This is a genomic window from Rhizobacter sp. LjRoot28 (assembly GCF_964253025.1).
Classification (GTDB): domain Bacteria; phylum Pseudomonadota; class Gammaproteobacteria; order Burkholderiales; family Burkholderiaceae_C; genus Rhizobacter.
The window spans coordinates 1,785,367-2,238,357 of sequence record NZ_CAXUQC020000001.1 but is presented as its reverse complement, the minus strand read 5'-3'; the positions used below and the strand labels follow the sequence as shown (position 1 = coordinate 2,238,357).

The 452,991-nt window shown below is 67.5% G+C and carries 397 protein-coding genes, 2 tRNA genes and 3 pseudogenes (2 of these 402 cut by a window edge); 194 read left to right on the top strand and 208 right to left on the bottom strand.

Annotation, left to right across the window (positions count from 1 at the left end):
* Positions 1 to 129, top strand: partial view of an SIMPL domain-containing protein gene (locus ACSQ2F_RS10350; protein WP_436022414.1) — the final stretch only. Its footprint begins 594 nt before the window's first position; the window shows 129 of its 723 coding nt (coding positions 595–723); its start codon lies beyond the left edge, outside the window; its stop codon occupies positions 127 to 129.
* 39 nt (positions 130 to 168) lie between these two features.
* Here the strand turns inward: ACSQ2F_RS10350 and ACSQ2F_RS10345 are convergent, their stop codons facing one another.
* Positions 169 to 939 (bottom strand): 3-hydroxybutyrate dehydrogenase, encoded by a 771-nt coding sequence (locus ACSQ2F_RS10345; RefSeq protein ID WP_436022412.1) that lies wholly within the window; start codon positions 937 to 939, stop codon positions 169 to 171.
* 95 nt (positions 940 to 1,034) lie between these two features.
* Between ACSQ2F_RS10345 and ACSQ2F_RS10340 the strand changes: the two genes are divergently transcribed.
* The 3 genes from ACSQ2F_RS10340 (at position 1,035) to ACSQ2F_RS10330 (ending at position 4,262) form a co-directional block, all read left to right on the top strand.
* The gene (locus tag ACSQ2F_RS10340; RefSeq protein WP_436022410.1) at positions 1,035 to 1,901 is read left to right on the top strand and encodes an alpha/beta fold hydrolase; all 867 of its coding nucleotides are present in this window, start codon (positions 1,035 to 1,037) and stop codon (positions 1,899 to 1,901) included.
* The gene (locus ACSQ2F_RS10335; RefSeq protein WP_436022408.1) at positions 1,898 to 4,153 is read left to right on the top strand and encodes a RelA/SpoT family protein; all 2,256 of its coding nucleotides are present in this window, start codon (positions 1,898 to 1,900) and stop codon (positions 4,151 to 4,153) included. The genes ACSQ2F_RS10340 and ACSQ2F_RS10335 overlap by 4 nt, the downstream gene beginning before the upstream one ends.
* 32 nt (positions 4,154 to 4,185) lie before the next feature.
* Positions 4,186 to 4,262 (top strand) — tRNA-Val (locus tag ACSQ2F_RS10330).
* A gap of 114 nt (positions 4,263 to 4,376) precedes the next feature.
* Here ACSQ2F_RS10330 and ACSQ2F_RS10325 read toward each other — a convergent pair.
* The 4 genes from ACSQ2F_RS10325 to ACSQ2F_RS10310 form a co-directional block, all read right to left on the bottom strand.
* The gene (locus ACSQ2F_RS10325) at positions 4,377 to 4,655 is read right to left on the bottom strand and encodes a hypothetical protein (protein WP_436022406.1); all 279 of its coding nucleotides are present in this window, start codon (positions 4,653 to 4,655) and stop codon (positions 4,377 to 4,379) included.
* Between the two features lie 30 nt (positions 4,656 to 4,685).
* Complete coding sequence (locus ACSQ2F_RS10320) at positions 4,686 to 6,581, bottom strand: ATP-binding protein (RefSeq protein ID WP_436022404.1); 1,896 nt, start codon at positions 6,579 to 6,581, stop codon at positions 4,686 to 4,688.
* A gap of 24 nt (positions 6,582 to 6,605) precedes the next feature.
* A complete protein-coding gene (locus ACSQ2F_RS10315) occupies positions 6,606 to 7,064 on the bottom strand; it encodes a hypothetical protein (RefSeq protein WP_436022402.1) in 459 nt (152 codons plus the stop codon).
* A gap of 94 nt (positions 7,065 to 7,158) precedes the next feature.
* Positions 7,159 to 7,560, bottom strand: a complete 402-nt coding sequence (locus ACSQ2F_RS10310) for a response regulator (RefSeq protein ID WP_436022400.1) — start codon at positions 7,558 to 7,560, stop codon at positions 7,159 to 7,161.
* A 214-nt stretch (positions 7,561 to 7,774) separates the two neighbouring features.
* Between ACSQ2F_RS10310 and ACSQ2F_RS10305 the strand changes: the two genes are divergently transcribed.
* Positions 7,775 to 8,233, top strand: coding sequence for a universal stress protein (locus ACSQ2F_RS10305; RefSeq protein WP_436022398.1), 459 nt, complete (start codon positions 7,775 to 7,777; stop codon positions 8,231 to 8,233).
* A 4-nt stretch (positions 8,234 to 8,237) separates the two neighbouring features.
* Here the strand turns inward: ACSQ2F_RS10305 and ACSQ2F_RS10300 are convergent, their stop codons facing one another.
* Positions 8,238 to 8,828: a hemerythrin domain-containing protein gene (locus ACSQ2F_RS10300; RefSeq protein ID WP_436022396.1), complete on the bottom strand. Its 591-nt coding sequence runs from the start codon at positions 8,826 to 8,828 to the stop codon at positions 8,238 to 8,240.
* Positions 8,829 to 8,978: 150 nt separating this feature from the next.
* Here ACSQ2F_RS10300 and ACSQ2F_RS10295 point away from each other — a divergent pair, with 150 nt between their 5' ends.
* Together ACSQ2F_RS10295 and ACSQ2F_RS10290 are read left to right on the top strand one after the other, a co-directional pair.
* Positions 8,979 to 9,191, top strand: coding sequence for a DUF3563 family protein (locus ACSQ2F_RS10295; RefSeq protein ID WP_436022394.1), 213 nt, complete (start codon positions 8,979 to 8,981; stop codon positions 9,189 to 9,191).
* A gap of 17 nt (positions 9,192 to 9,208) precedes the next feature.
* Positions 9,209 to 10,639, top strand: coding sequence for a PLP-dependent aminotransferase family protein (locus tag ACSQ2F_RS10290; protein ID WP_436022392.1), 1,431 nt, complete (start codon positions 9,209 to 9,211; stop codon positions 10,637 to 10,639).
* 43 nt (positions 10,640 to 10,682) lie between these two features.
* On the opposite strand, the gene ACSQ2F_RS10285 is transcribed toward ACSQ2F_RS10290, so the two are convergent.
* The gene (locus tag ACSQ2F_RS10285; protein ID WP_436022390.1) at positions 10,683 to 11,279 is read right to left on the bottom strand and encodes a DUF4142 domain-containing protein; all 597 of its coding nucleotides are present in this window, start codon (positions 11,277 to 11,279) and stop codon (positions 10,683 to 10,685) included.
* A 187-nt stretch (positions 11,280 to 11,466) separates the two neighbouring features.
* Here ACSQ2F_RS10285 and ACSQ2F_RS10280 point away from each other — a divergent pair, with 187 nt between their 5' ends.
* Positions 11,467 to 11,673, top strand: a complete 207-nt coding sequence (locus ACSQ2F_RS10280) for a hypothetical protein (RefSeq protein ID WP_436022388.1) — start codon at positions 11,467 to 11,469, stop codon at positions 11,671 to 11,673.
* A gap of 98 nt (positions 11,674 to 11,771) precedes the next feature.
* Here ACSQ2F_RS10280 and ACSQ2F_RS10275 read toward each other — a convergent pair whose 3' ends face one another.
* The 4 genes from ACSQ2F_RS10275 to ACSQ2F_RS10260 are packed head-to-tail and all read right to left on the bottom strand — an operon-like array spanning position 11,772 to position 15,143.
* Positions 11,772 to 12,797, bottom strand: coding sequence for a TRAP transporter substrate-binding protein (locus ACSQ2F_RS10275; RefSeq protein WP_436022386.1), 1,026 nt, complete (start codon positions 12,795 to 12,797; stop codon positions 11,772 to 11,774).
* 28 nt (positions 12,798 to 12,825) lie between these two features.
* Positions 12,826 to 14,115, bottom strand: coding sequence for a TRAP transporter large permease (locus ACSQ2F_RS10270; protein ID WP_436022384.1), 1,290 nt, complete (start codon positions 14,113 to 14,115; stop codon positions 12,826 to 12,828).
* 24 nt (positions 14,116 to 14,139) lie between these two features.
* Positions 14,140 to 14,646 (bottom strand): TRAP transporter small permease subunit, encoded by a 507-nt coding sequence (locus ACSQ2F_RS10265; protein WP_436022382.1) that lies wholly within the window; start codon positions 14,644 to 14,646, stop codon positions 14,140 to 14,142.
* A complete protein-coding gene (locus ACSQ2F_RS10260) occupies positions 14,643 to 15,143 on the bottom strand; it encodes a gluconokinase (RefSeq protein WP_436022380.1) in 501 nt (166 codons plus the stop codon). Before ACSQ2F_RS10260 ends, ACSQ2F_RS10265 begins: the two co-directional genes overlap by 4 nt.
* A gap of 178 nt (positions 15,144 to 15,321) precedes the next feature.
* Here ACSQ2F_RS10260 and ACSQ2F_RS10255 point away from each other — a divergent pair, with 178 nt between their 5' ends.
* The 11 genes from ACSQ2F_RS10255 to ACSQ2F_RS10205 all read left to right on the top strand — a co-directional run bounded on the left by ACSQ2F_RS10255 (position 15,322) and on the right by ACSQ2F_RS10205 (position 27,229).
* Positions 15,322 to 16,368, top strand: a complete 1,047-nt coding sequence (locus ACSQ2F_RS10255; RefSeq protein ID WP_436022378.1) for a LacI family DNA-binding transcriptional regulator — start codon at positions 15,322 to 15,324, stop codon at positions 16,366 to 16,368.
* 94 nt (positions 16,369 to 16,462) lie between these two features.
* Positions 16,463 to 17,395 carry a DMT family transporter gene (locus tag ACSQ2F_RS10250; protein ID WP_436022376.1) on the top strand — a complete coding sequence of 311 codons (933 nt, stop codon included), beginning with the start codon at positions 16,463 to 16,465 and terminating at the stop codon, positions 17,393 to 17,395.
* A gap of 172 nt (positions 17,396 to 17,567) precedes the next feature.
* Positions 17,568 to 17,912: a hypothetical protein gene (locus ACSQ2F_RS10245; protein WP_436022374.1), complete on the top strand. Its 345-nt coding sequence runs from the start codon at positions 17,568 to 17,570 to the stop codon at positions 17,910 to 17,912.
* 43 nt (positions 17,913 to 17,955) lie between these two features.
* Positions 17,956 to 18,948, top strand: coding sequence for an SDR family oxidoreductase (locus ACSQ2F_RS10240; protein WP_436022372.1), 993 nt, complete (start codon positions 17,956 to 17,958; stop codon positions 18,946 to 18,948).
* A gap of 36 nt (positions 18,949 to 18,984) precedes the next feature.
* The gene (locus ACSQ2F_RS10235; RefSeq protein ID WP_436022370.1) at positions 18,985 to 21,777 is read left to right on the top strand and encodes an ATP-binding cassette domain-containing protein; all 2,793 of its coding nucleotides are present in this window, start codon (positions 18,985 to 18,987) and stop codon (positions 21,775 to 21,777) included.
* A complete protein-coding gene (locus ACSQ2F_RS10230) occupies positions 21,774 to 22,295 on the top strand; it encodes a hypothetical protein (RefSeq protein WP_436022368.1) in 522 nt (173 codons plus the stop codon). Before ACSQ2F_RS10235 ends, ACSQ2F_RS10230 begins: the two co-directional genes overlap by 4 nt.
* 73 nt (positions 22,296 to 22,368) lie before the next feature.
* Positions 22,369 to 23,136, top strand: a complete 768-nt coding sequence (locus ACSQ2F_RS10225; RefSeq protein WP_436022366.1) for an SDR family oxidoreductase — start codon at positions 22,369 to 22,371, stop codon at positions 23,134 to 23,136.
* A gap of 47 nt (positions 23,137 to 23,183) precedes the next feature.
* The gene (locus ACSQ2F_RS10220) at positions 23,184 to 23,423 is read left to right on the top strand and encodes a GlsB/YeaQ/YmgE family stress response membrane protein (protein WP_436022364.1); all 240 of its coding nucleotides are present in this window, start codon (positions 23,184 to 23,186) and stop codon (positions 23,421 to 23,423) included.
* A 22-nt stretch (positions 23,424 to 23,445) separates the two neighbouring features.
* The gene (locus ACSQ2F_RS10215) at positions 23,446 to 25,275 is read left to right on the top strand and encodes a carbamoyltransferase family protein (RefSeq protein ID WP_436022362.1); all 1,830 of its coding nucleotides are present in this window, start codon (positions 23,446 to 23,448) and stop codon (positions 25,273 to 25,275) included.
* On the top strand, positions 25,272 to 26,270 hold the full coding sequence (locus ACSQ2F_RS10210; protein WP_436022360.1) for a glycosyltransferase family 2 protein: 999 nt from the start codon (positions 25,272 to 25,274) through the stop codon (positions 26,268 to 26,270). The genes ACSQ2F_RS10215 and ACSQ2F_RS10210 overlap by 4 nt, the downstream gene beginning before the upstream one ends.
* An 8-nt stretch (positions 26,271 to 26,278) precedes the next feature.
* Positions 26,279 to 27,229, top strand: coding sequence for a glycosyltransferase family 4 protein (locus ACSQ2F_RS10205; RefSeq protein WP_436026790.1), 951 nt, complete (start codon positions 26,279 to 26,281; stop codon positions 27,227 to 27,229).
* Between the two features lie 102 nt (positions 27,230 to 27,331).
* Here ACSQ2F_RS10205 and ACSQ2F_RS10200 read toward each other — a convergent pair whose 3' ends face one another.
* The gene (locus tag ACSQ2F_RS10200; RefSeq protein WP_436022358.1) at positions 27,332 to 28,297 is read right to left on the bottom strand and encodes a UDP-glucuronic acid decarboxylase family protein; all 966 of its coding nucleotides are present in this window, start codon (positions 28,295 to 28,297) and stop codon (positions 27,332 to 27,334) included.
* A gap of 145 nt (positions 28,298 to 28,442) precedes the next feature.
* Between ACSQ2F_RS10200 and ACSQ2F_RS10195 the strand changes: the two genes are divergently transcribed.
* Positions 28,443 to 30,950: a catalase gene (locus ACSQ2F_RS10195; protein WP_436022356.1), complete on the top strand. Its 2,508-nt coding sequence runs from the start codon at positions 28,443 to 28,445 to the stop codon at positions 30,948 to 30,950.
* A gap of 45 nt (positions 30,951 to 30,995) precedes the next feature.
* Here the strand turns inward: ACSQ2F_RS10195 and ACSQ2F_RS10190 are convergent, their stop codons facing one another.
* Positions 30,996 to 31,490 (bottom strand): hypothetical protein, encoded by a 495-nt coding sequence (locus ACSQ2F_RS10190; protein WP_436022354.1) that lies wholly within the window; start codon positions 31,488 to 31,490, stop codon positions 30,996 to 30,998.
* Between the two features lie 306 nt (positions 31,491 to 31,796).
* Here ACSQ2F_RS10190 and ACSQ2F_RS10185 point away from each other — a divergent pair, with 306 nt between their 5' ends.
* From ACSQ2F_RS10185 to ACSQ2F_RS10165, 5 genes are read left to right on the top strand one after another with little or no spacing between them, the layout of a single operon-like run.
* On the top strand, positions 31,797 to 33,107 hold the full coding sequence (locus ACSQ2F_RS10185) for a glycosyltransferase family 4 protein (RefSeq protein WP_436022352.1): 1,311 nt from the start codon (positions 31,797 to 31,799) through the stop codon (positions 33,105 to 33,107).
* Entirely contained in the window at positions 33,104 to 33,724 is a 621-nt protein-coding gene (locus ACSQ2F_RS10180; protein WP_436022350.1) for a D-glycero-alpha-D-manno-heptose-1,7-bisphosphate 7-phosphatase, read from the top strand. The genes ACSQ2F_RS10185 and ACSQ2F_RS10180 overlap by 4 nt, the downstream gene beginning before the upstream one ends.
* Positions 33,721 to 34,812, top strand: a complete 1,092-nt coding sequence (locus ACSQ2F_RS10175) for a glycosyltransferase family 9 protein (RefSeq protein WP_436022348.1) — start codon at positions 33,721 to 33,723, stop codon at positions 34,810 to 34,812. Before ACSQ2F_RS10180 ends, ACSQ2F_RS10175 begins: the two co-directional genes overlap by 4 nt.
* A complete protein-coding gene (locus ACSQ2F_RS10170) occupies positions 34,809 to 35,867 on the top strand; it encodes a glycosyltransferase family 9 protein (protein WP_436022346.1) in 1,059 nt (352 codons plus the stop codon). The genes ACSQ2F_RS10175 and ACSQ2F_RS10170 overlap by 4 nt, the downstream gene beginning before the upstream one ends.
* 45 nt (positions 35,868 to 35,912) lie before the next feature.
* Positions 35,913 to 37,361 carry a UDP-glucose dehydrogenase family protein gene (locus ACSQ2F_RS10165; protein WP_436022344.1) on the top strand — a complete coding sequence of 483 codons (1,449 nt, stop codon included), beginning with the start codon at positions 35,913 to 35,915 and terminating at the stop codon, positions 37,359 to 37,361.
* Here the strand turns inward: ACSQ2F_RS10165 and rpoN (ACSQ2F_RS10160) are convergent.
* Positions 37,297 to 38,709, bottom strand: a complete 1,413-nt coding sequence (rpoN, locus tag ACSQ2F_RS10160; RefSeq protein ID WP_436022342.1) for an RNA polymerase factor sigma-54 — start codon at positions 38,707 to 38,709, stop codon at positions 37,297 to 37,299. The genes ACSQ2F_RS10165 and rpoN (ACSQ2F_RS10160) overlap by 65 nt on opposite strands.
* Positions 38,710 to 38,905: 196 nt before the next feature.
* Here rpoN (ACSQ2F_RS10160) and ACSQ2F_RS10155 point away from each other — a divergent pair, with 196 nt between their 5' ends.
* Together ACSQ2F_RS10155 and ACSQ2F_RS10150 are read left to right on the top strand one after the other, a co-directional pair.
* Positions 38,906 to 41,488: an ATP-binding protein gene (locus ACSQ2F_RS10155; RefSeq protein ID WP_436022340.1), complete on the top strand. Its 2,583-nt coding sequence runs from the start codon at positions 38,906 to 38,908 to the stop codon at positions 41,486 to 41,488.
* A 114-nt stretch (positions 41,489 to 41,602) separates the two neighbouring features.
* Positions 41,603 to 43,003, top strand: a complete 1,401-nt coding sequence (locus ACSQ2F_RS10150) for a sigma-54-dependent transcriptional regulator (RefSeq protein ID WP_436022338.1) — start codon at positions 41,603 to 41,605, stop codon at positions 43,001 to 43,003.
* 91 nt (positions 43,004 to 43,094) lie between these two features.
* Here the strand turns inward: ACSQ2F_RS10150 and ACSQ2F_RS10145 are convergent, their stop codons facing one another.
* From ACSQ2F_RS10145 to ACSQ2F_RS10080, 14 genes are all read right to left on the bottom strand, one after another.
* Positions 43,095 to 43,994, bottom strand: coding sequence for an NAD(P)H-hydrate dehydratase (locus ACSQ2F_RS10145; protein ID WP_436022336.1), 900 nt, complete (start codon positions 43,992 to 43,994; stop codon positions 43,095 to 43,097).
* Complete coding sequence (locus tag ACSQ2F_RS10140) at positions 43,991 to 44,761, bottom strand: histidine phosphatase family protein (protein WP_436022334.1); 771 nt, start codon at positions 44,759 to 44,761, stop codon at positions 43,991 to 43,993. Before ACSQ2F_RS10140 ends, ACSQ2F_RS10145 begins: the two co-directional genes overlap by 4 nt.
* Positions 44,762 to 44,948: 187 nt before the next feature.
* Complete coding sequence (locus tag ACSQ2F_RS10135) at positions 44,949 to 46,250, bottom strand: sigma-54 interaction domain-containing protein (protein WP_436022332.1); 1,302 nt, start codon at positions 46,248 to 46,250, stop codon at positions 44,949 to 44,951.
* Positions 46,251 to 46,262: 12 nt separating this feature from the next.
* Positions 46,263 to 46,481 carry a TOBE domain-containing protein gene (locus ACSQ2F_RS10130; RefSeq protein ID WP_436022330.1) on the bottom strand — a complete coding sequence of 73 codons (219 nt, stop codon included), beginning with the start codon at positions 46,479 to 46,481 and terminating at the stop codon, positions 46,263 to 46,265.
* Positions 46,482 to 46,821: 340 nt separating this feature from the next.
* On the bottom strand, positions 46,822 to 47,568 hold the full coding sequence (locus tag ACSQ2F_RS10125) for an NADPH-dependent oxidoreductase (protein ID WP_436022328.1): 747 nt from the start codon (positions 47,566 to 47,568) through the stop codon (positions 46,822 to 46,824).
* A gap of 104 nt (positions 47,569 to 47,672) precedes the next feature.
* On the bottom strand, positions 47,673 to 48,494 hold the full coding sequence (locus tag ACSQ2F_RS10120) for an ABC transporter ATP-binding protein (protein WP_436022326.1): 822 nt from the start codon (positions 48,492 to 48,494) through the stop codon (positions 47,673 to 47,675).
* A gap of 63 nt (positions 48,495 to 48,557) precedes the next feature.
* Positions 48,558 to 49,334, bottom strand: a complete 777-nt coding sequence (locus ACSQ2F_RS10115) for an ABC transporter permease (protein ID WP_436022324.1) — start codon at positions 49,332 to 49,334, stop codon at positions 48,558 to 48,560.
* Between the two features lie 9 nt (positions 49,335 to 49,343).
* Positions 49,344 to 50,189: an ABC transporter permease gene (locus ACSQ2F_RS10110; protein ID WP_436026788.1), complete on the bottom strand. Its 846-nt coding sequence runs from the start codon at positions 50,187 to 50,189 to the stop codon at positions 49,344 to 49,346.
* 98 nt (positions 50,190 to 50,287) lie between these two features.
* Positions 50,288 to 51,058, bottom strand: a complete 771-nt coding sequence (locus ACSQ2F_RS10105) for an ABC transporter permease (protein WP_436022322.1) — start codon at positions 51,056 to 51,058, stop codon at positions 50,288 to 50,290.
* A gap of 10 nt (positions 51,059 to 51,068) precedes the next feature.
* Positions 51,069 to 51,905, bottom strand: coding sequence for an ABC transporter permease (locus ACSQ2F_RS10100; RefSeq protein WP_436022320.1), 837 nt, complete (start codon positions 51,903 to 51,905; stop codon positions 51,069 to 51,071).
* Between the two features lie 4 nt (positions 51,906 to 51,909).
* On the bottom strand, positions 51,910 to 52,998 hold the full coding sequence (locus ACSQ2F_RS10095) for an ABC transporter substrate-binding protein (protein ID WP_436022318.1): 1,089 nt from the start codon (positions 52,996 to 52,998) through the stop codon (positions 51,910 to 51,912).
* 8 nt (positions 52,999 to 53,006) lie between these two features.
* The gene (locus tag ACSQ2F_RS10090; protein WP_436022316.1) at positions 53,007 to 54,641 is read right to left on the bottom strand and encodes a porin; all 1,635 of its coding nucleotides are present in this window, start codon (positions 54,639 to 54,641) and stop codon (positions 53,007 to 53,009) included.
* Positions 54,642 to 54,852: 211 nt separating this feature from the next.
* Positions 54,853 to 56,220 (bottom strand): LLM class flavin-dependent oxidoreductase, encoded by a 1,368-nt coding sequence (locus ACSQ2F_RS10085; protein WP_436022314.1) that lies wholly within the window; start codon positions 56,218 to 56,220, stop codon positions 54,853 to 54,855.
* Position 56,221: 1 nt separating this feature from the next.
* A complete protein-coding gene (locus ACSQ2F_RS10080; RefSeq protein ID WP_436022312.1) occupies positions 56,222 to 57,577 on the bottom strand; it encodes an LLM class flavin-dependent oxidoreductase in 1,356 nt (451 codons plus the stop codon).
* Between the two features lie 461 nt (positions 57,578 to 58,038).
* Here ACSQ2F_RS10080 and ACSQ2F_RS10075 point away from each other — a divergent pair, with 461 nt between their 5' ends.
* Complete coding sequence (locus ACSQ2F_RS10075) at positions 58,039 to 58,653, top strand: nitroreductase family protein (protein ID WP_436022310.1); 615 nt, start codon at positions 58,039 to 58,041, stop codon at positions 58,651 to 58,653.
* On the opposite strand, the gene ACSQ2F_RS10070 is transcribed toward ACSQ2F_RS10075, so the two are convergent.
* Both ACSQ2F_RS10070 and ACSQ2F_RS10065 read right to left on the bottom strand, forming a co-directional pair.
* Positions 58,610 to 59,773 (bottom strand): ABC transporter substrate-binding protein, encoded by a 1,164-nt coding sequence (locus ACSQ2F_RS10070; RefSeq protein WP_436022308.1) that lies wholly within the window; start codon positions 59,771 to 59,773, stop codon positions 58,610 to 58,612. The two genes, ACSQ2F_RS10075 and ACSQ2F_RS10070, sit on opposite strands and share 44 nt — an antisense overlap.
* Positions 59,770 to 60,996 carry an MFS transporter gene (locus ACSQ2F_RS10065; protein WP_436022306.1) on the bottom strand — a complete coding sequence of 409 codons (1,227 nt, stop codon included), beginning with the start codon at positions 60,994 to 60,996 and terminating at the stop codon, positions 59,770 to 59,772. The genes ACSQ2F_RS10070 and ACSQ2F_RS10065 overlap by 4 nt, the downstream gene beginning before the upstream one ends.
* Before the next feature lie 228 nt (positions 60,997 to 61,224).
* Between ACSQ2F_RS10065 and ACSQ2F_RS10060 the strand changes: the two genes are divergently transcribed.
* The 3 genes from ACSQ2F_RS10060 (at position 61,225) to ACSQ2F_RS10050 (ending at position 65,229) form a co-directional block, all read left to right on the top strand.
* A complete protein-coding gene (locus ACSQ2F_RS10060) occupies positions 61,225 to 61,593 on the top strand; it encodes a hypothetical protein (protein WP_436022304.1) in 369 nt (122 codons plus the stop codon).
* Between the two features lie 137 nt (positions 61,594 to 61,730).
* Positions 61,731 to 63,254 carry an amidohydrolase family protein gene (locus tag ACSQ2F_RS10055; protein ID WP_436022302.1) on the top strand — a complete coding sequence of 508 codons (1,524 nt, stop codon included), beginning with the start codon at positions 61,731 to 61,733 and terminating at the stop codon, positions 63,252 to 63,254.
* A 223-nt stretch (positions 63,255 to 63,477) separates the two neighbouring features.
* Positions 63,478 to 65,229, top strand: coding sequence for a twin-arginine translocation pathway signal protein (locus tag ACSQ2F_RS10050; RefSeq protein ID WP_436022300.1), 1,752 nt, complete (start codon positions 63,478 to 63,480; stop codon positions 65,227 to 65,229).
* Between the two features lie 79 nt (positions 65,230 to 65,308).
* On the opposite strand, the gene ACSQ2F_RS10045 is transcribed toward ACSQ2F_RS10050, so the two are convergent.
* Positions 65,309 to 65,968, bottom strand: a complete 660-nt coding sequence (locus ACSQ2F_RS10045) for an alpha/beta fold hydrolase (protein WP_436022298.1) — start codon at positions 65,966 to 65,968, stop codon at positions 65,309 to 65,311.
* 344 nt (positions 65,969 to 66,312) lie between these two features.
* Here ACSQ2F_RS10045 and ACSQ2F_RS10040 point away from each other — a divergent pair, with 344 nt between their 5' ends.
* Positions 66,313 to 67,377 (top strand): ABC transporter substrate-binding protein, encoded by a 1,065-nt coding sequence (locus ACSQ2F_RS10040; RefSeq protein ID WP_436022296.1) that lies wholly within the window; start codon positions 66,313 to 66,315, stop codon positions 67,375 to 67,377.
* A 19-nt stretch (positions 67,378 to 67,396) separates the two neighbouring features.
* On the opposite strand, the gene ACSQ2F_RS10035 is transcribed toward ACSQ2F_RS10040, so the two are convergent.
* The 4 genes from ACSQ2F_RS10035 to ACSQ2F_RS10020 all read right to left on the bottom strand — a co-directional run bounded on the left by ACSQ2F_RS10035 (position 67,397) and on the right by ACSQ2F_RS10020 (position 72,389).
* The gene (locus ACSQ2F_RS10035) at positions 67,397 to 69,187 is read right to left on the bottom strand and encodes an ABC transporter ATP-binding protein (RefSeq protein WP_436022294.1); all 1,791 of its coding nucleotides are present in this window, start codon (positions 69,185 to 69,187) and stop codon (positions 67,397 to 67,399) included.
* Positions 69,184 to 71,070 carry an ABC transporter ATP-binding protein gene (locus tag ACSQ2F_RS10030; RefSeq protein ID WP_436022292.1) on the bottom strand — a complete coding sequence of 629 codons (1,887 nt, stop codon included), beginning with the start codon at positions 71,068 to 71,070 and terminating at the stop codon, positions 69,184 to 69,186. The genes ACSQ2F_RS10035 and ACSQ2F_RS10030 overlap by 4 nt, the downstream gene beginning before the upstream one ends.
* A 10-nt stretch (positions 71,071 to 71,080) precedes the next feature.
* Positions 71,081 to 72,130 (bottom strand): NADP(H)-dependent aldo-keto reductase, encoded by a 1,050-nt coding sequence (locus tag ACSQ2F_RS10025; RefSeq protein ID WP_436022290.1) that lies wholly within the window; start codon positions 72,128 to 72,130, stop codon positions 71,081 to 71,083.
* Positions 72,131 to 72,233: 103 nt separating this feature from the next.
* Positions 72,234 to 72,389, bottom strand: a complete 156-nt coding sequence (locus ACSQ2F_RS10020) for a hypothetical protein (protein ID WP_436022288.1) — start codon at positions 72,387 to 72,389, stop codon at positions 72,234 to 72,236.
* A gap of 22 nt (positions 72,390 to 72,411) precedes the next feature.
* On the opposite strand from ACSQ2F_RS10020, the gene ACSQ2F_RS10015 reads away from it, so the two are divergent.
* The 5 genes from ACSQ2F_RS10015 (at position 72,412) to ACSQ2F_RS09995 (ending at position 77,029) form a co-directional block, all read left to right on the top strand.
* The gene (locus ACSQ2F_RS10015; protein ID WP_436022286.1) at positions 72,412 to 72,600 is read left to right on the top strand and encodes a hypothetical protein; all 189 of its coding nucleotides are present in this window, start codon (positions 72,412 to 72,414) and stop codon (positions 72,598 to 72,600) included.
* 11 nt (positions 72,601 to 72,611) lie between these two features.
* On the top strand, positions 72,612 to 73,691 hold the full coding sequence (locus tag ACSQ2F_RS10010; RefSeq protein WP_436022284.1) for an ABC transporter substrate-binding protein: 1,080 nt from the start codon (positions 72,612 to 72,614) through the stop codon (positions 73,689 to 73,691).
* Positions 73,692 to 73,812: 121 nt separating this feature from the next.
* The gene (gene phaR, locus ACSQ2F_RS10005; RefSeq protein ID WP_436022282.1) at positions 73,813 to 74,400 is read left to right on the top strand and encodes a polyhydroxyalkanoate synthesis repressor PhaR; all 588 of its coding nucleotides are present in this window, start codon (positions 73,813 to 73,815) and stop codon (positions 74,398 to 74,400) included.
* A gap of 51 nt (positions 74,401 to 74,451) precedes the next feature.
* Entirely contained in the window at positions 74,452 to 75,834 is a 1,383-nt protein-coding gene (gene rimO / locus ACSQ2F_RS10000; protein ID WP_436022280.1) for a 30S ribosomal protein S12 methylthiotransferase RimO, read from the top strand.
* A gap of 4 nt (positions 75,835 to 75,838) precedes the next feature.
* Positions 75,839 to 77,029 carry a PLP-dependent transferase gene (locus ACSQ2F_RS09995; protein ID WP_436022278.1) on the top strand — a complete coding sequence of 397 codons (1,191 nt, stop codon included), beginning with the start codon at positions 75,839 to 75,841 and terminating at the stop codon, positions 77,027 to 77,029.
* An 88-nt stretch (positions 77,030 to 77,117) separates the two neighbouring features.
* Here the strand turns inward: ACSQ2F_RS09995 and smpB are convergent, their stop codons facing one another.
* Positions 77,118 to 77,579 carry an SsrA-binding protein SmpB gene (gene smpB / locus ACSQ2F_RS09990; RefSeq protein ID WP_436022276.1) on the bottom strand — a complete coding sequence of 154 codons (462 nt, stop codon included), beginning with the start codon at positions 77,577 to 77,579 and terminating at the stop codon, positions 77,118 to 77,120.
* 46 nt (positions 77,580 to 77,625) lie between these two features.
* On the opposite strand from smpB, the gene ACSQ2F_RS09985 reads away from it, so the two are divergent.
* Positions 77,626 to 78,081, top strand: a complete 456-nt coding sequence (locus ACSQ2F_RS09985) for a type II toxin-antitoxin system RatA family toxin (RefSeq protein WP_436022274.1) — start codon at positions 77,626 to 77,628, stop codon at positions 78,079 to 78,081.
* A complete protein-coding gene (locus ACSQ2F_RS09980; protein WP_436022272.1) occupies positions 78,068 to 78,400 on the top strand; it encodes an RnfH family protein in 333 nt (110 codons plus the stop codon). Before ACSQ2F_RS09985 ends, ACSQ2F_RS09980 begins: the two co-directional genes overlap by 14 nt.
* Before the next feature lie 57 nt (positions 78,401 to 78,457).
* Here the strand turns inward: ACSQ2F_RS09980 and ACSQ2F_RS09975 are convergent, their stop codons facing one another.
* Complete coding sequence (locus tag ACSQ2F_RS09975; RefSeq protein ID WP_436022270.1) at positions 78,458 to 78,991, bottom strand: DUF4124 domain-containing protein; 534 nt, start codon at positions 78,989 to 78,991, stop codon at positions 78,458 to 78,460.
* A 215-nt stretch (positions 78,992 to 79,206) separates the two neighbouring features.
* Here ACSQ2F_RS09975 and guaB point away from each other — a divergent pair, with 215 nt between their 5' ends.
* The 4 genes from guaB (at position 79,207) to ACSQ2F_RS09955 (ending at position 85,190) form a co-directional block, all read left to right on the top strand.
* Positions 79,207 to 80,676: an IMP dehydrogenase gene (gene guaB, locus ACSQ2F_RS09970; RefSeq protein WP_436022268.1), complete on the top strand. Its 1,470-nt coding sequence runs from the start codon at positions 79,207 to 79,209 to the stop codon at positions 80,674 to 80,676.
* Positions 80,677 to 80,709: 33 nt separating this feature from the next.
* Entirely contained in the window at positions 80,710 to 81,978 is a 1,269-nt protein-coding gene (locus ACSQ2F_RS09965) for an MFS transporter (protein ID WP_436022266.1), read from the top strand.
* Positions 81,979 to 81,996: 18 nt separating this feature from the next.
* Positions 81,997 to 83,577 (top strand): glutamine-hydrolyzing GMP synthase, encoded by a 1,581-nt coding sequence (guaA, locus tag ACSQ2F_RS09960; RefSeq protein ID WP_436022264.1) that lies wholly within the window; start codon positions 81,997 to 81,999, stop codon positions 83,575 to 83,577.
* Between the two features lie 599 nt (positions 83,578 to 84,176).
* Positions 84,177 to 85,190, top strand: coding sequence for an acyltransferase family protein (locus ACSQ2F_RS09955; RefSeq protein ID WP_436022262.1), 1,014 nt, complete (start codon positions 84,177 to 84,179; stop codon positions 85,188 to 85,190).
* Positions 85,191 to 85,234: 44 nt separating this feature from the next.
* On the opposite strand, the gene ACSQ2F_RS09950 is transcribed toward ACSQ2F_RS09955, so the two are convergent.
* A complete protein-coding gene (locus ACSQ2F_RS09950; protein WP_436022260.1) occupies positions 85,235 to 86,023 on the bottom strand; it encodes an NAD(P)H-dependent oxidoreductase in 789 nt (262 codons plus the stop codon).
* 81 nt (positions 86,024 to 86,104) lie between these two features.
* On the opposite strand from ACSQ2F_RS09950, the gene ACSQ2F_RS09945 reads away from it, so the two are divergent.
* From ACSQ2F_RS09945 to ACSQ2F_RS09935, 3 genes are all read left to right on the top strand, one after another.
* Positions 86,105 to 87,001 carry a LysR family transcriptional regulator gene (locus tag ACSQ2F_RS09945; RefSeq protein ID WP_436022258.1) on the top strand — a complete coding sequence of 299 codons (897 nt, stop codon included), beginning with the start codon at positions 86,105 to 86,107 and terminating at the stop codon, positions 86,999 to 87,001.
* A gap of 99 nt (positions 87,002 to 87,100) precedes the next feature.
* Positions 87,101 to 87,718: a class I SAM-dependent methyltransferase gene (locus ACSQ2F_RS09940; RefSeq protein WP_436022256.1), complete on the top strand. Its 618-nt coding sequence runs from the start codon at positions 87,101 to 87,103 to the stop codon at positions 87,716 to 87,718.
* Between the two features lie 176 nt (positions 87,719 to 87,894).
* A complete protein-coding gene (locus ACSQ2F_RS09935; protein WP_436022254.1) occupies positions 87,895 to 88,737 on the top strand; it encodes a phosphatase PAP2 family protein in 843 nt (280 codons plus the stop codon).
* Between the two features lie 36 nt (positions 88,738 to 88,773).
* On the opposite strand, the gene ACSQ2F_RS09930 is transcribed toward ACSQ2F_RS09935, so the two are convergent.
* The 4 genes from ACSQ2F_RS09930 to ACSQ2F_RS09915 form a co-directional block, all read right to left on the bottom strand.
* The gene (locus ACSQ2F_RS09930) at positions 88,774 to 89,268 is read right to left on the bottom strand and encodes a GyrI-like domain-containing protein (RefSeq protein ID WP_436022252.1); all 495 of its coding nucleotides are present in this window, start codon (positions 89,266 to 89,268) and stop codon (positions 88,774 to 88,776) included.
* Between the two features lie 179 nt (positions 89,269 to 89,447).
* A complete protein-coding gene (locus ACSQ2F_RS09925) occupies positions 89,448 to 91,121 on the bottom strand; it encodes a hypothetical protein (RefSeq protein WP_436022250.1) in 1,674 nt (557 codons plus the stop codon).
* A 264-nt stretch (positions 91,122 to 91,385) separates the two neighbouring features.
* Entirely contained in the window at positions 91,386 to 92,102 is a 717-nt protein-coding gene (locus ACSQ2F_RS09920) for a VIT1/CCC1 transporter family protein (protein WP_436022248.1), read from the bottom strand.
* Positions 92,103 to 92,162: 60 nt separating this feature from the next.
* The gene (locus ACSQ2F_RS09915) at positions 92,163 to 94,325 is read right to left on the bottom strand and encodes a TonB-dependent receptor family protein (protein WP_436026786.1); all 2,163 of its coding nucleotides are present in this window, start codon (positions 94,323 to 94,325) and stop codon (positions 92,163 to 92,165) included.
* A 276-nt stretch (positions 94,326 to 94,601) separates the two neighbouring features.
* Here ACSQ2F_RS09915 and ACSQ2F_RS09910 point away from each other — a divergent pair, with 276 nt between their 5' ends.
* The 10 genes from ACSQ2F_RS09910 to ACSQ2F_RS09865 all read left to right on the top strand — a co-directional run bounded on the left by ACSQ2F_RS09910 (position 94,602) and on the right by ACSQ2F_RS09865 (position 108,311).
* Positions 94,602 to 95,222, top strand: coding sequence for a 2'-5' RNA ligase family protein (locus tag ACSQ2F_RS09910; RefSeq protein WP_436022246.1), 621 nt, complete (start codon positions 94,602 to 94,604; stop codon positions 95,220 to 95,222).
* 893 nt (positions 95,223 to 96,115) lie between these two features.
* Positions 96,116 to 96,853: a hypothetical protein gene (locus ACSQ2F_RS09905; RefSeq protein WP_436022244.1), complete on the top strand. Its 738-nt coding sequence runs from the start codon at positions 96,116 to 96,118 to the stop codon at positions 96,851 to 96,853.
* Between the two features lie 11 nt (positions 96,854 to 96,864).
* Positions 96,865 to 97,137 (top strand): hypothetical protein, encoded by a 273-nt coding sequence (locus ACSQ2F_RS09900; RefSeq protein WP_436022242.1) that lies wholly within the window; start codon positions 96,865 to 96,867, stop codon positions 97,135 to 97,137.
* Between the two features lie 149 nt (positions 97,138 to 97,286).
* Positions 97,287 to 97,868 carry a tRNA adenosine(34) deaminase TadA gene (tadA, locus tag ACSQ2F_RS09895; RefSeq protein ID WP_436022240.1) on the top strand — a complete coding sequence of 194 codons (582 nt, stop codon included), beginning with the start codon at positions 97,287 to 97,289 and terminating at the stop codon, positions 97,866 to 97,868.
* Complete coding sequence (locus ACSQ2F_RS09890; RefSeq protein ID WP_436022238.1) at positions 97,865 to 98,884, top strand: LD-carboxypeptidase; 1,020 nt, start codon at positions 97,865 to 97,867, stop codon at positions 98,882 to 98,884. Before tadA ends, ACSQ2F_RS09890 begins: the two co-directional genes overlap by 4 nt.
* 2 nt (positions 98,885 to 98,886) lie before the next feature.
* On the top strand, positions 98,887 to 101,088 hold the full coding sequence (locus ACSQ2F_RS09885) for an ABC transporter substrate-binding protein (protein ID WP_436022236.1): 2,202 nt from the start codon (positions 98,887 to 98,889) through the stop codon (positions 101,086 to 101,088).
* Positions 101,085 to 102,068, top strand: coding sequence for an ABC transporter permease (locus tag ACSQ2F_RS09880; protein WP_436022233.1), 984 nt, complete (start codon positions 101,085 to 101,087; stop codon positions 102,066 to 102,068). Before ACSQ2F_RS09885 ends, ACSQ2F_RS09880 begins: the two co-directional genes overlap by 4 nt.
* Positions 102,065 to 103,495, top strand: coding sequence for an ABC transporter permease (locus ACSQ2F_RS09875; protein WP_436022231.1), 1,431 nt, complete (start codon positions 102,065 to 102,067; stop codon positions 103,493 to 103,495). The genes ACSQ2F_RS09880 and ACSQ2F_RS09875 overlap by 4 nt, the downstream gene beginning before the upstream one ends.
* Positions 103,492 to 105,420, top strand: a complete 1,929-nt coding sequence (locus ACSQ2F_RS09870) for an ABC transporter ATP-binding protein (protein ID WP_436022229.1) — start codon at positions 103,492 to 103,494, stop codon at positions 105,418 to 105,420. Before ACSQ2F_RS09875 ends, ACSQ2F_RS09870 begins: the two co-directional genes overlap by 4 nt.
* A gap of 68 nt (positions 105,421 to 105,488) precedes the next feature.
* Positions 105,489 to 108,311 carry a TonB-dependent receptor plug domain-containing protein gene (locus ACSQ2F_RS09865; protein ID WP_436022227.1) on the top strand — a complete coding sequence of 941 codons (2,823 nt, stop codon included), beginning with the start codon at positions 105,489 to 105,491 and terminating at the stop codon, positions 108,309 to 108,311.
* 33 nt (positions 108,312 to 108,344) lie between these two features.
* Here the strand turns inward: ACSQ2F_RS09865 and ACSQ2F_RS09860 are convergent, their stop codons facing one another.
* From ACSQ2F_RS09860 to ACSQ2F_RS09830, 7 genes are all read right to left on the bottom strand, one after another.
* A complete protein-coding gene (locus ACSQ2F_RS09860; protein WP_436022225.1) occupies positions 108,345 to 109,103 on the bottom strand; it encodes a 3-hydroxyacyl-CoA dehydrogenase in 759 nt (252 codons plus the stop codon).
* A gap of 106 nt (positions 109,104 to 109,209) precedes the next feature.
* Positions 109,210 to 109,863 carry an adenylate kinase gene (gene adk, locus ACSQ2F_RS09855; RefSeq protein WP_436022223.1) on the bottom strand — a complete coding sequence of 218 codons (654 nt, stop codon included), beginning with the start codon at positions 109,861 to 109,863 and terminating at the stop codon, positions 109,210 to 109,212.
* Between the two features lie 155 nt (positions 109,864 to 110,018).
* A complete protein-coding gene (kdsB, locus tag ACSQ2F_RS09850; RefSeq protein WP_436022221.1) occupies positions 110,019 to 110,771 on the bottom strand; it encodes a 3-deoxy-manno-octulosonate cytidylyltransferase in 753 nt (250 codons plus the stop codon).
* Positions 110,768 to 110,968, bottom strand: a complete 201-nt coding sequence (locus ACSQ2F_RS09845) for a Trm112 family protein (protein WP_436022219.1) — start codon at positions 110,966 to 110,968, stop codon at positions 110,768 to 110,770. The genes kdsB and ACSQ2F_RS09845 overlap by 4 nt, the downstream gene beginning before the upstream one ends.
* 22 nt (positions 110,969 to 110,990) lie before the next feature.
* On the bottom strand, positions 110,991 to 112,019 hold the full coding sequence (gene lpxK / locus ACSQ2F_RS09840; RefSeq protein ID WP_436022217.1) for a tetraacyldisaccharide 4'-kinase: 1,029 nt from the start codon (positions 112,017 to 112,019) through the stop codon (positions 110,991 to 110,993).
* Positions 112,020 to 112,025: 6 nt separating this feature from the next.
* Positions 112,026 to 112,445, bottom strand: coding sequence for an ExbD/TolR family protein (locus tag ACSQ2F_RS09835; RefSeq protein ID WP_436026784.1), 420 nt, complete (start codon positions 112,443 to 112,445; stop codon positions 112,026 to 112,028).
* 24 nt (positions 112,446 to 112,469) lie between these two features.
* Complete coding sequence (locus ACSQ2F_RS09830; protein ID WP_436026783.1) at positions 112,470 to 113,114, bottom strand: MotA/TolQ/ExbB proton channel family protein; 645 nt, start codon at positions 113,112 to 113,114, stop codon at positions 112,470 to 112,472.
* Between the two features lie 261 nt (positions 113,115 to 113,375).
* Between ACSQ2F_RS09830 and ACSQ2F_RS09825 the strand changes: the two genes are divergently transcribed.
* The 3 genes from ACSQ2F_RS09825 to ACSQ2F_RS09815 all read left to right on the top strand — a co-directional run bounded on the left by ACSQ2F_RS09825 (position 113,376) and on the right by ACSQ2F_RS09815 (position 115,469).
* On the top strand, positions 113,376 to 113,510 hold the full coding sequence (locus ACSQ2F_RS09825) for a hypothetical protein (RefSeq protein ID WP_436022215.1): 135 nt from the start codon (positions 113,376 to 113,378) through the stop codon (positions 113,508 to 113,510).
* Positions 113,503 to 114,810, top strand: a complete 1,308-nt coding sequence (gene xseA, locus ACSQ2F_RS09820; protein ID WP_436022213.1) for an exodeoxyribonuclease VII large subunit — start codon at positions 113,503 to 113,505, stop codon at positions 114,808 to 114,810. The genes ACSQ2F_RS09825 and xseA overlap by 8 nt, the downstream gene beginning before the upstream one ends.
* Positions 114,811 to 114,887: 77 nt before the next feature.
* Complete coding sequence (locus ACSQ2F_RS09815; RefSeq protein ID WP_436022211.1) at positions 114,888 to 115,469, top strand: superoxide dismutase; 582 nt, start codon at positions 114,888 to 114,890, stop codon at positions 115,467 to 115,469.
* A 70-nt stretch (positions 115,470 to 115,539) separates the two neighbouring features.
* Here ACSQ2F_RS09815 and ACSQ2F_RS09810 read toward each other — a convergent pair whose 3' ends face one another.
* Positions 115,540 to 116,001 carry a DUF192 domain-containing protein gene (locus ACSQ2F_RS09810; RefSeq protein WP_436022209.1) on the bottom strand — a complete coding sequence of 154 codons (462 nt, stop codon included), beginning with the start codon at positions 115,999 to 116,001 and terminating at the stop codon, positions 115,540 to 115,542.
* Between the two features lie 154 nt (positions 116,002 to 116,155).
* Here ACSQ2F_RS09810 and icd point away from each other — a divergent pair, with 154 nt between their 5' ends.
* Positions 116,156 to 117,409, top strand: a complete 1,254-nt coding sequence (icd, locus tag ACSQ2F_RS09805) for an NADP-dependent isocitrate dehydrogenase (RefSeq protein ID WP_436022207.1) — start codon at positions 116,156 to 116,158, stop codon at positions 117,407 to 117,409.
* Positions 117,410 to 117,809: 400 nt separating this feature from the next.
* On the opposite strand, the gene ACSQ2F_RS09800 is transcribed toward icd, so the two are convergent.
* Positions 117,810 to 118,103 (bottom strand): DUF3149 domain-containing protein, encoded by a 294-nt coding sequence (locus tag ACSQ2F_RS09800; protein ID WP_436022205.1) that lies wholly within the window; start codon positions 118,101 to 118,103, stop codon positions 117,810 to 117,812.
* A 186-nt stretch (positions 118,104 to 118,289) separates the two neighbouring features.
* Here ACSQ2F_RS09800 and hemP point away from each other — a divergent pair, with 186 nt between their 5' ends.
* Positions 118,290 to 118,400, top strand: a complete 111-nt coding sequence (gene hemP, locus ACSQ2F_RS09795) for a hemin uptake protein HemP (RefSeq protein WP_436022203.1) — start codon at positions 118,290 to 118,292, stop codon at positions 118,398 to 118,400.
* A gap of 152 nt (positions 118,401 to 118,552) precedes the next feature.
* Here the strand turns inward: hemP and ACSQ2F_RS09790 are convergent, their stop codons facing one another.
* Positions 118,553 to 119,851 (bottom strand): DUF2325 domain-containing protein, encoded by a 1,299-nt coding sequence (locus tag ACSQ2F_RS09790; protein ID WP_436022201.1) that lies wholly within the window; start codon positions 119,849 to 119,851, stop codon positions 118,553 to 118,555.
* A gap of 412 nt (positions 119,852 to 120,263) precedes the next feature.
* Here ACSQ2F_RS09790 and ACSQ2F_RS09785 point away from each other — a divergent pair, with 412 nt between their 5' ends.
* On the top strand, positions 120,264 to 120,839 hold the full coding sequence (locus ACSQ2F_RS09785; RefSeq protein ID WP_436022199.1) for an HPF/RaiA family ribosome-associated protein: 576 nt from the start codon (positions 120,264 to 120,266) through the stop codon (positions 120,837 to 120,839).
* A gap of 309 nt (positions 120,840 to 121,148) precedes the next feature.
* A complete protein-coding gene (locus tag ACSQ2F_RS09780; RefSeq protein ID WP_436022197.1) occupies positions 121,149 to 122,876 on the top strand; it encodes a helix-hairpin-helix domain-containing protein in 1,728 nt (575 codons plus the stop codon).
* A 15-nt stretch (positions 122,877 to 122,891) separates the two neighbouring features.
* Here ACSQ2F_RS09780 and ACSQ2F_RS09775 read toward each other — a convergent pair whose 3' ends face one another.
* The 3 genes from ACSQ2F_RS09775 to ACSQ2F_RS09765 all read right to left on the bottom strand — a co-directional run bounded on the left by ACSQ2F_RS09775 (position 122,892) and on the right by ACSQ2F_RS09765 (position 127,609).
* Complete coding sequence (locus tag ACSQ2F_RS09775) at positions 122,892 to 124,934, bottom strand: amylo-alpha-1,6-glucosidase (RefSeq protein ID WP_436022195.1); 2,043 nt, start codon at positions 124,932 to 124,934, stop codon at positions 122,892 to 122,894.
* Positions 124,924 to 126,843 (bottom strand): malto-oligosyltrehalose trehalohydrolase, encoded by a 1,920-nt coding sequence (gene treZ / locus ACSQ2F_RS09770; protein ID WP_436022193.1) that lies wholly within the window; start codon positions 126,841 to 126,843, stop codon positions 124,924 to 124,926. Before treZ ends, ACSQ2F_RS09775 begins: the two co-directional genes overlap by 11 nt.
* Before the next feature lie 463 nt (positions 126,844 to 127,306).
* Positions 127,307 to 127,609, bottom strand: coding sequence for a cold-shock protein (locus ACSQ2F_RS09765; RefSeq protein WP_436022191.1), 303 nt, complete (start codon positions 127,607 to 127,609; stop codon positions 127,307 to 127,309).
* A gap of 209 nt (positions 127,610 to 127,818) precedes the next feature.
* On the opposite strand from ACSQ2F_RS09765, the gene clpS reads away from it, so the two are divergent.
* Complete coding sequence (gene clpS, locus ACSQ2F_RS09760; RefSeq protein ID WP_436022189.1) at positions 127,819 to 128,172, top strand: ATP-dependent Clp protease adapter ClpS; 354 nt, start codon at positions 127,819 to 127,821, stop codon at positions 128,170 to 128,172.
* Complete coding sequence (gene clpA / locus ACSQ2F_RS09755) at positions 128,169 to 130,472, top strand: ATP-dependent Clp protease ATP-binding subunit ClpA (RefSeq protein ID WP_436022187.1); 2,304 nt, start codon at positions 128,169 to 128,171, stop codon at positions 130,470 to 130,472. Before clpS ends, clpA begins: the two co-directional genes overlap by 4 nt.
* 113 nt (positions 130,473 to 130,585) lie before the next feature.
* Here the strand turns inward: clpA and ACSQ2F_RS09750 are convergent, their stop codons facing one another.
* The 4 genes from ACSQ2F_RS09750 to ACSQ2F_RS09735 are packed head-to-tail and all read right to left on the bottom strand — an operon-like array spanning position 130,586 to position 133,290.
* The gene (locus ACSQ2F_RS09750; RefSeq protein WP_436022185.1) at positions 130,586 to 131,365 is read right to left on the bottom strand and encodes a zinc-dependent peptidase; all 780 of its coding nucleotides are present in this window, start codon (positions 131,363 to 131,365) and stop codon (positions 130,586 to 130,588) included.
* 8 nt (positions 131,366 to 131,373) lie between these two features.
* Positions 131,374 to 132,192: a UDP-2,3-diacylglucosamine diphosphatase gene (locus ACSQ2F_RS09745; protein WP_436022183.1), complete on the bottom strand. Its 819-nt coding sequence runs from the start codon at positions 132,190 to 132,192 to the stop codon at positions 131,374 to 131,376.
* A 19-nt stretch (positions 132,193 to 132,211) separates the two neighbouring features.
* Positions 132,212 to 132,712, bottom strand: a complete 501-nt coding sequence (locus tag ACSQ2F_RS09740) for a peptidylprolyl isomerase (protein ID WP_436022181.1) — start codon at positions 132,710 to 132,712, stop codon at positions 132,212 to 132,214.
* A complete protein-coding gene (locus ACSQ2F_RS09735; protein WP_436022179.1) occupies positions 132,709 to 133,290 on the bottom strand; it encodes a peptidylprolyl isomerase in 582 nt (193 codons plus the stop codon). Before ACSQ2F_RS09735 ends, ACSQ2F_RS09740 begins: the two co-directional genes overlap by 4 nt.
* 327 nt (positions 133,291 to 133,617) lie before the next feature.
* Between ACSQ2F_RS09735 and cysS the strand changes: the two genes are divergently transcribed.
* The 6 genes from cysS to ACSQ2F_RS09705 all read left to right on the top strand — a co-directional run bounded on the left by cysS (position 133,618) and on the right by ACSQ2F_RS09705 (position 139,503).
* The gene (cysS, locus tag ACSQ2F_RS09730) at positions 133,618 to 134,991 is read left to right on the top strand and encodes a cysteine--tRNA ligase (RefSeq protein WP_436022177.1); all 1,374 of its coding nucleotides are present in this window, start codon (positions 133,618 to 133,620) and stop codon (positions 134,989 to 134,991) included.
* 1 nt (position 134,992) lies between these two features.
* Positions 134,993 to 135,634: a DNA-3-methyladenine glycosylase family protein gene (locus ACSQ2F_RS09725; protein WP_436022175.1), complete on the top strand. Its 642-nt coding sequence runs from the start codon at positions 134,993 to 134,995 to the stop codon at positions 135,632 to 135,634.
* Positions 135,635 to 135,728: 94 nt separating this feature from the next.
* Complete coding sequence (locus tag ACSQ2F_RS09720) at positions 135,729 to 136,700, top strand: acetyl-CoA carboxylase carboxyltransferase subunit alpha (protein WP_436022173.1); 972 nt, start codon at positions 135,729 to 135,731, stop codon at positions 136,698 to 136,700.
* Positions 136,701 to 136,708: 8 nt separating this feature from the next.
* Positions 136,709 to 138,019: a tRNA lysidine(34) synthetase TilS gene (gene tilS, locus ACSQ2F_RS09715; protein ID WP_436022171.1), complete on the top strand. Its 1,311-nt coding sequence runs from the start codon at positions 136,709 to 136,711 to the stop codon at positions 138,017 to 138,019.
* Positions 138,020 to 138,107: 88 nt separating this feature from the next.
* The gene (locus tag ACSQ2F_RS09710) at positions 138,108 to 139,376 is read left to right on the top strand and encodes an aspartate kinase (RefSeq protein ID WP_436022169.1); all 1,269 of its coding nucleotides are present in this window, start codon (positions 138,108 to 138,110) and stop codon (positions 139,374 to 139,376) included.
* Between the two features lie 34 nt (positions 139,377 to 139,410).
* Positions 139,411 to 139,503 (top strand) — tRNA-Ser (locus tag ACSQ2F_RS09705).
* A 172-nt stretch (positions 139,504 to 139,675) separates the two neighbouring features.
* Here the strand turns inward: ACSQ2F_RS09705 and ACSQ2F_RS09700 are convergent.
* The gene (locus tag ACSQ2F_RS09700; RefSeq protein ID WP_436022167.1) at positions 139,676 to 139,954 is read right to left on the bottom strand and encodes a hypothetical protein; all 279 of its coding nucleotides are present in this window, start codon (positions 139,952 to 139,954) and stop codon (positions 139,676 to 139,678) included.
* Between the two features lie 861 nt (positions 139,955 to 140,815).
* On the opposite strand from ACSQ2F_RS09700, the gene ACSQ2F_RS09695 reads away from it, so the two are divergent.
* Together ACSQ2F_RS09695 and ACSQ2F_RS09690 are read left to right on the top strand one after the other, a co-directional pair.
* On the top strand, positions 140,816 to 141,136 hold the full coding sequence (locus ACSQ2F_RS09695; protein ID WP_436022165.1) for a hypothetical protein: 321 nt from the start codon (positions 140,816 to 140,818) through the stop codon (positions 141,134 to 141,136).
* 402 nt (positions 141,137 to 141,538) lie between these two features.
* A complete protein-coding gene (locus ACSQ2F_RS09690) occupies positions 141,539 to 142,165 on the top strand; it encodes a DJ-1/PfpI family protein (RefSeq protein ID WP_436022164.1) in 627 nt (208 codons plus the stop codon).
* A 170-nt stretch (positions 142,166 to 142,335) separates the two neighbouring features.
* Here ACSQ2F_RS09690 and ACSQ2F_RS09685 read toward each other — a convergent pair whose 3' ends face one another.
* Positions 142,336 to 143,517, bottom strand: a complete 1,182-nt coding sequence (locus tag ACSQ2F_RS09685) for a type IV pilus twitching motility protein PilT (RefSeq protein ID WP_436022162.1) — start codon at positions 143,515 to 143,517, stop codon at positions 142,336 to 142,338.
* A gap of 168 nt (positions 143,518 to 143,685) precedes the next feature.
* Positions 143,686 to 144,093: pseudogene (locus ACSQ2F_RS09680) on the bottom strand (lytic transglycosylase domain-containing protein); the annotation flags it as partial.
* A gap of 288 nt (positions 144,094 to 144,381) precedes the next feature.
* Between ACSQ2F_RS09680 and ACSQ2F_RS09675 the strand changes: the two are divergent.
* The 11 genes from ACSQ2F_RS09675 (at position 144,382) to ACSQ2F_RS09625 (ending at position 156,170) form a co-directional block, all read left to right on the top strand.
* Positions 144,382 to 145,611 (top strand): flavin-dependent oxidoreductase, encoded by a 1,230-nt coding sequence (locus tag ACSQ2F_RS09675; RefSeq protein ID WP_436022160.1) that lies wholly within the window; start codon positions 144,382 to 144,384, stop codon positions 145,609 to 145,611.
* A 49-nt stretch (positions 145,612 to 145,660) separates the two neighbouring features.
* Positions 145,661 to 146,764 carry a 4-hydroxyphenylpyruvate dioxygenase gene (gene hppD, locus ACSQ2F_RS09670; protein ID WP_436022158.1) on the top strand — a complete coding sequence of 368 codons (1,104 nt, stop codon included), beginning with the start codon at positions 145,661 to 145,663 and terminating at the stop codon, positions 146,762 to 146,764.
* A gap of 89 nt (positions 146,765 to 146,853) precedes the next feature.
* Complete coding sequence (locus tag ACSQ2F_RS09665; protein WP_436022156.1) at positions 146,854 to 148,005, top strand: ABC transporter substrate-binding protein; 1,152 nt, start codon at positions 146,854 to 146,856, stop codon at positions 148,003 to 148,005.
* Entirely contained in the window at positions 147,987 to 148,496 is a 510-nt protein-coding gene (locus ACSQ2F_RS09660) for a DUF3237 domain-containing protein (protein ID WP_436022154.1), read from the top strand. Before ACSQ2F_RS09665 ends, ACSQ2F_RS09660 begins: the two co-directional genes overlap by 19 nt.
* A complete protein-coding gene (locus tag ACSQ2F_RS09655; protein WP_436022152.1) occupies positions 148,496 to 149,530 on the top strand; it encodes a branched-chain amino acid ABC transporter permease in 1,035 nt (344 codons plus the stop codon). Before ACSQ2F_RS09660 ends, ACSQ2F_RS09655 begins: the two co-directional genes overlap by 1 nt.
* On the top strand, positions 149,527 to 151,314 hold the full coding sequence (locus ACSQ2F_RS09650; RefSeq protein ID WP_436022150.1) for a branched-chain amino acid ABC transporter ATP-binding protein/permease: 1,788 nt from the start codon (positions 149,527 to 149,529) through the stop codon (positions 151,312 to 151,314). Before ACSQ2F_RS09655 ends, ACSQ2F_RS09650 begins: the two co-directional genes overlap by 4 nt.
* Complete coding sequence (locus ACSQ2F_RS09645) at positions 151,311 to 152,072, top strand: ABC transporter ATP-binding protein (protein ID WP_436022148.1); 762 nt, start codon at positions 151,311 to 151,313, stop codon at positions 152,070 to 152,072. The genes ACSQ2F_RS09650 and ACSQ2F_RS09645 overlap by 4 nt, the downstream gene beginning before the upstream one ends.
* On the top strand, positions 152,069 to 152,563 hold the full coding sequence (locus ACSQ2F_RS09640) for a MarR family winged helix-turn-helix transcriptional regulator (protein WP_436022146.1): 495 nt from the start codon (positions 152,069 to 152,071) through the stop codon (positions 152,561 to 152,563). Before ACSQ2F_RS09645 ends, ACSQ2F_RS09640 begins: the two co-directional genes overlap by 4 nt.
* Positions 152,564 to 152,593: 30 nt before the next feature.
* Positions 152,594 to 153,892, top strand: a complete 1,299-nt coding sequence (gene hmgA, locus ACSQ2F_RS09635; protein ID WP_436022144.1) for a homogentisate 1,2-dioxygenase — start codon at positions 152,594 to 152,596, stop codon at positions 153,890 to 153,892.
* Positions 153,889 to 155,211, top strand: coding sequence for a fumarylacetoacetase (fahA, locus tag ACSQ2F_RS09630; protein WP_436022142.1), 1,323 nt, complete (start codon positions 153,889 to 153,891; stop codon positions 155,209 to 155,211). The genes hmgA and fahA overlap by 4 nt, the downstream gene beginning before the upstream one ends.
* Complete coding sequence (locus tag ACSQ2F_RS09625) at positions 155,208 to 156,170, top strand: DUF6929 family protein (protein WP_436022140.1); 963 nt, start codon at positions 155,208 to 155,210, stop codon at positions 156,168 to 156,170. The genes fahA and ACSQ2F_RS09625 overlap by 4 nt, the downstream gene beginning before the upstream one ends.
* Here ACSQ2F_RS09625 and ACSQ2F_RS09620 read toward each other — a convergent pair.
* Positions 156,162 to 158,543 carry a penicillin-binding protein 1A gene (locus ACSQ2F_RS09620; protein WP_436022138.1) on the bottom strand — a complete coding sequence of 794 codons (2,382 nt, stop codon included), beginning with the start codon at positions 158,541 to 158,543 and terminating at the stop codon, positions 156,162 to 156,164. The genes ACSQ2F_RS09625 and ACSQ2F_RS09620 overlap by 9 nt on opposite strands.
* 125 nt (positions 158,544 to 158,668) lie before the next feature.
* Between ACSQ2F_RS09620 and cls the strand changes: the two genes are divergently transcribed.
* The 3 genes from cls to ACSQ2F_RS09605 are packed head-to-tail and all read left to right on the top strand — an operon-like array spanning position 158,669 to position 161,142.
* Positions 158,669 to 159,946 carry a cardiolipin synthase gene (cls, locus tag ACSQ2F_RS09615; RefSeq protein ID WP_436022136.1) on the top strand — a complete coding sequence of 426 codons (1,278 nt, stop codon included), beginning with the start codon at positions 158,669 to 158,671 and terminating at the stop codon, positions 159,944 to 159,946.
* Positions 159,947 to 159,967: 21 nt separating this feature from the next.
* Positions 159,968 to 160,762, top strand: coding sequence for a hypothetical protein (locus ACSQ2F_RS09610; protein ID WP_436022134.1), 795 nt, complete (start codon positions 159,968 to 159,970; stop codon positions 160,760 to 160,762).
* Positions 160,763 to 160,815: 53 nt separating this feature from the next.
* Positions 160,816 to 161,142: a plasmid stabilization protein gene (locus ACSQ2F_RS09605; protein WP_436022132.1), complete on the top strand. Its 327-nt coding sequence runs from the start codon at positions 160,816 to 160,818 to the stop codon at positions 161,140 to 161,142.
* 82 nt (positions 161,143 to 161,224) lie between these two features.
* On the opposite strand, the gene ACSQ2F_RS09600 is transcribed toward ACSQ2F_RS09605, so the two are convergent.
* The 3 genes from ACSQ2F_RS09600 to ACSQ2F_RS09590 all read right to left on the bottom strand — a co-directional run bounded on the left by ACSQ2F_RS09600 (position 161,225) and on the right by ACSQ2F_RS09590 (position 164,325).
* Positions 161,225 to 162,217 (bottom strand): SDR family oxidoreductase, encoded by a 993-nt coding sequence (locus tag ACSQ2F_RS09600; protein ID WP_436022130.1) that lies wholly within the window; start codon positions 162,215 to 162,217, stop codon positions 161,225 to 161,227.
* 769 nt (positions 162,218 to 162,986) lie between these two features.
* Positions 162,987 to 163,457, bottom strand: a complete 471-nt coding sequence (locus ACSQ2F_RS09595; protein ID WP_436022128.1) for a response regulator — start codon at positions 163,455 to 163,457, stop codon at positions 162,987 to 162,989.
* Between the two features lie 616 nt (positions 163,458 to 164,073).
* Positions 164,074 to 164,325: a hypothetical protein gene (locus ACSQ2F_RS09590; RefSeq protein ID WP_436022126.1), complete on the bottom strand. Its 252-nt coding sequence runs from the start codon at positions 164,323 to 164,325 to the stop codon at positions 164,074 to 164,076.
* 84 nt (positions 164,326 to 164,409) lie between these two features.
* On the opposite strand from ACSQ2F_RS09590, the gene ACSQ2F_RS09585 reads away from it, so the two are divergent.
* On the top strand, positions 164,410 to 165,816 hold the full coding sequence (locus tag ACSQ2F_RS09585; protein WP_436022124.1) for a sigma-54-dependent transcriptional regulator: 1,407 nt from the start codon (positions 164,410 to 164,412) through the stop codon (positions 165,814 to 165,816).
* A gap of 25 nt (positions 165,817 to 165,841) precedes the next feature.
* On the opposite strand, the gene ACSQ2F_RS09580 is transcribed toward ACSQ2F_RS09585, so the two are convergent.
* Both ACSQ2F_RS09580 and rpoN (ACSQ2F_RS09575) read right to left on the bottom strand, forming a co-directional pair.
* Positions 165,842 to 167,731 carry an ATP-binding protein gene (locus tag ACSQ2F_RS09580; protein WP_436022122.1) on the bottom strand — a complete coding sequence of 630 codons (1,890 nt, stop codon included), beginning with the start codon at positions 167,729 to 167,731 and terminating at the stop codon, positions 165,842 to 165,844.
* Positions 167,732 to 167,825: 94 nt separating this feature from the next.
* A complete protein-coding gene (gene rpoN / locus ACSQ2F_RS09575; protein WP_436022120.1) occupies positions 167,826 to 169,217 on the bottom strand; it encodes an RNA polymerase factor sigma-54 in 1,392 nt (463 codons plus the stop codon).
* Between the two features lie 332 nt (positions 169,218 to 169,549).
* Here rpoN (ACSQ2F_RS09575) and ACSQ2F_RS09570 point away from each other — a divergent pair, with 332 nt between their 5' ends.
* The 5 genes from ACSQ2F_RS09570 (at position 169,550) to ACSQ2F_RS09550 (ending at position 172,223) form a co-directional block, all read left to right on the top strand.
* Complete coding sequence (locus ACSQ2F_RS09570; protein ID WP_436022118.1) at positions 169,550 to 170,011, top strand: ferritin-like domain-containing protein; 462 nt, start codon at positions 169,550 to 169,552, stop codon at positions 170,009 to 170,011.
* Between the two features lie 21 nt (positions 170,012 to 170,032).
* Positions 170,033 to 170,389 (top strand): response regulator, encoded by a 357-nt coding sequence (locus ACSQ2F_RS09565; protein WP_436022116.1) that lies wholly within the window; start codon positions 170,033 to 170,035, stop codon positions 170,387 to 170,389.
* A 72-nt stretch (positions 170,390 to 170,461) separates the two neighbouring features.
* The gene (locus tag ACSQ2F_RS09560; protein ID WP_436022114.1) at positions 170,462 to 170,857 is read left to right on the top strand and encodes a hypothetical protein; all 396 of its coding nucleotides are present in this window, start codon (positions 170,462 to 170,464) and stop codon (positions 170,855 to 170,857) included.
* A 111-nt stretch (positions 170,858 to 170,968) separates the two neighbouring features.
* On the top strand, positions 170,969 to 171,172 hold the full coding sequence (locus ACSQ2F_RS09555; protein WP_436022112.1) for a hypothetical protein: 204 nt from the start codon (positions 170,969 to 170,971) through the stop codon (positions 171,170 to 171,172).
* 55 nt (positions 171,173 to 171,227) lie between these two features.
* Entirely contained in the window at positions 171,228 to 172,223 is a 996-nt protein-coding gene (locus tag ACSQ2F_RS09550) for a DNA topoisomerase IB (protein ID WP_436022110.1), read from the top strand.
* On the opposite strand, the gene ACSQ2F_RS09545 is transcribed toward ACSQ2F_RS09550, so the two are convergent.
* The 6 genes from ACSQ2F_RS09545 to ACSQ2F_RS09520 form a co-directional block, all read right to left on the bottom strand.
* A complete protein-coding gene (locus tag ACSQ2F_RS09545; RefSeq protein ID WP_436022108.1) occupies positions 172,224 to 172,460 on the bottom strand; it encodes a hypothetical protein in 237 nt (78 codons plus the stop codon).
* A 2-nt stretch (positions 172,461 to 172,462) separates the two neighbouring features.
* Positions 172,463 to 173,575 (bottom strand): hybrid sensor histidine kinase/response regulator, encoded by a 1,113-nt coding sequence (locus ACSQ2F_RS09540; protein ID WP_436022106.1) that lies wholly within the window; start codon positions 173,573 to 173,575, stop codon positions 172,463 to 172,465.
* Positions 173,576 to 173,648: 73 nt separating this feature from the next.
* Positions 173,649 to 174,227: a chemotaxis protein CheB gene (locus ACSQ2F_RS09535; RefSeq protein ID WP_436022104.1), complete on the bottom strand. Its 579-nt coding sequence runs from the start codon at positions 174,225 to 174,227 to the stop codon at positions 173,649 to 173,651.
* 11 nt (positions 174,228 to 174,238) lie between these two features.
* On the bottom strand, positions 174,239 to 175,063 hold the full coding sequence (locus ACSQ2F_RS09530; RefSeq protein ID WP_436022102.1) for a CheR family methyltransferase: 825 nt from the start codon (positions 175,061 to 175,063) through the stop codon (positions 174,239 to 174,241).
* Positions 175,064 to 175,080: 17 nt separating this feature from the next.
* Positions 175,081 to 178,209 carry a response regulator gene (locus ACSQ2F_RS09525; protein WP_436022100.1) on the bottom strand — a complete coding sequence of 1,043 codons (3,129 nt, stop codon included), beginning with the start codon at positions 178,207 to 178,209 and terminating at the stop codon, positions 175,081 to 175,083.
* A 126-nt stretch (positions 178,210 to 178,335) separates the two neighbouring features.
* Positions 178,336 to 179,661: a PQQ-dependent sugar dehydrogenase gene (locus tag ACSQ2F_RS09520; RefSeq protein WP_436022098.1), complete on the bottom strand. Its 1,326-nt coding sequence runs from the start codon at positions 179,659 to 179,661 to the stop codon at positions 178,336 to 178,338.
* A gap of 154 nt (positions 179,662 to 179,815) precedes the next feature.
* Between ACSQ2F_RS09520 and ACSQ2F_RS09515 the strand changes: the two genes are divergently transcribed.
* Positions 179,816 to 180,523, top strand: a complete 708-nt coding sequence (locus tag ACSQ2F_RS09515) for a hypothetical protein (RefSeq protein ID WP_436022096.1) — start codon at positions 179,816 to 179,818, stop codon at positions 180,521 to 180,523.
* 21 nt (positions 180,524 to 180,544) lie between these two features.
* Here ACSQ2F_RS09515 and ACSQ2F_RS09510 read toward each other — a convergent pair whose 3' ends face one another.
* Both ACSQ2F_RS09510 and ACSQ2F_RS09505 read right to left on the bottom strand, forming a co-directional pair.
* The gene (locus tag ACSQ2F_RS09510) at positions 180,545 to 180,778 is read right to left on the bottom strand and encodes a hypothetical protein (RefSeq protein WP_436022094.1); all 234 of its coding nucleotides are present in this window, start codon (positions 180,776 to 180,778) and stop codon (positions 180,545 to 180,547) included.
* Positions 180,779 to 180,793: 15 nt separating this feature from the next.
* On the bottom strand, positions 180,794 to 181,126 hold the full coding sequence (locus ACSQ2F_RS09505; RefSeq protein ID WP_436022092.1) for a hypothetical protein: 333 nt from the start codon (positions 181,124 to 181,126) through the stop codon (positions 180,794 to 180,796).
* A gap of 139 nt (positions 181,127 to 181,265) precedes the next feature.
* Here ACSQ2F_RS09505 and ACSQ2F_RS09500 point away from each other — a divergent pair, with 139 nt between their 5' ends.
* The 3 genes from ACSQ2F_RS09500 to ACSQ2F_RS09490 all read left to right on the top strand — a co-directional run bounded on the left by ACSQ2F_RS09500 (position 181,266) and on the right by ACSQ2F_RS09490 (position 185,714).
* Positions 181,266 to 183,917: a bifunctional acetate--CoA ligase family protein/GNAT family N-acetyltransferase gene (locus ACSQ2F_RS09500; RefSeq protein ID WP_436022090.1), complete on the top strand. Its 2,652-nt coding sequence runs from the start codon at positions 181,266 to 181,268 to the stop codon at positions 183,915 to 183,917.
* A gap of 58 nt (positions 183,918 to 183,975) precedes the next feature.
* A complete protein-coding gene (locus ACSQ2F_RS09495; protein ID WP_436022088.1) occupies positions 183,976 to 184,596 on the top strand; it encodes a hypothetical protein in 621 nt (206 codons plus the stop codon).
* Positions 184,597 to 184,700: 104 nt separating this feature from the next.
* A complete protein-coding gene (locus ACSQ2F_RS09490; protein ID WP_436022086.1) occupies positions 184,701 to 185,714 on the top strand; it encodes a substrate-binding domain-containing protein in 1,014 nt (337 codons plus the stop codon).
* On the opposite strand, the gene ACSQ2F_RS09485 is transcribed toward ACSQ2F_RS09490, so the two are convergent.
* From ACSQ2F_RS09485 to ACSQ2F_RS09470, 4 genes are all read right to left on the bottom strand, one after another.
* Positions 185,665 to 187,074: a GH1 family beta-glucosidase gene (locus ACSQ2F_RS09485; RefSeq protein ID WP_436022084.1), complete on the bottom strand. Its 1,410-nt coding sequence runs from the start codon at positions 187,072 to 187,074 to the stop codon at positions 185,665 to 185,667. The genes ACSQ2F_RS09490 and ACSQ2F_RS09485 overlap by 50 nt on opposite strands.
* 78 nt (positions 187,075 to 187,152) lie before the next feature.
* Entirely contained in the window at positions 187,153 to 189,636 is a 2,484-nt protein-coding gene (locus tag ACSQ2F_RS09480) for an ATP-binding protein (protein ID WP_436022082.1), read from the bottom strand.
* Positions 189,637 to 189,659: 23 nt separating this feature from the next.
* Complete coding sequence (locus ACSQ2F_RS09475; protein WP_436022080.1) at positions 189,660 to 190,508, bottom strand: ABC transporter substrate-binding protein; 849 nt, start codon at positions 190,506 to 190,508, stop codon at positions 189,660 to 189,662.
* A gap of 1 nt (position 190,509) precedes the next feature.
* Positions 190,510 to 190,770, bottom strand: coding sequence for an HD domain-containing phosphohydrolase (locus ACSQ2F_RS09470; protein ID WP_436022078.1), 261 nt, complete (start codon positions 190,768 to 190,770; stop codon positions 190,510 to 190,512).
* A 293-nt stretch (positions 190,771 to 191,063) separates the two neighbouring features.
* On the opposite strand from ACSQ2F_RS09470, the gene ACSQ2F_RS09465 reads away from it, so the two are divergent.
* Positions 191,064 to 191,741: a response regulator gene (locus tag ACSQ2F_RS09465; RefSeq protein WP_436022076.1), complete on the top strand. Its 678-nt coding sequence runs from the start codon at positions 191,064 to 191,066 to the stop codon at positions 191,739 to 191,741.
* A gap of 72 nt (positions 191,742 to 191,813) precedes the next feature.
* Positions 191,814 to 192,563, top strand: a complete 750-nt coding sequence (locus tag ACSQ2F_RS09460; protein ID WP_436022074.1) for a response regulator — start codon at positions 191,814 to 191,816, stop codon at positions 192,561 to 192,563.
* Positions 192,564 to 192,810: 247 nt separating this feature from the next.
* On the opposite strand, the gene ACSQ2F_RS09455 is transcribed toward ACSQ2F_RS09460, so the two are convergent.
* Positions 192,811 to 193,653, bottom strand: a complete 843-nt coding sequence (locus tag ACSQ2F_RS09455; protein WP_436022072.1) for a universal stress protein — start codon at positions 193,651 to 193,653, stop codon at positions 192,811 to 192,813.
* Between the two features lie 192 nt (positions 193,654 to 193,845).
* Between ACSQ2F_RS09455 and ACSQ2F_RS09450 the strand changes: the two genes are divergently transcribed.
* From ACSQ2F_RS09450 to ACSQ2F_RS09435, 4 genes are read left to right on the top strand one after another with little or no spacing between them, the layout of a single operon-like run.
* Positions 193,846 to 196,773, top strand: coding sequence for a PAS domain S-box protein (locus tag ACSQ2F_RS09450; protein ID WP_436022070.1), 2,928 nt, complete (start codon positions 193,846 to 193,848; stop codon positions 196,771 to 196,773).
* Positions 196,770 to 197,480 (top strand): ABC transporter ATP-binding protein, encoded by a 711-nt coding sequence (locus tag ACSQ2F_RS09445; protein WP_436022068.1) that lies wholly within the window; start codon positions 196,770 to 196,772, stop codon positions 197,478 to 197,480. The genes ACSQ2F_RS09450 and ACSQ2F_RS09445 overlap by 4 nt, the downstream gene beginning before the upstream one ends.
* A 7-nt stretch (positions 197,481 to 197,487) precedes the next feature.
* Positions 197,488 to 199,857, top strand: a complete 2,370-nt coding sequence (locus tag ACSQ2F_RS09440) for an ABC transporter permease (protein ID WP_436022066.1) — start codon at positions 197,488 to 197,490, stop codon at positions 199,855 to 199,857.
* Between the two features lies 1 nt (position 199,858).
* Positions 199,859 to 201,058 carry an efflux RND transporter periplasmic adaptor subunit gene (locus tag ACSQ2F_RS09435; RefSeq protein WP_436022064.1) on the top strand — a complete coding sequence of 400 codons (1,200 nt, stop codon included), beginning with the start codon at positions 199,859 to 199,861 and terminating at the stop codon, positions 201,056 to 201,058.
* A gap of 6 nt (positions 201,059 to 201,064) precedes the next feature.
* Here ACSQ2F_RS09435 and ACSQ2F_RS09430 read toward each other — a convergent pair whose 3' ends face one another.
* Positions 201,065 to 201,652 carry an NAD(P)H-dependent oxidoreductase gene (locus ACSQ2F_RS09430; RefSeq protein ID WP_436022062.1) on the bottom strand — a complete coding sequence of 196 codons (588 nt, stop codon included), beginning with the start codon at positions 201,650 to 201,652 and terminating at the stop codon, positions 201,065 to 201,067.
* Positions 201,653 to 201,753: 101 nt separating this feature from the next.
* On the opposite strand from ACSQ2F_RS09430, the gene ACSQ2F_RS09425 reads away from it, so the two are divergent.
* Both ACSQ2F_RS09425 and ACSQ2F_RS09420 read left to right on the top strand, forming a co-directional pair.
* Positions 201,754 to 203,583 carry an AMP-dependent synthetase/ligase gene (locus tag ACSQ2F_RS09425; protein WP_436022060.1) on the top strand — a complete coding sequence of 610 codons (1,830 nt, stop codon included), beginning with the start codon at positions 201,754 to 201,756 and terminating at the stop codon, positions 203,581 to 203,583.
* 96 nt (positions 203,584 to 203,679) lie between these two features.
* Entirely contained in the window at positions 203,680 to 204,102 is a 423-nt protein-coding gene (locus ACSQ2F_RS09420) for a universal stress protein (protein ID WP_436022058.1), read from the top strand.
* Between the two features lie 27 nt (positions 204,103 to 204,129).
* Here the strand turns inward: ACSQ2F_RS09420 and ACSQ2F_RS09415 are convergent, their stop codons facing one another.
* The 9 genes from ACSQ2F_RS09415 to ACSQ2F_RS09375 form a co-directional block, all read right to left on the bottom strand.
* On the bottom strand, positions 204,130 to 204,972 hold the full coding sequence (locus ACSQ2F_RS09415) for a universal stress protein (RefSeq protein WP_436022056.1): 843 nt from the start codon (positions 204,970 to 204,972) through the stop codon (positions 204,130 to 204,132).
* A 228-nt stretch (positions 204,973 to 205,200) separates the two neighbouring features.
* Complete coding sequence (locus ACSQ2F_RS09410; protein ID WP_436022054.1) at positions 205,201 to 207,876, bottom strand: bifunctional acetate--CoA ligase family protein/GNAT family N-acetyltransferase; 2,676 nt, start codon at positions 207,874 to 207,876, stop codon at positions 205,201 to 205,203.
* Between the two features lie 105 nt (positions 207,877 to 207,981).
* A complete protein-coding gene (locus tag ACSQ2F_RS09405) occupies positions 207,982 to 208,164 on the bottom strand; it encodes a hypothetical protein (RefSeq protein WP_436022052.1) in 183 nt (60 codons plus the stop codon).
* Between the two features lie 59 nt (positions 208,165 to 208,223).
* Complete coding sequence (locus ACSQ2F_RS09400) at positions 208,224 to 209,489, bottom strand: DUF4010 domain-containing protein (protein ID WP_436022050.1); 1,266 nt, start codon at positions 209,487 to 209,489, stop codon at positions 208,224 to 208,226.
* A gap of 34 nt (positions 209,490 to 209,523) precedes the next feature.
* Positions 209,524 to 209,712 carry a YgaP family membrane protein gene (locus tag ACSQ2F_RS09395; RefSeq protein ID WP_436022048.1) on the bottom strand — a complete coding sequence of 63 codons (189 nt, stop codon included), beginning with the start codon at positions 209,710 to 209,712 and terminating at the stop codon, positions 209,524 to 209,526.
* Positions 209,713 to 209,810: 98 nt separating this feature from the next.
* Positions 209,811 to 210,077 (bottom strand): hypothetical protein, encoded by a 267-nt coding sequence (locus tag ACSQ2F_RS09390; protein ID WP_436022046.1) that lies wholly within the window; start codon positions 210,075 to 210,077, stop codon positions 209,811 to 209,813.
* Positions 210,074 to 210,466, bottom strand: coding sequence for a phage holin family protein (locus ACSQ2F_RS09385; protein WP_436022044.1), 393 nt, complete (start codon positions 210,464 to 210,466; stop codon positions 210,074 to 210,076). The genes ACSQ2F_RS09390 and ACSQ2F_RS09385 overlap by 4 nt, the downstream gene beginning before the upstream one ends.
* Positions 210,466 to 210,777: a DUF883 family protein gene (locus ACSQ2F_RS09380; protein WP_436022042.1), complete on the bottom strand. Its 312-nt coding sequence runs from the start codon at positions 210,775 to 210,777 to the stop codon at positions 210,466 to 210,468. The genes ACSQ2F_RS09385 and ACSQ2F_RS09380 overlap by 1 nt, the downstream gene beginning before the upstream one ends.
* Before the next feature lie 138 nt (positions 210,778 to 210,915).
* Positions 210,916 to 211,758 (bottom strand): universal stress protein, encoded by an 843-nt coding sequence (locus ACSQ2F_RS09375; RefSeq protein ID WP_436022040.1) that lies wholly within the window; start codon positions 211,756 to 211,758, stop codon positions 210,916 to 210,918.
* A 209-nt stretch (positions 211,759 to 211,967) separates the two neighbouring features.
* On the opposite strand from ACSQ2F_RS09375, the gene ACSQ2F_RS09370 reads away from it, so the two are divergent.
* Positions 211,968 to 212,396 carry a universal stress protein gene (locus ACSQ2F_RS09370; RefSeq protein WP_436022038.1) on the top strand — a complete coding sequence of 143 codons (429 nt, stop codon included), beginning with the start codon at positions 211,968 to 211,970 and terminating at the stop codon, positions 212,394 to 212,396.
* A gap of 80 nt (positions 212,397 to 212,476) precedes the next feature.
* Here the strand turns inward: ACSQ2F_RS09370 and ACSQ2F_RS09365 are convergent, their stop codons facing one another.
* A complete protein-coding gene (locus ACSQ2F_RS09365) occupies positions 212,477 to 212,692 on the bottom strand; it encodes a hypothetical protein (RefSeq protein WP_436022036.1) in 216 nt (71 codons plus the stop codon).
* Between the two features lie 54 nt (positions 212,693 to 212,746).
* Positions 212,747 to 213,820 (bottom strand): NAD(P)-dependent alcohol dehydrogenase, encoded by a 1,074-nt coding sequence (locus ACSQ2F_RS09360; protein WP_436022034.1) that lies wholly within the window; start codon positions 213,818 to 213,820, stop codon positions 212,747 to 212,749.
* A 165-nt stretch (positions 213,821 to 213,985) separates the two neighbouring features.
* On the opposite strand from ACSQ2F_RS09360, the gene ACSQ2F_RS09355 reads away from it, so the two are divergent.
* The gene (locus tag ACSQ2F_RS09355; RefSeq protein WP_436022032.1) at positions 213,986 to 215,572 is read left to right on the top strand and encodes a bifunctional aminoglycoside phosphotransferase/ATP-binding protein; all 1,587 of its coding nucleotides are present in this window, start codon (positions 213,986 to 213,988) and stop codon (positions 215,570 to 215,572) included.
* A gap of 190 nt (positions 215,573 to 215,762) precedes the next feature.
* Positions 215,763 to 216,410, top strand: a complete 648-nt coding sequence (locus ACSQ2F_RS09350; protein WP_436022030.1) for a response regulator — start codon at positions 215,763 to 215,765, stop codon at positions 216,408 to 216,410.
* A 22-nt stretch (positions 216,411 to 216,432) separates the two neighbouring features.
* Here the strand turns inward: ACSQ2F_RS09350 and ACSQ2F_RS09345 are convergent, their stop codons facing one another.
* The 3 genes from ACSQ2F_RS09345 to ACSQ2F_RS09335 form a co-directional block, all read right to left on the bottom strand.
* On the bottom strand, positions 216,433 to 216,810 hold the full coding sequence (locus ACSQ2F_RS09345; protein ID WP_436022028.1) for a response regulator: 378 nt from the start codon (positions 216,808 to 216,810) through the stop codon (positions 216,433 to 216,435).
* An 18-nt stretch (positions 216,811 to 216,828) separates the two neighbouring features.
* Complete coding sequence (locus tag ACSQ2F_RS09340; protein ID WP_436022026.1) at positions 216,829 to 219,033, bottom strand: PAS domain S-box protein; 2,205 nt, start codon at positions 219,031 to 219,033, stop codon at positions 216,829 to 216,831.
* A gap of 74 nt (positions 219,034 to 219,107) precedes the next feature.
* Positions 219,108 to 219,575, bottom strand: a complete 468-nt coding sequence (locus ACSQ2F_RS09335; RefSeq protein ID WP_436022024.1) for a universal stress protein — start codon at positions 219,573 to 219,575, stop codon at positions 219,108 to 219,110.
* A 171-nt stretch (positions 219,576 to 219,746) separates the two neighbouring features.
* Here ACSQ2F_RS09335 and ACSQ2F_RS09330 point away from each other — a divergent pair, with 171 nt between their 5' ends.
* The 8 genes from ACSQ2F_RS09330 to ACSQ2F_RS09295 all read left to right on the top strand — a co-directional run bounded on the left by ACSQ2F_RS09330 (position 219,747) and on the right by ACSQ2F_RS09295 (position 228,959).
* Positions 219,747 to 222,656, top strand: a complete 2,910-nt coding sequence (locus ACSQ2F_RS09330; protein WP_436022022.1) for an adenosylcobalamin-dependent ribonucleoside-diphosphate reductase — start codon at positions 219,747 to 219,749, stop codon at positions 222,654 to 222,656.
* 211 nt (positions 222,657 to 222,867) lie between these two features.
* Positions 222,868 to 224,061, top strand: coding sequence for an NAD(P)H-dependent flavin oxidoreductase (locus tag ACSQ2F_RS09325; RefSeq protein ID WP_436022020.1), 1,194 nt, complete (start codon positions 222,868 to 222,870; stop codon positions 224,059 to 224,061).
* A gap of 40 nt (positions 224,062 to 224,101) precedes the next feature.
* The gene (locus tag ACSQ2F_RS09320; protein ID WP_436022018.1) at positions 224,102 to 225,310 is read left to right on the top strand and encodes an NnrS family protein; all 1,209 of its coding nucleotides are present in this window, start codon (positions 224,102 to 224,104) and stop codon (positions 225,308 to 225,310) included.
* A 102-nt stretch (positions 225,311 to 225,412) separates the two neighbouring features.
* Positions 225,413 to 226,426, top strand: a complete 1,014-nt coding sequence (ubiU, locus tag ACSQ2F_RS09315) for a ubiquinone anaerobic biosynthesis protein UbiU (RefSeq protein ID WP_436022016.1) — start codon at positions 225,413 to 225,415, stop codon at positions 226,424 to 226,426.
* Positions 226,417 to 227,334 (top strand): U32 family peptidase, encoded by a 918-nt coding sequence (locus ACSQ2F_RS09310; RefSeq protein WP_436022014.1) that lies wholly within the window; start codon positions 226,417 to 226,419, stop codon positions 227,332 to 227,334. The genes ubiU and ACSQ2F_RS09310 overlap by 10 nt, the downstream gene beginning before the upstream one ends.
* A complete protein-coding gene (gene ubiT, locus ACSQ2F_RS09305; protein WP_436022012.1) occupies positions 227,331 to 227,765 on the top strand; it encodes a ubiquinone anaerobic biosynthesis accessory factor UbiT in 435 nt (144 codons plus the stop codon). Before ACSQ2F_RS09310 ends, ubiT begins: the two co-directional genes overlap by 4 nt.
* A 109-nt stretch (positions 227,766 to 227,874) precedes the next feature.
* A complete protein-coding gene (locus ACSQ2F_RS09300; protein WP_436022010.1) occupies positions 227,875 to 228,549 on the top strand; it encodes a hypothetical protein in 675 nt (224 codons plus the stop codon).
* A 41-nt stretch (positions 228,550 to 228,590) separates the two neighbouring features.
* Entirely contained in the window at positions 228,591 to 228,959 is a 369-nt protein-coding gene (locus ACSQ2F_RS09295; protein WP_436022008.1) for a putative zinc-binding protein, read from the top strand.
* 35 nt (positions 228,960 to 228,994) lie between these two features.
* On the opposite strand, the gene ACSQ2F_RS09290 is transcribed toward ACSQ2F_RS09295, so the two are convergent.
* From ACSQ2F_RS09290 to ACSQ2F_RS09215, 16 genes are all read right to left on the bottom strand, one after another.
* Positions 228,995 to 229,381 (bottom strand): SirB2 family protein, encoded by a 387-nt coding sequence (locus tag ACSQ2F_RS09290; RefSeq protein ID WP_436022006.1) that lies wholly within the window; start codon positions 229,379 to 229,381, stop codon positions 228,995 to 228,997.
* A gap of 3 nt (positions 229,382 to 229,384) precedes the next feature.
* On the bottom strand, positions 229,385 to 230,578 hold the full coding sequence (locus ACSQ2F_RS09285) for an NnrS family protein (protein ID WP_436022004.1): 1,194 nt from the start codon (positions 230,576 to 230,578) through the stop codon (positions 229,385 to 229,387).
* A gap of 2 nt (positions 230,579 to 230,580) precedes the next feature.
* Positions 230,581 to 231,738, bottom strand: coding sequence for a hypothetical protein (locus tag ACSQ2F_RS09280; RefSeq protein WP_436026781.1), 1,158 nt, complete (start codon positions 231,736 to 231,738; stop codon positions 230,581 to 230,583).
* A 2-nt stretch (positions 231,739 to 231,740) separates the two neighbouring features.
* Complete coding sequence (locus ACSQ2F_RS09275; RefSeq protein WP_436022002.1) at positions 231,741 to 232,079, bottom strand: metal-sulfur cluster assembly factor; 339 nt, start codon at positions 232,077 to 232,079, stop codon at positions 231,741 to 231,743.
* Positions 232,076 to 232,546 carry an RrF2 family transcriptional regulator gene (locus tag ACSQ2F_RS09270; protein ID WP_436022000.1) on the bottom strand — a complete coding sequence of 157 codons (471 nt, stop codon included), beginning with the start codon at positions 232,544 to 232,546 and terminating at the stop codon, positions 232,076 to 232,078. Before ACSQ2F_RS09270 ends, ACSQ2F_RS09275 begins: the two co-directional genes overlap by 4 nt.
* A 21-nt stretch (positions 232,547 to 232,567) precedes the next feature.
* On the bottom strand, positions 232,568 to 234,835 hold the full coding sequence (locus tag ACSQ2F_RS09265; protein ID WP_436021998.1) for a nitric-oxide reductase large subunit: 2,268 nt from the start codon (positions 234,833 to 234,835) through the stop codon (positions 232,568 to 232,570).
* Positions 234,836 to 234,863: 28 nt separating this feature from the next.
* Positions 234,864 to 235,166, bottom strand: a complete 303-nt coding sequence (locus tag ACSQ2F_RS09260; protein ID WP_436021996.1) for a DUF2249 domain-containing protein — start codon at positions 235,164 to 235,166, stop codon at positions 234,864 to 234,866.
* Between the two features lie 312 nt (positions 235,167 to 235,478).
* Entirely contained in the window at positions 235,479 to 235,793 is a 315-nt protein-coding gene (locus ACSQ2F_RS09255) for a high-potential iron-sulfur protein (protein ID WP_436021994.1), read from the bottom strand.
* Positions 235,790 to 236,860 carry a S1C family serine protease gene (locus ACSQ2F_RS09250; RefSeq protein ID WP_436021992.1) on the bottom strand — a complete coding sequence of 357 codons (1,071 nt, stop codon included), beginning with the start codon at positions 236,858 to 236,860 and terminating at the stop codon, positions 235,790 to 235,792. Before ACSQ2F_RS09250 ends, ACSQ2F_RS09255 begins: the two co-directional genes overlap by 4 nt.
* 106 nt (positions 236,861 to 236,966) lie before the next feature.
* Complete coding sequence (locus ACSQ2F_RS09245) at positions 236,967 to 237,635, bottom strand: anaerobic ribonucleoside-triphosphate reductase activating protein (RefSeq protein ID WP_436021990.1); 669 nt, start codon at positions 237,633 to 237,635, stop codon at positions 236,967 to 236,969.
* Entirely contained in the window at positions 237,632 to 237,805 is a 174-nt protein-coding gene (gene nrdD, locus ACSQ2F_RS09240; RefSeq protein WP_436021988.1) for an anaerobic ribonucleoside-triphosphate reductase, read from the bottom strand. The genes ACSQ2F_RS09245 and nrdD overlap by 4 nt, the downstream gene beginning before the upstream one ends.
* 5 nt (positions 237,806 to 237,810) lie before the next feature.
* On the bottom strand, positions 237,811 to 239,877 hold the full coding sequence (locus tag ACSQ2F_RS09235) for a ribonucleoside triphosphate reductase (RefSeq protein WP_436021986.1): 2,067 nt from the start codon (positions 239,875 to 239,877) through the stop codon (positions 237,811 to 237,813).
* A gap of 88 nt (positions 239,878 to 239,965) precedes the next feature.
* A complete protein-coding gene (locus ACSQ2F_RS09230) occupies positions 239,966 to 240,865 on the bottom strand; it encodes an acyltransferase (protein ID WP_436021984.1) in 900 nt (299 codons plus the stop codon).
* On the bottom strand, positions 240,862 to 242,439 hold the full coding sequence (locus ACSQ2F_RS09225) for a methyl-accepting chemotaxis protein (protein WP_436021982.1): 1,578 nt from the start codon (positions 242,437 to 242,439) through the stop codon (positions 240,862 to 240,864). The genes ACSQ2F_RS09230 and ACSQ2F_RS09225 overlap by 4 nt, the downstream gene beginning before the upstream one ends.
* A 196-nt stretch (positions 242,440 to 242,635) precedes the next feature.
* Positions 242,636 to 243,658 (bottom strand): FAD:protein FMN transferase, encoded by a 1,023-nt coding sequence (locus ACSQ2F_RS09220; RefSeq protein WP_436021980.1) that lies wholly within the window; start codon positions 243,656 to 243,658, stop codon positions 242,636 to 242,638.
* A 7-nt stretch (positions 243,659 to 243,665) separates the two neighbouring features.
* Positions 243,666 to 244,127: a c-type cytochrome gene (locus ACSQ2F_RS09215; RefSeq protein ID WP_436021978.1), complete on the bottom strand. Its 462-nt coding sequence runs from the start codon at positions 244,125 to 244,127 to the stop codon at positions 243,666 to 243,668.
* A gap of 217 nt (positions 244,128 to 244,344) precedes the next feature.
* Here ACSQ2F_RS09215 and nosZ point away from each other — a divergent pair, with 217 nt between their 5' ends.
* From nosZ to ACSQ2F_RS09185, 6 genes are all read left to right on the top strand, one after another.
* Positions 244,345 to 246,267 carry a TAT-dependent nitrous-oxide reductase gene (nosZ, locus tag ACSQ2F_RS09210; protein ID WP_436021976.1) on the top strand — a complete coding sequence of 641 codons (1,923 nt, stop codon included), beginning with the start codon at positions 244,345 to 244,347 and terminating at the stop codon, positions 246,265 to 246,267.
* 62 nt (positions 246,268 to 246,329) lie between these two features.
* Positions 246,330 to 248,963 (top strand): 4Fe-4S binding protein, encoded by a 2,634-nt coding sequence (locus tag ACSQ2F_RS09205; protein ID WP_436021974.1) that lies wholly within the window; start codon positions 246,330 to 246,332, stop codon positions 248,961 to 248,963.
* Positions 248,960 to 250,243 (top strand): nitrous oxide reductase family maturation protein NosD, encoded by a 1,284-nt coding sequence (locus ACSQ2F_RS09200; protein WP_436021972.1) that lies wholly within the window; start codon positions 248,960 to 248,962, stop codon positions 250,241 to 250,243. Before ACSQ2F_RS09205 ends, ACSQ2F_RS09200 begins: the two co-directional genes overlap by 4 nt.
* A complete protein-coding gene (locus tag ACSQ2F_RS09195) occupies positions 250,233 to 251,150 on the top strand; it encodes an ATP-binding cassette domain-containing protein (protein ID WP_436021970.1) in 918 nt (305 codons plus the stop codon). The genes ACSQ2F_RS09200 and ACSQ2F_RS09195 overlap by 11 nt, the downstream gene beginning before the upstream one ends.
* Positions 251,147 to 251,977 (top strand): ABC transporter permease, encoded by an 831-nt coding sequence (locus tag ACSQ2F_RS09190; RefSeq protein ID WP_436021968.1) that lies wholly within the window; start codon positions 251,147 to 251,149, stop codon positions 251,975 to 251,977. The genes ACSQ2F_RS09195 and ACSQ2F_RS09190 overlap by 4 nt, the downstream gene beginning before the upstream one ends.
* Positions 251,974 to 252,492: a nitrous oxide reductase accessory protein NosL gene (locus ACSQ2F_RS09185; RefSeq protein ID WP_436021966.1), complete on the top strand. Its 519-nt coding sequence runs from the start codon at positions 251,974 to 251,976 to the stop codon at positions 252,490 to 252,492. The genes ACSQ2F_RS09190 and ACSQ2F_RS09185 overlap by 4 nt, the downstream gene beginning before the upstream one ends.
* 145 nt (positions 252,493 to 252,637) lie before the next feature.
* Here ACSQ2F_RS09185 and ACSQ2F_RS09180 read toward each other — a convergent pair whose 3' ends face one another.
* The 7 genes from ACSQ2F_RS09180 to ACSQ2F_RS09150 form a co-directional block, all read right to left on the bottom strand.
* The gene (locus ACSQ2F_RS09180; protein ID WP_436021964.1) at positions 252,638 to 253,549 is read right to left on the bottom strand and encodes an FAD-dependent oxidoreductase; all 912 of its coding nucleotides are present in this window, start codon (positions 253,547 to 253,549) and stop codon (positions 252,638 to 252,640) included.
* A 634-nt stretch (positions 253,550 to 254,183) separates the two neighbouring features.
* The gene (locus ACSQ2F_RS09175) at positions 254,184 to 254,852 is read right to left on the bottom strand and encodes a cytochrome c3 family protein (protein WP_436021962.1); all 669 of its coding nucleotides are present in this window, start codon (positions 254,850 to 254,852) and stop codon (positions 254,184 to 254,186) included.
* A gap of 12 nt (positions 254,853 to 254,864) precedes the next feature.
* Positions 254,865 to 255,350, bottom strand: a complete 486-nt coding sequence (locus ACSQ2F_RS09170) for a nitrate reductase cytochrome c-type subunit (RefSeq protein ID WP_436021960.1) — start codon at positions 255,348 to 255,350, stop codon at positions 254,865 to 254,867.
* Between the two features lie 22 nt (positions 255,351 to 255,372).
* Entirely contained in the window at positions 255,373 to 257,862 is a 2,490-nt protein-coding gene (napA, locus tag ACSQ2F_RS09165; protein WP_436021958.1) for a periplasmic nitrate reductase subunit alpha, read from the bottom strand.
* On the bottom strand, positions 257,849 to 258,190 hold the full coding sequence (locus tag ACSQ2F_RS09160; protein WP_436021956.1) for a chaperone NapD: 342 nt from the start codon (positions 258,188 to 258,190) through the stop codon (positions 257,849 to 257,851). The genes napA and ACSQ2F_RS09160 overlap by 14 nt, the downstream gene beginning before the upstream one ends.
* Before the next feature lies 1 nt (position 258,191).
* Positions 258,192 to 258,350 carry a periplasmic nitrate reductase, NapE protein gene (napE, locus tag ACSQ2F_RS09155; protein WP_436021954.1) on the bottom strand — a complete coding sequence of 53 codons (159 nt, stop codon included), beginning with the start codon at positions 258,348 to 258,350 and terminating at the stop codon, positions 258,192 to 258,194.
* Positions 258,351 to 258,514: 164 nt separating this feature from the next.
* Positions 258,515 to 259,804: an acyl-CoA dehydrogenase family protein gene (locus ACSQ2F_RS09150; RefSeq protein WP_436021952.1), complete on the bottom strand. Its 1,290-nt coding sequence runs from the start codon at positions 259,802 to 259,804 to the stop codon at positions 258,515 to 258,517.
* 146 nt (positions 259,805 to 259,950) lie between these two features.
* Here ACSQ2F_RS09150 and ACSQ2F_RS09145 point away from each other — a divergent pair, with 146 nt between their 5' ends.
* Both ACSQ2F_RS09145 and ACSQ2F_RS09140 read left to right on the top strand, forming a co-directional pair.
* Positions 259,951 to 260,436 (top strand): DUF411 domain-containing protein, encoded by a 486-nt coding sequence (locus tag ACSQ2F_RS09145; protein WP_436021950.1) that lies wholly within the window; start codon positions 259,951 to 259,953, stop codon positions 260,434 to 260,436.
* The gene (locus ACSQ2F_RS09140) at positions 260,433 to 260,786 is read left to right on the top strand and encodes a copper-binding protein (protein ID WP_436021948.1); all 354 of its coding nucleotides are present in this window, start codon (positions 260,433 to 260,435) and stop codon (positions 260,784 to 260,786) included. The genes ACSQ2F_RS09145 and ACSQ2F_RS09140 overlap by 4 nt, the downstream gene beginning before the upstream one ends.
* Positions 260,787 to 261,034: 248 nt before the next feature.
* Here ACSQ2F_RS09140 and ACSQ2F_RS09135 read toward each other — a convergent pair whose 3' ends face one another.
* The 3 genes from ACSQ2F_RS09135 to ACSQ2F_RS09125 are packed head-to-tail and all read right to left on the bottom strand — an operon-like array spanning position 261,035 to position 261,945.
* Entirely contained in the window at positions 261,035 to 261,298 is a 264-nt protein-coding gene (locus ACSQ2F_RS09135) for a DUF5985 family protein (RefSeq protein WP_436021946.1), read from the bottom strand.
* Positions 261,299 to 261,307: 9 nt separating this feature from the next.
* Positions 261,308 to 261,568, bottom strand: a complete 261-nt coding sequence (locus ACSQ2F_RS09130) for a DUF5985 family protein (protein WP_436021944.1) — start codon at positions 261,566 to 261,568, stop codon at positions 261,308 to 261,310.
* A 2-nt stretch (positions 261,569 to 261,570) separates the two neighbouring features.
* Positions 261,571 to 261,945: a hypothetical protein gene (locus tag ACSQ2F_RS09125; RefSeq protein WP_436021942.1), complete on the bottom strand. Its 375-nt coding sequence runs from the start codon at positions 261,943 to 261,945 to the stop codon at positions 261,571 to 261,573.
* Between the two features lie 420 nt (positions 261,946 to 262,365).
* Here ACSQ2F_RS09125 and ACSQ2F_RS09120 point away from each other — a divergent pair, with 420 nt between their 5' ends.
* A complete protein-coding gene (locus tag ACSQ2F_RS09120) occupies positions 262,366 to 263,370 on the top strand; it encodes a 2-hydroxyacid dehydrogenase (RefSeq protein WP_436021940.1) in 1,005 nt (334 codons plus the stop codon).
* An 11-nt stretch (positions 263,371 to 263,381) separates the two neighbouring features.
* On the opposite strand, the gene ACSQ2F_RS09115 is transcribed toward ACSQ2F_RS09120, so the two are convergent.
* Positions 263,382 to 263,816 carry a universal stress protein gene (locus ACSQ2F_RS09115; RefSeq protein WP_436021938.1) on the bottom strand — a complete coding sequence of 145 codons (435 nt, stop codon included), beginning with the start codon at positions 263,814 to 263,816 and terminating at the stop codon, positions 263,382 to 263,384.
* Between the two features lie 197 nt (positions 263,817 to 264,013).
* Between ACSQ2F_RS09115 and ACSQ2F_RS09110 the strand changes: the two genes are divergently transcribed.
* Positions 264,014 to 265,414 carry an MBL fold metallo-hydrolase RNA specificity domain-containing protein gene (locus tag ACSQ2F_RS09110; protein ID WP_436021936.1) on the top strand — a complete coding sequence of 467 codons (1,401 nt, stop codon included), beginning with the start codon at positions 264,014 to 264,016 and terminating at the stop codon, positions 265,412 to 265,414.
* A 284-nt stretch (positions 265,415 to 265,698) separates the two neighbouring features.
* On the opposite strand, the gene ACSQ2F_RS09105 is transcribed toward ACSQ2F_RS09110, so the two are convergent.
* From ACSQ2F_RS09105 to ACSQ2F_RS09080, 6 genes are all read right to left on the bottom strand, one after another.
* Entirely contained in the window at positions 265,699 to 267,693 is a 1,995-nt protein-coding gene (locus tag ACSQ2F_RS09105) for a nitric oxide reductase activation protein NorD (RefSeq protein WP_436021934.1), read from the bottom strand.
* Between the two features lie 12 nt (positions 267,694 to 267,705).
* Positions 267,706 to 268,521 carry a CbbQ/NirQ/NorQ/GpvN family protein gene (locus tag ACSQ2F_RS09100; RefSeq protein WP_436021932.1) on the bottom strand — a complete coding sequence of 272 codons (816 nt, stop codon included), beginning with the start codon at positions 268,519 to 268,521 and terminating at the stop codon, positions 267,706 to 267,708.
* 3 nt (positions 268,522 to 268,524) lie between these two features.
* Positions 268,525 to 269,907 (bottom strand): cbb3-type cytochrome c oxidase subunit I, encoded by a 1,383-nt coding sequence (locus ACSQ2F_RS09095; RefSeq protein ID WP_436021930.1) that lies wholly within the window; start codon positions 269,905 to 269,907, stop codon positions 268,525 to 268,527.
* Positions 269,908 to 269,935: 28 nt separating this feature from the next.
* On the bottom strand, positions 269,936 to 270,799 hold the full coding sequence (locus ACSQ2F_RS09090; protein ID WP_436021928.1) for a c-type cytochrome: 864 nt from the start codon (positions 270,797 to 270,799) through the stop codon (positions 269,936 to 269,938).
* An 11-nt stretch (positions 270,800 to 270,810) separates the two neighbouring features.
* Entirely contained in the window at positions 270,811 to 270,936 is a 126-nt protein-coding gene (locus ACSQ2F_RS09085; RefSeq protein WP_436021926.1) for a hypothetical protein, read from the bottom strand.
* Between the two features lie 204 nt (positions 270,937 to 271,140).
* On the bottom strand, positions 271,141 to 271,425 hold the full coding sequence (locus ACSQ2F_RS09080; protein ID WP_436021924.1) for a hypothetical protein: 285 nt from the start codon (positions 271,423 to 271,425) through the stop codon (positions 271,141 to 271,143).
* Between the two features lie 316 nt (positions 271,426 to 271,741).
* Here ACSQ2F_RS09080 and ACSQ2F_RS09075 point away from each other — a divergent pair, with 316 nt between their 5' ends.
* Positions 271,742 to 272,131, top strand: a complete 390-nt coding sequence (locus ACSQ2F_RS09075; protein WP_436021922.1) for a hypothetical protein — start codon at positions 271,742 to 271,744, stop codon at positions 272,129 to 272,131.
* Between the two features lie 22 nt (positions 272,132 to 272,153).
* Here ACSQ2F_RS09075 and ACSQ2F_RS09070 read toward each other — a convergent pair whose 3' ends face one another.
* The 3 genes from ACSQ2F_RS09070 to ACSQ2F_RS09060 all read right to left on the bottom strand — a co-directional run bounded on the left by ACSQ2F_RS09070 (position 272,154) and on the right by ACSQ2F_RS09060 (position 275,780).
* Positions 272,154 to 272,900 (bottom strand): enoyl-CoA hydratase/isomerase family protein, encoded by a 747-nt coding sequence (locus tag ACSQ2F_RS09070; RefSeq protein ID WP_436021920.1) that lies wholly within the window; start codon positions 272,898 to 272,900, stop codon positions 272,154 to 272,156.
* Positions 272,901 to 273,012: 112 nt separating this feature from the next.
* Positions 273,013 to 274,215, bottom strand: a complete 1,203-nt coding sequence (locus tag ACSQ2F_RS09065) for a CaiB/BaiF CoA transferase family protein (RefSeq protein ID WP_436021918.1) — start codon at positions 274,213 to 274,215, stop codon at positions 273,013 to 273,015.
* A gap of 35 nt (positions 274,216 to 274,250) precedes the next feature.
* Complete coding sequence (locus tag ACSQ2F_RS09060) at positions 274,251 to 275,780, bottom strand: carboxylesterase/lipase family protein (RefSeq protein ID WP_436021916.1); 1,530 nt, start codon at positions 275,778 to 275,780, stop codon at positions 274,251 to 274,253.
* Positions 275,781 to 275,965: 185 nt separating this feature from the next.
* Between ACSQ2F_RS09060 and ACSQ2F_RS09055 the strand changes: the two genes are divergently transcribed.
* Entirely contained in the window at positions 275,966 to 276,718 is a 753-nt protein-coding gene (locus ACSQ2F_RS09055; RefSeq protein ID WP_436021914.1) for a GntR family transcriptional regulator, read from the top strand.
* Positions 276,719 to 276,721: 3 nt separating this feature from the next.
* Entirely contained in the window at positions 276,722 to 277,702 is a 981-nt protein-coding gene (locus ACSQ2F_RS09050; protein ID WP_436021912.1) for a quinone oxidoreductase family protein, read from the top strand.
* 90 nt (positions 277,703 to 277,792) lie between these two features.
* Here the strand turns inward: ACSQ2F_RS09050 and ACSQ2F_RS09045 are convergent, their stop codons facing one another.
* From ACSQ2F_RS09045 to ACSQ2F_RS09015, 7 genes are all read right to left on the bottom strand, one after another.
* Positions 277,793 to 278,674, bottom strand: a complete 882-nt coding sequence (locus ACSQ2F_RS09045) for an alpha/beta hydrolase family protein (RefSeq protein ID WP_436021910.1) — start codon at positions 278,672 to 278,674, stop codon at positions 277,793 to 277,795.
* 264 nt (positions 278,675 to 278,938) lie between these two features.
* Positions 278,939 to 279,748, bottom strand: a complete 810-nt coding sequence (locus tag ACSQ2F_RS09040; protein WP_436021908.1) for a redoxin family protein — start codon at positions 279,746 to 279,748, stop codon at positions 278,939 to 278,941.
* 143 nt (positions 279,749 to 279,891) lie between these two features.
* Positions 279,892 to 280,974 (bottom strand): sodium:calcium antiporter, encoded by a 1,083-nt coding sequence (locus tag ACSQ2F_RS09035; RefSeq protein ID WP_436021906.1) that lies wholly within the window; start codon positions 280,972 to 280,974, stop codon positions 279,892 to 279,894.
* Positions 280,975 to 281,076: 102 nt separating this feature from the next.
* Positions 281,077 to 281,439 (bottom strand): hypothetical protein, encoded by a 363-nt coding sequence (locus tag ACSQ2F_RS09030; protein ID WP_436021904.1) that lies wholly within the window; start codon positions 281,437 to 281,439, stop codon positions 281,077 to 281,079.
* The gene (locus ACSQ2F_RS09025; RefSeq protein WP_436021902.1) at positions 281,436 to 283,973 is read right to left on the bottom strand and encodes a cbb3-type cytochrome c oxidase subunit I; all 2,538 of its coding nucleotides are present in this window, start codon (positions 283,971 to 283,973) and stop codon (positions 281,436 to 281,438) included. The genes ACSQ2F_RS09030 and ACSQ2F_RS09025 overlap by 4 nt, the downstream gene beginning before the upstream one ends.
* Positions 283,970 to 284,926 (bottom strand): cytochrome c oxidase subunit II, encoded by a 957-nt coding sequence (gene coxB, locus ACSQ2F_RS09020; RefSeq protein WP_436021900.1) that lies wholly within the window; start codon positions 284,924 to 284,926, stop codon positions 283,970 to 283,972. The genes ACSQ2F_RS09025 and coxB overlap by 4 nt, the downstream gene beginning before the upstream one ends.
* Positions 284,923 to 285,330 (bottom strand): c-type cytochrome, encoded by a 408-nt coding sequence (locus ACSQ2F_RS09015; protein WP_436021898.1) that lies wholly within the window; start codon positions 285,328 to 285,330, stop codon positions 284,923 to 284,925. Before ACSQ2F_RS09015 ends, coxB begins: the two co-directional genes overlap by 4 nt.
* Before the next feature lie 33 nt (positions 285,331 to 285,363).
* On the opposite strand from ACSQ2F_RS09015, the gene ACSQ2F_RS09010 reads away from it, so the two are divergent.
* Positions 285,364 to 286,236: a c-type cytochrome gene (locus ACSQ2F_RS09010; protein WP_436021896.1), complete on the top strand. Its 873-nt coding sequence runs from the start codon at positions 285,364 to 285,366 to the stop codon at positions 286,234 to 286,236.
* 230 nt (positions 286,237 to 286,466) lie between these two features.
* Here ACSQ2F_RS09010 and ACSQ2F_RS09005 read toward each other — a convergent pair whose 3' ends face one another.
* Together ACSQ2F_RS09005 and ACSQ2F_RS09000 are read right to left on the bottom strand one after the other, a co-directional pair.
* Positions 286,467 to 287,456 carry an SDR family oxidoreductase gene (locus ACSQ2F_RS09005; RefSeq protein WP_436021894.1) on the bottom strand — a complete coding sequence of 330 codons (990 nt, stop codon included), beginning with the start codon at positions 287,454 to 287,456 and terminating at the stop codon, positions 286,467 to 286,469.
* Between the two features lie 240 nt (positions 287,457 to 287,696).
* Positions 287,697 to 287,957 (bottom strand): heavy-metal-associated domain-containing protein, encoded by a 261-nt coding sequence (locus ACSQ2F_RS09000; protein ID WP_436021892.1) that lies wholly within the window; start codon positions 287,955 to 287,957, stop codon positions 287,697 to 287,699.
* A 298-nt stretch (positions 287,958 to 288,255) separates the two neighbouring features.
* Here ACSQ2F_RS09000 and ACSQ2F_RS08995 point away from each other — a divergent pair, with 298 nt between their 5' ends.
* From ACSQ2F_RS08995 to ACSQ2F_RS08960, 8 genes are all read left to right on the top strand, one after another.
* Complete coding sequence (locus ACSQ2F_RS08995) at positions 288,256 to 288,711, top strand: hypothetical protein (RefSeq protein ID WP_436021890.1); 456 nt, start codon at positions 288,256 to 288,258, stop codon at positions 288,709 to 288,711.
* A gap of 105 nt (positions 288,712 to 288,816) precedes the next feature.
* A complete protein-coding gene (locus tag ACSQ2F_RS08990; RefSeq protein WP_436021888.1) occupies positions 288,817 to 289,323 on the top strand; it encodes a cupredoxin domain-containing protein in 507 nt (168 codons plus the stop codon).
* The gene (locus ACSQ2F_RS08985) at positions 289,320 to 289,790 is read left to right on the top strand and encodes a DUF411 domain-containing protein (protein WP_436021886.1); all 471 of its coding nucleotides are present in this window, start codon (positions 289,320 to 289,322) and stop codon (positions 289,788 to 289,790) included. The genes ACSQ2F_RS08990 and ACSQ2F_RS08985 overlap by 4 nt, the downstream gene beginning before the upstream one ends.
* A 25-nt stretch (positions 289,791 to 289,815) precedes the next feature.
* Positions 289,816 to 291,036, top strand: coding sequence for a TolC family protein (locus ACSQ2F_RS08980; RefSeq protein WP_436021884.1), 1,221 nt, complete (start codon positions 289,816 to 289,818; stop codon positions 291,034 to 291,036).
* Positions 291,033 to 291,608: a hypothetical protein gene (locus tag ACSQ2F_RS08975; RefSeq protein ID WP_436021882.1), complete on the top strand. Its 576-nt coding sequence runs from the start codon at positions 291,033 to 291,035 to the stop codon at positions 291,606 to 291,608. The genes ACSQ2F_RS08980 and ACSQ2F_RS08975 overlap by 4 nt, the downstream gene beginning before the upstream one ends.
* Positions 291,605 to 292,714: an efflux RND transporter periplasmic adaptor subunit gene (locus ACSQ2F_RS08970; protein ID WP_436021880.1), complete on the top strand. Its 1,110-nt coding sequence runs from the start codon at positions 291,605 to 291,607 to the stop codon at positions 292,712 to 292,714. The genes ACSQ2F_RS08975 and ACSQ2F_RS08970 overlap by 4 nt, the downstream gene beginning before the upstream one ends.
* A 15-nt stretch (positions 292,715 to 292,729) precedes the next feature.
* Positions 292,730 to 295,861, top strand: a complete 3,132-nt coding sequence (locus tag ACSQ2F_RS08965; RefSeq protein ID WP_436021878.1) for an efflux RND transporter permease subunit — start codon at positions 292,730 to 292,732, stop codon at positions 295,859 to 295,861.
* A gap of 54 nt (positions 295,862 to 295,915) precedes the next feature.
* The gene (locus ACSQ2F_RS08960) at positions 295,916 to 296,287 is read left to right on the top strand and encodes a hypothetical protein (RefSeq protein ID WP_436021876.1); all 372 of its coding nucleotides are present in this window, start codon (positions 295,916 to 295,918) and stop codon (positions 296,285 to 296,287) included.
* A 499-nt stretch (positions 296,288 to 296,786) separates the two neighbouring features.
* Here the strand turns inward: ACSQ2F_RS08960 and ACSQ2F_RS08955 are convergent, their stop codons facing one another.
* Positions 296,787 to 297,422 carry a hypothetical protein gene (locus tag ACSQ2F_RS08955; RefSeq protein ID WP_436021874.1) on the bottom strand — a complete coding sequence of 212 codons (636 nt, stop codon included), beginning with the start codon at positions 297,420 to 297,422 and terminating at the stop codon, positions 296,787 to 296,789.
* Between the two features lie 231 nt (positions 297,423 to 297,653).
* Here ACSQ2F_RS08955 and ACSQ2F_RS08950 point away from each other — a divergent pair, with 231 nt between their 5' ends.
* On the top strand, positions 297,654 to 298,403 hold the full coding sequence (locus tag ACSQ2F_RS08950) for a hypothetical protein (RefSeq protein WP_436021872.1): 750 nt from the start codon (positions 297,654 to 297,656) through the stop codon (positions 298,401 to 298,403).
* 78 nt (positions 298,404 to 298,481) lie between these two features.
* Positions 298,482 to 299,012: a hypothetical protein gene (locus tag ACSQ2F_RS08945; RefSeq protein WP_436021871.1), complete on the top strand. Its 531-nt coding sequence runs from the start codon at positions 298,482 to 298,484 to the stop codon at positions 299,010 to 299,012.
* A gap of 35 nt (positions 299,013 to 299,047) precedes the next feature.
* Here the strand turns inward: ACSQ2F_RS08945 and ACSQ2F_RS08940 are convergent, their stop codons facing one another.
* Both ACSQ2F_RS08940 and ACSQ2F_RS08935 read right to left on the bottom strand, forming a co-directional pair.
* Positions 299,048 to 299,644: an SLATT domain-containing protein gene (locus ACSQ2F_RS08940; protein WP_436021869.1), complete on the bottom strand. Its 597-nt coding sequence runs from the start codon at positions 299,642 to 299,644 to the stop codon at positions 299,048 to 299,050.
* Positions 299,622 to 300,500, bottom strand: a complete 879-nt coding sequence (locus ACSQ2F_RS08935; protein WP_436021867.1) for an SMODS domain-containing nucleotidyltransferase — start codon at positions 300,498 to 300,500, stop codon at positions 299,622 to 299,624. Before ACSQ2F_RS08935 ends, ACSQ2F_RS08940 begins: the two co-directional genes overlap by 23 nt.
* A gap of 267 nt (positions 300,501 to 300,767) precedes the next feature.
* Between ACSQ2F_RS08935 and ACSQ2F_RS08930 the strand changes: the two genes are divergently transcribed.
* From ACSQ2F_RS08930 to ACSQ2F_RS08920, 3 genes are all read left to right on the top strand, one after another.
* The gene (locus ACSQ2F_RS08930) at positions 300,768 to 301,130 is read left to right on the top strand and encodes an HNH endonuclease (protein ID WP_436021865.1); all 363 of its coding nucleotides are present in this window, start codon (positions 300,768 to 300,770) and stop codon (positions 301,128 to 301,130) included.
* Between the two features lie 148 nt (positions 301,131 to 301,278).
* Entirely contained in the window at positions 301,279 to 301,479 is a 201-nt protein-coding gene (locus tag ACSQ2F_RS08925) for a hypothetical protein (RefSeq protein WP_436021863.1), read from the top strand.
* Positions 301,476 to 305,966 (top strand): AAA domain-containing protein, encoded by a 4,491-nt coding sequence (locus ACSQ2F_RS08920; RefSeq protein WP_436021861.1) that lies wholly within the window; start codon positions 301,476 to 301,478, stop codon positions 305,964 to 305,966. The genes ACSQ2F_RS08925 and ACSQ2F_RS08920 overlap by 4 nt, the downstream gene beginning before the upstream one ends.
* 626 nt (positions 305,967 to 306,592) lie before the next feature.
* Here the strand turns inward: ACSQ2F_RS08920 and ACSQ2F_RS08915 are convergent.
* The 6 genes and pseudogenes from ACSQ2F_RS08915 to ACSQ2F_RS08890 all read right to left on the bottom strand — a co-directional run bounded on the left by ACSQ2F_RS08915 (position 306,593) and on the right by ACSQ2F_RS08890 (position 310,969).
* Entirely contained in the window at positions 306,593 to 307,027 is a 435-nt protein-coding gene (locus ACSQ2F_RS08915; protein ID WP_436021859.1) for an H-NS histone family protein, read from the bottom strand.
* A gap of 212 nt (positions 307,028 to 307,239) precedes the next feature.
* Positions 307,240 to 307,587, bottom strand: coding sequence for a hypothetical protein (locus ACSQ2F_RS08910; protein WP_436021857.1), 348 nt, complete (start codon positions 307,585 to 307,587; stop codon positions 307,240 to 307,242).
* A gap of 264 nt (positions 307,588 to 307,851) precedes the next feature.
* Entirely contained in the window at positions 307,852 to 308,781 is a 930-nt protein-coding gene (locus tag ACSQ2F_RS08905) for a hypothetical protein (protein ID WP_436021855.1), read from the bottom strand.
* A gap of 222 nt (positions 308,782 to 309,003) precedes the next feature.
* A complete protein-coding gene (locus tag ACSQ2F_RS08900) occupies positions 309,004 to 309,651 on the bottom strand; it encodes a zinc-finger-containing protein (protein ID WP_436021853.1) in 648 nt (215 codons plus the stop codon).
* Positions 309,652 to 309,682: 31 nt separating this feature from the next.
* Positions 309,683 to 310,652: pseudogene (locus tag ACSQ2F_RS08895) on the bottom strand (SOS response-associated peptidase family protein).
* 74 nt (positions 310,653 to 310,726) lie between these two features.
* Complete coding sequence (locus ACSQ2F_RS08890; RefSeq protein WP_436021851.1) at positions 310,727 to 310,969, bottom strand: hypothetical protein; 243 nt, start codon at positions 310,967 to 310,969, stop codon at positions 310,727 to 310,729.
* A gap of 533 nt (positions 310,970 to 311,502) precedes the next feature.
* On the opposite strand from ACSQ2F_RS08890, the gene ACSQ2F_RS08885 reads away from it, so the two are divergent.
* The 6 genes from ACSQ2F_RS08885 (at position 311,503) to ACSQ2F_RS08860 (ending at position 319,712) form a co-directional block, all read left to right on the top strand.
* Complete coding sequence (locus ACSQ2F_RS08885) at positions 311,503 to 312,054, top strand: hypothetical protein (protein ID WP_436021849.1); 552 nt, start codon at positions 311,503 to 311,505, stop codon at positions 312,052 to 312,054.
* A gap of 192 nt (positions 312,055 to 312,246) precedes the next feature.
* Positions 312,247 to 313,068, top strand: a complete 822-nt coding sequence (gene imuA / locus ACSQ2F_RS08880) for a translesion DNA synthesis-associated protein ImuA (RefSeq protein WP_436021847.1) — start codon at positions 312,247 to 312,249, stop codon at positions 313,066 to 313,068.
* Complete coding sequence (locus ACSQ2F_RS08875) at positions 313,010 to 314,323, top strand: Y-family DNA polymerase (protein WP_436021845.1); 1,314 nt, start codon at positions 313,010 to 313,012, stop codon at positions 314,321 to 314,323. The genes imuA and ACSQ2F_RS08875 overlap by 59 nt, the downstream gene beginning before the upstream one ends.
* A complete protein-coding gene (locus ACSQ2F_RS08870) occupies positions 314,320 to 317,433 on the top strand; it encodes an error-prone DNA polymerase (RefSeq protein WP_436021843.1) in 3,114 nt (1,037 codons plus the stop codon). Before ACSQ2F_RS08875 ends, ACSQ2F_RS08870 begins: the two co-directional genes overlap by 4 nt.
* 32 nt (positions 317,434 to 317,465) lie before the next feature.
* Positions 317,466 to 318,077 (top strand): HAD domain-containing protein, encoded by a 612-nt coding sequence (locus ACSQ2F_RS08865; RefSeq protein ID WP_436021841.1) that lies wholly within the window; start codon positions 317,466 to 317,468, stop codon positions 318,075 to 318,077.
* 1,398 nt (positions 318,078 to 319,475) lie between these two features.
* On the top strand, positions 319,476 to 319,712 hold the full coding sequence (locus ACSQ2F_RS08860) for a hypothetical protein (protein ID WP_436021839.1): 237 nt from the start codon (positions 319,476 to 319,478) through the stop codon (positions 319,710 to 319,712).
* Positions 319,713 to 321,179: 1,467 nt separating this feature from the next.
* Here ACSQ2F_RS08860 and ACSQ2F_RS08855 read toward each other — a convergent pair.
* The gene (locus ACSQ2F_RS08855) at positions 321,180 to 324,128 is read right to left on the bottom strand and encodes a hypothetical protein (protein WP_436021837.1); all 2,949 of its coding nucleotides are present in this window, start codon (positions 324,126 to 324,128) and stop codon (positions 321,180 to 321,182) included.
* Between the two features lie 745 nt (positions 324,129 to 324,873).
* Between ACSQ2F_RS08855 and ACSQ2F_RS08850 the strand changes: the two are divergent.
* Positions 324,874 to 325,383: pseudogene (locus ACSQ2F_RS08850) on the top strand (IS91 family transposase); the annotation flags it as partial.
* A 431-nt stretch (positions 325,384 to 325,814) separates the two neighbouring features.
* Positions 325,815 to 326,135 carry a hypothetical protein gene (locus tag ACSQ2F_RS08845; protein WP_436021835.1) on the top strand — a complete coding sequence of 107 codons (321 nt, stop codon included), beginning with the start codon at positions 325,815 to 325,817 and terminating at the stop codon, positions 326,133 to 326,135.
* A 131-nt stretch (positions 326,136 to 326,266) separates the two neighbouring features.
* On the opposite strand, the gene ACSQ2F_RS08840 is transcribed toward ACSQ2F_RS08845, so the two are convergent.
* Positions 326,267 to 326,563, bottom strand: a complete 297-nt coding sequence (locus ACSQ2F_RS08840; RefSeq protein WP_436021833.1) for a BPSL0761 family protein — start codon at positions 326,561 to 326,563, stop codon at positions 326,267 to 326,269.
* Positions 326,564 to 326,833: 270 nt separating this feature from the next.
* Here ACSQ2F_RS08840 and ACSQ2F_RS08835 point away from each other — a divergent pair.
* Positions 326,834 to 328,110 (top strand): IS3 family transposase gene (locus ACSQ2F_RS08835; RefSeq protein WP_436021831.1). Its coding sequence is split into 2 segments (ribosomal slippage): positions 326,834 to 327,164 and positions 327,164 to 328,110, totalling 1,278 coding nucleotides; the frame shifts between segments, so codons are not numbered across the junction.
* A gap of 325 nt (positions 328,111 to 328,435) precedes the next feature.
* On the opposite strand, the gene ACSQ2F_RS08830 is transcribed toward ACSQ2F_RS08835, so the two are convergent.
* Positions 328,436 to 329,404 carry a DNA-binding protein gene (locus ACSQ2F_RS08830; RefSeq protein WP_436021829.1) on the bottom strand — a complete coding sequence of 323 codons (969 nt, stop codon included), beginning with the start codon at positions 329,402 to 329,404 and terminating at the stop codon, positions 328,436 to 328,438.
* 116 nt (positions 329,405 to 329,520) lie between these two features.
* Between ACSQ2F_RS08830 and ACSQ2F_RS08825 the strand changes: the two genes are divergently transcribed.
* The 4 genes from ACSQ2F_RS08825 to ACSQ2F_RS08810 all read left to right on the top strand — a co-directional run bounded on the left by ACSQ2F_RS08825 (position 329,521) and on the right by ACSQ2F_RS08810 (position 337,207).
* Positions 329,521 to 330,672, top strand: coding sequence for a site-specific integrase (locus ACSQ2F_RS08825; RefSeq protein ID WP_436021827.1), 1,152 nt, complete (start codon positions 329,521 to 329,523; stop codon positions 330,670 to 330,672).
* Entirely contained in the window at positions 330,669 to 334,742 is a 4,074-nt protein-coding gene (locus ACSQ2F_RS08820) for a hypothetical protein (RefSeq protein WP_436021825.1), read from the top strand. Before ACSQ2F_RS08825 ends, ACSQ2F_RS08820 begins: the two co-directional genes overlap by 4 nt.
* Positions 334,743 to 335,216: 474 nt before the next feature.
* On the top strand, positions 335,217 to 335,357 hold the full coding sequence (locus tag ACSQ2F_RS08815; protein WP_436021823.1) for a hypothetical protein: 141 nt from the start codon (positions 335,217 to 335,219) through the stop codon (positions 335,355 to 335,357).
* A gap of 404 nt (positions 335,358 to 335,761) precedes the next feature.
* Positions 335,762 to 337,207, top strand: a complete 1,446-nt coding sequence (locus ACSQ2F_RS08810; protein WP_436021821.1) for an IS1182 family transposase — start codon at positions 335,762 to 335,764, stop codon at positions 337,205 to 337,207.
* 447 nt (positions 337,208 to 337,654) lie between these two features.
* Here the strand turns inward: ACSQ2F_RS08810 and ACSQ2F_RS08805 are convergent, their stop codons facing one another.
* The 4 genes from ACSQ2F_RS08805 to ACSQ2F_RS08790 form a co-directional block, all read right to left on the bottom strand.
* On the bottom strand, positions 337,655 to 338,992 hold the full coding sequence (locus ACSQ2F_RS08805; RefSeq protein ID WP_436021819.1) for an HNH endonuclease: 1,338 nt from the start codon (positions 338,990 to 338,992) through the stop codon (positions 337,655 to 337,657).
* Between the two features lie 312 nt (positions 338,993 to 339,304).
* Positions 339,305 to 340,174 (bottom strand): hypothetical protein, encoded by an 870-nt coding sequence (locus ACSQ2F_RS08800; RefSeq protein ID WP_436021817.1) that lies wholly within the window; start codon positions 340,172 to 340,174, stop codon positions 339,305 to 339,307.
* A gap of 889 nt (positions 340,175 to 341,063) precedes the next feature.
* A complete protein-coding gene (locus tag ACSQ2F_RS08795; RefSeq protein WP_436021815.1) occupies positions 341,064 to 341,978 on the bottom strand; it encodes an ATP-binding protein in 915 nt (304 codons plus the stop codon).
* Positions 341,979 to 342,077: 99 nt separating this feature from the next.
* Positions 342,078 to 344,186: a hypothetical protein gene (locus ACSQ2F_RS08790; RefSeq protein ID WP_436021813.1), complete on the bottom strand. Its 2,109-nt coding sequence runs from the start codon at positions 344,184 to 344,186 to the stop codon at positions 342,078 to 342,080.
* A gap of 289 nt (positions 344,187 to 344,475) precedes the next feature.
* Between ACSQ2F_RS08790 and ACSQ2F_RS08785 the strand changes: the two genes are divergently transcribed.
* Positions 344,476 to 345,510 carry an AraC family transcriptional regulator ligand-binding domain-containing protein gene (locus ACSQ2F_RS08785; protein WP_436021811.1) on the top strand — a complete coding sequence of 345 codons (1,035 nt, stop codon included), beginning with the start codon at positions 344,476 to 344,478 and terminating at the stop codon, positions 345,508 to 345,510.
* Between the two features lie 207 nt (positions 345,511 to 345,717).
* Complete coding sequence (locus ACSQ2F_RS08780; RefSeq protein ID WP_436021809.1) at positions 345,718 to 347,310, top strand: GMC oxidoreductase; 1,593 nt, start codon at positions 345,718 to 345,720, stop codon at positions 347,308 to 347,310.
* A gap of 85 nt (positions 347,311 to 347,395) precedes the next feature.
* Here ACSQ2F_RS08780 and ACSQ2F_RS08775 read toward each other — a convergent pair whose 3' ends face one another.
* Positions 347,396 to 348,409: a DMT family transporter gene (locus ACSQ2F_RS08775; RefSeq protein WP_436021807.1), complete on the bottom strand. Its 1,014-nt coding sequence runs from the start codon at positions 348,407 to 348,409 to the stop codon at positions 347,396 to 347,398.
* A gap of 80 nt (positions 348,410 to 348,489) precedes the next feature.
* On the bottom strand, positions 348,490 to 349,383 hold the full coding sequence (locus ACSQ2F_RS08770; RefSeq protein WP_436021805.1) for a helix-turn-helix domain-containing protein: 894 nt from the start codon (positions 349,381 to 349,383) through the stop codon (positions 348,490 to 348,492).
* Positions 349,384 to 349,400: 17 nt separating this feature from the next.
* Between ACSQ2F_RS08770 and ACSQ2F_RS08765 the strand changes: the two genes are divergently transcribed.
* Both ACSQ2F_RS08765 and ACSQ2F_RS08760 read left to right on the top strand, forming a co-directional pair.
* The gene (locus tag ACSQ2F_RS08765; protein WP_436021803.1) at positions 349,401 to 350,321 is read left to right on the top strand and encodes a phosphate/phosphite/phosphonate ABC transporter substrate-binding protein; all 921 of its coding nucleotides are present in this window, start codon (positions 349,401 to 349,403) and stop codon (positions 350,319 to 350,321) included.
* On the top strand, positions 350,321 to 352,528 hold the full coding sequence (locus tag ACSQ2F_RS08760; protein ID WP_436021801.1) for a diguanylate cyclase domain-containing protein: 2,208 nt from the start codon (positions 350,321 to 350,323) through the stop codon (positions 352,526 to 352,528). Before ACSQ2F_RS08765 ends, ACSQ2F_RS08760 begins: the two co-directional genes overlap by 1 nt.
* Positions 352,529 to 352,780: 252 nt before the next feature.
* Here ACSQ2F_RS08760 and ACSQ2F_RS08755 read toward each other — a convergent pair whose 3' ends face one another.
* Positions 352,781 to 353,443, bottom strand: a complete 663-nt coding sequence (locus tag ACSQ2F_RS08755; RefSeq protein ID WP_436021799.1) for a DJ-1/PfpI family protein — start codon at positions 353,441 to 353,443, stop codon at positions 352,781 to 352,783.
* A 141-nt stretch (positions 353,444 to 353,584) separates the two neighbouring features.
* Here ACSQ2F_RS08755 and ACSQ2F_RS08750 point away from each other — a divergent pair, with 141 nt between their 5' ends.
* Both ACSQ2F_RS08750 and ACSQ2F_RS08745 read left to right on the top strand, forming a co-directional pair.
* The gene (locus ACSQ2F_RS08750) at positions 353,585 to 354,616 is read left to right on the top strand and encodes a GlxA family transcriptional regulator (RefSeq protein WP_436021797.1); all 1,032 of its coding nucleotides are present in this window, start codon (positions 353,585 to 353,587) and stop codon (positions 354,614 to 354,616) included.
* 162 nt (positions 354,617 to 354,778) lie between these two features.
* The gene (locus ACSQ2F_RS08745) at positions 354,779 to 355,600 is read left to right on the top strand and encodes an SPFH domain-containing protein (protein WP_436021795.1); all 822 of its coding nucleotides are present in this window, start codon (positions 354,779 to 354,781) and stop codon (positions 355,598 to 355,600) included.
* Positions 355,601 to 355,727: 127 nt separating this feature from the next.
* On the opposite strand, the gene ACSQ2F_RS08740 is transcribed toward ACSQ2F_RS08745, so the two are convergent.
* Positions 355,728 to 356,612 carry a LysR family transcriptional regulator gene (locus ACSQ2F_RS08740; protein WP_436021793.1) on the bottom strand — a complete coding sequence of 295 codons (885 nt, stop codon included), beginning with the start codon at positions 356,610 to 356,612 and terminating at the stop codon, positions 355,728 to 355,730.
* Between the two features lie 202 nt (positions 356,613 to 356,814).
* Here ACSQ2F_RS08740 and ACSQ2F_RS08735 point away from each other — a divergent pair, with 202 nt between their 5' ends.
* Together ACSQ2F_RS08735 and ACSQ2F_RS08730 are read left to right on the top strand one after the other, a co-directional pair.
* Positions 356,815 to 357,870: a TerC family protein gene (locus ACSQ2F_RS08735; RefSeq protein ID WP_436021791.1), complete on the top strand. Its 1,056-nt coding sequence runs from the start codon at positions 356,815 to 356,817 to the stop codon at positions 357,868 to 357,870.
* A 213-nt stretch (positions 357,871 to 358,083) separates the two neighbouring features.
* Positions 358,084 to 358,539, top strand: coding sequence for a PA2169 family four-helix-bundle protein (locus tag ACSQ2F_RS08730; RefSeq protein WP_436021789.1), 456 nt, complete (start codon positions 358,084 to 358,086; stop codon positions 358,537 to 358,539).
* Between the two features lie 239 nt (positions 358,540 to 358,778).
* Here the strand turns inward: ACSQ2F_RS08730 and ACSQ2F_RS08725 are convergent, their stop codons facing one another.
* Entirely contained in the window at positions 358,779 to 361,991 is a 3,213-nt protein-coding gene (locus tag ACSQ2F_RS08725; protein ID WP_436021787.1) for a glycoside hydrolase family 3 N-terminal domain-containing protein, read from the bottom strand.
* Between the two features lie 330 nt (positions 361,992 to 362,321).
* Between ACSQ2F_RS08725 and ACSQ2F_RS08720 the strand changes: the two genes are divergently transcribed.
* Positions 362,322 to 362,984 (top strand): hypothetical protein, encoded by a 663-nt coding sequence (locus ACSQ2F_RS08720; protein WP_436021785.1) that lies wholly within the window; start codon positions 362,322 to 362,324, stop codon positions 362,982 to 362,984.
* Between the two features lie 414 nt (positions 362,985 to 363,398).
* On the opposite strand, the gene ACSQ2F_RS08715 is transcribed toward ACSQ2F_RS08720, so the two are convergent.
* The 3 genes from ACSQ2F_RS08715 to ACSQ2F_RS08705 all read right to left on the bottom strand — a co-directional run bounded on the left by ACSQ2F_RS08715 (position 363,399) and on the right by ACSQ2F_RS08705 (position 366,528).
* Positions 363,399 to 364,517, bottom strand: coding sequence for a mechanosensitive ion channel family protein (locus ACSQ2F_RS08715; RefSeq protein WP_436021783.1), 1,119 nt, complete (start codon positions 364,515 to 364,517; stop codon positions 363,399 to 363,401).
* A 266-nt stretch (positions 364,518 to 364,783) separates the two neighbouring features.
* The gene (locus tag ACSQ2F_RS08710) at positions 364,784 to 365,653 is read right to left on the bottom strand and encodes a Crp/Fnr family transcriptional regulator (RefSeq protein WP_436021781.1); all 870 of its coding nucleotides are present in this window, start codon (positions 365,651 to 365,653) and stop codon (positions 364,784 to 364,786) included.
* A gap of 209 nt (positions 365,654 to 365,862) precedes the next feature.
* Positions 365,863 to 366,528 carry a phosphoribosyltransferase gene (locus ACSQ2F_RS08705; RefSeq protein WP_436021779.1) on the bottom strand — a complete coding sequence of 222 codons (666 nt, stop codon included), beginning with the start codon at positions 366,526 to 366,528 and terminating at the stop codon, positions 365,863 to 365,865.
* A gap of 193 nt (positions 366,529 to 366,721) precedes the next feature.
* On the opposite strand from ACSQ2F_RS08705, the gene ACSQ2F_RS08700 reads away from it, so the two are divergent.
* From ACSQ2F_RS08700 to cueR, 3 genes are all read left to right on the top strand, one after another.
* Positions 366,722 to 368,986, top strand: coding sequence for a heavy metal translocating P-type ATPase (locus ACSQ2F_RS08700; RefSeq protein WP_436021777.1), 2,265 nt, complete (start codon positions 366,722 to 366,724; stop codon positions 368,984 to 368,986).
* A gap of 151 nt (positions 368,987 to 369,137) precedes the next feature.
* Positions 369,138 to 371,555, top strand: a complete 2,418-nt coding sequence (locus tag ACSQ2F_RS08695; protein WP_436021775.1) for a heavy metal translocating P-type ATPase — start codon at positions 369,138 to 369,140, stop codon at positions 371,553 to 371,555.
* On the top strand, positions 371,552 to 371,998 hold the full coding sequence (gene cueR / locus ACSQ2F_RS08690; protein WP_436021773.1) for a Cu(I)-responsive transcriptional regulator: 447 nt from the start codon (positions 371,552 to 371,554) through the stop codon (positions 371,996 to 371,998). The genes ACSQ2F_RS08695 and cueR overlap by 4 nt, the downstream gene beginning before the upstream one ends.
* 186 nt (positions 371,999 to 372,184) lie before the next feature.
* Here cueR and ACSQ2F_RS08685 read toward each other — a convergent pair whose 3' ends face one another.
* The 6 genes from ACSQ2F_RS08685 to ACSQ2F_RS08660 form a co-directional block, all read right to left on the bottom strand.
* A complete protein-coding gene (locus tag ACSQ2F_RS08685; RefSeq protein WP_436021771.1) occupies positions 372,185 to 373,414 on the bottom strand; it encodes a carbohydrate porin in 1,230 nt (409 codons plus the stop codon).
* Between the two features lie 180 nt (positions 373,415 to 373,594).
* Positions 373,595 to 374,686, bottom strand: a complete 1,092-nt coding sequence (locus ACSQ2F_RS08680; protein ID WP_436021769.1) for an ABC transporter ATP-binding protein — start codon at positions 374,684 to 374,686, stop codon at positions 373,595 to 373,597.
* Between the two features lies 1 nt (position 374,687).
* A complete protein-coding gene (locus tag ACSQ2F_RS08675; RefSeq protein WP_436021767.1) occupies positions 374,688 to 375,992 on the bottom strand; it encodes a GH1 family beta-glucosidase in 1,305 nt (434 codons plus the stop codon).
* A gap of 38 nt (positions 375,993 to 376,030) precedes the next feature.
* Positions 376,031 to 376,873 (bottom strand): carbohydrate ABC transporter permease, encoded by an 843-nt coding sequence (locus tag ACSQ2F_RS08670; protein ID WP_436021765.1) that lies wholly within the window; start codon positions 376,871 to 376,873, stop codon positions 376,031 to 376,033.
* A 1-nt stretch (position 376,874) separates the two neighbouring features.
* Positions 376,875 to 377,861 carry a carbohydrate ABC transporter permease gene (locus ACSQ2F_RS08665; protein WP_436021763.1) on the bottom strand — a complete coding sequence of 329 codons (987 nt, stop codon included), beginning with the start codon at positions 377,859 to 377,861 and terminating at the stop codon, positions 376,875 to 376,877.
* Between the two features lie 61 nt (positions 377,862 to 377,922).
* Positions 377,923 to 379,182 carry an extracellular solute-binding protein gene (locus ACSQ2F_RS08660; RefSeq protein WP_436021761.1) on the bottom strand — a complete coding sequence of 420 codons (1,260 nt, stop codon included), beginning with the start codon at positions 379,180 to 379,182 and terminating at the stop codon, positions 377,923 to 377,925.
* 290 nt (positions 379,183 to 379,472) lie between these two features.
* Here ACSQ2F_RS08660 and ACSQ2F_RS08655 point away from each other — a divergent pair, with 290 nt between their 5' ends.
* Complete coding sequence (locus ACSQ2F_RS08655) at positions 379,473 to 380,498, top strand: LacI family DNA-binding transcriptional regulator (protein WP_436021759.1); 1,026 nt, start codon at positions 379,473 to 379,475, stop codon at positions 380,496 to 380,498.
* 150 nt (positions 380,499 to 380,648) lie between these two features.
* Here ACSQ2F_RS08655 and ACSQ2F_RS08650 read toward each other — a convergent pair whose 3' ends face one another.
* The gene (locus tag ACSQ2F_RS08650; protein ID WP_436021757.1) at positions 380,649 to 381,290 is read right to left on the bottom strand and encodes an LON peptidase substrate-binding domain-containing protein; all 642 of its coding nucleotides are present in this window, start codon (positions 381,288 to 381,290) and stop codon (positions 380,649 to 380,651) included.
* Positions 381,291 to 381,408: 118 nt separating this feature from the next.
* Between ACSQ2F_RS08650 and ACSQ2F_RS08645 the strand changes: the two genes are divergently transcribed.
* The 5 genes from ACSQ2F_RS08645 (at position 381,409) to ACSQ2F_RS08625 (ending at position 387,403) form a co-directional block, all read left to right on the top strand.
* Positions 381,409 to 382,314, top strand: a complete 906-nt coding sequence (locus tag ACSQ2F_RS08645) for an AAA family ATPase (RefSeq protein WP_436021755.1) — start codon at positions 381,409 to 381,411, stop codon at positions 382,312 to 382,314.
* A gap of 133 nt (positions 382,315 to 382,447) precedes the next feature.
* On the top strand, positions 382,448 to 384,289 hold the full coding sequence (locus ACSQ2F_RS08640) for a TonB-dependent receptor plug domain-containing protein (protein WP_436021753.1): 1,842 nt from the start codon (positions 382,448 to 382,450) through the stop codon (positions 384,287 to 384,289).
* Positions 384,277 to 384,876, top strand: a complete 600-nt coding sequence (locus ACSQ2F_RS08635) for a YfiR family protein (protein ID WP_436021751.1) — start codon at positions 384,277 to 384,279, stop codon at positions 384,874 to 384,876. The genes ACSQ2F_RS08640 and ACSQ2F_RS08635 overlap by 13 nt, the downstream gene beginning before the upstream one ends.
* A gap of 44 nt (positions 384,877 to 384,920) precedes the next feature.
* The gene (locus ACSQ2F_RS08630) at positions 384,921 to 386,753 is read left to right on the top strand and encodes a hybrid sensor histidine kinase/response regulator (protein WP_436021749.1); all 1,833 of its coding nucleotides are present in this window, start codon (positions 384,921 to 384,923) and stop codon (positions 386,751 to 386,753) included.
* Positions 386,754 to 387,040: 287 nt separating this feature from the next.
* Positions 387,041 to 387,403: an HU family DNA-binding protein gene (locus tag ACSQ2F_RS08625; RefSeq protein WP_436021747.1), complete on the top strand. Its 363-nt coding sequence runs from the start codon at positions 387,041 to 387,043 to the stop codon at positions 387,401 to 387,403.
* A gap of 1,011 nt (positions 387,404 to 388,414) precedes the next feature.
* Here ACSQ2F_RS08625 and ACSQ2F_RS08620 read toward each other — a convergent pair.
* The 13 genes from ACSQ2F_RS08620 to ACSQ2F_RS08560 all read right to left on the bottom strand — a co-directional run bounded on the left by ACSQ2F_RS08620 (position 388,415) and on the right by ACSQ2F_RS08560 (position 402,445).
* The gene (locus ACSQ2F_RS08620) at positions 388,415 to 390,031 is read right to left on the bottom strand and encodes a hypothetical protein (RefSeq protein WP_436021745.1); all 1,617 of its coding nucleotides are present in this window, start codon (positions 390,029 to 390,031) and stop codon (positions 388,415 to 388,417) included.
* A gap of 53 nt (positions 390,032 to 390,084) precedes the next feature.
* Positions 390,085 to 390,633, bottom strand: coding sequence for a type 4 pilus major pilin (locus ACSQ2F_RS08615; protein ID WP_436021743.1), 549 nt, complete (start codon positions 390,631 to 390,633; stop codon positions 390,085 to 390,087).
* Positions 390,634 to 390,663: 30 nt separating this feature from the next.
* A complete protein-coding gene (locus tag ACSQ2F_RS08610) occupies positions 390,664 to 391,797 on the bottom strand; it encodes a hypothetical protein (protein WP_436021741.1) in 1,134 nt (377 codons plus the stop codon).
* Positions 391,794 to 393,599, bottom strand: a complete 1,806-nt coding sequence (locus ACSQ2F_RS08605; RefSeq protein ID WP_436021739.1) for a GspE/PulE family protein — start codon at positions 393,597 to 393,599, stop codon at positions 391,794 to 391,796. Before ACSQ2F_RS08605 ends, ACSQ2F_RS08610 begins: the two co-directional genes overlap by 4 nt.
* Before the next feature lie 2 nt (positions 393,600 to 393,601).
* Positions 393,602 to 394,030, bottom strand: coding sequence for a hypothetical protein (locus tag ACSQ2F_RS08600; protein ID WP_436021737.1), 429 nt, complete (start codon positions 394,028 to 394,030; stop codon positions 393,602 to 393,604).
* 10 nt (positions 394,031 to 394,040) lie between these two features.
* Positions 394,041 to 395,264 carry a hypothetical protein gene (locus tag ACSQ2F_RS08595; protein WP_436021735.1) on the bottom strand — a complete coding sequence of 408 codons (1,224 nt, stop codon included), beginning with the start codon at positions 395,262 to 395,264 and terminating at the stop codon, positions 394,041 to 394,043.
* Between the two features lie 99 nt (positions 395,265 to 395,363).
* Complete coding sequence (locus tag ACSQ2F_RS08590; RefSeq protein ID WP_436021733.1) at positions 395,364 to 397,157, bottom strand: type II secretion system protein GspD; 1,794 nt, start codon at positions 397,155 to 397,157, stop codon at positions 395,364 to 395,366.
* Positions 397,133 to 397,576, bottom strand: coding sequence for a TcpQ domain-containing protein (locus ACSQ2F_RS08585; RefSeq protein WP_436021731.1), 444 nt, complete (start codon positions 397,574 to 397,576; stop codon positions 397,133 to 397,135). The genes ACSQ2F_RS08590 and ACSQ2F_RS08585 overlap by 25 nt, the downstream gene beginning before the upstream one ends.
* 54 nt (positions 397,577 to 397,630) lie before the next feature.
* Positions 397,631 to 398,809 (bottom strand): TcpQ domain-containing protein, encoded by a 1,179-nt coding sequence (locus ACSQ2F_RS08580; protein WP_436021729.1) that lies wholly within the window; start codon positions 398,807 to 398,809, stop codon positions 397,631 to 397,633.
* 5 nt (positions 398,810 to 398,814) lie between these two features.
* A complete protein-coding gene (locus tag ACSQ2F_RS08575; RefSeq protein ID WP_436021727.1) occupies positions 398,815 to 400,077 on the bottom strand; it encodes a TrbI/VirB10 family protein in 1,263 nt (420 codons plus the stop codon).
* A complete protein-coding gene (locus tag ACSQ2F_RS08570) occupies positions 400,077 to 400,952 on the bottom strand; it encodes a TrbG/VirB9 family P-type conjugative transfer protein (RefSeq protein ID WP_436021725.1) in 876 nt (291 codons plus the stop codon). The genes ACSQ2F_RS08575 and ACSQ2F_RS08570 overlap by 1 nt, the downstream gene beginning before the upstream one ends.
* Positions 400,949 to 401,740 (bottom strand): VirB8/TrbF family protein, encoded by a 792-nt coding sequence (locus tag ACSQ2F_RS08565; protein ID WP_436021723.1) that lies wholly within the window; start codon positions 401,738 to 401,740, stop codon positions 400,949 to 400,951. Before ACSQ2F_RS08565 ends, ACSQ2F_RS08570 begins: the two co-directional genes overlap by 4 nt.
* A gap of 273 nt (positions 401,741 to 402,013) precedes the next feature.
* The gene (locus ACSQ2F_RS08560) at positions 402,014 to 402,445 is read right to left on the bottom strand and encodes a hypothetical protein (RefSeq protein ID WP_436021721.1); all 432 of its coding nucleotides are present in this window, start codon (positions 402,443 to 402,445) and stop codon (positions 402,014 to 402,016) included.
* 153 nt (positions 402,446 to 402,598) lie between these two features.
* On the opposite strand from ACSQ2F_RS08560, the gene ACSQ2F_RS08555 reads away from it, so the two are divergent.
* Both ACSQ2F_RS08555 and ACSQ2F_RS08550 read left to right on the top strand, forming a co-directional pair.
* A complete protein-coding gene (locus ACSQ2F_RS08555; protein WP_436021719.1) occupies positions 402,599 to 403,426 on the top strand; it encodes a helix-turn-helix domain-containing protein in 828 nt (275 codons plus the stop codon).
* 33 nt (positions 403,427 to 403,459) lie between these two features.
* The gene (locus ACSQ2F_RS08550; protein ID WP_436021717.1) at positions 403,460 to 405,679 is read left to right on the top strand and encodes a molybdopterin-dependent oxidoreductase; all 2,220 of its coding nucleotides are present in this window, start codon (positions 403,460 to 403,462) and stop codon (positions 405,677 to 405,679) included.
* A gap of 13 nt (positions 405,680 to 405,692) precedes the next feature.
* On the opposite strand, the gene ACSQ2F_RS08545 is transcribed toward ACSQ2F_RS08550, so the two are convergent.
* The 4 genes from ACSQ2F_RS08545 to ACSQ2F_RS08530 form a co-directional block, all read right to left on the bottom strand.
* Positions 405,693 to 406,754, bottom strand: coding sequence for a sensor domain-containing diguanylate cyclase (locus ACSQ2F_RS08545; RefSeq protein WP_436021715.1), 1,062 nt, complete (start codon positions 406,752 to 406,754; stop codon positions 405,693 to 405,695).
* A gap of 249 nt (positions 406,755 to 407,003) precedes the next feature.
* A complete protein-coding gene (locus ACSQ2F_RS08540; RefSeq protein ID WP_436021713.1) occupies positions 407,004 to 407,222 on the bottom strand; it encodes a hypothetical protein in 219 nt (72 codons plus the stop codon).
* 496 nt (positions 407,223 to 407,718) lie between these two features.
* Entirely contained in the window at positions 407,719 to 408,855 is a 1,137-nt protein-coding gene (locus ACSQ2F_RS08535) for a hypothetical protein (protein WP_436021711.1), read from the bottom strand.
* Positions 408,856 to 409,151: 296 nt separating this feature from the next.
* On the bottom strand, positions 409,152 to 410,153 hold the full coding sequence (locus ACSQ2F_RS08530) for a formylglycine-generating enzyme family protein (protein ID WP_436021709.1): 1,002 nt from the start codon (positions 410,151 to 410,153) through the stop codon (positions 409,152 to 409,154).
* Positions 410,154 to 410,293: 140 nt separating this feature from the next.
* Between ACSQ2F_RS08530 and ACSQ2F_RS08525 the strand changes: the two genes are divergently transcribed.
* Positions 410,294 to 411,592: an O-acetylhomoserine aminocarboxypropyltransferase/cysteine synthase family protein gene (locus tag ACSQ2F_RS08525; RefSeq protein WP_436021707.1), complete on the top strand. Its 1,299-nt coding sequence runs from the start codon at positions 410,294 to 410,296 to the stop codon at positions 411,590 to 411,592.
* 84 nt (positions 411,593 to 411,676) lie between these two features.
* Here ACSQ2F_RS08525 and ACSQ2F_RS08520 read toward each other — a convergent pair whose 3' ends face one another.
* Together ACSQ2F_RS08520 and ACSQ2F_RS08515 are read right to left on the bottom strand one after the other, a co-directional pair.
* Positions 411,677 to 412,108, bottom strand: a complete 432-nt coding sequence (locus ACSQ2F_RS08520) for a DUF4334 domain-containing protein (RefSeq protein WP_436021705.1) — start codon at positions 412,106 to 412,108, stop codon at positions 411,677 to 411,679.
* 17 nt (positions 412,109 to 412,125) lie between these two features.
* The gene (locus ACSQ2F_RS08515; protein WP_436021703.1) at positions 412,126 to 413,988 is read right to left on the bottom strand and encodes a VOC family protein; all 1,863 of its coding nucleotides are present in this window, start codon (positions 413,986 to 413,988) and stop codon (positions 412,126 to 412,128) included.
* A 218-nt stretch (positions 413,989 to 414,206) separates the two neighbouring features.
* Here ACSQ2F_RS08515 and ACSQ2F_RS08510 point away from each other — a divergent pair, with 218 nt between their 5' ends.
* The 15 genes from ACSQ2F_RS08510 (at position 414,207) to ACSQ2F_RS08440 (ending at position 429,028) form a co-directional block, all read left to right on the top strand.
* Positions 414,207 to 414,566: a thioredoxin family protein gene (locus ACSQ2F_RS08510; RefSeq protein ID WP_436021701.1), complete on the top strand. Its 360-nt coding sequence runs from the start codon at positions 414,207 to 414,209 to the stop codon at positions 414,564 to 414,566.
* 162 nt (positions 414,567 to 414,728) lie between these two features.
* The gene (locus ACSQ2F_RS08505) at positions 414,729 to 415,598 is read left to right on the top strand and encodes a DUF4124 domain-containing protein (RefSeq protein ID WP_436021699.1); all 870 of its coding nucleotides are present in this window, start codon (positions 414,729 to 414,731) and stop codon (positions 415,596 to 415,598) included.
* Positions 415,599 to 415,606: 8 nt separating this feature from the next.
* Positions 415,607 to 416,368, top strand: coding sequence for an ankyrin repeat domain-containing protein (locus ACSQ2F_RS08500; RefSeq protein WP_436021697.1), 762 nt, complete (start codon positions 415,607 to 415,609; stop codon positions 416,366 to 416,368).
* Positions 416,365 to 419,145 (top strand): type VI secretion system Vgr family protein, encoded by a 2,781-nt coding sequence (locus ACSQ2F_RS08495; RefSeq protein ID WP_436021695.1) that lies wholly within the window; start codon positions 416,365 to 416,367, stop codon positions 419,143 to 419,145. The genes ACSQ2F_RS08500 and ACSQ2F_RS08495 overlap by 4 nt, the downstream gene beginning before the upstream one ends.
* A gap of 133 nt (positions 419,146 to 419,278) precedes the next feature.
* Positions 419,279 to 419,704: a hypothetical protein gene (locus tag ACSQ2F_RS08490; RefSeq protein WP_436021693.1), complete on the top strand. Its 426-nt coding sequence runs from the start codon at positions 419,279 to 419,281 to the stop codon at positions 419,702 to 419,704.
* A 47-nt stretch (positions 419,705 to 419,751) separates the two neighbouring features.
* Complete coding sequence (locus ACSQ2F_RS08485) at positions 419,752 to 420,117, top strand: PAAR domain-containing protein (protein WP_436021691.1); 366 nt, start codon at positions 419,752 to 419,754, stop codon at positions 420,115 to 420,117.
* The gene (locus ACSQ2F_RS08480) at positions 420,110 to 420,715 is read left to right on the top strand and encodes a DUF4123 domain-containing protein (RefSeq protein ID WP_436021689.1); all 606 of its coding nucleotides are present in this window, start codon (positions 420,110 to 420,112) and stop codon (positions 420,713 to 420,715) included. The genes ACSQ2F_RS08485 and ACSQ2F_RS08480 overlap by 8 nt, the downstream gene beginning before the upstream one ends.
* A complete protein-coding gene (locus tag ACSQ2F_RS08475; protein WP_436021687.1) occupies positions 420,712 to 421,353 on the top strand; it encodes a hypothetical protein in 642 nt (213 codons plus the stop codon). The genes ACSQ2F_RS08480 and ACSQ2F_RS08475 overlap by 4 nt, the downstream gene beginning before the upstream one ends.
* Positions 421,354 to 421,363: 10 nt before the next feature.
* A complete protein-coding gene (locus tag ACSQ2F_RS08470) occupies positions 421,364 to 422,236 on the top strand; it encodes an HNH endonuclease (RefSeq protein WP_436021685.1) in 873 nt (290 codons plus the stop codon).
* Between the two features lie 12 nt (positions 422,237 to 422,248).
* A complete protein-coding gene (locus ACSQ2F_RS08465) occupies positions 422,249 to 422,845 on the top strand; it encodes an SMI1/KNR4 family protein (protein WP_436021683.1) in 597 nt (198 codons plus the stop codon).
* A gap of 7 nt (positions 422,846 to 422,852) precedes the next feature.
* Entirely contained in the window at positions 422,853 to 423,641 is a 789-nt protein-coding gene (locus tag ACSQ2F_RS08460) for a hypothetical protein (RefSeq protein WP_436021681.1), read from the top strand.
* A gap of 185 nt (positions 423,642 to 423,826) precedes the next feature.
* Positions 423,827 to 424,369, top strand: coding sequence for a (2Fe-2S)-binding protein (locus ACSQ2F_RS08455; RefSeq protein WP_436021679.1), 543 nt, complete (start codon positions 423,827 to 423,829; stop codon positions 424,367 to 424,369).
* Complete coding sequence (locus tag ACSQ2F_RS08450) at positions 424,366 to 425,451, top strand: FAD binding domain-containing protein (protein ID WP_436021677.1); 1,086 nt, start codon at positions 424,366 to 424,368, stop codon at positions 425,449 to 425,451. The genes ACSQ2F_RS08455 and ACSQ2F_RS08450 overlap by 4 nt, the downstream gene beginning before the upstream one ends.
* Complete coding sequence (locus tag ACSQ2F_RS08445) at positions 425,448 to 427,730, top strand: xanthine dehydrogenase family protein molybdopterin-binding subunit (RefSeq protein ID WP_436021675.1); 2,283 nt, start codon at positions 425,448 to 425,450, stop codon at positions 427,728 to 427,730. The genes ACSQ2F_RS08450 and ACSQ2F_RS08445 overlap by 4 nt, the downstream gene beginning before the upstream one ends.
* Before the next feature lie 233 nt (positions 427,731 to 427,963).
* Positions 427,964 to 429,028 carry a metal-dependent hydrolase gene (locus tag ACSQ2F_RS08440; RefSeq protein ID WP_436021673.1) on the top strand — a complete coding sequence of 355 codons (1,065 nt, stop codon included), beginning with the start codon at positions 427,964 to 427,966 and terminating at the stop codon, positions 429,026 to 429,028.
* Positions 429,029 to 429,050: 22 nt separating this feature from the next.
* Here ACSQ2F_RS08440 and ACSQ2F_RS08435 read toward each other — a convergent pair whose 3' ends face one another.
* Positions 429,051 to 430,637, bottom strand: coding sequence for a methyl-accepting chemotaxis protein (locus tag ACSQ2F_RS08435; protein ID WP_436021671.1), 1,587 nt, complete (start codon positions 430,635 to 430,637; stop codon positions 429,051 to 429,053).
* Positions 430,638 to 431,009: 372 nt separating this feature from the next.
* Between ACSQ2F_RS08435 and ACSQ2F_RS08430 the strand changes: the two genes are divergently transcribed.
* On the top strand, positions 431,010 to 431,921 hold the full coding sequence (locus ACSQ2F_RS08430) for an amino acid ABC transporter substrate-binding protein (protein WP_436021669.1): 912 nt from the start codon (positions 431,010 to 431,012) through the stop codon (positions 431,919 to 431,921).
* Positions 431,922 to 432,163: 242 nt separating this feature from the next.
* On the opposite strand, the gene ACSQ2F_RS08425 is transcribed toward ACSQ2F_RS08430, so the two are convergent.
* Positions 432,164 to 432,970: an SIR2 family NAD-dependent protein deacylase gene (locus ACSQ2F_RS08425; protein ID WP_436021667.1), complete on the bottom strand. Its 807-nt coding sequence runs from the start codon at positions 432,968 to 432,970 to the stop codon at positions 432,164 to 432,166.
* A 427-nt stretch (positions 432,971 to 433,397) separates the two neighbouring features.
* Between ACSQ2F_RS08425 and ACSQ2F_RS08420 the strand changes: the two genes are divergently transcribed.
* Positions 433,398 to 433,724, top strand: coding sequence for an integrase core domain-containing protein (locus ACSQ2F_RS08420; RefSeq protein ID WP_436021665.1), 327 nt, complete (start codon positions 433,398 to 433,400; stop codon positions 433,722 to 433,724).
* A 63-nt stretch (positions 433,725 to 433,787) separates the two neighbouring features.
* Here the strand turns inward: ACSQ2F_RS08420 and ACSQ2F_RS08415 are convergent, their stop codons facing one another.
* The 15 genes from ACSQ2F_RS08415 to ACSQ2F_RS08345 all read right to left on the bottom strand — a co-directional run.
* Positions 433,788 to 434,654 carry a transglutaminase-like domain-containing protein gene (locus tag ACSQ2F_RS08415; protein WP_436021663.1) on the bottom strand — a complete coding sequence of 289 codons (867 nt, stop codon included), beginning with the start codon at positions 434,652 to 434,654 and terminating at the stop codon, positions 433,788 to 433,790.
* The gene (locus ACSQ2F_RS08410) at positions 434,651 to 435,511 is read right to left on the bottom strand and encodes a rhodanese-like domain-containing protein (protein WP_436021661.1); all 861 of its coding nucleotides are present in this window, start codon (positions 435,509 to 435,511) and stop codon (positions 434,651 to 434,653) included. The genes ACSQ2F_RS08415 and ACSQ2F_RS08410 overlap by 4 nt, the downstream gene beginning before the upstream one ends.
* An 11-nt stretch (positions 435,512 to 435,522) precedes the next feature.
* Complete coding sequence (locus ACSQ2F_RS08405; protein WP_436021659.1) at positions 435,523 to 436,107, bottom strand: type II secretion system protein; 585 nt, start codon at positions 436,105 to 436,107, stop codon at positions 435,523 to 435,525.
* Positions 436,094 to 436,471, bottom strand: coding sequence for a type II secretion system protein (locus tag ACSQ2F_RS08400; RefSeq protein WP_436021657.1), 378 nt, complete (start codon positions 436,469 to 436,471; stop codon positions 436,094 to 436,096). The genes ACSQ2F_RS08405 and ACSQ2F_RS08400 overlap by 14 nt, the downstream gene beginning before the upstream one ends.
* Positions 436,472 to 436,476: 5 nt before the next feature.
* A complete protein-coding gene (locus ACSQ2F_RS08395) occupies positions 436,477 to 436,968 on the bottom strand; it encodes a type II secretion system protein (RefSeq protein WP_436021655.1) in 492 nt (163 codons plus the stop codon).
* Positions 436,965 to 439,382 carry a cohesin domain-containing protein gene (locus tag ACSQ2F_RS08390; RefSeq protein ID WP_436021653.1) on the bottom strand — a complete coding sequence of 806 codons (2,418 nt, stop codon included), beginning with the start codon at positions 439,380 to 439,382 and terminating at the stop codon, positions 436,965 to 436,967. The genes ACSQ2F_RS08395 and ACSQ2F_RS08390 overlap by 4 nt, the downstream gene beginning before the upstream one ends.
* A 10-nt stretch (positions 439,383 to 439,392) precedes the next feature.
* Entirely contained in the window at positions 439,393 to 439,938 is a 546-nt protein-coding gene (locus tag ACSQ2F_RS08385; RefSeq protein WP_436021651.1) for a hypothetical protein, read from the bottom strand.
* Positions 439,935 to 440,525: a hypothetical protein gene (locus ACSQ2F_RS08380; protein ID WP_436021649.1), complete on the bottom strand. Its 591-nt coding sequence runs from the start codon at positions 440,523 to 440,525 to the stop codon at positions 439,935 to 439,937. The genes ACSQ2F_RS08385 and ACSQ2F_RS08380 overlap by 4 nt, the downstream gene beginning before the upstream one ends.
* Entirely contained in the window at positions 440,513 to 441,838 is a 1,326-nt protein-coding gene (locus ACSQ2F_RS08375) for a hypothetical protein (RefSeq protein ID WP_436021647.1), read from the bottom strand. Before ACSQ2F_RS08375 ends, ACSQ2F_RS08380 begins: the two co-directional genes overlap by 13 nt.
* A complete protein-coding gene (locus ACSQ2F_RS08370; RefSeq protein WP_436021645.1) occupies positions 441,825 to 443,519 on the bottom strand; it encodes a GspE/PulE family protein in 1,695 nt (564 codons plus the stop codon). Before ACSQ2F_RS08370 ends, ACSQ2F_RS08375 begins: the two co-directional genes overlap by 14 nt.
* The gene (locus ACSQ2F_RS08365) at positions 443,516 to 444,700 is read right to left on the bottom strand and encodes a type II secretion system F family protein (RefSeq protein WP_436021643.1); all 1,185 of its coding nucleotides are present in this window, start codon (positions 444,698 to 444,700) and stop codon (positions 443,516 to 443,518) included. Before ACSQ2F_RS08365 ends, ACSQ2F_RS08370 begins: the two co-directional genes overlap by 4 nt.
* Before the next feature lie 83 nt (positions 444,701 to 444,783).
* Positions 444,784 to 445,236, bottom strand: a complete 453-nt coding sequence (gene gspG / locus ACSQ2F_RS08360) for a type II secretion system major pseudopilin GspG (RefSeq protein ID WP_436026780.1) — start codon at positions 445,234 to 445,236, stop codon at positions 444,784 to 444,786.
* Between the two features lie 204 nt (positions 445,237 to 445,440).
* Positions 445,441 to 449,415 (bottom strand): hypothetical protein, encoded by a 3,975-nt coding sequence (locus ACSQ2F_RS08355; protein ID WP_436021641.1) that lies wholly within the window; start codon positions 449,413 to 449,415, stop codon positions 445,441 to 445,443.
* Positions 449,416 to 449,459: 44 nt separating this feature from the next.
* Positions 449,460 to 449,906: a DUF4265 domain-containing protein gene (locus ACSQ2F_RS08350; RefSeq protein ID WP_436021639.1), complete on the bottom strand. Its 447-nt coding sequence runs from the start codon at positions 449,904 to 449,906 to the stop codon at positions 449,460 to 449,462.
* A protein-coding gene (locus ACSQ2F_RS08345) for an RHS repeat-associated core domain-containing protein (RefSeq protein ID WP_436021637.1) crosses the window boundary here: on the bottom strand, positions 449,893 to 452,991 show its 3' portion. It continues 1,881 nt past the right edge of the window; the window shows 3,099 of its 4,980 coding nt (coding positions 1,882–4,980); its start codon lies off the right edge, out of view — the gene reads right to left on this strand; its stop codon occupies positions 449,893 to 449,895. Before ACSQ2F_RS08345 ends, ACSQ2F_RS08350 begins: the two co-directional genes overlap by 14 nt.

Genomic DNA, 452,991 nt, shown 5'->3' with positions numbered 1-452,991 from the left:
GTCCAGTACGCCATGGCGGCCCGCATGGAGCGCAAGTCGGCCATGGCCGCCGACGAGGCGCTGCCGGTGGAGATGGGCAAGGGCAGCGTCACCGTGAACGTGAACGGCACGGTGCAGATGACGCCCTGAGCGGCGCGGCGACCGCGGTCGGTCGCCGCCCGAGACGCCTTACTGCGCGACCCAGCCGCCGTCGACGTTCCAGGCCACGCCCCGGACGTTGGCGGCGCCGGGCGAGCAGAGGAACACGGCCAATTCGCCCAGTTGCTCCGGGGTGACGAATTGCAGCGAGGGCTGCTTCTCGCCGAGGAGGTCGCGGCTGGCCTCCTCGACCGTGATGCCTTCGCGCGACGCGCGGTCGTCGATCTGCTTTTGCACCAGCGGCGTCAGCACCCAGCCGGGGCAGATGGCGTTGCACGTGATGCCGGTGGTGGCCGTTTCCAGGGCCACGGCCTTGGTGAAGCCGACGATGCCGTGCTTGGATGCCACATAGGCGGACTTCTGTGCCGAGGCGACCAGACCGTGCGCCGAGGCGACGTTGATGATGCGCCCCCAGTTGCGCGCCTTCATGCCGGGCACCGCCAGGCGCGTGGTGTGGAAGGCCGAACTGAGGTTGATCGCGATGATGGCGTCCCACTTCTCGACGGGAAAATCCTCGACGTTGGCGACATGCTGGATGCCGGCGTTGTTGACGAGGATGTCGATGCCGTTGAAGTCCTTGTTGGCATAGGCCACCAGCTCGGCGATCTCGTCGGGGCGGCTCATGTCCGCGCCGTGGTAGCCCACCTTCACCCCCGTTTCCGCCACGCTGGCGCGGGCCGCCTCGAACTCGCCGAAGCCGTTGAGCACGACATCGGCGCCCTGGCGCGCGAGCGTCAGGGCGATGCCGAGGCCGATGCCGCTGGTCGAGCCGGTGACGAGGGCCGTTTTCCCTTTCAGCATGATGAATCTCCCGGGGGTTGATACAGTGCGAGGCATTATGTCGGCCCCAGGCGTTCCATGTGTCGCCGGCAGGGCTTCGAATCACAGGAACCAGCATGACCGAACCGCGCCTCCACCATGTCCCCGTCCTGCGCGGACGGGCGGTGCATCGGATGGCCTATTGGGAATGGGGCGAGCGCTCCAATCCCCGCGTCCTGGTGTGCGTGCACGGCCTGACTCGCCAGGGGCGTGACTTCGACACCTTCGCCCGGGCCATGCAGGACACCTACCGTGTCGTGTGCCCCGACGTCCTCGGGCGCGGCCATTCCGACTGGCTGCCGGACGCTGCGGGCTACCAGGTGCCCGCCTATGCGGCCGACATGATGGCCCTGGTGGCCCGTCTGGATGTGCCCGAGGTGCACTGGGTCGGCACGTCGATGGGCGGCATGATCGGCATGGTGGTCGCGGCCTTGCGCGGTTCGCCCATCACCCGGCTCGTGCTCAACGACGTCGGGCCGGCCATCGAGGCCGATGCCGTCAGCCGCATCGGCAGCTACGTCGGGCAGACACCTCATTGGGACACCGAGGAGCAGGCCGCCGAGGCGCTGTGGGCGATCTCGCGTGGCTTCGGTCCGCACACGCCCGCACAGTGGCTGGCCCTCACGCGGCCCATGCTGCGCCCGGACGGCAAGGGCTTCAAGCTGCACTACGACCCGGCCATCGCGGTGGCCTTCTCGCAGCTCACCCCGGAGAACGCCAAGGCCGGCGAGGCGGTGATGTGGAAGATGTACGACGCCATCCAGGCGCCGACCCTGGTGCTTCGCGGAGCGGAGTCCGACCTCCTCACCGCCGCGAGCGCCCAGGCCATGTGCGGGCGCGGCCCCAAGGCAAGCGTGCGGGAGTTCGCCGGCGTGGGCCACGCGCCCATGCTGACCAACGACGAACAGATCGGGGCCGTGAGCACCTTCCTTCTCGGCGCATGAAGACCGGACTGCTGGACCGTGCCCAGGCCGCCGCGCCCATCGTCCAGCTGACGGACGAGGGGCGCGGCGAGGCGCCTGCCCAGGAACGCTCCCAACTCGAACGCGCTCGCGCCTTCGCCGAGCCGCTGCTGCACGGGCAGCCGCTGGACACGGGCGAGGATGCCCTGGTGCATGCCGACGGGGTGGCGGCCATCCTCGAGGGCATCGGTGCCGCGCCGTCCATGCGCGCCGCGGCCTACCTGGTCTATGCGGGCGACTTTCTGAACAAGCCGGAGGAGGTGGTCAGCAAGGCGTTCGGGCCCTCGTATGCCGGCCTCGTGATGCACACGCGCAAGCTGGTGCAGATCCAGCGCGCCGCGCGCGAGGCCCGTGTGCAGGACGAGAAACGGGCCGAGCAGACCGAGCGCGTGCGCAAGATGCTGCTCGCCTTTTCGCGGGACCTGCGGGTGGTGCTGCTGCGCCTGGCCTCCCGGCTGCAGACCTTGCGCCACTATGCGAGCACCAAGCGGGAATGCCCGGTGGCGCTCGCCCGCGAGTCGATGCAGGTCTTCGCGCCCCTGGCCAACCGGCTGGGCATCTGGCAGATCAAGTGGGAACTGGAAGACCTGTCGTTCCGCTTTCTCGAGCCTGACAACTACAAGATGGTGGCCCGGCTGCTGCAGGAGAAGCGCCTGGAGCGGGAAGAGCGCATCGAGTCCTTCCGCTGCACGCTGGCCGAAGCACTCGAACGTCATCAGCTCCATGCCGAGGTACAGGGTCGGCCCAAGCACATCTACAGCATCTGGAAGAAGATGCGGGGCAAGGGCCTCGACTTCGACCACGTCTTCGACGTGCGGGCCATGCGGGTGATCGTGCCGGACATTCCCGACTGCTACGCGGTGCTCAGCCACGTGCACGAGATCTGGACGCCCGTGCCTGGCGAGTACGACGACTACATCGCACGCCCGAAGCCGAATGGCTACCAGTCGCTGCACACGGTGGTGTACGACGACGAGCAGCGCGCCGTCGAGGTGCAGATCCGCACCCAGGCCATGCACGATCACGCGGAACACGGCGTGGCCGCGCACTGGGCCTACAAGGAGGCCGGCACCAAGGGCTATGCCGGCGTCAGCGCGTCCGGCGATTTCGATGCCCAGCTGGCTGAGGCGCGCAAGACCGTGCTGCGGCAGCTGCTCGCGTGGGAGCGCGACTTCGTCGGCGCCGGCGGCGACACGGGCGACGCACCCAGCGCCGAAGTGGTGTTCGATGACCGCATCTACGTGTTCACGCCGCAGGCCTCCGTCATCGAATTGCCAGCGGGCGCCACGCCGATCGACTTTGCCTACTCCGTGCACACCGACCTGGGTCACCGCTGCCGGGGGGCCAAGGTCGATGGCCTCATGGTGCCGTTGAACACCCGCTTGCAGAGCGGCCAGACGGTGGAGGTCATCTCCGTGAAGGAGGGCGGGCCATCGATGGACTGGCTCAACCCTGAACTGGGCTACCTCCAGAGCCATCGTTCGCGCGCCAAGGTGCGCGCGTGGTTTAACGCGCTCGCGCAGCAGCACACGATCGCGCGCGGGCGCGAAGCGGTGGAGAAGCTGTTGCAGCGCGAGGGGCGCACGGCCCTCAAGCTCGACGACCTGGCCGCGCAGCTGGGCTTCCGCCAGGCCGAGGCCCTGTTCGAGGTGATCGGCAAGGAAGAGTACTCGCTGCGCAACATCGAGACGCTGCTGCGCCCGCCGGAAGCACTGCCGCATCCGGACGAGCTCATCGCCTCACGGCGGTCGCGTCCGGACGGCGAGGCGCCCAAGGGCGGCGTGCTGGTGGTCGGCATGGAGTCGCTGTTGACGAACCTGGCACGCTGTTGCCGGCCGGCTCCGCCCGATCCGATCGCCGGATATGTCACCCGGGGCCGCGGCGTGGCGATCCACCGAGCCGACTGCGCGAACTTCCGCGAGATGGGCCAGCGCGTCCCCGAGCGCGTCATCGCCGTCGAGTGGGGCGTGCCGCGCAGCGACAAGGGCGTGGTGTATCCGGTGGACGTGCTGGTCGAGGCCGCCGATCGTCAGGGGCTGCTGCGTGACATCTCTGAAGTGTTCACGAAGGAGCGCATGAACGTCACCAACGTGAACACCCAATCGGCGCGCGACCTGCGGGGCAGCACCGCCCGCATGAGCTTCACCGTCGAGGTGTCCGACGCCGCCCGACTGGGCCACGTGTTGGGTCTCGTATCGAAAATCGAAGGAGTTCGATCTGCCCGTAGACGGTGACCCAAAAAGGGTGATATAGTCGTGGTCTTCGCAGGCGCGTAGCTCAGCTGGTTAGAGCACCACCTTGACATGGTGGGGGTCGTTGGTTCGAGTCCAATCGCGCCTACCAATTTGATGGGCCCTGTCTACATGTGTAGACGGGGCCTTTTCAATTGGGCCGCGGGTTAGAAGCAGGCGACGTCGGGACGACTTCGCGTTCGCTGTTTGCGCGCCCCCCGCAGGCTCAAAGGGCAGGGCCGGACGGCCGCGCTGCGGCCACCGTGGGCTGGCTGCTGGTGGTCTCGTTGTGCTTGACCTCGGCGTCGACCGCGCTCGAGCGCTTGCGGTAGATGCCGTCGGCGCCGCGCTCCAGCACGCCTTCCATGACGGCCTTCTCCAGGGCGAGCTGGCTGTCGGCGGCGCTGAGTCCGCGTGAGGCGAGTTCCGCCATCAGCGACGCCTCGGTCACCGGGCGGTGGGCGAGGGTGTTGTAGGCGCCGAGCACGTGCAGGTCGATTTCCATGCGAAGTTTCCGTGTCGAGAGCGGTCGGTCTCAGGCTCCGCCGATGCCGACGGTCACCTGGCCGGTGCCGGCGCAGTTGGCGCAATTCTGGGTGCCGATGCGGCCGGTGCCCCCGCATTCCGGGCACACCGTCTCACCGGTGGCCGGCGAGCCGGGTGGCGCTTCGTCGCCCGGGGCCATGGGCGCGGCGGGTTCGGTTGGCGAGCGATCGCCGGACGAGCCGGCGGGTTGGTCGGTGGATCGAGGCGTCATGGTGGGCTCCTTGCCCGGTGGCGGCAAGTCACGTACCTGCACGCCTGCCGCAAGTCCCGCAGCCGCAGGAAGCCAGAGCGTGAAGGTGCTGCCGGTGTCGACCTGGCTGCTGACGGTCACGTCGCCACCCATCAACCGGGCGAGCTGGCGTGCGAGAACCAGGCCCATGCCGGTCCCTTCGATGGCGCTCTTTTCCTGGCCCAGGCGCTCGAACGGCGTGAACAGCCGGCCCAGCAGGTGGGGCGCAATGCCGTAGCCGGTGTCGCTGATGTCGATCCGAGTCCACTCCGCATCGACCTTTGCGCACCGCACCTCGATGCGGCCGCCTATCCGGTTGTACTTGACCGCATTGGAAAGCAGGTTGAGCAGGATCTGCCGCAGGCGACCTGCATCCGCACTGACGAGTGCCTCGCAGCCGTGAGCGTGCGAGGTGTCGAAGGTGACCTCACGCGCTGCGGCGCGCGCGGCCAGCATCTGGATGCAGCCTTGGAGGGTCGGCCACACGGTCACCGGTTCGATGGAGACGGCCAACTGGTGCTCCTCGATGCGGCTGAGATCGAGCAGGTCCTCGACCATGGAGAGCTGATGCTGGCCGGACGTCAGAATCAACCCGGCGTACTTCTGGACCATGGCCGGGTTCGCGGCCGCGGCGTCCAGCTGGAGCAACTGCGCAAACCCGATGACCGCGTTCAGTGGAGTGCGCAACTCGTGACTGAGGTGCGAGAGGAACTGCGACTTCGCCTCGCTGGCCGCTTCGGCCGACGCGCGCGCCACCCGCTCGCGGCGCAGATCGTGGGCTTCGGTGGTATCCCGCAGCGCAATCGTCATGAGCAAGCGGCCCGCGACGCGCACGCGGGAGATGGCCGCCTCGATGGGGAACTCCTCGCCGTCGAGCCGGCGTGCCGTCAGCTCGCGGTCGACTCCGTGCGCTCGGGCCGAGGACATGCCCCGGGCGAAGCCCGCCATCAGCGCCTGGTGGTTGCCCCGAAGCCGCTCCGGCAGCAACTCGTCCACGCTGCGGTCCTTCATCTCGCTTGCCTTGGCACGAAAGACCGTTTCAGCGGCGCGATTGAACAAGACGATGTGAAAGTCTTCGTTCACCGTGATCACCGCGGTGGACACCGAATCGAGCACCGCCTGCAGTTGCTCCTCCCGCGCGCGGCTTTCGTCGCGCAGGCGGTGCAGTTCCCGCGCCTTGGTCTTGAGCCGCTGCTCCATGGCGACGCGCTCGGTTGTCTCGACGAAGGTGATCAGCACGCCGCCCACGCCGCCCTTGTCGTCGGGCACCGGGCTGTACGAGAAGTCGAAGTAGCAGTCCTCCGGATAGCCGTGCCGGTCGATGCGCAGCTTGAAGTCGCGCCAGCCCACGGACTCTCCCTGCCTCACGCGCTCGAGCAGCGGCAGGACGGTGTCCCAGATTTCGGCCCAGGTCCCGGCGGCCGGGCGCCCGAGTGCCGCCGGATGCTTGTGGCCCAGTACGCTCACGTAGGCATCGTTGTAAAGCTGCACGAAGGCCGGCCCCCAGACGATGTTCATCGGCAGCTGGCAATGCAGGACCATGTGCAGCGCCGTCTGGAGCGCTGGGGGCCACGACTCGCGCGGCCCGAGGGGAGTGCCCGCCCAATCGGTGGTGTCGATCAGTCGTTCGCAGCCGGAGTGGTTGACGGCCGACATCGCGGGTGGTCGACGTGTCGCGTGTCAGGCGTGGTCTCGTTCGGGCACCACGCCCTTCGGTCGCCGCTGGTGAAGTGAGGACCGCTCCCGCACTTCGGCGATGAGGTCGTGCAGAACGCGGCCGGGGACGGGCTTGTGGACGAGGTGGTCGACACCCATGAACTCGCCGACATCTGTTCCCATCCCTTGTGGCGTCGCGGTCATGCCCACGCACAGCGCCCGTGACGCCGGGCCGCCATCGGCTCTCATCTGCGCAAGCAGGTCGTCGACGTCCTGGCCGGGCAATTCCAGGTCGAGGTCGAGCAGGATGAGATCCGGCGTGAACAGTTCGGCCACCCTCAACGCCATGCCGCCGCCGAAGGCCACGGCCGTCTTGCAGCCGAACGCCTGCGCCGCCCGGGACAGCGCGGAAGCGGCCGCGACGTCGGCATCGACGATCAGCACGCGACTTCGCAGGGGAAGCGGGTTCACGGTTGGTGTCATGGCAGGGGTGTCACGGGTTGCATGGTTGCTCAGTTGGCAAGAAGTGATCCCACCATGTTCGCGCCGTGCCCTGCCACGATCCCATGCCCGGCTGTCAGGAGGCCTGCAACGCCCGCCGCATCACCGCCTCGAGCAGCGGCTGCGGGGTGGGCTTGAGCAACTGGTAGTCGAAGCCGGCCTCGTCGGCGGCGCGACGGGTATCCGGGCGGATGTCCCCCGTGACGGCCACGAGCACCGGCTGCGACGGCAGCCGGCAGGCCCGGATGGCTCGGGCGGTGTCGAAGCCATCGATGCGGGGCATGTGCAGATCGACCATGACCAGGTCCGGCAGGAAGCGGGTGGCTTGTTGGACGGCTTCGAGTGCGCCATAGGCGATCGAGGTGTCGTAGCCGAGTTCGTCGAGCAGCAGGCCCAGGGCGTCCGCTGCGTCGGCCTGGTCGTCGACGATGAGGACGCGCGGACGGGTCTCGACGGGGGGCACGGGGGTGGCGGACATGGCGGAAGGGGGCAGATTGCCGGAACTGCGGTGCGCCCGACTAGCACGGTTCGTGCCGACCGGGATTGCTCGGGGCGACCGGCAAAGCGGTGGCTGCAACTTGAAGGCCGGCCGGCAAGGCTTGCTGTACCGGTTTCCGGATTGACTTGCCGCAAGCCGGCGGCCTTCGGCGCCCCCCACACTGCCGATGGTCCTTTTTTCCGAGGGAGATTCCATGTACGACCTCATCCTGGTTCCCATCGACGGCAGCCCTACGGCCCAGCGCGGTCTCGACGAAGCCCTCGCCTTGGCCGCGCGCCTCGGGTCGCGCTTGCACCTGCTGAACGTGGTCGATGCACGGCTGCTCATTGCCGAGGCCTCGATGGCCGTGCCGCCCGGGGACGTCCTGGACGCGTGGCGGCTGGAGGGCGAGCGATTGGTCCGTGCAGCCGAGGCGGCCGCGTCGGCGCGCGGCGTCAAAGCCGATTCAGCAGTCCGTTGCGAGCCCGGCATGCGAGTCTGTGACGTGATCGTCCAGGAAGTGGCTGCCTGTGGCGCCGGCCTCATCGTGATGGGAACCCACGGACGGCAGGGCCTGCGACGGCTCACCCTGGGCAGCGACGCCGAGCTGGTGCTGCGCGACAGCCCGGTGCCGGTGCTCCTGGTCCGGGACCCCGCCAACGCCTCGCGCTGACCGATCACGCGGCTGCCACGACGCCTGTCCTCCGGCGAGCCGGCAGGAGCGTCGCCAGTTCCGCGAAGAGCTTGCAGTAGGCAGGCTCGGGCGCGTGGCCGGTGAGGGGGTCGCGGTTTTCCCCGAAAGCGCTGTCGAGCTCGGCCCAGTCCTCGGGGCTGAGCACCTCCTGCGCGAGCGGCAGCACGTTCCGCTCTTCCAGCGCCATGTGCTCGAGGTAGAAGGCCGTGTGCAGGTCCACCGCGCGCTCGAAAGCGTCCGCGCGCGCTTCACCCAGCATCTCGAAGGCGAGCAGCGCGTGCTGGAGGTCGCGCACGTTGCGCTCTCCCCGCGCATGTTCGTCGTCCAGGCGGTCGAGCATGCGGCGCGCCAGCGGGGTCCGGGCACGCAGCTTCGGAAAGAACACCGCGGATTCCTTGCGGTGGTGCCGCTGCTCCGGAAACTCGTCGATGTAGAAGAGCATGGCCCGCAGCGCGGTGAAGTCGGGCGGAACGCGTTGGCGCCGACGGTCGATCACGTGGTTCTGCAAGCCGCGGAGCACGGCGGCCAGGGCCGCGTGCTCTTCCCGGATGATCTGGAGGGTGGCGGGGATCATGGGCACTCCGGCGTGCGTGGGCCGTGCAGGCTCGCGCGGGTGAGGTCCGTCCGTTCGGGGCTGTGTGAGCGGGCCGACTGATACAGCACCGTGCCGGTGGCCCGGAGCTGTGCCTGGGTTCGGGAAGCACTGAGGCCTATCGTAGCGCTCATGGATGCCCTGGAACCGCTCACCTTCCCCGTCTCGGGGAAACCCCGCCCCCTCCTGGCCCGCGCCTGGCGTTGGCTGATGCCGCACGGCCGGGTCCCGGATTCAGAGGAGACGGCGTGGCTCGCCGCTGCGGCGGACCTGGCCGACCTGGAGCGGCGCCTTCGACGCCTGGAACGCGACGGCCTGCCGACGGCCCACCGGCTCTTCCCGTGATCGGCCAGAATCGCCTCATGTTCTCGCTCGACCGCAACTCGCCTGTGCCCCTGTCGGAGCAGATCGACATCCGCATTCGCGCCATGATCACCGAGCATCGGCTGCTGCCGGGCGCACGGCTGATGTCGATCCGTCAACTGGCTGCACAGTGGCAGGTCAGCCCGAACACGGTGGTTGCGGCCTACGACCGGCTGGTGGCCGATGGCCTGGTGCTGTCGCGGGGCACGTCGGGCTACTTCGTCGCCGAGGCACCGGACGAGGCCATTGACGCGGCGCCCCTCGAAGCCGGTGAGGCCCATGAGCCGGTCTGGTTTGCCCAGCAGGCGAACGACCTCCGGCCGGGCGTGCTGCAGGCCAGTGGCGGCGCCTTGCCGGCGGCCTGGCTCGAGGACGCGATTCCGTCATCGCTCGTCCAGCGCGCCTTGGCGCGCAGCGTCGGCGGCATGGCCGCGCGCTGCCCGCCGCAGGGCATGGGCGCCTTGCGGGAGCGCCTGGCCATGGCGATGCGCAACCAGGGCATGCCGGTGGACGCGAGCGCCGTGCTGACCACCTACGGCAGCACCCATGCGATCGACCTGATCGTGCGAGCGTTCCTGAAGCCCGGCGATGCGGTGGTCGTCGAGGACCCGGGCTACTTCCTGCTGTTCGAGCGGCTTCGGCAGGCCGGAGTGCGGCTCGTCCCGGTCACCCGGCGCTCCGACGGCGTGGACCTTGCCGAACTGGAGGCCGCCTGCGTCGACACGCGGCCCCGGCTCATGTTCCTCCAGCCGGTACTGCACAACCCCACGGGCTGGAGCAGCAGCGCAGCCAACCTGCACCGCGTGCTGCAGATCGCCGAGCGCCACGGTGTGCTCATCGCCGAGGACGATGTGCATGGGCATTTTCAATCAGGCCAGCCGACGCGGCTCGCGCAGTTGTCAGGCCTCGAGGGTGTCATCTACTACTCGAGCTTCTGCAAGGTGCTCAGCCCCGCGCTGCGCCTGGGGCACATCGCCGCCACGCCGGCCCTGCTCAAGTTGCTGCTGCGCCAGAAGATCTATTCCGTGCTGACGACGCCGACGTTGAACGAACTGGTGTTGCTGGAACTCCTGTCGACGGGGCGCTTTCGCAAGCATGCCGAGCGCATGCAGCAACGGCTCGGCGCGGCGAGGGTGTCCGCCGCGCGAAGCCTGCGCAGCGCCGGTGTCCGGCTGGACGCGATGGGCGACGCCGGGATCTTCCTGTGGGGGAGGGTTCCCGAAGGGGTCGACGTGCCGGCCCTGGCGCGGGCCGCCTATGAGGAGCGGATCGTGCTCGGCCCGGGGGCCAACTTCAGGGCAGACGGTGCTGCATCCGACCCGCACATCCGCTTCAACGTCGCCATGAGCCAGAACGTGCGGCTGGCCGAATTCCTGCAGCGGCAGTTCAGCGCCGCCGGCCACTCGCTCGCCGGCGATGGCGGCTCGTGAATGGCCGCCACGCCGGCTGCAGCCGGCGGGCTGACGAGGCGCGTCAGGACTTCTTCGGCGCGCCGGCCTTCAGTTTCCGGGCCATTTCGAGGTGCTCCTTCAAGGCGGGGAGGGTCTTCTCCGCAAAGGCCTTCACCTCCGGATCCTTGGCGCCGGAGGCGGCCTTCTGGAACAGCTTGATCGTGTCCTCGTGCGCCTTTACGCCGAGCATGTCGGCATAGCGGCGATCGAAGTCCGCGCCGTCGGCCGCTGACAGCAGCTTGAGCTTGGCCTTCTGGGCGACGGAGGGTTCGGTGGGCACGTCAACGCCCTTGGAGGATGCAAGCGCAGCCAGCTCGGTGTTGGTCTTCGTGTGGTCGTCGACCATCTTCTGGGCAAAGGTCTTGACCGGCTCGGTGGTGGCCTTGGTGGCGGCGAGCTTGCTGCCCTCGACCTCGGTGTGGCCGTTTTGTGCGGCCTGCTTGAGGAAGGACGCGTCTTCGCGGGCCAGCCGCGATGCTGCGGCAGAGGCCGAGGTGGCGGGACTGGTCGCGCCAGGCGCGGCCGTGGTGCCCGAGGTCTGGGCCAGGGCGCTGCCGGCGGCGACGAGCGCCGCCAGGGCCACGGCAAGGCGGGAAGCCGAAGGTTTCGAGTGATGCATGTTGGCGTCTCCTGAGATGATGGATCGGAGTCGCCTTGCCGGCAATCATTGTTCCCATGCGGAGTCCGGTGAACGGTGCGTGGGAGTCGTAGGGTCCGGCCTACGCTGGCAAGCGGGGCCGCCCGATGCCATGTGGCTTCCGCCGGGACTACGCTGACAAGCACGCATTCCCCCACAGGAGACCACCATGCTGCGCAAACTCATCGTCTTCGCCATCACCTCCGGCCTTGCCAAGAAGGCCTGGGATCGGTACATGGTCCACCACCGCCAGAAGTCTGCGGCAGGCGTTGCGCCCAAGGCGCAGGCACCTCGCGGCACCAGCAATGTCGATGCCGGGACGACCGCTGCATCCGCGCAGCCGGTGGAGCCGGCATCGCCGATGCACTATCACTGAGATCAGCGAAAGAAGCATCGCATCGAGGGCGAGCCGCCCAGAGGGCAGGCTCGCCGGGCGTTTCAGCCCATGACCGGCATGGCGCCGGTCCGTTCACATCACTTCTTCGCGCGCAGCTTGGCGAGGTGGTCCTGGGTTTCTTTCCACAGGTCCATGCCGACGCTGCTGGCCACCGTCGCGTTGACGCGGGTGAGGCGGTCGCGCATGCGGGCCGTTTCGGCCGGCGTGAGCTCATTGACAACCATTCCCTTGGTCTTCAGTTCGGCCAGAGCCTTGGCAGCTTCGTCGCGGGTGTCCTTGCGCTCGAAGTCACGGCTCTTGCGGGCGGCGTCCATCAGCACCTTCTGCTCGTCCTTGCTGAGGCCGTCCCAGAAGCGCTTGCTGACCGTGACGATCCACGGGCTGTAGACGTGGTTGGTGACGCTCAGGTACTTTTGCACCTCATAGAACTTGCTCGACAGGATGGTGTTGTACGGGTTCTCCTGTCCGTCGACGGCGCCGGTTTCCAGGGCCGGGAACAGCTCGGGGAAGGGCAGGGGCACGACGTTGGCGCCCAGCGCCTTGAAGCTGTCCAGGAAGACGGCGTTCTGCATCACGCGCAGCTTCACGCCGTTCAGGTCTTCGAGCTTCGTGACCGAGCGCTTGCTGTTGGTCAGGTTGCGGAACCCGTTCTCCCAGTAGACGAGACCCACCAGACCCTTGTCGGCCAGGCGTGACTTCACCTTCTCGCCCACCGGACCGTCGAGCACCGCATCGGCTTCCTGGACACTGTTGAACAGGAACGGCGTATCCCACAGGGCCATTTCCTTGGCGATGCCCACCAGCGTAGCGGTCGAGCCGACCATCATTTCCTGCGCGCCGCCGATCAAGGCCTGCTGCATCTGCACGTCCGGACCGAGGCTCGCGGCGCCGAAGGCACGTACCTTCATCTTGCCGCCGGAGAGTTTTTCCACTTCCTGCTGGAACACTTTCACGGCGCGGCCCTGGTTGGACTGCTCGTTGAGCCCGTAGCCGAAGCGGATGAGTCGGGGCTTGATGTCCTGCGCCGCGGCCAGAGCCGGCGCGAGTGCAGCAGCGGCGACCGCGGTGACGGTGGCCAGGAGGGTGCGTCGGATGTACTTCATGGTGAACTCCTTCAGTAGGGAACGAGGCTTACCGCATCCACGCCAGCGGCGCGGTCACGATCTGGGGGAACAGGACGAACACGCCAAGGATGACGAGGTAAGTGAAGAGGTACGGATTCACCCCGCGGATCACCTGTTCGAGGCGCATGCGCCCGACGCCGGCGACCACGTTGAGCACCGTGCCGACGGGCGGCGTGATGAGGCCGATGGCGCCGTTGAGGACAAACATCAGCCCGAAGTAGACCGGGTCGATGCCCGCCTTGGTGGCGATCGGCAGCATGACGGGCGCCATGATCAGGATGGTCGGCGTGAGATCGAGCGCGGTGCCGACGACGACGAGGGCGACCATCATCAGGGCCATCAGCAGGCGCGGGTGGTCGACCAGCGGGCCGAGCCATTCGGTGAGCGTGGCCGGCAGGTCGGCCAGGGTCACCATGTAGCTCGCGACCTGAGCGCCCGCAACGAGGAACATCACGATGGCCGTCGTCTTGGCGGCGCGAACGAATACGCCGTGCAACTGGCCAAAGCTCATCTCGCGGTGCACGAAGAGGGCGACGACGAGCGCGTAGACCGTCGCCACCACGGCCGCCTCCGTCGGCGTGAAGACACCGGTCTTCATGCCGCCGATGATGATGACCGGCATCAGCAGTGCGAAGAAGGCGCGCATCGTGGCCTTCAGGCGATCCACCATCGGCATCGGCTGCCCCTCCGGCAGCGTGGTGCCGCGCAGGACCAGCTTCCATGCGATCACAAGGCCCACGCCCATGATGATGCCGGGCACGATGCCCGCCATGAAAAGGGCGGAGATGGAGGTGTTCGTGGTGACGCCATACACGACGAATGGCATCGATGGCGGAATGATGGGCGCGATGATGCCGCCGGAGGCGATCAGGCCGGCCGACTTGTCCAGCGGATAGCCCGCCTGGCGCATCATCGGCAGCAGGATGGTGGCGAGCGAGGCGGTGTCGGCCAGTGCGGAGCCGCTCATGCTGGCCATCAGGATCGCCGCGCCGATCACCACGTAGCCGAGGCCTCCGCGCACGTGTCCGACCCAGGCCTGCGCCATGGCGATGATGCGGCTCGATATGCCGCCGGCGTTCATCAGTTCACCGGCAAGGATGAAGAAGGGAATCGCCAGCAGCGGAAAACTGTCCACCCCGGCGACGAGGTTCTGCGCGAAGAGCTGGGTGTCCCAGAACCCGAGCACCCAGGCCATGGAGGCACCGGTGAGCACGAGGGCGAACGCCAGCGGCACGCCCAGGCCCATGAAGGCGAGCATGCCGACCAGAAAGATGACGGCCACGAGACCTTGGTTCATGTGAAGGGTCCTCTGGAGGCCGGGTCACTCGACCTCGGACTCGTGTCCGAAGTCGATGGGTTGGTTACGGACGAAGGCGATGGCCGCCATGAGTGCGATGGCCGCAGTGCACAGCAGTGCGGGCAGGGGCAGAAGCGCCATCGGGTAGCCCAGCACGACGCTGTGGCTGTCGAGACCGACCACCACTTGCTGCCATGAACCCCAGGCGATGAGCACGCAGACCGCACACACCAGCGCATGGATGAGGCGCGTGAGCACCGACAGCACTGCGGGACTGCGCGCCGCGAACGGCCGAAGCAGGGCCGTGAAGGCCATGTGCTCACCGAGCGGGTAGGCGGCCGTGGCGCCGATGAACACCATCCACACGAAGAGCAGGCGCGAGAGCTCCTCGCTGGCTGCGATGCCGCTGCCGAAGCCGTAGCGGAGGATGACGTTGAGGAAAACGGCAGCGGCCATGATGGCCAGGCACAGCGCCATCGCCGTCTCGGCGCTGCGCTGCCACAGCGGGCGGGGGGATGATCCGGTGTTCATTCGGTGTCCTTGGAGAGCCAGTCGGTGACGTCGGTCACGAGTCGAGACAGCGACAGTGTCGCGTCCACCGCCAGGACGCCGGCTTCGTCGACCGGAGACTCCAGCGTGGCGAACTGGCTGTCGACCAGGCTGGTGGGGAAGAGATGCTCGCCGGCACGTGCGGCGACGCGCCGCAGCGCCTCGGGGGGCGAGATCGCAAGGAAGACGAAGCGCAGGCCCGGGGCATGTCGGCGAAGCACGTCGCGATACGAGCGCTTGAGCGCGGAGCAGGTGAGCACGGCGCCGGTCGGATGCGCCTGCAGTTGCTGCCCCAGCGTCTCGAGCCAGCCCGCCCGCAGCGCATCCGTCAGCGGGACGCCGTTGCGCATCATCTCCTTGCTTTGCTCGGAATGAAAGTCATCCCCTTCGATGAGCGGAAGACGGAGGGCCTGCGCGACCGCGGCGCCGAGAGACGACTTGCCGCAGCCGGCGACGCCCATGAAGACGACGGATTTCATAGTCGAAAGGAGTGGGTGATGCTGAAGGACAGCGCTGTCCGTGCGAGTCCGAAAAAGGGCGCGTGAAAGGCGCGCCCTGCGGGAGAATCGTGGGTTTGTCTGCTTCGACTTGCGAGTCGCGGTTGGATAGCGCTATCCTAGTCGTCACATCGTCATAAATCACCCTAGGGTTTACCCCGTGTCTGCTGACTCTCCCGTGGAACCGCCGGCCGAACGCCGGCGACGCTCGACCGGCCGCGTCACACTGGCCGATGTGGCCAAGGCGGCCGGCGTCAGCCCGATCACCGCCTCACGGGCGTTGCGACGGGATCGCGGCGTCGGTGAGGCCTTGGTCGAGAAAGTGAAGGCGGCCGCGGAGGGTCTTGGCTATGTGCCCGATCCGGCCGCGCGCGCGCTGGCCTCGAGCCGCAGTTCCCACGTCGCCGTGCTCGTGCCGCTGCTGACCAACCGGCTGTTCGTCGATCTGCTGGAAGCCGTGCAAAGCGTGCTGCTGCCCGCCGGCTACCAGAGCTTGATCGGCGTCACCCACTACGACGTGCGGGAAGAGGAACTGCTGCTTCGAAGCTACATGGCGCATCGCCCGGCGGGGCTCATCCTCACCGGGTTCGAGCGCAGCGAGTCGGGTCAGCGACTGGTCGGCGGAAGTGGCCTGCCGTGCGTGCATGTGATGGAAATCAGCCCGGCGCCTGAGGTCTATTGCGTCGGATTCTCCCAGCAGACGGCAGGCCTCGCCATGACGCGGCACCTGCTCGAGCGAGGGCGCCGCCGGGTTGCCTACGTCGGCGCACAGCTCGATGCCCGTGTGATGCAGCGCCTGGAAGGCTACCGTGAGGCGATGCAGGTCGCCGGCCTGCACGACGCGTCGCTCGAATGGCTCGATCCGCGTCGCTCGTCCATCGCGCTCGGCGCAGAGCTTTTCGAGGCGCTGCTGGCGCGACACCCCGATGTCGACGCCATCTTCTTCTGCAACGACGACCTGGCCCAGGGCGGCCTGCTGGCAGCGCTTCGGCTTGGCATCCAGGTGCCGGAGCAGGTGGCGGTGGCCGGTTTCAACGATCTCGAAGGAAGCGACCAGATGCTGCCGCCGCTGACCACCGTGCGGACACCGCGTGCGCAGATCGGTGCCCACGCGGCCTCCATGCTGCTGGCCCTGATGCGGGGCGAGCGCGACGTGCCGCACAACGTCGATGTCGGTTATGAACTGGTGGTCCGGGGCAGCACCTGACCTGTAAGACGGGGGCGATGACCCCTTGGGAGCAGCCGGGCGTTAACGATCCCATAATCGCTGCTTTTGCGTCCCTCGGGGACAGGACTCCGACTTGAACCGCTCCGTTTTTGCCGACCGCAAGGTCTTGTTTGCCGTTGCCACCTTCTGCTGCCTGCTGTGGGGCAGCGCGTACCCCGCGATCAAGATCGGCTACGAGCTGTTCGCCATCGCCCCCGGTGACCTGCCGGGCAAGCTGGTCTTCGCCGGCTACCGCTTTCTCTTCGCGGGCCTCGTGCTGCTGGTCTTCGCTGCATTCACCGGCCGGGGCGCGGCGCTCTCACTGGACCGCCGGACGCTCGGACAAGTCACCTTGCTGGGCCTGTCGCAGACGCTGCTGCAGTACGTGTTCTTCTACGTCGGCCTGGCCTACACGACCGGTGTCAAGGCCTCCATCATGAATGCCACCGGCACGTTCTTCAGCGTGCTCCTCGCTCACCTCATCTATCACAACGACCGGCTGAGCCATCACAAGGTCTGGGGATGCCTCATCGGCTTCGCCGGGGTGATGGTGGTGAACTTCACACCGGACCTGCTCGAGTTCGACTTCACCTTGCTGGGCGAGGGCTTTGTCGTGATTGCCGCCTTCGTGCTGTCGCTGGCATCCATCTATGGCAAGCGGGTGTCGCAGCATCTGGACTCCGTGGTCATGACGGGCTACCAGCTCGCCATCGGTGGCGCCGCCTTGCTGGTCGGCGGCCTGGCCTTCGGTGGGCAGCTCACCGGATTCACCGTCGGGTCCGTGCTTCTGCTCGGCTACATGGTGTTGCTATCAGCTGCCGCTTTCACCTTGTGGAGCCTCCTGCTGCGAGCCAACCGGGTGAGCACGGTGGCTGCGTTCAACTTCCTCGTGCCGATCTTCGGTGCCGCACTGTCGGCGATGTTCCTGGGCGAGGCCATCCTGGAATGGAAGAACGCGGTCGCCCTGGTGCTGGTGTGCTGGGGCATCTGGCTCGTGACGCGGGAGCCCGCGCCCGCCAAGGGTTGAGCCACCGGCCGCGCTGCGACGGCGTCACCGGACGCCGGCCACGGCTGCGACCGGCCTCCATGGCCCGCGAGGGATGAAGGGTGCTTACCCAGGCACGTTGATTGCCGGAGCCCGGCATCGGCGTGCGACGGGCGCAGGCCGGGTGTCAACTCGACTTCCAGGAGATCATCCCATGCAAAAGACGACCCTCAAGACCGTTTCCCTCGCCGTGCTGCTGACCTCGGCCGTTCTGACCACGGCCTGCAGCCGCCGCGATGAAAACCCGCCGGCGACCACCATGCCGGATGCAACCACCACGGCTCCGGGTACGACGACGACGCCGACCACGCCGACGACGCCGGACACCACGGGCGCTCCCGGCACGTCGACGGGCGGCAGCATGGGCGGCGACACGACGACCGCCCCGGCCACCGGCGACACCAGCACCGGCACCAGCACGGGCGGTACGAACAGCAGCGGCGGCAGCGCCGGCCAGGGTACGACCATGTCGCCCCCGGCCTCTGCCGCTTCGAACTGAGTTGTACGTGCCCGTGCCGATGCAGGCCTGAACCGGAGGACCGATGACCGTGAAGAACCGCAGTCTGGTGGGTCAATGCGTGGTGTTGACCGGGGCCACGAGCGGCATCGGCCGCGCCGCGGCCATCGCCTTCGCGCGGGCCGGCGCCGATCTGGTGCTGGCCTCGCGGAGGCAATCCGTGCTCGACGAGGTCGCGGCGCAGTGCCAGGCACAGGGTGCCCAGGTTCTCGTCGTGACCACCGACGTGACGGACGAGCGCGCCGTGCGCGCGCTCGCAAGCGCTGCGGTCGCGCGTTTCGGCGGCATCGACGTGTGGGTCAACAACGTCGGGGTGGGTGCCGTGGGCAGCTTCGTGCAGACGCCGCTCAAATCCCACCACCGCGTCATCGAGGCCAATCTCATCGGCCACATCAACGGCGCGCACGCGGTGCTGCCGCATTTCATCGCCCGCAAGCGGGGCGTCCTCATCAACATGATCTCGCTCGGGGCCTGGGCCGCGGCACCGTACGCGGCGGCGTACTCGGCGAGCAAGTTCGCCTTGCGCGGCTTCTCGGAGGCCCTGCGGGGCGAGTTGAGCCAGTGGAGCGACATCCACGTCTGCGACGTATATCCCGCCTTCATGGACACGCCCGGTGTGGCCCATGCGGCGAACTACACCGGCCGTCGGCTGCGGCCGGCACCGCCCATCTACGACCCGCGCCTGGCTGCGCGGGCGATGGTCGATCTGGCCAAACACCCGCGCCCGTCGGTCACCGTGGGCGCGGCTGCGACGGCACTGCGCCTGGTCCATGCCATTTCCCCCTCCCTGTCGAGCTGGCTGGGCGCGCGGGTGGTCGAACGCTACCTCGACCAGGCTGAGTCGGCACCGCGCACGGATGGCAACCTGTTCGCGCCCTCGGTGGGTTCCGGCATCGACGGCGGCTACCGGGCCAAGGCGCCCGGCAGCCGTGTTCCTGTCGCTGCGGCGGCGCTTGCTACCGGGCTGGCTGTCGGCCTCCTGATGCACTACACCCATCGCCGCACGCTTCGGCGCTGATCCCGGACGGGAACACGCCTTGCCGATTCGGCGGCCATGGAATCTCCGGCCGTCAATCAACGCAAGGGCGTGTTCGGTGAGTTGTGGGCGGCAGCCTGGAAGTACCGGCGTCGCACCGCCCTTGCGCTCGCACTGTTGATCCTCGCCAAGGCAGCAGGGGTCAGTGTGCCGCTGCTGCTCAAGGCGGTGGTGGATCGCTTCAGCCGGCCGGAGTCGCTCACCGAGTCGGTGCCTGCCATGGCCGCCGGGGACCCGACCACTTCGCTGGCCGTCGTGCTTCCCGTGTTTTTGCTACTCGCCTATGCGCTGCTGCGTTTCGCAGGGACGCTCTTCACCGAACTGCGGGACCTCGTCTTCGCGCCGGTCACGCGCCGCACGGTCATCGCGTTTTCTCAGCGCACGTTCTCTCACCTCCTGTCGCTCAACCCCAAGTTCCACAGCCAACGAAACACGGGGTCGCTCATCCGCGACGTGGAGCGGGGCACGAGCGGCGTCGGCTTCCTGCTGGGCGCCGGTCTCTTCACCGTCGTGCCCACGCTCGTCGAGTTCGCTGCCGTGCTCGGTGTCATGGCGTATGGATACAGCCTGTGGTTCACGCTGGTCATCGTCGTCACCTTTGTCGTCTACGCCGCGCTCACCATGGGCCTGACCCAGCGCCGCGAGCTGCGGCAGCGGCGGGTCAACGAGATGGACTCGCGCGCCAACGGGCGCCTGGTCGATACCCTGCTCAACTACGAGACCGTCAAGACCTATGCCCGCGAGCGCTTCGAGCGCGACCGGTACCTCGCGATCTGCGATCAATGGGTCGTCGGCAGCATTCAGAACCAGCGGGCGCTGTCGGTGCTTCACATCAGCCAGAGCGCCGTCATCGCGGCTGGCGTGGCGGCCGTGATGCTGCTCGCAGGGCAGCAGACGGTTCGGGGCGCGATGACAGTGGGCGACCTTGTCCTGGTGAATGCGTACGTGATCCAGATCTGCCTGCCGCTCAACGCGCTCGGCTTCGTCTTTCGCGAGGCGCGGGATGCCCTCGTGAACACGGAGAAGCTGTTCGACCTGCTCGCGCAGGAGCCCGAGATCGTGGATCGGGCCGACACGCCGCCGCTGGTGGTGCAGGGCGGAATGGTGTCGTTCGAGAACGTCGACTTCGGGTACGAGCCCGGACGCCAGATCCTCTACGACGTAAGCCTCACCATTCCCGCGGGCCACACCGTCGCGGTGGTGGGAGGCAGCGGCTCGGGCAAGTCCACGCTCGCCCGGCTGCTGCTCCGCCTGTACGACGTCAGGTCCGGCCGCATCACGGTGGACGGGCAGGACCTGCGCGCCGTGCGCACCGAATCGCTGCGCGAGGCCATCGGCATCGTGCCGCAGGACACCGTCCTCTTCAACGACACCATTGCGTACAACATCGGCTATGGCCGCGTGGGCGCCGGCCTCCCGGACGTCATCGAGGCCGCCAAGGCCGCCCAGGTGCATGAATTCATCCTCTCGCTTCCCGAGCAGTACGAGACGATGGTCGGCGAGCGGGGCGTGAAGCTGTCGGGCGGCGAGAAGCAGCGCATCGCCATTGCCCGCGCGTTCCTCAAGAACCCGCCCATCATGATCTTCGACGAAGCCACTTCGGCGCTGGACACGCGGGCCGAGCGGGCGATCCAGGGTGAGCTCGACCGGATCGCACAGGGGCGAAGCACGCTCATCATCGCGCACCGCCTGTCCACCATCGTGAACGCCGACGAGATCATCGTGATGGACAAGGGCCGCATCGTCGAGCGTGGTCGCCACGAGAACCTGCTGGCCCGCGACGGCCTGTACGCCCAGCTGTGGAACCTGCAGCGGCAGCAGCAGCAGTTCGAGCGCGTCGAGCGCGAGATGGCGCGACAGCCGGTTCACCTCGGTGCACTCATCGCCGGTGTGATCGACGGCGTGCGACCGCGCATCGAGGCAAGTCAGGTGGCGCTCTATACCGACATCGACGGTGAGGCGAGCAGCGTGACGGGCGACCCGACCACGCTGTCGCAGGCGCTCAGCGCGTTGTGCCTGTGGTCGCTCGCGGGAACGCCACCCGGTGGCCGCATCGAACTGCGCCTCGAGCGCAGGGACGGGCATGCGCTCGTCACGGTGACCGATGGACGCCACATCGCACCAGCCACTGCCGTGCCCCGTCCGGCCGCCCCGCCTGCCAAGCCGGGCGAGGCCGACACGCCGCTCGACCCGCTCGTGCTGCGCTCCACCATCGAGCGGCAGGGCGGTCGCTTCGGCATCGTGCAGCCGTCGTCCGTGCACGGCATGCGCTACACCGTCGAGTTGCCCCTCCGGGCGGTCGCCGCAGCCCCTGCGCCAATGGTTGATTCGGCCGTGCCGCTGGAGCAGCCGCTGGCCGGCCTGCGCGTCATGCTGGTGGACGACGACAAGGATGCGCGCGACACGCTGACGGCCCTGCTGGAGTCCGATGCCGCATCCGTCCTGCCCTTCGGCACCGGCCGGGACGTGCTCGCCTGGTTGCAGAGCCGGCCCTCCAACCTGTGGCCGGACGTGTTCGTCTGCGACGTGGTTCTCGGCGACGAGGATGGCCACGCGGTCGTCCACCGCCTGCGTCAGCTCGAAGCCGAGCGCGGCATTCCCCTGGACCAGCGGCTGCCTGCCGTCGCGTTGACCGGACTCGCCCAGTCGGGCGACCGCGTGCGCGCGCTCATGGCCGGCTTCCAGGTCCACCTCACGAAGCCCGTCCAGGCGAGAGAGCTCGTCTCCACGCTATACACCCTTGCGCGGCGTCGCGACGGTGAAAGTCTTGCCGCAACCCATTCTCAGCCTGCCCATGAAGGAGCCCCATGACCGCGTCGCCCCAAGCCACTCCCGGAAGCCACTTCGCTGACGCTCACTCCGCCCGCCGGGCCGTCGAGATGTCGCTGCCCATGATCGAAAGCGCCATGCGGGACCCTTCGGTCTGCGGCAGTGGCTTCCTGGTCATCGTGGTCATGGACCCGGCCCGCTCGCCGGCGTCACATCGTTTCGAGGATGCCATCCTCCACGAGCACGCCATCGGCGATCGCGCGCGATGGGACGCCGACTACTCGGCGTTCGCCCGAGCCAAGGCGCAGCTGGCCTGGCAGCACCAGATGGACAGCCACGCCTTGCAGACGATGCGTCCGCACCTCGTCCGGGAGACGGAGACCTTGCTCTGGGGCAGCGTCTGCCTCGACGGCATCGTGGTCGGAGTGAGTGGGGCGCACGCATGGTGGGATGAGTCGTTCGCGATCACCGTGGCCGGCGCGCTGCGGGCCATCGCGAAAGAGCGCCACGCCGGGGCGCTGGCCACACGGCAGCTCTTCGCAGGGCAGCCGCGCGACTGAGGCCGCCACTGGGAACGCCGGATGCCAGAGGCGCTGCAACTGCAATCGTTTTGAAGTCCACAAGGAGCCTGCCATGTCCCCAGTCAGCACCTCTCCCACCGCCACGCCGACGCTTGCCGATCGGGTGGTCCTCGTCACCGGCGGTTCGCGCGGACTCGGCGCGGCCATCTGCCGTGCCCTCGGCGAGGACGGTGCCCGCGTCGTCGTCGCCGACATCGACCTCGCCGGCGCGGAGAACCACGCAGCGGTGCTCGGCGAGGAGGGCATCACCGCCATGGCCGTCCACCTCGACGTCGGCGATGAGGCGCAAGTGGAACGGGTGATCGCCCAGACGCGCGAGCGCTTCGGCCGCATCGACGCCGTGGTGAACAACGCCGGCATCGACATCACGGTGCCCATCGACGAGTTGTCTGGCGCCGATTGGGAGCGCGTGGTGCGCACCAACCTCACCGGACCGTTCTATGTGGCCAAGCATGCGGCGCGCGCCATGGGGCCCAAGACCGAGCAGGGCGGTGGCGGCTACATCATCAACGTGGCCTCCACCGCGGCCAAGCGCGCCTGGCCCAATGCCGCGGCCTATCACGCGACGAAGTGGGGCCTGCTCGGCCTGTCGCATGCGCTCCATGCGGAACTGCGCCCGAAGGGCATCAAGGTGTCGGCTGTTGTCGCCGGGGGCATGCGCACGCCCTTCCTGCTCGACCGCTTCCCCGACATCGACCCCACCGTGCTGCAGGACCCCGCCAACGTGGCACGCACCGTGCGCTTCCTGCTGACCCAGCCGGAGGAAACGGTGATTCCGGAGGTCACCGTGCTGCCGATGCGCGAGACCTCCTGGCCCTGAGGGAGAAATCCATCATCAATCTCATCGTCTGGATCATTGCCGGCGGCGTGCTCGGCGCCGTGCTGAGCCGTTGGCTGCGCAAGGACCGTGGCGACGGCATCGTGCCGAACGTGGCTGTCGGCGCGGTAGTCGCCGCACTGTTCGGCTGGTACGTGGCCCCGTACCTCGGGACACCAGCAGAGAACCGCGATGTCTTCAGCCTGGGCGCCCTGTTCGTGGCGCTGCTCGGGGCGCTGGCCGCGCTCCTGATCTTCAACGCCGTGCGCGCCAACCGCCGTTCGCGTTGACATCTCACGGAGAAGCCTTTCGATGATCACTCTCGGCATCAACGCCGCCTTCCATGACTCCGCTGCGGCCCTCGTGGTCGACGGTGTCGTGGTCGCCGCATCCGAAGAAGAGCGCTTCACGCGCATCAAGCATGGCAAGCGGCCGGTTCCGTTCTCGGCCTGGGAACTTCCCTTCAATGCCATCGACGACTGCCTCCGACAGGCGGGCGTGAGTCTTCGGGACGTTGACCACGTCGCCTATAGCTTCGACCCGCGAGAATTTCTTGGCAATCGCATCGCCGCTGGGCAGGCCACGCTGAGCCTTCCGATCGAGCCCTCTGCCGCGCCTCGAGGCGAATGGGAAAACCCGTGGGATCCCCTCTTCGCGGCCTACATCGTCAACGCACCGCGGCAACTCGCCGACGGTGCGCCTCACCACCTGCGCAAGCGGCTCTCCGGCGTGCGGCCCGACGCCGCGCCCTACCGCTGGCACTTCGTGAACCACCACACCTGCCATCAGGCCAGCGCCTTCCTTGCATCGCCCTTCGAGCGATGCGCCGTCATGACGCTCGACGGTCGCGGCGAGCGCGCCACCACCACCTATGGTCGCTATCGAGACAACCGCTATGAGGCCTTGGGCGAGGTCGACATGCCGCATTCGCTCGGCATGCTCTACGAACAGGTCACCGCGCACCTCGGTTTCCTGCATTCGAGCGACGAGTACAAGGTGATGGCGCTTGCCGCGCTCGGCACGCCTCGGTATCGCGATGCCCTGCAGGCCCACGTGCACATCGGCCCCGACGGGCGGTACACCATCGATCCCATCGACCTGGTGGCCATGTGCGGCCCCAAGCGCCCGCTGGGCGAAGCGCTCGGGGAACACCACCTCGATCTCGCCGCGTCCCTGCAGGATGTGCTCGAGGACACGGCGCTCAAGCTCGGGACCTGGCTGCGCGAGTCGACCGGCGAGCGCCAGCTCGCGATGGCAGGCGGCGTGGCGCTCAACTGCGTGATGAACGCCCGGCTTCGCGACAGCGGCATCTTCGATGCCGTGTGGGTCCAGCCGGCAGCGGGCGACGCGGGAACCGCACTCGGCGCGGCCCTGTGGGTCGATGCCAAGGAGCGGCTGGAACCGAACGAGGTCGCTCCCATCTCCGCGCCTGCGGTGGCCATCGACAAGAGCGTGGACCGACCGGTGAACCACTTCGCCCCACGCCGCTGGCGGATGGACCACGCCTACTGGGGCCCGGGCTACACGGACGAGGAGATCGAACGCCAGCTGCGCTGGGCGAAGCTGCCCTATGAACGGGCCGATGACCTGGCCGCCGCCACTGCCGCGCTGCTGGCCGACAACCTCATGATCGGCTGGTTCCAGGGCCGCATGGAATATGGTCCGCGCGCATTGGGCGCGCGTTCCATCCTCGCATCGCCCATCGATCCGGAAATGCAGGCCCGCCTGAACGAGCTCAAGGATCGGGAGGACTTCCGGCCCGTCGCGCCGGCCGTGCCCAAGGAAGACATGGCGGCGTGGTTCCATCCGGCCGATGCCAACGGCGGCGATTCGCCGTTCATGCTCTTCATCTATGACGTGGTTCCTGGGCAGAGCGAGCGCATCCCGTCGGCTTGCCACACGGACCGCACGGCCCGCGTCCAGACCGTCGATCGCGACACCAACCCGCGCTTTCACGCGCTGCTGAAGGCCTTCGGCGCGCGCACCGGCGTGCCGGTCCTGGTGAACACATCGTTCAATGTGCGGGGCGAGCCGGTGGTGTGCACGCCGCGCGATGCCATCGAGGCCTTCTTCAGCACGCCACTCGACGCCCTCGTCATCGGTTCATTCATCGTCCGCAAGGGGGGAGGGCAGCGCACATGACCTCGCAGGTGCGGGCCCCGCTGGTTTCCGTGGTCATCCCGACCTACCGTCGACCACCGCTGCTGCTGCGTTGCCTCAGGGCGGTGCTGTCCCAGATGTTCGACGCCGGGCCGTTCGAGGTCATCGTCGTGGACGACGGACACGACGATGCCACCCGCCAGGCGGTCGACTCGCTTCGACCCGAGGTGCCGGCCTGGGTGACCTTGCGCTACCTGCGACCCGAGTCGGGCCGCGGTCCGGCCGTGGCACGCAACGCCGGTTGGCGTGCGGCCGTTGCCCCGCTCATCGCCTTCACGGACGACGACACCATCCCCGACCCGATGTGGCTCGCGGCCGGGGCGGCAGCGATGGATCGCTCGCCGGAGTGGTCCGCGGCCTGCGGCCAGGTGCAGGTCCCACCGCTGACCGTTCCCCCGACGGATCACGAACGCATGACGCAGGGCCTTGCCACGGCCGAGTTCGTCACGGCCAATGCCTTCGTCCGAACGGAGGCGCTGCGCCTGATCGACGGCTTCGACGAGCGTTTCCTTCGCGCATGGCGGGAGGATTCGGACCTGCAGTTCCGCCTGATGCGCGAGGCGGGTCCGGTCGGGCGTGCGCACAACGCCATCGTCCAGCATCCCGTGCGACCGGAAGCATGGGGCGTGTGTCTTCGGCAGCAGCGCAACACGTTCTTTGACGCCTTGCTCTACAAGAAGCACCCCAAGCTCTACCGTGAGCGGATTCGCCCGGTTCCGCCCTGGGACTACTACCTGATCGTCGCACTTGCACTGGCGGTGCCGTTGCTCGGCCTGATGGGCTCGGGCACGGCCGCTGCGGCGTGTGCCGCAATCGCCTGTGCACTGGTGCTGCGGCTGGCCTGGCGCCGCTTGCGGGGGACCGCGCACACCCCTGCCCATGTGTTGGAGATGCTCGTGACCTCTGCCCTCATTCCCTTCCTGTCGGTGTACTGGCGTGTTCGCGGTGCGCTGCGATTCAGGGTGCTGTTCCTGTGAGCGCGCGCCTGCCATCGCGCCGTCTGCGCATCCTCACGTGGCATGTGCACGGCAACTACCTGTACTACCTGACCCAGGTTCCGCACGACTTCTATCTCGTCACCGACGCGGAGCGAACCCCGCATCACACCGGTCGCAGCGGCACGCTGCCGTGGGGGCCCAATGTGTTCGAGGCACCGGTCGATCAGTTGAAGGAAATGCCCTTCGACGTCGTGCTCTTCCAGTCGCGAGACGCCTGGGAGGTGGACCAGCACCGGTGGTTGAGTGAAACGCAGCGCCGCCTGCCGCGGATCTACCTCGAACACGACCCGCCACAGGAGCATCCGACCAACACGGCGCATTGGGTGGACGACGCGAGCGTGATGCTCGTGCACGTCACCGCGTTCAACGCGTTGATGTGGGACAACCGCAGCAGCCCGACGCGGGTCGTCGAGCATGGCGTCAAGCCGTTGGCGCAGGCCAGCTACCGCGGCGACACCCCGAGCGGCATCGTGGTGGTGAACAACCTCGACCGACGGGGCCGTCGACTCGGACTGGACGTGTTCCAGCGGGTTGCCGCCGAAGTGCCCCTCAGTCTCGTGGGCATGGGCAGTGAGCGGTGCGGCGGAGAAGGAGAGGTTCCCAACCACTTGCTGCCTGAGCGCGTGGCGGGACACCGGTTCTTCTTCAATCCGATCCGCTACACCAGCCTCGGCCTCGCGGTCATCGAGGCCATGATGGTGGGAACGCCTGTCGTCGGCCTGGCCACCACGGAGCTTGTCACTGTACTGCGCGACGGGGAGAATGGCCTGATCGACACCCGGGTCGACCGGCTTGTCGAAGGCATGCAACGTCTCTTGCGAGACCCGGACGAAGCGCGGCGCCTCGGCGAGGCCGGCCGACGCACCGCGCTTGAACGCTTTCACATTGACCGCTTCGTGGCGGACTGGTGCCGCGTGCTGAACGACATCGCAGCCTGACGGGCGGGTCTGTCGACCCGCTGTGTCCGGCGCGGCGCCGTGCCCGCCAAGCGCCGCGCCGGACGGTGCCGTTCAGGCGGAGCAAGGCTTTCGGTGACCGGCTCAGGCAACGGCGAATGTTCGCGCAACGCCCAGCTCGTGCCGGAAGTGCGCAATGGTCTCGCGCAGCCCGTCTTCAAGACTCACCTTGGGGCGCCACCCCAGAACCGCCTCGGTGCGGGAGATGTCGGGGCGGCGGCGCTGTGGATCGTCCTGCGGCAGTGGACGGCACTCGATGGCGGAGCGGCTCCCCGTGAGCCGCACGACCCTCTCGGCCAGCTCGAGCACGGTGTGCTCCACCGGGTTGCCGATGTTGAGCGGTCCCTCGCTCGGGCCGTTCATCAGCCGAATCAGGCCCTCGACCGTGTCGTCGACGTAGCAGAAGCTTCGGGTCTGTTCACCGTGGCCGTACACGGTCAGGGCCTGGCCGGTGAGGGCCTGGACGATGAAGTTGCTCACCACGCGACCGTCCCCCGGCCGAAGTCGCGGCCCGTAGCTGTTGAAGATTCTTGCCACCCGGATCGGCACGGCGTACTGGCGGTGGTATGCGAAGCACATCGCCTCGCCGCAACGCTTGCCCTCGTCATAGCAGGAGCGCGGGCCGATCGGATTCACATGGCCGACGTAGTCCTCCGTCTGCGGATGCACCTGCGGGTCGCCATAGACCTCGCTGGTGGAGGCCTGAAAGACCCGGGCGCCGGACTGGCGGCTGAGTTCGAGCAGATGCCACAGTCCCAGCACGCTCGTGAGCGTGGTCTGCACGGGCCGAGCCTGGTAGTGCGGCGGGCTGGCCGGGCAGGCGAGGTTGTAGATCTGGGTCGCCGCCACGGCCTCGCGGGGCAGCGGCTGGGTGATGTCGTGGCGGAGCAGCCGGAACCGTCGGGCATCAGCGAGCTGGGCCACGTGGGCGCGCTCGCCGGAAGAGAAGTCGTCCAGGGCGATGACCTCGTGTCCGGCCGCGACGAGGCGATCGCACAGATGGCTTCCGAGGAACCCGGCGCCGCCGGGGACGAGGATGGTCTCACTCATGGGAATCCTTTCGGCACGGGCGAACCGCCGCCGTGTGTGCGCCGAATTGGCAATCCACGTGCCGAGCTGCCGGTCGGGCACGCGGGTTGCCTTGCGGCGGTCAGAAAGCGCTGCTGCGCTTCCTCTCTCATACCAAGGACTCCTCATGCCCACTCGCAAGATTCCCACGCCTGCCGCCGCAACGCCCGTTCCCCCGCCTGCGGGCAGCCAGGTGCCACCGGACACATCGCAGCCCGACCAGGCCGTGGGCTCCGTGATGAGCACGATGTCCGGCCCGTCGACCTCGCGCATGACGGCGGACGGCGCGGCCACCCTGCCCACGCCGGCCCAGCAAGCCCTCGGGACCAAGGTGGCGGGCACCGAAACGCTGGCCGAGGCGATGCCGCACAACCCGCTGAAGGCCGCCGAGCATGGCTTGGCCAACGGCCATGCGCCGGAAGCCGGGCAGCCCGTGGCACCCCAGGATCCTCAGGACACCGCGAGCACGATCACCGAGGACACGCCCTCCGACAAGCTCGGCCAGGGGCCGGCCCGTGCGGGATACAACCCGAACAACGAACCACTGCAGCGCGTCCGCGTGGACTCCGGCGGGCGCGCGCTCACCACCAACCAGGGCGTGCCGGTCGCGGACAACCAGAACTCGCTGAAGGCCGGGCTCCGCGGGCCCACGGCCCTGGAAGACTTCATCCTGCGCGAGAAGCTGACCCACTTCGACCACGAACGGATTCCCGAGCGCGTCGTGCACGCCCGCGGTTCGGCCGCGCACGGCTACTTCGAATGCACTGAAGCGCTGACCGAGTTCACGAAGGCGGTGCCGTTCTCCGCGGTGGGCAAGCGCACGCCGGTGTTCACCCGGTTCTCCACCGTGGCCGGTGAACGCGGCTCGGCCGACACCGTGCGCGACGTGCGCGGGTTCGCCGTCAAGTTCTATACGGAGCAGGGCAACTGGGACCTGGTCGGCAACAACATGCCGGTGTTCTTCATCCAGGACGCCATGAAGTTTCCCGACCTCGTCCATGCCGTCAAGCCGGAGCCGCACCATGCGATGCCCCAGGCGTCCAGCGCGCACGACACCTTCTGGGACTTCGTGTCGCTCATGCCCGAGTCGGCCCACATGCTGCTGTGGGTCATGTCGGACCGCGCCATCCCGCGCAGCTATCGCACGATGCAGGGTTTTGGCGTTCACACCTTTCGCCTGATCAATGACGCCGGCGAAGCGGTGTTCGTGAAGTTCCACTGGAGCCCGGTGGCAGGCACGCACTCCCTGGTCTGGGACGAGGCCGTGAAGATTTCCGGGGCCGACCCGGACTTCCACCGCCGCGACCTGTGGGAATCCATCGAGGCCGGCGCCTTCCCTACCTACGAACTCGGCGTCCAGATCTTCAGCGAGGTGCAGGCCGATGGCTTCAGCTTCGACGTGCTCGATGCGACCAAGATCGTGCCGGAAGAACTCGTGCCCATCCGCATTGTCGGGCGCATGGTGCTCAACCGGAACCCGGACAACTTCTTCGCCGAGACCGAACAGGTGGCTTTCTGCACGGCCCACGTCATCCCGGGCATCGACTTCACCAACGACCCGCTGCTGCAGGGGCGCATCCATTCGTACATCGATACCCAGCTGACCCGGCTGGGCGGGCCGAACTTCCACGAGATCCCGATCAATGCACCCGTGGCCCAGGTGCACAACAACCAGCGCGACGGGATGCACCGCCAGGCGATCCACCGCGGCCGCGTGTCGTACGAGCCGAACTCGCTGGCCGGGGGGTGTCCGTTCCAGGCCGGTCGCATGGGCTTCGTGTCCTTTCCCGAGCCGGTGATCGAGGACAAGGTGCGGGGCAAGCCCGAGAAGTTCGCTGACCACTATTCGCAGGCGCGCCTGTTCTGGCGCAGCCAGACCCCGGTGGAGCAGAACCACATCGTCGCGGCCTTCCGGTTCGAGCTGACACGGGTCCAGACCGAGGCGGTTCGTGAGCGCGTGATCTCGGTCCTCGCCAACGTGGACCCGGTGCTGGCCGAGGGCGTGGCGACCGGTCTTGGCATCGCCGTGCCGCCAGCGCAACCACGCGCGCTGGATGTGATTCCCGAGTCGGAGGTGAAGGCGTCTCCGGCGCTGTCCCTCATGTCCCGTCCGGGTGACGGCAGCCCAGCCGGGCGTCGGGTGGCGCTGCTGGTGGCCCCGGGTGCGGATGGTGCGAGTCTGCGCGCGGCCCACGATGCCCTGGTGACCGCCGGCGCGGTGCCGCGCTACGTGGGCGTGAGGTTGGGTCGAGTGGAAGCCTCCAACGGCGAAACGCTGCACGCAGAGGTGTCGCTGGAGGCCGCCCCCGCCGCGTTGTGGGATGCCGTCGTGCTGCCCGATGGCACGGACGCGCTCCGTCGTCTTGCCCTGGTGGGACAGGCGGTCGAGTTCATCAAGGACCAGTATCGGCACTGCAAACCCATCCTGGCGCTCGGTGATGCGACGGCCCTCTTCGAAGCCGCAGGCGTGCCGCCGGCGCTGCCCGACGGCGGCGCCGATCCGGGTCTGTTCCTCGCCGCTTCCAAGGCCGGTGATGCCGCCCTGCGGGCCGACCCGGAGGCCGTGACGGCGTTCATCACCGCGCTGGGTGCCCATCGCTCGTTTGCACGGGAGCTGGACCCGCCCCTGGTCTGAGTGCGGTAACGCCGCGCTCATCCCGGTGGATGAGCGCGGTGCCCGTCAGTTGCCCGATCCGTCGCGCCGCGACAGACCGGTGCCAGCGACCGGGAGGGTCGCCGCGGCGCGCCCGGCGCGCCAGCGGTCGAACTCCTCGCAGAACTTGTCGTACCGCTCCTGCCGCCACGTCTCGTAGTCCATGTCCATGCGGCGCACCTGCTCGGCGCGCCAGCGGTGGTACTCGGGGTCGAAGGGGCGGCCCGGCTCCGGCCGGCCCGTCCAGGACACTTCGTGCGGCGAGCGGCCGGCTCGCCAAGCGTCCTCGCCTAAAGGAGTCCGGGCACCATAGCCGCCGCTGTAGCGACCGTACTCGTTGCCTTGCGCGCCGGCATTGGCACCTGCCGCCAGGTCGGGGCGCACCCGGCCTCCGGCGGACATCGAGCCCGCCTGGTCGGGCGAGTCGCCCAGCCTGCCGCTCAGGGGCCCGCCGGGCCGCTGCCTGCGCTGAACGTCCGCATCGCCCTGCTGGCGGGAAGACGAGGCGCTGAATGCCTGCATCGGACGGCTGTCCGTCGTCTCGCCGTCCCTGCCTCCATCGCCCTGCTGGGCTCCAGTGCCGACTTGATGGCTCCCGGCTGCGGCCGGTCGCGTCACGGGCTGCGTCTGGCCCGCGCCTGAACCAGCGCGCGGTTTGGAATCTCCTGTATTCATCGCATCCCTCCTGTCCTTTCTGATGCGGTCCCGCGAAGGCAGGTTCGCCCTCGCACCTCATTCGGGCAATTGGCGTTCCGCAAGGCGCATGGCCGTTCAGCAGCGGCACGCCGTTTGCCGAAGCGGCGCATTCCAAAGCGACCGGAGTCCGACATGAGCGAACCCTTGCGCATCGCAATGATCAGCGAGCATGCGTCCCCCCTGGCCACTCTCGGCGGCGTCGATGCGGGTGGTCAGAACATCTATGTGGCGAACGTGGCCCGCTGCCTCGCCAAGGCCGGTCATCACGTGGATGTCCTGACGCGACGCGACGACGCGGCGGTGCCGCCGGTCTCGGACCTCCGCCCCGGGGCGCGCGTCATCCAGATCGACGCCGGACCGCCGAGCTTCGTCCCGAAGGAGCGGCTGCTCGACTACATGCCCGCGCTCGCACGCGTCAGCACGGAGCTTCTGCGCCACAGCGTTCCCTACGACCTGGTGCACGCCAACTTCTTCATGTCCGGCGTGGTCGCCCGCCGCCTCAAGGCGACGCTCGGCCTGCCATACGTCATGACGTTCCATGCACTCGGGCTCGTGCGGCGCGAACACCAGCGCGAGGCCGATGCCTTCCCACCGGAGCGCACCGAGATCGAGCGCCAGCTCACGGCCGACGCCGACCACATCATCGCCGAGTGCCCGCAGGACCGGTCGGACCTGTTGCGGCTCTACGGCGCCGATGGCAGCCGCATGAGCATCGTGCCGTGCGGTTTCGACAGCGAGGAATTCCGCCCCATGAGCCGCGCCCGCGCTCGCGCCGAGCTCGGCCTCGATCCGAACGAGTTCATCGTCCTGCAACTTGGTCGTCTCGTGCCGCGCAAGGGGGTCGACAACGTGATCCGCTCGCTGGCGCACCTGCCGCCGGACGTGCCCGCGCGGGTGCTGGTGGTGGGCGGCGAGTCGCGCGAGCCTGACGAGGCCATGACGCCCGAAATCGGCCGGCTGCGCGCCGTCGCACGGGAGGCCGGTGTCAACGCACGGGTGACCTTCACGGGGCAGCGCCAGCGCAGCGAGCTGCGCCGTTACTACGCTGCCGCGAACGTCTTTGCCACCACGCCCTGGTACGAGCCCTTCGGCATCACGCCGCTGGAAGCCATGGCCTGCGGTGTGCCGGTCGTGGGCAGCGCGGTGGGCGGAATCCAGTACTCGGTGACTGACGGCGTCACCGGCTTCCTCGTACCGCCGCACGATCCGGTGGCGCTGGCAGCTCGACTGCTTGAGCTGTACCGGAACCCGGCATTGGCGGCGGCCTTGGGTCGCGCGGGCATTCGCCGGGCGCGTTCCATGTTCACCTGGGAAGAGGTTGCCCGCCAGTTGGCCGAGGTGTACGAGGACCTGCGCGAGCGGCGCCGCGTCCAGGTGCCTGACTGGGCCGTGTCGCAAGCCATGGCGACGGCGGCCGCCTCGCAGCCCGCTGCATCGACATGAGCTTTTCCGAACTGCCCGGTGGCCGCCGGCGCGCCGCCTTCATCGACAAGGACGGCACGCTGGTGGAGAACGTGCCCTACAACGTCGACCCGGACCTGGTGCGCTTCACTCCGAACGCCATCGAGGGCCTCCGGCTCCTGGCCGCGACGGGGCACCGCTTGGTCATCATCAGCAATCAGCCCGGCATCGCCCTGCAGCGCTTCGACCGCGCCGCGCTCTTTCGGCTGCAACAGGCCCTGCAGCGCATGCTGGCGGAGGAGGGCCTGCGGCTCGATGGCTTCTACGCCTGCCCGCATGCACCCGCTGAGGATGGATCGCCCGCCTGCGAATGCCGCAAGCCGGCACCGGGCCTGCTGCAGATGGCAGCCCGCAACCTGAACCTGGACCTCTCGCAGTCATGGATGGTCGGCGACATCCTCGACGACGTCGAGGCAGGACGGCGCGCCGGCTGCCGGTCCGTGCTGCTGGACGTGGGCAACGAAACCGTGTGGCGTGGCGGACCGCTCCGCACGCCGCACCTTCGCGCTGCCGACCTTCTCGATGCGGCCCGTCAGATCACCGGCCTGCAGACCGTGCCATCCGCGTGGGCGGAACTGACCTCCAAGGTGACGTCATGACCCTCCTCGATCCTCGCTGGCGCGAGGCGCGCAACATCCTGTTGATCCGCCTGGACAACCTGGGAGACGTGCTCATGACCACGCCGGCCTTTGCGGCGGTTCGCGCAGCCGCACCGCTGGCCCGGCTGACGTTGATGGGATCGCGGTCCGGCGTGGCGATGCTCCGGCATCTTCCAATGATCGATGAGGTGATTCCGTACGAGGCACCGTGGGTCAAGGGGCCGGCGCGGACGCCGGTGGCCGACCGGCGCTTCATCGGCATGCTGGCACGCCAGGGATTCGACGCGGCGATCATCTTCACCGTGTGCACGCAGAGCGCGCTGCCAGCGGCCATGATGTGCCGCCTGGCCGGCATTCCCTTGCGGCTGGCCCATTGCCGCGAGAACCCGTATGACCTGCTCTCCGACTGGGTTCCCGACAACGAGTGCATCGAGGACGGCATGCGCCATGAAGTGCAACGGCAACTCGACCTGGTCGCGGCGGTCGGATTCGCGCCTCAGAACGAGCGGCTGGTCTTCAAGCATGCTGAAGTCGAGACCCTTTCCATGCGGCAAAAGCTGGCAGCGGCCGGTGTCGATTGCCACCGCCCGATGCTCGTCGTGCACCCGGGAGCCACCGCCGCCTCACGACGCTATCCGCCGGAGCGCTTCGGACAGGCCGCCGATGCGGTGGCCGAGGCGAGTGGCTGTCAGGTCGTGTTCACCGGTGGGCGGGACGAGGCGGCACTCGTCGAAGCAGCACGCGCCCGCATGACCGGCCCTTCCACTTCGGTGGCTGGCGAGCTGACGCTGGGCGAGCTTGCTGCCCTCATCGCGGATGCCGAAGTCCTCCTGTGCAACAACAGCGGGCCGGCCCACATCGCCGCTGCGGTCGGGACGCCGGTCGTTGTCCTCTACGCCTTGACGAATCCCCAGCACACGCCGTGGCGCGTGCCATGCATCGTGCTGAACGAGGACGTGCCGTGCCGCAACTGCCTGAAGAGCGTCTGCCCTGAGCGCCATCACGCATGCCTCATGAACGTGCCCGCCGAGGCGGTGGCGGATGCCACCTTGCGGCTGATGCAGGTGCCCGTCGCAACCGCGGCATGAACACCCTCGCAAGCGCATTCGGGCAGGTCCACCGCATTGCGGTCTTCCGCGCGCTCGTCCTGGGCGACATGCTGTGTGCGGTGCCGGCACTTCGCGCGATCAGGGCGGCGTGGCCGGGGGCGGAGATCACCCTGGTGGGCTTGCCTTGGGCGAAGCAATGGGTCGAGCGCAGTGCGCAGGTGGACCGCTTCATCGAGTTCCCCGGATTTCCCGGGCTGCCGGAGCGCGAGGCCGATGCGCTCGCATGGCCGGCCTTCCTGCATGAAGTGCAGTCCCGTCGATTCGATCTCGCCCTGCAGCTGCACGGCAGCGGCACGCTCACCAACCCGCTCGTCGCCTTGTTCAACGCGCGGCATGTTGCCGGGTTTGCGGGAGATGGCGCGTGGGCTGCGGAGCGCGCGACCCACTGTGGCTGGCCGGAGTCGGGCGACGAGATCGAACGCCTCCTTCGCCTCACGGACCACCTGGGCCTTGCGCGCCAGGGGACCCACCTCGAGTTTCCCGTGCAAGCGTCGGACGATGCGTCCCTGCACGAGGCCTGGCCTGATGTGAATGCGGCCGAATCCATCGTGTGCGTGCATGCCGGGGCGCAACTGCCGTCCCGCCGTTGGCCGCCCGAGCGGTTCGCCGCGGTGGCCGACAGCCTTGCGGCGGCGGGCCACACGGTGGTCCTGACCGGCACACAGGCTGAAACCGGCCTGGTCGGGCAGGTGGCTTCGGCGATGCGTCACCCGTCGGTGAACCTCGCCGGTCGAACGTCGCTCTGGTCGCTCGGGGCCCTGCTGCAGCGTTGCCGCCTGCTGGTGTGCAATGACACCGGCGTGTCCCACGTGTCCGCAGCGCTGGGCACGCCCAGCGTGGTGGTGAGCCTGGGCGCGGACGTGTCCCGCTGGGCACCTCGGGACGGTGCCCGTCACCGCGTGCTGTGGCAAGCCATGAGCTGCCGGCCCTGTGCCCACGTCATCTGCCCGATCGGGCACGGCTGTGCCACGGCGATCGCACCGCAGCAGGTCGTGAGAGTCGCGGAGGAACTGCTGGAAGCGACCGTCGCTTGACGGTATGCCGCTTGCCGATTCGGGGCACACCGAAAAGGAGACCCTATGTCCGACAGCAGTCCGATCGCACGTTCTCTGCGCATTGCCGTGATTGGCACCGGCTATGTCGGCCTGGTGAGTGCTGCGTGCCTTGCGCACATCGGGCATCACGTCACCGCGGTCGACTCCGACGCCGGCAAGGTGCACGCGCTGCAGCGCGGCGCCATCCCGATCTACGAGGCGGGGCTGCAGCCCTTAGTGGCCGCGCAGGCACGCGACGGTCGGCTGTCGTTCACCGATTCCACGGCCGACGCGGTGCACGGCGCTGACCTGGTCTTCATCGCCGTCGGCACACCGCCGGACGCCCACGGCGCTGCTGACCTGCGTGCGCTGATGCAAGCCGTCGAGGACATCGCGGTGTCGATCGTTCATCCGCTGGCCGTTGTCATCAAGTCGACCGTCCCGGTGGGAACGAGCGATGCGGCCCGGGCGGCGCTGCGTGGCGCGCTCGCACGTCGCGGCATCGATTGGGAAGTGCCGGTGCTGAGCAATCCGGAGTTCCTTCGCGAGGGAACCGCCACCGAGGACTTCCTTAATCCCGCCCGCATCCTGATCGGCGCCCGCACCGCGCAGGAGGCAGGCGTGTTGAAGCAGGTCTATGAGCCGCTGACGCGGCGCGGCGTGCCGCTGCTCGTCATGTCACCGCGCAGCGCCGAACTCAGCAAGTACGCGGCGAACACCATGCTGGCTGCGCGGATCAGCTTCATCAACGAGATTGCCGACATCGCGCAGGCCACGGGCGCCGACATCGAGGAGGTGCGCGAAGGCCTGGGCAGTGACCCGCGCATCGGCCCGGCCTTCCTGAAGGCCGGCATCGGCTACGGCGGCTCGTGCTTCCCCAAGGACGTGAGTTCTCTGCGACATGCGGCCCGCGGCCTGGGCGTTCCGACCGACGTGCTCGCGGCCGTGGAACGCGTGAACGAGCGGCACCGACACTGGCCGGTGGAACGGCTCGCGCAGGCCTACGGCGGCCGGGCGGCCTTGCGCGGCCTGCGTGTGGCGGTGTGGGGCCTGGCGTTCAAGCCCGGAACGGACGATCTTCGCGAAGCCGCCAGCCTCGTCGTGTTGCGCGAGCTCATCGACGCAGGCGCGACGGTCGCGGCCTACGATCCCGTCGCCATGCGCAACGCCGTGGCCGCGGTGCCCGCCCATGCCCGGTTGGAGTGGCGGGCCAGTGCGGCCGATGCGCTGACCGATGCGAACGTGCTCGTGCTGTTGACCGAATGGCGGGAGTTCATCGACTTCCCGCCGGAGCGGGTGGCCGAGCAACTGAAGGACGCGCTCGTGATCGACGGCCGCAACGCACTGCCGACCGCGCGCTGGGAGGCGGCCGGCCTGCAGGTGCACCAGGTGGGCCGCCCGGTGGGCGACGCCCACCCGAGCGTGCCGGTCATGCCGTGGCGCGACGCCGGCGATCCACGGGCTCGACCCGCAGCTGCTGCCGGTACTTCGTGACGGTGCGGCGGGCCAGCACCAGGCCCTGCTGGGCCAGCATGCGAGCGATCTGAGCGTCTGAGAGAGGCGCTTCCGGACGCTCCGTCTCGATCATCTCGGCCACCAGGCCCCGGATGGCCGTGCCGGAGAACTCCGCACCGCTGCTGGCCTTCATCGCCCGCGAGAAGAAGTACTTCAACTCGAAGACACCGTGGCGCGTGGCCATGTACTTGTTGTTGGTCACCCGAGACACGGTGGATTCGTGGATGCCGACCTCATCGGCGATCTCGCGCAGCGAGAGCGGCTTCATGGCCATCATCCCGTACTCGAAGAACGCGCCCTGGCGCCGCACGATGGCCTGGGCCACGTCGAGGATGGTGGAGAAGCGCTGCTGCACGTTGCGCACCGCCCAGCGGGCGTCGCGCAGGTGGCCGGCCAGTTCGCCGTCGTGCCCTTCGCGGTGGCGCTGGAACATGTCCGCGTACATCTGGTTCAACTTCACCCGCGGGAAGACGGTGGGGTTGAGCGAGGCCACCCACTTGCCGCGGACCTTTTTGACGATGACATCCGGAGTGACGTACTGGATCTGCGCGCCTCCGAAGCGCCAGCCCGGATGCGGGTCGCAGCGCCGGATGCGGTCGCAGACCTGCTGCACTTCGTCGACCGGCAGTCCGAGCTTGCGCGACAGGCCCGAGGCATCGCGCGACGCGGCCAGCGTGTCGAGGTGACCGGTGATGATGCGACGGGCCAGTTCGGCCTGTTCGGGCGGCACGATCTCAGGCACCTGCAACAGGAGGCATTCCTCGACGCTGCGGGCGGCGATGCCGGCGGGCTCGAGCGCCTGCACGCGCCGCAGCGCGATGCGCATTTCCTCTGTCGATGCCGGGGGATGGAGTTCGGCAAGCGAGGCCAGTTCGGCAAGATCGGTGCGAAGGTAGCCGTCGTCGTCCAGGGACTCGACAATAGCCTTGGCGAGCACCCGATCACGCAAGGGGAGCGGCATGACGTTGAGCTGCCCGTGCAGGTGGTCGGCGAGGGACGATTGCGCGGCGATCAGGTTGGTGGCGTCGCTGTCGCCGCCTTCGCCGTTGACGCGGTTGATGCTGCTGCCGCGGGCGTCGGCCTGCCAAACGTCGCGATCGCTGTCGCCATCGGTGTCCGGGCTGGTGGCGGCCGCTGCGATGGGCGTTTCGTCGGCAGACGGCGTCTCGGCGTCGTTCGCTTCGAGAAACGGGTTGGAATCGAGCATGGCATGCAGTTCCTGCATGAACTCGAGCGACGAGAGCTGGAGCAGCCGCACCGCCTGCTGAAGGCGAGGCGACAGCTTCTGGGTTTGGTGTTGTTCGATGCGTGCGTACAGGGCGTTCATGGCTTCCTCGGAGCATGGGATGGCTTCGGGTCGCGAGTGGAGTTGCAATGCCCGTGCCGCCGGGCCCGGATGCTGCTATTCCCTGGGCAACAGTCGCGAACAGGCCGCTTTGGCGGCAGTTCGTGCCGAGATTGAGAACGCTTTTTGCCGCAATCCGTTCTGGCGCCGAGCCAGCGGACACCCAAAGGGAGATCCGATGTTCAATGGGGAAGGGAAGTTCGGGCGCTGGTGGCCGTCGTGGCCTACGGCGTCGCTGCGCACCTACCTCGTGCTGCTGCTCCTGCTGGCCACGGTACCGATCGCCGTGCTGATGTGCTACCAGATCTTCGGCAACGTCGCGGCGCAGGAGTCGCGCATGAAGGAGGAGCTCCGGCGCAACGCAAACTCTCTCGCGCAGACGGTCGAACGCGAGATCGCCTCGTCGATGGATGCGCTCGCCATCCTTGCCCAGAGCGACTCCCTGCAGCGGGGCGACGTCGTCCAGTTCGAGCACTTCCTGAATCACAGCCCCGTGCTGCGGTCCAGCTGGAGCAGCGCCTTCCTGCTCGACGCGCGCGACCGGGGCAGGGTGCTCTTCAACACCTCGCGCCTGCGCGTGTCCGCGGCTCGCGGGCCCGGCAGCAGCGAGGTGCAGCAGATGCTCGCCGCCCAGCGTCCGATCGTCTCCAACCTCGTTGTCGACGGGCAGCATTCACGCTATGCCACGGTGGTGGCGGTCCCCGTCCATGTCGACTCGGAGTTCCGGTACATGCTCGGCGTCTGGATTCCCGTTTCCGTCTGGCAGGACCTCATCCAGCAGGCGGGGCCGCCGGTGGACGGCTTCAACACGGTCTTCGACGCCCGCAACGTCGTCATCGCCCGCACCCTGCAGCCCGAGCGGTTCGTCGGGGTGCCGCTGCCGGACCAGGCGGTGGAGCTCTTGAACGTGAGCGCGCAGGGCACCCAGCTGACCGACCTCCTCGGCGGCGGCTCCACCTACACCGCCTGGCAGCGCATTCCGCGGCTGGGGTGGGGCGTCTCGGTCGGCATTCCGTCGAAGCCGGTGAGGGCGGCGCAGCGCCAGGCGATGGCGGCCGCGCTCGCCACGGCCGGCGGCTGCCTCTTGCTGGGGGTCGTGCTGGCGCTCTTCATTGCCCGCCGCGTGACCGGGCCGCTGCATGCCTTGGCAACGCCCGGCGCCGCGCCGCCCACCTCTCGCATTCACGTGCGGGAGATCTCCGGCCTGCGGGACGCCCTGTTGAGCGCCCGTGCCCAGGACCAGACGGCCCGCGAGGGGCTGCAGCGCAAGGCCGACGAGTTCGAGACGCTGTTCAACAGCAGCCCGATCGGCCTCGCGTTCGCCCAGGACCGCGATTGCGCCGTCGTGCTGCACAACCCGGCCATGCTGGAATTGCTGGGGCGAAGCGATGCGCCCGGCGCGGCTGAACGAACCGTGCTGCACCGCGGCGAGCCGGTACCTGTCGAACGCCAACCGTTGCAGCGTGCCGCTGCCACCGGCGAGGCGGTCGGTCCGGTGGAGCTGGAGCTTGCGAGCCCCGGCCGGCCCTCGGTGTTCGTGATCGCCAACGCGGCGCCGCTGCGCACGCCGGGTGGCCAGCCGCGCGGCGCCATCGGTGCGGTGGTCGACATCAGCGCCCGCAAGCAGGCGGAGCAGTCGCGGGCGGCGCTGATGAAGCTGGAACAGTCGGCCCGGCTCGAGGCGGAGGCGGCCAACCGGGCCAAGGATGAATTTCTCGCCATGCTGGGCCACGAACTTCGCAATCCCCTCAGTGCAATGGCCTCGGCCGTGGAGGTGCTCGAGCGGGTGGATGCGGACGAGGAACTCGCCGCCACGGCGCGCACCGTGATCTCGCGCCAGACCGGCCATCTGGCCCACATGATGGACGACCTGCTCGACGTGGCGCGCGTCATCTCGGGGAAGGTGCTGCTGTCGCGTCAGAGTGTCAACCTCGGCAACCTGGTGCAGCGGGTGGCCGACACCCTGCGCGTCACCGGCGAGGGCAACCAGCACAGCATCACCGTGACGCCGGGCGACGCCTGGATCGACGCCGACCCCACCCGCATCGAGCAGGTCATCAACAACCTCCTCACCAATGCGATCAAGTACACCCCGCCGGGCGGTCGCATCACCCTGACCGTTGAGGATGACGGCCCGGACGCCGTGCTTCGGGTGGTGGACACCGGACTCGGCATTCCGCCCTCGCTGCTGCCACGGATCTTCGAATTGTTCGTGCAGGGCGAACGGACACTGGATCGTCGGGCGGGCGGGCTGGGGCTGGGCCTGACCCTCGTGCGCCGCCTGGTCGAGCTTCATGATGGCACGGTGACGGCGACGAGTTCCCCGGAAGGCAGCGCATTCGAGGTTCGCCTGCGCCGCATCGAGGCACCTCCGCCCGAGATCGTCCGACCCGCCTCGCCGAGCGCCAGACCGATGCGGGTGCTCGTCGTCGAAGACAACGCCGATGCCTTGACCGCGCTGCGGTCGATGCTCGAGCTCGACGGCCATCGGGTGGCGGCAGCGGTGGACGGCGAGGCCGGCCTCAATTCGCTGCTCAGTGAAAGGCCTGACGTGGCCGTGGTGGACATCGGCTTGCCGATCCTCGACGGCTATGCCCTGGCGAAGCGCGCCCGCGCTGCAGGCTATCCCGGGCGCCTGATTGCTTTGTCGGGTTACGGACAAGGAAGCGATGTCCGGCGCGCGCTGGTCGCCGGCTTCGACGCTCATCTGGTGAAGCCGGTCGTGCCGTCGCAGCTGAAGCAACTCCTGCACACGTCATGAAGCGCCATAAGACGTTTCGTCATTAGGGATATTTCGTTGACAGGGATATGAAAGCCCTGCGGTTGGTGTTCCCTATCCCTTCCTCTAAAGTTGTTTCAAACCGAACTGTTGTCCATGAACCACGTATTGATCGTCGAGGACGATGCCGACTCCGCGCGCATGATGGCTGCCTTGATCGGCACCATGGGGCCCTTCACCGTTGCAACGGCGGGCTCCCTGCGCGATGCGCGCCGGCAGATGTCACTGCAGCGGCCCGACCTCGTGCTGCTTGACCTGCGGCTGCCGGACGGCAGCGGCATGGCCCTGTTCGACAATCCCGAACTGACGGCCAACGCCCAGGTGGTGCTCATCACGGGCCACGCCAGCCTCGACACCTCCATCCAGGCGCTGCGCCTGGGCGCCACCGACTACCTCATCAAGCCGGTGACGGCCGCGCAGCTCGAGGGCATCCTGTCGCGCCTGATGAAGCCGGACGCGCTTCAGGCCGAGCTTTCCCAGATGAAGGAAGAGCTCGAGCAAGAGGGCCACTTCGGCGGCATCTGGGGCCGCTCCGACGAGATGCGGCGCATCTATGAGCAGCTGGCCCGGGTCTCCGGCACGGCCGCCACGGTGTTCATCACGGGCGAAAGCGGAACGGGCAAGGAAGTCGTGGCGCAGACGGTGCACGACCTGAGCCGCCGCCGCCACAACCCGTTCCTGGCGGTGAACTGCGGGGCCGTGTCGCCCAACCTGATCGAGAGCGAGATCTTCGGCCACGAGAAGGGCAGCTTCACCGGTGCCGAGCGCCAGCATCAGGGATTCTTCGAGCGCGCCCACGGCGGCACGCTGTTCCTCGACGAGATCACCGAGATGCCGCAGGAGCTGCAGGTGAAGCTGCTGCGCGTGCTGGAGACCGGCACCTTCGCGCGCGTGGGCTCCGTCGAGAGCCAGCAGGCTGATGTGCGGGTCATCGCAGCCACCAACCGATCACCGCTCGAGGCCGTCGCCAGCGGCAGGTTGCGTGAAGACCTGCTCTACCGGCTCAACGTCTTCCCGATCGAACTGCCTCCCTTGCGAGAGCGACCGAGCGACATCCCGCTGCTTGCGCAGCACTTCCTGAACGACATCGCCCGCCGCGAAGGCGAGGTGAAGCGCTTCGCGCCGGAAGCCATCGAGCAGCTGGTGGCCTACCGCTGGCCGGGCAACGTGCGAGAGTTGCGCAACGTCGTGCAGCGGGTCTACGTCATGACCGCCGGGCCGACGATCACCGACGAGTGGCTGCCGCGCAATCCGCCCGCGAGTGAGGAGGCCGCCGCCGACCCCGAGATCTCGCTGAAGCTCGGCACCTCCATGGCCGAGGCCGAGCGAAAGCTCATCCTGGCGACCATGGAGCACTTCGACAACCACAAGGAGCGAGCGGCCGCGGCGTTGGGCGTCAGCCTGAAGACGCTCTACAACCGGCTGAAGCTCTATGCGGGTGACGCCGGAGACGGCGAAGCGCCAGCCGACCAGGAGCGTGAGACGTCCACGCGCTAGCCGCCAGGCGCGCAAGGGCGGCCGCAAAGGGGTTGGCTGCCGGCCCTGGCGCGCTCGATCACCGCAACAGCCACGACACGGCCACGCGAAGCTAGCGGTCTTCCCCGGTGCACAGGCGGTGCATCGCGGCCGGAATCTCGTCGCTCAACTCGCGTGCCAGGAAGCCAAGACGGCCATGGCGTGCCGTCAGGCGTTCGCCCGCGAGCGCATGAAGGCGCACCGCCCACAACGCCGCGTCAAGCGGGGCGATCCCCCGTGCGGCGAGCCCCACCATGAGCCCCGCGAGGGTGTCTCCCGAACCCGAGGTGGCCAGCCCGACGTCTCCGCCGTCGTGTTGCCAACACGGTTCATCGGGAAAGGCGATGCAGGTGGTCGCCCCCTTCAGCACCACGCCGGCTTGCCAGCGCTGCGCGTACTCCGAGGCGAGCGCCTGCGCGTTGGCAAGCACATCGGGTTTGGCTTGACCGGTGAGGTGTGCCATTTCACCGGCGTGCGGGGTGACCGTCACCGGGCCACGCGGCCTCGTGCCGAGGCTCAACACCGTCATCGCTTGCGCGTCCAGGATGAGGGGGCAACTGAAGCGTTCCATCAGCGACTGCGTGAAGGCGACGGTCGCGTCCTCGTCCATCAGTCCGGGGCCCACCACGCAAGCATCGATGCGGGACGCGAGGTCCTCGAGCTGCGAAGCTGCTTCCGTCCCCAAGCCACCGGATGACCGTTCGGCAAGCGCGATCACCCGCGCCTCCGGCATGGCGATGGCAATGGCCATGGACACGCTGGCCGGGGTGGCGATCGTCAACCGGCCGGCGCCGGCACGGAGGGCTGCCGTGGCGGTCAGCAGTGCCGCTCCGGGCACTTCTCGGCTGCCGGCGATCACCAGTACATTGCCGCGCCCTTCCTTGTCGGCGTCCGCTTCAGGCTCGGTCATGCCGCGTTGGCGCAACACCTCGTCGGTGAGCAATCGGCGTCCGCCCCCGGATGCGGCGTTCATGGCTTCGGCGCCACGGGCTGGTCGGGCGCCGCCGTCACCGGCATGTCGGCGTCGCGCAGGGGCGCAAGGAAGTTGACGAGGCGAAGTGCGAGGCCTGGCCCCTCCAGCCGGTCGGATTCGAGGTGGTAGGAGGTGACCGCGCAGTTCGGCACGTCACCCTGGCGATCGATCTCCAGGATGCGCTGTTCATCCATTTGTTCGAGAAGGTAGCGCAGGCAGTTCACGATGACCTGATGGGCGACGATGAGCACCCGCCGTTCCGCATACTCGCGGGTGACCATCTCCAGGAGGCTGCGCAGGCGGAGAATCACGTCACACCAGCTCTCGCCGCCCGGCGGACGGAAGTAGAACTTTCCCACGTGCTGTCGCTGGGCCGCCAGTTCGGGATGACGCAGTTCGATGCCATGCTTGGTAAGCCGGTCCAGGATGCCGAATTCCTTTTCGCGCAGCCGTTCGTCGAAGCGCAGCATCGGGGCGGGCCGGCCGGTTCGCTCGACCACCAGACGGGCGGTCTCGGCGGCTCGAACATACGGAGACGCCAGCACGACTTCAGGCTGCTCGTCCGGGTCCAGGCGCCCGAACCAATCGCCCAGCGCAATGGACTGCTCCACGCCGAGCTCGGACAACGGTGTGTCGATATCCCGAAATGCAATGTCGATCACCGGATGGCCGTGGGCCTCGGCCAGGTCGCGGGCCACATTGCCGGCGCTTTGTCCGTGTCGAACGATCCACAGGGTGCGTGGCCAGGGGGACGAAGGCGTAGGCACGGGCGGCGCTCCAGGTGATGAACCAGTCGACACCGTAGCCGTCGGCGCAAGCGCCGGCCAGCGGCCTGCAGCGCTCGTCAACGTAGGATTCGGACGACAGGCCGCTGACCCGGTTCGATGCGGCCCGCGCGGCCCGGACACCGCGTCGGTTCCAAATCGGCGCGCAGTCTGGAGCGCGCCCAGGCTCTCAGGCGCGCAGGGCCTCCAGCGCAGGGTGGCTGCTGGCCTCGTCTTCCCCTGGCGGTGAGGGCTCGGCACGCGGATCGGGCACGGGTCCCATGGCCGGCCGGACGGAGAACGCCGAGGCCGACGGCAGCAGCGGGTCCCCATCGCCCTCGCTTGCGAGCGAGTCCTCTTTCAACGCGGGGCGCGACGAATCTGCCAGCATGCCGTAGCGCTTGAGGCAGGTTCGAAGCGTGTTGCGGGTGATGCCGAGTGCCTTTGCCGCACGCACCTGGTTCTCGCTCGACTCCCGGAACGCCGTCCGGACCAGCGCCTCATTGACGGCATGAAACAGGTTGGCGTCGCCGGCGTCGAGCAGCCGCTTCACTGCATCCTCCAGCGCGGCATAGGGTGCCTCAGGTGCAGGCGTCTCCCTCGGAGAGCCATCGGGCCTGCCGTTCGCGAAGGACGAGACCGGGTCGTGCACGGGGGGTGTTGCCGACGTGCCGACGAGACGAAGGTCACTCGCCCGAACGAAGCCGTCGCGGCAGACCACCAGACCGAAATGGATGACGTTCTCCAGCTCACGGATGTTTCCTGGCCAAGGGTAGGCGAGCAAGGCGGCCTCGGCGTCCGAGGCGAGCGACACATGGGACAACCCCAACCGCGGTGCATAGACGCCCACGAAGTGCCGTGCCAGCGGCAGGATGTCACCGGGGCGTTCCCGCAGCGGGGGCAGCGCCACCGGTGCCACGTTCAAACGGTAGTAGAGGTCGGCTCGGAAGCGCTGCGCCTCCACGGCCTGCCGCAGGTCCACGTTGGTGGCGGCGACAAGTCGCACGTCCAGGGCCACGGGTTTGCGCGAGCCGAGCCGCACCACCTGGCGCTCCTGCAGCACGCGCAGCAACTTGACCTGCAACGCCAGGGGCAGGTCGCCGATCTCGTCGAGGAACAAGGTGCCCCCGTTCGCGGCCTCGAACCAACCGGCGCGGGAATGCGATGCGCCGGTGAACGCGCCCGACTCATGGCCGAAGAGCTCTGCGTCGATGAGCGTTTCGCTGAACGCCCCGCAGTTCACTGCCACGAACGGACCTCTCCGCTCGCTGCGGGCGTGCAGGTGCCTTGCGATGAGCTCCTTGCCCGTGCCGGTCTCTCCGATCACCAGCACCGACGCCTCGCTGCGGGCAATGCGTTCGACGTGCTCGAGCAGCGCAACCGAGCGGGGATCGTGGAAGAGCAGGGCCTTGGCCCGGATCGACAGGATGCTGCCCTCGCCGGGCGGCAAGGTCAGCACCGGTTCGGCGGAGAAGGGGGCGAACGACTGCATGCCGCGGCGCCGTCAGAGCGTGGCGATCGACACCTCGGTCGACTTGACCAAGGCGACGACCTCGCGACCTACCCGAAGCTCCAGTTCCTTGACCGAGCGCGTGGTGATGACGGAGGTGACGATCAGTCCGGCCGGCGTCTCGACGTCCACCTCGGAGACGACCGGGCCCTCAATGATCTCCTTGACCTTGCCGCGGAACTGGTTGCGGACGTTGATGGCGCTGATTGTCATGAGGACGCTTCCTGAAGATTGTGGAGGGTGAACAACTGCTTGGACTGCTCGGGAGCCACGATAGACAGCTGCACTCGGCCCACCAACGAACGATTCCGAATATTGGTAGTCGGCGCTGATGTCCGGGAGGGCTGCGTCCCCGTGGCTGGCGGCTGAGCAACCACCGCGGTACGGCGCGCACTGCGGCGCCGACGACGACTCGGCCGTCTTGAGGCCACAGCGCAGCGGGCGAGTCGCCGCCAACGGTCTGGCCAAGGAGGGGATGCGGCGAGCTGCGAGCTGAATCCACGCCCCCAGGCATCGCCGTCGTCAGGATGCCGCCAGGCCGACCGCGTCAGGCTCAACGCAGGCCGATGCCGTGCCGGGCCAGGGCTTCGACCAGTCGGTCCCGTCCTTTGAGTCGTTCAGGTCCTGCCAGTCGCGCGAGCGAATGGCTGCTCCAGTCGGTCGGGGTCATTCCCTGCGATCGGTAGAAGTCGCCCATCGTTTCATCGTAGGAGGCCACCGGCACATCCGGCGTTGCGGCCGGAAACCGCTCGCGCGACAGCACGGCCGCCTGGGGCAACCGGGGTTTGACGGCCGCTGGTCGTGCCGGGTCAGGATGGCCCACGCACAGGCCCACCACCGCAAATGCGCCAGGCAGCAGGCCCAGCTCCTCGGCCACCTCGACGCTGCGATTGCGGATCGCGCCCAGATAGCAGGTGCCGAGGCCCAGTGACTCCGCCGCGGTGACGGCATTCTGCGCAGCCAGCACGGCATCGATCACCGCCATCAGGAAGGTGTCAAGGTACGCCGCGCCGTCCAATGGCACGCCGCGGTCATCGGCCAGCGCCTGCAAGCGAGCCAGGTCGGCGATCCAGATCAGCACGAGCGGTGCGTCGCGCACCTGCGCTTGATCGCCGACCAGCCCGGCGAGTCGCAGCCTGCGATCGACATCCTCCACGGCCACCACACTCCAGACTTGCAGGTTCGACGACGAAGGCGCCGACTGTGCTGCAGCGACGAGCCATTCGAGCGTCCCGGGATCGACGGGACGCGTCGCGTCGAACCCCCGCACCGAGCGGTGGGCGAGCAGGGTGGCGAGCACGTCGTTGACGCCGCTCGAAGGCAGGGGCGGGCGCGGGGCATCGCGGCCGTAGCGCGCGGCGAGCAGCGGGTGAACAGCATGTCGCTCGGGTGCGTTCATCGCGTTCACCAGGAGAATTGCCAGCTGCCGATGTCAGGCCGCGGCGGCGCGGCCGAAACCAGTGCGGGGCGCGGCGACTCGCCGAACTCGCTCAGGACATCGTCCTTGATGGCGGCGAAGTCGGGCGCACCCCGGTCGCGCGAGCGCGGTAGCGGCACGTCGACGATGCGCTTGATGCGCCCCGGGCGCGGTTGCATCACGATCACCCGGTCGCCCAGGTAGACGGCCTCTTCCACGTCGTGCGTCACGAGAATGGCCGTGATGCCCTCGGCGCGCCAGATGCGCTCCAGCTCGGTCTGCAGATGACCGCGGGTGAGTGCGTCGAGCGCGCCGAACGGCTCGTCGAGCAGCAGCACCTCCGGCCGGTTGACGAGCGCCCGCGCGATCGCCACGCGCTGAGACATGCCACCGGACAACTGGTGCGGGTAGGCGGTCTCGAAGCCCTTGAGACCCACCAGGTCGATGTGTTCCTGCACGGTGCGGGCCTTGGCGGCCTCGGTGCCCGAGGCGTTCAGCAAGCCGATGGCCACGTTCTGCTGCACGTTCAGCCAGGGGAAGAGACGATGCTCCTGGAACACGATGCCGCGGTCCAGGCTCGTGCCCACGACCCGCTTGCCGTCGAGCAGGATTTCGCCGCGGTAGTCGGCTTCCAGGCCGATGACGAGCCGCAGCAGCGTCGACTTGCCGCAGCCGCTGGTGCCGACGATGCTGACGAACTCGCCGGGCTTGATGGTCAGCGAGATGTCCTGCAGGACGGGCAGGGGTTCGCCCTTGACCTGGTACTGCTTGTTCAGGTTCCGGATTTCGAGGGTGCCGGCGTGTGCCATGGGAGGTCCTTGTTCGGAGAGCGGATGTCGTGACTGATGGAGCGGGACGGGACGCAAAGGGATTCAGTACTGCGCGGTCGAGCGGCCGCGCCAGCGCAGCGATCGGGCCTCGATGCGGGACGCAATGAGGTTGAGCACGAAACCCACGAGGCCCACGACCACCACCCCGAGCAGCACCTGATCCATCCAGAAGTGCTCGCGGCCGTCCGTGAGCAGGTTGCCGATGCCCTTGCCCGAGGTGAGCAGGTATTCGGCACCCAGGGTCGCCAGCCACGCATACAGCAGCGCGAGATAGATGCCGGTGAAGATGGATGGCAGCGCCGAACGCAATACGACATGCCGCAGCAGCTGCGTGCGCGAGAACGCGAACACGCGCGCCACTTCGACCAGATCACGCGGCACGCTGCGGATGCCCTCGAAGGTGTTGAGCATCACGGGGAAGAACGCTGCCAGGGACAGGAAGGCGATCTTGGCCGGGTCCCCGAGCCCGAACCAGACGGAGATGAGCGGGATCCAGGCCAGCAGCGACACCTGCTTGACCGTGTGCAGCGTCGGGCCGACCAGGCGTTCGAACAGCCGCGACAGGCCCAGCAGCGTGCCGACCGCGAGGCCGGCGAGCGAGCCGATCGCGAAACCTGCAAAGAAGCGGCCCAGGCTCGCCTGCAGCGAGGCGCCGAGGTAGCCTTCGTCGGTCAGGCGCACGGCCGTGTCCCACACCTCGCCGATGGGCACGAAGAGCTGGGTGTCGGTCCAGCCGAAGTGGAAGACGGCCCACCAGGTGGTGAGGAGCACGATGGGCAGCGTGACGCCACGCAGCCAGAGGCGAAGGGTCGGATTCATGGGAGCTCCTCAGAAGGCGTTGCGCCGCCAGCGCAGCAAGTGGGCTTCGGTGACCGCCAGCACCTTGTCGAGGGCGAAGCCGATGGCGCCGACAACCACGACCGCGGCGAGCACCACGTCGAGCTGAAACAACTGGCGGCCATACACGATGAGAAAGCCCAGGCCCTCGCTTGAGGCCAGCAACTCCACCCCCACGAGCGCCAGCCAAGCGTGCGTGAGCGCGTACCGAATCCCGTTCCAGATGGGGGGCAGGGCCGAGGGGAACACCACATGGCGCAGCAGTTGCCAGCGCGTGAACCTGAACACGCGTGACACCTCGAGGAAAGAGGTCGGCACATTGCGCAGGCCGTCGTACGTGTTCATCGTGACGGGGACGAACGCGGCCTTGGAGATCAGGATGATCTTCAGCGCCTCGTCGATGCCGACGATCATCATCAACAGCGGCAGCCACCCGAGCGAGGGCACCTGGGCAAAGAGCCGGAAGGTGGGGTAGAGAAACTCCTTCACGGTCGTTGACAGGCCCATGGACACGCCGAGCAGCAAACCGAGACCGGTGCCCAGCGAGAAGCCGTACATCACCCGGCTGAGGCTGATGAGCAGGTGGTCCTGCAGTTCCCCGGTCGACCACAGGTCGGCGAAGGTGGTGGCCACCACTGCGGGGGCGGGCAGGATCTGCGGCGGGATCAACTCGAACTGCGTGCCCAGTTGCCAGGCGAGCAGGACCGCCAGCGGGAACGGCCAGGCCAGCAGGAGGTCGAGGCCGCGGCGGCGCCAGACCACCTGGCGGGCGCTGGGCGTCCGCGGCTCGGCGGACGCGAGCGTCGCGGGACGGGGCAACGAAGGAACCGCCGCCAACGTGGCAGAGGCCAGCGCGGAAGAAGTGACCGACGATGCGAGCGGGGGCGACGCGAGGGTCGCTGACGAGACGGGAGGTGACACAGGCGTTCTCCGGATCAGACGTTGGCACGGCGCCAATGAAGCGCACGGGCCTGCAGGCGTGCGGCGGTGCGGTTGAGCACGGTGCCGACGAGACCGATGGCCAGCATGCCGACCACGATCAGTTCGACGTTGAAGGCGGCGCGTCCCTTGATGACGATGTTGCCCAGGCCGTGCCCCCAGTTGGCCAGCAGGAACTCGCTGCCGATGGTGGCGACCCACGCATAGACGAGGCCGAGCGTGAGGCCGCTGGCGATCTGCGGAGATGCAGCCGGGAGCACCAGTCGGAAGACGCGCTGCCACCGGTTGAAGCCGAACACGCGCGCGACCTCGGCCTGGGCCAGCGTGATGCCGCGAACGCCCTCGAAGGTGCCGAGAGCCACGGGGTACAGAGCGGACAGCGCGATGAAGACCAGCTTGCTCCCCTCTCCATAGCCAAGCCAGCTCGACAGCAGCGGCAGCCAGGCGAACAGCGAGACCTGGCGCAGCGCGTGGAAGGTCGGGCCGATCAAATGGTCGGCCCAGCGCGACATGCCGAGCAAGGTGCCGAGCGCCACGCCGGCCGAGGCGCCGATCACGAAGCCCGACAGGTCGCGCGCCACGCTGTACAGCACGCCGAGCTGGAACTGCGGGTCGGTCAGGGTGCGCCAAGCCGTGCGAAGCACCCCGGCCGGGGGCACGATGAGGCGGGTATCCACCCAATGGAAGGCCGTGGCCACCGTCCAGGCGGCCAGCAGGAGCAGCGGCAGCACCAGGCCGCGCCAGTCGAAGCTGCGGGAGGAGTTCATGGCCGTCCTCTCAGAATGCGGTACGTCGCCAGCCGAGCATGGACGCCTCGGCCCACCGCAGCAACAGGTCGAGGCCCACGCCCACGGCGCCGATCACCACCATGCCGACCACCACCAGGTCGAGCTGGCCGAGCTGGCGGCCCCACACCATCAGGTAGCCGATGCCTTCGCTCGAGGCCAACAGCTCCACGAAGACGAGCGTCAACCACGCCTGCATCACGGCCTGGCGCAGCCCGTTGAAGAGGCTCGGTGCGGCCGACGGCAGCACGACCCGGCGTACCACCTGCGGCAGGCTGAAGCGGTACACCGCGGCCACTTCGAGCTGGGTGTGCGGGATGTTGGCGATGCCGTGCAGTGTGTTGATGGCCACTGGAACGACCACCGCGATGGAGATGGCCGTCACCTTGAGCGCCTCGTCGATGCCGGCAAGGATGATCAGCAGCGGAATCCACCCCAGCACCGGGAACTGCGAGACCACGTCGAAGGTCGGAAAGAGGTACGCCCGAAGGGTCCGTGACAGGCCCATGCCGAAGCCCAGGGCGAGGCCCGCGCTGCCCCCGATGAGCAGGCTCCATCCCACGCGGCCTGCGCTGATGAGCAGGTGGTCCAGGAGCTCGCCGGTCGCCCACAGCTCCTGCAGCGACTGCCAGACAAGCGCTGGCGGCGGCAGGATCTGTTCGGGCATCCACTGGCGATGGACCGCGGTCAACCACAGCGCCAGGAGCGCAGCAGGCAGCAACAGGCCGGCCGCGGCGACCGCGAGGTATCGCACCACGTTGGCGAGCGCGGGCCCCTGAAGGCGCCGCGGTGCCACGGCAATGGCAGAGGGTGACGTGGTCGCGTGCATGGCGTCAGGCGAGCTTGCGGCCGGGGACCTTGACCTTGCCGTCGGCGTCCTGCTGAGGCCAGTAGTCCTCCAGCTGGAGCTCCTTCAAGGCCTGCTGCAGGTACTTGGGCTCGAGCCAGCCGTCGATCGACACCTCGCGCCGCACCAGCCGGTACTTCTTCACTTCCTCCACCGACCGCTGGAGGCTGGCCGCGTAGTAGTCGTCCAGCAGCGGGTTGATGCGCGTGCGCAGATCCCGCGTGCGGTCCCAGGCGACCTTGTAGTCGATGTAGGGCGTGCCCGACGTCGCCCACAGCTGGTACTGGCGTTCGCGGTTGGCCTCCTGGGTGCTCCAGTGGGCCACCTTCACCAGCCGCGTGACCAGGCGCTGCACCAGGGGAGCGTAGCGTTGCTCGAAGGCCTCGCTGACCCAGATGGTGCCGGGGCGGGTGATGTACGGATCGTCGAGAACCTCGTGGATGCGCCGCGCCACGCCGCGGGCCTCCAGGTCGAACGGAGCGCGCACGGCCCCGTCGATGTCGCCCGTGGACAGCGCGGCGAGCGTCGAGTCGCTGTCCAGGCTGATCACGCGAAAGTCCTTGTCCGTCAGGCCGAACTTGTCGAACCAGCGGTTGAGTGTCAGCTGGCTGGCGGTGCCCTTGAAGGTGGCGATGCGCTTGCCTTTGAGGTCCGTCAGCGTCTTCGCCGAGGATGCCGTCGGCACGACGAAGTAGCTGTCGCCCCCCCGGCTCGATGACGCGATCACCTTGTGCTTGAGGCCGGTCGACTTGCCGACCAGCACCGGCAGGTCGCCGTGCCCGAAGCCGAAGTCGACCAGTCCGTTGGCGAGGGACTCGTTGAGTGCAGGACCGGCCCCGGGGAAGAACTTCCATTCGACCCGGATGCCATCGCCCTTGAACTCCTCGTCGATGGCGCGCAGGTGGTGGGCGTTGGCGGTGTAGGCGCCGCCGCCCAGGGGGCGGCCGCCGGTGCCGGCGTTGGGAAAGCCGATGCGGATCACCGCAGGCTTGTCCTGGGCGAATGCGCGCGTGGCGGCAAGGGGCGAGGTCAGGGTGGCCGCGCCGAGCGCGGTGGTGAAAGTGCGTCGTTTCATGGGGTGCGTCAGAAGCCGTACTGGAATTGGAGTTGGAGGCCGTGCTGCTTGGCGGGGCGGTCCGCGGAGGGGCCGGCCGCGCCGTGGTCGTTCTTCTGCTGCAGGTAGTTCGCCTGCAGCTTGGTCGTTTCCGCGAAGAACGCGTTCAAGCCGATCGTGGTGATGCGGGTCTTGTCACCTGTGACGGTCGAACGGGTGTCGTTGTCGAAAACGTCGTGGCGCACGAAGGCCTGGTACGACTTGGGCCAATAGTCGTCGTACTTGGCCAGCGACTTCTCGCTCGTCAGGAACTGCTCGCCCCAGGTGTAGCCCAGGTTGATGTACTGGCCGCGGGCCTTCTTCCTGAAGGTGGGCGTGGCCTCGCTGGCGGAGGCGGCGGAGGTCGTGAAGGCGTCGTCGTCACCCTGGGCGTACTCGTAGGCGACCGAGTAGGGCAGGTGGGTGTAATTCACGTCGAATCCGGTGCGGCGCGACTTGCCGACGCGCACGACGCCCGCGGTCGTGGTGTTGGCCAGATTGTTGTAGCCCTCGTAGACGGACACCCCGAGCTTGAGCTCGCGCCACCAGCTGTTGTAGTCGGCCGGGAGCGTGAAGGCCACGCGGCCGAGCCAGTCCTTCTTGCCGTTGTTGTCCGACTTGTTGGGCCCCGAGCCGTTGACCACCCCGAATGCGTACTCCACCAGGGCCGAGCGGTAGTTGTTGGTCCAGTCGACATCCACGAAGGCGTCGCCGCGGTAGATGACGCCGATCTGCCGGGTGTTGATGCCACTCAGCGCAGAGGTGAACTGGGCGGAGGTGATGACGGGGCGGATCTCCTCGGTGGTCTGCGCCTCCAGGCCGAAGGGCACCTGCTGCTGGCCCACGGTGATCGCGCCCTTGCGGTCTTCCGGGCCGCCGTTGGTCGGCTCGATGCTGTAGGCGAGGTTGGCGTTCGTGAGGTTGAACTGCGAGCCGTTTCCGGAGGAGGCGCCGAGGGTGCGGGTGGCACTCGTGGTGGACGTGGGGCTGCCGGCGAAGTTGCTGCCGGTGGCGAAGCCGAGCTGGTACGTGAGGTTCTTCCCCTCGGCGTAGTCACGGTACAGGTTGCCGGTGAACGAAAGCGTCACCGAGGGCACATCGAAACTCGTCTGACGGCCGGTTGCCACGGCCGTGGTATTGCCACCGGTCGCGCCGTTGGCCTGGCCGGCGACAACCGCCGGATTGAACCAGCTGCCGCGGACCTGCACCGTGCCGCCGATCCGCGTGTTGCGTGTGACGCTGGCGCGGTTGCGTTCGGCCGTGCGCGACTGCTCGTACTTGTAGTTCTCCATGTCGGCGCGGATGCCCTGGATGTCGGCCTGCGATGCCGGCGTGGCCGCATCACGCGTGGCCTGGTCGCGCTCCGGGGTCGCCGAGGCGGTGCTGGCCGGCTCCGGCGCAGCGGCCGTGAATGTCGAGGCCGGTGCTGGCGCCGGCGCCTGTGCCGTCACCGGGGGCGTCACCGGGGGCGTCACCGGCTGGGCCGCTGCCGCGGCTTGTGCCTTGGTGAGCTCGGTGAGGGCCTGGAGCTGCTTGCGCAGCTCGTCGATCTCTCTCTTGAGTTGTTTCGCCGATTGGGCGTGGACCGCGGGGCTCGCGACCGCGAGCACGAGGGCGCCTGCCAAGGCTGTTGTTCTGTGAGGGGGCACCGTGAGGACTCCTGGGTTCGGGGTGGGGTTTGACGACCCTGTTTGCAGAACCCGTGCCACGCGAGAACCCAGTGTTTTCGGGGGTTTGCGGCCCGATCGCCCGTTCCGCTGCTGCGTGCGGAACATGTGGCGCCGGGCCGCGTGTTGGTTAGAGAGCAGCATGTCGCGATGCCTGCAGTGGCCGAGCTCAGGCCGCCTTCGCCAACGAATGCGGCGCAGCGTAGCGGTTGGTGGGCAGCGGCAGTCCGAGGTTGCCGCGCAGGGTCGACGCCTCGTACTCGGTGCGGAACAGGCCGCGGCGCCGCAGCACCGGCAACACGAGATCGATGAAGTCGACGAGCCCCGCCGGATAGGTGGGCGCAAGCAGGTTGAAGCCGTCGGCCGCCTCGCTCACGAACCACTCCTCCAGCTGGTCGGCGATGCCTTCAGGCGTTCCATGGATCACGCGATGGCCACGCGCGCCCGCCACCCACTCGTAAAGCTGGCGGATGGTCAGGTTCTCGCGCGCGGCCAGTGCAAGCAGCAGCTTCTGCCGGCTCTTGTTCGCGTTCGTCTCGGGCAGGTCCTGGGGCACGGGCCCGTCGAGGTCGTACGCGCCGAGCACGTCCGGCCCGCCCAGGCTCTGCAGCAGCGACAGTCCGATCTTCGGATCGATCAACGCGCGCAGTTGCTCGATCTTGTCGAGGGCCTCCTGTTCCGTGCGCCCGATCACCGGGTACACGCCGGGGAGGATCTTGATGTGGTCCGGGTCGCGGCCGATGGCGGCGGCGCGCCCCTTCACGTCGCGGTAGAAGGACTGCGCATCGTCGAGCGTCTGCCACGCGGCGAAGATTGCCTCTGCCGTGCGGGCTGCAAGGTCGCGCCCGGGTTCGGAGGCGCCGGCCTGCACGATCACGGGATGGCCCTGCGGTGAGCGTGGCACGGTCAGCGGCCCGCGCACCTTGTAGAACTCGCCCACGTGATCGAGCACGTGGATCTTGTCGGGGTCGGCATAGACGCCGCTCTGCTTGTCGTGGATGAACGCATCGTCCTCGATGCTGTCCCACAGTCCCTTGACCACCTCGACGAACTCGGCTGCGCGGCGATAGCGCTCGCCGTGCTCAGGGTGGGCCTCCAGCCCGAAGTTGTAGGCCGCCTGCGGGTTGCCCGACGTGACCACGTTCCAGCCGGCCCGGCCGCCGCTGATGAGGTCGAGCGAGGCGTACTTGCGCGCCACGTGATAGGGCTCGTTGTACGTGGTGGAGACCGTCGAGATGAAGCCGATGTTCTTCGTCACGGCGGCCAGCGCCGAGTACAGGGTGATCGGCTCGAAGCCACCGCCCTGGCTGGCGCGCCGTCGCACCTCGGGATCCCCGGCGCGCGGCCAGGCGCCATCGCTGTCAGCGGTGAAGATGGCATCGAACTTGGCGGCCTCGGCCAGCTGGGCGAGCTTCTTGAAGTGCTCGAAGTTCGTGCCGCCGTCGGTGGGCGTGTCGGGGTGGCGCCAGGAGGCGGCGTGGTGCCCGGTCGGCGACAGGAAGGCGCCGAGCTTGATTTGGCGTGCAGGTCGTGTCATGTCAGGCAGCCTTCGTTTGACGGGCGACGGTGAACTGGTTCTGCGGGCGGTCGAGGCCGAGGTTCTCGCGCAGCGTCGTTCCTTCGTACGCGGTACGGAACAGGCCGCGGCGCTGCAGCTCTGGCACGACGAGCTCGACGAAGTCCTCGAGCGACTCCGGCAGCACCGGGGGCATCACGTTGAAGCCGTCGGCCGCGCCGTTCTCGAACCACGACTGCATTTCGTCGGCGATCTTTTCCGGCGTGCCGACGACCACCCAGTGACCGCGGGCGCCGGCCAGGTATTCGTACAGCTGGCGCACGGTGAAGCCTTCGCGGCGTGCCAGTTCGATCACCACGTGCTGCCGGCTATTGCGGCCCTTGGGCGGCTCGGGGTAGTAGGGTGGCGGGGCGTCCAGGTTCCAGGTGGTCAGGTCGTCGTCAGGCCAGAAGTGCGCGATCGTGTTGAGCCCGACCGACGGATGGATGAGCTGCTGCAGCGCCGCCCATTTCGCCTGCGCTTCCTCCTCGGTGCGTCCGACCACCGGCGAGATGCCGGGCAGGATCAGCAACTGGTCCGGGCGGCGGCCGTACTTGGCGAGGCGACCCTTGACGTCGCTGTAGAAGGCCTGCGCTTCGGCCAGGCTCGTCCAGGCGGTGAAGATTGCCTCGGCGGTCGCCGCGGCGAGTTCCCGCCCGGGCTCCGAGGAGCCGGCTTGCACGACGACGGGATAGCCCTGCGGCGGCCGCTCCAGGTTTAAGGGGCCGGAGACCTTGAAGTGCTTGCCATGGTGGTTCACCGCATGCAGCTTGGCCGGGTCGAAGTAGACCCCGGTCTCCGGATTGCGGACGAACGCATCGTCCTCGAAGCTGTCCCACAGGCCCTTCACCACGTCGATGAATTCGTGGGCGCGCTCGTAGCGCAGCTCCGGTTCCGGATGGGCGTCGAGGCCGAAGTTGCCGTACACCCGGTCCGACCCCGTGGTGACGACGTTCCAGGCCGCACGGCCCTTGCTGATGTGGTCGAGGGATGCGAACTTGCGCGCGAGCAGGAACGGGTCTTCGTAGGTCGTGGACGCGGTGGCAACGAACCCGATGTGCTTCGTGACGGCCGCCAGGGCCGACCACAGCGTGACCGGCTCGAAATACGAGACGCGGCCCTGGCGGCTGAACGACTCCGCATCCCCGCGGTGGGCCACGCCCGGGGAGTCGGCCACGAACACCTGGTCGAAGAGTCCGCGCTCGGCGAGCTGGGCCACTTCGATGTAGTGGTCGATGTTCACGCCGGAGTCGATCTGCGAGCCGGGGTGCCGCCAGGCGGCGATGTGGTGGCCGGTGGCCATGATGAACGCGCCAAGGCGCAGTTTTCGTTCGCTCATGTGAGTCTCTCTGAATGGGTGGATGCATGGAGCAGGCGCGCTTCACAGCGCAAGCGGTGTGCCAGTGACGGCACGGGCCAAAGCGGCTGTTCCTGCTGCTGGCGCAGCAACCCGCTGGCGAAGATGTTGGGTCGGCGACACCCGGCGCGGTGCCGCCTGCTGCTTCGGCAACCGATCAGAACGGGCAGCCGCGGCCAGACGGGCGCGACCGACGACGCACCCGCTCGCCTGGACCAGAACCCCTGCGTGCGCACAGCGTGGACGGGTTGTCCCGATGTCACCCGATTGCCGGCGGCGGGGTACGGGGTCCGCGCCTGCTCGACGTGAAGTCGCTCGGGCTGACTGCGCAGCAGCGGATCGGCGGCCCTGCTGCGATGGATGTGGCGGAGCATCGCGCTGCGTGGCACGGCAATCGCAAGGCGATGCGTGCGCAATTCGCGCGGCTTTCCCACCAGACGCCCATGAACGCTCGAACCGATCTGCCTCCCGGTCGTGACACCACCCATCCGATCGACCCGCTCTTCACGCGCCGCTGGTCGCCGCGCGCCTTCACCGGGGAGACCATCGATCGCGACACCCTCGACAGCTTCTTCGAGGCCGCGCGCTGGGCACCGTCGGGCTACAACGCCCAACCGTGGCGCTTCGTCTTCGCCCGTCGCGACACGCCGGCATGGAGCCGCGTGTTCGACGCCCTGTCGCCCTACAACCAGGGCTGGGCGGGCCGGGCCTCGGCCCTTGTCGTGGTGCTCTCTCGCACGATGTGGGTCCCGCCGGGCAAGACCGACCTGGTCGCCGTGTCGACGCATTCGTTCGATGCGGGCGCGGCCTGGGCGAGCTTCGCGTTCCAGGCCACGCTGGCCGGGTGGCACACGCACGGCATCGGCGGATTCGACCGCGAACGCCTGCGCAACGACCTCGGTGTGCCCGCGGACCATGCGCTGGAGGCGGTCATCGCGGTGGGTCGGCAGGGCGACAAGTCCATGCTGCCCGAGGCCCTGCAGGCGCGCGAGTCGCCGAGCTTGCGGCGCCCGCTCAGCGAGCTGGTGGCCGAAGGGCGGTTCTCATTTCCCGACTGAGCGGAGAGCCTGCCGCGCCGGCGGCTTGCCGCGACGCCCGCGGCGGTGTCGCGCCGCGGGGCGGGACACCGGCCGGGCCCGGGAGCGGGCGTCCCTCCGCGTCGTAGGCGGTCCAGAAGCCCTCGAGGCCGAGATCCTTCAACGCTGCGTCGACGTATTGCCGGTCGATCCACCCGTTGACGTCGAAGTCCCGGCGGACGAGCCGGAAGCGGTGGGCGTCATCGAGCGCCTGCTGGAGCCGGGTGGTGATGAAGGGATCGTAGAGCGGCGAGGTGCGCACCGCGAGCGGCTCGCCCGCGAGCTCCTCGTTCCAGTGCTTTACCGGCACGCCCGCGCGCGACCAGAGCGAGATCACTTCGTCCCGGTTGGCCGGCTCGGCCGTCCACCGGGCCGCGCGCACGAGGCCGCGCACGACGCGGCGGGTCGCGTCGGGCCGGGCCGTGGCGAAGGCATCGGTGACGGTGATGTGGCTCTGCGAGGTGAAGGTGGGCGCCGAGCGGGTGGAGTAGATCAGGCGCGCCTGCCCCTGGTCGCGGAATTTCAGCACCACAGCCGCGCCGATGAGGGCGTCCAGGTCGCCCGCCAGGAAGGCGGCCTGTGCCGTCGGGGCATCGAGGTTCAGCACTTTGAGGTCGCGTTCCTTCAGGCCATGGGCGGCGAGAATGCGGACCACCGGCAGATGCGAGGCCGTGCCCTTGGTGAAGGCGATGCGCTTGCCCTTGAGATCCTGCACGCGGTGGATCGGCGAATTCGGAGCCACGCCGATGTAGATCGTCGCCCGGCTCGTCGCGGCCATCACGGCGCGCGTGCGCACGCCGTTGGCACGCGTCACGATCGAGGGCAGGTCGCCGTGGAAGGCGAAGTCGAGCTGGCCGTTGCCCATCGCCTCGTTCACCGCCGGGCCGACGCCCTTGAAGAAGATCCACTCCACCTTGACGTCCTGGCCCTTGAACTCCTCCTCGATGAACCGCTTCGCATGGGCCACGCCCGCTGCGCCACCGGCAAAGCCGGGCGGGATGCCGTAGCTCGGCGAGGCGACGCCGAAGCGGATGACGAGCGGTTCGGCCTGCGCCGCGAAGATGGTCAGCAGACCGAGAAAGGCGAGGGTGAGACGGATCATGGCAAGGCGGGCGCGGCGGCGGCAGTGGGGTGGGAGGCGCGTGCGAGCCAGACGGCCAGCAGCAGGTGGACGGGCACGAAAAGCAGGTAGGCGCGCTGGAGCCCGAACGCCTGACCCACGAGCCCGCCGAGGAACGTGCCCAGCAGCGCGCCCATCGGACCGGCAAAGAGGTTCAGCCCGGAGACCTTGCCCTGACCCAGGCGCGCCCCGATGCGCGCGATGCGGGTGAGGGTCACCGTCTGCAGCAGGCCGAGAGCGAAGCCGAGCAGCACCACGCCCGGCCACAGCCAGCGGGCCTCGGGTGCGAGGGCCAGCATCGTGACCCCGACGGTCGCCATCGCGAGGGCGCCCAGGCAGGACCGCGTGCTGCCGACGCGGCGCACCAGCAGGCCGGCCATGAACAGCGTGGCGATGAACACCACCCCATGGCCCGTGACGTACGCCGCCGCCTCACTCGGCGGCCGATGAAACACCTTCAGCGCGATGGCGATGATGAATGTCGCGTTGAAGGCGTTCGTTGCCTGCGCGGCGCAGTCGATCAGGTTCACCTGGCGAAGCTCGCGATCGCGGGTGAGGGTGGCCAGGTCTCGGCCGATGTCGGCAAGACTCGGGCGCCGGCCGCCCCGACCGGGCCGGGCGTAGCGCGCCAGCACGATCGGCGACAGCACGATCGTGAAGGCGAAGCTCGCCGCGATCAACCACCAGGTGCCGGTGAACCCGGCGGCCGCCACGAGGGCCACCGCCAGCCCCGGGCCGACGAGGAACATGCCGGTCATGTGGGTGCCTCGGTACCATCCGGCCTTGTGTTCGCCGAGCGTGCGGATCTGCTCGAAGAACACGCTGTTGAGCGACACGAAGCGCATCGGCATGAAGAACCCGATCGCAGTGACGGCGCCGAGCAGAAAGGCCGGATGCGGCACGAGCGGAATGACGACGTAGATCACGCCTGCCAGCACGCTGCCGATCACGAAGAGCCGCGCCGGACCGTGGTGATCCACGAGGAAACCGACGGGCACGCTCATCGCGAGAGTTCCGAACACCTGGCCGCTGGCGATCAACCCGAGCTGGAATTCGGTCGCGCCGAGGTGCAGCGCATAGAGGGAAGTGACCACCTTGGCTGTGCCCACGCTCGTGCCCATGACGGACGCGAGCACGGCGAACACCAACAGGAAGCGGTTCTCACGGCACCATGTGGCAAAACGGAAGCGAGTGGTTTGCGGCAAGTTCGTCGAAGGCATGTCGGGCCCGGGGCGGGTACCGGGCATGAGCACGGATCGCGCCCGACGCTTGTGCCCGGAACCCGGCGATTCCATGCCGGTGTGGCGACAACGCTGTTGGCTTGCGCGCAGGTCGGTGCCGCGGCTGTTGCGTGCGAAGCAGCAGCGCGCTGCAGGCGCGCGGTGGAACATCGATTGCTCGGCGGCGGCTTCCTTTCCACCGAGAGACCGTCCATGAGCAATGACAAGTGTTCCCGTGCCGAGGCGCTTCGCGCACGCGGCGCCTCGATGAGCGAGATCGCCGCGGTGCTGGAGGTCACGCGCCAGCGTGTTCGCCAGATGCTGGCGGAGGCCCGCGAGGCCCGACTTCGCGCGGCCAGCCCCGATCCGTTCAGCCGCCTCAGTGTGCGCACCGCCAACGGCCTCAAGGCGGAGTTCCTCTATTTGCGCAAGCAACCCTTGACCGTCGACACGGTGGCCCGGGCCTACGAGCAAGGCCGGTTGCGAACGGTCCGCAACATCGGTCGCAAGAGCGTCGAGGAGATCGGCCGGTGGTTGGCCGAGGTTCGTGGCCGGCCCGCGGAGTCTGCGCACGAATCGTGACTGTGCGCGGTTGAACAGGCCGCTGCACGAGTTCCACCACCCGACCGGCGAATGTGTGTCTGGTGAAGCAACGACAGGCCTCGAACGATGGCACACATGATGCGGAGCACGGTTCCCACCCACCGGAGATCCGCTTCATGAACGACCGCCTGAACCGTGTCCAAGCCTCCCCTTCCGCCGCCGTGCGACAGCGCCTGGATCACCCCGTCATCGACACCGACATCCACGTCAACGACTACACGCCTGACGTGGAGGATTACGTCGCCCGCTACGCCGGCGCGCACCTCGTCGATCGCTTGCGCCATGCGAGCGAGGACCGCGCGACGCGTGGTGGCGTGGGCAATGGCAAGACGTGGTACCAACAGACGCCCGAGGAACGTCAGCACTACCGCACCATCCGCTCGCCCTGGTGGGCACGCGTCACGAAGAACACCCTGGACGTCGCGACCTACCACCTGCCCGACCTGTTCGCCGAACGTCAGGCCGAGCAGGGCTCGGACTACTCCGTGCTGTTTCCCAACAACGTGCTCGCGCCGCTCGCCTTGCGTGACCCGGGAGAGCGCGCGGCGCTTCAGCGGGCCTTGAACCACTACCATGCCGACCTCTGGCGCAAGTACTCGGACCGCCTCACACCCGTGGCGGGCATCCCGCTCAACACGCCGCAGGAAGGCATCGAGGCGCTCGAGCATGCAGTGAACGTGCTGGGACTGAAGGCGATCAACATCGCGGGCAGCGTGTCCCGGCCCATTCCGGCGCTGGCCGAGCGGTTTCCGCTCGACAAGTACCCGGAACTCAAGAAGTACATCTCGTACCAGGACTTCTACGGGCTCGACAGCACCTACGACTACGACCCGTTCTGGGCGAAGGTCGTGGAGCTCGGCGTGCCGGTGCTGACGCACTACGGCAGCCAGGGCTGGACGGGTCGCAGTTCGATCTCCAACTACATGCACAACCACATCGGTCACTTCGCCGATGGGTCCGAGGCGTTCGCCAAGGCGCTGTTCTTCGGCGGCGTGACCCGTCGCTTCCCTCAACTTCGCTTCGGCTTGCTGGAGGGTGGCGCCGATTGGGGTGCGCGGGTATACATCCACCTGGTCGACCGCTGGAAGAAGCGCAGCCTCGAAGGCCTGCAGCACTACGACCCCGCCGCTACCGACCGCGCCGAGCTCACCCGGCTCTTCCAGGCGTACGGCGCATCGTTGACGCAGGGCCGCTCCATCGAAGGCGAGGACCTGATCCGCGACACCCTCGGGCAGCGCTACACCGCGGGTGCGCGCCAACCGATCGGCGCGGAGCTCGAGGACTTCGCGGCCGCCGGCATCGAGTCGGTCGAGGACATCCGGGCACGTTGGCTGGACAACTTCTTCTTCGGCTCCGAGTCGGACGACCGCACGATCGCGCATGCGTTCAATGAGCGCGCCAATCCGCTGGGCGCCAAGGTGAACGCGATCTACTCCTCCGACGTCGGCCACTGGGACGTGCCGGACTTGACGGACGCACTGGCCGAGGCCTGGGGCCTGGTGGAGGAGGGCGTGATCAGCCCGACCAACTTCAAGGACTACGTCTTCAACAACCCGTACAAGCTCTACACCGAGGCCAACCCGGCCTTCTTCAAGGGCACGCGGGTGCAGGCGCAACTCGACGCCGCGACCCAGCGCTGACCCGAGGCGCGTGCGCCGGGGCGCTGCAGTGATGCGCTCCGGGCACGCGGCTCGGCCCGATGCTGGAGGCACCGCATGTTCTCGTGCGTGGGCCGCAGCCGCGCCCCGGCGTGTTCGGTGGACGCCGCCAAGCCTGGCCCGCGCTCACGAAGCGGCGCGCCCGGGAAGTTCCCGGTACGGGCCTTGCGCAAGTGGGCTTCCCCAATTCCTTCCTGGAGATTCCATGGCTGACTTCCCGACAGATCCTCACCCCTTGACCGCGCGTCGCCGCTTCCTCGGCAGCACCGCTGCGGCGCTTGCAGCAGCCGGCACCGCCACCGGCACGTCCGCAGCGACCCCGCTCGACGCCCTGGCCGTACGCGGCGCGGCGGGCGGCGATGCGAATGAACAGTTGCGCCGCAAGACCTTGCGTGTGCGCCTCGATCGCGCGCGCGCCAACCACGACGTGCCAGTCCCTCGCCACCCGACCAACGGCGACGAGGACCGCTACCCCGACAAGATCGGCTCCGACACCCGCGGCCTGCCGCACGACGCCCGCGGCAATGTGGACCTGAACGCCTGGGTGCTGCTGCGCCGCGCGATCGACGCCCGGTCGCAGGCGGACTTCGAGCGCGTGCCGCTCGGTGGTACGCGCAAGCTGGTCAACCCGCTCGGCACGCTTGCGGTCAACCTCGAGGGGATCACCCCGCCCCAGATCCTGATTCCCCCGCCGCCGGCTCTGGCGAGCGCCGAGCGCGCGGCGGAGGCGGTGGAGGCGTACTGGCAGTCGCTGCTGCGCGACGTGCCGTTCCACGAATACCGCGCCGACACACGGCATCCGCTGGTGCTCGCCGCGGCGAGCGAGATCGACGCGCTCAGGGACTACACCGGTCCGCGTGATGGCAGCGGCCGCGTCACCCCGCCGTTGCTGTTTCGGGGCACGGCCCGCTACGTGAACCGCGCCGACCGCACTGGCTCGACCGCCCGTCACGTCGTTCCGCCGGGCGTGCTCGACGGACCGTACATCTCGCAGTTCCTCTTGCGCGACATCCCGTACGGGCCCCAGTTCATCGCCGCCCAGCTGCGGCCGCAAAAGCCTGGCAACGACTTTCTTACCGATGCAGCCGAGTGGCTCGCCAACCAGGATGGCCGCGCTTCCCAGCGCCGCATCGAACTCGACCCGCAGGTGCGCTACCTGAGCTCGGGTCGGGACCTGGCCGAGTACGTGCGCGGTGGCGCGCCCGGTTTCTGGGGCGCGCTGCAGCTCCTTGCGACCGCGCGCAGCAGCAATCCGCTGGTGGTCGGCGGCTTCGGTGCGGCGCTGAATCCGCGCAACCCGTACCTCGCCATCAAGACGTCCGCTTCCGCTGCGGGCTCCTGGGGAACCGGGTACATCCAGGGGCTGCTCACGACGGCCACCTCGCGCAACATCCGGGCGAACTACTGGCAGAAGTGGTTCGTGCAGCGCACCCTGCGCCCGGAAGCCTTCGGCGGGCTCCTGCACCGCCGCCTGGCCGGGCAATCGGGCGATCCCTTGCATGCGCAAGTCCTGCAGTCCGAGGCCGTGGCCCGCAGCTTCGCGAAGTTCGGGACGCGGCTGCTGTCCAGCGCCTACCCGGAAGGTGCGCCGAACCACAGCTCGTATCCGGGCGGGGCGTCCTCGAACGCGGCCGTGGGTGCCACCATCCTGAAGGCCTTCTTCGACGAGAACCACGTCATCGCCGATCCGGTGCAGCCGGACCCGTCGGACCCGACCCGGCTCATTCCCTACGTCGGGCCGCCACTGACCGTCGGGGGCGAGCTCAACAAGCTGGCCTCCAACCTGGGCACTGGCCGCAACTGGGCCGGCATCCACTGGCGCTCCGACGCGGCCGCTTCGCTTGCGCAGGCCGAGGAGGTCGGGATCGCCCTGCTGCGCGACGAGCGCCACACCTTCCACGAGGCGTTCGAGGGATTCCGCTTCACGCGCTTCGACGGCACGACGGTCGAGGTATGACCGGTGGGCCGGACGGGCGCCGCCCGGTCGGCCCGGCCGGCCCGCCGCGCAGCGGCAAGCGGTTGCGCGGCGGCTTTGCTCAGGCCGCCAGCGCCTGCGCGGCAGACCGGCGTCGGGCCTGGATCCACGGCGCGAGTGCCGGCTCAAGGAAGGCCTGCTCGGAAATGAAGTGGTTGCTCTGGTCGTACAAGGTGTACGCGACCTGGCCACCGGCGGCCCGCAGCGCCGCCACATGGCGCTCGGTCGCTTCGTGAGGCAGCTTGTCGTCGAGTCCGCCGTGGAATACCCAGGTCGGTGTGTGGGCGAGGGCGTCGAGCGCGAGCCCGGAGGGAACGCGCCCGGAGGCCACCACCAGACCGGCGAACCTCGCCGGATGATCGGCCACCAGCTGCCAGGCCGCCGCGGCGCCCAGACTGAACCCGGCGAGCACGACGCGCGACGGGTCCACACCGTGGGTGGCCACCACCGTGTCGACAAGGGCCAGCACGTCGTCCGGCCGGTCGGTCCAGGCCGCATCGGCGGGCAACTGCGGGGCGATGAAGCGGAACGGGCGTTCGCTCGATGCCGCCACTTGCCGGGGCGGCGACCAGCGCAGCAGCAGATCGATGTCGTCGCCCCGATCGCGTCCGCCGTGCAGGAAGACCAGCAGCGGTGCGTCGGCGGAGGGGGCGGTGGGGGCGGCGTGAAGATAGGCCAAGGGACCGCGGGCGGTGGGCAGACTGAGGCGTTCGATCGTCATGGTGGGCTCCTGGGAGAGGTGGGGAAGGGGCGTCGAATGAAGGGGCCGTGGCGGGTCCGAGGCCGGGCTGCGCGGCGATGTCACCGCCATGGCCCTGGCCGGCCAGGCGGTGACCACGAGCTGCTGGCCGGTGAGCAGGGGCCACGGGTGATGCCCACCCGTTCGCAGGTTCCGGGCCAGAGGGTCGAGGCCTGTCGGGACCAGCCTTGCTGCCTGTCCAGCAGCGGACTGCTGGCGTCGGCGCAGGGCTGGCGGCCCGCTGCTGCGAAAGCGCCACCGGGGCACTGCCCTCGATGGCACGCCACCTGCACGTCGGGAACTTCCTGATCACCACGGACCGCCCGATGAACCTTTCCCGACGACTCCTCCTCGGCGCCACCTTCGGCGTCCCGCTGCTCGTGCGTGCGGCCGGCAAGCCGGCTTCCGTGCGCATCGCCGTGGCCCAGCCGCTGGCGGGCCAGCCCCCCAGCTTCTCCGGCAGCTCCGCGGCCATCGCCCACGCCAAGGGGTGGATCGACGACGAGTTCCGGGCTGACGGCATCGCGGTCGACTGGTCGTTCTTCAAGGGGGCGGGCCCGGCCGTGAACGAGGCGGTTTCCAACCAGCAGGTGGACTTCGCCCTGCAGGGCGACCTGCCATCGCTCATCGGGCGCGCCGCAGGCCTGCAGACGCGCGTGATCGTGGCCACGGGCGCGCGTTCCAACCTCTACATCGGCGTGCCGCCCGGCTCCACCGCCCGCCGCATCGAAGACCTGCGCGGCAAGCGAGTGGCCTTGTTCAAGGGCACGAACATGCACCTGCCGGCGGTGCGCCTGCTCGAGGCCCACGGGCTGAATGAGCGCGCGTTGAAGATCGTCAACCTCGACACCGCGAGTTCGCTCGCGGCGCTCGCGACGGGCGACATCGATGCATCGATCGGTTCGCAGGACATCCTGCGCCTGCGCGACAAGGGCCAGGTGCGGGTGCTGTACACCAGCAAGGGCAATTCGCCTGTCTTCACGCGCCAGAGCCACCTGCTCGTGACGGACCGCTTCGCCCAGGCGCACCCTGACATCACCGAGCGGGTGGTCCGCGCGCTGGTCAAGGCATCCCACTGGGCGTCCGACGAATCGCACCGCGAAGACGTGCTGCGCCTGTGGGCGCGCGCCGGCACGCCGTTCGAGCACTGGAAGGAGGACTTCGAGGGCCAGCCGATGCGCGTTCGGCTGAACCCGACCTTCGACCCGTTCCTCCGCGCGCGGTATCACGAGGCGGTGGACCACGCCTTCCGCTTCCGGCTGTCGCGCGCTCGCTTCGACGTCGACAGCTGGATCGACACGCGGTACCTGAGCGCCGCGCTCAGGACGCTCAAGCTCGAGCGCCACTGGCCCGTGTTCCAGGCCGACGGGCGGACGGCCGGGGCGGCGTGAGCCCCGGCGCGCCGCGCCTTCAGACTGCGTCGTCGAACGAGGTGCGACTGCTGGCCTGCAGCCGCGCATACAGACCGCCCCGTGCCACCAGGCGTTCGTGGGTGCCCTGCTCGACGATGCGGCCGTGCTCCATCACGACGATGAGGTCCGCGTCGCGCACGGTGGCCAGCCGGTGGGCGATGATGATCGTCGTGCGGCCACGGCGCAGCAGGGCGAGGGCCTGCTGGATCTCCTGCTCGGTGAAGCTGTCGATGTTCGCCGTGGCCTCGTCGAGCACGAGGATCTTCGGGTCGGCGAGGAGCGCGCGCGCGAAGCTCAGCAGCTGACGCTGGCCGATCGACAGGTTGCGCCCCCGCTGGCCGAGCGGGGTGTCGTAGCCCTGGGGCAGGCGCTCGATGAACGCATGGGCCCGCACGGCCCGCGCGGCGGCGATGGCGTCTTCGCGGCTGGCCTCCGGCAGGCCGTAGCGCAGGTTGTCGAGCACGGTGCCGCTGAAGAGGAAAGGCTCCTGCAGCACCATGCCGATGTGCCGGCCGAGCGAGGCGAGGGTGACGTCCCGCACGTCGTGCCCGCCGATCCGCACCGCCCCCGCGCCGACCTCGTAGAAGCGGTGCAGCAGCGCCGTCACGGTGGTCTTGCCCGAACCGGTCGGTCCGACCAGGGCCACCGTCTGGTGCGCCTCGATGTCGAGCGAGAAGTCGTGCAGCACCGTCTGCCCCTGTCGGTAGCCGAAGCACACGTTCCGGAAGGAGATCGTCGGGGCCATGTCGGCCGGGAGATCCGCCGCACCGGGACGGTCGACGATCTGCAGCGGCACGTCGAGCACCTCGAAGATGCGCTGGCCGGCCGCCATGGCGCGCTGCATCACGGTGTACTGCATCGACAGCGTGCGGATCGGGTCGAAGAACTTCTGCACGTAGAAGATGAAGGCCACCATCACCCCGACCCCGAGCGCCCCACCCGTGACCTGCTGACCACCGACGACCACGACCACCGCCATCGCGACACCGGTGAGCGTGTCCACGAGGGGCACCATCACCTGCGAGGCCCGCGAGGCACCCAGCTGCGCGTCGAGGTTCTCGCGGGCCTTCACGGCATACCGCGCGAAGTTGACGGCCTGGCGCCGGTTCTCCTGCACGGTGCGAATGCCGTTGATGTTCTCGGCCAGCGACGCGTTCACGCTCGACGAGGCCTCGCGCGCGCGCCGGAATGTCTCGCGCGCCCAGGGGAGCCACACCGATCGCACGATCACCAGCGCCGGCAGGGCGGCAAGTGTCAGCGTGCCGAGCCGCAGGTCCATCCACAGCAACACGATGACGATGCCCACGAGCAGGAACAGATCACCCACCGCCGACACCGAGGTCTCGAGGAACTCCTGCAGGGCGTTGACATCGCCGGCCAGGCGCGCCATCAGGCGGCCCACCTGCGTCTGGTCGAGCGTGGCGAGGGAGACGTCCTGCAGGTGCGCGAACATGGCGCGCCGCAGGTCGAAGATCACCCGTTGCGCAAGCCGTGCAGCCACCCACTCCTGCAGAAAGTTCAGCACGCCGTTGAGCGCCACCAGCACGCCGAACGCGGCCATCACGATCGTCAGCGGCATGGTGGCGGGGCCGAGCATGCTGTCCACCGCATGCCGCACCGTCACCGGAATCGCCACCTGCACCGCGGTGTACGCCAGCACGGAGAGCAGGGCGCCGGCCAGCGCGCGGCGATAGGGCCGCATGAACTGCCACAGCCGCCAGGTGACGCGGGTGTCGAAGCGGGCGAAGATCTGTTCACCCTGTTCTTCGGAGGCCAGCATGGCCGTCATGCTGCGGCCTCCTCGTGTTGTGCCGAGCGTTCCGGGTACTGCAGCGCCCACAGCGCCGCGTAGTGACCGTCGCGCGCGCGCAGGGCGGCGTGGGTGCCGCGCTCCACGATGCGGCCTTCGTCGAGTACCAGGATCTCGTCCGCGTGCATCAGCGAGCCGAGTCGGTGGGCCACGATCAGCGTGGCCTTGTCGGCCGCGGCGTGCCGAAGCGCCCGCCGCACCGCGCGCTCGGTCGCCGCGTCAACGGCCGAGGTGGCGTCGTCGAACACCAGCACGACCGGGTCGGCCACGAGCCCGCGGGCGATGGACAGCCGCTGCCGCTGGCCGCCCGAGAGGGCCACGCCGCGCTCGCCGACGCGCGTGTCATAGCGCGCGGGCAGGCCGGCCACGTGCGCATGGATCTGCGCGGTCGCCGCCGCGGCCTGCACGGCCTCGGTTCCGGTGCCCGGGGCCGCATAGGCGATGTTGTGATGCACCGAGGTATCGAAGAGGAAGCTCTCCTGCTGGATGACGGCGACGGCCGCGCGCAGCGAGTCCAGCCGCACGCCGCGGATGTCCTGCCCGTCGATCGTGATGCGGCCGGCGCTGACGTCGTAGAACCGCGGAATGAGCTGCGCGATGGTCGACTTGCCGCTGCCCGGCGCACCGACGATGCCCAGCGTGCGGCCCGGGCGCAGCTCGAAGCTGATGTCGGCGAGGGCCGGCCGGCCTTCGCGGCCGGGGTAGGCGAAGTCGACGTGCTCGAACCGCAGCACCCCGGCGCCGATGTCGAGCGCGGGCACGCCGGGCGCGTCCCGCACGTCGGGCTCCCTGTCCAGCACCTCGAACAGGCGGGCGCCGGACGAGGCGGCCCGTGCGCTGGAGTTGACGATCATTCCCACCTGGCGCACCGGCAGCTGCAGCAGCGTCATGAAGGTGAGGAACTCGGTGAGCTGCCCCACCGTCAGGGTGCCGGCGGACACGCGCAGGCCGCCCGCCCAGAGCACCGCTCCCATGGCGACGTGGTAGGCGACGTTCATGATGCTCACCGACCGCATGCGGTAGGTGATACGGCGGTTGGACAGGGCCAGCGCCGAGCGCGACAAGGCATCGAAGCGCGCCAGTTCGTGGGCCTTCGAGGCGAAGGCGCGCACCACGCGCACGCCCTGCAGGTTCTCCTCCATGCGCAGGGTGAGGTCCGACATCATCGACTGGAGCCGGTCCCAGCTCAGGCGCATCAGGAAGCCCATGCGAGCCGCCCGCCACAGCACGAAGGGCACGAAGCCGAGGGCCATCGCGCCGAGCAGCGGGTCCACGCTCATCAGGCGCCATGCGCCCGCGCCCACCAGCAAGGTCAGCGTGACGACCCGCAGCAGGCCGGCTTCCAGGTACATGCGGGTGCCCTCGAGGTCAAGCATGCCGCGGGCGATCAGGTCGCCCGAATGGACCCGGTCGTGGAAGGCGAAGGACAGGTGTTGCAGCTGTTCGTAGAAGGCCAGGCGCAGATCACGCCCGACGCGGTGGGCCAGGCTTTCGCCCAGGTAGCCCTGCAGGCCCGTCAGCAGCCCGCGCACGGCGCAGGCCGCGACGATCAGCGCGGCGGTGAGGCCGAGCGCGCCGCGCACGCCGGCCACGGGCACTCCCGTCGCGGTGAGCAGGTGGTGAGCCTGGTCGACCGCCCGCCCGAGCAGCATCGGGGTGACGAGGTTGAATGCGGCGGCGCCGAGCGCACAGGCGACCGCCGCGGCGCAGCGCCATGGGTAGTTGAGCGCGAGCCGGGTGAGCCGGGTGAGCACGCGAGGAATGGCCCGCACGTCGACGCGACCCAGGCGGGAAAGGTCGGCGAACGGGTCACCGGCGAGGGGGGCGAAAGGGTCGGTTTCGCCGAGCGAATGGGTGGTCATCGACGGACCGTCAGGAAGCCGGGTTCGGGTAGCGGTCCTGGATGGCCTCGATGCCGGCGAGCACCTCGTCAGACAGGACGAGGTCGACACTGGCGATGTTGGCGGCGAGCTGCTCCAGGGTGGTGGCGCCGATCAGCGTGCTCGTCACGAAGGGTCGGCTGTTGACGAACGCGAGGGCGGCTTGCGCGGGGTCGAGCCCATGGCGGCGAAAGAGCGTCACGTACGCGCAGGTCGCGCGCTCCACCGGCTCGGCCTTGTAGCGCCCGAAGCGGTCGAACAGGGTGATGCGCGCGCCGGGCGGCCGCGCGCCGGCGAGGTACTTGCCGCTCAGGCTGCCCATGGCCAGCGGCGAGTACGCCAGCAGGCCGACGTCGTCGCGCCGGGCGAACTCCGACAGGCCGGTCTCGAACCCGCGGTTGACCAGGTTGTAGGCGTTCTGGATGCTGGCCACGCGCGGCAGCCCACGCGCCTCGGCGAGCTGCAGGAAGCGCGCGAGACCCCAGGGCGTCTCGTTCGACACGCCCACATGTCGCACCTTGCCGGCCTGCACGAGACCGGCGAGCGCCTCCAGGGTTTCCTCGATGGGCACCGTTTCCTCGTCGGGTGCGTGCGTGTAGCCGCGTTGCCCGAAGGTGTTGGTGGTGCGGTCGGGCCAGTGCAGTTGATACAGGTCCACGTGGTCCGTCTGAAGCCGCGCCAGGCTGTCGTTCAGGGCGTGCTCCAGGTTCTGTCGGGTGAAGCTGGTGGCGCCGCCTCGGATGTGGCTCGGGCGCTGGGCGGTGCGTGAAGGCCCCGCGGCCTTGGTCGCGAGCACGATCTTGTCGCGGCGCCCGCCCTGGCGCAGCCAGGTGCCGATGTGGCGCTCGGTCGCGCCTTGTGTTTCCGGGCGCGGTGGCACCGGATACATCTCGGCGGTGTCGACGAAGTTCACGCCGGCCTCGATGGCGGCATCGAGCTGAGCGTGCGCATCGGCTTCGGTGTTCTGCTGGCCCCAGGTCATGGTGCCGAGGCCGATCACGCTCACTTGGCGGCCGGTTCGGCCGAGGGGACGGTATTTCATGGACGTTCCTGAGGTGGGATGGAAGGAAATGCGGGGGGAAGCGCGGAACAGGGGCTGCGGCGGTCCAGGCACTGGCCGCCGCGGTGCCGGTCAGGTGACGCGGTCACCCGCCGCTTGCAGAGCGGCCCGAAGCGCTTGAGCTGCGCGCCCGGCACGGGGCGTCGAACGTCAGGGCCTTGGCACGCATGGACAGGGCGAGCGCGTCGGTGCGTGGCAGGGCGAGCGGCTGGGGCGACGAGGCAGGTTGCGGGTCGGTCATGGACCCTCCTTTAGCAGCGACCATGCCACGGGGCCGGTTCCTGGCGAAGCAGGCGCTGCAGGCGATGCGGCTGCTGCGCGCGGAGCAGCCGGCCGCGTCGCGCTGCTGCGTCCTCAACCGCACCTGTCTTGAAACCCGCAGCAAGCTACGCCTGGCGCTGGAACGGGGCTTGCACCCGGTGGCCTTCGTTGTCCATCCCATTCCCTGTTGAGAGGTGTCTCGATGTCGTCTTTGCTCCTGTCTCGCCGCGCGGTGCTCGGCGCGGCCGCTGCGGTCTCACTCGGCCCCTGGGTACGCCCATCGCGGGCGGCCGCGCCCGACGTGATCCGCTTCGGGGTGTCCACCGCCGGCGTCGGCGATCCGCCGCGTGTCGCGGGCGGCTGGTTGTCCGTCGCCCAGACGCGGGGCTTCGTCGAGTCGGCACTCAAGCGCGATGGCATCCGCGTGGAGTGGACCTTCTTCAAGGGGCAGGGGCCGGCGGTCAACGAGGCCTTGAGCAATGACCAGCTCGACCTGACCACGCTCGGCGACCTGCCTTCGATCATCGGCCGCGCAGTGGGCATCCGTACGCGGCTCGTGATGGTGACGAATGCGCGCACCGACGCCTACGTGGCGGTGCGGCCGGGCTCCACGGCGCGCTCGGTGACCGACCTGCGCGGGCGGCGTATCGCCTTCCACAAGGGCACGGCCACCCAGCTGGTGGCCAACCGCATCTTCGAGCAGAACGGCCTCACTGAGCGAGACTTCAAGATCATCAACCTGGAGCCCGCCAGCACCCTGGCGGCCTTCGCGTCCGGCGACATCGACGGCATCATCGGCTCGCTGAGCCTCGTCAGCATGGAGCAGAAGGGGCTGGCCCGCGTCATCTACGACACACGGCGCAACCCGGGCGCCACCTCGTCCGGCCACATCCTCGTGCGCGATGCATTCGCCCAGGCCCACCCGGGGCTCACGCAACGGGTGGTCACGGCCTTCGTGCAGGCTGCCCACTGGGCGTCGCTCGATGCGAACCGGGCCGAGGTGCTGCGGCTGTGGGCCTCGGCGGGCAGTGTCTCGGCGGAAACCTACGAGACGCAGTACCGCGGCGTGCCGCTGTCGCACCGGCTGTCGCCTCGCTTCGATCCCTTCGTGGTGGCGAACGACCGCCGGGCCGTGACCGATGCGCTGCGCTACAAGCTCATCCGGCGGGGCTTCGACGTCGATGGGTGGATCGATCAGCGCTTCGTCGAGCAGGCGGTGAGCGACCTGGGCCTGCAGCGTTTCTGGCCCGAGTTCGATCCCTCCGGGCGACCGGTGGCCTGAGACGATCGACGCGCGGCGCACGGGCTTCCATCCGGGCTGGGAAAACCCCTCCGGCCGGTTTTGTGGCACCCTCCTAGAATCGTTCCACTGTCCGCAACAGGTTCACAGGAGCCCGCCCCCCATGGCACCACCCCGTCCCGAGGCGCCCGACGCCGATGCCGCGGCCTCCGCCGTCGGCAGCCCGCGCGTGCTGAAGAAGTACCCCAACCGGCGCCTCTACGACACCTATACCAGCAGCTACATCACGCTGGCGGACGTGAAGAAGATGGTGCTGGCGGCGCAACCCTTCGTGGTCCGGGATGCCAAGAGTTCTGAAGACCTGACCCGCAGCATCCTGCTGCAGATCATCCTGGAGGAGGAGACCGGCGGGGTGCCGATGTTCTCGGCCCCGATGCTCGCGCAGATCATCCGCTTCTACGGCGGGGCGATGCAGGGCATGATGGGCTCCTACCTCGAGAAGAACCTGCAGACCTTCACCGACATCCAGGCCCGGCTGGCCGAGCAGAGCAAGGGCCTGCTCGAGCCGGCCACCATCAATCCCGAGTTGTGGACGCAGTTCCTCAACGGCCAGGCGCCGGCCGTCCAGGGCGTGATGAGCAACTACATGGAGCAATCCCGCCAGATGTTCCAGCAGATGCAGGAGCAGATGGCCAAGCAGGCAGAGACGCTTTTCCCGGGCGTGCCCGGTTTCACACAGCCCAAGCGCTGATTTGGAGGGGATCCGGGCCCGCTCGGGCGCCGGATCGGCGAAAATCCCGGGATGACTGATTCCACCCTGGCCGTCCCGGCCGCCCCCAAGATCGGCTTCGTGTCCCTCGGCTGCCCGAAGGCGCTGACCGACTCCGAGCTGATCCTCACGCAACTGCGTGCCGAGGGCTACGATACCTCCAAGACCTTTGCCGGGGCCGATCTGGTCATCGTCAACACCTGCGGCTTCATCGACGATGCGGTGCGCGAGAGCCTGGACACCATCGGCGAAGCCCTGGCCGAGAACGGCAAGGTGATCGTGACGGGTTGCCTGGGCGCCAAGGCGGGCGACAACGGCGGCAACCTCGTGCAGCAGATGCACCCGAGCGTGCTCGCGGTCACCGGGCCGCACGCCACGCAGGAGGTGATGGATGCGGTGCATGTGCACGTGCCCAAGCCGCACGACCCGTTCGTCGACCTCATCCCGCCTCAGGGCATCAAGCTCACCCCGCGGCACTACGCCTACCTCAAGATCAGCGAGGGCTGCAACCACCGCTGCAGCTTCTGCATCATCCCGAGCATGCGGGGCGACCTGGTCTCCCGCCCCATCGGCGACGTGCTGGGCGAGGCCCAGCGGCTGTTCGAGTCCGGCGTCAAGGAACTGCTCGTCATCAGCCAGGACACCAGCGCCTATGGCGTGGACGTCAAGTACCGCACCGGTTTCTGGGACGGCAAGCCCGTCAAGACGCGCATGCTCGACCTGTGCGAGAAGCTCGGTGAACTGGCCGCGCGCCATGGGGCCTGGGTGCGGCTGCACTACGTCTACCCGTACCCGCATGTCGACGCGGTGCTGCCACTGATGGCCTCCGGACTCGTGTTGCCGTACCTCGACGTGCCGTTCCAGCATTCGCACCCCGACGTCCTGCGCCGGATGAAGCGTCCGGCCAGCGGCGAGCGCAACCTCGAGCGTCTGCAGCAATGGCGCGAGGCCTGCCCGGAGCTCGTCGTTCGCAGCACCTTCATCGCCGGCTTCCCTGGCGAGACCGAGGCCGAGTTCGATCACCTGCTCGACTTCGTCCGCGAGGCCCGCATCGATCGCGCCGGCTGCTTTGCCTACTCCCCGGTGGAGGGCGCCCCGGCGAACGACCTGGAGGGCGCGCTGCCCGAAGCGGAACGCGAGGCACGCCGGGCACGGTTCATGGAAGTGGCCGAAGCGGTGTCGACCGAGAAGCTGCACAGCCGCATCGGCGCGACCATGCAGGTCCTCGTCGACTCCGCACCGGCCCTCGGCCGCAAGGGTGGCGTGGGCCGCAGCTATGCCGACGCGCCGGAGATCGACGGCTGCGTGAAGCTGCTGCCGCCCGAGAAGGCCTCCAAGACCCTGAAGGTCGGCGAGTTCACCAAGGCACGCATCGTCGGCGCCCAGGGGCACGACCTCATCGCACAGCCGATCTGAGCGCATGACCGTCGACAAGCACACCACCGGGCTCATCCACCACCCGTACGTCCCGCCGGGCGGGTTCGAGGCGCCCGCGCCTGGCGTGTTCAAGGCCTCGACGGTCATCTTCCCGAACACGGCGGCGCTGCACGCGCGCGCCTGGAAGGACAAGTCCGGCTACACCTACGGCCTGCATGGCACGCCTACCACCTTCACCCTCGAGGAGCGCATCGCGTCGCTGGAGGGCGGGCTGCAGGCGCTGCTGGTGCCGAGTGGTCTGGCCGCCATCGCCCTCGTCGACACGGCGCTGCTGCGCAGCGGGGACGAGGTCCTCATCCCCGACAACGCCTACGGGCCGAGCAAGGAGCTGGCGCGCCACGAGCTGGCGGCCTGGGGCATCAGCCACCGCTTCTACGACCCGATGGATCCGGCCGCGCTTGCCGCGATGATCCGGCCGGCCACCCGCCTGGTGTGGCTGGAAGCTGCCGGGTCGGTGACGATGGAGTTCCCCGACCTGCCGGCGCTGGTGCGCGTGGCACGCGAGCGGGGCGTGCCGTGCGCCCTCGACAACACCTGGGGCGCCGGCATCGCCTTCGATCCGTTCGACCTGTTGCCGGGGCAGGGCGACGCGCCGGTCGGGGTCGACATCTCGGTGCAGGCGCTCACGAAGTACCCGTCCGGCGGCGGCGACGTGCTGATGGGGTCGGTGACCACGCGCGACGAGGCCTTGCACCTGCGCCTCAAGCTGAGCCACATGCGCATGGGGTGGGGCGTCGGTGCCAACGATGTCGAGCTGGTCCTGCGCGCCTTGCCGACGCTTGCCCTGCGCTACGAGGCCCAGGACGCCGCGGGTCGTGCGCTCGCCACCTGGTGGCAAGGGCGACCCGAGGTTACCCAGGTGCTGCACCCGGCCTTGCCGGGATCGCCCGGCCATGCGAACTGGCAGGCCTTGAGCGTGCAGGCAGCCGGTCTGTTCTCGGTGGTGTTCGATGCACGCTACAGCGCCGCACAGGTTGACGCCTTCGTCGACCGGCTGCGGCTCTTCCGCATCGGCTTCTCATGGGCCGGGCCGGTGAGCCTCGTCGTGCCGTACGACCTGTCGACGATGCGCAGCCGTGCCGCCTGGCAAGGCACGCTGGTGCGGTTCTCGCTCGGTTTCGAGGCGGTGGCCGACCTGATCGCGGACTGCGAGCAGGCGCTGGCGGGCCTGTAGCGCCCGGCGTCCGGCGCCCCGGGCATGCGCCGCGCGCCATGCCCCACCCGATTGCCTGTGAAGAAAGGGGCGGTCGGCCCCCTACGCCTCAGGCCTTGCCGCCCGACACCTTGTGCCGCATCAGGCGGCCCTTCTCGCGCTCCCAGTCCTTCTCCTTCACGGAGTTGCGCTTGTCGTGCTCCGCCTTGCCCTTGGCCAGGGCGATGGAGGCCTTAACGCGGCCGCCCTTGTAGTGCAGGTCGAGCGGCACGAGCGTGAAGCCCTTCTGCTCCACCTTGCCGATCAGGCGCTTGATCTCTTCCTTGTGCATCAGCAGCTTCTTCGTGCGGTCGGCCTCGGGACTGACGTGCGTGGAGGCGCTGCGCAGGGCGTTGATGCGGCAGCCGATCAGGAACAGCTCGCCGTCGCGGATGACGACGTAGCCGTCGGTCAGCTGCACCTGGCCGGCACGGATGGCCTTGATCTCCCAGCCGTGCAGCACCATGCCAGCCTCGTGTTGTTCCTCGAGGTGGTAGTCGAATCGAGCGCGGCGGTTTTCAGCAATGGACATGGCGGGCAGGTGGGGTCGCTGGCAGTCAATACAATCCACTCATTGTATGAAGCACATCAAGAAGTCCGTCCTCCTCTGGTATTCGCCGGCCGAGATGTACCGTCTCGTGACCGATGTGCGCCAGTATCCCGAGTTCCTGCCGTGGTGCCAGCGGGGTGAAGTGCTTGCCGAATCGCCTGAGGGCATGACGGCACGACTGCATCTTCAATACGCCGGCGCGCGCCATGCCTTCACCACCCGCAACACCCACGTGCCCGACAGCAGCGTCACCGTCGAGCTGGTCGACGGGCCGTTCTCGGTGCTCAATGGCGTCTGGCGCTTCCTGCCGTTGGCGGCGCCCGCAGGCACCGAGCAGAAGGCCTGCAAGGTCGAGTTCGAGCTGAAGTACGTGTTCTCGAACTTCGCCTTCGAGATGCTGCTGAGCCCGGTCTTCGACCGCATCGCCAACACCTTCGTCGACTCGTTCGTGAAGCGGGCGGAGCAGGTGTATGGGCCCCGCTGAGGCGGCACACGCCATCCGGGTGGAGGTGGTGTGGGTGCCGGTGCCGCACGATGTGCGCCGCATCCAGCTGACGCTTCCGGCTGGCGCCACGGCCAGGGAGGCGTTGCTGGCCAGCGGCCTGCTGGCGGAATTTCCAGGCCTCGTCGACGCGGCCATGGGGGTGTGGGGACGCAACTGCGATGGCGACCAGCCCCTGCGCGACCTGGACCGTGTCGAACTCTACCGGCCTCTCACGGTGGACCCGAAGGAGGCGCGCCGACTGCGGCACCGGCGCACGCCGGCGCTCGGGGGCGGTGCAGCCGCGCGCATGAAGGCCTGACTCCGGCCAGTCGCAGCGGAGGAGGGCGCAACACATGCGCCCTCGCCATTCAAGGCGTCACTTGCACTCGCTCGCGATCACTTCGCGAGCGCGCTTGCCTTCTTCGGCGCGGATCTTGTCGTCGTAGACCTCGCGTTCACCTTTGTCGTTCACGCGGGCCATGCGCTGGCCTTCCTCGATGGCCTGCAGGTAGCCGCGAGCCCGCTTGCAGTTGTCCGCACGGGTGGCGTTGGCCTTGTCTTCCTCGGCCTTCTTGGCCGCAGCCTTGTCGGCTTCGGCCTTCTTGCGGCGGGCTTCGAGTTCAGGGTCGGTGCCTGCGCTGCTGGCTGCGGCTTCCGGTGCGGCGGCGGTGCCTGAGGCGGCCGGCGTGAACTGCGGGGCGGCCGCGGCACGGCGTGCGCCGCTCGGGCGCTGCAGGATGGCGGACTCCGGCACCGTGTTGGGCGGCGGCAGGTCGCTGTACTGGACGCGGTTGTTGGCGTCGCGCCACTTCCACTGGGCTTGCGCGCTGGTTGCAGCGCCCAGGGCGATCAGGGCAGCACAGGCGCACAGGCCCCACTGCGCAGAGAAGCGGGAAAGGCTGGATTTCATGGCCGAAAGTGTAGTGCCGCCCTGCAGCGTCGGGGGCGCCACGGGTGTCACGGTTTGTGTGGCACAGCGCGGAAGAGCGGGCAGGCCGTGAACTATTGCCGGCCGGTGTCGCCCGGCGGATGTGCGAGGGATCGCCTTGTCGAATGGCGTGTGGTCCCGGCGTGGCAATGGTCCGGGAGTCCGTATAATTCTCTTTTGCGTCAGGAGCTTCCCTCATGCGCCTTCTTGGCAAAGCGCTCACCTTCGACGACGTGTTGTTGGTGCCCGCGTTCTCGCAAGTGTTGCCGCGCGACACTTCGCTTTCCACCCAGCTGACCCGCAACATCCGCCTGAACCTGCCCCTGGTTTCGGCCGCGATGGACACCGTCACCGAAGCCCGTCTGGCGATCGCCATCGCCCAGGAAGGCGGCATCGGCATCGTCCACAAGAACCTCACGCCCAAGCAGCAGGCGGCCGAGGTGGCACGGGTCAAGCGCTACGAATCCGGCCTGCTTCGCGACCCGATCACCATCTCGCCCGGCGTGCCCGTGAGCGACGTGATCAACCTGTCGCGCCAGCACGGCATCTCCGGCTTCCCGGTGGTGGAGAACGGCAAGGTGGTCGGCATCGTGAGCGGCCGCGACCTGCGCTTCGAGACCCGCATGCAGATCCCCGTGCGCGAGATCATGACCCCGCGTGAACGGCTGGTCACGGTGCGTGAAGGAGCCTCGCTCGAAGAAGCCAAGGCCCTGATGCACAAGCACCGCCTGGAGCGTGTGCTCGTCATCAACGACGCCGACGAACTGCGCGGCCTGTTCACGGTCAAGGACATCACCAAGCAGACCAACTTCCCGAACGCGGCGCGCGACGCCCACGGCAAGTTGCGCGTGGGCGCCGCGGTCGGCGTGGGCGAGGGCACCGAGGAACGCGTCGAGCTGCTCGTCAAGGCAGGCGTGGACGTGCTCGTGGTCGACACCGCCCACGGCCACAGCGCCGGCGTGATCGAACGCGTGCGCTGGGTCAAGCAGAACTACCCGCAGGTCGACGTGATCGGCGGCAACATCGCCACCGGCTCGGCTGCGCTCGCGCTGGCCGAGGCAGGCGCCGATGGCGTGAAGGTCGGCATCGGCCCGGGCTCCATCTGCACCACCCGCATCGTGGCGGGTGTCGGGGTGCCGCAGATCACCGCGATCGACAACGTGGCGCGCGCCCTCGAGGGCAGCGGCGTCCCGCTGATTGCCGACGGCGGCATCCGCTACTCGGGCGACATCGCCAAGGCCATTGCAGCCGGTGCCCATACCGTGATGATGGGCGGCATGTTCGCCGGCACCGAAGAGGCGCCGGGCGAGACCGTGCTGTTCCAGGGGCGCAGCTACAAGAGCTACCGCGGCATGGGCTCCATCGGCGCCATGCAGCAGGGCAGCGCCGACCGCTACTTCCAGGACAACACGGGCGCCAACCCGAACGCCGACAAGCTCGTGCCCGAAGGCATCGAGGGTCGCGTGCCCTACAAGGGCTCGATGATCAGCATCGTGTTCCAGATGGCCGGTGGCCTGCGGGCCTCGATGGGCTATTGCGGTGCGGCGAGCATCGAGGACATGCGCAACAAGGCGGAGTTCGTCGAGATCACCTCGGCTGGCATTCGCGAGAGCCACGTCCACGACGTCACCATCACCAAGGAAGCTCCCAACTACCGCATGGAGTGACCGGGCCCGGGCCCGCGTCGAACGCCCTTGACCATGACCCCCCAACCGGCGGCGCCGGCGGCCGCAAGCCGCCCCGCGGCGATGCGCTTCATCCTGCTCACCGTGCTGCTCGACATGGTGGCGATCGGCCTGATCATCCCGGTGCTGCCGGTGCTGGTCGGGCAGTTCACCACCGATCGGTCCAGCCAGGCGTTCTGGTACGGGGCCATCATGGTGGCGTTCGGCCTGGCCAACTTCGTGTGTTCGCCCATCCTCGGCGCGCTGTCTGACCGGTTCGGCCGGCGGCCGGTGCTGCTGCTGGGCTTCTGCGGGTTTGCCTTCAGCTTCTTCGGGACGGCGCTCGCCACGCAACTCTGGATGCTCATCGCCATCCGCTTCGTCAGCGGCGGTCTGCAGGCCAACGTGGCCGTGGCCAACGCGTACGTTGCCGACATCACCGCGCCGGCCGACCGCTCCAAACGCTTCGGCCAGATCGGCGCCATGTTCGGCATCGGGTTCATCATCGGTCCGGTGATGGGCGGGTTGCTCGGCGCCATCGATGTGCGTCTGCCGTTCTTCGTGGCCGGGGGCCTGGCCCTGATGAACCTGGTCTACGGGTATTTCGTGCTGCCGGAGTCGCTGCCCGTCGAGCAGCGGCGCCCGGTCTCTCTGCGCAACGCAAACCCCGTCGCCTCGCTCCGGCACCTGCGCGGTCTGAAGAACGTGGGCGGGCTCGTCGCGGTGCTCGCCCTGGCCAACCTGGCCCAGTTCGTCCTGCACACCTCGTGGGTGCTGTACACCACCTTCCGCTTCGGCTGGACCACCGAGGAGAACGGCTGGTCGCTGTTTGCGGTGGGGGTGGCCTCGGTGTTCGTGCAGGGCTTCCTGCTGCAGAAGCTGCTGCGGCGCTTCGGGCCCGCTCGCCTGGCCAGCTACGGGCTGGTGTCGAGCACGATCGCCTACCTGCTGTGGGCCCTGGCCTTCGAGGGTTGGATGATGTATGTCGTCATCGGCTTCAACCTGCTGGGCTTCACCGTGGCCTCGGCCATCCAGGGCATCGTGTCGAACGCGGCCGATCCCAAGACGCAGGGGCAGTCCATGGGTGCCGTTGCCTCGCTGGCGAGCCTCGCCGCGGTGGTGGCGCCCATGATCGGCGCACCGCTCCTCGGCCTCGTCTCGCACCTCCCGCCGGACGACTGGCGGGTGGGCGCACCGTTCTTCTTCTGCGCAGCACTGATGGGTTTGTCCACCGTGCTGGCGTTCCGCCACTTCAAGCACCGGCCGCGGCACGAGTTCGAGCCCGCGGCCGGCACCGTTCACTGATTCCTTCCGCGTAGCGCCATGCACGACAAGATCCTCATCCTCGACTTCGGCTCCCAGGTCACCCAGCTCATCGGCCGTCGGGTTCGCGAAGCCCATGTCTACTGCGAGATCCACCCGAACGACGTCAGCGATGACTTCATCCGGGCGTTCGCCCCCAAGGGCATCATCCTGTCAGGCAGCCACGCCAGCACCTACGAGGACCACGAGCTGCGCGCGCCGCAGGCGGTGTGGGACTTGGGCGTGCCGGTGCTGGGCATCTGCTACGGCATGCAGACCATGGCCGTGCAGCTGGGCGGCAAGGTGGAATGGAGCGATCACCGCGAGTTCGGCTACGCCGAGGTGCGCGCACATGGCCATACGCAGCTGCTGCAGTCCATCGAGGACTTCAGCACCGCCGAAGGCCACGGCATGCTCAAGGTCTGGATGAGCCACGGCGACAAGGTGACGGCACTGCCGCCGGGCTTCAAGGTGATGGCCTCCACCCCGAGCTGCGAGATCGCGGGCATGGCCGACGAGGCCCGCGGCTACTACGCCGTGCAGTTCCATCCGGAAGTGACCCACACGCTGCAGGGCGAAGCCCTGCTGCGCCGTTTCGTGCTCGAGATCGCCAAGGCGAAGCCCGACTGGGTCATGCGCGACTACATCACCGAAGCGGTGGAGCGCATCCGCCAGCAGGTGGGCGATGAAGAAGTGATTCTCGGCCTGTCGGGCGGCGTCGACTCCAGCGTGGCTGCGGCCCTGATCCATCGCGCGATCGGCGACCAGCTTACCTGCGTCTTCGTCGACCACGGGCTGCTGCGGCTCAACGAAGCCGAGTTGGTGATGGACATGTTCGTCGGTCGCCTGCACGCGAAGGTGATCCACGTCGACGCCAGCGACCAGTTCCTGGGCGCTTTGCAAGGCGTGAGCGATCCCGAACAGAAGCGCAAGATCATCGGTCGCGAGTTCGTCGAGGTGTTCCAGGCCGAGGCCGGCAAGCTGCGCCAGGCGCGCTGGCTCGCCCAGGGCACCATCTACCCGGACGTCGTCGAGTCCGGCGGCACCAAGAGCAAGAAGGCCACGATCAAGAGCCACCACAACGTCGGTGGCCTGCCCGAGACGCTCGGCTTGAAGTTGCTCGAGCCGCTGCGCGAACTCTTCAAGGACGAGGTTCGTGAGCTTGGCGTGGCCCTGGGCCTGCCGCCCGAGATGGTCTATCGCCACCCGTTCCCCGGCCCGGGTCTCGGGGTGCGCATCCTCGGCGAGATCAAGCGCGAATACGCGGACTTGCTGCGCCGGGCCGACGCCATCTTCATCGAGGAACTCCGCAACACCCGAGACACCGCCTCCGGCAAGACCTGGTACGAACTCACCAGCCAGGCCTTCGTCGTCTTCCTGCCGGTCAAGAGCGTCGGCGTGATGGGCGACGGCCGCACCTACGACTACGTCGTCGCCCTGCGGGCCGTGCAGACCACCGACTTCATGACCGCCGACTGGGCCGAGCTGCCGTACAGCCTGCTCAAGAAGGTGTCGGGCCGGATCATCAACGAGGTGCGCGGCATCAACCGCGTCGCCTACGACGTGTCGAGCAAGCCGCCGGCAACCATCGAGTGGGAGTGAGCGGCGTCAGGCAAGCGGCTCGGGCTGATCGACAGGTAAGCGACAAGGGCTGACCCGGGCCTCTCGCGCGCCCGGCCGCTCATGGCGCGCGAAGGCTGTCGACCGTCTGCGCCGCTCGCTGCCTGGGAAGGCGGCGTGCAGGCGAGGGCGGGACCGCGCGCCGCAGGGTCACGACCATGCCGAAGGTTCGTCGTGATGGTGGAACTGCACGGATGGCGCGGCAGCCCCCGGCCGTCGATGCGATGTCCGGGCGCGCGTCGTCGCGAGGAAACGAACGCTGTCCCAACGACGATCCCTTGCTTGTCGAGGGCATGATGGGCGGTGGGCACGTGCACTGCCTGACGCCTCACCGACCTTGGTCAATACCCGACTCGCGGCCACCCTGGGCAACGCATGCACCGCAGGGCCGGACCGCCGGGGAGAATCGCGATTGACCAAAGACACTTGCTTGATTGCGTGGTCGCGGCAATGCTCCGCACGGGTTCGTGGCACGGCGGATGACACCCTGGGCAGGATCGCCCTGGTGCCGCCCTGCGAAGTCGTTGCGGGAATGCGCGCCATGCATTCCTGAACGGCAGCACTGCGGGGAGCAGCGTGAGATGACAGAACATGCGATGGCGAGCCGGATACCCGGCCATGCAGCTCCGAAGTTCGATTCCATCGAGCTGCTTCGGTTCGTTGCCGCCACGTCGGTCCTCTTCGTTCACATTCCCACCATCGGCGCAGGCTACTTCGGGGTGGACATCTTCTTCGTCATCAGCGGGTTCGTGATGATGCTCTCCACGGAGACGAGCGCGAAGTCGTTTCTCCTGAAGCGAGCCATCCGGATACTCCCCATCTACTACGCCTTGACGATCGGCGTCTTCCTCATCGCGATGTGGCATCCGAGCCTGCTGGCCAACACGACCGCCGATCTGTCGCACCTGGTCAAGTCGCTGCTCTTCATCCCGTTCGACAAGAACGGCATCGGGCACTACCCGATCCTCTTCCTGGGATGGACGCTGAACTACGAGATGTACTTCTACGTCATCTTCTGGGCCGCCCTGATGATCTCCAGGAGCCACCGGGCCCTCATCAGCACAGTGGCCCTGGTGACGATCTACCTGCTCTGCAAAGGCAATCGGTCCCTGCCGCTGGCCGCCTATGGGAATTCCATCGCACTGGAATTTGCGCTGGGCATGCTGGTCTATGAGTTCGTGGTCAAGAAGGACGCCGTCAAGTCCATTCAGATCTGCGTCCCCTTGCTCCTCGTGGCGCTGACGTCAGCCCGATTCTCGGAAAGCCGGTTCTTCCAGCTCGGCATCCTGTCTTCTCTGTTTGTCGCCCTCACGCTGGTCGTGCTGAAGCGCGTCGAGATTCCGAGGATCGTCACCTTGCTGGGTGGCTCCAGCTATGCGCTGTACCTGACGCATCCCTACATCATCCAGGTCTTCGACAAATCGACGAGGTGGTTCTCAGGAACCTCGCTGCAAGCCGCTGCCGCCATCGTGCTGGCGCTGCTGCTCTGCAATGTCGCGGCGATCGCCATCTTCGTGTACCTGGAGTCGCCGTTGCTCGCTTACCTGCGAGGCGCCATTCTGGGGCGGCGAGAAACCGCTGTCGCCATGGCGTGACCGAGCGCCGTCGCGACATCGTTTCCGTGGTGTCGCTCGCATGATCACGGTTGTGCGTGATCGAGGTGGATGCCCAGTCCGGTCTGCCCTGACGCGATGCCCGGGTCAAGCGTGAGCTCCGGAATGCGGTAGTCGCCGCCGTTCTGGCGCCTGAACGGAATCGCCTTCGTCGTTGCGAGTGCGTCCAGCCGCTGGCCAAGGGCCTCCTGAACGGCGCCGAAATTCTCTTCGTCGATGCGTCCCGTGCGGTAGATGACGTGCGCGGGCAGCACCTCGAAGCCCGGGTAGAACAGGATGCCGTGCTGGATCGGGAACAGCACGTCGTCGATGGGGCCGTTGATGCCGCGTGGCCCGTAGTGCGACTCCCAGCCACCCGCGGTCACCACCAGCATCGCCCGCTTGCCTGCAAGCGACCCTTCGCCGTAGCGGTCGCCCCAGTGGGTGTCGGAGTGCTCGCCGACGCCATACGCGAAGCCGTAGGCGTAGACCCGGTCCACCCATCCCTTGAGGATGGCGGGCATCGAGAACCACCAGAGGGGAAACTGCAGGATGACCGCATCGGCCCAGCGCAGTTTCTCCTGCTCTGCGGTGATGTCGGGGCTTTGCGTTCCGTCGCGATAGGCTTGCCTGGAGTCGGCCGATGGATCGAAGCGGGCGCCGGCTGGCCTGTGCAGGTTGTCATCGGCATCGAGGGGGGCCTTCCATTGCATGGCATGCAGGTCGGACAGCTTCACGGCATGCCCGGCCCCTTCCAGCCTGCTGATGGCGAAGTCCTTGAGGGCGCCGTTCAGGGAACGGGGTTCGGGGTGGGCGTAGACCAGCAGCACATTCATCGAGTTTCTCCAGTTGAGAAGCTCACGATAGGAGTCGGCCAGGTATATTGGAAACGAATTTCTGGCATACCTGGTATTGCGATGTCCAATGTGCTGCGGCGGATCGACCTCAACCTCCTCGTGACGCTCGACGCCTTGCTGGCGGAGCACAACGTCACTCGTGCCGCGGAGCGGCTTCACCTCTCCCAGCCGTCGGTCAGCGTGCACCTGGCCAAGCTGCGCGCAGTCCTTCGCGACCCCTTGCTGCTGCCCGGTCCCCGTGGCATGCGGCCGACCGCGCGCGCCGACGCCCTTCGAACGCCGCTGCGCGAGGCCCTGGCCGCCCTGGAGCAGGCCGTCACGGCCGCGCCGCGGTTCGAGCCGCAGCAGGCCAAGGCCACCTGGCGGGTGGGGGCGACGGACTACGGCGAATCGACGATCCTGCTCCCCGCGCTGACGGCCCTGCGGGCGGCGGCACCGGCTTCGCGCCTGGCCGTTCTGCAACTCGCGCCGGCCCGCCTCACGCGTCAGCTCGAGCTGGGAGACCTCGACCTGGCATTCCACGTGCGCGACGAGGCCCACCTGCACCTGCGACACCGGGCGCTCTTCGTCGAGCAGTACGTGCTCGCCGGCCGGGCGGATCATCCGGGATTGAAACGGCGGCCTACCCTCGCGAAGTTCTGCGCATTCGAGCATGCAATCGTCTCGCCGGATGGCGGCGGTTTCCAAGGCGCGGCGGATGCCGCGCTTGCCGCGTTGGGCGTGACGCGTCGCGTCGCCCTGTCGGTGCCGCACTTCCTCTTCCTGCGCGCAGCCCTCGCCAGCACGGACCTGGTCGCCATGGTGCCCTCGCGCCTCGTGCGCGGCGATCCGGCCCTGCGCGTGGTCGCGCCACCCATCGAGGTGCCCGGCTTCGAGATGCTGATGCTGTGGCATGAGCGTTCGCACCGCGACCCCGGCCATGCCTGGTTGCGGGAGCAGGTCGCCGGGGCCGTCTGATGCCCGCTGCGGGCCGATCTACACTGTCACCTGACGCTGGCTCGCCCGTGGGTCGGGCCTGCTGGGCGACCATTCACCCACAGTGAAGGCGGCATGCGCATGGAAACGCAACAGCACTGGGAGTCCGTCTACCGCGCGAAGGCCCCCGACGCGGTCAGCTGGTATGCACCGCACCTCACCGCCTCGCTCGCCTACGTGCAGCGCACCGGGCTGCCGACGTCTTCGGCCGTGGTCGATGTGGGCGGAGGCGAATCCACGCTGGTCGACGATCTGCTGGATGCAGGTTACAAGCGCATCTCGGTGCTCGACCTCTCGACCCGCGCCCTCGAGGTGGCTCGGGAACGGCTCGGCGTCCGAGGCCGGCTTGTCGACTGGGCAGTGGCCGACGTGCTGAGCCATGACTTCGCGCCGCGGTCAGTCGACATCTGGCACGACCGGGCGGTGTTCCACTTTCTGACCGACGCCGCCGCACGCGAGCGCTACGTCGCCCAGGTGCTGCGCGCCCTGCGGCCGGGCGGCTTTGCCATCGTCGGCACGTTCGGTCCCGAAGGGCCGGAGCTGTGCAGCGGTCTGCCGACGGCGCGCTACGACGCGCCGGGCCTGCACGGCGAGTTCGGCGCGCGGTTCATGTTGCTGGACGACCGGGTCGACCTGCACACCACGCCGTGGGGTTCGCAGCAGCAGTTCGTCTACTGCTTCTGCCGGCTCGAATCGTGAACGGGGGGCGCACTCGGCTCGCTGCCGAACCGGTTGGCGGACAGCGTCCGCGCGGGCCAGGACCGTCGCGGCCCTTGTCGGGACCTCGGCTTGCCCTCTGGAACGGCCGCCCCGGGCGCTCCTGCCGCCGCCCCCCGGGCGTTGCGCCAACCGACCTGCCTTGCTGAGATCTGCCGATGGACCTTGATGATGTCGAGATGCTCGACGACGAACTGCAACTCGCCCAGTTCGTGGGCCACCACGCCTTGCCACTGTTCGGCGTCGCCCTCGCGCTGGTGATGTGCGCCGTGGTGGCGGGGTGGTGGATCTGGGTGCGGATCGAACGTCACGGCGCCCCGGAGCCTCTTCCGCGGGAACGCGTGCTGGTGTTGCGCCTGGTCGCCGGCTTCGCCGGCGTCGTGCTGGCCGCCATGGGTTTTGCCGAAATGGCCGAGGCGCTGGACGCTTCGGAGGAACTCGGCCGCTTCGACGTCGAGCTGGCCCGGGTGCTGCGTGAAGAACTGTCGGCCACCACGCTGCAGGCCTTCGCGTGGGTGACCCACCTGGGAGACACCGTGACGCTCACGGCGTTGTGCATCAGCGTGGCCGTCGTGCTGTTGTGGCGAGGCCATCGGCGGTTGGCCATCTGCTGGGTCATCGCCGTGGCGGCCAACGGGATCCTGATCCGTGTGCTCAAGGCCGTCTTTGCGCGGGTGAGGCCCTTGCACGAACACAACCAAGCGGTGTCCGAGTCCGGCTACAGCTTCCCGAGCGGACACAGCGCCGGCTCGATGCTGGTCTACGGACTGCTGGCCTATGTGTTGATGCGGTTCGTGCCGCGTGCCGCCCAGCTGCCGGTGCTGCTGCTCGGGGCGACCGTCGCCTTCACGATCGGCTGCAGCCGCGTCTTCCTCCAGGTTCACTATGCGAGCGACGTGCTGGCGGGCTTCGCCACCGGAGGCTTGTGGCTCGCAGTGTGCATCATGAGCATGGAGTGGTTGCATCACCGACGGCTGGGCCGGAGCGCTTCGCTGGCATGAGGGCAGACCCGGCCGTGATGGTCGACCGACACCCGCTCATTCAACGAGAAAAGCGAGTTCCGTCACCCATTGCGACATGTCGGCCGGCTCCTCGAGGTACCACTCGATGCGCGCTGCCCAAGCCTCGCCGCAGCCCTGTGATTTCTTTGCCCAGGTGACGCGGTGGGCGTCGCCCCAGGCGAGCAGTTCGGCAGTCGCTTCCTCCAATCCCGAAGGATGACCGCGGAAGCGTGTGGTGAGGTAGTTGCCCGCAGGCAATGTGTCCGACAGCACCCGACCCTCGGTCACGAAGACCTCGTCGACCGGAAGGCCGACGTCGACGGTGAGCAAAGCGTCCATGTCGATCACGCGATAGCGCCAGAACCACGGGCCTGCCCGCTTGATGCCTTGTTGTGTCAGGGCGCGTAGCACTTCATCGCCGAGCGGGGGGAGATCGGTGGCCAGCTGGGCCATGGTGACCTCGGACCGGATCACGGCGCAGTGGCGCGCGGCGCGGTGTTCAATGCGGGGTGGGGTGATGAGGCTTGCCATGGCGGCTCCCTGAGTGGCGTTGAAATTAAACCGTATCGTTAAGTTTCAGGTCGACGGTCGAATCTGTCAACGGTCTTCTTCTGAAGCGAAAGACGGGTCGCGCCAGCACGTGCGGAGCATCCGCAACGGGCCTCCACCGGTCTCAGGCCCTGGGTTGCCTCGGCCACCAGCGCGACGCGTCAGAAGGTCGTCTTGGTCTTGACGAGGAACTGCACCCGCTTCGCGTCGGGTGCCGCGTTCAGCGGGACGGCCACGTCGGTGTGCAAAACGTTGCTGAACGACGCGCGGGCGCTGACGAAGCGCAGGCCGAAGCCGGCGTTGCTGAGCCAGCCGGGGTTGTCGGTGTTGATGTTGCCGCCGCCCCAGGCGCGTCCCGTGTCGAAGAACGCCGCGCCGCCGATGCGAAAGAGCTGCCAGAGGTACACGCCTGTGTAGAAGCGCTCCTCGACGGTGAAGAGCGCGCGGCGCTCGCCGCTCTGGTAGCGCAACGGGTAGCCTCTCAGCCCGTTGTCGCCGCCGAGCATCAGCAAGTCCTCGGGTTCGGGGCGAGTGACGACATCGCCGGACGCCGCCGCATAGAACAGCCACCGCTTTCCCTGCGGGAGGAAATACCGCAGGCGCATGTCGATGTGCTGGCGGCGCACGGCACCCTCTTCGAGTTGGCCGCTCAAGGCAGCTGCGGCGGTGAGGGTCTGCCCGGCTGCGGGCTCGAATCCGCGGCTCACCGAAGCCGAGTACAGCCAGGCATCCCGGGTGGACCCCAGTCCCCGACTTGCCCAGCCCAGTTGCAGGGACGAGGACAGCCCGAGGGCGAAAAACTCGGGCCGGCCGATCAGGTCGCGGTTCTGCACCTTGTCGAAGGCGTCCTCGATCGACTGCACCCGCAGGAACGGGCCGACCAGCATCTGGTCGGCGGTGAGCCGCGGCGGGGCGATGCGGCCCGGTTCCAGGGCGTAGCGGTCGCGTCGCATGTCAAGGCCGGTAGAGAATCGATGAACCCATCCGTCGACCAGGCCCGCCGACCAGCCGGCGAACACCTCGCCCCGCTGCACGCGATGGCGATACTGGCTGCTCACCTCGCCGCCGCGGTACAGCGAGTCGATGCGGTCGTCGTCGGACAGGGCAACACCGGCTGCCCAGCGTGAATCGAGTGCGTAGAACGGGCGTCCCACCGAAAGCGCGTTGCGCTGACCGTCGGTGTTGCTGGCGTGCTTGACGCTGATGGACGTCCAGGAGCCGAAGGCGCGATCCTTGGCAAACTCGAACTCGTCGCTCGACCGGTCCACGTTGTTCGACCGCCCATAGCCGACCGACATGCCGGTGCCGAGCAGGTTGTCGTCCTTGATGTGCATGCCGCTCGAATTGGAGCCCCCCGAACGTCCAGCGCTGACGCCGACGTCCAGGGTCCAGCTGTCGCGGGCCTCCACCTCGATGTCCACCACGCCGTCGCGATAGGCCACCGGGCGGAAGCGCACGTCGTAGATGTAGCGCGCGCTGCGCAGGACCCGCTCGGTCTCGTCGATCAGCCGTACCGACACCGGCTCGCCCGGCTTGAACAGCAGGGCGCGGTGAATCACCCCGGGGCGCGTGCGCACATGCAGCGCGTTGGCCCAGCGAAAGAGCAGCCTGTCTTCCTTGGGATCGTCCAGGTCGAACACGTTCTGGCTGACGACGCGGATCTCGCCGATCGTGGCGCCTGCGGCTTCCAGTTCGGCGAAGCTGGGCAGCGCCTCCTGGCCGCTCGCTGCGGTCGCCGCCACCAACATCAGCACCCCGGCCGCGGGCCCGGCGAGGCCGTCGCGCAGGACATGGGCGATGCGACGGAGCGGTTCAGGGCCGAGGAAGGGGGGCATGCTGGCAGGGCAAGGAGCGCGAGGATGCGGACGAGGAGGAATGACAGTTCCGTTGCGTAGTGATGATCAATGGTGGGCGGCCGTTTCGCCGGTGCTTGCTGGCGTGGGCTGGCGGCCACCCTGTCGCCAACCCGCGGACGCGAGCACCGATGGGCCGAACCGGTGACCCGCATCAGAACGCGGCCGGTGTCGAGGACGATTGTCCTGCATCAAGGCAGGGCGCCGAGAGGGGGCCACCCCGAGGTGGACGGGAGGCGCTCGGCTTCAGACCACGGCGCCGAACAGGGCGCCCACGGCGGCGGTCGCGCCCATGGCGATGGCGCCCCACCAGGTCACGCGAAGGGCGCCGGGGAGGGCGGATGCGCCGCCGAGTCGTGCGGCCGTCGCGCCGAGCAGTGCAAGAAAGAGCAATGTGGACAGGGCGACGGCGGGAAGCAGGACATCGCCGGGGGCGGCCCACACGGCCAGCAAGGGCAGCGCTGCGCCTGCGCCAAAACTCGATGCGGAAATGAGCGCGGCCGGGCCCGGCTGCGCCCGGCTGGTCTCCGACAGGCCCAGTTCGTCGCGCGCATGGGCGCCGAGTGCATCGTGCTGCATCAGCTGCTCGGCCACTTCGGCCGCGAGTGCCGGGGTCAATCCGCGTTCCTCGTAGATGGCAGCGAGTTCCCTGTGCTCCGCCGGCCGGTTGCTGTCCAGTTCGGCGCGCTCGCGCTCCAGGTCGGCGCGCTGCGTGTCGGCCTGGGAATGCACCGACACGTATTCGCCCGCGGCCATCGACATCGCCCCGGCGACCAGGCCTGCCACGCCGGCCGTCAGGACGGCGCTTGCGTCGGGGGTTGCGGCGGCCACGCCGAGCACCAGGCTGGCCGTGGAGACGAGGCCGTCGTTGGCGCCGAGGACGCCGGCGCGCAACGCATTGCCACGGTCAGATCGATGGCGCTCGCCATGCCGGCGGCGGGGAAGGGGAGCATCGAGTGACATGGGCGCACGGGCTGGTGAATCCGAGCCCATCATGCCCGGACAATCGCTACCCGTGCCGCCTCAGAAGCCGACGCTGGCCGACAGGCCGACCAGCCAGGTGCGCCCTGCGCCCGGTTCGAAGTGGCGGCCATTGCCTTCGTTGACGATCACCGAACCGGCGTGGTGCCGATCGAGGAGGTTGTCGACACGCGCAAAGCCGCCGAGCTCCCAGGCCCCCATCTGCATGACGTAGCCGCCGTGCGCGGCCACGGTGGTGTAGGCCGGCGCAGCATCGGTGTTCGCGTCGTTGACCGGCACGCCGGTCAGGTAGCGCGCCTCCAGGCCACCCCGCCAGCCCGTGGGCGGGGCCCAGGCGACAGCGGCGAAGGCGGCGCCTCGCGCCACGCCGGGGATGCGGTTGCCGGCGGGAATGTTGAGGTTGGGCGTCGGGCACGGCGTGCCTGCACAGCTGCTGAAGGCATCGCGGTAGATGGCGTCCATGGCGGTGGCTGCCAGGTCTGCGCGCAGGTGCTGCCAGGCGCTCGCCGTCCAGGCCAGTTCAAGGCCACGCCGCTCGGTGGCTCCGGCGTTCTGAAAGGTGGCACGGCCGCCGGTGTTCGACAGGGTGACGATCTCCCGGTCGCTGCGCGTGCGGAACGCCGCCAGATTCAGGTCGCCCCAGGCACCGAGGCGCGCCTTGATGCCGGCTTCGACGCTGTGGCTGCGGGCCGACTGCAGGGCGAGGTTCATGCCGGTCGCGCCGTTCGGACGATAGGCCAGCTCGTTGAGCGTCGGCGTCTCGAAGCCGCGGCCGGCCGTGACGTACAGGTGCACGGATTCGTCCAGTGCGTACAGGGCACCGAGAACGGGCAATGTGGCGCGGTACTGCGTGCCGCCGCTGTCGTCGGGGTTGTTGCCCACCACGTACGCGTCCTGCGACTTGAACTGCACGCGGCTCTGGCGCACGCCGGCGTGCAGCGACCAGGCTTCGGTCGGCCGCCACGCCAGTTGGAGGTACTGGTCGGTGCTGGTCACGCGGTTGTGTTCGTCGCGCCGCAACGGCCCCTGCACGCCGAGGGTGCCGTCGATGCTGTTGCGAAAGCCACGCCGGTGCTCGTTCAACGTGTCGCGCGCCAGCCCGCCCACCACATCCAGCGGGCCGTCTAGCCAGCGGGTGCGCCAGGTCCAGCGCAGGTCGGCACCGCCGTAGCGGCGGTCCAGGGCGATCCACCCGCCGGGGTGGAGTGGATTTTCCTGGGGGTCGACCGGGATGGCCTGGGCCTGGCTGATGCCCCGTCGTCCGGTATAGAGCAGGGCGCGCAGCGAGTGCTCGGGCGACAGCCGACGCTCATGGATGATGCCGCCCTGCGTCTGGTGCAGCGTCTTGCGGGTGTCGAATGCGATGGCCGCCGGATCGGCGCTGCGCGGGGCGGCGTCGAACTGCGCGCGCTTCAGGCCCAGCGGGTCCTGGGCACGTGGCAAGTCGACGCTGTTGGCCACGACCGTCCACCGACTCGATGGGTCCGGCTGCCAGGTCAGCTTGGCGTTCCCCAGGCGGCGGTCGGCAGCGCTGTGCTCGCGGTGGCCGTCGGTGCGAAAACGACTCGCGCCCACGACGTAGCCCAGCGAGCCCTCGGTGCCGGTCGCCTGGGTCGACACCCGCAGCATGCCGTCGCTGCCTGCAGCGGCTCCGACGCTCAGTCGGGGCCGTCCCGCAGGGGTTTCGGTGAAGACCTGGATCACCCCGCCGGAGGAGTTGCCATACAGGGCCGAGAACGGCCCGCGCAGCACTTCCACGTGGCCGACGGTGCCCAGGTCGACGTGGGTGATCTGGCCCTGGCCATCGGGCTGGGTGGCCGGAATCTCGTCGACATACAGGCGAACGCCTCGGATGCCGAACGTGGAGCGTGCGCCGAAGCCGCGGATTGAAATCTGGAGGTCCTGCGCATAGTTCTGCCGCTCCCGGGCTTGCAGGCCCGGAATGGCCGACAGGCTTTCGGTCAGGCTCACCTGGGCGCGGCTCCGGCGAAGGTCGGCACCGTCGATGCGGTCGATCGAGGCCGGCAACTCGAAGGCGTCGCTTTCGGTGCGCGTGGCCGTGACGACGATCGGCGGCAGAACTGCGGCTGCGGGCGTGTCGGGGCTTGACGGTCCGACGGGCTGCGCGAAGGCGGCGTCGGCAGCAAGGGTGCTGCCGACGAGAAGCAGCGCGACATGGGCTGCCGCCACGCCCGAGCGGCTGATGTCGCGGCTCGAGAGGATCGAAGCCGGTCGGTGCGCGCGGCTGCGGGAGGACGTCGGTCGGGCTCGAGGGACGGCGGTCACGGTCACGGTCAGGTCTCGGTCGCTGTGGTGGTCGCCGCGCAGGAGACGCGGCAATCCGGAGGTCGGTCGGGCGCTGCATCGTACGGGCCCGCCCCATGCCTGGGATCCCGCGGGGTCTTGGGGCGCGGCGCCTTGCGCGGGACAGTGGCACCATGGCACGCCTGCCACGCAGTCGACCCGTGAAGCGCCCCCGCCATGTCCGATGTTTCCGATGCCGCCCCCGGGTCTGTCCCGAGACCGCGCCACCGCATCTTCTTCGCGGTGTTTCCCGACGCGGCCGCACGGGACGACGTGGTCGCACGGCGCCAGTCGTTCGCGCAGCGGCTGGGCCTTCAGGGCAGGCTGTCCGCATCCGAGCGCCTCCATGTGACCCTGATCCACGTGGGCGACTTCGCCGAACGCCCCGAGGCCGAGATCGACCGCTTCGTTCGGGCCGCTGCGGCGATCGACCTGCCGCCCGTGACCATCGCCTTCGACCGCGTGTCGAGTTTTCGCGGGCGCCCAGGTCATCGGCCCTGCATCCTGCTGGGCCACCCGACCGGCACGGCCGCGGTGCGGGCGCTGCAGTCGCGGCTGCATCAGGCCCTCGTGCGGGAGGGGTGGCGGCCCAAGGGGCACGAGGTGTTCACGCCCCATCTCACGCTGCTCTACAGCGATGCGCCCGTGGCCGACGAGGGCTTCGGGCCGGTGTCCTGGGTGGCGAACGAATTCGTCCTCGTGGACAGCCTGATCGGCCAGGGCCGCTACGAGGTTCTTGCGCGTTGGCCCCTTCGCGGCGCCGCAGCGCCTCAGGCAGACGTTGCGGACACGCCTTGACGTGACGGGCGCGGCGGGCCAGCGGCATGCTCCCGCGCCGGACGAGCCCTGCTTGCCTGGTTGATACAGTGCGGCTCATTCATCCTGAGCGTCCCGCCTGACCGATGCCCGCCTTCTTCTTCGTCACGCCTGCATGTCGTTGCCAGCCTCGAGCGCTGACGCGAACGCTGGCCCGGCGCCCATCGGAAGGTGAGGGCCGCCTAGCATCGGCCGGAGCACCGCGGTGAGGGTTCTCGACACGCGGCGGGGTCTCGGTCCACCGCCGCCCGCTCCGAGCCTCCCCCGGGTGCTGACCTTGTCGGCCTTGCTGCATGTGCTGCTCGTCGCCCTCATTGGCAGCGAGACCGGCGACGGTACGAGCCCGGGTGGAGTGCCTGCATCCGGCGGACTCACTGTCGTGCTGGTGAGTCCCCCGGCGCGGCCCCCCAGCGAACGAGGGCTTCCGCCTTCGGTTGCAGCGCCGCCTGACGACGAATCCGAGGAGGGCAGCGCTCCGCCCTCCCTGAAGACCGGGCCGCCTGGTCAGAGCCGCCGGACACGCGACGGGACGGCCACGCCAGTGGCTCCGGCACCGACCGCCGGTGCAGAGGATGACCGGCCGACGCGAGGGGAGGCGACACCGTCCGAGCCTGCACTCGAACAGGCAGTGCCACCTGAACGCGCTGCCCCGTCCGTTCTCCATTTGCCCACGGCCTCGGCCGAAACCCTCGTTCGGCCGCCGGTGGCGGCGCCGCGGCCGGCCACGCCGGCCTCTGCCGTGATTCCGCTTGCGGCGCCAGGCGTGTCGGAGGACCGCGAGCTGGCCCGCGTGGAAGCGACGGACAACGCGGCATCGTCTCCCGCCGCCGTGGCGGCTCGGGCGGCTTCGTCCGCGAGCGGACCCGCACCTGCGCGTGCGCCTGCGCTTGCGCCAGCACCGGCGCCCCTACCGGCAGCGACCAAGGCGACCGAGCCTGCGCCAGTGCCTGCTCCTGAACCCGCGCCTGCACCGGCACCGGCGCCAGCGCCTTCACCTGAACCCGCACCTGCGCCGCCACCGGCACCGGCACCGGCACCGGCACCTGCACCTGCACCTGCACCTGCGCCTGCGCCTGCGCCTGCGCCTGCACCTGCACCTGCACCTGCGCCTGCGCCTGCGCCTGCGCCTGCGCCTGCGCCAGCGCCTGCGCCTGCCCCAGCACCGGCACCAGCACCAGCACCAGCACCAGCACCAGCACCAGCGCCTGCGCCTGCGCCTGCGCCTGCGCCTGCGCCTGTACCTGTACCTGTACCTGTACCTGTACCTGTACCTGCGCCTGCGCCTGCGCCTACGCCTACGCCAGCGCCAGCGCCAGCGCCAGCGCCTGCCCCAGCACCGGCACCAGCACCAGCACCAGCACCAGCACCAGCACCAGCACCTGCGCCTGCGCCTGCGCCTGCGCCTGCGCCTGCGCCTGCACCTGCACCTGCACCTGCACCTGCACCTGCGCCTGCGCCTGCGCCTGCGCCAGCGCCAGCCCCAGCCCCAGCACCAGCGCCTGTTTCCCAAGCCGTGCAGGCACCCGGTCCGGCCGCGGCGCCTCCGCCCGTCGGATCCGCCGTACGGGTACCGACCGCCACACCGGGGCCGGGTGCCGGCGGTGTGGACCTGAGCGGGCGAACGGTGCCGCCCGTCCCCTCGGCCACGCCCGGCGCAGCGCCGTCGCTGAACCTCGACCTGGGCACGGGGCGGGCTTCAAGTCGCCCTGTCACGCCCGGCACACGTGGCGCGCTCAACCTGATGCCGCCGCCTCCCGAGCGCCGCAGCAAACTGGCCGAAGACATCGAGAAGGCCGGCAAGCCCGACTGCCGCCGCGCCCATGCGGACAAGGGGCTGCTCGGCGTGGTCCCGTTGGCGCAGGCCGCGTTGAGCAGGGACGGCGATTGCCGCTGGTGATGCCGGGGCCTGCCGGCCTGACCCGATGAATGGCACAGGCGTGGCGCGATCGTCGGGTCACGGCAAAGGCCGACACCGGGGCCGTCGCATAAAATCCGTCGACGTTTCCCGTGCGCTGCTGCTCACGCCTCCTCCACACCGCCCCTCCGATGAGCACCCCTGCCGACGAACACGCCATGCGCATCGCACTGGACCAGGCCCAGAACGCATGGTTGGTGGGTGAAGTGCCGGTGGGAGCCGTGATCATGCGGGGTGGCCAGGTCATCGCCACCGGCTACAACCGTCCCATCACCGAGCACGATCCCACCGCTCACGCCGAGATCGTCGCCCTGCGCCACGCGGCGACGCTGCTCGGCAACTACCGGCTTCCGGAGTGTGAGCTCTACGTGACGCTGGAGCCCTGCGCCATGTGCGCGATGGCATTGATGCATGCACGCTTCAAGCGGGTCGTGTTCGGCGCCGTCGATCCCAAGACCGGCGCGGCCGGCTCGGTGCTCGACCTCTTCGCCGAGCGGCGCCTGAACCACCACACCCAACTCGAAGGCGGCGTGCTCGCCCATGAGTGCGGGCAGGTGCTGCGCGACTTCTTCGCGGAGCGGCGCGAGATCTACCGCCAGCGGCGGGGCGCAGTTCCGGCCCCCGTTGCGGCGGCCGAAGAACCGGTTCCCGAGATCCCGACCGGCGATGCCGTCGAGGTTCCCTTTCCCCTGTCCGAGCCTCCCCATTCATGACTTCGCTGACCCTGTTCTCCCCCGCCGGTGCCGTGGCCCAGGCGGCAACCTTGCGGCGGGCCGCCAAGCGGCTTGCAAGCCAGGGCTTCGACGTGTCCATCGATGAGTCGGCGCTCTCGCGCGAGCAACGCTTCGCCGGGGACGACGCGGAGCGCCTGGCGGCGCTGCACCGCATCGCCAAGCAGGCGCCTTCGGTGGCGCTGGCCACCCGGGGCGGCTACGGCCTTACGCGGCTGCTCGACCGCATCGACTGGAAGCGCATGGCCCGCAGCGTGGAGAACGGCACCCGCTGGGTGGGCTACAGCGACATGACCGCCCTCGAGTTGGGCCTGCTGGCGCACACCAAGGCCGAAAGCTGGGCCGGACCCATGGCCTGCGGCGACTTCGGCGGCGAGGCGCTGGACGAAGTGACGCCCGACTGTTTCGGCGAAGCGATGAGCGGCGCCCTCGAGGCCGTGGGCTTTCGCACCGAGGAGGGCTTCGACGGCGTGCAGGCCAGTGGCCGGTTGTGGGGCGGCAACCTCTGTGTCGTGAACTCGTTGCTCGGCACGCCGCATTGGCCGAAGGTCAAGGGCATCCTGTTCCTGGAAGACGTCAACGAGCACCCCTATCGCATCGAGCGCAATCTGCTGCAGTTGCACCAGGCCGGCGTGCTCGACCAGCAGAAGGCCATCCTGCTCGGTTCGTTCACCGCCTTCACCAAGTCGCCGCTGGACCGCGGCTATTCGCTCAAGACCGTCATCGCCCACCTGCGCTCCCTGACCCGCACGCCGATCCTCACCGGCCTGCCTTTCGGTCATGTGCCCACGAAAGTCTGCCTGCCCATCGGGCGCAAGGCGACACTTGCCGTGCAGGGCCGGGATGCATTCCTCGGATGGGACACGCCCCATGACCACGGGCACGACCATCACGATGGGCGCGGCGAAGCCGTCGACCATGGCAACCATGCCCATTCGCACCACGGTGGCGACGAGCACGCCGGCGCGTCGGAGGCCGGCCGCAAGCGCCGGCGGTGAACATGCGCTGGCTGGGTGCCGTCTTGCTGGTGCTGCTGGCGGGATGCGACAACAGCCCGCATCCGCGCGGCAGCGAGCGCGGCAATACCCTGTTCGTGGCGTTCCAGGAGCGCTCGCCCCGCTACTTCGACCCCACGGCGTCCTACGCCAACAACGAGACCCCCGTGGTCTACCAGGTCTACGAGCCGCTCTATGGGTACCACTACCTGAAGCGACCGTACACGCTGGTCCCGCGGCTGGCCGAGGAGGTCGTCGCGCCGCACTACCGTGACGCCCAGGGCCGCGACCTTCCGGACGACGCCCCCGGCGACCAGGTGGCCGAGAGCGTCTATGACATCCCGCTGAAGCGCGGCGTCATGTACGCGCCGCATCCGGCCTTCGCGCGCGATGACGCAGGAGGCTACCGCTACCACGCCCTGAGCGAAGCCGACACCCGTGACAAGCGCTCGCCCTTCGACTTCGCTCACAGCGGCACCCGGGAAGTCGAGGCGGAGGACTTCGTGTACGCCTTCAAGCGGCACTCCACGCCGCGCATCCAGGCGCCGCTTTTCGGCATCTTTGCGGAGCACGTCGTGGGGCTGCAGGCCTACGGCGAACGGATCCGCCTGGAAGATGCCCGCCTCCGGGCGGGACTCGACCCCGCCTCCCTCGACAAGCCCTTCCTCGATTTTCGGCGTTGGCCACTGGAGGGCGTGCAGGCACTCGACCGGCATACCTTGCGCATCCGCATCAAGGGCAAGTACCCGCAGTGGAAGTACTGGCTGGCCATGAGCTTTGCCGCACCGGTGCCCTGGGAGGCCGACCAGTTCTACGCACAGCCCGGCATGGCTCGCAACGGCTTGAGCCTCGCCCGTTGGCCGGTAGGCACCGGGGCCTACCTGCTGCGGGAGTATGAGCAGGACCGGCGCCACGTGCTGGTTCGCAACCCGCTGTACCGCCACGATCCGTACCCCTGCGAAGGCGAGGCAGGGGACCGCGAGGCGGGCCTGCTGGCCGACTGCGGCAAGCCCATGCCGTTCATCGACCGGGTGGAGTTCAACATCGAGAAGGAGCGGGTGCCGCTCAAATCCAAGTTCGCCCAAGGCTACATCGACGTGCCGGAGGTCGAGCGCTTCGACTGGGGCGTGGAGTTCCTGGCCGACATGAACGACGCCGAAGCCACTCGGGAACGGTTCACGTCGCGCGGTTTCCAGTTCCCGCGCACCACCGACCTCACCACCTGGTACATGGGCTTCAACATGCTCGACCCGGTCGTGGGTCGGGGGGACACCCCCGACGCGCAGGCGCGCAACCGCAAGCTGCGTCAGGCTTTGTCGATCGCCATGGATTGGGAAGAGGGCTATGGCCGCGTGTTCCTCTACAAGGCCGGAGAAGCCGCCCACGGGCCGCTGCCGGCCGGCATCTTCGGTTCGCGCCACGGCACGGTGGCCGGCCACAACCCGGTCACCCACCAAGTGGTCGACGGGCAGGTGGTGCGGCGCTCCATCGAGGAGGCTCGGCGCCTGATGGCCGAGGCCGGCTACCCCGGAGGGCGTGATGCGCGAAGCGGCCGCCCGCTGGTGCTGAACTATGACTTCCAGCGCGCGCCCACGCCGGAGATCAAGGCCGAGCTCGACTGGACAGCCAAGCAGTTCGCCAAGCTCGGTGTCCAGCTCGAGATCCGGGCGACCGACTTCAACCAGTACCAGGAGAAGACGCACCAGGGGCGGCACCAGCTGTTCTTCGGTGGGTGGGTCGCCGACTACCCCGATGCCGAGAACTTCCTCTTCCTGCTGTACGGGCCGAACGCCAAGTCGCTCCACGAGGGGGAGAACATCGCCAACTACCAGAACCCCGCCTTCGACCGCCGCTTCCGTGAGATGCAACTCCTCGACGACGGCCCCGCGAAACAGCGCCTGATCGACGAAATGGTGTCCATCGTGCAGGCTGATGCGCCCTGGATGTTCGGCTATCACCCGCATGCGGCCGGTGCGTATGCGCCGTGGGTCGGGAACGGCAAGCCGAGCGTGATGGGGCGCGACATGGTGCGCTATCACCGGGTGGACGCCGGCCAGCGAACCGAACGGCAAGACGCCTGGAACCGTCCCATCCTGTGGCCCATGGCCCTTGCAGGCGCGGCACTGGCTCTGGCGCTCTGGCTGGCACGGCGATCCTGGCTGCGCCGCGAGCGGCAGGTGGCACTGCCGACCGGAGGCCGCCCATGACACGCTATTTCCTTCGCCGCGTGTTGTACGGCCTGCTCGTGCTCGTCGGTGTCAACGTGTTGACCTTCGTGCTGTTCTTCAGCGTCAACACGCCGGACGACATGGCGCGGCTCAACATCGGCGGCAAGCGCGTGACGCAGGACCAGATCGACAAATGGAAGGTCGAGCGCGGCTATGACAAGCCGCTCTATCTCAACGAGCGGGCGTCCGGCCTTGAGACCGTGACCGACACGGTGTTCTGGGACCGGTCCGTGGCCTTGCTGGCCCTGCGTTTCGGACGCTCGGACGCGGCGGGGGCCAGCGACATCGGCCACGAGATCGGCCGGCGGATGCTCGTGAGCCTGCAGCTGGCCGTGCCGCTGTTCGTGCTGCAGGTCTTCGTGAGCGTGGTCTTCGCGCTGGTGCTGGTGTTCTTCCGGCACAGTCGCATCGACTTCTGGGGCGTGGTCCTGTGCGTGTTGATGCTGTCGGTGAGCAGCCTTTTCTACATCATCGTGGGCCAGTTCCTGTTCTCGCGGGTGCTCCGGCTCGTCCCCATCTCCGGCTGGGCGCCCGGGCTCGATGCGGCCCGGTTCCTCGTGCTTCCCGTGGCCCTGTCGCTGCTGTCCCGGCTCGGCGGGGAAGGGCGCTTGTACCGCGCCATGTTCCTGGAGGAGATCGGGCGTGACTACGTTCGCACGGCCCGCGCCAAGGGGTTGGGCGAGGGCAGGGTGCTCGGCCGCCATGTGCTTCGCAATGCCTTGATTCCCATCATCACCAGCGCAGGCAGCTACCTGCCTTACGTTTTCCTCGGCAGCCTGGTCTTCGAGAGCTTCTTCGGCATTCCGGGCCTGGGAGCCTACGTGATCGACGCCATCGCCGGCCAGGACTTCGCCATCGTGAGGGCGATGGTGTTCGTCGGGTCGCTGTTGTACATCGGCTCCTATGTGCTCATCGACCTCGCCTACACCTGGGCGGATCCGCGGGTGCGATTGTCATGACCGCCTGGCCGCGCATTGTCGTCTTGTGGTCCGATGGGGTGCTGATCGGCCTGGCGTTCGCGCTGCTGGCATACGCCTGGCACGTGCGCCGCACGCCGGCACGCCGGGAGCTCTGGCGACGCGCCTTCCGCAACCCCGCGACGCTGTGCGCCGGCCTCGTGCTCGGGCTGTTCCTCATGGTGGCCCTGGCCGACTCCCTGCATTTCCGCCGGGCGTTGCCGCAGCAGGACGGGCACGCCGCGCACGCCGCGCAGGTCGAGTCCGTCCTGGACCTGGCCTTGTCGACCTTGGTCGAGGGCAGGGAAGTCAGCTACTCCGCGCCCCTTGCGAGTCGGTCGCATGCGAAGGGTGTGGATGGCACGCCGGGCTACGGTCGGCTGCGCCACGGTGGGGCGCATCTGGACGATGACAGCGCGCAGCGTTGGCCCGACATCGCGGCGCGCACGACGCTCGGCGCCGCAGTCGGTGCGGGCGTCGCGGCCTTGCTGGTGCTCGGACTGACGGCCTTGGGTGCCGCACGGGCCCGCGAACGCTTTGCGCACCGGCTTCGTCGGCTCGTGCGCGGTGACAACGTGCTCCCGTTGCGGGCGGCCGCCCTGACGGTGATCGCGATCGGCATCGGCGCGGGGGTGATGACTGCGCTTGCCACCCACTACCACGTGCTGGGCACCGACCGCACGGGCAACGACGTGCTGCTCCAGGCACTCAAGAGCATCCGCACGGCGTTCGTCATCGGCACCCTCTCGACGGTGGCGACGCTGCCGCTTGCCGTGGGCTTGGGCATCCTGGCGGGCTACCTGGGAGGCTGGGTGGACGACCTGGTCCAGTACCTCTACACCGTGCTGTCGTCGATTCCGAATGTGCTGCTCATTGCCGCCTGCGTGCTGATGATGCAGGTGTTCATCGACACCCACCCCGACCTGTTCGAGACGGGCGCCGAACGGGCGGATGTGCGCCTCTTCCTGCTCTGCGTGATTCTCGGGCTGACCGGCTGGGCCGGGCTGTGCCGGCTGGTGCGGGCCGAGACGCTCAAGCTGCGCGAACTCGACTACGTGCAGGCGGCCACGGCCTTCGGTGTCGGCCCGTGGCGCATCATGACGCGGCATGTCTTCCCGAACGTGGTGCACCTCGTCATCATCACGACGGTGCTGGACTTCTCCGCCCTGGTGCTCTACGAGGCGGTGCTGTCGTACGTGGGGGTGGGCGTGGACCCGAGCATGAACAGCTTCGGCGGCATGATCAACCTCGCCCGCAGCGAGATGTCGCGGGACCCGGTGGTGTGGTGGTCGTTCACGGCCGCCTTCCTGTTCATGGTGGCCCTGGTGCTAGCGGCCAACCTGTTCGCCGACGGCGTCCGGGACGCGTTCGATCCGCGGGCGGCGGTGTACCGGGCCCGTCGACGGGCGACGGAAAGGGAGGCTGCATGAGCAACGGTGACGCGCCGACGCCGGCACCCGGAGGCGTGGAAGGCTTGCGGCCCGACGCGCTCGACGTCCGGAAGCTGGGCGTGGTGCTGGACGCCGATGGCGGCCTGGTTCGCGCCATCGAGGCGCTGGACCTGTGCCTGCAGCGAGGGGAGACCTTCGCGCTGGTGGGCGAGTCGGGGTGCGGCAAGAGCATGGCCGCCCTGGCGCTCATGCGCCTGCTGCCCGACAACGGCCGCGTCGTGTCTGGCCGTGTTCAGCTGGCAGGGACGGAACTGCTGGGCTTGCCCGAATCGGCCATGCGCGGAGTGCGCGGCGGGCGAGTCGGGATGATCTTCCAGGAGCCCGGCACGAGCCTGAATCCGGTGATGAGGGTGGGCGACCAGATCATCGAGGCCATCGAAGCGCATTCGACGCTGCGCGGCGCGGCGGCGCGGGCGCGAGCGGCCTGGTGGTTGGAACGGGTCGGCCTGCCGGATGCGGCGCGCCGCCTGGACGACTATCCGTTCCAGATGAGTGGCGGCCAGAAGCAGCGCGTCATGATCGCCATCGCCCTGGCGGCGGAGCCGGACTTTCTCATTGCCGACGAGCCGACGACGGCGCTCGATGTGACGCTGCAGGCCCAGGTGCTCGACCTGCTGCGCGATCTGCAGCGCGAGCGGCGCCTGGGGCTGCTGCTGATCACGCACGACCTCGCAGTGGTGTCCGGCCTGGCCCACCGCGTGGCGCTGATGTATGCCGGGCAGATCGTCGAGGTCGCGGAGGCGGCGGCGTTCTTCCGGGCACCACGGCATCCCTATGCCGAGCTGCTGCTGCGTTCGCTCCCGGAAGCCCACAAGCGGGGCACGCCGCTCGCGGCCATCCCCGGCACCGTTCCCGCCCTGACCGGTCGCTTCGAGGGCTGTCGTTTCGCACCGCGATGTGATCGGGCCTTCGCCGCCTGTGCCACGACGCCGCCCGGCCTGCTCCCCGTGGACGGTGCGAAGGAGCGCGCGGTGCGTTGCCTTCTCAACGACGGTGCCGGCCTGGGCGCAGGCTCAGTGGTCTCCCCGAGCGCACCGGGGTCGCATCTGGCCATGGCGGAGGGAACGAGGGGCGAGCCCATGTTCCCGGAGACAGGGGCCCCGGCGGCCACGCTCCTGACGGTGCGCGGCCTGACCGTGCGCTATGAGACGGGCCGCGGTGGGCTGTTGCGCAAACCCTCTCTTCGCACGGTGGTGGACGGTGTTGACCTGTCCATCGACCGGGGCCGCACGCTGGCCCTGGTCGGGGAGTCGGGCAGTGGCAAGACCACGACCGGCAAGGCGATCGTGCAGCTTCTCCGCGGCCGGGCGAGGGTGAGCGGCAGCGCGGTCTTCGAGGGTCGCGAGCTGCTGTCCATGCCCGAGGCCGAGTTGCGGCCCTTGCGCTCGGCGATCCAGATCGTGTTCCAGGATCCGTTCGCCTCCCTCAACCCCCGCCTGCGAGTGGGCGACATTCTTGCGGAAGGCTTGCTGGCCCTTCGCCCGGAGCTGGACGCCACGGCCCGGCAGGCGAGGCTCGCGTCGCTGGTCGAGCGGGTGGGATTGCGGCGCGATGCGCTGGGCCGGCATCCGCACGAGTTCTCGGGCGGGCAGCGCCAGCGCATCGCCATTGCACGGGCCCTGGCGGTGGAGCCGAGACTGATCGTCTGCGACGAGCCGACATCGGCGCTCGATGTGTCGGTGCAGGCCCAGATCCTGAATCTTCTTCGTGACCTGCAGACCGAGTTGGGGGTTTCCTACTTGTTCATCACGCACAATATCGGCGTTGTCGAGTACATCGCGGACCACATCGCGGTGATGCGACTGGGGCGAATCGAGGAGGCGGGGCGTGCCGAGGACGTTTTGGGCCAGCCCCGGTCGGCGTACACCCGGCGGCTCCTGGCTGCCGTGCCGCGGATCGCCTGAGTCGAGGGGAAGGCGCGTCGATCGACCCGAAGGCCGATCGATGCCGCTGTCATGAACAAGAAGTACACATGCAACGAACCGCCATCAACCTTGCCGTTCTGGCTCTCGCGACGGGACTGCCCCTCCTGGCCCATGCCGTCGAGGAAGTGACCTTGCCCAAGGTGCAGGTCACCGGCAGCAACATCCCGCAGGTCGCGGCCCAGCCGTCGACCCCCACCCTCGTCCTCACACGCGCCGACATCGAGCGCACGGGCCTGAGCACGGTGAAGGAGGTGGTCGACTCGCTGGTGGGCGCAAGCCAGCATGCCTCCGGCGCCAACAAGAACCTGTCGGACATCACCGGAAGCAACTCCTATGCGGCGGGTGCCTCCTCCGCCTCGTTGCGCCACCTGGGTCAGCAAGCCACTCTGGTGCTCCTGAACTCGCGACGCCTGTCGCCGTTCGCCATGCATGACGACCCGGCGATGTTCACCGACCTCAACACGCTGCCGCTCGATGCGGTGGAGCGCATCGAGGTGCTGCGCAGCGGAGGGGCTGCGGTGTACGGGTCGGACGCCATCGCCGGTGTGATCAACGTCATCACCCGCAAGGACTACCAGGGTGTCACCGTGCGTGCAGGCCATGAGCGCTCGACGCACGCACGCGACTTCCGCGCGTCCTCGGCCAGCATCACTGCCGGCATCGGCAACTTCGCGGAGGACCGCTTCAACCTCATGATGAACGTCGAGCTCTACCGGCGCTCATCCGTCATGTGGGGCGAGGTCCTCGGCAAGCTGGACCCTTCGGTGGGCAGCTACTTTCCTTCCTTCGGGTCGCCGTCGACCTACAGCTACCCCGGAAACATCATCGAGGCGGGCGGGGCGCTGCCGGGCTGTGCCCCGGCCAACGTGGTGGATGGCCTGTGCATGTACGACCGCTATTCGCGGCTGGAGGCCCAGCCGGCCACCGAACGGGCCAACCTGCTGCTCTCGGGCCGCTTGCAGATCGCACCGGAAGTGCAGGGCTTCGCCGAGGTCCTGGTGGCCAGCAGCGACACGCGCTATACGCTGGCCGATCCGGCCTACGGCCCGCCGACCTTCACCAACTGGTTCGATCCGAGCACTGGCCGCACGCGCCTCTTCATCGAACGCGGACTGCCGCGCGAGCATCCGCTCAACCCGACGGGGCTCGATGACGTGGACTTCCGGTATCGGTTCGCCGATGCCGACTCGCACACGCGGGTCGAGAGCACGGGTTACCGCACGCTCGCCGGTCTGCGTGGCACGAGCGGCGCGTTCGATTGGGAAACGGCGGCCGGCGTCATGGGAAGCCGCGTGGTGAACAGCACGCGCGGCGCCTACAGCGACAGCGGCTTCAAGACCATGATCGGCGACTACAACCTGCCGCACGATCCGCTGTTCTTCAACCGCGGCTACCGCATCGGTCAGCCGAACAGCGCCGAGGTCTTGAATGCGCTGTTCCCGACCTTCACCCACACCGGTCGCATGAAGCAGGCGTTCATCGACGGGCGCATCTCCGGCCCGGTGACCACGCTCGCCGGGCGCCCGGTCGACATGGCCTTCGGGTTCGACCTGCGGCACGAGTCATTGTCGATCACGCCATCGGCCAACCTCGCCTCGGGCGACATCGTCGGCTACGGCGTGGCCGAGACGCAGGGGCGGCGCACCTTCGGCTCGCTGTTCACCGAAGCGAATGTGCCGCTCAACGACCGCCTGGAGGCGCAGGCCGCTGCGCGCGTGGACAAGTACCCCGGCTTTGCGGCGCATGTGTCGCCCAAGGCGGGCCTTCGGTTCGAGGCTTCGCCGTCACTGCTCTTGCGCGGCTCCGTGGAGGCGGGCTTTCGTGCGCCCAATCTGGTGGAGAGTTCGCAGACGACGCTGTACTCCTTTGACAACTGGATCGTCGACCCCAAGCGCTGCCCGCAGGCCGAGGCACTGGCCAACGCCCTGCGTGCACAGGCCGAGGCACTGCCCGAGAACGATCCGGCCCGCGTGCCGCTGCTGGCACGAGCCGACATCGTGATGACCCAGGAGTGCTCGGCGGGCGTGGCTGCGGTGCGGGGCAGCAATCCCGGACTGCAGCCGGAGAAGTCGCTGGGCATGACGGCCGGCCTGGTGTTCGCGCCGGCGCAGTCGGTCCAGGTCGAGGCGGACCTGTGGCGCATCGAACGCCGCAACGAGATCGGGTACATGACCCCGCAGACACTGATCAACCGGGAGGACACGCTGGCCCCCGGCACGGTGCAGCGCCTGCCGCTCGGTAGCGACCGCAGTTTCTCCGCCGCCGAGCAGCTGATGTACGGCGTGACGGCCGGCGCGCTGTCCGGCACGTTCGGTCGCTACGAGAACAGTGCCAAGACGCTTGCCCAAGGCGTGGACGTGGGCATGCGCAGCCGCGTGCTCACCGCCATCGGCGCCCTGAGCCTGTCCATGCAGGGCAGCTTCCTGCGGGAGTTCCGGCAGTTCAGCAGCGAGCGCAATGCCTACGGCGACAACCTGGCGGGCCGCTACGGCTACCCGCGCTGGCGCGCCTACCTGACGGCGGCGCTCGACCATGGCTGGGTCAGCAACGCGCTGCGGCTCAACTACACCGCCGGCACACGGTTGCAAGGCGACTATTTCGACGCCTCGTACACCGACGAGGCCTGCGCCACGGCCGGCTGGTCCCCCGGGGATTGCCGGGTGCGCCGCGCCATCACGGTCGACTACGCGTTGGCCTATACCGGCGTGAAGGACCTCACGCTCGGCCTGAACATCCGCAACCTCTTCGGCACGGCGCCACCGCGGGACTTGCGGGCGCTGGAAGAAAGCGGCGGCGGCATCATCCCGCAGAACCTGGCCGACGCCTCCCGTCGCACCGTGCGCCTCACCATGGCGTATCGCTTCCAGTGACGCCGGTGCGGGGGCCGATGGCGGCGCCCGCGCTCAGCGCGGGGCCAGACGGATGGCCCCGTCCAGGCGAATCACTTCGCCGTTCAGCATGTCGTTCGTGAAGATCTGGTGCACAAGGCGAGCGAAATCGGCAGGCACCCCGAGGCGGCTCGGGAACGGCACGCTGGCCGCGAGGGCATCTTGCACCGGCTGCGGCATGCCGAACAACATCGGCGTGGCGAAGAGCCCGGGCGCGATGGTCATGTTGCGGATGCCGAGCCGGGCCAGGTCGCGCGCGATCGGCAGGGTCATGCCTACGATGCCGGCCTTGGAGGCCGCATAGGCGGCCTGGCCGATCTGGCCGTCATAGGCGGCGACGCTCGCGGTCGAGACCAGCACGCCGCGCTCGCCGGTCGAGAGCGGCTCGTTGGCGCTCATCGCCTCGGCCGCCAGGCGGATCATGTTGAAGCTGCCCAGCAAGTTGACGCGAAGGGTTCGTTCGAACAGCGCCAGAGGATGCGCGCCGTCCTTGCCGACGGTCTTCGCTGCGGGCGCGACGCCCGCACAGTTCACCAGCCCGCGCAAGGGCGCGAGCGCCGTCGCGGCAGCCACGGCCGCGGCGGCCTGCGCTTCGTCCGTGACGTCGCAGCGGACGTAGCGCCCTCCGATGGCTTCGGCCAAGGCCCGGCCCGGGCCATCCTGGACATCCGCGATGACGACGCGGCCGCCCTGTTCGGCCAGCATGCGGGCGGTTCCTTCCCCGAGGCCCGAAGCCCCACCCGTGACGATGAAGGCGTGGGATGCGATGTCCATGCGTTTGACGCTCCAGAAGGTGAGGACGAAGAGGCGAGAGGGAGGCGGGATGAAAAAAGCCGCTCGGGTGAGCGGCTTCGGCAAGAGGCGTCCCGGCCGCTCGGCTTCAGCCGAGCGCGGCGAGGGCCCGTGCGGTGATTTCCTCGACGGTGCCGGTGCCCGAGATCTTGCGGTACTTCGGGGCACCGCCGTCGCCGGTAGCGGCCCAGCGCGCGTAGTAGTCGACCAGCGGACGGGTCTGGCTCTGGTAGACGTCGAGGCGCTTGCGCACCGTGTCTTCCTTGTCGTCGTCACGCTGGATCAGGGGCTCGCCCGTCTGGTCGTCGAGGTCGGCGACCTTCGGCGGGTTGAACTTGACGTGGTACGTGCGGCCGGAGGCCGCGTGCACCCGTCGGCCGCTCATGCGCTCGATGATGGCGGAGTCGGGCACGTCGATCTCGAGCACGTAGTCGAGCTTGACGCCGGCTTCCTTCATGGCATCGGCTTGCGGGATGGTGCGCGGGAAGCCGTCGAAGAGGAAGCCCTTGGCGCAGTCGGCCTGCGTGATGCGTTCCTTGACGAGGCCGATGATGATGTCATCGCTCACGAGACCGCCCGAGTCCATCACCTTCTTGGCCGCAACGCCGAGGGGCGAGCCTGCCTTGACGGCCGCACGCAGCATGTCCCCGGTGGAGATCTGGGGGATGCCGTACTTCTGGCAAATGAATGCCGCTTGCGTGCCCTTTCCGGCGCCCGGTGCGCCCAGCAGGATCAGTCTCATGGAAATTCCTCGGTCTTTTTGATGAAGCGGTGGCGGTGTCCCTCGGCACAGCGATGGCCCGCATTTGTCACCAAGAATAGCACGCGCACTCACGTGCTTTGCCCGGGTCTTGCCCGTGTTGCGGCGCGAAAGAAGCGTTGCCGGTCAGGGCCGCGTCAGCCCAGGAGCGCACGCACGCGCGCGAGGTCGTCGGGGGTATCGACGCCCGGGCCGGGCCGCTCGGCACTCACATGGACGGCGATGCGTTCGCCGTGCCACAGCACCCTCAACTGCTCGAGCGACTCGATCTGTTCGAGCGGGCAGGCGGGCAGGGCGGGGAATCGTCGCAGGAACCCCGCCTGGTAGGCATAGATGCCGATGTGCCGCAGGGGCGCGGGCGACGGCAGGGTGGCGATGCCGTCGACAAAGCCGTCTCGCCACCAGGGCATGGGCGCGCGCGAGAAGTACAAGGCGCGGCCGGCGCCATCGAGCACCACCTTCACCACATTGGGATTGCGGAACTCCGCGACATCGTCGATCGCATGGGCGGCGGTGCTCATCACGCAGGCGTTGCGGTCTGCCAGCAGCGCGGCGCAGGCGTCGATGAGGGCGGGGGCGATGAGCGGTTCATCGCCTTGCACATTCACCACCACGTCGGTGCCGTCGAGGCCGAGCTGCTCGCAGGCCTCGGCCAGGCGGTCACTGCCGGTGGCGTGGTCGGCACGGGTGAGCACGCTCGCGACCCCGTGCGCGTCGCAGGCGGCGACGATCTCCACATCGTCGGCTGCCACGACCACGCGGGCCGCGGACGATTCGGCGGCGCGGCGCGCCACGCGGACCACCATGGGCAATCCGGCCAGATCAGCAAGCGGCTTGCGTGGCAGCCGCGTCGACTGCAAACGGGCCGGGACCAGGACCGTGAAGCTCACGCCTGGGTTGCCGCGGGTACGGCGTCGAGCGAGCGGGCCTCGGACTCCAGCATGACGGGGATGTCATCGCGAACAGGGAACGCCAGGCGGTCGGCATTGCAGACCAGTTCGTGGCGCTCGTCGGTTGGCGGGCGGCGGTGTTCGAGCGGGCCTTTGCACAGCGGGCAGACGAGCAGGTCGAGCAATCGCGTCTCCATGGGATCTCCAATCGTGTTCGGTTCAGGGCCGCTGCCGGGGCGGCAGCAGGCGGTGCAGTTCGGCTTCGGCTTGCGCTCCAAGCGCAAAGTCTAGCGCGGCCACCCAGACTCGGGTCGCCCCGACCGTCTCGGGCCTCAGCTTCACCGCGTCCTTCTCGGTGAGGATGACGTCGGGGGTGTCGGGTGGCCAGGGCAGGGTGGCGAAGTCGTGGTGATCGGGCAGCGGGAGTTCCCGGACGGCAAGACCCGCCTGCCTCAGCATGCCGAAGAACCGGCCAGGCCGCGCGATGCCGGCGGCCGCCACGACCGGGCGCCCCGCCAGCGCCGCCATGGCATCCGGGCTCGCCGGTTCGCCGCGCCACCACGCGGCGAGTTCCACGGCGCCACCCAGTTCGCGGCAGGCCACATGGCCCGGCCATGAGGTGGAAGGCGCCGGGGCGTTGTAGATGACGAGGGTGCTGGCCGGCACGCGGTGCGGCACGGGCTCGCGCAAGGGACCGGCCGGCAGCAGCCAGCCGTTGCCGGCGCCACGTTCGTCGAACACCACGATCTGCAGGTCGCGATGCAGCCGCAGGTGCTGCAGGCCATCGTCGGCAACGATCACGTCGACTTCAGGGTGTTCCGACAGCAGGGCCAGGCCGGCCGCGACGCGGTCGCGCCCCACGGCGACCGGCGCGCGAGAGCGCAGGTGCATGAGGAGCGGCTCGTCACCCACGTTCCGTGCCGCCGAGCCGGCCGTGACCAGCAGCACGTCGTCACTGTGGCGGCCAAAGCCGCGAGAGATGATGCCCGGGATGCGGCCCTGGCTGCGAAGCCATGCCACCAGGGCCAGGGTCGTGGGCGTCTTGCCGGCGCCGCCGGCCACGTAGTTGCCGACGACGACGGTCGGAACGGGGAGGCGTTCCTGCGCCAGCCAGCCGAGGCGGTAGACGATGCGACGAATCCCCTGCAGGGCGCCGTAGACCAGCGATACCGGCCAGAGCGCCAGGGCCAGGGGCCCGCGGCGCAGCCACGCCGCCTGCAGGCGCGTGGCGAAGGACGATTCACTCATCCCCGGTCAGTTGGACTGGCTGCCCTGGGCCGCGAAGGTGAGCTTGGGCAGGCCGGCGCGACGCGCCGCATCCATGACCACGATGACCGACTGATGCGCCGCTGCAGCGTCGGCCGAGACGATCAGGGTCGTGTCCTTGTTGCCGCCGGACGCGGCCGCCAGTTCGCGCGCCAGGCTGTCGACGGAGCGGCCGGTGATGGCCCGGCCGTCGATGGCATAGCGGCCGTCGTTGGAGATGGCGATGATGACCTCGCGCGGGTTGTCGCGCGGTCGCTCGGCGTCGGCGACGGGCAGCGTGATCTGCAGCTCCGTGAACTTCGAGTACGTCGTGGACAGCATCAGGAAGATCAGCACCACGAGCAGCACGTCGATGAACGGGATCAGGTTGATCTCCGGTTCCTCGGGGTGGTGCTTGCGAAACTTCATGGCCATGGCGAAAACCTCGGGACGTCAGGCCGCGGGAGCGGCGGGCTTGCGGACCGAGAACCGCATCAGGTGCGGCACCATGCGCTCGGAAGCCTGCTCCATCTCGAGCGTGTAGGCGTCGATCTGACCGCGGAAGTAGCGGTAGAACATCAGCGCAGGAATGGCGACGATCAGGCCGAAGGCCGTGTTGTACAGGGCGATGGAGATGCCGTGCGCAAGCATGGCGGGGTTGGTGCCGCCGCTGGGTGCCTGCGACCCGAAGATCTCGATCATGCCGATGACCGTGCCCAGCAGGCCCAGCAGCGGCGCGGCCGACGCGATGGTGCCGAGCGTGTTCATGAAGCGCTCCATCTTGTGCACGGCGGCGCGACCCGCGTTCTCGAAGGCGTTGCGGAGCACGTCTTCGGTGATGCGGGGATCGGCGATGACGACGCGCAAGCCCGTCGCGAGGACTGACCCGAGGATGGAGTTGTCAGCCAGCTTGTTCACCACGTCGGCGGCGGGCAGGTGGGCCCGCGTGACCGAGATGACCTCCTCGAGCAGCTTGGGTGGTGCAACGCGCGAAGGCCGCAGGCTGGAAAGCCTTTCGATGACGAGCGCCAGGGCGACGACGGAACAGAGAATCAAGGGCCAAATCGGCCAGCCAGCGGCTTGTATGATCGAAAACAATCCGGTCCTCTTTGCTGTGATTGCGAGGGGAAGTGGCCCCGGTGACCCGGGGCGGGACGGGCGATTATGGCCCGAAGGCCGGCCAAGTTTGCCGACGAGTGCAACGGTTCGTTTGACGGAGCCCGCGGCGATCGGAAAATTGCACGCACCACCTTGTCGCCAGTCCACCGCTGCTGTGGATAACTTTGTGGGAAAGTGGGCTCGAAACGCCGCCAAGCCGCGAAAAATCAGGGCCTCCATCAGATTGCTCAAAGTTTAGGCATGAAAAAATCCTTGCAAATCAAGCACTTGCGTGATTGTGAAAGCGGCGTGACAGCGTCGAACGACGTTCAGGCCGCGTGCCGGCGAGCTGTGGAGTTCTCGGCCCGCGCCAATGCTCGCTTTCCCGATGATTGAGTCCCCGGCGCCACAGCCACAGCGGCTCGTGTGGGGCGTCGCCGCGCTCGTGCACGCCGTGGCCGACACCTTGGCGGCCCGCTATTCGGCCTGCACGGTGCGCGGCGAACTGTCCGGTTTCTCCCGGGCGGGCAGTGGCCACTGCTACCTGAGTCTCAAGGACGCCGACGGAGGCAACGCGCTGCTGCGCTGCGCCATGTTCCGGCGCGCCGCGAGCTTGCTCGACTTCACGCCTGCCGACGGGCAGTTGGTGGAGGTGCGCGGGCGCATTGCCGTCTACGAGCCGCGGGGTGACCTGCAGTTCGTCGTCGAGTCGATGCGCCGAGCAGGTGCCGGCGCCTTGTTCGAGCAGTTTCTCCGGATGAAGGCGCGGCTGGAAGCCGAGGGCCTGTTCGCGGCCGATGCAAAGCGGCCGCTGCCGCCGTTTCCTCGCACGATCGGCGTGGTGACGTCGCGCGGCGGCGCCGCGCTGCACGATGTCCTCACCGCCTTGCAGCGGCGGGCTCCGCAGGTGTCGGTGGTCATCTACCCGAGCGTGGTGCAGGGCGCGGAGGCGCCGGCGGCGCTGGTCGAGGCCATTGCAACGGCGGCGCGCCGGGCCGAAGTCGATACGCTGATCGTCTGCCGAGGGGGTGGCTCGCTCGAAGACCTGTGGGCCTTCAACGACGAGCGCGTCGTGCGGGCCGTCGCGGCCTGCCCGCTGCCGGTGGTCTGTGGCGTAGGGCACGAGACCGACGTCACGCTGGCTGACCTGGCTGCGGACGTTCGCGCACCCACACCGACGGCTGCAGCGGAGCTGGCGGCGCCCACCAGGACGGCGTGCCTCGATGTACTCGACGCCTTTGCCGGCGTCATGTCGAATCGGGTGCATCAGGTGCTTGACGTGCAGGCGCAGCGGCTCGACCGCGCTACCGTGCGCCTGATGCGCCCGGCCGACGGCGTGCGACGTCACACGCAGCGACTCTCTCTGCTTGCTCATCGGCTGGGAGGCGCAGCCGGCGAGGTCGTGCGCCGACAGTCACTCCGCCATGACGCCCTGGCGGCCCGCTTGACGCGTGCACAGGGCGTTGCGCTGGCGAGCGCGGGCGTGCGGCTGCAGTCGCTCGCGTCGCGGCTGGACGGACTCGATCCGGCGCGCGTGCTGGCTCGCGGCTATGCATGGCTCGAAACCGACGGGGGCAGGGCCGTCACGTCGGCGGCCTCTCTCGCGCCCGGCCAGATCGTGCGAGCCGTTCTCGCGGACGGCGCGGCCACGGCCGAGGTGCGCGACGTCAGCATGAAGCCTGCCGACGACCGATAATTCCGGCCGCACAGCAGGTCTGCACCCGCTGCCTACAATCGCCGGGTCAGACCCTCGAACCACCGAAAGGAATACGCATGGAACATACGCTGCCGCCGCTGCCGTACGCAATGGATGCCCTGGCTCCGCACATGAGCAAGGAAACGTTTGAGTATCACTACGCCAAGCACCACAACGCTTACGTCACGAACCTCAACAACCTCCAGAAGGGCACCGAGTTCGAGAACATGGCCCTGGAAGACATCGTCAAGAAGTCGTCCGGTGGCATCTACAACAACGCCGCCCAGGTGTGGAACCACACCTTCTTCTGGAACTGCATGAAGCCGAACGGCGGTGGCGAGCCCAAGGGCGCCCTGGCCGCGGCCATCGAAGCCAAGTTCGGCAGCTACGCTGCCTTCAAGGAAGCCTTCACCAAGAGCGCCGTGGGCAACTTCGGTTCGGGCTGGACCTGGCTAGTGAAGAAGGCCGATGGTTCGGTCGACATCGTCAACATGGGTGCGGCCGGAACGCCGCTCACGACGGGCGACAAGGCGCTGCTGACCGTCGACGTGTGGGAGCATGCCTACTACATCGACTACCGCAACCTGCGCCCGAAGTTCGTCGAGACCTTCCTCACCTCGCTGGTGAACTGGGACTTCGCGGAAAAGAACTTCGCCTGAGGCTGAAGGAAGACTCGGCGGCCTCCCGGCCGCCGCGCCTGAAGAAAAGCCGGTCAGTGACCGGCTTTTTTCATGGCTGCCGTGACTTGAACGGCTCGCCTGACAGCTTGTAGCCCGGCTTGATTCCGCGTTTGGCGAACCACCCCTGGTTCATCTCGAGCACGTAGCGCACCGGCTGCTTCGAGCAATGCGAATTCAGCGTCTGCGGCTGCATGTCCTCGATGTTGACGATGGTGCCGTCATCGGCGACGAATGCGGTGGACAGGGGTAGCAGGGTGTTCTTCATCCAGAAGCATTGCTTGGACGGCTCGGGAAAGATGAACAGCATGCCCTCGTTGGTCGGCATGGACGGGCGGTGCATCAATCCGGTCATGCGCTGTTCGTCCGTCTGGGCGACCTGGGCCCGGATGTTGTGGATGCCTGCGCCCAGCGGGATGGCCGGCAGGTTCTGGGGGACCTGGGCGAGAGCCGAACAGGCGAGGAGCAGGGCGGCCAGGGCGGCACTGAAGCGGACGCGAAGTAGAGTGGACATCGTGTTCAGGGGGACGTTTGCGCTGGGGCAATTATGGTGCGGGACACCCCTTCGACGTACGCAGTGACCGAAGGCGGGGCCCGCATGCGTGGCATAGAATCCCGGAGGGCTTATCGAGTTCCACCCCTCTCATTGCATCGACCGGAGCAATCTCATGTACCAGCACATCAAAGTGCCCGCCAACGGGCAGAAGATCACCGTCAACCCCGATTTTTCCCTGAATGTTCCGGACCAGCCCATCATTCCCTTCATCGAAGGCGATGGCACCGGCGCTGACATCACGCCGGTGATGATCAAGGTGGTGGATGCTGCGGTGGCCAAGGCCTACGGCGGCAAGAAGAAGATCCAGTGGATGGAGATCTACGCTGGCGAGAAGTCGACCAAGGTGTACGGCCCTGACGTGTGGCTGCCCGAGGAAACGCTTCAGGTGCTGCGCGACTACGTGGTCTCGATCAAGGGACCGCTCACCACGCCGGTCGGTGGTGGCATCCGCTCGCTCAACGTCGCGCTGCGCCAGGAACTCGATCTCTACGTTTGCCTGCGCCCGATCCAGTACTTCAAGGGCGTCCCTTCGCCCGTGAAGGAACCCGAGAAGACCAACATGGTCATCTTCCGCGAGAACTCGGAAGACATCTACGCCGGCATCGAATTCGAAGCCGAGAGCGAGAAGGCCAAGCGCCTCATCAAGGTGCTGCAGGACGACTTCGGCGTCAAGAAGATCCGCTTCCCCGAGACCTCGGGCATCGGCATCAAGCCCGTGTCGCGCGAAGGCACCGAGCGCCTGGTGCGCAAGGCCATCCAGTACGCCATCGACAACGACAAGCCGAGCGTCACGATCGTCCACAAGGGCAACATCATGAAGTACACCGAAGGTGGCTTCCGTGATTGGGCCTACGCCCTGGCCCAGAAGGAATTTGGCGCCCAGCTGATCGACGGCGGCCCGTGGTGCAAGTTCAAGAACCCGAACACGGGTCGCGAGATCACCATCAAGGATTCCATCGCCGACGCGTTCCTGCAGCAGATCCTGCTGCGCCCGGCCGAGTACTCGGTGATCGCCACGCTGAACCTGAACGGCGACTACGTCTCCGACGCCCTGGCGGCGCAGGTTGGCGGCATCGGCATCGCCCCGGGTGCGAACCTGAGCGACTCCGTCGCCATGTTCGAAGCCACCCACGGCACCGCGCCGAAGTACGCTGGCAAGGACTACGTGAACCCCGGCTCCGAGATCCTCTCCGCCGAGATGATGCTGCGTCACATGGGCTGGACCGAAGCGGCCGACCTCATCATCAGCTCGATGGAAAAGTCGATCGACTCCAAGAAGGTGACGTACGACTTCGCTCGACTGATGGACGGCGCCACCCAGGTGTCGTGCTCGGGCTTCGGTCAGGTGATGATCGACCACATGTGATCCCGTTGCGGGACGGCGCATGACGTTCTGCAAGGCCCTGCTTCTGCAAGGAAGCGGGGCCTTTTGTTTTCCCGTCTCGTTCGTCTGCGTCGAGCCGGCGAGTGGGACGTCTTCGGCCAGAAGACCGACGCCCTGAAACGACGCGTGAGCGGTTGCGGCGGGCGGTGGTGAGCACGGCGAAGCACATCACCCTTCCCATGCCGGGCGACTTCTGCGAGCCACCTGGCCATGACGTGTGCCGGAGGTGCTCAACTGCGACGCCGTGGTCCAGCGGACGCGGCATCACCTCGACGACCTGTACAACATGTCGGTCCCCGTCTCCCGCGATCAACTCTCCGCGGCGCGGTCTCGTTGAAGTGGCGCGGCGGCGGACCGAAGGCAAGCGTCCGCAGGCGGACGCTCATCCTTTGCGCGCGTTTGCCTCGTCCTCCCGAACGTGCTTGATGATGTAGCGAATGAAAAACACGCCCATGCCCAGCATGAACGTCAGGCCGGCGGCGCTCATCAGGCCGACCTCGGTGGTGAAGAGTTCCTTGAGGGCTTGCATCGATGGCTCCGCAGTGAATGCCAATGCATTGAGCGCGTTCTTTGCCGAAGCGTCATTGCGCTCGGGCAATGCGGCTTCATCCGGCACACCGCGGTGCCACGATGGTTTCTCTTGCGAACAAGAATGGTTCGCATTAGAGTGAATCATGTTGCCTTGCTTTCACGCCCCCGACTTCTCGCGCCGGCTTGCCCGGGCGCTCGCGCGCTTGCAGCGCACCGGCGTACATTCCCTGGGAGAGTTCCTGTGAACGCGCCTACACCGAGTTCACCGCGCGACATGCGTGATGACGCGACAAGCGTCCTGCCTCCGCCCCGGTCGACAGCGCCGCGCCGTTTGCGCAGCATCGACCTGCTGGCCGGGGACGACGAGATCGAGATTCAGCACGACACCCAGGTCTACCGCCTGCGGCGCACCTCGCTGGGCAAGCTGATTCTCACCAAGTAGGCGCGGGAGACGACAGACCGGGAGGCTTCCCCGGTCGATCGACAGCCTCGGCAGGCGGCGGCCTCGAAGTGCGCCTCTCGGCCGGCATCCCGCGCGCGCTGCGATGGTTTGGACGCCGCGCTCGACGAGCGAACGCAGCCTCTCGAATTCCCTCAGGCGACGTCTTCCGCGCTGGTCACCGGCGATGCCGCAACCTGGGCCGCCTCTCGCAGGGCGCGTTCCAGTGCGCTGCGACTTGGCGACTCGATGAAGACGCACTGCTTGCCCGTCCGCTTGCAGTGGTCCTTCACCCGCCAGTACGCCCCGTGGCTGATGCAGCCGGTCTGGCACAGCACCAGGTCGGCGGCACCCAGGGTGTCGTCCAGGCGTGCCGTGCCTTCGGACTCACCGCCGTCGTGATGGAGGAAGCGGCCGCCGTGGCGTTCGACCACCTGTCGGTAGGCGGGAACACTGCCTTGGCGACCACCGACGCAGAGCACGGCCCGGCTTTCCAGGGCGACGGCCGCGTCGCCGTTGATCGGGGCCACTGAGGACGTCTCGACCGCGTCCGGGCGACTCGCCAACCGCTCGGCGCGGGCACGCTGGAGCTCGGCGTCGGCCTGCGCGGTGGTGACCGCGCGCTGAAGGTCTCTGACCTGTTGCGCCAGCCGCGCGTTTTCCCCGACCAGGTCCAGGCGCTGGCGAAGTGCGGGCGTGGCGGACTCCAGGGACTGGATGTCATCGCGCAGCTGGGCGACCAGGCTGTCCCGGACCATCAGAAGGGCTCGCAGACGGAGCCGGTCGGCCTCGAGGACATCGATGCGATCGCACTGTTCACGCACCATGCGTTGTGCGCGTTCGCGGGCATCCGCCAGTTCCCGTTGCAGTTCGACGCCTTCGCGGGCGAGCGCCGCCATGCGCGCGCTGTCCACCCGGTTGACCATGCCGACCTGGTGCTGACGCATGTGAACTTCACCGAGCACCTGGTGGGTGAACACGGCGTCACATCGGGGATGCGACAGCGTCGCCCACAAGACGCCTGCGAGATCGTGCCCGAGTGAAGCCTCCCGCCACCAGGTGGCAAGCGCCTCGGTGGTGCGCAGCTTCTGCGAGCGCGAGACGCTGAGGGCAAAGCGACGGTCGAGTTCCTTCTGCAGCGCCTCGGCCACCCGGTTGCGTGACTTGCTCGCAGTGACCACGAGGCAGTGCAGGTCGTAGTCGCTCGCCGCGGAAACCTCGGGCATGAGCTTGGGCACGAGATGCCGAAGGGATTCGATCGGAAGGCACACACCGACCACGGGGCAATGCGCATGGGCGTCCAGCTCCCAGAGCCGCGTGCGGCGTGAGCCCTCGGCCAACCGGTCGGGCAGGGCCACCCCGCCGAACGGATCCGGCGCTTCGGCCGGTGAGGCGATGGCGCTGAAGACGTGGCCCGCGGTTCCCGCGGGCGAGCGACCCCGGTGATCACACATCAGCGGTCTCCCCTGCATGCGGGCGAGCCGGCGCGGCGATGGAACGGGGGGGCGTCGGGGGCGTGGTGGCAGGGCAAGGCAGGGGGTCAAGACGGCAATGGCGGGCAGGCACGGGGTCTCTCCTTCGGGATGGCGACGTGCTGGCGGCGGCTGGCAGGGCGGTGGGCTGGACTTCGGCCGGGCGTGGCCCATGAGAGCCACGTCGGACAACGCCACTTTAATGAGAATGATTCTCATCGGCAAGCGGAATCGCGAGAGACCACGGCTTGCGGGTCACCGGGCGCCGGGGTTGCGCAAATGCAAGTCCCTCATCAAGCTTGCGGGGATGCTGGGGCCGGTGGGCCTCTGCATCGACGCACCCCGCGCTCACCGTGTTCGCCCCTTGGCATCAACCCAACTGCAGGACCGCCCGATGAAACAACCGCTTCAGATCCAGTTCCTCGGAATGGAGACTTCCCCGGCCGTCGAGGCGCTGGCGCGCGAGAAGGCGCTCAAGCTGGACCGCTACTGTCCGGACATCATGTCGTGCCGGATGGTGATCGAGCACTTGAACAAGCACCAGCACCAGGGTCGGCAGTTCGCGGTGCGCATCCATGTGACCGTGCCGGACCATGAACTGGCGGTGGACCGGGTCGTCAGCGAAGACGTGTACGTCGCCCTGCGCGACGCGTACCAGGACATGCGCCGCCAGCTCGAGGACACGACGCAGCGGCGTCGCGGCTTCGAGAAGACGCACCCGACGCCGGTGAGGGGCGAGGTTGTGCGGTTCGACGGTGCCGGGCAAGCCGGGTTCATTCGCACCGGCGACGGTGACGAGTACTACTTCGATGCCAGCAACGTCGTCGGCCAGCCCTTCGAGCACCTGTCGGTGGGAGCAACGGTCCAGTTCATTCCGGAGGTCGGGCAACAGGGGCGGCAGGCAAAGCGAGTCAGTACCGGCAAGCATGGCGGACCGGGCGAGATGCCGGCCGCCTCAGACGACAGCTGACCGCGCTGCACGCGTGGGCGGGGCCGGTCGGCCTTTCGTGGCGTCGGTCGCGCGCACCAACAAGACCGTGATCGGAGCGGTGTGCAGCACCTGCGCCGCATCACGGCCCGACACCATCCGGCCCACGCCGCGGCGGCCGTGCAATGCCGATGCCACTGAGATCCTGCACTTGCTGTCGACGATTGCCCGAGGGAGCCGCGTGAATGGCGCGGCTGCCGAGGCAATGTGTCGCTGCTTCATTGCGCCAGCGCAAGCGGCCACCGAACCGGGGGACTACGCTGGAGGCCATCGACCGCGGAGGACCGGGACATGCCCGCACGCAACGCAGAAGTGGCCACCGTGCTTGGCGAGATCGCCGACCTGCTCGAGATCGAGGGCGACAATCTCTACCGCGCGCGCGCCTACCGGAATGCCGCACACGCCGTGGCCGCTCTGCGGCCGAGCATCTACGGCCTCGTGGCCGAGGGCGCATCGCTGCACGACCTGCCGGACATCGATCCGGAACTGGCGATGCGGATCGCCGAGATCGTTCGAACCGGGAGCTGCCCGCTGCTGGACCGTCTTCACCGCGAGCTTCCGGAAGCCATCACCGAACTCCTGAAAGTGCCCGGCATCGGGCCGAAGCGCGTGCATCAGCTCTACAGCAAGCTGGGCATTCGCTCCCTCCAAGACCTGCACCATGCCGCGCAGCAAGGCCGCGTGCGCAGCGTGCCGGGGTTCGGCGCCCTGATCGAACGGCGCGTGCTGGAAGCGACCTCGGCCCATCGTGCGCGTCCGAGGCGATGGCTCCGGCCTCACGTCCTCCCCGTCGCGGAGTCGCTGACCGCCTATTTGTCAGCGATGCCGGAGGTCGAGCACGCGCTGGTGGCCGGCAGCGTGCGGCGCGGCCGTGACTCCGTGGGCGACCTCGATCTCGTCGTCTCGACCTTCGCGGCCAGCGAGGTTGTCGAACGCTTCGGCCATCATGAGGACGTTCAGGAGGTCCTGTCCAGCGGACCCGCGCGGGCCAGCGTCGTGCTGAACACCGGCCTGCAGGTGGACCTGCGGGCGGTCGACCCGTCCCAGCTGGGCGCGGCGTGGCTCTACTTCACTGGTTCCAAGGCACACAACCTCGCCTTGCGTCGCCACGCTGCGGCGGTCGGGCTCAAGCTCGATGAACGCGGACTCCATCGCGGTCGCCGCCGGATCGCGGGCGACACCGAGTTGTCGATCTATGAGGCCCTGGGCCTCCCGCTCCTGGCGCCGGAACTGCGGGAGGATCGCGGCGAACTGGAGGCCGCGCGCCTCAACCGGCTGCCACTCCTCGTCGAATCGGAACACTTGCGAGGGGACCTCCACATCCGCAGCGCCGCCTTGCGCGCGCCTGGCTCCATCGCGTCATTGATTTCGGCAGCTCGCAGCCTCGGCCTCGACTACCTGGCCATTGCGGACGCCGCAACCCCGGAGGGCGAACTGCCGCGCATCGACGCCGATGCCCTGGCGCGCCAGGCTGACGAGGTCGACCGCATCAATGCGTCGCTCCAGGGATTCCGGTTGCTCAAGGGCGTCGAGGTGGAGATCCTGGAGGACGGACGCCTTGCTCTGCCGGACCGCCTGCTGGCGCGGCTGGACCTGGTGATCGGTGCCGTCCGCACGCATTTCGAGCTCTCGCGGCCTCAGCAGACGGATCGGCTGCGCCGAGCGATGGACAACCGGCATTTCACGGTGCTCGCTCATCCGACGGGACGGCTGATCGGTGAACGGCCGGGGTGCGACATCGACCTGCAGGCCGTCGTTCGACACGCCAAGGCACGCGGCTGCCACCTCGAGTTGGATGCCCAGCCCTCACGGCTCGACCTCGACGACCTTGGCTGCCAGCTCGCCCACGACGCCGGGGTGCTTGTCAGCATCTCGTCTGCCGCCAGCGATGCGGCAGGGCTGCGCCACCTGGACGCGGGCATTCTGCAGGCGCGCCGCGGCTGGCTGGAGCCGGACGACGTGCTGAATACCCGTTCGCTCGAAGCCCTCACGCCGTTGCTGCGGCGAACGATGGTGTGAGCCGGCGCCGCCCGTTCAGGGTCGTGCAGGCCAGGCCCCGGGGCCTTCTTCGGTCAGTAGCCAGGCGCGCAGCGTCTCCGCCACGCTCCACGCCTGAGCGATGCAGCCGCGCGGCAGGAACGGCGCTTCGGCATCGAAGATCTCGCTGATGCTGCCGACGCCGGCGTCGGTCAGGTGGGCAGGCAGTCCGGCGACAAGCTCTCGCGCCGCAGCGCGGTCCGGATGAACCTTCAGCCACGCATCGACGAAGTGGCCGAACAGCCAGGGCCACACCGTGCCCTGGTGATAGGCGGCGTCGCGCGTGCGCAGGTCGCCGTGGTAGTTCGACTTGTAGTCGGGATGACCCGGCGACAGCGTGCGCAGGCCGTAAGGGGTCCACAGCTGCTGCTTCACGGTGTCGAGGACCGGGGCCCAGCGGTCGCGTTCGAGTACCGGGTGCCGCAACGACATGGTGAAGACCTGGTTCGGCCGGACGGCTGGGTCATCCCCGTCTTCGCCGTCCGCCACATCGATGAGCTGGCGCGTGGTGCTGTCCCAGTACCGGCGGTTGAACGACGTCCGGGCCTGCTCGGCCCGGGCCAGCCAGTCTCGAGGCGGGCGGTCGAGGGTGGCAGACCAGTCCACCATGAGGCGCAGCGCGTTGTACCAGAGCGCCTGGATCTCCACCGGCTTGCCGCGTCGGGGGGTCACGACCCAGCCATCGACCTTCGCGTCCATCCAGGTCAGCTGGTACCCCGGAGCGCCCGCGCGGATGAGGCCGTCGCTCGCATCGACGCCGATGCCGTAGTGCGTTCCGCCGACATGGTGGGCCACGATGTCCTCGAGGACCGGAAAGAGTTCATTCAGCAGCGTGGTATCACCGGTGGTGGCGACGTAGCGGTCGATGGCATGGAAGAACCACAGCGTGGCATCGACCGTGTGGTACAGGGCTTCCCGTTCGCCTTCGGGAAAGAGGTTGGGCAGCAGGCCGTCCTTCACGTAGCGCGAGAAGGTCTGGAGGATGGATCGCGCCTCGCGCCGGCGACCGGTGCACAGCGTCAGTCCCTCCAGGCTGATCATGGTGTCTCGACCCCAGTCCCCGAACCAGTGGTACCCCGCGATCACCGTCCTGACCTGGTCGCCGGCGGCTCCGGCGCGGAGCGTTTCGTCCAGCCGGCTTCCGGGCACCACGATGAACTGGTCGGCAGCAGCGACCAGCCGGGCCGCGACGCCCGTCCGGGCCGCAGGCGGGGCGAGCGCGACCAGGCCCTCGACACGGCGGCGCTCGTCCTCGATGGCCGCAGGGCCGTCGATGTCGAGGGTCTCCCAGCCTTGCGTGCCGGCCACGAACGTCAGGGGCTCGCCTGCGCGAAGCTCCGCGGAGAAGTAACCGAGGCTGAACAGGTGCTCGCTGTGGTCATAGCCTCGGACCTGCTCCACGCGGTACAGCGCGTTCTCGCCGATCACCTGGTCGCACGAGAAGACGCCTCCACCCGGATTGAGCCGGAACCGAACGAACAGATCTCCCGGGGATTGCTTGATCTCGTAGCGCCCGCGCCCGTAGGTGAGCACGAAGGGCCAGTCACTCTGTGGCTGGAGCACCGCGTCCTGCCGGCGGAACGCGACGAACGGGCGCAGCCGCAGCGACGCCCGTTCCCCCGCGAGCAGCCGGTACACCACGCACACCGTGTTCTGGTTGTGCGGCATGACGATGGTCTTCTCGATCACCTGGCCGTTGACCTCGAAGACCCAGGTCGGCATCAGCGCGTCGAGCCGGAACTCCCGAAGGCAGCGGTGCACGTCGTTGTGCAGGTGTCCATCGAGGTACTCGGCGCCGCCGATGGTCACGTGGCGATCGCCGCAGCTGATCTCCTCGTCGAACCGGGAAATCAGGATGTGGCGGCCCTTGGGCTCGGCGAGGTTGGGTACGAAGAGACCGTGGTACCGGCGCGTGCCGATGCCGAGAAGGCTACCGGACGCGAAACCACCGAGGCCGTTGGTCACGAGCCATTCGCGGTCGCGCAAGGGGGCCGGGTCGTCGCCCGGCTGCCAGGTGAGCTGGATCGGGTCAGGCAGCATCTTGAGAGGTCTCCGGGGGTTCGACGCGCGCTTCGGCACGCAGGAAAATGGCGCTCTCGCCGGGAAGCCGCCAGCCATCGGCGACCTGCGGCTCGGTGATGCCCGGCCCGTCGTAGGCCGGGTCGTCGCTCGACCACACCCTTCGCCAGGCGTGGCCCCGCGGCGGGGCGAGCAGGGGCTCGGGGACGGGGCTGACGCGCCGCTCATGACCCAGGTTGACGAGCAGCAGGCGGTCCCCGCATGCAGCGTCGAACCAGCGCAGGATGAAGGCATCGTCGCCCAGCACCGCGCCATCGATGGCGTCCCGGCGTTGGGCCGCGATCACCGGGTCGGTGCGCCGCAAGGCAAGCAGGTCGCGGTGCAACCGGTACACGGGCGCATGGGTCGCGCGCTCGGTGAAGTCGAGCTTGCAGGCACGGAAGGTGGATTCCGCGGCCGGGTCGAGCACCAGCGCCTGGGCTTCGGCAGATGCGAAGGGTTCGAACTGCGCCACGAATTCGCGACGGCCAGCCCACACTTGCCGGGCCAGGTCGGGGACGTGGTCGGCAAAGAAAGTGAACGGCGTGCTGGCCGCGAACTCCTGTCCCATGAACAGCATCGGTGTCTGCGGGCCCAGCAGCAGCAGGGCGGTGAGCGTCCGGTTCCTTGCCGGGCTGGTCAGACGCGTCAGCCGGCGACCATCCAGCGTGTTGGCCACCTGGTCGTGGTTCTGGGTGAACACGATGAAGGCGGCTGCCGGCTGGTCCGTGACCTGGCTGCCTCGCGGCTGGTTTTGCCAGCCATAGTGCTGTCCCTGGAACAGGAAGCCCCGCTTCACGGCCGAGACGAACTCCTGGGCGTGGCCGCGGTGGTCGTGAAAGTAGCCCTCGTGACGTCCTGTCGCGGCTACCCGGGCTGAATGGTGGAAGTCGTCGTTCCAGAGCCCGTCGAGTCCGTGCCCGCCGCGCTCCTGCGGGTCCACCGTGTGAATCTGCTGCGGCTCGTTCTCCGCGACCACGACGATCCGACGCCCCGTGGCCGCGGCGGTCTCCCGGGCGCTCGCCGTCAACTCGGCCACGATGTGCAGGGGGCTTGCGTCATGCATGCTCTGCGTCGCGTCGAGGCGGAGGCCGTCGAGGTGGTACTGACCGATCCAGTGGCAGGCGTTGCCCACGAAATAGGCGCGCACCGGCCCGCTGTTCGGGCCGTCGAAGTTGATGGCCTGGCCCCACTCGTTGGCGTAACGGTCGGTGAAGTAGTCGGCACTGTACGACGCGAGCACGTTGCCGTCGGGCCCGAGGTGGTTGTAGACGACGTCGAGGATCACAGCCAGGCCCAGGCCGTGCGCCGCGTCGACGAACCGCTTCAACGCGTCGGCGTCGCCATACACGTGGTACGGCGCATAGAGCAGCACGCCGTCATATCCCCAGTTCCAGCGGCCGGCGCACTCGGCCACCGGCATGATCTCGATCGCCGTCACGCCCAGTGCCTTGAGCTCAGGCAATTCCCGGCTCGCGGCATCGAACGTGCCTTCGGTCGTGAAGGTGCCAATGTGCAGTTCATAGATCACCTGGCCCGCCAGGGTGATTCCCTGCCACTGCGCGTCCCGCCACCGGTAGGCGCCCGGGTCCGTCACCATCGACGGCCCGTGAGGTCCTTCCGGCTGGTAGCGGCTGCAGGGGTCGGGGAGGGAATCCGCATCGTCCAGCCGGTAGCGGTACAGCGCGCCGGGCCCGATGCCGGCGATCACGCCGCCGAAGTGCCCGTCCGGTTCCCGGACGAGCGGCACGCTGTTGCGTCGCGCGCCTGAGCCGCCGGCGAGTTCGACCCGAACCTGCCGGGCCGCAGGAGCCCAGACGCGGAAGCTCGTCCCGTCACCCTGTGCGCGGGCGCCGAGGACGTGGTCAGGCGTGGCGGCAGACGATTTCAAGATGCGGCGAGCAGGATGTTGATGACGCCGCTGCAGAGCAATCGACGTTCCGGCCCGCCGGCCGGCCGGCAGCGAGGCGTTTCGCCCGAGCGGGGGTCAAGCGAAAGACCCACGGCCTCTCGATGGCACATGGCGCTGGCGCGGAGAGCCCGCTCACCCTCTCGAACAGGGCGGGGATACGGGGGCGAGATGCCTCGCGCCGCGTCGGCCAGAGCTGCGAGTGCACGGGATCGACACGCTCAAGCGCGCCGCGACTGGCTGCGACGTGGCGCCCTTCGGGCCGAGGCCAAGGTTCAGCAGCCGTTGCCGGCCAATTGGTTTGTCAGTCGCAACGGCTCAAGGCGCGCGCAGAACCCGCGGCCAGCATGCGTCGGGCAGGCGACTCAGCCTGGTGCGCTCAAAGCGTGGGCGCGCGACTGCGAGGGGCCGTCCCGGCCCCCGCTCGCAGCGGCTCTTGGCCGGGTCAGGTGGCGGCGAGTTCGCTGGCCGCGTGCTCGCTCGGGGCGACCTCGGCAAGCGGTCCATCGTCAAGGTCGCCCTCGACCATCTCGGCGGCACCCGCCTTCAGGGGACGAATGTTCTGGGCCAGGCGCCCCTTCGGCCCCTGGACGAGTTCGTAGGACACCGACTCGCCCTGCTGGAGGGTCCGAAAGCCCTCCATCTGGATGGCTGAAAAGTGCGCGAAGACGTCTTCGCCACCGCCTTGCGGTTCAATGAAGCCGAAGCCCTTGGCGTCGTTGAACCATTTCACGATTCCGATGGTCATTCTGGGTTCTCCCGATCCCTTGTTGTGCACAAATTCTCGGTTTGCCGTGGTCGGCTTGTCAACACCAACGATTGGGGGGGAGGGTCCCGGCCGTCCGCTCCGCTTAAATAAATGTGAGCGGGGCCTCATTTCGGGCCTTGAGGCGCCCGGGGGTGGCTCAATATCCATCCCTGTGACCGGCAAACGTGCCAACTCGATAGAATCTTTCCATGCCAGAGGAAAAGCCGATCCCACCTCAGTCGCCGAAGCCAGCGCTGCCCGATGACGGGCAGGGGGCTGTCGTCGCCGAGCGCCAGGCCGCCAAGACGGAACCGCCTCGCATGTACCAGGTCGTGTTGCTCAACGATGACTACACGCCCATGGAATTCGTGGTGATGGTCTTGCAGGAATACTTCAAACGAGATCTGGAGACAGCCACGCAGATCATGCTCAAGGTCCACAAGGAGGGCCGGGGCGTCTGCGGTGTCTACACGAAGGACGTGGCAGCAACGAAGGTCGAACTGGTGGCAACCGCGGCACGCCGCGGGGGTCATCCTTTGCAATGCATTATGGAGGCCGCATGATTGCGCAAGAGCTTGAAGTCAGCCTGCACATGGCGTTCGTCGAGGCGCGCCAGCAGCGCCACGAATTCATCACGGTGGAACACCTGCTGATGGCGCTGTTGGACAACCCGTCGGCGGCCGAAGTGCTGCGCGCATGCTCCGCGAGCATCGACGAGTTGCGCAAGAGCCTCGCCCAGTTCATCAAGGAAAACACGCCCACGGTGGGCGGGTCCGAGGAAGTCGACACCCAGCCGACGCTCGGATTCCAGCGCGTGATCCAGCGCGCCATCATGCACGTGCAGTCCACGGGCAGCGGCAAGAAGGAAGTCACCGGCGCCAATGTGCTGGTGGCGATCTTCGGCGAGAAGGATTCCCACGCTGTCTACTACCTGCACCAGCAAGGCGTGACGCGGCTTGATGTCGTCAACTTCATCGCCCACGGCATCAAGAAGTCCGACCCGCCCGAGACCCCGAAGGCCAGCGACGGCTCCAGTCCCGAAGGCGAGAAGGAAGAGGGCGAGGGCAAGGGGTCACCCCTTGACCAGTTCACCCAGAACCTCAACCAGATGGCGCGCGAGGGCAAGATCGATCCCCTCATCGGGCGTGAGCACGAAGTCGAGCGGGTCATCCAGATCCTGTGCCGCCGTCGCAAGAACAATCCGCTGCTGGTGGGCGAGGCGGGCGTGGGCAAGACCGCCATCGCCGAGGGCCTCGCCTGGCGCATCACCCAGAACGAAGTCCCGGAGATCCTGGCCGACGCCCAGGTCTACTCGCTCGACATGGGCGCGCTGCTGGCCGGCACCAAGTACCGGGGTGACTTCGAGCAGCGCCTGAAGAGCGTGCTCAAGCATCTGAAGGATCAGCCCAATGCGGTGCTGTTCATCGACGAGATCCACACCCTCATCGGCGCGGGTGCGGCTTCGGGCGGCACGCTCGACGCCAGCAACCTGCTGAAACCGGCGCTCAGCTCCGGCGCGATGAAGTGCATCGGTGCGACCACCTTCACCGAGTACCGCGGCATCTTCGAGAAGGACGCCGCGCTGTCGCGTCGCTTCCAGAAGGTCGATGTCGTCGAGCCCTCCGTCGAGCAGACGGTCGAGATCCTGAAAGGCCTCAAGTCGCGCTTCGAGGAGCACCACAGCGTCAAGTACGCCCTGGGCGCCCTGCAGGCCGCGGCCGAACTGTCGGCCAAGTTCATCAACGACCGGCACTTGCCCGACAAGGCGATCGACGTGATCGACGAGGCGGGTGCGGCACAACGCATCCTGCCCAAGAGCAAGCAGAAGAAGACCATCACGCGCAACGAGGTCGAGGACATCGTGGCGAAGATCGCCCGCATCCCGCCCGCCAGCGTGTCCAGCGACGACCGCTCCAAGCTCAAGACGCTCGACCGCGACCTGAAGAGCGTCGTGTTCGGCCAGGAGCCGGCCATCGATGCCCTCGCCGCCGCGATCAAGATGGCGCGCTCGGGCCTCGGCAAGCCTGACAAGCCGATCGGTTCCTTCCTGTTCAGCGGCCCTACTGGGGTGGGCAAGACGGAAGTGGCCAAGCAGCTGGCGTTCATCCTGGGCATCGACCTGATCCGCTTCGACATGAGCGAGTACATGGAGCGCCATGCCGTCAGCCGGTTGATCGGCGCGCCTCCGGGCTATGTCGGCTTCGACCAGGGGGGTCTCCTCACCGAGGCCATCACCAAGAAGCCGCATGCGGTGCTGCTTCTCGACGAGATCGAGAAGGCTCACCCGGACGTCTTCAACGTGCTGCTGCAGGTGATGGACCACGGCTCCCTGACCGACAACAACGGGCGCAAGGCCGACTTCCGCAACGTCATCATCATCATGACGACGAATGCGGGTGCCGAGACCATGAACAAGTCGACCATCGGCTTCACCAACGCCCGCGAGTCGGGCGACGAGATGGCCGATATCAAGCGCCTGTTCACGCCGGAGTTCCGCAACCGGCTGGATGCCATCGTGAGCTTCCGTGCGCTGGATGAAGAGATCATCATGCGCGTGGTCGACAAGTTCCTCCTGCAGCTCGAGAGCCAGTTGTCCGAGAAGAAGGTCGAGGTCACGTTCAGCGACGCCTTGCGCAAGCTGCTCGCGAAGAAGGGCTTCGATCCGCTGATGGGTGCGCGTCCCATGCAACGCCTCATCCAGGACACCATCCGCCGCGCCCTGGCGGACGAACTGCTGTTCGGCAGCCTGGTGGACGGGGGACGACTGTCGGTCGACGTCGATGCGGATGGCAAGACGGTGCTGGACATCCAGCCGCCGCGCAAGAGCGACAAGCCCAAGGCCGAGCCCGCCACGGCGAGCTGAAGCCGAGCGCCGTGAGGCGCCCTGTGGTGAGTGAGCAGACGAACGGGGCCTTGGGCCCCGTTCGCTTTTGTGCATCTAGCCCGCAGCGCGGGGAACGTCCGCGGGCGCCACCGTCAGTGGCGCGCGATCGGGTCCTGGCGGAAATAGTTGCGCAGCAGCTCGTAGATGTCGGGATGCGCGTGCCGAAGGTCCGTGGGCGCGACAAAGAACGCCTCGCAGGCGACCGCGAAGAACTCTTCCGGCGCCTCGGCGCCGTAAGGGTCGAGGACCGTCTCGCGTCCGCTGTCGACGGCGTGGCAGAAGGCGTCGAACGCTGCGTTGAACGCCGGTCCCCATTGCCTCGCGAGGGCAGGGTTGTCGAGCGGCGGTCGACCGTCCGCCTGGCCGTCATTCATGTCGAGCACGTGCGCGAACTCATGGATGACGACGTTGTAGCCCCATTCGGCCGTGTCGCCCGCCTGGGCGACGTCTTCCCACGAGAGCATCAAGGGGCCGCCGTCCATGGCTTCCCCTGTGAGCGGCTCCTCGTAGTGGTGCACGACGCCGGCCTCGTCGACGACCTCGCGGCGCGCCACGACTTCACCGGGATGAACGACGATGCCCACGAAGTTGTCATAGGCCTCTAGGCCCAGGTGCAGCACCGGCAGGCAGGCCTGTGCCGCGATCGCGACCGCCATGTCGTCCGTGACGGAGAGGCCGCCAGCTCCGTGGAATTCCTTGCGGTCGAGAAAGAGCGTGCTGAGTTCCCGCAGGCGCTGCTGCTCATCGGGCTCCGGCAACCGCAGGAAAGGAAACCGCGCCAATGTCAGGGCCCAGAGGTCATCCGGGATGGGCCGTTGTCGCAGGGCCTTCCGGTCTCGCCAGCGCTGAAGCGCGCCCCACCACGACACCATGCCAGCGCTCAGCCGGGAAGGGCGACTGGCGCCACCCGCTGCAGGCCCGATGCAGTCCAGCGCAGGACCTCGGCGCGCAGCGGCGCATGATCCAGGTCCCAGTCGGACAGCACATGACGCGTTCGGCCGGGTGCCAGCAACTCGGTGGCGGGTCGGTGGGTGTGGCCGTGCACGAGCGTTGGCGAATCCGCCATGCGCAACCAGGCAAGTGCGGCAGGCACGTCGATGTCCGCCCAGTCCCTCGGTGAGGAGTCGCCCTGCTTTTTCTGCTCGCTCTGATGCCTTACCTGGGCACCGATGCGGGCGCGCTCGGCCGCCGGCAAGGCGAGGAACTGCTGCTGCCAGTCGGGTGCGCGGACCAGTGAACGGAACTGCTGGTACGCGGTGTCGGCAAGGCAGAGGGCATCGCCGTGGCTCAACAGCACGCGGGTGCCGAAGCCCACGGCCACCGTGGGATCAGGCAGCCCGTGCAGGCCGCAGTCGGCCAGCATGGCCGGGCCGATCAGGAAATCGCGATTGCCGGCCATGAAGGCAATGTGGCGCTGGGTGCTGGCGCATTGCAGCACCTCCACGCAGCGGCGCCCGAGGCCGCCGAAACGGCCGTCGTCGCCGACCCACATCTCGAGCCAGTCGCCCAGCATGACGACGGCATCTGACGCCGTGCCGAGCAGGTGGGCTTCCCAGGCTGCAAACGTGCGTGGCGTGTCCTCGCCGAGATGCAGGTCGGAAATGAAGTCGACCGCCTGCCAATGGGCGGGCAGAACCCACTCCATGGCAACGGGCGCCGTGACCTGCGCCGCCTGGGCGCTCTCGGGTTCGGAAGTCACGGCGTCCGGGTTCGCGCTCTCAGACCAGCTTGGCGCTCTGGATCACGACGTCTTCGACAGGAACGTCGTCGTGGCCGCCCTTGCGCGTGGTCTTGACGCCTTCGATGGCGTCGACGACTTCAGTGCCCGCCACGACCTTGCCGAACACGGCATAGCCCCAGCCCTGCGGCGACTCCGACTTGAAGTCGAGGAAACCGTTGTTGGTGGTGTTGATGAAGAACTGCGCCGTGGCGGAGTGGGGCGCGCTGGTGCGCGCCATCGCCAACGTGTAGTGGGCGTTCTTGAGGCCGTTGGAGGCTTCGTTCTGAATCGGCGCGTCGGTGGGCTTTTGCTTCATGCCCGGCTCGAAACCGCCGCCCTGGACCATGAAGCCCTTGATGACGCGGTGGAACACCGTGCCGTCGTAGTGACCCTTCTCGACGTACGAAATGAAGTTGCGCACGCTCTCGGGTGCCTTGGCGTCGTCGAGTTCGATACGGATCGTGCCGTGGTTGGTTTGGAGTTCGACGTGTTGGGTCATGATTGTTTTTCCAGAGTGGCTTTGCGAATGGTCACGGGCTCGGCAGGCACGTCGGCGTGCGGCGGCTTGCGGGTGGTCTTGACGGCCCGGATCTTGTCGACGACGTCCATGCCTTCGACCACCTTGCCGAAGACAGCGTAGCCGTTGCCATCCGGTGAACGGTCGGCGTTCAGCATATCGTTGTCGACCACGTTGATGAAGAACTGGGCGGTGGCCGAGTTCGGGTCCATGGTGCGCGCCATGGCGATGCTGCCGCGCTCGTTCTTGAGGCCGTTGCGGGCTTCGAGCGGGATCGGGTCGCGCGTCTTCTTCTCGGACATGTCGGCGGTGAAGCCGCCGCCCTGGATCATGAAGTTGCCGATGACCCGATGAAAGACGGTGCCGTCATAGTGGCCGTCCTTCACGTACTGCACGAAGTTGGCCACCGTCTTGGGTGCTTTCTTGGCATCGAGCTGGACGACGATGTCGCCTTGCGAGGTGTTCAGGCGCACCTTTTGTGCCCAGGCCGTGCTCACGCCGCCGAGACCGATGCACGCGACCACGACGGTGGCGCGCCAGTTGAACTTGCTCAGGTTCATCCATTCACTCCTTCGAAGATTTCCGCGCATTGTCCACGGTTCCGGCGCGCTTCCGGGCAGCGGGTGGAAAGGACCGGTCGATACGGCGAGGGCGCCGACGCTGGCGAGCGGATTCGAGGACCGACACGCGGCATCCGCAGCGCGCTTGGGGGCACCCATGCGAGGGAAGCCGCCGAGAGGCCAGCCGGTATACTTACAAAATTGTATCGCAGCGCCCGCTGCGGTTTTCCGCCTGCCGATCCCCGCCCGCTTCCGTGTCGTGCTTGCCCGTGTACCCTGGCAGGCTCGCTCGCGCCGCGGCGCGGCACTTGCCTTTTCCCATTGCCGATGAGCTTGCGCATCCACAACACCTTGAGTCGCCAGACCGAGGCTTTCGCCCCGATCGAACCGGGGCACGTCCGCATGTACGTCTGCGGCGTCACGGTGTACGACCTGTGCCACATCGGACACGCCCGCCTCATGGTGGCGTTCGACCTGGTCGCCCGCTGGTTGCGCGCCAGCGGCTTCAAGGTGACTTACGTCCGCAACATCACCGACATTGACGACAAGATCATCCGCAGGGCGCTCGAGCGCGGCATGTCGATCCGCGCACTCACTGACGAGATGACGCTTGCGATGCACCAGGACATCGGCGCACTCGGCGTGGAACCGCCCACCATCGAACCGCGCGCCACCGAGTACGTGCCGCAGATGCTTCAGATGATCGGCACCCTCGAAGGCAAGGGGCTGGCCTATCGCGCGTCGGGCGGCGACGTGAACTACGCCGTGCGCAAGTTCGAGGGCTACGGCAAGCTGTCGGGCAAGTCCCTCGACCAACTGCGTGCCGGCGAGCGCGTGGCCGTTGTGGATGGCAAGGACGACCCCCTCGACTTCGTTCTCTGGAAGTCCGCCAAGGCGGATGAGCCCGCCGACGCACAGTGGGACAGCCCGTATGGCGCAGGCCGCCCCGGCTGGCACATCGAGTGCTCTGCCATGGGCTGCGCGCTCCTCGGTGACCAATTCGACATCCATGGCGGCGGTGCGGACCTGCAGTTCCCGCACCACGAGAACGAGATCGCGCAGAGCGAAGGCGCCAACGGCCGGGCACCGGCCCGCTTCTGGATGCACAACGGGTTCGTCAACGTCGACAACGAGAAGATGTCGAAGTCCCTCGGCAACTTTTTCACCATCCGTGACGTCCTCAAGCGCTACGACGGCGAGACCATCCGCTTCCTGATGCTGCGCACGCACTACCGCAGCCCGTTCAATTTCAGCGACGCTCACCTGGATGATGCGCGCGCCGCGTTGCGCCGGCTCTACACCGCGCTCGATGCCGTCTCGCCGGCCGAGGGTCCTGTCGACTGGTCCCGGCCCGCCGCGGCCCGGTTCCGCGACGCGATGAACGAGGACTTCAACACGCCCGAGGCGGTGGCCGTCCTCTTCGAGTTGGCGAGCGAGGTGAACCGAGGCGGATCCCCGGCGCTTGCCGGCTTGCTCAAGGGCCTGGGCGCCACGCTCGGCCTTCTCCAGCAAGCGCCTCGCAGCTACCTGCAGGGCGGCGCATCGGCTGACGACTCGTCCATCCAGGCCCGCATCGACGCCCGCAATGCAGCCAAGAAGGCACGTGACTTCGCGCTCGCCGATCGGCTTCGGCAGGAACTGCTCGACGAAGGCATCGTGCTGCAGGATTCGCCGCAGGGCACCACCTGGATGAAGGCCTGACGTGGTTCGAGCAGTCACCCCCGAATTCTGGGACGAGGCGTGCCGGCACCTGGCCAAGCGCGATCGCGTGATGCGCAAGCTCATCCCCTTGTGCGGGGACGGGCGCTTGCAGAGCCGCGGCGACGCCTTCACGACCCTGGCCCGCTCCATCGTGGGCCAGCAGATCTCCATGAAGGCCGCCCAGTCGGTGTGGGAGCGGTTCACGACGGCGGTCGACGCCAGCGGTGAGCGGGTCAAGCCGGCGTCGGTACTGGCCGTGGAAGCCGCCGGCATCCGGGAAGCCGGGCTGTCGGCGCGCAAGGTCGACTACCTTCTCGACCTGGCGCGCCACTTCGAGAGCGGCATGGTTCATGTCAAGCAATGGCAGCAGATGGACGATGAAGCCATCATCGAGGAGCTGGTGGCCATCCGAGGCATCGGCCGCTGGACGGCCGAGATGTTCCTCATCTTCCACCTGCTGCGGCCGAACGTGCTGCCGTTGGACGACGTCGGCCTGATGAAGGGCATCAGCCAGAACTACTTCAGCGGCGAGCCGGTTTCCCGGGCTGAGGCACGGGAAGTCGGGGAGGCCTGGGCCCCCTTCCGCTCAGTGGCCACATGGTACATTTGGCGCAGCCTTGAACCACTCCCTGTCCAGTATTGACAAGTGAGCGGCGCGCTGCTGCGCGCCACCGTGTTGAAACCCAGTTCAGTTCCGTGCCCTTGCCGGAACGCGCGAACCGCAGGACCCCGATCCGATGAGCAAACGTCACTTCCTTGATTTCGAGCAGCCCATCGCCGAACTCGAAACGAAGATTGAAGAGCTGCGCTATGTGCAGAGCGAGTCCGCTGTCGACATCTCCGACGAGATCGAGCGCCTCGGCCAGAAGAGCCAGCAGCTCACGAAGGACATCTACTCCAGCCTCACGCCCTGGCAGGTCGCCCAGATTGCCCGCCATGCGCAGCGTCCGTACACGCTCGACTACATCAACGAGATCTTCACCGACTTCCAGGAGCTCAAGGGCGATCGTCACTTCGCGGACGACCAGTCCATCGTGGGCGGCCTGGCGCGCTTCAATGGCCAGGCCTGCATGGTGGTGGGTCACCAGAAGGGCCGTGACACCAAGGAGCGCGCTGCACGCAACTTCGGCATGTCGCGTCCCGAGGGCTACCGCAAGGCGCTGCGCATGATGAAGCTGGCCGAGAAGTTCGGCCTGCCCGTGTTCACCTTCGTCGACACGCCCGGCGCGTATCCCGGCATCGGCGCCGAGGAGCGTGGTCAGTCGGAGGCCATCGGCCGCAACATCTTCGAGATGGCGCAGCTCGAGGTGCCCATCATTGTCACGATCATCGGGGAGGGCGGTTCGGGCGGTGCTCTGGCCATCAGCGTGGGCGACCAGGTCCTCATGCTGCAGTACTCGGTGTACTCCGTCATCTCCCCCGAAGGCTGTGCATCCATCCTGTGGAAGACCTCCGAGCGTGCGCCGGAGGCCGCCGAGGCGATGGGGATCACGGCGCATCGCTTGAAGGCGCTCGGTCTCGTGGACAAGATCGTCAACGAACCGGTTGGCGGGTCGCACCGCGATCCGAAGCAGATGGCAGCGCACCTGAAGCGCGCGCTCAACGACGCGCTGCGCCAGGTGAGCGACCTCAAGCCGAAGGAACTGCTCCAGCGCCGCTATGAGCGGCTGCAGTCCTACGGTCGGTTCACCGACACCAAAGAGCGCTGAACCTTACCGTGCGGGGGGTCGTCGCGGTCGCCTGCAGCGGGGGCCGCGATTCCACGGCCCTGCTTCACGCCACCGCGCGTGCTGCAAAGGCGCAGGGGCTCGAGGTCGTCGCCCTGCACGTGCATCACGGGCTCAGCCAGCACGCTGACGCCTGGCTCTCCCACATTGAACAGCAGTGCTCCGCCTGGCGCGATGCCGGCCTGCCGGTCCGGCTTGCCACCCGGCGCCTGACGTCGCAGCCGCGGCGCGGCGACAGCGTCGAGGCATGGGCCCGGTCGGCCCGCTACGAGGCGCTTGCGGCCATGGCTCTCGAGGCCGGCACGGATACCGTCCTCCTGGCCCACCACCAACGTGACCAGGCCGAGACCTTCCTCTTGCAGGCGCTGCGCGGCGGGGGCGTGGCGGGCCTCTCGGCCATGCCCGAACGGGCGCTGCACAGCGGCATCACCTGGCTGCGACCGTGGCTCGGGCAGTCCTCGGCGGCCATCGCGCACTATGTTCGCGACCATCGCCTCGTGCACATCGAGGACGACAGCAATGCCGACGCCCGCTTCTCCCGCAACCGGCTGCGGCTTGAGGTGTGGCCGAGCTTGACTGCCGCCTTCCCGCAAGCCGAGCAGGCCTTGTGCGACGCAGCGCGCTGGGCGCAGCAGGCACGCCGAATCCTCGTCGCCGTGGGCACGGAGGACGTCCGGCGCTGCGCGGATGAGCGCGGCCTCCATCTCGCGGCCTGGGCCGAGCTGGATGCGGATCGCCGCGTCAACGCCTTGCGCGTCTGGCTGAGCGGGCAGGGGCTCCGGTCGGTCCCGTCGTCCCTGGTGCAACGACTGCAACATGAACTCGTTGGCCGCGGCCCGGCCACCTGGGACGTCGACGGCGGCACGCTTCGGCGCTATCGCGGCCGGCTTTCCTGCATCGCAGGGCCGGGTGCAGCGGGCAAAGCCACCGCTGGCGCCGCACCGATGGCCGCCGAATCGGCGCTCTCCATCACACGGGCAGGGCGCTACCGCCTGCCAGGCTGGCAGGGTGAGTTGATCGCACGACGCGTCACCGAAGGCGGGGTTCCGCTGGCCTGGTTGGGCCACATCGAGCTCAGGCAGCGGCAAGGCGGCGAGCAGTTCCAGGCGGGGCTCGGACGGCCGCTGCGCAGCCTCAAGAAGCAGTACCAGGCCGCGGGAGTGCCGGCCTGGGAGCGGGAAGGACCGCTCGTCTACAGCGGCGGGCAACTCGTCTTCGTACCCGGTCTCGGGCTCGATGCGCGCGTCATCGGCCTGCCGGGCCAGGCGCAACTGCAGCTGCGCTGGCAATCCGCCACATGACGGGTGCGTGACCGGCAGTCCCGCGAGCCGCTAAAATGCGAGGTTGCGCTTTGCCGCGCATCCCCCCACCTCTGCGACATCCCCTTTCATGGCACTCATCGTTCACAAATACGGCGGCACCTCCATGGGCTCCACGGAGCGCATTCGCAACGTCGCCAAGCGGGTCGCCAAATGGGCCCGTGCCGGGCACCAGATGGTCGTCGTTCCTTCAGCCATGAGCGGCGAGACCAACCGCCTGCTCGGCCTGGCAAAGGAACTGTCCCCGGCGTCCACCACGACGTCGTTGCTGCGTGAACTCGACATGATCGCGTCCACGGGTGAGCAGGTCTCGGTCGGCCTGCTGTCCATCGCGCTCCAGGCCGAAGGACTCGAGGCCGTGAGCTATGCGGGCTGGCAAGTGCCGGTGCGCACCGACAGCTCCTTCACGAAAGCGCGCATCCAGAGCATCGACGACGCGCGCGTGCGTGCCGACCTGGCTGCCGGGCGCGTGGTGATCATCTGCGGCTTCCAGGGTGTGGATGACCAAGGCAACATCACCACGCTCGGTCGTGGTGGCTCCGACACCTCCGCCGTGGCCGTTGCTGCTGCGATGAAGGCCGACGAGTGCCTCATCTACACCGACGTGGACGGCGTGTACACCACCGACCCCCGCATCGTGCCGGAAGCCCGTCGCCTGATGACCGTGAGCTTCGAGGAAATGCTGGAGATGGCGAGCCTCGGCTCCAAGGTCCTGCAGATCCGTTCAGTCGAATTCGCCGGCAAGTACCGCGTGCCCCTGCGCGTGCTGTCGAGCTTCACCCCCTGGGACATCGACATCGCCGAAGAGGCAAGTTCCGGCACCCTGATCACTTTTGAGGAAGACGAAAAAATGGAACAAGCAGTTGTGGCTGGCATCGCCTTCAACCGCGATGAAGCGAAGATCTCCGTGATGGGAGTGCCCGACAAGCCCGGCATCGCGTTCCAGATCCTCGGCCCCGTCGCCGAAGCCAACATCGACATCGACGTGATCATCCAGAACGTCTCGCACGACGGCAAGACGGACTTCTCGTTCACGGTGCATCGCAACGACTACCAGCGCACGCTGGACCTGCTCAATGCCAAGGTCGTGCCGCAAACGGCCGCCGCACAGGTCGTGGGCGACCCGAAGATCTGCAAGGTCAGCATCGTGGGCATCGGCATGCGTTCGCACGTCGGCGTGGCCAGCAAGATGTTCCGTTGCCTGGCTGAGGAAGGCATCAACATCCAGATGATCACCACGAGCGAGATCAAGACCAGCGTCGTCATCGACGAGAAGTACATGGAGCTCGCGGTGCGAGCGCTGCACAAGGCATTCGATTTGGATCAGCCGAGCGCCTGAAGACCAAAAACCTGGTTAGAATGCGCGCTGTGCTGGAGTCGTGACCGAGTGGCCGAAGGTGCTCCCCTGCTAAGGGAGTATGTGGGCAAAACCTGCATCGAGGGTTCGAATCCCTCCGACTCCGCCAACCAACAGCCAAAAGAAACGGGCCCTTCGGGGCCCGTTTCCATTTGCGCGCGGCATGCTTGTGAAGGCATTTCTGTTTCCCTTCGGGCTCCACGCGAACCGCGCGATGCGTCGCGTGCGGGCCTTGCGGCGCGTCGACTGCGGCCTTCCGTCAACGGCGCCGAGGGCCGCACCTATTCGAAGTCGGAGCGACGGCGGCCGAAGGGCTTGGCAGGGCGAGCGAGCCGCTGTGCGTCCTGGCCCTCTCGCTGCCCACGCATCGCCGCATCGATGAGGTCGTCGAAATCGTGTGACGCGCTGGCGTTGCGCAACGCGTCATGCAGCGCGGCGCTGTTGCGGTTGTCCGCGATCCAGCGATAGCGCTCTCCGTCGGTCGGGCGGATCGCTTCGCCAAATGCGGAATTGGGGCCGCTCGGCTCCTGCTCGGGTGGGGTATCGCCTGGACGAACCATGAAGTCCTCAAATGTCGGTGCCGGGCACGCCTGCCCGATCGGAAAGTATCTGACAGTTTGGCCGCGGTGGAGCGAAACCCACCGGAGTCCGACCTGTCGACGCAGAAAAAACGGTCGGCTCGCCGGGGGAAGAGGCCCGCCGCTCGGGAGACGCCGACGTCAGCGGCATGTGCGGGCAGGACGGCCTCGCGCAGATCCCGGGTTGCCCCGCGCGAGGCGAGCGCGCCGTTGGGACGCCGCCGGCTTGGAGTGCGACTCGACGCGAGGTGGGCGGACGCATGGCAAAGCGAGCGGAGGCACCAGCGTAGGCACCAGCGGAGAGGCGAGCGGAGAGGTGACGGGCGTGACCTCGCCGCCCCGGCGCGCGAGCCTGCATGGGACGTCGTTGCAGGCGGCCCCCCGGTTTGGCTCGTGGGGTTTACGCCTGCCCGGCGCCTGGCTGTGCAGAAGCACCCATACGGCCCCGGCAGCAGGGGCAGCGGGGGCGCAGACGCCCGTCTCGTGAGGGCTGGATTTCGACTTCGGTCGAACGCAGGCCTCCCGACAAGGGGCCGTTTCCACTGCGACCCTCCGGGCCGCATTCGCCGCCCGCGCATCGCACGGGCATCTTGCCCCGCAGGGACCGCTCCCTCGGGACTGTCCGTTCGGGGTGCTCATTCCAGGAGGCCCAACCCTGCAGCACTGATCCCTGACCAACGCCTTCGTCTGCGCAGCATTGCGCAGCGTGGCGGCCCTCGCACGAGTGACGCACTTGCGGCGTCCGGCGCGGTTTTCCCTTTCTTCCCTTCGGGGGGTGGACACACCTCCCGTGCGGGGAGGCGCGTCCGCCTTTTTTGTTCTCCGCACGGAACGGAAAAGACGATGCAATTCCATCACGAGCAGTCCCGTCACACTGATTCGCAGTTCGCGCGCTACCTGGCACAGCGCGAGCGGCGCCCGTCCTCGCTGCAAGGCATGACGGGGCAGACCTGGTTGGCGGCAGGCAGCGGCACCTGGCTCGCCCGCTTGATGGCCCATGACCTGCGTGTCGTGCAGCGATTCGACGACCACGCGTGGGTCGCCGATCGTTTGGCGGCTGCGGGTGAACTTGAAACGCTCTTCCGCGTGGCGGCCTCGGGCCTGCTGCACGGCGTGGCGCTGCGGTTCTACCGGCTGGCCCTCGCGGCTTTGCTGGAGGCCTGATCGTCGCGGCCAAGGCGCTTGCCTTGGCCGCGAACTGTGGGGCCGGCTTCATGCCGGCCCTTCCTTCATTCGGGCGCAACGAGAGGCGATGCTCGCCTTGCTGGCCGCCATCGAGCGAAGCGTGATGGCGATCGGTGATGGGTGATGGGTGATGGGTGATGATGGCGGCTGCCTGCGGGCTGAACCGTGCGCCAAGGTCCCGAGCCCGCCCGGCCCTCGGCCGCCGCTTGCCCGCGGGCGGCTCGGCGGCGGCGTGGGCGTACCGCAGGCCGTCGGCACGCGAAGCGCCCCCGGGGCGGATGCGCTGCCGCTGCTGCGCTCGGTCATCCGACTGACATCCGGGCTCGCCCGAGGCCCCAGGATGGCCTCGCGTGGGCTGAACGTCTTCGTCTACAGTTGGCCATGCACATCGCCATCCTCACGTTTCAAGGGTTCAACGAGCTGGACTCGTTCATCGCGCTCGGCGTTCTGAACCGTGTGAAGCGCCCGGGGTGGCGGGTGACGCTGTGTTGTCCCGAGCCCGAGGTGACGTCCATGAACGGGGTCACCGTGCGCGCGCAGTCCCGGTTGGAGGAGGCCGAGTCGGCCGACGCCGTGCTGGTGGGCAGCGGCATGCTGACTCGTCAGATCGTCGAAGATGCGACCCTCATGGCGCGCATCCGCCTCGATCCCCAGCGTCAGCTGATCGGCGCCCAGTGTTCCGGCACGCTGGTGCTCGCGCGGCTGGGTCTGCTCGGGCAAATGCCAGCCTGCACCGACCTGTTGACCAAGCCCTGGGTCCAGGAGGCGGGTGTCGAGGTGCTGAACCAGCCCATCCATGCTTCAGGGCGCATGGCCACGGCAGGGGGCTGCCTCTCGTCGGCCTACCTGGCTGCCTGGGTAATCGCCCGAAGCGAAGGACGCCAGGCCGCGGTCGAGGCGCTTCACTACGTGGCGCCGGTCGGGGAAAAGGACGCCTATGTCGCCATGGCGATGAAGCACCTCGACGCCGGCCTGGACGCGCAAGGGCAGGGCGTCGCTTCACCCTGACGCGTGGAGACGCGCCTTGCGCATCGGCACGAACCAGGATCGGCCGCCAACGGCAGCCCGCGGCACAACGGCCTAGCGGCACAGTCGCACAGTCGCACAGCCATAGCCACAGCTACAGCAGCTGAGCCGCACAGCGGCTCAGCTGCTCAGCCGTACAGCGGCTCGCCTGATCAGCGCTGCTGAAGCCGCCGTTTCAACCCGGTCATGTCGGACGTTTCGCGCATGGCCTCGGCGGCATCGATCTCGCCCTGCTTCACCAGTTCGGCCAAGCGGGTGTTCATGCTGATGAACTCGCTGGCGCCGAGCTTGTCCTCGCGGATGGCCGCTTCGAGGCCGATCCAGTCCCCCGACTCGATGAACTGCGTGACCCGTCCGACGTTGAACAGCACATCGGCCGCCAGCAGGTAGCGGTCGCCCTTGACCGACGGGACGAGCGCTTGTCGGATGACGCCGATGAGGCTGCCGGCGAGCACCGAGCGGAGCACGACCGCATGCGTGCCGGTGTAGCTGAGGATCTTGCGCAAGGTGCCCGTGGTGGTGCGGCCGTGCATCGTGGCCAGCATGAGGGACCCGGACTCGCCGCCCTGGATCACCACCTCGGCGGTCTCCGAGTCACGGATCTCGGAGGTGAGCATCACGTCGGGGCTCATGCGCAGGGAGTCGCGCATGCCATCGGCGAAGGATGTGACGTCGTACCCCACCTCGCGCTGGGTCACCATGCATTTCTGCGGACGCAGGCGGACCTCGACGGGGTCTTCGATGGTGACGATGTGGCCGGAGTGCGTGTGGTTGTGATGGTCGAGGATGGACATCGCGGTGGCCGTCTTGCCCGCGCCCGTGGGCCCCGTGATGGCGATGAAGCCCGACGTGGCTTCGCTCAGGGTCGACCTCAACTGCACCGGCAATGACAGCTGGTTGAGCGGCGTGATCGCCGCCGGCGTGATGCGCATCGCGAGGCCGAGCTGGCCGCCAGCGTGCAGGAACAGCGTGTAGCGCAGCGAATGCGCACCGAGGCCGTCGAGCCGGAAGTTCGCGGTGCGCCGCGCTTCGAGGATGGGCTTGAGCTTGTGGTCCCAGTATTTCTGGACGTTCTCGTGCCGGATCTCGCCTTCGACATAGCCGGCGAGGTAGCAGACGATGTGCTCCCGCGTGACGACGAAGTCCGGGATGGAGGGGAAAAGTTCGTGCAGGGGGCGCGTGCCCTTGGCCGACTTGGCCATCATCGGGCGGCCCTCGTGGATCATGATGTCGGTGATCGAGTGCGCGAAGAGCAGGGCGTGTCGAACCGACGACGCAATGCCCTGGCGAAGGTCGGTGCTGAGCACGGCATCGGATGAGGAATAGGTGTCCATGGGGCTCCTGGTGAATCAGTTGTCAGCGTCGGCTTCGTCGGCGGATGGGACGTCGAACACGGACACGGGGACGGAATCGACGGCGCCCCGCGACCCCACGGCGGGCACTGCAGGACTGGCCTGGCCCGGCGAGCGGGTGAAGGCCGGGTCGAAGGGCAGGGGCGCGCGCGGCAATACCTGCCAGCGCATGAGCTGGTCGGCAATGGCATTCGCGTACCAGGCGGATCGCGAGGGCGTGCGTGAGTGGTACGCGCCGACAGCCTGCCAGGTGTTGCCATCGCGGCGCACCTGCTCGGCGTAGTGGGCGGCGGCGACGTCGGCCGAGGTGCAGCCGTCGCGAAGGGCCTGGATGTCGATGCCGACAGCCGCGAGACGCGCCAGGTGAAGGGTGTTGATCTGGAAGGCGCCGATGTCCCAGGTGCCGTTGGTGTTGCGCGCCAATGCTTCGGGACGGAGCCGGCTCTCGTGCCACCCGATGGCGCGCAGGACCAGCGCATTGACGCCGTGGCGCGCAGCGGCGTCGTCGATGCAATCGGCACGCGCGGCGGCAGCCGCCCCGAATGCCGAAGCCAGCAACCAGCGTGAGAGCGACCCCGCGGCCGACGCCCACCAGCCGCCGGGGCACAGGAGACCCACCGTGCGCGCTGACGGGAGGTGAGGCCGCAAGAATGGGGGCAGCAGGAAGGGCAAGGTGGACTCCGTGGCCGGGAATTGTTGCGCCCTTTGCCCCCGCTTCGCCCTCCGGCGTGGGGTCGAATCTAGGGGTTCCCAGCGTCGATCCGGCATGCTGGTTTTCCTGCATGGCGACGCATTGTTATGGGTCATAACATTTGCGGCAGATCAACAAGCCGGACGCGAAAACCCATGAAAGTCGGGATCGTCGGAGCAGGCCTGGGCGGCCTCAGCCTCGCGTTGATGCTCCATCAGCGGGGCATCGAGTGCGAGGTCTGGGAAGCTGCGGCGGACCTCAAGCCCCTGGGCGTGGGCATCAACCTGCTGCCGCATGCGGTCCGCGAGCTCACCGAGGTCGGCCTGCTCGATCGGCTTGCGGAAATGGGTGTCGAAACCTCGCAGCTCGCCTACTACAACCGCCTCGGACAGCCGATCTGGCGGGAGCCCAGGGGGCGTGCCGCAGGCTATGCCTGGCCGCAGTTCTCCATTCACCGCGGTGAGTTCCAGATGCTGCTCGCCGAAGTGGCGCGGCAACGACTCGGTGAGCAGGCGCTTCGATTGGGTTGGCGCGCCGAGACGTTCGAGGACGACGGCGATGGCGCCGTCGTGACGCTGCGGGGGCGAGATGGCGCGGCGCACCGTGCGCGCTTCGATGTGCTGGTCGCCGCCGACGGCATCCATTCGGCCCTCCGGCGGCAGATGCATCCGGAGCGTGATCCGCTCCAGTTCTCCGGGCGCATGCTCTGGCGTGCCGTCAGCGAGGCCGAGCCCTACCTGGACGGCCGCTCGATGTTCATGGCGGGACACCAGGACCAGAAGTTCGTCGCCTACCCGATCTCCGAGCCGCTGCGGCGCCGTGGCCGGTCTCTCATCAACTGGATCGCGGAGCTGCGCGTGGCGCCTGAGCGCATGCACAACGACTGGAACCGGCAGGTGCCCAAGTCGCTGTTCGACGAGCGCTTCGCCGACTGGCGCTGGGGCTGGATCGACATTCCTGCGCTCATTGCCTCCGCCGAGGCGGTGTACGAGTTCCCGATGGTCGACAAGGACCCACTGCCCCGCTGGGTGTCGGGCCGCACGGTGCTGCTCGGCGACGCAGCGCATCCGATGTACCCGATCGGCTCCAACGGCAGTGCCCAGGCCATCCTGGATGCCCGCTACCTGGCAGACCGGCTGCAGGCCGCGTCCAATCCGACCCAAGCCCTGCTCGAGTACGAGGCGGAACGGCTGCCGCGCACCGCGGGCATCGTGCTGCGCAACCGCCTGAACGGCCCCGAGCAGGTGATGCAGATCGCGCACGAGCGCGCGCCGGACGGTTTCGCCGATGTCCATGACGTGATACCGGCCGGGGAACTCGAGGACATTTCCATGCACTACAAGCGCCTCGCGGGGTTCGATCCCCAATCGCTCGCCAACCGCTGAGCCGGGCGCTTCATTCCATCTCTTGAATCCTTTGCGAGGAGCGACGACCATGACCTTCCAGACCTGGGACAACCCGATGGGCACGGCCGGTTTCGAGTTCATCGAATTCGCGGCGCCAGACCCTGCCGAAATGGGCACGCGTTTCGAGCGCATGGGGTTCAAACCCATCGCAAGACATCGCCACAAGAACGTGACCCTGTACCGCCAGGGGCAGATCAACTTCCTGATCAATGCCGAACCGGATTCGTTCGCGCAGCGCTTTGCACGGCTTCACGGTCCGTCCGTCTGCGCCATCGCCTTCCGGGTGCAGGATGCGAGCGTGGCCTACAAGCGCGCGCTGGAGCTGGGCGCCTGGGGCTTCGATGGCCAGAGCGGCCCGATGGAACTCAACATCCCCGCCATCAAGGGCGTGGGCGATTCGCTCATCTACCTCGTCGACCGGTGGCATGGCAAGGACGGCGCGAAGCCGGGCGACATCGGCAACATCAGCATCTATGACGTCGACTTCCAGCCCTTGCCAGGCGCCGAGGCCGCGCCCGAGGGCCACGGCCTCGCCGTCATCGACCACCTCACCCACAACGTGCACCGTGGGCGCATGCAGGAGTGGGCGCAGTTCTACGAGCGCCTGTTCAACTTCAGGGAGGTCCGCTACTTCGACATCGAAGGCCAGGTGACCGGGGTCAAGTCCAAGGCGATGACCTCGCCCTGTGGCCTGATCCGCATCCCGATCAATGAGGAAGGCAAGGAGCAGGCGGGGCAGATCCAGGAATACCTCGATGCGTACCACGGAGAGGGCATCCAGCACATCGCCCTGAGCGCCAAGTCGCTGCCGGCCACGGTGGACGCCATGCGGCGCAACGGCATCGGCCTGCTCGACACACTGGACACCTACTACGAGCTCGTCGACAAGCGCATTCCCGGCCATGGCCAGGACCTCGAAGCGCTGCGCAGTCGCAAGATCCTGCTCGACGGGACCCGCGACGCCTTGCTGCTGCAGATCTTCACCGAGAACCAGTTCGGTCCGATCTTCTTCGAGTTCATTCAGCGCCTGGGCAACGAAGGCTTCGGCGAGGGCAATTTCAAGGCCTTGTTCGAATCCATCGAACTCGACCAGATGCGGCGCGGCACCCTCACCGCCAAGCCCGCCGCCTGAACGCACCGTGTGCGCCGCCACCGGCGACACGCCCGGGAATGCGCCTGCCTTGACCCGACGAGTTTTCGAGAATCACCCTGAGGAGACCCATGAAACAAGCCCAAACGCTGTCCTGCGCACTGTCGCTCCTGTTCGCCGCGCTCACCGGTTTTTCCACTGCCGCTCGCGCCGAGATCACCATCGGCATCAGCCTGTCGCAGACCGGGCCCTCCGCTTCGCTCGGCATCCCGCAGAAGAACAGCCTCCCGTACTGGCCGGAGACGATCGGCGGGGAGAAGGTGCGCCTGGTGGTCCTCGACGATGCATCCGATCCCACCGCCGCGACCAAGAATGCCCGGCGGTTCGTGTCCGAGGAAAAGGTCGACATCATCCTCGGGTCCTCGTCCGTCGCGCCCTCGATCGCGATGTCGGAGGTAGCGGCCGAAGGCAAGACCGTGCAGATCGCCTTCTCGCCCATCGAGCTGCCGAAGGGGAAGGGTGAATGGACCTTTCGCATTGCCCAGCCCGTCGGCCTGATGGCTACAGCGATCGTCCAGCGCATGCGGGAGGACAAGGTGAAGACCGTGGGCTTCATCGGTTTCGCGGACGCCTACGGCGAGACCTGGTTGAAGGAGTTCCAGCTGCGCGCCGAAGCGGCGGGCATCCAGGTGGTGGGCGTGGAGCGCTATGCAAGGTCGGACACCAGCGTGATGGGTCAGGCCATCAAGCTGATCGCTGCCCGGCCGCAAGCGGTGTTCATCGCCGGCGCAGGCACGGCGGCCGCGCTTCCCCAGACCACCCTGCGGGAACGCGGCTTCACGGGCCCCGTCTACCAGACGCACGGCGCCGCCACCAAGGACCTGATCCGCGTGGGCGGCAAGGCCGTCGAAGGCGCCGTGCTGCCGGCCGGTCCGGTCCTGGTGGCCGAGCAACTCGACCGTGGCAACCCGGTCAAGGCTCCGGCACTCGACTATGTCACCCGCTACGAGAAGCAGTTCGGGCCGGACAGCCGCACGCAGTTCGGCGCCCACGCCTACGACGCGCAGCTGGTGCTCAAGCGCATCGTGCCGGCCGCCCTCAAGAGGGCCAAGCCCGGCACGCCGGAGTTTCGCCAGGCGTTGAAGGATGCGCTGGAGACCGAGCGCGACATCGTCATCTCCCACGGCGTGCTGAACTACTCGCCGACGGACCACTACGGCTTCGACCAGCGCGGGTTTGCACTGGTGCGCGTCGCCAACGGCAAGTGGAACGTCCTGAAGTGACTGCCGTGGGCGCTGAAGACGCACACCATCCGCTGCTCGAGCCCCGCCTGGAGCGCCTTGCCGATTGCGTGATCCAGGTCGGCCGGCCGATCGACATCGGCGTCACGCCGGTCGGGCGCAGGCGCCTCATTCCCATCGTGAGCGGCCGGCTCAACGGGCCCTTGCTCTTCGGCAGGGTGCTGCCCGGCGGCGCGGACTTCCAGTTGATCAGCTCTCCCACCCAGGCGCACATCGAAGCTCGCTACGTCGTGGAAACCGACGAGGGTGACCAGGTCTACCTCGAGAACCGCGGCATGCGGGTGGCGCCGGCAGAGGTGGTGGACAAGATCAACCGGGGCATCGCCGTGGATCCGGACCTGGTGTACTTCCGCACCACCCCGCGGTTCGAGACGGCCTCCACACGATGGGCCTGGCTGATGGAATCCGTTTTCATCGGCACTGGGGCGCGATTCCCCGACCGGGTCGAGCTCAGCTTCTTCCGCGTGCGCTGATGGACCTGACCATTCTCCTGATGCTGGCGCAGGACGGCATCACGACGGGCGCGGTGTACGTGTTGCTGGCGCTCGGCCTCGTGCTCGTGTTCTCGATCACCCGGGTGATCTTCATTCCCCTGGGCGAGCTGATGACCTTTGCCGCGCTGAGCCTGGTGGCGCTGCAGGGCGCCGCCGTGCCGCAACCCGTGTGGTTGCTGATGCTGCTGGGCGGGCTGTGCTTCGTGGCGGACCTCATCGCGTGGCGCGGGCGCGGCCCGGCCCGCGGGCTCGCGTCCGCCGCACTGCGCTACCTGCTTTGGCCGCTCGTGCTGTTGGGCGTCTTCAAGCTGGCGGAGGGGCACATCCTGCCCACGGCCGTCCAGGTGCTGCTCGTGCTGCTGCTGGTGGTTCCGTTCGGCGGCATGGTGTACCGGCTCGCCTACCGACCGGTGGCCGAGGCGTCCGTGCTGGTGTTGCTCATCATCTCGGTCGGAGTGCATTTCGTGCTGCTGGGCGCCGGCCTGATGCTGTTCGGGGCGGAGGGCTGGCGCGCGCAGCCGCTGTGGGATGCCCGCTTCGCGCTGGGGGCGCAGTCGGTCTCAGGCCAGAACCTGCTCGTGCTGCTCGTCACCTTGCTGCTGATCGCCGGGTTGTATGTGTTCTTTCGCCGCAGCCTGTCCGGCAAGGCGCTGCGGGCCGCGGCGGTCTGCCGTCGGGGGGCGCAGCTGGTCGGCATCAGCGCAGAGGACGCGGGGCGGTCCGCGTTCGCGCTCGCGGCGCTCATTGCAGCGCTGTGCGGCGTGCTGATCGCGCCGCTGGCGACCGTCTTCTTCGACTCCGGATTCCTCTTCGGACTCAAGGGCTTCGTCGGGGCCATTTTCGGCGGCCTCGTGAGTTATCCGGCGGCCGCGCTCGGCGCCTTGCTGGTGGGGTTGCTCGAAGCCTATGCGTCGTTCGAGGCCAGTGCCTTCAAGGAGGTGATCGTGTTCGGGTTGATCGTGCCGGTGCTGCTGTGGCGCTCGCTCGCCAGCGGCCATGGAGATGAGGAATGACGCGCGAAGCCAAGGCGTGGCTCATGGCCGCCGCGCTGCTGGCCAGCGTGCCCTGGTGGCCGGTGTCGGAGTACGTCGTCACGCTGCTCGTCTACATCGGACTGTCGAGCCTGGTGGCCATGGGGCTCGTGCTGCTCACCGGCGTCGGCGGGTTGACCTCGTTCGGCCAAGCCGCCTTCGTCGGGATGGGCGCCTACACCGCCGGTTACTTCGCCGTGGTGCTGCACCTGTCTCCCTGGCTGGGGCTGCTGGCGGCGCTGGCCCTGACCGGCGTCTCCGCGCTGCTGATCGGAGCCATCACGGTTCGCATGTCGGGGCACTTCCTGCCCTTGGCGACCATCGCCTGGGGGCTGTCGCTCTACTTCCTGTTCGGCAACCTCGAATTCCTCGGCAAGTACGATGGATTGAGCGGATTGCCGGTCCTGAGCCTCCTCGGCTTTGCATTCGATGACCAGCGGTCGCTCGCCATGCTGGTGTGGGGCGTGGTGGCACTGAGTGCGGTCTCCATCCGCAACCTGCTCGACTCGCGCCCGGGGCGGGCCATCCGCGCGTTGAACGGCGCGGCGTCCATGGCCGAGGCCATGGGCGTCAATGCCGCCAGGGCGCGGATCGTCATCTTCGTCTATGCCGCGCTCCTGGCCGGCTTGTCGGGGTGGCTCTACGCCTTCGTGCAGCGTGCGGTGAGCCCGTCACCCTTCGGTCTGAACCACGGCATCGAGTACCTGTTCATGGCCGTGCTGGGTGGCATCGGCCATGTGTGGGGCGGCATCGTCGGCGCGGCCGTCGTGACGCTCCTCAAGGAGGTGGCGCAGCAGGCGCTGCCACCCGAATGGAACACCGGCGGGAGCATCGAACTGATCGTGTTCGGCGTCCTGCTGGTGGTGGTGCTTCAGCGCGCACCGAACGGTCTCTGGCCGCTGATGGCTGCGAGATTCAAGCGGCGACCGGCCGCCGAGCCGTCGGCCAGAGCGCAGGCCGAGCCTCCAGCGACCGTCCCGCTCTCCGCGCATGCGGGGCCGGTGCTTACCGTCCGAGGCGCCCGCAAGGAGTTCGGCGGCCTCGTGGCGGTCGATGACATCGACCTCACCGTGAACGCCGGCGAGATCGTCGGTCTCATCGGGCCCAACGGCGCGGGCAAGTCAACCACGTTCAACCTCATCACCGGCGTGTTGCCGCTGACGCGCGGTGAAGTCCTGTTCGCCGGAGAACCGATCCAGGGCCTGCCGGCACGGCGCATCGTGGCCCGCGGCATCGCGCGAACCTTCCAGCATGTGCAGCTGGTGGCGGGCATGTCGGTGCTGGAGAATGTGGCGATCGGTGCGCACCTGCACGGCGACCACCGTCCGGACGGCGGTGTGCTGGCCAGCCTGCTGCGCCTGAACCGGCGTGAAGAGGCGCGGCTGCGGGGCAGGGCGGCACGCGCGCTCCATCAGGTCGGGCTCGGGGAGGCGCTGCACCGCGAGGCGGGTACGCTGCCCCTGGGCCAGCAACGCTTGGTCGAGATTGCGCGCGCCTTGTGCTGCGAGCCGTCGCTGCTGTTGCTCGATGAACCGGCGGCGGGGCTGCGCTTGCAGGAGAAGCGCCGCCTGGCTGACCTGCTGCGCACCTTGCGCTCCGCCGGCATGGGGGTCCTGTTGGTGGAGCACGACATGGAGTTCGTCATGAACCTGGCCGACCGGCTCGTGGTGATGGATTTCGGCACCCGCATCGCGGCGGGCGAACCGGCTGCGGTTCAGCAGGATCCGAAGGTGATCGAGGCCTACCTGGGAGGCGTGGACGCATGACCGCCAGCGCATTGCTCGAAACCAACGACTTGCAGGTTCACTACGGGCGCGTGGAAGCCTTGCCCGGCGTGCGCCTGCGCGTCGAGGCCGGTCGCATTGCCACCCTGATCGGCCCGAATGGCGCAGGGAAATCGACCCTTCTCAATGCGCTGATGGGCGCGCTGCTGAAGCCGGGAACCAGCCGCGGCGCCATTCAATTCGACGGTGAGGACATCAGCGGCCTGAGCGTTCCTGAGCGGTGTTCGCGCGGCCTCTGCCTCGTGCCGGAGACGCGAGAGCTGTTCGGTTCGATGTCGGTCGAGGACAACCTGGTCCTGGGCGCCTACCTGCACCGAAAACGCCGGGACGACCGGAGCCGCTCCGACCTGGAGCGGGTCTACGCCCTGTTCCCGCGGTTGAAGGAGCGACGCCTGCAGGAGGCGCGGACCTTGTCGGGCGGCGAGCGGCAGATGCTGGCGCTCGGCCGCGCCCTGATGGCGCGCCCGCGGCTGCTGATGCTCGACGAGCCGAGCCTCGGTCTCGCGCCGCGGATCGTCGGCGAGATGTTCCAGGTCATCTCGCGCCTGCCGTCCGAGGGCATTGCCGTGCTGCTGGTCGAGCAGAACGCGCGGGCTGCCTTGCGTGTGGCCGACTACGGGTACGTCCTCGAGACCGGCCGCGTCAGTCTCGAGGGGCCGGCGCAGACGCTGCAGCACGACCCTCAGGTCATCGACACCTACCTCGGGCTGTCGGCTCGCCACAAGGAGGCCTCCGCATGAGCTTGCCCGTCGACGTCCCGGGCTCCAGCCCCGGAGAACCCTTTGTCCCGCACGTTCCCGGCATCGACTATGGCGTGCTCGACTCCCTGCTCGGCTATGCGCTGCGGCGCGCACAGATCGTCATCTACGAGGACTTCGTGCGCACCTTGTCGCCCTGGAACATCACGCCGCAGCGGTTCTCCGCGCTGACCGTCATTTCATGCAACCCGAGCCTCAAGCTGACCCAGCTGGCACACATCCTCGGCATCGCGCGGTCCGGCGCCGTGCTGGTGGTGGATGCCTTGTCTGCCATGGGGTATGTCGAACGCCAGCCCGCCCCTGACGACCGGCGAGCCTATGGGCTCGCGTTGACCGACAAGGGCCGCCAAGACCTCGAGGCGATCACTCAAGCTGTTTGCGAACATGATCGCCGCATGGCGGCCGGTCTGCAGCCCGAGGAGGTGCAGCACCTGACGCGTCTGTTGCGGCAGGTAGCCGGACCGCGGGCCTGAACGAACGATTTCACGCGAAGGAGTGCGGACATGACATCCCTTTCGTATCAATGCGGCTTCGGGAACACGCTGGCGACCGAGGCGCTGCCCGGGGCGCTGCCCATCGGGCGCAATTCGCCTCAGCATGTGGCGCACGGGCTCTATGCGGAGCAGCTGTCGGGGACCGCGTTCACCGCCCCGCGTTCAGACAACCGCCGCTCGTGGCTCTATCGCATTCGTCCGGCAGCGGTGCACGGGCGTTTCGAGCCGCTTGCGCATGCGGGCCTGACCAGCGACTTCTCGGCCGTGGCGCCGTCGCCGAACCCGCTGCGCTGGAGTCCGTTGCCGCCGCCTGACGCACCGGCCGATTTCGTGGACGGCCTGCTGACCTGGGCCGGCAACGGCCATCCTGACCAACAGAGCGGTTGCGGCATCCACCTGTTCCAGGCGAACCGCCCGATGACGGGGCGCTATTTCTACAACGCCGACGGCGAGCTGCTCATCGTGCCGCAACAGGGGCGGCTGCGCATTGCAACGGAACTGGGCGTGCTGGAAGTGGAGCCGCAGGAGATCGCTCTGGTGCCGCGCGGTGTGCGATTCGCCGTGTCGTTGCCCGATGGCGCTGCGCGCGGCTATGTGCTGGAGAACTTCGGCGCGGCCCTGCGGCTGCCCGACCTCGGGCCGATCGGCTCGAACGGCCTGGCCCAGCCGCGCGACTTCCTGACACCGGTCGCGGCGTATGAAGACATCGAGGGCGACTTCGAATTGGTGGCGAAGTTCAGTGGCCGGCTGTGGCGCGCGTCGATCGGACATTCGCCGCTCGATGTCGTTGCCTGGCACGGCAACAACGCCCCGTTCAAATACGACCTGCGCCGTTTCAACGCGATCGGCTCGATCAGCTTCGACCATCCCGATCCCTCGATCTTCCTCGTGCTGCAGTCGGTGAGCGACACCCCGGGCGTGGACAGCATCGACTTCGTGATCTTTCCGCCGCGCATCCTTGCCATGCGGGACACCTTCAGGCCGCCCTGGTTCCATCGCAACATCGCCAGCGAGTTCATGGGGCTCATCCACGGTGCCTACGATGCCAAGGCGGACGGCTTCCTGCCGGGTGGCGCGAGCCTGCACAACTGCATGACCGGCCACGGACCGGATGCGGAGACCTTCGAGCGCGCTGTGAAGGCCGACACCCGCACACCGCAGGTCATCGAGGACACGATGGCGTTCATGTTCGAGACCCGCTGCCTGCTGCGTCCCACCGCCCTGGCGCTCGCCTCGCCGCAGCTGCAAGGGAACTACGCCGACTGCTGGCAAGGCCTGCGTCGCCACTTCACCGGAGCTCGACCATGAGCGAATTGAACGAAACGCACGACCCGGAGCTGTCCAGCTGGGTGAGCTCGGCCAACACGCCGGGGCATGACTTCCCGTTGCAGAACCTGCCCTTCGCCGTCTTCCGGCGGAAGGGTACCGACGAAGCGTGGCGGGGTGGTGTGGCCATTGGCGACGACATCGTCGACCTGGCGGCCTGCGTCGTGGCCGGTCACCTGAAGGGCATGGCGCTCGAGGCCGCGCGTGCGGCGAGCGGTGATGCGCTCAATGCGCTGATGGCGCTGGGCCCGGGCGCGGCGTCCGCCTTGCGGCTCGCGCTGTCCCGGGCGCTGCGCACCGGCGCGGACCGGGTCCTGGCCGACTGCCTCGTGCCACAAGCCGGTGCGGAGTTCGCCTTGCCGGCGCGGATCGGCGACTACACCGACTTCTACACCTCGGTCCACCATGCCACCCGGGTGGGCGCATTGTTCCGACCGGATGCCCCGCTGCTGCCCAACTACAAATGGGTACCCATCGGCTACCACGGCCGCAGTTCGTCCATCGGTGTGTCCGGCCAGGCGGTGCGCCGGCCGACCGGCCAGGTGCTCCCCGCCGGCGCGCAGGCGCCGGTGGTCGCGCCCAGCGCGCGGCTGGACTACGAACTGGAGCTGGGTGTCTTCGTCGGGCCCGGCAACGCCCTCGGTGAGCCCATCGGCCTCGATGAAGCCGAAGCCCATGTCTTCGGCATGTGCCTGCTCAACGATTGGTCGGCGCGGGACGTGCAGGGCTGGGAGTACCAGCCGCTGGGCCCGTTCCTCGCGAAGAACTTCGCCACCACGGTGTCGCCCTGGATCGTCACGATGGAGGCGCTCGCGCCCTTTCGGCTGCCCTGGTCCCGCCCGGACACCGATCCGGAGCCCTTGCCCTACCTCGACAGCCCGGCTCACCGGACTCGTGCGGCCATTGACATCCGGGTGAGCGCCGCGCTGCAGACGCCGGCGATGCGCGCGCGCGGCGAGGCGCCGGCGCGTCTCTCGGAGAGCAGCTTCCGCCACGCGTACTGGAGCGTCGCGCAGATGGTGGCGCACCACACCGTGAACGGATGCAACCTCCAGCCGGGCGATCTGCTCGGCACGGGCACGCAATCAGGGCCGGACGAGACGGAGTCCGGCTCCTTGGTCGAGCTGACACGGGGCGGTCGCCAACCGTTGACCTTGCCTGACGGGGAGCAGCGCACCTTCCTGGAAGACGGTGACCAGGTGACTTTCTCCGGATGGTGCGAGCGGCCGGGGGCGCGCCGGATCGGCTTCGGGCGCGTCGACGGGACGGTCCTGCCGGCTCGGCAGGCGGGGCCGCGGTGAAACTCGATCTGCTGCGGACGCTCGAGCTCGAAGTGCCCACGCACGCGGGAGGGCGTCGGCACCTCAGCGCGGCCAGCGGCTTGGTGGTGATCGATGGCACCTGGTACGTCGTGGGCGACGACGCCCTGCATCTGGCGGTGTTCGATCAGCCGGCCGGGGTCGAAGCCGGCGCCCCGGGCCGGTTGGTGCGCCTGTTCGCCGGTGAGCTTCCGGCGGATGCGAAGCAGCGAAAGGCGCGCAAGCCGGACCTGGAAACGCTGTTCCTGGCGCCGGCCTTCCGAGGGGCTCCGCACGGTGCCCTCTTGGCCATGGGGTCGGGTTCTCGCGAGAACCGCCAACGCCTCGCCTGGCTGGCGCTCGACGAGGCTGGCACACCGTCAGCCAGGGTTTGCGAAGCCTCGCTCGTGACGCTGTACGAGCCGCTCCATGCACGGTTCTCCGACCTGAACATCGAAGGTGCCTTCGTGAACGAGGCCTGCCTGTACCTGCTGCAGCGGGCCAATGCGGGAAGTCCCGAGAACGCAGTGATCCGGTACGACTGGGCCGGCATCGCCGCGTGGCTCGGACACGGAGGGCCCGCGCCCCATCCCGTGTCCATCACGGTGCTGGACATCGGCCGCATCGATGATGTCCCGCTGGGCTTCACCGACGCCAAGCCCTGGCGTGATGGTTCCTGGGTGTTCAGCGCCGTGGCCGAGGCCACGGACGACAGTTACCGGGATGGCGCGTGCCTTGGCAGCGTGATCGGCATCGTGGACCGGGCAGGGCGGGTGCAGCGCCTGGAGCGCATCGAGGGCGATTGGAAGGTCGAAGGCCTCGATGTCACAAGTGTTCCGACGGAACCTCTGCAACTCGTACTGGTCACCGACGCGGACGATCCGGATCGCCCAGCGCAGGCACTGAGGCTGATCTGGGACCGAAGCGGCAAGTCGATCGCGAATCCAGAGGCGTCAGCGTGACGCGTCGAGGGCTCGTGCGCCCTCGAGCTTGAGCAAGGGTTCGAGCTCCATCGAGCTCTTCGGTTGGTCACCGGAGATGCTGTCGCCGGCGCCCGGGGGCAGGTCGTCGCGGTCAGGGTCGGTGTCGGGCGGGGAACCCCACCCGTCCAGCCAGCTGCCACCTGGCTCTCCGCCGCCGTCCTCGCCCCACTCGCCATCAGCGCCCGGAGCGATCTCCGGCGGGGGCGGCGGCCGTCGGGACGGCGGGAAACGTGCGTCTCCATCGATGGCGCGCGCCTTGAGGGCCTGCCGGAAGAAGTCGCCGACGAGCAGCACGGCATTGTGCCCGCCTTGGCCCCAGTAGTTGCTGCGGATGGTGACCCGGGCGTCGTTGAAACCGACCCAGGCGCCGGCGACCAGCTGCGGGTGCATCAGCACGAACCAGCCGTCGGTGTTGTTCTGCGTCGTGCCCGTCTTGCCAGCGACGTCGCCGGTGACACCGAACCGCGTCCTCACGAGGGTGCCCGTACCTCGGCTGACGACGCCGCGCATCATGTCGGTGAGCTCGATGGCGGCGTCAGTGGTCATGGCCTGTCGGCTCTCTGTGCCGAAGGTGGCGAGCACGCGGCCCTCCCGATCGGTGATGCGACGCACGAGCACCGGTGTGTGGCGGATGCCCTGGCGCGCGATGCTGGCGTAGGCGTTCACGAGTTCGAGCAGCGTCACAGGGCTGGTGCCGAGGGCGAGGGACGGCACCGCGTCGAGCTTGCTGCGGTCGACGCCGAGCGCTCGCGCCAGTTCGACGGTGCGCTCGACACCCACCTCCTGCATCACCTGAGCCGTGATGGTGTTCTTCGAGTAGACGAGGCCATCGCGCAAGCTCATGGGCGCGCCGCTGGTGCCGGTCATGTCGGTCGGCTTCCACACGCGGCCGTCACCGAGCGGGATCTCGACCGGGTCGTCCATGTAGGTTCGCTCCGGCCCGATGCCGGCCTCGAGGGCGGCGCCGTAGACGAAAGGCTTGAAGGTGGAGCCTGGCTGGCGCTCAGCCTGGGCGACGTGATCGTACTGGTCGGCATCGAAATCACGGCTGCCGACCCACGCCTTGATCTCGCCGTTGGTCGGGTCGATTGCGAGCAGACCGGCCTCCAGGCGGGTGCGATCCCGCTTCAGCCGGGACAGTGCGTCGGCATCGGACAGCACGGCCTTGTAGGCGTCAGCCGCCGAGGCGCCGCCGGCCACCGCTTCGCGGTAGGCGTCGCTGTCGCGGACGAAAGCCTCCAGGAGTTCGGGCCGCTTCTTCCAGAGGTGAGCGAAGGGTTCGAGCGGACGCTCGGCCGACTTCTGGCGTGCGGACGCGGACCGCATGGCGGCTTGACCCCATTCGGTGTCGGCGATCTGCTGCAGCGCCGCGGCCTGTTCCCGTACCGCGGCATTGGCGGCCTTCTGCAGTTCCGCATCGAGCGTGGTCTCGATCACCAGGCCGTCCGCGTAGAGATCGACATCCTGTGACTCTGCCCACTCCAGCAGCCACTTGCGCACATGGGCGACGTAATGGGGTGCCAGGCCGTCGGCATCGGACTGATGGTTCAGGCGCACCGCGAGCGGCTTGGCGGCCAGGCGCTCGAGCTGGTCCGCCGCGATGTGCCCGTGACGTGCCATCTGAGCCAGCACGACATTGCGGCGCTTCTGCGCGCGCTCGGGATTGCGCACCGGGTTGTAGTACTGCGTCCCCTTGAGCATCCCCACCAGCGTGGCGCTCTGGACGATGTCGAGCGAGCGGGCGCTCGTGTCGCAGTACGTCCGCGCCGCCATCTCGATGCCCACGACGTTGTAGAGGAAGGGCACGGTGTTGAGGTAGCTCTCGAGGATCTCGTCCTTGCTGTAGACCCGTTCGATGCGCAGTGCGGTGATCATCTCCTTCAGCTTGCGGTGCACCGAGCGGGACCGGCCGATGTCCTCGGGGAAGAGGTTGCGAGCCAGTTGCTGGGTGATGGTGGAGCCGCCTTGCAGGTCGCCGGTGGCCGTGTGGAACATGGCGCTGAAGGTGCGCTTGACATCGATGCCGCGGTGCTCGCGAAACCGGTGATCCTCGGTGGCGATGAGGGCGTTGACCACGTGAGGAGACACCTCGGAGAGGGCAACCCGCTCCACCTTGGCCCGGCGAAAGCTGCCCAGGACCTGGCCGTCGGCTGACATCACGGTGCTGGGACGGGCATCCTGGATGTCACGCAAGGCCGACACGCTCGGGGACGTGCGAACCAGGTACCCGCCGTAAGCCAAGGCAAGGACGAAGAGGACGCCCACGGTCACAAGGGACCAGCGAAGCGCACGGCGCCAGCCGGTAGAGCGGGGCTGTTCGGGAACAGGGTGATCGGCGGGATCTGCATGCATGCCGCGATGGTAGAAGCGTGGCGCGCCTTGGACGCCGTGCTATCGCGTAACAGCACGAAAACCTACAAGCGCAGGGCGTGCGGTCCCACATGCCGCGGATGTGCGCACGGCGAACAATCCGCGGCATGGATCTCCGCCGCATCTCGACCATCGCTCTCACCGCCCTGCTGACCGCGGTGTCCGGCCTGTTGCTGATCAACTGCAGCGGCGGCGAGAAAGACCTGGAACAACAAGTCAGGAGCGAGTACGGCACTGGAGATGCGCAGTTCCTGCGGACCATGGCCTCGCTCCTGGAAGCGCCCATCGTGCAGGGCAATCGGGTTGCCGACCTGCAGAACGGAGCGGAAATTTTTCCGTCGATGCTCGAGGCGATCCGGGGCGCCCGAACGTCGATCACGTTCGAGACCTACATCTACTGGAGCGGTGAGATCGGGAGTGAGTTCGTCGATGCCCTTGCGGAACGTGCGCGCGCAGGGGTTCAAGTGCACGTGCTGCTCGACTGGGTCGGCAGCATGAAGATGGAGGAGCGCTTCCTCGACCAACTGCGGGAAGCCGGTGCGGAGGTGGAGCGCTATCACAAGCCGCACTGGTACACCCTGTCCCGAATGAACAACCGGACGCACCGCAAACTGCTCGTGGTCGATGGTCGCATCGGGTTCACTGGTGGCGTCGGCATTGCGGACCAGTGGCAGGGCGAGGCGCAGGATCCGGATCACTGGCGTGACACGCATTACCGCATCGAGGGGCCGGCTGTGGCCACGTTCCAGGCCGTCTTTCTTGACAACTGGACCAAGGCGACCGGACGCGTGCTGCATGGCGAGCGCTACTTTCCCGCGCTGCCCTCGCAAGGCGCTGCGGCCGCGCAGATGGTGTCGAGCTCTCCGACGGGGGGAAGCGAGACCATTCACCTGATGTACCTGCTTTCGATCGCAGCGGCAAGGGAAACGATTTCGCTGTCGAGCTCCTACTTCGTGCCGGACGACACCACGGTGCAGGCTCTGGTGGCGGCGGTAAAGCGAGGGGTGACGGTCAGGATCATCACGCCCGGCACGCTCATCGACACCGAGATCGTGCGTGCGGCGAGCCGCTCGCGCTGGGGAGAATTGCTGGCGGCCGGCGTTCAGATCGCCGAATTCCAGCCGACGATGTACCACGTGAAGATGCTGGCAATCGACGGGCGGTTCACGTCGGTGGGATCGACCAATTTCGACAACCGTTCGTTCCGGCTCAACGACGAAGCGAATCTGAATGTCTACGACACCGGCTTCGCGCTCCGGGCCGAGGCCGTGTTCGAAGAGGATTGGCGGCGGTCGAAGCCGATCAGCTTTGCGCAATGGAATGCGCGCCCGTGGCACCACAAGCTGCGGGAACAAGTCGCGTCCTGGCTAGGGCCGCAGCTTTGAAGTGACGCCGATTGCACTGCCGTGCACGATCCAATCGAAAAGGCGGCAGATGTCACAGCATTTCCAGCGTTCCCCGACTGGCCCCCGCCCGAGAATCAAGTCTCCAACGTGAAGGAGACTGAATTGGCCTTTGATTCCCCCAACAGCTCCCGTAACGTGCTCCCCGCTGACCAATTGCCCACCTCGGGCTTCATGGGTCGACGGAAGTACCTGAAGCGGGATCTCCTGACGGACGTGGTGAACCGGATGAACGCCGGCAACCTGTCCCATTTGCAGGTGCCCACGACGCTGGTGTACCGCCTCGCTTGCCTGTGCAAGCGCTGGGCACCGGACCTTCAGGTCTTTATCTCCCAGGTGCTCGAGGCCAGCGGCCATCTCGATCACTTCCTCACGCAGCCAGCAGCCACCGACCACCACACCGGCCGGCATGGCCTGTTCGAAGCGGCCCTGACCGCGGCCGAACTTGCCATGGATGCCGACCACGATCCGCGCACGCTGAAGCCCCTGCCGTTCTATGTCGATGAACTCCAGCAGGTGTGCGCCGCCGCAGCGTTCCTGTTCGACATCGGCAAGGTGATGGACGGCCGTCTCGGCCCCGACGCCCCCCGCGACGATGGCAGCACGCTGGCGCCTTACTCCGATCTGCCGCGCTGCTGGCGTTCGAGTTGGGAACCGCTCAAGCAGCGCCACCCCATTCTGGCGGCCTGGTTCGATCAGCTGGGGCGCGAGACGCCCGATCCGATCCACTCGGTCCGCACTGCGCGCGCACTGGTCCGCAACGCCGTCTCTGCATCCTGGCGCGTCGACCGCGTCTGAGTATCAGGTACAAGGCTTGCCGCCTTCCGGGTGTACAACGCCAGGAGGTCGCCATGCCGCAGAATCGGTGGTCGGACAAGCGCGAACGACAGTACGGACATGTGAAAGAGGGCCTGCTCGACAAGGGCAAGCCTGAACGCGTAGCGGAAGAGATCGCAGCACGCGTGGTCAACAAGGAGCGCGCCCGCCATGGCGAGGCGCGTGAGGCGAGCAAGACGTCGACCGACGACCTGTCCTCGGGGCGGCGCGGCGGGCTGCGATCACACCGCGGGGAGGGCGGTCGCACCCGCGACCAGCTCTACAACGAAGCGCGAGAGCGCGGCGTCAAGGGCCGCTCCTCGATGACCAAGGCGCAGCTGCTCAAGGCGCTGAGCCACTGAGTATCCGGACACGGCTCCGCGTGCTTGCGAGGCTCACCGTGAGGCGAGCCGCGCAACCTGTGCGACTCGGCTCGATCCCACGTCACTCGGCTCCGACGCTTCCCGTTACCGGCAGGATGATTCCGGTGATGTAGCCGGAACAGACGGGCGCGGCGAGGAAGACGTACGCCGGCGAGAGCTCTTCTGGCTGGGCCGCGCGCTTCATGCCGGTCTGCTGACCGAAACTCTTCACCTTCTCGGCTGGCTTGTCGGCTGGATTGAGCGGCGTCCAGACCGGCCCCGGCGCCACCGCATTGACCCGGATGCCCTTGGGCAGGAGGTTCTGCGCCAGGGCCTTCGTGAAGGCGTGGATGGCTCCCTTGGTCGCCGAATAGTCGAGCAGGCTGCCGCTGCCCTCCAGCCCGGTGACGGAACCGGTGTTGATGATGGACGAGCCGTTCTTGAGATGGGGCAGGGCCGCCTTGGCCATGTGGAAGTAGCCATGGACGTTCGTCCGGAGCGTCTCGTCCAGACGTTCCTCGGTGATGTCCTCGATGGAGTCGGCATGCTCCTGGAAGGCGGCGTTGTTGACGAGAATGTCGAGTTGGCCGAAGGCCTTCACCGTCTCGGCCACGGCCTGACGGCAGAAGCCCTCGTTCTTGACGTCCCCGGGCATCACGATGCAGCGGCCGCCTTCTGCTTCGACGAGCCGTTTGGTGTATTCGGCATCCTGGTGCTCGTTGAGATAGACGATGGCGACGTCGGCACCCTCCCGAGCAAAGAGGACTGCCACGGCGCGGCCGATACCTGAGTCACCGCCCGTGATGAGCGCGACTCGGTCCTTGAGCTTGTTGCTGCCTTCATAGTCCGGCGCGAGGAAGCGCGGCTTCAGCTCCAGTTCCGCCTCGATGCCGGGCTTGTCGAGGTGCTGCTCGGGCAGCTGGCTCGGCTGCGGACGTGCGCCGGCCTGGACGGCGCCTTCGTCGGGCTTCTTGTCTCCCTGTTGGGCATCGCGTTCGTCCTGCTGCTGCTGAATCCGGCGCTGTTTCTCGGCGACCTGATCGGGCTTGGAACGCGTTTCAGACGAGGTGGTCATCGCAGTGGGCTCCTAAGTGGACTGATCCCGCTGCGCGGCAGGCGGCGTTCCCGAATGCGCCGTCCGTGTTCGCCTGCAACTCCGCGGCGAGTCCGCTTCGCACTGCAGTCGGACGGACGCCATCCCGGCCTGAGCGCGCCTTCGCCATCCCGCGCAAGCGGGGTCACGCTCGATGAGAAACGGCGCGGGCCCGCTGCCGCCTGACTGGGGGACCGGTCCGACGATGCATGGTGCGAAGGCGCGTCCCATGGCTGGCGCGGTCACGATGCCAGCGTGGCTTGTCCCAGGCGGCACAAGGCGCGACGCAGGGAAGGGCCGGTGCCGAAGACGCGAGGGACTCCCGAAGACGCCGGCGCAGGGCGTGTCCACCCGGGCTGTCCACTACAAGTGCCGCGAAAGGTGGTGGGCCGAGCCCTGGCACCGCTTCACCGAGGTGGCGGTTCCGCTCGCGGCCGGCAACCGGCGACGTCACTGCGCCACGCTGGCGCTTGAGTCCGCAGCCAGCGGAAACCGCGCTACCGAGGATCGGTCTCTGTCGTGGTGGGGCCACGGCCCTGGCCCCGACCCGACTCCAGCGGACCGTCCGGTGCCGGCTTGCCGGCTTCGTCGCGATGTTCGCCGGCCCTCGGTGCGTCCGTCGACGGTTCGGGTGCCGTCGGGCTGGGCAGGGTGCGGCCATCCTCCGCAAAATCGCGCTCAGCCGCGTCGGGGGCGCCGTCGGCGTCTGCATCGATGCGGGTGGAGGGATCGCCAGATCCGACGCTGGTTCTCATTGAATGCTCCCGGCGATGGTCAGGGTTCGATCGGCGCCCACGTGGGTGTGATCGTCGATCAGTCGGTCAATGGCGTGCAGCGTGCCGCGCACGTCGAGTGGCTTGGGCCAGAACTCAAGGAAGCCGTCGGGACCGGTCGCGCCGGACGCATCCGTGGCGGACACGACCACGGCCGGGGTGTCGGCCAGACCGTCGAGGCGGCGCAACTCCGCAAGGAGGTCGCTGCCGTTGCAGTCCGGCAGGTGGTAGTCGAGCAGCAGAAGGTCGGGTCGTTCAACGCGGGCGGCCTGCAGGCCTTCCTCGCCGGTCGTGGCAACGACCAGCCGAAGCTTCGGGCGGTGCAGCAACAGCGCTTCCATGACCAGCACATTCACGGGATGATCCTCTATGTAGAGAACCACCGGTCCGTTGGGTCGCTGAGCGGTGGAACGGGCGCGCGCAGGGGCTTCGGCGAGAAGGGACGTCATGGGGTACGGCGAATGTGTTGTGCGCTCCTACCGCAATCGCCGTGCCCGCTCAATCGAGCCGAAACGCCGGGGTTGTCCGGTGCTTTCAGGCAAATGTTGCGGTCGTCCACGCTCCGACACGGTCATCTTGATCGCTTCTCAGCGCTCCGTGTAGGCAACGTCCGACAACGGATGGCGCCCACCGCCGGTGGTGGCGGTGTCGGTCGCTCCGTAAAGTCGCGCCATTCAGTGAAGGGAGCGAGCGTTGAAGACGCTGAAGAGAAGCCGGACATCGGCACGAGAGCGGAGGGTGGCACGGACCGCCGGCCTGGCCACTGGACGAAGAGCAGCCGCCCAGCCAGGTCGGCTCGGCAAGCTACGTGCGCACGCGGGGTGGGGGATCCGCAACAGGCGCCCACCCAAGATGAGGGGGCAGGCGCAACGAGTTGTGGCCAGCGGGCGTGGGCGCGAACCAGCGGCTCCGCAGTTGATCTTCGGTTCGTGCCCGGCGCGACGCGGAGCGTCCGGAGGGCGGCCGCCATTTCGCTGGCGAACCCTGCATGCCCGTTCATCGAACAAGTTGACACAACTCAAAACCGGCGCATGCTCTGGTGTGACTAACATCACGTTTCAAGTCTCAGGCCAACGTCGCGGCTCTTGCCGCGGCATGGGGCCGCGCCGGGTGAGCGCCGCCATGCAAGGCGTTTGCCATCGGGTAGCGGAGACGAAAGAATTCGCAGCTCAGCATCGTTTGCGGCCCCTGCGCCATCGCACGGCCCTCGACCGGATTGGAAACTGCATCTACAAGCGCGGCATTGGCTTCGCGGCCCATCGAGGCCGACGAGCCTTGCCACAGACATTCGTCCGGATGAAAACAGCTGATGGACATTGGGGAACGGCGGGTCAACAACCTGTCCGCGAGTTGGCAATCGACATGCCCGCGCGCCCCGCACGATCGACAGGAGAACAGTGAATGCCCCACGCCTTGGTAGTGGACGACGAGCCGGACTCGGCGGAAACCACCGCGATGCTCATCTCCAGCGAGGGCTTCACGGTAGCGACCGCCGGTTCGCTGCGTGATGCTCGCCGCCAGATCGCGCTCCAGGAGCCGGACATCGTCTTGCTGGATCTCAAGCTGCCGGACGGCAGCGGCATGGAACTGCTTCAGGACCTGAAGTCGTTGCCGAACACCGAGGTCGTGCTGGTGACCGGGCATGCAAGCTTGGAGACCTCCATCCAGGCGCTGCGGCTGGGAGCGGCCGACTACCTGGTGAAGCCGATGAGCCTCACCCAGCTCAAGGGCATCCTGTCACGGGTCATGAAGCCGGCGGTCCTGAAGGCCGAAGCACGCAGTCTCCTGGAAGGACTCGAGCGCGAAGGTCACTTCGGTCAACTGTGGGGCCGCTCGGCCATCATGCGGACCGTGTACCGACAGATCGAACGCGTGTCGGAGACCAGCGTCACCGTGTTCATCACGGGCGAGAGCGGTACCGGCAAGGAGGTGGTTGCCCGCACGGTGCACGACCTCAGTCGTCGGCGCAGCAAGCCGTTCCTCGCGGTGAACTGCGGCGCGATTTCGCCTCACCTCATCGAAAGCGAAATCTTCGGTCACGAAAAGGGCAGCTTTACCGGAGCGGACCGCCAGCACCAGGGCTTCTTCGAGCGGGCGAGCGGCGGTACCTTGTTCCTGGACGAGATCACCGAGATGCCGCTCGACCTGCAGGTCAAGCTGCTGCGCGTACTCGAGAGCGGCACGTTCATGCGGGTCGGTTCGAGCACGGTGCTCGAGACCGACGTGCGGATGGTCGCCGCCACGAACCGCAACCCGATGCAGGCGGTTGCCCAGGGCAAGCTGCGCGAAGACTTGCTGTATCGCTTGAACGTGTTCCCGATTCACCTGCCGGCGCTGCGCGAGCGGGGTGAGGACGTTCCGCTGATCGCCGCCCATTTTCTGGACCAGATTTCGCAGCGCGAAGGCAACGCGAAGCGCTTCTCACCCGAAGCGATGGTCCAGCTGAGTCAACACCATTGGCCCGGCAACGTGCGGGAGCTGCGCAACGTGGTGTACCGCGCTTATGTCATGGCGACCGAGACCACGATCCATGATCCCTGTCTGCCGGGCGCAGAGCCGGAAGCCCGCCCGGCCGTACCGGTGTCGGCAGGTGGTGTGCCGATGATCACGGTGCGCATCGGGACGCCGCTCGCCGAGATCGATCGGCAGGTGACGCTCGCAACCCTCGACCACCTCGGGCGGCACAAGGAGAAGACTGCCGCGACATTGGGCATCAGCCTCAAGACGCTCTACAACCGTCTGAAGGAATACGCGAACAACGGCGGCGACCCGGTCACCGAACCCGCCCCGCTCGAAGAGAAGGGCTGAGGCACGGTGTCGGCGGGCCGCTCGGTCAGCCGGCGTGCATCATCAACGGCTCGACGGTGCGGGCGAGACTGTCAGGCCGCAGGGGCTTCACGAGTGAAGTGTCGAACCCGAGCGCTCTGGCGTTCGCTTCGCCTTCGTTGTGCCCGTACCCGCTGAGCGCGACGAACACGGCCTGTCCGCCCAGTCGCCCGCGCAGTGCGTCGATGCCTCGGCGGGTCGAGACCTCCGGACCTTCGATGTCGCACAGCACCACCTCCGGTCGGAAGCCATCGATGAGTCGAAGCGATTCGTCGACGGTTCCCGCCGCGGCGACCTGATGGCCCCACAGTTCGATCTGCAATCGCATCAGGTAGCGCGTGTCGGGGTTGTCCTCGATGAGAAGCACCCGGTATGAAGCTGCACCCGGCGGCACCATGCCGGTGCCGAGCGTTTCCTGGTCCGCGGCCGCAAGCGGCAGTGACATCACGAACTCGGCGCCGCGCCCTGGCCCCTCGCTGAACGCTTTCACGTCGCCGCCGTGCAACTGCGCGACGCGGCGGGCCAGGGGCAGGCCGAGGCCTAGACCGCCCGGGTTGCCGCCCGACTGCAGGTCGTGGCGCGAGAACAGGTCGAACACGTACGGCAGGAACTCCGCGGTGATCCCCTGGCCTTCGTCACGAATGGCGATGTTCAGCGTGTCGCCAGTGGCCTTGGCCGACACGGAGATCACGCTCGGCTGGGGCGTGAATGTCGCGGCGTTCGACAGGATATTGCTCAGCGCCTGCGCCAGGCGCACCGAATCCCCCGTCACCCACAGCGGCGCGCTGGGAAGGTCGACGCGCAAGGTGTGGCCGGCCGCGTCGAGCTTGCTCTGGCTCGTCTCGGTGGCAGAGCGGAGCAGATCGCGCACAGAGACGCGACCCTTGACCAGCGTGATCTCGCCCTGCATCACGCGTGTGACGTCGACCAGGTCGTCCACCAGCCGGCGAAGGCGTCCGACCTGGCGCTCGATGATCTCGCGCAGGCGCTGGACAGTGGGGTTCGCCTCTTCCATCGTGCGCAGCACGCTGGCTGCGTTGGAGATCGGTGCGAGCGGGCTTCGCAGTTGATGGGACAACATGGCAAGGAACTCGTTCTGACGTCGGTCAGCGAGCCGCATGGCCTGGGCATGGTCGGCCAGGCGCTCCTCGAGCTCCTTGCGTTCGTGGATGTCGACACAGCAACCGATGTAACCATTGAACGCGCCATCCCGGTCATGTCGAGGCACCCCGTTCTCGACGAACCATCGGTACTGACCGTCGTGGCGGCGCAGTCGATAGTCCATGGAGAACGGCTGTCGCGCATCGAAGCTGGTCTTGAAGATGGCCACGCAACGCTCGGCATCCTCGGGATGCACGTCGCCCAGCCACCCGTCACCTTGCAGGTCCGAGAGACTGCGACCGGTGAAGTCGCGCCACGGTCGGTTGAACCATTCACAGCGGCCATCCACGCCCGCCATCCAGATCAGCGCCGGGGCGATGTCCGCGGCATCGCGCACATCCGCGCCCGCGTCCCGACTCGGGAGTGCTGCCACGTCCGGCGTCACCGGCTGCATGACGCAGAGGCGGACCGGCTCGGTTGGAGAAGCGGCCAGCACCTGCACGCCCACTGCGCGCGGCCGGCCCTCTGCATCAGTGAGTTCGAGTTGCCCCGCCCAACCATGGCCCTCGGCGATCGCCCGCCGCCAGGCGCTCAACGCCGTCGGCGACCCGACGGCGCGATCGAAGATCGGGTTTGCATCGTCACCAAGCCAGCGCGCGGCCGGGTTGGCTGCCACCAGCGTACCTTGCGGGTCGACGACTGCAACCGCGTGTGGATGGTTCTCGAACAAGGCCTGGTAGGTGGAGAAAGACAGCCGCTGGTGCGCTGCGTTCCCGTTGCTCGTGCCTTCGTTCACTGGTCACTCCCCGGAAGTGTGTCCAGCCTGTTGAGCCGGGCTGGCGTTCTGTTTCGGCAATCTGTATGCCCGATGGACATCAGTCGGTCGTATGTCATGCGTGTTTGCGGCGGCGTTCCACCGGTTCAACCTTCAGGAGCTGGCGGTATTTCGTGACCGTGCGGCGCGCCACGTTGAGCCCTTGGCGAACCAGCAAGCGGGCGATCTCCGGGTCTGAAAGCGGTTGGCACGGACTCTCCCGCTCGATCATTTCCTTGATGACGCCGCGAATCGCGGTGGGAGAACAGGCCGAACCGCTCGCCGTCGGCATCGAGCGCGAGAAGAAGTACTTCAGCTCGAACACGCCAACGGGCGTCGCCATGTACTTGTTGTTGGTGACCCGGGACACCGTCGATTCGTGCAGGCCGAGTTCCTCTGCGATCTCCTTCAGGCCGAGCGGTTTCATTGCGAGGGGGCCGTACTCGAGGAAATGGTGCTGGCGCTTGAGGATGGCTTCGGTGACCTTGAGGATGGTGGAGAACCGCTGGCGAACGTTGCGCACGGTCCAGCGCGCCTCCTGAAGCGTCGCGGCCATCTCGCCGTGCTGGACATCCCGGTGCTCCTGGAAGAGCTTGGCATAGGCCTGGTTCAGCTTGACCCGTGGAATGACCGATGTGTTCAGCGTGGCAACCCAGGCGCCTCTCACACGACGGACGACCACATCGGGCGTGACGTACTGGACATCCGTCGATCCATGGCGCCAGCCGGGGCGTGGGTCCAGGTGCCGGATGCGTGCACAGGCACGCTCGACGTCCTCCACCGAACGCCCGAGTGTCTTTGCCAGGCCACTGAAGTCGCGGTGGGCCAGGCGGTCGATGTGTTGCGTCACGATCCGCGTGGCCAGCGTACGGACGGCATCGTCCTCGATGTCCGGCATCTGGAGCAGCAGGCACTCCGCCACGTCGCGGGCGCCCACGCCATTGGGCTCGAGCGCCTGAATCCGTCGAAGTGCGGAGAGCATCTCGCTGCGGTCCGGGTCGATGCCGCTCAGGGCTCCGACTTCTTCCAGAGGCGTGCGCAGGTATCCGTCCTCGTCGAGCGACTCGATGAGGGTCGCGGTCAGCAGTTGGTCTCGGGGTGTGAGAGGCTGCACGTTGATCTGCCGGTGGAGGTACTCCCGCAGGCTGACGTCGGCGGCCACCAGGTCAAGCGCGGTCACGTCACCCGACGAGGGAAGCCCGCCGCGCGGCAGACCGGCGGTAGGCGCCCAGGTGTCGTCGCTCGCAGCCGCGTCCGTGGCAGCGTCGGCGGGAAGCGCCGCGTCGCTTTGAAGCGGTCCGGGTACATCGTTGTCGTCCGGCTCCAGGAAGGGGTTCTTGTCGAGGGCCGCGTGGACCTCCTGCGCAAAGTCGAGCGAGGACAGTTGCAGCAACCGCACAGCCTGTTGCAGGCGCGGCGTGAGGGTCTGTTGTTGCTTGTGTTCGAACTTGAGCGCGATGGCGGTCATGGCAGAAGCTGGCTCCAGGTCGGCCGGGCTGCGGTGGTGCGCCCTGACCGTGACGTTCCGGCGACAAACTGCAACAGCCGTGCCACCCGGCCGCTACCCGGGCTCAGCCCGGCGACCCGCGGGTTTGCACGGAGAACCGTTCCGTTCGGTAAGCCATGTGTGCGTAACGGTTACCGCAAGCTTTGCCCTGTTTTTAAGCGATGGAACGGCGCCATCGCTGTGCCTCGGGCACGCCACCTGCCCATTGCCGGCAGGTGCGACGCCCGCGAAACCGCCGCGGCGTCGGCTGGCCAACCCTCGATCCTGCGGGTCGAATTCAGAAGGAGCCTCACATGAGCACGACCAACGACGACATCGTGGAAACCTTGAATGACCTCATTGCCACCTGCAAGGACGGGGAGCTTGGCTTCACGGCCTGTGCCGAGCGTGTCTCGTCGAGCGAGCTGCGCCGGTTGTTCCTGCAGCGGGCCGCCGAATGCAAGCAGGCAGCCGATGAGCTTCGCCCGTACGTGCTGCAACACGGCGGTGAACCGGAGACGGACGGCACGACGTCCGGCAGCCTGCACCGCGGATGGGTGGCCGTGCGCGGCTCGCTCGCCGGCTACACCGACCAGGCCATGCTCGACGAGTGCGAGCGAGGCGAAGATGCGGCACTCGGTCGCTATCGCGCGGCCATGCGCGAAGGGGTGCTGCCCGAGCCGCTGCGCGCCCTGGTTGCTCGCCAGCAACTGGGCGTGCAAGCCAACCATGACCAGATCAAGCGTCTGCGCGACAGCGTGCGCGCGACCGGCTGACCCGTCATGGGCAAACGCGTATTGATCGTCGACGACAACGAGGACGCGGCCGAAGCCGTTGCCGCGCTCCTCGAATCCGTGGGCCACGAAGCACGGACGGCCACCAGCGGCCGCGCGGCGCTGCAGGAAGCCAGGCAATGGCTGCCCGACGCGATGATTCTCGACATCGGGCTTCCGGACATGGATGGCTATGAACTGGCCCAGGCCGTGACGGCCGAGGGGTTCGTGCCGGCCCCGCGGCTGATCGCCCTCAGCGGCTACGGAATGCCGAACGACCTGCAGCGCGCGCGGGAGGCGGGGTTTGCGCGCCACCTGCTCAAGCCGGCTGATCCGGATGCCCTTTTCGCCCTGATCGAAGAAGCGGAAGTGAGCGGCTGAGCCGAGCCGTCGGGCACACCGCTTGCCGTTTTTCCAACGTGCAATCTGCACATGCCATAGAAGGAGTACCTCATGACCCAAGACCGTCAGAACCAGGACTCGCAGAAGTCGGCGCAACAGCAGCCCTCGCAGCAACAAAGCCCGGGGCAGCAACAGTCACCGCGCCAGCAGGATCAGCAGAACCAGAGTGGCCAGGGGCAGCAAGGCCAGCAGGAAAAGGGCGTCGGCCAGCAGCAGAAGGGCGTCGGCCAGCAGGAGCAGCAAGGCCTGAGCGGACAGCGCCAGCAGGGGCAGGGGCAAGGCCAGCAGAGCGGCTCGCGCCAACAGGACCAGGCCAGCCAGGGCGGCAACATGCAACAGGACCTGAGCGATCAGGACTCCAGCATCCAGCAGCAGGGCGGCACCCGTTCTCCGCAGCGCAGCGACCAGCAAGGCAGCGACAGCGGCAGCAGCGGTCGCCAACGCTGATCCCCGCGCGCCAGCGCACCAGTGCGGCGCCTGATGCGCCGCGACCGACGCCGACGCGCCCCAGCGCGTCGGCACTTCGCCGACGACTACGCGCCACGAAAGTCCGCAGCCATGACCGTGCAGGTGATCTCCGTTCCATTGACCGCCATCCGGCTCGCGCCTGACGACGAAAAGCCAGGCGAAGAAACCGGTGCCGGAGGCCTGTCTCATGGCGCCTGCCCTGACCACGGCCGGTGCGACCGCACGGCCTGCGGCCAAGTCGAGCGCGTGACCCGTCATTGCCCCGAACTTGAAACCCCGGCCAGTCAAGCCTGAACCGAAGGCGCCGCCTTCCACCGCCGCGGCCGCTGCGCCCGCGGGCCTTGTCTATGTGACCGATGAACAACCGGGCATCATCCGCCGAAGGCAAGGCAAGGGCTTTTCCTATCGGGGGCCCGGAGGTTCCTGCCTGAACGACCCTGCTGAACTGGAGCGAATCCGCAAGCTGGCCATCCCCCCCGCCTACACCAGCGTGTGGATCTGCCCTCGGCCGGACGGGCATATTCAAGCGACGGGCCGTGATGCCCGCGGCCGCAAGCAGTACCGCTACCACCCGGAGTGGCGCACCGCCCGTGACACCCACAAGTTTGACCGCATGCGTGAGTTCGGCCGCGCCTTGCCGCGCATCCGCGCGCGCGTGCTGCGAGATCTCAACCAGCCGGCCGGCGCTTCGATTCCGCGGCGCTTGGTGCTCGCGACGATCGTCCGCCTGCTCGACACGACGCTGGTTCGCATCGGCAACGACGTCTATGCCCGCACGAACGGGTCGTATGGCCTGACCACGCTGCGAGGGCGTCACGCAACCGTCCGAGGCTCCGTCCTCAAGCTTCGCTTCAAGGGCAAGAGCGGCGTGCGCCACGACGTGTCACTCGACGATCCACGCGTGTCCCGCGTCGTGCGCAAATGCCAGGCCATGCCGGGACAAGAGCTCTTCCAGTACACCGGCGACGACGGCGAACCGTGCACGGTGACGTCCCAGGACGTTAATGACTATGTCAAGGAATGCGCCGGCGCCGCGTTCACGGCAAAGGACTTCCGGACCTGGCATGCCAGTGCGCATGCCTTGGGTCTGCTGGCAGAGGAGATCGACGGGCCCATCACGGCGCAGCGGTTGAACCAGGTGCTGGCCGACGTGGCCGGCCGGCTCGGCAACACCGTTGCCGTGTGCCGCAAGTCCTACGTGCATCCCGACGTGCTGGATGCCGCCCTGGCCGGAGACCTTCCTCGGCTCTTGCAGACGGCGCCGGGCCGAGTACCCCTGAGGGGTCTCAGCGTGCCGGAGCGCCAGCTGATGTGCTTCCTGGCCGGGCGCTGCCGCCGGCCTTGATCACGACGCGGGACTGGCCTTCCACGCCCCACGCACGTTCATCGCCGCCAGGCAGAACTGCAACAGCACCAGGGCCCAGGCCTCGGTGTGCCATCCCCAGGCCACCCAGAGCACGTTGCTGACGAGGTAGCCCCAGAACCCCCAGAGCCGCTTTCGCTGCTGCGTGGATGCCACCCACCACGCCGACAGGACGGTGATCGCCATCGCGGGCCATTGGAGCAGGGACAGCAGGTCCATGGTCAGTGGCTCGGCCGCTCGCTGCGGGGAATCAGGAACTCGAACACCGTGCCTTCCGTGGCGTTCGAGCGGGCCACGATCGAGCCGCCGTGGGCGCTGATGCCCTGGTCCACGATGGCCAGTCCAGCTCCGAGCGTGCTCCGCACGCCGTCGCGTCCCTGACCTGCCAGGATGGGGCGGAACAGCTCGGCCTGCACATCGTCGCTCAACACCGTCGGGAAGCTGACGTGCACATTCAGGCGTTCCTTGTGCGTGCCATCGAGCTTCACGTTGACGGCGACGCCGTCGCCCGCGTGTTCCAGCGCCGTGCCGATGAGGTTGGCAAACACCTGGCTCAAGCGGTCGGTGTCGAAGGTGCCGGTCAGGTCACCCTCGCACTGCACGGGCACCTTGACGTCGGGGCGTGCCTCGACGATTTCCGTGACGACGGCTGCGCACACCGAACCGAGGTCGGCCATCTTCGGCGAGATGCTGGCGATCCCGGTGCGGATGCGCGAGAAGTTGAGCAGGTGGTCGATCGTGCGTGCCATTCGGGAGCTGCTGGCCTTGATGCGCTGGCCGGCCTTCTGGATTGCGTCATCGTGTCCACGCCGATACACGATCTCGGCACTGAGGGCGATGGCCATGAGCGGCGTGCGCAGGTCGTGCGTGAGCACGGCCGTCATCATCTCGTTGAGTTTGCGCAGTCGCTGGACCTCGGTGATCTGCTGCTGCAATCGCTGGCGTTGCACGTAGAGGTCCACGAACACCGCCACCTTGCTGCCGAGCACGTGCGGCTCGAGCGGCTTGTAGAGAAAGTCGACCGCACCCGCCTCGTAGCCCCGGAATGTCCGCTGCTGGTCCTGGGAGGCCGCCGTGAGGAAGATGATGGGGATATGCCGCGTGCGCTCGGCGCCGCGCATCAGCTCGGCCAGCGTGAAACCGTCGATCTCCGGCATCTGCACGTCAAGCAGCGCCATGGCCACGTCATGGTTGAGCAGCAGTTCGAGTGCTTCCGCGCCCGAGCCTGCCTTCAGCACATGGATGCCGGGGCGCGCCAGCAGCGCCTCCAGGGCGAGCAGGTTCTGCGCGACATCGTCGACGACCAGCACGTTGACTTCAGGCGGATGGTTCATGGCGTTTCTCTGCGGACTCGGAATCAAGGGACGTACGGAACAATGGAAAACTCGTTTCGGTGGTCATGCCGGCTCAGCCACGCGCCAGGCGCTCGGCCATCTGCGTCAGCGTGAGGACCGCGTCGGCACCCGCGCGCTGCAAGCCGGAGGCCGGCATGGTCCGTGCCACCGCGGTCGACGGATCCTGCACCCAGGCCTGGCCCCCACGGGCGCGTACCGCGGCCAAGCCCTCACTGCCGTCTTCGCTACCGCCCGTCAGCAGCAACGCGAGCAAGCGGGGACCCCACGCGATCGCCGCCGACTCGAAAAGCGGGTCGATGGCAGGCCGGGAGAAGCACACGGGCGGATCGACGGACAGGGCGAGCGTGCGGCTCGGCTCCACCAGCAGATGGTAGTTCGGCGGCGCGACGACGATCTCCCCGGGCAGCACCGGTTGCTTGTCGAGTGCCTCGGACACCGGTAGCACGCAGCGGTCTGCGAGGACCGTGACGAGCCCGGTCGAAGGGTCGGGTGGGAGGTGGATGACGACCAGCACCGCGCGGCGGAAGGTGGCGGGCAGGGCCGGCAACAGGCACAGCAGAGCATCCACGCCACCGGCGGAGGTGCCGATGACCACGGCATCCACATCAGGAAAGGGCTGCGTCGCTTGCATGTTCGAAGTCCTCACAGGCGGCGGTAGATGCGCTGGGGCAACTCCACCGGCTCGAACGCGGCCGCGTGGGTGCCGAACTGCAGGGTTTCCTTGTTCCCGAGGCCGAGAAAGCCTCGGTGCACGAGCGCATCGCGAAAGAGGGCGATCGCGCGATCCTGCAGTTCGCGGTTGAAGTAGATCAGCACGTTGCGGCACGACACCAGGTGCACCTCCGAAAATACGGTGTCGGTGGCCAGGCTGTGGTCGGCGAAGACGATGTTCCGCTTGAGCCGGCGGTCGAACACGACGTTGTCATAGGCGCCCACGTAGTAGTCCGAGAGCGAGCCGGTTCCGCCCGCCTGCAGGTAATTGCGAGAGAACAGCGCGACCCGTTCGAGCGGGTAGACCCCCGCCTCGGCCTTGCGCAAGGCGTCGGGATTGATGTCGGTGGCGTAGATGATGGTGCGCTCGAGCAGCCCCTCTTCCTGCAGCAGGATGGCCAGCGACCACACCTCCTCGCCGCTGCTGCAGCCGGCGACCCACACCTTGACCGAGGGGTAGGTCGCCAGCAACGGGGCGACCTCGCGGCGAAGCGCGCGAAAGTAGGCCGGGTCCCTGAAGAATTCGCTCACCTGCACGGTGAAGTACTGCAGCATCTGCGCGAACACCTCCGGCTCGCGAAGGACGCGGTCCTGCAACTGGGCCAGGCGGTCGCAGTGGAAGCGCGTCATCGCCTGGCGCATGCGCCGGCGCAGCGACGTGACGGCGTAGTCGCGGAAGTCATGCTGGTAGCGCAGGTACACCGCTTCCAGCATCAGGCGCACCTCGATGTCGAAGAGTGCCGTCTCGTCGTCCATGACCACGCCGTCCGGTTTCACTTGGGCATCCACACGCGGCACAGCGAGACCAGGCGGTCCACGTCGATGGGCTTGGCAACATAGTCGTTGGCGCCCGCCTCGAGGCAGCGGTCCCGGTCATCCGACATCGCCTTGGCCGTCAGCGCGATGATTGGCAGGTTGGTGAGCGCCGGTCGCTCGCGGATGAGCTTCATGGCGGTGATGCCATCCATCTCCGGCATCATGATGTCCATCAGCACGAGGTCCACCGGCCCGCCCTTGTCCAGTCGGTCCACGGCTTCCCGCCCGTTGCGCGCAATCTCCAGCCGCGCGCCCAGGGGCTCGAACACGCTCGAGAGGGCGAAGATGTTCCTGACGTCGTCCTCGACCAGCAGGATGCGGCGTCCGTCGAGCACCGAGTCGCGTGCCCTGGCCTGGGACAACAGGCGCTGCTGCTCCGGCGGGAGCGACGACTCGACGCTGTGCAGGAAGAGCGTCACCTCGTCGAGCAGGCGCTCCGGCGAGCGCGCGCCCTTGACGATGATGGACTTCGAGTAGCGCCGCAGGCGCTGCTCGTCCTCGCTGCTCAGTGCCCGCCCCGTGTAGACGATCACCGGCGGGAACGCGTAGCTGTCGCCAGTGGCCATCGTCTCGAGCAGCTGGAAGCCGCTTCCGTCGGACAGGGACAGGTCCATCACCATGCAGTCGAAGGTCGTGCGGGAGAGGTGCGACAGCGCCTCGGCCATGGTGCCCACCGCGGTAATCTCCACGCCGTCGGCAGTCAAGAGCAGCACCAGGTTCTGGCGCAGCGTGGCGTCATCCTCGACGACGAGCACGCGCCGCATCTCGCGCTGCAGGCGTTCCTGCAAGCCCTTGATGGCGCCCTCGAGCTGCTCGCGGGCCGCCGGCTTGAGCACGTAGCCGATGGCGCCGAGCTCCAGCGCGGTCTGGGTACGCTCGTGTGCGGAGAGCATGTGCACCGGCAGGTGCCGCGTCGCCGCATTGCGCTTGAGGCGCTCCAGAACCGTGAGGCCCGACTGGTCGGGCAGGCCCACGTCGAGCAGGATGCCGCTCGGCATCAGCTCCTCGGCGAGACGCAGGCCCTCGGCGCCGGTGGGGGCGATCACGCAATCGAAGCCCAGTTCGTGGGCCAGGTCGTAGAGCACGGCCGAGAAACGGGCGTCATCGTCGATGGCGAGGATGAGGCGCCCGGGATGGCGGAGCGCTCGACGGTCATCCGCCACCGCCGGGGGCGAGACGGGCGTCTGCCCCCCGGCAACGGGTGCAGTCGACGGCACGCCAGCGGAGGAGGGAGACGCCGCGCCGTTCGACAAGTGAGCCACGGCCGCCGCAGGAGCGGCCGCTGACGGCGCGGCATCGTCGGCGAACTCGATCGGGAGGTCGACGGTGAAGACGCTGCCCCGGCCGGGCTCGCTGTCGACGTCGATGCGGCCACCCAGGCGGTAGGCGAGCTCCCGAGAGATCGACAGGCCGAGGCCCGTACCGCCGAAACGCCGGCTGGTGCTGCCGTCGGCTTGCCGGAAGGCCTCGAAGATCACTTGCTGCTGCGCCTTGGGAATGCCCATGCCGGTGTCGTGCACCTCGAACGCCAGGCGGCCCGGCCCGGCGGGGCGCACCTTCAAGCGCACCTCGCCCCGCTCGGTGAACTTGATGGCGTTGGCGATCAGGTTCTTCAGCACCTGAAGCAGGCGCTGGCCGTCCGTGGCCATCGCCACCGGAGCGCCCTGGGCGACTTCCATCGAGAAGGCGAGCTTCTTCTGGCGGGCAAGCGGCTCGAAGGTCGCCTGCAGCCGGGCCAGGACGTCTTCCTGCAACTGCACCGGTTCCACGGTCATGTCCATGTGGCCCGCCTCGATCTTCGACAAGTCCAGGATGTCGTTGATCAACAGCAGCAGGTCGTTGTTCGAGGCGTGGATGGCCTGGGCGTACTTGACCTGTTCCGCGGTCAGGTTGGCGGACTTGTTGTCAGCCAGGAGCTTGGAAAGGATGAGCGAGCTGTTGAGTGGCGTGCGCAGCTCATGCGACATGTTGGCCAGGAACTCGGACTTGTAGCGGCTCGCGGCTTCGAGCAGATCGGCCTTGGCGCTCAAGGCCTGCTGCGCGGCCAGAAGGTCGAGCTTCTGGCGTTCGAGCACCTGGGCCTGCTCCTCGAGCTGCACGTTCGTCTGCTCCAGTTCGACCTGCTGGGTTTCGAGCCGGGCTTGAGATTCCCGCAGCAGTCGACCCTGTTCCTCGAGTTCCTCGTTGGAGACGCGCAGCTCCTCCTGTTGGGCTTGCAGGGCCTCGCTCTGCCGCTGCGTCTCCTCGAGCAGCACCTCGAGGCGGCGCCGGTAGAGTGCAGAGCGCAGGGCAACGCCGATGGCTTCGCTCGTCTGGTCGAGCAGGGCCACGACGTTCTCGGCGTTCTCGGCGCGCGGGCTGAAACCAAGCTCGATGACGCCGGCCGACTTGCCGTCGATCTTGATCGGAGCAAGGATGATCTGCCCGGGCGCGCTGCGGCCAAGGCCCGTGACCACCGGCAGGTGTCCCGCGGGGACCTCGTCGATGATCCTCGCCCTGCCGTCCCGTGCAACCTGGCCCGCGAGGCCCTCGGGCATGGGAATCCGTTCAGGCGCCGCAGCCCGGTCGTAGCCGTGGCCGCCCTTGCGCAGCAGCGTGGTGCCGTCGAGCCGATAGATCAGGCAGTTGAGCGCGCCGGTGATCTCGCACAGCGCAAGTGCCGCGTTGTCGGCGATCTCGTTGGGCGTCACCTCGCCGATGAGCCGCTGCGCAATGGCCGACTCTCCGCGCTGCAGCCACAACAGCCGCGCCGCCTCGAGCCGGATGCGCAGCACCTGCCACACGACGATGGCCATGACCCACAGCACCACCACGCCGATGGACCGGTTCACCCCGGCCACGAACACGTCCATGCCCTTGGCGGAGAAGAAGAAGCCCGCCACGCTGAGGAGCGTCGCGAACCCGGCCACGAACAGCGGCGGCGCACGCCGCGGTTGCAGCAGCAGCAGCCCGACCGGAATCAGGTACAGGGCCCACTCGGCGTAACCGAGCGGCGTGGCCATGTCGACGGCGAAGATGCCGAAGGTCAGCGCGTACGCTGACAGCACGACAGACAGGTTGCGGGAATCGATCTTGAAGGGCTTCATGAAGCGGCGTCAGTCGGCCAGGCGCTTGCAGGGCCGGCCAGAGGGCGAAAAAGGCACGATTGTGCACAGATCAACGGGAGACGGGAGACGGCGGCCGGCGGACCGCGGGCTGCGGCGCCGGCCCATTCAAGGCCGCGCCTGCGCGCTGCTCACGCGCCAGATGATGTTGCCGACGTCGTCGGCCACCAGGAGGCCACCCTTCGGGTCGAACACGACGCCGACCGGCCGCCCGTACGCCTCCCCGTCCGGGCTGAGGAAGCCGGTGAGCAGGTCCTGCGGGCTGCCCGACGGCCGGCCAGCCGCGTCGAAGGGCACGTGGATCACCTTGTAGCCGCTGCGCGGTTTGCGGTTCCATGAGCCGTGCTGGCCGATCACCATGCCGCGGGCGAAGGGCGCCTGCTTGCCGTCGGCCCAGGCCAGGCCGAGTGAGGCGGTGTGGGTGCCGAGCGCGTAGTCAGGCACGATGGCCTTGGCCACGAGCTCGGGCCGTTGGGGGGTCACCCGCGCGTCGACGTTCTGGCCGAAGTAGCTGTACGGCCAGCCGTAGAAGCCGCCGTCCTTCACCGAGGTGAGGTAATCGGGCACGAGGTCGCTGCCGATTTCGTCGCGCTCGTTGACCACCGTCCACAGCATGCCGGTGGCCGGCTCCCATGCCATGCCATTGGGGTTGCGCAGGCCCGTGGCGTACAGGCGGTGCGTGCGCTTGGCGGGATCCACCTCCCAGACGGCGGCGCGGCCTTCCTCGACGTCCATGCCGTTCTCGCCGACGTTGCTGTTCGAGCCGACGGTGACGTACAGGCGACGGCCGTCCGGACTGGCGATCACGTTCTTCGTCCAGTGATGGTTGAGGCCCGCCGGCAGGTCGACGATGCGCGTCGCCGGAACGGTGATGCGCGTCTGGCCGCTCTGGTACGGAAAGCTGACCAGTGCATCGGCGTTCGCGACATACAGCGTGTCGCCCACCACCGCCATGCCGAACGGTGAGGTGAGGCCCTCCAGGAAAGCCGTCTTGACCTCCGCCGTGCCGTCTCCATCGGCATCCCGCAGCAGCGTGATGCGGTCCGCACTCGGGACGCCGGCGCCAGCGCGTTTCATCACGAGCTTCATCGCCCAGGCCTTCAGGCCGCCCCCGTCCGGCTTGGGCGGCGCATTCGACTCGGCCACGAGCACGTCGCCATTGGGCAGCACGTGGAGCCAGCGCGGATGATCGAGCCCGCCGGCGTAGGCCGTCACCTTGAGCCCCGCGGCTGCCTGGGGCGCCTGCCCGGAGGGCCAGCCCACGGCGGTCGCCACGTTGACGGTGGGCACCAGGGTCTTGTTCGGCGGCGGCAGTTGCGGCTGCGGGCCGTAGCCCGCAGTCTCCGGCAAGCGGGCGGTCTCTCCGCAGGCGGCCAGCAGCCCAGCGCTCACCAGAAGGGCGCAGACACCCGGGGTCATTCGTGCTGTGGGCATGGGTCGTCCTGTGAAAACCGCCCATTCTTGAATGGGGCGCCACGGCGCCTTGTAGGCCAACACCTCGCCCGAGCGTCGGAAACATCCGGTAAAGCCGGGAATTGTCCGCGCTGATTCGCGCATGCGCCCGCCGCGTTTCGGGCTCAATGGCTGCATGGGGAAAAGAGAGTCTGCCGCGGTGCTTGCGCTGGCGATCTCGGCCACGGCCGGGACCGCCAGCGCGGACCCGCGTCTCTCCGAGCGGGAAGTCCGTTGGATCGAGGCTGCGTCTCCGGTCGTGACCTATGCCCGCAACCAGGGCCTGCCGCTGGACATCGTCGTGCAGCCGCAACCGTCGCCCGGCTTCGCGCCCGTCGCCCTGGGCCTTGTCGACGGCCGGTGCAAGCTCGTCTTCTCGATGCGCGACAACCCGGAAGCCGACGCCACCGAGGCCAGCATCCCGGAAGATCTCTTCGTGCCGATCGCCGAAGCCATCGCGGCGCACGAGATGGCGCATTGCTGGCGTCGCGTCGTGGGGGCGTGGAGCACGGTGCCGGCCGGCTACGCCGATCCGACCGACCTTGGCACCCATGCCAGTCCGGACCTCAGGGCCCGCTGGGCCGCCATGCGCGAGACTCGCCGCGAAGAGGGATTTGCCGACTTGGTGGGCCTGGCCTGGACCGAAGCCCAGCACCCGGCCCGGTACGCCCGCGTGCATGCCTGGTTCAGCCAGGAGCGGGCCGACCCGCCACTGCCGGGCAGCCATCACGACACCCGGGCATGGCTCCGCCTGGCGCGGCAACCGGGCGCCTTCACGCCCGGACGGACCCCATTTGATCAGGCGATCGGCCTCTGGGCCGACGGACTCGCACAGGCCGACTGAGCCGGCCGGGAGGGGCAGGGCTCAGCCGTTGATGGCGGCGTCGAGTTCGCGGCAGGACGGCGCGCACACCGCCTGCGACTTGCCCAACAGCTTGCGGGTCTTCAACGACGCGCGCGGACGGTGCTTGCCGCACAGGAAGCACGACATGGTGGCCGCCCCGAAGGACCCCGCCGCCGTGAAAGGGGAGCCCGCCACTTTGGATCGATACCGAAGACCGTCGGCTTCAACGGTCGTTTTCACTTCATTCTTCGCCACTGGGGATGCCCTGGTTCATTGATTGGCCGTACGACGCGCCCTGTCGATCACGTCTTTCGCACGCAGTTCTGCGTTCATCGAGAACTCGAGCGCCGAGCGGCAAAGCCCGGCGTGCTGGTATTGCAGGTTCTCGTACAACTCCGCGGCCGCAGGATAGGAATCTAGCACTGCCTCGAGGGTTCCGTCGGGCTTGACCGAAGCGAATTCCTGCACAAGGTGCACGACGACCGTCCGGTACTGCTCGGGATCGACTGGCACCGGACTGCGCTCGAGGCGCTCGAGAAGGTGCGCCAGGGTCTGGACGACCGACGGGCGCGGGGGAGACTTGGCGGACAGATGGCTGTTCATGTGTCGTTTCCTCATCGGGACCGTTGATCAGGTCCCGTCACTGAGAGAACATGGGGGCCGCGGCGCCCATCTCAAGTCCCGGGTGGCCGCCGCCGACGCAGCCGCGCCGGACGGTCACCTGCCTGCGAAAGCGCGTCCGATGAGCATCCGCAATCTCGACTCGATGTTCGACCCGTCCTCGGTGGCCGTGATCGGTGCCTCCCTCCGCCCCGGTCGGGTGGGCACCGCTGCCTGGCGCAACCTGCTGGCCGGCGGCTACCGCGGAGCCGTGCTGCCGGTCAACCCGAATTACGAGCACCTCGACGGCCATCCGGTCAAGGCCCACGTCGCCGGATTCGCCCATGCGCCGGACCTGGCGCTCATCTGCACGCCGCCGGCCACCGTGCCCGGCCTCATCCGTGAACTGGGCGCGGCCGGTACCCGGGCCGCGGTCGTGCTGACGCCCGGCCTGGACGATGCCCAGAAGCAGGCGGCCCTCGACGCCGCGCGCCCATCGCTGCTGCGGCTGCTGGGCCCCGACAGCATCGGACTGCTGGCGCCGCACCTCGGGTTGAACGCCAGCGCGGCCCACACGCAAGCGCTTCCAGGCGCGCTGGCCTTCGTGTCGCAGTCGGCCGGTCTCGTGACCGCCGTGCTCGACTGGGCCCAGGGGCGCCAGGTCGGGTTCTCCCATGTGGTCTCCCTGGGTGAGCGCGCCGACGTCGACTTCGGCGACATGCTCGACTACCTGGCCAGCGACCCGCGCACCCGCGCCATCTTGCTCTACATGGAGGCGATGGAGTCGCCGCGCAAGTTCATGTCGGCCGCCCGGTCGGCCGCGCGCAACAAGCCGGTCATCGTGGTGCGCGCCGGGCGCTCGGCACAGGGGCAGCGGGCGGCAGAGTCCCATACCCGGGCGCTGGCCGGCTCGGACCTGGTCTTCGAGGCGGCCATCAGCCGCGCCGGCATGCTGCGGGTCGATACCCTCCAGGACCTTTTCATGGCTGCCGAGACGCTGGCGCGTTTCCGAGGCAACACGAGCGAGCGCCTCATCGTCCTCACCAACGGCGGCGGCGCCGGCGTCATGGCGGCCGATGCGGCCGCAGGAGCCGGCATCGAGCTGACCGAACTGCCCCAGGCGGTCGTCGCCAGTCTGGCCACACTGGCGCCGGCGGGTCCGCAGGGCAATCCGTTGGACATCGGTGGCGATGCGCCGGTGCAGCGCTATGTCGATGTGCTGACTGCACTGGACGCTGCACCCGCCGACAGCGCCACCCTGTTCATCCACGCCCCCTCGGCCCTGGTGGCCAGTGACGACATCGCCCAGGCCCTGCTGCCGCTCGCGCAGCGCACCCCGCCGCGGCTGTTGAGCTGCTGGCTGGGAGACGCCGCGGTGGCACCCGCCCGCCAGCGTTTCCGTGCCGCCGGCGTGCCCAGCTACTTCACGCCCGAGGAGGCGGTGCGCGCCTTCGCCATGGGCGTGCGCTACCGACGCAACCAGGAGCAGTTGATCGAGGCGCCGTCCAGCACCGCGTCCGACCTGCCCGCCGATACCGTCGCGGCGCGCGCGCTCATCCAGCAGGCCCTGGCCGAGGGGCGCTCGGTGTTGACCGAACCCGAGGCCAAGGCGCTGCTGGCGTTCTATGGGATTCCCGTCGTTCCCACGCGTCGTGTGCCGCCGGAGCCCGAGGCGGCCCTGGCGGCGGCGGTCGAGGTCGGCTATCCCGTCGTGCTCAAAGTGCTGTCGGCCGACATCGCCCACAAGTCGGACGTCGGCGGCGTGGTGCTCAACATCGCCGACGCCGAAGGCCTGCACAGCGCCGCGGGCACCATGCTGGCCCGCGTGCGGGCCGAGCGACCGGATGCGCGCATCGAGGGGTTCACCGTGCAGGCCATGGTGCGGCGTGCGCACACGCAGGAGTTGATCGTCGGCGCCAGCATCGATCCCACGTTCGGCCCCGTCATCCTGTTCGGGGCAGGCGGTACCCAGGTGGAATTGGTGGGTGACCGGGCCATCGGCCTGCCGCCGCTCAACCAGCCGCTCGCGCGGGCGCTGGTCGAGCGCACGCGCGTCGCGCGGCTCCTGAAGGGATGGCGCGACACCCCAGCGGCCGATGGCGAAGCGGTGCAGCGTACGCTCGTCGCGGTCTCTCGCATGCTGGCCGAGCTGCCCCAACTCGGCGAGCTGGACATCAACCCCCTCGTCGCCAACCACGAAGGGGTGATGGCGCTCGACGCCCGCATCCGGCTGGACCCCGCTGCGCAGGCCGGCGCGGAGCACTTCGCCATACGGCCCTATCCGTCGCACCTCGTCGAGACCGTCATGTGGAAGGGCAGGGAGGTCACCTTGCGCCCGATCCGTCCGGAGGACGAGGGACAGCACCGCGAGTTCCTGCGCCGCCTCGACCCCGAGGACATCCGCATGCGGGTGTTCTACAGCCGCCGCAGCATCGAGCGCAGCGAGCTCGCCCGCCTGGCCCAGATCGACTACGGGCGGGAGATGGCGTTCATCGCCACGGCGCCCGGGACGGAACGCGAGGAGACGCTGGGTGTGGTCCGCGCCATGACCGATCCCGACAATGACAGCGCCGAGTTCGCCATCGTCATCCGCTCCGACGTGAAGAGCGGCGGCCTCGGCCGCATCCTGATGAACAAGCTCATCAACTACCTTCGCGGCCAGGGCACGGCGCGCGTGGTCGCCAGCGTGCTGACCGACAACCGCGCCATGCGCGGCTTCATGCGCTCCCTCGGCTTCGTGGAGGCGCCGATCGAGTGGGGGAACGACACGGTCGACATCAGCCTCACGCTGTAATGCCGCCCGGGGTCGGCCTACCTGCTACGCTATGCGCCATTCCGATGGCCGAGGTCGCATGAAACTCCACACGACAACCCTTTTCCTGCTGGGCCTGGCGCTGGCCGGCAGCGCCTTTGCCCAGTCCGCCGCCGAGACGGCCGGCGAGCGCTGCGAAGAGGCCGTGATCGACACGGTCAGGACGATGCGCGGGGACGACGCGCGCCACGTGCAGTTCGTGCGGGCCCGGCGGAGCGTGCTGCCCGCCGTGGGTGACGAGACGGAGGTCAAGGGGGAAGGCAGCTACCGGGGCGACACGGGGCCCGCGCGGCCCTTCACCTACAGCTGCCGCTACGACCTGAAGGCCGCCAGCACCTCGGGCATCGTCTTCCGCGACACCGGGGCGGCCCGTGCCGAAGCCCAGGCCGAGAAGGCCTGGCAGCCGGACCTGCTCAATGTCTCGCCGGAGGCCTGTGAGTCGGCGATCGTGGCGGTGCTCGGCGAGAAGTACCCCCGTGTGGGACGCATTGCCTTCGGGTCCGACACCCGCCAGCTCAAGCCGGCGTCCAACGGGCGTACCGGCATGGAAGGGCAGGGCTCGGTGGAGCGTGCCAAAGGCATGCACCGCGTGCCCTTCGTGTACCGCTGCGAGTTCGAGCCGCGCACCGGCAAGGTCGTCAGCGCCCGCACCGAGCCCTGACTCGGCGGCCGTGCGTTACGGCCGGCGCACCGCAGTTCCCCGGGGCCTGGCCTCGATATGATGGCGCCCGGGTCAATGCCCGGACAAACAGGCAAATCATCGCGATGGCAACGATCAGGGATGTGGCACAACTGGCCGGCGTGGGGGTGGCAACCGCCTCACGGGTGATCTCGGGCAACGGCTCGTTCTCCGCCGCGGCAGCCTCGCGCGTGCAGGCAGCGGCGGCTCAGCTGGGGTTCCGGCCTTCCAGTGTCGCCCGGGCGCTATCCTTGCAAAGCACCGGCTCCATCGGCGTCTACGTGCCCGACCTCTTCGGCCCCTTCTTCGGCAAGATGCTGGGGGCGATCGACGTCGAACTGCGCAGCCTCAATCGCCACATGATCGTGGCCAACGGGGCGGGCCCGGACGACGATCCGCGCCAGCGCGCCCTCGACAGCGCCGAGTTCCTGATCGACCGGCAGTGCGATGGCATCATCATCGTCAGCAACGAGCTCCGCGACAGCGACATCCTGGCTCTGCGCCGCCGCGTTCCCCACTTGGCGGTGGTCAACCGGGCGGTCAAGGGCATGCGCAGCCACAGCTTCAGCGTCGACCACCGCCGCGGCGGGGCGCTCGCCGCCGAAGCCCTGCTGGCTCATGGGCATCGGCGCATTGCCGTCATCTCGGGTCTGGCCTCGGCCGCGGACAACCGCCAGCGCATGGAAGGCTTCATGGAGACCCTGGACCTCGGGGGAGTGGACCTGTCCAGTGTGACGATCGTGGATGCCGATTTCAGCATGCCCGGCGGATGGGCCGCGGCCGATGAACTCCTCGCGTCGGGCGCGCGCTTCACCGGCCTCTTCTGTGCCAATGACGAGATGGCCGTGGCCGCGATGTCCCGCTTCCACCTCGCAGGGCTTTCCATCCCGCAGGACATTTCGGTGGTCGCGTACGACAACGCCGACCTGGGCGCGTTCCTGAGCCCGCGGCTGACCACCATCGACACCCGCATCGACGAGATGGGCCTCAACGCCTGCCGTCTGCTGATCAACGAGTGCTACGCCCGCGCACTGCCCGTGGCGCGCGACTTCACGCCGGAGCTCGTGCTGCGCGACTCGCTCCGGTCCGTGCGCCGCTGAGCTCTCGCCGGCGCCGCAGCAGCGCCTGCAGCGCGAGGGCGCTGTCCTTGGGCACCCGGGCCTGGGTGTCGTAGTCCACGTGCACCAGCCCGAAGCGCTGTGCATAGCCCTCGGTCCACTCGAAGTTGTCCATCAGGGACCAGGCGAAGTACCCCCGCACGTCGACCCCCGCCCGAATGGCCTGGCCCAGGGCATCGAGGTGGCGTTGAAGGTAGCGCACGCGCTGCTCGTCATCGACCCGTCCGTCGATGACGTGGTCGTCGCTCGACATGCCGTTCTCGGTGATGTGGACGGGCGGCAGGTTCGGGTAGCGGCCGGCGAAGCCGATGAGCACGTCTCGCAGACCCGCGGGGTAGACCTCCCAGCCCATCACGGTTCGCTCGACCCGGTCCAGCCCCTTGTCCGCGAACCCGTGCTCCCCGTCGCTGCGCACGTTGGCCCGGAAGTAGTAGTTGATGCCGATGTAGTCCATGGGCGCGGCGATCAACGCCATGTCTCCCTCTCGGATCGGTGGGCGCGCGGCCGGCCACAGGGACGCGAGCGCCTCCGGATAGTGGCCCTTGAAGAGCGGGTCCAGCACCCAGTGGTTGTAGCAGGCGCGGGCGAGGTCGACGGCCTGCAGGTCCGCCGGTCGCTGCGTGTCGGCCGAAATCGCCGTGACGTTGGTGACGATCCCCACCTGGCGTGCGCCGTTGGCGCGCAAAGCGGGCAATGCCAGCCCGTGTCCGAGCAGGAGGTGGTGCATGGCTTCCACCGCGTAGGCCTCGCCGGCCAGGCCCGGTGCATGCAGTCCGGTGCCATGACCGAGCCATGCCGAGCACCAGGGTTCGTTGAGGGTCGTCCAGGCGTGAACCCGATCGCCGAGGTGCCGACTGGCGAGGTCGGCGAAATCGGCCAGGCGATGGGCCGTGTCCCGGTTCAACCATCCGCCGCGATCCTGCAGGTGCTGTGGCAGGTCCCAGTGGTAGAGCGTCACGAACGGCTTGATGCCGTGCGCGAGCAGACGGTCGAGGATGCGGTCATAGAACGCGACTCCTGCCGGGTTGACGGAGCCGTCCTCGCGCAGCAGGCGCGACCACGCGAACGACAGGCGATAGGCATCGAAGCCCAGCGTCGCGAGCAGGTCGATGTCGTCCTGCCAGCGGCGGTAGTGGTCACAGGCAATCGCTGCGCTCGCCCCATCCCGGATCGCGCCGGGTCGACCGGCGAAAGTGTCCCAGATGCACGGTGTGCGCCCGTCCTCGGACACGGCACCCTCCACTTGGTAGGCCGAGGTGCCGGCGCCGAACAGGAAATCCGGGTTCCACATCGGGGAACCAGGCGGCAGGTCGAGCGCTGGGGTAGGGAGTGTGTCCGTCATCGTCCGGGAGGCAACAGGAAGCGGCCGATTGTGCGCAGAACCGGGCGCCCAGGGCAATGGCCCGCACGGTCGCGGCTGTCAGGATCCTCCGAGCGGGGCGGGCAGGGTCTCACCGCTCGCGTTCGCCGGCAGGGTGATGCTGAACACGGCGCCGCCTCCGGGGGCGTTGCGCGCGCTGATCGCGCCGCCATGGGCGTCGAGGATCTTGCGGCAGATGGCCAATCCCAGGCCGGTGCCCCCGGAGCCGTCCTTGGTCTTGCTCGACTGCACGAAGGCCTCGAAGATCTTGTCGAGCTCCGCCTCGGGGATCCCTGGGCCGTGATCGCGCAGTTCGAAGCGGATCTCTCTGGCCTCCTCGGCGTGGCCGCTCAGCTGCAGCGTCTGGCCCGCGGGCGAGAACCTGATCGCATTGGCCAGCACGTTGCGGAAGACCTGCTGTACCCGGGTCGGGTCCACCTTGGCCAGCAAGGGCGTGTCCGACAAGGCGAGGTCGAGGGTGAGCTGTTTGCGGTCCAGGAGCGGGGCGAGCTCGCGCGCAACGGCCCGTACCAGCCCCCGCAGGTCGGTGCGCTCAAGGTGGAAGGTTCCGACGGCGCTTTCGATCTTCGCCACGTCGAGCAGGTCGTTCACCACGGCCAGCATGCGTTCGCCGGCGCTGTGGATGTCCTGGAACAGGTCGGCCAGCTTCTCGTGGGCGCGGCTGCGCATGACGCCCAGCTCCGAGAACCCCATGATCGCCTGCAAGGGCGTCCGCATCTCGTGGCTGATGTTCGCGATGAACTCCGATTTGGCGCGGGAGGCTTCCTCGGCTGCGTCCCGCGCTTCGCGCGTGGCGCGCTCGGCTTCCCGGTACTCGCTCACGTCCATGAACACGGACAGGCGGCCCGCCGACGAGCGTCCCTCGCTCGGCACGTTCACCTGCGTCACCACGACATCCCTGCGCGAACCATCCGCATGGCGCACGCGGGTCTCGTGACTGGCGCGGTCGCCGCCATGCGGCAGGCCGAGTGCGCTGTCGTCCTCGGTGGTACCGGGCAGGTAGCGGTTTGCCGGCTGGCCGAGCACCTCGGTGCGGTCGTGGCCGGTGAACTCCTCCCAGGCCTGATTGACGGTGACGAGTCGTCCGTCGGCGCTCGTCATGGCGACCGGCAAGGGGCTGATCTCGAGCAGCAGGCCGGTGAAGGAGAGTTGGGCTTTGAGTTGGCGCTCGGCGCGCCGCCGGTCGGTCACGTCCACTGCACTGCCGGCGAAACCCGAGATGCGGCTGCCTTCGCGCAAGGGCACCACCGCCACGTCGAACAGCCGTTCGGCTCCGCCGGGTCCGTTGACGGCCACGTCCGGGGCGGTGCGGACGGCGTCGTCGCGGTCGAGTCGAAACAGCGAATGCAATACCGGCCGCGATGCAGGCGTGGCGATGTCCCACAGGCACTGACCGAGCGCCTCAGCGGTGGTCCGCCCGCTCAGGGCCGACCATCGGGTGTTCACGAAGGTCACGTTTCCCTGGGCATCGGTTCTGAAGATGAGCTCCTGCACGCTCCTCACGAGAACGCTCAGCTCCCGCTCGCTCTCGGCGACCCGGGTCTGCGCCTCGTCCAGCTGCAAGCGGGCTTCCTCGCGAGCGCGCAGACTGCGCGCTGCCACCGAAAGCATCCCGGCCACGACGACGACACCGACGGTGGCGAAGAGCAGGAACGGCTGGTTGTCCTCCCGCCACTGCGCCAGGACTGCGGCATGAGGACGTTTGACCACCACCACCAGCGGCAGGCTACGCGACGCCCGGAAGGCCACCAGTTCCCTGACGTCGCCCCGGACTTCCTCCAGCGCGCCGTGCTCCCGCTCAGGCAGTCCTTGGCGGAACACCGCGCTGGACGAGACGTCCTCTCCCGGTTCCACGGGTGCAGTACGGGTGGAGGCGAGCACCTGGCCGCGGTACGAGGTCAACATGCCCCAGGTGCCGGCAGGCTCGCCTTCCAGGCTGGACGCCTGATAGGTGGCGAAGGTGTCCGGGTTCAGCAGGCCGACCAGCAGCAGCGTGCCGCCTCGCCCGTCGGACAGACTGCGCAGCAAGGGCACGAAGGCAATGCCGGTCGAGGCGGGCGGGCCCGCCAAGTCGGCCACGCCGCGGCCACGCAGCAGCGGGCCGATCGCGTCGCGGTCCACGGCGGGCAGCACCCCCAGCGGCTGGAGCGGCACGGTCCTGCCGGCGTCGTCGGCAGACGAACTGGCGACCACGCGCCCCTGCCGGTCCAGGAGCGCGATGCTGCGCAGGAAGGGCAGGCCAGGGAGGGATTGGGTCATCAGCGCGTCGAGGCGCTGCGTGTCCCCGGTGGCCAACCGGGACGCCACCATGTCGGCAACCGAGGCCATCACGATGGTGGCGCTCTCGACGGTCGTGCTCGCGTGTCCCTCGATCAGGCGGGCCAGGAGCTGGTTCCGGTCGACCTCCTCATCGAGCGTTTCGTGGTACTCGTACCAGGCGAAGGCCGCCATGCCCGCGATGACCGCGCCGATCAACGCGAAGCCGGCCCACACCAGCAGGCGGCTCGCCGTGAACGACATCATGGGCCGCGGTGCATCGCCGGAAATCATGGCACCACGATCGGGCTCAGCCCATGCCGCCGGGCCGCTGAAGCAAGTCGGCCGTCACGCTTGATCCGCAGCACGAAGGCATCCACCGTGTCCGCCCAGGCTTCATCACCTTGGCGCGTGGCATAGGCGTAAGGCATCACGTGGAAGGGAACCGGCGGAGCGACGAGCGCGGCCCAGTCGGCGTTGTCCAGCAGCCGGCGGCTGTAGGGATAGTCGGTCATGAAGACATCGACGCGCCCGGCTTCCAGTTCACGCTCGCGGGTGCGAGGCGGGGCAACGGACAGCAAGCGCGCCTGTCGGAGCGCCTTTTTCATCACCGGCTCCATGAAGGTGCCCGCCTGCACGGCCACCACGACGCCGGGTTGGTCGATGTCCCGCCACGCCTTCACGACGCGGCTGCTGCGGGTGGTGATCGCGTAGATGTCGCTCTGCAGGTAAGGGCGGCTGAACGTCAGCTTCTCCATCCGCGGCGGCAGCATGCCGATGGCGAACATGCCCACGTCGCAGCGGTTTGCTTGCAGGTCGGCAATCAGGTCGGGAAACGAGGATTCGACGTACTCCACGCGCGCGGCCAGGTCGCGGCCCAGTTCCCGAGACAGGTCGATGTCGATGCCGGACAGCATGTCCGTGCGCGGATTCCGGTAGGTCACGCCGTAGTACTCGGGCCAGATGCAGACCCTGACCACGCCCTCGCGGCGCACGCGATCCAGCACCGGGCCCCCGACGGCGGTCGACGCCGCGCCGGACAGTGCGAGTGCCGCGGCGACGCCCAGGCGGACGCGGAGATGAGCCCGCCGGGCGGCGCCGCGCGATGGCCGTGCTGCTGTCGCTTGGATCGCTGTCAAGTCATTCCTTCCACCGTGCGGCCAGGAAGCGGGCAGGCCGGGGGATCGCCAGTCCGCGAAGCTTGAACGGGAATCCGGAGCCATCGTAGCGCTCGCGGTGGGTGAGCGCCACACCGGGCGCCCGCTGGAAGAAGGGCAGCGTGATCCGGGCGAGCAGATGCGTGCAGAGGTGCCTGCGCGTCGTGAGCGGGAGGTCGTTGGCATCGACATGGACTTGCCTTTGCCCGCCCGGCTCCTGCTGGGCCCGGCATGTCGAGACCATGCGTGAGCGCGGCGAGGCGCTGGCGTTGTCGCGCCGGGCCGCATTGACCCAGCAGGGCGGCCAAGCGCTGGCTCGACATCGCGATGCGCACGGCGTCATCGCTCGCCGTTCGCCGTTCGCCGTTCGCCGTTCGCCGTTCGCCGTTCGGCGCGGCGACGGGTGCCGGTCTTGAGGCGTCGGCCTGAGACGGTCGGCCCATGAGTTCCGTGCCTTATCACATGCATCACTATTATCATGAACATTTGCCCAGGGGCTTCACTTCAATCCCTACGCCGGATCCGGCAGAATTGCGCATGAGTTCACCGACCGAGACGCCGCCGAGCGAGCACTGCTCCACCATCGAGGCCGCCCGCATCCTCGGGCTGGCCGTGCGGTCGGTCCAGCTGATGGTCGACCGCGGTGAGCTCGAGGCGTGGAAGACGCCCGGCGGCCACCGCCGCATCTCGCGCGTGTCGGTGGAGCGCTGGCGTAACCGGCATCGCCCTGGCGGCGCGGCGCCTGAACCGCTGACCTCCGGCCCCGGCCATGAACCGCACCCTGACCGCGCCGCGCCTGGGGCCACTGACCCGGCCGGGGACGGTCGTGGCTCGCGGGTGCTGCTGATCGAGGACTCGCGTCATTTCCAGAGCCTGGTGTCGCTGCTGCTGCGGCGCCATTTCCCGGATGTGCAGCTGCGCGTTGCCGACGACGGCATTGCCGGCCTGGCCATGGTCGGCGCCTGGCAACCCGACGTCCTCATCGTCGACATCCTGCTGCCCGGCATCGATGGCGCCACGCTCATCACGAGCCTGCGAACCCATCCGCAGTTCGTGCACAGCCGCCTGCTCGTCGTCACCTCGCTGGACGAGACGGAGCGAGCACCCTACGCCTTTGCACTCGACGGCCTGCCGGTCGTCCACAAGCCCCGTCTCGTCGCCGAACTTCCGGCCCTGATGGCGGAATGCCTCGGACGTCCCGCCGTCGCGCTCTGAGGTTTCCATGACCCGCCGCGCCGCTTGCACCGGGCCGGGGACGGCGTGCTCCGGGTCGCGGGAGGCCCGTTGATGCCGTCTCTCGAACGGCCTCGCGTCGTCCTCGTCGAGGACGACCCGTCCGTCCGGCGTTTCGTCGAGATGGCGCTCGAGGAATTGCCCATCGAACTCGTGAGCTGCGGTGATGTGGCTCAGGCGCGCGCCGCGCTGCAGCAGCGGCCGGCTGCGTTGGTCATCACGGACCTGATGCTGCCCGGCGAATCCGGCCTGTCCCTGATCGAGTCCCTGGCCAATGACCAGCGCTTGCGGGCCGGGGCGCGCATCGCGGTGTTCAGTGCCGGGGTCGGTGCCGGTGTGCAGGCACGGCTCGAATCGCTCGCCGTGTGGCGCATCCTCTCCAAGCCGGTGTCCCTCGCAACGCTGGAGGCCTGCGTTCAGGATGCGATCTCGCCTGCGCCGGGCCGCCCGGAGGCTGTCAGCGGTGGTTCGGCTGCATCGAGTGCAGAGCCCGACGTCGTGGCGTCGCACTTCGAAGGCGACCGCGCCCTGTACGACGCCTACCGGGAAGCCTGCCTCCGCCAGTTTGAAGCCGACATCCAGGAAGGAGACACGGCGGTCAGCCGAGCCGACTGGCCATGCCTGGAGCGCTTGGCCCACAACCTGAAGACGGTCCTGATCACCTTGGGCGATGCCGATGCGGGGGAGATGGCCCGGGCGCTCGAAGGTGACGCCAGGAACGCCCGAGCGGAGCTCGGGTGCAGCGGGTGGGTCGGCCTGCGCGAGGCGCTCACTCGCCTCATGGGGCCGTCGGTGCCTCGCTGAGTTCGCAGGCTCCGCAGCGGTGTGATGGTTTGCACGGTGAATTCGTTCATGCCTATCAGGTCGCTCCGATTCTTGCCGCTGCTCCCTGCATCATTGGTGTCATATAAACCAATGAAGTCGTTTGGCAACCGCCAGTTCGACGCGCCCAAATGATGCGCGTCCATCGAGACGTTCCTGTCCGGCCTGTTCAGCCGCGATGACGTTGAAATCGGACGGCGCGCGACCTCCCGCAGCCCGGACGAAACGCTCAGCGCGACATCAGCACCGGCACGGTCATGGTCTCGAGCATCGTGCGCGTCACGCCGCCGAGGATGCGCTCGGCCCAGCGCGCATGGCCGTATGCCCCCATCACCACCAGGTCGCAGCCCCATTCGGCCGCGCGCGACAAGAGGGCGTTGCCTGGATCGACGTCTGTCGTGATCGTGTGAGCGGAGGCGGCGACGCCGTGACGTCCCAGCCAGCGCTGCAGCGCCGCCAGGGATTCGCGAGCGCTTTCACTGCCGTCGTCAAGCGGCGTTGCGCAGCGGACGATCCGGACCCGCTGTGACTCCCGCAGCAACGGCAAGGCATCCGCGATGGCCCGCGCCGCTTCCCGGCGGTCGTCCCAGGCCACGAGCACGTCGGCCCCAACGCGGTCGAAGCGGCCTGCGAACGGGATGAGCAACACCGGCCGGGCGCTCTGCAGGACGACGTCTTCCACCATCCTACGGTTGGACCCGGCATTCCGGTCGGCTGGATCGGCTTGGCCCACGACCAGCAGGTCGGCGCTGCGGCTGAGCCGGACGAGCGCCTCGGCGTCGCCGTCTTCGTCGATCAGCACTTCACAGGCTTCGAGCCCGGCGGCACGGGCCTGCTCCCGGAATGCGGCGGCGCGCCGGGCGGCCTGGAGACGCAAGTGCGCCAGGGCCGGAGTGAGGGTGTCAACGCCGAGCAGCCCCGGCCCCGCGACCGCGGAGATCGGAATGCTGCCCGTGGCAGCGAGTGCCGTGAGGTGGGCGCCATGTCGCCGGGCGAGGTCGATCGCCAAGGCGGTGCGCTGTTCGCAAGTGGGGCCGTCGTCGAGGTGAAGGAGCAGGGTGGGGCTGGGCATGGCGACTCCAGGAAGGGAATTGAACTGATTCTGGAAGGCGGCCGGCCGGTGCTTCTTGAGCCAACGCAACTGCGGCGCGTGAGCGCAGGCGCATCATCTGTCGATGAAAGGCCTCCCTTCGAGAGGCGGCCCCGGGACCCAACGCCTCCGCCAGACCCGCCCGAACGCATTCCTCCACTTCCTGGCACTCCCATGACCGAGAACCCTCAAGTGGCACCTCGCCACTGGATCGGGCTCTTCGAGAGCGCCGAGTTGTTGGCCGCCATCCTGGGCCCGGACGGCAAGGTCCGTCATGCCAACCGTGTGCTGCTCGAACGGACGGGTTGGGACCGAGCCGATCTGGTGGGCATGGCGTGGGCGGAGACGCTCTTGCCCCTCGAGGCCACGAAGGCCCGTGCCGCCTTCCGGGCCTTCTGGTCGGCCAGCGAGCCCTTGGCGCCGATCGACGCGCCCCTGCGCCGGCGCGAGGGCGCGCTTCTGCTGGTGCGGTGGCACCCGGCGCGCTTCGAGTACGAGGACGATCAGGGCAGGACGACCGAAGGCTTGGCGTTGCTCGGCGTCGACATCACCGATCAGCGGACCACCGAAGCACGGTTGCGGCGGCTGGCCGACTTCTATCACGCGCTGTCCGACCTCGGGCGCGTCCTTGCAGAGGCGGAAAAACCGCAGCACCTCTTTGAAAAGGTATGCAGCATCGCTGTCGCGTCGGGGCACGCGCAGATGGCATGGATCGGCTTGTCTCGAGATGAGCGGATCGTTCCCGTCGCATGGGCCGGGGGCGCCGAAGGCTACACCGAAGGGCTGGACATTCGACTGGACGGTAGCCCGGTCAGCCCGTCGCCCGGCCCCACATTGCGCGCGATGCTGGATGGACGGGCCTGCGTTTGCAACGAGGTGTCGACGAGCCCGCACACCGCAGCCTGGCTTGATCGCTACGCCCGCTTCGGGGTTCGTGCGGTCGCTGCCTTCCCCATTCGTCGCGGCGGTGTCCCCGTCGGGGCGCTCAACCTGTATTTCAGCGAGGCCGGCGCGTTCGACCCTGACCTCGTCGACCTCATCGAGCGCATGGTCGCCAACCTGTCGCTCGCACTCGACCACATTGACCGCGAAGCGGCCAGGGCCCAGGCCGTGCGCGATGCGCAGGCGGGCGTCGCCCGCTTCCGAAAGCTGTTTGCCGACCTGCCCGTGCCGGCCGCGGTTTTCGAGCTCGACCATCCCGTGTTCGTCGATGTCAACCAGGCCTTTGCGCGCCTGACGGGGCTGCCCGCTGAGGCGCTCATCGGGCGCAACATCGTTGAATTGGAAATGGGCCTCGGGCCGCAAGACCGTGCCACCTTCGTCGAACTGATCGAGCGGGATGGGCAGGTGCGGGACTGGGAAGCGCGCGTACGCAATCGGGGTGGCGAATGGCGGGAGATGCTGCTCAACGCCGATGTCATCGACTACGAGGGCCGCCGCTGCATCCTCAACATCAACATCGACATCACCGAGCGCAAGCGCTACGAAGAAGTCTTGCGCGAGCAGGAACAGCGCCTGGCCGGCATTGTCGAGACCGCGATGGACGCCATCATCACCATCGATGCGCAACACCGCATCGTCGTCTTCAACCACGCGGCAAGCCTGTTGTTCGGCGCGTCGCCTGCGGAGGCGATCGGCGCAACGCTGGACCGCTTCATTCCCGCGGAGTACCGTGCCGGCCACGACGAGCAGGTGCGCCGGTTCGGAGAAGGAGGCGGTTCGTCGGGCCACAAGGGGCAGAAGCGGGAACTCGTGGGGCTGCGCGCCGACGGGAGCACATTTCCGATGGAGTCGTCCATCTCGCGGACCGGTGAGGGCACACGCATGCTGCTGACCGTCATGGCGCGCGACCTCACGCAGCTCAGGTCTGCCGAGCGCGCGCAGGTCGAAAGGGCGGCGGCCGAGGCTGCAAACAAGGCCAAGACCGAATTTCTTTCGCGCATGAGCCATGAACTGCGAACGCCGCTCAATGCGGTGCTGGGGTTTGCGCAACTCATGCAGACCGACAGCGCCCAACCCCTGGCGGCCTCGCAACAAGAGCGCGTCGACCTGGTCGTTCACGCCGGTCTTCATCTTCGCCAGCTGATCGACGAGATGCTGGACGTTGCGGGCATCGAATCGGGGCGGATGTCCTTGCAGTCACAGGACTTCGAGCTCGGTGGGTTGCTCGACAACGTGATGCGCATGAGCGCGCCTCACGCCGCCCAGTGCGGCGTGACGCTCGAGCGGGACTTCGACGGCAGCCGGCCCGTCCTCATGCATGCCGACCCGGGCCGCCTGCGTCAGGTCATGCTCAATCTGGTCTCCAACGCCATCAAGTACAACCGCACCGGAGGGCATGTGTGGCTGGGTGTCCGGCTTGAATCCGACCAGCGCGTGTGCATCATCGTGCGGGATGACGGCCTCGGCATGACCTCATCCCAGCGCGAGCATCTGTTCGAGCCCTTCAACCGCCTGGGGCGCGAGCACAGCGAGGTGCCCGGCAACGGGATCGGCCTCGTGCTGGTCCGCCAGCTCACCTCCCTGCTGGGAGGCGAACTGGGTATCGAAAGCCGCGAGGGTAACGGTCTGGTGGCGGAGGTTCGCATGCCGTTGCGGGGCGCCGCTGTGGCGTCGGTCCCAACGGCACCGCCCGCGATCGATGTGCTCCTCTCGTCGGCACCCCCCCCGGCGGCGGTGGCTTGCCCCAGCGACCAGACCGCCCTTCGCGATGCCCTCATCGTCTACATCGAGGACAACCCGGTGAATGCCATGCTGGTCGCCGAGCTGCTCGGGCGTTCACCAGGCACTCGCCTGGTCATCGCGGAAGACGGTGCGCGGGGCCTGGAGCGTGTCAGGGCACTGTGCCCCAACCTGGTGTTGCTCGACATGCAACTGCCCGACATGGACGGCGTGGCCGTGCTGGAAACACTGCGCGCCGACCCGTCCACCGCCGGCATTCCCGTGATCGCGCTCTCGGCGAGCGCGGTTGCGGCCGATGTAGAGGCGGCGCGCGTGGCTGGCGCGGTGGACTACTGGACGAAACCCATCGACTTCGACCGGTTCCTTGGCAACCTGGCTCGGCGGGTGAGTGGCCGGGCGAGCGGGTCGGAGTTGCCGTGAGCGACGAGGTGGTGTTCCGTGCCAAGGGCCTGACCAAGGTCTACCAGACGGGCGAGGTCGAGGTTCGCGCCCTCGATGGCGTGGACCTGGAGATCACGCGGGGCGAGTTCATCGTGCTGCTGGGCGCCTCGGGCAGCGGAAAATCCACGCTGCTCAACATCCTCGGCGGCCTGGACACGCCGAGCAGCGGCGAGGTGAGCTTCGAAGGCGAGGTCCTGAGCAGCGCGGACGAGTCGGCCCTCACCGCCTACCGGCGAGAGCACGTAGGGTTCGTTTTCCAGTTCTACAACCTCATCCCCAGCCTGACGGTCCGTGAGAACGTCGCCCTCGTCACCGACATCGTGGCGCAACCGATGCCGGTGGACGAAGCCATCGACCGCGTCGGCCTGACACCGCGCCGCGATCACTTCCCGGCCCAACTCTCCGGCGGCGAGCAGCAGCGGGTGGCTATTGCGCGGGCCATCGCCAAGCGCCCCGACGTGCTGCTGTGCGACGAGCCGACCGGCGCGCTCGACTACCAGACGGGCAAGCTGGTCCTGGAAGTCATCGCGCGCATCAATGTGGAGATCGGGACCACCGTCATCGTGATCACCCACAACGCGTCCATTGCCCGCATGGCCGACCGCGTGCTCTACCTGGGGGACGGGCGGCTGCAGCGCGTCGAGCGCAATCCGCAGAAGGTCTCTCCGTCGGAGCTGTCCTGGTAGGTCGCCGATGAAAGCCCTCGACCGCAAGGTGCTGCGCGACCTTCGGCTCATGTGGAGCCAGGCGCTCACCATCGCGCTGGTGGTGGCCAGCGGCATCGGGGGCTTCATCACCAGCCTCTCGGCCGTCGACTCCCTCGCGCTCGCGCGCGACCGCTTCTACGCCGAAGGGCGCTTCGCCGACGTCTTCGCCAGCCTGAAGCGCGCACCCGATTCCCTTGCCGAGACCCTGCGTGCCTTGCCCGGCGTGGCGGACGTGCAGACGACGATCGACACCATGGTGCGCGTCGACCTGCCCGACGTGGCGGACCCGATCGTCGGGCAGCTGATCGGTGTCGACCTGGCGCGGCCGGCCCGGATGAACTGCGTCTTCGTCAGTTCCGGCCAGCCGCTGTCCGCTGGCAGCGGCCGAGGCAACGATGCCCTGCCGGCGCTGGTGTCCGAAGGCTTCGCCCAGGTGCGCGGGCTCAAGCCCGGGGACACCGTCGGGGTGCTGCTGAATGGCAAGCGACGCACCCTGCGCGTGGTGGGCACCGCCCTGTCGCCGGAGTTCATCTTCGCCGGGCTCTTCGGCATGCCGGACATGCGCGGCTACGGCATCTTCTGGATCGACCAGGACGCCTTGGCGGCCGCCTATGACCTTCGCGGCTCGTTCAACCGCGTGTCCGTCAAGCTGGCGCCCGGCGCCCTCGAGCCGGAGGTGGCGGCAGGGCTGAACCGGCTGCTGGCTCCCTTCGGCGGCCGGGACGCCCACGGGCGCAGCCAGCAGACCTCCCACGTCATGCTGGACAACGAGATCAAGGAGCAACGCGTGCTCGGCACGGTGCTGCCGGCGATCTTTCTCCTGGTGGCGGCCTTCCTGCTGAACGTGGTGGTGTCGCGCCTGGTCAGCACGCAGCGCGAACAGATCGCCGCACTCAAGGCGCTTGGCTACCGCAATGCAAGCATCGGCCTGCACTACCTCAAGCTCGTGTTGCTGTTCGTCGCGGCAGGACTGCTGCTCGGCATCTTCGTCGGCGATCGCCTGGGCGAGATGCTGACCGGTCTTTATGCGGAGTTCTTCCACTTTCGCAGCTTCGAGCACCGCATCGCGCCCGGGTTGCTGGTGGTGAGCGTGCTCGTCGCGCTCGGCACTGCGGTCGCGGGCACGGTCAACGCCATCGCCGCCACGGTGAAGCTCGCGCCGGCCGAAGCCATGCGGCCTCCGGCACCGGGACGCTTCCGTCGCACGCTGCTCGAGCGGCTGGGCCTGCAGCCGCGCAGCGCCGGGCTGCGCATGATCCTGCGCAACATCGAGCGCCGCCCCTGGCGCACGACGCTGTCCATCGGCGGCATCGCCGCCGCGGTGGCCATCACTGTGCTTGGCAACTTCTTCCGCGACGCCATCGACGTCATCGTCGACACCCAGTTCAACCTCGTCCTGCGTGGCGACGTGACGGTGTGGACCGCCGAGCCGGTGACCGATCGTGCGCGCCTGGACCTCGCCCGTCTGCCCGGCGTCACGGCGGTGGAGTCGACCCGCTTCGTGTCGGTGGCGCTGCGCCATGCGCACCGCGAGGAACGCGTGCTGCTGCGGGGGCTGGAGGGGCGGCCGGTGCTCAACCGGATCATCGACGTCGACGCCCGTCAGGTGCTGCTCGAAGGCCGCGGCTTGCTGCTCACCGACCGGCTTGCGGCCAAGCTGGGCGTGAAGCCGGGCGACATGCTGGAAGTCTCGGTGCTGACCGGCAAGCCACGGACCCTGCGCCTGCCGGTGGGTGGCACGGTGCGCGAGATGATGGGCCTGAACGCCTACATGGACCGCGACGCGTTGAACCGGCTGCTCGGCGACGACGATGTCTCCACCGGGTTCGTGCTCGCGGTGGAACACGCGCGTGAGGACGAGTTGCTGGTTGCCACCCGCGGCCTTCCGCTCGCGGCCGGTGCCTTCAGCAAGGCCACCATGCTGCGCAACATGGAAGAGATCAGCGCGCGCAACGTTCGCATCATGAGCACGATCCTGAGCGGCTTCGCGGCCGTCATCGCGGTGGCGGTGGTCTACAACAACGCGCGCATCGCGCTGTCCGAGCGCAGCTGGGAGCTCGCAAGCCTGCGCGTGCTCGGCTTCACGCGGGGGGAGGTGGCCGCACTGCTGCTCGGGGAACTGGGCCTCGCCGTCGCCGTGGCCTTGCCCATCGGCATGGCGGCCGGATACGGCCTGGTGCACCTGGTGAACCAGTTGCTCGCCTCCGACCAGTTCCTCTTTCCGGTGGTGATCCGGCCGCACACCTACGCCTGGGCCGCGCTGTGCGTGGTGGCGGCGGGCGCGGCCAGCGCCCTGGTGGTACGCCGGCGAATCGACCGGCTCGACATGGTTTCGGCCTTGAAGGCAAGGGAGTGACATGAAGCGGGTGACCTGGGCATACCTGGCGGCGGCCGGGTTGGTGGCGGTGGGGGCCCTCGCGTGGGCGTTCGCGCCGCGTCCGATCGAAGTGGAAACCGAGCGGGCCGTTCGCGGCCGCTTCGAGAGCACGATCGACGAAGACGCGAAAACCCGGCTGCGCGACCGCTACGTGGTTTCTGCGCCGCTGGCCGGCCGCGTTGCCCGGATCGCGTTGCGCGAAGGCGACCCGATCGCGGCGGGCGCCGAGGTGGCGTCGCTGACGCCGGTGTTGACACCCATGGTCGACGAACGGACCCGACGAGAACAGCAGGCCCGGCTGGAAGGCGCCTTGGCCAATGTGCAGCGCGTGGCCGCACGCATCGAGGCGGCCGAGGCCGCGGTCGAGCGTGCCCGCCACGACACCGCACGCACCGAGGAACTGGCCAGGCAGGGGTTCGCCTCGGCCGCCAAGCTGGAGGCCGACCGGCTCGCCGAGGCGGCCGCCCGTCGCGACGCCCAGGTCGTGCGAGAAGAAAGGCATGTCGCCCGTCACGATGTGGAGCAGGCCCGCGCCGCCCTGGTCGTGTCCGCGGGCTCGGCCGGCAGCGCGCGGAGTTTCGCGCTGCGCTCGCCGGTCGAGGGTCGGGTGCTGAAGGTGGTCCAGACGAGTGAGTCGGCGGTGGCGCTCGGCACGCCGCTGCTCGAGCTGGGCGACACCGCCCGCATGGAAGTGGTCGCCGAGCTGCTGACGACCGACGCCTTGAAGGCGGCCCCCGGAAGCCGGGTACTCATCGAACGGTGGGGCGGGCCCACCGTGCTGGAGGGCCGGGTGCGTCGAATCGAACCTGCGGCATTCACCAAGGTCTCCGCCTTGGGCGTGGAAGAACAACGGGTGAACGTGCTCATCGATCTGACGAGTCCGCCCGCCGAATGGCAGGCGCTGGGCGATGGCTACCGCGTCAGCGTGCGCATCGTCACCCAGTCGGCCGACAAGGCGGTGCTCGTGCCGGTGGGTGCGGTCTTCCCGCGGCCGCAAGGGGAGGGCATGGCGGTCTTCCGCCTGGACGGCGACCGCGCGCGCCTGCTGCCGGTTCGCCTCGGCGGGCGCAATGGCGTGCAGGCCTGGGTGACCGAAGGGGTCGAGGAAGACGCGCAGCTGATCGTCTATCCACCAGCGACGCTGGTCGACGGGGTCCGCGTCAAGCCGCGCAAGGTCTGATCCGCTTCACTCGCCGCGCCGCCCGAGCGTGGCAAGCTTGCCGAGCCACTTGGCCCGCAGGTCGTCATCCATGCCCTCGACGAGGCCGATCAGGGTTTCGTGGATGGGCGCGATGCCGACGAAGCCGAGGATGTTCCGCTCCAGCGCCTTGACGCTGTGGGCCCGGAAGTACCAGCGGTACACCAGGGAGGGCATGCCCATCGTCACCACCAGCCGCGCGGATCGGCCGGCCAGCAGCTTGCGGCCCATGGGATAGAGCCTGTCCTCCGCCACCGCGAAGCCCGGGCGGGCCACCTGCTCGAGGTAACCCTTCAGCAGGGCCGGCATGCCGCCGAGCCAGAGCGGAAAGATGATCACGATGTGTTCGGCCCAGGCCAGGGCTTCCTGCGAGGGCCGCAGCGCGTCCGGGACGGGCGTCGTTTCCCACGCCGCCTTGCTGCGCAGCAACGGAAATTCCAATGCCGACAAGGCGATGGTCCGCACCTCGTGGCCCGCCTCGCGAGCGCCTGTTTCGTAGGCGGCGGCCAACGCGTGGTTGAAGCGGGCCGGATCGGGGTCCGGGTGACCGTCGAGGACGAGGATGCGCTGAGCCATGTGCCATCGTGGCGCACATCGGCGCGCGCGAGTTGACCTGGCGCAATGGGCTGACCCCCCACCGACCGCGGGGACAGGCCGGGGCGGGGCATCATCTCGCCATGCACATGGAAGACCTGGCTCCGCCCCCCTCGATCCGCACACTCGACGAGCTCCTGCGCTGGCGGGCCGCGACCACACCGTCACTCGAGGCCTACCTTCGCCACGACACCGTCCGCGCCACCTGGGTCCCGGTGACCTGGTCCGAGACCCTCGGCATGGTCCGGCGACGCGTGGCCGCTCTGCAGGCACTCGACCTTCCGGCCGGCGCCCGCGTCGCCATCCTGCTGCCCAACGGACTGGAGGCCGTCTGCATCGACCAGGCGGTGCTCGCCTTCGGCGGCGTGCCGGTGCCGATGCACTCGATCGACAACCCCGCGAGCATTGCCTACATCCTGGCCGACAGCGACGCCAGCGTGCTCGTCGCCGAGACCGAGGCGCAATGGCGCGCCATCGCCAGCACCGGGCTGCCGCTGCCGGCGCTGCGCCTGGTCTGCGTGGCCAGTCTCGAGAGCGAGGCCGAGGGCCCTGCCACGCCCGTGCCGGTGCGAACCATCGACGAATGGCTGGCCGAGGTGCCGGCCTGGGGCGATCCCGTCGGACCCGCGGCAGCCCCCGGCCCGGACGACCTGGCCGCCATCGTCTACACCTCGGGGACCACGGGCAAGCCCAAGGGGGTGATGCTCACCCACGACAACGTGATGTCGAACGTGCGGTCGGTGATCGAACGGGTGGCGCCTCGCAGCAGCGACGTCTTCCTCTCCTTCCTGCCCTTGTCGCACACCTTCGAGCGGACCGCCGGCTATTACCTGCCCATTGCCGTCGGCAGCTGCGTGGCCCATGCCCGCTCGGTCGCCCAGTTGCAGGAGGATCTGCGCACCGTGCGCCCCACGGTGCTCGTGTCCGTGCCTCGCATCTACGAACGCGTGCACGCGGCCCTGCAGGGCATGCTGGCCGCATCGCCCCTGAAGCATTGGCTCTTCGCCCGCGCAGAGGCCGTGGGCTGGCGGCGCTTCCGCCGACAGCAAGGCCTGCCGCCTGACGGCGCAGCCGGCACGCCCTGGCTCGACGGGCTGGCCTGGATCCTTCTGGAGCCCGTGGTGGCCCGTCCGCTGCAGGCGCGATTCGGTGGGCGGCTGCGCGTGGCCGTGAGCGGCGGCGCGCCGCTGTCGGCCACCATCGCGCGCTGCTTTCTCGGCCTGGGCATTCCGCTCGTCCAGGGTTACGGCATGACCGAGACCTCGCCGGTGGTGGCTGCCAACTCGCCCGGCGACAACGACCCGGCCACCGTCGGGCGCACCTTGGCAGGCGTCGAGGTGCGCATCGGCGGCGACCGGGAGCTGCAGGTCCGCGGCCCGAGCGTCATGCGGGGCTACTGGAAGCGACCGGAAGACACCGAGCGAGCCTTCGTGGACGGCTGGCTGCGCACCGGTGACCAGGCGGCCATCGAGGCCGGGCGCATCCGCATCCTCGGCCGGCTCAAGGAGATCATCGTGACGTCGACCGGCGAGAAGGTCGCGCCGGTGGATGTGGAGCTCGCCATCACCGCCGACGCGCGCTTTGAGCAGGCCTGGGTGTTCGGGGACAACCGGCCGTTCGTGGGCTGCGTCGTGCTGCTGGAGCGACGGGCCTGGACCCGTTGGTCGGCCGAGCTCGGGCTCGACCCGCAGCTGCCCGAAAGCCTGGAGTCGGAGGTGGCGCGCGCCGCGGTGCTGGCGCGGGTAATTGAGCTCACACGGAGCTTCCCGCGGCCGGGGCAGCCGCGCGCGGTCGTGTTGACCCTGGAGCCCTGGACGACCGAGAGCGGGCTCGTCACCCCCACGCTCAAGCTCAAGCGCAACAACCTGGCCGTGCGGTTTGCCGAGCGGATCGATGCCTTGTACAAGCGCTGAACCGGCGTGAAGCCTGTCCCGTCCCGTTGACGGAGGTCAACCCGTCGGCGGGGCACTCGACGGACGATTCATGCATTTCGCCACCTGGAGATGTCCATGAAGATCCTCGTTCCCGTCGACGGCAGTGACTTCACCAAGCGCATGCTGGCCTACATCGCCGCGCATGATGAAATGCTGGGCCCACGCCACACCTACACCTTGTTCACCGCGGTGGCACCGGTGCCTTCGCGTGCGGCCCACTACATCGATGGCGAGACGCTCAAGGCGTACTACGCCGAGCAGGCCGAGCAGCTGCTGGCCACCACCGAGGCGTTCGCCCGCCAGCAAGGCTGGAAGGTCGAGACGGCTCATGCGGCCGACCACGCGGTGGACGCCATCGTCAAGGTGGCCGAGCAAGGCCGGTACGACCTCATCGTGATGGGGACTCACGGCCATTCGGCCCTCGGCAGCGTCATCCTGGGGTCCGTGACGACCGGCGTGCTGGCGCGCACCAAAGTGCCGGTGCTGCTCGTGCGTTGACTCTCCGGGCGTGGCGGGCGAGGGCGCTCAGTGCGCCATCCAGACCGGCAGCGTCATGGCGTCCAGCACGGTTTTCGTGGCCCCGCCAAGGACCCGCTCCGCGGCCGGGCCGCGGCCATGGCAGCCCATCACGAGGAGGTCGGCACCGACATCCGCGGCCATGGACAGCAGCGCACCGCCCGCGTCCTGGACCGGCACGTCAGGGTGCGTCTCCACCGCCAGGATGCCGTGGGTGCGCAGGTAGGCGGCCACGGCCTTGGCGGCAGGCTCGCCAACCGCGCCATGCGGAACGCCGCGCGCGGTGGCCACATGCACGCAGCGGGCGCGTGCCAGCATCGGAAGGGCCGAGGCCAGCGCGCGGGCGGCCTCGCGGGTGTCGTTCCAGGCCAGGAGCACGGTTTCGGGTTCCGCCACGGCCGGGACGGCGTGAGGCAATACCAGTCCCGGGGTTCCCGAGGCCACGATGACCGACGCCGCGAGACCGGCCGGCACGTCCGCGTTGGCCGGGTCGCCCGGGTCGGGCCGGCCGAACACCACGAGGTCGGTCAGGCGGGCGCGCCGGACCATGGCCGCCAGGGCGGACCCCTCGTCGGCCACCTCCAGCCCGGGACGCAGCGGGCCACCACCGATGTGGCGCTCGAAAGCGGCCCGGGCGCGTTCGATGTGGCGAGGGTCAGGTTCCTCCAGCAAGGGGGCATCCGGCAGCTCGCCGGCTACGGGCACCGGCAACGGCATGAAGCGCCGATCGATGGCCAGCACGCTGCGCAATTCCGCGCGGTGGGCCTGGGCGAGGTCGCGGGCAAGCACCAGGCGCTCGGCAGCGCGCTCGGTGCCGTCAAGGTGGACGATGATCGATTTCAGCGCGTACATGTCGTGGCGTTGCAGTGAGGCTCATTCGGGAATCTACCGAGGTCGCGGGCGCACGCCTTGAGGCGGATCACGTCCCGGGCATCGGAACGACCGGGGCGCGGGCCTCGAGGGTGATCATGCGAGCCGGCGGCCCGCCGCTGCGCGCCTTGCCAGCAGGCGCTGGAGCAGCAGGCCGCCCGGCGCACGGGCTGAGCGTGGCGCCAGGGCGTCCGTTGCCCGAGGCCGCTTTCAACGCGTGGAGGATGGGGCGCGAAGTTCGAGCACGAAGCGCTCGGAGGCTGCATCGCTGCGCTGCGCATCGACCGTGAAGCCGTTGGTCCGGGCCAGTTCCTGCATCGCCGTGTTCTCGCGCTGGATCTCGGCGACGATGCGCTGCGTGCCGCGTGCGCGAAGGTAGTCGATCATCTTGCGCATGAGCATTTGTCCCAGGCCGCGTCCCTTCAGGTCCGAACGCACGAGGATGGCGAACTCGGCGTCGACGTTGTCGGGGTCGGCCACCGCGCGCACGACACCGATGGTCTGCGGGGACTCGCCGGAGACCGTTCGCACCGCGATGAAGGCCATCTCGCGTGCATAGTCGATCTGGGTCAGGCGCGCCAGTTCGCTGCGCGGCAACTCCCGTTGGGTGCTGAAGAAGCGCAGGCGCAGGTCCTGGGTATCCAGCGCATCGATGAAGGCACGATGCTGCGGATAGTCCTCGGGCCGGATGGGCCTGAGCAACAGCGATTCGCCGTTCCATTGGACCGTCTCGGCCAGCTCCGCGGGGTAGGGTGCGATGGCGAAATGTGCCGCGCCGCCCGGCGCCGCGGCGCTGACGCGCACCCGTGCATCCAGCGCCAGCACGCCCTGGTGGTCGGCCCACAGCGGGTTGATGTCGAGTTCGGCCAGTTCGGGCAGGTCGGCGAGCATGCGCGACAGCGCGACGAGCGCGTCGGTGATGGCGTCCATGCGTGCCGGCGGGTGGTCGCGAAAACCGGCGAGCAGGCGAGAGACGCGCGTCCGCGATATCAGGTCGCGCGCCAGCACGCGGTTGAGCGGCGGCAGGCCGATCACCCGGTCGGCCACCACTTCGACCGCCGTGCCGCCCTGTCCGAACAGCAGCACGGGCCCGAACACCGGGTCGACGCTGGTGCCGAGGATGAGCTCCTGGGCCAGCGGCCGCACCGCCATCGTCTGCACCGTGAAGCCTTCGAGCGTCGCATCCGGACGGGCCACGGCGATGCGGCTGAGCATGGTGCTGGCGGCGTCACGCACGGCATCGGCGTCGGCCAGGTTGAGCTTGACGCCACCCGCATCGGACTTGTGGCTGATCTGCTGAGAAACGATCTTGAGGGCGACCGGATACCCGATGTCATCGGCCGCCTGCACCGCCAGCGCCGGATCGGCCGGGACCGCCACCGTGCGGACGACCGGAATGCCGTAGGCCTCGAGCAGCGCCTTGGCCTCGTGCTCGTTGAGCATGTCACGGCCTTCGGCCAGCGCGCGGGCGATGACGGCCTGGGCCCGGGCAGTGTCCGGCGGCGCCGTCTCGCTGGCCGTGGGGGTCTCGAGCAGCATCGCCTGGTTGTGGCGGTAGGTGCGCAGCATGCCGAAAGCGCGCACGGCCTCCTCGGGCGTCGCGTAGTCGGCCACGCCGGCCTCCTCGAAGACGCGGCGCGCCTCATTCATGGTTTCACCGCCCAGCCACGCGGCCATCACGCGGCCCGGGTGCTGGCGGGCGATCGCGGCGCAGGCCCGCGCGATGTCCTGGCTGTGCACGATCGCGGTCGGTGCATGAAGGAACAGCACCGCACCGGTGTCGGGTGTCTCGAGCAGCGCCTGCAAGGTGCCGGTGTAGCGGTCGACCGGCGCGTCGCCGATCATGTCCACCGGGTTGGCACCGGACCACGTGCCGGGCAACAGCGTGTCGAGGTGCTCCCGCAAGGGCTCGGACAGCTCGGCCAGGGGCAGGCCCGCCATGGCGGCGTAGTCGGCCGCCATCACGCCGGCGCCACCACCATTGGTCATGATGGTCAGCAGGTCGTCCTGGTTGGACCCCATGCGCGTCAGCGTCTCGGCCGCCATGAACAGCTCCTGCAGCGTGTCGACGCGCAGCATGCCGGCGCGGCGGATCGCCGCATCCATCACGATGTCGGAGCCCGCCATGGCGCCGGTGTGCGACGCCGCCGCCTTCACCCCATTGCCGGCACGGCCTGCCTTGACGACGATCACCGGCTTGTTGCGTGCCGCAGCGCGTGCGGCCGACATGAACTTCGGCGTCGCGTCGATGGACTCGATGTAGAGCAGGATGGAGCGGGTGCGGGAGTCGCTCGCCAGGTGGTCGAGCAGGTCACCGAAGTCGACGTCGGCGTGTTCGCCAATGGACAGCAGGTGTGAGAAGCCGATGTGGCGGCTCTTCGCCCAGTCGAGCACCGCGGTCACGAGCGCGCCCGATTGCGAGATGAATGCCAGTTCCCCGTCCAGCGCGTCGGTGTGAGAGAAGCTCGCGTTGAGCCCCAGCCTCGGCGTGAGCAGGCCCAGACAGTTGGGCCCGAGCACCCGCAGCAGGTGAGGGCGGGCCGCGTCGAGCACGGCCTGCTTCTGGGCGGCCGTGAGCCCCGCTGTCATGATGACCGCGGCGCGGGTGCCGGCCGCGCCCAGCTCGGCAATGAGACCGGGCAGTGTCGCGGGCGGCGTGCACAGCACGGCCAGGTCAGGCGGCTGTGGCAGGTCGCCCACGCGGGCGAACGCAGCGTCGCCGTCGATGAGCCGGTGCTGGGGGTTGACGGCATAGACTGGTCCGGCAAAGCGGCCGGACCGGAGGTTGCGCCAGACCGTCGAGCCGACGGTGCCCGCGCGGTTGGAGGCGCCGATGACGGCGACGGATCGGGGCTCTAGCAGGCGGTCGAGGTGGCGGACGCTCATGGGAAGACGGGATGGAAAGGGATGACGTTCACGGTAGCGGCATCCCGCGCCATGCGTTTGACAAGCATCAATCTCCCGTCCGGCGGTCGGGTCACCAGGTCACGGTCACTCGCGTTCGGGGCGGTCTTGGACCGGGTAGCGCAGCCAGCAGCCCAGCAATCCCGGCACCATGGCCGCCACTGCGATCGCGAGGCCGAGTGCGGTCACGAGCCAGGGAAGGGCGTCGATCCAGCGGTCCATGCGGTCAGCGCTGGCGACGGGCAGCGCGTCCCGCTTGATCCGATGCAAGCTGATCGGTGACGTTCTGGCGGTCACCCGACCGCAGTTCATTTTTGGCCCGGTTCGGCTCAGCGCATGAGCATGGCATAGGACCACGCACACGCGGCGCCGGTCGCCAGCGGTGCGGCCACGCGCAGGCAGAACGCCCGGCCGCCTGTCGCGAAGGACACCACCATGCGGGTCGCGCTGTTGGCACTGATGGCGAACAGCATGCCGATGGCGACCTCGTGCGCGGTGATACCGCCCGCGGCGCCCAACGCGGCGAGCGAGGCGATGGGCGAATGGGCATCGGCCAGTCCGGCAATGGCTGCGCCAGCCATGGCGCCCGCGGCTCCGAAACGCTGCTGCGCGAGCGTGACTCCCAGCGTGACGGCGCCCAGCAGGCCGGCGATGGCCAGCGCTGCCGGCAGGCTGAGCGCGCTCTCCTCGCGGGGGATGGACACATCGGCCGTCTCGGTGCGCGGGGCGCGCGCCAGCAGGGCTGCGCTGCAGAGCGCCGCGCCGGCCAGGCCCGCGATGGCGGCGGGTGCAACCGCCACTGCAAGCCCGGGTGCGAGCGCCGTCACCAGCGCGATGGCCTGCACCCAGGTGGCCGCGGTGGACAGGCCGGCGCAGCCGGCGAGCCAGGTGAGGCGCCCCGGTTCCTCCCTGGCCCGCGAACCCATCGCAGCCACCGTGGCGGTACTCGACACGAAGCCCCCGAAGAAGCCGGCGGCCGCCAGGCCTCCTCGCGCGCCCAGCGCTCTGAGCGCCACGTGACCGAGGGCCTGCATCAGGAGCAGCAGCACGACCATCGCGGCGAGGGGGCGCAGGCTGATGCCCGCCAGCAGCGCGATCGGGGTGTCCGGAACGAGTGGGAGGACGACCAGTCCGAGTGCGGCCAGCAGCAGGCCGTCGTGGAGTTCCTGTTCACTGAGCAGCTCGGTGGCGAACCGGTGCAACCGTCCGCGTGCGGCCAGCAGGGCAGCCAGTCCGGCGGCAGCGGCGGCCGCGATGCCGGGCGACAGGCAGGCCTGCACGCCCACCAGGTAGGTGGCGACAAGGGCCAGTTCGCTGGTGACGCCGGGGTGCCGAGCGGCGCGCCGGAAATAGCCGACCGCGAGCAGCGCGCCGAGGAAGGCCGCGCCCACGGCGACCAGCAGCACGCCGCCGGAGCCGAAGGCCAGGGCGCCCAACGCCGCCGTCACGGTGAAGGTGCGGATGCCCGCCGCCCGTTGGTCGACGCCCTGGCGCTTGCGGTGCTCCCGCTCGAGCCCGACGAGGAGGCCGCAGCCGGTGGCAACGGCCAGATCGAGCGCGTGCAGACCAGGTGCCAGCAACTCTGGCGCGCTCACGAGAGCCCCCGCCCCGGCGAGGGCGACCCTCCCGTCAGCGTTTGCAGGTGGACAAGCCGAACAGACTGTAGACGGGACAGCGCGACATCAGGCCAGTGGCCAGCGGAATGATGCCGATGTAGCCCCACGCCCCGGTCAAGCCGGCCGCTGCCAAGCCGATGAGCACCACCCCGAGGAGAATGCGCAGGGCGCGGTCGACTGAGCCCACATTGATGGATCCCATGTCCAGGTCCCCGAAGTGTCGTTGCAGCCATCTTCACATCGTGCCACGCCGGCACGCTGAGCCTGCGCAACGCGGGCCGCTTTTCAGGCGCCCGGAGCTCACGTTCCGCGGCGCCGCCACCAGCGCCACAGCCCGATGGCGTTCACGACCGCCCCGATGACCCACGCCGGACGCATGGAGCTGGCGGCCGGGGCGGCGCGGTCGACGACCCGTTGCCAGAGAAGCGCACCGAGCGCACCAGGGCGGGCGCGGGTCGCCAGCACGTTCACGTCGTGTCCGAGCCGGTGGCGCTGCAGTTCAAGCTCGAGGCGGAGCACCCGCCGTCGCTCCGCCAGCAGGGCGGCGCGTGACAGTCCGCGACTCATGCCGGCCCCCCGGCACGAAGCGCGGCCTGGTCCCGCCGAAGCGCCTCGATGCTCTCCGCGAACATCGGCGTGCGGCGCGACACCATGCGATGCCATTGCCATGCGCAGAGCAATGCGCCGCCGAAGTACAGCGCGGTCACGATGCCGGCCGCGGCCAATCGGTGCTCCGGGGAACAGAGGAACACCGCCCAGGCGCCTGCGAGCAGGGCCCCCACGAAGGCGAGAAACAGGGTGCACGCCGCCAACAGCAGCTGCTGTGCAAGGCGCAACCGCTCTTCCTCCACCTCGACGGTGACGAGCTCGAGGCGCGCTCGCCCCATGTCGACGAGCGTGGCGAGCACCTGTCGCGCGGCATGGGGCAGCCCGTCGGCGGCAAGAGGCTCGGACATCAGCGGCGCGCTGCCAGGAAACCGATCAACAGCCCGGCCGCGGCAGCCAGGCCCATCGCACCGTAGGGATTGGCATGCACAGCGTGGTCGGTGGCGCGCACCGCCTGCCGTGCCTTGTAGGCAGCGCTGTCCTCGAGCGCTTCGAGCTGACTGCGCATTTCGCGGACCTGGCGCAGAACCTTCTCGCGAACCTCGGCGAACGTCTCGTCGCCGGAGTCGGCAGCCGACTTCAGGAAGTGCTCGGCCTCGCCCACCATGTGGCGCAGGCTCTCGGCCAGTTCGGTCTTGCCGTTGATGCCTTGGGTGTTCATGTTCGTGTCCTCGAAGGTGCGGGCCGCATCAGCGCGGCCTCGGGGCCCATCGTAGGCAAGGCGTTCCGCGACACGTTGACGGGGCTCAAGCGCGATGAGACATGCACGCGTCTGCACCCGATCCAGGCCGGGCGGGGATCAGTGCGACATGAGCAGCGGCACCGGCGAGCGCCACAGCGCGGTTCTGGTGACCCCGCCCGCGATGCGTTCGATCCAGCGCGAGTGTCCGTAGGTGCCCATGACGATCAGGTCCGCGCCCAGATCGTCGGCCGTCTGGAGCATCGCCTCTCCGATGTGCCGCCCCCCCGCCTGCAGGCGGGGATGGGCCGGCACGCCGTGCAGCGACAGCCAGTCGCAGACGTCGGCGAGGCGGGCGGTCAGCCCTTCGGCGGCCTGGGGCGAACCGCTGTGCCACACGCACACCGTCACCGCCTGCGCCCGACGCAACAGTGGCAGGGCGTCAGTCACGGCACGGACGGCGGCCGGGCTGTCGTCCCAACCCACCAGCACCTGGCGACCGACGTGCTCGGCAAGCCCTTGCCCCGGCACGACCAGCGTCGGTCTCGGGTTGTGGGTGAGGATCCGTTCCACGAATTGCATGTCGGCGCGCAAGGTCGGGCTGTCCGGTGCCGGTTGGCTGATGACGACCATGTCGCTGCAGGCGGCCCGGTGAAGCAGCACCGCGCTGATGTCGCCCTCGGACGTGATGGCCCGCGGCTCTGCCACCCCGCGGGAGCGCGCCAGCTTCTGGAATGCCGCAAGCTGTTCTTCGGCCAGCGACAGCGCTTCGGTGCGAGCCGCCTCGGCGGCCTCGATGGCCCAGGCCGCCGAGCCGAGGCTGGACGGCAGGACGGCCCGGCCCGTCGGCGCCAGGCCTTCGAGGGCGCAGCCATGCGCTGCGGCGAGGCGGGCCGCGACCTGCACGCGCACGCTGCATCGGGGGTCGCTGCCGAGCAGCACGAGGATCTGGCGCAGGTTCATGGCGTTGAAGGTGCCTTGAAGAAAGGAATGTTCGGGAAGGGGCGGGTGTCGCGGTTCAGTCGTAACAGCGGAGGCCGGAGCGCATTCTGCAGCCGTTGAGTCGGCGCAACGCTGTCTGCGCCGCGGTCGAACAGACTTCAAGGCAGCGCCCGGGCGACGCGCGCTGCGACCATCCAACATCAGGGGCCCGGGGGGCTGAGGAGATTGTCATGCTGAAAGTGCTGATCACGGTCGACGGATCCGAGCGGAGCCTTCGGGCCATCGACGCCGTGGCGAAATGGTCAATGGCGACAGGGCCGGTTGAGGTGCTGCTAGTCAACGTCGGCGAGCGGCCGTCGTACTACGGTGACTTCCCGCCCTACGATGCGGAGTCGGTCGACTCGCGGCTGCAGACCGCCCAGGATGCACTGCTGGACGCCGCCGAGAAACACGCGCGAGCCGTGGGCCTCAGCCAAGTGACCTCCGAAGGGGCGAGCGGTGCGCCAGCCGCTGAAATCGTGCGCCTGGCCAAGGAGCGGCGCGTGGACCAGATCGCGATGGCCACCCACGGCCGTACCGCCTTGGGCGGCATCTTCCTCGGCTCGGTGGCGCAGCGCGTGGTGCACCTGGTGGATGTGCCGGTGATGCTCGTGAAGTAGCGGCGGGTGGGCGGCACGCCCGGCCCCGACGATGCGGTGGCGTGCACCGTGCGTCCTGCGCGTGCGGACGCCGCCTCGCCTCACCCGTCGATCGGCACGCCGCCAGCAAACCGGCAGGTCCAGTCGTCCCAGAGTTCCTGCTGGGTGGCGGCCATGCCCTGCTGCCAGGCCAGCAAGGCCTGCAGGGGCACCCGCTGGGTCTCGAGAAACACCTGGGTCAGGGCGTTCGACCAGTCCACCATCGCTTGCATGCCGGCTTGGGGTGTCCAGGGAAGTTCAGGGAAGGCGGTGCTCATGGGCGGCTCCTGCTGTCGGGCAAGGGAAACGGATCAACGGCGGCCGCGCCGCGATCACGGGGTGATCGCGACCTTCAGCACGCCGTCGCGCTGGTGGCCGAAGAGGTCGTAGGCGGCCTCGATCTCGTCGAGCCTGAACCGGTGGGTGACCATGGCACCCAGGTCCACGCGGCCGGTCTCGATGACGGACATCAGGCGCCGCATGCGTTCCTTGCCGCCGGGGCACAAGGTGGTGATGATGCGGTGGTCGCCGAGGCCGGCAGCGAAGGCACCCAGGGGGATCGTGAGATCGGTCGAGTAGACGCCGAGGCTTGACAGCGTGCCGCCCGGGCGAAGCACCCGAAGCGCCGCTTCGAACGTCGCCTGGGTGCCGAGTGCTTCGATCGCGACGTCGACGCCGCGCCCCGCGGTCAACCGCATGATCTCGTCCACCGGATCCACGCGGCTTGCGTCGATCACGTGGTCGGCGCCCAGACGGGAGGCGATCTCCAGGCGGCCGGACAGGCGGTCCACGCCGATCACGACGCTTGCGCCGCTCAGCTTGGCGCCGGCGCTGGCGCACAGCCCGATGGGGCCTTGCGCGAACACGGCCACCACGTCGCCGATGCGGATGCCCGCGCTCTCCGCGCCGCTGAAGCCGGTGGACATGATGTCCGGGCACATCAGCACCTGCTCGTCGCTCAGGCCGTCGGGTACAGGCGCGAGGTTCGCCATGGCATCGGGCACGAGGACGTACTCGGCCTGGCAGCCATCGATGGTGTTGCCGAAGCGCCAGCCTCCCATGGCCTTCCAGCCGTGGGGCGTGCCCGCGCCGTCCTGCGAGCAGACACCGCACAGGCAGGCGTTGCTCCAGCCACTGGGCGTGATCGCACCCGCAATGACGCGCTGGCCTTCGGTGTAGCCGGTCACCCCCGAGCCGAGCTTCTCGATGACGCCCACGGGTTCGTGGCCGATGGTGAGTCCGCGGGCCACCGGGTACTCGCCCTTCAGGATGTGGATGTCGGTGCCGCAGATGGTGGTGGTCGTGATCTTGACCAGCGCATCCTGCGGACCGACCTCGGGCACCGGCTTGTCGTCCAGGACGATGCGTCCGGGCTCGACGAACACGGCGGCTTTCATCTTGGCCATGGGAACTCCTTGCGTTCGGGCATACCGGGCAGCTTAGGGCTTGGGTCGTCGTCGCCCTTGCGCAGGCTCAAGCGGATGCGCTGGAGGCGTCGCCAGAATGAATGGGCATCGGAGCCCTTCATGACCGAAACCAGGCGACCGCGATCTCCACGTGACGCCTTGCGCATGGCAGGCGTTCCGCGCGCGACCGAAACCGATGTCATCGGCGTCACGACACGCACGATGGCGAGCAATGAAACGCCCGCAGTCGCCCAGGCGCGACGCATGGTGCAAGCGCTTGCCGATCGGTTGGCCGGGCAGGGGGAGGGCGTGACGATGATCGAGACGCACATCTCATGGATTCTGCTCGCCGCGGCGACCGCCTACAAGATCAAGAAGCCGGTCGCGTTCGCGTTCCTCGACGCGACGCGCTTGGAGGACCGCCGGCACTTCTGCGTGGAGGAGCTGCGCCTGAACCGGCGCCTTGCACAGTCCATCTACCTGGGTGTCAGCCGGATCACCGGCTCGCACGATGATCCGCACATCGACGGCGATGGGCCGGTCATCGATTTCGCCGTGCGCATGCGTCGTTTCCCGCCCGGAGCGCTGTTCTCCGAATGCGCTGCGGCCGGCACCCTGTGGCCCGACGACGTCGACGCGCTGGCTGCCCTGCTGGCGAACTTCCATACCGATGCGCCACGGGCCGACCCGCATGGCGCCTTCGGCCAGCCGCTGCACCGGCGCGACACGGCCTTGGCTGCGCTCGACGGTGTCGCGAGCCGCATGGCCTCGCGGGGGCCCGCCCTCGGCCGGCTGCACGCCTGGTTGCAGGTCGAGGCGGCGCGCCTCGCGCCCTTCTGGCAGCAGCGGGCCGACTCGGGCTTCGTGCGCGAGGTGCACGGCGACCTCCACCTGGCGAACCTGCTGCGTCTGGGCGACGACGTGTGCGCCTTCGACGGCATCGACTTCGAGCCGTCCTTGCGCTGGATCGACATCGCCGACGATGCCGCATTCGCGATGATGGACCTGATCGCCCACCGCCAGCGGCCCCTGGCGTTTCGCTTCCTCAATGCCTGGCTCGACGCCTGCGGCGACCACGAGGGTCTGCCGTTGTGGCGCTTCGCGCTGGTGAGTCGCGCTCTGGTGCGTGCGCATGTCGGCCTCATCCGGGAGGCGGCGGCGGGAACCTGCGCGCCGAGTCCCTCGGCCTATCTGGACCTCGCGGTGTACCTGGCCCTCGGCCCGCGCGATCCGCGCTTGCTGATCACCCACGGCCTGCCGGGCTCCGGCAAGAGCGTCGCCGCACTTGCGCTGGTCGAAGCGGCTGAAGGCATTCGACTGCGCTCGGATGTGCTGCGCAGCGGCGAGGTCGGCCGCCGCGACTATTCACGGGCGGGCAAGCAGCGCGCGTACGAGCGGCTCGCGACGCTTGCAGGCCTGTCACTCGACGCTGGCTGGCCCACGGTCGCCGATGCCGCGTTCCTTCGGCACGAAGACCGTGCGCGTTTCGCGGCCCTGGCGGCTGAGCGTCACCTGCCGTTCACCATTCTCGACTGCCGTGCGCCGCTGGCACTGCTGCAGGCGCGTGTGGCCGCACGGGCGGCGCAGGGCGCCGACCCGTCCGAGGCCGACGAACAGGTGCTCGACCGCCTCATCGCGACACGGTCACCCCTCACGCCCCTTGAGCTTCGGCGCTGTCTGGTGCACGATGCCACCGAGTCCCGCCCGCTGTCGTCCATCGCGGCGGCGTGGCTGGCCCATTCGGCAGGCTGATCGGCGACCCGCCCGTTGCCCTGCTCGTGCCGACCCCGGCACCCGCTGTCCGGAAAGCCACGCCCGGCCACCCACGCGGCCGATCCGTCAATCCCGGGCGTCGGTGCCGCGTTTGTGCTGGATCAAACCGCAGAGGCGCACCCGACACGCCGGAGCGCTAGCATCGGGTCACCGCCACGAAGATCGCCCCATGACCGACTCTCTCGAAGTGCTGATCGTCGATGATCACGCCATCGTCCGGGAAGGACTGGCCCGCATCCTGCTGGCCTGCGGCCATCCCTGGCGGGTCTCGGAGGCGGCGACCGGCTTCCAGGCCCTGGACCGGGTTCGCGCCGGCGGTGTCGACGTCGTCATCGTCGACATGTCGATGCCCGGCATGAGCGGGCTCGAGCTCATCCACCGCCTGCACGCTGACCACACCGACGTTGCCGTGCTCGTGCTGAGCATGCACGCCGAGGAACAGTACGCCCTGCGGGCATTCAGGGCCGGGGCGAACGGCTACCTCACCAAGGACCGCGCCGGCATCGAGCTGGTGGCGGCGGTTTGCAAGGTGGCCGGTGGCGGCGCCTACGTCACGGCCTCGCTGGCCGAACAGATGGTGCTCGGCATGCACGGCGGCGCGTCCGCTCCCCCGGGCCCGGAACAACTGAGCGACCGCGAGTTCGAGGTGCTGCGGCGCATCGTCGCCGGGCAGCCGCCGGGGGAGATCGCCGAGGAACTGCACCTGTCGGTCAAGACGGTCAGCACGCACAAGCGGCGCATCCTCGACAAGCTCGGCTTGAACTCCACTGCTGCGCTCATCCGCTACGGCATGGAGCACGGCATTCCGGTCAACTGACCCGCAGCGTTGCGATGGCGCCTCAATGGGTGCGCGCGTACTGGGCGACCCAGTCGCGTGCGCTCTCGAACTCAAGTGCCTTGTCGAAGTAGGCCTTGACGCCCGCCTGCAGGTAGGCCTCGCGCATCGCCTGCCAGGTGAAGTTCGACAGGGCGATGACCTGCGTCTCGCCATGCTCGCGCATCACGTGCTTCACCACGGTGAGGCCCTTGCCGCCGTGCTCAAGTTCCACGTCGAGCACGATCACGTCGGGCCGCAAGGCCTCGACCTGCGCGATGGCCGCCTCCACGTTGGCCGCAGTCCCGACGACATCGACCCCGGGCAGTCCGGCGAGCATCGCCACCACGCGGTGCTGGATCAGCGGAGAGTCATCGACGACCAGCACTCTTGTGGCACACACGGGGCCTCCTTGTTGGGCTCAATGGTGCCCGCCCAGCACCGGTTCGCATTGCGTGTTCTCAACGACTGAGCTGTCGGTGCGCGCCACCTGGGCCGGAAGCGCCGCCTCGACGCGTGTGCCGCCGTCCGGCCTGGTATGAACCAGGAGCGAGCCGCCGAAGCCGCGCACCCGCTCGTGCATGCCGATGAGGCCGAAGGACCCGAGCTTGCGGCGTTCGTCGGAGGCGATGCCCCGACCGTCGTCATCCACCCGCAGGGTGAGACCGACGGGGTCGGCTGCAAGCGTGATCGTCGCGTGCCGGGCGCCCGAGTGCTTCGCGATGTTGTTGAGGGCTTCCTGGGCCACGCGGTACAGGCAGGTGGCGACCTCGGACGATCCGGTCACCTCGGGGTCTTCGGTGCCACTGGTGGCAAATCGGCACTCGATGCCGCTGCGTCGGCCGAACTCGCTGGCCAGGTTGTGCAGCGCCGGCACCAGACCCAGGTCGTCGAGGATCTGCGGCCGCAGGTCGTTGATGATGCGGCGCGTGGAAGCGATGGCGGTATCGGCGAGGACGCGGGCGGAATCGAGCAGTGCAGGCACCTGCGCGGGGCTCGGGCCCAACCGATCCGTGGCCGCCGCCAGATCCATCTTGATGGCGGCCATGGTCTGCTGCAGGTCGTCGTGCAGCTCGCGTGCGATGCGGCGACGCTCGTTTTCCGCGATCTGGCCCTGGGCCGCGACCAACCGCTGGAGATCGGCGTGGGAGGTGGCCAGCTCCCGTTGCATCCGGCGCAGGTCGGTCACGTCGCGCAGGACCACCACGATCGCGAGCGAGCCTTGGTCATCGATCACGGTGGCCGTGGACAGCACGGTGCGAGATGTCCCGTCGAATCGCAGGACCTGCAGCTCCACCGTCGACGTGGCCGGCACGCCCGACAAGAGGTCGTCGATGCGCGAGCGAACGAGTGGGCGCGAGTCCGGGTGCATGAGCTGCAAGGTCGATGTGCCGAGGATCTGCGACTCGTCGGCCCCGAACAGGCGCGCGCCGCCCGGGTTCACGTAGCTGATGCGGCCGACCGCCTGGACGATCACCGCGTCGGGAAGCACCGCCAGCACCTTGCGCAGCCGTGCTTCGCTCTGACGCAGCTCCACCTCGGCACGGCGGCGGTCGGTGATGTCGCGCAACACCACGGTGCAGGCGTCGTCCCCGCCGGAGCAGGAGAAGGTGGCGTCGGCCGGGAAGGTGCTTCCATCATGGCGGCGGGCGTTGACGGTCGCGATGCGCCGCACCGGGTCGGCGCCCGCCGCGGCGATCTCCTCCGGACCGGGCGGATCGAGCAGGTGCGGCTCATCCCCGTGGCGCGGGATCCACAGGGTGACGGGGGTACCGATCAGCGCCTCGATCGGTACCCCGAAGGCGGCCGCGGCCGACGGGTTGGCCATCGCGATGCTGCGCGAGGCATCCACGGTCAGGATGGATTCAGGTACCGATTCGAAGACGCTGCGCATGTTGCGCTCGCTGAGTTCGAGCGCACGCGAGGCCTGCCGCAACGCCTCGGTTCGCTCGTCGACGCGCTGCTCCAGCACGTGGGTCGCTTCCTGTTCGGCCTGCGCCATGCGCTGGCGGTGGCGCAGCTCGCGGTACATGAAGATCTGGATCATCCCCAGGGTCACGGCGAGTGCAAGCCCGAGGACGGCGCCGACCGCCTGATTGGTGCGAACGCTTGCGTCGCTGGCGGTTCGCTGCTCCGCCAGGCGCGCTTGCACCTTGGCCGTCATGGTGGCCATGTGGGCCTGCAGGGCGTCCATCTGTGCCCGGCCCGCACCGGAGCGAAGCAGGGCGAGCGCCCCGAGGTTATCCTCGCCGGAGAGCCCGACAAGGCGCGCCATGTGGAGGCGCTTGCGATCCGCCAGCGCCCGGAGGCGGGAGAAGTCTTCGCTCCGGCCGACCTGTCGCGCCAAGGTGTCCATCGCCGGCTCGTAGCGTTCGATGGCGGTCAGGTAGGGCGCCAGGTAGTCGATGTCGCCCGTGAGCAGGAAGCCGCGGGCGCCGGTCTCCATCTCCAGCAAGGACCGGTTGACGGCAGCAAGTGCCGCCATGACGCGGTGGCCCTGCTCGACGCTGGCAACGTTGGCCCGCAGCTGCGCGGTCGAGCGCAGGTTCAGGATACTGAAGGCGCCCAGGACGAGCAGGGTGAGGCTCCAGGCAAAGAGGTACTTGCGGTCGAAGCTGAAGGCCATGCCGGTCTTTCGGGTTCCGGTGTATCGGGGCCTCGCGGACGGGCTGGGGCCTGCGGGCGGCGGGCGAGGGGAACTCAGGCCGGGCTGGTGGCGGCATCCTCGATGTCGCGCATCACCAGCACCGGCACGCTGCTGCGCCGCACGACCTGCTCCGCATCGCTGCCGAGCACGGCGTGCTGCCAGCCGCGGCGGCCATGGGTGCCCATGGCGATCAGGTCGCAGGGCAGGGCGCCGGCCTGGGCGAGGATGGCGTCGGCTGTCGACTCGCTGCCCGCCTCGCGGACCACCGTGTCGGCTTCCACCCCGGCTGCGAGCGCGGTCGCCGCCGCGTCGTCAAGAAGGGCCTGGGCCCGGGCGCGTGACAGGTCGCGCGAATGGGCGTGCGCCGACACGGGTGCCTGGCCGAGCAAGGCCGGATAGGCGTCCGCCACGTGAAGCAGGACCAGCCGGGCACCCAGCGGGCGGGCGAGGCGGATGGCTTCGAGCAGGCCCCGCCGGGAAGGGGCGCTGCCGTCGAACGGCACGAGGATGCGTTGGTACATGGAAGTGGGCTTTCGGAAGTCCGTTCCATTCTCGGCGCCGCCCTGGAGAATCGGTTGATGCGGGTCAACCCGTGGCCGGGCGGCCGAAACGGAAACGCCCTGCGCCAGCGCAAGACCCCGACGCCGAGATGCCGCTAACGTACCGGCTTTTCCCGATCAGGAGTTCGTCCGATGACCACGGTGGTGTCCCCGCAATCGACCTCGGTGTCCAGCTTGCCCGCTCAGCTGATCAGCCAGGAAGTGCTGCTCGAGAAATACGCCAAGGGTGGCGAACGCAGCGTCGAGGATGTGCGGCGCCGCGTCGCCCGCGCCCTGGCCGAGGCCGAGGCGCCTGCGTTGCGCGAGATCTGGGAAGGCCGCTTCCTGGAAGCGCTGTCGAACGGCTTCGTGCCGGCGGGTCGCATCAACTCGGCGGCGGGTACGGCGCTTACCGCCACCCTGATCAACTGCTTCGTCCAGCCCGTGGGGGATGCCATCGCCGAGGCCGACGAGGGCCACCCCGGCATCTACACCGCCTTGACCGAAGCGGCGGAGACGATGCGGCGAGGGGGTGGCGTGGGCTACGACTTCTCCCGCATCCGGCCGCGCGGCGCCTGGGTGGGAAGCACCCAGTCGAGCGCCTCGGGCCCGGTGTCGTACATGCGGGTCTTCGACCGGTCCTGCGAGACGGTGGAATCGGCGGGCGCCCGGCGCGGTGCGCAGATGGGTGTGCTGCGCTGCGACCACCCGGACATCGAGGAGTTCATCCACGCCAAGGACCGCGGCGACCTGACGAACTTCAACATCTCGGTCGGCCTGACGGACATCTTCATGAAGGCGGTGCAGGACGACGGGCAGGTGGAGCTGGTGCACCGCGCGGAGCCCGGCCCGGCCCAGCGCGCCGAAGGGGCTCGCCAGCGCGAGGACGGCCAGTGGGTCTATCGCACGCTGCCGGCGCGTGAACTCTGGGAGCAGATCATGCGCTCTACGTACGACCATGCCGAGCCCGGCGTGCTGTTCCTCGATCGCATCAACATCGACAACAACCTGTCGTACTGCGAGACGATCGCGGCCACCAATCCGTGTGGAGAGCAGCCGCTGCCCGCCTATGGCTGCTGCTGCCTGGGCTCGATCGACCTCACCCGATTCGTCCTCGACCCCTTTGCCGCCAACGCCCGCTTCGACAAGGACGGCTTCTCGCGCCTGGTGCAGGTGGCGGTTCGCATGCTCGACAACGTGCTCGACATCACCTTCTGGCCGCTCGAGCAGCAGGCCGCCGAAGCCAGCAACAAGCGGCGGGTGGGTCTGGGCTTCACCGGCCTCGGTGACGCGCTCGCCATGCTCAACCTGCGCTACGACACGGCGCCGGCCCGCGCGGCGGCGCGCGACATCGCCGAACTCATGCGTGACACCGCGTACGAGGCCTCGGTTGACCTGGCGGCAGAACGTGGCGCCTTCCCGCTCTTCAACGCCGACCTCTACCTGCGCCGCAACACCTTCGCCTCTCGTCTGCCCGCCCGGCTGAAGGAGCGCATCCGCACCGAGGGCCTGCGCAACTCGCACCTGCTGTCCATCGCCCCCACCGGCACCATCAGCCTCGCCTTCGCCGACAACGCGAGCAACGGCATCGAGCCGCCGTTTTCCTGGACCTACACGCGCAAGAAGCGCATGCCGGACGGCAGCACCAAGGAGTACGCCGTCGAGGACCACGCATGGCGGCTGTTCCGTCACCTGCATGGCGACGACGCCCCACTGCCGCCGGCCTTCGTCACTGCGCTGGAGATGTCCGCGCAGGCGCACGCCGAGATGGTGGCCGCCGTCGCGCCCTTCGTCGACACGGCCATCTCCAAGACGGTGAACGTGCCCGCCGACTACCCGTACGCCGACTTCCAGGACCTGTACATGCAGGCCTGGAAGGCCGGCCTGAAGGGCCTGGCCACCTACCGCCCGAACTCGGTGCTGGGCTCGGTCCTGAGCGTCGAACCGGTCGCGGCCACCCCCGCGCCCGCGCCGGTCGCCCATGCCGTCTCGGCCAACCATCGGCTGGAGCTCGACCGCATGCCCAAGCCCGTGCTGGCCTCGCTGCGCTGGCCGGGCCGGCCCGCGTTGCCGGCCGGCAACCCCGCCTGGACCTACATGGTCCGCCATCCCTTCGGCGAGTTCGCCCTCTTCATCGGCGAACTGCCGGACGGCGAGCGCGCCGCCCCGTTCGAGGTGTGGGTGAACGGTGCCGAGCAGCCGCGCGGCCTGGGAGCCCTGGCCAAGACCCTCTCCATGGACCTGCGCGTGCGCGACACCGCCTGGGTGCGCCTGAAGCTCGACGCACTGGCCACGGTGCAGGAGGAGCGTGCCTTCGAGATGCCGTTCCCGCCATACGGCGAACCGCGCCGCTTTCCGGGCGTGGTGGCCGCCACGGCGGCCGTGATTCGCTGGCGCTGCGAACGGCTGGGCCTGTGGTCCGACGACGCGGCGGGCCAGACCACACCGGTGATCGACGCCATGTTCAGCCGCGACGAGCCCAAGACCGGGCCCAACGGAACCCTGGCCTGGTCGGCAGACGTGCACAACCCGGCGAGCGACGAATCATTCACCTTGACCCTCAAGGAAGTGATGTTGCCGGACGGGCAGGGCGGCACCATCACGCGGCCCTGCACCGTGGGCCTGTCGGGCAACTATCCGCGCGCGATGGACGGCCTCGCCCGCCTGCTGTCGCTCGACATGCGGGTGCTCGACCCGGCCTGGATCGGCATGAAGCTGCGCAAGCTGCTCAACTACGCCGAGCCCCTCGGCCACTTCATGGCCTTCGTGCCGGGCCTGCCGGCCGGGCAGCAACGCCAGCAGATCTGGCCGTCGACGGTCGCGTACGTCGCGCGGCTCATCATCCACCGCTACGCCATGCTGGGCGTGCTCGACGAGCAGGGCTACCCGCTGCGCGAGATGGGCATCCTGCAAGGGCCGGAGCGCCGCGGCGAACCGGTGGTGGCCGTGTCCACCGCACCGATGGCCGGCCAGCGCTGCCCCGAGTGCGGCAACGACACCGTCATCCACAAGGACGGCTGCGACTTCTGCACGTCTTGCGGGCACATCGGCAGCTGCGGGTGAGTCGTGCTCACCGCCTGCGCCGTTCCAGCGGGCTGGACGGCGCGGGCCTGCGTCGCTATTGCGTTGCCTTGCCATCGCGGCCAGACAACGCATTCGGCCGGCAAGAGACCTTGACGTGGATCAGAGACAACTCCGGCTGCGACGTCTAGAGTGAGCCCGGTTGCACCCGGGCGCAGGCTTCTTCCGACGCTGGCCCACCTAGGAGATTCTCTTGATTCCATTCGACCTGAAGGACCTGCTGGCCACGAGCGGGTTGTCGCCGCTGCGGCTTTCCGACCGCACGCTGCTGCCCATCGTCCAGGGCGGCATGGGCATCGGCGTGTCGGGGCACCGGCTGGCGGGCAGCGTGGCGGCCCAGGGCGGTGTCGGCACGTTGAGCTCGGTGGACCTTCGTCGCAGCCACCCCGACCTGATGGAGCGCACACGCGGCCTCGGTTTCGGTCAGGCCGCCAAGGACGCCATCAACCTGGCCAACCTCGAAGCGCTCTCGCGCGAGGTCGTGCTGGCCCGCAAGCTGGCGGGTGACTTCGGCCTCGTGGCCATGAACGTCATGCGCGCGGTGAGCGACTACGCCGCGCAGGTGGGCCGCGCCCTCGAGGCGGGCATCGACGCCATCGTGGTGGGCGCCGGCCTGCCGCTCGACCTGCCGGACCTGGCGGCCGACTACCGCAAGGTGCTGCTCATTCCCATCCTCTCCGATGCCCGCGGCGTGCAGCTCGTGCTGCGCAAGTGGGAGCGCAAGAAGCGCGTGCCGGATGCGGTTGTCATCGAACATCCGGGGATGGCCGGCGGCCACCTCGGGGCGGCCAAGGTGGCCGACGTCCACGACCCGCGCTTCAACTTCGAGCATGTCATTCCCGAGACCCGCGAGGTGCTGCGTGCCGCCGGCATCGAGAACACGCCCATCATTGCCGCGGGCGGCATCCGCTCCATCGACGACATCCGTCGCGTGCAGGCGCTGGGCGCCTCGGGCGTGCAGCTCGGCACGCCGTTCGCGGTGACCGAGGAGTGCGATGCGGACCCCGGTTTCAAGAAAGTGCTCGCCGAGGCCCGCGAGGAGGACAAGGTCGAGTTCACCAGCGTGGCCGGCCTGCCCGCGCGTGCGGTGAACACGCCGTGGCTGAAGGCCTACCTCAAGGCCGAGCCGCGCCTGCAGGCGGTGGCGCACGAGAAGGCCCGCTGCACCAAGGCCTTCGACTGCCTCGCCCAGTGCGGGCTGCGCGACGGCAAGGTGGGATGGGGACAATTCTGCATCGACCAGCAGCTCGCGTCGGCCCTGCATGGCGACCTCAAGGGCGGCCTGTTCTTCTCCGGACGCGGTGCCTTGCCCTTCGGCGACCAGATCCGCAGCGTGCGTGAGCTGATGATTCGCCTGCTCGGCGGCGATGCCCCGGTGCGCGCCTGACGCGATCGACCGGCGCGCTCGCTGGCACCCTCGCTGGCTGATGGCCGCGCCGCACCGGCTCGGCTTCGCCGGCGGTGCGTTGTGGCTGGGACTGGCGGGCGCCTGGTGGGCCGGCGTCCTGCTGGCCGCCTCGTCGGGGCTGTCGGTGCCATGGGCCGTGCCGCCGAGCCTTTCTCATGCGCTGCTGATGGGCTTCGCCAGCGCGCCGCTCTTCATCTCCGGATTTCTGTTCACGGCCGGACCCCGCTGGCTGGGACTCGACGGCCCGACCGCACAGGTGCTGCTCGCGCCCGTCGTGATGCAGGTCACCGGGTGGGGGGCCTTCGTCGCAGGCGCGCATCTGGACGCGAGACTGGCCGGCTTCGGCCTCGCCGCCGTGGCGGCTGGCTGGGGACTGGCCACGCTGCGCTTCGGCGCCCTGGTGCGGCGCAGCGGGCGGCCGGACCGCCTTCATCCCGCGCTGCTCTGCGCCGGGTGTGCAGCCGGCGCGCTGGGCCTCGCCCTGGCGGCGGGGGCGGTCGGGTCCGGGCGGTTCAACTTGCTGCGCCCGCTGGTGCACTGTCTGCTCTGGGGCAGCGTCGCCCAGGTCTTCGTTGTGGCCCTGCATCGCATGATCCCGGCCTTCGGCGGCGCCGGCCTTCCCGGTGAAGCGCCGTGGGCCGGCAAACCGGGGCTCATCGTGCTGGTCAGTGTCACCACCCTCGAGGCGGCGCTCGCTGCCGCCCAGGCGGCTGGCCTGCCGTTGCCGCGGCCCTTGCTGTGGGCCGCTGTTGCCATCGAGGGGGTTGGCACCGTGCTGCTCGGAGCCATCGTCGGACGGTGGCTCATCACCGGGCGCTGGTCAATCCGCCTGCTGGCCATGCTGCACATCGGATTCGCCTGGCTGGCACTGGCCTTGGCCCTGTCGGCCGCCGCCCATGCCGCCCAGGCGCTGGGCGGGTCGGGCCTCGGACTGGCCCCGCTGCACGCGCTGGGCGCGGGCTTCGTCGGCAGTGTGATGTTCGCCATGGTGGGGCGGGTGTCGGCGGGCCACGGCGGGCGCGTGGTGGCAGCGGACAACTGGCTGTGGCGGCTCTTCCTCGTGCTGCAGGTGGCGGCGCTGCTGCGGCTGGTGAGCGCACTGTGGGTGGGCCTGCAGCCGGCGATCGCACCCTGGGCCGCGGCGGCCTGGGGAGTGGCCGTGCTGGGTTGGGCCGGCCGCTACCTACAGTGGTACGGCACGCCGCGGCCGGACGGTCGCCCGGGCTGAAGCCGGTGTGTTGGAGGACGCGAGGCCGCACCGGGCCCGCAGTTCCGCCAATGCTTGACTCACCGCAAGGCGGAAAAAGGGCGGTCCGGCGAATCATCGGCGATGGCCTCCATCTCCCCCCCTGAACTGGTTTGCCCTGCAGGTTCCCTGCGGGCCCTCAAGCTGGCCGTGGACGCTGGCGCCGACGCCGTCTACCTCGGCCTGCGCAACGCCACCAACGCCCGCAACTTCGCCGGGCTCAACTTCGACGACGGGTCGCTGCGCGAAGGCGTCGCCTACGCGCGGGCCCGTGGCCGCAAGGTGCTGCTCGCCCTCAATACCTACGCACGCGCCAACAACCCGCAAGCCTGGCATGCCGCCGTGGACTCCGCGGCTGCCGCCGACGTGGATGCTTTGATCGTCGCCGACATTGCCATGATGGCCTACGCCCGTGAGCGGCATCCGCAGCTGCGGTTGCACCTGTCCGTCCAGGCGTCGGCCACCACGGCCGAGGCGATCGACTTCTACCAGCGCCACTACGGCATCCAGCGAGCCGTTCTCCCGCGCGTGCTGACCCTGTCCCAGGTGGGCCAGGTGCTGCGCCAGACCGGTGTGGAGATCGAGGTGTTCGGCTTCGGCAGCCTGTGCGTGATGGTCGAGGGGCGCTGCGCGCTGTCGTCCTTCGCCACCGGCCAGTCACCCAACAACGCCGGCGTCTGTTCACCGCCGTCCGCCGTGCGCTGGCAGGACCGCGACGGCGCGGTGGAAGCACGCCTGAACGGCTGGTTGATCGACCGCTACGAACCCGATGAACCGCGGGGCTACCCGACGCTGTGCAAGGGTCGCTTCGAGGTGGAGGGCAGCACCGACTACGCCATCGAGGAGCCCACCAGCCTCAACACCCTCGCCATCCTCCCGGACCTGATGCGCATGGGCGTTCGCGCCATCAAGATCGAGGGCCGTCAGCGCAGCCCCGCCTATGTCGAGCAGGTGACGCGCGTGTGGCGCCAGGCCATCGACGCCGCCGCCGCCGCACCAGACCGCTTCCGCGTCGAGCCGAGCTGGACCGCGGCGCTGGGTCACCTGGCCGAAGGACAGCAACACACCCTGGGGGCCTACGAACGGCCATGGCAATGAACGACAACGACCGCTTTGCAATCACGATCGGTCCGGTGCTCTACCACTGGAACCGGCAGACGCTGATGGACTTCTACGCCGAGATGGCCGACAGCGTGGCCGACACGCTTGTGCTCGGCGAGGTGGTGTGCTCGCGCCGGCACGAACTGAAGACGAGCGATTGGCTTGCCCTCGCGAAGGACCTGGCGGCCACCGGCAAGGAAGTGGTGCTCGGCACTCAGGTGCTGGTGGAGTCGGCCGCCGACGTGCGGACGCTGCGCCGTCTGGTCGAGGAGGGCGAACTGCTGGTGGAGGCGGGCGACCTGTCGGCCGTGTCGGTGCTGACCGAGACGGGCGCGCCCTTCGTCATCGGGCCGCATCTCAACGTCTACAGCCGGCCTGGCCTCACCGAGTACATCCGCCACGGCGGCATGCGCTGGGTGGCACCGGTCGAACTGGGGCTCGACGAAGTGGCGCGTATCCACGCTGGCGAGCCGACGGTGCCGACCGAGGTCTTCGCCCAGGGGCGCATGCCGCTGGCCTTCTCGGCCCGCTGTTTTACCGCACGCCACCATCGCCTGACGAAAGACCAGTGCGCCTTCCGCTGCGGCGAGGACCCGGACGGGCTCCTGCTCAGCACCTCGGATGGCGCCCCGTTCCTTGTGCTCAACGGCATCCAGACGCAGTCGGCGGCCCAGCAGTGCCTGATCGGCGAGGGCGAGGCCTTGCGTCGCGCGGGCGTCTCGCGCGTGCGCCTGTCGCCGTCATCGCGGGGCTTCGGCCAGGTGGTGGCGGCCTATGACGACGTGCTGAACCACGGCGGTGACCTGGACGCCGCCTTGCGCATGTTGCAGGGTCTTTCACTGCCAGGCGGTCCGGTGGACGGGTTCGCGCATGGACAGGCCGGCATGGCCTGGTCGCGCGCATGATGCCCGCCCTGCCCATGTGGGGTGACATCGCTGCCCGCGTTCGCCCGGTGTTGCAACGCCTGCCGATGCAGCCGCCCGGCCTGGCACTCGCCGCCCTGTTGAACCGGTTCCTGCGCCCCAAGCTGCCGGCGGACGCCGCGGAGGCGCTCTCGAACCGGACGGTGCAGATCGACGTCTCGGACCTCGGGCTCGTGCTGCGGCTGCGCCTGGGCGCCCACGGCTTCGGCCTGGCTGCCACAGGTGAACCGGTCGCGCTGCGCATTGCTGCGAGCGCGCCGGTGTTCCTGCGGCTGTTGCGTGGCGAGGACGATGCCGACCGGCTTTTCTTCGAGCGCATGATGGTGATGGAAGGGGACACCGAGTTCGGCCTCATCCTGAAGAACACCCTCGATGCCATCGGGCCGCTCTGGCACGCGCCGCAGCGGCACTGATGCCCTGGCGTGCGGTATGTCCCGACTCCGGGCCGCACGGGCGCCGGTGCTCGGGTGTTTGCGGCGCGTCAAACCCCTGTTGGTCGAAGAATGCGGAAATGGGCGGGCCATGAAACTGCCTGACTACTACGACGACGTGCCGCGCCTGCGCGTGCGCGACCCCCTCGCCCTGGCCCTCGGGGCTGCCGAGGACGGCATCCTCGAGTATGGCTATGGCGACGCGGTGCGCCTGGCCGGGCACTCCTGCCCCACGGTGGCCGGAGCCTATTGGCTGACCTGGCTTGCGCTCGAGCACCTGTACCCGGATTCACTTCCGGAACGGGGCGGTATCACCGTCGAGTTCCGCGACAACGAGGCGGACGGGAGCACCGGCGTGGCCGCCTGTGTCATCCAGATGCTCACCGGTGCCGCGGGGCCGGGCGGGTTCAAGGGGCTGGGCGGACGCTTCTCCCGGGCCTGGCTCCAGCGCTACACGCCGGACCTCCCGCTCAGCTTTCGCTTCACCCGCGTGGACGCCGGTGCCGCCGTCGACGTCGCGGCCGACCTGCAGATCCTGCCGGCGGACCCGTTGCTCAACGGCCTCATCAAGCGCTGCAGTCGCGGCGAGACGGACCCGGCCCTGCTTGCGGAGCTCGGCGAGCGCTGGCAGGCGCGGGTTCGCCACCTGCTGATCGACCTGGCCCGCGAGCCCGGCGTGTTCCTGCTGCGGCCCGTCGAGCGGCGACGCGCATGGCTCGTCCCCCGATCGCAGATGCTGCCCGTTGCCGATCGACGCGACGCTTGAACCGCCCGCCCATGGCGCACGCCGGGAACACCCTCCCACTCGTGTACTCCTGCTCCGGCTGCTCCAGCGCCGCGCAGCTGGCCAACCACCTGGCCGTCCGGCTGGACCGGGACAAGCACGCCGAGATGTCCTGCATCGCCGGCGTCGGTGGCAACGTGCGCAGCCTGGTGCGCCGCGCGCAGGAAGCCGCGGCCGCCGGGCGGCGGATCATCGCCATCGATGGCTGCATCCTGGCTTGTGCGCGCAGTTGCCTCGCCGAACGCGGCGTGACCCCGACCGACCACGTGCTGCTGGCCGAATCCGGGGTCTCGAAGAAGTACCACACCGACTTCGACCCGGCAGAGGCGGACCGCGTGTACGGCGAACTGAACGAGCGGCTCTCGCGGCCGCCGGCCTCTGACCCTGTCTGACCGGGCTGACCCGGCGACGAATCTCGTTGCCGCTCTCAGCTGGCGAAGACGCCGGCCGGGCTCTTCGTGATGGCGACCGACACCATGTAGCCGAACGTCAGGAGTGCCGCGACCCAGGCAGTGGCGCGTGTGCGCAGCGGGAACGACTGGCGCAGCGCCACGATGCCCAAGCCGATGTACACCATCAGCGCTGTCAGCTTGGCGAGCAGCCAGGGCGCGTTGACCGGGTCGAGGCGCAGCGTGAAGGCCAGCGTCAGTGCGGACAGGAGCAGCACCGAGTCCACGAGGTGGGGCACGCTGCGCGCTGCGCGGCCGCGCACCCACGCCGCTCCGGCCAGGGAGCCCGCGCCCCGTGCCACGAAGCCACAGAAGGACAGCGCGACGGCCGTCTGGTGAATCAGCTTGAGGGTGAAATAGTCCATGAGTCAGCCCGGCAGTCCATCGACGCGCGGGCGGGAAAGAATGGGCCAGTAGGATACGGTGTAGAGGGCGAAGGCGGCTGACCACAGCGCGGCCGAGCCGATGATGGCCTCGAGCAGCCATGCCGGAGCGGCCAGGGGCACGGCCACGCGCACGACGGCGGCTGCGGCCACGAGGCCGTAGCACACCACTTCGCTGTGGCTGGCCCGCAGGAGCCGGCCGGTGTGGCCGCGGGCCGTCCGCGTCATCATGCCGATCACCAGGCCGCCGATGCCGCCCACGGTCAGCGCATGGGTGGCGGCGGACGAGGTGCCCCAACCCAGCTCGGCCGCACCGCGCAGCACGAAGTACAGGACGATCCAGGCGTAGGCGAGGTGCAGCACCCACACGAGCGGCGTGCGCAGCGTGGTCCAGGGGCGCCACAGGACGAGGCGCGTGCCGTGCGCCAGCGCGCAGACCGCGAGCAGCAGGGCCAGGGGCATGCCGCGCAGCTGCAGCACATCGGCGGCGAGCAGCGCCAGCGCGGAACCGAGCGCCACCTTCTCCACGAGGGGCTGGCGAATGGCGCCTGCACCGGGGACGCCGTTGTTGGTGAACATCGGAATCACCCGCCCACCCATCACCGCCATGATGAAGAGCACCACGTCGAGGGCGATCTGGATGCCGACCCAGCCGGGCAGCGAGAGCACACCGAGGTGCGCGAGGTGCATGCCGAGCGCGGCGATCCCCATCAGGGCCAACAGTGCGATGAAGAAGTAGTTCCGCTTGTTGCGGGCCGCGATGAAGGGAACGGCGAGTGCCACGGCCGAAACCACGGGAAAGGCGACGTTCACGGCGGCCGCCGCCCAGGCGAAGGGCGTCAGCACCAGGATGCGCCCGGCAATCCACAGGGAGACGAGCAGGGCGAGCGGTGTTCCGGTGGGTGTCGGCCGTCCCGACCAGTTCTTGCCCGCCGTGAAGAGGAAACCGACGATCACCGCCTGGGTGAAACCGAACAGCATCTCGTGCGCGTGCCACATCGGTCCCTGCAGGTACGCACCGGCCATCAGGCCTGTGAACTGCAGCGCCCACAAGGCGATCGAGAGCGCGGCGAAGGCGCTGGCGACGAGGTAGAACGGACGAAAGCCAAGGTCGAACAGCGCGAAGTGCTGGCTGCCGGCGGGGGGGCGCGGCTCCTGGATGCGGATGAGCTGGGCCATGATCAAGTCTCCGAAGGCGAAACGTGTGAAGTCGAGCCCGCGCTGCGCCGGTGCGCCAGCGCGGCAGCGGCGACAGTGGCGCCGAACAAGGCCAGCGCCACGGCATTGGCTGCGATGCCCATGGGGCGCAGGCCCGGGTGGATCGTGCCGGCCGCCAGACGCGCCAGCAGGCTCAGGTGAAGCAGCACGAGGGGAAGGTAGAAGAAGGCGCCGTAGCGCAGCCGGATGCCGGCGACGGCGGGCAGGATGACCGGGACGTGGGCCATCATCATGCTCACGATGAAGCCGAGCCCGATGGCGTGCAGGGCGGCATCCCGCTCGGGGCAGCCGAGCGCCGTGCCCACCCATGCGACACCGCCGAGCCCAAGCCACACGTAGCCGCTCAGCAGGCAGACCGCCATGTAGCGGCTGAGCCCCTGGGTGCGCACGGTGCGGCGGGCGATGTCGAAGACCACCAGCCAGATGGCCAGCATGGTGAGCGCCACGCCATACAGCACGCCGCCGAAGGTGCCGGGCGCCGAGGACAGCGCGGCCGCGCCCAGCAGCAGACCGAGGATCGCGTAGAGGGCCGGCGCGGCGGCCGGCCGGCGCGGCATGAGCCGGGTCATCTCCAGCCGCTCGGCCGCGATGGTGAGGATGAGAAAGGCAAACCACCACGGCAGCACGGCTGCCGGTCCGCAGTTGGCGACGTACAGCACGTTGCCGATGCACCAGGCCACCGCCCCGACGAGCAGCAGAACGGTGTGGGCTGCCCGCTGCCGGTGAACGACAAGAACGTTGACCGCGGCGAAGGCCACGGACCCGGCCAGCAGCAGCCAGGCGCCCGCCCAGGGCGCGCCCGCCAGCAGCAGTATGGCGCCCACCGCACAGGCGACGGGGGCCACGAAGGCATCCGGCCGGTGCACTGCAACGGCACGCTCGATGCCGATGACGGTGCCGAGGAAGCCGCAGATCATCAGCGCGGCATGGGAGAGGGTCGCGGCGGCCAGCCAGCTGGCATCCGGTCGACCCAGCACGATGCCCGCCCTGGCGAGGCCACCGGCCACGCCGCTGACCACCAGCAAGGCCACCACGGCCAGGAACGAGAAGCGAATGAGCCGTTTGAGGGCGGACGGCTCGGCGCGGCGCGCGCGTTCCGGGGGCCGACGGTCGGGGTGCATGCTCACCAGCCCATCAGGCGCTTGCCCTGTTCGCTCATGCGCTCAGGCGTCCAGGGCGGCTCCCACACGAGCTCCACCTGGATCAGCAGGCCGGGCGGGATGACCTTGTCGAGCTCGGCCTCGGCCTCGTCGATGATCAGGTCGGCCACCGGGCAGGCGGCCGAGGTCATGGTGATGCAGACATGCGCCCGCTCGGCGGAGACCGTCACGCCGTAGATCAGGCCGACGTCGACGATGCTCATCGCGACTTCGGGGTCGACCACGCGCCGCAGCGCCTGGACGATGGGTTCACGAAGGTCTTCAGGGCCTTCGTAGGGAAAGGGGGTAATGCCGGCGCTCATGGGGCGGCCTTGCGTGCCGCGATGGAAGCCGGCGATTCGAAGAAGAGGGCCTGGACCAGCTGGTCACGGTTGGTGACGAGGTCGGCCAGGGTGTAGTTGTCGAGGACCTTGTAGAACGCGGAGATCGCCTCGGCGAGCACGCCGCGCAGGCGGCACACCGGGGCGATCACGCAATGGCTGGTGCCATCGTCGAAGCACTGGGCCGCGACGACCGCGCCCTCGGTGCGGCGGATCACCTGCCCGACGCAGATCGCGTCGGGCAGGCAGGCGAGGCCGATGCCGCCGCCCTTGCCACGCACCGTGGCCAGCCAACCTTCCTTGCCGAGGAAGTGGACGACCTTCGTGAGGTGGTGTTCAGACACCTCGAAGGCCGTTGCGATCTCGGCGATCGTGGCGCGCCGTTCCGGCCGCGCCGCGAGGAAGATCAGCACCCGCAGGCTGTAGTCCGTGAAGCTCGTGAGTTTCATGATCGGACTCTATACCTGCAGTCAGGCAGCGGCAGCTGCCGTGGCTTCGACCGGCACGCCGGCGGTCGGCCGGCGCAGCAGACGCAGCGCGTACAGCGCGAGGAACACGCTGCCGATGGCGAACACCACGTCACCCGGCACGCGGGCCCAGACGAAGGCTTCCATCACCGCCGAGTGCACGAACTCGGGCGAACGGGCGTACCACAGGCCCTTGGAGACGCTGGCCCAGGCCTGGTAGATGCCGGCGGGCAGCAGTGACATGAACACCATCATGCCGAGGCCGATGTTCAGGCTCCAGTAGGCCGGCTTGAGCAAGTTGTCAGCGTGCTGGCTGCGGTCGTACAGGCCCCGCAGGCAGAAGAGCATCAGGCCGATGCCGAGCATGCCGTACACCCCGAAGAGGGCAGCGTGACCGTGAGCAGCCGTCATGTTCAGGCCTTGCACGTAGTACAGCGAGGCAGGCGGGTTGATCGCGAAGCCGAGCACGCCGGCACCGACGGTGTTCCAGAAGCCCACGGCCACGAAGCAGAGCACCGGCCACTTGTAGGTGGCGAGCCACGGGGTTTCCTTGGACCGGCGATAGGTCTGCAGGGCTTCCAGGCCGATCAGGGTGAGCGGCACCACTTCGAGCGCGGAGAACACGGCACCGACGGCGATGACCGAGGTCGGCGTGCCGGTGAAGTACAGGTGGTGCAGCGTACCCAGGATGCCGCCGAACAGGAAGACGATGGTCTCGGCCACGATGGCGCGGTTGGCGCTCTCCGAGCGAACGAGGCCCAGCCTGGTGAAGATCAGCGCGATCACGGCGGTGGCGAACACCTCGAAGAAGCCTTCCACCCAGAGGTGGACGAGCCACCAGCGCCAGTACTCGACCATCGAGTAGTGCGTCGTCTTGCCCCAGACCAGCGAGGTGGCGTAGAAGCCGCCGATGCAGGTGGCCGACAGGAACACCATGGCGATCAGACCACGGGTCTCCGACTTGGTCTTGAGCGCGGGCCACAGGGCACGGCCGAGGAGGAACACCCAGAACAGCAGGCCCACGAACAGCAGGATCTGCCAGAAGCGGCCCATGCTGGTGAACTCGAGGCCCTGGTTGCCGATCCAGAAGCTGAAGTCGGTGCCGCCGCGTTGCAGCGTGCCGAGCCAGCCGGTGGCGGTGGAGCCGAGGACGATCGCGACGAGTGCGTAGAACAGCAGGTCGACGAGAACCTTCTGGCCCTTGGGCTCACGGCCGGACAGCAACGGTGCGATGTACAGGCCCGTGGCGAGCCAGGCGGTGGCGATCCAGAAGATGCCGATCTGCGTGTGGATGGTGCGGCTGACGACGTACGGCAGCACTTCGGTCATCGGAATGCCGAACATCGCGTCGCCTTCGACGGCGTAGTGGGCGGTGATGATGCCCATGCCGATCTGCAGCAGCATCAGGGCGATGACGATGAAGAAGTACTTGCGCGTGGCCTTCATCGAGGGCGTGGCGACTGCGCCGCGCAGCGGGTCGGCGGCGGGCGGAACAGCGGGCTCGTCATGGCGCTGGGCGCCATGGAACCACAGCATCGCCGCGATGGCGGCGATCAGGAGCACGATGCTGACCATCGTCCACATGGCGGCCGAACCGGTGAGGGTGTTGCCGACCAGCGGCTCGTGCGGCCAGTTGCTCGTGTACGAGAGGTTGGTCTCTCCAGGACGGTCGGTGACCGCGGCCCAGGCCGACCAGAAGAAGAACGCCGTGAGCGACTTGCGGTCAGCGGCATCCGGCAGCACACCGGTCGCCATGGCGTACTGCTCGCGCAGCTCGGCCATCTTCGGGTCGGTGCCGTACAGGCTTTCGTAGTGGCTGGCCACGGCGCGGATCGCCTTGGCGCGGTCCGGCGTCACCGTGACGGTGTTGCTGGCTTCGTCCCAGGTGTTGCGACGCATCTCGTCGCGCAGGCCCGCTTCCAGCGCGCCGCGGTCGGCGGCGGTCAGCGTGGTCGTGGCGCTGCGGTGCTGTTCGGTGCGCAGGGCGAGCAGGGTGGTGGCTTCGCGGTGCAGCCAGTCGGCCGACCAGTCGGGAGCGACGTAGCTGCCGTGGCCCCAGACGCTGCCGAACTGCTGGCCGCCGGCGGACAGCCAGACCTGCTGGCCGCGCTGGATGTCTTCAGCGGTATAGAGGACTTCGCCCTCGGTGGTGACGACCTTGGCGATCGGCGGGGCGGCCAGGTGGATCTGGTACCCGATGAAGCCGAGCGCCCCGAAGGACAGCACGAAGATGAGGCCGAGCCAGCGCCACAGCCTTTGATGTGAGTTCATGACCGGTTCCTATTGAAGGGAAGTTGACTCAGACGCCGCCGCCGCCGCAGCCACCGCCACAGCACGAACCACTGCTGCGTGCGGCCTGGATGCCCGGTTGGGTCCGTTCGATGCGCACGCGCCAGACTTCAGGACCGGTCTCGATCGGGGTCCAGCTGAACTGGCCCGGCAGGCGGTCGTGGAATTGGTAGTGCAGGGGACGCGGATCGTGGTCGTTGACCAGTTCCATGGCATGGCCCACCGCCAGTTGGTCGAAGGTCGAGAAGATCAGCGGATGTCGCTCGCGAGGCGGGATCGTGCGAATGTCGAGGGAAGAAGCGAGAGTCACCATGGGTTGCTCCGGGTCGGTGGGAAAGGTGTATTGCGAATGCACCTATTCTGGGAACCCGGCTCGAACGGCGCCTTGACCCCGGTCAAACCCGCATGACAAAGACCCTGCACTCGCACGGGCATGATTGCCGCCGCCGAGTCGCTCGGCGAAGGACAAGCGGGGTGCTTCGCGTGTCAGCACCGCAATCCGCGACGTGGTGGCGACGTGGGCTCGGCGGCATTGCCCTGCAAGGACGCCGCCCGAGCGGGCGGCCATGGGCTCGCCCGTCGACGGCGGCGGCGAGTCAGGCGAAGAAGCGGAACCCGGGCCCGTTCAGCGCCGGGTGACGAACACGTCGCACCAACCGCGACCTGCCACCAACTGGCCGGGGAACACGGTGCAGGGGCCCCAGGGGGCGTCGATCGGCGCCTTGTACAGGTCGCAGCGGGCGCAGTCCTGGTCGGGCGTGAACTTCGGGTAGCGCTTGCGGTCGACCCGCGCGGCGTCCTCGACGTAGCCGACAGCGACGGCATGCCGGTCATCCTCGCGAAGCGGACGCGGTGGGGCGGGCTTCCTCGCGGGCGGCGCTGCGGCCGCCGTGCCCGCACAGCCGAGGGTCGTGAGCAGGAAGGTGCGTCGGCTGGTCATGGCGTCTCCGGGATCACGACAGACTGGAAGTGCCCTCGGCGGAACACCACGAACCGCGTGCCCGACGCATGGCGCCATGCGAAGAGCTGGCGCGCCAGGTCGCCGCTGTCCGTGATGGGGCGGTCGTTCATGCCGACGAGGATGTCGCCTTCCTCGAATCCGGCGCGCAGCGCGAGGCTGTCGGCGGTCACCTCGCGCACCACCGCACCGGTGGTGGTCTTGCGACCCGCGGCGGCAGCGGCAGGGGGCGACACATCCTCGAAGCGGGCGCCCAGGCGCGGGCGGTCGAGCGCATCCGACTGGTTCTCGCGGGCGATCTGCTGGACGACCTCGATGGGAATCGACAGGCTGACGCCACCGCCGCCCTGCACCCCGACGACGGTGCGCACGTTCATCCCGACGACGGCCCCCGACAGGTCGAGCAGCGGGCCGCCGGAGTTGCCGGGGTTGAGCGCAATGTTCGTCTGGATGAAGAGGCCCTCCAGGTCTTCACTGAAGTGACGGGGGCCACCGCTCACGATGCCGGCCACCACGGAGCGGCGCAGGCCATAGGGCTCGCCCACGGCCAGGACCCAGTCGCCCGCCCTCAAGGACGATGCGCGGCCCAGCGGTGGCGGCCGAACGTCCGGCGCCTCGATGCGGATGATGGCGATGTCGAGTTCGCGATCCTCGGCGATGCGCTGGGCCTCGAAGATGCGCTGGTCCGACAGCCGAACGATGATGCGTGCGGCTTGCGAGGTGACATGGGCGGCGGTCACGATGGTCCCGGCGTCGTCGATGAAGAAGCCGGCACCGACCGTGCCCTCGGTGAGCGTCGCTTCGCCGGCCTGGGTGGTCGACACCTCGGTGCCGTACACGCCCACGACCCCGTGGACGGCTCGGTTCAGCGTGTGGGAGAAGGTCGCCGGCAGGCGTGTCGACGGAACGACGGTGCCGCAGCCGGTCAGCGCGACCGTGGCGAGGAGGGCGCCGGCGGCAAGCACGCCGCGCAGCGAGCACACCCGGCTGGCGCGAGCCCGTGTTCGGGCAGATGCGGGGACGAGGGCGGAGGCTGGGGCAAGGGGCATGTGCGGGGGCAGGCGACGGTCCGGCAAGTTTCCCCGTCGAGCGCAGGGCCGAGCTTGCGTTGGATCATGTTAGCGGACGGGCCTGGGCCCGCCACCGCATGCCCGGTCATCGCACGCAGAAGCGATCGAACCGGGCGGACATCTCGTGCACCAGCGAGGGCGGCACCCTGGCCTCCGGTTGACCGTCGAGGCGCGCGGGCTGGACGGCCCAGTGCGTGACACCGGCCTCGGCCAGCGCCTGGCCGAGCGCGAGCAGTTCGTCGGCGCCATAGAGCGAGGGATGCCAGGTCGTCCGGCACTCGTGCGCCACCCCGCTCGCCAGCACATGTTCGAGCGTGGCATGGACCCGGGGCCCCGCGCCCTGTACGCCCACGATGCCGTGGTGGCGGTGGTCAGGTGCCTTGACGTCGAGGCCGATCCAGTCGAGCCGCGGCAGGATCGCGGCCACGCGCTCCGGGTACATGCCGGCGGTGTGCAGGCCCACCTGGAAGCCCATTGCGCGCACCGCGTCGATGGCGTCCGGCAGGGCCGCCTGAAGGGTGGGCTCACCGCCGGAGAACACCACGCCGTCGAGCAGGCCCTGGCGCGTGCCAAGGAACGCGATCACCTGCTCCCACGACCAGGGCGTGGGAGCCGTCGGCGGGATCAGCGCCGGGTTGTGGCAGTAGCTGCACCGCCACGGACAGCCCTGCAGGAACACCACCGCGGCCAGGCGGCCGGGAAAGTCGATGGTGGTCAGCGGGGTGAGGCCCGCGACGCGCAGCTCGTCGCTCACGCTGCCTGCGCTCGCGCCGGCTCGGCGAAGAAGCAGCGCTCGGCATGCTCGCCCTTCTTGCCGATGTTGAAGCTGGCCACCGGGCGGTGGTAGCCCATCACGCGGGTCCAGACCTCACAGGGCTGGCGCTCGTCGTCGCGCAGGGTGAGGGTTTCTTGCGGGGTGCTCATCGTCATCACAGGTTCTCCTGGGTCGGTTGGGGAAGGGAAACGGAAGCGGGTAACTCGGCAAGCCGCGCGGCACGGCGCTTGTGTTCCAGCCGCTCCTCGTCGCACTTGGGGCAGAACGGGTGTTCGCCCGCGAGGTAGCCGTGGGTCGGGCAGATGGAGAAGGTCGGCGTGATGGTGATGTAGGGCAGGCGAAACCGCGTGAGCGAACGCCGCACCAGCTCGCGGCAGGCCGCTCCGCTGGAGAGCCGCTCGCCCATGTAGAGGTGCAGCACCGTGCCGCCGGTGTACTTCGACTGCAGCGCCTCCTGGCGGCTCAGGGCCTCGAACGGGTCGTCCGTGAAGCCGACCGGCAGCTGCGACGAGTTCGTGTAGTACGGCTGCTCGGTGGTGCCGGCCTGCAGGATGCCCGGCCAGCGCTTGCGATCCTCGCGGGCGAAGCGGTAGGTGGTGCCCTCGGCCGGCGTGGCCTCCAGGTTGTAGAGATGCCCGGTCTCTTCCTGGAAGTCGACGATGCGCGTGCGCACGTGATCGAGCAACCGGATCGCCAGCGCGTGGCCTGCCTCGGTGGTAATGTCCTCGGCATCGCCCGTGAAGTTGCGGACCATCTCGTTGATGCCGTTCACCCCCAGCGTGGAGAAGTGGTTGCGCAGTGTGCCCAGGTAGCGGCGCGTGTAGGGAAAGAGCCCCTGGTCCATCAACTGCTGGATGAGCTGGCGCTTGACCTCGAGGCTCGACTTGCCCAGTTCGAGCAGCCGGTCGAGCGCGCGCAGCAGCCCCGGCTCGTCACCGCGGTGCAGGTGGCCGAGCCGTGCGCAGTTGACGGTGACTACCCCCACGCTGCCGGTCTGCTCGGCGCTGCCGAAGAGCCCGTTGCCGCGCTTCAGGAGTTCGCGCAGGTCGAGCTGCAGGCGGCAGCACATCGACCGCACCATGTTCGGTTCCAGGTCCGAATTCACGAAGTTCTGGAAGTAGGGCAGGCCGTAGCGCGCGGTCATTTCGAAGAGCGCCTCGGCGTTCTCGGACTCCCACGGGAAGTCGCGCGTGATGTTGTAGGTCGGGATGGGGAAGGTGAAGACCCGGCCCTTGGCATCGCCGGCCATCATCACCTGGATGTAGGCGCGGTTGATCATGTCCATCTCGGCCTGCAGCTCGCCGTACATGAAGGGCATGGTCTCGCCGCCCACCACCGGAACCTGCTCGGCCAGATCGGCGGGGCAGGTCCAGTCGAAGGTGAGGTTGGTGAAGGGCGTCTGCGTGCCCCAGCGCGAAGGCACGTTGAGGTTGTAGATCAGCTCCTGCATGCACTGGCGCACCTGCTCGTACTGCATGCCGTCCTTGCGGACGAAGGGCGCCATGTAGGTGTCGAACGACGAGAAGGCCTGGGCACCCGCCCATTCGTTCTGCAGCGTGCCGAGGAAGTTGACGATCTGCCCCACGGCGGAGGACATGTGCCTGGGCGGCCCCGACTCCACCTTGCCCGGCACCCCGTTCAACCCCTCGTGCAGCAGGGTGCGCAGCGACCAGCCCGCACAGTAGCCGCTGAGCATGTCGAGATCATGGATGTGGATGTCCCCGTTGCGGTGCGCGGCACCGATCTCCGGGGCATAGACATGGGACAGCCAGTAGTTTGCCGTGACCTTGCCGGCCACGTTCAGGATCAGGCCGCCGAGCGAGTAGCCCTGGTTCGCGTTGGCATTGACCCGCCAGTCGTTGCGGTCCAGGTACTCGTTGATGGACGATTCCACGTCCACCAGCGTCTTGTGGTCCTGGCGCAGGCGCGCGTGCTGCTCGCGGTACACGATGTAGGCACGGGCGGTGCGCGGACGGTCGGCGCCGAGGAGCACCCGTTCCACGGTGTCCTGGATCTGCTCGACGTCCGGCCTGTCGACGCCGGACAGCTGAGCCAGCACGGTGGTGCACAGCCGCTCGATGTCCTCGGGGCTGCATTCCCCGGTGGCCGCACATGCCTGACGCAGGGCGCGCTCGATCTTGCCGGGGTCGAAACCGACGCGGCGGCCGTCTCGCTTCAGGACGTGGCGGGGAAGTTCGGTCGGATAGAGGGGCGTGCTCATGGTGGCTGGGCTGACAACACTAGATGTGGTGTGTAGCCTAGCCGGCGAACACTAAATGTGGGTTTGCGGCATCGCAAACCCAGTGGGATTACCGGTGTGTCGCCTGGATCTGGTCGATCTGCTCGTCCTTGTCCTTCCACATGCTCGACAGCCAGCGGTGGAAGGCGGAGCGGAAGGCCGAGTCGGCGGTGTAGTCGCTGGTCACGAACTCCGGCGGGATGGGCACCTGCCGGACCCGCACCACGATGCGGCCCGCCTGGCCGCTCGCGAATTCCCAGAAGGACGGTACGCCGTCGGGGTAGACGATGGTCACGTCGATCAGCGACTCGAACTTCGTGCCCATGGCATTGAGCGCCATGGCCATGGCCCCGGCCTTGGGCTTGAGCAGGTGCCGATAGGGCGAGCTCGAGGCCTGGTGCTTCTCGGGCGTGATGCGCGTGCCCTCGGCGAAGTTCATCACGCTCGTCGGCACGGCGCGGAACTTCTCGCAGGCGCGGCGCGTGGTCTCCCGGTCTTCGAGGCGAAGCTCGGGGCGCTTGCGCAGCGCGGCGCGGGAGTGGCGCTTCATGAAGGGAAAGTCGAGTGCCCACCAGGCCAGGCCGATCACGGGCACGTAGATCAGCTGCTGCTTCAGAAAGAACTTCAGCATCGGGATGCGGCGGTTCAGCACGCGCTGCAAGACGAAGATGTCGACCCACGACTGGTGGTTGCAGTTCACGAGATACCAGCCGGCATAGCGCAGGTTCTCGACCCCCTCGACGTCCCAGGGGGCTCGCTGGATCAGCCCGATCCAGCGGCTGTTCCAGGCGATCCAGCGGGTGGCGATGCCGTTCAGGACGGGGTCGATGCGCTTGCGGCCCCAAGCCTTGGGGAGCACCCATTTGGGAAGGGCCAGCATGAAGAGCAGGGAACACCAGAAGAGGGTGTTCACCGCCAGGAGCAGGCAGGTCAGGCTGCCGAGGAGTGTGGTTCGCAGGGTATGGATCATGGGTGGGCGAATGCGCGCACGGCGCTCCGCGAGGTCTTGAAGATGCTCACCGCCTCGACCAGGTGAACCGCTTGCTGGCTGAGGCTTTCCGCGGCAGCGGCGCTTTCCTCCACGAGGGCCGCGTTCTGCTGCGTGACCTGGTCGAGCTGATGAACCGCACAGCCTACCTGGTCAATGCCGAGATTCTGCTCCTTCGTGGCGGTGCTGATCACGTTGATCAGCGACGCCACATGTTGCACCTGGCTGACGATCTGCTCCATGGCGACCCCGGCGTGGCCCGCCAGGCGGCTGCCGGCGTCCACCCGCCTGAGGCTGTCCTCGATGAGCGTCTTGACCTCCTTGGCTGCCACGGCGCTGCGCTGCGCCAGGTGGCGCACCTCACTCGCGACCACGGCAAAGCCACGGCCGTGCTCCCCGGCGCGGGCGGCTTCGACCGCGGCGTTGAGTGCCAGGATGTTGGTCTGGAAGGCGATGCCGTCGATCACGCCGATGATGTCGGTCACCCGGGCGCTGCAGGTGGTGATCTCGGACATGGTTTCGGTGACTTGGCGGACCACGTCGCCGCCGGCGGTGGCCGCGTCGCGTGCCGAGTCGGCGAGGGCGCAGGCCTGCTGCGCGGTTTCGGCGTTCGAGCGCACGGTGCCGGTCAGCTCCTCCATCGAGGCGGCCGTCTGTTGCAGGTTGCTCGCCTGCGACTCGGTGCGCTGGCTCAGGTCGGCGTTGCCGCTGGCGATCTGGCTCGATGCGGTGGCAATGGAGTCCGAGCTTTGCCGCACGCGATCGACCGTGGCGGCCAGGCTGTCGTTCATCGTGCGCAGGGCGGTGAGCAGGCGAGCCGTCTCGTCGCGACCCTGGACGTCGATGCGGCTGCTCAGGTCGCCGGCGGCGACTGCTTCGGCCACCAGCACGGCGCGACCGATGGGCCGGATGATGGAGCGCGCCAGCAGCCACGCGAGCACGACGCCAAGCGCGAACGTGCCAGCGCCGACGGCCAGCATCACGGTGCGGGTGGTGCCGATCCGGCCGGCGATCTCGACACCGCGCGCATCGACCAGGCGGTCCTGCAGCTCGCTCATGGCGGTCACATGGCCCTGGAGCACGCCGATGGCCGGCAGGGTCTCGTTCATCAACAGCCGGGTGGCTTCGTCGCGCTGACCGGCGGCGAGCAGGCGGTCCACCTGCGTGAAGGAGGTCACGTAGGCGCTGCGGGTGCGGGCGATGTCGCCGAGCAGGCGGCGGCCCTCCGGGGTGTAGACCAGGCGGTCGAGGGTGGCCAGGTCGGCCGTGATCTGCTGCTTGTTGCGGTCGATGTGCTGGCGGACAGCCGCCTGTTGGGCAGGGTCCTGCACGAAGAAGAACTCCATCGTGCGTCGCGCGTTCTCGCGCATCAGTGCATTCATCGACGCGGCGGCTTTTGCCTTCGCCCAGTCGACGTGGACGATCTTGTCGGCGGCGTCGCCGACGCGGTGGAAGCCGCCGATGGCCAGGGCCACGATGGCCGCCAGCATGAGAAGGAGGAGGCCGAATCCGAGTCCGAGGCGGGGCCCCAGGCGAAGGTTGGCAAGAGCATTCATGACAGTGGAGGGGGCTCGAAGGGACGGCACGTGGGTGAGGTCACGTGCCCAAGGGCGGCCGGTGTGGATGACACCAGGGGTGAACCGCCAGCGAGCCCGTAGCGTGACAGTGCGACCGGGACAGCGATTTGCGCGGCGTCAAATCGCTCCGGCCGTCGGCGTGACGCCGTGCACGCCCTGACGCTGCACCCAGGGCTCAGGCGCGCAGTCGCGCCGCCATGCCCGGCGACGTCCACAGGCCGGCATCGCGGCCGACGATGAGGGCGTCGACACCCTGCATCGGCGCCAGCAACCGGCGCCCGGCGTCGCTGCCCGCAGCCATGATGGTGGCACCCAGGCCGTTGATGTCGTCGACGCGTCGCGACACCAGCGTGACCCCGCGCGGGCCCTGCGTCGGAAGACCCGTGCGGGGGTCCAGGATGTGGTGATAGCGACGGCCCGCCTGCACGAAGCAGCGTTCGTAGTCGCCGGACGAGGCGACGATGCCGTCGTTCAGCGAGAGGGTGCCCAGCACGCGCTCGGGTGCGCGCGGGTCGCGCAGGCCCACGCGCCACGGACGGCCCTCGAGGTGGCCGGTGGTCAGCACGTCGCCGCCACCGTTCACCATGGCGCCTTCGATGCCCTGGCGCTGCAATGCCAGCAGGCCGGCGTGCAGGATGGGCAGCTTGGCGACGCCGCCCAGGTCGATGCGCATGCCGCGGCGACGCAGGAAGGCGCGACCCTGGGCAGGGTCGAGCTGCAGGTCACGGTAGTTGACCAGGGCCTGCTCGCGAGCGAGTTCGGCGGCGTCGGGAATTCGGGGCTGGGCGGGATCGAAGGCCCAGCCGGCATAGGCGCCGACCGTGATGTCGAAGGCGCCGGCGCTGCGTTCGGAGAGATCGCGCGCCGCCTGCAGCGTGCGCAGCATCTCGGGCGGCACCACGACCGGCTGCACGCCGGCCGCGAGTTGCAGTGCATGCACCGTGTTGCCGGTGCGATAGCGGCTCATGGCATCGGCGAGGCGGGTCATCTCGGCCCAGGCTGCCGTCATGGCTTCCTGGGCGGCATCGGCGCTGCGCCCATGCACGGTGAGCGTGACCCGCGTTCCCATGAGGTCACGCGATGCCTGCTGCACCTGCGCCGATGCGAATGCGGGTTGCAGGAACAACCCCGTCGCCAGCAGCGGCAGACCGGCGACGATGCGCCGGCGTTGAAGATCGGTGGAGACGGGGAGGTTCATGGTTCGATCAGCTCGACTGGCCCACCATGTAGTCGACGGCGGCCTTGACGTCGTCATCGCTCAGCGCGCTGCTGCCGCCCTTGGGTGGCATCACGCCCTTGCTGCCGGTGAAGCCTTCGATCGCATGCTTGTAGAGCGTGTCCTTGCCCTGGGCGATGCGCGGGCCCCACTCGGCCTTGTCGCCGGGCTTCGGGGCACCGGCCACGCCTGCGGCATGGCACAGCGAGCAGGCCTTGCCGTACACCGACTTGCCGACGGCAGCCGTGTCGGTGCCGCCCGCGGCCGCAGCGGCGGAGGCGCCAGCGGGAGCCGCGTCGGCAGCGGGGGACGCGGCCGGTGCCGGCTCGGCGGGGACGGTGGCGGCAGGAGGTGCCGTTTCGGCCGGGGCCGGCGCTGCGGGTTCCTGCTTGCTGCAGGCGCTCAGGAACAGGGCGGCTGCGGCCCAGGCGATCAGGCGGGTCTTCATCATTGGTGGAGCTCCTTGGTTTGAGGGATGCGGCCATTCTATGGAGTGGGGCAGCGTTTGCCGCGTTTCCCACTTCGCAGAAGGTGCATGAGTTTGACTCTTTTTGTTGGTGGCTTGCGCTGGATCAGACGGCCGAACGGGGAGGGCGACGAACATTCGCACCGAGCCAACATCTCTCAACCCCGCCTACATCCAGGCAGATCGCATCTCAAGGACTCCCATGAAGCAGGACCCCACTTCCCACCTCACTCTCGAGGGCGGACTCGGACGTCGCAGGTTTCTCAATACCGCAGCAGTGGTCGGTCTCGCGGGCGTGGCCGCCTGCACGGACAAGTCCGGTGCAACGGCCGCCACGGCCGCTTCGGCCGCATCGCAGGCCCCGGGCCATTCCGCTGCCAACGCCGTCCACCTGAAGCCGGGTGAGCTCGACACGTACTACGGTCTCTGGAGCGGCGGGCACACCGGCGACATGCGCGTGCTCGGACTGCCGTCCGGCCGCGAGATCCATCGCATTCCCTGCTTCGTGCCGGACGCCCTCGTGGGCTGGGGCGTGACGAACGAATCGAAGAAGGTCATGGGCACGAAGCCCAACGGCGACCTGCGCTACACCGTGGGCGACAGCCACCACACGCACGCCTCCTACAAGGACGGCAACTACGACGGTCGCTACGCCTGGATCAACGACAAGATCAACAGCCGCATCGCCCGCATCCGTCTCGACTACTTCGTGTGCGACAAGATCACCGAGCTGCCCAACGTGCAGGGCTTCCACGGCATCTTCCCCGACAAGCGTGACCCGGTCGATCCGAAGATCAACTACACCACCCGCGTGTTCTGTGGCGCCGAGTTCGCCATCCCGCTGCCGAATACCGGCACTGAAGACGCCACCACCTATCGCTCGCTGTTCACCTGCGTGGACGCCGAGACGATGGAAGTCCGCTGGCAGGTGATGATCGACGGCAACTGCGACCTGACCGCCACCTCGTATGACGGCAAGCTGGCCGCAACGAACCAGTACAACACCGAGCGCGGCGCCCGCTACGAGGACATGATGTCCGCCGAGCGCGATGCCTGCCTGTTCTTCAACGTGGCCCGCATCGAGGAAGCGGTCAAGGCCGGCAAGTTCAAGACCATCGGCAACTCGAAGGTGCCGGTCGTCGACGGCACGCTCGAGTCCAACAAGGACCCGAAGACCGCGCTGACCGCCTACGTGTCGGTGCCGAAGAACCCGCACGGCGTGAACGCGAGCCCGGACCAGAAGTACTTCATCTGCGCCGGCAAGCTCTCGCCCACGGTCACGGTCATCGAACTGTCGCGCGTGCTCGACTGGTTCGACGGCAAGCTGGCCAAGCTCGACGAGTCGATCGTTGCCGAAGTGGAAGTGGGCCTGGGCCCGCTGCACACCGCCTTCGACGGACGCGGCAACGCCTACACCACGCTGTTCCTCGACAGCCAGGTGGTGAAGTGGAACATCGAGGCCGCGATCAAGTTCCAGAAGGGCGACAAGGCGGCCAAGTACGTGGTCGACCGCCTGGACGTGCAGTACCAGCCGGGCCACGTCAACGCCTCGCAGTCCGAAACCATCGCCGCCGACGGCAAGTTCCTTGCCGTGGGTTGCAAGTTCTCCAAGGACCGCTTCCTGCCGGTCGGCCCGCTGCACCCGGAGAACGAGCAGCTGATCGACATCTCCGGCGAGAAGATGGTCCTGCTGGCTGACCACCCTGTGCGTGGCGAGCCGCACGACTTCATCATCTTCAAGCGCGAACTGCTGAGCCCGAAGCCCGTCTACGCGCTGGATGACTTCCCGCTCGCCGTGAAGGACCCGAAGGAGTCGGGCGTCGTTCGCAACGGTCGCAAGGTGACGGTGAAGATCACCTCGCAGGCGCCGGCCTTCAGCCTGCGCGAGTTCAAGGTGAAGAAGGGCGACGAAGTCACCCTCATCCTCACCAACCTCGACAAGGTGGAAGACCTCACGCACGGCTTCGCGATCCCGAAGTACAACGTGAACTTCATCGTCAACCCGCAGGAGACGGCGTCGGTGACCTTCATCGCCGACACCCCGGGGGTGTTCTGGGCCTACTGCACCCACTTCTGCCATGCGCTGCACCTCGAGATGCGCAGCCGCATGATCGTGGAGGCCTGACCTCCTCTCCGTTTCCCAGCGAAGCAACCCGCAGGCCTCACGGCCTGCGGGCCCCCCTCTCAATGCATTCCTCTGTCTCCCGTGTTCGTCCGGCCACTCTGGCCGCAGGGTTCTTTCTCCTGTTCGCATTCCTCGTCGGTGGAGCGCGAGCGGCCACGGGAGCGTATGAAGCCGAACTGCCGGCCGATGTCGCCACGGCGCCGGACCTGTGCAGCCGCGTGCCGTGCGCCGAGGTCTTTCCCGGCGCCACCGGCTTCTCCGAGCGCAAGGGCCAGCCGCCCTACGTCGAAGCCTATGGCGAACCCGTGGCCGGCAAGAAGCCGCTGCTCGGCTACGTCATGCTGTCGACGGACATCACCGACACGCCAGCCTACTCCGGCAAACCCGTCGTCACCCTGATCGGCATGGACCGCGATGGCCGCTTCGTCGGCGTGAAGGTCCTCAAGCACTCCGAACCGATCCTGCTGCTTGGCATTCCCGAGTCGGCCCTCATCAAGTTCAACGACCAGTACCTCGGCAAGTCCGTGGCCGAGACGTTCGAGATCGGTCCGTCGCGTCCTGACGAAGGCGTGCTCGGTCTGGACGCCATCTCGGGCGCCACCGTCACCGTCATCGCCCAGAACCAGGTCATGATGGCCTCGGGCCAGGCGGTGGCCCGCCAGGTCGGCATCCTCGAGGCCACGAAGCGGGAACCCGCGCGCTTTCTGCCCGGCAATCCCGGCGCCGGCTGGCCCGAGCTCGTGGAGCAGGGCCTCGTCAAGCGCCTGCGCGTTCAACCCGAACAAGTGGGCCTCGATCCAGGCGGCGAACCTTTCATCGAACTGTGGTTCGGTGACCTGAACCATCCGGACCTGGCGCGTGCCGTGCTCGGCGAGGCGGGCGCCCGCAACCTGCGCAGCCACCTGCAACCCGGCGACCACGCGCTCTTCATCGTGCGCACCGGCGGCCACGAGTCGTTCAAGGGCTCCGGCTTCGTGCGCGGCGGCCTGTACGACCGCGTGCAGGTCCGCCAGGGCAGCGACGCCTTCACCTTCCGCGACCTCGACTACCTCAACCTGTATGGCATCGCGGCGCCCGGCGCACCCTCGTACACCGAGTCGGCCATCTTCGTGATCCGCTCCCCGGCCTTCTCGGCCGCCTACCCGTGGAAGCTGTCGTTCCTCGGCAACCGGGTGGACCGCGCCACGGGGGCTCGCAGCTTCACCGGCTTCGACTCGACCTACTGGCTGCCCGACGCGCTGCTGGAGGGCGGCCGCCCCGAGGTGCAGGAGAAGGCCGAGCCCTGGGTGCAGGTGTGGAAGTCGCGCGCGCTGCCCATCGCGCTCTTCGCCACCTTCCTGGTCGCGGTGACCATCGTCTACGCGCTGCGCGAGCGCCTCACGCGGCGTGCCACCCACAAGAACAAGTGGCCCGTCAACGGCTTCAAGTACACGGCCTGGGCACTGAGCATCGTGTTCGTGGGCTTCGGCGCCATGGCTCAGCCGTCCATCACGCAGGTGCTGACCTGGTTCCATTCCATCCTGGCCGAGTGGCGCTGGTCGCTGTTCCTCTCCGATCCGTTCATCTTCCTGTTCTGGATCTTCATCATCGTCACCGTGTTCCTCTTCGGACGAGGTCTCTTCTGCGGCTGGATGTGCCCTTTCGGCTCACTCTCCGAGGCGATGTACAAGCTCGGAAGTGTGGTTGGCCTGCGCCGCTACCAGCGGCACCTGCCGCAGAAGTGGCACGACCGCCTGAAGTGGGTAAAGTACGGCGTCTTCTTCGGCCTGCTGGCGGTGTCCCTCTTCTCGATGGGTCTGGCCGAGGTGCTGGCCGAGGTGGAACCCTTCAAGACCACGTTCCTCGTGGGCGTCAACAACCGCGCCTGGCCGTATGGCTTGTTCGTCTGTACGCTGCTGGGCATCTCCCTCTTCGTCGAGCGTCCGTATTGCAAGTACATCTGCCCGCTGGGCGCCGCCCTGGCCATGCCCAGCACCTTCCGCTGGTTCGGCCTGCCGCGCAAGGTCGACTGCAACAGCTGCAAGGCGTGTGCGGTGGGTTGCGGATCGCTGGCCATCGATGCGGCAGGCCGCATCGATCACCGCGAGTGCCTGCACTGCCTCGACTGCCTCGTGCTGTACACCGAGCCGAAGGCCTGCCCGCCACTGTCGAAGGAGCGCAAGCGACGTGAGCGCGAAGGTCTCCCCATGACGGCCATCGGGCGCAACGGGTACTTCATCCCCATTCATCCCGTGCCCGCGGAGCCGGTGCCGGCCGCCGCACTGAAGGGTCCGGACCCGCGCATGCCGACCGATCCCGTCACGCCGGCCCACCTCGGCGGTCATCGCGGTCTGCGGTGGCTCCTCAGCGAACTGCGCGACCACCTCTGGCCCTGGAGCGCCGAGGGCTGGAACAGCCGTCGCGGTCTGCAGGTCGCCGGCATTTCGCTCGCGCTCACGGTCACCCTGGTGTGGGCCCTGGCCGCGATGGGTCGACTGTCGGGCGCCGCCGTGATCGGCTGGTGGTTCGGCTGGAGCCTGTACGAGGTGCTGATCCGCATGTCCGGCCGTCGCTACGTGAAGGACGGTCCGTGGTGGCAGGCGAACTACCGTCGCGCCAGCTGGATGGACATGCTGAGCTACGTCGGGTTCAAGAACCTGCTCATCGGCGCCGTGCTCTTCCTCATCCTGAAGGGTCTGGGGTGGCTGCCGGCATGAGATGGCTCTGGCTGGCGGGTTGGCTGCTGATCACGGTGCATGCCGGAGCCGCGACGCTCCGCGTGCATCCCGGGGACTCCCTCGCGCAGGCTCTGGCCCGGGCCGCGGCGCATGACGTGATCGAGATCGAGGCGGCCCTGCACTCCGGCAACTTCGTCATCGACAAGCCCTTGACGCTGCGCGGCGTGGGGCCTGGGCGGCCCACCTTGAGCGGCGCAGGGCAGGGCGACACCGTCCGCGTCACCGGCACCGACGTCGTCATCGAGAACCTCATCGTCCGCGACTCCGGCGACAGCCTCAAGGACCAGAACGCCGGCATCTACATCCGGCCCGGCGCCCACCGCGCGGTGGTGCGCCGGTGCGACCTCACCTACAACCTCTTCGGCCTGTGGATCGAGAAGGCGGACGACGTGGTGGTCGAGGGGAACATCATCACCGGCAAGCGCGAGTACAACTCGGCGCAGCGCGGCAACGGGGTGCAGCTGTACAACACGCAGCGCGCCCGCATCATCGGCAACAACATCGGGTTCGTGCGTGACGCCCTGTACGTGGACGTCTCCCACAACGCCATCTTCCGCGGCAACAAGCTCCATCACAGCCGCTACGGTACGCACTACATGAACTCGTACCACAACCTTTGGGAAGACAACGACAGCTACCTGAACCGCGGCGGCCTTGCCCTGATGGAAGTGCGCGACCAGCTGGTCCGCAACAACCGCACCTGGGGCAACCAGGATCACGGGATCATGCTCCGCACGATCCAGGACTCGATCGTCGAGAACAACGTGATCGCCGGCAACGGGCGCGGCTTCTTCATCTACGACGTCGAGTACGCCACCCTGCGTGGCAACCTCGTGGTCGACAACGAGGTGGGCGTGCACCTGGCAGCCGGGTCCACCCGCAACCAGGTGACCGGCAACGACTTCATCGGCAACCGCGAGCAGGTGCGCTACATCGGCGCGCGCGACGAGGCCTGGGGCGCCAAACAGCCCGGCAGCGGCAACCACTGGGGCAACTACCTCGGCTGGGACCGCGATGCCGACGGCATCGGCGACGTGCCCTATGAGGCCGATGACGTGGTCGACCGGCTGACCTATCGCCACCCCGGCGTCCATCTGCTGTTCGGCAGCCCGGCGGTGCAGGCGCTGCGCATCGTGGGGCGCCAGTTCCCGGTGTTGCGCTCGCCGAGCGTCGTGGATGACTACCCCCGGATGCTGCCGGCCCATCCGGACTGGAAACAATGGCGCGGGAAGAACGGAGCTCCATCGGATGCCAAGTGACAATGTGGTGATCGACCTGCAAGGCGTCACCAAGCGCTACGGCGCCTTCACGGCCGTCAACGGCGTAGACCTGCAGGTGCGCAGCGGTACGTTGTTCGGCCTCATCGGCCACAACGGCGCGGGCAAGAGCACGCTCTTCAAGATGATGCTCGGGCTCATCGCGCCGGACGCGGGCGACATCCGCATCGCCGGCACCCTGGTGCGGGACCGCGCGTTCCGAGCCGTGCGCCGCCGCGTCGGCTACCTGCCCGAGAACCTCGTCCTCTACGACAACCTCAGCGGCCTCGAGACCTTGCGCTTCTTCGCGCGACTCAAGGGCGCCGATCTCGCGACCTGCGCCACGCTGCTCGATCGGGTCGGGCTGACCTCTGCCGGCGAGCGGCCCGTGCGGGCGTACTCCAAGGGCATGCGCCAGCGCCTCGGGCTCGCCCAGGCGCTGCTGGCTTCGCCGCAGGTGCTGTTCCTCGACGAACCGGGCAACGGCCTCGACCCCGCGGCCATCCGCGACTTCTACGTCATCCTGAACGAGCTTCGCCAGCAGGGGACGACGGTCGTCATCACGTCGCACATCCTCAACGAGCTCGAAGCCCGGGTCGACCGGCTGGCCATCATGGTCAACGGCCGGGTGTGCGCCACGGGCAGCGTGCAGGACCTGCGTGACCGCTCCGGCATGCCGCTCACCGTGCGTGCGCGCGTCGAGGCGGCGACCGTCGAGTCCCTGCGGGCAGCGGTGCCATCGGCCATGGAGGTGATGGTCGCCGACGAGCCCGGCAGTTTCGAGCTGCGCTGCACGCGTGAGGCGAAGATGCCGACGCTCGCGGCGCTTCATGGCCTGGGCAGCCGGCTTACCGACGTCCAGGTGCGCGAGCCGTCGCTCGAGGATCTCTTTTTCACGGTGGAAGGATGAGCGTGCTCGGCATCGAATGGCGACAGGTCGGCGCGGTCGCGACCAAGGAATTCCGGGATCGCCTGCGCAACCGCTGGGTGGTGGCGGTGGCGATCGTCTTCACCCTGTTCTCGCTGGCCATCACCTGGTTCGGCGGCGCCCAGCAGGGGCAGGTGGGCCCGCGCTCCATCGAGTTCGTCGTGGCCAGCCTCGTCAGCCTGGCGATCTACCTCATTCCGCTGATCGCGCTGCTGCTCGGCTTCGATGCCATCGTCGGCGAGCGCGAGCGGGGGTCGCTGGACCTGCTGCTTGCGATGCCCATCACGCGGCTCGAACTGCTGCTGGGCAAGTACCTGGGGCTGGCGGTGGCATTGACCTTGTCGACCCTGGCCGGCTTCGCGCTCGTGGCCGTGCTGCTCTACCGCCAGTTCGGCATGGCCGCCTTCGGGCAGTACCTGGGCTTCGTGGTCACGGCGGTGTTGCTCGGCCTCGCGTTCCTGAGCCAGGCGGTGCTGCTGTCGGTGGTCACCCGCGAGCGGACCCGCGCCTCGGGCCTGGCCATTGCCGTGTGGTTCGGTTTCGTGCTGGTGTTCGACCTCGTGCTGCTCGGCGCGCTGGTGGCCAGCGGCGGTGAATTCGGCGGCGAGGCGCTGGCCTATGTGCTGCTGCTCAACCCGGCCGACATCTTCCGCATCATGAATGTCTTTTCGCTCGACCAGGCGCGCAGCCTGTACGGCCTCGCGGCCATCGTGCCGCCGCAGCTCGCCAACCCCTGGCTGATGGGCTCGGCGATGCTGGCCTGGATCTGTGCACCCCTGGCCGTGGCTCTCTGGAGATTCCGTCCATGAACCCCCTCCGTCGTCAGATCCTGGCGGCCGCCGCCGCAACCCTGGCCCTTGCCGCCTGCGGCGAGAAGGCCTCCGCGCCGGTCGTCGCCGTGGACTTCGATCCGTCCAGCACGTGCGACCTCGATGGCATGCTCCTGGCTGACTACCCCGGCCCGAAGGCGCAGATCCACTATGCCGGACAGTCCAGACCGGTGTGGTTCTGCGACACGGTCGAGATGTTCAGCGCGCTGCTCAAGCCCGAGCAGGTGCGCAGCGTGACCGGCGTGTTCGTGCAGGACATGGGCCAGGCGGACTGGGACAAGCCGCGCGGCCACTGGTTCGATGCGCGCCAGGGGGTCTATGTGTTCGGCAGCAAACGCCAGGGCTCGATGGGGCCCACGATCGCGAGCTTCCGCAACGACGCCGATGCCAGCGCCTTCGTCAGCGCCCACGGGGGCCGCGTGGTCCGCTTCGCGGACGTGAAGCCGGACATGGTCGACCTCAGCGGCGGCGGGGACCACGACAGCCGCATGTGAGGTGGCGGGCCAGCGATTGGTTGAACGCCCTCAGGTGTCTCGAGCCTGAGCGGCCCGCACCGGCCGGCACCGAGCGCAGAGGAGTCTTGAGGCCGTGCTCGGCTGTGGGTGAGGTGACCGCGTCTCGCGGATCGTGCCGATGCTGTCAGGCCGCGCTTGCCAAAGGCGCAGGGCAGGGCGCCCACACCGTCGGCCGCGCCAGCTGCAGTTCCCGCTGAATCGACTTGGCGACCTGCACCCCGTGAGCGTATGACGTCGTGACGCAAGGGTGCCAGTAGTTCGTGACCTCTCCGGCCGCGAAGAGGCGGGGCCAGCGCGCCACAGCACCGTTCCGATCGACGTCGAGGTAGCCGTCGCGCAGGGGCAGGGACAAGCCCGCGGGGATGCAGGCCTCGAAGCCGAACTGCACACCGAGGACGTCGAAAGGCACCCCGTTGACGGTCATGCTGCGAGCATCCGCGTGGAAGGGGCCGACGTGAACGAAGCGTGGCTCCACCTGCCGCATCAGAAGGGGCTGGGCGCGCGGTGCGCGCCGGCAGAAAATGTGGACCTCGCGCGCACCGCGTTGAATGGCGAAACCGGCCTGATCGAACGCATTGTCGCCGCCGCCCAGAATCGCGAGCCGCTTGCCCGCGACGTCCAGACGCTCCATCGAGAGGCCTGGCCCGATGCCCACGTGGTCGCTCTCATGAAACCCGCCATCACGCGGCCGGCTGCCCGTGGCGATGACAAGGTACCGCGCGCTGTGCACTGCCCGCTCGTTCCACACGTCCCAACCATCGTGCCAGGCGCTTCGACGGATTCCCGCGGCGGTGAAGTTCAGGTGATGCGGAACGCCGGCATCCTTCAGATGATCCTGAAGCGACTCCGCCACGGCCTGTCCGGTGCGGTTCTGCAACCCGGGCAGCCAGCGGTTCCGGTACGGGCTTCTGCGTTGAAGTCCCCCCGCTGCAGAGGCGGCTTCGAGGAGCAATACGCGCAGGCCCAACTGATGGGCCCACAAGGCGCAGGCCGCACCGGCCGGGCCCGCGCCGACCACGATCACATCCTGGATCATTTCCCACCACCGTCGACTGGCGACATTGCCTGGGGAGCATGCTGCATGGCATGCATTGCCCGCGACGGGATTGCATGCGCAGCGATGTCGCGACCGGCGAAGCGGCCGGACCGGCCGGGCGGTTCAGTCTGCCTGCCGGGACGGCATGTGCGTATCGCCATCCGTCCTCGGGCGTCAGCCCCACAGGTCGAGCGGCGGATCCACCACCATGGCCTTGAGCAGGTCGGAGCATGAGACGACCCGGAGGAGGCGACTGCCTTGCGCGTCGGTCATGGGGGACGCAGGAGAGTCCGCTGGCGAGGAGGACTGCGGCGGCGCGGCGAAGTTCAGTGTCGGGGCGCACGGAGGGCACCGGCGTCCACATCACCGAGGAGACGGGCTCGGCAGGGCGCTGATCCCGGGTCGATGCGGCTTCCACCGGGCCGGCGAGGGTGCACCGGGTGAAGCCGGGCTGGCGCTCGCAGCTGACCGGTGTGGCAGACGTGCCCGTTTACGAGGGGAAGGTGCGTGCAGCGTCCGGCCGCGCCGCGTGCGCCCGAATCCGGGCTCGGCATCTGGTACGGCCACTCATCCTCTAGGTCCCCGGGATCGAGTCACGCGCCCGCCTGACGCCGGGCGCGCGATACGAGACCCTTCACTGCGCGGTGTTGGCCGTTCCCGCCGCGGTCGCGGCTTCGGAGACGTCTTCCTTCGGCACGTTCTGCCCCGGCGTGTCGGTCGGGCCTTCGCCCGGCGGAATGTGCGGCAGCTGGTGCGCGATGCCCTTGTGGCAGTCGATGCAGGTCTTCTCCTTGTTGGCGAGGTAGCGCGAGTGCATGTTCTGCGCGCGCACGCTCTGGCGGGTGAAGTCCATCGAGTCGTAGTTGTGGCAGTTGCGGCACTCCAGGGAATCGTTGGCCTTCAGCCGCGACCACTCGTGCTGGGCCAGCTCGAGCCGCTTGGCCTCGAACTTCTCCGGCGTGTCGATGGTGCGGAAGATCTTGCCCCAGACTTCCTTCGACGCCTGCATCTTGCGCGCCATCTTGTCGGTCCAGTTGTGCGGCACGTGGCAGTCCGAGCACACCGCCCGCACACCGGATCGGTTGGTGTAGTGGATGGTGGACTTCAGCTCGACGAACACGTTGTCCCGCATCTCGTGGCAGCCGGTGCAGAACTGCTCGGTGTTCGTCGCTTCCATGGCGGTGTTGAAGCCACCCCAGAACAGGATGCCCGCGATGAAACCGGCCGTCGTCAGCAAGCCCAGGCTGAAGTGCACGCTGGGTCGGGAGAGGATCTTCCAGTAGCGCTTGAAGAGATCAATCATGGAGACGGCCCGTCACTTCTTGTGGCCGGCCGGCGCCGCCTGACCCTTGCGGATCACGGTGTCGACGTCCTCGAACTGGTTGTTCACCAGCGGACGAACGGCTTCCTGAGGCACGTGGCACTGCATGCAGAAGTAGCGCCGGGTGGAGATCTGCCCGAGCACCTTGCCGTTGCGATCGACGTAGTGCGTGACGCTCACCGGGACCGCCTGACTGAGCTCGGTCTTGGCGCGCGCATGGCAGTCCATGCACTTGTTGAAGTTCTTGTCGATCTGGTAGCTGTCGACCTTGTGCGGGATGGTCGGCGGCTGCATGTCGTAGTTGCGGGTGCGCCGGATGTCGTCGTTGACCGGGTTGGCCAGCAATGGAGGCCGCGTGGTCTCCATGATGGGCACCGGGCCGCGGGCGGCGTCCTGCAACTTGACGGGCTGCTGCGGTTCGGCGGCGCCGGCCGAGGAGGCCAGCAACGCAAGGGCGAGGGTGAGGCTGCGAAAGATCATGGCGAAATGCTCCTGCGTGGCCTCAGACCTTGGTGACCCGGACCGCGCACTTCTTGAAGTCGGTCTGGAACGAGATCGGGTCGGTGGCATCCAGCGTGACCTTGTTGATCAGCTGGCTGGCATCGAACCACGGCACGTAGACCAGACCGCGCGGCGGCTTGTTGCGTCCGCGCGTTTCCACGCGGGTGCGGATGCTGCCGCGTCGCGAGGCGACGTCGACTTCCATGCCGCGGCGCAGGCCGAGATCCTTGGCGTCCTCGGGGTGCATGTAGCACACGGCGTGTGGCATCGCCTTGTGCAGCTCCGGAACGCGTCGGGTCATCGAGCCCGAGTGCCAGTGCTCCAGCACGCGGCCGGTCGACAGCCACATCGGGTATTCCTTGTCCGGCGACTCCGGCGGCGGTTCGTAGGGCAGGGCGAAGATGACCGCCTTGTTGTCGGCATGACCGTAGAACTGGAAGCCCGTGCCGGCCTTGACGTACGGATCCGAGCCTTCACGGAAGCGCCAGCGAGTCTCCTTGCCATCGACCACCGGCCAGCGCAGGCCCCGGTTCTGGTGGTAGGTGTCGAACGGAGCCAGGTCGTGGCCGTGGCCGCGGCCGAAGGAGGCGTACTCCTCGAAGAGGCCCTTCTGCGGATAGAAGCCGAAGGCCTTCGCTTCGTCGTTGGCATAGCCGGCTTCCACTTGCGACGCCGGGAACTTGTCGACCTGGCCGTTGGCGAAGAGCACCTGGAACAGGGTCTTGCCGCGCAGCTCCGGCTTCTTGGCGATCAACTCGGCAGGCCAGACTTCCTCGACCTTGAAGCGCTTGGAAAACTCCATCAGCTGCCACAGGTCGGACTTGGCTTCGCCCGGCGCGTTGACCAGCTGGTGCCAGAAGTGCGTGCGGCGCTCGGCGTTGCCGTAGGCGCCTTCCTTTTCAACCCACATCGCGGCGGGCAGGATCAGGTCCGCGGCAAGGGTGGTGACCGTGGGGTAGGCATCCGAGACGACGATGAAGTTGTCCGGATTGCGGTAGCCGGGGTAGCCTTCCTCGGTGAGGTTGGCGGCCGCCTGCATGTTGTTGTTCACCATCACCCAGTAGGCGTTGAGCTTGCCGTCCTTGAGCATCCGGTTCTGCTGAACCGCGTGGTAGCCGGCGGTGGTCGGGATGGTGCCTTCGGGCAGCTTCCAGATCTCCTCGGTGTGCGCCCGGTGCTTCGGGTTGTTCACCAGCATGTCGGCGGGCAGGCGGTGGGAGAACGTGCCGACCTCGCGCGCCGTGCCGCAGGCCGAGGGCTGCCCCGTCAGCGAGAACGGGCTGTTGCCCGGCGTGGAGATCTTGCCGGTGAGCAGGTGGATGTTGTAGATCATGTTGTTCGCCCAGACACCGCGGGTGTGCTGGTTGAAGCCCATGGTCCAGAACGACATCACCTTGATCTTCGGGTCGGCGTACAGCTCGGCTAGCGCCTCGAGGCGGTTGGCGGGCACGCCGGTCAGCTTGGCGGTGTATTCGAGGTCGTAGGTGGAGACGAACTTGGCGAACTCGTCGAAGTTGCTGGGCTTGGAGCCGCCCGCTTCCTTGGCATTCTTCGCCGCCTTCTGCAGCGGGTGGTCCGGACGCAGGCCGTAGCCGATGTCGGTGTTGCCCATCTTGAAGTTGACGTGCTTCTCGACGAACGACTTGTTGACCCGCCCGGTCTTGATGATGTAATGGGCGATGTAGTTGAGGATCGCGAGGTCCGTCTGCGGCGTGAAGGTGAGCTCGATGTCGGCGAGTTCGTAGGAGCGGTGCTCGAAGGTCGAGAGCACGGCCACCTTGACGTCCTTGCCGCTCAGGCGGCGGTCGGTGACGCGCGTCCACAGGATGGGGTGCATCTCCGCCATGTTGGAGCCCCAGAGCACGAAGGCGTCCGCGGCTTCGATGTCGTCGTAGCAGCCCATCGGTTCATCGATGCCGAAGGTGCGCATGAAGCCCACCGCGGCCGAGGCCATGCAGTGGCGGGCGTTCGGGTCGATGTTGTTGGTGCGGAAGCCCGCCTTCATGAGCTTCAGTGCGGCGTAGCCTTCCCACACCGTCCACTGGCCGGAGCCGAACATGCCGACCGCGGTCGGGCCCTTCTCCTTGAGGACGCGCTTGAACTGCTCGGCCATGACGTCGAAGGCCATGTCCCAGGACACGTGCTGGAACTCGCCGTCCTTCGCGTACTTGCCGTTCTTCATGCGAAGCAGCGGCTTGGTGAGGCGGTCCTCGCCGTACATGATCTTCGAGAGGAAATACCCCTTGACGCAGTTGAGGCCCTTGTTGACCTCGGCTTGCGTGTCGCCATGGGTGGCCACCACGCGGTTGTTCTTGACGGCAACGGTCACGCCGCAGCCGGTGCCGCAGAAGCGGCAAGGTGCCTTCGACCATTTCAGGTCGGAGGACGATTCGCTGGCGGTCTGGGCGATGCCGGGCAGGGGAATGCCGGCAGCTGCGGCGGCAGTGGCAGCCGCGGTCTGGCGGATGAAGGAACGTCTAGCGATCGGCATCGGGAATTTCCTCGTTCATGGTGTCCAGGTCTTCGACATGCTGGTAAACCAGCGGTGCCGACAGGACGCCGTCGATGTGTTGAATGGTGCGGACCTTGTCGATCATCTCGTCGGCCGTGGCGGCCTCGAGGGTGACGACGAGCTTGCCGCTGGATTCGGCGTGGACCTCGGCGCCGTCGAGCTTGAGCACTTCACCGGCCACGAGCGGGCCGCGGCTCGGCGTGGTGTACACGACCAGGCTGGCGATGTGCAGTTCGTCACGGACTGCCGGTGCTGCAGCGGGTGCCGCGGCGGTGTCGGCGGCCGGGGGAGGAGGGGGCGTGTGCATGTCAGCTTCCCGGCGGGCCCGCGAAAAGCTGGTACATCCAGACCAGGAAGCCGTAGCCTGTCACGACCATGACGGCCAGCAGCGGTGCGACGACGGCGCACAGCAGCAGGAAGCCGCGGAGCTCCTGCGAGCGTGTAAATTGTTCTTGTCCCTCGTTCACGTGCTTCCTTCGTCAGGGTTGCCACATCTGGCAACGGAATTCTGGGGTTTATCAGCGGGCGCCCGTCGGGTCAACGATCAACCTGCGGCGCGGTGCGACTCCCCGGGTCGGACTTGCATCGATGTCGTTCTCGTGATCCAGACGATTATCGTGAGATGCGTTCCTCATGTTGAGCCCGAATAGTGACTTTCTGACGGTGCTTTCCAACGCATCATGTGAGCGGCATTGGCGCCCCGACGCGTCTTGGCACGGGCCAGTTCGTTGCGGGCCACCGTGCGCAGGTGCACTTCGTCCGGTCCGTCGAGCAGGCGCAGTGCGCGACCCCAACTCCACAGGCGAGCCAGTGGCGTATCAGGGGTCAGCCCCATGGCACCGAACACCTGGATCGCGCGGTCGAGCACGCGGGTCTGGAGCTGAGCCGCCACCACCTTGATCGCCGCCACGTCCACGCGCGCCGCCGCGTTGCCTTGCTGGTCCATGCGCCAGGCGGCGTGCATGACGAGCAAACGGGCCTGGTCGATCTCGATGCGGCTGAGGGCGATCCAGTCCTGGATGTTGGCGAAGTCGGCCAGGCGGGCGCCGAACGTGCGGCGTTCGAGCGCGCGCTCCGTCATCAGTTCGAGCGCGAGTTCGCATTGGCCGATGGTGCGCATGCAGTGATGAACCCGGCCGGGGCCGAGCCGCGCCTGGGCGAGGGCGAAGCCCCGGCCCCATTCACCGAGCAGGTTCGAGCGGGGCACGCGGACATCGCGGAACACCAGTTCGCAGTGCCCTTCGATCGCCTGGTGGTCCATCACCGGGATGTTGCGCTCGATGGTGAGTCCGGCTGCGTCGATCGGCACGACGACGATGGAGTGCGCATCGTGGTGGTGGTCGTCCTGCGCGCCGACGTCAGCGCTTCGGCCCAGCAGGAACACATGGCGGCACAGCGGATGGTTGGCGCCCGTGATGAACCACTTGCGGCCGTTGATGACCAGATCGTCGCCGTCCGGTTCGATGCGGGTGGCGATGTTGGTGGCGTCGGAGGAGGCGACGTCCGGTTCGCTCATCGCGAAGCAGGAACGGACCTCGCCGGCCAGCAGGGGGTCGAGCCAGGCGAGGCGCTGCTCGGGGGTGGCGAAGAGCTGCAGCAGCTCCATGTTGCCGGTGTCGGGGGCGCTGGAATTGAAGACCTCGGCGGCCCACGGCACGCGGCCCATGATCTCGCACAAGGGCGCGAAGTCGACGTTGGACAGTCGCGTGCCGGGCTGGTCGTCGCGCAGGCTGGGCAGGAAGAGGTTCCAGAGGCCCGTGTCACGCGCCGAGGCCTTGAGTGGCTCCAGCACGTCGTGGGGATAGACGCCCGCGTCCGCGTAGCGGTTCCAGTCGCCGAGGCTCGGGAGCACCAGGTCGTCCATGAAGCGGGACAGTCGGCTCGCCAGTTCGGCGCTGAGGGGGCTGGGGGCGAAGTCCACGGGAGCGGTGTCGGGATGCGGGGCGTTTCTACAGGCGAGAGCATCGCTGCAGCGGGCGGACTTGGCCTTGCGCTGTGTCAAGCGACGCAAGCGCCACGGACGGCACCATGCCGGCATGCCGCCCTCGGCAACCCTCGATCACCAAGATGTCCTGCTTCATGATGAACCGTCGCCATCTCCTGTCCGCTGCGGCTGCCTGGCTGGTCCTCGCGTCGCTTCCCGCGGTGGCCGTGCCAGCCGCACGCCGCGTGCACGTCTACAAGACGCCCACCTGCGGATGCTGCGGCGCCTGGGTCGAGCACCTGTCGGTCGCAGGATTCGATGTCGTGGTCACCAACGTCGACGACACCACCGCAACGCGCAAGCGCCTCGGCATGCCCGAGCGGTTCGGCAGTTGCCACACCGCCGTGGTGGACGGCTACGTGCTGGAAGGGCATGTGCCGGCCGACGAGGTGAAGCGGCTCCTGGCCTTGCGCCCCGCCGTGCTGGGCCTCGCCGTGCCAGGCATGCCGGCCTCATCGCCCGGCATGGACGTCGTCCCTGGTCGACAGGATGGCTACGACGTGCTGGTCATCGATCGCGCCGGGCGCGACACCGTTTTTGCCCGTTACCCCAAGGCCCGAAAGGCATGAAGATGAAGTTCAAGTCCATCCTGGCAGCTGCCACCCTTGCCGTCGCGGCGCAAGCGCAGGCCGGCCACGCCGAGCACGACCATGCAGGGCATGCGGCCGCTGCCGCAACGACGGCGGCGCCCGCGGTGGCGCAGGCCGAGGGCGAGGTCCGCAAGCTCGATCGCGCGGCGGGCAAGCTGACGCTGCGGCACGGGCCGATCGCGAGCCTCGAGATGCCTGCGATGACCATGGCGTTCCGCGTCACCGAGCCGAAGGTCTTCGAGGGACTCGCGGTGGGCGACAAGGTGCGCTTCTCCACTCGGCGCATCGACGGCGCCTACACCATCACGGCCATCGAGCCGATGAAGTGATCGGCAGCGCGGCCGCGAGCGATGCGGCCGCTCAAGGCATGCGAGCGGTCGGCCTCTGGCGTGAGGGCTCGACGTCTCGGGCGTGCCCCATGCAGCACTTCTGCTCACTGGCCTTGTCGCCGCGCCTGCTTTTGCTGGGGCAGCGTCAGGCCGCAGGGGGAGGCTGCCCCACGGCCAGTCGTGGCGGCGGCGCTTCCATCAGGAGCGCTGCGCGATGAACGCGGAGGAGGCGACCGGCCAGTCTGCCCCTACTTGTCGGACGGGCGGTTCTTTTCCCAGATCGCCCACAGAATGAGGCCGTACGACACAAGGCGCACCAGGTAGTGCACCGGCGCCGCATCGGCCGTCCAGGCCTGGTTCATCGCCATGAGCACGCGGTTCGCCGCCTCGATCCAGAAGGACAGCATGAAGAACAGGAAGAAGCGGTCTCCCGTGCTGCGCCAGTAGCGCAGGAAGAAGAGCCCCGCGACGAAGGAACCGACGGCGATGCCGCCTACGAGCATTTCATCCATGGCGGTCCTTCAGTCCTCGCCTTCGAGCACGAGCCCGGTCACCAGCAGCAGCACGGCCACCAGGGCCAGCACCAGTCGCCAGCTCGACAGGTCGATGTCGGTGTAGACCATCCGGTCGAGCACCAGCAAGCCGTTGTTGAGCGTCAGGCCCACGAAGCACAGGCCGCTCCAGAGCAGCAACCGGAAGCCGGTGCGGAAGTACCCGCGCAGAAGCAGCCAGGCGCAGGCCAGGGACGTCGCCGCGCAGAGGGTGTAGGTGATCTTGTCCATGGTCAGGTGTCCTTTCGCAGCTTGAACGCGGCGGCAAAGCGGCTCGCACTCTTCTGCGTGGCGTCATGGATGAGGTTGGAGACGCCAACCAGGTCGGCGGCGTAGCAGTCGGCCAGGCGGTCGAGTGAGTCCCTGAGCGATGCGTCGCGAGGCTCGTACCGGTAGCGGGAGGCCTCGAGTCGCGCGATGCCCGCCTCGGCCAGCGCGTCGACCAACTCCGCAGCCGTGCGCTCGGACACATAGAGACTCGCTGCGAGCTCGGCCACCGACCAGCTCCGGTCGGCCGCGCCGCGCATCAACAGTGCGGCCTCCAGGTAGGGCACCGAGGGAACGCTCATGAGCACGAAGCGGCGAACGTCGTTCGGAATCGTGCTCATGGGTTGTCGGGCCCCGGGCACAAGCGATCGGTCTGCCGGTCGGCCTCCGGGGTTCGCGCGCAGCGCGAGGCAGGACGGGATGGCAACGGAAACGGAAGCGGTGGCAGTCTCATGCGGCAGTGGAGGTTTCGGGCGCGGGGGCATGCACATCGCCCCGCGAACTGCGCTGGCGCGAGCGGAATTCTACAGAGGGTGGGACGGGGTCGCGTCTCGGGCGTCCGAGGGCAAGGCGAGGCGAGCGCATTGCGTTCGGCGGACCGCATCGCGTCGGCGCGGGCTCAGTTACGCCGGATGCGCCTTGCCGCTCTACTGCGGCCGGCCGGGCTTGGGCAGCGCTGATGCGTGTGATACGGTGAGCCGCCGAGCGCGCAGGCCACGAGCCCGCGTCCTCCTGCCCAGCCGCTTCCCGAGAGAAACTCCATGCGTGTCGTCGTCTTCAGCACCCAGGCCTACGATCGCCGCTTCCTCGAGCGGGCCAATGCCGGCGGCCGCCATGCGCTCGAATTCGTGAGCCTGCCGCTCGACCTCGCGACCACCGGTGCGGCGGAAGGGGCTGCGGCCGTCTGCGCCTTTGTCAATGACCGCCTCGATCGGCCGGTGCTGGCACGACTGGCCGCCCTCGGCGTGCGGCTCGTCGTGCTGCGCTGCGCCGGCTTCAACCATGTCGACCTGGCCGCCGCTGCCGAGCTCGGACTCGCCGTGGCCCGGGTGCCGGAGTATTCGCCCTACGCCGTCGCCGAGCACACCGTGGCCCTGGTGCTGACCCTCAATCGCAAGATCCACCGAGCCCATGCCCGCGTTCGCGAAGGCAACTTCGCCCTCGAGGGCCTGCTCGGGTTCGACCTGCATGGCCGGACGGTCGGGGTGGTGGGCACCGGCAAGATCGGCGCGTGTTTTGCGCGCATCATGGCCGGCTTCGGTTGTCGCCTGCTGGCTTGCGACCCAACCCCCGACCCTGACTGCGAGGCCCTCGGCGTGCGCTACGTCGGGTTGTCGGAACTGCTGGCTGCCGCCGACGTGGTGAGCCTGCATTGCCCCTTGACACCCGCGACCCGCCACCTGATCGGTGCCGAGGCAATCGCCGCGATGAAGCCGGGCGCCATGCTGGTGAACACCAGCCGCGGCGCCGTGATCGACACGCCCGCGGCCGTCGCGGCGCTCAAGTCCGGCCAACTGGGCAGCCTCGGCATCGATGTATACGAGGAGGAGGCGGACCTCTTCTTTCGCGACCTGTCGGCTGATGTCATCCGCGACGACGTCTTCGCTCGGCTGCTGACCTTTCCCAACGTCGTGGTGACCGGTCACCAGGCCTTCTTCACCGAGGATGCGCTGGCTGCCATCGGCGAGACCACGCTCGCCAATCTCGACGCGTTCGAGGCCACCGGCCAGCCGAGCCATCCGGTGTCGGTGGAGCGGCTGGCCTGAGCTGCGGCCGGCTACTTGATGATCATCACCGGCACCTCGGCCAGCATCAGCACCTTGGCCGCGACACTGCCGAGCATGACGCGAGCCACCCCGCGCCGGCCGTGCGAGCCCATGACGATGACATCCGCGGCACAGCGCCGCGCCGCATCGACGATGTCCTGGGCCGGGTTGCTGCCTTCGGTGTGTTCGGTGGTGAGCTTGACGCCGGTGCCCTGCGCAAGATCTTCAAGGCGTGCGAATGCCGCAGCCGACTCGCGGTGCGCGGCCGAAAGGTACTCCTCGCGGCCGGCGCTGTTGGCGGCACCGACGCCGCCATAGGGGTAAGGCTCCTGGATGTACACGGCGTGCAGGCCGGCGCCGGTGAGCTTGGCCATCGCGATGGCACGGTCGGCCGCGGCGAGTGAGACTTCCGAGCCATCGGTGGGCAGCAGGATCTTGTCGAACATGGAGGACTCCGTGTGAAGGAAATGGACGTTGCCGCTTCGATGCCACCTTACACCGAAGGTTCGACCGGATCCACCGGCGCGGGCATCCGGCTGACGCAGCGCAAGGCCGGTCGACGTGGTCGCGCGAAGGCGTCGCGATTGCGGGCATCATGGCCCGGGGCATCCACGCCCGAGGCTTTTCCCAAGGACGAGACACCATGCGATTGACCTTCATCGGCGCGGCCCAGGAAGTGACCGGTTCCTGCTTTCTCGTGGAGACCGACGACGTGCGCTTCCTGGTGGACTGCGGGATGCACCAGGGCGGTCGCGAAGCGCATGAGCGCAACTTCAACGCCTGGCCGTTCGACCCGGCAACCATCGACTTCGTGCTGCTGACCCATGCGCACATCGACCACAGCGGGCTGCTCCCGCGGCTGTGCGCGATGGGGTTCAAGGGCCGGATCCACACCACGACCGCGACGGCCGACCTGCTGTCCGTGATGCTCCTCGACAGCGCCTTCATCCAGGAGGCCGAATGGACGCGTGCCCAGCGCAAGAAGGGCGGCAACCCGGCCGGCGGCCGGAACCCTGCGCTGCTGTACACCGTGGCCCAGGCCGAAGCGGCCCTGGAGCAGGTCGACGGGGCGACCTACGGCGAGGCGCTGCAGCCGCACCCGTCGGTTCGCTGCACCTTCAGAGATGCGGGACACATCCTCGGCTCGGCCATCGCCGAGGTCTGGGTCACGGAGGACGACCGCACGCGCAAGATCGTCTTCTCCGGCGACCTCGGGCAACCGGGCCGCCCGATCGTGCGCGACCCGACGCCGATCGCCGAGGCCGACGTGCTGGTGGTTGAATCCACCTATGCAAACCGGCTGCACCGGCCGCTCAGCGAGACCATCGACGAGCTCACCTTCGTGATCGAAGACACCCTGAGCCGTCGGCAGGGCAACATCATCATTCCCGCCTTCGCGCTCGGTCGTACCCAGGAGCTGCTCCACCTGCTGCTCTCCCTGTGCAAGCAGGGCAAGCTGCCCCACCTGCAGGTCTTCGTCGACTCGCCGATGGCCAACAAGGTGACCGAGATGACCTGGAAGCATTCCGAGTACCTCGATGACGAGAGCCGTGCGCTGCTGTCGCGGCGAAGCACGGATTCCCGGTTCATGGACCTGCGCTTCACGCGCAGCGTGGAGGAGTCCATGGCGCTGAACCGCATCAAGGCCGGAGCGATCATCATCTCGGCCAGCGGCATGTGCGACGCCGGCCGCATCAAGCACCACCTCCGCCACCACCTGGATCGGCCCGAGTGCGCCATCGTCATCATCGGCTACCAGGCCGTCGGGACCCTCGGCCGGCGTCTGGTCGACGGGGAAAAGCGGGTCCGGCTCTTTGGCGAGGATGTGCGGGTCAGGGCAGGCATCCACACCATCGGCGGGCTGTCCGCCCACGCGGACCAGGCCGCGCTGCTCGGCTGGCTCAAGGGATTCGAGGTCGCCCCGCGACGGACCTTCGTTGTCCACGGCGAAGCGGAGACAGCCTGCGGGTTTGCCGACCGCGTGGCCGAGGAACTGGGTTGGCGCGTCGAGGCGCCTGCGCCGGGCACACGGGTCGACCTCTGAAGCGCGTCCCGTGCGCAGCTCCGGGTGACGTGCCGCAGCTTTGCTGATGGCGCCCCCGCCGACCGTGCCCTGGACACCGTTGCCCGCCTCGCATCGGTCACGTGGTGCACCCGGCTGATTCTGCGCCGCATTCGCGCCCGGGGGCTCGCGGGTCGGCTCGACACGTGCGTGGGTTTGGCATCGTCCTTGGGTAAGTTCGCGCGGGCCCAAGCGACCTGCCCGGACGGCGCCAGGCAATGGGGCAGGATCCATGTGGCCGCCTTCGCCCTCGTCACGTGGCGGCCCTACTGGGACAGCAGGCGCTTCATCCAGTCGAGCAACACGACGGGCAGGCGTTCAGGGCGCTGCAGCAAGGCATGGTGCTGCGGGCCGAACACCCGGGGCAGGTAGGCTGCGGCCTGCCGATCCACCGTGAGGCAGAAGGGCGACTGGCCGGCGTGGCGCGCCTCGAGCACGGCTTGGCGCATGTCCTCCACGCCGTAGCGCCCTTCGTAGGCATCCTGGTCATTGGGTTTGCCGTCGGAAAGCAGCAAGAGCAGCCGGTGTCGCGCCGGCTGGGCCTGCAGCAGGCGACTGGCATGCCGCAGCGCCGCACCGGCGCGGGTGTAGTGCTCGGGCTCCAAGCCGGCGATGCGGCGGGCGACGCTGTCGCTGTGCCGTTCGTCGAAGCGCTTGACGGTGCGCACCTGCACCTGCTGCGGCCCCTGGCCCGAGAACGCGAGGATGGCATGGGCGTCGCCCGATCCGTCGAGTGCGATCGACAGCGGCAGGAGGGCCTCCCGTTCGACGTCGATGATGCGCCGCTGGCCGGCGATCCAGCCATCGGTCGAGCCGCTGACATCCACGAGCACGAGGACGGCCGTGTCGCGCCGGGCCATGCGGGTGGTGCGGTAGAGCCGCTGCGACATGGAGGCTCCGGCGCGAAGGTCGGCGCGTGCCTCGATGCAGGCCTCCAGGTCGAGTTCGTCGCCCTCGTCCTGCCGCCTCAGGGGCACGCGTCGGGCCCGCAGCATCTCGAAGCGTCGGCGGATGGCCCCCAGCATCCCGCGTTGTGCCTCCAGCGTGCGCTCCACCCAGGCGGCCGAGCCCTCGGGCGCGTCCGACTCCCACACCGTGGTGCCGGGGTCCCGATACGTCTGCGCCTGGTAGTCCCACTCCGGGTAGCGAATGCCTCGGGCACCTGCGGGCACGGCGCCAGTGACGGTTTGCGCCGGGCGGACCGGCAGGTCATCTGAGAGGAGGACCTCCTTTGCCTGCTGCGACGTCCGGACGAGGCGGGCCTGCTGCAGGTCGGCCACCGACTCGGCATGCGATTCGGCCGCGTGGTCAGTGTCGCGGTCCGCCGGTCGCTGCTGCCCCATGGGGTCCTCGGCGCTTTCGTGCGGCTGAGCGGTCTGCACCATCCACGGCGCCGGTGGGCCGTCGTCTTCTTCCTCGTCGGCCTCGCGGACGGTGGGCCGGCGTGACAAGCGGGCGCTCCTGACGGAGCCGTTCGCCTCGTCGGCCGGCTCGGGCGTCGCCAGGTCGGCTCCGCGTGCGACCGCTTCACGCGCTGGCCATTCGCCCGTCCACCAGTCGCAGAGCAGCGGGTGGCTGCCCAGTTCGCCCGGCCAGGCGGTTGCGGCTTCCCGGGCGAGCCCGGCGAGTGTGGGCGGCGCGGCGGCCCCGGCCTCCGGCGGCGCTCGCAGCGTGCCGCGCAGCCACTGCTCCAGGCCGCGTCTCGCTGGCGGAAACGCTTCGAGGGCTGGGCGGCGGATCAGTGCTGTCTCGCGCAATTGCAGCAGGAGCGGCCGCAGGCCGGGCAGGGCGGCGACCAGGGCGGCGTCGGCCGCGGCGCCTTCGAGGACCAGGTAGGTCGCGCGCAGCAAGGGCGTGTCCAGGGCAGCCGCGTCCGCTTCGGCCCGGATCCGGGCCCGCTGCGCCGCCTGCAGGGCCATTGCCCGGTACAAGGCCGCCGCATCGCCGGCATCGGCGCCCTCCAGCTGCCGCGGCAACCAGATGGATTCCCCATCGGTGCTGGGAACTGCGACGCGGCGAAAGGGCCGGGCGTCGCGGCGAAACAGGCGGGTGAGGGCGGTGACCGGGGCGGGCGCCTGGGCCACGCGCAACGGCCAGTGGCGCCCGTGGAGCGCAGTGAGCAGCAGATCCAGGCGCGGGGCGATCTCCATCAGCCCCGGCACGACGGATTCAACCGCCGGGCGGCGACGCTTGAGAAGGTCTTGCGCGTAGGCGGTCGCGTGGCGCGCCGCGTCGACGATGACGTCTTCGGCTTCGGCCACCGCGCGCTCCGTTCAGACGAACGTGGCGTCGACCAGGTCGCGCATGGCGCCAACCAACGACGGGTCGTCCGACAGCGGCGCGATCAAGGCCGCCTGGCAGGCGGTGCGCAGGTCGATGCCGGCGCCGGCAAGGCGTGCGGTGGCCACCAGCAGGCGGGTGCTGGGCACTTCGGCCAGGCCGCGATCCTGCAACTGGCGGATGCGGCGGGCCAGCGACACGAGTGCCGTGGCGTCGGCATGGCTGGCACCGCTTTCGCGCTCGACGATGCGGGCCTCGACCTCGGCCGCCGGGAAGTCGAAGTCGAGTGCCACGAAACGCTGGCGCGTGCTCGGCTTCAGGTCCTTGAGCATGCGCTGATAGCCCGGGTTGTACGAGATGACCAGCATGAACCCGGGCGCCGCCTGGAGGGTCTCGCCGGTCTTGTCGATCGGCAGGATGCGGCGATGGTCGGTCAGCGAGTGCAGCACCACGACCGTGTCCTGCCGCGCCTCCACGGCTTCGTCCAGGTAGCAGATCGCGCCCTCGCGGACCGCGCGGGTGAGCGGGCCGTCATGCCACACCGTGCTGTCGTGGTGGATCAGGAAACGGCCGATGAGGTCGCTGGCGGAGAGGTCGTCGTGACAGGCGACGCTGATCAGGGGCCGATCGAGGCGCCAGGCCATGTGCTCGACGAAGCGCGTCTTGCCGCAGCCGGTGGGCCCCTTGAGCATCACGGCCAGTTGCTGCGCATGGCATTGCTCGAAGAGGCTGACCTCCTCGCCCACCGGCAGGTAGAAAGGCGCTTCGCCGGTGCGCGAGGGTGTGGACGACTCGGGACCCTGGGGCATGCCTCAGGCCATCCGGGGCCGGGGCGCCGACGGCGCGCGGTTCGCGGCGTCGGTGTCATCCCCGATGATCTCGAAGTTCGGGCGGATGCGGAAGAAGTCCCAGATGAAGAGCGCGACGCCGGTCGAGAACACCCCGGCCGTGGCGATCAGCATCAGGAAGTGCACCTGGATCTTGAGCTGCGCGTCGAGGTAGCCGAGGCCCAGGATGCGCTCCAGGTACACCTGCCCGATGCCGGCCGTCGCGAAGGACAGCGTCATGCCGAACATGCCTGCCAGCTGCAGCCAGAACGACCAGTACCCCAGGGCCGATCCGCCCTCGCGACGGCCCGGTGTCAGCAGGGGCAGCGCGTAGCTGATCATCGCCATGACGATCATGGCGTAGGCACCGTAGAAGGCGGCGTGGCCGTGCATGGCCGTGATGAGGGTGCCGTGCGTCCACTTGTTGACCGACGGCCAGGTGTGGGCCAGGCCCAGCAGGCCTGCGCCGAACAAGGTGAACACCGCGCTGCCGAGCGTCCAGTGGAGTGCGAGCGTGTTCGGGTGCGACAGGCCCGAGCGCCGCATGGCGGTGTAGGCGTACATGGCCATGCCGACCAGCGCGAGCGGCTCGAGGGCACTGAAGATGCCGCCGATGGGCAGCCAGTACGACGGCACGCCGACCCAGTAGTAGTGGTGGGCGGTGCCCAGGATGCCGGCGATGAAGACGAGGCCGACGATGACGTACAGCCACTTCTCCATGACCTCGCGGTCGGCACCGGACAGGCGGATGAGCAGGTAGGCGAGGAAACCGCCCTGGATCATTTCCCAGACGCCCTCGACCCAGAGATGGATGGTCCACCAGCGGTAGAAGATGGCCACGGTGTAGTTCTCGAACTCCAGCAACGCCGGCAGGTAGAGCACGGCGGCGAGGCCGAGCCCGAGCAGCAGCACGCCTTCGGTGGTGGTGAAGCGGCCGGACTTGCGGATGGTCATGCCGACGTTGTAGAGGAACATCAGCATCACCACGACGATGACGATCTTGTGCGGCAACGGCTGCTCGAGGAGCTTGTTGCCGGTGCCGAAACGGAAGAGGTAGCCGATGACGGCGGTCACGCCCATCAGCACCCAGAGCACGAGCTGGATGTAGGCCAGCTTGACGCTGTGCAGCTCGGTGCGCGACTCGTCGGGCACCATCCAGTAGGTCGCCCCCATGAACCCGGTCAGGACCCACACCACCAGCAGGTTGGTGTGGATGACCTTCGTGACGTCGAAGGGCAGGATGTAGAGCAGCGGGTCGGGCCCGAGGTACTTGGCGGCCGAGAGCAGGCCGAACACCAGCTGCAGCCCGAACAGCGCCATTGCGACCGCGAAGTACCAGTAAGCGACTTCCTGGGAACGGTATCTCATTGCGTGTCTCCCCTCGCGATGCAGCGAATCACTTGAACGAGGCCAGGTAGGCCACCAGCTGGTCGATCTGTTCCGGCTTGAGGTCGTTGGCGTAGGTGGCCGGCATGAAGCTCTGGCCGTTCGCCGAGTACATGGCGCCCGGCACCACATAGGCGCTCGGGTGCTCGATGGACTCCCGGATGTAGCCCTCGACGTCCTTGGCCTTGCCCTTGTAGTCAGGCGAGGCGAGGCGCTCCTTGGCCTGGGTGGCAAGGCCGGCGAGTGACGGCCCGGCCATGTTGACGCCTGGTGACAGCGAGTGACATGCCGTGCAGGAGGGGGCGACCGTGCGGAACACGTTCTGTCCGAGCGCGATGGGGTTCTGGTCGCCCGATACCGGGCGGGCTCCCGGCGGCTGCATGCCACCCTGCTGACCGCCTGATCCGAGTTGTTCGGTGTTGAGGTCGGTACCGGGGATGGTGGCGCCGGTCACCAGGATGGGCCGGGGCGGCCAGCCCTGGTTGTCGACCTTGGAGACCCAGTCGAGGAAGGCGATGAGGTCGGTGATCTCGTCTTCGGCCAGGTCCTGCTTGGGCATCAGGCGGCGATGGCGGTTCTCGTCGTAGAACTTGGACGGGTCGCGCATGTAGGCCTTCAGATAGGCCTCGCCGCGGTGCTGGGTGATCTTGGTCAGGTCGGGTGCGTAGTAGGCGCCCTCGCCGAACAGGGTGTGACAGTTGATGCAGTTGTATTTGTGCCAGACGTCCTTGCCGTGGATGACGGCCGGCGTGATGTTCTGGGCGTTGGTGAGTTTGTCGAACTGGCGATGGCTGTCGATCGTGAGACCGAGGAAGGCCAGCGCGGCGACGGCGGTGGAGCCGATCGCGAAGAGGCGGCTTTGTCGCTTGTTCATGTTCGGGGCTCCTAGACGCCGATGCCGGTCCAGTGCGTGATGGACATGTAGCCCGAGTACAGCAGGGCGACGAGCATCAGCAGAATGACGATCAGTGCGAAGCCTTTCACCGGTCCGTACAGCGATTGGGATTTCATGGCGGCCCCCTTTTGTGTCGGGCGAGCATAGCGTGCGGTACTGCACATGTCCACGGCGTTCGGCCTGACTTCGAGGGGCAATGGCCCTGTAACGAACAGCTTTCGGGGTTTCCCTTGATCGGGCTCAACTGGTGAGCCAGGCGATCGGGTTGCTCCCTACCCGCTGGTGCCCGCGCCGGGACTCGAGCGTGCCGGACGTCAACGTCACTTAGCGACGTCAGTTGGCACGCTGTCGTACTCCAGACCACCCACGAAGCGGTACATCGCGTTGTAGACCGAGCAGGCCACCGTGACCCCGACGTAGCCGACCACCAGGTAGAGCAGGGGCACGAGCAGCAACGCGGCCAGCGGCAGCTGCGCCTCCGGCGGCGCCACGACGCGGGCAATGAGGCCGAGGGGGATGAGCAGCGCAAACGTGGTCACGGCGAGCAAGGCGGCCACGACCTTGCCGTTCTGGTGGGGGGACAGGCGGGAGATCTGGTGCTTCATGTCGGGCGCCTCCAAGCGCCGGGTGGGATGGGTCGAGGGAGAACCGCTTGCCCGGCGTCAATGGCTGCAGCACGGGTCGCATCGAGAATCCTGCTGCGCAGGGACCTCCGTAATCCTGCGAATCTAACGTGGAACCGGACAAGGAGTCGACATGGCAACGAGGCGTCGGCAATGGGCAGCTCGCGGGAACGCGGGAACGAATCAACGCAGGATGGTGGCGCTGGTGATGCTGGCCTGCCTTACCAGCGGACCCGTGGCTGCCCGCGGATCCGGGCGGGAGGCCGCCCCCTGCAAGGACGCTGTTGCCGCTGCGTGCGTGCCCGCGATCGAAGGCCCCTGGCGCTACGCCGGAGGGTCTCCGACGCACCGCATCGACGTGCTCGATCAGCCGTCGCTCGAGGATGTCCGCCGCGCCCTGCAGGAGCGCACCAGCGCCCTGTACGGCAAGAACGCCTGTTCGCCCGCACGCATCAGCCACGCCGGCGACTGGCGTACCGACACCGACGAGCCGACGCTTCAACGCGAGCGGCTGATCACCGTGTACGAGGTCGGCTTCCTGCATGGCGACGAATGCACGGTGGTGGGAGGTGCGACCACCTTCCACACCACGCGTCAGCGCAGTTTCAATTGCGAGGCGGGTCGACCCGGGCCGTTCCTGGGGCCCAGGGGCGAGCGCCTGTGCGGGCCTCCGGCTCCAGGCCCCTGAAGCCACAGCGCCGTGCGCCTCGTCAGCAGCCGTTGAATCGGGGGGGCCGCCGTTCTCGCCAGGCAGAAATGCCTTCGCGCAGGTCGGCCGACGTTGCGGCCCGCTTGGCGTCGGCCTTCAACGCCTCAGGGTCGAGCATGCCGCGCGCGATGTGATTGAGGTGCTGCTTCATGGGCAGCAGCGCGAGCGGCGCCATGGCCGAGAGCGTCTGGCTCAGCCCGTGGGCCGCCTCGTCCAGCCGCTCGGCCGTGACCAGATGGGTCAGGAAGCCGATGGCCTTCATGTCCTCGGCGCCGATCTTTTCCGCGCCGAGGATCAAGCGCTTGGCCTGGTCGAGGCCCAGGCGGCTCACGTAGCGCTCCAGCGCCTGGCGATAGAGGTGCAGGCCGAGCCGGGCCGCCGGCATCACCATTTCCATGCCGACGACGCCGAGCCTGAAGTCGCAGGCAAGCGCCAGGTCGGTGGCGCCGCCATGGACGCCGCCCTGCATCACCGCCAGCGTGATGGGCCGGGCTGCTTCGAGGGCATCGGCCACTCGGTCGAATGACACGGCGCGCGAAGCGCCGAGCTGTCCGATGTCGTAGCCGCTGCAGAAGGTGCGGCCTTCAGCGCGAAGCTGAAGCACCAGCACCTCCGGCCGCGCATTGACCTCCGTCAGATGCGCTTCAATCACCGCCAGGTCATCGGGCTCCAGGCGGTTGGCCTGCTCCGGGCGGCGCAAGGTGATGCGGGCGATGCTGCGGTCGATGTGGAGTTCAGGCGTGGGCATGGCATGACGTCGTCGGGTTGGAAGGGCCGGTGGCTTGGTGCGTCGGCCGGATCAACGGGCGTCGGCCCGCTGGACTGCTGCGGAGAGAGCGTTCACGGGCGGCAGGGGACCGTCATGCCGTCACCCCGGATGCGCGCATCGCCGCGACCGCAGTCGCGTCGTAGCCCAGTTCGCCCAGCAGTTCGTCGGTCTGCTCGCCCGGGTCGGGTGCCGCGTGGCGGAAGCGATCCGGATGCGGGAAACCCGAGAGGTTGATGGGCGAGCGGATCAGGTCGACGTCGCCCAGTACCGGGTGATGGGCCGGCCGGGTCATGCCGAGGTGGCGGACCTGCGCGTCCTCGAACGCCTGGGCGATGGTGTAGATCGGTCCGCAGGGCACGCCCGCTGCATTGAGGCGCTGCACCAGGTCGGCCGTGTCGAAGGCGGCCGTGACGGCGCCGATGTCGCGGTCGATCTGCTCGCGGTGCCGCTGACGCGAAGCGATGTCGGCGTAGTCGGGATGTCGCAGCAGGGCGTGCGCACCGAGGGCCTCGCAGAAGTTGGTCCACATGCGCGTGGTGGCCGGTGCGATGTTCACATGGCCATCGCGCGCAGGGTAGGTGCCCATGGGCACGATGGTGGGGTGACTGTTGCCCTGCTGGCCGGCCACCTCGCCGTTCACCGTGTACCGCGCCGCCTGGAAGTCGAGCTTGTTGATCATGCTCTCGATGAGCGAGGTGTGGACCCATTGCCCCTCGCCCGTTCGCTCGCGATGGAGCAGGGCGAGCAGGATGCCCTGGCCCAGGAACATGCCGGCCGTGGTGTCGGAGATGGCGATGCCGGTGCGCATCGGGCCGCGGCCGGGCTCGCCGGTCACCGAGCTGAGTCCGCACATGCCCTGGACGATCTGGTCGACGCCAGGGCGGTCGCTGTAGGGACCGTCCTGGCCGAAGCCGGAGATGCTGGCGAGGATGATGCCGGGGTTGTGGGCACGCAGGTCTGCGTAGTCGAGCCCGATGCGCGCCTTGACGTCGGCACGGAAGTTCTCCACCACGACGTCGCTGCGTGCCACCAGCCGCCGAAGCACCTCCGCACCGGCCGGCGACTTGAGGTCCAGGCAGAGACTGCGCTTGTTGCGGTGCAGGTTCTGCTCGTCCGCGCCCCGGCGCCACCCCGTGACCGAGCCGCGGTCCCGCGGCGGCGGGGCGTCGATGCGGATCACCTCGGCGCCCCAGTCGGAGAGCAGGCGCACGGCCGCCGGTCCCGCGCGGGCCACCGACAGGTCGAGCACCTTGTAGGGCGCGAGGGGGAGGGGTGCTGTGGCGTCGGACGTCATGCGCGGGATCCTTGGATGGGTCGCCAGTGCGGGTGTCAGCGCGCGGACCAGAATCGACGGAAGACGCCCCGCGGATCGTCGTGTACCCCGGTGCCCCGGCTGTCTCCTGCGAACACCAGGGTTGCGCGCCGCTGCGTGTCGAACGCCGGCCAATCCGGTGTGGCGGGACTGTTCGGGTTCCCCGTGGCGGCGAAGCTCACCCAGGCGCTGGCGAGCTGGTCGGCCAGGCGGAGGTTCTCGTCGGAGGGACCGTTGAGTCCGTGGCGGATGTCGTGCAGGCTCGGGCCGATGTCCACCCCGTGGGGCGCGCCGAAGCGGCCACCATAGGCAGGGCTCGGGATGGTCCAGAGGTACGTCCAGACCGGGGCGCCGCCACGGGCGGACTTGCGTTCTGCCTGCAAATGCGCGGCGCGGCGGAAGGTGGCGTCGGTGTCGAGGCGGGCCTGCAGCAGGTAGGCCGTGGCGTGCGGGTCGTCCTGCCGATAGAGGGAGACGAGTTCAGCGGCCGCGTCGCCGACGTGGCGCTCGGCGAAGGCCAGCAGTCCGGCATCGTCGAGGTCGAAGTTGATCATGCGGTAGGCCCGCTCATCGAGGGTGGTGCCGATGACGAGCGGCACGTCGTGCGACGCCTCCGGCGCGTCGGGGTCGAACGGGTGGCGCGGGAGGACCCTCCCGTCCAGAACGGGGCCGAACGCGCGCGGCATCTCGCCCTGCAGGCGGTCGGCCCGTTCGAGCTGCAGCTGCGCCGCCAGCAGCTGCGCCATGGGCAGTTCGTGCAAGCGATCCAGGCTGGATGGGTCAACCTCGAGCGAGGCCATGAACTGCTCCGCGACGGCGGCGGCTGCGGCGTCGGGAAGGGCCCGGAGCCCCGAGCCGCTCATCACGCCCGCCCGCTGGAACAACCCGCGGGCCGAGGGCATGGCCATCAGCGTGCTGGTCTTCAGGCCGCCGCCGGACTGGCCGAAGACCAGCACCCGGGCCGGGTCCCCACCGAAGGCTTCGACGTTGTCGTGCACCCATTGCAAGGCGGCCACGATGTCGAGCATGCCGGCATTGCCGGCGCTGGCGTAGCGGTCGCCACCGACCGCGCCCAGGTGCAGGAAGCCGAAGGCGCCGATGCGGTGGTTGATCGTGATCACCACCGCGTCGCCGAAGCGGGCCAGCATCTCGCCATCGAACTGCGGCGAGTTGCCGGAGCCGGCGTAGAAGCCGCCGCCATGCAGGTGCACGAGCACTGGACGCCTGGCGTCGCGAACCGGGCCGGGTGTCCACACGTTGAGCACGAGGCAATCTTCGCCCATGCCGCCCGGCTGCAGGTCGTAGGCGATGAGATCGGCGTAGGCGCGGCGACGGTCCGCGGGCATCTGCGGGGCGTAGGGCCCGTATGCGGTGGCATCGCGAACGCCGGACCAAGCGGCCACCGGCTGGGGCGGCATGAAGCGGTGACGCCCACCGGTGTCGGCACCGTAGTGCACGCCCTTGAACACATGGATGCCGCCGGAGCGGAGACCGCGGAGGCGGCCGACCGTGGTCTCGACGACGCTGAACACCGGATCGTCCAGCATCAGGCCTCCGATGAAGGGAAGGGGCAGGTGCCCGACAGGGGCAGGACGGCTGGCATGCGCACTCCAGTTGACGAGACGGCTCAGTGTACGGATCGACCTCATAAAAATACATAGCGGGTTTCCATGTATTCGAAAGAAGCCGCTGATGATGGCTTGCTGCCTAGAATCAAGGCCCGGAGCCACCCATGTCCACCCCCTCACGCATCAACCTCAGCAACCGGATCCGAGCCACCCTCGAGGAGGAGATCACCTCGGGTGCGCTGGTGGCCGGCTCGCGCATCGACGAGCAGGCCTTGATGGCCCGCTTCGAGGTCTCCCGCACCCCGGCCCGTGAAGCGCTGCTGCAGTTGCTGTCCGCCGGGCTGGTGACCTCCGTGCCGCGGCACGGCACCGTGGTGGCCACCATCTCGGTGGCCGAGTACGTGGCCATGCTGGAGGTGCTCACCGAACTCGAGAGCCTGGCCGCGCGTCTCGCTGCACGGCGCATGCCGGCGGCGCAGCGCAGCGCGTTGCAGGAGGCCGAGGCCGAATGCCGGAGTGCCGCCGCCGCACAGGATGCCGACGCCTATGGCCGCGCCAACCGGCGCTTCCATGAACTTATCTACGACGGCAGCCTGAACGAGGTGCTGTCCCGGCAACTGCGATCGATGCGCCTGCGCATGCGGCATCCGCAGAGCGCGCTCTTCGACCGCCCGGGACGCATCCGCCATTCGCTGGCGGAGCACCAGGCCTTGCTGAAGGCCATCCTCGACGGCGACGAGGAGGCGGCGGCACGCGCCATGTCGACGCACATCTCGAGCGGCGGCAACGTCTACGCTGACGCCATCGCCAGCCTGCCGGGGACGTCGCGCGGCTTCGAGCCCGCGCCACAGCCGGCCGTCGCGGCTTCGGCCGCCCCGCAGCGCGCCGTCCGGCGACGTGCCACCCCGAGGAGTTGAACCATGCAGACTCGCGCCATCCAGATCCACCGTCATGGCGGGCCCGAGGTGCTGGAAGAAGTGTCCGTCGCCCTGGCGCCGCCGGGGCCGCACGAGGTCACGGTCAGGCAAAGCGCCATCGGCCTGAACTTCGCCGACATCTATCAGCGGCGCGGCAGCGCCGGCCCGCATGCGGCAGCCGCCTTTCCGCTCATCCTCGGCGCGCACGGCGCCGGCACCATCGAGGCGGTGGGCGCCGAGGTCACCGGCTGGTACGTGGGGCAATCGGTGGCGTACATCCATCCAGGGGCCTACCAGGCGGCGCGCAACGTCCCGGCGTCCAGGCTCGTCGCGCTGCCGCCGACGATCTCGCAGGAGGTGGCCGGCGCTCAGTTGCTGCGCGGACTCACCGCCGAATACCTGCTGAGGCGCCTGCACCGGATCCGCCCGGGGGAGGCGGTGCTGGTGCACGCCGCGGCCGGTGGCATGGGCCAGTTGCTGGCCGAGTGGGCGCGTTCTCTGGGCGCAACCGTCATCGGCACGGTGGGCTCACCGGAAAAGATGGACGTCGCCCGGGCCCACGGCTGCCACCATGTCTTCGACTACCGCAGGGACAACTTCGCCAGCCTGACCCTCGAAGCCACCGGCGGGGAAGGCGTGGCGGTGGTGTACGACGCGGTGGGCCGGGACGTGTTCCTGCCGTCACTGGACTGCCTGCGCCCGATGGGCATTGCCATCAACTACGGCACCGCGTCAGGCGATGTCGAAGCGTTCGACCTGCAGCGCCTGCATGCACGCTCGCTCAGCGTCTGCCGACCCACGTTGCGCACCTTCATCGCCGATCCGGCAGACCTGCAGCGCGGCGCGGCGAGTCTCTTCGATGCGGTCTCGCGAGGCGATCTTCACTTGCGGGTGGCACGTCGGCACGCGCTGGCCGACGTTCGCGAAGCCCACGAGGCCCTGGAGGGTGGGCGGACGATGGGGGCGGCTGTGCTGGTGCCCTGACCCCACGCCGGATCGGCCGGTCCGATCGGAAGGCTCGGTCCCTGCCGTCGCGCCGACGTGGCGCGCTCCCTCGCGCCACGTGAGGCCGCGTCAGTATGGGCAGTTGTTGCGGCTCTCCGAAACCTCGGTGCTGCGCACGGTGCTGTTGTACTCGCTGCCGCAGACGAAGCCGGTGTAGCGGGTGTCGTTGTCGACGAAGCGCTTGACCCAGGCGATGCCCAGCTTGCCGAGGGTGGCGTAGTGACCGCCGCCATTCATCACGCAGAAGTGGTCGTCGTTGTTGATCTCGACGAAGTTCTTCGGGGTGGTGGACGGGATGGCGTTGTAGAAGGGGCTGGCATGGGCGCTCACCGCCGCGATGGAGTCGCTCTCGCAGGCGAAGATCATCGTCGGCACGCGGATGCTGCGGAAGGACAGCGAGGAGGTGTTCCACGGTGCCATCGGGATGGCCGCCTTCAGCGACGGATTGTCGGCCGCCGCGATCAGCGTGCCGCCACCGCCCATCGAATGGCCGGCCACCGCACGACGGTTGCCATCCACCTTGCCGTACAGCGGGCTGGTGCGGCTGTTGCCCTGGCCCACCACGTAGTCGAGGGCGGCCGTGAGCTGCCGAGCACGGCTGCCGGGCTGGTCGAACAGGGTGTTGGTCTCGATGACGATGACCACGAAACCGTGCGAGGACAGGCGCTCGCCCCAGAAGTACATGGTGGAGGCCGTGCCGGTGAAGCCGGGCGAGACGGCCACCACGCCATAGCTGCCGGACGCGGTGGGATACCAGATGCGGCCGCCGCCGAAGCCCGAGGCCCCGAAGCTCGACACGTTGACCGTGCGGGTGGCGAAGGAGCCGGCGCGTTCGAGGGCGCTCGGGGTCGGGTCCGGGCCCTTCTGGTATTGCGCGAAGGCGGACGAGGCGGCCACGGTGGCCAGGGCGGCCGCGGCCGCGACGGTGAGGCGAGAAACGAGGTTCTTCATCTTGTCTCCAGACGAATGGATGTCGTAGTGACGCGCCGGTGCCGGATGCAGACTGCACGCGCAGGGCGCCTTCCGCTCGAGGGCGGACAGGCAGTTTGCGCGAGCGGAATTAGTTCACGAATCGTGGAAATCCCTGGCGCTTTCGCCGCCAGCGTGACGCCGCCGTTGCGCCCCGCGGGAGAACGGTTCCACCCGCAGGAACAGACCGTTTGCGCAACCGTTTCCAACCCGAGGTCATCGCCCTGACCGCAGCCGGATGAACGGTCAGCGGATCGCCGACAACCGCTGCGCCAGCGTGGCGCGCGACAACTCCCCGACCCGTACGGAGACCAGGCGACCCCGCGCGTCGAAGAAGAGCGTGGTCGGCAGGGCGCGGTGGCCGAGCCGGGCGCCGGCTACCGACTGCTCGTCGACCAGCACCTGTTGGAGCTTCAGGCCGCGCGAGGCCATGTAGCGGCGAACCGTCTCCGGCCGTTCGCCCTGGCTGATGAACAGGAAGCGCACGTCCGGATGTGCATCCTGCGCCGCCTGCATGGCGGGCATCTCGCGGTGGCACGGTGGGCACCAGGTGGCCCACAGGTTGATGACGGTCGGCCGGCCATCGGCGGCTGCCAACTGCACGGCCGGACCGTCGAGCGACGGCAATGCCAGGTCGGGCAGGGGCCGCACTGCCCCTGAGCCACCGAGCAGCAGGAAGACGGATCCGGCCAGCCCGACAACCGCAGCGGCTCCGCTGCCCCACAGCACGGGAGCCCGCAGGGCCGGCTGCCGCCTCACCGCATGCCAGGCCAGCAGGGCGGCAACGGCGACGCCGACGGCCACGTTCCATCCGCCGTCCCGAACGTCGAGCATGGTCAAGGGGGCTGCGGCATAGGCACTGCGCCACTCCCACAGAAAGGCAAGGCGGGCGGCCAGCAGCCCCCACAGCAGCATGCCCGTCGCCACGCCTTCGATGGAGGCGTTTCGTCCGCGCGCCAGCCGACCGGCGAGTGTCCAGCCGACCAGCAGGGCCGCCAGCAGCAGGAGCGGGCCGATCGGGAAGACGAGCGGCCCCAGTTGCACGGAGGACGTCATTGCGCACGCGATGCTGCGGCGCCACGGGCCATCGGTGGCACGGCGAGCTCGGGAAGCGTGAGGCGAGGGGGGGTCGGCATGGGGTGGTGAGGACGAGGCAGCTGCCGCAGTATGCAGGCTGCGGTCCCTCTCGCAGCGCGCGCTTAGCCCGTCGGACGCAGTCCGTAGAGCACGACGAGCCCGGCCGCGTAGAGCAAGCAGGCCACGATGGAGTCCATGCCCATCCGTGCCACGGTCCGGTCACGCCGTTCCACGAGACCGATGAGGAAGACCGCCGTGATGGCGGCCGCCAGCAGCGCCGAGAAGGCGGCGAAGGGCCCTGCCTGCTGCAGGATGGGGTCGCCGTCATGCAGCGCATCCACCAGCACGAGGATGATCACGTTGAACAGATTGGTGCCGAAGACGTCGCCCAAGGCCAATGCGTAGCGCCCCATGCGCACCGCCGCCAGCACCGTGCTGACCTCGGGCAGCGAGGTGCAGGCCCCCAACAGCACGGCACCGACGAAGCTGGCCCCCAATCCGGTCTGGTGGGCCACGGCCTCGGCGCTCAGCGCGAGCACGTAGCCGCCCGCCAGAATGACCCCGGCGGTCCCGGCGATGCGCCACGACAGCGCGCCGATGCTTCGCGCATGGTCCGCCTTCTCTTGCTCCTCGAGGCGGCGCTGCTGGTCGGATGCGGCCTTGCCGCCTGCTTTGTCCGCCTCTGGCGCTTGTTCGGTCGTGGGCTGCCAGGAGCGGAGGTCCCGCGCCTTTGCCAGGATGCGAACGGCGCAGGCGTAGGCCACGAGCAGGGCCCAGCTCCACAGGCCCATGCCGAGGAACGGTCGGTCACCCGCGACCACGGCGGCGGGCACGAGCAGCAGCAGCAGAAGCGACAGCGAGGCCTGCAGCATCACGTCCGGGCGTCCGGGCCGCGCCGTCAGAGGTCCTCCGCCATAGCGCGCATCGGCCAGCGCCAGGATCAGCACGTTGATGGACGCACTGCCGAGCACGTCGTTCACGCTCAGCAACGGCTCTCCGCCCACCGTGGCGGTGATCGACACCGCGATCTCGGGCAGGGAGGTCAGCCCTCCCAGAAGCAACACGCCGGCCAGTCCGCTGCCGAGCCCGGTCTTCTCGCCGGCGACGTCTGCCAGTCGGGCGAGCCGAGCGCCCATGGGCCAGATCACGGCAGCGGCCACCCCGAGGATGGCAAGGTTGGCCCAGAGGGGGAGGTCGTCAAACATGAGGGGACTCCGGCTCGCGGTCCAACGCCACGTGGTTGCCTCGCCCGATGGCATGTGCTCCCGCCTTGCCGCCGCGGCAGGGGGCGGCGTGCAGGGGCCGCCTCAGTTCGCGCATGGCACCAGAAGGGCGAGGGGGACGGCGGTCCACGCGACGCCGAGCAGGGCCAGGAGCGCGCAGGTGCGCCGCACCGTGCGGATCAGGGTCGGGTCCGATGTCGATCGCAAGGCCCGCCACGTCCACACGGCCAGGACCAGCAGTGCGATCACCGTGACGCCCACCAGCATCGGCATGAGGCTGGGCGGCGCCGCGGCGACAGCCCGCGTGCACATGGCAGCGACCGCGACGTAGCTGAATGCGAAGTGGAGGGCCCAGACCGCCAGTGGTGCCGTCGCCGACCACACGCCGGCGAACAGGCCGTCGCGCGGGCTGCGTGCCGAAGGACGAGCGTCGGGGCGCGGCGTCATGACATGGCCCACACCATGGCGTGCGGCAACAGCGCCACGACCACGCCCTGGACACAACTGCCCCACCACATCAGGCCGGTGTTGTCGTAGCTGGCCCGCTGGCGGGGCCCCGTCCACCCGCGGCCGATGCGACACGCGACGAACAGGCCCATGACCAGCATGATGACCAGATGGAAGCCCTGGTAGCTCAGCAGCACGGCGATGCTCGCGGCCCAGCCGGTGGTGGTCGGGGACAGGCCGGTGGCAAGCATGCCGGTGATGAGCAACCAGGTCGCGGCCACGCCCGTGGCGGTGGCCAGGGCCAGTGGCGCCAGCCGCCAGCGTGACAGCACGCTGCGGCCGATGCCCCGGCCGGCGGCACCGTAGAGCGCGGCACTGACGGCGAAGCCGCCAACGACCAGCAGCATCGTCTCGAGCGGGGGCAGTGCGGCGCCCGGAGGCGGGCAGGTTTCCAGCCGCATGGACAGGTGGATGTGGGCGAAAGCCATCGAGGCCAGCACCGTGAAGTCGACCACCAGCAGGATGATCGTGGCCCACCAGGAATGAGAGCGCCAGAGCGTGGCCCCCACGGGAAGGGGCGGCGCGCGGCCCACCGTCACGTGTGTCGGCGTGCCCTCCGGCAGGCGGTCGGACTGCCAGAGCCAGGCCACCACTGACACGACGGCCAGTACACCGAACGCGAACGCCGTCACGACCCACTTGACCGTCAGCAGCAGGAAGAAGGCAGCGGTGCCCAGGGCTCCCAGCACGGGCCACCAGCTCGGCCCGGGCAGCACGATGAGGCAGCGCAGGTCGGCGTGGCGCGCGCCCGTGACGAGCGTCTCGCGCAGGCCGGTGACGGTGCCCGGAAGCCAGTGCTGGCCGGCGACGACCTGCTCCGACAGCCCGGGCTGCTGCCACAACGGCCAGCGCGTCGAGACCTGGGCAATGCTCCGGGTGGCATAGTTCTCCGACGGGATCCATTCGAGCGATGGGGCCTGCCACGGATCCCCGTGCGGCTTCGACGGCCGCCGCACCGTGCGAATGACGTCGATGGTCAGCAGCAACACGCCTGCACCGAGCACCGCTGCACCGACGGAGGACAGGAGGTTGGGAATCTCCCACCCGAGGCCGGCATCATAGGTGTACACCCGCCGCGGCATGCCGAGCAGGCCGGCCAGGTGCATCGGGAAGAAGGTCAGGTGAAAACCGCCGAAGGTAAGGCCGAAGACCCAGCGGCCCCAGCGTTCGCTCAAGCCATGCCCGTTGCCCAGGGGCATCCAGTAGTACAACGCGGCGAACACGGGGAACACCATGCCGCCGATCAGCACGTAGTGCAGGTGCGCGACGATGAAATAGCTGTCGTGCGCCTGCCAGTCGAAGGGCAGCACCGCCACCATCACGCCGGTCAGTCCGCCCATGACGAAGGTGATCAGGAACCCGATGATGAAGAGCGTGGGGGTGTTGTAGCGCACCTGGCCGCGCCACAGCGTGGCCAGCCAGGCGAAGACCTGGATGCCGGCCGGCACGGCCACCGCCATGCTGGCCACGGACACCAGGCTCAAGGACATCGAACCCAGCCCGGCGGTGAACATGTGGTGTGCCCAGAGCGCGAAGCTGATGACGCCCACGGCCATCAGGGCCGCAACGATGGCACGGTCACCCTCGAGCGGGCGGCGGACGAGCGCAGGCAGCATGGACGACACCATGCCCGCCGCCGGCAGAAAGATGATGTAGACCTCCGGGTGGCCGAAGAACCAGAACAGGTGCTGCCAGAGGATCGGGTCACCGCCCCGGGTGGCATCGAACAACGGCCAGTCGAAGGCGCGTTCCATCTCGAGCAGCGCCGTGCCGGCAATGATGGCCGGGAAGGCGAAGACGATCATGAAGCCGACGATGAGCATGGACCACGCATAGACCGGCATGCGCGACAAGGTCATCCCGGGGGCGCGCGTCATCAGGATGCCGATGATCAGTTCGATGGCACCGGCGATGGCCGAGATCTCGATGAACCCGATGCCGAGCAGCCAGAAGTCCGCGTTGAGCCCGGGCGAGTAGACCCGGCTGGTGAGCGGCGGGTACATGAACCAGCCGCCGTCCGGCGCGAGGCCCACGAACACCGTGCAGAAGAAGGCGAGGCCGCCGAACGCGTAGGCCCAGAAGGCATAGGCCGAGAGTCGGGGGAACGGCAGGTCGCGCGCGCCCAGCATGTTGGGCAGCAGGTACACCGCGACGGCTTCCACGATGGGCACTGCGAACAGGAACATCATCACCGTGCCGTGCATGGTGAACAGCTGGTTGTAGGTGCCCGCGGAGACCAGGGTCGCGCCGGGCACCGCGAGCTGCGCCCGCATCAGCAGCGCCAGGGCACCGGCCAGCAGCAGGAAAAGCAGTGCGGTCCCGATGTACAACTTGCCGATGTAGGTGTTGTTGACAGCGGAGGGCCGGCGCCAGCCGCCCGGCATTTCCCACGCGCGCTCCAGTTCCGCCAGTTCCCCGGCGGGGCGCGGCAGCGGGTTGGGCAGCGTCGCGGGATCCGCGGTGGCGGTCGTCATTCCAGCGACTCCAGGTAAAGGGACAGTGCGTCGAGGGCCGTGGGGTCCAAGTGGGCATAGGAGGGCATCAGGGCGCCCGGCTTCAACGCCTGCACGCCGACCAGCCAGCGCTTGAACGCCCCGGGTTCGTTCGGCAGCAGGCCCGAGGCGAGGTGGCTGCGCGAGGCGACATGGGCCAGGTTGGGGCCACGCGTCGCCACCCGTTCTTGCGGGTCGACCGAATGGCAGGCGGCGCAGCCATGCTGCTCGAAGGCGGCGCGGCCAGCCGCGACCTCCGGCAGCGACGATCGCGCCGGCTCGCGCTGCCGGGCCAGCCAGGCGTCGAACTCATCGGCCGGCATGGCGAGCACGTGCAGCGCCATTCGCGCGTGCTGCTCTCCGCAGAACTCCGCACATTGCCCACGGTAGCGTCCCGGCCGGGTGGCGGTCACGACCAGCTGGTTGACCCGGCCGGGCACCAGGTCTCGCTTGCCGCCGAGTTCAGGAACCCACAGGCTGTGCACCACGTCGTCGGAACGCAGGCCCAACTGCACCTGCCGGCCCACGGGGATGCGCAGTTCATTCGCAGAGACGATCTCCCGCCCGCTGGCCGGATCTCGGTAGCGCAGCTCCCACCACCAGAGGCGTCCGGTGACGGTGACGACCATGTCCGGTCGCGCGAGGCTGTGGTCGAGCCCCGCCGTGCGGGCGGTGCCGTAGAGCAGCAGCGCGGTCAGGACCGCGGTCGGGAATCCGATGCCGATGATGAGGATGGGCCGGTGCAGCGAGCCGCGCGGCTCCGCGGTGCGCCGCCGCAGCGCGAGCGTGAGCAGCACCATCATGAGGACGAAGAGCACGCCCGCGCCGATGATCAGCACCCAGCTCACCTCGGCCAGTGCGCCCGCCTGCACCCCGGCCGGCGACAGCACCGACGGCGTGCCGAACGATGGCGCGTCCGGTCCGGCGGTGCTCACCGCAGCCCTCCCAGGTAGGCCGCCATGTCGCGTGCATCTGCGGCAGGCGCACCCATGTCCGGCATTCGCGTGTCCGGGACCAGCGACCGCGGCGACTCGATCCACGTCGCCAGGTTCTGCGAGTCGTTCGGCACGCGGCCGGCGATGTAGCTGCGCAGGCCGAACCGCTCGAGCGAAGGTCCGATGCGGCCAGCCGCGGCGGGGACTTCAGGGATGATGTGGCAGCTGCCACATTGGTAGTGCGAGAGCAGCTGCTGGCCGCGGGCGGCGTCGGCGCCGGCCGGCGCATCCGGTGGCTCGGCGGGGGAGCTGATGTCGCAGCCCGCCACGACGAGGCAGGCGACCCCGAGGGCCCGTCTGCCGCGTTCCACCCAGGAGGAGGGCGCGCGGTTTGCTCTCAGCACGGCAACCGTTCCCGCTGCCATCCCAGGGTCTCCATGAAGAAAGTGCTGCTCACCGTCTTGCTGCTCGCGTTGCTCGGCCTCGGTACCGCCGCGCTGGTCGTGTGGCGCGGCTGGTACGACGTCTCGGCCACCAGCGGCCACCTGAAGCCGGTCTACCGCCTGCTCGACGTGGCCATGCAACGGTCGGTCGCGCACTACGCCGAGGACATCGAGACGCCATCCCTTGATCAGCCCGAACTGGTGTCCCGAGGTGCCGCCTGCTACCGCGATCACTGCGCGCAGTGCCATGGCGGCCCGGGGGTCGCGCCGAGCTCCGTCGGCATGAGCCTGCAGCCCTTGCCCGGGCCCCTGATGGACGCAGCCGACCGCTGGCGTCCCCGCGAGCTCTACTGGATCACGCGACACGGCATCAAGATGAGCGGCATGCCGGCCTGGGAATTGCGCCTGCCCGACCGCGACCTCTGGGCACTGACCGCCTTCCTCCAGCGGCTGCCCGCGCTCACGCCGGCGGCCTACGGCGACGCCACCGGGCCGGCGGTCGCGGCTTGCCGCACGGCCAACGAGGCGTGTGTTGCAGGCGAGTGCCCCCGGGAGGCCACCGCGGCGGAGCGACCCATGGTGCCGCGCAGCCGACTCGAAGCGGGCAGCCTCGCGCTTCGGCAGTACGCCTGCATTGCCTGCCACCGCATTCCCGGCATCGTCGGCCCGGACACGCATGTCGGCCCGCCGCTGGACGCATGGGCCCGGCGGCAGCGCATCAGCGGTGACCAGCCCAACACGGAAGCCGCCCTGATCCGGTTCATCCGCGATCCCCAGGAGGTCGACCCCGGCACCGCGATGCCCGACCTCGGGGTCACCGAAGAACATGCGCGGTTGATGGCGGAGTACCTGCTCGCCCAGGAGTGAACCGGCGACAGGCGCGGCACCGCCCGTGCCGCACTGGCGTTGGGGATCGGGATGATGATCTGCGAGGAGTTGAAAGGGGCGTGCCATGGAATCCGGTCGAGGGCGCTGGCCCGAGCGTCACGCAGGAGAGCAAGCCAGATACCCGGACCCTGCGCCGACGACAGAACGCTGCGGCCTGGAGTTCCGCACCAGACGGTGCCGCCGCCAGCCGGGGTCGGCGTCCGGTCGTCTCAGGCCAGCGCAACGAGCCCGCCGACGACCAGCAGCAGCCCGACCGCCGCGATGGCGCCCCGGTGCAGGTTGAGCCAGAGGTGAAGGCTGAAGTCACGTGCCTCGTCATCGAACCGCCCATGGGCCCCATGATCGCCGGGCACCGGCAGGTCGAGGTTGTCGCGACGGCCTGGCGGCAGCGGTTCGTCGCTCTGCTGGCCTTCGACGGCCTTTCGCCCGAGCATGCGATCCAGCAGCCCCGGAATCACCCGGGTGCCCAGGATGGCCTGCGTCGCGGGCCAGCCCACCCACAGCTCGCGCCGCCGGTGCGTGGCGGCCCAGTAGATCGCGCGCGCGGCCAGCTCGGGCTGGAACACCTTGCCCATGGGACGCGGGCGACGGGTCATCGTCGTGCGGCCCCACTCGAACTGCGGCGTGTTGAACGCCGACAGCTGCACCATGGTGATGTGGATGGGGCTGCGCTCGTGCACGAGCTCGCAACGCACGCTGTCGGTGAAGCCCCGCAGGGCGGCCTTGGCCCCGCAGTAGGGTGCCTGCAGCGGAATGGACCGGTAGGCGAGGGCGGATCCCACCTGGACGATGGTGCCCTGACCCCGTGGCTTCATTCGCCGCAGCGCCGCCAATGTCCCCCACACCGCGCCGAGGTAGGTGACCTCCGTCGACCGCTTGAAATCCTGGGCGGAGGTACTCATGACGTCCGCAAACACGGTCGCCATGGCGTTGTTCACCCAGACGTCGATCGCGCCCCAGCGGGCCTCGACCTCGGCGGCCGCGGCCTCGACGCTGTCGGCATCGACCACATCGGTGGGAATGACGAGCGCCTCCCCACCCAGCTGCTGCACGTCGGCACGTGCGCCCTCGAGGCCATCCGTGCCGCGGGCGAGCAGGGCCACGCGCCAGCCTTGCCGGGCGAACGCCTGCGCGGTCGCCCGACCGACACCGGCCGACGCACCGGTGATGACGACGACCCTTCGGGAGGTCTGCGTCATCGGCGCGACGACCGGAGTGCCACTCGGGGGAACGGGCCGACGTTCCATGCGAATGGACTCGCCTCGATGACAGGTGTCCCGCCCGAGGGGGCGGCCGGTGGAGGAAGCATGCCGAGATCCTGATGAGTTGCCGGACGTGCCCCCTCGGCAAATCATGTGCCCGGCGCGGTGCTGCCCTCGGATCGCGGGCGCCGATCCGGCGGTCCGACGTCGGTTCGGCGAGCGGGAGCCGGCCTGCTCTCAGCTGCAGCTGCCGCAACACCCGCCGGAACGGGCGGCAGACGGGGCAGCGCTCGGGGCTGGGGTCTCGACGGGCGTGTAGCCCGCCTCGGCGATCGCCTGCTTGAACTGCTCCGGGCGTGCCCGGCCGGGTTCGATGCGGACGAGGTGCTGGCCCAGATCGATCTCCAGCTTCGCGGTGGCGTCGGCCGTCCGGACGGCATTGGTGATGGTGCTGACGCAGTGGCCGCATGTCATGTCGTCGACTCGATAGACCAGCATGGAAAACTCCTTGAAATGGTGGAACGAGCACAGTGTCAGCCTTGCCATGGTGGGAAGGTCAAGGGGCAGCGCACCGGGCTTGACCTGCGTCATGATGCGGACCGATTCGTTCCCTCCCAGTGAACTTGCGCTGCCCGGACGAATCCATCCATCCAGGCCGGCCGCGCGGGCATGACACCGATTGATGGTCCGGGACGTGAACCCGGCATCTTCGATGAGCGGTCGATACGCACCGTTGCCAACCGCTTGCTTGTCGTCGCACTCCGCCGCCACCCCATGTGCTAGCCTTGCGCCCGTGATGAAAACCGTTCGCGTCCTGTTGCTCGTGGTCCTCGCCATGCTGCTGCCCCTGCGGGGCGCGCTGGCCGAGGTTGCCCACTGCGTCGGCATGCCGGACACCACGCCGACAGTCGCCGCGGCAACGGCTTCCGGGTCAACCTCGGTGTCCGAGGCCGAGCCGGTCCATCACGACCACGGGCATGACAACCACACGTCCACGGCCGAGCCTGAACTCGGCATGTCGGCCGATGGGGCGACTGGCGCGACAGGGGCAGCCGCCGCCCACGACCATCTCGCGGGCAGCGTCGACAAGTGCCACCTGTGCACGGCCTCGTGCGCCTCGACTCCGTTCATGAGCACGCCGCCTACCCTGGCCGAGCCCATGCCGGTGGCCGCGGCCCGCTACCCGTCACTCACCGCTCCGGTCCCGAGTCACCCCTCGGAAGGCCAAGAGCGCCCCCCTCGAAGCCTTTGACGCCGTGACGCCTCCTCGCGAGGCGTGATCGCGCTCGTTCGCGCCTGCCGCGACGAGGGTTCGCTCGGTCCCCGGACCGGCGCAATTTCGACTTCGAGAGTTCACATGCATTCCTCCCTGATCGGCCTGGTCGCGGTTGCCGCGGCCCTGGCTTCGCCCCTGTCGTTCGCTCATGGCGACGGCAACCACACTTCAGCCCCCGTCAGTCAGCAAGGCAACCAGGGCCACGGGGTGGTCGACACACCGTTCGGTCGTCCCGGCAACCCGGCCCAGGTCGCTCGCACCATCCGGGTCGACATGAGCGACGACATGCGGTTCTCACCGGCGGTCCTCAACGTCAAGCGGGGCGAGACGGTTCGACTGAACATCGTCAACAAGGGTCAGGTGCTTCACGAACTGGTGCTCGGCACCGCTGCCGAGCTGCAGGCGCATGCCGAAGCCATGCGCCGTGCGCCCGGGATGGAGCACGATGAACCCCAGATGGTCCACGTGAAGCCCGGCAAGAAGGGCGACCTGGTGTGGCAGTTCACCGAGGCCGGCGAGTTCGACTTCGCCTGCCTGCTGCCCGGCCACTTCGAAGCCGGCATGGTTGGCAAGGTGGTGGTGCGATGAAGCGGCGCAACATGCTCCATGCACTGGCCGGCGCGTCGCTCGCGGCCATGATGCCCACCGTTCCCGCCTGGGCGGCCGGGCTGCCACCGGTCGAGGTGTTCAAGAGTCCCCACTGCGGCTGCTGCGGCGCCTGGGTGGACCACATGGTCGCCGCCGGCTTCAAGGTGAAGGTGACCGAGGTGACCGACACCACCGAGGCCCGCAAGCGCCTGGGGCTTGCCGATGAGTACGGCAGCTGCCACACGGCCACGGTGGGCGGCTACGTTCTCGAGGGGCATGTGCCCGCGAATGAAGTCAAGCGCCTGCTGGCCACGCGCCCGAAGGCGCTGGGGCTGGCCGTGCCCGGCATGCCACCGAGTTCGCCGGGCATGGACGTCCCCGGTCGGAGCGATCCCTATGAGGTTCTGCTGGTGCAGCGCCAAGGCGGGCACGTCGTCTTCGCCAGGTACCCGAAGGCGGCCACATGAGCCGCCCAGCGCGACGGGTGTGGCCATGAGTGCACGGGTTCGACGCGGCTGGCCCGCACTGTGGCTGGGTCTCGCCCTGGCTGGCGGTACGGCCGCACAACCGGTTGTGACCCTGGCCGATGCGGTGGACGCGGCCTGGCGGCGCAGCGCACAGTCGGCGGAGGCGGCAGGGCAGGTGCGCCAGGCCCAGGCGAGGCGTGACGCCGCCTCGGCCTGGTGGGCCGCGCCGCCGGCCGTCGAGGCGGGTGTGACGCGCGACCGGCAGAAGGCCAGCGGCGCACGGGTCCGCGAAACGGAACTGGGATTGGCGGTACCGCTGTGGTTGCCCGGGCAGCGCAGCGCGGGTCTCGAGCAGGCCGATGCCGCGACGGCCGCTGCTGCCGCGACAACGGAAGCGGCTCGTCTGCGCATGGCCGGCGCCGTGCGCGAGGCCGCCGCCGAGGTGGCGCTGCAGCGGGCCGAGCTGCTCGGGGCCGAGGCACAGTGGCGCGAACTCGATGCACTGGCCCGCGACGTGGCGCGGCGGGTCACCGCTGGCGATCTGGCGCCTGCGGACGCGTTGGCAGCGCGCGCCGAACTCCTGGCCGCGTCCGCTGCGGTCGCGCAGGCGCGGCAACGCGCGCAGGCCTCGGAGCTGCAATGGCAGGCCTTGACCGGGCTTGCCCACGTGCCCGACGACGTGGCGGGCGGCCCGTCGCCTGCCGCCGGGGCCACGCTCGACGCCCACCCAGCGCGACGCGCCGCCGCGCTGAACGCCGAGCTCGCCCGCAAGCGGGTAGCAGCGGCGGCGGCTTCCCGCCGTGACGCGCCCGAGCTGCTCGTTCGTGCACGTCAGGAAGTTTCGAGCGGAGAGCCGGACACGCATGGCGTGGGAATCGCCATCCGGGTGCCGTTCGGCACCACGGACCGCAACGGTCCCCTGGCCGCAGCGGCGCTCGCGGAGCTCGACGTCGCCGAGGCGGCGGAGCGGGAGCAGGTCGTGCAGCTCGGAGCCGCGCTGGCCACGGCCCGGCTCGCCGAACAGGCCGCGCAGCAGCAGCTGGCCGACGAGCGCACGCGCGCCGGCTTGCTTCGCGAGCGCGCCGGGCTCATCGATCGATCATTCAAGGCGGGAGAGACGGGCTTGCCCGACATGCTGCGTGCGCTGAATGCCGCAGCCCAGGCGGAGGCCGCGCTTGCTCGCCAACAGGCCGTGCTGGCGCAGGCAACGAGCCGCTTGCAGCAGGCCCAGGGAGTCATGCCATGAAGCACAACACATCGACCGCGGGCCGCCTGGCCCGCCTCACCTTGGGCTGCGCGCTTGCGCTGGCCGGCCCGCTGGCCTTGGCCCATGGCGATGAACCGCACGCGGACGAAGCCCATGCGCCGCTTGGCAGCGCAGGCGGACTGCCTCGTTTCGAGGCGGCCAGCGACGCGTTCGAGGTGGTCGGCCGACTGGAGGCTGGCAGCTTGACGCTTTACGTGAACCGCTTCAAGACGAACGAACCCGTGTCGAAGGCGCAGCTCGAGCTGGAGTCGGGCGAGCTGAAGGCCACGGCCGCCTACGACGCCGTCCAGGACAACTACCGGGTGGCGGAGGAGGCTTTCGTCAATGCACTCAGCCAACCCGGCACGCATGCCCTGGTCGTCACGTTGACGGCCGGTTCAGAGGCCGACCTGCTGGAAGGCAGTCTCGACGTTGCGGCGGCGACGGCCGAGTCGCATGACGGCGCCCCGTCGTTCGGCCGGTGGATCGTCGGTGGACTGCTGGGCGCCACGCTGCTCGCGGGCGTCGCCCTGGCACGGCGCCGAGCGCGGCGCACAGGAGATTCGGCATGAAGCAGCTTCTGGTTCTTCTCGCCCTTGCGACAGGAGCGGCGGCGGCTCTCGCCTCTCCGGGCGCGCACGGCCCGAATGGCGAGCACCTGGACGCTCCGACCGTCGCCACGCCCGATGGCATGGCGCGCCTGCCCGATGGCAGTGTGCACGTGCCGATGCCGGCCCAGCGCCGCCTCGGCATCCGCACAACAGTGCCGGCAGTGTCGGACGCCGCTGCCACAGTCGAGTTGCCCGGGCGGGTGGTGATGGACCCGAATGCCGGCGGTCGGGTTCAGACCCTGTCGGGCGGCAAGGTGGAACCCGGCCCGCGGGGACTTCCCGTGGCCGGGCAGGCGGTGCGCAAAGGCGAAGTGCTGGCGCATGTCACGTTCAACGCCAACCCGATCGACGCGGCGAATCAGCGCGCCCAGCTGGCGGAGATCCGCAGCAACCGTGAGCTCGCGAGCCAGCGGCTGCAGCGGCTGGAGTTGCTCGAAGGGACGGTGCCACGCAAGGAGATCGAGGCCGCACGGGCGGACCTGCAGAGCCTGGCGGCACGCGAGCGAGCGGTTGGCAGCAGCATCGGCGCGCGCGAATCCCTCGTCGCTCCGGTGAGCGGCGTGATCGCTTCGGCGTCCGTGGTCGCAGGGCAGGTGGTCGAATCGAAGGACGTGCTGTTCGAAGTGGTCGACCCGGCACGGGTGATGGTCGAGGCCGTCAGCGCCGACGCGTCGGTCGGCGGCAGGCTGGCGGCGGCGAGCCTGGCGGGCCTGCCCGAAGTGGGCTTGCAGTTTGTCGGCGCCGCGCGCTCCCTGCGCGATGGGGCACTGCCGCTCAACTTCCGCGCGTCGTCCACCGGCCCGCTGCCCCTGGCCATCGGCCAGCCGGTCACCGTGGTGGCGCGACTGAAGGAGACGGTCAAGGGCTTCGTGCTGCCGGCCCAGGCGGTCACGCGCAGCCCGGCCAACGAGCCCGTCGTGTGGATCAAGGCCGGCGCCGAGCGCTATGTACCACAGCCAGTCCAGGTGCGACCGCTGGACGCACGAACGGTGGTGGTGACGCAGGGCCTCGGCGACGACAACCGCGTCGTGGTGCAGGGCGCCTCGCTCATCGCGCAGATCCGCTGACCGCCGGGAGCCCGCATGTTCAACTGGATGGTCCGATTCAGCCTGCAGAACCGGCTGCTCGTCCTGGCGTTTGCCGCCGTGCTCATGGTCTACGGTGCGGTCACGGCATCCCGCACGCCCGTGGACGTCTTCCCCGACCTGAACAAGCCCGTGGTCACCGTGCTCACCGAGGCGGGCGGCATGGCCCCCGAAGAGGTCGAGCAATTGGTGACCTACCCGCTAGAGACCGCACTCAACGGCATGCCCGGGGTGACCCGGGTGCGGTCGACCTCGGGGGTCGGCCTGTCGATCCTCTATGCCGAGTTCGATTGGGGCACCGACCTCTACCGCAACCGCCAGCTCGTTTCCGAACGCTTGGCCCTCGTGCGCTCGCAGTTGCCGCCGGACATCAACCCGCAGATGGGCCCGGTGTCCTCGATCATGGGCGAGGTGATGCTGCTCGCCATTCCCCTGGCGGACGGACAGGGCGCCACGCCGATGCAGGCGCGCGAATATGCCGATTTCGTGCTGCGGCCCAGCCTGCTGTCCGTGCCGGGCGTGTCTCAGGTGATCCCGATCGGCGGCGAGGTGCGCCAGCTTCGCATCGAGCCTGACACCGCCCGCATGGCGCAGTTCGGTGTGTCGCTGAGCCAGGTGGAAGCGGCGATGAACGGGTTCGCCGGCAATGCCGGAGGCGGTTTCATCGACCTGAACAACCGCGAGTACCTGATCCGGCACATCGGCAAGACGAATCGGGTGGAGGACCTGCGCGGCCTGGCCGTGGCCTGGAAGGAGGGCAGGGCGATCCTTCTCGGCCAGGTGGCAAACGTGAACTTCGCGCCCAGCCTCAAACGCGGTGATGCCGGCTATGCCGGCCGGCCTGCGGTGGTCGTCAGCATCCAGAAGCAGCCCGGGGCGGACACCGTCCGGGTGACCCGTGGCATCGAGGCGACGCTGGCGTCACTCGACAAGGGGCGCCCGGCCGGCCTGGCCGCTCCACAGTCCTTGTTCAAGCAGGCGGACTTCATCGAGGCCTCGGTGGGCAACGTCACCGAGGCACTGCGCGACGGCGCCATCATGGTGGCGATCGTGCTGTTCGCCTTCCTGCTGTCCGCGCGCACCACGCTCATCTCGCTGCTCGCCATCCCGCTGTCGCTGGCTGTCACGGCGGTGGTGTTCCAGCTGCTGGGCCAGTCGATCAACGTGATGACCCTGGGCGGGCTGGCCATCGCCATCGGTGAACTGGTCGACGACGCGGTGGTGGATGTGGAGAACATCCTGCGTCGCCTGAAGCAGAGCAGGGCGCTTGCCAACCCGCCGCCCGTCCTGGAAGTGGTGCGGGAAGCCAGCGTCGAAGTGCGTTCGGGCATCGTCTACGCCACCATCATCGTGGTGCTCGTCTTCGTGCCTCTCTTTGCGCTGCCGGGCATCGAGGGGCGGCTGTTCTCGCCGCTGGGCATGGCCTACATCGTGTCCATCCTCGCGTCGATGCTGGTGTCGATGACCGTGACGCCGGCCCTTTCGTCCATCCTGCTGCCGCGCATGCGCAACCTCGGGCATGGCGACAGTCCGCTCGTCACGCGCCTCAAGCGCTGGGACACCCGACTGCTCGGCTGGTCGTTCCGGCATGGCCGGGCGCTGCTGGCCGCCGCCGCCGTCGCCGTGGCACTGGCGGCGGCCTCGGTGCCGTTCTTTCCGCGGGCCTTCCTGCCGGCCTTCAACGAGGGCGCGATGGTCGTGGGCATGCTGTTCAATCCCGGCACGTCGCTCGAGGAGTCGAACCGGATGGGCGCCCTGGCCGAGACGATGCTGCTGGAATTGCCCGAGGTGCGCCAGGTCGGCCGGCGGACCGGACGCGCCGAGCTCGACGAGCATGCCGAAGGCGTGCACTCGACCGAGATCGAGGTGGACCTGAAGGCGGGCGAGCAGGACCGGGAGGCCGTCATGGCAGCGATCCGGCGCAAGCTGGCGGTGCTGCCGGCCCAGGTGGCCGTCGGGCAACCCATTTCGCACCGCCTGGATCACCTGCTGTCGGGCGTGCGTGCGCAGATCGCCGTCAAGATCTATGGCGACGACACCGACACCCTGCGGGGTCTCGCCGAGCAGCTGCGCCAGGGCCTGTCGACCGTGCCCGGGCTCGTGGACCTGACGGTGGAGAAGCAGGTGCTGATCCCGCAGATCACCGTGCGGCTCGACCACGGCAAGGCGGCGCAGGCGGGCCTGTCGCCGGGCGAGGCGATCCGCGTGCTGCAGGCACTCACCGATGGATCCCATGGCGCGCAGATCATCGACGGGCCGCGCCGCTATGACCTCGTCCTGCGCATGCCGGACCAGGCGCGGAGTCCGCAGGACCTGGCGCGAACGCTGATCGACACGCCGGCAGGGCGGTTGCCCGTCTCGGCCCTGGCGACCGTCGAGGAAACCGACGGGCCGAACCAGATCGGACGCGAGAACGGACGGCGCCGCATCGTCGTGTACGCCAACACGGATGGGTCGGACATGGGCGCGATCATCGGCGCCGTTCGCGAGCGGATCGAGCGCATGCCGCTGCCGCAGGGGGCGTTCATCAACCTCGAGGGGCAGTTCCAGGCGCAGGAGCAGGCGACCCGGCTGATCACCGCGCTCTCGTTGATGTCCTTGCTGATGGTGTTCCTGGTGCTGTACTCGCGCTACCGGTCCGTCACGCTCGCCGCGATCATCATGGCCAACATTCCCCTCGCGCTGATCGGCAGCGTGGTGGCGATGTGGCTGGCCGGCGTCACGCTGTCGGTGGCATCGATGGTGGGCTTCATCACCTTGGCGGGCATTGCGTCGCGCAACGGCATCCTGAAGATCAGCCACTACATCAACCTGTGCCAGTTCGAAGGCGAGCGCTTCGGCGAAGCCATGGTGGTGCGCGGGTCGCTCGAGCGACTGACCCCGGTGCTGATGACGGCGCTGGTGGCTGCCTTTGCCCTCACGCCGTTGCTGCTGTCGGCGCATGCGCCAGGCAAGGAGATCCTGCATCCGGTGGCGGTGGTGATCTTCGGGGGGCTGGTGAGCTCGACCCTGCTCGACACGCTGCTCACGCCGGTCCTCTATCTGCGCTACGGGCGGCGAGCCACCGAGCGCCTGTTGCAACGATCGGCCGGGGACGTGTCATCGGCCGACGTGCGAGAGGCGTTCTGATGACGTGAGCCCGTTCCCTCGTGCTCGACTGAAGTGGAATCAACTGGAGATTGAATGAACAAGCTGCTGATTGCCCTGACCGCCGCGTTCGCGGCCATTTCCTTCAATGCACACGCGCACGGCGACGCCAAGCCCATGCACGGCGGCGTCGTTCAGTCCGCTTCCGACCGGGACTTTGAACTCGTCAGCGAGGGAACCGGCGCCGCCGTCTACGTCGTTGACCACGGCAAGCCGGCCGATACCGCCAAGATGTCCGGCAAGTTGACGGTCTTGGACGGCAAGGAGAAGACTGAGGCGGAGCTGACACCGGCCGGCAGCAACAAGCTCCAAGCCGCGAACATCAAGCTCGCCCCCGGGGCGAAGGCCGTTGCCAGCATCAGCGGCGCGACGGGCAAGGTGATCACGGTTCGCTTCACGGTGAAGTGAATGCCTGGCGAACGGGCGCGGCTTCGCTCCGTTCGCCCAGGTGCGCCGGGTTGCGCCCGGCCGTCGGGGGACGGCACAAGCAACCCTTTATAAGTACTACAATGTGCGTTATGTCAACTGACGGAAGCGGCGCAATTTGCGAGCTGGAAGTCGTCGTCCATTTAGGCAAAGTTGTTCCAAAAGTTTGCGCAAAGTTGTTCTTGGCGCATCGGACTCCAAGTTAAGTCCTTGATCCGTAACAAATTCTCTGGACTGCCGCTGAGCTGACTGGCTGCCGGAGGCGAACCTCGCCTGCTCCTGGAAGGGAATCCTCTCCGAACCCCTAATTTCGAAAGCCGCTGGCTAGCACCCGGTTAACTTTCTCTCCCCAAGGCTGACGTGCGGCCTGCATCGCCTCCGTTCGTCCCGCGGAGAAGAATCGCGGCCGGTGGCTGCAGCGAGATGCACTTCGCCACTGCTACTCGTAGATTCGCCCCTGAGGAACCGCAATCCACTGGTCTTACCCCTCCCCTGGAATGAACATCGTGAACTCAGCGTCAAACCTGTGCTCATCCAGCTCTGTGCGGGAGTACGCCATGCTCAAGGCAGGCACGAGCTTGGGAACGTTGACGCTGTTATACGCCGCCCGGATTGCCTTCGCGGTCGACTCGTTCAGCTCGTTCATCGCTGCCGCCGACGGGTTGCGATACTTCTCCTCGTGATACCAGCGGCGAACGGCTTCGTACCCCTGCTTGCGTTTGGTGAAGGGCCACCGCTTGGGCGCGAGATGCATCCCCTCGGCTTTGCACAGGGCGAGCAACGTGTCCCACACCATTGAGGGGTCCATTACCGAGACCGGCCGCATTTCCCTCTTATCCGTGGTGCGTTTGAGGATGAACGTCACGAGCTCTGCCTCGATGGAGGGGAACTCACGGAACAGCTGAGACAGGGCGTGCTGCGGGTTTGTGGACCGCGGATGGTTGAGAACCCGAAGCTTCGTAGGCCGGTACCTTGGCACACACGCAAAGAATCCGTTAACCCGCCCGGCTTGCTCGTTGAACTTCAGGCAACGTTCCACAAGGCGCCAGATACTCCCAGCGGCCAAGCGCTTGCCGTAGCGTTTGAAGAGAAGAACGTTGACCTGCGCCTCGGTCATCTGCTCATCGTTGTAAGCGATTCTTCGAGGCGCGAGGGACGAGGCATCGCGCAAGGATACCGCCTAGCGCGGCGCTCCGACCGGGGACGCGTCAACGCTCGAACCGCGAGTATTCTCAGCAGGCAATCGCCAGCTTGCAACTTCGCGCCACCTCCGGCAATCTGTATGGAGCATGCCGCATACCCCCTTCGAGGCGCCCACGTGACTGGACCAGAATCAATGCCGCCTGCCTTGGCCGATATGACTTCTGTCAATGCGGGACTCATCGCCTTGTGGAAAGAGAAAACTCCCGCTCCGCCACTGTGGCCTCTACTGCACGAGAATTTCGCGACGGAGGGCTTTCTATCCGTCGGACTAAATCCTTCATTTTCTGAGGACAACGCGAAGGGCTGGAGCTACCTCAAGTCCGTGCCTGAACTCGAAGCCTTGCGAAAGAGTCCTCGCGCGCACTTCACCTGGAACGCGACCGACACCGGGAACTTTGTGCTTGAGCATTCGCTATTGGTCGAAAGGCACGCTCGCGAGCGGCATCAGTTCTACCGCCCACTGCGTGAGCTCCACGCCGCGATTTCGAAGAGCCACCCAATGGGCTGGCACCACGCGGACATCTTCTTCTACCGAGAAACCGACCACACCACGCTCGAAGGGGAACTCTTCAAGACTATTCCTAGAGAAAGCGAAACGCCCCAGCTCACGGAGTTCGGCGCCAGCCAGTTTCAACTGTTCGAGCGTTTACTGGAGGCGGGTCGGCCCAAGGTGGTGGTCATCTTCAATGCACTCGCCAGCCGAATTTATCTTGACCGTCGAAACGCTACGCTGCGCGAGGACGAGAGTTTGGGCTGCCACCTCGACATGGTTGCCGGGAGGCACATTCCAGTGCTGCTATCGGGGTTCCCGACGTACATGGACCGGTTCTCCAAAGCTCGACTGGAATGGCACATGCGCCATGTCTTGGCGCAGCTGGCGGGGAAGACTGTTTGACTTGTAGACGGCGAACAGCGCCAGCAGCTGTTCGTCGCGCGTCGCAGCCAGTTTCGCCGGGTGGATTCAGGGAGCAAAATGATTGAGCAGCTTTTGGCCGTGGTCGGAGTGGACAAAGCTGACCGAGTCGTATGCCAAGCCCAGGGCTGCGGCCACGGGGTCTATCGACGCATCCACGTCGTGCGCCGCGACGACGGCGAGCTCGGCGTCTTTGGCTCGGACTGTTTTGAGCGGCTGTTCGGACATCTCATCTCGAAGCCTCCTCGCTACGGGAGCGGCGAAGGTCGGGAGCTGACTGCCGAGGAACGGCAAATACTTGCCGACAACACCGAGCGGCTCATTGCCCAGTTCGAAGAGGAGCACCAGGTGTTGCTCGAGCAGGCTCGACTTCGCCGTGAGCAGCAGGAGAAGGTGGAGCAGGCAGCCAGGGAACGGGCCGAACGTCTCAGGCTCGAAGTTGAGCGCCGTCGTCCGCCGACCCAGGCCGAACTCACCAGCGTGCACCAGCAGGCGAAAGCTCTTGTACGCCAGAAGTTCAACGTGGACCCGGACCTACCCGGCTGGGCCGGCTTGGTGTTGGCGGAGGCTCGGAAGCTGCTCGGTCGCTGACGAACGAACGATGCGGCCGGGTCGATGGCCGGACCCTACGCGTCCGGTGCCGAAGCCTTCCGCGAGGTTCGTAGCGACTTTGGTAGCATCCGGTTCAGTTCCTCGTCGGTGAAGAAGAGCTCTTCCGCTTCCTTCAGCGCCTTCTGGGCATCGGCATACGCCTGGGAGTCGGTTCGAGGGGCAGACTTGTAGACTGCCTCCAGCTTCTCATTCAGGTGGTCCCTCTGCTGGCGAACCTCCTCGACCGGACGGCCGTCTTGAAGGTCGACCAACAAACTCAGGAGCTGCTCGCGGACGCCCCAAAGCTTTGCGCCGACCTCCGTGTGGAGTTGCCCCTGCTCGCCGAGCGATGCTTCCTTGAAGTAGAGGGTGAAGCCAAGAAGCACGGTGGACAACACTGCCCCGATGATGGTCCCCTGACGCTCATCCCCGAAGAGAGCAATTAGCAGACTGCTGGCGGTCGCTGCCGACAGGACAATCTCTGCGATTTTGATGTTCTTGTAGCGGGAGATGTAGTTGTCCGCCATCTTCTGGTGCGTTTTGTGCGTGTACGCCGCGCGCCCGTACATCTCCCGAAGCTGGCTTTCGAGCGCGCTCGCTTCGCTTTGCTTAGCTGGGGAAGTCGGTTCCATAGATGCCTCGATAGGTCGCCTTGGCGGTGTAGTCGTAGTTGGATTGCTGGCTGCCAATCGCCTCGATGGTCCGCAGTTCAGCCTGCCGAGCTTTGTACTGGAATCCGCTGCCGTACACCCACGAACCACTGCCCGGCGCTGTCCAGTAAGACTTGGCGGCATCCTGACCTGCGAGGAAGCCGAAGAAGTCCCTCGTCATCCAGTCGTAGTAGACGTATGACTTGTCGCGGTAGGCCCAGTCCGCCAGGAACTGGTAGGCAAGAGTGTCGATGAGCATGCCGCTCATGGGAACGTTGTTCCAGTCCCGCCAGGCCCGCGTCATCCGTGCAAGTTCAACCAGGTTTCCGTTGCAGGTGCCGTTCCGGGCGCCAAACGTTTCCATCTCCTGCTTCGGCTTACAGGTTTTCCAGCCGCCGCCGCCGTTGGTATCGGCGAAGGTGTAGCCGCCGCCTTCGTTCGTGAAGGCGGGGAGAATCTCGAATGTGACGCCGTCGTCGAACTTGATTACGACAACTTGGCCGTCACCACCGACGCGGGAGGTGGGGTATGTCGTCTGGATTGAGCTGCTGACCAGCGATAACAGCGCCGACTGCCCGTTTCCAGAGTACTTGTCGAACCGTTCCCAAAGCGCGAACGGGAGCTCGTAGAGCAAGTCAACGTCACTGACGGACGGAATCGCCGTCCCGCGGCCGTAGGAGCCGACGTAGAAGCGGTAGCTCGTTTTCGAATCGAGACCTCGCAAGTCATGATTCAATTGCCCGGCGATGCGCCCTGTCCGGTACGCAACGGAGCTGCGCTTGTCAGCGCCAATCCGCAGATTTCCACAGAAGGTTTGAAACCAATCTCCCACGCCCATGCTTGCTCCCTCCCCTGGGTTTGTACGGGTGCAGTGGCGATAGTGTTCTCATCGGTCTGCCGCTCCGTACTGAACATTATGAATGCGCGCATCGCCCAGTCGGTTGCATCGTTCCGCGTTGTTTGGCAAACTTCATTCTGCGTCAGGCCGGGAGGCCCGACCCGGCTGGTCTTTAGGCCAGTCATAGCCGATACGGTTTTCCGACGGCGCTCGATTTCCTGGTGACCAGGTGCGAGGACTTTCCGCTTCCCTCATGGAGCTGTCCTCATGCCTTCGACCAATCCTTCCCATCGGCTACGTGCGTTCGCTCGACAAGGCGGTAGGTGCTGCTACTGCACCTCGCCCATGTGGCTGAACTCCCCGGCTGAACTCCCCTGCCCCACGCCAAGCCTCCGGGCAGCCAAACACCTCCAGTGCACAGCGGAACACCTGGTTGCGCGCTGCGACGGTGGCGGGAACACGGCGGACAACATTGCAGCGGCCTGCTCACGATGCAACCAAGGCCGACACAAGCGGCGGCGCCCTCCCGGGCCTTCGGCCTTCCGTGACCTCGTGCTTCGGAGAATGGGAACGGGTCAATGGCACGACCAATGGGTTCACGAGGCGCGGAAGCGGTTGGTCGACCGGTGACTAGCCCCCACCTCACCTCACCCGCGTGCTCACTCGTGGACCCGGTCCGGACTGAGCAATAGTCACGAGATTCGCAACGACCAGCGCTACCCGCCTGTTGCTGAACGTAACGGCCGTGTATTGTGCTCTTCTATACAAAGACAACAACATGGCAGCCGAGAAAACCATTCCCGTTAGCTTCCGAGTGTCCCCGCGCTTCAAGGTTCTCCTTGCGGCCGCCGCGGCACGCGAGCATCGCAGCATGACGAATATGCTGGAAAGTCTGCTGTTCGAATATTGCGAGCAGCACGGCGTCGATGAAAGCTCAGCGACGATGGAGTCGGCGCCTTCCAAGGGAGCCACCACTTGAACGAAGCAGCGCCGCGCGTGCTCGACCTTCTCACCTACATTGAGCAGGTCGAAAAACTCAAAACCAAACCAGCGTTCTCGGTCCCGACGGAGTACTTCGTCGCGTACCAACACGAGCTCAAGGGCCTGCCGGAGCTCCAGTTCAACCTGCAGGTCGAAGGGGACGATGTCTGGCTTCGTCTCCCTCGACTGCAAGAGATTGCTGCTCCCGAGCTGGATGAGACGTTAAAGCTGTGGGTCACCCTGCCCAAAAGTCCGGACAAGACCCCGGAACTGAAGACTGAGATTGCTCGGTACGACGGCAAACGAGAAATTGGTCGAGACAGTCTGCATGACCATCCGGAGGTCAAGGAGCTGTTCGATTGGTACGTGGAGAACCAGTGGGCGCCATGGGCAGCAGCGGAGCGCCCACGCCGGAAGACCATCGCCCGCTACAACCAGCTCTTTGCCCTGCAGCAGGCCATCTCCTCTGATGGCGCAGAGACCGCGCTCGAGTTGGTTTGGGGTATCGGCAACACCGCATGGAAGAAGGAAGGCTTCGGCACGCCGGTCAAGCACCCGTTGATTGTCCAGGCCTGCGAAATCTCGCTCAATGAGAAGACGTTCGACCTCGAGGTTCGGCCCCGCGAAGTTGAAGCCCGCCTCGAAGCCGACTGCTACGCGGAGATGGAAATCGCAGGCGTTCGGCAGCTGGACGCTTTCTGGAAAAGCACGCTGGCCACCGGAGCCCATCGCGTCAACCCGTTTGAGAGCTCGACTTTCGATGGCGTTCTCAAGGCGGCAGTGGGCCATCTCGACCCGTCGGGCGCGTACGAGGTTCGTACCGATGGCGTCACACCCCCTGCCCCCAGCGACAAGCTGAAGATTACCAACACCTGGGTTCTCTTCGGCCGCAAACGCTCCGGGGACATCTTCCTGGAAGACATCCGGCGCTTGAAGAAGAGCGTTGAGGCTGCCCCCTCGCTTCCCGGCGTCATTCGCAGCTTTGTCGAACATGGCGATTCAGCCGTTCGTGTGCGCCCCGAGCAGCCGTTTCGCGGTTTGTCCTCGAGCGAAAGCCCGGCAGGCGCGTTCGAGCTGTACTTCCCCATGCCGTACAACGACGAGCAGGTTTCCATCATCCAGAAGCTGGAAAGCAATGATGGTGCTGTCGTTCAAGGACCTCCGGGAACGGGCAAAACGCACACGATTGCCAACGTGGTTTCGCACTACCTGGCGCTGGGGAAACGAGTTCTGGTGACTGCGAAGAGCGAGTCTGCCTTAGCGGTTCTGCAGGACAAGCTCCCGGAACGCATTCGTCCGTTGAGCGTGTCCCTCCTGTCCGACGAGCGGGATGGCATGAAGCAGTTCGAGCACTCGATTCAGACTATCGCCTCGAGCGTTGCGTCCATCAATCCGCAACGTGCGGAGGCTGCTATCGCGGCGGCGGAACTCAAGCTGAACCAGCTTCACGCGAAGATTGCAAACGTCGACCACACCGTGTCGAGCTACGCGTCCAAGCACATGCGGAACTACTCGTTCCAAGGTCGAGAGGTTTCTCCTGAAGACATGGCGAAGCTGGTCCTCGAGAAAGCTGACGAGCACCAATGGTTCGACGATGAACCGCCGGGTGCAGCCGAAGGGAAGCTGACGTTCAACGACGCGGATGTCTCGGCGCTGCGGCAGGCCCGCATCTTGGTTGGCCAGGACTTGGTGTACCTGACAGCCCTGCTTCCCGCCCCTGACGACTTCCCCGCTTGGGTAGACCTGCAGGGGTTGCATCGGGACCGGGTCAAGGCGCGTGCCATTGAGGACAGCGTCACTCAAGGAAGCACGCTGCGGCTGGTGGACTCCCGGTTCGAAACCTTCGAGAAAGCCCAAGAGCTAGTCGCCTTCCTGGCAGCCCGCGCAGCGTGCAGGGCAAAGCTCGCGGGTGCGCACCAGCCTTGGATGGACGCTCTCGGGGCGCGCCTGGCAGACATGCAAGCTGACAACGTCCTTCTGCCCGCCCTTCTTGAGACCTGTCAAAAGATTGTGTCACTTGACGATGCCCGGCGCCAGCAACTGCCGAAGGCGGTGGAGGTTCCCGCGGACGCTGAATCGAACACCGACTTCCAACAAGCTGTCGGTCGGCTCATCGCTGGCAAGAGCGCGTTCGCTTTGCCCTTCGGAAGTGGTGATGCACGGAAACTCGTCGCTGCCGTGAAGGTGCTTGGGGCCGCGCCTCAGCCGTCCTCGAGGGCGGACTGGGAGGAAGTGCAACGACTGTTGTCGTGGCGCGCAGACGTGCGCATGGTCGTTGCGCGTTGGAACTCACTCGCGGGAGAGTTCGGCCTCGAGCCAGCTGAGGGCCTGGAAGCTGGATTCAAGCAAATCTCTCAGGCTCAAGCTCACATCGACACTGTGCGCCGACTCGTGTTCGAGTTCGATGCCACGATTGCGGACCGCGTCTCCACGGTATTCGGTGCAGTGGTGCTGGACCGCCTCATGGTCGAAGGCGAGCCGCTCCTTGCAACCATCACGTCGAGTCTGCAGGCTCATATCGACAAAGGGCGGCTCGCGTATGCGATGAAGCGCGTCAAGGAGCTGATGCAGAAGCTCGAAGGCCGGTCGGGGGCCATTGTGAAAGAGCTTCGCCAATTCCTGGTTGAAAGCATTGGGCGACCGAATGCCGACGAAGCCGCGCTCCAAGCCGCCTGGGGCACTCTCCAGGTTGAGCTGAAGCGTCTGACCGCGCTGCGCCCGGCACTGGACGAGGTTGTCCGCGTCGGAGCAGCGCTGCAGGGCGCCGGAGCGACAAAATGGAGCGCTCGGGTTCGAACTACTCCTGCCCAGCCGGACCACGACCCGCTGACTCCTGCCACTTGGCTCGAGGCCTGGAACTGGCGCCAGGCGGTGATGTTCCTCGAACGCATCGACGGCCACCACAAACTCGGGGAGTTGTTCGCGGAGAGAAAGACGCTGACGACAGGCCTAGCCCGCACCTACCAGGACATCGTCGCGGAGAAGACTTGGCTGGGCGTTTTCAACAATTCGCCTGACAGTGTCCGGCAGGCACTGCAGGCATACCTGAACGCCGTTCAGGCGATGGGCGCTGGCACCGGTGTGCGCGCCATTCGGCACAGGGCCACGGCACGAGCGGCGATGCTGCGGGCCTACCAAGCGGTACCGTGCTGGGTGCTTCCGCATTGGCGCGTGTCCGAGACGCTGCCTCCTGAAATCGGACTGTTCGACCTGGTCATCGTCGACGAGGCTTCTCAGTCCGACATCTGGGCGCTGCCGGCATTGCTTCGCGGGAAGAAACTGCTCGTCGTCGGCGACCACAAGCAAGTTTCCCCCTCTGCAGTGGGTACCGCAGAAGAGAAAATCAAGGAGCTGAGCAATCGGTTCCTGAACAATCAACCCCACGGCTCGGAGATGACCCCCGACAAGTCCATCTACGACTTGGCCAAGGTGGTTTTTGCCGGCAACTCGGTGATGCTGAAGGAGCATTTCCGCTGTGTGCCTGCCATCATCGAGTTCTCGAACCGTGAGTTCTACCAAGGAGACATTCGACCTCTTCGGCTTCCAAGTCCGAACGAGCGCCTGGACCCTCCCCTCGTCGATGTCTTTGTCAAAGGCGGTCACCGAAAAGGCGACATCAATCCCGCCGAAGCCAAGGCAATCGTCGACGAAAACGAAGTGCTGCTCGCAGACGACGAGTTCGCGGGCCGGACTATCGGGGTGGTGACGCTGCTCGGAACCGCGCAAGCAGCCCACATTCAGGAGCTTGTGAGTCGTCGGCTGTCTCCTTCGGACATCCTTGCTCGCAAGATTGCCGTTGGCCCGCCGCCCGTCTTCCAGGGCCGTGAACGCGACATCATGATGGTGTCGATGGTTTTGGACGCGACGAACCGGGCGGCACAGCACAAGGCAGACATGCTCCAGCGCTTCAATGTTGCGCTGTCTCGGGCTCGAGACAGGATGTACCTGTTCCGGTCGGTCACCGAGTCGACCTTCGGCGAAGACACGCTCAACTCGCGCTTGATTCGACACTTCCGACAGCCGTTCAGACAGGATGGGCGGAAGGTCCTTGCACTGCGTGAACGATGCGAGTCCGGCTTCGAATTCGAGATGTTCGACGAGCTTGTGAAGCGCGGCTACCGAGTGGAGCCGCAGGTCCCTTGTGGGGGCTATCGCATCGACTTCGTAGTCGAAGGCAGTGAGGGGCGTCGCTTGGCTGTCGAGTGCGACGGCGACCGTTTCCACGGTCCCGGCCAGTGGTCCGACGACATGGCCCGACAACGGGTGCTGGAGCGTGCCGGATGGACGTTCTGGCGCTGCTTTGCGTCGAGCTTCGTTCGCCGCCGGGAAGCAGTCGTGGCCGACCTCATCGAGACGTTGGACCGGCTTGGCATTGAGCCTCTTGGCTCCGAGTCTGTTGACAACACGGTGTGGGTCCACTCGAAGGAAGTCGACCCGTTCGGTATCGAGGCCGAAACTGCGGACGAAGCCGAGGAGGCAGCGTAATCATGGCTCGTCCGCTGATGCAGAACGGCATCGCACAGCTCGAAGCGCTGTTCGCCGCGTCCACTACCGACGTGAAGGCTCTCAAGCAATTGGAAGGCGAGCTCAAGCACCGACAGGTACCGCGAGCGGTCAACCTTCTCGCCGAGGTGCAAGCGGCGCTTCGCAAGACTGCTAAGGCCGACACCCTTCCCGCGGCGGCTGAACCGTCAAGTGCGGCGCCAGTGCCCGTTGCACAGGCCCCGCGCCGGCAACCAGCGCCAGCGCCTTCCCTCCGACCGGATTCGCAGAATGCTGCGCCGGCGGCTGGTCCTGTGGCAGCCCCCATCCCGCGTTCGCTCAGAGCAGCCGAGATGAGCGGCGTCCCGACACCCTCGGCAGACGCTGCTTACCTCCTGCTCAAGGCGACGCCCAGTACTCCGTGGGAATCGGTGGAAAGCGTGCGCCGGCAACTCGTGGACGCGGCGCATCCCTCGCGATTGGCGGGCTCGACACCGGAAAATCGTGCCCAGGTCCAAGAGTCCGCCCGCCGAGCAAATGCTGCTTACGCGGTGCTCATTGCCTTGAGGTCGGCGTCGCAATAGTCGGTCGAGCTCGCAGGGTCAGCCGCGACGGCCCGCCCTGTCTAGTCAGTCGTTCTTGGACTGGACGGCAAAGTCTTCTCTGGATTTTCCAGAAGCAACGCCGTCCGTGAGCCACCGCGGTGTGCTGCCACGCCCGGTCCAGGTGTTGCCGTTGCCATCGGCGAACTTTGCCGGCAGTTTCACGCCTGCGGTCTTTTGCTTGGGCTTGGTCGGAGTGGCTGAGGGGTTCACCGCAGCGTCCAGCTTCGGGAGTTTCCTAGCGGTCGTTGACTTGGACTTTTCGGAGGCGCTACGTCCACCCCGGGTTTCCGTACCCTCACGCGAGACAGGGTTGAACAGGTCCTCAGCCGTCAGCCCGTAATAGTCGATTGCCTCTTTGATGCGACTGATGACACCTTTGGCTTCTTTCGCTTTCTCGACCGAGATGCGTTGTTGAAGCTTGGCAACTTCGACTTCCAGCTGCGCGACCGACTTGCTCATGGCAGTTCCGATAGTGAATACGGCTCGCAGGATAGCCCAATCGGTTTGTCGATAGCCATCGCAGGCCTAATCCGATGTGGTGGCCAGGTCGTCCGACGAACTGGTCTTGCCGCCTCCGAGTACCCGAGCAGCCCAAGCTCTCCGATGTATTGCTGGCTTACGGGGATGCAAATGCTTGGCCGCGGCCTTCCAGCCGCGCCGGCAGCCGGACGCTATGCCGTAACTGTCGCACCCGGAATGACTCCAGGCTCCACTTCCTCGAGTGCTGAAATCATCTCGCTGCTCGCCAGGTCGTAAGACATGCGAGCAGGTGCGAGGGCAGCTTCGCACACACATTTGAGAGCCCAGGCCACCGCGAGATATACGCCCACAGCCAGGACAGCGAGTGCAGTGAGCAAAATCCCGTGAACCAGATTGTCGGCCGCGGCGATGAAGGCAGTGGCGGACAACATCGCAGCAAGGACGACGGTTCGGCGCGCCCGAGAGCCTAGGAAGCCGCCGATGGCCAACGAATAGAAGATGAGGAATGCAACAGCCAAAAGGTGTTGCAGGGCTCCCATGGTGTTCAGGCTCTGACGTAGTGCTTCCACGGCTCTCTCCCAGTTCGAAGAATTCTCGAAGCCGAGCTACCGCTGGACAAGAATCCAATTTCCGAATCAGTTGTCAGACGGAAGGCAGTGACGCGGGCGGCGTTCTGCCCTAGCGAACACGAATGTCGAGGCAGACTGCGGCACAGAAGTAGGGGCGGCACGCTACGGCCGCCCGTAATGACCGGCCTCGCCGTAAGCGGGGGCGTTCGCCCCCGCACTGCCGGCCTCGGTGCGTCAGCGGACGTCCGCGTGAATGGTCCCGAAGAATGCCGGGTCGACCTCCAGCTCCAACGAGCCGTGAAGCGCGCGCAGCTTCTTGGCAAGTTTCGGTGAGGCGTGCCCCTCGAAGTCGAAGAGGTAGCCGTACGTCATCTCGCCGCTGCTGCCGGTAAGCTCCTGGGGCTCGGCGTCGACCAGTTCCTGAGCCTCGTTCTCGCTGATTTTGAGTCGCTCGGCGAACGCTTGCGCGAGCGTTTTCATGTGCTCCGTGGGGATATGGTCATCCGGTTCGTCGTCGCCCCAGTCCTGGTCCAGCTGTGCGGACAACACCTCGATGTCGAGCGCATCGAAGCACAGAAGACCGCTGCGGGTGGTGGTGACGGCGACCTCGAACATCACCTGGTGCCCGCTGTACGGTCGCTCGGTGTCGATTCCTAGCGTGACGTGACCATTGAGGGTTTCCACCTTCGCCTGGCCGACATCAACCTCGTGCGGTTCGAGTTCGGTTTCGAGATAAACCTCCTCAACCCCGTCGTAGTTGGCTCCGGCCATCTCGGCGTTGACGTCGTCATCGCCAAAGACGGCGTTTTGGACCTCATCCTGGAACACTACCGTCATCGCAGCGTACGAGCCGTGAAGGCGGGCGGAAGGAAGCCGCTCCCCGAAGGCGCGGTCAACGAGGGTGCGGAGTTCGGCTGCGGGTTTGGCGACACCCAGCTCGCGGGCACGGTCAGCAAGCAAGTCGTAGTCAGGAAGAACGTGCCGGACACGTTCGAGACTCTGCGGTTCAAGCCTAGCTGTCTGGGCAGCTTGGTATGACGCGAGCGTCTTGTACCCAAGAGCGGCGCAGATGAGCTGATGGCCGTGGCCGAGCCGAATTCGCACTACGGCATCGGCGGTGTTAACACGGAGGGAGGACGCAAGTTCACTGATACCAACGTTCATGGCATTTTCCTAGTTCAACGCGGACCCCTCGAGCGATTACCGTTGGTCCGCGGCCAGGCGAAATGCATGGGGCGGGTTGGTAGGAGAACTAACGGACTTGCGGTCGGTCTGGATTGAGTCGCTCGAAACTCAGGCGGACAAGGCCTTGAGTCGAACTCTATCACCTTGACCGCCGGGGGGGCAAGTTCACGGTGCCTCCCGCGCCGGTGCAGCGGAGACGTGCTAGGGCTGCTCGAACGTATCCCACACCACCTGGTTCACTCGTCGGCAGTCCTCGAGAGACAGCATCCCAATGTGGCAGTCCTCGCTGGGGATGCTGAGCGTCTTCGAGAGCCACGCATACGCCTCACGGCGGGTCATCCGCCCCTGCTCCCAAAGCGGGTCGAAGCTCTTGTGCGCGGAGATGCGAGCGTGCCGTAGCTCCTCGTTTGCCAAGCCGCCGAACGGCTGGTCGGTGCCGTTGTGACACCCGACCCAGGCATTGCAGTTCCAGCAGACCCAAAAACTCCGATTGGCCAAGTCTTTCCGGTCGGGGTAGACGGCAAGCCCGCCGTGTAACTCGGCCGGCTGCTGGCAGTAGTTGCAGGTGACCCTGCGGTCTGAGGTCAGTGGCACCGGGCCGAGAACGGGGTGCCCAGTGCGCACGCGCTCCGATGCGAGGTACTCGAGAAGGCTGGTCATGCCGACGCCGCCAGCGAGCTCCGCTGCGTTGGAAGGCGGCCCGAGTGGACGCCACTCGCCCGTGGCTGGCCAGTAGTCCACCCTATCGTCAAGCCGGACCCGCGTACCGCCATCAAGGACAACGACCGCGCCTGTGCCCAGGCCGCCTAGCTGCGGCTGCGCGTCGCTGGTTGCTTTGGACTTCTGCATGACCCGACCTCGACCTATGGCATGCGCGCAGTCACGCGGCCATCTTCTCGAGCACGCGATGGTCGTAGTACGGCCGCTCACGGTCTTCTAGGATGTCCTGCAGCTGCTGCAAGTTGCTGAGGTCCGGGTTCAGCCAGGCATCGACGTACTCGCGCTTGATGGGAACTGGGCAACGGTCGTGACCCGCCGCGGCGATTTCCTCCGGCGGGTCATCGGTGATGACGGCGAACGACAGCAACTCATCTCCGTTCGCACCCTTCCAGCGGGACCACACGCACGCCACCAGCATGTCCTGATGCGTATTCGGCTCGAACTTGAGGATGCGGTTCTGGGGCTCCTCGCCGGGACCAAGTGCTCGGTGCTCCATGTCGTGGAGCTTCACGTTTTCATAGAAGGCGTTTAACACGAGGATGCCGTGGAACGAGCCAAACTGGTTTCGCCAAAACTTCTCGAGGTTGTCGCGCCTGGCGTTGTAGCAACCTGAGAACTTCACGTCGAACGACGGGTGGGACCCAGCGGGCCGACAGAGGTAGCGCATGGGCATCACCACCTTCTTGCCGTCTTGGACGACCATGACGGGTGCGTACCACCCAGGAAAGATGCGGTGGTCGCGGTCCAGCAGCTCCCGACGCTTGAGGTCGCTGAGGTCCTGGCTGGGCCTTGCTGATTTTTTCCGTGGCGATGCGCTGACTCTCGAGCGCACCCTTCGTGGTCCTGGCCTGCAGCTTGCGCTCCGCATCGACGAGCCGATGCCGCTGAGCGAACAGCTCCTGCTGAAGCGCCAGCTCGCGGTCGGCCTTGAAGCTGTCGATGGCAGCCTTGATTTCCGCCTCCTCCGGAGTCTGCGGATGCTCGAACTCGGCTTCCAGCGCCTTCGGAACTCGCAGCTTGGATTGCTCGCGATGAAAGAACACCTTGGCGAACTCCCGGATGTCCATCGACGCGCCAAACATGCGCGTGAAACTCACGTAGTTGGCTCGAATCTGGGCGCTGTAGCACATGCAAATCTCCGAGTGATGCACGCGTTATCGCACAAATCACCGAAGCTACGTGCTAGGCGCGGAGCGTCGACTTGTTATTCGTGGAACTGTCCAAGCTTCATCAACTCGTCGTTCTCGACCCCGTCTTCGTCGACGCTGACGAATCGCATGCCGGATGTTCGGACTTGCGAGCCGAGTTCAACGACCCCGGCCGTCGTCCGCCGCACCACGAAGACCTGCTCGGTTCTGACAAGCTGTTCTAGCTCCGCTGCATCAGGAGACGTCGCGTCCGTGAGAACCGGGTCGCCATCGGGCGTCGCCTGGAATTGCTGCGCCATGACACCTGTCACTCGACCGTCAGACACAAGAAGCGCAGATACGACGTACGTTCTCATCACCCTCTCCACTTGTTAACCCGCTGGTCGGCAAGGTTCCGGAGCGGCGAACCCGTCCATACAGGGCTCAGTGCCCCTTGCGCACAGCGCCTTCAGTCACCTCATCGACATTCTTTCGTAGCTGCTCCACCGTCTTGCGTTTGAGCTCAAGGACCTCTTCCAAGAACTCCCAATCAAACGCCTCAGGCGCACGGCCTTGCCTCAAGATGCCAAATAGGTTCTCTCGGGCCTTCTGCTCGTCCGCATCCAACTAATTCAAGATGTCGAAGTCCTGAGTGATTGCTTCTTGGATGTCCATGTACGCGCTCCTTGGCCGCATTCTGCGCCACCCCGAACGGACACGACTCGCGGGTTCTTCCTTCAAAGCTCTCGAGTGGTGACGAGGACCTTGCCTACACGGTCTGGTCGCGGCGGTTAGCGCCGCTCCGCTGCCAGGCGGGTCCATGCGATGATTTCATCAAACCAAGAACGGGGAGATGACCATGCGAATGCCTGGAGAAGGTCCGCTCATCGGGCGTGCCATCACGATGTTGCTCCGGCCGCTGGTGCTGCTGTACGGATGGTGGGTGGGGTTTCGTCTCTGGACGGGCACGGTCTACGTGGTCGCTCCGGACACCATTGCCATCTTCTTTATGGTGGTAGCTCCGCTCTACGTCGTACCTGTCCTCCTCTTTTCGGTCTGGCAGGCAGTACTCCTGGGGCTCCTGGTGGCGCCGTTGGCATTCCTGTCCGTGCTGCGCATCCGCAATGGGCGCGTTGTTCGCGTCCGCTTCCTGCTCTGCATCCCGTACTGGGTGACGTTCATTTTGCCACGAAGCACCTTCGACTTGGAAGAGTCTTGGGACGACCCAGGGCCTACCGGCGTGGTGTTTCGCTACGGCGAGGACGAGGTGTCGTTTGGGTCGAGTCGGTCTGCACACGCCCTCTGTTCGGCAATCAGTTCAGTCCTAGAGGAACAGAAGTGGCGGATGGGGCCGCTTACAAGCAGCAGTACGCCCGTTCCCGAGCGGAAGGAGCCAACTCTCTAGAAGCTCCTGGGGGGCAGTTTTGCGCTTGCAGCCAAGTGCGACAGGGCCTGTGACGTGGGACGAACTGCCGTTATTGCATAGGTGCTATAGCGGCTGTAGGACAGCAGCTTGGCGGTGTCGAAATCGACGGTTTGCGAGTCGACAGCGCGCTTGCGGGATGATACTGTATGCACATACAGCACCCATCCAGCCATGCCTTCGCCCGCCCTCGACTGGCTCGAAGACCTCGAGTCCCAGCCCCTCCCGCCTCCCAAGGAGAACATTGCTCCTGGGGCGCTGCCGCGCGCCGTTGAGGCAGCCCTCTGGCGCGGAAACGAGCTCGGCCGCATCGTCACGTCTGTCTGCGCGTCCGGCTGGACGGAGCTGGATGCGGAGCTGCCCGGAGGTGGCTGGCCCCTCGGGTCCGTGTCTGAGGTGCTGGCTGCCCAGCCGTCGGTTCTGGAGTGGCGGCTGCTCGGACCTGCGCTGCGCAGGGTGGTCGCCGAAGGTGGCCAAGTCGTTGTCGTTGGACCGCCGCGCCGCCCTCACCTCCCGGGCCTCCTCCACGAGGGGCTGGACGAACGGCAGCTGGTTTGGGTCCATGCAGAGCTGCCAGCCGAGCGCCTCTGGGTAACGGAGCAGCTCATCAAATCCAATGCCGCCGGCGCCATCGTGGCGTGGCTGCCCCAGGCTCGGCAAGAACAGCTGCGCCGGCTGCAGGTCTGTGCGCAGGCGTGTGAAGGGCCGGTGTTCCTGTGCCGCCCAGAGGCTGCCCGCCATGAGGCGTCCGCTTCCCCGCTACGTGTCCACGCGTCGGTCGGTCTCGACTGGGAGCTGCGTGTCAACGTCTTCAAGCGCCGTGGCCCTGTGCATGACGGTGAGCTCGTTCTGCCGTCAGTGCCGGGTGGCCTGGCTTCTGTGCTGACGCCGCGGCTTCGTAAGCCCAGCCGTCTGATTTCTCGTGAGGTGACTGCCGATGTTGTGGGCAGCACTGGTGTTACCGCTCGGCCCCGACAGCACGCCCCCGTCCAGTGATGCCCTTCAAGGACTCGGAACATGGGCGCTTCAATTCACGCCCCGCGTTGCCGTCGTCGATGAAGCCGTCGTCATGGAGGTGGAGGCCAGCACTCGGTTGTTCCGTGGCAAGCGGGCGCTGCGCGACCGCGTCGTCCAGGAGTCTGCGGACCTCGGGGTGACCTCCGTCTCGTGGGCGCCAACAAGTTTGGCGGCCTTGGCGCTCGCCCGAGTCGGCAAGGAAAACGGTATCCGCCGTCCCATCGGCGAGCTTCTAGATGAGCTCCCCATGGGTGCTCTCAGCGCGACGTCGAAGCACCAGACCACCCTCACCCAGCTGGGATGCCGAACCCTGGGCGACATTCGCAAGCTTCCCCGAGGCGGGGTCAGTCGACGGTTCGACAAGGAACTGCTGGGAGCGATGGACCAGGCGTACGGCCTGCGACCTGAGGCCCACACCTGGTTGACCATCCCCGAAGGCTTCAAGCTGCGCGTGGAGCTCATGTCCCGCGTGGAACTTGCCCCTGCGCTTCTGTTCGGTGCCCGGCGACTGCTGATGTCGATGTGTGGGTGGCTCGCCGCCAGGCACTCAGGCACAACCGCGTTCGCCCTTCGTTGGGCGCACGACACCATGCGTTCCAAGGAAGCAGGCACCGGAGGCGAGCTGGTCGTACGGACCGCGGCGCCCATGCGAGACCTCGAGCATCTCTGTCGGCTCCTCGCCGAAAACCTGGCCAAGGTGGAATTGCTGGCGCCTGCAGGAGACCTCGAGCTGGAGGCCTTGGACGTTCATGCGTTGGAAGAGCGGACTGCCTCGCTCCTGCCAGACACCGTCCGTGCGGGAGAGTCGTTGACGCTGGTGCTGGAGCGGGTAGCCGCGCGGCTCGGACCCGAGCGCGTGCTGCGTCCCGTGCTCGTCGAGGACCATCGACTCGAATGGATGCAGCACTGGCAGCCTGCGCCCCAGCCGGTAGCGAAGAAGCGCATCCGCACGACCGGCATTCCGCAGCCCAGCTTCGTCCTCCCTGAGCCGCTGCGCCTGGCCACGCGCGGCAACCGCCCGATGTATCAAGGGCCGCTCCATCTGCTTACGGGGCCTCACCGTGTCGAAGGTGGCTGGTGGCACCGGATTAAGGATGGCGAGACCGAGGGAACCAAGAACGTCGTACGGGACTACTGGGTTGCGCTGAGCGACCACTGCGGCGTCCTCTGGATTTTCCAAGAGCGCCTGGCCAATGAAGAGACGGCGTGGTACCTGCAGGGGTCGTTCGCATGACCAGCCGACCACAGTTCTCGATACCGGAGTACGCGGAGCTCCGCTGCCTGAGCAACTTTTCGTTCCTTCGGGGCGCAAGCGGGCCCGAGGAGTTGGTCGAACGCGCGCATACATTGGGCTACACGGCACTTGCCATGGTGGACGAGTGCAGCATGGCCGGCGTCGTCCGTGCACACGTTGCGGCCAAGGCGAAGGAGCTGAAGCTTCTAATTGGCAGCCAGTTCCTCGTGCAGTGCGACTCACCGTTCACTCTCGTCGTCCTTGCTTGCAACCTTGAGGGCTACGGCTACCTCTGCGAGTTCATCACTATGCTGCGACGCTCTGCCCCCAAGGGAACGTACTCGCTGCGCATCGACGACATCGACCCGGACGAGTTGAAGCACTGCGTGGTGCTTGCGTCTCCAGAGCGCTCATCGACAACCGAGCAGCTGACGACGGTGGCACGGTGGCTTCTGACCCATTTCACTGGTCGTTGCTGGCTTGCGGTGGAGCTGTACCGGGTCATCGACGATGAGATGTGGCTTCATCGGCTTCGCGAAGCCAGCGAACTCACCGCCATCCCCTTGGTGGCGAGTGGCGACGTCCACATGCACGTCCGCTCTCGCAAGCCCCTCCAAGATGTGATGACCGCCAGCCGGGTCAGCAAGCCGCTCACCGAATGCGGCCTCGAGCTCCAGTGCAATTCTGAGCGGCATCTGCGCACCCGGCTGCGTCTGGCCCAGACGTTCCCATTGGACCTGCTGGAGGAAACGCTGCGAGTTGCGGCCCGATGCGACTTCTCGCTCAGCGAACTCAGCTACCAGTACCCCGACGAGGTGGTTCCGCAGGACGAGACCCCGACGTCGTACCTGCGCAAGCTCACCTACGAGGGCGCGGGCCGTCGATGGCCGAACGGTATGCCTGCGAAGGTGCAGCTGCAGATTGAGCACGAGCTCGAACTCATCAAAGACCTGAAGTACGAACACTATTTCTTGACCGTGGCCGACATCGTGCGCTTCGCGCAGTCGCAGCACATCCTCTGCCAGGGTCGTGGAAGCGCAGCGAATTCCGTCGTCTGCTACTGCATCGGTGTGACCGAGGTTGACCCCGCGCGGATGAGCGTCTTGTTCGAGCGCTTCATCAGCAAGGAACGGAATGAGCCCCCGGACATCGACATCGACTTCGAGCACCAGCGCCGTGAGGAGGTCATCCAGTACCTCTACGGAAAGTACGGAAGGCATCGCGCAGCCCTGACCGCTGTCGTCATCTCGTACCGGCCGAAGTCAGCCATCCGCGACGTCGGGAAGGCTCTTGGCTTCGCGCCCGGAATCCTCGACGCCCTTGCCGGCAACCTGATGTGGTGGGACGGCCGCGAAGTCATGCGAGAGCGGCTCGTGGAGGTGGGACTGGACCCGGACGACCTGGCTGTCCAGCAGCTGATGACGCTGACGGCGCAACTCATGGGCATGCCGAGGCACATGTCGCAGCACCCGGGTGGCTTCGTACTCACCAAGGGCCCGCTCACGCGCATGGTCCCTGTCGAGAACGCGGCCATGGAAGACCGCACCATCTGCGAGTGGGACAAGGATGACTTAGACGCTTTGGGTTTGCTCAAGGTCGATGTCTTGGCGCTCGGCATGCTCTCGGCCATCCGCCGGTCTCTCGAGTTCATCAGCACGCGCAAGGGCTACGTATTCGAGATGCAGGACATCCCCGCAGAGGACCCCGTCACGTACGACATGATTTGCAAGGCGGATACCGTCGGCGTGTTCCAAATCGAAAGCCGCGCGCAGCGCTCGATGCTTCCGCGCATGCAGCCGCGGTGCTTCTACGACTTGGTCATCGAGGTCGCAATCGTCAGGCCGGGCCCCATCCAGGGTGGCTCGGTTCACCCCTACTTGGAGCGCCGCCAGGGCAAGACACCGGTGACGTACCCGTCGGAGGCGTTGAAGGAGGCGCTCGGTCGCACGCTCGGCGTTCCGATTTTCCAAGAACAGGTCATGCAAATCAGCATCCTCGCCGCAGGGTTCACACCCGGAGAGGCTGATGGGCTCCGCCGCGCAATGGCCGCGTGGAAGCGCAAGGGCGGCCTCGACAAGTACTACTCGCGCATCGTCGACGGGATGACGTCTCGCGGGTACACGAAGGAGTTTGCCGAGAGCATCTTCCAGCAAATTCATGGGTTCAGCGAGTACGGGTTCCCTGAGAGCCATTCGGCTTCGTTCGCCCTGCTCGTCTACGCGTCATGCTGGTTGAAGTGCCATCACCCGGCAGAGTTCCTGGCGGCGATGCTGAACTCGTTTCCCTTGGGGTTCTACAGCCCTTCGCAGCTGGTGCAGGACGCCACGCGGCACGGCGTTGTCGTCCGGCCGGCTGACGTCAGCCACAGTGACTTCGACGCGACCTTGGAGGACCTTCCGGGGCCGCCAGCGGTCCGTCTGGGACTTCGGCAGGTGGCGGGCGTCAAGCAGGCCACTGCGGAGCGACTGATGGTTGCCCGGATGGAAGCGCCCTTCGACAGTACCGACGACTTGGCCCGAAGGGCTGACATTGACCAGGGAGAGATGCGCCTGTTGGCAGGGGCAGATGCGTTGGCCAGCTTGTCCGGCCACCGGCGACAGCAAGTGTGGGATGCCTCCGGGTTGAAGCGAGCGCCGAAGCTCCTGCGAGATGCACCCATCGAGGAGGCTTTCCTTGAGTTGCCAGCAGCGCCGGAGGGTGAAGAGGTGGTCCACGACTACGCCACCACCGGTCTGACTCTGCGGAGCCATCCCCTTGCCCTCCTCCGCCCGCAACTGGCGAAGCGCAACCTCCGCACCTCCGCTGAACTGGACGAGTGCCCCAACGGTCGCCTCGTCCGATACGCCGGCATCGTCACCCTTCGACAGCAGCCCGAGACTGCGAACGGAACCATCTTCATCAGCCTCGAGGACGAGACCGGCGAGGTTCAGGTCATCGTGTGGAAGTCGCTGCGCGAACAGCAGCGTCCGGAGGTTCTGCGCTCCCGGCTGTTGGCTGTCTACGGCACTTGGCAACGCGAGGGCGACATGAAGAGCCTCATCGCGGGCAAGTTGATGGACCTGACGCCGCTGCTTGGCAGGCTGGCCACGACTTCCCGAGACTTTCACTAGACGCTACGCCGGCATTTTGGACGGAGGTGGAAATGGACACTCATCACGAATCGCTACGGGTCATCTACCTGGGCATCTCGGGCGTACTTCATCCCAGTCAATCGCTCTACGAGCTCATCGAACGGAAAGACCCCTGGGAACAGGGCCACCGCCGATACGAAGCGGTGCCGGTTCTCGAAGGCATCCTCCGCGGTTGGCCGGATGCTCGCATCGTGCTGACTTCGCCGCAGCCTTGGAAGCACGGGCTGCCGGCAGTGCTCAAGGAGCTGGGCCCCGAATTGGGCGGCAAGGTGCTGGGCTTCACGTTCGAGGACCTGACCACGAAGGTGCCGTGTCCCCCGCGGCATCGGCCCATCGGCGATGCGGACTACTGGCGGCTCTTGAAATCAGAGATTGTTCGCCGGCACGTCGCCTGGCTGAAGCCCGTGGCGTGGGCGGCCGTCGACGACGAGACCATCCTCTGGACCGACGGCGAGCGGCAGCAGCACCTGGTCGAAGTCGATGGCTGCCAGGGGCTGCTCGACCCGGAGGCGCAAGACCGGTTGATAACGGTGCTCACAGGAAACTTTGGGCCTGCAGGGGGAGAGACGCTCAAATTACGAGCATCTTCGGCAATTACGAAAGTGCATCGTAATGCGCCGTAACGGACGACGCCCGACCCGCGGTGACCTCAACTCTGGAGGCTGTCCCCTGCCCACTCTTGCCGTACGCTTCATCGGAGACCCGCAGAACCTTGCTGACGCCGAAGCTCGGCTGCGGGCTGCGCTCCCAGGCTCGCGGTTGGTCTCCAAGGCGCCTGGCCTGTTCGTACTGGAAGCCGTGGCAGCGGAGCTTCTGGGTACGGTCCCGAGCGACTGGACCATCTACGAGCCAACGATTGCGGATGTCGACCCGCCGAAGTTCGACTGGGACCGTATCAAGCGGTCAATCGGAGGGGAATGATGGGACGGCAGTCCCGCGCCCCGCGCGCCCGCCAGAGTTCCAGCGCAACATCCAGGTCCGACCATGAGTGCCCTCGACATCCTCCGCCGTATCACCAGGCCGATGACTCCCGAAGAGTCGGAAGCCATGGTGCGAGCGCTGTACGGCGTAGGCCGCGAGAACGTTGGCAACGACGACCCGGTGGCCGTTCAACGTGCTCGGGTCCTGTTTTCCCGGAAGAAGCGTAGCGGTGGGCCCGATGACGGCGCATATGGCCTTGCGCCAGCGACATCTGCCCTACCATGGCACCCCATGACCAGCCTAGACTACGCCGCCCAGAAGCTCCGTGATGTCGTCTCCAGCCTCGTTGTCAGTGAAGACAGAAGCGTCGCGGCCAGTACAAACCGGGTCACACGGCTACCCGAGTTGCCCACTCTCCCGCCGCTTTCCCCATGCAAAACGCTGCGTCCGGCTTTCCGTTCGACTGCGCGAGAAGCCAAACACCTCCCTACCGTCAAGGACTTGCGGCAATCTCCGAAACTTCCCGAGCAAGGGGTTCAACCATGAGTCGCCGCCGGATTAGCAGCCGTGGTCACACCATAAGCGCATCCGTCACCGTTGCGTTCGGTCTGGAGCGGCGTGCCAATGAGATGCTGGCCGATGGGGGCTTCTGTCTGCGGCCGTTGAACCACCCATGGTGCTCGGAGCTCTCGGGCCGGTGCTCGTACGGGTTCGTTGTGAAGCGTGTTCGAGGGCACGAGCAGTCGGATTCTTCGTTGATTCGCGCGCTTGCCCAGGTCAAAGATCCGCAAACCATTTCAAAGACTTACTTTCCCGCATGTGGCCGCGTTGATTCCCGCTGCCGACCGTTGGCGCGGGATGACAGTTGTTGCCACTGGCTGTGCCGAGCCGTGTGTTGCCGCTGTCCGGGGCCACTGCTCGATACATTGTGCCCAGGGGTCCGAGATTCGCATTCGATCTCACTGACTCGGACGAAGCACGACGTGCACATGCGCTTTTGGCATCTCAGCGCAATGGGCCAAACTCGGTCTCAGCCGCGTGCGGATCCAAGTCAGTCCAATTGGTCGCGGGATCGGCTATTACTCTGATGCGCTCTTCCCATGAAGCAAAGCCTTTCGATCCACCGGGCCGCCCGCCTACTAAATGTGTCCCCTGCCTTTCTGATGGGTGAGTTCAATCGCGGCGTTCTTCCGTTGGATCTCCTCGGTGGCCATCATCATGTAGCGGCCTCGGAGTTTCACGCGTACCGCCAACGTCTTCGGGCTGTTCAAACCATGGCTATGCTCGAACTTTCACAACAGGCGCAGCAACTGAACATGGGATACGGCGACAGCTGACGGGGCTGTCGCTTTTGATTGAAGTTTTTCACTCAACCCTGAACTCCCCCGCCCTGCCCGCGCCCGGCAAACACCCAGGCACCGCGTTCACAGTCCGCCAAGACGCCGGCCAGCTCGAATGACCACGATGCAGCAGTTGTCGTCGTTCGGGGCATCGACGTGACTGGCGCCTTTTGGGCGCAAGGCCGTCGGCCGAACGCCCATGACCGCATTCACTGGAAGTCAGCTTGAGGCGGTACAGCTGACGCTCCGCGCTGTTCGGCTTCGTCGTCTCACACAACGGCCGCTTTGCTGCGGCGCCACCGTGCACTCTCGACCCATCAGCGACACCCGCGGTCCCGATCTCGCCGGCCCAAGCGGTCGGTCACACCCATATGTCGAGGCAGCCGACAATACCCTCGTGACAGTTGCAGACCTCACGGAGCCGCATGAGCAACTCCGGAAAGGAGCCGAGTGCACCACAAGCACACGCAGCCATTCACCTAATTTCTACAATTGTTCCTGGGGAACCTGTTAGGGACTGCGGCGCTTGTTCTATAGGCGCGCGCCCCGGAAATCCTTGAGGACCAGGTGGCGGGGGGTTGGAACAAACGCATGAACTCGAGCCGGAGCCGCGAGGACCTCCGTCACCGCCTACTCCAGGGTTGCCTGGTTGGCCAGAAGCGCCGCCAGTACCACCGCTGACAATCACGGAAAGGTTGGGACTTTGAACCGATTGAAATTGCAGAAGCGCGGGCGATAGATAGACAGTTCCGCCCTTTCCTCCCTTCCCACCTTGACCTCCCGCCCCCTGGGGACCTCCTGGCCCGCCCCTTGAGCCTGAATCTGGGCAGGGCCGGCTGCAGGGCAATCCCCCAGCGTCGCGGCCTGGCCTACCTGGGCCGCCCTTTCCACCCATTCCTCCCGTACCACCTTGTCCGCCAAGTTCGCCAGAACAGTCAATCGTTAGCTCACTACCGGCGTCGAAGGAGATCGCTCTGGCGTCAAGGTAGATACGTCCACTGTTGCGCCCCGCATTCCCCTGTCGACCCATCGTTCCCTGTGTTCCAGGCTCCTCATAGCCACCGACAGGTTGCGGAACAGGCGGCACATCACTGGGAGGGGATACCGAGGTTGTCCCCAGCACAAATTGCCGTATCGTGACCTTTCCACGCACAGTGGATGTCGCAGCGTACACGACTAGGTCTTTTCCGTTTAATTCGTAAATACCGCTATCGATAACCAGTGTCTTGCCGGGTGGGGTCTGCACAATTATCGAATTACCAAGACCTCCTTGCTTGTACAAGTCAGAGAAGAGAACCTCGTCTTGGTCCACCGCTGCGAATGCCGCTGGCGTCGCGGATGGGGCCTTTGGCGCCGATGTCAGAGTTGGCTTGGGCGCTGCACAGCCGGCGGCAATCAAGACCGTTGACAGAAGAAGACCAAGCTCAAGCTGCTTCCTGGCGACCTTCGCAAGAAAAGGCCCGGTCATTGGAACACCTCGGTTCCGATGACAAGTCTTCGCAATTCGGGCGGACTATTCCACCAATGCTGAGGCGACTGTACATTGAGCCGCATGCGGAGATACATCCGAGCCTCCGCAGGAGGATAGGTCACCATCATCGAGCGACCTTGATTTGGCGCCGAATCCCCCTTATCCAAGTACCAGTAGCTCTGCTGAGGCGTAGGGACGAATGAAACGCCCCTTCTTACCTGTCCAATTGTAAATTCATAGGGTACAAAGTAATTTTCCGGGGGCGTGGTCTTGGGGCGAAGGTCCACGGCAAAGCAGCTCGTCGAAGCGACAGGCCGCTCGCAAACCGCAAGCGCGGACGGCCTACGTGCCACCTGAATTAGTGCGCTCGACATAGGAGGTGGGTCCTTTTCCGGAGCCGCGATGTCCGCCGACTGGCGCAGATTGCCAACGCGTTCAACGTCGATAGTGAGGATCAAATCAGTATCGGCAAATCGTGAGCGGCTGTCAGCCTCCAAGATGCCAACTTTCAACAGACGCGCAGGGAATCGAGCGTCAATTTTACGCTTGATACTAAATGGTATCTCAAGCCGCCTGCGGTACAACAGGGCTAGCCGCGCGCTGTCCCCACGCGCATGATACTGCTCGCGCAACGTCGCGTTGACCATTCGCATAAACTCCTGCCGCTCAGGTGAATCGAAGATACTGGATGAATATTGCTCTGTGGCTAGATTCACTAGCGGTGTCCGTCCGCGACTCTCCACAAACTCTTCAAACTGCTGCTGTGCGGCGCGGCGTATCCTGCCCGCCAGCAGAATAGCGTATTCGCGACGTTCTCTCAGAAGCTTCACATACTGTTCCAATACCCTCCCGCTGTCGAGGGCCTGCGTCGGATCGAAGCTCGAGTCCAACTCTTGCATCAAGAAGGCTCGCTGAAGATGATCAACGTTGATGGGAACTGGCGCACGATATTCGACTATGCTCGCACGACGAATGAGGTCTGCCCGCGACGTGAAACGGGCCAATTCGTCACGCATCCCGTCGAATGCAACGCGTACCAGTTCTCTTCGCTTCTGCTCGTCGGCTATCGACATAGTTCTTAGAGTCACGAGCTTTTCCGCGACGCCGGTAAGCTCCAGTTGCTTTTCGTCAGCCGAACGCGTCAGGGCCTCGACCTGCTTCGTTGTCTCCTTAACAGCTTCCAGGTTTGTTGCGATGGATTCGGCCAACGCCTTAAGAGATTCGTCCTCTTCTATTGCGATCGGAACGTCGCTCGGAGGCGGAACGAATTTTTCGTATACGCCGTACGCATCGGTGAGACTGGCATAAAGCGACTTTGTCTTGCCATCCAAATCCTTTAGTGCCTCATCACGTGTCAGCCGCTTAGTCGTCGGCTGTCCAGGTTTAGGATCCACTACAGGTACATCAATATATTCCTTTATCGTAATGTTAGTCAGCTTGAAGGATTCGATAAATTGCTCGTAGGTGTCGCGGGAATTCTTTAGCTCATTTATTGCGCCGCTCATCGACTTGAGCGGCCCCTGGACCGCGGTGTAGAATTTATAGCCGTTTGATAGGGAGGTCCAGGCCGACTGTCCGGATACGTGACCACCGACTGCAGTTATGACTCCCCCCACGGCTGCGCCGGTGGCTGGGTTCCCGGTGTATGCTGTTGCCGCGATCGAGGCGGCGGTGCTGAGAGCGGAAATTATCTGCGCGCGATCCTGCGCCCCTTGCTTGAGGTCTTCGGCGTACTGCTTCAATCGTTGCTCGCGCGCTTGATATTCAGCGTTGAGCACGTCAAGGTAGGTTAAAGTCGACCGCAATCTGACGGATTGTTCCCCGAGCCTTTGACTAACGCTTTGGTACTCCAAGCTGATACCTTGGACTTTAGATTCCTGTTCAGCGATGGCGTTCTGCACCGCGCTTGGGTCCGGCGGAGTATCCTTTGCCGCGCGCTCCAGCACGTCAATATAGAAATCCATCGCGGAAACCCCAGGACCCTTGGTCTCGTATTCTGCTATATCTTTGACTAACTGACTAAGTGGTCGATTTGTAAGCCACGCTGCGCCGTTACCTTGTAAATCAGTTCCGCGGTCCATGGCAGCCAGCATCGCATTCATTTCAAAGCTTTGACGCGCAGCCACCACGTTCTCTAGCAGTGGCTTGTACTTGTCTAAGTTCGTACGTATGAATTGATGCAAGCATCTATCGAACGGTGCCACCGTCATGGACGCCCGCCAAACAGCGATCGAATAACTAGGCCACTCAGCTTGCTTTGTCTCAGCCTCCCAAGCGGCGCGTCCCTCCGCATTGGTAAGCACTCCAATCTTCGGCCGGAAATCATACAGGGGTGCTAGTGTAAACCTTTGGGAAAGGAAGTCCGTCGCCTCGATAGCGCTCAGTTTGGTGTCGTCAACCATTATCGAAGAAGCCGCTACTTCGAGAATTCTAGGGACATCGCTAAGATCATCGTCCTGACCACGAAACCTCACGTCAAAATGACGAATCCCATCCCTGTTAAGACGAAGTGTGTTTGCACTGAGATTTATTCTGGATACAGCACTTGGTAGAAGAGACAGAACGGCTGTTGACGCAATGTCGATCTCTTCAGATACAAAGGTTATCCTCGCGTCCCTGAAGGCCAGTGACTCTACGAAGGAGATCCGTCGTGCGTCTAAACGGAAGGAAGTTATCGACGGATCAAAGGCCGCCGCGAACTTGATAAGTGAGCCGAGCATCGCACGCGTTATGCGCAGTTCGTCAGCGACTATCTGTACTTCTCTTTTGGCACCTTGGTTTGTCACCGAAAGTGCATACTGGAGAAATGGTTTGTCCGGATCGAGGGTAAGCTGCACCACGTTGTTGTAGGGCTCACAATACTCGACTGGGCTTTGAGCCAGACTAAGGACGGGTATCGCAGCGACACACCAGTAAAGTGCGATTCGAATGAGAAACCTCATGATATTTCCATCCCTCCTGAGCGCTTGATTTCAACCAATCGGTGTCCATGGGACCAAATCGCGATGATGCCAATGCAGTCGAAGGAGTTCGCCCGAATGGCGGTTTTCTCCACTATTCAAAATAGCCCCATACGGGCTCGTCGATCTAGAAGCTGTTGGTGCCCGAGTGTTCCGAAGATTTCAGTCCGGTCGAATCCCGGGGCGACTCATCATCCAACAGGTCCGTCGCCCTGTGCGATAAGTAGAGGGCGCGCGTAGTAGCGTTGAAGACAGTGTCGGGCGCAATGCCTGTCGGTATGACCATGCTGGCTTGGACCTACTGTCAATTCACTCCGGCACCTGCTTCCCTCTCTGGTGTAGTAAAGCATGAAGCGCTGTACGCAGCTTCCTTCACATTAGGGATAGGTGAGAAGGCCGCGTGCGCTGCGGATCGCATACGCAGCCCATCCGAAAGCTGTGTCCGCGTTTCATACGGCGCTCAGATGGCGCGACTGGTCTCTTGATTGAGCGCTTTTGGCTGCGGTGGCGTCAAGCTGTCGCTCGGCAAAGCCCGCCTATTGCCGGGACCACCCGTTCAATGGCGTGCCAGGAAGCTGCCCGTCGGCGGGGTGCGGTGGAGCACGCCTCTCTGGTAGCTATAACGGAGCGGCGAAGGAGGTGCCGACACTGCCCGGTTTAGGCGCCCGCGTCCGGCTTGCATCGGCTACGGGGAACTACAAGTTGGTGAATCCGCGGAAAGCGTCATGCGCCGAGCGCGACCGCTTATGCTCACGGCAGGAGGACTGCGCCGATGCGCAAGCAGGAGTGGGTGGTCTACGCCAAGCGGCCCTTCGCAGGGCCGCAGGCCGTGCTCGCCTATCTGTCGCGCTACACCCACCGGGTGGCCATCTCCAACAGCCGCCTCGTGGCGATGGACGAGCGCGGCGTGACCTTCTGCTGGAAGGACTTCCGCGCCAAGGGCCGAACTCGCCACAAGACCATGACCCTCGAGCCGCACGAGTTCATGCGCCGGTTCCTGCTGCACGTGCTGCCGGGCGGCTTCCATCGCATTCGGCACTACGGCCTGCTGGCCAACGGCAATCGGCGTGACTGCTTGGCGGTCGCGCGGGCCGCGTTGCATGCGAACGGCTAGGTTCCCATCGGCGAACAAGCGATGCCGCCGCCAGCCTTCATCTGCAGGCACTGCGGACGTCCCTTGCTCGTCGTCGAGGTTCTCGTGCGCGAGCGTCCCTGCATCCGGGCACCCCCGACATGAGCACCCTCGCGACGATCAGACACGCGCCAGAATCAGCCATCGTTCATCGAACGCCGGTGCGGGGCAGGGTCGTGCTGTCGCACGCCCGACGATGTATTGCGACATTGGCGGGATGCCAATCACGGCCTCTGCCAGGCCGTGGCAAAGGCCCGACCGTCGCCGCGCGTCCATTCGAATGGGGCCGCAGCCAGCCAGCTGCGCATCAGCAGCAAGGCGACTCCCTAGAATCGCCATAGCTCCGTGCCTTCGGAAACCCCGGCGTCATGAGCCGCGGTTTCCTCCTTAGAGGTTTATCCAACACCTGCCCTCACGACGGCGGCAACGCACAGCCCTGTCCAGCGCGACGGGCAGGTGTCGGACAAACCTAAACTGGAGCTGCCGCTCAGCAGCGAAAGTGGATTTCACGTTCAGGCACTCGCTAGCATCGCGGCATGAACGCCTGGGAATGTCTGCTCAAGAAGCTTGTTGGTTTGAATCTGATTGCCGAATGGCGGCTGGCCAGCGGCGTCGTGGCCTTTATGGCGCCGCCTGGCGCCGAATCCATAGCTGAAGACGCGTTTTACAGCCCTGGACCGGTCAGCTACGACGAACTGCTTGCCATCGTGATTCGAGCAAGCCAGCCCCTCGGCGGCTTGCGCAAGACAAACGACTTGGCAGCGGTGAGAGCACTGCTGCCCGCCGAGGGGGTAAGCGCGCTCGACGACGGCGAATCGGTCGAGTTCAGGGCTGCCCGGAAGGGCGTGAACCACTGATCGCTTGCAGCCTGAAGCTGACTGGCAAGGTGCCCAGACCGGACGCGTACCATCAACCAGCCGGCGGCCCCCAGCCTATGGACAAGCGCATTCTCCACCAGCCGTCCTCTAGAACTTGCCATCGTCAACCCTCACTCGATGTGCCGAAGAATGACGTGCAGTCTGTGGCGAAGCGATGTCGGCGTGGAAGCCGCGTTCCCAAGCCTTCGGAATAGGTCTCGAGCTGCCGGCAGAGCTGGGTGGAAGTTGAAGTTCGCGGCCCAGCCCCCCTCAGCAGCTTCCTTGAGTTGCAATTCGCTTGGGTACCGTGCCGCCAGATGTGCGGCGGCGTCGCGCACCTCTCTCGGTTGCGCCATATCGAGCGTGAGTTCGGACAGCAACTTCTTGCCCCATGTCCAACTGCGCAGGCTCTCTTCTCGAGTGGTCATGCTTCGTGTGCTCTCAAGAATTGCTCCCTCCAGGCGTATGCGTCTGCAAGTGGGTGATGTTGTCGAAGTCCGCGACTTCATCATAGGTGCACGGCAGACCCAATATGCCGAACCGAGACGTGATGATTTGCAGGTCTCCGAAAGCGAAGAACCGTGTCGCAGATGATCAGGTCAATGCGAAATGTGATGAGTTGCAGGTCTTGAGCTGGCCCCCTGAATGACCGGACGCAGCCTATCGCTTATCTTACGGATAGGAATAGGACTGTGAGTATGACTAGGCATACGGAGACCATCGAGGTCATCACGAGGGACCAGCGCCGCAGGCGTTGGTCCCTGGTCGAGAAGGCCGCGCTGGTGAAGCGCACGTACGAGCCCGGCATGAGCGTGTCGCTCGTGGCCCGACAGGAAGGCGTGTCGGCCAGCCTGCTGTTCCAGTGGCGCAAGCTCGAACGGCAAGGTGCTCTGACGGCCGTCTCCGCCGGCGAGGCCGTGGTCCCGGCGTCGGAGCTGGCCGCGGCGCGGGTGGAGATCGCGAAGCTGCAGCGCGTGCTCGGCAAGAAGACCTTGGAGAACGAGATCCTCAAGGAAGCAGTGGAGTACGCCGCCGAAAAAAAGTGGATTGCGCGCTCGCCCTTGTTGCCCGGGGACGAGGAATGACGCGCGTGTGCGAGGCACTCGGTTTGGCGCGATCAAACGTTCATGCACGCGCGAACCGATCCGAGTCGTGGGCCGATGGCCGCACGCAGCGAACGCCCGACACCGACGAGCAGTTGCTGACGGACATCCGCGAGCAGATCGCTGCGTTGCCCAGCTACGGCTATCGGCGCGCTTGCGCGCTGGTGAACCGCCAACGCGCGAGGGTCGGCGGAGCGCGCGTGAATCCAAAGCGCGCGTACCGCGTGATGTCCGGCAGCGGGCTGCTGCTGCCCAGAGCCCCAAGGCGTCGCCAGTCCAGCAGGCCTCATGAGGGCAAGGTCGCGGTGCCGGCGAGCGATCTGCGCTGGTGTTCCGACGGGTTCGAGATCAAGTGCGACTCCGGCGAGACGGTGACGGCGACCTTCGCGAAGGACTGCTGTGATCGAGAGATCCTTGCCTTCCGCGCGTGGAACGGCAAGGGCCTGCCTGGCGAGCCGGTCTGCGAAATGCTCATCGAGGCCGTGGAGAAGCGCTTCGGCAGCGTTGAGGCGATCCCTGCCACGCACACGCTGGAGTTCCTCAGCGACAACGGCAGCGCGTACATCGCTCACGCTACGAGGAACGTGGCCAGGTCGCTGGGACTCAAGCCGATCAACACGCCGGTCTGCAGCCCTCAGAGCAACGGCATGGCCGAGAGCTTCGTGAACACGTTCAAGCGCGACTACGTCAGCCGGATGGACCTGAGCGATGCCGTCGTCGTGCTGGCGCAGCTTCCGGCCGCGTTCGAACACTTCAACGAGATACACCCGCACTCGAGCCTGAAGATGAAATCGCCGCGCGAGTTCAGGCGGCACCTTGCTGAGCAATCCCGCCGCGCTCAGCTCGAACAACCGGCGCTACATTGCGCATAGGCTGCGTCCGGGAATGCAGGGGCAAGATCAGGTCTCAAACCGGGCATCCCACGGTACGCGTCCGGTGATTCCGTCTTCACGACAACCTCAGGTGCCCGTGAGCCGCGACGACGGTATGCGTCCGTTGATCCCGTCTTGACGACAGACTGGTGCGCCCCTCCGTCACAGCTCGGTTCCGTCGCTGCGACAGCGGCCCCGTGGCAGATGTCAGCTATGCACAGCGGAAGCGGACCTCGTGCGCCGGTAGACTCCAGGGCGGGCAGTCACTCAAGACCGACGGGCGGACCATGGCCACGATGCCGGAAGTAGTCAGCAAGGATCCAGTTCAATCTAACCGTGAGCGTTTAGGCCGGCTGGCCACCTCGACGGATGTTTTGCGTGCCCGCACTGCAGATATGACTTTGTCTGCCAGTTCTGCTTGAGCGGCCGCCGCGTGAACCTGTGCGCGAGCGGTGTTCAGTTCGGCGCTCTGGGCCTGGAACTGGGCGTATAGAGAGGCGTGACCAGATCGCCAGTGCGTCAGTTCCGCTCGAAGCACGGCGACTTCGTTGACATGAGTTGACACGGCGTCGAGATGGCTGACGCTGCGTTGTTCGACTTCTGCTTGGAGTTGTTCAACGCGGCGCGCAGAAATTGTCGCGCGCTGTTCTGCTTGGTTGCGGGCGGTGCGTTCCGCCTCGATGTGGAGGGCGGCCCGGCGTTCCGCGCCTGCGGCGCGTTCCTGGGCCTTTTCGACAGCGGCGAGGGACTGTGTTCGCTCGGCCTCCAGTTTGTGAGTCAGTTCCGCCAGTTGGTGGCGCAGCGCCTGAGCCTCGTGACTTGAAGATGCGAGAGAGGTCTGTGTGCGGGCGTGTGCCAAGCGCTCGGCCTCGAGTTCGTTGGCGCGTTCCTCGAGTACCGCAGATTGGCGGTTCGCCTGCGCCACGGCGGCAAACGCGGCGCGGTCCGCCTGCGCAGCCCGCTCCTTTTCGGCTTCGACGTTGGCCACGGCCACCGCCATGCGTTCGGTCACCAGTTGCTCGACGTCGCGCCGGGCTTCCGCCTGTGCCGCGTCCCACAGGTGCTTGGCCACAGCGAGCACGGGGTCGGGAACACCGGACGGCACCGCGAACGCCCCAGGATCCTTGATCCGGGCGCCGAGGTGTTTGAACCAGGTCTCGAGGTGCGGGCTGACGGTGTTGGGCGAGCCCGAGCCAATCTTCTGGCGCACACGTTCGATCGTCGGGCGTGCGCCCTCGAGCAGCAGCGCGTCGGCGGCCTGCCAGACGTCGGTTTGGGTGATGCCACGCCCCATGTTCGTACTCCTTGATTTCCGCCCTACCCCAGGCTATCTTTACTCACGATAATGGATAGTTATCGTGAGTAGATGCGCTGTACTGTTAGATATCATACGACATACATAAGATAAAAATGGTTCCCGCCCTTCCCTCCGACGTCGTCCTGCAGACCGCACGTCCCCTGGGCCTCACGCGCCTTGACCCGAATCAGCTGGGTTCACTGGCGGTCGGGGCTGAACAGGCGCTGCTGCGTGAAGGGGAATCGGAAAACACACTGCGCAGTTACCGTTCAGCGTTGCGCTACTGGTCGGCCTGGTTTGCGCTTCGCTATGGCCAAGCCATCGCCCTGCCCGTCCCCGAGGCAGCGGTGATCCAATTCCTCGTCGAGCACGCCCAGCGCACCGATGCCGACGGCCGCCTCATGACCGAAATGCCACCCGAGCTCGACGCAGAGCTTGTGCGCACGAAGTTCAAAGCCAAGCTTGGCGCTGTGACGCTCAACACTCTCGTGCACCGCGTGAGTGTGTTGTCCAAGGTCCACCAGCTCGAGCAACAACCCAATCCGTGTGCCCAACCGCGGGTGCGCGAGCTGCTCGCAAAGACCCGGCGCGCGTACGCCAAACGAGGAGCCCTTCCCCACAAGAAGCCCGCGCTGACCCGGGATCCGCTCGAGCTGATGCTCGAGACCTGCGACACGTCACTCTCGGGGTTGCGCGACCGCGCGTTGCTGCTGTTCGCGTTTTCGAGCGGCGGCCGTAGGCGCTCCGAGGTGACCGCGGCCACGATGGAGAACACCCGCCGCACCAACGAGGGGTTCAGCTATCACCTGGCGCACTCGAAGACGAACCAGACGGCCGCGGAACGCGCCGAGAATGACAAGCCCATCGTGGGGCGTGCGGCGGAGGCATTGAACGCCTGGTTGTCCGCAGCGGGAATCACATCCGGCGCCCTCTTCCGCCGCGTGCGTCGCGGAGATGTAGTGGCCGAGCCGCTGGCCCCTGCGGCGTTGCGGGACATCGTGAGGAATCGCTCCCGGCTTGCAGGCCTGTCGAACGAGTACTCGGCGCACTCCCTGCGTTCGGGCTTCGTGACGGAGGCAGCGAGGCAAAACATGTCACTTGCCGAGACGATGGCCTTGACCGGACACCGATCAACAGCCTCGCTCATTGGCTACCACCGGCATGCAGCGGCAGCCAATCCTGCGGCGAGTCTCCTCGATCACCCCCCACAGGCACGCGGAGAGTTCCCCTCGTCCACATCGACGCCGGCCGCGCACAAGAGATGAACGCCACACGGGAGGACACGCTGCTTCCGCGCTCTGCGACCTGCGCCAACCCAGACGGCACTGAGAGCCGCGCGCTCGCCGAGTGGCGTGATGTCGAGGCCTACGTTCTGCTGGCGGAACCCGGGGCAGGCAAAACACGCGCCTTCGAGCTCGAAGCGCGTGCACCGGGCTGTGTCTTCGTGAAAGCGCGCATGTTTGTCAACCGCAGGTCCGCGCCCGAGTGGGTTGGCAAGACGATCTTCATCGATGCCCTCGATGAGATGCGCGCCATTTCGGGCGAGCAAAACGGGGCGATGGACCTCATCATCCAACGTCTCTACGAGCTGGGGTGCCCGCGCTTTCGTCTGTCGTGCCGCGAGGCCGATTGGCTCGCCTCGGTCGATCAAGCCGCGCTGACCGAGGTCGCTCCGCACCAGATGTTGCATGTGCTTCACCTCGACCCGCTCAACGATCACGAGATTCAGGTCCTGGCGGCGCAACATACCAACCGCGTCGGCGATCCGCTCAGGTTTATCGAGCGGGCCAAATCGCAGAACCTTGACGGCCTCCTCAGGAACCCCCTCCTGCTGGGACTGCTGGTCGAGGCCGTAGGAGATGAATGGCCCGATGGTCGCATGGACGTCTACCGCTTGGCGTGCGAACGGCTCGTCGACGAGCACAACCCTACGATCAGCGAGGCACGCGCTCACAAGACACGACCCCGGGACGAGATCTTGCAGGAGGCCGGCCTGTTGTGCGCAGTGTTGCTCTTGTCAGGCTCGGAAGCGTTTGTCGTCGGCGGCGCCCAGGCGCAGCCCGGGGAGATCGCCACCGTCGGCTTGCGCAGCGAACTCGGCATCAAGCGCCCGGTCGAGACCCTGTCAACAGCGCTTTTCACGGCTGAGGGGCGCCGGCGGTATCCTCGCCATCGCACCGTCGCCGAGTACCTCGCCGCGGTGGCGCTCACCCGCCTGATCATCGAGCGCGGACTTCCGATGTCGCGCGTATTGGCTCTGATGACGGGCGTCGATGGTGGGGTGGTCGAACCACTTCGCGGGCTTCTGGCGTGGCTTGCCGCCGTCTGCGTCACAGAGCGCCCGTTGCTGATCGATCTGGACCCGTTGGCCTGTGTCCTTTACGGCGACGTCCATCAGTTCGACGTCGACGCCAAAACACAGCTTCTGCGCGCCTTCCAACGAGAGGCGAGCCGTTATGTCTGGTTCAGAAGCGGCCAGCGAGCCCCTGGCCCTTTCGGAGCGTTGGGTACTGTCGACATGGCGCCAACGTTCATCAAGATCCTCGCGAACCCCGACAGCAGCCTCGAGCACCAGGCGCTCATCGATTGTGTGCTCGACGCGGTACGTCACGGCGACGCAATGCCGGCTATCAAGAGCGCGCTTGAGCGGGTCATCAGCGACCAGAACCTCCGCGACGACATCCGGGTGGATGCGCTGGAAGCATGGTCGGTCCAGTTCCCCGGTGGCGTTATGCGGTTGCTGCAGTGGCTCGATGACCTGGAAGCTCAGCGGTTAGTGGATCCGCGTCGGGAACTAGAGGGGCATCTACTCAAGGCCCTGTTCCCCCTGCACCTGAGCCCAGCTCGGTTGCTGCGGCATTTCGATCCTGCAGGCACCCCTGGGTTCATTGGGTCGTACCGCATGTTCTGGATGAGCGAGCTGCTGACGCTCGCGCCGCCGGAATCGTATCCCGCCCTGCTTGACGCACTGGTCGAGCGGCAGTTGCCGCCGCAGATGCTCAACGCGCACCACGATCTCCCGCGACTCATTGGCGAGCTGATCGGTCGCGGACTTCTGGCCGTCGAATCGGCGCCGGACTTGGCCTGCATCCGGCGATGGCTTGCGCTGGGTTTAAGCGAATTCGGAATGAGCGCGCTCCAGGGTGAGGATGCGAAGGCTATCCGGACGTGGCTCACACGGCACCCGGATGTGCAGACCGGTGTCGTCAAGCTCGTGTACGACGAAATTTCGCGATCCCCGGATGATGTGAAGTCAGAGTACTGGTCGGCCGACCAGATCCTCCATATGACCCCGCGACCACCGCGCTGGTATGGCTGGCAACTGCAGATCGCGGCGACTACTCCTTCCCCGGCTCTCGCTGAACATTGCTTCAAGAGTGCTGCGTGTGCGGCGCTGGATCCGCGCGCTGGGGTTGAACTCTCACTCGGTGACGTGGAGGCCTGGGTGGAGCAGCATCGGTCGACCCACCCAGAAGCGCAGGGATGGCAGACCGACTGCTGGTCGTCTTCCCTCGCCGGTGACTGGCGCCGAGACAATCACCTCCGCGAAAAGAAGCAGGCGGAACGACGTGCCGCGAAGCGTGCGGCGCGCAGGGTGAGGCATACCGACCTTATGGCCAACATCCATGCAGGTACAGCAGAGCCTAGGGTGATGGAGGCCGTCGCGCTCGCGTACAACGATCGCCTCCAAGAAGTCGCCGGTGACACACCTGCCCTGCGCGTTGAAGAGTGGCTCGGCAGCACCGCCGCGAATGCAGTCAAGGCCATCGACGGCTTACAAAAGGTCCTGACCCGCGACGACCTGCCGTCCGTGGCCGACATCTTCGCGTCGGCGCTCTCCCAACAGCGCTACTACCTGAAAGCGCCGTGTCTACTGGGGGCCAAGCTCGCCTTTGAGAACGATGCCGGCTGCACGATGCTGTGGGGAGACGAGCTTGCGGCAAAGCTTGCGGCGTTCCTGCTGGTCGATGGGACGGATCTTCAGGCCGAGTGGTACCTCAAGCTCGCCGAAGAGCGCCCTGTTCTGGTGGCCGATGTGTTGGGGACGTTTGGCGAACAGTGCATCACCAAGCAGGCCGAACATTCGGTGACCGGACTGTGGCCGTTGGCACGACAACCGCGCCTCCGTGGGGTCGCCCGCCTTGTGATTCCGAGACTCCTGAGGGCCTTCCCCACACGGGCGCGTTCCGCTCAACTGCGCTGCTTGAACACGGAATTGCTGCCCGCGGCCTACAAGCATCTGACGCCCGAGGAGCTCCGGCCGCTCGTGCGCGAAAAGCTGTCGAACGCGTGTCTTGCCTCGCCCCATCGCATGGCGTGGCTGATCGCCGCGATGACCTTCCAGCCTCATCGAGCCTCAGGCGAACTTGTGCGCCTTGTGGGCGGAAGCCGCGCCCGCCAATTGCGCATGTCATCGACGCTCACAGAACAAGCAGAGCACGCGACCGCAGTGGAACAGCGTCTGCCAGCGATGACTTTGGGACGGCTCATTGAGCTGTTCGCGCCGCATGCACGGCCGGAGTATCCGACGGGTGTGGCGTGGTACGGCGAACGAGATCGGTTGCGCGACTACGTGCGTCTGCTGTTTTCCCTGCTGGGTAAGATAGCCTCGCGCGACGCGAGCGACGAACTCCGGCGACTCCGCCCCCTTCCGACTCTCGCCCCCTGGCGCATCGCGATCGACGCGACGCTGTCGGACCAGACACGTCTGGTTCGCAGCGCGAGCTTCAATCACGCCTCGCCGCAGCGCGTTTCCGCCACCCTGTCTCACCGGGCGCCGGCCAACCCCTTGGACCTGGCGGCGCTCGTCGCCGAGCACCTGCTTGAGATGCACGCAAGACTGGTCGGTGACGACACGAACAGCCTCGCCCGTTTCTGGCGTGACCCGCCGAAAGTCGGGCCGCGACGCCCGCGAATTGAGAATCAGTGCCGCGATCTGCTGATCGACAAGCTACGCGACCGCCTCGAGCGCACGGGAGTCTCCCTCGGGAAGGAGACGGCCCAGGCGAGCGAGCGGCGAGCAGATCTGCGCGCCGAGATCATGGCACCCGATGCGCGCGTCGCGGTCCCTATCGAGATCAAGAAGGATGATCACCCTGCGCTGTGGGTGGCGTGGCGTGACCAGTTGGACCGGCTGTACTCGATCGATCCTGCCGCGGGTGGGGTCGGCATCTACCTGACGCTTTGGTTTGGCTGGGGTACCACCTCTCGACCCCAGGCAAGCACACCGCAGACGGCCGAGGAACTCGAAGTGCAACTGAAAGCGGCCATACCGCTCGAAGACCGCGCGCGACTCCGAGTTGTTGTTCTGGACCTGACACTCCCGGCTGGTTGACCATTGCGACCTGCGCCACGGAGGCGGCGCGCTCATTGCGAGTAGCTACAAAGGCGGAATTGAGCTCGTGTCGCCGGGTTTCACGTCGGGTATAAAGCGTCTCGGCAATTGAGACCGGCGACGTTGCCTGTTACTATGCCGCGTTATATGAGACTGTCATCTCATATCGGACAGAGTAGCTTCTGATCCCGGATTTGCGCACGCTGGACCACCGCTGTGCGGCGGACGCTCGCTCGCAGCTTCGCAGCCATAGTTGCCCACCAGCTACCGCCATCGGGGCCATTACGTGCGGACCAGGTGACGCACATTGACTACTGCGCTCGTCTCGCGTCGAGCGCTCCGCGGGCAAGTTCCGCTAATTTCAAACGACGATGCGCCTGGACCAATGCCGTGAAGCTGTCAGCGCGTGGCAGAGTCCGGCAGTTGATGGCGATGCTGGCTCAGCTCGACTAAGATTCCGGTGAAGGAGTGCCGATGGAGTATTCACTCTTCCTCTTTTACTTCGCTGGCGTGGCCGCGCTGGTTGCTGGTTCAATTGGAGTGATCCTCTGGCTTGTTCGCCGGGAAAGTCGCCGCTTGGTCCAGGGTTTCGATGAGCTCCTGAACAAGCAATAGGCTCCTTGAGCCAAATCTTCCTGGGCGGAGCCGTAGAAGACACTCCCTTGAACGAACGAATTGGACTCACTCACCTGCGCCCCCCAATTGACCGGGCCCAGATCATAGTGGTCGGCCTGCGACCGTTTCCGCCTGGAGAGCGGGACCGCACAAGGCGGTCCTCATCAATAGAAGAACCAGACGTAGCCGATTGTGCAGGCGGCCATCGCTACCGCGGCCCAGTACAACCGGCGCTGCCACTTCGACATCGCGTTGTACTGAGCGTTACTCATGTTGGAGCCAAACATCGGGCTCGTTCCTCTCGAAATAACTGTCCGCGTCAGGCTGAGGCTGTGTGAAAACCCGCTCACGGCCCAAGCGGCAGGGTACTAGAGTCGGGACCCAGGTCAAGCCTGGGAGGCGACATGCCGCGATTCGTGGAAGGTCTGGATCGACATCAAGTCACGTTGCTGCCTGAATGCCTCGATGACTTTGTGGCCGAGGACAATCCGGTCCGGGTGATCGAGGCCTTCATCGATGAACTGGACTTGGCCGCACTCGGCTTCGACGGAACGCGGGCTGCCGCGACGGGGCGACCCGGCTATCACCCGTCGGTTCTGATGAAGATCTATCTCTACGGCTACATCAACCGCATTCAAAGCAGTCGCCGGTTGGAACGCGAGACCCAGCGGAACATCGAACTGATGTGGCTGACCGGCCGCCTGGCGCCGGACTTCAAGACCCTCGCGGACTTCCGACGCGACAACGGGCCCGGCATCCGCAACACCTGCCGCCGGTTCATCGAACTCTGCCGGCAGCTCAAGCTGTTTACGCAGGCGGTTGTCGCTGTCGACGGCAGCAAGTTCAAGGCGGTCAACTCGCGGGACCAGAACTTCACGGTCACGAAGATCCAAAGGCGGCGGGAGCAGCTTGAACAGCACATCGAGCGTTACCTCAGTGCGCTCGACACCGCCGATCGCGTGCAGGAGCCGGAGCTGGTGGCCAAGACGAAGCGCCTGAACGAAAAGATCGCGTACTTGCGCCAGCAGATGCGTGAGCTCGACGCCATGGAGGTGCAAGTGAAGGCCCAGCCGGATGGGCAGATTTCAAAGACGGATCCCGATGCTCGGGCGATGAGCACCCACAGCAAGGTGACAGGCGTTGTTGGCTACAACGTGCAGGCCGCGGTCGATGCCGAGCACCACCTGATCGTCGCGCATGAGGTAACTAACGTCGGCAACGATCGAACACAACTGCATCCCATGGCAATGGCGGCCAAGCAGGCAATGGGGCTGCAAACAGTCGAGGCCCTCGGCGATCGTGGCTACTTCAACAGCGTGCAGATCAAGGCGTGCGACGACGATGGAATCGCCGCCACGGTGCCGAAGCCGATGACGTCAAACGCGAAGGCCGAGGGACGATTCCACAAGGGGGACTTCATCTACATCGCGAGTGACGACGAATACGTGTGCCCCGCTGGACAACGGGCAACATATCGCTTCACGCGGGACGAAGATGGCCTGAACATCCGCCGCTACTGGAGCGGCGCTTGCGCGGGTTGCCCCATCAAGCCGCAGTGCACGCCCAGCCCATACCGACGAATCAGTCGATGGGAACATGAGCACGTGGTCGAGGCGGTACAGCGCCGGATCGATCAGAACCCGATGGCGATGCGGGTTCGCAGGCAGACGGTAGAACACGTCTTCGGCACGCTCAAGCACTGGATGGGCTCGACCCACTTCCTGACGCGAACGCTGCGCAACGTGGGGACCGAGATGAGCCTGCACGTGCTGGCCTACAACTTCAAACGCGTGCTCAGCATCCTCGGTATGACGAAGATGATGGCAGGGCTGCGCGCGGCCTCAGCATGAGGCTATAGACAGGTCTCCACGCTTTACCAAAGCTCAACGAGCCTGCGATTCCTTCGGAGCCGTCAGTCCGCGGAAGCGACGTCCAGGACCTCGGCACAGCGCGACCACTCCCCATACGCCACGGCCGAAGGGATACGCAGCGTTTTCACACGGCCTCGGCTGGAAGCGGACGAAGTACCCGCTTCTTGAACGAGCGGGTTAAGCCGGCGATCGTCACAGCAAGCGAAGCTTCAGCAAGACCCAGGACAGTGACCGCTTCCGCTGCAATGCGTCGTCTGCATCAGACTGAGAAGAGTCTTTCGGCGCCGACGGCACGAGAAGCACCTTAGGCCGCGACCGGTCATTCGATGGGGGCAGCGGTGCGCATGGCTGCAGCGCTTCAGAGAGCGGCTACGGCGGGATCGACTCACCGGTCGATTCAGGCTGTCAGGGCAAGGCAGTGGCGTATCAAGGGAAGTTGTGCTGAGAACGGTGCTCGCGTAGCGCGGTTCTCATTGCTGCCTTGTCCGCATCTGGCAGCCAATCCCATTGAATACGCATGCCCGGGGCAACTCCGAAGTGCTCGCGGGTCTCTGCGCTAAGTTCCGAACTCACAAGCATCAAACCAGCGTCATTGAAGGAGATGAAACCCTTGTCGAAAAGTCGGTCCAGCGGCGTAGTCAGTAGCAGGCCGTTATTGACGTCTGCGCGCCGGCCCTCGTCCTCGGACCACCCGATGATGTGCGACGCCACCAGCAGCCGGTTGCAGGCTTTGCCGAGCACTGAACATTTGTTCCCCCAACGACGCCATAGCAGCCTTGCGAATGCAGCGTGATGCGGCCCGCGCGTCAGCGCTGGCTTGATTAGGCTGGATGGCACATTGGCCAGCCGTGCCGCGGTCTCCATTTGAGCCAGAGCGTCCGCTTGTCGCTTTGCTTCCTGAAGAGTCGAAATCAATGCGTCTAGCACCAGGCGCTGCTGACCGGCTACGGAGCCGATGGTCTGACGCAACGAGTCTAACGCGCTCGAGAGGCCGGCGTTGGCATTCCTAGCCACGATGTTGTCGACCAGGATGCCGAGGATGGTGATATCGCAGTTTGAGGATAGCGGTTTGCCAGCGACCAGGCACAGGTAGGTGTGCAGCATCATGTCGGCTGAATCGAAATCCATGCCCTGGTCCTCTAGGCCCTCCAGCTCCGCTCGGCGGGCCCGCTCATCGGCTGCGACGCGTTCGCCAGCGCGAACTACGTTGGCAAGAATTTCACCGTGTGCAGCCGCTTCATCTGGCGGCGGTGCACTCGCAACCTGCCGCCTCGGCACGCGAAGGGACTTCCAACCAGGATCGGCGCGCGGCAGGTCGTCCAACCAACCCAACCAGCGATGGGGTATGGACACCCAATCTGGCCTACCACCGCTCTGAAGCTTCATCCAGAGTTTGTTGGGTTCGTAGGCCACGTCGACAATGTCGAACTGGAAGTCCAGTGTGCATAGTCCACCTACCTCGTCCTTCAGGAAGCCTCTGATCGGAATGCCATCGGCTCGCGCCTGATCGACGGCGTTCCAGAAACCGACGCGATGACCGCCGCGTTCTCCATCCCTTTTGCGTGGCTGGCAGAACCAGAGTTCACCGGTGTCGCTGTCCCTACGGAAGCCCCACGTCTCCAACGCCAGTACCAGCAGCGAAGCTTTCCCGGCCCGCGCTTCCTTCCGGCCTGTGTCGAACCCGAACCACTGGGTACCAACGGTGCGTCCGAGCATCTTCTCGAAGGCCTCGTTGTGACTCAGATTGAACTTTGCCGTTGTCAATTCACTTCCTCTTTGCTGGCGACATCGAGCAGCTTGCTCCGTAGCCCTCTTGCATCAGACCTCGGTGGATCCAGGGTCTTGGATCGCGGAGGGGCTAGAAATTGCCTTTTGTAGAGACCACAGCAATGCGTCTCGAATGCGTACACAGGTAGCGGCGGCCCAAGGCCAGGATGTCGGCCAGCGGCCGGCGCACGGCCGAGTAGCTGCCGCTCCTGAGTGCTGAGACCGGCGAGCCCGGGCTCTTCAAGAAGCAATAGAGCGGCTCCCAGCTTCTCACCAGTGACTGCCACGTGAAACGCGGTCAGAGCAGAGTCACGTGTCGTACTTCTGCGTGTACTGCCGGACAGCTGTTTTGAGGTTTGATATGGCGTCGCTCGGCGACGTTCCAGCCGACGCGACCGGAACTTCGTGCGCACTGGCCCAGTAGAGGTCTGGCAGGAACGCCTGCTCGTTGGGAACGATGACAAACCGCAGCTTCCTCCCGTCCACGCGCATCCGATGCAGTTTAAGAGATCGGGGATTAGTTATCTCAAGTGGCCCCGCCACGCGCCATCCAGAATCTGCCCCGGCGTACAGGACCCTCTGGCTGCAACACGAAGCACGAATAGACTCACGCCGACGAGCCTCGTCAAGCTTTCGACTGATCTTGTCACGACGCTGCGTGGTCCGAAGTCCGGCGTCTCCCAGCTTCTCAAATTCCAGGCAGAACCGGCCACGCTGGTCGATCGCCGAGCTCCAGTGCGGTGCTCGCACCTCCACGATCCCTCTACCCCACTCCGGCTTAGTCGTGCCGCCGACGCGATCTGCTGCCCTTGCCGCCCTACTCCACATGTCGAGGTAACACGCGGCGGCAAGCCAGTGATCCTGCCAAGTCGTGGCGCCGTCCCCGAGCCTTCGAAAAGCTGGGAATCGGTCGATGAGTTGAAAGCGCTCGAAAGGGGCCCATGCGCCAATCGACTCCATCGACTGGCGCCGCCTCCAGTTGAGCCAGTCCCGAAGGCTGACACTCGAGGCTCCTGCTTGCCACCACAGCAGGAACGCCCACGCGGCACGGAAACCGGGGTGTTGTGCGATCTTTCGTTGGATGTAGTCGGCATCGCTCGACTCTGCCAAAGCATCAACGTGCTTGACGCTGCCTCGTAAGTGGCAGCGGATCAAGCGCCGCTTGATCGCTTTGAACATCACTTCGACGGTGTCCCCGCTTCTACGGGTGCGATCTGCCTGAAACACGTCCGCGCCCTCCGCTCGGCGAGGGGAAGGCCCGCCATAAAGGACACGAGCGTGACTTGACGGGGGCGGCGTCGCGTTCGCCGGCATGGGGGGCCAAATTCGGGACGCCTCAGGTAGCCCCAAACTTGTCCCCCACCACGCCAACTGCTCTTGGATGCGGGCCAGCGCCGAGTCGAAATAGGAGGTCGTCCGCAAGTCTAGGTAGCAACGGCTGGATATTGCTGTCAGCCACTGGGTGACTTCGCCAAGAGCCTCGTCCCTTTCGGGTACGCGAGCCGGCCGGAGGGCGAACGTTAGAGGAAAGAACTCGTTCCTGCAGATTTCGCAGCGTCCCTGATTCGAAAAGATGCCCGATCGAATAGCGTGTTTGCCGGTCCACGTTTGACAGCAGAACTCGGTGGTCAGCGGTTCTCCATGGTAGGGACAGCGCGTCAATCCATCGAGGGAGAAAAGTACCGAGTGAAAGCCCTGAGCAAGGCACCGGGAACAGGAGCGGGGAGACCCGAACAAGGGCCAGAGATTCCGTGAGAATCCCGAAAACTGCGAGTACTGGAAGATGCCGATGGGTTCCCGCATGACTCGCGCCAACCGTGCCGTCCGTATCGGGACAGAGGCGGTGTCGGCCGACACGTCCAGACACAGGTTGGTGAAGCTGAATCGATTTCGCCTAACGCCGAAGTCGCTCATGAAAGCTGCGGGCGACGGATGGTTCAAGTACACGAAGCGTACAACCGTGATCCACAGAGAGGAGCTTGGCTGGACCGAGCCGGGAATCCATGTAACTCGGGAGTTCCTGGCATGCTTGTCTAGGTAGATTCGAGGTTGCATCGCCACAGCTACCTCACCGCTTGGTCGAGCCTCGCCCGGCGAGCAGAGATGACGATATCAATCGCATGTGATCGGTGAACCCAGTGGCGCCCAGGATCTCGAGCCAAGAATCCTCGCACGTGACCTCATCCCAGTCCTCGCCGCTGGCGGCGCGGTAGAGGACCTCCTCGGCAGCCAACGCAACGTGTTTCATTGGAAACGACGCGTCGCCTCGGTAGCCAAGGGGGAGCAATGCGTCAAGGACTCTCCACGCAGTCTCTGCACATGAGGAAAGGCGTTCTCCTCGTCCGTAGGCATCGGGGGCAAAGTGTGCTGTGTAACTGATGCCACTCCCCGGGGGCCAATCCGAAGCTTCGTCATACCCACGAAAAACAAACTCGAGTTCCTCGAACGAGCGCAGGCCAGGGAATTCCCAGTGCGCGACCATGAAGCGGGCGGCGACGTGCGCGAATCCGCCGCGAGCAAGCAGTTCGTAGTCGTACCCCATTTGATGGGTGGCGATCGAGAAAATGCTAAGTCGGTAGCCGTCTTGATCGAGGCTGTTGTGCAGTCCTAGCAACCACTTCCATTCCACGAGAGACATGTCCTGCATCTCGTCGCAAATCACCACGACGACGTTGGACTCGCACGACTCAGCGGACGCGACCAAGAACTTTCGCAACGCGTCTCTCCGGTCGCCACGCATGGTTCGCGGTGAACCATAACGTTGTCCGAACGCCATCTGCATGCTTCGCCAGAACTCTGCCTCGCTTCGCTGACTGTCAGGTGGGCGACTCCAAATGTGTAGTGGCACACGCATTCCAAAGCGCTCTTCGAGCGAGGCTCTCACATACCATTTCACACCCCGAGACTTGCCCCAGCGCGACGGGCCATGGATGTATCCGCCACCCTGTCGCTGGTCGATCCAGTCGCCGATCTTCTCGGCCATCTCGGCAATGGGTGGAGTGAAAGCCGCGTATTCCTGCGTCAAGATGGGGTGACGCCGGTGCACGTGCGCAGGTAAATTTCGTCGCATCGGCTTGCCCTTTCAGTCGGCAATCTTTCGCAGCGGTGGCAATGACCGCGATGGTTGACTGCTCTGGGGAGGTGGCTCGGGACAAATGCTTCTCTGCCGTGTCTTGAGGGGCAGAGTGGTCGGCCGCTGGATGGCCGCTTTGGCAGCAGCTTGAACGACTTCCAGTGGTCGCGCTGGCGCAATGTCGCCGACATCGGGAATGGGAATCGCGGAAACAGCGTGTCGTTCGTCCAGACGCGCCTTCGCCGCCTTGACATCAGATGAAACGTCCGAACGAGCCTGATGTTGAGCAAGGATCCGTTGAATCTCGAGATATGCCGGATGCACTGGCAGCTTGCCGCGCGCATTGGCCTCGACGTAGTCGCAGAATGCCGTGATCGCATCCCCTCCGGACAAATGGAAGCGCCGATGCGATATCAAAGACTGCACAGCGCTACGCACGCCCAGACTGTGTGGAATGCGGTGCCACGGCGGGAAGGCTCGCAAAACCCCAAGTGATACGCCAGCCTCCGTAGACGCTTGGACCAGGCGAGCGTCATCCTCGAGACTGTTGATGACCCAGATCTTCTTGCCCACCAAGTCCAGTTGGGACGCTAGGACCTCGTTCGTGTATCGACAGTGAAAGAAATTGACGTAAGGCAGTCGCCCCTCCGCGGTGCCTCCCTTGACGACGCATAGTTTTCGGACGCTCAGCAAGCCTTCTATCAAGTTTCGATCAGCCGTCCTGCACACGGCCTCAGCTTGAGACGAGTGGTAGTCCATTGACTGCAAAGGAGATCGGTGACCCAGACTTAAATGAGGCGTCGCGTTGTAGTTCGCGATCAGCACATCAAGAAGGTCGGCGGCATACTGCCAAGTAAACTCGGCCGCCACGGCCACTTTCTCTGGTTTGCGACCTGACCTCGCGAGGACTTTGGTGTTTGGACCGGTCGTGTTGCTGAGGCGTTGAAGGCCGCGTTCGCCGAGAGTTCGAAAGTAAGTCTCGATGAACGGGCGATCATCTTTGCTGCGGCGGCTACTGAATCCTGCCGATGGGGTCAGCAGCGTTGCCCGCACCACTTCCTCCAGCGCGCTTCGGACCGTCTGGCATGTTTCTGCCATGGCTCCATCCACACTCATCTCGTCCCAGCATCTCGCCAAGTACTGAGAATCATGGGCGGAGGGCAGAGCAGCGCCAGGCAAATACTCAAGTTTGCCTCCGACCGGCAGGTGTCGCGGGCACCACTGAACCAAGCAAGCCTTTATCGTTCTCAAAACGTCGTTCGAATTGACCTCCCTTCGCAGACTAAGGTAGTACCCGATCACCGCCCGCGAGGCGATCTCAAGCACCACGATCACCCAAATGCGGTGCACGATCTTCGGCACCCAACCGCCGTCCTGGGTGGGAAGCAGTACACAGAATCGGCCGTCGAGCTTGTGCGCGTCCATCTCGACGCGCCCGAACACGGGCAAATGTGGACGTTTTGTGCCGTCACCCGCCTTCCGCTTGTTCACCATTTCTGCCCCCGCCTGTCGAGCTGCCGCCGCCGGGTTGTCGTCGAGAACCCTTTTGACGTGGGATCGGACCGCGAAGTAGCCCATGCCTTCGACGTCGAAAGGCCACTGATTTCGCATCTCGTATCCGAGCTTGCGTAGCTCCTGAAGGAACCACGACCAGATCGAGTGGATTGGACGGTTCACCTCACCCAGCCTTCGGTCAGGGAGCTGCTTGAGGATGTGTTTCTCGAAGCGGCGCGCAAAGTCAACTTCCACGGCGAGCAATGCATGGAGGGCCCCAGCAGTGCCCGTGCCGTGAGTGCCGCTTTTGACCGGTTGGATGCGCTTGTAGCCCGCGATCCGGCTGTGTTTATGAAGTCCTCGCCATCCGAAGAGCCGCCCGTCGGGGTGTGTCCTGCAACACCGCTCCAGGATCAGTCGGTTGACTTGGCGGACGCCCAGACCGCATCGGTCGCGGATCTCAGCTGCCGTTGCACCGGCGAAGTAAAGCCGTACAGCAGCCTTGCGGTTCGCGTAGGCCGCTCTTGCTTGATCGTCCAGAGCACCGACATCGAGGTCTGGCCAGGCTTCCAAGTCGAAGCCGGGTTGGTCAGTGACCCCTGCAACTCTTCGTCCGTGGAACATGAGCTCCCCTCCAACGCCTGCGCTGGCGTGACGTCGAGAACAACTTTGCCCAACCCGAGACGCGGGGAACGACATTGCCCAACGCAACCTTGGGTAAAGTTGTACTCACTACAAGGAGCAGAGTCAAGAATCAACGACTTACGAGCGGAACTTCGGTCGTACTTCGCTCAAATGGACGGTCGTTGGCTCAGGCGGGCCTCGAGGCACGAGCCCATGCGCCCCCTAGTTTGCAGGACAGCGGTTGCGACCCGCGGGCATTAGGCTCCCCGGTCCTTTCGAAGGGCCAGACATGTTCGCCTCGCCGGTCAACTTCAAGACGCTTGCCTACATCCTGGAGACCGAAGGACATGACGCTGCGCTCGCACTGCACCGCTGTGGCCTGGGCTCGGTCGATGGCCTGCGTGACGATGGCCCGTGGCTCCCGGTGGGCCAGCTCGAGGCGTTGATGACGGCTGCCGTGGAAGTCAGTCGTGACCCCAGCTTCGGACTTGTCGCGGGAAAAAGCAAAGCGTTGATGCGCTATGTCACCCTCACCCACGTGACCCTGGTTGCACCGACCCTCCGTCATGTCTTGGCAGACATCAGCCGGTTTGCAGCGCTCGTGCTCGACAAGTCCGAGGTGACGCTCTGCGAATCCCCTGAAGGCGCCCGCCTGGACGTCACGCCTGTGGTGGCACTGGGCACAGGCGGCCGGTTTCGAACCGAACTCGTTGCGACAAGCGCGGTGCAGATGATCGGTTTCGCTCGTGGCGGTGCTCAAGATGTCCTGGAAGTCGAGTTTCCATACCTCTGCCCGCTCGACCAAGCGGCACGATACGAGACCACGTTCGGTCGAAGAGTGAGGTTTGGCCGCGACCGCTGCTCTGTGACGTTCAATGCGTCGTTGCTTGATGTGCCGCTGCAGACACACGACCCAGTGGCCTACGCGCAGGCCCATGCCAGAGCGGAAGCAGCGCTCTCTGCGCGAGACGCGGGTCCGCGCCTTGTCGAGGGCGTGCGTCGATGTCTCCTCACCGCACTACCTCTGCAGCTCAGTCTGCGCGAGACCGCTGAGCGATTGAACCTGACCGAGCGTGGGCTCCGCCGACGGCTGGCGGCTCTGGGGGTTTCCCACGCGGAACTCGCTCGTCGGTGCCTTCAGCAAGCCGCGGAGGATGCTCTCGGAAACCAGCGCCTGGCGACCAAGCAGGTGGCGAGCCGGTTGGGCTTTTCATCCGTGGCGAGCTTTCATCGCGCGTTCCGGCGCTGGACCGGCCAGAAGCCTGTGGCCTGGCGGACAGCGCGATCGATCCAGGGGGACGACATCGACTCACGGGTGCGGTAGAGCACCGTCGTTCTGTCAGGCAGTTCGCCGACTGGGAGAATCCCGCGCACACACGGTCAACAAATTGGTCGGTTCAGCAATAGAGGGCCGCCTTGCCGCTGCCTAGCATCTCCATCTCACAACACAACGATGGAGACAGAGATGACAGGTGACCGCAAAGACTCGCGCCGTGCTTTTGGCCAACGCATTCTGGGCGCCGCTGCTGCGATGGGACTGAACACGGTGTCAGGCGTCGGCGTCGTCGGGCGCACGCTCACGGCAGGAGGATTGGCCGCGGCGGTGGCTCACTCATCGATTGCGCAATCCACCCGCGAGCGCGTGCGCGTGCTGGTCGTGGGGACGGGCTATGGCGGGGCGGTAGCTGCGCTTCGCCTTGCTGAACGCGGGATCCCCGTCACGATGGTCGAGATGGGTCGGCTGTGGAACACGCCGGGCGCCGACGGCAAGATCTTTTGCAGCAACGAACATCCCGACGAACGTGCCATGTGGTTCTCGACCCAGGCGGCTGCCGTGGTCACGAGCTTCATGGGGCAGCCCGTCAACCGGACGGTGCCCTACGGCGCCGGCGTGCTTGCGCTGAAGCGCTATCCCGGTATGGACGTGTACCTCGGCCGAGGCGTCGGTGGTGGTTCGCTGGTCAACATCGCGATGTTGATCACGCCCTTGCGCGAGGTGCTGTCGGACGTGATGCCGAGGGGCTTTGCCGTCGATGACTTCCTGCTGCGACACCTTCCCAAGGCGAAGGCCAAGCTCAAGGCCAACACGATCCGCCCGGCCTACTTCGAGTCCAGCCCGTACCACCAGTACGCACGGACCCTGCGGGCCAACGTTGCGAATGCCGGCTATGCAACCGAGCTGCTGCCCTCGGGCTACGACTTCAGGTACATGGAGCAGGAGGAAGCCGGCACGGTCCCGAAGTCCGCGCTCGGCGGCGAAGGTGGCTTCGGAAACAACCATGGTAAGAACAGCCTCGACAAGACCTACATCGCCGAGGCACTCGGCACGGGCAAGGTCACGATCCGCGCCATGACGAGCGTGAAGAAGATCGAGCGCGCGCCGGACCGCACCTACGTCGTCACGCTTGAAGAAATCGATCTGCTGGGCAACATCCTGCGCCGCTACCAGGTGGCCTGCGACCATCTTTTCCTTGCCGGCGGCAGCATTGGCAGCACCGAAATGCTCGTGCGGGCGCGCCAGACAGGCACCCTGCCCCGCCTGAACCCCTACGTCGGAACTCGCTGGAGCGCAAACGGAGACATCTTCGTATGCCGGCAGAACACCGCTGCCAATCCGGTGGGCCTGCAGCAGGCCATCGTGCCGGCGTCAGGTTTCAAGACGCGCGATCAGAACAACAAGCCGCTGTTCTCGATGCACCTGCCGCTGCCATTTCCCTTCGAGTCGGGCATCAGCATGAGCATCGTCATGCCCCGCAACCCGGAAACGGGCAGCTTCAGCTACAACGCAGCGCAGGACAGCGCCGTACTCGACTGGACCAACCAGAACGCACCGGCTGTCGCCAGTGCCAAGCACGTGTTCGACAAGGTCAACAGCGCGAACGGCACCGACTACCGCGGCGACCTCTTCAGCGGCAAGCTCTTCTCGGACGCCGCCACCTATCACCCGATCGGAGGCATTCCCCTCGGCCGTGCCACTGACCTGTATGGCCGCGTCCTCGGGTACGACAAGCTGTACGTCATCGACGGTTCGCTCATTCCCGGCGCTTTGGCCGCCAACCCTGCTCTCACCATCACGGCATTGGCCGAGCGGAACATCGAGAACATCCTGTTGCGGGATTTCTAGTTGAGGGCCCGCCAGAGGAAGGCTAGGCGCCTGCAGAGGGAGAGCATGGGTTCGCGGATGCTGAACTCTTGTGTCAGGCCGGTAGTCACGAGTGCCATGGCTTCCTCTTCGAGGGGCGCTCCGGGCAAACCCAGAGCTTCTTCCCCGGGGCTTTCGCAGCGCGGTCAAGCGGTGCCCCGACAGGCACAACTCCGGCACGGTGCACCGCCGCAGCCCAGGCCACTCCGGCCAGGAGCAGCCCCGTCGCCAGGACTTCCGTCCCGGTCGGGGCGCGCCGCGTCCAGCAGTACCCGTACAAGAGACCGAACAGGGTTTCGAAGATGATCAGTTGGCCCGTCAAGGTCAGCGGCAACAACCGGGTCGCCCGGTTCCAGCACGCATTGCCGATCACCGAGGCGCACAGCGCGAGCACCGTGCCACCCGCGGCCAAGCGCAGGACGTCGCCGCTTTTGCGCGGTAGCGTGTCCAGTGCGACGGCCGCGAGGGCAAGCCCCACGGCCAGGATCCCCGTGGCGGCGCCCACGAGCAATGCGCCGTCATGGGCCGACACGTCGGGACGGCGCCCGAGCCAGCGCTTGTTGATGACTGAATACATCGTCCAGCACGCCAGCGCGATGAACGCCCCTGCCAGCCCGGCTGCCCGTTGCAGCGGGGTCGTGTCGGGCGGGCCTGCGCGCAGGGATTCGGCGGCGACAAGGGCCGTTCCGACGGCGCCCAGCGCGAGCGGGCCCCACAGTCGCCGGAGCGGCACGGCGTCAGGGTCGCGCGCGCCGGCGACCGTGAGGGCCAGGGGAACCAGGCCGATCACCAGAGCCGCGGCGGCGCCGCCCGCGCACTGCACGGCGGTGGCGAGGCCAAGGTAGTAGACAACGTTGCCCAGCAGCGCGAGTTGCAGCACAGCGAGCACGTCGTCCCGCTTCATTGCGCGCGCGAACGACCTGGCGCGTGGCGCCAGGAGCACGCCGGCGATGGCTCCATATGCAAGGTAACGCGCCGCTGACAGCTGCAGCGCATTGAAGTCGTGCAGCACCTGCGGCGCCAGGAAGACGAGCCCCCACATCGCGCCGGCCGCAGCGCCCTGAACCAGGCCGATCGTCAATCCTTGTGTCATGGGCGGCAGCTTGGCGCGGTGCACTCGACTCGTCTTGACCGCAGCGCGCCCTGCCCTGACCCAGGCTCCTACCGCGAGCGCCGCGCCTTCCGAAATGCCGCCGGCGTGGTCCCGCTGATGCGACGCATCGCACGCGTCAGCGCCGTCTGGTCCGAGTAGCCGGCATCGAGCGCGAGTTGGGCAATCGGCGTGTCGGACGTCTCGAGCGCTTGCTCGACGTGGCGCAGCCTGGCTTCGGTCAGCCAGGCTTGCGGCGTGCAATCGAGGTCCGCACGGAACAGCGCATGCAGCCGGCTCGCGCTCAGGCCTGATTCCCGCGCCATTCGGCCAACCGGCCACGACTCGCCGGGTGCGGCCTCGATCAGACGAAGGAGCGGCTCAAGCCGTGAGGCCGAGCCCACACCGGCGCCCAGTGCTCCGATGAACAGGGGCATGCAATGACGTGCCATCGCTTCCGGGGTGGTCCGGGTCGGACTCGCCAGCTGCACGAACTCGACAAGCCGCCGCACTGCCGCGCTGACCGGGAGGAAGGTTTGGCGGTACAGCTGTTCCATCGCATCGGCGCCGAGCGCTTCGGGATCGAAGTCGAGCACCAGGAAGCAGTTGTCGTCGAGGGCGCGCTGATCGTGGGTCACGTTTGGCGCGATGAAGGCGGCGCGGGATGCGTCGAGCCGAGCGCCCCGTCCGCCAACGTCGATCTCCAGCGCGCCACGCACGGCGATGACGATCTGGGCGTGATCGTGCGCATGCTTCGCACTTTCAGCGCCATAGCTGCGCAGATGGAGGGTCGCCGGTCGCATGGGAAGGAGTATGCGCCAGGGCCCTCTCCTGAGAAATGGAAGATCTGACCCTGCCCGTCCCCTGAGAAATCGAAGATCTGACCCTGCCCGCTGCCCCTGCCCGTCCCAAGCTCTGAAAACCGGCATTTCACGGGCGCTTTTCCAGCTGAAGCCGGCGCGCATCGCGGTGATGATTCACCATGTTCTGCTCCCCGCATTCGTCTGCCGTTTCCGCGCTCGTCGTCTGCGTACTGCTCGGCGTCGTCGCCTGTGATCGGCCGGCTGCGCCCTACCAGCCGACCTATTCGAATCAAAGGCAGACGGTCGTCGAGACCACGCTGACATTCGCCGTTCATCCGCTTCACAGCCCCCAGCACCTGGCCGCGCTCTACCAGCCGCTGGTGGATCAGCTGCAACGGCGCCTGCCCGACCTGAAGTTCAGGCTCGAAGCGTCGTCGAGCTACCCCGCCTACGAGCAGAAACTGCGAGAGCAGCGAGTGGCGCTCGCGCTGCCGAATCCGTACCAGACACTGCTGGCCGAGCGCCACGGCTACCGTGTCATCGCCAAGGTGGCCGACGATGAGGACTTTCGAGGCCTGATCCTGCTTCGCAGGAACAGCCCTGTCCGCTCGCCAGGCGATCTGGCCGGCAAGGCCGTGAGCTTTCCGGCGCCCACCGCGCTGGCGGCGACCCTGTTGCCACAGCGCTGGCTGCACGACCAAGGCGTGTCGATGCAGTCGATCGACGCGCGCTACGTCGGCACCCAGGAAAGTTCCATCCTCAACGTTGCCCTCGGCAAGACGGTCGCGGCGGCGACCTGGCCGCAAGCCTGGCGCACTTTCAGCGCGCAGCAGCCTGAGCTCGCTTCGCAGCTCGTGGTCAGGTGGAAAACGCCCGCGCTCATCAACAACTCGGTGATGGTGAGGGCCGACGTCGACGAGAAGACCGCCTCGCGACTGAGCGCAGCGCTCGTCGACCTGAGCGGTGACGACGAAGGGCGGCAAGTGCTCAGACAGATCGAGCTGAAGGGTTTCGAGGTGGCGAACGGTCGCACCTACGACCGAGTCCGCACGTTCCTGCGCGCCTTCGAGCGTGATGTCCGCAAGGTGGAGGGCCCGTGATGAAGCGCATGCTGGCCTGGCGCCCGACGACCTTCCGCGCACAACTCGCTTTTGGGGTGGCGGCGGTGCATGCGGTGCTCATGTCGCTGTTCGTGGCCGACTTGGTCAACGACCAGAAGCAGTTCCTGCACGACCGGCATGTGCAGCGCGGCATGGGCATTGCGCAAGGCATCGCGCAGCAGTCCCTCAGCCACCTGCTCAGCGCCGACCTCGCGAGCGCCCAAGAGGCGGTGCAGGGCTTTGCCACCTACCCCGAGATGCGCTACGTCGCGGTTCTCGACAAGAACGGCCTCGTGCTGGCCCACACGGAACGGTCTGTCGTCGGTAGAGGCATGGTCGACGCCGAGTCACGGCGCATGCTGCAGGGGCCCGCGAAGCCCGGTGTGCTGGTCGACGACGGCCACATCCTGGACGTCGCATGGCCTGTGTTGTGGCAAGGTGAGGTGATCGGTTGGGTGCGTTTTGCCGCCGGCATGGAAGGCGTGAGCGCACAGCTGGCGAAGGTGACCATCGAAGGCATCGGCTTTGCGGCATTGGCCGTGTTGCTCGGCGTGGCGCTCGCCATGCTGATGGCCCACGGCACCACACGTCGCCTGTATGGTCTCGTCAAACTGGCCGAAGCCACCGGCCGCGGTGAACGAGGTTCACGTGCCGAGGCTGATGAACGCAACGAGGTCGGCCGCCTCGCCGGCGCATTCAACCACATGCTGGACACGCTGTCGGTCAAGGAAGGTGAGTTGCTGGCCGCCAACCAGGAACTGGAATCACGCATCGCCCAGCGTACCGCGGCGCTGGCGGAAAGCGAAGAGGCGATGCGGGCCATCCTCGAGCAGGCCAACGATGCCTTTGTCTCCGTGAACGAACAGGGTCTCGTGACCAACTGGAACCGCGCGGCCGAGCACACCTTCGGCTGGAGCGTCAGCGAGGCCATTGGCCAGCCCCTGGCCGAACTCATCATGCCGCCGTCGATGCGTGGAGCCCACCTGAGCTGGATGCACCGCTACGTGCAGCACGGTGGCGCGACCCGCATGGTGGACCGCCGCGCCGAACTGATCGGCTGGCGCCGCGACGGCAGCACCTTCCCGGTCGAAGTGGCGGTGCGCGTGCGCACCCGGCCCGACGGCGTGCGCTTCTTCGACGCCTTTCTGCGGGACATCAGCGAACGCAAGCAACTCGAAGCCAAGTTGCAGGCGCTGGCACTGGAAGACACCCTCACCCAGCTGCCCAACCGGCGCGCCGCGTTGCAAACGCTGCCCGTCGCGCGGGCCCGCTCGCTTCGCGCCGGCAAGCGCCTCGCGGTACTCTATCTCGACCTGGACGGCTTCAAGGGAGTGAACGACCGGCTTGGTCACCCGGCGGGCGACGAAGTACTCCGCACGTTTGGCGATCGCCTGAAGCGCTGCGTGCGCGCGTCCGACCTGGTCGCGAGGCTGGGCGGCGACGAGTTTCTCGTGGTGCTCGAGAGCGTCGCGTCCGAGGAAGACGCAACGCGGATCGCCGAGAAGTGCATTGCCGCCAGCAGCGAGCCCTACTTGCTGAGCGGTGAAGTGGCGCTGCTGTCATCCAGTGTCGGCATCCGCGTCGTCGAGGTCTCCGAAGACGCGAGCCCCGAGCGCCTGTTGGCCGACGCCGACGAAGCGCTGTACCACGCCAAGCGTGCAGGCAAGCACTGCTGGCACCTGTGGTCGTCCGCAATCCCGGTGGCCGACGGCGACATCGGAAACGCCTCGGAATCAGGCGCACCGATTGAGCCCATGGCTGCGCCGCCGGCGTTGCAACGCCTTTTCTACGTCAGCCGTTCACGCATCGATCCCCAGGCGCAGGAGCAGCAGCGCACCCTCGAGTTGGCGAAGCAGCGCAATGCGGCGCTCGGCGTGACCGGCGTGCTGATCTTCTCTGGTGACCACTTTGCACAGGTGCTGGAGGGTTCACCCGAGGCCATCGAGACGCTGATGAAGTCCATCCGCGCCGACAGCCGGCACGAGGTGCTGCGTGAATGGCCTCATCAGCCGGCCAACGACCACCGCTGGTTCCCCGACTGGTCGATGGCCTACGCCTACGACGAGCGGCTGACGACAATGGCCAACCGCCTGATCGGCGACAAGCGGTCGCAGGCACCGCTGGACGCAGTCGCCCCGACGCTATTCGCAGCAATCGAGTCCTACCAAGGCCCCTTCCGACGGATCGAAGGCGGCGAGGCCGCCTGATAGCGCCAGCTCCGCACGGCTCGCCTGCCGCTGGATAGATCGCCGATCACCGGGTGATCGGACCGCTGCCTGGTGCAGAACATGTCCGTTGCCCCGGCCCTCTTCATGACGTTCGCCAAGCCGAGGTTCATGTCCGCCCGCCTAGCTCGCACCCTCTTCCTCTCGCCGGTTGGTCCCGGCAATCCGCATCCTCAGCACACGCGCAACAAGCGAGAGGCCACCTTTGTCTGACCGGGCCCTCCCGCCGTCGAATCACACCGGCGGTCGCTTGGACCGCAGTCTCTCCAGCGCTGAGGCCTCGAACTCCCGCACCAGCTTTCGGGCCGAATCAGGCGCTTGATCGGGTGTGCCATTGCCCTGCGGCGGCTGTGGGTAGTACTCGATGCCCAGCTGCACGGTGCGCGCCACGGCCTCATTGGCGACCAAGGCTGTCAGGGCGAGGGCGGCGTCGATGCTGGCGGAGACGCCGGCTCCCGTGAACAGCTTGCCATCCTGGCACCAGCGGTCCGTCACCACCGTCGCCCCATACGCGGCCACCTGCTCACGCACGGCCCAGTTGGTGGTCACCCGTTGCCCTCCGATGAGCCCGGCGTGGCCAAGCCACTGCACACCGTTGCAGATGCCTACCGTCCAGGTCGAACTTGCGTCCAGACGACGAATCGTTTCCATCAGTGCCGGGTCATCGAGGGCGGCCGCCACGCCGGGGCCGCCGGGCACGTACAGGATGTCGGTGGTCGCGACGTCGTCGAAGCGGCGCCAGGCATGAAGGGCAAGCCGTCTCGTGTCGGCCCACACCAGCCCGGTCTCCCTGGCAGCGAACTCGATGTCGATGCCGGGAACGTTGGCCAGTACCTCATAGCCGCCGACGATGTCGAGCGCGGTGTACCCGTCGCTCAGCAGGATGGTCATTTTCATCTCGGGATCCTTCTTGAACCGCGCTGCCATGTGCAGCACGCCGCCATCGTGAAGGGTTCGTCGGTTGACATCCACTGGCAGTATCGCCATCCTCCTGGGCGATACCGCCAACCTGCTACTCCAGCTGGCCACCCGCAGGACATGCCTCGCACCGCTCCAACTGACCGCCCGCTCGATGTCGCCGTCCTTGTCTACCCCGGCTGCATGGGCGTCGAGGCGTTCGCGATGGCCGACGTGCTGTTGATCGCCAATCGGTTGGCCGGTGCCGGGCGGTCGGCACCGGGACGTGCACCGCCGTTCAGTGTCCGACTGGTGACCGCGCGCCAGGAGGGCCCGGTGCGTGTGGCCGGAGGCCACGCGATTCATGCCGCTCGCCTGGGACGCACGCCCGACGTACTCGTTATTCCCGGACTGGAGCTCCAGCTTCCCGGCGAATGGGATGACCTGCTGGCGGCACTGAAGCCGGAGTGCACCGTCCTGCGGCGGGCCGCCCGGCTCGGCGCGGCGTTGGCCGGCGTCTGCCTCGGGAGCTTTCTCATGGCCGAAGCCGGGCTGCTGGACCGTCGCCGCGCCACCACCGCCTGGCCGTTCGCAGGCGACTTCGGCCTACGGTACCCGCAGGTTCGTGTCGATCCCGACGCCGTGATCGTCGAGGACGGCCCCGCCCTCACTTCCGGCGCGGTGAGCAGTGCGTTCGACCTGAGCCTTCGCCTGGTCGAGCGGCGATGTGGCGCCCGCCTGGCTCGTGCAACAGGCAAGCTGGCCTTGCTCCACGCCCCTCGCGCCTCCCAGCAGCCTTACACGGATCGGTCGCTGATGCCGGCCGCGGCAACGCCGTTCGCGAAGCGTGCGCAAGACTGGCTCGCCGCTCGCCTTGCCGAGCCGTATCGCATGGACGCGCTCGCAGCCGCCCTGCACGTGAGCTCGCGAACGCTGCTGCGCCGCTTTCGTGACGAGGCGGGCACCACGCCGCTGGCCTGGCTACAGTCCGCGCGCATGCAGCGCGCGGCCGAGCTGCTCGAGGGAAGCGGATGCGCCGTGCTCGAGGCGGCCCATTCGGTCGGCTACGGCGACCTGCCCACGTTTTCCCGCCTCTTCACGAGGCTGCGGGGCGAGACGCCCTCCGCCTGCAGGCAGCGGCATCGCCGACCTCGTGGCGTGCAACGGGCCTGAACGAGTCGGCTCGCTTCATCGGCGGGCTTTCCGTGCAGGGAGCGCAGGACGGAGCGCTAAAGCGCTGCCCTCGGCATCAAGCCGTGGATTGCTGCGCGCCGGGGCGTTGTCGCCGCGAGACGAGCACGCCACGGCCGCCCTGCCGGCGTGAGAATGCGCGCCATGCCCACCACCGGTCTGCCCATGATCCGCCTGCCCCTCGTCCTGGCCGCCGCCATCCTCTTGTCCGCTTGCACCCGCATCGAAACTGGCGAGGTGGGCCTTCGCCAGAACTTCGACAAGACCTGGGAGCCGGAGGAACTGCTGCCTGGGTCCTTCAACCAGACCCTGATCGGCAACGTGCAGACGTTCAAGGTGCAGGACGTGGCGGTGGAAGCCAATGACCTCACGCCACTGGCCGCGGACAACTCCACGGTCAAGGACTTCGACGTCACCGCCATCTACAGCGTGAACCCGAAAGCCATCAACGACCTGTGGACCGGCAAGAACCGGTCGTTCCATGTGTTCGATGACCATTCGAAAGACATCCTGCTGATGCACAACTACGTGAAGCTGGCGCTGCGCAATGCGGCGTACAAGGCGGCCCGCCAGCATCCGTCGCTGAAGCTGACTGACAACCGGGCCCAGATCGAGGCGGCCATTCGCGAGCAGATGGCCAGCACGTTCCAGGGCGAGAACCTGGCGAACGCCATCACGGTGTCGCAGGTGCAGCTGCGTGCGGTGTCGCCCGCCGACAGCATCGTGGAGAGTGCAAACGCCCTGGTGCGTGCCGAGAACGAGCTCAAGACCAAGGAGGTCGAGGTGCAGACGGCGCGCAAGGAGGCGGAGCGCATCGCGGCATTGAACGCCAATGCAAAGGCCATCGACTACATGAACGCGCAGGCGAACTACATGATTGCCGAAGGTGTGAAGGCCGGCAAGGTCCACACCATCGTGGTGCCAGTGGACTTCAAGGGCATCGTGCAGGTGCCGACGGCGCGCTGAGTCCCGGTCCGGCCGCGGCGGCCGGTCACGGCACGGAGGACGCGGTGCTCGTCCAAGCGGATTCGCGCCCTGCCCGAGGGCGAGCCCGGGCCCGGCGCGCTTCTCGCGCGCATCCGGTGCACCCGCATCAGGCGTCCCGCGCGCCGGCCAGAATCTTCAGCACCAGAGGATGATGCAAGCCGCGGCGTGATCGGATGGCATGGATCTCCTCGTGCAGGCCCTCGCTGCGCCCGAGCAGGCGCAGGTTGCGCACGGTCGTGAGATCCGTGGCGCCCAGGGCCGTGACCGGGAAGACACCCATGCCCTGTGAGCCGAACAGGCTCAGCAGCGCGCTGTCCTCGAACTCGCCCACGATGCGAGGGGAAATGCGATTGGCCTCGAACCACCGATCGATGCGCCCCCGCAACGCCGCATGTCCCGTGGGGAGGAGGACCGGCAGCGCGCCCAGACACGCGGGGAAGGTGTCGATCTCGGCCTTGTGGACCAGCGTCGTCGGGCCGTACCAGTCCACGCGCGACACCATCAACCGCTCGCTGCTCAAGCGCAAGTTGGAGTTCGGTGCCGGCGCCTGGCAGGCGAGCACGAGGTCGAGCCGGTGCATCGACAGCTCGGCCAGCAGCTGCTCGACTTCGCCCTCATGACACACGAGCTTGAGCGACGGTGTGTCGAGCACGGGCTTGAGCAACACGTGGGCGGCCAGCTTGGACAGCCCGTCCGACATGCCCACCGCCAGTCGTGCGGACTGGCCCCATGACCCGGCCTTCGTCTCCTCGACGATCAACTCACCGATCTGGAAGATCTCCTCGGCGCGCGCAAAGACGGCTTGCCCCGCCTCGGTGACCGTCGTCCCGCGCCCGGACGGCTTGAGGAGTTGGTGCCCCAGTTCCTGCTCCAGCGCCTTGACCTGAGCGCTGATGGTCTGGATGGCCATGTCGAGCCTCGCGGCCGCGCGGGCGAAGCCGCCCTCCTTGGCAACCACCCAGAAGTAGTACAGGTGACGGTAGTTCAGCATGGGCCTGGCTTCTGGGCATGAACGGTGAGAGGACTTCGCAAACACCGAAGTGAAGCTCACTTTAACGCTGCTTGGCCGGGTCGGCCGGGGCGCTCACGATCGGGCCCTTCGATGGACGCCGCGCCTGTGCAGAACCGCCCTCGTTCCCTGCAACCGCGAGGCACTCACCGAAGGCCCCATCACCTCGCTCGGGACACTTACCATGGAACTACTCAGCGCTACCCTGCTCGGCATGCCGGTCTGGATCTGGCTCGCCTTCTTTGCAGCCGTTCTCGCCGTCCTGGCGTTCGACCTGGGCGTGATGCACCGCGAGTCCCACGAGATCGGCGTCCAGGAGAGCCTGAAGATGTCGGCCCTCTACATCGGCCTGGGTCTTGCCTGGGCCATTGCGGTGTACTGGATCTACCTGAACTACGCGGGTGCCGGGGCGGTCGACCCACAGATTGCGGGCGCTGCCACCCAGCACGAACGCGCCTGGACGGCGGTGGAGCTGTACCTCACGGGTTACCTCGTCGAGAAAACCCTTGCGATGGACAACGTGTTCATCATCTCGATGATCTTCGCGTACTTTGCCGTGCCGCGCGCCTACCAGCACCGGGTGCTGTTCTGGGGGATTCTGGGCGTGATCGTGCTGCGCGCCCTCATGATCGGGCTCGGCGCTGCGCTGGTCATGGAGTTCGCCTGGGTGATGTACTTCTTCGGTGTCGTGCTGTTGGTGACGGGCGTCAAGATGCTGGTGATGGTGGACCACAAGCCCGACATCGCGAACAACCCGGTGCTCCGCTTCCTGCGCCGGCACCTGCGGGTCACGAGCGACCTGCATGGCCACGACTTCACCGTCCGCCAGCTCGATATGGCCAGCGGCAAGCGGCTGCTCTACGCCACGCCCTTGCTGCTGTGCCTGGTCCTGGTCGAGCTGGCCGACCTGGTGTTCGCAATCGATTCGGTCCCGGCGATCTTCGCCATCACGCCCGACCCCTTCATCGTCTACACCAGCAACATCTTCGCCATCCTGGGCCTGCGGGCGCTCTACTTCGCCCTGGCCGCCGTCGTCCACCGCTTCCACTACCTCAAGTACGCCCTGGCCCTGGTGCTCATCTTCATCGGCACCAAGATCTTCCTCGGCGACTGGCTCTTCGACGGCAAGGTGCCCTCCTCCATCAGCCTGGGCGTCACGGGCGCACTGCTGGCCGGCGGCATCCTGGTGTCGTTGTGGAAGACGCGCCGTGTGGGCGACACAAGCTCGCCGGCGCGTTGAATCCCGAGGGCGGCACGGACTTGCCGCACCGCCTTCGGCCGGCAGGCGCGTCAGCCCGCCGGCCGAGTGCGTGCCGCACCGTCATCAGGCCCCTTGGGCGCCGCGGTTTCCGGTCATGTAGGCCCAGGCGCACGTCCGCGTGCGACGCTCTCCGGCAGCCAAGCTGGCCGGGCTTGCGCATGCTGGCGTTCTCGCAACCGAAAGGAGATCGACATGGACAACGACGATATCGTGGACATCCTGAATGACCTGATCGAAACCTCGAAGGACGGTGAGTACGGCTTCCGCACCAGTGCAGAACGTGCCCACACCCCCGCCGTGAAGTCGCTGTTGAGCTCTCGCGCCGCTGATTGCGCCAAGGCCGCTGCCGAACTGCAGGTGCTGGTCCGTCAGTACGGCGGCGAACCGGAGGACGACGGTACTGCCATGGGCGCGATGCACCGCGGATGGGTGGCGGTCAAGGCCGCCATCTCGACGAGCGCCAACGAAGACCACGCGATCCTGGCCGAGTGTGAGCGCGGCGAAGACAAGGCCGTGGCGTCGTACCGCAAGGCCGTGGCGACCGAAGGACTCCCGGTGGATGTTCGCACCCTGATCGAGCGGCAGCTGCAAGGCGCCCGCGCGAACCACGATCAGGTGAAGGCGCTGCGCGACAGCGTGCGGGTCTGATCGGAGGCTCCCGTCGATTCCATCCCCTCCCGGCTCCTGTCGGGGTTGGATGAAGGAGACGGATCTCGCCGGACTGCCTCTGTCACCGCCGCATGTCCCATGCCGGCGAGGGCCGACAGCCGAACGGGGCGCCCACCGGCGCCCCGTTTTTTTGGATGTCGCCGCCGCACGGTTGAACCGCTGCGGCGGCTTCGAAGACCGCGCTGACCTGTGGTCCAGGCGCGCGGCTCGGTTTCACATCATTGGGTGAGCACGACGTTCGCCACCTCGAAGCGAACCCCCTGCTGGTCGTCCCAGGCCGGGAAGATCCCGAAGGGCACCACGACGTTGTCGAGCGTGAAGCAAGGGGCGTTCTCGTTGGCCACGACATCGGCAACGGGCACCGTGATGCGGTGCACCTGGCCATCGGCCGGCGGCTTCACCGCATCGGGCAGCAGGTAGTCGACGTTGCGGCACCCTTCCCCCGGACTCTCCATCTTGATCGCCAACCCCTTCGTGTTCGCACCGTACGTGATCACCTTGAGGTCGAACGACAGCGTGCCGTTGGCATAGTTCGCGAGGTTCAGGCCGGACCCTTTCAGGGTGAAGGTGGCGTTGCCCCCATCGGCAAGAAACTGCAGGTCGTAGCCCCCTGCGATGGGTGTGGCGACGAGGTGCGTCCCGTTGGAGATGTACATGTCGGCCTTCAGGTCGCCGTGGAAACCGGCTCCGCCCATGAGCGTTGCCGTCGGGCCCGGCAGCGGCTCGATGGCCGGCGGCGGAGGAGGTGCCACCTGGGCGCAGGTCAGGGTGTCGGCGTCGCCAGAGGCGCCCACGACCCAGCGGACCCTGGCGACCGTCGCCGAGAACGCGGCGGCCGTCTTCAACAGGAACGGTGTGTCGACGGTGGAGAAGTCCGCGCCGGCCGCCTCGAAGCAGGCCAGCGGAATCTTCACCGTGCTCGTCACATCGAGTGGCAGCGACTTCAAGTGAGTGGTGAGGTCGGCCTCGCCTCGGCAGGGGTAGATGCAGTCGACGCGGACCTTCACCTCACCGGCGGGCGGCTGATGCACCGCGATGTCGAAAGCGAGCACGGCCTTGGCATCCGGATGCGTGTAGCCGGCCAGGTTGGCGGCGCCGGTGGGGTTGCTGGACGGCCCCACCATCGCCTTGAACTCGGCGTCACCGCCGGCCCAGACCAGCTTCTTCGCATCCTGCTGCACGTTGAGTTGCGAGGTGGTCACGGTAAGCCGACCGTCGGAGGTCGCCACGGTGGCATTGAGGTCGTCACCTACCGGCACATGCCAGTTCGGGTCCGAACCGATCTCGAGCTTGAACTGCGGGTGCTGCGCAGGATTGAAGATCTCCAGCGGCTCCGTGGCCGCGGGGCCGTTGCCGGCCGTCTGGCCGCATCCCAATGCAGGCGATGTCTCGTCGAGCGCATTGCCGACCGCTGCGCCCGGAGCGGCGTAGGTCTTGCCGGAGCCGAAGGCGAAGAGCGGTGCATAGTCGGCATCGCCCTGGTTCACCGTCGTCTGGCATGCGGTCTTGGGCCATGAGAACGACAGCCGCCCCTGGAAATCGACATTGACTGAACCGTCCTCCTTGCGGAACAGCACGTCGGTCACGCCCTTGCCCTCCGTGCCGGGAAGGAACGCTGCGACGAACGCATCGCTGCGGTTCAACTCCTTGTTGACCCAGACAGGCCGGCCCGACATGAGTACCGTGACCACCGGAACGCCCTGCCCCTTGACCACGTCCAGCACGGCCAGGTCGGCCGGATAGCGCTTGGCGTGCTCCAGGGTTCCAGCCCGCCCGATGTCGCCCGCACCTTCGGCATAGGGCGTCTCGCCGATGACGGCGATCACCGCCTTGTACTGCGTCACGTCGACACCCGCGCCGTCCGGCGAGTAGGTCACGTTGTCGGCGCCGGCGGCCTCCCGGATGCCGGCCAACACGGTGTCGGCCGCCGGGAAATCGGCGTTCACGTTGGTCGTGCCCTGCCAGGTGAGCGACCAACCGCCGGTCTGGTTGCCGAGGTTGTCCGCGCTGCGCCCCACCACGAGGATTTTCTGCCCGCGCGCCAGGGGCAGGACGTTGTTGTCATTCTTCAGCAGCACGAGCGACTTGCGCACCGCCTCGCGCGCGAGCTCCCGGTGAACGAGCGCGTTGGCATCTCCCGCGCCGGCCCGCAGCGACGGCTTGGTCGACGACGTCTGGCCATCGGCCACCGTCATCAACCCGGAGCGCATCTTCACGCGCAGGATCCGGGTCACCGCATCGTCGATGCGCGACATCGGAATCGCGCCCGACTCGACGTCAGCGATGGTGTCGGCAATGAACTGCTTCCAGTCGTTCGGCACCATGACGAGGTCGATGCCGGCGTTGATGGCGGGCGGGCACGAGGTCTTGGAGCAGCTCTTCAGTGTGCCGGCCGCATCCCGGTACTGGACCTGGGCAATGCCGTCCCAGTCGCTCACGACGAGGCCATCGAAGCCCATCCGCCCTTTGAGCACATCGGTCATCAGGTACTTGTTGCCGTGCATCTTCACGTTGTCGAAGGCCAGCGGCGTGCCATCGGGCGCCGTGCCGGTGAAGGTCCAGCTGTTGAAGGATGCCATCACGGTCTGCGCACCGGCCGCGAGCGACGGGTAGTACCCGGCGCCATGGATGGTGATCATCTCGTCCAGCGACGCCTTCGACTCACCCTGGTCGCGGCCCTGGTCGGTTGCCCCGTCGCCCATGAAGTGCTTGGCCGTGGCCACCACCGTCGGGCGCCCGCTCCCGGCGAAGGTGCCCTGCAGGCCGCGCGTGTAGCGCCCGCCGTAGGATGCGACGATGGACGGCTCCTCGGAGAAGCCCTCGTAGGTTCGGCCCCATCGGTCGTCTCGTACCACGGCCAGCGTCGGTGCGAAGGTCCAGTCGATGCCGGTGGCCACCACCTGCGCTGCCACCGCCGCTCCGATCCGCTCGATGAGATCCGGATCGTTCGCCGCACCGAGGCCGATGTTGTGCGGGAACAGCGTCGCACCGTAGAGGTTGTTGTGGCCATGCACGGCGTCCGTGCCCCAGATGACCGGAATCTTCACGGCCAGGTCGGTCGCCATGGACGCCTGCCAGTAGGCATCGGCCAGTGCCAGCCAGTCCGCCACCGAAGCACGCTTGTTGTTGCCCGGCCAGCCCCCTCCTCCGTTCAGCACGGAGCCGATGTAGTACTGGGTCACCTCGGCCGGGGTGATGCTGCGAATGTCCGGCTGTGTCATCTGCCCGACCTTTTGTGCGAGCGTCATGCTGGCGACGATCGCCTTGATCTGCTCCTCCTGCACCGGGTTCTTCGCGATGGCACTGGTCACGGTGGGCCAGTCAGGGCGCGGGGTCGCGACGTCGTCGTCGCTGCCGCCACAGGCGGCCAGGCCGAGGCCCAGCGCGAGCAGTCCTGCGCCCAGGCGCGGGATTCCAGGTTTCAATTTCACGGTTCGACTCCTCTGTCGAGTGAGGGCGGCGGCATGCGCGCAAGCGGCCGCCGCCGTTCGTTGGAACAGCTACTTCTTCACGCTGGAACCGGTTTCAGTGCGGGCGACTGTACGCCTGCGGCGGATTTCTTAACCTGGGATTAATACCGATGAATGCGGGCTTACAGATTGCCTGCGCAGCGCCTGTGCTGCGAGACGGCGCGTATGGTCAGGCACCGAGGCTGCTTGCCGCATTCAGGCTGAGGGAAACCCTGGCCGGTCATCCGGGGGATGGTGCGAACGGCACGGCGCGGCCACCATGCGTGCGTCGTTGGCTCCCCGTTCCGTTCCATGCTGTACCGCCCTCTTCTTGTCGCTGCCGTGGCGATCTGCGCAGTGCCCGGCCCCGCCGCCGCCATCATCGTCGACGGCAGCTTTTCAGGCACCGCCCGTGCCAGCACACCGCTCGACGGGCGGTCCGCCCCAAGCGCTGCATCGCCCTACGACGGAGCCCGCGTCTCAGGCACCTTCCGGCTCAACATCCCCACCGAACCCTGGGACGAAGGCTCGGGCGTGGCGCCGCCCTTCGGCGAGATCCGCTTCAACCTGCTGGGCGAGACCTTCTCGTTCCTGGCCGGCCCGGACTCGGTCGACTCGCCTGGAGTGATCTCCATCAGCAGCGCGCCGTTGCAGTCCGTCACCTTCCAGACCAACTACCGTCCGCGCTTCGACGGTGCTGCGCTCACGTTCGGGTCATCCGACGGCCGGCTTTTCGACCCGAACGACTTCCGAACGCTGGCGATTGACGGCAGCACCGTGTCCTGGATGGACGCATCGTTCGCGGTGTCGGCGGCGTCGCTCGCGGTGGCCGTCGACGTGGACGACTACCGCTTTGGCAGCGTCGCCGCGCCGGTGGACGAACCGCCTGCGCTGGCACTCCTCGGCCTAGGGCTCGCCGCCCTGGGGCTCGTTCGCCGAAAGGCGCGCGTCGGCGCTGGCGCGGCCGCGGGCTGATCTTCCAACGGTCGGCCCTGACCTCTGTGGCGCCGCCACACGGGCACGGCCAACCGCTGAGAAGCCGAACTCGCGCGTCAACACGGCCAGCGCGCCGTCAAACGCCGAATGCGCAAGGCTCGCGGCGGCGTGCGGCACGGTCACGTGTCCGCGTCATTGACGGGACGCCATGGCAACCGGCTGCGCGGGTGCGAGCTCCACCCGGTACAGGGTGCGTTCCAGGCAGCCAGTGGTTCCCCTCGCGCGTAGCGGCGACCGAACCTCCCTGGCTGCCCGACAACGCGGGCCCGGGGAGAGGACCGAAGGGTGCGGGGCGACGCTCACGGCCGTTCGGAACCGCCTTGAGCCGTTCACTGGCCACGGGCGCTCGCTTGGCAGTTCCCCCTGCCCTCGCGGCAACGGTTGGCGAGCCTGCTAGCCGGCCGCCGCCTCCGCGGGAACCTGGGAGAACCGCAGCGGCGTCGACGCATCCAGCACCACGGTGCGGGTCGGGAACGCGAAGCCGACTCCCATGGCGTCGAGCTCGCGCATCAGGCTGAGGTTGATCCGCTGTTGCTCGTTCATGTAGAGACCGAAGTCCGGATCCAGAACGATGTAGACGACCTCGTAGTCGAGCGAGCTCTCGCCGAACGCCTTGAGATGCGCTCGGTCGAAACGCAGTTTGCCGCTCTCCTCGACGATGCGCTTGACCAGCTCGGGGATGGCCGCTGCCTGATCGGGCGACGTGGCGTAGGTGACGCCGAATCCGAAAACGATCCGGCGCTCGCGCAAGCGCTTGTAGTTGCTGACCGTCTGCTTGAGCAGCTCAGTGTTGGACATCACCACCTGCTCGCCACCGAGCGCCCGGATGCGCGTGGTCTTCACGCCGACGGTTTCCACCGTGCCCGCCACGCTGCCGAAGACGATGAAGTCCCCGACCTCGAACGGCTTGTCGACGGCGATCGCCACCGACGCGAACAGGTCGCCCAGCAGGCTCTGGGCGGCCAGCGCCACCGCGATGCCGCCGACGCCCAGGCTCGCGATGAAGGCCGTGATGTTGACGCCCATGTTGGACAACATGGCCAGCAGCACGATGGCCCACAACAACGTTCGCACGCCCCAGGAGATCAGGGTGGTGGCCGCGCTCACCGTCTGTACGCCCGGCGTGCCATGACGTGCGGCATGCCGCCGCAGGAACACCGTCACCGTGCGGTTGGCCCACAGAGCGAGTTGCAAGGCCAAGGCCACGAACCAGAGCTGGCTGACGCGGGACGCCCAGCGGTCGGGCAGGTCCAGCATGCCCACGCCGATCAGCAGAGCCACAAGGGCGAGGAGGAAGCGGTTCGTGCCGCTCAGCACTTCGACGAACACGTCGTCGGCGTGCGTGCCGGTGTGGCTGGACACAGCCCGAAGGCGGCCCAGTGCCAGGCGCAACGCCAGGGTGAGCGCGATATAGACCACCACGGCGACGGCGAGTGCCAGCGCCATGTTCGCCATGGAGACGCCGAAGAATTCTGTGTCGGTGAACCAGTCGAGGATGTCAATGTCATTCATGCGTCAAACCCTAGCAGTAAGTGCCAGGGAGGCGCGAATGCCGCATCGCCGTCGGGGGCTTGGTTCGCCCCGTTGGACAAGCCCGTTCCTTCATGCCAGACCAAGCACATGGCGCGCGCCCGGGAGGGTGGGCCGAGCCAGGGACGCCGCGTGCCGCTCGCTGTTTCACGTCTCGCGTTTCGAAGACTGCCCTGCCCGGCCCGTGCCGCCTTGATCGACGCGGCGAGGGCACCGTGAGATGTCGATGCGCCGGTCGCCGCTCGGCTTCAGGCGTGTTGCGCCGCGCGCGCCGTCGGGCGTGTGGGTCCGGTCCGGAGCGCCGCGACCGGCCGCTCGAGTGCACGGCCCAGGTCGTCGATCTGTCGGCGGGTGCTTCGCGACAACACCTTGAGGCCGTCCATGTCGGCGATCTCGACTTCGCGGTTGTTCACCCGCAGCAGCCCCCAGTGAGACAACTCGGTGAACGAACGGCTGATCGTCTCGTGCGCGACACCGAGGTAGCTGGCGATGTCGCGGCGACTCATGCGCAGGTGAAAGCGCCGAGGCGACTGCCCCTGCTCCGCCATCTGCTGCGACAGGTGACAGAGGAAACGGGCGAGCCGCACCTCCGCTGCCACGGCCGCCATGACGTCGGCGATCTGACCGTGCCGCGCCAGGGCGTTGCTGACGGCGCGATGCACGCCTCGGCCCAGCGCCGGGCTTTGCTCGGTCAGCGAGAACAGGTCCACGATCAGGATCGCATAGACGCTTGAATCCTCCAGCGCGATGGCACCCGTGGGGTGCGCGCCGCTGTTCAACGCGTCGAACCCCAGCACCTCGGACCGTCCGACGAAGCCCAGCACCTGCTCGTAGCCGTCCTCGGCGGTGCGAAAGATCTTGAGCGTTCCGCTGCGGACGAAGTAGATCGAATCGGCAGGCAGGCCCTCGTGGAAGAGCACCTCTCCGGCCGGCACCCGCTTGACGAGCACCGGCGTGTCGGCGGCCGCCTTCATGCCGCCTGCGTCAACGCCAATGAGCGCGAGCAGGTGCGACAGGGTGCCGCGGTCGCTGCCCGGGCTGTCGCGTGCGAGGTGGACCACCATGCCACCGGGAGAGGTGGAGAAGGAAGCCTGCTGCAGGGGCGAAACGCTGTTCATGGAGAGGCTCCTGGTAGGTGGGGTAGCACGTGGGCGAGTCCTGCCAGCATGCTCGCCAAGGCCTGGTTTGCCCATCGGACCGGCGCTCGGCAAACCGGGTGGCGCGTCCGGCGGCGGTGGCGCCGCGTCCGATCGGCATTCGGAAGATTCCGAATGCCCGCGATCGCCTGGACGTCTGCCGCCGTGCCGACTGGCCAGGCCTTTCTGGCTCACGCCCCCTTGGCGCGCACCGCCTTGAGCCCGGCCAGCACCTCGTTGTCACTCACCTGGGTGAAGTCGAGGTAATGTCGGCCGACGGCCTCGAACGGTACCGGCAAGGCCAGGCACACCACCTCGTCGGCCTCCGGCGCCACAAGCCCCAGCCCCTCCGCCGAGGCCACCGGCACCGCGACCACGATGGCCGCCGGGCCGGCCAAGCGGATGCTGCGCAGTGCGGCCCGCATGGTGGTCCCCGTGGCGAGGCCGTCGTCCACGACCACGACGGTGCGACCCGCCAGCGTCGGCGCGGGTTGGTCGTCGCGGTAGATCTGCTGGCGGCGCCGGATTTCTTCTCGCTCCCGCTGCGCCACGGCCTGGATGTAGCTCGCGTCGGCACCGGTCGCTGCCCGCACCGCTTCGTCAACCACCACCTCGGCCGATTCCCCTTCGGCGACGGCAGCGAGGGCCAGTTCGCCTTGCCAAGGCGCGCCGATCTTGCGCACCAGCCAGAGGTCAAGCGGTGCCTTCAACGCCATGGCCACGGGCACCGCCACTGGAACACCCCCGCGTGGAAGTGCCACCACGGCGATCGGTGCGTGGAGCTTGCAGGCGAGGAGCCGCGCGGCCAGGGCCTGCCCGGCGGCGAGCCGGTTGCGAAACGGTGTGGTGATGCTCATCGTCGTTCCCCGGGGAGTGGTCATGCCGAAACGCCGGCCACCTCGGCACCGGCGCATCGTCCGATTCCATGGTGCGCCGTACGCCGGCGGCGCGATTGACCGGGCTCAAGCCACACGGGTCGGCCGGGCGGCCGACGTGCCGGTGGTGCGGCCCACTTGACTTGCCTACCTGGAAGCAGGTTCCAATCGGGGCATGTCGACATCGCCACCTCCCGTTCCGACCGCCGCCTCCGACGACGCGGGTTCGTCCTGCTGCAGCAAGGGATGCAGCGCTGCGCAACCCGCGGCCGCCGCGACGTCAACGCCTGCGCAGGAGGGTGCGCTCCAGCGATTTCGCATTCCCACCATGGACTGTGCAGTCGAGGAGAACGAGATCCGACGCGCCCTGGAGCCGGTGCCCGGCATTCGCGCCATCCGCTTCCAGCTGACGGAGCGCACCCTCGGACTGCGTGCAGAGCCCGCCGCACTGGCCGCCGCCTTGACGGCCATCCGCAATGCCGGCTTCCAGCCTGAGCGCCTGGACACGCCCGAGGGTGACGCGGCGTCCACGGGCGCAAGCATGCCACCCGCTGCACCTCGTGTCCCGCTCCGTCTGGTCGCCGCCCTCCTCCTCGCCCTGCTTGCCGAAGGACTGCACCTGGCGGCGCCCGAGGCGGATGGTCTGGCGGCCATCCGCCTGGCCGGCATGGCGTTGGCGGCCATCGCCGTCTGGCTCTCCGGCGTGGAAACCTACACCAAGGGCTGGGCGGCCTTGCGGCGCGGGCGACTGAACATCAGCGCACTGATGTCGGTGGCAGTCACCGGCGCGTTCGCCATCGGTGAATGGCCGGAGGCCGCGATGGTCATGGCCCTGTATGCGGTGGCAGAACTGATCGAGGCCCGCGCGGCCGACCGGGCGCGCAACGCCATCCAGGGACTGCTGGCGCTGGCACCTGGCGAGGCGATGATGAACCAGGCCGACGGCAGCTGGCGCGCGATGCCGACCGGCGAAGTGCCGATCGGCGCCTTCGTTCGCATCCGGCCTGGGGAACGTGTCCCGCTCGACGGCGTGGTGACGGCCGGACGCAGTGCGGTCGACCAGTCGCCTGTCACGGGCGAGAGCCTTCCCGTGGACAAGGCGTCCGGCGACAGCCTGTTCGCCGGCACCATCAACCAGAACGGCGAGCTGGAATGCCGGGTGACTGCCGCAGCGGCGGACAGCACCCTGTCCCGCATCATCCATGCCGTCGAGGAGGCCCAGGCCACTCGCGCGCCGACCCAGCGTGTTGTCGACCGCTTCTCGGCGGTGTACACGCCGGCGGTGTTCGTGATGGCCCTGCTGGTGGCAGCCCTCGGCCCCTGGGTTGCCGGCATCGGCTCCGGCCAGGCCGTGTACAAGGCACTCGTGCTGCTGGTGGTGGCTTGTCCGTGCGCGCTGGTCATCTCGACGCCGGTGACGATCGTCAGCGCATTGGCCGCTGCGGCTCGCCGAGGGATTCTCGTCAAGGGCGGCAGTTTCCTGGAGTCGGCCCGCACCTTGCGCGTCATGGCGCTGGACAAGACCGGCACGGTGACCGCGGGCACGCCGACGCTCGTTGAATGGCAAGTCCTGCGCGGCGGCCGCGAACGCGACGACGTGGCCCGGCTGGCGGCCAGCTTGGCCGGCCGGTCGGACCACCCGGTGTCCCAAGCCATTGCCCGGGGGTTGACGGCGGCCCCGTCTCCGGTCGAGTCGTTCACGGCACATGCCGGTCGTGGCGTGGAAGGTTCCATCGGTGCAGAGCGTTTCGTGCTTGGCAACCACCGCTTCATGGAGGAGCGCCGGCAGTGCGGTCCGGACCTCGAGGCAGCGCTGGCCGTGCATGAGGCCCAGGGCCGCACGGTCACCCTGCTCGCCGATGCCCAGGGTCCCCTCGCGTTGTTTGCCGTGGCGGACACCATCAAACCCGGTTCGCGCGCGGCGGTGGCCGAGCTTCGGGCCCTCGGCGTCACCGCGGTGATGCTGAGCGGCGACAACACCGCCACGGCACGGAGTGTTGCCCGCGAGGCGGGCATCGAGCAGGTTCGAGGCGAGCTGCTGCCGCAGGACAAGCTGGATGCCTTGCGTGATCTGCGGGCCCGCTTCGGCCCCACCGGCATGGCGGGCGACGGCATCAATGACGCCCCGGCGCTCGCCCAGGCCGACATCGGCTTCGCCATGGGCGCCGCCGGAACGGACACGGCGATGGAGGCGGCGGCCGTCGTCATCATGAACGACGACTTGCGGCGCCTGCCCGAGATGATCCGGCTGTCCCACCGCACCCATGCCCTGCTGTGGCAGAACATCGCGGTGGCGGTCGGCATCAAGGCCGTCTTCATGGTGCTGGCCCTGGCCGGCGCGGCCACGATGTGGATGGCGGTCTTCGCCGACATGGGGGCGACGCTCATCGTCGTGGCCAACGGCCTGCGCCTGCTGAAGCCGCGCACGGGGTCGAGCTGAGGCGGGGCGGGCGATGCGCCATCCAGCGCTGCCCTCATGGGAAGCTTTTCGGGATCGCGTCGCTGTTTCTCCCGGGAAGTAGACTTTCGCTTGACCTTTCCACGATGGGAAGGCTGAAGATCCGCTTCATCCTGACTCGACGCCCTTCGCCATGAACGCCTCTGCCCCACTGACCCTTCCCGTGAACGGCATGACCTGCGCGTCCTGCGTCGGTCGGGTCGAGAAGGCCTTGCGCGCCCTTCCGGGCGTGCGTGAAGCCACCGTGAACCTGGCCACCGAGCGGGCCGCGGTGCAGGCCGATGCCGGCGTGTCGCTCGAAGCGCTTGCCGCCGCCGTCCGCAAGGCGGGCTACGAGGTTCCATTGCAGGAGGCGGTGCTGTCCGTCGAGGGCATGACGTGCGCCTCCTGTGTCGGACGGGTGGAGAAGGCATTGCATGCCGTGCCCGGGGTGATGTCGGCCTCGGTGAATCTCGCCACCGAGCGGGCCACGGTCCGGTCGGCCGGACCGCTGCCCGCCGGTGCGCTGGTGGCCGCCATCGTGAAGGCGGGCTACGCCGCGCATGACCTGAGCAGTCCGGCGGCCGAAGCCGGCGTCTTGCCGCCGTCCACCGGCGGCTGGGCCGTCGTCATTGCTGCCGCCCTGACGCTGCCGCTCGTGGCGCCGATGCTGCTTCAACCCTTCGGCATCCACGCCATGCTGCCGGCCTGGCTGCAATGGCTGCTGGCCACCCCGGTGCAGTTCGTGTTCGGTTGGCGCTTCTACCGGGCCGCCTGGCATGCGGTGCGGGCCGGCACAGGCAACATGGACCTGCTGGTCGCCTTGGGCACATCCGCTGCGTACGGGCTCTCGATCTACCTGCTGTGGGCCCATCGTGATCACGGCATGCCGCATCTGTACTTCGAGGCATCGGCTGCCGTCATCACGCTCGTGCTGCTCGGCAAGTGGCTGGAGGCCCGCGCCAAGCGCCAGACGGCGGACGCCATCCGTGCGCTCAACGCGCTGCGTCCCGCGAGTGCCCGGGTACTCCGCGACGGGCTGGTCAGCGAGGTGCCCGTCGAACAGGTTGCCGTGGGCGACCTGGTGCTCGTGCGTCCCGGCGAGCGCCTGCCTGTCGACGGCGAGGTGGTCGAAGGCCGAAGCCACGTGGATGAATCCCTGATCACTGGCGAGAGCCTGCCCGTCGCCAAGCAACCGGGCGAGCGCGTGACCGGAGGCGCCATCAACGCGGAAGGCGCGCTGACGGTGCGCACCTCGGCCATCGGCACCGAGACCACGCTCGCACGCATCATCCGTCTGGTGGAGTCCGCGCAAGCGGCCAAGGCGCCGATCCAGCGCATGGTGGACCGCGTGAGCGCGATCTTCGTGCCCGTCGTGCTCGTTCTCGCGCTCCTGACCGCCGGGGGCTGGATCCTTGTCGGGGCCGGCTGGGAGCAGGCGCTGATCAATGCGGTGGCCGTGCTGGTCATCGCCTGCCCCTGTGCCCTGGGCTTGGCGACGCCGACGGCCATCATGGCGGGCACCGGGGTGGCCGCCCGCCACGGCATCCTGATCAAGGACGCGGAGGCCCTGGAAGTGGCCCACGGGGTGACCACCGTGGTGTTCGACAAGACCGGCACGCTTACCGAGGGCCGCCCTGCCCTCGTCGCCGCGCTGCCTGCACCAGACGTCACTCGGGACGAGCTGCTCTCACTGGCAGCGGCACTGCAGCGCACGAGCGAACACCCGCTGGCGCGCGCGGTGCTCGCCGCGGCCGACGCAGAGGCCATTGCCGTACCGGCCGCGGGCGACGCCAAGGCGTTGCCCGGCCGCGGGGTCGAAGCGCGCGTCGATGGACGCCTGCTGGCACTGGGGAGCACGCGGCTGATGACCGAGTCGGGCGCATCTCCCGCCACGCTGTCCGTCGATGCAGCCCGCCTCGAAGCGGAAGGCCGCACCCTCGCCTGGCTGGTTGCCCGTACCGACAACGGCCCTGCCACGCTGCTCGGCCTGCTTGCGTTTGGCGATACGGTCAAGGGCGGCGCCCGGGACGCGGTGGCGCGCCTCCAGCGTCTTGGCGTACAGACGGTGATGCTGACGGGCGACAACCTCGGCAGCGCGCAGGTGGCCGCCCGGGAACTCGGCATCGACGAGGTGCGCGCCAATGTGCTGCCCGCGGACAAGGCTGAGGCCGTCCGGGCGCTGCGTGGCGCGGGACGCGTGGTGGCGATGGTCGGGGACGGCATCAACGATGCGCCGGCGCTGGCCGCCGCGGACGTGGGCATCGCCATGTCCACCGGCACCGACGTTGCCATGGAAACCGCCGGCATCACGCTCATGCGCGGTGACCCTCGGCTCGTCGCCGATGCACTCGACATCTCGCGGCGAACGCACGCCACCTTGCGGCGCGGTCTGTTCTGGGCCTTCATCTACAACGTGGTGGGCATCCCGCTGGCCGCGCTTGGCTTCCTCAACCCGGTGATCGCCGGTGCGGCCATGGCCTTCAGCAGCGTGAGCGTGGTGGGCAACGCGCTCACCCTGCGCCGCTGGCGGCCCGGCAAGGCCGATTCGAACCAGAAAGGCGCCGCATGAACATCGGGGAAGCCGCCAAGGCCTCGGGCGTCTCGGCCAAGATGATTCGCCACTACGAGCAGGTCGGGCTGCTACCGCCCGCATCGCGCACCGAGGCCGGCTACCGCCAGTACGGCGACGCCGACGTGCACACCCTGCGCTTCATCCGTCACGGGCGCGATCTCGGATTCTCGCTGGATCAGATCGGCGAACTGGTCGGGCTGTGGCAGAACCGTCGACGCCCGAGCCGGCAGGTGAAGGCGCTGGCCGAGGCGCACATCCGCGAGCTCGACCTCAAGGCCCGCGAGTTGCTGGCCATGAAGGCGTCGCTCGAGCACCTGGTGAACTGCTGCCATGGAGACGATCGGCCGGACTGCCCCATCCTCGACGAACTGGCCGCACCGGTGGGCAAGACGTCGGGCAAGGCCAACGGCCGCGGGAAGGAGCCACCGCGCCCCGCCTGAGGCAACGCCCTGCGCACCGCAGGAGCGATGTGCAGGGCGCGTAAAAAAGCGGGGCCCCGAGGGGCCCCGCTGTCAGTACCGGCCTGGCGGCTGGGGCACCGGGATCTGCCGGCGCCCGAAGACGAGGAGAGTCACGTTGGTTCCCCCAACCGCGACAGCTTCGCCGCCTACCGGCAGCCCGTCATGTCACCACCAGGTTTCACCCTGGATGCCGATCGACGTGCCGGACTTCTTGTCACCATACACCTCGGCGGTACGCGACTTGGCCGCCACCATCGCGTTGCGCGCGGCGTCGTTCCAGATGGCGTGCGTCACGAAGAGGCGGATGGTCGGACGCGAACCCGCGGTGTTGCCTGCGGACACGGCACCGGCCAGCGTGAACTTCGTCATCGAACGGGTCGCACCCACGTCGGGATCGATGCGGTCGTGGCCGGCTTCCACCAGCATGCGGAACGGGCCGCCGAGGTAGGTGTCGGTACGGGCGCCGATGGAATACCACTTGTCGCCGCCGTTGTTGGGAGCGTCGGTGTTGCGGAACTCGGCGATGGTGTCGAAGGCCGTGGCGCCGAACTGGGTCGACTCCTGGGCCAGCACCCACAGCTTCTTCACCTCGCCGGTACGCTGGAACTTGGCGCCGACGAGCAGGTTGCCGCCGAGCACGCCGCTCTGCGTGTGGTACACGCCGAGAGACGCGCTCTTGGCGCGGTCGATCGGCTGCTGGCCGGTCAACTGGTTGTCGGACTGCGAGGACGTCGAGCCGGTGACGTACACGGCGAGTTCGCCGTTGGCGTTCGTCTTGACGTTGGTCAGGCGAACCGGGATCGTGACGCGGTTGTCGTTCACGGACGTGGTTTCCGCGTTGTTCAGGTCGCGGTAGTCACGCGGGTTCAGCATCACGGCAACGCTCAGCTTGCCGAAACCGACGTTCATGTCCTCGAGACCGGCGCCGTCGCCGTCGTTGTTCTCGATGAAGTGGTCGTTGATGCCGAGCTGCAGACGGTTGTAGAAGCGGCGGCCAGCCCACAGCTTGCCGTTGCCCAGTGCCGAGATGTTGTTGCCGTAGGTGTAGACCTGGCCGAAGCGGGCGTAGAGGTCGTCGCCGCGGCTGCTGGCGCCGCCCAGCTCATTGTCGCCCCAGGCGCGGTACACGCTGGGCATGAAGTGCACGTGCCAGTCCGCGCCTTCGAAGGTCGCGAGCTTTGCGCTGAAGCTCGGTTCGATCACGTAGTCGCACTCGTTGCCGAGACGCCATTTGGTGTCCGCGCCCGGCAGCTGGTAGCAGACTTGCGTGCCGCCACGGGCGTTGAGACCGACGCCCGCGCGCATGTAGCCGGAGAAATCGATCGGGGGGGCCGCCAGCGTGGCGGTGGTGGTACCCACGAGCCCCAGGGCCAAGATCAGACGCTTCTTTTTCACGGTTACTCCTCGTCGTATATGTAGTGAGGTTTTTTTCGCCTGCGTGGCGACTACGTCTTGCCTGCCGTGCGCATCGGAGCGTCCGTCAGGCGAAGCGGGGTGTTTCGGACTGCTCCCTCACGGGCAGGGAGCAGTGCCTCGACGTTCGTTGGTGTTGAAGGGCGTGAATCCAATCGCGTTTCAGTGCAGCGCCAGCGCTTCGCCGGATTCGCCGAAGAGCAGCACTTGAGAGCCGAGCGGCGCAAGCCCGATGTCGAGTCCGGCGCTCAGCCCGGGCTGGTTGGCCGGCACACGGACGGACACGGTGTTCGAGGTTCCGCGCAAGGTGGCGTGCACGAGCACCGAATCCCCGAGGTGTTCCAGCAGGTCGATGCGGGCAGCGAGCCCCTCCTCGACGCGCGTCACGCCAAGGTGTTCCGGGCGGATGCCGAGCATCAGCGGACCGCTGGGCGCCATCGCCAGAGCGCCGGGCACGTCCACCACGCCAGCGGGCTCGACGCGCAGCCGCACGCCCTGCCCGGCCGGCTCATGGGCCGTCACCGGGATGAAGTTCATGCGAGGCGAACCGAGGAACCCGGCCACGAAGCGATTGGCCGGACGGCTGTAGAGGTCGAGCGGCGTGCCGACCTGCTCGATGCGGCCGGCGTTGAACACCGCGATGCGGTCGCCCAGCGTCATGGCCTCGACCTGGTCGTGGGTCACGTAGATCATCGTGCTGCCGAGTTCCTTGTGGAGCTTCGACAGTTCGATGCGCATCTGCATCCGCAGCGACGCGTCCAGGTTGGACAAGGGCTCGTCGAAGAGGAACACATCGGGCTTGCGCACGATGGCACGGCCGATGGCCACGCGCTGGCGCTGGCCGCCGGACAGCGCCTTGGGCTTGCGGTCCAGCAGGTGGGTGATCTGGAGGATCTCCGCGGCACGGCCGACGGCGGCCTGGATCTCGGCCTTGCCCTGCCCTGCCAGCTTGAGCGCGAAGCCCATGTTTTCCGCGACCGTCATGTGCGGGTACAGCGCGTAGCTCTGGAACACCATCGCCACGCCGCGCTGCGCCGGCGGGACGTCGTTGATCAGCCGACCGCCGATCTGGATCTCACCGTCGGTGATGTCTTCCAGGCCGGCGATCATGCGCAGCAGCGTCGACTTGCCGCAGCCCGAGGGGCCCACGAAGACGGCGAACTCACCGTCGGCGATGTCGAGGTCGATGCCGCGGATCACATCGACCGCGCCTTCGTAGCGCTTGGTGATTCCACGCAGGGTCAAGGCGGCCATGTCAGCGTCCCTTCCGGATCAGGTCGCGGTACCAGTGGGCGCTGTCTTTCAACGTGCGCTGCTGGTCCTCGTAGTCGACGTGGACGAGGCCGAAGCGCTTGGCGTAGCCCGAGTTCCACTCGTAGTTGTCGAAGAGGCTCCAGTAGAAGTAGCCCCGAACGTCCACCCCGGCCTCCATGGCCTGCTGGAGGGCCTCCAGGTGGGTGCGGACGTACTCGATGCGCTGGGTGTCCTCGACCTTGCCGGCCACGAGGCGGTCTGCGCCGGCGTACCCGTTCTCCGTGATGTAGACCGGCGGCAGGTTGTAGTCGCGGTTCACCTTCACCAGCAGCTCGGCCAGGCCCTGGGGATAGTTCTCCCAGCCCATGTCGTTGGCGCCCATGGCGTTCGGCGCCGGCACGGGCGGCGTGGCGGCACTGGCCCAGATGCGGGTGTAGTAGTTGATGCCCAGGAAGTCCAACGGCTGCGCGATTTCATTGAAATCGTTTTCATGCATGACCGGGTAAAGGTGCAGCCCGGGTGCCGTGGGATAGCGCTTCAGGAAGATCGGGTCCATGTACCAGCGCACGAAGGAGGCGTACTGGCGTTCGGCCAGGTCGCGGTCTTCCTGGCTGTCGGTCGCGGCCGTGACCGACGACTGGTTCAGCACGATGCCCAGCGGCGCCTTCACGCCGGCAGCGCGCATCGCCTGCAACGCCTTGCCGTGCGAGAGCAGCAGGTGGTGCGCCACCTGGATGGCCAGCTGCGGGTCCTTCGCGCCCGGGGCGAACTGGCCGACGTGGTGACCGAGGTGCGCCGTGCACCACGGTTCGTTGTGGGTGCAGATCGTGGCGACGCGGTCGCCGAGACGGCGGCCCATCACGGAGGCGTACTCGGCGAACCGGTCCGCGGTGTCACGCGAGCCCCAGCCGCCCAGGTCCTGCAGCGCTTGCGGCAGGTCCCAGTGGTACAGCGTCACGTGGGGCTTGATGCCCTTCTCGAGCAGGCGGTCGACGAGGTTGTCGTAGAAGGCCAGGCCCTTGGCGTTCCAGGCGCCGTGGCCGTCCGGCTGCACCCGCGACCAGGAGATGGAGAAGCGGTACGCATCGACACCCAGGCTTGCGATCAGGTCCACGTCCTGCTCGTAGCGGTGGTAGTGGTCACAGGCGACGTCGCCGGTGTGGCCCTCGAACGTGTTGCCGGGTGCGTGCGAAAACGTGTCCCAGATCGATGGCCCGCGGCCATCTTCGGCGGCCGCACCTTCGATCTGGTAGGCACTGGTCGCAACGCCCCACGAGAAACCGGGGGGAAACTTCAAATCGCTCACGCGTGGACTCCTGGAAAGAGAGAATTCGGTTGAAAGGATCAGGCCTTCACGGCCCCGGCCGTCAGGCCTTCGATGAGTCGGCGCGAGGCCATCACGAACATCACGAGGAGCGGCAGCACCGCGATGGATGAACCCGCGCAGATGGCACCCCATGGCGTCTGTCCGGTACCTTGCAGCGAGCGCAGCGCCAGCGGCACGGTGAACATCTCCATGTCGCGCATCACGATCAGCGGGCCCATGAAGTTGTTCCACGACCCGATGAAGGTCACCAGACCGAGCGTGCCCATGGCGGGGCCGATGAGGGGCAGCACGATGCGCACGAAGATGCCGAACTCGCCGCAGCCGTCGATGCGCGCCGCATCGACCAGATCGCGCGGGATGGCCGAGCTGATGTACTGGCGCATCATGAAGACGCCCAGCGCCGTGCAGGCGGCCGGCACGATGAGCGCCTTGGGCTCGTTCATCCAGCCGAGCCAGCTCATCACGATGACGGTGGGGATCATGCCCACGAAGGCCGGCAGCAGCATGGTTCCCATCACGAACAGGAACAGCGGGTTCTTGTACTTGAAGTCGAACATCGCGAAGGCGTATCCGGCCAGCGAGCACAGCAGCAGGTTCGCCACGGTCACGGCCACGGCCACGTACAGGCTCCAGCCGAGGTTGTGCCAGAAGTACGGCAGCTTCGAGACCAGCATTTGCACGTTGGCCAGGAACTGGTCACCGAACCACAGCGGCGGCGGCAGCGAGAGGATCTCGCGGTCCGAGTGCGTGGCGAACACGAACATGAAATAGAACGGGGCGAGCATGATCAATGCGCCACCGAGGACGATGCCGTAGGCCAGGGTATTGGCCGCGACGGATGAATTGCGGAACGTGCTCATCTCAGATCTTCGCCTCGCGGTTGCCGAGGAATCGGTTGTTGGCCCAGGTCACCCCGCCGATGATCAGGAACAGCAGCCAGGCAATGGCCGAGGCGGTGCCGAAGTCCCCGTCGACGAAGGCCGTGGCGTACATGTGCATCGCAGCGGTCTTGCCGGCCTGGTCGATGCCGCCGGTGCCACCGGTGAGGATGAACGGCTCCTCGAACAGCTGCAGGTTGCCGATGATGGTGAGCGTGACGGCGAAGAAGATCATGGGACGCAGCAGCGGCAGGCAGACGTGCCGGAACTGCTGCCAGGGCTTGGCGCCATCCATGGTGGCGGCCTCGAACAGGTCCTTCGGGATGGTCTGCATGGCCGAGAGGTACAGCACGGCGTTCCAGCCGACGTACCGCCAGAACACCACGAAGGAGATCATCCATTTGGTGTACTCGGGTTGGGCCCAGTCGATCTTCTCCGACGGGAAGATCCAGCCCAGCACCGGAACGTCCGCCATGGCGCTGAAAGTCGCGTTGACGACGCCGAAGTCGCGCGAGAAGAGCGACGAGAAGACCAGCGAGATGGCCACCGTCGAAGTGATGAATGGCAGGAAGTAGGCTCCCACCACGGCGTTGCGCCAGCGCCCGAAGGCGGTGTGCAGGAAGAAGGCCAGTGGCAGCGCCACCAGGTGTTGCGGCAGGCCCGAGACGAGCGCCAGCCAGACGGTGTTGAAGAGCGAGGTGTGGAACCAGTCATCGTTGGTGATGACGTAGATGTAGTTCTCCAACCCCACCCAGTTCATCGCCGAGAGCCCGGCGGCCGGGTCCCAGCGATGAAAGGAAAGGTAGACCGAGAACAGCAGCGGGAACAGGCCGAAGATGATGAACAGCACGAAGAACGGGCTGATGAACACATAGGGCGCCACATCCCGGAAATGCAGCGGTTTGCGCTTGCGTCGGATGGGTGCCGAAGGGACGCTTGTGGGCGCCTCGATCGGCTTTGATTCGGCCATGGCCTGCATGATGAAGAACTCGGTCTAGGTCAGAAGAAGATCCCGCGGCGGAGACGGTCGATCAGCGGCGCACGCGGCGCTTGATCTGCGACTGGGCATCGGCCAGGGCCTTCTTGATGTCCTTGTTCTGCTCCAGCACCTTGTCGAGCTCGGCGTTCACCACGCTCTCGGCCACCGGATCGAACTTGTCGATCACCGTCGCGGGGATTTTCTCAGCGGCGGTGCGCCAGGCCTGGCGGGCCTTCTGGCCACCGAGGTACTCCATCGGCTCGTCGATGAACGGGTCCTTCTGGGCTTCCAGCAACACGGGGAACGAGTCCTGGCCCTTCAGCGAGGCCAGCTGCATTTCCTTGTTGAAGGTCAGGAACTGAATGAAGTCCCAGGCGGCCTGCTTGTTCTTGCCTTGCTTCGGGATGGCATAGAACGAGCCGCCCCAGAAACCGTAGGCGCCGTTCGGCAGCTGGGCCGAGCGCCACTTGCCCTTGGACTCGGGAGCCAGCCAGTTGTTGAGGTGGCCAGCCAGCCAGCCGCCCATCATCTGCGTGGCGATCTTGTCGCGCTTGAACGACTCGCTCCACTCGTTGGACCAAGCCACGATCTTGCCGTCGATGCCGGCGGTGCGTGCGGCCTTCGCCAGCTGGAAGGCCTTCTCGAAGCGCGGCGTGCTGACGAGCGAGTTGCCCTTCTTGTCGAAGTAGATGCCGTCACCGTCCTTCAGGCCCGAGCGGATGTAGATGTCCTTGATGTCCAGGGCATTGGCCAGCATGTAGGCGCCGGTGGCCGCCTTCACCTTCTTGCCGGACTCGATGTACGACTCCCAGCTCTTGGTCATGTCGGCTTCCGTGACGCCGGCCTTGTCCAGGAGGTCCTTGCGGTAGAAGAGCGCGCCGGGGCCGATGTCGACCGGCAGTGCGGCGAGTGCGCCGGCGCTGTTGGTGGACTGGTTGACCGCGAACTTGGCCAGCTTGTCGCGCTGGGCCAGCGCGTTGTAGGGCGGCTTGCTCAGGTCTTCGAGACCACCCGACTCGGCGAACTTGCCGATGAAGCCGTTGTCGATCGCCATCACGTCCGGCACGTTGGAGCCGGTCGCGAGGATCGTCGTCATCGCGGTGTGGTGGTCGGGGTAGGCGAGGCTCGTGAGCTTGATCTCGACTTCGGGGTGCAGCTTCTTGTAGAGCGGGATGGCCGACTTGATGCCGCGATCCAGGTCAGGGAACGAAGAGACGTTCAGGGTGATGGTCGGCTTGGTCTCCTGCGCGTGCGCGCCGAAGGCCGCCACGATGGCGGCAGCGAGAAAAAGGGGTTTCGACAGACTGTTCATGGGGCGTCTCTTCCGTGCCAGAGGGCGTTGGGTTGATGCTGGACTGCTTTGTCGGGCCACCGAGATCGGCGACTTCGTGAAATCGTTTTCAGAACGGGCGGATTTCAACCCGAGGTCACGAAACAGTCAACAGGCATTCCCCGATATCGCGTCTAACCTAGGGAAACCACCGATCCTACGCAGACTCGGAGTACCAGAAACGTGGCAATCGGTTCTCAGGGTTTACCTGAAATCGTTATCATGGCAACCATCCGCACACCGGTGCACCTCTACTTCCGCGCGCCAACACCGTGAAACGATCCACTCCCCCTGAAGTCGCTCCCGCCGCCGTCACCCTGCTCGACGTCGCCAAGGAGGCAGGCGTTTCACCCAGTACCGTCTCCCGCATCCTCAACGGCACGGCTCGGGTGGACGCCACCAAGCGGTCGGCGGTCGAGAAGGCCATCAAGAAGCTCCAGTTCAAGCCCAACCTGTTCGCGCGCAGTCTGAAGACGGGCACCACCATGACGGTGGGCATCCTGGCGCAGGACATCGAAAGTCCGTTCTATACGCGGGCGATGCGAGGTGTCGAGCAAGGTCTGGCCGGCAGCGGCTACGCCCCGATCATCGTCAGCGGCCACTGGAACGCGCATGAAGAAGCGGAGCGCATCCGGCTGCTGCAGGCGCGCCGGATCGACGGCCTGGTCATCCTCACCGGTCACCTGCCTGACGAGCAGATCATCGAGTTCGCGCGCCAGCAACCCATCGTCGTCACGGGCCGGCACCTCGAGGGCCCGAGCATCCGTTGTCACACCATCGACCATGAGACGGGCGGCTACCTGGCCACCCGGCACCTGATCGGTCTCGGGCATCGGCGCATCGCCCACATCGCGGGCCCGCTGGACCATGTGGATGCGATCGAACGGCACAGCGGCTATGTCCGCGCCCACCAGGAGGCCGGCTTGGTCATCGACCCTGAACTGGTCGTCCAGGGCGACTTCATGGAAAGCGGCGGCCTGATGGCGATGAACCGGCTGCTCGACAGCGGGCACGCCTTCACCGCGGTGTTCGCGGCAAACGATCAGTCCGCCTTCGGCGCCCGCGTGGCGATGTACCGCCGCGGCATCCGCGTGCCCGACGACGTGTCGCTCGTCGGCTTCGACGATCTTCCCGTTGCCGCCTACCAGACGCCCCCGCTCACCACGGTGCGGCAGCCGATCTACGAGGTCGGACTCTTCGCGGCGCAGTCGCTGCTCAACATGCTGGGACACCCGACGCCCGTCGTGGAACTCCCGCCGCTGTCGCTCACCGTCCGCGAGACCACCCGCCGGATGTGAGACCCCGCTGGCCCGGGCAGGGCTTGGACTTGCTCGAGCGGCCGTGACGTTCTGGCGAACGGGGAATCCGCTCCTTCCGGCCCCGAGCCGAGGTGCAACCGTGGAACTGACCTTGCGCGCAAGCAGCGCTGGGTGCCGCAAGCCCCAGGCTCAGCCGAACGGCCCCTTGCGCAGCTGGTCCAGCGCATCGGCCACCAGTTCCAGCCGAAGCAGCGGGCTCTCCTGTTCCAGCAGACGCTGCTTGACAGCATTGGGCAGGGGCAGCAGGTCGCACCAGCGATTGGCCACCCAACCACAGTCGTCGAACTGCCACGGGCCCTGCACCGGCAGTTCCTCGTCGGCCAAGCCCTGTTCCCGCAAGTCGTCGACCACCCGGGCGAGCGCGAGGCCGATCGGCTCCAGGTCCGCCGGCAACGGAAGCGGCTGGTCGTCGGGAAGCAACGTGGCCTCGCCGACCCAGAGCCCGTGGGGCAGGCAGAGGGGCCGTTCGATGCGGAAGCGCTGCTGGCCGGTGCACCGGATCTGCAGCAGGCCGGGCCGTGGTCGTTCGAGAAAGTCGATGCGGGCCAGGGTCCCGATCGGGTGAAAGGCCTCCGAGCCGAAGGCCGCCGGGTCGGCGGCTCGCACCTCTTCGCCTTCGGTCAGGCACACCACGCCGAAGGGCGTGCCCTCGCGGTGGGCCCGGCCGATCATGTCGAGATAGCGCACCTCGAAGATCTGTAGAGGCAGCCGCCCTCCTGGGAAAAGCACGGTGCGCAAGGGGAACAAAGGCAGTCGCGTGTCACGGTCCATGCCGAATTGTCGTCCGGATGCCACGAAAACCGGGGCTTCCCCTTACGGATCGTGACACGCCGACAGGGCCGGCAATGATGTAATTGCGACTCCTCGTCAGTTCCAGAGTACGCGCGACATGCCTGTCATCGCCGTCGTCAATCGCAAGGGTGGTAGCGGCAAGAGCACGCTGGCCACGCATTTGGCTGCCTATTGCGCGAACAACGGCATCCTGGCGATGCTCGGTGACGTCGACCGCCAGCAGTCCACGCAAACCTGGCTGCGCCTCCGCGCCGGGCAGACGCTGCCCCGAAGCGCACCCATCCTCGGTTGGGCCGTCGACCCGCGCAATGTGATGCGCTCCCCGCCCGGAACCACCCACGTCATCCTCGACACCCCGGGCGGCCTGCGCGGCTTCGACCTGGCCCGCGTCGTCGGCTATGCCGACGTCATCCTGATGCCGGTCTGCAACTCGGTCTTCGACCGCGAGTCTGCCGCCGACTGCTTCGCCGAATTGCAGACCCTGCCGCGCGTGGCCTCGGGCCGCTGCAAGGTCGCCGCGATTGGCATGCGACTCGACGCCCGCACCAAGGCCGCCGACACCATGCGTGCCTGGGCCGACGGTCACGCCCTGCCCTATCTCGGCGCGCTCCGCGAAACCCAGGCCTATGTCCGCAGCGTCGAACAAGGCCTGACCCTGTTCGACATGCCGGCGTCCAAGGTCGAGAGCGACCTGGCGCAGTGGGCGCCCATCCTCGAATGGCTGACGCCCTTCCTGCACCGCCAGGCACAGGAAACCGCGTCCGTCGAACCTCGCGCGAAAGTTCGCCCGGTCGTGCGGCCTGCGGCCCCGGCCGAGCGACCGGCTGCCCCGGACCGACCCGACACCACCCCGCAAGGCATCGCACAGGCCGCCAGGCGCAGCCTGCCTTTGCCGCCCAACCTCGGGGAACTCAGCCAGGGCGGAGGCCTGCGGCAACGGCTCGGCCGGCTGTTCGGCTCACTGCATGGCCGCATGAGCGCCGGGACCGCAAGCACGTCCTGACACATCCCCGTCGCAGAGAAAGGCCCGGGCTGCCCTACACTGCCCGCTCCTTGAAGACCGGTCCGGGCCAGGGCCACGCGTCACGTTGACCACCCTTCCCACATCGCGCAGGCTCCTCCGCTCTCTTGCACCCTTGGCGCTGCTGTGGGCTGGAACCGCCGCAGCCTCCACCCCCGAGTACGCCGACCTTTCGCTCGAACAACTGTCCGAGGTGACGGTCAGTTCGGTGTCGCGGCGGGCCGAGCGCCTGGATGCCGTGCCGGCCGCCGTGTTCGTCATCCAGGCCGAGGACATCCGCCGCTCCGGTGCAACCTCCCTTCCCGGGGCGATGCGGCTCGCGCCGCAACTCATCGTCGCCCGCGCCGACGCGAACCAGTACGCCATCAGCGCGCGCGGGTTCAACAACGTGCTGGCCAACAAGCTGCTCGTCCTCATCGACGGGCGGCCTGTCTACAGCCCGCTGTTCTCCGGCGTGTTCTGGGAAGCCCAGGACATCCTGCTCGAGGACATCGAGCGCATCGAGGTCGTCACCGGACCGAGCACCGCCATGTGGGGCACGAATGCGGTGAACGGCCTCATCCACGTCATCACCAAGTCGGCGGTGGCGACGCAGGGTGTTTCGGCCGAGGCGCATGCAGGTTCCACCGAACGAGGCGCAGCGCTGCGTTTCGGGGGCGAGGCCGGCGACGATGCCCACTACCGCGTCTCCGTACGTGCGCATGACCGATCGAACACCGAGCAGGCCGACGGTACGGCCCTCCGTGACGGAGCGGACGGCGTCCAGGCCACCTTTCGGGGCGACTGGTCCCGCGGTGACGACGCCTTGCAGTTTCAAGCCGCGCTGTATGAATCGACCATCGACCAGGCACCGGTGGCCCGCGAGGTGTCGGGCGGCCACCTGAGGGGGCAGTGGGCCCGCGGACACGACGACGGGCGCGCCACGCTGGTCCAGGTCTATGCCGAGCAGACCGAGCGCCGCCAGGCGGGCGGCTTCGGCGAAAGCCGCAACACGGCCGACCTCGTGGCGCAGCATGAGTTCGAGCCGGCGTCCGGGCAGCACAGCGTGGTGGGCCTCGGGTATCGGCACAGCCGCGGGCGGGTCGACAACACGCCGTCCATTGCCTTCGAGCCGGCCTTGCAGGATGCCGCATGGTCCCGCGTCTTCGCCCAGAACCAGTCGGTTCTGTTGCCAGGCCTCGAGCTGACGCTGGCGGGCAATGTCGAGCGCAATCCCTACACGGGGACCGAATTCCTGCCCAGCCTGCGCATCGCCTGGCAGACGGGGTACCAGCACCTGGCGTGGGCGTCGCTTTCGCGCGCCGTCCGTGCGCCCTCGCGCATTGACCGCGACCTGTACCAGCCGGACCAGGCACCCGGTGGCTTGGCGGGTGGCCCCGATTTCCAGTCCGAGGTGGCCAACGTGGGCGAACTCGGGTTGCGCGGTCAACCGCACCCGAGGCTGTCGTACGCCGCAACGCTGTTCCATCACGAACACAAGGGCCTGCGCAGCGCCACCGCGACGCCGGTCGGGCTGCAATGGCAGAACCACCTCGAGGGCTACACCCGCGGGCTCGAGATGTCGGGCAGCTGGCGCGTGGCCGACAGCTGGAAGCTCGCGGCCGGGGGCGTGTGGCTGCGCACCCGCCTGCATGCATCCCCCGGCACCGTCGATGCCGGCGGACGCCGGTCGCTCGGCAACGACCCGGACAGCGTCTGGTCGCTCCGCTCCGCGTGGGACATCACCGCCTGGCTTCGCTGGGATGTGAACATCCGGCATGTCGACGCCTTGCCCGACCCGGCGGTTCCCGCCTACACCGCGGTCGACTCGCGCCTGGCGTGGCAGTACGCGCCGGACCTCGAGGTGTCGGTGACGGTGCTCAATGCCTTCGACCCCTCGCACGCCGAATGGGGTGCAAGCCCCGGCCGGGCGGAATTCCAGCGGTCGGCCGCCCTGCAACTTCGATGGCGGCTGTAGTGCGGTGGCGTCGGCGCTCCCTCGAGGCCTGCTCGACCGGCGGGCGGCGTGCGGCGCTGCGCGCGCTGGCCTGTGCCCTGCCCCTGGCCGCCTTCGCCGGTCGGGCCGACGCCGGCACGGCGCAGGTCGAGACCGCCGTCAAGGCGGCCTACCTCTACCGACTCCTCTCGTACGTGGACTGGCCGCCCGCGGTGCTGGAAGGTGGCGGGCCGTTCGGCATCGGCGTGGCACACGCCGACGACGTGCTCGAGGAACTGCAGCGCGTGCTGCCGGGCCGCACCGTGCACGGCCGCCCCGTCCTGGTCCGTCGCCTCACCGAAGGTGACGCCCTCGACGGCCTGCATGTCGTGCTGGTCGGCGGCTCAGTGCGGCGTGCCGCCGGCTGGATGCGCGAGCTCCGGGAGCGGCCCATGCTGCTCACGGTCACCGACGCCCCGCGGGGCCTGGAGACCGGCAGCGTGCTTAACTTCGTCGAGACCCAGGGCAAGGTCCGCTTCGAGGCGTCCCTCGGGGCCGCCGAGAAGGCGGGACTCAAGCTCAGCTCCCGGCTGCTGGCCGTCGCCGTGCGCGTGGAGACCAAGGAATGATGCGCCGCCGCCCCTCCCCCCTTCGCCGCAAAATCATGCTGGTCGTGCTGTCGACCACCCTCGGCGCCCTGCTGATGAGCGGCGCCATCGTGCTGTTGTACGAGCTGCATTCCTACCGGCAGGCCTGGGTCGCCGACCTCACCAGCCAGGCCGAACTCGTGGCGCGCGCGAGCGCCACCGCGCTCTCGTTCGACGATCCCAAGGCCGCGGCCGAGAACCTCTCGATGCTGCGCCTGCGGCCCCAGGTGCGCGCCGCCGCGGTCTACACCGCAGACGGCCGCGTGTTCGCCCGTTATCCGGCCGACCCGCCGCCCGGCAGCATTCCCGATGAAGCCGGCAGCCCCGGCGCCACCTTCGAGGGCGACGACCTCTCGGTCTTCCAGCGCGTCGCCCACGACGGCGATGTCGTCGGCTTCGTCTACCTCAACGCCCGGCACGACATCGTCGACCGGCTCATGGGGTACGGCCTCATCCTCGCCCTGGTCACGGCGGTGAGCCTGGCCCTCTCGGCACTCATCTTCAGCCGCCTGCAGCACCGGGTCACGCGCCCCATCCTCGCCGTCTCACGCGCGGCGCGCGACGTCATCAGCCGGCAGGACTACTCCCTGCGCGTGCAGCGCACGACGGACGACGAGGTGGGCGACCTGGTCGACGCCTTCAACGACATGGTCGCCGAGGTCGGGCGCCGCACCGAGGCCCTGGAGCGCTCCAACAACGACCTCTCCGTCGAGATGCTGGAGCGCCAGCGGGCCGAGGACGCCCTGCGCGCCGCCGACCGGCGCAAGGACGAGTTCCTGGCCACCCTTGCCCACGAGCTGCGCAACCCGCTCGCCCCCCTGTCCAACGGCCTGGAGCTGCTCAAGCGCCACGACCTGGCCTCGGCCGTCGGCCTGCGCACCCGCGAGATCATGGAGCGCCAGCTGCGCCAGATGGTGCGGCTGATCGACGACCTGCTCGAACTGTCCCGCATCACCACCGGCAAGCTGTCCCTGCGCCGTGAAGCGCTCGACCTGCGCCAGCTGCTGCACACCGAGCTCGACGCCATCACGCCCACCATGAGCGCGCGCGGCCACGGCCTGTCCGTCACCATCCCGGACCAGCCGCTGTGGGTGCACGGCGACGCCACGCGCCTGGCCCAGGTCTTCGCCAACCTGCTCAACAACGCCGCCAAGTACACCGACCCGGGCGGCCTCATCGACGTCGACGTCCGCACCGCCGGCACCCGCGTGATGGTCGACATCAGCGACAACGGCATCGGCATCGCCCCCGCCATGCAGGAAGCCATCTTCGAGATGTTCATGCAGGTCGACCGCTCGCTGGAGCGCGGCCGGGCCGGCCTCGGCCTCGGCCTCACCCTGGCCAAGCAGCTGATCGACCTGCACGGCGGCGACATCAAGGTGTTCAGCCCCGGCCTCGGGCTCGGCTCCCGCTTCACCGTCACCCTCCCGCTGACCGAGCCGCCCGCCGGCACGATGCCGAGCCCGCAAGGCGCCGACGCCACGGCACCCGCGGCCGCCGAACTGCCCCCGCTCGACATCCTGGTGGCCGACGACAACGTCGACTTTGCCGAGAGCCTCACCGAGCTGCTGCGCGCACAAGGCCACCAGGTGCGCGTGGTGCACGACGGTTGGTCCGCCCTCAACGAGGCCATCGCCTCGCCGCCCCAGGTCGCCTTCTTCGACATCGGCATGCCCGGCCTCAACGGCTACGACCTCGCCGAGCGCCTGCGCCGCCACAACGCCGGCCGCAACATCCGCATGATCGCCATCACCGGCTGGGGCCAGGCCGCCGACCGCGAGCGCGCCCGCCAAGCCGGCTTCGACCATCACCTCACCAAGCCGGTCTCGCTGGAGCAGGTGCTGGGGGCGTTGAGCTGACAAGAGGTGCCGACGCGCCGCTCGCGCTGAGCCGAGCCGAGCCGCGGAGATCGGCGTGCGGCGCTCCACGGCACGCCACGGATCGGCCGGCCGAGCGCCCCCCGACAAGTGCAGAAGACGCTCACATCGCGAGGCAGCGGCCCTCCGGTGATCGATCAACCGTGAGGAAGATCTCCATTTCGCTACGTGTTGATGCGGTGCATACCCGCGGCTACCTCGAAGCACGTCGGGTTTCCGTCACAATGCGGCAGCCCGCGAGTGGCGGGCGCAACCGATAGAACGAGAGAATGAACAAAACCGAACTGATCGAGCACCTGGCCTCCAAGCACGAGCTGACCAAGGCCGAAGCCGGCCGCATCCTGGAAACCCTGCTCGACGCGGTCGTCACCAACGTCAAGAAGGGCAACGCCGTCACGCTGCCCGGCTTCGGCTCCTTCAAGCAGCACGCCCGCGCCGCCCGCAACGGCGTGAACCCCAGCACCGGCGCCAAGATCAAGATCGCCGCCGCCAAGCTGCCGAAGTTCACCCCGGGCGCCGGCTTCAAGGCCGCCGTCGACCCGAAGGCTGCCGCACGCAAGGCTGCGAAGGTTGCTGCTGCGCCGAAGAAAGCTGCTGCGCCGGCCAAGAAGGCCAAGGGCAAGAAGGGCTGATTGAGTGCCTCGCCCGGGAGGGCGAGAAGTGGGGGTTACGCGCTCAGTTGGACTGGGCGCGTCTAGTGCCCGGTCGTGTAGAACTGGGCTCTTAAACTCGGCACGATGTTCGGCTGCGTATGCTCCTGAACGCTAAGCAATCCTCGCTCTGGCGGTATCTCGGCGACTGCTGGTCAATGATCTATCTCATGGGACCACCAGTTTCCAATTGACTGCAGACTGAACTTTCCTCAATCCAGCAGTAGCCGCAAATCCGCGCTAGGCGCAGGCGGTCGCGCGCGAAGTCGTTAACCGGTTTTGACTCGTATACCGCTCCTCCGGAGCGTAAACTCGTGTGCGGATTGAATTGAGATCAATCGTCAAGTCGCGTTTCGCAAGTTACTGGATTGGCTGGCTTTGGCCCAGTAGTTGTATTAGGCACCATCGCACTCTCCGCGTCTAGCCGGACCGATTTGTCCGACATAGAGCCAATCGCATAGTGATATACCGAATAGTGCACTTGTGAATGTAACCTGATCACATCAAAGCAGCGGACGAGCAGCCCAGTCGGCCATCGGAAGTCTGCCTCTGTCGGCAACCCAACTTGGGACACGCCAATCCCGTCGCGATCCGCTGACGCTGATATGGCTGCGTAGTCCTTTGCAGCAAATGAATAGTAAGTGTGCGGCGGCACCTCATATTCAATTGAATCTTGGTGCGCAGCGACCGGGTAATCCCCAATGATACCAATTACGTCGTGCTCAGGCGATCCGCCAATATGTTGCAACCGAATTCGAACCGTAGCATCTGACCCGTTATAGAATGGCCCGTATCGGACAAAGTAATTTAGCGGAGTTTGCGATGCGAGCGGCACCTGCCTCAGGAGCGAGGAATAACCTTGAGCGGGCGCCAAAAGTACGCCGCCCGACCCTCTCTGCCTCCCGTTGGTGACCGAGTCTCCCGTCGGGTCAAGTGCAAAAGACTCGACGCAAAAACACCCAGCACTCAATAGGGCAGCAACAGTTTTAATATTCATGATTCTGGATAATAGCAATACACGAAGGCGACGATATTTGCGGGAAGGATTGTCTTATCGGAAGACCGCTCAACGTACAGTTCCCATTCGTCACCTACATCGAGTGCGAAGCGATTGACGCCGGACACCGTATTTGCCCCTTGAACGGCCGGATTTTCGTTATTTGGAACGATTATCACGAGGGGCTCCACCTGTTTCGTTCCTGCTTCAGCGCAATCCGGCTTCGCCAAACGCACAGGGGCATCTGTGAACTGGATCGCTCTAGTACCCGCCAAACTAAAGCTGGAAAGAAGGGGAGCAGTTTTCGTATATACACCACTTCGGCAGATGAGTGCTGCCCCGTCCGATTGATCGGTGGCAAACACCCCTGGCTTGGCGCACGAGGCGCCCGCCTTCCCCCACCGCTGTGCAACGGTCCAGCGCGACTCTATGCAAATGGCGAGGGACTGATCGACCGTCACTGCCATGCGTCCAGTTCCTCCAGCCGCGGTAGTGGTTTCGCACCCGGCGCCTTCTTCAACGGCGTTTTCAAATGCCATGTCCCCCACGGTCAGCGTGCGCTTTATGCTTCCTCCGCCTGCGGACAATGTCATAAGATCACCATCTGGGCCGCGCACGCTCAGTCCGTTGGTTGGTAGGCGAATGCTGTTCGGATGATCCACGGAAAATAAACTGACCGCGCCAGCATAGACACCACCATCTGCGCGTACCTCGCCTGTCGTGGCGACTTCGCTCGAGCTCACATGAGTGGCATTGCCGCCGCCATCCGCAAACGTAGCGCTGGATGCGGCTAAAGCTCCAGCGCAGGTGATGCTCAGCCGACCATCTGGACGAAGGACCACGCATGGCTGACCATCAGTGCCTCGGACAGTCACATCACCACCGACGGAAACGCCCTGAGCGACCGAAACTCCACCGCCGATCTGAAGACTACCTGCTGCTGTGAGATCGCCACGCAGCGATGGATCTCTCAGATCGCCCATCCGGACGAACTGATTGAAACCAGCGCTCTCGGTGCCAATCCTTAAAGCCACAATCCCTGCTGGTTGTCCCGGAACCGGATTCGGAAGCGTCCACGCGTTATTGAAGCCGGTGATCATTCCTGGGCGTGTCGCCAGAGAAATTCCTCCGTCTGCACCGGTTCTGGTCAGGATGGGGCCGATCGTCACGCCGTCGACTGGGGTACCGCGCCCCTCGTCAAGGAATGGGCGCATGACGACGACGTGGGCTTCGACGTCACAGTTGACCGCGGCGCATCCCGGCGGAACGGTTCGCAGCGAGAGACTGTAGGGCCCGTCGTTCAACGCCGATCGTTCTGCATTCCAACCCGCAGGGAGGTAGCCCATGTCTCGGAGTTGGGCGACGGTCGGGCGCCAGACGCGATGACCCGATTCGTCGCTGACGGGAACAGAGACGGTCCCCTTGCTCATGGGCAGTCCTTGCTGCAGCGCGTTGAAGTGCTCGTACATCGCGCCTTGCAGGCCGTTGCGCAGCTTCTCAAGAACGGTTGCTTCGGCGACACCTGCTGCCCGCTTCATTTCCACACGGCGACTCTGCAAGATGGTCGCCGCGATGAGACCCATGATCACGAGGGCCAGCAACGCGAACAGCATGGCGTTCCCCCGCTGCGACGACGATGGTCGCCAGCCTCCGCGCACGCTCATGTTCATGTGCGACCGACGACCCACGTGATGTCGGCTGCAGCAGCCGTGGAGCAACCCGTGTTGAGCGCGGCCAAGTCAACGATGCCGTTCTCGGGCTTGACCACCGTCGCGCCAATGAGGATCTGTCGCGCAAGCCCTTGGGTGCCATTGATCACGCTGGTGCAGATGGCTCGCGGCACGTTCGGATACACCAACTCAGCGGTGCCCGAACCGGCTGGCGCACGCTCGCGCATCTCGATCGCCCCGCCAAACTTGTTGCGGGCCGCTGCTTGCGAAGTTTGGAGGCTCTCTGGAATCACCCGTGAGCCCACTGCGATGCCCGTGGTGAGACCCGCATAGGAGTACTGCCCGTAGTTCTGCTTCACGTTGCCGATGATGGTATTCACCTCAGCCACGGTCGCCTGAACGGACGCAGCTCGGTCCGCGTCCTGGTACTGAGTGACGCCGACGGCAACGACGATGCCGCCGATCACCATGGACAATAGTGTGAACAGGACCGCGTTGCCGCGTTGACGGCACTGCATCCGGGGAATGATGACGGAACGGGACATTGGTTGCTCTCCTCGTGGTTGTCGTGGGCACTAACGTGGCCGCCTGAGTGCGTCTGCCTCATGGGACTGCTTCAGCTCCATCAAGGTGGCGGGCTCCATGAGCGATGAGAATTTGCCCGGAACCGTCAGCGTCGCCAATCCCATGAACGTGCACAGCAAGAGCAGCAGTCCGACCAACGCGACATTTGCTGCAAGCGCTGCACGACGAACGCCTTCGAGTACCCGATCCCCTTCCCGGGTCCCCAGTTCGACCAGCACGTCCGAGAAGTTGGCGGCCGTCCTTTGAAGCGTGGTCGCTCGCGCCAGCATGTAGGGCGACAAGATTCCCCGACCGAAAGCCTCTAGGGTGCTGGTTGGGTTCTCGTCCAACGCGCGCAGAACGCGGCTCAGATGCCATCGCATCCAAAGTGACGAACGCTGCGCGATGTCCTCCAGCGAGCCACGGAGCGTTCCGCCGTTCGACAACAGCATGGCCATCGCGGTGAACAGCATTCCGGATTGAAAGTCTCGGTAGAGCCCGTAGACCGGCCAGCCTTCGACGACGAGACGCAACGGCCCCCTCCACCTTGGCAAGGATGCGAGTGCAGCTGCAATGACGCCGACGAACAGCGCCATGAGGAAAGGTCCGTAGGCCTCGCTTGCCTGCGCCACATCACGCGCCCAGCCATTGGTGCCCCGCCAAAGCTCTTCCTTGACGTAGATCGGCGTACTACGGTCGATGGTGAGAATTACGTCGCTCAGCACGCTGATCAGGACATAGCAGAGCGGGAGCATCAGCAATGGCAGCACTGAATGGGCCAGCACCACGGCTCGCATCGCAGACTGCTTCTCAACGGCGACGGCAAGCGCGCTCAGTGCGGCGGCCTTGTCGTCTGCTCGATCGACGCCGGTCAGCATCATGGCGTCGCCCCGCGGGACGACCCCATCCAGCAGGTGGCTCAGCTGTCCGGCGTGGCCGCCCAGCTGGTAGGTGGCCAGCATGCCGCGCAGGGCGGCCGCCCGAGCCCGTTGCCGTGTGCGACCGGAGATCCTGATCTCGCCCTCGAAGAAGGAAATCATCGCTTCGTTGCGCCGGAACATGTCGGCTAGGTCGCGATAGAACTCGGCCCGTTGGAACCGGAAGAGCCATATCCACGCTCTTCTGCTCGCGTGGCGCCGCATCATTCGCTCCTCCCTCTTGCAGGAAGCACTTCGAAGCGTTCGAACGAGTCGAACTCTTCGCAGTTTCGGACGTCAACTTCACCTTGAAGTGCTTTCCACAGCGTGTGCTCAAACACGGTTTTTCCGGTCATGTCCGGGCTCATGAAGTCCCCGTCCGACGCGGATCGGAAATGAAGCACGGCCGCATCGTCTTCGTTGTTGCGGACGAGTCGAAGCCAAGCCCGATCCGGGCGCAGCATCTCCGCCACGATCGTCTTGCCCTTGATGCCACGCCACTGGCAATGCGAACAACCGCCTCGGTGTTCCCACCGCAGTCGGTGGGTCGGCACTCTGTACTTTTGCTCGAGAACTTCGACGATCTCTGCCACGTCTGGATCCAGTTCCGCTGCCACCGGGGTGGAGTCGGCACACAGCGTGCAGAGCTTCGGAACGAGGGCCTGGTACACCAGCAGGTTGAGGATGTTGGGGCCGGTGAGCGCTTGGCGGGACAAGCCGATCTGATCGTTCGTCAGCCTCGGAACGATGGTGCTGATCAGATGCGCGTGAACGGTGCCCATCGCCAGATGCCCTGTCTCGGCAATCTGCAGCGCAAACATGGCTGTCAGGCGGTCGCGGATCTCACCCATCATCACGCCGTCGGGATCACCTCGCATCAGAGCACGCATGGTGTCGGCGTAGCGCGAGTTGGTGAGGTCGTCGTCCGCCAGATCTCGCAGTACTTCAATCTGATGGGCACCCCGGATTTCGTACTCGATGGGATCCTCCACGGTGTAGACCGCCTTGGCATCGAGCCCCGGGAGCGTTTCGATGAGGCACTTCAGGCTCGTGGACTTGCCCGAACTGGTGACTCCGGCGATCAGCACGATGCCCTTGCCGGACCGACCGGCCTCGCGCAGCAAGCGGAGCTGACTGCGGGCATAGCCAGCTTTCTCGAACGTGATGGCGTTCTCTTCGCCGCAACGCAGGATGCGGATCACCGCCTTCGGCCCGGACCTTCCCTTGAAGTTCTGGTATCGCAGTTGACCCGAGAGGCCCGGCAGGTTGAGACCGATCATGCAGGAGACGAATTTGTCTTCGGTGTACTGTGAGACGTTGTTGCCTTGCCGCGTGTTGTTGTACCCGGCAGCAAGTGCATCCACGGCTTCTGCACGCGGGTACTTGCCGCCGTGCCCATCGGCGAGCGACTCAAGTCGCCCATCGACACGGACGCGCACAAGGGCAACGTTGCCTGAGACGTCGACGTGCAGGTCGGTCGCGTCTGCCCGAGCCGCGAGTTCGATCCAGTGATTGAAGAGACGCAGCGGCTCGCCGTGTCCCCGCGATTGAGTGCTTCGCCCTGCGTTGCGCATGATCACCCGCATCACTTCCGGCGTGGCCACCAGTTCATCGACGATCTGATACCCCCTTGCCCGAAGGTCTCCCTTCAACGCGCGGATCTGCCACTGCAGGGGCTTCAGGTCCGCTTCGGGCATTGAGGCGCGGATGACATGCACCCGCTTGCCGCCGATGTCCGTCGCGATGAGTCGCTCCCGCTGGTCGGCCGGCAGCCGGTACACGGGCTCATCTCCGCCGGTCAGGAGGCGCTGGTACGGAGGCACGTCCGAGTACCGGGAGATCACCGAGTCGAGTGGCTCGGTGACGCGAAAGTCACTCGCCTGGGAAACGTCTCTTGCGCTCGACTCCTGAGCAAGCGTTGGGGAGCGCCGTGAACCGAGTTGGGAGCCGCTGCCGGGTCCGCCATGAACGAGCGCCAGTTCACCCAAAGGCGATGACGTCGATTCCAACTTGCGCTCAAACCACTTCATGGTCAGCGCCCCATGGCGGCCAGAGTAAAGCTCCGCGAACGCGAGCGGCGGGCAGGATCGGCAAGGACGACGCGCTCCGCGCCGATCCGTTCCACTCGCCAGCGGGTGCCCGGCACGTCTTGGCCGGCAGCCAGCATGTACGGCGCACCGTCTACCTCGACTTCAGCCAATTGCGTTCCAGCAGCAACGATGACACCAGTGACGGTGACCTCTGCCTCGGATTCCACGGGAGCAGGCGCTGCCACGACGATGCCCTGCTGTGGCGCGGAGACGGACGGCATGGCAGGCAGTGCTGTCTGCGACGGTGGTGCAGTGCTGCGCGCGGCGTTTCTGGAAATGGCCGCCTCGATGATCGCGCGCTGCGACCGGCTGTAGTCAGCGATGGTTTGCGCATTGGACAGCGCGCAGCATCCCGACATGACAGTGAACAACGAAGCTAACCTAGCGAGACGAGACATAGTAGATCCCCATAGCCTTGAATTTGAGGCGCCCGGCTGCATCGCCGTCACCGATGTCAGCGCGAACGGATTCCCAGCTGATCCAGCCTGGCGCCGTTTCAAGCGCTTCGAGAATGAACGGGCCGGGTACGTCGCTCAGCGTGATGACGCCGCTCATCAGCGCCTGTGAATGCTGGAAGTGCGCCGGGACCTCGGCCACCCTTGGCCAGACCATCGGTGGTTTGATGTCAATTCCAAGATCCGCCGTCCGCCAGACCTGCAGCGTCGGACCGATCTCGTCGATCGCCTGCGAGAAGCTGGGAAGCGGAGCGCCCGGGCCGATCAAGCTGACCCGCGTGACTGCGACGGCCACACTGGTTCTCGCCGAATCCAGCAGAGGGATAGGACTGCCGTCAGGTGTGACGCGAGAGAGGAGTTCGCCCGCGCGCGCTTTCCGAAGGTCGGTGTAGGTCCCGCCTTGGCGGGACCAGAGGGTCTCGCACCGCTCCGCAGCGGCGCTGCACTCGGTAGCCGCCATCTTCCAGCCGGGAACGAGTACCGGTGCGTCGAACATCTTCCGGACAGCTGAAAGCATGAGCGACCGATCCGACGCCATGTGAGGGACCTGGCTGTTCATCGCAGCCAGGTAGCGGGGCACAGGATCGTTCTGCGCGATGGCCTCGGCTTGTTGACGGTCGGCCTCCGCTTGCCGTGCCGCCTGGACGGCCCACCACGCACCGGCACCGACCGTGACGATGACGGTCGCAGCTGCAAGCGGCCATGGGTTGATCGGGATCGGAAGAACTCGGCACGCCTTGCTCGCACCCTGCCCGAGCCATTCGAAGTCCACGGCTTCGGCGTTCGGAAATGCGGCCGGGTTGTCTGCCCAGATCGGTCGATCCTCCGAGCCAAGCGCATTGCGGGCCTCCATCTCGGTGGTCAGGGAGTCCACGACCGGAACGCCGTCGTCTAGGACGACCACATAGACCTTCTCGTCCCTGCGGTGTTCATCGGCGGGGACGGTCAGGACGAGCGCCGCGTTCGGAGCGCTCAACCCGACCCGCGCAGCGAAGCACTGTGCCGCGGACATGGTGCCCTTTGGCAACTTCACGCCCTCTTCCGAGGCGCGCGGCTGGAACAAGCCGTAGACCGTGGCCTGTTGGGCCGAGAACAACGTGTAGTGGGTCGCGTCAACCGTCAGGTTCCGGGCCTCGTAAAGCCGACGCATGGAGTGTTTTCCTCCGCGTGGCGGTCGCCAGCTCAGCCCGCCCAGCAACGGCCCTGAGGCACTGACCGCGATGATTCGCTCGAGTCGCATCGCCATACCTCAGAGAATCGTCGGCCGAACAAAGATGACGAAGTCTTCGCGCTGCCTCGACTGAGCCTTGCTGCCCCCGGCGAGAAGCGGTACGTCCTCGCCCAGCCGCCGGGTGTCGTCCGTCGTCACGATGCGGCTAAGGCCCGTGATGACGAGCAACTGTCCGGCCTTGAGTGCCACCGTGGACTGATCGATGAGGTTGCTGATCTCGGGGGTCTGCACCCGCTGCTCGGTGCTCCCGGTGCCGCTGGTGAACGTGGCGATCTGCACAAGCGAGGACAGTCCGACGCCAAACTTCAACACGATGGTGTTGTTGTCCATGATGAAGGGCTGGGCCAGGTATCGATCGCCCGTCGTGACCGTCGCAGTCTTGAGGCCGGGAGCACCAGCGCCGAACGTCGAAGCGGTGCCTGGAACGGTTTCGCTGACATAGGCCTTGCTTCCGAGAGAGGCCTTGCGTGCCCATTGCCGGTTCAGTGTGAGAAGGCTCACGGGGCGATGCTGCGTGGAGTTTCCGAACTGGTTCAGAAGTTTCAGCATGGCGGTGCTGTCGCCAGCCAGGCGGGACAGGTCATTGGTGCCGCCCGCGAGCACAGAGAACTGCACCCCGCCGCCGGCAGCCCCCGTTACCGTGGCGGGCGAAGTGATGTTCATCTGCATGGCGCGCGATACCGACTTCACGACCACGCCCCAATCAATTCCGCGCTCGTCGGACTCGTCGCGCCGGATGGAGTAGATGTCGAACTGGATCTGTGCCTGCCGGAGCATCGATTCGTTCTCGGCCCTGACAAAATCGCGGACCTTCGTCATCGTCTCCTTCGTAGTCGTTACCGCGATTCGGCCCGAGCCGTCCGCGCGAATCACAGACGACCCGGGCACGGCAGAAAGGATCTGCTGCACCGCTGCAATCAACGTGCTTGCCGTCGAGGCGCGGCCCTTCTCGGAAACGTCGGCGCTCGCATTGTTCGTGCTGAGCCCGCCACCGGATCCGCCGCCCGACGTACCAGTGCTGCCTTGGTCACTGGAGTTGAGCCCCATCGTGTACTGCGTCTCGCCATCCAGGGTGGCAACTTCGAAGAACTCGGTTCGGAAGCGCTCGATGACGATCACCCCCCCGCGGTATTCCCACGAGAGGTTGGTGATATCGGTGATGTGATTGAGGAAGCCCTCGAGCGATCCGTTCCAACGCATTGCCACCGCGTTGGGACCGCCGTCCACGCGCCGCCCGGTTCCCTTTTCTGGCGGCAGCGCCCCGTTGGGAGTTCCGAGCGCGCCGGAGGGCTTCGACCCAGCCAATGCCGAAGAGCGGCCTGCTGGGGCAGGGTCGTTAAAGACGTCCGGCTTCACCCGGACAGGGACGCCCGTGGCGGCGGCAATCCGCTCAGCGACCGTGCGGATACCCACTTTGCCGCCCGAGCCGGTGTCATTGAAGTTCAGCTTGACCGGTTCCTGGAACACGGACGGAAGCTTCTCGTTCGATCCCATGGGGACGGAAACGGATGCGACCCAGGGGCGACTCGACCGCCGAAGAACGATGTTGGATCGCTGTTCGGCAGCGCGCCGCTCCGCGTCCTGCGCGCCGCCGGCGACATCGGCGGAAGAGCCGGCAGCAAGGGCAGCAGCATGCGTGATGGCTGAGACGTTGTGTGAGCCGGCGGCGTGGTCGCCATCAACTCGTTCCGAAATGCTTGGAACCGCACAGCCGGCCAAGGCGGCGACGAGACCCACACTGATGGGCAGCAGAAATTTCTTCATGAATTGGACCCGATTGGCGCGGCTCATGGCGCGGTCGATGCGAGGCATTCGCGACTCTGCTCACCCTGGCGGGTGATTCGAACGAGTGGGGGACTGTTGGCGTAGACGCAAGCCTCCAGCGGATAGTCTGAATAGCGAATTCCGGGTGATCGCAACACGTGTTCGATGGCGCCCTCGAAGGTTCCAACGTACACATCCGGCGCACCGATCAGGAAATTGCGCGCTGCGTCCCACTTCAGCTTGTGACCGGCGGCCAAAGACCAGCGCTCGAAGGTGCGGGCCAGGGTGACGTCGGATGCCATGACCTCCCAGCGTTCAACGGCGCCTGAGGCCCCAACCGCAGGCCCGACGCTGGACGCCGAGGCCGAGAACGGGGCGACCGGCAAGGGTGGCTGGTGATGGTTACTCTGCGCCATTGCGCCGCTGGCGATGCCTACCGCACAGTGCAACACCACGAATCTCTTCAACATGTCTCCTCCCTTTGATTTGTGTAGGCCCCGATGAATTGCCCGGAGCACGGCTCATTCCAGCCGGGACACACGCAACGTGCGCCCTGGAGCAGTCATCAACTGCAGCGGATAGCCTGAGGCGCGCAGGCCGGCGATGACGCGCTCGGCTGCATCAGGGAACGACGGCGCGTCCAAGGTGAGCTCGCCGGTGACCGGCGCATGTACCGGCGTGTCCCACTGAAGGTCATAGCCGGCATCGAGCGCCCACCGCCTCAGCGCAACGGCGACGGTGCCATCACTCAGCAACAGATCGAACTGCCCTGCAACCGGTCGGCCCATTCCGGCCAGTGGCTCCGACGTCGGCAGCTCACTCGGAACGGCCGACCGTAACGGCGCGGCCTTCGCGGGCAACGTTTGCACCGCGGCGTCCCGTTGACCCTGGGCTGGCCGCCAGCGAACTCGCAGCACGTCCCGCCCCAGGGTGCGGCCAGCCGTCTTCGTTTGCGACGGCGGCGGCGGCGTAGCTTCAGCGTCGGCGGGCGCGTCGACGAGCTGATGAGGTTCGGCGCCGGCAGAAGCCAGCGATCGGCGCAGCGAGGACACCCGCCGAAGGAGAAGTCCAGCAGGATGCATGTCGGAAGATTCGATCAGGATTCGTGATGCGCGTCCGCCCTGCCGGATCGAGGCGGCCAAGCGATCGACATCGCGTGGAGGCACTTGAACACCACGCCCGCTGAAGGCCACATCGACCGGCAAAGCCAGGTCTGGCTCTGTCCACTCGATCACATCGCCTCGAACCGGAGTGGCGTAGCTGCTGATCGTCCGGTCGCCGGTGCGATAGGTGGGTGGACCGCGGCGCGACGCAGCGGGGGCCGCTTCAGGGTGGCTCGACGGCGGCTGGGCACCCGACAGGACCGCCGTGTGACGCACGCGGGCAGTCCCCCCAGGGACCACCAGCGTGTAGTCGCGCGCACGGCCAGCCACCACGTGATATGGACCCTCGACTTCAGGCAACTGCATGACGGGCCCTGCTCCGACGAGGATCACCGGCACGGCAGCACCCGGCTTGAACTGGAAATAGGTTTTTCCCAGACCGTCGTCGAACACCTGCTGCGGCCGCGCCTCCGAATGACCGCTGATGCGGTAGTCGAAATCGAACGGGCCTATGCGCTGTGAATGCGCGGCCGGTGCACTGATGGCGAAGCAAAGGCCTAGGGCAAGACGCCCGGGCCACTGTGGATGATGTTTCATGCGGTTCACCGCTCCGGGAAGGTCGTGGGAAAGGCCATGTCGCGCACAACTTCGACGTTGAGTCGCGTGCCCTCCTCCAGCGTGACGGTGGGCGGAATTGACTTGTTTCGCTCGAGTTCGGCTCGCGCCGTATCGACGAAGACTTGCCCGGTCGCAGAGATGCCGCCCTGGCCCTGGCTCCCGCCGCTGGGCAAGGCGGCAATGCGCGTGACGCGGTCAGCAATGACGCCCAGGAGAAGCGCAGATCCGAACGTGCGGAGAAAGTGGCGATCAACGTCACCCTCCATTCCAGCTTGGCCTGCGGCGTCGGAACCGCCCGCCCCGGGCAGATCGAACGTCGAGCCGTCCGGCATCTTCAGCTTCGTGAACGCAAACTGCAGACGGCTTTGACCAGGCTTCACGTCGTGGTTGTAGGCACCGACGAGCAAGGCTCCTTTGGGCAGCAGCAGACGGCGGCTTGTTCGCGAGTCGTATACGTCCATGCTGACCCGCGCGGTGACCACCCCCGGCATGTCGCTGTTGATGCGTCGTGTCAGCACGCTCGGGATGACCGTGCCCTGGTACAGCATCAAGTCGGTCACGGGCGGCTGCGGTTGCAGTGGCTGGACAGTGGCTGGCGTGGACATCTGATCGGCCCAGGCGCGATCACTTCCTGCGCGCGACAGCGGTTCCGCCGCTGGGGCCGGCCGCCCGTGCGTTGCCTTGATCGCCTCGATGATGGGCGCCACGTCTGCAGCTGCTCCGGCAGGCATCTCGGCAGCACGCCTGACGAGTTCGGCCGGCGAGCCGGACCCACTGGTCGCGCCCTCGTCGAACACCGTGGACGCTGCGCCCCGCGCTGCCAGTTCGCGTTCCGCCACCGCCGGATCAGGCAATCGGGCGTCAGCAGCCCCGACGGATTGCGGAAGTTCCGGGTCGCCCACCCGCCTCGGCACGGCGGGAATCGGGAAGGATTCGATCTCGTCGTTTGCGTCAACTGCGCTGCCAGAAAGGCGTCTCTTCTCCGCGGCCGCGCGGTCCTTCGCCGCGCGATCGGCCGCTTCGTCGACCCAATGCGCATTTCCCTTTTGCTGACTTGCAACCGACTCCGGTTTGCTCAGCTCCGCTCGGGCTTTCTGATCGCCGGTCATCAGCGGCTCATCTGCAGCGCCGAGCATGAAGACGGCCATTGCAGCGAGCGTCACCACGACGAAGATTCCGGCAAGCAGCTTCCGCGGAACACCGCCCGGTGTGGTGTAGCCTTCCGGCGAAATGAGGAGATCAGCCATCAGCGCCCTCCTCGCCCGAACCCGAGCCGCGCGAAGAAGCCAGGCTTTGCGCTGTCCCGCAGCACTTCCACCTTGGCACGGCCGAGCTTGAGCACGAACTTGTCCATGGTGCGCTGAACGATCAAGTACGGCGCATTGATGCTGTAGTTGACCAATGCCGTTTCATCGGAGTCCGGCGTGATCATGAACAGCGCGGGGAGTTCCTGGAGGTCATCGGCCAGTCGAATGTAGGTATGCGTGCCGTCATCGAAGACTTGGAGGGGTCGGAACGGCGCGTCGCCCTGCATCTCGTACTTGAAGTACAGCTTGTCGACGGAAACCCCGGCTATCAGTGCCTCGCGTCCATTCGCCGTTGTGCCGGCTGCTGTTGCCGACGAGGGGTGGTCCGAAGGAGTGGCCCCTTCGGCCGTTGCGCGGGTTGCAGCCGGTTCGGTCTGGTCCAGCAGCGCAGGACCGGCGTAGGTCCAGGCCACCCGCGTGTACCACTTCTTCCCTTCGGACGTGCTCTGCAGGTCGATGTGGTACGAGCGGCGGGTTGTGACGACCAGCAGGTTGGTCGACACGTCTTCCCACTTCGGCTTGACTTCCACGAACGCCTTGCTCGACGGGACATTGACGTTGAAGCTCGACGCATCGCCAGCCGAGACGTACGTCACGCGTTCATCGGGTGACAGCTTCAACTGCGTGGTGTTGCGGGGACGCACAAGCACCTTGTAGATTCGGTCGTCGTCGTAGTCGAAGGTGACCATGCGCGCTTCGCCCATGACCGGCGTCGGAACGAGCGGCGATTGCGCCCAGGCGGGCGACAGCGACAGCAGCGCGGCGGCGGAATACGTCACAGTGAAGAAAAGCGGAGTGGATCGAGGCCGGTTCATGAAAGGTCCTGGGCGCGTTCGAAGTGGGTGATGTTCAAACCCGCCGGGTTGGCGAGGATGTTCTCCTCGGTGTCCGGCACCGTCAGCACGTAATGCACCGTGAACCGCCATTTGCGGACGACGGCCTCCCCTGTCCCGGACCGTTCGGTGGTGGTCACGAAGACGAAGGCAATGCCGTTCTGGGACACATCCACACCGCTCGTTCGGGCGGTGCGAACCAGTCCGGGAGCTGCCAGCAGGCGCTTGAAGGGCGCTTCGGCCTCAACAAAGTCCTTGTGCTGCGAGACGGCCTTGCCGCGCAGAGGACGGGTGGAGAGCCGAAGGTTCTCTCGAGTCAGGTAAGGATCGATGACGAGCAGGCGCTCGACCCAGCGTGCGAGCTCGGACTTGAGCACGGCTGAAGTCGGGTGATACGCCGCAGCCTCGACGACCCGGACCACCGCGCCATCGGCGGTGTACTCGACGGCGTACGGAACCGCCTGCTTCAACGGCAGCATCCGCGAGATGGCAATGGCCTGGGCCGCAACCACTCCTCCAAGAACGATCGTGGCGACGAACCACCGAGCCGCGTTGGCTTGCGGATCGCCGAACAGTTCAGCGAAGAGGCGGATGTTGTCGAGTGCGACGGGAGGTGTATTGCGCAGCGGCCGGCCTGCCTTGTCGGCCTTCCGCGGCGCGGCGCGGTCGGGCCGACGTCCTGCACGGCTCTCGCCGGACGGGCGGCGAGATGACGTGGCATCGCCGGGGATGGGCGGCAGCAGTTGAGCAGTGGAGTGAGGGGTCGACACGGATCAGATCGCGCTTCGATAAGGTGAGGCGATTCTGAAAGGCCGATGCGTAAGACACCCCCCTACAACCACATGGAAAAGCGCCGGTTGGCGGCCTGACCTGCAAGAGTTGACAGCCTGTTTTCTAGGGGGGAACAGTGGACAAGGTGACTGCTCGAACCAATCGCAACAAGCTGCAACCGCCGTCACGCATTCGCAAGACGCTGGGCCAGCCCTGCACTCAACGCAGAAGCTGCACTTCCCGAACAGCGAGCCCCTGCGTGGCCGAGTCGGTCATGAGACTGCACGATCACCGCGTCGCAGCCCCATCACCTGCAACTCCGCAAACACCCCCACCGTCACCACCTGCGCCACAAGGAACGCGATCCCAAACCCCGTCGGCTCGAACCACGGCCCGAACGCGATCGCCAGACAGTCCACCGCCCACACCACATTGATCACCACGGCCGCCCACACGCCACCGCGTGGCAACACCGGCCGGCGGGCCAACCACAGCACGAACGCCGCATAGACGAAGAGGCTCAAGCCCGCGGGCATGAGCAGGTTGGTCGGCAGGCCGAGTGGCGAGGCAAGCAGCCCACCGCCGAAGGACATGACGGCGGCAGCGGCAGCGCTCACGGCGGCATCGGCCCAAAGCACCTTGCGCAGGAAGGACTGCGGCGCAGAGGAAGCAGAAGCGGAAGCGGAAGCCAGGGAAGCAGACATGTGGATCTCCTTTGGTGAGCCGCTCGTGGCCCGGCCCCCATGGCCAGGTTGTCGTTGCGGCATGGGGATCAGTTTCGGCAGCGGGCGGCGGCACGTCCATGACGTGGGAGGTCATGGCGAGCGGCGCGGGCGCTGCGCTATCGTCAGCGCACCATGACCTCATCTGCCCAAACCACCTTTGCCGCCGAGGCCCGCACGGTCGGTGACCTGATCCGCGCCTGGCGGCTGCACCGCCGCCTCAGCCAGCTGGACCTCGCCTCGGCGGCCGACATCTCCACCCGCCACCTGAGCTATGTGGAGACGGGCCGCGCGGCGCCCAGCCGCGCCATGGTGATGCACCTGGCCGAGCGCCTGGCGGTGCCGCTGCGCGAGCGCAACCAGCTGCTTGCGGCGGCGGGCTTTGCACCGCTCTATCGCGAGCGGCCCTTGGCGGACCCGGCGCTCGGCGCGGCGCGCGATGCGGTGGACCAGGTGCTCAAGGCGCATGAGCCCTGGCCGGCCCTCGCGGTGGACCGGCACTGGACCATGCTGAGCCACAACGCCACCGTGCCCTTGCTGCTGCAAGGTGTGGACGCGGCGCTGCTGCAGGGGCCGGTGAACGTGCTGCGCTTGAGCCTGCATCCGGGTGGCCTCGCATCGCGCATCGCCAACCTCGCCACCTGGCGCGCCCACCTGCTGCACCGGTTGGCGCAGCAGATCGAGGCCACGGCGGACGCCACGCTGACCGCACTGCTGTCCGAATTGCAGGCCTACCCTGCCCCATCGGTGGACGACCCGGACGGCGCCGGCGCGGAGGCCGAGGCCTCTGCCATCGCCGTGCCGCTGCGCATGCGCACGCCCGCCGGGGTGCTGAGTTTCCTGAGCACGACGACCGTGTTCGGCTCACCGGTGGACATTACCTTGTCGGAGTTGGCGTTGGAGACCTTCTTTCCGGCCGATGCCGCCACGGCCGAAGCCCTGCGCACACTCGTGCGAAACTGAGTACACTCATCCGACCGATTCACGGAGGCTCCGATGAACACGACTGTCACGCAGCGCATCTGCCCCTTGTGCGAGGCCTGCTGCGGCCTCGACGTCCATGTGACCGACGGCCGGGTGACGGCCATCCGGGGCCATGAGGCCGATGTCTTCAGCGCGGGCTACATGTGCCCGAAGGGCTTTGCCCTGAAGGACTTGCAGGAAGACCCCGATCGTTTGCGCACGCCGCTCATCAAGCGCGACGGGCGCTTCGAGCCAGCCACCTGGGACGAGGCCTTCGCGGAGATCGAGCGCCGATTGGTGCCGATTCGCGAGCAGCACGGCGCCCAGTCCTTGGGCGTGACGGTGGGCAACCCGTCGTCGCACAAGATGGGCCTGATGCTGTACTACAGCCGCCTGCTGAAGGCGCTCGGCACCCGCAACGTGTTCTCCGCCTCCACCCTGGACCAGATGCCCAAGCAGTTGTCGAGCGGGTGGATGTTCGGCCACTGGCTGTCGATCGCCGTGCCCGACATCGAGCGCACCGACCTCCTCATCGTGCTGGGCGCCAACCCCGCGGCCAGCAACGGCAGCCTGTGGACGGTGCCCGACTTCCGCGGCAAGGCCAAAGCCTTGCGCGCGCGCGGGGGCCGACTGGTGGTGATCGACCCGCGGCGCAGCGAGACGGCCGAGCTGGCGGACGAGCACCTCACCATCCGCCCGCAGGGCGATGCCTTCCTGCTGCTCGGCATGGCCGCCACGCTATTCGAGGAAGGCTTGGTGCGCACCGGCCGGCTGACGGAGCACCTGGCCGGCCTGGATGACGTGCGTGCCGCCGTGGCGCCCTTCAGCGCCGAACGCGTGGCGGAGCGCTGTGGCATCGAGGCGCCCGCCATTCGTGGGCTTGCGCGCTCGCTGGCGCAGACGCCGCGCGCCGTCCTCTACGGCCGCATGGGGACGTGCGTGCAGTCGTTCGGCACTTTGTGCAGCTGGCTGATCGACGTGCTGAACGCCCTCACCGGTCACCTCGACGAACCGGGCGGCGCGATGTTCCCGCTGGCGCCCGCCTTTCAGGCCAACAGCACCGGTGAACCGGGCCGGGGCCGGGGCATCGTCACCGGCCGCCACCGCTCACGCGTGAGCGGCGCGCCGGAGGTGTTCGGTGAACTGCCGATGACCTGCCTCGCGGAAGAGATCGAGGTTCCAGGCGATGGGCAGGTGCGCGCGCTCCTCACGGTGGCAAGCAACCCAGTGCTGTCGGCGCCCAATGGCCGACGCCTCTCCGCGGCGCTCGACGGGCTCGAGTTCATGGTGAGCGTGGACATCTACCTGAACGAGACAACGCGGCATGCCGACGTGATCCTGCCCGGGCTGGCACCGCTGGAAGACAGCCACTACGACGTGGCGTTCCACCAGCTGGCCTTCCGCAACGTGGCGCGCTACAGCCCGGCGGTGCTGGCCCCAGCGGACGGCCGCTGGCCCGAGTGGAAGATCCTGCTCAAGCTGCAGGCCATCGCCACCGGCCGCGGCGCGCACGCCGATGTGGACGCACTCGACACCGAGCTCGTCACCGCCGAACTGGCCCGCACGATGGGCAGCCGCTCCCCCCAGGTGATGGCGGCCGTGCAAGGCCTGAGTGGCCCGGAGCGGCTGCTCGAGATCTCGCTGCGCACCGGCCCGTATGGCGATGGCTTCGGCACCCGGCCGGACGGCCTCACCCTGGCGCGGCTTCGCGCCGCGCCGAGCGGCATCGACCTCGGCCCGCTGCAGCCCCGCTTGCCGGACCTGCTGCGCACGCCGTCGGGCAAGGTGGAGCTGGCGCCCGCCGCATTGATTGCCGATGTGGCGCGCGCGCAGGCCGACCTCGCCGCCCCCGCCCCGGACATGGTCCTCATCGGTCGGCGGCAGGTGCGCTCCAACAACAGCTGGATGCACAACCTGCCCACGTTGGCCAAGGGCGACTTCCGCTGCACGCTGCTCGTCCACCCGGCCGACGCCGAGCGCCTGTCGCTCACCCACGGCGGCCGGGCGCGCATCTCACGCGGCGCGGACGCCCCGGCGATCGACGCCGAGGTGGAAGTGAGCGACGAGGTGATGCGCGGCGTGGTCAGCCTGCCGCACGGTTGGGGCCACTCCCGTCCCGGGACCCGCCTGGGCGTGGCGTCGGAGCGGCCCGGTGTGAGCCTCAATGACGTACTGGACGAGAACCTGCGCGACCCGCTCTCGGGCAACGCCGTGCTGGGGGGTGTGGGGGTGCAGGTGACGGCGCTGGCGTGAGGCCTGCGGGTGCTCAGGTCCAGCGCTCGAACACGCAGACCCGGTTGCGCCCTCGCGCCTTGGCTTCGTAGAGCGCCCGGTCGGCCCGCGCGATGAGCGCGCGCGGGTCGGAGTCCAGGCGCGGTTCGTCGGCCGCCACGCCGATGCTCACGGTCAGCGGCTGCACCGACCAGGTGGCCCGCTCCACGGCCTGGCGCACCCGCTCTGCGGCCTCTGCCGCGCCGACGAGCGGCGTGTTGGGCAGGATCACCACCAGCTCCTCACCGCCGAAGCGCGCGAGAAAGTCGATGGCGCGCAGCGGCGCCTGCGCGCGCCGCACCACCTCGATCAAGGCCTGGTCGCCGGCCTGGTGCCCGTGCTGGTCGTTGAAGGCCTTGAAGCGGTCGACGTCCACCATGAGCAGGCCGACGCTCGCTTCGGCCCGCGCATGCCGGTTCCACTCCTGTCGCAAGCGGTGGTCGAAGGCGCGGCGGTTCCACGCGCCGGTGAGGACGTCCGTGGTGCTCTGCACGGTCAAGTCTGCCACGATGTGCCGCAGCTCCAGTTGCGCCACCGCCTGGCGAGCCAGCGAAGCCAGGCCCTGGCGTTCGCGCTCGCACAGCTGGCGTGGCCGGCGGTCGACCACGCAGACCGTGCCGAGCGGCATGCCATCGGGGGCCACGAGCGGCGCACCGGCATAGAAGCGGATGCCGGGCGCACCCAGGACCAGCGGATTGGTGGCGAAGCGCGGGTCGTTCAGGGCATCGTTCACCTCGAACACGCGGTCCGGCTCGAGGATCGCGTGCGAGCAGAAGGCCAGTTCGCGCGGCGTCTCGCGAAGGTCGCCCAGGCCGCGGTTCGCCTTGAACCACTGCCGTTCGGCGTCGACCAGCGTCACCATGGCGATGGGTGCGTCGCACAGGGCGGAGGCGATCATCGCGATGTCGTCGAAGGCCTGCTCGGGTGGGGTGTCAAGGATGCCGTAACGGCGAAGCGAGTCGAGCCGGGCGAACTCGTTCTGGGGCAAAGCCGCGGGCACGGCGCCCGACGTACCGCGATCGGGTTCCTCGGGCAGTTCGGATGGAGACGACGGCATGGGCGACATGTGGCGGCAGCGGGATCGAGGCCCGATGCACCGGGATCAGTGCAGTGGACCGCAGCGCTGCCGGGCCGTCAATCAATGCCCCTAGGCGCGTGGGCGGCAGGACGCAGATGGCGCGCCACGGCGCGCTCCCCGTGTCAGACGAAGTGGTGAAGCGGCGGTGCGGCCGGGCGACTGTTGTCGTTCAAGGTTGTTGAGCCCTGTCCGGAGTAGGTGGTTCAGGCCAGGCCGCGAGGGCCTGCTTCAGGCTGGAAGCGGGCCTCGCGCGTTGAGCAGGAGTTCGACTCGGGCGGCTTCGGATGCCAGTCCGTGTTCCAGCAGAATTGAAAGGAGGACGTGCAGGTAGACGCCCTCATCGACGACGACCTCCCAGCCTGGCGGGAGCGCAATGGCAAAGCCGTAGACAAGCAGGGAACCAACCTGGATATGGATCCCTTCGACTTGGACATCGTACTCATCCAAGTCTCCTGGATAGGTGACGCCGAATCCCCCGTTACTGTTCCCGTAGCCATGCCGCAGCGCAGCGAAGTCCGCCAATTGGGATAGCGGGCGCCAAGCCAGGATGACCTCCCTGCATGCTGCCCGTGGGTCCGGCGCATCCAACATCTGGCTCCTATCGTTGAAATCGTGAAGTCTAGCCAACGGGCACCGGTGTCTGTCAGCCTTCTGAGGGTCGGCTGTCATCTTGAGCCGCGTCTGCTTCCGCTGCATAGCCGTCGTCCAGTGCAGCAGTTCCGAGCAGGCGGGCCACAAGGTCAGGAACCACGAACGACACGCTCAGACCGAGGTTCAGAATGGCTGCGCAGGATGAGACCGGCGCAATCCCCAGCCCGTCAGCACCTGCGGATGGCAACACCCACCGCACATTGGCACGACAAGATCGCCGGGAATCGCCCGGGTCCGTACCTGGCCGTTCTCTTGGCCGTTCTCTCCGGCCCCACGCCCGGGAGTGACGCGCTCAGCGCGCCGGAAGCTCCGGCGCGGCAGCCGCCTCGGCGGCCTGCGCCACCATCCGCTTCGGCGGGGCGGCAGCGGGCTCGACCCAGGGCGGGTCGAGCAGCGCCACGTGCGGGCTCTGCAGGAAGCGCGCGTAGCTCACCACCGAGCGGTGCGCGCCACCGGGCATCGGCTTCCATGGGTCGGCGCCGCGGGCGATGAGGAACTCGAGCGTGTCGCGTTGCTTGGCGGGGTCGGCCAGGAAGGTCGGCAGCAGCACGCGGGCCAGCGGCGACCAGCCGGCGTCCGAACCCTGGGTGGACGGCACGCGGTTGGCCAGTTGCGGCGCCCGGTTGAGCCACCATTGCAAGGCGTCGAAATGGCTCAGGCGCAAGGCGGTCTCGAAGCCCGGTGGCTGCTCGCCCTGGTAGCGGACGAGGGACGCCTGGGCCGTGTGCCCGAGGGTCTCGAGCTTGCGGGCGAACGGCGACTGAAGGTGATCCGGGTGCAGTGCGCCAAGCACGCCGAAGCCCAGGCCCTCCTTGGGCAAGGCACCGGCCGCGAGCCAGGTGTCGAGCACGCGGTCGAGGCCGGCCACACGAGCGGACGGGCAACTCAGGAGCCGGACGACGTCATGCTGGACCGACCGGGCATCGTTCTCCGCCAGCCAGGCGAGCGTGCGACGCACCTGGGGTGAGGCACCCGCGAAATCAGGGCAGGCATGGGCATGCGCCAGTGCTGCCAGCGGGGCCATGCTGCAGCGATCAGGCTTGGCGCCCTTGCTGAGCAGCTCGGGCAGCACCGGCCACAGCGCGGGGTCGCGCGCAGCCAGGGTCAGCTCGCAGCTCTGAAGATCGTTGCGGCCGATGTCCTGCACCTTGAGGCTGCCTTGCGAGAAGCTGCCGCAGCGGGTGGCCAGCGCCCGCTCGACGCTGTTCAAGCGGAAGCAGGCCACGGGGTCGCCCTCGGTCATCTTGGCGTGGATGTGCTTGGCGATTTCCCAGGTGACGCTGGTGTCGGTCGCGATGCCGGCCACGCTCAGCACGATGGAGGTGGTGCTGCAGCCGGCTGCGGTGGCCAGCGCCGCCGCGCCCAGGCTCACGCGCACCCAGCGAAGGGAGCGCCCGAGACGGCGGAGGGAGGCAAGGCGGCGGGTCATGACAGGATTCGGTGTGTGGGCCGGTAAGAGCAACTTCTGAGCCGGAAAGCGCAGCCCGCGGGTTCGCCCGGACCGGCGGGCTCCCGGGCGTGCAGCACTGCACGCCGCGGTGGTCCGGCACGGCTGCCGGCGTCGACTTCGCCAAGAAAAACGGGGTGACCAAACGGGGCGCGGGCGCCAGTGTGCTGCCAGGAATGGGCAGCCGTGTGTCCGGGTGTGTCAGCGCGGTCGGCTGCGGCGCGGCGGCCGCCAGGCATCGGCCGACGCCCGCCTCGCGAGGTGCCCCACACCGGGCCTCAGGGCGAGGCGGTGGCCTCGACCTCGCGAACGAGCCGGATCCCCACCAGGGTGTACCGGGTCGTCGCGGTGTTCCAGTTGCGGTAGGCACATCGCGTGTACAGCGACCACGAGTGCCATGAGCCCCCTCGCCGCACCTTCACCTGCCCGTCGGCAGGCCCGGTCGGGTCGACGGCGGCGTGATGGCGGTACGCGTCGTCGGCGTGCCAGTCGGACACCCATTCCCACACGTTGCCATGCATGTCGTGCAGGCCGAAGGCGTTGGCTTCGAAACGGCCGACCGGTGCGGTGAACGCATGACCATCGCTGCCGGGCAAGGCGTGCGCTGACCACTTGGGCCAGTGCGGGGCGGCTTCGGCATCGAAGGTGTTGGCCGTACGCAGCAGGCTGCGAGGGTCGTCGCCGCCCTGGTAGCGGGTGGTTTTTCCGGCGCGACAGGCGTACTCCCACTCGGCTTCGGTGGGCAGCCGATAACGCCGCCCTTCAGTGGCCGAGAGCCAACGGGCAAGCGCCACGGCGTCGTTCCAGGTGACGTTCACCACCGGATGGTCGTCCCCCTGGGGGAAGCCCGGGTTCTGCCACGAGTACACCGGTGAACGCCCGGCGAACGCATCGCCGCCGCCTGTCCGCCCTGCCTCGTAGCCGTACCCGCCCGTGCCATCGGCAATCGACTCCGGCACGTGGCCGGAGCGTTCGACGAAGCGGCGGAACTGGCCGACCGTCACTTCGTGCCGGCTCATCTCGAAAGGTCGGCTGATCTGCACGCGATGGACCGGCGCCTCGTCGGAGAGCGCCTCGAAGCGGCGGCGCTCGAGGCCCGGGTAGGCCGCCTCAAGCGTTGCCACCGGTTCCTCGCTGCCCATGTCGAAGGCCCCCGCCGCGATGCGCACGAACTCGATCCCGAGCCCGTCGGTCGTCGGGGGTGCGGCGCATGCCGACAAGAGCGACGTGCCGCTGGCAACGAAGGCGAGGGACCACAGGGATCGGCACGGGAGGTTCATGGGCCGGAAGTCTGGCAGGATCGCACCCCGCGGCACACCGGGTTGACCCGCTGAGAAACCGTGATCGTTATTGAAGAATGTCATTTCCCTGTCCGCACCCGTTGGCATAGCCTCGGTGCCTTCATTCAAGGAGTCCCCTGATGTCCGAGTCCGCCTGGCGCTTCGAAACCAAGTCCGTGCATGCCGGCTACCGTCCCGACCCGACGACGAAGTCGGTCGCCGTGCCCCTCTATCAGACGGCGGCCTACGCCTTTGACAGCGCCCAGCATGGCGCGGACCTGTTCGACCTCAAGGTGCCGGGCAACATCTACACCCGGATCATGAACCCGACCACCGATGTGCTCGAGCAGCGCCTGGCCGCGCTCGAAGGCGGCGTGGGCGCCCTGGCGCTCGCATCGGGCCAGGCCGCGGTCACCTACGCCATCCAGACCATCGCCGAGGCCGGCGACAACATCATTTCGTCCGGCACGCTCTACGGCGGCACGTACAACCTATTCGCCCACACGCTGCCCCAGTACGGCATCACCACCCGCTTCGCCGACCATCGGGACCCGGAGTCCTTCGGCTCGCTGATCGACGAGCGGACCAAGGCGATCTTCGTGGAATCGATCGGCAACCCGCTCGGCAATGTGACCGACGTGGCGCGCCTGGCAGAGATCGCACACCGTCACGGCGTGCCGCTGATCGTCGACAACACCGTGCCCTCCCCCTACCTCACCCGGCCCATCGAGCAGGGCGCCGACATCGTCGTGCACTCGCTCACCAAGTACCTGGGCGGGCATGGCACGAGCATAGGCGGAGCCATCGTCGACTCCGGCAAGTTCCCCTGGGCCCAGCACAAGGCGCGCTTTCGCCGCCTCAACGAGCCGGACCCGAGCTATCACGGCGTCGTCTACACCGAAGCCCTGGGCGCCGCGGCCTACATCGGGCGAGCCCGCGTCGTGCCGCTGCGCAACATGGGCGCGGCCATCTCGCCCTTCAACTCGTTCCTCATCCTGCAGGGCATCGAGACGCTCGCGCTGCGCATGGACCGCATCAGCGAGAACACCGTGAAGGTGGCGCAGCACCTGCAGAAGCACCCCAAGGTGGCGTGGGTGAACTACGCCGGCCTGGAAAGCCATGCCGACCACGCCCTCATCCAGAAGTACTTCTCGGGCAAGGCCTCGGGCCTGCTGACGTTCGGCGTGAAGGCCACCTCGGGCACGGGCCGTGAAGCGGGCGCGCGATTCCTCGACGCGCTGCAGCTCTTCACGCGCCTCGTCAACATCGGGGACGCCAAGTCGCTCGCGACGCACCCGGCGTCGACCACTCACCGGCAGCTGGACGCCACCGAGCTGAAGAAGGCCGGGGTGACCGAGGACACCGTGCGCCTGTCGATCGGCATCGAGCACATCGACGACCTGCTGGCCGACCTGGAGGCAGCGCTCGCCGCGGCCTGACGGGCCACGCCATGGCCCCTCGCGCCGGCCTGCCGCGGGCGGGCTGCGCGACGGCCAGCCCCGGCGCCGATCCGATCGGCCGACTCAGGTCCGCGTCAGGTGGAAGAAGAAGTCGGTCGGTCGGCCCTTGACATCGCCCAGGCCGATGATCACGTCGGCGCTCACCCGGCGGAAGTAATCCATGATGGGTTGCCGGTCGTAGATCAGCGAGGCCGACACCTTGCCGCGCCACGCGATCATCCGCAGCTGCGCCGCGCCGAGGTTGTCGTAGGCATAGACGGAGCCGTCGTCACGGCGGCACAGCAGCGGCTCGCAGTAGTCGGCCGAGACGAACCGCTTGCCGTACCACTTGATGGGGTCCGGCTCCTTGCCGCCGTCGAACTTGCCGCCTTTCCAGGTGCCGAGGATGTCCTCGATGGAAATGGGTTCGAGTTCGTCGTACAGGGGAAAGATGAGGTCGGGCGCATAGGCCTCGCCGGTGGCCATCATTTCCTGAAGTTGCGTTGCAGCGCTCATGGGCGTCTCCGGTGGGTTCAGTTGGGCGAGCTGAGGATCTCGAGCCGCGTGCCGTCGGCATCCGCGGCCACGCCGACCAAGGCTTCGCCCAGCGCGGGCTCGGGTGTGGCGGTGGGTGCCGTCAACACCGGCAGGCCCGCGTCGAAGATGCGTCGTGCATAGCGGCCCGGCTGGTCCACCCGAAGCGACAGCTTCACCGCGTTGTCCTTGTACGCTGGCGCGGAGCCGTCGGTGAAGTGCATCAACACCACGGCCGAGCCGCGGCCGGCGGGCGAGGTCAGGATGTACTCGTCGTACCACGGCACGCCCGGCGCCTTGGTGACGGACAGGCGGGTGAGCACCTTGAAGTCCAGCGTGTCGACGTAGAACGCCCGCGCCGCCTCCAGGTCGGACACGCCGATGCCGAACGCACTGAGGTACGAGGCCACGGCCGTGGGTTCGCTCGTGATCTCCACGAGGTTGCCCTCCGGGTCGCGCCCGAACGACACCTGGCGTCCGGCGTAGGCGACGGGCGGCGAGGCCTGTCCGCCCGCGGCCTGCACCGCGGCCACGGAGGCTGCCGCGTCCTTGACATAGAACACCACCTTGCCCGGGTGGGGCCGCGGTGCGCCCGAAGCACCCTGGCTCGCCCGGTACAGCACGAGCTGCGAGCCGCGGCGGTCGGCGGAATCGAGCACCACCTCGCTGCGATCGCTGCGCGCCAGGCGTGCCCGTTCGGTCATGCCGAACGCCGCCTTGTAGAACGCCACGGACGCGTCGAGGTCAGCCACCCCGACACCGGCCGCACACAGGTAGGCCCCGGTCGCGGAGGACGGCGCCGAGGCACCGACGGCCGCGGGCGCGATGGGGGCGCAGGCCTCGGCCGGCGGCGCCCTGAAGATCTCGAGCAAGGTGCCGTCACCGTCCTTGGCCGTGCCGACGGTCACCCCGCCGAGCGACACGTCGGTCGCGCGTGCGGGCGCCGAGACGACCGGCTTGCCGGCCGCCGAGATGCGGGCGGCATACGCCACCGGGTCATCCACGCGCCAGCTGAGCTTCACCGGCCGGTCGGCATAGACCTTGGCCGACCCATCGGTGTAGTGCATCAACACGACCGCCGCCCCCTTGCCTGCGCTCGACTGGAGGATGTACTCGTCATACCAGGGCGTCGTGCCGCCCGCGCCATCGGGCTTGGCCACGGTGAGCTTGGCCAGCACTTTCATGTCGAGCGCATCGACGTAGAAGGCGCGCGCCGCTTCCAGGTCGGACACGCCGACGCCCACGGCACTCAGGTACGAGTGACGGGCGGCGGCGTCGCTGGCGATTTCGACGAGGTTGTTGTCGAGGTCGCGCCCGAAGCCCACCAGGCGTCCCTGGTACGGCGCCGGGGGGCTGGTCAGCGTGCCGCCGGCGGCGACGAGGCTGGCCCCGAAGGCGGCGGCGTCCTTCACGTAGAAGACCAGCTTGCCCGGGTTCTGGCGATAGTCGCGCGACACGCCGTCGGCATGGCGGAAGAGCACGAGGTGCGACCCGCGGCCGTCGGCCGACGCGAGAACCACTTCCTCCCGGTCGGCGCGGGTGAGGCGCGCCTTTTCCCGCAGGCCGAGTGCCTTGTAGAAGTTCACCGCCGCGGTGAGGTCCGTGACGCCGATGCCGGCCGCGCAGAGGTAGGCGCCGGTCGCCGACGCAGGCGCGACGACGCCGGGCGCGAGGGACAGCGCCGGGCAGGCGTCGGCCACATCGGCGGGTGCGGTGGCCGGAGCCGGCGGGGGCGGCGCCACGCCGTCGTCCGACCCGCCGCAGGCGGCGAGACCGCCCGCCACGGCCAGCGCGAACAATGAGCGACGCACGAGCGCGCGAGCATGAGCAAGGTGCGGGCATGGCCCGGTTGACGGCAGCATCGGAGTCTCCTGGTGTTGTTGCGTTGTCGTTCCGGTGGCCAGAACTGAACTTCCGTTCATTACGACGCCATTGTGGAGGCCGCGAATGCCGCGTCACTTAGGGAGTCCCCGCGTCTCGGACGTGACAGGTGTCCCTGCAACCCTTCGCCGCACCGCGTTGCTGAGGATTTGACTGACCGCGCTCCAGGGCGCGCCGATGTTTGGGATGATCACGCCCCATGCACTCGCCCCTTTCGCCCGACGCCCTCCAGGTGGTCTGCCTCTGCGCCGCCTGGTGCGGCAGCTGCCGCGACTACCGCGCCACCTTCGACTCGGTGGCCGCCGCCTTCCCCGACGCCCGCTTCGAGTGGGTGGACATCGAGGACGAGGCCGACCTGGTGGACCCCGTGGAAGTGGAGAACTTTCCGACGGTGCTGATCGCCGCAGGCAGCCGGCCAGTGTTCTTCGGCACGGTGCTCCCGCACCGCGACACCCTCATGCGACTCGTGCGCACCCATGCCGACGCGACCGACGTTGCAGCCGTTGCGTCGCCCGAAGTCGCAGCGCTCGTCGCGCGGTTGCAGGCGCGCGAGGCCTGACCGCCACCGGCCGCGTATTACTTTCGTCGTGCCGCGCCGGCAGTGGCGCCGCTTCTAATAGCGGCATCCCGACCTTGCGCAGCCCGGCCTTGCACACCCGCCCGAACGTCCGCTCCGTCACCGGCTCGACCGGCCTGCCACCGGCCGCAGGCCACGGCTGACATGGGCCAGCTCTATCGCCGCGTGCTGCCGGACGGCAGCATCGAGCTGACCGACGTGCCCCAGGGCTCGGGCTACGAGCCGGTGCGCCCGGGCCGGGCCGCGCGGGGTGACGACTCGCAGCAACGCAGCGACCACAAGGTCGCCGAAAACACCATCAAGGCCGCACGCAAGCATGGCCCCAAGCTCCTCGACTACCTGGACTACATCGCCTACCTGCGGCAGCACAACCCGCATCGCTTCGACCGCGTGATGCGCGAACTGATGGCCAACGACCCCAAGACCTGGGTCGCGCTGCAGAAGTTTCCCCAGTTCCGCCCGTTGCGGGACACCCTCGTCGGCGCGAAGTCGGCCGAGAAGTACATGAGCCTGGCGGTCGACATGGTGCGCGGCAACCTGAGCGGCGGGACGATGAAGGTGTTCGAGACCACGCTCAAGGACATGATGAAGCGCGACCGCTTCGGCCCCTACCTCGACGTGCTGGGCAGCAAGGCCTCCACCCTGCCTCCGTCGAAACCGCCCACCTATTCCAACTCCCGGCTCGGCCAGTACCTGAAGGTGGAAGATGCTCGGCAAGCCGCGGTGTCCAAGGACGTGGCGCGCGAGCTGGACGCGAGCCGCAAGGCGCTGCGAGGTGCGGTGGCTACGTCGGTCACGCGGGTGGCCGGCTCCGTCCTCGACCTGGGCACGCAGATGCTCAATCCCGAGGTCGCCGTCGGCCTGACACAGACCCTGCTGCGCGCCCGCATGGACAAGCTCGCTGTGCGCAACCCCGCCTTTTCCATCGACACCCCTGAGTACGAAGAGGCGCGATCGCTCCTCAGCCAGGGCCGCATGGGCGAGCTCGATCGCCTCCTCAAGCGCTTCGAATGAACCGAGCCATGAACATGCCCCGCGCCCTGGGTGCCTTCTTCGTCGCCTGCAGCTGGCTGGTGCTGGCAGCCGCCATGCCAGTCGCCGTGCAGGCCGAGCAGCAGGCGGGCCCGGGGCGAACCGCGGCTGCCTGCGGCAAGGCGCCCATCTCCACGAATGCCATCCTGAACGGCATCAGCCGCGGGCAGTTCGGTCGCCTGGTGGCGTGCGGCGTGCCGGTCGACGGTCCGCTGCAGGTTGACGGTGAATTCGTTACGCCACTCCAGTTCGCCGCGTTCCTCGGTCGGGTGGAGACCGTGCGCGAGGTGCTGGACGCTGGCGCGAACCCCAACGACACGGGCCGCGCCGGGCTTCCCCCGCTCGACATCGCGCTCGGCAGCAGCAAGTTCGCCGTCGCGCATGAACTGCTGGCGCGTGGCGCTCGCGCGGACTACGTGCAGGCCGAGCTCGGCCTCACGTCGTTGATGGGCATGGCCTTCGTCCACGACTTCAATGCCGAGGCCGAGTCGCTCACCCACACCCTGTTGGCGCGGGGCGCACCGCTGAACGCCACCGACCGCTCCGGCAACACCGCCCTGCACCACGCCGCCCGCACGGGCAAGCCCCGCTACGTGCGCCTCCTGCTCGATGCAGGCGCCGACCGTTGTGCGGTGAACCGCAAGGGCGAACGCCCGGCGAACGTCCCGCGCCGCAACGCCGAGGAGATCGTCCCCATGTTGCAAGGTCCCTGCCCCGCTGCCGCCCCCGCTTCCGGAGCCGCTTCCCGATGATCAACCTCGCCGAGGGCGCCAAGGCGCTGCAGGCCCTGACAGGCCGCCAACACAACCAGCTGATCAAGCTGCACTTCCCGCGCGGCGACGGGCCGGACACACCGCTCGTGGCCAACCGGCTCGATGCGGTGGAAACGCTGTCGGCCGACTTCCAGTTCACCGTGGAGGTGCTGTCGAACGACCCGCGCATTCCGCTCAAGTCGGTGCTCGGCAAGCTGGTGACGGTCGAGCTCACGCGCGAGCGCGGCGAGCCACGGTATTTCAGCGGCTATGTGTTCGAGTTCCGCTTCGTCGCCATCGAGGGCGGCCTGGCGCAGTACGACATGGTGCTGCTGCCGTGGCTCGCCTTCCTCCGGCTGCGAAAGGACAACCACATCTTCCACGGCATGACGGTGCGCGAGCAGACCGTCTCCATCTTCGGCGACTACGACACCACCGACTGGAAGCAGCTCGCCCTCGGCACCGACCCGGTGATGACGGATGCGGTGCAGTTCGACGAGAGCGACTACAACTACCTGCATCGCCGCTGGGAGGCCCTGGGCTGGCACTACTGGTACGAGCACCGCAAGGACGGTCACACCCTGGTGCTGGGCGGCGACTCCCGGTTGTCCGACCCCATCGACGCCCCGGGCGTGAAGGTGCCCTTCCACGACGAGGCGCACCTGAGCGAGGACCACGGCATCACGCAGTTCACCCCGGTCCGCCGCCTGTCGTCGACCTCCGTGGCCGCGACCAGCTTCGACTTCAAGAAGCCCCGGCCCCAGGCGAGCGAGATCCCGACGGTCAACCAGCAGGGACAGGTGCCCGCCCTCGAGGTGTACGAGTACGCCGGTGCGTATGGCTTTGCCACGCGCGATGCGGGCCAGGCTTTCGTGCGCCTGCGCATGGAGGAGATCGAGGCCGCAGGCAAGCACTTCGAGGCCATCGGCAACCTGCGGGGCATGATGCCCGGGCGCTGGTTCCGCCTGGTCGGGCACTTCGACCAGCAGGTGATGGGCAGCAACACCGAAGACCACGAGTTCCTCGTGATCGAGGTGCGCCACGTGGCCGCCAACAACTACGGTGCAGGCGAGGCCACGGCCGCCCACTATCACAACCGGCTCACCTGCCTGCGCAAGAAGATTCCCTGGCGCCCCTCACGCGGCTACAACAGCATCGAGCCGCACATCTACGGCCTGCAGACGGCCATCGTCACCGGCCCCAAGGGCGCGGAGATCCACAGCGACGAATTCGGTCGCGTGCGCGTGCAGTTCCACTGGGATCGCCTCGGGGAGTTCGACGAAAAGTCATCCGCCTGGGTGCGGGTGGCGAGCACCTGGGCGGGCAGCAACTTCGGTTTCATCGCCGTCCCGCGCATCGGCCAGGAAGTGCTCGTCCAGTTCCTCGACGGCAACCCCGACCGACCGCTCATCACCGGGCGGGTCTACAACGCGGCGAACATGCCGCCCTGGCAACTGCCCGCCAACCAGACCCAGACCGGCATCCTCAGCCGATCGAGCCAGGGGGGCGGCTACGACCATGCCAACGCGCTGCGCTTCGAGGACAAGAAGGGCAGCGAGGAGGTGTGGCTGCATGCCGAGAAGAACCAGCGCATCGAGGTCGAGAACGACGAAAGCCACTGGGTGGGACACGACCGCAACAAGGTCATCGACCACGACGAGCGCGTGCAGGTCAAGCACGACCGCTTCAACAACATCGACGTCAACCACACCGAGAAGATCGGCAGCAACCACACCGAGACCGTCGGTGCCAACCACCGGCAGACCATCGGCCGGAACCAGGCGATCAAGATCGGCAAGAACCTGACCGAGACGGTCACCATGGCCAACATCCAGAACGTCGGGATGGCCAAGGTGACGAACGTCGGCCTCGGCTACATGGTCAACGTCGGTGCGGGCTACAGCGTGAACGTCGGCGGGCTGGCGAACTTCATCGTCGCGGGCGTCTACAACGAGCAGGTGGGCAAGAGCCGCGGCATCTCGGCCGGCGACAACGTCACGGTCAAGGCCGGCAAGACGATCTCGCTCACCGGGGCCGACAAGATCACCGCCAACGGCAAGGAGATCTTCATCGAGGGCAGCACCAAGCTCGTGCTGTCGGTAGGCGCGAGTTCGATCACGATGACCCCGGGCGAAATCAAGATCAACGCGCCGCTCGTGAAGATCAACTGCCCCGCCGCGCCCTCCTCCGCGTTGGCAGCGAACACCCCCGTGCCCAAGCAGCAGACGGGCCTCGGGCAGGACGTGGATGACATCGCGGCGCAGTCGCCCACGTTGCAGAAGGACCTCGCCGACCTGAAGAAGGACGGCTGGGTCATCAAGGACGGGCCCGCCGGCGGCGGCTCGCACGCCAGCCGGGACCAGAAGGTCATCACCATCGACAGCGCGCTGAAGTCGGACCCGAAACAGGCGACCCAGGTCCTGGCACACGAGGTGGGCCACGCGAAGTACCCGTTCAAGGACGACCGCTCGGGCAAGGCCGCCTTCCTGAAGGGAACCCTGGGCGACGAGGGCGCAGCCACGATGAAGAACATCGAGGTGCAGCGCGAGATCGTGAAGAATGGCGGACCGGACATCGGCATCGCCGGCAACCCGGCCAACCACCCGAAGTACAACGCGGCCTACGATCAGTACCTGAAGGACGGCAACGCCGGCGCGGCCCGCGACAAGATCGGCCAGATCTTCGGCAACGGCGAGCGGGTCTCCGGCCCCACCAACCCGACCTACAACGAGTACTACGGAGGATGGTATGAGAAGCACTATCCCGGCAAGCCATGAGCGCGCTGCGTTCTCCGCGCGCCGGCGATTCATGCGGGCGCCGGCCATTCCCCTGCTGCTCGTGCCCCTGCTGCTCGCGTCCCTGCTGACTGGCGCCCCGGCCGCCAGTCGCACTCCCCAAGGAACTTCCCGCATGAAAACCCTCGACCTCTGGACCGTCATCGACTACCTGCCGACGCGGCTGCCGTTCTCGACCGACAAGATCGAATCGGCACTCAATGTCGTGCTCGCCAAGGACAGCGAGAACGAGTACTTCAGCTTCTACAAGGCCCAGGACCTCGCGCTGAGCAACGGCGTCGTCATCGAGTCGATCGACCTGCGCATTAAGAAGGAACAGCCGCACCCCGGGTTCCTGGTCATCCAGCTGGCAGGCGCGTGCGTGCCCCGCGCCGAGGTGTTGCGGCGCTACGAAGGCCTCGACATCACGGACCATCCGCGCGGCCGCTCCCTTGACGAACAGACCAGCTACTCGCGGCGCGAGGTGTGGGGCAAGCTCAGCTTCGGTTTTGCCGAGCGCTCGCCCGACTGCCTGCGCTCGGTCGTGTTCAGCCCGGACTGACGCAGGTCCCGTCCGTCACCGCTTGACCGCATCAGGAGCCCTGCGCCATGCAACCCGCCGCTCGCGTCACCGACATGCACACCTGCCCCATGGTCGATCCCGGCCCCAAGCCGCACGTGGGCGGGCCCATCCTGCCGCCCGGCTGCGTCACGGTGCTGATCGGTGGCCTCCCGGCGGCGCGCCAAGGGGACAAGGCGTTCTGCGTCGGCCCGCCCGACACCATCGCCCAGGGTGAAGCGACCGTGCTGATCGGCGGCAAGCCTGCAGCACGCCTCGGCGACAAGACCGCGCACGGCGGCGTGATCGCCGTGGGTTTCCCCACGGTGCTGATCGGCGCCAAGGCCCAGGGCAAGTGCCTCATCCAGGCCGCTGCCGATGGTTCGCCCTTCGTCGAGAGCGTCGACGGTGACTGACACGGTCGCAGGCGAGCGTCGCCAGCGCCTGAAGCGGGCCGATCGCCTGGAGGCGCTGCTGTTCTCCACCTCGTCGTCCGTCTTTGCCGTGCTGGATGCGGCACGCGACACCGGCGTCGTGTCGCTGCTCTCGAACGGCGACTGCCCGTACAGTTGCCTCTACAAGGGCCAGTCGGCCGCCACCTTCGCGGCCTACGCGCCCTACCTGGTGCAGGTGCTGCCCGACTCCGCCGTGGCCGAGCGCCTGCTCCAGGACGCGTGGGGAACGAGCGTCGGCTACTTCCTCGGCAGCGCGCTCGACGGCGCCGCGCTCAGCCACCACCTGCGCCACTTCCTTTACGCCACCTTGCCGGACGGCAGGAAGGCCTACTTCCGCTTCTACGATCCACGGGTGATGCGCGCGTTCCTGCCCACCTCCAGCCACGACCAGCTCGACGACTTCCTCCGCGAGGCCATCGACTGGTTCGTCATCGAAGGCGCCGACGCCGACACCGCCCAGGTGTTCAGCCGCGTTCGGGGCGCACAGGGTCATGAGCCGCGTCTGGCAAGCGATGTCGTCTCGCTGTCTTCCCAACGCATCGCCGGAGGCCCCCGATGAAGATCCCGCACGACCAGTTCGACCGCCTCCTGCAGCAGGATGCCGAAGCCTTCATCGGCCGCATCATGGAAGCCGTGCACGATGCCCACCCGGCGTACCGCGAGAGCGACGCCATGCGTCGCGCCAGCGTGATCGCGGGCGTCAAGCGAGCCCGCGCGCATGGCCTCACGAGCGACGAAGACCTGATGGCCTACGTGCTCATGATGTACAGCATCAACCCGAACTTCGATCAGCAGCCGCAGATCGCCGCCGCACTGGCGGACACCAGCGTGTCCCCCCACGACCGCTGGGACCGCATCTTCGGCGAGGACTTCGACGACGCCTGGGAAGAAGCCGCCACCTGGGAGTTCCGCGACGGAGCCTACTGGCTCGACCCCGACCTCCCGCCCGCGGCCCCTGAGGACGACGCGCCCCTCACCGAGGCCGACTGGGCCGAACTCGTGGTGGCGCTGAAGCAGGCACAGCAGGGCGATGGCCCCTACCCTGCAGCCTCACCCGAAGACCTGGCACAGGCCAAGGAGGAGTTGCGCGCTGCGCTGCTCAAGCGCGCCCGGCAAACGCCCGAAGAGCTCGAGGCCGAGGCACGGGCGCTGGCCGAGCGCCTGAGGTCGCAGGCGCCATCCACCGGCAAAGGCTGACCGCGGCGCCATGGGAGAAAAACTCAAGGAACTGGAGAAGGTCCCCGACAGCAAGGTGACCGCCCTCCAGGACAAGCTCAAGGACCTGGCCAGCTCGCGCGAGTTCGAGATTGCCCAAGGGGTGGTCGACGCCGCCGGCATCGTGGACCCGACGCCCATCAGCGATGGCGTCAGTGCGGTCATGAGCCTGGCCAAGGGCGACTGGCTGGGCGCGGGGCTGTCAGTCGCATCGATGATTCCCTACATCGGCGACGCCGCCGCCAAGACGATCAAGGCGTCGCGGGCCGCCAAGCGCCTCACCAAGCTTGCCGACGACATCGCCAAGACCACGAAGGAGCTGCTCGATGCCGTGCAGAAGCGCGCCGTGGCCAACCGCAAGGCAGCGGCCAAGGCAGCGCAGGATGCACGGCGCAAGGCGGCCAACAGCTGCAAGGCGTGCTCGGCCGAACAGAAGTGGGGCTCGCAGTTGCCCACCCGCGGCACCTGGGACCCGCCCGGCTCCAGGGGCAATGGCAAGTGGACCAGCGAAGACGGCAAGGTCTCCATGGACTACAAGGAGGGCTACCCGGACTTCTCCACCGCCAAGGCGCCCAACATGGACAAGAAGCCGGTCGTGCTCGACCGCGTCGAGCTGACGGACATGAAGGGCAACCACGGCAGCGACATGACGGCGGCCCGCGACGCCATGCGCCAGCGCACGGGCGACCCCAACTGGCCCGGCAACGGCAAGAACGAACCGGCCGGCTACACCTGGCACCACAAGGAAGACGGCGCCACCATGGAACTCGTTCGCACCGATGTGCACGACCGTTCCCAGTCGCGCGGCGGCAGTGGCGCCGCGCACACCGGCGGCGCGTCCGTCGTCAAGGACAAAGCGTTCTAAGGAGATCTCCCCATGCTGAGAAAAGACATCGAGTTTCGCGAAGCCGGCCCAGCCGTGTCCGCCGACGCTCTTGCCGCATTCGCCGCTACCGTCGGCGTGGCTGCCCTGCCCCTGCCGTACGAGCAGTTCATGCTTCGATTCAACGGAGCTGACCCCCTGGTGGGCGGGCCGAACCGCTCCATGGGCCGGTTCTCGTTCGTCCGCCTCTGGTGGCCGGTGGGCTCCCCGGCCGCCGAAGGCGGGCTGTGGGCCAGCCTGAGCGACATGTACCGGCTCGGCACGGACCCCACCGAGCGCCCGGAACTGCAGGACGTGCACGAGGTCGTCTCTGACATCCTGCCGCCCCAGAGCTTCGCCTTTTGCAGCGCTTCCGGCGGCAGCAAGTTCCTCTTCGACCTGCGGCCCGACCGCTTCGGCCAGGTGCTGTTCTGGTCTCGCATGTGGGCAGGCGACGACGAGACCCTGGCCCGCGACCCGTACCACAACGTCGCCTGGGTGGCCGCGGACTTCGTCGACTTCCTCAACCGGCTCGAGGTGGAACAGGACGACATGGACGCGTGGGAAGCCGCCCAGCCGCCCGCCTCGCAGATGAACTGGCAACCCGGCTGACGGCGCCATGACCGTCGCGCACCGCCCGGCCAGCGCCTTGCCTGTCGACCCGAAGGCGTTCCTCGCCTACTGCCGGCCCACCTTCCTGACCGACTGGCCGGAGCCCCTTCAGCGCCTGTCCTTTCGCACCGAGTTCGTGTACCTCGACGAGGCGGAGGTCCTGGTGCTGCGCCGTGGGCCGCTCTGGAAGGGCCCGGTCTGGGGCATGTCCGATCCGACCGTGGACAAGCTGATGGGCAAGCTGCGCCAAGGGCTCGACGCCATGGGCGGCGCGGCCTTCCTGCGCACCCACGTCCGCAGCCCGAAGGATGGCCTCCTCTGGCAACAGCATGCGGGACGCGTCGATCACCCCTGGTTCGCCCTGGTGATGCTGCAGGAATCCGAGCGCTTCCATGGGGATGCGCAGTGGCTCGCCCTCGACGGCGCCCTGCCCGTCATCGCCCTGCGCGAATGGGTCCCGACGCTGCCGGGCCTAGAGTTTCGATGCTTCGTCCACGACCGGGAGGTGGTCGGCATTGCCCAGCGGCCGGGCCGCACGCCCCGCAATGCGGCACTTCAGGCCCACGCGGCCCTCGTGCAGGCACGCCTGACGACCTTCGCCCAGGAGTGCACCCGGCGCTCCGGACTCCCCAGCGCGGTGTACGACCTTTGCCTGCGACGACAGCCCGACGAGGCGCTCACGCTCGCGGACATCCGCCTGGTCGAGGTCAATCCGTGGCACAGCGCAACCGACCGCTTCGCCTTCGAGGCGCGGCGCGACGGCGGCTTCGACGGATCGTTCAGGTTCGTGGCCTGAACGGCACACCCCGAGGCGACCCGCGGTCCGAGCGGGAACGGCGCGGTCCGCACGGCCAGGATTGACAACTTCTCCAGCGCTTCCACCACCTCCTGATGGGCAGGCACGGGAGCAGGCCGTCCCGTGCGGCGGCAGAGCCGGCACGCGCGTTGCCCTTGCTTCGGCCGCCTCCATGGAGAAGTTCAATGAGCCCCGCTGATTCCCTGCCCCTTCCGCCCTCCCCGCCCGGAGGCCACCTACCCGTGCGCCTGCGCATCAACGGCACGACCACCACGGTGGAGGTGGAGCCCCGCGTCGTCCTGCTCGACCTGCTCCGGGAGCGCATGGACCTGACCGGCACCAAGAAGGGCTGCGACCACGGCCAGTGCGGCGCATGCACCGTGCTCGTGGACGGCCAGCGGATGAACAGTTGCCTGTTGCTGGCGGTCTCGGTCGAGGACTGCGAGATCACCACCATCGAGGGGCTGCCGCAACTCGACGATGACGGCACGGGCCTGCACCCCTTGCAGCGCGCCTTCATCGACTGCGACGCGCTCCAGTGCGGGTACTGCACGCCGGGGCAGATCTGTTCGGCCGCGGGCCTGCTCAACGAGCATCCGCCCGCCAATGCCCACGAGGTGCGGGAGCGGATGAGTGGCAACCTCTGCCGGTGCGGGGCTTACCCACAGATCGTGGAAGCGGTGAGCCGGGTGGTGCTCCAGCGCAAGCCGTCAGGAGTGGCACCATGAGCCCGTTCGATTTCGCCCGGGCCACCCAGGCGCAGGACGCCCTCTCGCTGTACCGCGCGCATTTGCCGCACCGACCGGCGTTTCTCGCCGGGGGCACCAACCTCATCGACCTGCTCAAGGAAGGCGTGACCACGCCCGGCGCCCTGGTCGACATCACGCGGCTGCCGTTGCGTGAGATCGCGTTGCGACCGGACGGCGCGCTGTCACTCGGCGCCCTGGCCAGCAACGCGGAAACCGCGAACCATCCTCTGGTGGTGGAGCACGCCCCGCTGCTGCGCTCGGCCATCCTGGCGGGCGCCTCCCCGCAGATCCGCAACCGGGCCACCAACGGCGGCAATCTGCTGCAGCGCACGCGCTGCGTGTACTTCTATGACCGAGGTGTGCCATGCAACAAGCGCGAACCGGGCACGGGCTGTCCGGCCGCGGTCGGCATTGCACGCCAGCACGCGATCCTGGGCGCCTCCTCGTACTGCATCGCCACCCATCCGTCCGACATGTGCGTGGCCCTGGCCGCGCTCGGCGCCGAGGTGCACGTCACCTCGGACGAGGGCGATCGGGTCATTCCCTTCCTCGATTTCCACCGCCTGCCGGGGATGCAGCCCGAGGTGGACTCCAACCTCCAGCCCGGTGAGTTGATCACCCGGATCGTCATCCCCGCCAATCAGTTGACCGAGCATCATGCGTACCTCAAGGTGCGCGAGCGTGCGTCGTACGCCTTTGCCCTCGTGTCCGTGGCGGCCGCACTGGCCCTTCGTGACGGCGTGGTGGTGGAAGCGCGGGTGGCGCTGGGCGGCGTCGCGCACAAGCCCTGGCGCGATCTCGATGCCGAGCGCCTGCTGCTCGGCAAGCGGCCGGAGGCCGAGGCGTTCGAAGAGGTTGCCGCAGCGATTCTCAAGGAGGCAAGGCCCTGGGGGGGACCGGCCCTGCCGGAAAGCCTGCCCGGCAACGAATTCAAGATTCCCCTCGCGCGGCGCGCCATCGTGCGCGCGCTCGAAATGGCGCGCGACGGCGTCACGACCAACACGGGCGAGGATGCGTTCTGCCGCTTGGGCGAACCTACCGCGCCGGAGGCCACCGCATGAAGCACGACCTGCCACTCTCCGCCGATCAGCAGCCCGTCGCCCCGATCGGCACGGGCGATGTGCCGATCGGCACCGCCACCCCGCGCATCGACGCCCTGGCCAAGGTCACCGGCACCGCCCGCTATGCGGCCGAGCACCCCGTGGAAGGTCTGCTGTATGGCGTTGTCGTCAACACGCCGGCCCCGCGCGGTCGCATCGTTCGCATCGGCACGGCCCAGGCGTTGGCATTGCCCGGGGTGGTCGACGTGCTGACCCATGAGAACCGCCCGCGCATGCGCTCGCTGGACCTCTTCTACAAGGACATGACGGCGCCGGGCGGGTCGCCCTTCAAACCGCTGCACGACGACTGCGTTCACTACAGCGGCCAGCCGGTGGCGCTCGTGGTGGCCGAGAGTTTCGACGCCGCTCGCCACGCCGCCGGCCTGGTCGAGGTGGAGGTGCAAGCCGAACCCCACGAGACCAACCTGCTGGCGCACATGGCCCGGGCGAAGGCGCCGACGAGTTTCAAGGCCGGCTTCTCCAAGCCGCCCGAGCCGCGCGGTGACGCCGATGCGGCGTGGAACGCTGCGGCCGTCAAGGTCGAGTCGGAATGCTATGCCGGGGTGGAGCATCACAACCCGATGGAGATGCATGCGGCCACGGTGGTTCGGGGTGACGACGGGCACCTCACCATCTATGCCAAGACCCAGGGCTCCCAGAACGACCGCTGGGTGGTCTCTCGGGCCTTCGGGCTGCCCGAGCGCCTGGTCACGGTGCGCAATCCCTTCGTCGGCGGCGCATTCGGTTCCGGGCTGCGGCCACAGTACGGCATGCTGATGGCCGTCATGGCCAGCCTGCACCTGAAACGCTCGGTGAGAGTGGTGCTTACCCGGCAGCAGATGTTCACCTTCGGGCACCGCCCGGAGACATGGCAGCGGGTCAAGCTGGCCGCCGCCAGCGACGGCCGCCTGACCGCCGTCATCCACGAGGCCATTGCCGAAACCTCGCGCCTGGAGGACTACGTGGAGGTGGTGGTGAACTGGTCAGGGCAGCTCTATGCCTGCGACAACGTGCGCCTCGACTACAAGCTCGTGCCGCTCGACCAGCACAGCCCGATGGACATGCGCGCGCCCGGCGCGGCCCACGGCGTGCATGCGCTGGAGGTGGCCATGGACGAGCTCTCGTATGCCGCCGGCATCGACCCGCTGGAGATCCGGCTGCGCAACTACGCCGAACGCGATGCCAGCAAGGACCTGCCCTTCTCCACCAAGGAGCTCAAGGCCTGCTACGAGCAGGGCGCGGCCCGCTTCGGTTGGGCGGGCCGCCCCCTCCAGCCGCGCGCCAGGCGCGAAGGCCACGAGTGGGTGGGCTGGGGCGTGGCAACCGGCACCTGGGATGCGATGCAGATGTTCGCCCGGGCCCGGGCCGTGCTGAACGCCGACGGCACCCTCGTGGTCGAGAGCGCGGCCACGGACATCGGCACCGGCACCTACACCGTCATGACGCAGATCGCCGCCGCCGCCTTCGGCCTGCCGCTCGAGCGGGTGACCTTCCGCCTGGGCGACTCCACCTTGCCCGTCGCCCCGATCGAAGGCGGTTCCGCCCACGTGACGACCATCGGTTCCGCGGTGGAAGGCGTGTGCGAGAAGCTCCAGCGGGAGGTGTGGACGCAGGCGCGCCGCTTCACCCCCGGCTTTGCCAACACCCGGTTCGCCGACCTGCGGTTCGAGCAGGGGGAGATCGTGCACCTGCCCTCCGGTGCGAGGGCGCCGCTCGCCACGGTCCTGGCCAATGCCGAGCGCGGTTCGCTCGAGGCGAAATACTTGCTGCTGCCCAACCTCCTCAAGCAGCGCAAGTACGTGCGGGCCACTCACTCGGCCGTGTTCTGCGAAGTGCGGGTGGACGAGGAACTGGGCACCGTTCGCGTGACGCGCGTCGTCAGTGCCATCGCCGCCGGGCGCATCATCAACCCCACCACCGCGCGCAGTCAGGTCATCGGCGGCGTGGTGTGGGGCATCAGCCAGGCCCTGCATGAAGAAACCCACTCCGACCACGCCCTCGGCCGCTTCATGAACCACAACTACGGCGAGTACCACGTCGCAGCCAATGCCGACATCGGGGAGGTGGACGTCATCTTCGTCCAGGAGGACGACCGCATCGTGAGCCGCCTGGGGGCCAAGGGCGTGGGCGAGATCGGCATCGTCGGCGTGGCGGCCGCCGTGAGCAACGCGATCTACCACGCCACCGGCCGGCGGCTGAGGTCGACGCCGATGACGCCGGACAAGGTGATGGCGCGCTGAGCATCGCGAGACCGCGGCATCGCCGGAGCGCCGGTCAGGAGACCCATCCACTCGGGCGGGTGTGAACCGCGGGCGCAGTCTCGGCGGCGCTCGCTCGACCTTGCCCCGGCGCGTTCCGGCACCCTCGGCTATTCTCTGGCCCGTCGAGCGCTCCGGCGGTTCGTGCCGCAGGGTGCGGCACGCGGCGAGCCTCGGCATCCACCCTTCACCTCAATCGACCCACCCGACACCCGATGGACTCCCTGACCCAGGCCGTGCTCGGCGCCACGATCCAGGCCGCTTGCCTGGGCCGCGAACAGGGGCGCCGCGCCCTGGCCTACGGCGCGGTGCTCGCCACCCTGCCCGACATGGACGTCGTCATCCGCTATGCCGACCCGGTGTCGACGATGACCTACCACCGCGGCTTCTCGCATTCGGTATTCGTGCTGACGGCCCTGGCAGCGCTGCTGGCCTGGCTGATCCGTCGACGATGGCCGGCGGCGCCGTACAGCGGGCTGCGGCTCTTTGCCACCCTGTGGCTCGTGCTCGTCACGCACCCGATCCTCGACGCGTTCACGGTGTACGGCACCCAGTTGTTCTGGCCGTTGACGCCGACCCCGGCCAGTTGGGCCGCCGTCTTCATCATCGATCCGGTGTACACGCTGCCGCTGCTGGGCGCGGTGGTCGTGTCCATCGTGCGCGGCCCCTCGCACCCCTCGTCCCTGGCGAACGTCCTCGCCTTCACCACCGCCTACCTCTTCTTCGGACTGGGCAGCCGCCTGTACGTCGAGCACCGCGTGCACGACGCGCTGACCGCACAGGGCGTCGCCGTGACGCAACTGCGGGGCGTCCCGATGCCGTTCAACACCCTGCTCTGGCGCGTCATCGCCAAGACCCCGGAGGGCCGCTCCATCGAGGCCGTGGCCAGCGTCTTCGACCGCGGCCCGCCGGAGTGGATCTACCAGCCGCTCGGGCAGAACTTCGCGGCCGTGCTGGCCGACGTGCCCCTGCACCAACGGCTGCGCTGGTTCACCGACGACTGGCTGCGCTATGACGCGGTGGGCGACGCCCTGGTGGTGAGCGACCTGCGCATGGGCTCGGCCGGCTACTACACCTTCCGCTTCAAGATGGCCACCTGCCAGGCGGACGGGCGTTGGGCGCCCGTCACGCCCGAGTCCTGGGAGAGCCCGAGGCCGGCGTGGCCGCAGCTGCAGCTGATGTTCGCGCGCATCGTGCAGCAGGCGCCGCCACTTCCACTTGCGGCATGGGCCGACGAGCTGGCGGCCAAGGAAAAGGCCGGGGCGGTCTGCCCGGCTTGAGCGACGGGTCGCGAGAGCCTCGTCAGGCCGACGCACCCCGCAGGCGGAACGCCCTGACCACCGCGACCATTCGCACCGCCTGGTCTCGCAGGCTCTCCGTGGCGGCGGTGCTCTGCTCCACCAGGGCCGCGTTCTGCTGCGTCATGCGATCCAGCTGACCGACTTCGCCGCCCACCTGATCGATGCCGTCCCGCTGCGATCGGCTCGAACTGCTGATCTCGGTCATCAGGCTCGACACCCCGCGGATCGCCGCGACCACCTCCTGCATCGTGGCGCCCGCTTCGTTGACGAGCCGCGTGCCGGATTCGACGCGCTCGCTGGAGGAACCGATCAGCGCCTTGATCTCCCGCGCCGCATCGGCACTGCGCTGGGCAAGGCTTCGCACCTCGCCCGCCACCACCGCAAAACCGCGGCCCTGCTCACCGGCACGCGCCGCCTCCACCGCGGCATTGAGTGCCAGGATGTTGGTCTGGAAAGCGATGCCGTCGATCACGCCGATGATGTCGGCGATGCGCTGGGCGCTGGCGGAGATGTCGGCCATGGTGGCGACCACCTGCCCCACCACCTGCCCGCCGCGCACGGCCACCTCGGACGCCGCACGGGCCAGGCGGTCGGCCTCGCCGGCGGCGTCCGCATTCGCGCGAACGGTGCCGGTCAGCTGCTCCACGTTCGAGCTGGTCTTCTGCAGGCTGGCGGACTGCTGTTCTGTGCGGTCGCTCAAGTCGCGGTTGCCGGTGGCAATCTCCGACGACGCGGTGGAGATGGAGTCGGCCGAGCGCCGCATGTCGTCGACCAGGCTGTGCAGCCGGTCCTGCATGCCGGCGACGGCGAGGAGCAGCCGGCCCATTTCATCGCGTCGATCGGACAGGACCGCGGCGGACAGGTCTCCTGCCGCAATGCGTTCTGTCACGGCGATCGCCTGGCTCACGGGCGCCAGCACCGAGCGGCTCAGGCGCCATGCGAGCAGCGCACCGATGGCGAGCGCCACGAGGCTCACCGCCACGAGCACCCCGGTGGCGACCCGTTGCGTGCGCCCCGCCGCGGCGTAAGTCTCCGCGTTGAGGGCGGCCTGGCGCGACACGAGTTCACCGGCGAGTTCACGCCACTGCCGCTCCACCGGACGGACCTCGTTCATCAGCACGAGCGTTGCTTCAGGCGTCGCACCTTCGGCGCCCAAGGTGGCGGCCCGCTCGATGAGGGGCAAGGTCTTGTCGCGCACGGCCTGCAGCCGCTTCAGCAGTTCGCGGTCCGCCGCGCCGACGGCGCCGTCGCCGGCCAGCGCCTGGTCGAGTTCCCCTTCGGTCTCGAGGTAGGCCTTGCGCGACGCGGCAAGCAGCGCGACCTGCCGGTCGATTTCCTGGACGTCGGTCAGCAGCGTCAGCGTGCGCAGGGTGACGGCCATCTCGTCCACCTCGTTGATGAGCGTGTTCGCCAGGGCCATCTGATGGTTGTTCACCTCGACGATGCGGCGCATGCGTTCCGATGCCGACGACAGCAGCACCTGGCTGACGGCCGCCATCGCCACCAGGAGCGCGAGGATGATGGAAAAGCTCAAGGTGAACCGGCGGGCCAGGCTGACCGAGGGGCGCGGGGAAGAAGGATGGGTCATGCGGAAGCCGAAGGCGAATCAAGGGATTACCCTCATATCGACGCCAACCTGGATTCCTGAATTGTTTTTTTTGGTGCCTGAGTGCCCCGAAGCGGGGCGTCCGCGCCAGCGCCCGGACCCGTCCCTCATGTCGCAGCCAGTTGCCCGGAGGCGTGACGCCGACTTCAACCGCCTGCGGTTTCCCCTTTCGGAGGGCAGCGCTGTCCTCGTGCCTGGGGTCGTGTCGTGACATCGCGCGTCCCGGGGCGGACGCAATCGTTCGCCTTGCCAACCGCGTCACAGCCTGGCCCGCGAGTTGCTCAGCCGAACCTAGGGTTTCTCCCTACAATCGCCCGCTTCCCTGACCCGGGGACCACTTTTGCAGTACTCACCATGTCCACCCTGCTTCGTCACTTCCTGCCGCTGAGCTGCGCCGCCACGCTGCTCGCCACCTCCCTCGCGGCCACGGCCCAGGCGCCGGCCGACACCCTCGCCCGCATCCGAGACAGCAAGACCATCACCCTGGGCGTGCGCGAGGGCTCCCGCCCGTTTTCGTTCCTGAACGAACAGAAGCAGCCGGTTGGCTATTCCGTGGACCTGTGCCTTGCCGCGGTCGAGGAAATCAAGCGCACCCTCAAGGTGCCTGACCTGAAGGTCAACTACAAGGTCGTCGCCGGTGCCGAGCGCATCCCGAAACTCGAGTCCGGCGAAATCGACCTCGAGTGCGGCTCCACCACGAACACCAAGGCCCGCCAGGAAAAGGTCGCGTTCAGCTACACCATCTTCGTCGCCGGCATCCGGGTGCTCGTGCCCAAGGGCACCAAGGTCGACAACGTCAAGGACCTGGAGGGCCTGCCGGTCGGCCTGAGCAAGGGCACGACGTCGGAGAAGCTCTTCACCCAGCTGAGCGCCAACGAAGTGAAGATGCAGCTCACCACCTTCGGCAGCAACGTCGAGGCCTACAAGGCACTCAAGGACGGACGCGTGCGCGCCTTCCCGCAGGACGACTCGCTGCTGCTCGGCCTCGCCGCCCACGACAACGCCCTGGGCCAACTCGGCCTGAGCAGCGTGTCGCTCTCCGTGGAGCCCTACGCCATCATGATGCGCAAGGGTGACGCAGCCCTCGGCGCCGCCGTCGATCGCGCCCTCTCACGCCTCTACACCGGCGGCGAGATCGAGCCCCTCTACCGCAAGTGGTTCGCCACCGAGCGCCTCAACATCCAGATGAGCCGCCTCACGCGCGACAGCTTCGCGCGGCCGAACAAGGAAGCGGGCGTGGCGATGCTGCTGGGGTACTCGCTCTGAGTGCTTGAGCCTGCGCGCCACGGGCGTTCGGGAGGTGCAGGTGTGCGGGAGCACGCCTGTACCGACGCGTGACACGCGTCTCTTGCCATCTGGCGTTGGAGCCGACCGATGGGACTCACGGGCTACGACGGTCCTGACCGTCACTGGCCGGTACTCCAGGCGCCGCGGCCGGCCGGGCGGACGCGATTCAGCAAGGCCAGCCATGGCAATGGACACCAGGTTCCCGGCGTGCGTCCTCCGCGTCAGGCCGCCGGCCCGAGGCACCTCGCCACCAACGCGGGGAGCCCTGTGGCAGCGGTACTGCACCAGGTGTTTCGTCCCGTCGTGGCCGAAGCGTCCGGGTTGATGTCCCAGACGGCCGCGCCCGCCCGCATGGCGAGGTCTGGCAGGCCGGCCGCAGGGTAGACCAGGCCCGACGTGCCGACCACCAGCAGCAAGTCGGCGCGCGATGTCCGCTCGCAAGCCAGGTTCCACTCGGTCTGAGGCAGTTCCTCGCCGAACCAAACGACACCGGGCCGGACGGGGCCGCCGCAGACGCTGCACCGAGGCGGCGGCTGGGCACCGTCTTCGGCCCTGGGAGACGCCGTGGGCAAGCCCATGCCCTGCGTCGAAGCCGGATGGCCACAGTCCAGGCACCGTGGTGCGAAGAGGCTGCCGTGCAGGTGAATGACGTCTCGCGAGCCGGCGCGCTCATGCAGGTCGTCGACGTTCTGGGTCACGATGGTCAGGTTCTCGAGGCCCTGCCGCGCGGCCAGCTCGCTCAGCGCGCAATGGCCCGCATTCGGCTGTGCTCGGGCCACGCCTTCGCGTCGTGCTTCATACCAACCCCACACCAGCGCGGGGTCGCGCACAAAGCCTTCTCGCGTCGCGAGATCGTGCGGATTGAACGTGGACCACAGGCCGCTCAGTGCATCGCGAAAGGTCGGGATGCCGCTCTCTGCGGACATGCCGGCGCCGGTGAGCACGGCGATGCGGCGGGCGCGCTGGACGGCTTCGACCAACGCGATGGGGACTTCAAGCGATGTGCACGGCGTGGGGTTGTCGATCATGGGTCTATCGTGCCACGATGACGAGCGAGCAACCCTTGGCGCGCGCTGTCGTGGGCCGCGTACTGCAATGGAAGTGAGACGGCTTCGCGCTTTAGGCCGAAGGTGTCGCGGCCCCGGACGCTGTTTTGGAGCGCCCGCAGTCACTGTGGCTTCTAGAACTGCCTTGACCGCTTGCGCTTGGAAGGTCGGCCATGGCGTGTGTGCTGCGAAACGGGAATGAACCTGCCGCGGCGAACGAAGAAGCGAGTTCTAAGCGTGATGGCGTGCCTCTGCAGGGCGGGCAGCCCGTGATTCAAGGCTCGGAACTGGACCTCTGGCACGAATCGCTCTACGACGGCCGGAATTCCGCACGCGCAACGTGATCGACGAATCCGACAGGTAGCCCTTCGCCGTGAGATCGGCACGTCGGACCAGGGCAGGACGGCAGATGCGCTCATTGAGCCGGCTGGTCGACTTAGACCGTGTGCCGGGCTCCATTCGCTTGGACCGCGGACCGAAGATGACGTCGAACGGGTCCAGCGAAGGTGCGGCAACCAGGGGCATTGCGCTTCGCTTCATGCAGCCTGGTCAGCCGTACCAGACCACGTACATCGAGAGGTTCAACCGAACGACTCGCACCCAGGCGCTCGACGCCGGCTCTTTCCGCTCGATCCAGACGGTGCAACACATCACCGGGGATGGCGGCTCGACTTCAACGAGCAGCGCCCTCAAAAACCCTGCGAGATCGGCGCCGCGACTTTTGCGCGCCAGGTGACGGTGTGACCCGGAGGCACCTGGACATCCACGTCGCGGATGGCGACGACCGAGGACGCGGGCGTCATGCAGGGCGAACTTCCATCTCGCCGCGCACGGCATAACGATGGGCACGCCCGACAGGATTTACCGCCGCGTCTCTGTAGATCCGAAACGCCACGTACTGCCCAGCGGGCTCGAGCCAGCGCTCCTTCTGCGCGTCGACCAGGTTCCACCGGCCCTCGAAATGCAGCTCGGCCCAGTTGTGATAGTCGGCGGCCCGCAGCACGGCATTGCGATCCGTGTCGTAGCCGCCCACCATTCGGGCCGGGATGCCGTTGGCCCGCGCGAGGGCCGTGACGAGGTAGGCGTACTCGGTGCAATCACCGCCGTGGCGGGCCAGCGCGTCCGCTGCTCCGCGGTCTTCTGGCACATAGCCGGCGTACTGGAGGTGACCTCGGACCCAGTCGTACACCGCCCGCGCCGTGTCGGCAGGCGATCGCTGTCTCAGCTCGGCCGCAAGCGCCCGCACGGCGGGATGCTCGACCTCGATGAAGCGTTCGCTGCGCAGCCAATCACCGGGGTCGGCGAGCGGGGTTTCCCGCGGCAGAGCCCGCATCGTCAGGTCCGCCGTGACGGACACCACGCGGCGCCCGAGCGCCGGGAGCCGGGGCACGAGCACCTGGACGATGGCATGCCCCAGCGCATCGCGCGCGAGGGTCCACGGCACCGAGAGGCGTACTGCGTCGAGGGTCTGCACCGGAGTTTCGGCGGCAGGCACGTAGAGCCACACGGCCTGATCAAAAAGGTCGCGGGAGAGCGGGTTGACGAGCTCGAAACTCCACCTCAGTTGGCGCCGCTCCGCCTCCCCTGCCCTTGCGTGCGGAGCGGCAGCCCATGCACACGCGGCGGCCGGCAGCATGTGCAGGCAGCTGCGGCGAGCGAAGTTCACAGGCCGCATGCCGGCTTGCGCGGTCCGCGGGCCTGGGCCGCCCACACTGTCTGCTGCTGCACCAGTTGGCGCAGGTAGGTCGAATCGTTTTCGGTGTAGACGAGCACCGGCACCGGGTGAAGCGCGTCGCGCAGCCGCTGGACCGCCTCGTCCTCGTCTTCGGGCATTGCCGCGAGCACGACGGCCGACAGGTGCGCGGCCTTGCGTTCGCGCCGCCACTGCTTCACGGCCGCACGCGCTGCGTCGGGGGTCAGCGCGGGCAGGTCGACGGCCCCGGGCAGCTGCTTGCGCAGGCCAGCTCGGCGCGTTGACAGCAGCACGAGGTTGGCGTCGGACTGGCTCTCAGCCCACAGCTCCGCCGCAGTGAGGGACCAGGACAGTGTGTCGCCGGCGCGGCCCGCAGCCGGCCAGTTGGGCACCCCCCCCTGCAGTACGCGCACTCGGGCGAAGCCCTGTTCGAGCAGTGCGCCACAGGCTTCGTACAGCTCGCGTTCCATCCGGCCGTTGCCGAGCAGCACCACGGTCTTGTCGCGCAGGAAGGCCTTGGTGCGTACGGCCGACAGCGGCATCACCATGGTGGCGATGCCCTCTGGCAACGGCAAGGGCGAATTGCGCACGTCGATCAGCGCGGCGCGCGGATCACTGCGCATCGAGTCAAGCTGGGCGGGCGACAGGGCGCACACCGCGTCGCGGCGCGTCACCGCCGCGGGGGACGGGGCGGCGGCCCCCGCCAGTACATCCTCCCGCTTGCACATCGACGAAGCCGGGTTGAGGCCCTTGAGCGCCTCGGGCATGGTTCCCCCCGGAGCAACACCCGCCAGCGCCGACCCCGCCACCAGCCCTGCAAGGCAGAGCACCAGCGCGCACCTCACGGGTTCAGCCCAATCGCACCACTGGCGGACAGCCCCGGCCATGAGGTGCCTGCTGAGGCGGCCAGCCCCGGCATCGGGGAGGCTCCCGAGGGCGCGGGGTCGGCAGTGCCGCGCTGCATCAGATCGGAGGGATAGGTGAATTTCCATTCGCGGTACGCCTGCTTGCCGGTGAACCCGGCGTCCTCGGCCTCGAAGGCCCCTTGCTTGATCGGAACGGCCTCGGAGCGGGAGTGCACGCCGACCACTCGGCCGGCGACCCGCACCAGAACCCAGTCAGCCTTGCCCGTCATTGGATCGACGAACACCTTGCGCAGATGACGGCGCCCGCCGGAGACGCGCTTGTCGAACAGCAAATCCTCGAGTCCGACGGGATACTCGCGCCTCCCCATCGGCATCGCCTCGTGGTACCGGCCGATCGCGATGCGGAACTGACGTCCGATGGCGAGCAGCTCGGCCTCCTGATCCCGTCGCACGGAGGTCGTGTGGAGCTCCCACGCGAAGCCCACGCTCATGCCAAGCAGCGCCACAAGCAGCAGCACCCACAGGTACGAAAAGCCGCGCTGGGCGCTACAGGGCGTCATACCGCCGTCCGTCTCTCATCTGGCCGGGGGCGCCGCTGCGCACGTCGCCCACACCGGGAACGTCCGCCTCGCGCGGCGGCACCATCACCCACGTGGCGGCCGACTCGGTGACCGGGTCGATGGGCACGGCACGCAGATACTTCGCTTCCACAAGTTCGTCCAGCGTCTCGGGGTAGCGGCCGGTGTCGGCGCGGAACTTGTCGAGGGTGGTGCGCAGCACGTGCAGGTTCTCCTGCAACGCCACCTCCTTCGAGCGGTTGAGCGAGCCGAAGTAGCGCGGCACCGCGATCGTCAACAGCAGCGCGATGATCGACATCACGACCAGCAACTCGATCAACGTGAACCCGCCCGAGCGTCGAGCCATTGTGGTCACCATTGGCGGTAAGGCACGTTGTTGAGTCCTGCACCCTCCGCGCGTGAGAAGACGTCGAACACGTCCTCCCCCTCCTGCGGGTCGTCAGGGGGCGAGGCGTAGCTGCGCAGGCCCCATGTGGCCGATGCCGTGGCTCTAGTGTCGGGGTTCATTGGATCCCGGGGCAGGCTGCGGAGGAAGTACAACTTCTGCTTGACGGGGCTGCGCTGGTCCGGCACTCCGTCGACCAGCTCGTCGAGGGTCTTGGGATAGCCGCTGTCACCGATCCTCTGCTGGATGCGCCCTTGGTCCGACGCCCGTTTGTAGGCGTCAAGCCCGTCGCGGATCTGAATCAGCGCCCGGCGCAGGTCGCGCTCCTTCTCACGCCGCACGTTGATCTCCACGAGCGGCACGGCCACCATCACGAGCACGGCCATGATTGCGAGCGTCATCATCAGTTCGACGAATGTGAAGCCGCGCGCACGGTCAAGGCGGAAAGGATCGGTCATGGCGTGATGCGCACGAGCCGTTCCACCGGCAGCGCCACCGGCATGGTCGCCGCGGGTTCCGGCGAGGCCGAAAGCAACTGGATGCGTGCGCCCGGGCCGGTCGTAGGCTTCAGCGCCTTGAACGTGACCATTACGACGGCACCCGAGCCGTTCACGCCGGCATCTCCTCCCGAGGAGTTCTGGCGCACGGCGGCTACGAACACCTTGCCCTGCGCCGCGTCTACCCGGTGGCTGAACTGCGATGCACCGTTGCCCTGTTTGAAGAACCCGCCTTCTTGCACCTGGGCGACCTGCAGTGCCTGCGGATCGAAGCCGATCAGCATCGGGAGCCCGCGCAGCGCGGCTTGGCTGTTGACCTGCAGCACGGCCGTGAACTGCTCGCCCGCCTTGACCTCGTTGGGGGCCTGCCACAGCAGCGCGGGCGCGGGACCACTGCCCGTCGGCGGGGTCGCGGATGCTGCGGCGCGGGTCACGAAGGCGTTCGCCCCGGCGGCAGCGGCCGCCGGTGTGGGACCGCCGACCTCGCCCGGTGCGGCGCCTGTCGCCGTGCGCGCGGCGCCCGAAGCAGCAGCGTCGGCGGGTTCCACGACGCTGAGGCGCAGCGAGTCCGATCCGATGCTGGTTTCCGTGCCGGACTCGAACTCGGCTTCGAACAGGTCGGGACGGCGGTTGGAACGCACTACGCGCGGCGTAATGGAGAGCAGGATCTCGCTGCGCTGCGTGTCGTCCTTCTGGCTGCCGAACAGGCGGCCGAGCACCGGCATCTCGCCGAGGCCCGGCACCTTGTTGGCGGTGCGCCGGTCCTCGTCGCTGATCAGGCCCGCCAGCACCTGGGTCTCTCCGTCCTTGAGCCGAAGCACCGTGTTCGCACCACGCGTGCCGATCTGATAGGCGAGCGTGCCCGACTTGCTGACCACCTCACGCACAAGCGTCGACACCTCGAGGTTGACTTTGATCGCAACCTCGGCGTCGAGGTAGATCACGGGCTCCACCTCGAGCTTGAGGCCGACGTCGATGTAGTTGACCGTCTCGGAGATGTAGCTGGCATTGGTGGCCGGCGAGGTGGTGGTGGTGATGATGGGGACACGGTCGCCGATCAGCACCTTGGCCTTGTCCTTGTTGCGCACGCGGATGCGCGGGTTAGCCAGCACGTTGGCGTCCTGGTCTTCCTTGCGCGCGTTGATGATCATGTTGCCCACGCCCACCTGGGTTGTGGCCGCAGTGAGGTTGCGCAGGGTCGCCAGCGTCAGCGGGCTGCCGGCCGTCACCAGCGGCGACAGGGTCGTCTGGCTCGGCCACTGCACGCCCAGTTCGAGCAGGCGCGAACGCTTGACCTCGAGCACCTCTACCTCCAGCATCACCTCGGGGTCGCTCAGGTCCTGCAGCGCGACGATGCGCTCTGCCATGCGGATGGCTTCCGGTGTGTCGCGCATGATCAGGATGCCCAGGCGTTCGTCGATCGCCATGTCTTTCGTCTTGACGATGGTCTTGATCGTGTTCGACACCGCCTTCACATCGGCGTTGGTCAGGTAGAAGGTGCGCACCGACAGCGTCTGGTACTCCTTGAGCTTCTGCGGTGTGCCGGGATAGATCAGGATCGCGTTGTCGTTGAGCACCTTCTGCTCGAGCTGGTTCGTCACCAGCACGAGGCGGACTGCGTCCTCGATCGACGTATTCCTGGCGAGGATCGTCACCTTGATGTCCGGGCGCAGGTCCTTGTCGAAGTAGAAGTTCAGGCCCGAGACCTTGGCAATCACGTCGAACACCGACTTGAGCGGTGCGTCGCGGAACTCGAGCGTGATGGGTTTGCGATACGTGGCTGCCAGCTGCACGCCCGGCCGCCGCTGGCGCGAACGCATTTCGTCGATGCGCGCCTTCAGCTGCAGCGCGTCCTTGCGCGACGGATCCTCCACGAGCACCGTGCGCAGCTTTGACTCGGCCTCGGTGATGTCGGGAGCACCTCCCCGCTTGAATGCGACGTCGGCCTCGCTCAGGAGCAGGCGATGGCGGCGCTCCATCACCACATTGTCAAGACCTTGCTTCGCCATCGCGTTGTAAGGATCGAGCTGCCGCGCCTGCCCGTATGCCTTCTCGGCCTCCGTGATGCGTCCTTCGTGGAGCGCCAACTCGCCGGCCGACACCAGGCGGCTCACGGCGAGCGCGCGCTGGTTCGCGAGCGCGATGCGGTACTCGGCGTTGCGCGGCTGTGCCGCAACGGCCTCCTCTAGCTTGACGAGCGCCTGGTCGGTCTTGCCCTGACGGATCAAGGTCTGCCCCTCGCGGTAGGCCTCCGCGCCGGCGCAGCCGGCGAGCACGGCGGCCGCCATCAGCACGGCGCAGGCCGCACCATGGCGCGCCAGCGCGAGGTAGGGGAAGGTCGGCGCCTGGAGGCCGGCCGGCCGGATTGGCTTCATGTGTGCGATCTCAGCTGGTGCCACCCACGTCGAGGGTCTGCGTCTGGTTGGTCGGCAAGTGCGTCAGGGTGAGCAGGTTCCCCTGCACGCTCTCCACCTTGTAGTGTTCGGCGACGGTGTCCCCGACCCGCGCGACGATGCCCCGTTCGTTGTGCTGAAGGAAGAACACGGTGACACCGTCCTCTTCATAACGGCCGATGGTGCGGAATGGCAGCGGTGGGGCATGCGGCACGGCAGGGCCCTGGACCACTGGCACCACGGGTTCGGTCTTGGTGACCGGCGCGTCGACCTGCCACGCACCCGCCGCAAACAGTGCCTCCGCGCGGTCGTCTGCCTCGGCGTCGCGCGCACGGATTTCAAGCACGTCGGCTGCCACGGCACCCTTGCCGGGCGCCCGAGACGGCGGAGCCGCCGACGTGCCAGCGGTGCGGGCCGACCGGTCGGCCAGCAGTACGCCGCCGTCGGCCTCTGGGTCCGGCGCCATGTAGGCGGCAGCCAGCGTCGCGACGAGCGCGAGCCCCAGCAGCAGGTGCTGGCGGTGGCGCTTGCGGTTCATGGCGTGCTCCGCGCGACAGCGGTACGCGGCAGCTGTGCCAGCACGACCCACTGAAGCCGCGCCTCGACCTCGACGGCATCGACTTGCGGCCGCTGGAACTGCACGCTCTCCAGGCCGAGGGAAGGATGCGCGCGCAAGGCCGAGTCGACGAAACGGTGCACCGCACGCCACTCGCCTCGGACTGGCAGGCTCATGCGATAGCGCAGGAAGCCGCCTTCGGCATCGACCTGGGGCCGGTACTCCCCGCGGGCCACAGTGAGGCGTTCGGATTCGGCCAACGCGATCAGGTCCTGCACCTGGGTGGGCAGGTCGTCGTGGGGCAGCAGCCGCGTGTCGAAGCGGTGCAGGCGGTCGCGGGCATCCGATGGCGCCGCGCGCACCACGGGGTCGACCGCCAGCGGCCGGTCGAGCCAGCGCTGCTGCGCACCCGCCGCCGCGAGGGCCTGGTGGCGCTCGGCCGCCCAGGCGCCCACAGCCAGCACCGTCGCCGCGGCAAGCAGCAGGCCCCACGCGCCGACGCGGCGCGCGGCACGACGCACTTCCCAGGCGACGGCGGCGGCCAGGCCGCCCAGGTTCAGGGCGCCCATGTTGCCTCCACGGTGAAGCGGTATGGGTGCGCGGGGTTGGATTGCTGCACCTCGTGGCGGGTCAGGTAGGCTTGAGCGATGGGCGGTCGGTTGGCGATCAGCGCCACGTAGCGGGACATTTCGGCGCCCGAGCGAGCCTCCGCCACCACTTTCAGCGTGGCGCCACCATCGGGCAGCGCGCTTGCGCCCGACACGTCGACGCTCAGCAGCGCGACCCGGAGGTCCTTCGGCACCTGCAAGGCGCCGATCAGCGCGGCCACCGGCATGTTGAGTTCGCGGATGGCGGTGTTGACGGACCGCACGCGCGCGAGTTCCTCGCGGGCGAGCCCGACGGGGGGGCGCTCCTGCGCGAGGCGGCGGGACGAGTCGTCCTGCTCGCGGCCGACGATTTCCTGTTCAAGCCGCCAATGGTCGTGCGCGTCCTTCGCGAAAGAGACGGCCAACAGGAGCAGCACCACGGCGGCGGCTTTGACAATGAGCGGCGAGCCTCGACCGGCCCCGGCCACGGCGTCGAGGCAAGACGGGCTGGCCTCGGCCGCCAGGCCGAGCCAGGGCGGCACGGCCTGGTCGTCCGGCAGGGCGATGTCGGTGACCGCAATGGGCCACGGCGGGCCGGCATCCCCGCTCCGGAGACCTCGCACCACAGCCGCCTCGGCCAGCCACGGCTGCCGCAGACCGGCGCGGTCCCACAGCGCGCGCAGCGACGCAGCCTCTTCGGGTCCGAGGGACCGGGCCATCACGTCCACCGGTGTCCGACCGCCCTGCACCACGAGCACGGCGCCCGGCAGCCACACCACGAGCGGCGCAGTCGCCGGTGCGTGGCGCTGCCGCCCGGCGTGGCGCCACGCGGCATCGGACAGCGGACGCACCGACCGCAAAGGTCCGCCAGCAGCCTGCGCCACGCGGCCCAGCGCGGCGAGCAGCGCCGCGCCGTAGGCGACGGCGCGGCGCGGCGCTCGGTAGGGGCCGTCGTCGATCCGAACCGTGTCGTCGGCCTGGCCACCAAAACCCGCAGCCTCGAACTGTGCGCGCGCAAAGCCCTCGGCTTCATCGGCACGCCCGAGGGCGTCGCTCCAGGGCAGCCGACAGGCCGCGAACCACCCGTCATCGACCAGCACCCGCACCCCGCCCTTCCATGTCGCGTCCGCTGGCCACTCGCGCACGAGCGCATCGCACGCGGCATGCAGCGACGGGGGCGAACCCGGCTCCACCGGCAGCACCTTGAGCGTGTCGGGCGACCAGCGGCCTGCTCGGCGCGCGGCCACCATCAGCGCGTTCCCGGCCGCAACGACAAACCACTCAGCCTGCGACACGGGCCACCTCCTCGAGCGTCGTCTCGCCCCGCGCGACCCAGTCGAGCGCAGTGGCGAGCACCGGGCGCAGACCCATGCGGGCCGCACGTTCCTTGAGCGCAGAGATGGGGGCGCGGCTGGCGATCAGTTCGCGCATGGCGTCGTCCAGCACGAGCACCTCGGCCACTGCCTTGCGGCCCTTGTAGCCCGCGCCGCGGCAGTGGCCGCAGCCCGCTCCGGCCCGGAACGTCCAGCCGCGGACCTGTTCGGAATCAAGCCCGGCGGCGTCCAGTTCCTCGTCGGACGGCTCCACCGGCAGTGCGCAGTGGGGACAGTTCATCCGGAGAAGGCGCTGGGCCACCACCCCGTTGAGCGCCGACGCGAAACTGTAGGCATCGACACCCATGTGGACGAACCGCCCCACCACGTCGAAAACGTTGTTGGCGTGCACTGTGGTGAACACGAGGTGGCCGGTGAGTGCAGCCTGCACAGCGATCTGCGCCGTCTCGTTGTCGCGGATCTCGCCCACCATGATCTTGTCCGGGTCGTGCCGGAGGATGGACCGCAGGCCTCGCGCGAAGGTGAGTCCCTTCTTCTCGTTCACCGGGATCTGCAGTACCCGCGGCAGGCGGTACTCCACCGGGTCCTCGATGGTCACGATCTTGTCGCGGCCGGTGTGGATCTCGGTGATGGCACCGTACAACGTCGTGGTCTTGCCCGACCCGGTGGGGCCGGTGACGAGCAGCATGCCGTGCGGCTTGGCGGCGAGCCGGCGGATCTGCGTCATCGTTTGCGGGTCGAGCCCCAGGTGGTCGAGCCGCAGGGACTTCGCCTGCTCGGTGAGCGATTGGCGGTCGAGCAGGCGCAGCACCGCATCCTCGCCGAAGATGTTCGGCATCACCGACACGCGGAAGTCGATCTCGCGGCCATTGACGCGGACCTTGAAGCGTCCATCCTGGGGCGTGCGGCGCTCGGCGATGTCGAGTTCGGCCATCACCTTGATGCGCGACACCACCTGCTCTGCCATGTGGTCCCCGTGCACCTGCGTGATGGACACGAGGACACCGTCGATGCGGTAGCTCACGTGCAGGCAGCCGGCATCGCACTCGAGGTGGATATCGCTTGCCTGCAGCTTGAGGGCATCGTAGATGGTGGAGTTGACGAGCTTGACCACGGGGCTGACGTCGTCGCTGATAGTGGACAGCGTGATGACGGCGGCTACCTCCTCGTCGCCGGCGGCGGCGGCCTCGCCCTCGAAGCCGTCCATTGCACGGAGCTGGCGCTCCTGCTGCGTGAACGACGCCCGCAGGTCGTCGGGATGGGCGAACGCGATCACCGGCGGCACGGGCTGCGGCCCCAGGCGGCGAAGCGTCCAGTCCTCGAGTTCTTCGTCGAACGGGTCACCGAGCACCACGTGGCGGCGGCCGTCCGCATCGCGGGCCACGAGCACGCCGCGCGCCACGCACTCGGGGTACGTGATGCGCTCGAACTCAGGCACCAGCGCCTGCAGTTCCGGCATGCCCGCGTGCGTGCAGCCCGCGCGGCCGGCCAGTGCCTGCATCAGCACGTCGGGCGTCCAGCCGGTGACCTGGGCCAGTGCAGCAAGCAGGCGCTGCTCGCCCTGGGCGGCGAGCGTACGGGCACTTGCCAGCAGTGCCGGCGTCAGCGCATCAGGCGTGGGATCGCCGGCGACGGCCTTCATTGCAGACTTCCCGCCAGATCGAAAATCGGCATGTACATCAAGACCACCACCGTGCCGATCACGATGCCGATCACCGCCATCAGAACGGGCTCCAACAATTTCGAAGCCCAGTCGATCCAGCGCGCGAAATCTTCGTCCTGGAACCGGGCGGTGCGTTCAAGCATTTCCGCCAGTTGCCCCGAGCGTTCGCCTACCTTGATCAGCGACTCGGCCACGGGGCTTGCGAGTCCGGCGGCCAGCAGGGCGGCGGAGAGACTCTGGCCTTGTTCGACGGCAAGGCGGCTCTGCGCAAGCCGCTCCCTCTGGGCGGGCGACACGAGGCCAGTCACCATGCCCATCGCGCGCGGCAGCGCGATGCCGGCGGCGAGCAGCAGGCTAACGGCGCGGAAGAAGCGGGCAAGCCGGAACTCCGCCGCCCGGCGTTCGATACCGGGCAGGCGCAGTGATTGGTCGAGCAGCAGCTGCCGCCATCGCGGCTGACTCAGCGCCCAGCCCGCAGCGACGGCCAAGGCAAGCAGACTGCCCCCGACCGCCAGCCAGTGATCGTGCACCCCCTGCCCGAACGCGAGCAGCCAGCGAGACAGCCACGGCATCTCGCGACCGGCAGACTCGTACACCGACGAGAAGCGCGGTACCACATAGCCCAGCAGGAACAAGGTGACGAAACCGCCCACCACCAGCAGCATCACAGGGTAGATGGCCGCTGAAACGAGCTTTTTGCGCAGCGTCTCGAATTGCAGCTGGTACGCGATGTATCGCGAGAGCGCCTCAGGCAGGCCGCCCGTGCGTTCAGAGGCCCGCACGGTGGCCACGTAGACGGGCGGGAAGTGTTCCGGGGCCGCCGCGAGCACGTCGGAAAAGTTGCGCCCCTCTCGCAGCGCGCGCAGCAGTTCAGCCAGAAGCGCGCGCGGCATGGCCTGGCGCTCCTTCGCGTGCAGGGTCGTCAGCGCCTCGGTCAGGTTGAGGCCGGCGTCCAGCAGCGCAAGCAGCTCCTGACTGAAGAGCAGCAGCGGAAAGGTGGTGTTGCGGCCACCCGCCGTGGCGGCCGCCACCGGCACCGATTCGACGGCAAGCACCTTGCCGCCGAGCGAGACCACCCGGCGCACGGCCTCGGACTCCTTCAGGTCGGCAAACTCTTGTACCTGCACGCGGCCGTCCAGCCCCTGCACGCTCAGGCGCACGCGTATGGCTCCGGGTGCAACACCTGAGCCGGCGGCAGCAACTGTTCTCCCGCTCATCATGTCACTCGGCGCCCAGACGCGTGTCAGCGGTACGACACGTCGGCGGCATCGCCGTCACCCCCGGCCTGACCGTCCTTGGCATAGGACAGCAGGTCAAAGTCGTCGGACCCGGTGGCGCCGGGGGACTGGTAGACGAACGGCCGTCCCCACGAATCGGTGGGCACCGCCTTCTGCAGGTACGGACCGTTCCACTTCGGCTCGTCTGCGGGTTTCGTGACCAGCGCGGCAAGACCTTGCTCGCTGGTGGGGTAGCGGCCGGTGTCAATGCGGTACGCATCGAGGGCCTTCGCCAGGCCTTCGATCTGGGCCTTGGCCGTACTGCGTTCGGACTTGCCGATCTGCGAAAAGTAGCGTGGGCCGACGTACGCGGCTAGCAGGCCGATGATGACCATCACCACGAGCAGCTCAAGCAAGGTGAAGCCCCGGCTGCGTCGCACGCGACCATCATCTGAAAAGCCAAAGCTGCTGTGGTTCATCTTGAAGGTGAACAAGAGGTCGGATGATCGGCTGACGATCGGAATCGATGCCGGGTAACCGGATACGTGATCGCTGCGGAGAGGGAGCGTCGACGAGGCCGGAGACGCCCCGAGGCGACGGCGAGCCCGCCCCCTCGTTTCATCGCGGGCCGCTGCCCCACTTCTTTCGTTGTGCCAGCCGTCATTGTGGTTGCTTGCCTGAACTCAGCGAACGAAGATGTCCCACTGCAGTGCGAACGACTTGGCAAATACGTCGGGCGCGATCTGTGCGCGCACCGTGACCGTGTCAAGACTGCGCCCGGTCTGGCCGACAGCCAGCGCGCCAAACGACAGCTGTCCGTCCACGACCACCATGCCCGCGGGCGGAATCACCTGCGCAGTGCCTCCGTCGATGGCGGTGGTGCCGACGTTTCCGAATGAGGCATCAACCACATATTCCCAAGTCGTGGCGTCCACCTTGGTCGATGTCTTCACGCGCACGCTACAGATGCGCGCGCCGGCGTTGTTGCTCGAGCGCACTTGGGCCAGCTCGTCGTCGAGGTTCACCAGATCGACCGGTGTGCCCGACCGGCTCATGTAGGCTGGATCCAAACTCGCGCTCTTGCCGACCAGCACCTGATAGGCCTTGCTTCCGTCGGAGAGACAGTCAGTCTGGCCATCTACCGTGACCGTCTGATCCACGTTCCAGTTCGATGCCGTGAAGGTCAGCGTGGCCGGCGTGGCAACCCCCTCGCCCGGGACGGTGCTTGCCACCGGCACCCGCACCGATGCTGTCGGCTCCGAGCCGAGCCGCACCTTGAACTTCGCGGCACCCCGGCCTTCCACTGTCTGTGAGCTGCCTGGCGTGACGACGATGTCACCGCCCGTCTCGGAAGGGATCACCACCGCACCCGCCCCGGTCGCCCGGCCCACGCCGCGGCCATCGTATACCTCCACATGAATGTAGTACGCGCCCACCGGCAGGTTCGTCACGTCCCAGTCGATCGAGCCCGCGTGGGTGCCCACCGGCTTCGCAATGCCATCGACGATCAGCGTTTTAGGCAGACCATCACGCGTCAACGAGTAATACAGCGCAACGGTCGGGGCCACATTGACGTCCGTGCCCATCCATGACAGCCGCACCGTCTTGCGCCCAGCTGACTCCGTGGGTGCGATCGCTTGAGAGGGCACCTGCACCGAGGCATACGGTGTCTGATAAGTCTCCGTGCTGACGGTGAACTGCGACGGCGCCGACCAAGCCGATGTCTTGCCTTTGGGATCTACCGCGCGGACGCGCCACCAGTACCTTCTCTTGTCGGCCACCGGCGCGAGCGTCCATGACGTCGTGGGCGACGTGCCGCTGCGCAGCACCGGGTTCATGGCCTCCGTCGCGGCGAGCTGGAATGCGTAAGTCACGGTGTCGTCGTCCGGGTCGGTGGCCGGGTTCACCTCCAACACAGGCGCGATTGCCGAGGTCCACGCACCATGCCCGGGGTTGGCAACCGTCGGCACCGACGGCGCATCGTTCACAGCATTCATTGTGAACACGGCGCTCGCCCAAGCCGATTCCGACACGCCGTCCTGCGCCTTCACCCGCCAGTGATACCGCGTGTTCTCGACGAGCCCGCTGACGGTCCACGAGGTGCTGCCGCCCGCCTGCTGCGGCAGCGAGCCCGAGACGCGTTTCGCGCCCGAATCAAACGATTCGACGGTGTCCAGCTCGAACACGTATGTCAACGCGTCTCTGTCGGCGTCCGTCGCATTCCCGGCCACCAGCGTCACACTCGTCGTCGTGACCGTGGCTCCGGGCAGAGGCGCAGCCACCGTCGGAGAGGTCGGCGCCGCGTTGGAACCAGCGAGCGAGAACGAGCGGGCCGCCGTCACGGTCTGCGCGCCGACCGTGTCGGTCGCGATGACTTGCCACCAATACACCTTGCCCATCTCGGCCGACACAGACAGCCGCCAGCTACTGGTGCCCGAGGGGTGTGCCGGTACGCCGTCGATCGACGCAACAGCCTGCGTCAAGGCGCTGTCGCCCCACACCCGCACGCCGTAGCTGACCGTGTCGCCGTCCTTGTCCACGGCATTGGACCAGCTCAGCAGCGGCTGCGGTTCAGCCACTTGGCCCGAAGGCACAGGCGACGTCAGGTTGAACCGGTCCGGGGCGTCGTTGTGCAGATTGACGAACAGCATCGACTGCACCCAGGGGCTCGCCGACGTGCCATCGGTCGCGCGCACCCGCCACCAGTAGCGGGTGTTGTCCGCGAGGTCGGCAGGCACCAACCATTGGGTCGGCTGGGCCACCGTCCCGGCGCCGTCGCCCGGGGACATTGGCGCCTTGTCGACGGCGGCGCTTGCAACCAGCTGCGTCATCGCTTCATCGCCGTACAGCTCGAACTGCAAACGCAGCGTCGGGTCTTGCGGATGCGTGCTCGCCTGCGCTGACAGCATGGGTCGCAGCGTGGTCACTTGGGCGCCCAGTGCCGGTGACACGATAGCTGGCACCAGCGGGCCAGCCGGTGGGTCGATGGTCTGCACCGAGATCGTCGCAGAGCGCGTGGCCTTCAGCGTCCCGTCGGTCACGGTGTAGGCCACCAAGTAGTTGCCGACGGCGCCTCTTGGCGGGGTCCAGTCGAACACCGCGCGTGCCACTGTGGGAGCCGTCGCGTCAAACGGCTGCGCGGTGAACGTGGCCCCCGCTGGCAGAGGGGCGGCGGTGATCGTCACGAGCTTGCCGTCCGGGCTGCTCGCTTCCACGAGGAAGGACACCTGCTTCGTCTCCTGCACCGTACGGTCCGGGACGAACTGCAGCACCGGCGCGCGCGGCGTGGTGCCCTGTGCCTGGAAGTCGCTGTCGTACGCGCCCGGCGTGTTCACGTCGAACACGTTGAGCCAGTACTCCCACTTCTTCGTGTCGAGGTTGCGGGTCTTCGACAGCCAGACGTTCTCGGGCAGCATCTGCTTGGCATCCGAACGAACGACCTTGCCGAGGGCCTTGGTGCCGTTGAACGGGTCGGGGAGCTTCACGTACGCGAAGCCGGCGGTGGCAGGGAACTGGAGGCGGTAGCGGGCGGTGCCGTCGGGGGCGGTGCCGGCGGTGAGCTGGGCGACGGTGCTGCGCTCCGTTACCACCGTGTCGGTGCCTTCGGATTCGTACAAACGGACGACGTCCCCATCCTGGGCGAGGAAGTCGCGGACGGTGTCGCGGCCGGGGAGGTCGACCCGGACGTCGCGGATCAGGAAGTGGGGGTTGGCGGCCTGCAGCAGCGACGTGAGTGCGCCGCCCAACTCATCGGCATGGGCGAACTTCGCGGTGAAGTCGGTGAACTTGCCGGCGAGGGTCGTTTCCATCTGCCAACGGCCGGTGGCCGCGCCGTTGGCGACAACGTCACCGAAGTCGATGAGCAAGGAGTTCTGCACCGGTGCGTCGTTGATGTAGCTGCCAATGATCTTGAAATTGATCAGCAGGCCTTGGCTGTTCTCGACGATCTTGGGTTGGGCGGATTCGATCTTGAGTTTCTTCGCCGGCACCAGGCCATTGTTCTTGACGCGCACGCCCAGCGTGAACGGCTCGATGGCTTCGACCTCCGCCGTAAGCGGGTCGTCGGCGATCACGTCCTGCTGCAGGAAGTAGTCGAGCGTCAGCAGCGGGAGCGGCTTGACCGTGATGACATCCGGCGAGACGTCGAGCGTGTGATTTTCGTTGGCGTAGTGGTACCGGAAGGTCGCGCCGACGAGGTACTTCTTGCCGAGCGGCGTGCTGCCCGCCGAACCCGGCGCCGGGATCAGGAGCCAGTTGATGACCGCCGTGGTCTTGGCTGCGAGCGAACCGGTGCCTTCGACGTTGGCGATGTTCTGCTTCTGGGACAGGCGAATGAAGAACTTGGCGCTCAGGTCATTTGGGTTGTCGCTCACCGGGACCGGTGCACCAGTTTCATCGACGACCTTCAACATCACCGATACGTTCTCGATCACCGAACTGTCCGTGGTGTTGTTGATCTTCATCTCGGCGTCGAAGGCTTGGCGCTCGAGGGTCAATTCCTGCTTGATCTCTATTTTCACCCGTGCGCACACAGTGTCTTGTGCGCGTGCTTCGCCCCCCCCCGCAATGAGAACGATGAACAGGGGCATCAATTCGGCTACGCGTAACAGCAGGTGCACGCGCGACTGTTTCGAAGGACGCCGGTTGGAGCGAGACATGGCTGACGACCATTCGGTCTTAGGCATACTCGACTGCAGCTCACTTAATGTTGAATACACAGCGGGTCCAGCGCGAAGTCAAGATCGTCGGAATACTGCAGCGTATCGAATCCATCGTAGAAATCGTCTGCGGATTGATCCGGCCCGATATCGACGGACACTGAATTCTTCTCGAATCCGACTTCATACTTCAAATTCAACCGTCTGGCGAATTCCAGAAACGGACGCACATCCAACTCTTTTTTGTCGAATGAGAAAACGAAAGTTGAATGCCCCGACCGCGACAAAACTTGGTCGAAAAACAATTGACCATCCACTTCTACCACGCTGCAAACATCGAACATCGACACCTCCGCTGTGAAGAAGGGGATATTTTCTATCCGATAACACCCGGACCATACCTCGACAGCATTCAGGCTTTCAAACGAAGCCCCACGGTCGCTGGAAATCGGAAACAGGATCGCAGGCATATAACCCTTATCGGTGGACATCCTTGTGGCACTTCCGGCAAAGCAAACCGATGTTGCCGGAATCCGTTTTGCCGCCGTTACACCAATGCTCCCAGTGGTGATAAACGCCTTCTTCATCGTCCGGCGTAACACCTCGTGTGCTCTTCTTAGCAGGCTTGGTAGGTATATTGCACATCTCGCACCTCAACTTGCCCTGCTTGTCTCGCGCTCTCTCGTCAACTTCGCGCCGAACTTTCGACCTCTTTGAAGCGTACCGTCCATTATGAACAAGTGCGCCATCGTCGTCTCCAACGAAGAAGGTATGAGCATTGGCAACTTCCAAATTGTACGTTGTCAAAACTTCAGACGAGAGGACCGCCGAAACCACTTCCATTCCTACGGCGTCGCTGACAGAACTAGCCAGTTTGTCACCGGCCTTGATCAGTACGGCATCCCGCCACCCCTCTTCGGTCCTTATTGGATGGTTTCCGGTCGCGGAGAACTCGCCCCCGTTTCGGAGCGTCAAGCGAACGATATCTCGCTTGGCTTGCGGAGTTGTCATTACCTCGGTGACCGACTGATAGCTCAGGCCATCCTGCTCCGCTTTCCATTCGCTCCGTGCCAGAACCTTGTCGCCAACGCGAATACTAGAGATTGGCTTCAGCTCATTTCGCCCGTCCGCGGAAAGGACGTGCACCGGCGTATCGCCGGGAAAACTGTTCCCACCCACACATTCGCAGACATCGCCGCATTCCCTGCGAAACTTTTTGATCCACTTCGTCTTAGTAAGCCACTTGGGGATCGGAACTAGAGTGGTCCAATCGAAACAGCCGGTAGTTTTATACTCTTCGTATACCGTATACAACTCATATACAGTGATTGCAATATTTATCGCACGAACAATACCTTGAACATATTCACCAGTCGGATCCCCATTATTTATCGGATCTCCGCCGGCATACTCATAGGAATTCCATCCCCCCGCGAAGCCGATGGGATCCGAAGTGATGTACCGACCAATGACTGGATCGTAATACCGCCGGGTGTTGTAGTGAAGCCCGGTTTCCTGGTCAAAGTATTGCCCCGGCGCCCGCAGCCCACTCACGACACCGCGACTCGATGTCACAGTGGCGTACCCGTCAATCGAATAGTCGGCACGCCAGATCACTTGGCCCGCAGCATCGGTTATCCGTCGCGGCCGCCCTGACTGATCATTATGGAAGTATGCGTACTCCAGGCCAATGCCACTGCCGTAGAGCAGGTTCCCCTTAATGAAAACCGGGTCTGTACCCCATTCGCCGCCAGGATGCCACCCGTATTGGACCTTTACGACGCCATCGGGCCCGGCCTCTGCCAAAAGCCCCTCTTTTGCATACAGGTATAGGCTACGTTTAGGAACCGGCAGGACCTCACCGGTGCTCGCGCGATACACGTCCTTGATCAAACGATTATCAAAAGGGTCGTACGCATACTTGGCTACGTAGACGCCAGCTCCGTCCTTGACTGCGACCAAGCGATTGAGCGCGTCGTACTCGTAGATCCAGACAGAAGCGCCAGCCCCCGGCTCATTCGAGGTCTTCCTCACCAGATTTCCGGTAGCGTCGTACTCATATGCCGTGCCGCCTCTTTGGAGCAGGCGGTTGCTGCTGTCGTACTTCCATTCCCCAGACGTAGAACTGTCGCTTTTTCGGTTCCCGGCGGCATCAAACGTGAAAACCTCCGTTGTCAGTCCTAAAACCCCTCCTCGATCAACCGTAGCCTGCGTGAGACGCTGTTCGGAATCGTAGGCGAATCTTTCCGAAATCGTACTGGAAGCCCCGCCCTCCGCATCAGACGAAACTGACTCAAGCAGTTCACTCAGCCGGCCATAGCGGTTCTCGACCCCAAACAACTTCTGCTGCCCTGCGCTCTTCACCGTCATGGCAGCAGCTTGCAGAAGGCCATCGTATGAAAATTCCCTCGTCACACCACCCGGAAGCGTGATCCGACTGGGTGCGACCCACTTCCTAGAATTGACGGAATACTTGCCAGCCCCGGGGATATCAATTGATCCTAGCAACCCATCGCTCTCGTACTCATAATTGACGACATCACCATCTGGGAATTTTAGCGATTTGACCAATCCGGCTGAGGTGAGCGTATATGCATAGCCAAGAGAAACACCTTGCGTGTAAGTTGCAGTCTCGCTCAAGAAGTTGCCGTCATCATCGTACGTATACTCCGCTCCAAGAGTTCCGTCCGACCAAGATCGCAAGTTTCCTGCAGCATCCCTGGTATAGGTGTACGTCAGCGACGGCGAGGTTTCTCCTGCCTTGGCAGCCTCTGTCCGAACGACCAAGTTAGTCGAGTCGTAAGTGTGGCGGATGGTCGAGCCATTAGCGCCGGTAATCCGCGTCCTATTGCCACTTGCGTCATACTCATAGGTCGTAGTCTGACCGCCAGGAAGAACTTGAGCAACCAAGCGATTCGCGCGGTCATAACGAAGGGTCGTTCGATGCCCGAGATAGTCCTGTAAGGCGACGATGTTGTCGTGCGCGTCCCAAGTCAGCTCGATGTACCGACCCTGCGAGTTCGTAAACCGCAGAACTCTGTCGAATTCGTCGTAAGCGAAGTAGGTTGTTTTTCCCTCAGGATTCGTCGTCTCAATGACGCGTCCCTTCTTGTCATACTTCTGAAACGTGGTTCGACCGTCCGGCCCCGTGGTCAATTCTTCGATCACCGTGCTGGCGGTAATCCGCTCGCGCCGGTCGAAGCGTTGCTCCAGCGCGAAGCCGGGATAGTCAGTTCTGGTCGGATTGGTCAAAGCCCCAACTGCGGTCGGATCTCCTGGAAGGCCGTAGCCATGGGTGGTCACGTTCCCTTGGCTATCCGTGACTTTCGTCAAGCGCTGAAAATTGTCGTATTCGATGTGGACTCGTCTACCGTCCTCATCGATTTCCAGAACCGGAAACCCATGCCCATTGAACTGAGTCCGCTGCGCTCCCCCATTGGCGAAAACCGTTTGCGTGAGCCGATTCATTCCGTCATAGGCCATGCTCACGGTTTTTCCGAGTTCGTCGGTTCGGCGAACCACATTTCCGACTCGATCGTAGGTGAAGCCAACTTCTCCACCAAGTGCGTCGCGGAT

Bases quoted from the DNA above. Each gene is read 5' to 3' on its own strand.
- ACSQ2F_RS09350 (WP_436022030.1), top strand. From the start codon at position 215,763: ATGACCGACTCTCTCGAAGTGCTGATCGTCGATGATCACGCCATCGTC.
- guaA (WP_436022264.1), top strand. From the start codon at position 81,997: ATGCACGACAAGATCCTCATCCTCGACTTCGGCTCCCAGGTCACCCAG.
- ACSQ2F_RS08680 (WP_436021769.1), bottom strand. From the start codon at position 374,686: ATGGCCGCCTTGACCCTGCGTGGAATCACCAAGCGCTACGAAGGCGCG.
- ACSQ2F_RS08500 (WP_436021697.1), top strand. From the start codon at position 415,607: ATGAACATGCCCCGCGCCCTGGGTGCCTTCTTCGTCGCCTGCAGCTGG.
- rpoN (WP_436022120.1), bottom strand. From the start codon at position 169,217: ATGACCGCCATCGCGCTCAAGTTCGAACACAAGCAACAACAGACCCTC.
- ACSQ2F_RS08960 (WP_436021876.1), top strand. From the start codon at position 295,916: ATGAACAAGCTGCTGATTGCCCTGACCGCCGCGTTCGCGGCCATTTCC.
- ACSQ2F_RS08515 (WP_436021703.1), bottom strand. From the start codon at position 413,988: ATGCTGCCGTCAACCGGGCCATGCCCGCACCTTGCTCATGCTCGCGCG.
- ACSQ2F_RS09095 (WP_436021930.1), bottom strand. From the start codon at position 269,907: ATGAGATACCGTTCCCAGGAAGTCGCTTACTGGTACTTCGCGGTCGCA.
- gspG (WP_436026780.1), bottom strand. From the start codon at position 445,236: ATGAACCACAGCAGCTTTGGCTTTTCAGATGATGGTCGCGTGCGACGC.
- ACSQ2F_RS09195 (WP_436021970.1), top strand. From the start codon at position 250,233: ATGCCAAGTGACAATGTGGTGATCGACCTGCAAGGCGTCACCAAGCGC.
- ubiU (WP_436022016.1), top strand. From the start codon at position 225,413: ATGGCCTCCATCTCCCCCCCTGAACTGGTTTGCCCTGCAGGTTCCCTG.
- ACSQ2F_RS09570 (WP_436022118.1), top strand. From the start codon at position 169,550: ATGAGCACGACCAACGACGACATCGTGGAAACCTTGAATGACCTCATT.
- ACSQ2F_RS08475 (WP_436021687.1), top strand. From the start codon at position 420,712: ATGAAGATCCCGCACGACCAGTTCGACCGCCTCCTGCAGCAGGATGCC.
- ACSQ2F_RS09025 (WP_436021902.1), bottom strand. From the start codon at position 283,973: ATGACGACCGCCACCGCGGATCCCGCGACGCTGCCCAACCCGCTGCCG.
- ACSQ2F_RS08555 (WP_436021719.1), top strand. From the start codon at position 402,599: ATGACCTCATCTGCCCAAACCACCTTTGCCGCCGAGGCCCGCACGGTC.
- ACSQ2F_RS10045 (WP_436022298.1), bottom strand. From the start codon at position 65,968: ATGACGATCGAACGCCTCAGTCTGCCCACCGCCCGCGGTCCCTTGGCC.
- ACSQ2F_RS09540 (WP_436022106.1), bottom strand. From the start codon at position 173,575: ATGAACCATCCGCCTGAAGTCAACGTGCTGGTCGTCGACGATGTCGCG.
- ACSQ2F_RS09600 (WP_436022130.1), bottom strand. From the start codon at position 162,217: ATGACCACCTCGTCTGAAACGCGTTCCAAGCCCGATCAGGTCGCCGAG.
- ACSQ2F_RS08825 (WP_436021827.1), top strand. From the start codon at position 329,521: ATGGTTCCCGCCCTTCCCTCCGACGTCGTCCTGCAGACCGCACGTCCC.
- ACSQ2F_RS09955 (WP_436022262.1), top strand. From the start codon at position 84,177: ATGACAGAACATGCGATGGCGAGCCGGATACCCGGCCATGCAGCTCCG.
- ACSQ2F_RS10310 (WP_436022400.1), bottom strand. From the start codon at position 7,560: ATGTCCGCCACCCCCGTGCCCCCCGTCGAGACCCGTCCGCGCGTCCTC.
- ACSQ2F_RS09775 (WP_436022195.1), bottom strand. From the start codon at position 124,934: ATGCTGCCTGACCCGATCCAGCTCACCTGGCAGCCGGGCGACGACCCG.
- ACSQ2F_RS08755 (WP_436021799.1), bottom strand. From the start codon at position 353,443: ATGAAAATGACCATCCTGCTGAGCGACGGGTACACCGCGCTCGACATC.
- ACSQ2F_RS09270 (WP_436022000.1), bottom strand. From the start codon at position 232,546: ATGAAACTCACGAGCTTCACGGACTACAGCCTGCGGGTGCTGATCTTC.
- ACSQ2F_RS08590 (WP_436021733.1), bottom strand. From the start codon at position 397,157: ATGCCTCGCATCGACCGCGCCATGAGCCGCGCCAATCGGGTCCAATTC.
- ACSQ2F_RS08445 (WP_436021675.1), top strand. From the start codon at position 425,448: ATGAAGCACGACCTGCCACTCTCCGCCGATCAGCAGCCCGTCGCCCCG.
- ACSQ2F_RS09055 (WP_436021914.1), top strand. From the start codon at position 275,966: ATGTCCACCCCCTCACGCATCAACCTCAGCAACCGGATCCGAGCCACC.
- ACSQ2F_RS10265 (WP_436022382.1), bottom strand. From the start codon at position 14,646: ATGAACACCGGATCATCCCCCCGCCCGCTGTGGCAGCGCAGCGCCGAG.
- ACSQ2F_RS08800 (WP_436021817.1), bottom strand. From the start codon at position 340,174: ATGTTCAAAGCGATCAAGCGGCGCTTGATCCGCTGCCACTTACGAGGC.
- ACSQ2F_RS09370 (WP_436022038.1), top strand. From the start codon at position 211,968: ATGCTGAAAGTGCTGATCACGGTCGACGGATCCGAGCGGAGCCTTCGG.
- ACSQ2F_RS08645 (WP_436021755.1), top strand. From the start codon at position 381,409: ATGCCTGTCATCGCCGTCGTCAATCGCAAGGGTGGTAGCGGCAAGAGC.
- ACSQ2F_RS08930 (WP_436021865.1), top strand. From the start codon at position 300,768: ATGCCTTCGACCAATCCTTCCCATCGGCTACGTGCGTTCGCTCGACAA.
- ACSQ2F_RS09935 (WP_436022254.1), top strand. From the start codon at position 87,895: ATGGACCTTGATGATGTCGAGATGCTCGACGACGAACTGCAACTCGCC.
- ACSQ2F_RS08650 (WP_436021757.1), bottom strand. From the start codon at position 381,290: ATGGACCGTGACACGCGACTGCCTTTGTTCCCCTTGCGCACCGTGCTT.
- ACSQ2F_RS09995 (WP_436022278.1), top strand. From the start codon at position 75,839: ATGACCGTCGACAAGCACACCACCGGGCTCATCCACCACCCGTACGTC.
- ACSQ2F_RS08760 (WP_436021801.1), top strand. From the start codon at position 350,321: ATGAAGCGCATGCTGGCCTGGCGCCCGACGACCTTCCGCGCACAACTC.
- ACSQ2F_RS08935 (WP_436021867.1), bottom strand. From the start codon at position 300,500: ATGGGCGTGGGAGATTGGTTTCAAACCTTCTGTGGAAATCTGCGGATT.
- ACSQ2F_RS08490 (WP_436021693.1), top strand. From the start codon at position 419,279: ATGAAAACCCTCGACCTCTGGACCGTCATCGACTACCTGCCGACGCGG.
- napA (WP_436021958.1), bottom strand. From the start codon at position 257,862: ATGCCGATCGCTAGACGTTCCTTCATCCGCCAGACCGCGGCTGCCACT.
- ACSQ2F_RS08460 (WP_436021681.1), top strand. From the start codon at position 422,853: ATGACCGTCGCGCACCGCCCGGCCAGCGCCTTGCCTGTCGACCCGAAG.
- ACSQ2F_RS10245 (WP_436022374.1), top strand. From the start codon at position 17,568: ATGCAAAAGACGACCCTCAAGACCGTTTCCCTCGCCGTGCTGCTGACC.
- clpA (WP_436022187.1), top strand. From the start codon at position 128,169: ATGATTGCGCAAGAGCTTGAAGTCAGCCTGCACATGGCGTTCGTCGAG.
- ACSQ2F_RS09945 (WP_436022258.1), top strand. From the start codon at position 86,105: ATGTCCAATGTGCTGCGGCGGATCGACCTCAACCTCCTCGTGACGCTC.
- ACSQ2F_RS10075 (WP_436022310.1), top strand. From the start codon at position 58,039: ATGAACGCTCGAACCGATCTGCCTCCCGGTCGTGACACCACCCATCCG.
- ACSQ2F_RS10240 (WP_436022372.1), top strand. From the start codon at position 17,956: ATGACCGTGAAGAACCGCAGTCTGGTGGGTCAATGCGTGGTGTTGACC.
- ACSQ2F_RS10180 (WP_436022350.1), top strand. From the start codon at position 33,104: ATGAGCTTTTCCGAACTGCCCGGTGGCCGCCGGCGCGCCGCCTTCATC.
- ACSQ2F_RS08545 (WP_436021715.1), bottom strand. From the start codon at position 406,754: ATGCCGTCGTCTCCATCCGAACTGCCCGAGGAACCCGATCGCGGTACG.
- ACSQ2F_RS08395 (WP_436021655.1), bottom strand. From the start codon at position 436,968: ATGACCGATCCTTTCCGCCTTGACCGTGCGCGCGGCTTCACATTCGTC.
- ACSQ2F_RS08840 (WP_436021833.1), bottom strand. From the start codon at position 326,563: ATGACCACTCGAGAAGAGAGCCTGCGCAGTTGGACATGGGGCAAGAAG.
- ACSQ2F_RS09535 (WP_436022104.1), bottom strand. From the start codon at position 174,227: ATGCAAGCGACGCAGCCCTTTCCTGATGTGGATGCCGTGGTCATCGGC.
- ACSQ2F_RS08860 (WP_436021839.1), top strand. From the start codon at position 319,476: ATGAAGCAAAGCCTTTCGATCCACCGGGCCGCCCGCCTACTAAATGTG.
- ACSQ2F_RS09285 (WP_436022004.1), bottom strand. From the start codon at position 230,578: ATGGCCCAGCTCATCCGCATCCAGGAGCCGCGCCCCCCCGCCGGCAGC.
- ACSQ2F_RS09140 (WP_436021948.1), top strand. From the start codon at position 260,433: ATGAAGATGAAGTTCAAGTCCATCCTGGCAGCTGCCACCCTTGCCGTC.
- ACSQ2F_RS08985 (WP_436021886.1), top strand. From the start codon at position 289,320: ATGAAGCGGCGCAACATGCTCCATGCACTGGCCGGCGCGTCGCTCGCG.
- ACSQ2F_RS09330 (WP_436022022.1), top strand. From the start codon at position 219,747: ATGACCACGGTGGTGTCCCCGCAATCGACCTCGGTGTCCAGCTTGCCC.
- ACSQ2F_RS10215 (WP_436022362.1), top strand. From the start codon at position 23,446: ATGATCACTCTCGGCATCAACGCCGCCTTCCATGACTCCGCTGCGGCC.
- ACSQ2F_RS08785 (WP_436021811.1), top strand. From the start codon at position 344,476: ATGTTCGCCTCGCCGGTCAACTTCAAGACGCTTGCCTACATCCTGGAG.
- ACSQ2F_RS10115 (WP_436022324.1), bottom strand. From the start codon at position 49,334: ATGAATCCGACCCTTCGCCTCTGGCTGCGTGGCGTCACGCTGCCCATC.
- ACSQ2F_RS10285 (WP_436022390.1), bottom strand. From the start codon at position 11,279: ATGCATCACTCGAAACCTTCGGCTTCCCGCCTTGCCGTGGCCCTGGCG.
- ACSQ2F_RS09975 (WP_436022270.1), bottom strand. From the start codon at position 78,991: ATGAAATCCAGCCTTTCCCGCTTCTCTGCGCAGTGGGGCCTGTGCGCC.
- ACSQ2F_RS08430 (WP_436021669.1), top strand. From the start codon at position 431,010: ATGTCCACCCTGCTTCGTCACTTCCTGCCGCTGAGCTGCGCCGCCACG.
- ACSQ2F_RS10095 (WP_436022318.1), bottom strand. From the start codon at position 52,998: ATGAAACGACGCACTTTCACCACCGCGCTCGGCGCGGCCACCCTGACC.
- ACSQ2F_RS09780 (WP_436022197.1), top strand. From the start codon at position 121,149: ATGCCCGCACGCAACGCAGAAGTGGCCACCGTGCTTGGCGAGATCGCC.
- ACSQ2F_RS08470 (WP_436021685.1), top strand. From the start codon at position 421,364: ATGGGAGAAAAACTCAAGGAACTGGAGAAGGTCCCCGACAGCAAGGTG.
- ACSQ2F_RS09215 (WP_436021978.1), bottom strand. From the start codon at position 244,127: ATGATGAAGACCCGCCTGATCGCCTGGGCCGCAGCCGCCCTGTTCCTG.
- ACSQ2F_RS09940 (WP_436022256.1), top strand. From the start codon at position 87,101: ATGGAAACGCAACAGCACTGGGAGTCCGTCTACCGCGCGAAGGCCCCC.
- ACSQ2F_RS09335 (WP_436022024.1), bottom strand. From the start codon at position 219,575: ATGTACCAACGCATCCTCGTGCCGTTCGACGGCAGCGCCCCTTCCCGG.
- ACSQ2F_RS09520 (WP_436022098.1), bottom strand. From the start codon at position 179,661: ATGCCCACAGCACGAATGACCCCGGGTGTCTGCGCCCTTCTGGTGAGC.
- ACSQ2F_RS09860 (WP_436022225.1), bottom strand. From the start codon at position 109,103: ATGGACATCGCATCCCACGCCTTCATCGTCACGGGTGGGGCTTCGGGC.
- ACSQ2F_RS09675 (WP_436022160.1), top strand. From the start codon at position 144,382: ATGAAAGTCGGGATCGTCGGAGCAGGCCTGGGCGGCCTCAGCCTCGCG.
- ACSQ2F_RS09430 (WP_436022062.1), bottom strand. From the start codon at position 201,652: ATGGCTCAGCGCATCCTCGTCCTCGACGGTCACCCGGACCCCGATCCG.
- ACSQ2F_RS08405 (WP_436021659.1), bottom strand. From the start codon at position 436,107: ATGACGCCCTGTAGCGCCCAGCGCGGCTTTTCGTACCTGTGGGTGCTG.
- ACSQ2F_RS09440 (WP_436022066.1), top strand. From the start codon at position 197,488: ATGAAAGCCCTCGACCGCAAGGTGCTGCGCGACCTTCGGCTCATGTGG.
- ACSQ2F_RS09205 (WP_436021974.1), top strand. From the start codon at position 246,330: ATGCATTCCTCTGTCTCCCGTGTTCGTCCGGCCACTCTGGCCGCAGGG.
- ACSQ2F_RS09875 (WP_436022231.1), top strand. From the start codon at position 102,065: ATGACCGCCTGGCCGCGCATTGTCGTCTTGTGGTCCGATGGGGTGCTG.
- ACSQ2F_RS09110 (WP_436021936.1), top strand. From the start codon at position 264,014: ATGCGATTGACCTTCATCGGCGCGGCCCAGGAAGTGACCGGTTCCTGC.
- ACSQ2F_RS10070 (WP_436022308.1), bottom strand. From the start codon at position 59,773: ATGATCCGTCTCACCCTCGCCTTTCTCGGTCTGCTGACCATCTTCGCG.
- ACSQ2F_RS10055 (WP_436022302.1), top strand. From the start codon at position 61,731: ATGAACGACCGCCTGAACCGTGTCCAAGCCTCCCCTTCCGCCGCCGTG.
- ACSQ2F_RS09825 (WP_436022215.1), top strand. From the start codon at position 113,376: ATGAAAAAATCCTTGCAAATCAAGCACTTGCGTGATTGTGAAAGCGGC.
- ACSQ2F_RS10185 (WP_436022352.1), top strand. From the start codon at position 31,797: ATGAGCGAACCCTTGCGCATCGCAATGATCAGCGAGCATGCGTCCCCC.
- ACSQ2F_RS08700 (WP_436021777.1), top strand. From the start codon at position 366,722: ATGTCGACATCGCCACCTCCCGTTCCGACCGCCGCCTCCGACGACGCG.
- ACSQ2F_RS09920 (WP_436022248.1), bottom strand. From the start codon at position 92,102: ATGTCACTCGATGCTCCCCTTCCCCGCCGCCGGCATGGCGAGCGCCAT.
- ACSQ2F_RS09465 (WP_436022076.1), top strand. From the start codon at position 191,064: ATGAGTTCACCGACCGAGACGCCGCCGAGCGAGCACTGCTCCACCATC.
- ACSQ2F_RS09050 (WP_436021912.1), top strand. From the start codon at position 276,722: ATGCAGACTCGCGCCATCCAGATCCACCGTCATGGCGGGCCCGAGGTG.
- ACSQ2F_RS09170 (WP_436021960.1), bottom strand. From the start codon at position 255,350: ATGATCTTTCGCAGCCTCACCCTCGCCCTTGCGTTGCTGGCCTCCTCG.
- ACSQ2F_RS09435 (WP_436022064.1), top strand. From the start codon at position 199,859: ATGAAGCGGGTGACCTGGGCATACCTGGCGGCGGCCGGGTTGGTGGCG.
- ACSQ2F_RS08435 (WP_436021671.1), bottom strand. From the start codon at position 430,637: ATGACCCATCCTTCTTCCCCGCGCCCCTCGGTCAGCCTGGCCCGCCGG.
- ACSQ2F_RS09750 (WP_436022185.1), bottom strand. From the start codon at position 131,365: ATGGTGTCGTGGTGGGGCGCGCTTCAGCGCTGGCGAGACCGGAAGGCC.
- ACSQ2F_RS09925 (WP_436022250.1), bottom strand. From the start codon at position 91,121: ATGCCCCCCTTCCTCGGCCCTGAACCGCTCCGTCGCATCGCCCATGTC.
- ACSQ2F_RS10290 (WP_436022392.1), top strand. From the start codon at position 9,209: ATGTTCTCGCTCGACCGCAACTCGCCTGTGCCCCTGTCGGAGCAGATC.
- ACSQ2F_RS08715 (WP_436021783.1), bottom strand. From the start codon at position 364,517: ATGAATGACATTGACATCCTCGACTGGTTCACCGACACAGAATTCTTC.
- hppD (WP_436022158.1), top strand. From the start codon at position 145,661: ATGACCTTCCAGACCTGGGACAACCCGATGGGCACGGCCGGTTTCGAG.
- phaR (WP_436022282.1), top strand. From the start codon at position 73,813: ATGGCACCACCCCGTCCCGAGGCGCCCGACGCCGATGCCGCGGCCTCC.
- ACSQ2F_RS09070 (WP_436021920.1), bottom strand. From the start codon at position 272,900: ATGCCCACGCCTGAACTCCACATCGACCGCAGCATCGCCCGCATCACC.
- ACSQ2F_RS10100 (WP_436022320.1), bottom strand. From the start codon at position 51,905: ATGCACGCGACCACGTCACCCTCTGCCATTGCCGTGGCACCGCGGCGC.
- ACSQ2F_RS09495 (WP_436022088.1), top strand. From the start codon at position 183,976: ATGAAACTCCACACGACAACCCTTTTCCTGCTGGGCCTGGCGCTGGCC.
- ACSQ2F_RS08610 (WP_436021741.1), bottom strand. From the start codon at position 391,797: ATGATGCGGCGCCACGCGAGCAGAAGAGCGTGGATATGGCTCTTCCGG.
- ACSQ2F_RS08915 (WP_436021859.1), bottom strand. From the start codon at position 307,027: ATGAGCAAGTCGGTCGCGCAGCTGGAAGTCGAAGTTGCCAAGCTTCAA.
- ACSQ2F_RS08705 (WP_436021779.1), bottom strand. From the start codon at position 366,528: ATGAGCATCACCACACCGTTTCGCAACCGGCTCGCCGCCGGGCAGGCC.
- ACSQ2F_RS09415 (WP_436022056.1), bottom strand. From the start codon at position 204,972: ATGTACGCGCTGAAATCGATCATCGTCCACCTTGACGGCACCGAGCGC.
- ACSQ2F_RS08595 (WP_436021735.1), bottom strand. From the start codon at position 395,264: ATGCGTCGGCTTTACGAGGCCCGGAACCTGACGGTTGACGCGACCCAC.
- ACSQ2F_RS10210 (WP_436022360.1), top strand. From the start codon at position 25,272: ATGACCTCGCAGGTGCGGGCCCCGCTGGTTTCCGTGGTCATCCCGACC.
- ACSQ2F_RS10150 (WP_436022338.1), top strand. From the start codon at position 41,603: ATGAACCACGTATTGATCGTCGAGGACGATGCCGACTCCGCGCGCATG.
- ACSQ2F_RS08945 (WP_436021871.1), top strand. From the start codon at position 298,482: ATGATTGAGCAGCTTTTGGCCGTGGTCGGAGTGGACAAAGCTGACCGA.
- ACSQ2F_RS10305 (WP_436022398.1), top strand. From the start codon at position 7,775: ATGTACGACCTCATCCTGGTTCCCATCGACGGCAGCCCTACGGCCCAG.
- ACSQ2F_RS08940 (WP_436021869.1), bottom strand. From the start codon at position 299,644: ATGGAACCGACTTCCCCAGCTAAGCAAAGCGAAGCGAGCGCGCTCGAA.
- ACSQ2F_RS09655 (WP_436022152.1), top strand. From the start codon at position 148,496: ATGGACCTGACCATTCTCCTGATGCTGGCGCAGGACGGCATCACGACG.
- ACSQ2F_RS09930 (WP_436022252.1), bottom strand. From the start codon at position 89,268: ATGGCAAGCCTCATCACCCCACCCCGCATTGAACACCGCGCCGCGCGC.
- ACSQ2F_RS09800 (WP_436022205.1), bottom strand. From the start codon at position 118,103: ATGATTCACTCTAATGCGAACCATTCTTGTTCGCAAGAGAAACCATCG.
- fahA (WP_436022142.1), top strand. From the start codon at position 153,889: ATGAGCGAATTGAACGAAACGCACGACCCGGAGCTGTCCAGCTGGGTG.
- ACSQ2F_RS10135 (WP_436022332.1), bottom strand. From the start codon at position 46,250: ATGCAGTCGTTCGCCCCCTTCTCCGCCGAACCGGTGCTGACCTTGCCG.
- ACSQ2F_RS09030 (WP_436021904.1), bottom strand. From the start codon at position 281,439: ATGACGCCGCGCCCCGACGCTCGTCCTTCGGCACGCAGCCCGCGCGAC.
- ACSQ2F_RS09485 (WP_436022084.1), bottom strand. From the start codon at position 187,074: ATGACGGACACACTCCCTACCCCAGCGCTCGACCTGCCGCCTGGTTCC.
- ACSQ2F_RS09880 (WP_436022233.1), top strand. From the start codon at position 101,085: ATGACACGCTATTTCCTTCGCCGCGTGTTGTACGGCCTGCTCGTGCTC.
- nrdD (WP_436021988.1), bottom strand. From the start codon at position 237,805: ATGAGCACCCCGCAAGAAACCCTCACCCTGCGCGACGACGAGCGCCAG.
- ACSQ2F_RS09125 (WP_436021942.1), bottom strand. From the start codon at position 261,945: ATGAGCACGATTCCGAACGACGTTCGCCGCTTCGTGCTCATGAGCGTT.
- ACSQ2F_RS09735 (WP_436022179.1), bottom strand. From the start codon at position 133,290: ATGAACCTGAGCAAGTTCAACTGGCGCGCCACCGTCGTGGTCGCGTGC.
- ACSQ2F_RS09700 (WP_436022167.1), bottom strand. From the start codon at position 139,954: ATGGTTCGTCCAGGCGATACCCCACCCGAGCAGGAGCCGAGCGGCCCC.
- ACSQ2F_RS08730 (WP_436021789.1), top strand. From the start codon at position 358,084: ATGGACAACGACGATATCGTGGACATCCTGAATGACCTGATCGAAACC.
- ACSQ2F_RS08510 (WP_436021701.1), top strand. From the start codon at position 414,207: ATGCACTCGCCCCTTTCGCCCGACGCCCTCCAGGTGGTCTGCCTCTGC.
- ACSQ2F_RS10270 (WP_436022384.1), bottom strand. From the start codon at position 14,115: ATGAACCAAGGTCTCGTGGCCGTCATCTTTCTGGTCGGCATGCTCGCC.
- ACSQ2F_RS08905 (WP_436021855.1), bottom strand. From the start codon at position 308,781: ATGAACGTTGGTATCAGTGAACTTGCGTCCTCCCTCCGTGTTAACACC.
- ACSQ2F_RS09280 (WP_436026781.1), bottom strand. From the start codon at position 231,738: ATGCACCCCGACCGTCGGCCCCCGGAACGCGCGCGCCGCGCCGAGCCG.
- ACSQ2F_RS09890 (WP_436022238.1), top strand. From the start codon at position 97,865: ATGACTTCGCTGACCCTGTTCTCCCCCGCCGGTGCCGTGGCCCAGGCG.
- ACSQ2F_RS08975 (WP_436021882.1), top strand. From the start codon at position 291,033: ATGAAGCACAACACATCGACCGCGGGCCGCCTGGCCCGCCTCACCTTG.
- ACSQ2F_RS10080 (WP_436022312.1), bottom strand. From the start codon at position 57,577: ATGAGCGAACGAAAACTGCGCCTTGGCGCGTTCATCATGGCCACCGGC.
- ACSQ2F_RS09590 (WP_436022126.1), bottom strand. From the start codon at position 164,325: ATGTCCATCAGCTGTTTTCATCCGGACGAATGTCTGTGGCAAGGCTCG.
- ACSQ2F_RS10175 (WP_436022348.1), top strand. From the start codon at position 33,721: ATGACCCTCCTCGATCCTCGCTGGCGCGAGGCGCGCAACATCCTGTTG.
- ACSQ2F_RS09785 (WP_436022199.1), top strand. From the start codon at position 120,264: ATGAAACAACCGCTTCAGATCCAGTTCCTCGGAATGGAGACTTCCCCG.
- ACSQ2F_RS09130 (WP_436021944.1), bottom strand. From the start codon at position 261,568: ATGGACAAGATCACCTACACCCTCTGCGCGGCGACGTCCCTGGCCTGC.
- ACSQ2F_RS10295 (WP_436022394.1), top strand. From the start codon at position 8,979: ATGGATGCCCTGGAACCGCTCACCTTCCCCGTCTCGGGGAAACCCCGC.
- ACSQ2F_RS08550 (WP_436021717.1), top strand. From the start codon at position 403,460: ATGAACACGACTGTCACGCAGCGCATCTGCCCCTTGTGCGAGGCCTGC.
- ACSQ2F_RS10320 (WP_436022404.1), bottom strand. From the start codon at position 6,581: ATGTCGGCCGTCAACCACTCCGGCTGCGAACGACTGATCGACACCACC.
- ACSQ2F_RS08485 (WP_436021691.1), top strand. From the start codon at position 419,752: ATGCAACCCGCCGCTCGCGTCACCGACATGCACACCTGCCCCATGGTC.
- ACSQ2F_RS09515 (WP_436022096.1), top strand. From the start codon at position 179,816: ATGGGGAAAAGAGAGTCTGCCGCGGTGCTTGCGCTGGCGATCTCGGCC.
- ACSQ2F_RS08900 (WP_436021853.1), bottom strand. From the start codon at position 309,651: ATGCAGAAGTCCAAAGCAACCAGCGACGCGCAGCCGCAGCTAGGCGGC.
- ubiT (WP_436022012.1), top strand. From the start codon at position 227,331: ATGATGCCCGCCCTGCCCATGTGGGGTGACATCGCTGCCCGCGTTCGC.
- ACSQ2F_RS09525 (WP_436022100.1), bottom strand. From the start codon at position 178,209: ATGAAGCCCTTCAAGATCGATTCCCGCAACCTGTCTGTCGTGCTGTCA.
- ACSQ2F_RS09035 (WP_436021906.1), bottom strand. From the start codon at position 280,974: ATGTTTGACGACCTCCCCCTCTGGGCCAACCTTGCCATCCTCGGGGTG.
- ACSQ2F_RS08720 (WP_436021785.1), top strand. From the start codon at position 362,322: ATGCTGTACCGCCCTCTTCTTGTCGCTGCCGTGGCGATCTGCGCAGTG.
- ACSQ2F_RS08400 (WP_436021657.1), bottom strand. From the start codon at position 436,471: ATGGCTCGACGCTCGGGCGGGTTCACGTTGATCGAGTTGCTGGTCGTG.
- ACSQ2F_RS09450 (WP_436022070.1), top strand. From the start codon at position 193,846: ATGACCGAGAACCCTCAAGTGGCACCTCGCCACTGGATCGGGCTCTTC.
- ACSQ2F_RS09815 (WP_436022211.1), top strand. From the start codon at position 114,888: ATGGAACATACGCTGCCGCCGCTGCCGTACGCAATGGATGCCCTGGCT.
- ACSQ2F_RS09355 (WP_436022032.1), top strand. From the start codon at position 213,986: ATGGCAGGCGTTCCGCGCGCGACCGAAACCGATGTCATCGGCGTCACG.
- ACSQ2F_RS08525 (WP_436021707.1), top strand. From the start codon at position 410,294: ATGTCCGAGTCCGCCTGGCGCTTCGAAACCAAGTCCGTGCATGCCGGC.
- ACSQ2F_RS08450 (WP_436021677.1), top strand. From the start codon at position 424,366: ATGAGCCCGTTCGATTTCGCCCGGGCCACCCAGGCGCAGGACGCCCTC.
- ACSQ2F_RS08910 (WP_436021857.1), bottom strand. From the start codon at position 307,587: ATGGGAGCCCTGCAACACCTTTTGGCTGTTGCATTCCTCATCTTCTAT.
- icd (WP_436022207.1), top strand. From the start codon at position 116,156: ATGTACCAGCACATCAAAGTGCCCGCCAACGGGCAGAAGATCACCGTC.
- ACSQ2F_RS08575 (WP_436021727.1), bottom strand. From the start codon at position 400,077: ATGGCTGATCTCCTCATTTCGCCGGAAGGCTACACCACACCGGGCGGT.
- ACSQ2F_RS08370 (WP_436021645.1), bottom strand. From the start codon at position 443,519: ATGAAGGCCGTCGCCGGCGATCCCACGCCTGATGCGCTGACGCCGGCA.
- ACSQ2F_RS08965 (WP_436021878.1), top strand. From the start codon at position 292,730: ATGTTCAACTGGATGGTCCGATTCAGCCTGCAGAACCGGCTGCTCGTC.
- ACSQ2F_RS09490 (WP_436022086.1), top strand. From the start codon at position 184,701: ATGGCAACGATCAGGGATGTGGCACAACTGGCCGGCGTGGGGGTGGCA.
- ACSQ2F_RS08635 (WP_436021751.1), top strand. From the start codon at position 384,277: ATGGCGGCTGTAGTGCGGTGGCGTCGGCGCTCCCTCGAGGCCTGCTCG.
- ACSQ2F_RS09695 (WP_436022165.1), top strand. From the start codon at position 140,816: ATGCAATTCCATCACGAGCAGTCCCGTCACACTGATTCGCAGTTCGCG.
- ACSQ2F_RS10155 (WP_436022340.1), top strand. From the start codon at position 38,906: ATGTTCAATGGGGAAGGGAAGTTCGGGCGCTGGTGGCCGTCGTGGCCT.
- ACSQ2F_RS08670 (WP_436021765.1), bottom strand. From the start codon at position 376,873: ATGAGCACGTTCCGCAATTCATCCGTCGCGGCCAATACCCTGGCCTAC.
- ACSQ2F_RS10235 (WP_436022370.1), top strand. From the start codon at position 18,985: ATGGAATCTCCGGCCGTCAATCAACGCAAGGGCGTGTTCGGTGAGTTG.
- ACSQ2F_RS10315 (WP_436022402.1), bottom strand. From the start codon at position 7,064: ATGACACCAACCGTGAACCCGCTTCCCCTGCGAAGTCGCGTGCTGATC.
- ACSQ2F_RS09340 (WP_436022026.1), bottom strand. From the start codon at position 219,033: ATGGCCTTCAGCTTCGACCGCAAGTACCTCTTTGCCTGGAGCCTCACC.
- ACSQ2F_RS09555 (WP_436022112.1), top strand. From the start codon at position 170,969: ATGACCGTGCAGGTGATCTCCGTTCCATTGACCGCCATCCGGCTCGCG.
- ACSQ2F_RS08535 (WP_436021711.1), bottom strand. From the start codon at position 408,855: ATGACCCGCCGCCTTGCCTCCCTCCGCCGTCTCGGGCGCTCCCTTCGC.
- ACSQ2F_RS09640 (WP_436022146.1), top strand. From the start codon at position 152,069: ATGAGCTTGCCCGTCGACGTCCCGGGCTCCAGCCCCGGAGAACCCTTT.
- ACSQ2F_RS08625 (WP_436021747.1), top strand. From the start codon at position 387,041: ATGAACAAAACCGAACTGATCGAGCACCTGGCCTCCAAGCACGAGCTG.
- ACSQ2F_RS09375 (WP_436022040.1), bottom strand. From the start codon at position 211,758: ATGAACCTGCGCCAGATCCTCGTGCTGCTCGGCAGCGACCCCCGATGC.
- ACSQ2F_RS09685 (WP_436022162.1), bottom strand. From the start codon at position 143,517: ATGGACACCTATTCCTCATCCGATGCCGTGCTCAGCACCGACCTTCGC.
- adk (WP_436022223.1), bottom strand. From the start codon at position 109,863: ATGAGACTGATCCTGCTGGGCGCACCGGGCGCCGGAAAGGGCACGCAA.
- ACSQ2F_RS09690 (WP_436022164.1), top strand. From the start codon at position 141,539: ATGCACATCGCCATCCTCACGTTTCAAGGGTTCAACGAGCTGGACTCG.
- ACSQ2F_RS09645 (WP_436022148.1), top strand. From the start codon at position 151,311: ATGACCGCCAGCGCATTGCTCGAAACCAACGACTTGCAGGTTCACTAC.
- ACSQ2F_RS10195 (WP_436022356.1), top strand. From the start codon at position 28,443: ATGCCCACTCGCAAGATTCCCACGCCTGCCGCCGCAACGCCCGTTCCC.
- ACSQ2F_RS09235 (WP_436021986.1), bottom strand. From the start codon at position 239,877: ATGAGCACGCCCCTCTATCCGACCGAACTTCCCCGCCACGTCCTGAAG.
- ACSQ2F_RS09230 (WP_436021984.1), bottom strand. From the start codon at position 240,865: ATGATCCATACCCTGCGAACCACACTCCTCGGCAGCCTGACCTGCCTG.
- ACSQ2F_RS08830 (WP_436021829.1), bottom strand. From the start codon at position 329,404: ATGGGGCGTGGCATCACCCAAACCGACGTCTGGCAGGCCGCCGACGCG.
- ACSQ2F_RS08615 (WP_436021743.1), bottom strand. From the start codon at position 390,633: ATGTCCCGTTCCGTCATCATTCCCCGGATGCAGTGCCGTCAACGCGGC.
- ACSQ2F_RS09605 (WP_436022132.1), top strand. From the start codon at position 160,816: ATGCCGCAGAATCGGTGGTCGGACAAGCGCGAACGACAGTACGGACAT.
- ACSQ2F_RS09200 (WP_436021972.1), top strand. From the start codon at position 248,960: ATGAGATGGCTCTGGCTGGCGGGTTGGCTGCTGATCACGGTGCATGCC.
- ACSQ2F_RS09175 (WP_436021962.1), bottom strand. From the start codon at position 254,852: ATGATTGATCTCTTCAAGCGCTACTGGAAGATCCTCTCCCGACCCAGC.
- ACSQ2F_RS08530 (WP_436021709.1), bottom strand. From the start codon at position 410,153: ATGAACCTCCCGTGCCGATCCCTGTGGTCCCTCGCCTTCGTTGCCAGC.
- ACSQ2F_RS09395 (WP_436022048.1), bottom strand. From the start codon at position 209,712: ATGGGATCCATCAATGTGGGCTCAGTCGACCGCGCCCTGCGCATTCTC.
- ACSQ2F_RS09480 (WP_436022082.1), bottom strand. From the start codon at position 189,636: ATGATGTCGTTCACGGCGAGCCGCCTGCTGGTGTGGGCCGGCTTCGCG.
- ACSQ2F_RS10345 (WP_436022412.1), bottom strand. From the start codon at position 939: ATGCTGAAAGGGAAAACGGCCCTCGTCACCGGCTCGACCAGCGGCATC.
- nosZ (WP_436021976.1), top strand. From the start codon at position 244,345: ATGAAGCAGGACCCCACTTCCCACCTCACTCTCGAGGGCGGACTCGGA.
- ACSQ2F_RS08505 (WP_436021699.1), top strand. From the start codon at position 414,729: ATGGGCCAGCTCTATCGCCGCGTGCTGCCGGACGGCAGCATCGAGCTG.
- ACSQ2F_RS08605 (WP_436021739.1), bottom strand. From the start codon at position 393,599: ATGAAGTGGTTTGAGCGCAAGTTGGAATCGACGTCATCGCCTTTGGGT.
- ACSQ2F_RS09845 (WP_436022219.1), bottom strand. From the start codon at position 110,968: ATGGAGACGCGATTGCTCGACCTGCTCGTCTGCCCGCTGTGCAAAGGC.
- ACSQ2F_RS10260 (WP_436022380.1), bottom strand. From the start codon at position 15,143: ATGAAATCCGTCGTCTTCATGGGCGTCGCCGGCTGCGGCAAGTCGTCT.
- ACSQ2F_RS09865 (WP_436022227.1), top strand. From the start codon at position 105,489: ATGCAACGAACCGCCATCAACCTTGCCGTTCTGGCTCTCGCGACGGGA.
- ACSQ2F_RS08735 (WP_436021791.1), top strand. From the start codon at position 356,815: ATGGAACTACTCAGCGCTACCCTGCTCGGCATGCCGGTCTGGATCTGG.
- ACSQ2F_RS08520 (WP_436021705.1), bottom strand. From the start codon at position 412,108: ATGAGCGCTGCAACGCAACTTCAGGAAATGATGGCCACCGGCGAGGCC.
- ACSQ2F_RS08870 (WP_436021843.1), top strand. From the start codon at position 314,320: ATGACCAGCCGACCACAGTTCTCGATACCGGAGTACGCGGAGCTCCGC.
- ACSQ2F_RS08815 (WP_436021823.1), top strand. From the start codon at position 335,217: ATGGAGTATTCACTCTTCCTCTTTTACTTCGCTGGCGTGGCCGCGCTG.
- ACSQ2F_RS10275 (WP_436022386.1), bottom strand. From the start codon at position 12,797: ATGAAGTACATCCGACGCACCCTCCTGGCCACCGTCACCGCGGTCGCC.
- ACSQ2F_RS10040 (WP_436022296.1), top strand. From the start codon at position 66,313: ATGAACCTTTCCCGACGACTCCTCCTCGGCGCCACCTTCGGCGTCCCG.
- ACSQ2F_RS10200 (WP_436022358.1), bottom strand. From the start codon at position 28,297: ATGAGTGAGACCATCCTCGTCCCCGGCGGCGCCGGGTTCCTCGGAAGC.
- ACSQ2F_RS08420 (WP_436021665.1), top strand. From the start codon at position 433,398: ATGCGCTCATTGAGCCGGCTGGTCGACTTAGACCGTGTGCCGGGCTCC.
- ACSQ2F_RS10170 (WP_436022346.1), top strand. From the start codon at position 34,809: ATGAACACCCTCGCAAGCGCATTCGGGCAGGTCCACCGCATTGCGGTC.
- ACSQ2F_RS09765 (WP_436022191.1), bottom strand. From the start codon at position 127,609: ATGACCATCGGAATCGTGAAATGGTTCAACGACGCCAAGGGCTTCGGC.
- ACSQ2F_RS08845 (WP_436021835.1), top strand. From the start codon at position 325,815: ATGAACGCCTGGGAATGTCTGCTCAAGAAGCTTGTTGGTTTGAATCTG.
- clpS (WP_436022189.1), top strand. From the start codon at position 127,819: ATGCCAGAGGAAAAGCCGATCCCACCTCAGTCGCCGAAGCCAGCGCTG.
- ACSQ2F_RS08380 (WP_436021649.1), bottom strand. From the start codon at position 440,525: ATGGGCGCCCTGAACCTGGGCGGCCTGGCCGCCGCCGTCGCCTGGGAA.
- ACSQ2F_RS10165 (WP_436022344.1), top strand. From the start codon at position 35,913: ATGTCCGACAGCAGTCCGATCGCACGTTCTCTGCGCATTGCCGTGATT.
- ACSQ2F_RS09665 (WP_436022156.1), top strand. From the start codon at position 146,854: ATGAAACAAGCCCAAACGCTGTCCTGCGCACTGTCGCTCCTGTTCGCC.
- ACSQ2F_RS08750 (WP_436021797.1), top strand. From the start codon at position 353,585: ATGCCTCGCACCGCTCCAACTGACCGCCCGCTCGATGTCGCCGTCCTT.
- ACSQ2F_RS08660 (WP_436021761.1), bottom strand. From the start codon at position 379,182: ATGAACAGTCTGTCGAAACCCCTTTTTCTCGCTGCCGCCATCGTGGCG.
- ACSQ2F_RS09595 (WP_436022128.1), bottom strand. From the start codon at position 163,457: ATGACGTCCCTTCTCGCCGAAGCCCCTGCGCGCGCCCGTTCCACCGCT.
- ACSQ2F_RS09120 (WP_436021940.1), top strand. From the start codon at position 262,366: ATGCGTGTCGTCGTCTTCAGCACCCAGGCCTACGATCGCCGCTTCCTC.
- ACSQ2F_RS09870 (WP_436022229.1), top strand. From the start codon at position 103,492: ATGAGCAACGGTGACGCGCCGACGCCGGCACCCGGAGGCGTGGAAGGC.
- ACSQ2F_RS08385 (WP_436021651.1), bottom strand. From the start codon at position 439,938: ATGAACCGCAAGCGCCACCGCCAGCACCTGCTGCTGGGGCTCGCGCTC.
- ACSQ2F_RS08390 (WP_436021653.1), bottom strand. From the start codon at position 439,382: ATGAAGCCAATCCGGCCGGCCGGCCTCCAGGCGCCGACCTTCCCCTAC.
- rpoN (WP_436022342.1), bottom strand. From the start codon at position 38,709: ATGAACGCCCTGTACGCACGCATCGAACAACACCAAACCCAGAAGCTG.
- hmgA (WP_436022144.1), top strand. From the start codon at position 152,594: ATGACATCCCTTTCGTATCAATGCGGCTTCGGGAACACGCTGGCGACC.
- ACSQ2F_RS09250 (WP_436021992.1), bottom strand. From the start codon at position 236,860: ATGCCCCTTGCCCCAGCCTCCGCCCTCGTCCCCGCATCTGCCCGAACA.
- ACSQ2F_RS08355 (WP_436021641.1), bottom strand. From the start codon at position 449,415: ATGTCTCGCTCCAACCGGCGTCCTTCGAAACAGTCGCGCGTGCACCTG.
- ACSQ2F_RS09985 (WP_436022274.1), top strand. From the start codon at position 77,626: ATGAAGCACATCAAGAAGTCCGTCCTCCTCTGGTATTCGCCGGCCGAG.
- ACSQ2F_RS08350 (WP_436021639.1), bottom strand. From the start codon at position 449,906: ATGTCCACCGATAAGGGTTATATGCCTGCGATCCTGTTTCCGATTTCC.
- ACSQ2F_RS09710 (WP_436022169.1), top strand. From the start codon at position 138,108: ATGGCACTCATCGTTCACAAATACGGCGGCACCTCCATGGGCTCCACG.
- ACSQ2F_RS09225 (WP_436021982.1), bottom strand. From the start codon at position 242,439: ATGAATGCTCTTGCCAACCTTCGCCTGGGGCCCCGCCTCGGACTCGGA.
- ACSQ2F_RS10190 (WP_436022354.1), bottom strand. From the start codon at position 31,490: ATGCAGGCATTCAGCGCCTCGTCTTCCCGCCAGCAGGGCGATGCGGAC.
- ACSQ2F_RS08740 (WP_436021793.1), bottom strand. From the start codon at position 356,612: ATGCTGAACTACCGTCACCTGTACTACTTCTGGGTGGTTGCCAAGGAG.
- ACSQ2F_RS09455 (WP_436022072.1), bottom strand. From the start codon at position 193,653: ATGCCCAGCCCCACCCTGCTCCTTCACCTCGACGACGGCCCCACTTGC.
- ACSQ2F_RS09185 (WP_436021966.1), top strand. From the start codon at position 251,974: ATGAACCCCCTCCGTCGTCAGATCCTGGCGGCCGCCGCCGCAACCCTG.
- ACSQ2F_RS09585 (WP_436022124.1), top strand. From the start codon at position 164,410: ATGCCCCACGCCTTGGTAGTGGACGACGAGCCGGACTCGGCGGAAACC.
- ACSQ2F_RS09810 (WP_436022209.1), bottom strand. From the start codon at position 116,001: ATGTCCACTCTACTTCGCGTCCGCTTCAGTGCCGCCCTGGCCGCCCTG.
- ACSQ2F_RS09410 (WP_436022054.1), bottom strand. From the start codon at position 207,876: ATGAGCGTCCGCCACCTCGACCGCCTGCTAGAGCCCCGATCCGTCGCC.
- ACSQ2F_RS09260 (WP_436021996.1), bottom strand. From the start codon at position 235,166: ATGGTGACTCTCGCTTCTTCCCTCGACATTCGCACGATCCCGCCTCGC.
- ACSQ2F_RS10085 (WP_436022314.1), bottom strand. From the start codon at position 56,220: ATGACACGACCTGCACGCCAAATCAAGCTCGGCGCCTTCCTGTCGCCG.
- ACSQ2F_RS10325 (WP_436022406.1), bottom strand. From the start codon at position 4,655: ATGGAAATCGACCTGCACGTGCTCGGCGCCTACAACACCCTCGCCCAC.
- ACSQ2F_RS09390 (WP_436022046.1), bottom strand. From the start codon at position 210,077: ATGAGTCGCGGACTGTCACGCGCCGCCCTGCTGGCGGAGCGACGGCGG.
- ACSQ2F_RS09115 (WP_436021938.1), bottom strand. From the start codon at position 263,816: ATGTTCGACAAGATCCTGCTGCCCACCGATGGCTCGGAAGTCTCACTC.
- ACSQ2F_RS09290 (WP_436022006.1), bottom strand. From the start codon at position 229,381: ATGGACTATTTCACCCTCAAGCTGATTCACCAGACGGCCGTCGCGCTG.
- ACSQ2F_RS08580 (WP_436021729.1), bottom strand. From the start codon at position 398,809: ATGAAACATCATCCACAGTGGCCCGGGCGTCTTGCCCTAGGCCTTTGC.
- ACSQ2F_RS09320 (WP_436022018.1), top strand. From the start codon at position 224,102: ATGGCCGCGCCGCACCGGCTCGGCTTCGCCGGCGGTGCGTTGTGGCTG.
- ACSQ2F_RS08810 (WP_436021821.1), top strand. From the start codon at position 335,762: ATGCCGCGATTCGTGGAAGGTCTGGATCGACATCAAGTCACGTTGCTG.
- ACSQ2F_RS08885 (WP_436021849.1), top strand. From the start codon at position 311,503: ATGACCATGCGAATGCCTGGAGAAGGTCCGCTCATCGGGCGTGCCATC.
- ACSQ2F_RS09255 (WP_436021994.1), bottom strand. From the start codon at position 235,793: ATGACCAGCCGACGCACCTTCCTGCTCACGACCCTCGGCTGTGCGGGC.
- ACSQ2F_RS10030 (WP_436022292.1), bottom strand. From the start codon at position 71,070: ATGACCACCCATTCGCTCGGCGAAACCGACCCTTTCGCCCCCCTCGCC.
- ACSQ2F_RS09505 (WP_436022092.1), bottom strand. From the start codon at position 181,126: ATGAACAGCCATCTGTCCGCCAAGTCTCCCCCGCGCCCGTCGGTCGTC.
- ACSQ2F_RS09045 (WP_436021910.1), bottom strand. From the start codon at position 278,674: ATGAAGAACCTCGTTTCTCGCCTCACCGTCGCGGCCGCGGCCGCCCTG.
- imuA (WP_436021847.1), top strand. From the start codon at position 312,247: ATGCCTTCGCCCGCCCTCGACTGGCTCGAAGACCTCGAGTCCCAGCCC.
- ACSQ2F_RS08855 (WP_436021837.1), bottom strand. From the start codon at position 324,128: ATGAGGTTTCTCATTCGAATCGCACTTTACTGGTGTGTCGCTGCGATA.
- ACSQ2F_RS08980 (WP_436021884.1), top strand. From the start codon at position 289,816: ATGAGTGCACGGGTTCGACGCGGCTGGCCCGCACTGTGGCTGGGTCTC.
- ACSQ2F_RS09085 (WP_436021926.1), bottom strand. From the start codon at position 270,936: ATGAAATCCCAATCGCTGTACGGACCGGTGAAAGGCTTCGCACTGATC.
- ACSQ2F_RS09010 (WP_436021896.1), top strand. From the start codon at position 285,364: ATGAAGAAAGTGCTGCTCACCGTCTTGCTGCTCGCGTTGCTCGGCCTC.
- ACSQ2F_RS08955 (WP_436021874.1), bottom strand. From the start codon at position 297,422: ATGACCGAGGCGCAGGTCAACGTTCTTCTCTTCAAACGCTACGGCAAG.
- ACSQ2F_RS08695 (WP_436021775.1), top strand. From the start codon at position 369,138: ATGAACGCCTCTGCCCCACTGACCCTTCCCGTGAACGGCATGACCTGC.
- ACSQ2F_RS08970 (WP_436021880.1), top strand. From the start codon at position 291,605: ATGAAGCAGCTTCTGGTTCTTCTCGCCCTTGCGACAGGAGCGGCGGCG.
- ACSQ2F_RS09060 (WP_436021916.1), bottom strand. From the start codon at position 275,780: ATGCTGGACGATCCGGTGTTCAGCGTCGTCGAGACCACGGTCGGCCGC.
- ACSQ2F_RS10145 (WP_436022336.1), bottom strand. From the start codon at position 43,994: ATGAACGCCGCATCCGGGGGCGGACGCCGATTGCTCACCGACGAGGTG.
- ACSQ2F_RS09145 (WP_436021950.1), top strand. From the start codon at position 259,951: ATGTCCTGCTTCATGATGAACCGTCGCCATCTCCTGTCCGCTGCGGCT.
- ACSQ2F_RS08790 (WP_436021813.1), bottom strand. From the start codon at position 344,186: ATGTTCCACGGACGAAGAGTTGCAGGGGTCACTGACCAACCCGGCTTC.
- ACSQ2F_RS09365 (WP_436022036.1), bottom strand. From the start codon at position 212,692: ATGAGCACCGCCTTCCCTGAACTTCCCTGGACACCCCAAGCCGGCATG.
- ACSQ2F_RS09965 (WP_436022266.1), top strand. From the start codon at position 80,710: ATGACCCCCCAACCGGCGGCGCCGGCGGCCGCAAGCCGCCCCGCGGCG.
- ACSQ2F_RS09275 (WP_436022002.1), bottom strand. From the start codon at position 232,079: ATGAGCGCCGGCATTACCCCCTTTCCCTACGAAGGCCCTGAAGACCTT.
- ACSQ2F_RS08570 (WP_436021725.1), bottom strand. From the start codon at position 400,952: ATGAACCGGCCTCGATCCACTCCGCTTTTCTTCACTGTGACGTATTCC.
- ACSQ2F_RS10335 (WP_436022408.1), top strand. From the start codon at position 1,898: ATGAAGACCGGACTGCTGGACCGTGCCCAGGCCGCCGCGCCCATCGTC.
- cysS (WP_436022177.1), top strand. From the start codon at position 133,618: ATGAGCTTGCGCATCCACAACACCTTGAGTCGCCAGACCGAGGCTTTC.
- rimO (WP_436022280.1), top strand. From the start codon at position 74,452: ATGACTGATTCCACCCTGGCCGTCCCGGCCGCCCCCAAGATCGGCTTC.
- ACSQ2F_RS09950 (WP_436022260.1), bottom strand. From the start codon at position 86,023: ATGAATGTGCTGCTGGTCTACGCCCACCCCGAACCCCGTTCCCTGAAC.
- ACSQ2F_RS09040 (WP_436021908.1), bottom strand. From the start codon at position 279,748: ATGACGTCCTCCGTGCAACTGGGGCCGCTCGTCTTCCCGATCGGCCCG.
- ACSQ2F_RS08925 (WP_436021863.1), top strand. From the start codon at position 301,279: ATGGCAGCCGAGAAAACCATTCCCGTTAGCTTCCGAGTGTCCCCGCGC.
- ACSQ2F_RS09080 (WP_436021924.1), bottom strand. From the start codon at position 271,425: ATGAAGCACCAGATCTCCCGCCTGTCCCCCCACCAGAACGGCAAGGTC.
- ACSQ2F_RS10035 (WP_436022294.1), bottom strand. From the start codon at position 69,187: ATGACGGCCATGCTGGCCTCCGAAGAACAGGGTGAACAGATCTTCGCC.
- ACSQ2F_RS08875 (WP_436021845.1), top strand. From the start codon at position 313,010: ATGTTGTGGGCAGCACTGGTGTTACCGCTCGGCCCCGACAGCACGCCC.
- ACSQ2F_RS08710 (WP_436021781.1), bottom strand. From the start codon at position 365,653: ATGAACAGCGTTTCGCCCCTGCAGCAGGCTTCCTTCTCCACCTCTCCC.
- ACSQ2F_RS10340 (WP_436022410.1), top strand. From the start codon at position 1,035: ATGACCGAACCGCGCCTCCACCATGTCCCCGTCCTGCGCGGACGGGCG.
- ACSQ2F_RS10025 (WP_436022290.1), bottom strand. From the start codon at position 72,130: ATGAAATACCGTCCCCTCGGCCGAACCGGCCGCCAAGTGAGCGTGATC.
- ACSQ2F_RS10130 (WP_436022330.1), bottom strand. From the start codon at position 46,481: ATGACAATCAGCGCCATCAACGTCCGCAACCAGTTCCGCGGCAAGGTC.
- ACSQ2F_RS08745 (WP_436021795.1), top strand. From the start codon at position 354,779: ATGCCCACCACCGGTCTGCCCATGATCCGCCTGCCCCTCGTCCTGGCC.
- ACSQ2F_RS10225 (WP_436022366.1), top strand. From the start codon at position 22,369: ATGTCCCCAGTCAGCACCTCTCCCACCGCCACGCCGACGCTTGCCGAT.
- ACSQ2F_RS08455 (WP_436021679.1), top strand. From the start codon at position 423,827: ATGAGCCCCGCTGATTCCCTGCCCCTTCCGCCCTCCCCGCCCGGAGGC.
- ACSQ2F_RS09560 (WP_436022114.1), top strand. From the start codon at position 170,462: ATGACCCAAGACCGTCAGAACCAGGACTCGCAGAAGTCGGCGCAACAG.
- ACSQ2F_RS09005 (WP_436021894.1), bottom strand. From the start codon at position 287,456: ATGACGCAGACCTCCCGAAGGGTCGTCGTCATCACCGGTGCGTCGGCC.
- ACSQ2F_RS09500 (WP_436022090.1), top strand. From the start codon at position 181,266: ATGAGCATCCGCAATCTCGACTCGATGTTCGACCCGTCCTCGGTGGCC.
- ACSQ2F_RS09180 (WP_436021964.1), bottom strand. From the start codon at position 253,549: ATGATCCAGGATGTGATCGTGGTCGGCGCGGGCCCGGCCGGTGCGGCC.
- ACSQ2F_RS10300 (WP_436022396.1), bottom strand. From the start codon at position 8,828: ATGATCCCCGCCACCCTCCAGATCATCCGGGAAGAGCACGCGGCCCTG.
- ACSQ2F_RS10230 (WP_436022368.1), top strand. From the start codon at position 21,774: ATGACCGCGTCGCCCCAAGCCACTCCCGGAAGCCACTTCGCTGACGCT.
- ACSQ2F_RS08770 (WP_436021805.1), bottom strand. From the start codon at position 349,383: ATGCGCGCCGGCTTCAGCTGGAAAAGCGCCCGTGAAATGCCGGTTTTC.
- ACSQ2F_RS08820 (WP_436021825.1), top strand. From the start codon at position 330,669: ATGAACGCCACACGGGAGGACACGCTGCTTCCGCGCTCTGCGACCTGC.
- ACSQ2F_RS09160 (WP_436021956.1), bottom strand. From the start codon at position 258,190: ATGCACACGCCCCCTCCTCCCCCGGCCGCCGACACCGCCGCGGCACCC.
- ACSQ2F_RS09360 (WP_436022034.1), bottom strand. From the start codon at position 213,820: ATGGCCAAGATGAAAGCCGCCGTGTTCGTCGAGCCCGGACGCATCGTC.
- ACSQ2F_RS09620 (WP_436022138.1), bottom strand. From the start codon at position 158,543: ATGCATGCAGATCCCGCCGATCACCCTGTTCCCGAACAGCCCCGCTCT.
- cls (WP_436022136.1), top strand. From the start codon at position 158,669: ATGGATCTCCGCCGCATCTCGACCATCGCTCTCACCGCCCTGCTGACC.
- ACSQ2F_RS10010 (WP_436022284.1), top strand. From the start codon at position 72,612: ATGTCGTCTTTGCTCCTGTCTCGCCGCGCGGTGCTCGGCGCGGCCGCT.
- ACSQ2F_RS09065 (WP_436021918.1), bottom strand. From the start codon at position 274,215: ATGACGTCCGACGCCACAGCACCCCTCCCCCTCGCGCCCTACAAGGTG.
- ACSQ2F_RS10015 (WP_436022286.1), top strand. From the start codon at position 72,412: ATGCCACGGGGCCGGTTCCTGGCGAAGCAGGCGCTGCAGGCGATGCGG.
- ACSQ2F_RS10120 (WP_436022326.1), bottom strand. From the start codon at position 48,494: ATGGCACACGCCGGCACCCTCGAAATCCGGAACCTGAACAAGCAGTAC.
- ACSQ2F_RS09740 (WP_436022181.1), bottom strand. From the start codon at position 132,712: ATGACCCAACACGTCGAACTCCAAACCAACCACGGCACGATCCGTATC.
- ACSQ2F_RS08990 (WP_436021888.1), top strand. From the start codon at position 288,817: ATGCATTCCTCCCTGATCGGCCTGGTCGCGGTTGCCGCGGCCCTGGCT.
- ACSQ2F_RS09425 (WP_436022060.1), top strand. From the start codon at position 201,754: ATGCACATGGAAGACCTGGCTCCGCCCCCCTCGATCCGCACACTCGAC.
- ACSQ2F_RS08495 (WP_436021695.1), top strand. From the start codon at position 416,365: ATGATCAACCTCGCCGAGGGCGCCAAGGCGCTGCAGGCCCTGACAGGC.
- ACSQ2F_RS09470 (WP_436022078.1), bottom strand. From the start codon at position 190,770: ATGGTCTCGACATGCCGGGCCCAGCAGGAGCCGGGCGGGCAAAGGCAA.
- smpB (WP_436022276.1), bottom strand. From the start codon at position 77,579: ATGTCCATTGCTGAAAACCGCCGCGCTCGATTCGACTACCACCTCGAG.
- ACSQ2F_RS08465 (WP_436021683.1), top strand. From the start codon at position 422,249: ATGCTGAGAAAAGACATCGAGTTTCGCGAAGCCGGCCCAGCCGTGTCC.
- ACSQ2F_RS09190 (WP_436021968.1), top strand. From the start codon at position 251,147: ATGAGCGTGCTCGGCATCGAATGGCGACAGGTCGGCGCGGTCGCGACC.
- xseA (WP_436022213.1), top strand. From the start codon at position 113,503: ATGATTGAGTCCCCGGCGCCACAGCCACAGCGGCTCGTGTGGGGCGTC.
- ACSQ2F_RS10050 (WP_436022300.1), top strand. From the start codon at position 63,478: ATGGCTGACTTCCCGACAGATCCTCACCCCTTGACCGCGCGTCGCCGC.
- ACSQ2F_RS09545 (WP_436022108.1), bottom strand. From the start codon at position 172,460: ATGGACCTGCTGTCCCTGCTCCAATGGCCCGCGATGGCGATCACCGTC.
- ACSQ2F_RS09980 (WP_436022272.1), top strand. From the start codon at position 78,068: ATGGGCCCCGCTGAGGCGGCACACGCCATCCGGGTGGAGGTGGTGTGG.
- ACSQ2F_RS08780 (WP_436021809.1), top strand. From the start codon at position 345,718: ATGGGACTGAACACGGTGTCAGGCGTCGGCGTCGTCGGGCGCACGCTC.
- ACSQ2F_RS09835 (WP_436026784.1), bottom strand. From the start codon at position 112,445: ATGAAGTTTCGCAAGCACCACCCCGAGGAACCGGAGATCAACCTGATC.
- ACSQ2F_RS08765 (WP_436021803.1), top strand. From the start codon at position 349,401: ATGTTCTGCTCCCCGCATTCGTCTGCCGTTTCCGCGCTCGTCGTCTGC.
- ACSQ2F_RS09385 (WP_436022044.1), bottom strand. From the start codon at position 210,466: ATGTCCGAGCCTCTTGCCGCCGACGGGCTGCCCCATGCCGCGCGACAG.
- ACSQ2F_RS09300 (WP_436022010.1), top strand. From the start codon at position 227,875: ATGAAACTGCCTGACTACTACGACGACGTGCCGCGCCTGCGCGTGCGC.
- ACSQ2F_RS08665 (WP_436021763.1), bottom strand. From the start codon at position 377,861: ATGGCCGAATCAAAGCCGATCGAGGCGCCCACAAGCGTCCCTTCGGCA.
- ACSQ2F_RS10105 (WP_436022322.1), bottom strand. From the start codon at position 51,058: ATGAACTCCTCCCGCAGCTTCGACTGGCGCGGCCTGGTGCTGCCGCTG.
- ACSQ2F_RS09000 (WP_436021892.1), bottom strand. From the start codon at position 287,957: ATGCTGGTCTATCGAGTCGACGACATGACATGCGGCCACTGCGTCAGC.
- ACSQ2F_RS08440 (WP_436021673.1), top strand. From the start codon at position 427,964: ATGGACTCCCTGACCCAGGCCGTGCTCGGCGCCACGATCCAGGCCGCT.
- lpxK (WP_436022217.1), bottom strand. From the start codon at position 112,019: ATGAGTGAATCGTCCTTCGCCACGCGCCTGCAGGCGGCGTGGCTGCGC.
- cueR (WP_436021773.1), top strand. From the start codon at position 371,552: ATGAACATCGGGGAAGCCGCCAAGGCCTCGGGCGTCTCGGCCAAGATG.
- ACSQ2F_RS09720 (WP_436022173.1), top strand. From the start codon at position 135,729: ATGAGCAAACGTCACTTCCTTGATTTCGAGCAGCCCATCGCCGAACTC.
- ACSQ2F_RS09790 (WP_436022201.1), bottom strand. From the start codon at position 119,851: ATGTGTGATCACCGGGGTCGCTCGCCCGCGGGAACCGCGGGCCACGTC.
- ACSQ2F_RS09220 (WP_436021980.1), bottom strand. From the start codon at position 243,658: ATGAACCTCCCCGTCTCCACCGATCTTCAACGCCGGCGCATCGTCGCC.
- guaB (WP_436022268.1), top strand. From the start codon at position 79,207: ATGCGCCTTCTTGGCAAAGCGCTCACCTTCGACGACGTGTTGTTGGTG.
- ACSQ2F_RS09885 (WP_436022236.1), top strand. From the start codon at position 98,887: ATGCGCTGGCTGGGTGCCGTCTTGCTGGTGCTGCTGGCGGGATGCGAC.
- ACSQ2F_RS09265 (WP_436021998.1), bottom strand. From the start codon at position 234,835: ATGAACTCACATCAAAGGCTGTGGCGCTGGCTCGGCCTCATCTTCGTG.
- ACSQ2F_RS08795 (WP_436021815.1), bottom strand. From the start codon at position 341,978: ATGGCCGAGAAGATCGGCGACTGGATCGACCAGCGACAGGGTGGCGGA.
- ACSQ2F_RS09910 (WP_436022246.1), top strand. From the start codon at position 94,602: ATGTCCGATGTTTCCGATGCCGCCCCCGGGTCTGTCCCGAGACCGCGC.
- ACSQ2F_RS09310 (WP_436022014.1), top strand. From the start codon at position 226,417: ATGGCAATGAACGACAACGACCGCTTTGCAATCACGATCGGTCCGGTG.
- ACSQ2F_RS08560 (WP_436021721.1), bottom strand. From the start codon at position 402,445: ATGTCTGCTTCCCTGGCTTCCGCTTCCGCTTCTGCTTCCTCTGCGCCG.
- ACSQ2F_RS09650 (WP_436022150.1), top strand. From the start codon at position 149,527: ATGACGCGCGAAGCCAAGGCGTGGCTCATGGCCGCCGCGCTGCTGGCC.
- ACSQ2F_RS09460 (WP_436022074.1), top strand. From the start codon at position 191,814: ATGCCGTCTCTCGAACGGCCTCGCGTCGTCCTCGTCGAGGACGACCCG.
- ACSQ2F_RS09100 (WP_436021932.1), bottom strand. From the start codon at position 268,521: ATGCCCCAGGGTCCCGAGTCGTCCACACCCTCGCGCACCGGCGAAGCG.
- ACSQ2F_RS09420 (WP_436022058.1), top strand. From the start codon at position 203,680: ATGAAGATCCTCGTTCCCGTCGACGGCAGTGACTTCACCAAGCGCATG.
- ACSQ2F_RS08865 (WP_436021841.1), top strand. From the start codon at position 317,466: ATGGACACTCATCACGAATCGCTACGGGTCATCTACCTGGGCATCTCG.
- ACSQ2F_RS09380 (WP_436022042.1), bottom strand. From the start codon at position 210,777: ATGAACACCCAAGGCATCAACGGCAAGACCGAACTGGCCGAGAGCCTG.
- ACSQ2F_RS10020 (WP_436022288.1), bottom strand. From the start codon at position 72,389: ATGACCGACCCGCAACCTGCCTCGTCGCCCCAGCCGCTCGCCCTGCCA.
- ACSQ2F_RS09530 (WP_436022102.1), bottom strand. From the start codon at position 175,063: ATGGACGACGAGACGGCACTCTTCGACATCGAGGTGCGCCTGATGCTG.
- ACSQ2F_RS08890 (WP_436021851.1), bottom strand. From the start codon at position 310,969: ATGGCGCAGCAATTCCAGGCGACGCCCGATGGCGACCCGGTTCTCACG.
- ACSQ2F_RS08620 (WP_436021745.1), bottom strand. From the start codon at position 390,031: ATGCTGTTCGCGTTGCTGGCCCTCGTGATCATGGGTCTCATCGCGGCG.
- ACSQ2F_RS09135 (WP_436021946.1), bottom strand. From the start codon at position 261,298: ATGGATGAAATGCTCGTAGGCGGCATCGCCGTCGGTTCCTTCGTCGCG.
- ACSQ2F_RS08425 (WP_436021667.1), bottom strand. From the start codon at position 432,970: ATGATCGACAACCCCACGCCGTGCACATCGCTTGAAGTCCCCATCGCG.
- ACSQ2F_RS09090 (WP_436021928.1), bottom strand. From the start codon at position 270,799: ATGAACAAGCGACAAAGCCGCCTCTTCGCGATCGGCTCCACCGCCGTC.
- ACSQ2F_RS08995 (WP_436021890.1), top strand. From the start codon at position 288,256: ATGAAAACCGTTCGCGTCCTGTTGCTCGTGGTCCTCGCCATGCTGCTG.
- ACSQ2F_RS10280 (WP_436022388.1), top strand. From the start codon at position 11,467: ATGCTGCGCAAACTCATCGTCTTCGCCATCACCTCCGGCCTTGCCAAG.
- tadA (WP_436022240.1), top strand. From the start codon at position 97,287: ATGAGCACCCCTGCCGACGAACACGCCATGCGCATCGCACTGGACCAG.
- ACSQ2F_RS10060 (WP_436022304.1), top strand. From the start codon at position 61,225: ATGAGCAATGACAAGTGTTCCCGTGCCGAGGCGCTTCGCGCACGCGGC.